446 protein-coding genes, 22 tRNA genes, 3 rRNA genes, 1 other RNA gene, 2 pseudogenes, 8 riboswitches and 2 other annotated features (2 of these 484 only partly in view) are annotated in these 461,373 nt (G+C 37.4%); of the genes and pseudogenes, 59 read left to right on the top strand and 415 right to left on the bottom strand.

Annotation, left to right across the window (positions count from 1 at the left end; translation table 11 throughout):
• From AC4PID_RS01390 to AC4PID_RS01400, 3 genes are all read right to left on the bottom strand, one after another.
• A protein-coding gene (locus tag AC4PID_RS01390; RefSeq protein ID WP_492133798.1) for an ABC transporter permease crosses the window boundary here: on the bottom strand, positions 1 to 561 show its 5' portion. It extends 1,920 nt beyond the left edge of the window; only the first 561 of its 2,481 coding nucleotides appear in the window; it begins with the start codon at positions 559 to 561; its stop codon lies off the left edge, out of view.
• Positions 562 to 746: 185 nt separating this feature from the next.
• A complete protein-coding gene (locus tag AC4PID_RS01395) occupies positions 747 to 1,073 on the bottom strand; it encodes a HepT-like ribonuclease domain-containing protein (RefSeq protein WP_492133799.1) in 327 nt (108 codons plus the stop codon).
• Positions 1,070 to 1,360, bottom strand: a complete 291-nt coding sequence (locus AC4PID_RS01400) for a nucleotidyltransferase family protein (protein ID WP_492133800.1) — start codon at positions 1,358 to 1,360, stop codon at positions 1,070 to 1,072. Before AC4PID_RS01400 ends, AC4PID_RS01395 begins: the two co-directional genes overlap by 4 nt.
• Positions 1,361 to 1,488: 128 nt before the next feature.
• Between AC4PID_RS01400 and grxC the strand changes: the two genes are divergently transcribed.
• Positions 1,489 to 1,746, top strand: a complete 258-nt coding sequence (gene grxC / locus AC4PID_RS01405) for a glutaredoxin 3 (RefSeq protein ID WP_492133801.1) — start codon at positions 1,489 to 1,491, stop codon at positions 1,744 to 1,746.
• A 139-nt stretch (positions 1,747 to 1,885) separates the two neighbouring features.
• Positions 1,886 to 3,118 (top strand): GDSL-type esterase/lipase family protein, encoded by a 1,233-nt coding sequence (locus tag AC4PID_RS01410; RefSeq protein ID WP_492133802.1) that lies wholly within the window; start codon positions 1,886 to 1,888, stop codon positions 3,116 to 3,118.
• 60 nt (positions 3,119 to 3,178) lie between these two features.
• Here AC4PID_RS01410 and AC4PID_RS01415 read toward each other — a convergent pair whose 3' ends face one another.
• The 19 genes from AC4PID_RS01415 to miaB form a co-directional block, all read right to left on the bottom strand.
• Positions 3,179 to 3,901, bottom strand: a complete 723-nt coding sequence (locus AC4PID_RS01415; protein WP_492133803.1) for a peptidylprolyl isomerase — start codon at positions 3,899 to 3,901, stop codon at positions 3,179 to 3,181.
• 30 nt (positions 3,902 to 3,931) lie between these two features.
• Positions 3,932 to 4,840: an ABC transporter ATP-binding protein gene (locus tag AC4PID_RS01420; RefSeq protein WP_492133804.1), complete on the bottom strand. Its 909-nt coding sequence runs from the start codon at positions 4,838 to 4,840 to the stop codon at positions 3,932 to 3,934.
• Between the two features lie 25 nt (positions 4,841 to 4,865).
• Entirely contained in the window at positions 4,866 to 6,077 is a 1,212-nt protein-coding gene (locus tag AC4PID_RS01425) for an ABC transporter permease (protein WP_492133805.1), read from the bottom strand.
• Positions 6,078 to 6,095: 18 nt separating this feature from the next.
• On the bottom strand, positions 6,096 to 7,418 hold the full coding sequence (locus AC4PID_RS01430) for an ABC transporter permease (RefSeq protein WP_492133806.1): 1,323 nt from the start codon (positions 7,416 to 7,418) through the stop codon (positions 6,096 to 6,098).
• Positions 7,419 to 7,505: 87 nt separating this feature from the next.
• On the bottom strand, positions 7,506 to 8,843 hold the full coding sequence (locus AC4PID_RS01435) for an ABC transporter permease subunit (RefSeq protein WP_492133807.1): 1,338 nt from the start codon (positions 8,841 to 8,843) through the stop codon (positions 7,506 to 7,508).
• A 1,804-nt stretch (positions 8,844 to 10,647) separates the two neighbouring features.
• Positions 10,648 to 11,325 (bottom strand): radical SAM protein, encoded by a 678-nt coding sequence (locus AC4PID_RS01440; protein WP_492133808.1) that lies wholly within the window; start codon positions 11,323 to 11,325, stop codon positions 10,648 to 10,650.
• Positions 11,312 to 13,540 (bottom strand): formate C-acetyltransferase, encoded by a 2,229-nt coding sequence (pflB, locus tag AC4PID_RS01445; protein WP_492133809.1) that lies wholly within the window; start codon positions 13,538 to 13,540, stop codon positions 11,312 to 11,314. Before pflB ends, AC4PID_RS01440 begins: the two co-directional genes overlap by 14 nt.
• Before the next feature lie 62 nt (positions 13,541 to 13,602).
• Positions 13,603 to 13,692, bottom strand: a riboswitch (ZMP/ZTP riboswitch).
• A 68-nt stretch (positions 13,693 to 13,760) separates the two neighbouring features.
• A complete protein-coding gene (locus tag AC4PID_RS01450) occupies positions 13,761 to 14,273 on the bottom strand; it encodes a hypothetical protein (RefSeq protein ID WP_492133810.1) in 513 nt (170 codons plus the stop codon).
• A 94-nt stretch (positions 14,274 to 14,367) separates the two neighbouring features.
• A complete protein-coding gene (locus AC4PID_RS01455) occupies positions 14,368 to 14,952 on the bottom strand; it encodes a hypothetical protein (RefSeq protein ID WP_492133811.1) in 585 nt (194 codons plus the stop codon).
• Between the two features lie 195 nt (positions 14,953 to 15,147).
• Positions 15,148 to 17,151, bottom strand: a complete 2,004-nt coding sequence (tkt, locus tag AC4PID_RS01460) for a transketolase (protein ID WP_492133812.1) — start codon at positions 17,149 to 17,151, stop codon at positions 15,148 to 15,150.
• A 234-nt stretch (positions 17,152 to 17,385) separates the two neighbouring features.
• Positions 17,386 to 17,607 carry an RNA chaperone Hfq gene (hfq, locus tag AC4PID_RS01465; RefSeq protein WP_492133813.1) on the bottom strand — a complete coding sequence of 74 codons (222 nt, stop codon included), beginning with the start codon at positions 17,605 to 17,607 and terminating at the stop codon, positions 17,386 to 17,388.
• A 44-nt stretch (positions 17,608 to 17,651) separates the two neighbouring features.
• Positions 17,652 to 18,566: a tRNA (adenosine(37)-N6)-dimethylallyltransferase MiaA gene (gene miaA / locus AC4PID_RS01470; protein ID WP_492133814.1), complete on the bottom strand. Its 915-nt coding sequence runs from the start codon at positions 18,564 to 18,566 to the stop codon at positions 17,652 to 17,654.
• Positions 18,567 to 18,803: 237 nt separating this feature from the next.
• Positions 18,804 to 20,507 (bottom strand): hypothetical protein, encoded by a 1,704-nt coding sequence (locus AC4PID_RS01475; RefSeq protein WP_492133815.1) that lies wholly within the window; start codon positions 20,505 to 20,507, stop codon positions 18,804 to 18,806.
• A gap of 23 nt (positions 20,508 to 20,530) precedes the next feature.
• Positions 20,531 to 21,817 (bottom strand): hypothetical protein, encoded by a 1,287-nt coding sequence (locus AC4PID_RS01480; protein WP_492133816.1) that lies wholly within the window; start codon positions 21,815 to 21,817, stop codon positions 20,531 to 20,533.
• Between the two features lie 19 nt (positions 21,818 to 21,836).
• Positions 21,837 to 23,213 (bottom strand): hypothetical protein, encoded by a 1,377-nt coding sequence (locus tag AC4PID_RS01485; protein WP_492133817.1) that lies wholly within the window; start codon positions 23,211 to 23,213, stop codon positions 21,837 to 21,839.
• 50 nt (positions 23,214 to 23,263) lie between these two features.
• A complete protein-coding gene (locus tag AC4PID_RS01490; RefSeq protein ID WP_492133818.1) occupies positions 23,264 to 23,806 on the bottom strand; it encodes a hypothetical protein in 543 nt (180 codons plus the stop codon).
• A gap of 121 nt (positions 23,807 to 23,927) precedes the next feature.
• On the bottom strand, positions 23,928 to 26,237 hold the full coding sequence (mutL, locus tag AC4PID_RS01495) for a DNA mismatch repair endonuclease MutL (RefSeq protein ID WP_492133819.1): 2,310 nt from the start codon (positions 26,235 to 26,237) through the stop codon (positions 23,928 to 23,930).
• A gap of 44 nt (positions 26,238 to 26,281) precedes the next feature.
• Positions 26,282 to 28,966: a DNA mismatch repair protein MutS gene (gene mutS / locus AC4PID_RS01500; protein ID WP_492135405.1), complete on the bottom strand. Its 2,685-nt coding sequence runs from the start codon at positions 28,964 to 28,966 to the stop codon at positions 26,282 to 26,284.
• Positions 28,967 to 28,969: 3 nt separating this feature from the next.
• Positions 28,970 to 30,382 (bottom strand): tRNA (N6-isopentenyl adenosine(37)-C2)-methylthiotransferase MiaB, encoded by a 1,413-nt coding sequence (gene miaB / locus AC4PID_RS01505; RefSeq protein ID WP_492135406.1) that lies wholly within the window; start codon positions 30,380 to 30,382, stop codon positions 28,970 to 28,972.
• Between the two features lie 130 nt (positions 30,383 to 30,512).
• Between miaB and AC4PID_RS01510 the strand changes: the two genes are divergently transcribed.
• On the top strand, positions 30,513 to 30,833 hold the full coding sequence (locus AC4PID_RS01510; RefSeq protein ID WP_492133820.1) for a hypothetical protein: 321 nt from the start codon (positions 30,513 to 30,515) through the stop codon (positions 30,831 to 30,833).
• 2 nt (positions 30,834 to 30,835) lie between these two features.
• Complete coding sequence (locus tag AC4PID_RS01515; RefSeq protein WP_492133821.1) at positions 30,836 to 31,075, top strand: AbrB/MazE/SpoVT family DNA-binding domain-containing protein; 240 nt, start codon at positions 30,836 to 30,838, stop codon at positions 31,073 to 31,075.
• A gap of 22 nt (positions 31,076 to 31,097) precedes the next feature.
• Here the strand turns inward: AC4PID_RS01515 and AC4PID_RS01520 are convergent, their stop codons facing one another.
• From AC4PID_RS01520 to AC4PID_RS01770, 51 genes are all read right to left on the bottom strand, one after another.
• Complete coding sequence (locus AC4PID_RS01520; protein WP_492133822.1) at positions 31,098 to 31,610, bottom strand: hypothetical protein; 513 nt, start codon at positions 31,608 to 31,610, stop codon at positions 31,098 to 31,100.
• Positions 31,607 to 32,578 carry a hypothetical protein gene (locus AC4PID_RS01525; RefSeq protein WP_492133823.1) on the bottom strand — a complete coding sequence of 324 codons (972 nt, stop codon included), beginning with the start codon at positions 32,576 to 32,578 and terminating at the stop codon, positions 31,607 to 31,609. The genes AC4PID_RS01520 and AC4PID_RS01525 overlap by 4 nt, the downstream gene beginning before the upstream one ends.
• Before the next feature lie 81 nt (positions 32,579 to 32,659).
• A complete protein-coding gene (locus AC4PID_RS01530) occupies positions 32,660 to 33,358 on the bottom strand; it encodes a hypothetical protein (protein WP_492133824.1) in 699 nt (232 codons plus the stop codon).
• On the bottom strand, positions 33,345 to 33,680 hold the full coding sequence (locus AC4PID_RS01535; protein ID WP_492133825.1) for a hypothetical protein: 336 nt from the start codon (positions 33,678 to 33,680) through the stop codon (positions 33,345 to 33,347). The genes AC4PID_RS01530 and AC4PID_RS01535 overlap by 14 nt, the downstream gene beginning before the upstream one ends.
• Positions 33,677 to 34,153, bottom strand: coding sequence for a phage holin family protein (locus AC4PID_RS01540; RefSeq protein WP_492133826.1), 477 nt, complete (start codon positions 34,151 to 34,153; stop codon positions 33,677 to 33,679). Before AC4PID_RS01540 ends, AC4PID_RS01535 begins: the two co-directional genes overlap by 4 nt.
• Positions 34,154 to 34,175: 22 nt before the next feature.
• Positions 34,176 to 34,466: a hypothetical protein gene (locus AC4PID_RS01545; protein WP_492133827.1), complete on the bottom strand. Its 291-nt coding sequence runs from the start codon at positions 34,464 to 34,466 to the stop codon at positions 34,176 to 34,178.
• An 11-nt stretch (positions 34,467 to 34,477) separates the two neighbouring features.
• Entirely contained in the window at positions 34,478 to 35,056 is a 579-nt protein-coding gene (locus tag AC4PID_RS01550) for a hypothetical protein (protein WP_492133828.1), read from the bottom strand.
• 1 nt (position 35,057) lies between these two features.
• The gene (locus AC4PID_RS01555; RefSeq protein ID WP_492133829.1) at positions 35,058 to 35,723 is read right to left on the bottom strand and encodes a pyocin knob domain-containing protein; all 666 of its coding nucleotides are present in this window, start codon (positions 35,721 to 35,723) and stop codon (positions 35,058 to 35,060) included.
• A 4-nt stretch (positions 35,724 to 35,727) separates the two neighbouring features.
• Complete coding sequence (locus tag AC4PID_RS01560) at positions 35,728 to 36,261, bottom strand: hypothetical protein (protein ID WP_492133830.1); 534 nt, start codon at positions 36,259 to 36,261, stop codon at positions 35,728 to 35,730.
• Positions 36,261 to 37,487: a hypothetical protein gene (locus tag AC4PID_RS01565; RefSeq protein WP_492133831.1), complete on the bottom strand. Its 1,227-nt coding sequence runs from the start codon at positions 37,485 to 37,487 to the stop codon at positions 36,261 to 36,263. Before AC4PID_RS01565 ends, AC4PID_RS01560 begins: the two co-directional genes overlap by 1 nt.
• Positions 37,487 to 39,397, bottom strand: a complete 1,911-nt coding sequence (locus AC4PID_RS01570) for a phage tail tape measure protein (protein WP_492133832.1) — start codon at positions 39,395 to 39,397, stop codon at positions 37,487 to 37,489. Before AC4PID_RS01570 ends, AC4PID_RS01565 begins: the two co-directional genes overlap by 1 nt.
• A gap of 4 nt (positions 39,398 to 39,401) precedes the next feature.
• Positions 39,402 to 39,701 (bottom strand): hypothetical protein, encoded by a 300-nt coding sequence (locus AC4PID_RS01575; RefSeq protein WP_492133833.1) that lies wholly within the window; start codon positions 39,699 to 39,701, stop codon positions 39,402 to 39,404.
• Positions 39,702 to 39,724: 23 nt separating this feature from the next.
• Positions 39,725 to 40,045, bottom strand: coding sequence for a tail assembly chaperone (locus tag AC4PID_RS01580; RefSeq protein ID WP_492133834.1), 321 nt, complete (start codon positions 40,043 to 40,045; stop codon positions 39,725 to 39,727).
• 49 nt (positions 40,046 to 40,094) lie between these two features.
• Positions 40,095 to 40,496 (bottom strand): phage tail tube protein, encoded by a 402-nt coding sequence (locus AC4PID_RS01585; RefSeq protein ID WP_492133835.1) that lies wholly within the window; start codon positions 40,494 to 40,496, stop codon positions 40,095 to 40,097.
• A gap of 11 nt (positions 40,497 to 40,507) precedes the next feature.
• Complete coding sequence (locus AC4PID_RS01590; protein ID WP_492133836.1) at positions 40,508 to 40,879, bottom strand: hypothetical protein; 372 nt, start codon at positions 40,877 to 40,879, stop codon at positions 40,508 to 40,510.
• Positions 40,876 to 41,283, bottom strand: coding sequence for an HK97-gp10 family putative phage morphogenesis protein (locus AC4PID_RS01595; protein WP_492133837.1), 408 nt, complete (start codon positions 41,281 to 41,283; stop codon positions 40,876 to 40,878). Before AC4PID_RS01595 ends, AC4PID_RS01590 begins: the two co-directional genes overlap by 4 nt.
• Positions 41,283 to 41,618 (bottom strand): phage head closure protein, encoded by a 336-nt coding sequence (locus AC4PID_RS01600; protein ID WP_492133838.1) that lies wholly within the window; start codon positions 41,616 to 41,618, stop codon positions 41,283 to 41,285. The genes AC4PID_RS01595 and AC4PID_RS01600 overlap by 1 nt, the downstream gene beginning before the upstream one ends.
• A complete protein-coding gene (locus tag AC4PID_RS01605; RefSeq protein WP_492133839.1) occupies positions 41,615 to 41,914 on the bottom strand; it encodes a head-tail connector protein in 300 nt (99 codons plus the stop codon). The genes AC4PID_RS01600 and AC4PID_RS01605 overlap by 4 nt, the downstream gene beginning before the upstream one ends.
• 15 nt (positions 41,915 to 41,929) lie before the next feature.
• Positions 41,930 to 42,289: a hypothetical protein gene (locus tag AC4PID_RS01610; RefSeq protein ID WP_492133840.1), complete on the bottom strand. Its 360-nt coding sequence runs from the start codon at positions 42,287 to 42,289 to the stop codon at positions 41,930 to 41,932.
• A 61-nt stretch (positions 42,290 to 42,350) separates the two neighbouring features.
• Complete coding sequence (locus AC4PID_RS01615) at positions 42,351 to 43,649, bottom strand: phage major capsid protein (RefSeq protein ID WP_492133841.1); 1,299 nt, start codon at positions 43,647 to 43,649, stop codon at positions 42,351 to 42,353.
• Entirely contained in the window at positions 43,646 to 44,314 is a 669-nt protein-coding gene (locus tag AC4PID_RS01620; protein ID WP_492133842.1) for an HK97 family phage prohead protease, read from the bottom strand. Before AC4PID_RS01620 ends, AC4PID_RS01615 begins: the two co-directional genes overlap by 4 nt.
• A complete protein-coding gene (locus AC4PID_RS01625; RefSeq protein WP_492133843.1) occupies positions 44,314 to 45,570 on the bottom strand; it encodes a phage portal protein in 1,257 nt (418 codons plus the stop codon). Before AC4PID_RS01625 ends, AC4PID_RS01620 begins: the two co-directional genes overlap by 1 nt.
• Before the next feature lie 4 nt (positions 45,571 to 45,574).
• A complete protein-coding gene (locus AC4PID_RS01630) occupies positions 45,575 to 47,275 on the bottom strand; it encodes a terminase large subunit (protein ID WP_492133844.1) in 1,701 nt (566 codons plus the stop codon).
• Positions 47,272 to 47,601 (bottom strand): hypothetical protein, encoded by a 330-nt coding sequence (locus tag AC4PID_RS01635; RefSeq protein ID WP_492133845.1) that lies wholly within the window; start codon positions 47,599 to 47,601, stop codon positions 47,272 to 47,274. The genes AC4PID_RS01630 and AC4PID_RS01635 overlap by 4 nt, the downstream gene beginning before the upstream one ends.
• Before the next feature lie 104 nt (positions 47,602 to 47,705).
• A complete protein-coding gene (locus AC4PID_RS01640; protein WP_492133846.1) occupies positions 47,706 to 48,332 on the bottom strand; it encodes an HNH endonuclease signature motif containing protein in 627 nt (208 codons plus the stop codon).
• Between the two features lie 74 nt (positions 48,333 to 48,406).
• Positions 48,407 to 48,883 (bottom strand): helix-turn-helix domain-containing protein, encoded by a 477-nt coding sequence (locus tag AC4PID_RS01645; protein WP_492133847.1) that lies wholly within the window; start codon positions 48,881 to 48,883, stop codon positions 48,407 to 48,409.
• A gap of 77 nt (positions 48,884 to 48,960) precedes the next feature.
• Positions 48,961 to 49,371, bottom strand: coding sequence for a hypothetical protein (locus tag AC4PID_RS01650; RefSeq protein WP_492133848.1), 411 nt, complete (start codon positions 49,369 to 49,371; stop codon positions 48,961 to 48,963).
• Positions 49,372 to 49,397: 26 nt separating this feature from the next.
• Positions 49,398 to 49,574 carry a hypothetical protein gene (locus AC4PID_RS01655; RefSeq protein ID WP_492133849.1) on the bottom strand — a complete coding sequence of 59 codons (177 nt, stop codon included), beginning with the start codon at positions 49,572 to 49,574 and terminating at the stop codon, positions 49,398 to 49,400.
• Positions 49,575 to 49,585: 11 nt separating this feature from the next.
• Positions 49,586 to 50,020 carry a single-stranded DNA-binding protein gene (locus AC4PID_RS01660; protein WP_492133850.1) on the bottom strand — a complete coding sequence of 145 codons (435 nt, stop codon included), beginning with the start codon at positions 50,018 to 50,020 and terminating at the stop codon, positions 49,586 to 49,588.
• 10 nt (positions 50,021 to 50,030) lie between these two features.
• Positions 50,031 to 50,408, bottom strand: a complete 378-nt coding sequence (locus tag AC4PID_RS01665) for a hypothetical protein (protein WP_492133851.1) — start codon at positions 50,406 to 50,408, stop codon at positions 50,031 to 50,033.
• An 8-nt stretch (positions 50,409 to 50,416) separates the two neighbouring features.
• Positions 50,417 to 50,962 (bottom strand): hypothetical protein, encoded by a 546-nt coding sequence (locus tag AC4PID_RS01670; RefSeq protein ID WP_492133852.1) that lies wholly within the window; start codon positions 50,960 to 50,962, stop codon positions 50,417 to 50,419.
• A 41-nt stretch (positions 50,963 to 51,003) separates the two neighbouring features.
• The gene (locus AC4PID_RS01675; RefSeq protein WP_492133853.1) at positions 51,004 to 51,126 is read right to left on the bottom strand and encodes a hypothetical protein; all 123 of its coding nucleotides are present in this window, start codon (positions 51,124 to 51,126) and stop codon (positions 51,004 to 51,006) included.
• On the bottom strand, positions 51,123 to 51,356 hold the full coding sequence (locus AC4PID_RS01680; protein WP_492133854.1) for a hypothetical protein: 234 nt from the start codon (positions 51,354 to 51,356) through the stop codon (positions 51,123 to 51,125). The genes AC4PID_RS01675 and AC4PID_RS01680 overlap by 4 nt, the downstream gene beginning before the upstream one ends.
• A gap of 161 nt (positions 51,357 to 51,517) precedes the next feature.
• Entirely contained in the window at positions 51,518 to 52,510 is a 993-nt protein-coding gene (locus AC4PID_RS01685) for a hypothetical protein (RefSeq protein WP_492133855.1), read from the bottom strand.
• Between the two features lie 13 nt (positions 52,511 to 52,523).
• The gene (locus AC4PID_RS01690) at positions 52,524 to 53,018 is read right to left on the bottom strand and encodes a hypothetical protein (protein ID WP_492133856.1); all 495 of its coding nucleotides are present in this window, start codon (positions 53,016 to 53,018) and stop codon (positions 52,524 to 52,526) included.
• Positions 53,002 to 53,472, bottom strand: a complete 471-nt coding sequence (locus AC4PID_RS01695; protein WP_492133857.1) for a hypothetical protein — start codon at positions 53,470 to 53,472, stop codon at positions 53,002 to 53,004. Before AC4PID_RS01695 ends, AC4PID_RS01690 begins: the two co-directional genes overlap by 17 nt.
• A 52-nt stretch (positions 53,473 to 53,524) precedes the next feature.
• Positions 53,525 to 53,770: a hypothetical protein gene (locus AC4PID_RS01700; protein WP_492133858.1), complete on the bottom strand. Its 246-nt coding sequence runs from the start codon at positions 53,768 to 53,770 to the stop codon at positions 53,525 to 53,527.
• Positions 53,770 to 54,045 carry a DUF3850 domain-containing protein gene (locus tag AC4PID_RS01705; protein ID WP_492133859.1) on the bottom strand — a complete coding sequence of 92 codons (276 nt, stop codon included), beginning with the start codon at positions 54,043 to 54,045 and terminating at the stop codon, positions 53,770 to 53,772. The genes AC4PID_RS01700 and AC4PID_RS01705 overlap by 1 nt, the downstream gene beginning before the upstream one ends.
• Before the next feature lie 10 nt (positions 54,046 to 54,055).
• Entirely contained in the window at positions 54,056 to 54,934 is an 879-nt protein-coding gene (locus AC4PID_RS01710) for a DUF3102 domain-containing protein (protein WP_492133860.1), read from the bottom strand.
• Positions 54,912 to 56,945, bottom strand: coding sequence for a PcfJ domain-containing protein (locus AC4PID_RS01715; RefSeq protein ID WP_492133861.1), 2,034 nt, complete (start codon positions 56,943 to 56,945; stop codon positions 54,912 to 54,914). The genes AC4PID_RS01710 and AC4PID_RS01715 overlap by 23 nt, the downstream gene beginning before the upstream one ends.
• Before the next feature lie 9 nt (positions 56,946 to 56,954).
• Positions 56,955 to 57,464, bottom strand: coding sequence for a hypothetical protein (locus AC4PID_RS01720; protein WP_492133862.1), 510 nt, complete (start codon positions 57,462 to 57,464; stop codon positions 56,955 to 56,957).
• Positions 57,465 to 57,473: 9 nt separating this feature from the next.
• On the bottom strand, positions 57,474 to 57,677 hold the full coding sequence (locus AC4PID_RS01725) for a hypothetical protein (protein WP_492133863.1): 204 nt from the start codon (positions 57,675 to 57,677) through the stop codon (positions 57,474 to 57,476).
• 7 nt (positions 57,678 to 57,684) lie between these two features.
• Positions 57,685 to 57,840: a hypothetical protein gene (locus tag AC4PID_RS01730; RefSeq protein WP_492133864.1), complete on the bottom strand. Its 156-nt coding sequence runs from the start codon at positions 57,838 to 57,840 to the stop codon at positions 57,685 to 57,687.
• Between the two features lie 9 nt (positions 57,841 to 57,849).
• A complete protein-coding gene (locus AC4PID_RS01735) occupies positions 57,850 to 58,020 on the bottom strand; it encodes a hypothetical protein (RefSeq protein ID WP_492133865.1) in 171 nt (56 codons plus the stop codon).
• Positions 58,017 to 58,355: a hypothetical protein gene (locus AC4PID_RS01740; RefSeq protein ID WP_492133866.1), complete on the bottom strand. Its 339-nt coding sequence runs from the start codon at positions 58,353 to 58,355 to the stop codon at positions 58,017 to 58,019. The genes AC4PID_RS01735 and AC4PID_RS01740 overlap by 4 nt, the downstream gene beginning before the upstream one ends.
• Complete coding sequence (locus AC4PID_RS01745) at positions 58,348 to 58,596, bottom strand: hypothetical protein (RefSeq protein ID WP_492133867.1); 249 nt, start codon at positions 58,594 to 58,596, stop codon at positions 58,348 to 58,350. The genes AC4PID_RS01740 and AC4PID_RS01745 overlap by 8 nt, the downstream gene beginning before the upstream one ends.
• On the bottom strand, positions 58,556 to 59,188 hold the full coding sequence (locus AC4PID_RS01750; protein ID WP_492133868.1) for a hypothetical protein: 633 nt from the start codon (positions 59,186 to 59,188) through the stop codon (positions 58,556 to 58,558). The genes AC4PID_RS01745 and AC4PID_RS01750 overlap by 41 nt, the downstream gene beginning before the upstream one ends.
• Positions 59,189 to 59,338: 150 nt before the next feature.
• Entirely contained in the window at positions 59,339 to 60,142 is an 804-nt protein-coding gene (locus AC4PID_RS01755; protein ID WP_492133869.1) for a hypothetical protein, read from the bottom strand.
• Between the two features lie 183 nt (positions 60,143 to 60,325).
• A complete protein-coding gene (locus AC4PID_RS01760; protein WP_492133870.1) occupies positions 60,326 to 60,580 on the bottom strand; it encodes a hypothetical protein in 255 nt (84 codons plus the stop codon).
• Between the two features lie 276 nt (positions 60,581 to 60,856).
• Positions 60,857 to 61,024, bottom strand: a complete 168-nt coding sequence (locus AC4PID_RS01765) for a hypothetical protein (protein ID WP_492133871.1) — start codon at positions 61,022 to 61,024, stop codon at positions 60,857 to 60,859.
• Positions 61,025 to 61,047: 23 nt separating this feature from the next.
• Positions 61,048 to 61,353, bottom strand: coding sequence for a hypothetical protein (locus tag AC4PID_RS01770; RefSeq protein WP_492133872.1), 306 nt, complete (start codon positions 61,351 to 61,353; stop codon positions 61,048 to 61,050).
• 75 nt (positions 61,354 to 61,428) lie between these two features.
• On the opposite strand from AC4PID_RS01770, the gene AC4PID_RS01775 reads away from it, so the two are divergent.
• Complete coding sequence (locus AC4PID_RS01775) at positions 61,429 to 62,100, top strand: hypothetical protein (protein WP_492133873.1); 672 nt, start codon at positions 61,429 to 61,431, stop codon at positions 62,098 to 62,100.
• Between the two features lie 56 nt (positions 62,101 to 62,156).
• Here AC4PID_RS01775 and AC4PID_RS01780 read toward each other — a convergent pair whose 3' ends face one another.
• Positions 62,157 to 62,315: a hypothetical protein gene (locus AC4PID_RS01780; protein WP_492133874.1), complete on the bottom strand. Its 159-nt coding sequence runs from the start codon at positions 62,313 to 62,315 to the stop codon at positions 62,157 to 62,159.
• Between the two features lie 123 nt (positions 62,316 to 62,438).
• Between AC4PID_RS01780 and AC4PID_RS01785 the strand changes: the two genes are divergently transcribed.
• Positions 62,439 to 62,972 carry a hypothetical protein gene (locus tag AC4PID_RS01785; protein WP_492133875.1) on the top strand — a complete coding sequence of 178 codons (534 nt, stop codon included), beginning with the start codon at positions 62,439 to 62,441 and terminating at the stop codon, positions 62,970 to 62,972.
• A 224-nt stretch (positions 62,973 to 63,196) separates the two neighbouring features.
• Here the strand turns inward: AC4PID_RS01785 and AC4PID_RS01790 are convergent, their stop codons facing one another.
• Positions 63,197 to 63,415 carry a helix-turn-helix domain-containing protein gene (locus AC4PID_RS01790; RefSeq protein ID WP_492133876.1) on the bottom strand — a complete coding sequence of 73 codons (219 nt, stop codon included), beginning with the start codon at positions 63,413 to 63,415 and terminating at the stop codon, positions 63,197 to 63,199.
• A gap of 156 nt (positions 63,416 to 63,571) precedes the next feature.
• Here AC4PID_RS01790 and AC4PID_RS01795 point away from each other — a divergent pair, with 156 nt between their 5' ends.
• From AC4PID_RS01795 to AC4PID_RS01815, 5 genes are all read left to right on the top strand, one after another.
• Entirely contained in the window at positions 63,572 to 63,919 is a 348-nt protein-coding gene (locus tag AC4PID_RS01795; RefSeq protein WP_492133877.1) for a helix-turn-helix domain-containing protein, read from the top strand.
• A 3-nt stretch (positions 63,920 to 63,922) separates the two neighbouring features.
• Complete coding sequence (locus tag AC4PID_RS01800; RefSeq protein WP_492133878.1) at positions 63,923 to 64,093, top strand: hypothetical protein; 171 nt, start codon at positions 63,923 to 63,925, stop codon at positions 64,091 to 64,093.
• Between the two features lie 8 nt (positions 64,094 to 64,101).
• On the top strand, positions 64,102 to 64,569 hold the full coding sequence (locus AC4PID_RS01805; protein WP_492133879.1) for an ImmA/IrrE family metallo-endopeptidase: 468 nt from the start codon (positions 64,102 to 64,104) through the stop codon (positions 64,567 to 64,569).
• 8 nt (positions 64,570 to 64,577) lie between these two features.
• Complete coding sequence (locus tag AC4PID_RS01810) at positions 64,578 to 65,276, top strand: Rv1352/Rv1906c domain-containing protein (RefSeq protein ID WP_492133880.1); 699 nt, start codon at positions 64,578 to 64,580, stop codon at positions 65,274 to 65,276.
• A 186-nt stretch (positions 65,277 to 65,462) separates the two neighbouring features.
• A complete protein-coding gene (locus AC4PID_RS01815; RefSeq protein WP_492133881.1) occupies positions 65,463 to 67,124 on the top strand; it encodes a recombinase family protein in 1,662 nt (553 codons plus the stop codon).
• 69 nt (positions 67,125 to 67,193) lie between these two features.
• Here AC4PID_RS01815 and AC4PID_RS01820 read toward each other — a convergent pair whose 3' ends face one another.
• The 18 genes from AC4PID_RS01820 to AC4PID_RS01905 form a co-directional block, all read right to left on the bottom strand.
• Positions 67,194 to 67,355 (bottom strand): hypothetical protein, encoded by a 162-nt coding sequence (locus AC4PID_RS01820; RefSeq protein ID WP_492133882.1) that lies wholly within the window; start codon positions 67,353 to 67,355, stop codon positions 67,194 to 67,196.
• 205 nt (positions 67,356 to 67,560) lie between these two features.
• Positions 67,561 to 68,259, bottom strand: a complete 699-nt coding sequence (locus tag AC4PID_RS01825) for a hypothetical protein (protein WP_492133883.1) — start codon at positions 68,257 to 68,259, stop codon at positions 67,561 to 67,563.
• Between the two features lie 55 nt (positions 68,260 to 68,314).
• The gene (locus tag AC4PID_RS01830; protein ID WP_492133884.1) at positions 68,315 to 70,030 is read right to left on the bottom strand and encodes a DUF6273 domain-containing protein; all 1,716 of its coding nucleotides are present in this window, start codon (positions 70,028 to 70,030) and stop codon (positions 68,315 to 68,317) included.
• A gap of 188 nt (positions 70,031 to 70,218) precedes the next feature.
• A complete protein-coding gene (locus tag AC4PID_RS01835; protein WP_492133885.1) occupies positions 70,219 to 71,115 on the bottom strand; it encodes a response regulator in 897 nt (298 codons plus the stop codon).
• A gap of 31 nt (positions 71,116 to 71,146) precedes the next feature.
• Positions 71,147 to 72,427 (bottom strand): sensor histidine kinase, encoded by a 1,281-nt coding sequence (locus AC4PID_RS01840; protein ID WP_492133886.1) that lies wholly within the window; start codon positions 72,425 to 72,427, stop codon positions 71,147 to 71,149.
• A gap of 235 nt (positions 72,428 to 72,662) precedes the next feature.
• A complete protein-coding gene (locus AC4PID_RS01845) occupies positions 72,663 to 73,484 on the bottom strand; it encodes a hypothetical protein (RefSeq protein WP_492133887.1) in 822 nt (273 codons plus the stop codon).
• A gap of 595 nt (positions 73,485 to 74,079) precedes the next feature.
• Positions 74,080 to 75,270 (bottom strand): pyridoxal phosphate-dependent aminotransferase, encoded by a 1,191-nt coding sequence (locus AC4PID_RS01850; RefSeq protein ID WP_492133888.1) that lies wholly within the window; start codon positions 75,268 to 75,270, stop codon positions 74,080 to 74,082.
• Positions 75,271 to 75,406: 136 nt separating this feature from the next.
• Positions 75,407 to 76,000 (bottom strand): histidine phosphatase family protein, encoded by a 594-nt coding sequence (locus AC4PID_RS01855; RefSeq protein ID WP_492133889.1) that lies wholly within the window; start codon positions 75,998 to 76,000, stop codon positions 75,407 to 75,409.
• Between the two features lie 95 nt (positions 76,001 to 76,095).
• Positions 76,096 to 76,650, bottom strand: coding sequence for a nitroreductase family protein (locus tag AC4PID_RS01860; RefSeq protein WP_492133890.1), 555 nt, complete (start codon positions 76,648 to 76,650; stop codon positions 76,096 to 76,098).
• Between the two features lie 16 nt (positions 76,651 to 76,666).
• Positions 76,667 to 77,089: a MarR family winged helix-turn-helix transcriptional regulator gene (locus AC4PID_RS01865; RefSeq protein WP_492133891.1), complete on the bottom strand. Its 423-nt coding sequence runs from the start codon at positions 77,087 to 77,089 to the stop codon at positions 76,667 to 76,669.
• 187 nt (positions 77,090 to 77,276) lie between these two features.
• Positions 77,277 to 78,482: an ABC transporter permease gene (locus AC4PID_RS01870; RefSeq protein ID WP_492133892.1), complete on the bottom strand. Its 1,206-nt coding sequence runs from the start codon at positions 78,480 to 78,482 to the stop codon at positions 77,277 to 77,279.
• Positions 78,475 to 79,254, bottom strand: a complete 780-nt coding sequence (locus tag AC4PID_RS01875) for an ABC transporter ATP-binding protein (RefSeq protein ID WP_492133893.1) — start codon at positions 79,252 to 79,254, stop codon at positions 78,475 to 78,477. The genes AC4PID_RS01870 and AC4PID_RS01875 overlap by 8 nt, the downstream gene beginning before the upstream one ends.
• Positions 79,255 to 79,533: 279 nt before the next feature.
• Positions 79,534 to 81,063: an alkyl hydroperoxide reductase subunit F gene (gene ahpF, locus AC4PID_RS01880; protein WP_492133894.1), complete on the bottom strand. Its 1,530-nt coding sequence runs from the start codon at positions 81,061 to 81,063 to the stop codon at positions 79,534 to 79,536.
• A gap of 8 nt (positions 81,064 to 81,071) precedes the next feature.
• The gene (gene ahpC / locus AC4PID_RS01885) at positions 81,072 to 81,635 is read right to left on the bottom strand and encodes an alkyl hydroperoxide reductase subunit C (RefSeq protein ID WP_492133895.1); all 564 of its coding nucleotides are present in this window, start codon (positions 81,633 to 81,635) and stop codon (positions 81,072 to 81,074) included.
• A gap of 226 nt (positions 81,636 to 81,861) precedes the next feature.
• A complete protein-coding gene (locus AC4PID_RS01890) occupies positions 81,862 to 82,947 on the bottom strand; it encodes an HD-GYP domain-containing protein (RefSeq protein WP_492133896.1) in 1,086 nt (361 codons plus the stop codon).
• Between the two features lie 163 nt (positions 82,948 to 83,110).
• Complete coding sequence (locus tag AC4PID_RS01895) at positions 83,111 to 84,586, bottom strand: helicase HerA-like domain-containing protein (protein ID WP_492133897.1); 1,476 nt, start codon at positions 84,584 to 84,586, stop codon at positions 83,111 to 83,113.
• A gap of 80 nt (positions 84,587 to 84,666) precedes the next feature.
• Positions 84,667 to 85,881: an MFS transporter gene (locus tag AC4PID_RS01900; RefSeq protein WP_492133898.1), complete on the bottom strand. Its 1,215-nt coding sequence runs from the start codon at positions 85,879 to 85,881 to the stop codon at positions 84,667 to 84,669.
• Positions 85,882 to 86,339: 458 nt separating this feature from the next.
• Positions 86,340 to 87,098, bottom strand: coding sequence for a MerR family transcriptional regulator (locus AC4PID_RS01905; RefSeq protein ID WP_492133899.1), 759 nt, complete (start codon positions 87,096 to 87,098; stop codon positions 86,340 to 86,342).
• 176 nt (positions 87,099 to 87,274) lie between these two features.
• On the opposite strand from AC4PID_RS01905, the gene pepF reads away from it, so the two are divergent.
• A complete protein-coding gene (pepF, locus tag AC4PID_RS01910; protein WP_492133900.1) occupies positions 87,275 to 89,077 on the top strand; it encodes an oligoendopeptidase F in 1,803 nt (600 codons plus the stop codon).
• Positions 89,078 to 89,224: 147 nt separating this feature from the next.
• Here pepF and AC4PID_RS01915 read toward each other — a convergent pair whose 3' ends face one another.
• From AC4PID_RS01915 to AC4PID_RS02165, 51 genes are all read right to left on the bottom strand, one after another.
• Positions 89,225 to 89,995 (bottom strand): CheR family methyltransferase, encoded by a 771-nt coding sequence (locus AC4PID_RS01915; RefSeq protein ID WP_492133901.1) that lies wholly within the window; start codon positions 89,993 to 89,995, stop codon positions 89,225 to 89,227.
• Between the two features lie 105 nt (positions 89,996 to 90,100).
• Entirely contained in the window at positions 90,101 to 91,210 is a 1,110-nt protein-coding gene (gene rpsA / locus AC4PID_RS01920) for a 30S ribosomal protein S1 (protein WP_492133902.1), read from the bottom strand.
• Positions 91,210 to 92,070 carry a 4-hydroxy-3-methylbut-2-enyl diphosphate reductase gene (ispH, locus tag AC4PID_RS01925; protein WP_492133903.1) on the bottom strand — a complete coding sequence of 287 codons (861 nt, stop codon included), beginning with the start codon at positions 92,068 to 92,070 and terminating at the stop codon, positions 91,210 to 91,212. Before ispH ends, rpsA begins: the two co-directional genes overlap by 1 nt.
• A 110-nt stretch (positions 92,071 to 92,180) precedes the next feature.
• Positions 92,181 to 92,795, bottom strand: a complete 615-nt coding sequence (locus tag AC4PID_RS01930; protein ID WP_492133904.1) for a lysophospholipid acyltransferase family protein — start codon at positions 92,793 to 92,795, stop codon at positions 92,181 to 92,183.
• Between the two features lie 18 nt (positions 92,796 to 92,813).
• Positions 92,814 to 93,464 carry a (d)CMP kinase gene (cmk, locus tag AC4PID_RS01935; RefSeq protein WP_492133905.1) on the bottom strand — a complete coding sequence of 217 codons (651 nt, stop codon included), beginning with the start codon at positions 93,462 to 93,464 and terminating at the stop codon, positions 92,814 to 92,816.
• Positions 93,465 to 93,591: 127 nt separating this feature from the next.
• A complete protein-coding gene (locus AC4PID_RS01940) occupies positions 93,592 to 94,443 on the bottom strand; it encodes a MurR/RpiR family transcriptional regulator (RefSeq protein ID WP_492133906.1) in 852 nt (283 codons plus the stop codon).
• A 35-nt stretch (positions 94,444 to 94,478) separates the two neighbouring features.
• Complete coding sequence (locus AC4PID_RS01945) at positions 94,479 to 95,018, bottom strand: 2-oxoacid:acceptor oxidoreductase family protein (protein WP_492133907.1); 540 nt, start codon at positions 95,016 to 95,018, stop codon at positions 94,479 to 94,481.
• Between the two features lie 16 nt (positions 95,019 to 95,034).
• Positions 95,035 to 95,850, bottom strand: a complete 816-nt coding sequence (locus AC4PID_RS01950; protein ID WP_492133908.1) for a 2-oxoacid:ferredoxin oxidoreductase subunit beta — start codon at positions 95,848 to 95,850, stop codon at positions 95,035 to 95,037.
• Positions 95,850 to 96,983, bottom strand: coding sequence for a 2-oxoacid:acceptor oxidoreductase subunit alpha (locus AC4PID_RS01955; protein ID WP_492133909.1), 1,134 nt, complete (start codon positions 96,981 to 96,983; stop codon positions 95,850 to 95,852). Before AC4PID_RS01955 ends, AC4PID_RS01950 begins: the two co-directional genes overlap by 1 nt.
• Positions 96,983 to 97,192 (bottom strand): 4Fe-4S dicluster domain-containing protein, encoded by a 210-nt coding sequence (locus tag AC4PID_RS01960; protein WP_492133910.1) that lies wholly within the window; start codon positions 97,190 to 97,192, stop codon positions 96,983 to 96,985. Before AC4PID_RS01960 ends, AC4PID_RS01955 begins: the two co-directional genes overlap by 1 nt.
• Positions 97,193 to 97,336: 144 nt before the next feature.
• Entirely contained in the window at positions 97,337 to 97,825 is a 489-nt protein-coding gene (locus AC4PID_RS01965) for a GNAT family N-acetyltransferase (protein WP_492133911.1), read from the bottom strand.
• 1 nt (position 97,826) lies between these two features.
• Positions 97,827 to 98,552 carry an SMC-Scp complex subunit ScpB gene (gene scpB, locus AC4PID_RS01970; RefSeq protein ID WP_492133912.1) on the bottom strand — a complete coding sequence of 242 codons (726 nt, stop codon included), beginning with the start codon at positions 98,550 to 98,552 and terminating at the stop codon, positions 97,827 to 97,829.
• A 115-nt stretch (positions 98,553 to 98,667) separates the two neighbouring features.
• Positions 98,668 to 99,486 carry a segregation and condensation protein A gene (locus AC4PID_RS01975; RefSeq protein ID WP_492133913.1) on the bottom strand — a complete coding sequence of 273 codons (819 nt, stop codon included), beginning with the start codon at positions 99,484 to 99,486 and terminating at the stop codon, positions 98,668 to 98,670.
• The gene (locus AC4PID_RS01980) at positions 99,470 to 100,717 is read right to left on the bottom strand and encodes a tRNA nucleotidyltransferase/poly(A) polymerase family protein (RefSeq protein WP_492133914.1); all 1,248 of its coding nucleotides are present in this window, start codon (positions 100,715 to 100,717) and stop codon (positions 99,470 to 99,472) included. Before AC4PID_RS01980 ends, AC4PID_RS01975 begins: the two co-directional genes overlap by 17 nt.
• Positions 100,718 to 100,907: 190 nt before the next feature.
• A complete protein-coding gene (locus AC4PID_RS01985; protein WP_492133915.1) occupies positions 100,908 to 102,209 on the bottom strand; it encodes a pyrimidine-nucleoside phosphorylase in 1,302 nt (433 codons plus the stop codon).
• A 13-nt stretch (positions 102,210 to 102,222) separates the two neighbouring features.
• Positions 102,223 to 103,044, bottom strand: a complete 822-nt coding sequence (locus AC4PID_RS01990) for a purine-nucleoside phosphorylase (protein WP_492133916.1) — start codon at positions 103,042 to 103,044, stop codon at positions 102,223 to 102,225.
• Between the two features lie 18 nt (positions 103,045 to 103,062).
• On the bottom strand, positions 103,063 to 104,235 hold the full coding sequence (locus tag AC4PID_RS01995; protein WP_492133917.1) for a phosphopentomutase: 1,173 nt from the start codon (positions 104,233 to 104,235) through the stop codon (positions 103,063 to 103,065).
• A 96-nt stretch (positions 104,236 to 104,331) separates the two neighbouring features.
• Positions 104,332 to 105,216, bottom strand: a complete 885-nt coding sequence (xerD, locus tag AC4PID_RS02000; protein WP_492135407.1) for a site-specific tyrosine recombinase XerD — start codon at positions 105,214 to 105,216, stop codon at positions 104,332 to 104,334.
• Between the two features lie 76 nt (positions 105,217 to 105,292).
• Positions 105,293 to 106,483, bottom strand: a complete 1,191-nt coding sequence (locus tag AC4PID_RS02005; protein WP_492133918.1) for a GGDEF domain-containing protein — start codon at positions 106,481 to 106,483, stop codon at positions 105,293 to 105,295.
• A gap of 1 nt (position 106,484) precedes the next feature.
• Positions 106,485 to 108,176 carry a DNA repair protein RecN gene (recN, locus tag AC4PID_RS02010; RefSeq protein ID WP_492133919.1) on the bottom strand — a complete coding sequence of 564 codons (1,692 nt, stop codon included), beginning with the start codon at positions 108,174 to 108,176 and terminating at the stop codon, positions 106,485 to 106,487.
• A 17-nt stretch (positions 108,177 to 108,193) separates the two neighbouring features.
• Positions 108,194 to 108,643, bottom strand: coding sequence for an arginine repressor (locus AC4PID_RS02015; protein ID WP_492133920.1), 450 nt, complete (start codon positions 108,641 to 108,643; stop codon positions 108,194 to 108,196).
• 65 nt (positions 108,644 to 108,708) lie between these two features.
• Entirely contained in the window at positions 108,709 to 109,260 is a 552-nt protein-coding gene (locus AC4PID_RS02020; protein WP_492133921.1) for a chromate transporter, read from the bottom strand.
• On the bottom strand, positions 109,257 to 109,805 hold the full coding sequence (locus AC4PID_RS02025; RefSeq protein WP_492133922.1) for a chromate transporter: 549 nt from the start codon (positions 109,803 to 109,805) through the stop codon (positions 109,257 to 109,259). Before AC4PID_RS02025 ends, AC4PID_RS02020 begins: the two co-directional genes overlap by 4 nt.
• A gap of 8 nt (positions 109,806 to 109,813) precedes the next feature.
• Positions 109,814 to 110,620: a TlyA family RNA methyltransferase gene (locus AC4PID_RS02030; RefSeq protein ID WP_492133923.1), complete on the bottom strand. Its 807-nt coding sequence runs from the start codon at positions 110,618 to 110,620 to the stop codon at positions 109,814 to 109,816.
• Entirely contained in the window at positions 110,613 to 112,481 is a 1,869-nt protein-coding gene (dxs, locus tag AC4PID_RS02035) for a 1-deoxy-D-xylulose-5-phosphate synthase (RefSeq protein WP_492133924.1), read from the bottom strand. The genes AC4PID_RS02030 and dxs overlap by 8 nt, the downstream gene beginning before the upstream one ends.
• 44 nt (positions 112,482 to 112,525) lie before the next feature.
• The gene (locus AC4PID_RS02040; RefSeq protein WP_492133925.1) at positions 112,526 to 112,972 is read right to left on the bottom strand and encodes a divergent PAP2 family protein; all 447 of its coding nucleotides are present in this window, start codon (positions 112,970 to 112,972) and stop codon (positions 112,526 to 112,528) included.
• A 9-nt stretch (positions 112,973 to 112,981) separates the two neighbouring features.
• Positions 112,982 to 113,899, bottom strand: a complete 918-nt coding sequence (locus tag AC4PID_RS02045; protein ID WP_492133926.1) for a polyprenyl synthetase family protein — start codon at positions 113,897 to 113,899, stop codon at positions 112,982 to 112,984.
• Complete coding sequence (xseB, locus tag AC4PID_RS02050; RefSeq protein WP_492133927.1) at positions 113,889 to 114,098, bottom strand: exodeoxyribonuclease VII small subunit; 210 nt, start codon at positions 114,096 to 114,098, stop codon at positions 113,889 to 113,891. The genes AC4PID_RS02045 and xseB overlap by 11 nt, the downstream gene beginning before the upstream one ends.
• 2 nt (positions 114,099 to 114,100) lie before the next feature.
• Positions 114,101 to 115,315, bottom strand: coding sequence for an exodeoxyribonuclease VII large subunit (xseA, locus tag AC4PID_RS02055; RefSeq protein ID WP_492133928.1), 1,215 nt, complete (start codon positions 115,313 to 115,315; stop codon positions 114,101 to 114,103).
• Positions 115,316 to 115,417: 102 nt separating this feature from the next.
• A complete protein-coding gene (locus AC4PID_RS02060; protein ID WP_492133929.1) occupies positions 115,418 to 116,344 on the bottom strand; it encodes a tRNA (adenosine(37)-N6)-threonylcarbamoyltransferase complex transferase subunit TsaD in 927 nt (308 codons plus the stop codon).
• A 3-nt stretch (positions 116,345 to 116,347) separates the two neighbouring features.
• Positions 116,348 to 116,734, bottom strand: a complete 387-nt coding sequence (gene nusB, locus AC4PID_RS02065) for a transcription antitermination factor NusB (RefSeq protein WP_492133930.1) — start codon at positions 116,732 to 116,734, stop codon at positions 116,348 to 116,350.
• Positions 116,735 to 116,797: 63 nt separating this feature from the next.
• Positions 116,798 to 117,160 carry an Asp23/Gls24 family envelope stress response protein gene (locus tag AC4PID_RS02070; RefSeq protein ID WP_492133931.1) on the bottom strand — a complete coding sequence of 121 codons (363 nt, stop codon included), beginning with the start codon at positions 117,158 to 117,160 and terminating at the stop codon, positions 116,798 to 116,800.
• 143 nt (positions 117,161 to 117,303) lie between these two features.
• The gene (locus tag AC4PID_RS02075) at positions 117,304 to 117,735 is read right to left on the bottom strand and encodes a CD1247 N-terminal domain-containing protein (protein WP_492133932.1); all 432 of its coding nucleotides are present in this window, start codon (positions 117,733 to 117,735) and stop codon (positions 117,304 to 117,306) included.
• A 161-nt stretch (positions 117,736 to 117,896) separates the two neighbouring features.
• Positions 117,897 to 118,454 carry an elongation factor P gene (gene efp, locus AC4PID_RS02080; RefSeq protein WP_492133933.1) on the bottom strand — a complete coding sequence of 186 codons (558 nt, stop codon included), beginning with the start codon at positions 118,452 to 118,454 and terminating at the stop codon, positions 117,897 to 117,899.
• 128 nt (positions 118,455 to 118,582) lie between these two features.
• The gene (locus AC4PID_RS02085; RefSeq protein ID WP_492133934.1) at positions 118,583 to 119,080 is read right to left on the bottom strand and encodes a shikimate kinase; all 498 of its coding nucleotides are present in this window, start codon (positions 119,078 to 119,080) and stop codon (positions 118,583 to 118,585) included.
• Positions 119,077 to 120,156, bottom strand: coding sequence for a type IV pilus twitching motility protein PilT (locus AC4PID_RS02090; RefSeq protein WP_492133935.1), 1,080 nt, complete (start codon positions 120,154 to 120,156; stop codon positions 119,077 to 119,079). The genes AC4PID_RS02085 and AC4PID_RS02090 overlap by 4 nt, the downstream gene beginning before the upstream one ends.
• Before the next feature lie 17 nt (positions 120,157 to 120,173).
• Positions 120,174 to 120,641, bottom strand: a complete 468-nt coding sequence (locus tag AC4PID_RS02095; RefSeq protein WP_492133936.1) for a methylglyoxal synthase — start codon at positions 120,639 to 120,641, stop codon at positions 120,174 to 120,176.
• A 10-nt stretch (positions 120,642 to 120,651) separates the two neighbouring features.
• Positions 120,652 to 121,278: a uridine kinase gene (udk, locus tag AC4PID_RS02100; protein ID WP_492133937.1), complete on the bottom strand. Its 627-nt coding sequence runs from the start codon at positions 121,276 to 121,278 to the stop codon at positions 120,652 to 120,654.
• A gap of 21 nt (positions 121,279 to 121,299) precedes the next feature.
• Entirely contained in the window at positions 121,300 to 122,529 is a 1,230-nt protein-coding gene (locus AC4PID_RS02105) for a peptidase U32 family protein (RefSeq protein ID WP_492133938.1), read from the bottom strand.
• On the bottom strand, positions 122,526 to 123,194 hold the full coding sequence (locus AC4PID_RS02110) for an O-methyltransferase (RefSeq protein ID WP_492133939.1): 669 nt from the start codon (positions 123,192 to 123,194) through the stop codon (positions 122,526 to 122,528). Before AC4PID_RS02110 ends, AC4PID_RS02105 begins: the two co-directional genes overlap by 4 nt.
• Positions 123,195 to 124,205: an endolytic transglycosylase MltG gene (mltG, locus tag AC4PID_RS02115; RefSeq protein ID WP_492133940.1), complete on the bottom strand. Its 1,011-nt coding sequence runs from the start codon at positions 124,203 to 124,205 to the stop codon at positions 123,195 to 123,197.
• A gap of 22 nt (positions 124,206 to 124,227) precedes the next feature.
• Entirely contained in the window at positions 124,228 to 125,901 is a 1,674-nt protein-coding gene (locus AC4PID_RS02120; protein WP_492135408.1) for a ribonuclease J, read from the bottom strand.
• Positions 125,902 to 126,211: 310 nt separating this feature from the next.
• On the bottom strand, positions 126,212 to 126,655 hold the full coding sequence (locus AC4PID_RS02125) for a Fur family transcriptional regulator (RefSeq protein WP_492133941.1): 444 nt from the start codon (positions 126,653 to 126,655) through the stop codon (positions 126,212 to 126,214).
• A 27-nt stretch (positions 126,656 to 126,682) separates the two neighbouring features.
• The gene (locus tag AC4PID_RS02130) at positions 126,683 to 126,973 is read right to left on the bottom strand and encodes a DUF1292 domain-containing protein (protein WP_492133942.1); all 291 of its coding nucleotides are present in this window, start codon (positions 126,971 to 126,973) and stop codon (positions 126,683 to 126,685) included.
• A gap of 18 nt (positions 126,974 to 126,991) precedes the next feature.
• Positions 126,992 to 127,432: a Holliday junction resolvase RuvX gene (ruvX, locus tag AC4PID_RS02135; RefSeq protein ID WP_492133943.1), complete on the bottom strand. Its 441-nt coding sequence runs from the start codon at positions 127,430 to 127,432 to the stop codon at positions 126,992 to 126,994.
• Between the two features lie 53 nt (positions 127,433 to 127,485).
• Entirely contained in the window at positions 127,486 to 128,436 is a 951-nt protein-coding gene (locus tag AC4PID_RS02140) for an aldo/keto reductase (protein WP_492133944.1), read from the bottom strand.
• Entirely contained in the window at positions 128,433 to 128,687 is a 255-nt protein-coding gene (locus AC4PID_RS02145; RefSeq protein ID WP_492133945.1) for an IreB family regulatory phosphoprotein, read from the bottom strand. Before AC4PID_RS02145 ends, AC4PID_RS02140 begins: the two co-directional genes overlap by 4 nt.
• Positions 128,688 to 128,741: 54 nt before the next feature.
• Positions 128,742 to 131,366: an alanine--tRNA ligase gene (gene alaS, locus AC4PID_RS02150; RefSeq protein ID WP_492133946.1), complete on the bottom strand. Its 2,625-nt coding sequence runs from the start codon at positions 131,364 to 131,366 to the stop codon at positions 128,742 to 128,744.
• A gap of 46 nt (positions 131,367 to 131,412) precedes the next feature.
• Positions 131,413 to 131,619 (bottom strand) — a binding site (T-box leader).
• A 50-nt stretch (positions 131,620 to 131,669) separates the two neighbouring features.
• On the bottom strand, positions 131,670 to 132,116 hold the full coding sequence (nifU, locus tag AC4PID_RS02155; protein ID WP_492133947.1) for a Fe-S cluster assembly scaffold protein NifU: 447 nt from the start codon (positions 132,114 to 132,116) through the stop codon (positions 131,670 to 131,672).
• A 2-nt stretch (positions 132,117 to 132,118) separates the two neighbouring features.
• Positions 132,119 to 133,294: a cysteine desulfurase NifS gene (nifS, locus tag AC4PID_RS02160; protein WP_492133948.1), complete on the bottom strand. Its 1,176-nt coding sequence runs from the start codon at positions 133,292 to 133,294 to the stop codon at positions 132,119 to 132,121.
• Between the two features lie 19 nt (positions 133,295 to 133,313).
• Positions 133,314 to 133,775, bottom strand: coding sequence for an RrF2 family transcriptional regulator (locus tag AC4PID_RS02165; protein WP_492133949.1), 462 nt, complete (start codon positions 133,773 to 133,775; stop codon positions 133,314 to 133,316).
• A 166-nt stretch (positions 133,776 to 133,941) separates the two neighbouring features.
• Between AC4PID_RS02165 and AC4PID_RS02170 the strand changes: the two genes are divergently transcribed.
• Positions 133,942 to 134,793 carry a hypothetical protein gene (locus tag AC4PID_RS02170; RefSeq protein ID WP_492133950.1) on the top strand — a complete coding sequence of 284 codons (852 nt, stop codon included), beginning with the start codon at positions 133,942 to 133,944 and terminating at the stop codon, positions 134,791 to 134,793.
• 135 nt (positions 134,794 to 134,928) lie between these two features.
• On the opposite strand, the gene AC4PID_RS02175 is transcribed toward AC4PID_RS02170, so the two are convergent.
• Genes AC4PID_RS02175 through AC4PID_RS02210 form a run of 8 tightly spaced genes read right to left on the bottom strand, consistent with a single transcriptional unit; the run spans position 134,929 to position 140,387 of the window.
• Entirely contained in the window at positions 134,929 to 135,471 is a 543-nt protein-coding gene (locus tag AC4PID_RS02175) for a DJ-1 family glyoxalase III (RefSeq protein ID WP_492133951.1), read from the bottom strand.
• Between the two features lie 22 nt (positions 135,472 to 135,493).
• Positions 135,494 to 136,288, bottom strand: a complete 795-nt coding sequence (locus AC4PID_RS02180) for a transglutaminase-like domain-containing protein (protein WP_492133952.1) — start codon at positions 136,286 to 136,288, stop codon at positions 135,494 to 135,496.
• Positions 136,289 to 136,304: 16 nt separating this feature from the next.
• Positions 136,305 to 137,369 (bottom strand): type IV pilus twitching motility protein PilT, encoded by a 1,065-nt coding sequence (locus AC4PID_RS02185; RefSeq protein WP_492135344.1) that lies wholly within the window; start codon positions 137,367 to 137,369, stop codon positions 136,305 to 136,307.
• Positions 137,369 to 138,022 (bottom strand): hypothetical protein, encoded by a 654-nt coding sequence (locus AC4PID_RS02190; RefSeq protein WP_492133953.1) that lies wholly within the window; start codon positions 138,020 to 138,022, stop codon positions 137,369 to 137,371. The genes AC4PID_RS02185 and AC4PID_RS02190 overlap by 1 nt, the downstream gene beginning before the upstream one ends.
• Positions 137,994 to 138,497 (bottom strand): pilus assembly FimT family protein, encoded by a 504-nt coding sequence (locus AC4PID_RS02195; protein WP_492133954.1) that lies wholly within the window; start codon positions 138,495 to 138,497, stop codon positions 137,994 to 137,996. The genes AC4PID_RS02190 and AC4PID_RS02195 overlap by 29 nt, the downstream gene beginning before the upstream one ends.
• 3 nt (positions 138,498 to 138,500) lie before the next feature.
• Positions 138,501 to 139,013 (bottom strand): DUF4860 domain-containing protein, encoded by a 513-nt coding sequence (locus tag AC4PID_RS02200; protein WP_492133955.1) that lies wholly within the window; start codon positions 139,011 to 139,013, stop codon positions 138,501 to 138,503.
• Between the two features lie 6 nt (positions 139,014 to 139,019).
• A complete protein-coding gene (locus AC4PID_RS02205) occupies positions 139,020 to 139,322 on the bottom strand; it encodes a hypothetical protein (protein ID WP_492133956.1) in 303 nt (100 codons plus the stop codon).
• A 9-nt stretch (positions 139,323 to 139,331) separates the two neighbouring features.
• Positions 139,332 to 140,387 (bottom strand): type II secretion system F family protein, encoded by a 1,056-nt coding sequence (locus AC4PID_RS02210; protein ID WP_492133957.1) that lies wholly within the window; start codon positions 140,385 to 140,387, stop codon positions 139,332 to 139,334.
• A 297-nt stretch (positions 140,388 to 140,684) separates the two neighbouring features.
• On the opposite strand from AC4PID_RS02210, the gene AC4PID_RS02215 reads away from it, so the two are divergent.
• Positions 140,685 to 140,987, top strand: a complete 303-nt coding sequence (locus AC4PID_RS02215) for a hypothetical protein (protein WP_492133958.1) — start codon at positions 140,685 to 140,687, stop codon at positions 140,985 to 140,987.
• 126 nt (positions 140,988 to 141,113) lie between these two features.
• On the opposite strand, the gene AC4PID_RS02220 is transcribed toward AC4PID_RS02215, so the two are convergent.
• Genes AC4PID_RS02220 through AC4PID_RS02265 form a run of 10 tightly spaced genes read right to left on the bottom strand, consistent with a single transcriptional unit; the run spans position 141,114 to position 149,502 of the window.
• Positions 141,114 to 142,052, bottom strand: coding sequence for a CobW family GTP-binding protein (locus tag AC4PID_RS02220; protein WP_492133959.1), 939 nt, complete (start codon positions 142,050 to 142,052; stop codon positions 141,114 to 141,116).
• A 17-nt stretch (positions 142,053 to 142,069) separates the two neighbouring features.
• Positions 142,070 to 142,492 (bottom strand): arsenate reductase ArsC, encoded by a 423-nt coding sequence (locus AC4PID_RS02225; RefSeq protein WP_492133960.1) that lies wholly within the window; start codon positions 142,490 to 142,492, stop codon positions 142,070 to 142,072.
• A 25-nt stretch (positions 142,493 to 142,517) separates the two neighbouring features.
• Positions 142,518 to 143,579 (bottom strand): ACR3 family arsenite efflux transporter, encoded by a 1,062-nt coding sequence (gene arsB / locus AC4PID_RS02230; protein WP_492133961.1) that lies wholly within the window; start codon positions 143,577 to 143,579, stop codon positions 142,518 to 142,520.
• A gap of 35 nt (positions 143,580 to 143,614) precedes the next feature.
• Positions 143,615 to 145,360, bottom strand: a complete 1,746-nt coding sequence (gene arsA, locus AC4PID_RS02235) for an arsenical pump-driving ATPase (protein WP_492133962.1) — start codon at positions 145,358 to 145,360, stop codon at positions 143,615 to 143,617.
• 1 nt (position 145,361) lies between these two features.
• Positions 145,362 to 145,724, bottom strand: coding sequence for an arsenite efflux transporter metallochaperone ArsD (gene arsD / locus AC4PID_RS02240; RefSeq protein ID WP_492135345.1), 363 nt, complete (start codon positions 145,722 to 145,724; stop codon positions 145,362 to 145,364).
• A 36-nt stretch (positions 145,725 to 145,760) separates the two neighbouring features.
• Positions 145,761 to 146,279 carry a DUF2703 domain-containing protein gene (locus AC4PID_RS02245; RefSeq protein ID WP_492133963.1) on the bottom strand — a complete coding sequence of 173 codons (519 nt, stop codon included), beginning with the start codon at positions 146,277 to 146,279 and terminating at the stop codon, positions 145,761 to 145,763.
• Between the two features lie 18 nt (positions 146,280 to 146,297).
• Complete coding sequence (locus AC4PID_RS02250) at positions 146,298 to 146,990, bottom strand: cytochrome c biogenesis protein CcdA (RefSeq protein WP_492133964.1); 693 nt, start codon at positions 146,988 to 146,990, stop codon at positions 146,298 to 146,300.
• Positions 146,987 to 147,547 carry a thioredoxin family protein gene (locus AC4PID_RS02255; protein WP_492133965.1) on the bottom strand — a complete coding sequence of 187 codons (561 nt, stop codon included), beginning with the start codon at positions 147,545 to 147,547 and terminating at the stop codon, positions 146,987 to 146,989. The genes AC4PID_RS02250 and AC4PID_RS02255 overlap by 4 nt, the downstream gene beginning before the upstream one ends.
• Entirely contained in the window at positions 147,544 to 149,181 is a 1,638-nt protein-coding gene (locus tag AC4PID_RS02260; RefSeq protein ID WP_492133966.1) for an FAD-dependent oxidoreductase, read from the bottom strand. The genes AC4PID_RS02255 and AC4PID_RS02260 overlap by 4 nt, the downstream gene beginning before the upstream one ends.
• A complete protein-coding gene (locus AC4PID_RS02265; RefSeq protein WP_492133967.1) occupies positions 149,182 to 149,502 on the bottom strand; it encodes an ArsR/SmtB family transcription factor in 321 nt (106 codons plus the stop codon).
• Positions 149,503 to 149,696: 194 nt separating this feature from the next.
• On the opposite strand from AC4PID_RS02265, the gene AC4PID_RS02270 reads away from it, so the two are divergent.
• The 6 genes from AC4PID_RS02270 to AC4PID_RS02295 are packed head-to-tail and all read left to right on the top strand — an operon-like array spanning position 149,697 to position 152,658.
• Positions 149,697 to 150,050 (top strand): ArsR/SmtB family transcription factor, encoded by a 354-nt coding sequence (locus AC4PID_RS02270; RefSeq protein ID WP_492133968.1) that lies wholly within the window; start codon positions 149,697 to 149,699, stop codon positions 150,048 to 150,050.
• Positions 150,051 to 150,067: 17 nt separating this feature from the next.
• On the top strand, positions 150,068 to 151,072 hold the full coding sequence (locus tag AC4PID_RS02275; protein ID WP_492133969.1) for a permease: 1,005 nt from the start codon (positions 150,068 to 150,070) through the stop codon (positions 151,070 to 151,072).
• A gap of 31 nt (positions 151,073 to 151,103) precedes the next feature.
• Entirely contained in the window at positions 151,104 to 151,586 is a 483-nt protein-coding gene (locus AC4PID_RS02280) for a permease (RefSeq protein WP_492133970.1), read from the top strand.
• Positions 151,583 to 152,119, top strand: coding sequence for a permease (locus AC4PID_RS02285; RefSeq protein WP_492133971.1), 537 nt, complete (start codon positions 151,583 to 151,585; stop codon positions 152,117 to 152,119). Before AC4PID_RS02280 ends, AC4PID_RS02285 begins: the two co-directional genes overlap by 4 nt.
• A 41-nt stretch (positions 152,120 to 152,160) precedes the next feature.
• Positions 152,161 to 152,400 carry an ATP-binding protein gene (locus AC4PID_RS02290; protein WP_492133972.1) on the top strand — a complete coding sequence of 80 codons (240 nt, stop codon included), beginning with the start codon at positions 152,161 to 152,163 and terminating at the stop codon, positions 152,398 to 152,400.
• 27 nt (positions 152,401 to 152,427) lie between these two features.
• Entirely contained in the window at positions 152,428 to 152,658 is a 231-nt protein-coding gene (locus AC4PID_RS02295; RefSeq protein ID WP_492133973.1) for a thioredoxin family protein, read from the top strand.
• Between the two features lie 58 nt (positions 152,659 to 152,716).
• Here AC4PID_RS02295 and AC4PID_RS02300 read toward each other — a convergent pair whose 3' ends face one another.
• The 3 genes from AC4PID_RS02300 to AC4PID_RS02310 all read right to left on the bottom strand — a co-directional run bounded on the left by AC4PID_RS02300 (position 152,717) and on the right by AC4PID_RS02310 (position 153,809).
• A complete protein-coding gene (locus AC4PID_RS02300; RefSeq protein WP_492133974.1) occupies positions 152,717 to 153,166 on the bottom strand; it encodes an arsenate reductase ArsC in 450 nt (149 codons plus the stop codon).
• Positions 153,167 to 153,224: 58 nt separating this feature from the next.
• On the bottom strand, positions 153,225 to 153,395 hold the full coding sequence (locus AC4PID_RS02305) for a hypothetical protein (RefSeq protein WP_492133975.1): 171 nt from the start codon (positions 153,393 to 153,395) through the stop codon (positions 153,225 to 153,227).
• 138 nt (positions 153,396 to 153,533) lie between these two features.
• Complete coding sequence (locus AC4PID_RS02310) at positions 153,534 to 153,809, bottom strand: hypothetical protein (protein ID WP_492133976.1); 276 nt, start codon at positions 153,807 to 153,809, stop codon at positions 153,534 to 153,536.
• 464 nt (positions 153,810 to 154,273) lie between these two features.
• On the opposite strand from AC4PID_RS02310, the gene AC4PID_RS02315 reads away from it, so the two are divergent.
• The 4 genes from AC4PID_RS02315 to AC4PID_RS02330 all read left to right on the top strand — a co-directional run bounded on the left by AC4PID_RS02315 (position 154,274) and on the right by AC4PID_RS02330 (position 158,260).
• Positions 154,274 to 155,329: an AAA family ATPase gene (locus AC4PID_RS02315; RefSeq protein WP_492133977.1), complete on the top strand. Its 1,056-nt coding sequence runs from the start codon at positions 154,274 to 154,276 to the stop codon at positions 155,327 to 155,329.
• A gap of 435 nt (positions 155,330 to 155,764) precedes the next feature.
• Positions 155,765 to 156,205 (top strand): hypothetical protein, encoded by a 441-nt coding sequence (locus AC4PID_RS02320; RefSeq protein ID WP_492133978.1) that lies wholly within the window; start codon positions 155,765 to 155,767, stop codon positions 156,203 to 156,205.
• Complete coding sequence (locus AC4PID_RS02325) at positions 156,198 to 156,488, top strand: hypothetical protein (protein WP_492133979.1); 291 nt, start codon at positions 156,198 to 156,200, stop codon at positions 156,486 to 156,488. The genes AC4PID_RS02320 and AC4PID_RS02325 overlap by 8 nt, the downstream gene beginning before the upstream one ends.
• A gap of 83 nt (positions 156,489 to 156,571) precedes the next feature.
• Positions 156,572 to 158,260, top strand: a complete 1,689-nt coding sequence (locus tag AC4PID_RS02330) for a recombinase family protein (protein WP_492133980.1) — start codon at positions 156,572 to 156,574, stop codon at positions 158,258 to 158,260.
• 165 nt (positions 158,261 to 158,425) lie between these two features.
• On the opposite strand, the gene AC4PID_RS02335 is transcribed toward AC4PID_RS02330, so the two are convergent.
• Positions 158,426 to 159,760: a replication-associated recombination protein A gene (locus tag AC4PID_RS02335; RefSeq protein WP_492133981.1), complete on the bottom strand. Its 1,335-nt coding sequence runs from the start codon at positions 159,758 to 159,760 to the stop codon at positions 158,426 to 158,428.
• Positions 159,761 to 159,774: 14 nt separating this feature from the next.
• The gene (locus AC4PID_RS02340) at positions 159,775 to 160,419 is read right to left on the bottom strand and encodes a FadR/GntR family transcriptional regulator (protein WP_492133982.1); all 645 of its coding nucleotides are present in this window, start codon (positions 160,417 to 160,419) and stop codon (positions 159,775 to 159,777) included.
• A gap of 117 nt (positions 160,420 to 160,536) precedes the next feature.
• Between AC4PID_RS02340 and AC4PID_RS02345 the strand changes: the two genes are divergently transcribed.
• Complete coding sequence (locus AC4PID_RS02345) at positions 160,537 to 161,136, top strand: hypothetical protein (RefSeq protein WP_492133983.1); 600 nt, start codon at positions 160,537 to 160,539, stop codon at positions 161,134 to 161,136.
• A 47-nt stretch (positions 161,137 to 161,183) separates the two neighbouring features.
• Here AC4PID_RS02345 and AC4PID_RS02350 read toward each other — a convergent pair whose 3' ends face one another.
• The 9 genes from AC4PID_RS02350 to ord form a co-directional block, all read right to left on the bottom strand.
• Complete coding sequence (locus AC4PID_RS02350; protein ID WP_492133984.1) at positions 161,184 to 162,254, bottom strand: response regulator; 1,071 nt, start codon at positions 162,252 to 162,254, stop codon at positions 161,184 to 161,186.
• Positions 162,255 to 162,268: 14 nt separating this feature from the next.
• On the bottom strand, positions 162,269 to 163,426 hold the full coding sequence (locus AC4PID_RS02355; RefSeq protein WP_492133985.1) for an HDOD domain-containing protein: 1,158 nt from the start codon (positions 163,424 to 163,426) through the stop codon (positions 162,269 to 162,271).
• 202 nt (positions 163,427 to 163,628) lie between these two features.
• Positions 163,629 to 164,690 carry an ornithine racemase Orr gene (orr, locus tag AC4PID_RS02360; protein WP_492133986.1) on the bottom strand — a complete coding sequence of 354 codons (1,062 nt, stop codon included), beginning with the start codon at positions 164,688 to 164,690 and terminating at the stop codon, positions 163,629 to 163,631.
• 9 nt (positions 164,691 to 164,699) lie between these two features.
• Complete coding sequence (locus tag AC4PID_RS02365) at positions 164,700 to 166,073, bottom strand: GlmL-related ornithine degradation protein (RefSeq protein ID WP_492133987.1); 1,374 nt, start codon at positions 166,071 to 166,073, stop codon at positions 164,700 to 164,702.
• Between the two features lie 208 nt (positions 166,074 to 166,281).
• Positions 166,282 to 168,495: a D-ornithine 4,5-aminomutase subunit OraE gene (oraE, locus tag AC4PID_RS02370; protein ID WP_492133988.1), complete on the bottom strand. Its 2,214-nt coding sequence runs from the start codon at positions 168,493 to 168,495 to the stop codon at positions 166,282 to 166,284.
• A complete protein-coding gene (locus AC4PID_RS02375; protein ID WP_492133989.1) occupies positions 168,495 to 168,872 on the bottom strand; it encodes an ornithine aminomutase subunit alpha in 378 nt (125 codons plus the stop codon). Before AC4PID_RS02375 ends, oraE begins: the two co-directional genes overlap by 1 nt.
• A 52-nt stretch (positions 168,873 to 168,924) precedes the next feature.
• Positions 168,925 to 170,331 (bottom strand): 2-amino-4-oxopentanoate thiolase subunit OrtB, encoded by a 1,407-nt coding sequence (gene ortB, locus AC4PID_RS02380; protein ID WP_492133990.1) that lies wholly within the window; start codon positions 170,329 to 170,331, stop codon positions 168,925 to 168,927.
• Positions 170,321 to 170,632 carry a 2-amino-4-oxopentanoate thiolase subunit OrtA gene (gene ortA, locus AC4PID_RS02385; RefSeq protein ID WP_492133991.1) on the bottom strand — a complete coding sequence of 104 codons (312 nt, stop codon included), beginning with the start codon at positions 170,630 to 170,632 and terminating at the stop codon, positions 170,321 to 170,323. Before ortA ends, ortB begins: the two co-directional genes overlap by 11 nt.
• 14 nt (positions 170,633 to 170,646) lie before the next feature.
• Positions 170,647 to 171,738, bottom strand: a complete 1,092-nt coding sequence (ord, locus tag AC4PID_RS02390; protein WP_492133992.1) for a 2,4-diaminopentanoate dehydrogenase — start codon at positions 171,736 to 171,738, stop codon at positions 170,647 to 170,649.
• A 298-nt stretch (positions 171,739 to 172,036) separates the two neighbouring features.
• Here ord and AC4PID_RS02395 point away from each other — a divergent pair, with 298 nt between their 5' ends.
• Positions 172,037 to 172,966: a DMT family transporter gene (locus tag AC4PID_RS02395; protein WP_492133993.1), complete on the top strand. Its 930-nt coding sequence runs from the start codon at positions 172,037 to 172,039 to the stop codon at positions 172,964 to 172,966.
• On the opposite strand, the gene AC4PID_RS02400 is transcribed toward AC4PID_RS02395, so the two are convergent.
• From AC4PID_RS02400 to hflX, 43 genes are all read right to left on the bottom strand, one after another.
• Complete coding sequence (locus AC4PID_RS02400; protein ID WP_492133994.1) at positions 172,941 to 174,806, bottom strand: GGDEF domain-containing protein; 1,866 nt, start codon at positions 174,804 to 174,806, stop codon at positions 172,941 to 172,943. The two genes, AC4PID_RS02395 and AC4PID_RS02400, sit on opposite strands and share 26 nt — an antisense overlap.
• Positions 174,807 to 174,938: 132 nt before the next feature.
• Entirely contained in the window at positions 174,939 to 176,339 is a 1,401-nt protein-coding gene (locus AC4PID_RS02405; protein ID WP_492133995.1) for a sigma-54 interaction domain-containing protein, read from the bottom strand.
• 16 nt (positions 176,340 to 176,355) lie between these two features.
• Positions 176,356 to 176,793, bottom strand: a complete 438-nt coding sequence (locus tag AC4PID_RS02410; RefSeq protein ID WP_492133996.1) for a SoxR reducing system RseC family protein — start codon at positions 176,791 to 176,793, stop codon at positions 176,356 to 176,358.
• Positions 176,794 to 176,823: 30 nt separating this feature from the next.
• On the bottom strand, positions 176,824 to 178,617 hold the full coding sequence (aspS, locus tag AC4PID_RS02415; protein ID WP_492133997.1) for an aspartate--tRNA ligase: 1,794 nt from the start codon (positions 178,615 to 178,617) through the stop codon (positions 176,824 to 176,826).
• Positions 178,618 to 178,631: 14 nt separating this feature from the next.
• Positions 178,632 to 180,095, bottom strand: a complete 1,464-nt coding sequence (gene hemZ / locus AC4PID_RS02420; protein ID WP_492133998.1) for a coproporphyrinogen dehydrogenase HemZ — start codon at positions 180,093 to 180,095, stop codon at positions 178,632 to 178,634.
• Positions 180,096 to 180,098: 3 nt separating this feature from the next.
• A complete protein-coding gene (locus tag AC4PID_RS02425) occupies positions 180,099 to 180,728 on the bottom strand; it encodes an MBL fold metallo-hydrolase (protein ID WP_492133999.1) in 630 nt (209 codons plus the stop codon).
• A 15-nt stretch (positions 180,729 to 180,743) separates the two neighbouring features.
• On the bottom strand, positions 180,744 to 181,193 hold the full coding sequence (gene dtd / locus AC4PID_RS02430; RefSeq protein ID WP_492134000.1) for a D-aminoacyl-tRNA deacylase: 450 nt from the start codon (positions 181,191 to 181,193) through the stop codon (positions 180,744 to 180,746).
• Between the two features lie 8 nt (positions 181,194 to 181,201).
• Positions 181,202 to 183,379 carry a RelA/SpoT family protein gene (locus AC4PID_RS02435; RefSeq protein WP_492134001.1) on the bottom strand — a complete coding sequence of 726 codons (2,178 nt, stop codon included), beginning with the start codon at positions 183,377 to 183,379 and terminating at the stop codon, positions 181,202 to 181,204.
• A gap of 132 nt (positions 183,380 to 183,511) precedes the next feature.
• Entirely contained in the window at positions 183,512 to 184,030 is a 519-nt protein-coding gene (locus tag AC4PID_RS02440; protein WP_492134002.1) for an adenine phosphoribosyltransferase, read from the bottom strand.
• 46 nt (positions 184,031 to 184,076) lie between these two features.
• A complete protein-coding gene (gene recJ, locus AC4PID_RS02445) occupies positions 184,077 to 186,392 on the bottom strand; it encodes a single-stranded-DNA-specific exonuclease RecJ (protein WP_492134003.1) in 2,316 nt (771 codons plus the stop codon).
• The gene (locus AC4PID_RS02450) at positions 186,389 to 186,811 is read right to left on the bottom strand and encodes a LapA family protein (protein ID WP_492134004.1); all 423 of its coding nucleotides are present in this window, start codon (positions 186,809 to 186,811) and stop codon (positions 186,389 to 186,391) included. The genes recJ and AC4PID_RS02450 overlap by 4 nt, the downstream gene beginning before the upstream one ends.
• A gap of 162 nt (positions 186,812 to 186,973) precedes the next feature.
• Positions 186,974 to 187,861 (bottom strand): protein translocase subunit SecF, encoded by an 888-nt coding sequence (gene secF / locus AC4PID_RS02455; RefSeq protein ID WP_492134005.1) that lies wholly within the window; start codon positions 187,859 to 187,861, stop codon positions 186,974 to 186,976.
• A gap of 5 nt (positions 187,862 to 187,866) precedes the next feature.
• Complete coding sequence (secD, locus tag AC4PID_RS02460; RefSeq protein WP_492134006.1) at positions 187,867 to 189,162, bottom strand: protein translocase subunit SecD; 1,296 nt, start codon at positions 189,160 to 189,162, stop codon at positions 187,867 to 187,869.
• A gap of 12 nt (positions 189,163 to 189,174) precedes the next feature.
• On the bottom strand, positions 189,175 to 189,681 hold the full coding sequence (locus AC4PID_RS02465) for a gamma carbonic anhydrase family protein (RefSeq protein WP_492134007.1): 507 nt from the start codon (positions 189,679 to 189,681) through the stop codon (positions 189,175 to 189,177).
• A 97-nt stretch (positions 189,682 to 189,778) separates the two neighbouring features.
• Positions 189,779 to 191,137 (bottom strand): thioether cross-link-forming SCIFF peptide maturase, encoded by a 1,359-nt coding sequence (scfB, locus tag AC4PID_RS02470; protein WP_492134008.1) that lies wholly within the window; start codon positions 191,135 to 191,137, stop codon positions 189,779 to 189,781.
• A gap of 71 nt (positions 191,138 to 191,208) precedes the next feature.
• Positions 191,209 to 191,349 carry a six-cysteine ranthipeptide SCIFF gene (gene scfA / locus AC4PID_RS02475; protein WP_492134009.1) on the bottom strand — a complete coding sequence of 47 codons (141 nt, stop codon included), beginning with the start codon at positions 191,347 to 191,349 and terminating at the stop codon, positions 191,209 to 191,211.
• A 240-nt stretch (positions 191,350 to 191,589) separates the two neighbouring features.
• A complete protein-coding gene (gene yajC / locus AC4PID_RS02480) occupies positions 191,590 to 191,901 on the bottom strand; it encodes a preprotein translocase subunit YajC (RefSeq protein ID WP_492134010.1) in 312 nt (103 codons plus the stop codon).
• A gap of 81 nt (positions 191,902 to 191,982) precedes the next feature.
• A complete protein-coding gene (tgt, locus tag AC4PID_RS02485; protein WP_492134011.1) occupies positions 191,983 to 193,107 on the bottom strand; it encodes a tRNA guanosine(34) transglycosylase Tgt in 1,125 nt (374 codons plus the stop codon).
• Between the two features lie 14 nt (positions 193,108 to 193,121).
• On the bottom strand, positions 193,122 to 194,144 hold the full coding sequence (queA, locus tag AC4PID_RS02490) for a tRNA preQ1(34) S-adenosylmethionine ribosyltransferase-isomerase QueA (protein ID WP_492134012.1): 1,023 nt from the start codon (positions 194,142 to 194,144) through the stop codon (positions 193,122 to 193,124).
• Positions 194,145 to 194,178: 34 nt separating this feature from the next.
• The gene (locus tag AC4PID_RS02495) at positions 194,179 to 195,948 is read right to left on the bottom strand and encodes a SpoIID/LytB domain-containing protein (protein ID WP_492134013.1); all 1,770 of its coding nucleotides are present in this window, start codon (positions 195,946 to 195,948) and stop codon (positions 194,179 to 194,181) included.
• Positions 195,945 to 196,988: a Holliday junction branch migration DNA helicase RuvB gene (gene ruvB, locus AC4PID_RS02500; protein ID WP_492134014.1), complete on the bottom strand. Its 1,044-nt coding sequence runs from the start codon at positions 196,986 to 196,988 to the stop codon at positions 195,945 to 195,947. The genes AC4PID_RS02495 and ruvB overlap by 4 nt, the downstream gene beginning before the upstream one ends.
• Before the next feature lie 25 nt (positions 196,989 to 197,013).
• A complete protein-coding gene (ruvA, locus tag AC4PID_RS02505; protein ID WP_492134015.1) occupies positions 197,014 to 197,610 on the bottom strand; it encodes a Holliday junction branch migration protein RuvA in 597 nt (198 codons plus the stop codon).
• An 81-nt stretch (positions 197,611 to 197,691) separates the two neighbouring features.
• Entirely contained in the window at positions 197,692 to 199,071 is a 1,380-nt protein-coding gene (locus AC4PID_RS02510) for an MATE family efflux transporter (protein ID WP_492134016.1), read from the bottom strand.
• Positions 199,072 to 199,243: 172 nt separating this feature from the next.
• The gene (locus tag AC4PID_RS02515; RefSeq protein WP_492134017.1) at positions 199,244 to 199,498 is read right to left on the bottom strand and encodes a PspC domain-containing protein; all 255 of its coding nucleotides are present in this window, start codon (positions 199,496 to 199,498) and stop codon (positions 199,244 to 199,246) included.
• Between the two features lie 106 nt (positions 199,499 to 199,604).
• Positions 199,605 to 202,079 carry a homocysteine S-methyltransferase family protein gene (locus tag AC4PID_RS02520; protein ID WP_492134018.1) on the bottom strand — a complete coding sequence of 825 codons (2,475 nt, stop codon included), beginning with the start codon at positions 202,077 to 202,079 and terminating at the stop codon, positions 199,605 to 199,607.
• A complete protein-coding gene (locus tag AC4PID_RS02525; protein WP_492134019.1) occupies positions 202,072 to 202,788 on the bottom strand; it encodes a vitamin B12 dependent-methionine synthase activation domain-containing protein in 717 nt (238 codons plus the stop codon). The genes AC4PID_RS02520 and AC4PID_RS02525 overlap by 8 nt, the downstream gene beginning before the upstream one ends.
• Before the next feature lie 29 nt (positions 202,789 to 202,817).
• Positions 202,818 to 203,687, bottom strand: coding sequence for a methylenetetrahydrofolate reductase [NAD(P)H] (gene metF / locus AC4PID_RS02530; protein WP_492134020.1), 870 nt, complete (start codon positions 203,685 to 203,687; stop codon positions 202,818 to 202,820).
• 28 nt (positions 203,688 to 203,715) lie between these two features.
• Positions 203,716 to 204,924: an aspartate kinase gene (locus tag AC4PID_RS02535; RefSeq protein WP_492134021.1), complete on the bottom strand. Its 1,209-nt coding sequence runs from the start codon at positions 204,922 to 204,924 to the stop codon at positions 203,716 to 203,718.
• An 84-nt stretch (positions 204,925 to 205,008) separates the two neighbouring features.
• Positions 205,009 to 205,118: riboswitch (SAM riboswitch) on the bottom strand.
• A 128-nt stretch (positions 205,119 to 205,246) separates the two neighbouring features.
• On the bottom strand, positions 205,247 to 207,124 hold the full coding sequence (locus tag AC4PID_RS02540; RefSeq protein WP_492134022.1) for an ABC transporter ATP-binding protein: 1,878 nt from the start codon (positions 207,122 to 207,124) through the stop codon (positions 205,247 to 205,249).
• Positions 207,125 to 207,157: 33 nt separating this feature from the next.
• Positions 207,158 to 208,900: an ABC transporter ATP-binding protein gene (locus tag AC4PID_RS02545; RefSeq protein WP_492134023.1), complete on the bottom strand. Its 1,743-nt coding sequence runs from the start codon at positions 208,898 to 208,900 to the stop codon at positions 207,158 to 207,160.
• A 169-nt stretch (positions 208,901 to 209,069) separates the two neighbouring features.
• On the bottom strand, positions 209,070 to 209,192 hold the full coding sequence (locus AC4PID_RS02550; protein WP_492134024.1) for a hypothetical protein: 123 nt from the start codon (positions 209,190 to 209,192) through the stop codon (positions 209,070 to 209,072).
• 124 nt (positions 209,193 to 209,316) lie between these two features.
• Positions 209,317 to 209,970, bottom strand: coding sequence for a class II aldolase/adducin family protein (locus AC4PID_RS02555; RefSeq protein WP_492134025.1), 654 nt, complete (start codon positions 209,968 to 209,970; stop codon positions 209,317 to 209,319).
• Between the two features lie 10 nt (positions 209,971 to 209,980).
• Entirely contained in the window at positions 209,981 to 210,751 is a 771-nt protein-coding gene (locus AC4PID_RS02560) for an S-methyl-5'-thioinosine phosphorylase (RefSeq protein WP_492134026.1), read from the bottom strand.
• 3 nt (positions 210,752 to 210,754) lie between these two features.
• Positions 210,755 to 211,792, bottom strand: coding sequence for an S-methyl-5-thioribose-1-phosphate isomerase (gene mtnA / locus AC4PID_RS02565; RefSeq protein ID WP_492134027.1), 1,038 nt, complete (start codon positions 211,790 to 211,792; stop codon positions 210,755 to 210,757).
• Between the two features lie 36 nt (positions 211,793 to 211,828).
• On the bottom strand, positions 211,829 to 213,121 hold the full coding sequence (locus AC4PID_RS02570; protein WP_492134028.1) for an amidohydrolase: 1,293 nt from the start codon (positions 213,119 to 213,121) through the stop codon (positions 211,829 to 211,831).
• A gap of 43 nt (positions 213,122 to 213,164) precedes the next feature.
• Complete coding sequence (locus AC4PID_RS02575; RefSeq protein ID WP_492134029.1) at positions 213,165 to 213,872, bottom strand: lysophospholipid acyltransferase family protein; 708 nt, start codon at positions 213,870 to 213,872, stop codon at positions 213,165 to 213,167.
• A gap of 114 nt (positions 213,873 to 213,986) precedes the next feature.
• Positions 213,987 to 215,273 carry a sensor histidine kinase gene (locus tag AC4PID_RS02580; protein ID WP_492134030.1) on the bottom strand — a complete coding sequence of 429 codons (1,287 nt, stop codon included), beginning with the start codon at positions 215,271 to 215,273 and terminating at the stop codon, positions 213,987 to 213,989.
• Between the two features lie 218 nt (positions 215,274 to 215,491).
• Entirely contained in the window at positions 215,492 to 216,667 is a 1,176-nt protein-coding gene (fliB, locus tag AC4PID_RS02585; protein WP_492134031.1) for a flagellin lysine-N-methylase, read from the bottom strand.
• A 55-nt stretch (positions 216,668 to 216,722) separates the two neighbouring features.
• Positions 216,723 to 217,439 carry a YebC/PmpR family DNA-binding transcriptional regulator gene (locus AC4PID_RS02590; protein WP_492134032.1) on the bottom strand — a complete coding sequence of 239 codons (717 nt, stop codon included), beginning with the start codon at positions 217,437 to 217,439 and terminating at the stop codon, positions 216,723 to 216,725.
• A 68-nt stretch (positions 217,440 to 217,507) separates the two neighbouring features.
• Positions 217,508 to 218,251 (bottom strand): NAD(+) synthase, encoded by a 744-nt coding sequence (nadE, locus tag AC4PID_RS02595; RefSeq protein WP_492134033.1) that lies wholly within the window; start codon positions 218,249 to 218,251, stop codon positions 217,508 to 217,510.
• A 51-nt stretch (positions 218,252 to 218,302) separates the two neighbouring features.
• Positions 218,303 to 218,692 carry a CoA-binding protein gene (locus AC4PID_RS02600; protein WP_492134034.1) on the bottom strand — a complete coding sequence of 130 codons (390 nt, stop codon included), beginning with the start codon at positions 218,690 to 218,692 and terminating at the stop codon, positions 218,303 to 218,305.
• A gap of 51 nt (positions 218,693 to 218,743) precedes the next feature.
• Complete coding sequence (locus AC4PID_RS02605; protein ID WP_492134035.1) at positions 218,744 to 219,439, bottom strand: YigZ family protein; 696 nt, start codon at positions 219,437 to 219,439, stop codon at positions 218,744 to 218,746.
• A gap of 8 nt (positions 219,440 to 219,447) precedes the next feature.
• On the bottom strand, positions 219,448 to 220,719 hold the full coding sequence (gene hflX / locus AC4PID_RS02610; RefSeq protein WP_492134036.1) for a GTPase HflX: 1,272 nt from the start codon (positions 220,717 to 220,719) through the stop codon (positions 219,448 to 219,450).
• 203 nt (positions 220,720 to 220,922) lie between these two features.
• Here hflX and AC4PID_RS02615 point away from each other — a divergent pair, with 203 nt between their 5' ends.
• The gene (locus AC4PID_RS02615) at positions 220,923 to 224,309 is read left to right on the top strand and encodes a transglycosylase domain-containing protein (RefSeq protein ID WP_492134037.1); all 3,387 of its coding nucleotides are present in this window, start codon (positions 220,923 to 220,925) and stop codon (positions 224,307 to 224,309) included.
• Between the two features lie 192 nt (positions 224,310 to 224,501).
• Here the strand turns inward: AC4PID_RS02615 and thiI are convergent, their stop codons facing one another.
• Both thiI and AC4PID_RS02625 read right to left on the bottom strand, forming a co-directional pair.
• A complete protein-coding gene (gene thiI / locus AC4PID_RS02620) occupies positions 224,502 to 225,713 on the bottom strand; it encodes a tRNA uracil 4-sulfurtransferase ThiI (protein ID WP_492134038.1) in 1,212 nt (403 codons plus the stop codon).
• A 25-nt stretch (positions 225,714 to 225,738) separates the two neighbouring features.
• Entirely contained in the window at positions 225,739 to 226,896 is a 1,158-nt protein-coding gene (locus AC4PID_RS02625; RefSeq protein ID WP_492134039.1) for a cysteine desulfurase family protein, read from the bottom strand.
• Between the two features lie 117 nt (positions 226,897 to 227,013).
• On the opposite strand from AC4PID_RS02625, the gene AC4PID_RS02630 reads away from it, so the two are divergent.
• The gene (locus AC4PID_RS02630; RefSeq protein WP_492134040.1) at positions 227,014 to 228,003 is read left to right on the top strand and encodes an asparaginase; all 990 of its coding nucleotides are present in this window, start codon (positions 227,014 to 227,016) and stop codon (positions 228,001 to 228,003) included.
• A gap of 68 nt (positions 228,004 to 228,071) precedes the next feature.
• Here AC4PID_RS02630 and AC4PID_RS02635 read toward each other — a convergent pair whose 3' ends face one another.
• From AC4PID_RS02635 to AC4PID_RS02645, 3 genes are read right to left on the bottom strand one after another with little or no spacing between them, the layout of a single operon-like run.
• Positions 228,072 to 229,142: an HD-GYP domain-containing protein gene (locus tag AC4PID_RS02635; RefSeq protein ID WP_492134041.1), complete on the bottom strand. Its 1,071-nt coding sequence runs from the start codon at positions 229,140 to 229,142 to the stop codon at positions 228,072 to 228,074.
• 14 nt (positions 229,143 to 229,156) lie between these two features.
• Complete coding sequence (locus tag AC4PID_RS02640) at positions 229,157 to 229,603, bottom strand: nucleoside recognition domain-containing protein (protein WP_492134042.1); 447 nt, start codon at positions 229,601 to 229,603, stop codon at positions 229,157 to 229,159.
• A gap of 17 nt (positions 229,604 to 229,620) precedes the next feature.
• Entirely contained in the window at positions 229,621 to 230,040 is a 420-nt protein-coding gene (locus AC4PID_RS02645) for a nucleoside recognition domain-containing protein (protein WP_492134043.1), read from the bottom strand.
• A gap of 171 nt (positions 230,041 to 230,211) precedes the next feature.
• Between AC4PID_RS02645 and AC4PID_RS02650 the strand changes: the two genes are divergently transcribed.
• Positions 230,212 to 231,198, top strand: coding sequence for a ribonuclease H-like domain-containing protein (locus AC4PID_RS02650; protein WP_492134044.1), 987 nt, complete (start codon positions 230,212 to 230,214; stop codon positions 231,196 to 231,198).
• 149 nt (positions 231,199 to 231,347) lie between these two features.
• On the opposite strand, the gene AC4PID_RS02655 is transcribed toward AC4PID_RS02650, so the two are convergent.
• From AC4PID_RS02655 to AC4PID_RS02800, 30 genes are all read right to left on the bottom strand, one after another.
• Positions 231,348 to 231,423: transfer RNA gene (locus AC4PID_RS02655), tRNA-Phe, on the bottom strand.
• A gap of 7 nt (positions 231,424 to 231,430) precedes the next feature.
• A tRNA-Ile gene (locus tag AC4PID_RS02660) sits at positions 231,431 to 231,507 on the bottom strand.
• A gap of 14 nt (positions 231,508 to 231,521) precedes the next feature.
• Positions 231,522 to 231,598 (bottom strand) — tRNA-Pro (locus AC4PID_RS02665).
• A 20-nt stretch (positions 231,599 to 231,618) separates the two neighbouring features.
• Positions 231,619 to 231,694, bottom strand: a tRNA-Trp gene (locus AC4PID_RS02670).
• Between the two features lie 10 nt (positions 231,695 to 231,704).
• Positions 231,705 to 231,781, bottom strand: a tRNA-Ile gene (locus tag AC4PID_RS02675).
• 49 nt (positions 231,782 to 231,830) lie between these two features.
• Positions 231,831 to 231,922: transfer RNA gene (locus AC4PID_RS02680), tRNA-Ser, on the bottom strand.
• Between the two features lie 9 nt (positions 231,923 to 231,931).
• Positions 231,932 to 232,020: transfer RNA gene (locus AC4PID_RS02685), tRNA-Ser, on the bottom strand.
• Between the two features lie 16 nt (positions 232,021 to 232,036).
• A tRNA-Lys gene (locus AC4PID_RS02690) sits at positions 232,037 to 232,112 on the bottom strand.
• A 10-nt stretch (positions 232,113 to 232,122) separates the two neighbouring features.
• Positions 232,123 to 232,198 (bottom strand) — tRNA-Lys (locus AC4PID_RS02695).
• A 10-nt stretch (positions 232,199 to 232,208) separates the two neighbouring features.
• Positions 232,209 to 232,283 (bottom strand) — tRNA-Gln (locus AC4PID_RS02700).
• Positions 232,284 to 232,292: 9 nt separating this feature from the next.
• Positions 232,293 to 232,366: transfer RNA gene (locus AC4PID_RS02705), tRNA-Gly, on the bottom strand.
• An 88-nt stretch (positions 232,367 to 232,454) separates the two neighbouring features.
• Positions 232,455 to 232,539 (bottom strand) — tRNA-Tyr (locus tag AC4PID_RS02710).
• An 11-nt stretch (positions 232,540 to 232,550) separates the two neighbouring features.
• Positions 232,551 to 232,626, bottom strand: a tRNA-Thr gene (locus AC4PID_RS02715).
• Positions 232,627 to 232,633: 7 nt separating this feature from the next.
• A tRNA-Asp gene (locus AC4PID_RS02720) sits at positions 232,634 to 232,710 on the bottom strand.
• Between the two features lie 28 nt (positions 232,711 to 232,738).
• Positions 232,739 to 232,814: transfer RNA gene (locus AC4PID_RS02725), tRNA-Val, on the bottom strand.
• 3 nt (positions 232,815 to 232,817) lie between these two features.
• A tRNA-Glu gene (locus AC4PID_RS02730) sits at positions 232,818 to 232,892 on the bottom strand.
• A 17-nt stretch (positions 232,893 to 232,909) separates the two neighbouring features.
• Positions 232,910 to 232,986, bottom strand: a tRNA-Met gene (locus tag AC4PID_RS02735).
• 20 nt (positions 232,987 to 233,006) lie between these two features.
• Positions 233,007 to 233,081: transfer RNA gene (locus AC4PID_RS02740), tRNA-Met, on the bottom strand.
• An 8-nt stretch (positions 233,082 to 233,089) separates the two neighbouring features.
• Positions 233,090 to 233,176: transfer RNA gene (locus AC4PID_RS02745), tRNA-Leu, on the bottom strand.
• A gap of 15 nt (positions 233,177 to 233,191) precedes the next feature.
• A tRNA-Asn gene (locus tag AC4PID_RS02750) sits at positions 233,192 to 233,266 on the bottom strand.
• Between the two features lie 24 nt (positions 233,267 to 233,290).
• A 5S ribosomal RNA gene (gene rrf / locus AC4PID_RS02755) occupies positions 233,291 to 233,407 on the bottom strand.
• Positions 233,408 to 233,562: 155 nt separating this feature from the next.
• A 23S ribosomal RNA gene (locus AC4PID_RS02760) occupies positions 233,563 to 236,480 on the bottom strand.
• 138 nt (positions 236,481 to 236,618) lie between these two features.
• A tRNA-Ala gene (locus AC4PID_RS02765) sits at positions 236,619 to 236,694 on the bottom strand.
• A 171-nt stretch (positions 236,695 to 236,865) separates the two neighbouring features.
• Positions 236,866 to 238,397, bottom strand: a 16S ribosomal RNA gene (locus AC4PID_RS02770).
• The 16S, 23S and 5S rRNA genes sit together here with 21 tRNA genes alongside, the layout of an rRNA operon.
• A gap of 4 nt (positions 238,398 to 238,401) precedes the next feature.
• Complete coding sequence (locus AC4PID_RS02775; RefSeq protein WP_492134045.1) at positions 238,402 to 238,566, bottom strand: hypothetical protein; 165 nt, start codon at positions 238,564 to 238,566, stop codon at positions 238,402 to 238,404.
• A 485-nt stretch (positions 238,567 to 239,051) separates the two neighbouring features.
• Positions 239,052 to 239,441: a hypothetical protein gene (locus AC4PID_RS02780; protein ID WP_492134046.1), complete on the bottom strand. Its 390-nt coding sequence runs from the start codon at positions 239,439 to 239,441 to the stop codon at positions 239,052 to 239,054.
• Between the two features lie 46 nt (positions 239,442 to 239,487).
• On the bottom strand, positions 239,488 to 241,680 hold the full coding sequence (locus AC4PID_RS02785) for a DNA gyrase subunit A (protein WP_492134047.1): 2,193 nt from the start codon (positions 241,678 to 241,680) through the stop codon (positions 239,488 to 239,490).
• Between the two features lie 16 nt (positions 241,681 to 241,696).
• Positions 241,697 to 243,670 (bottom strand): DNA gyrase/topoisomerase IV subunit B, encoded by a 1,974-nt coding sequence (locus AC4PID_RS02790; RefSeq protein WP_492134048.1) that lies wholly within the window; start codon positions 243,668 to 243,670, stop codon positions 241,697 to 241,699.
• A 283-nt stretch (positions 243,671 to 243,953) separates the two neighbouring features.
• Entirely contained in the window at positions 243,954 to 245,006 is a 1,053-nt protein-coding gene (locus tag AC4PID_RS02795; RefSeq protein ID WP_492134049.1) for an HD-GYP domain-containing protein, read from the bottom strand.
• Between the two features lie 132 nt (positions 245,007 to 245,138).
• Entirely contained in the window at positions 245,139 to 245,522 is a 384-nt protein-coding gene (locus AC4PID_RS02800; protein ID WP_492134050.1) for a single-stranded DNA-binding protein, read from the bottom strand.
• A 148-nt stretch (positions 245,523 to 245,670) separates the two neighbouring features.
• Between AC4PID_RS02800 and AC4PID_RS02805 the strand changes: the two genes are divergently transcribed.
• Complete coding sequence (locus AC4PID_RS02805; RefSeq protein ID WP_492134051.1) at positions 245,671 to 246,963, top strand: MFS transporter; 1,293 nt, start codon at positions 245,671 to 245,673, stop codon at positions 246,961 to 246,963.
• Between the two features lie 25 nt (positions 246,964 to 246,988).
• Here the strand turns inward: AC4PID_RS02805 and AC4PID_RS02810 are convergent, their stop codons facing one another.
• The 22 genes from AC4PID_RS02810 to AC4PID_RS02915 all read right to left on the bottom strand — a co-directional run bounded on the left by AC4PID_RS02810 (position 246,989) and on the right by AC4PID_RS02915 (position 272,452).
• Entirely contained in the window at positions 246,989 to 249,691 is a 2,703-nt protein-coding gene (locus AC4PID_RS02810; RefSeq protein ID WP_492134052.1) for a PAS domain-containing protein, read from the bottom strand.
• Positions 249,692 to 249,804: 113 nt separating this feature from the next.
• Positions 249,805 to 250,869 (bottom strand): HD-GYP domain-containing protein, encoded by a 1,065-nt coding sequence (locus AC4PID_RS02815; protein WP_492134053.1) that lies wholly within the window; start codon positions 250,867 to 250,869, stop codon positions 249,805 to 249,807.
• Positions 250,870 to 250,897: 28 nt separating this feature from the next.
• The gene (locus AC4PID_RS02820; RefSeq protein ID WP_492134054.1) at positions 250,898 to 251,542 is read right to left on the bottom strand and encodes a prepilin peptidase; all 645 of its coding nucleotides are present in this window, start codon (positions 251,540 to 251,542) and stop codon (positions 250,898 to 250,900) included.
• A gap of 70 nt (positions 251,543 to 251,612) precedes the next feature.
• Positions 251,613 to 253,142, bottom strand: coding sequence for an S-layer homology domain-containing protein (locus tag AC4PID_RS02825; RefSeq protein WP_492134055.1), 1,530 nt, complete (start codon positions 253,140 to 253,142; stop codon positions 251,613 to 251,615).
• A gap of 13 nt (positions 253,143 to 253,155) precedes the next feature.
• Positions 253,156 to 254,376, bottom strand: coding sequence for a hypothetical protein (locus AC4PID_RS02830; RefSeq protein ID WP_492134056.1), 1,221 nt, complete (start codon positions 254,374 to 254,376; stop codon positions 253,156 to 253,158).
• Positions 254,366 to 254,926: a PilN domain-containing protein gene (locus AC4PID_RS02835; RefSeq protein ID WP_492134057.1), complete on the bottom strand. Its 561-nt coding sequence runs from the start codon at positions 254,924 to 254,926 to the stop codon at positions 254,366 to 254,368. Before AC4PID_RS02835 ends, AC4PID_RS02830 begins: the two co-directional genes overlap by 11 nt.
• A 10-nt stretch (positions 254,927 to 254,936) precedes the next feature.
• Positions 254,937 to 256,040: a type IV pilus assembly protein PilM gene (pilM, locus tag AC4PID_RS02840; RefSeq protein WP_492134058.1), complete on the bottom strand. Its 1,104-nt coding sequence runs from the start codon at positions 256,038 to 256,040 to the stop codon at positions 254,937 to 254,939.
• A gap of 25 nt (positions 256,041 to 256,065) precedes the next feature.
• Positions 256,066 to 257,115, bottom strand: coding sequence for a type IV pilus twitching motility protein PilT (locus AC4PID_RS02845; RefSeq protein WP_492134059.1), 1,050 nt, complete (start codon positions 257,113 to 257,115; stop codon positions 256,066 to 256,068).
• A 223-nt stretch (positions 257,116 to 257,338) separates the two neighbouring features.
• A riboswitch (cyclic di-GMP riboswitch) is annotated at positions 257,339 to 257,423 on the bottom strand.
• A 66-nt stretch (positions 257,424 to 257,489) separates the two neighbouring features.
• Positions 257,490 to 258,329 carry a PulJ/GspJ family protein gene (locus tag AC4PID_RS02850; protein ID WP_492134060.1) on the bottom strand — a complete coding sequence of 280 codons (840 nt, stop codon included), beginning with the start codon at positions 258,327 to 258,329 and terminating at the stop codon, positions 257,490 to 257,492.
• Positions 258,330 to 258,344: 15 nt separating this feature from the next.
• Positions 258,345 to 258,782, bottom strand: a complete 438-nt coding sequence (locus AC4PID_RS02855; RefSeq protein ID WP_492134061.1) for a type IV pilus modification PilV family protein — start codon at positions 258,780 to 258,782, stop codon at positions 258,345 to 258,347.
• Positions 258,779 to 259,933 (bottom strand): hypothetical protein, encoded by a 1,155-nt coding sequence (locus AC4PID_RS02860; protein WP_492134062.1) that lies wholly within the window; start codon positions 259,931 to 259,933, stop codon positions 258,779 to 258,781. The genes AC4PID_RS02855 and AC4PID_RS02860 overlap by 4 nt, the downstream gene beginning before the upstream one ends.
• Before the next feature lie 153 nt (positions 259,934 to 260,086).
• Positions 260,087 to 260,169: riboswitch (cyclic di-GMP riboswitch) on the bottom strand.
• Positions 260,170 to 260,226: 57 nt separating this feature from the next.
• Positions 260,227 to 262,506, bottom strand: a complete 2,280-nt coding sequence (locus AC4PID_RS02865) for an Ig-like domain-containing protein (RefSeq protein ID WP_492134063.1) — start codon at positions 262,504 to 262,506, stop codon at positions 260,227 to 260,229.
• Between the two features lie 9 nt (positions 262,507 to 262,515).
• A complete protein-coding gene (locus AC4PID_RS02870) occupies positions 262,516 to 263,913 on the bottom strand; it encodes a prepilin-type N-terminal cleavage/methylation domain-containing protein (RefSeq protein WP_492134064.1) in 1,398 nt (465 codons plus the stop codon).
• Positions 263,914 to 263,921: 8 nt separating this feature from the next.
• Positions 263,922 to 264,386 (bottom strand): hypothetical protein, encoded by a 465-nt coding sequence (locus AC4PID_RS02875; protein ID WP_492134065.1) that lies wholly within the window; start codon positions 264,384 to 264,386, stop codon positions 263,922 to 263,924.
• 67 nt (positions 264,387 to 264,453) lie between these two features.
• Positions 264,454 to 264,536, bottom strand: a riboswitch (cyclic di-GMP riboswitch).
• A 126-nt stretch (positions 264,537 to 264,662) separates the two neighbouring features.
• Positions 264,663 to 265,169 (bottom strand): PilW family protein, encoded by a 507-nt coding sequence (locus AC4PID_RS02880; RefSeq protein ID WP_492134066.1) that lies wholly within the window; start codon positions 265,167 to 265,169, stop codon positions 264,663 to 264,665.
• A 7-nt stretch (positions 265,170 to 265,176) separates the two neighbouring features.
• Positions 265,177 to 265,536 carry a type II secretion system protein gene (locus tag AC4PID_RS02885; RefSeq protein WP_492134067.1) on the bottom strand — a complete coding sequence of 120 codons (360 nt, stop codon included), beginning with the start codon at positions 265,534 to 265,536 and terminating at the stop codon, positions 265,177 to 265,179.
• Positions 265,523 to 266,566 (bottom strand): hypothetical protein, encoded by a 1,044-nt coding sequence (locus AC4PID_RS02890; RefSeq protein WP_492134068.1) that lies wholly within the window; start codon positions 266,564 to 266,566, stop codon positions 265,523 to 265,525. The genes AC4PID_RS02885 and AC4PID_RS02890 overlap by 14 nt, the downstream gene beginning before the upstream one ends.
• A gap of 43 nt (positions 266,567 to 266,609) precedes the next feature.
• A riboswitch (cyclic di-GMP riboswitch) is annotated at positions 266,610 to 266,694 on the bottom strand.
• 175 nt (positions 266,695 to 266,869) lie between these two features.
• A complete protein-coding gene (locus AC4PID_RS02895) occupies positions 266,870 to 267,253 on the bottom strand; it encodes a type II secretion system protein (protein WP_492134069.1) in 384 nt (127 codons plus the stop codon).
• A gap of 56 nt (positions 267,254 to 267,309) precedes the next feature.
• A complete protein-coding gene (locus AC4PID_RS02900; RefSeq protein WP_492134070.1) occupies positions 267,310 to 268,527 on the bottom strand; it encodes a type II secretion system F family protein in 1,218 nt (405 codons plus the stop codon).
• A gap of 48 nt (positions 268,528 to 268,575) precedes the next feature.
• The gene (locus AC4PID_RS02905; protein WP_492134071.1) at positions 268,576 to 269,637 is read right to left on the bottom strand and encodes a type IV pilus twitching motility protein PilT; all 1,062 of its coding nucleotides are present in this window, start codon (positions 269,635 to 269,637) and stop codon (positions 268,576 to 268,578) included.
• An 11-nt stretch (positions 269,638 to 269,648) separates the two neighbouring features.
• Positions 269,649 to 271,337: a GspE/PulE family protein gene (locus AC4PID_RS02910; protein ID WP_492134072.1), complete on the bottom strand. Its 1,689-nt coding sequence runs from the start codon at positions 271,335 to 271,337 to the stop codon at positions 269,649 to 269,651.
• A gap of 126 nt (positions 271,338 to 271,463) precedes the next feature.
• A riboswitch (cyclic di-GMP riboswitch) is annotated at positions 271,464 to 271,546 on the bottom strand.
• A 117-nt stretch (positions 271,547 to 271,663) separates the two neighbouring features.
• The gene (locus AC4PID_RS02915; protein WP_492134073.1) at positions 271,664 to 272,452 is read right to left on the bottom strand and encodes a prepilin peptidase; all 789 of its coding nucleotides are present in this window, start codon (positions 272,450 to 272,452) and stop codon (positions 271,664 to 271,666) included.
• Between the two features lie 173 nt (positions 272,453 to 272,625).
• Between AC4PID_RS02915 and AC4PID_RS02920 the strand changes: the two genes are divergently transcribed.
• A complete protein-coding gene (locus AC4PID_RS02920; RefSeq protein WP_492134074.1) occupies positions 272,626 to 273,552 on the top strand; it encodes a hypothetical protein in 927 nt (308 codons plus the stop codon).
• Here the strand turns inward: AC4PID_RS02920 and AC4PID_RS02925 are convergent.
• The 3 genes from AC4PID_RS02925 to AC4PID_RS02935 all read right to left on the bottom strand — a co-directional run bounded on the left by AC4PID_RS02925 (position 273,547) and on the right by AC4PID_RS02935 (position 277,448).
• A complete protein-coding gene (locus tag AC4PID_RS02925; protein ID WP_492134075.1) occupies positions 273,547 to 274,539 on the bottom strand; it encodes an aromatic acid exporter family protein in 993 nt (330 codons plus the stop codon). The genes AC4PID_RS02920 and AC4PID_RS02925 overlap by 6 nt on opposite strands.
• Before the next feature lie 211 nt (positions 274,540 to 274,750).
• Entirely contained in the window at positions 274,751 to 275,533 is a 783-nt protein-coding gene (locus AC4PID_RS02930) for a methyl-accepting chemotaxis protein (protein ID WP_492134076.1), read from the bottom strand.
• Positions 275,534 to 275,729: 196 nt separating this feature from the next.
• On the bottom strand, positions 275,730 to 277,448 hold the full coding sequence (locus AC4PID_RS02935) for a hypothetical protein (protein ID WP_492134077.1): 1,719 nt from the start codon (positions 277,446 to 277,448) through the stop codon (positions 275,730 to 275,732).
• Between the two features lie 223 nt (positions 277,449 to 277,671).
• Here AC4PID_RS02935 and AC4PID_RS02940 point away from each other — a divergent pair, with 223 nt between their 5' ends.
• Genes AC4PID_RS02940 through AC4PID_RS02960 form a run of 5 tightly spaced genes read left to right on the top strand, consistent with a single transcriptional unit; the run spans position 277,672 to position 281,561 of the window.
• Positions 277,672 to 278,652, top strand: a complete 981-nt coding sequence (locus AC4PID_RS02940) for an RnfABCDGE type electron transport complex subunit D (RefSeq protein WP_492134078.1) — start codon at positions 277,672 to 277,674, stop codon at positions 278,650 to 278,652.
• Positions 278,645 to 279,247, top strand: coding sequence for an RnfABCDGE type electron transport complex subunit G (locus AC4PID_RS02945; protein ID WP_492134079.1), 603 nt, complete (start codon positions 278,645 to 278,647; stop codon positions 279,245 to 279,247). The genes AC4PID_RS02940 and AC4PID_RS02945 overlap by 8 nt, the downstream gene beginning before the upstream one ends.
• A complete protein-coding gene (locus AC4PID_RS02950; protein ID WP_492134080.1) occupies positions 279,244 to 279,864 on the top strand; it encodes an NADH:ubiquinone reductase (Na(+)-transporting) subunit D in 621 nt (206 codons plus the stop codon). Before AC4PID_RS02945 ends, AC4PID_RS02950 begins: the two co-directional genes overlap by 4 nt.
• The gene (locus AC4PID_RS02955) at positions 279,861 to 280,451 is read left to right on the top strand and encodes an NADH:ubiquinone reductase (Na(+)-transporting) subunit E (RefSeq protein ID WP_492134081.1); all 591 of its coding nucleotides are present in this window, start codon (positions 279,861 to 279,863) and stop codon (positions 280,449 to 280,451) included. The genes AC4PID_RS02950 and AC4PID_RS02955 overlap by 4 nt, the downstream gene beginning before the upstream one ends.
• Before the next feature lie 9 nt (positions 280,452 to 280,460).
• The gene (locus AC4PID_RS02960) at positions 280,461 to 281,561 is read left to right on the top strand and encodes an NADH:ubiquinone reductase (Na(+)-transporting) subunit F (protein WP_492134082.1); all 1,101 of its coding nucleotides are present in this window, start codon (positions 280,461 to 280,463) and stop codon (positions 281,559 to 281,561) included.
• Positions 281,562 to 281,682: 121 nt separating this feature from the next.
• Here the strand turns inward: AC4PID_RS02960 and AC4PID_RS02965 are convergent, their stop codons facing one another.
• The 3 genes from AC4PID_RS02965 to AC4PID_RS02975 all read right to left on the bottom strand — a co-directional run bounded on the left by AC4PID_RS02965 (position 281,683) and on the right by AC4PID_RS02975 (position 284,091).
• Positions 281,683 to 282,345, bottom strand: a complete 663-nt coding sequence (locus AC4PID_RS02965) for a histidine phosphatase family protein (RefSeq protein WP_492134083.1) — start codon at positions 282,343 to 282,345, stop codon at positions 281,683 to 281,685.
• A 129-nt stretch (positions 282,346 to 282,474) separates the two neighbouring features.
• Positions 282,475 to 283,380 carry a PH domain-containing protein gene (locus AC4PID_RS02970; protein WP_492134084.1) on the bottom strand — a complete coding sequence of 302 codons (906 nt, stop codon included), beginning with the start codon at positions 283,378 to 283,380 and terminating at the stop codon, positions 282,475 to 282,477.
• Positions 283,381 to 283,542: 162 nt separating this feature from the next.
• Positions 283,543 to 284,091, bottom strand: a complete 549-nt coding sequence (locus tag AC4PID_RS02975; RefSeq protein ID WP_492135346.1) for a helix-turn-helix domain-containing protein — start codon at positions 284,089 to 284,091, stop codon at positions 283,543 to 283,545.
• Between the two features lie 126 nt (positions 284,092 to 284,217).
• Between AC4PID_RS02975 and AC4PID_RS02980 the strand changes: the two genes are divergently transcribed.
• Entirely contained in the window at positions 284,218 to 284,802 is a 585-nt protein-coding gene (locus tag AC4PID_RS02980; protein ID WP_492134085.1) for a LysE family transporter, read from the top strand.
• On the opposite strand, the gene AC4PID_RS02985 is transcribed toward AC4PID_RS02980, so the two are convergent.
• The 8 genes from AC4PID_RS02985 to AC4PID_RS03020 form a co-directional block, all read right to left on the bottom strand.
• Positions 284,796 to 285,890 carry an SLC13 family permease gene (locus tag AC4PID_RS02985; RefSeq protein ID WP_492134086.1) on the bottom strand — a complete coding sequence of 365 codons (1,095 nt, stop codon included), beginning with the start codon at positions 285,888 to 285,890 and terminating at the stop codon, positions 284,796 to 284,798. The genes AC4PID_RS02980 and AC4PID_RS02985 overlap by 7 nt on opposite strands.
• 166 nt (positions 285,891 to 286,056) lie before the next feature.
• Positions 286,057 to 287,292: a serine hydroxymethyltransferase gene (glyA, locus tag AC4PID_RS02990; RefSeq protein ID WP_492135347.1), complete on the bottom strand. Its 1,236-nt coding sequence runs from the start codon at positions 287,290 to 287,292 to the stop codon at positions 286,057 to 286,059.
• Between the two features lie 23 nt (positions 287,293 to 287,315).
• Entirely contained in the window at positions 287,316 to 288,749 is a 1,434-nt protein-coding gene (gene lpdA / locus AC4PID_RS02995) for a dihydrolipoyl dehydrogenase (protein ID WP_492134087.1), read from the bottom strand.
• 16 nt (positions 288,750 to 288,765) lie between these two features.
• Entirely contained in the window at positions 288,766 to 290,220 is a 1,455-nt protein-coding gene (gcvPB, locus tag AC4PID_RS03000; RefSeq protein WP_492134088.1) for an aminomethyl-transferring glycine dehydrogenase subunit GcvPB, read from the bottom strand.
• On the bottom strand, positions 290,214 to 291,560 hold the full coding sequence (gene gcvPA, locus AC4PID_RS03005) for an aminomethyl-transferring glycine dehydrogenase subunit GcvPA (protein ID WP_492134089.1): 1,347 nt from the start codon (positions 291,558 to 291,560) through the stop codon (positions 290,214 to 290,216). Before gcvPA ends, gcvPB begins: the two co-directional genes overlap by 7 nt.
• A gap of 1 nt (position 291,561) precedes the next feature.
• The gene (gene gcvH, locus AC4PID_RS03010) at positions 291,562 to 291,945 is read right to left on the bottom strand and encodes a glycine cleavage system protein GcvH (RefSeq protein ID WP_492134090.1); all 384 of its coding nucleotides are present in this window, start codon (positions 291,943 to 291,945) and stop codon (positions 291,562 to 291,564) included.
• A 125-nt stretch (positions 291,946 to 292,070) separates the two neighbouring features.
• On the bottom strand, positions 292,071 to 293,174 hold the full coding sequence (gene gcvT, locus AC4PID_RS03015) for a glycine cleavage system aminomethyltransferase GcvT (protein ID WP_492134091.1): 1,104 nt from the start codon (positions 293,172 to 293,174) through the stop codon (positions 292,071 to 292,073).
• Positions 293,175 to 293,273: 99 nt separating this feature from the next.
• Positions 293,274 to 293,371: riboswitch (glycine riboswitch) on the bottom strand.
• 215 nt (positions 293,372 to 293,586) lie between these two features.
• Entirely contained in the window at positions 293,587 to 295,281 is a 1,695-nt protein-coding gene (locus AC4PID_RS03020) for a M3 family oligoendopeptidase (protein WP_492134092.1), read from the bottom strand.
• A gap of 259 nt (positions 295,282 to 295,540) precedes the next feature.
• Here AC4PID_RS03020 and AC4PID_RS03025 point away from each other — a divergent pair, with 259 nt between their 5' ends.
• Positions 295,541 to 296,755: a methyl-accepting chemotaxis protein gene (locus AC4PID_RS03025; RefSeq protein ID WP_492134093.1), complete on the top strand. Its 1,215-nt coding sequence runs from the start codon at positions 295,541 to 295,543 to the stop codon at positions 296,753 to 296,755.
• A gap of 60 nt (positions 296,756 to 296,815) precedes the next feature.
• On the opposite strand, the gene AC4PID_RS03030 is transcribed toward AC4PID_RS03025, so the two are convergent.
• From AC4PID_RS03030 to AC4PID_RS03055, 6 genes are all read right to left on the bottom strand, one after another.
• Positions 296,816 to 297,208 carry an OsmC family protein gene (locus tag AC4PID_RS03030; RefSeq protein WP_492134094.1) on the bottom strand — a complete coding sequence of 131 codons (393 nt, stop codon included), beginning with the start codon at positions 297,206 to 297,208 and terminating at the stop codon, positions 296,816 to 296,818.
• A 32-nt stretch (positions 297,209 to 297,240) separates the two neighbouring features.
• Positions 297,241 to 298,206, bottom strand: coding sequence for a diguanylate cyclase domain-containing protein (locus AC4PID_RS03035; RefSeq protein ID WP_492134095.1), 966 nt, complete (start codon positions 298,204 to 298,206; stop codon positions 297,241 to 297,243).
• A complete protein-coding gene (locus AC4PID_RS03040; RefSeq protein WP_492134096.1) occupies positions 298,203 to 298,829 on the bottom strand; it encodes a chemotaxis protein CheC in 627 nt (208 codons plus the stop codon). Before AC4PID_RS03040 ends, AC4PID_RS03035 begins: the two co-directional genes overlap by 4 nt.
• 9 nt (positions 298,830 to 298,838) lie before the next feature.
• The gene (locus AC4PID_RS03045; protein WP_492134097.1) at positions 298,839 to 299,201 is read right to left on the bottom strand and encodes a response regulator; all 363 of its coding nucleotides are present in this window, start codon (positions 299,199 to 299,201) and stop codon (positions 298,839 to 298,841) included.
• A 77-nt stretch (positions 299,202 to 299,278) separates the two neighbouring features.
• Positions 299,279 to 300,448 carry a winged helix-turn-helix domain-containing protein gene (locus AC4PID_RS03050; RefSeq protein ID WP_492134098.1) on the bottom strand — a complete coding sequence of 390 codons (1,170 nt, stop codon included), beginning with the start codon at positions 300,446 to 300,448 and terminating at the stop codon, positions 299,279 to 299,281.
• 107 nt (positions 300,449 to 300,555) lie between these two features.
• Positions 300,556 to 300,640 (bottom strand) — tRNA-Leu (locus tag AC4PID_RS03055).
• Positions 300,641 to 300,778: 138 nt separating this feature from the next.
• Between AC4PID_RS03055 and AC4PID_RS03060 the strand changes: the two genes are divergently transcribed.
• Together AC4PID_RS03060 and AC4PID_RS03065 are read left to right on the top strand one after the other, a co-directional pair.
• Positions 300,779 to 301,813, top strand: a complete 1,035-nt coding sequence (locus AC4PID_RS03060) for an acyltransferase (protein ID WP_492134099.1) — start codon at positions 300,779 to 300,781, stop codon at positions 301,811 to 301,813.
• A 1-nt stretch (position 301,814) separates the two neighbouring features.
• Positions 301,815 to 302,438 carry a TetR/AcrR family transcriptional regulator gene (locus AC4PID_RS03065; RefSeq protein ID WP_492134100.1) on the top strand — a complete coding sequence of 208 codons (624 nt, stop codon included), beginning with the start codon at positions 301,815 to 301,817 and terminating at the stop codon, positions 302,436 to 302,438.
• A gap of 121 nt (positions 302,439 to 302,559) precedes the next feature.
• On the opposite strand, the gene serS is transcribed toward AC4PID_RS03065, so the two are convergent.
• Positions 302,560 to 303,840 (bottom strand): serine--tRNA ligase, encoded by a 1,281-nt coding sequence (gene serS, locus AC4PID_RS03070; protein WP_492134101.1) that lies wholly within the window; start codon positions 303,838 to 303,840, stop codon positions 302,560 to 302,562.
• Between the two features lie 263 nt (positions 303,841 to 304,103).
• Entirely contained in the window at positions 304,104 to 305,354 is a 1,251-nt protein-coding gene (locus AC4PID_RS03075) for an MFS transporter (RefSeq protein ID WP_492134102.1), read from the bottom strand.
• A gap of 112 nt (positions 305,355 to 305,466) precedes the next feature.
• On the opposite strand from AC4PID_RS03075, the gene yeiL reads away from it, so the two are divergent.
• Positions 305,467 to 306,138 (top strand): transcriptional regulator YeiL, encoded by a 672-nt coding sequence (gene yeiL / locus AC4PID_RS03080; protein ID WP_492134103.1) that lies wholly within the window; start codon positions 305,467 to 305,469, stop codon positions 306,136 to 306,138.
• 120 nt (positions 306,139 to 306,258) lie between these two features.
• Here yeiL and rbsB read toward each other — a convergent pair whose 3' ends face one another.
• From rbsB to AC4PID_RS03140, 12 genes are all read right to left on the bottom strand, one after another.
• Complete coding sequence (rbsB, locus tag AC4PID_RS03085; RefSeq protein WP_492134104.1) at positions 306,259 to 307,995, bottom strand: ribose ABC transporter substrate-binding protein RbsB; 1,737 nt, start codon at positions 307,993 to 307,995, stop codon at positions 306,259 to 306,261.
• Positions 307,996 to 308,016: 21 nt separating this feature from the next.
• Positions 308,017 to 308,949: a ribose ABC transporter permease gene (gene rbsC / locus AC4PID_RS03090; RefSeq protein ID WP_492134105.1), complete on the bottom strand. Its 933-nt coding sequence runs from the start codon at positions 308,947 to 308,949 to the stop codon at positions 308,017 to 308,019.
• Positions 308,950 to 308,953: 4 nt separating this feature from the next.
• Complete coding sequence (locus AC4PID_RS03095) at positions 308,954 to 310,438, bottom strand: sugar ABC transporter ATP-binding protein (protein ID WP_492134106.1); 1,485 nt, start codon at positions 310,436 to 310,438, stop codon at positions 308,954 to 308,956.
• Complete coding sequence (gene rbsD / locus AC4PID_RS03100; protein WP_492134107.1) at positions 310,431 to 310,844, bottom strand: D-ribose pyranase; 414 nt, start codon at positions 310,842 to 310,844, stop codon at positions 310,431 to 310,433. The genes AC4PID_RS03095 and rbsD overlap by 8 nt, the downstream gene beginning before the upstream one ends.
• Before the next feature lie 13 nt (positions 310,845 to 310,857).
• Complete coding sequence (gene rbsK, locus AC4PID_RS03105) at positions 310,858 to 311,742, bottom strand: ribokinase (RefSeq protein ID WP_492134108.1); 885 nt, start codon at positions 311,740 to 311,742, stop codon at positions 310,858 to 310,860.
• 59 nt (positions 311,743 to 311,801) lie between these two features.
• A complete protein-coding gene (locus tag AC4PID_RS03110; RefSeq protein ID WP_492134109.1) occupies positions 311,802 to 312,803 on the bottom strand; it encodes a LacI family DNA-binding transcriptional regulator in 1,002 nt (333 codons plus the stop codon).
• A 302-nt stretch (positions 312,804 to 313,105) separates the two neighbouring features.
• A complete protein-coding gene (locus AC4PID_RS03115; protein WP_492134110.1) occupies positions 313,106 to 314,029 on the bottom strand; it encodes a pseudouridine-5'-phosphate glycosidase in 924 nt (307 codons plus the stop codon).
• A 135-nt stretch (positions 314,030 to 314,164) separates the two neighbouring features.
• The gene (locus AC4PID_RS03120; protein ID WP_492134111.1) at positions 314,165 to 315,256 is read right to left on the bottom strand and encodes a PfkB family carbohydrate kinase; all 1,092 of its coding nucleotides are present in this window, start codon (positions 315,254 to 315,256) and stop codon (positions 314,165 to 314,167) included.
• 64 nt (positions 315,257 to 315,320) lie between these two features.
• On the bottom strand, positions 315,321 to 316,070 hold the full coding sequence (locus AC4PID_RS03125) for a GNAT family N-acetyltransferase (protein ID WP_492134112.1): 750 nt from the start codon (positions 316,068 to 316,070) through the stop codon (positions 315,321 to 315,323).
• A 182-nt stretch (positions 316,071 to 316,252) separates the two neighbouring features.
• Positions 316,253 to 317,002, bottom strand: coding sequence for a hypothetical protein (locus AC4PID_RS03130; RefSeq protein WP_492134113.1), 750 nt, complete (start codon positions 317,000 to 317,002; stop codon positions 316,253 to 316,255).
• Between the two features lie 132 nt (positions 317,003 to 317,134).
• Complete coding sequence (locus tag AC4PID_RS03135; protein WP_492134114.1) at positions 317,135 to 317,836, bottom strand: TetR/AcrR family transcriptional regulator; 702 nt, start codon at positions 317,834 to 317,836, stop codon at positions 317,135 to 317,137.
• Between the two features lie 97 nt (positions 317,837 to 317,933).
• Positions 317,934 to 318,605, bottom strand: a complete 672-nt coding sequence (locus tag AC4PID_RS03140) for a DUF4386 domain-containing protein (protein WP_492134115.1) — start codon at positions 318,603 to 318,605, stop codon at positions 317,934 to 317,936.
• A 278-nt stretch (positions 318,606 to 318,883) separates the two neighbouring features.
• Here AC4PID_RS03140 and AC4PID_RS03145 point away from each other — a divergent pair, with 278 nt between their 5' ends.
• Together AC4PID_RS03145 and AC4PID_RS03150 are read left to right on the top strand one after the other, a co-directional pair.
• Complete coding sequence (locus tag AC4PID_RS03145) at positions 318,884 to 319,621, top strand: DUF2087 domain-containing protein (RefSeq protein ID WP_492134116.1); 738 nt, start codon at positions 318,884 to 318,886, stop codon at positions 319,619 to 319,621.
• 85 nt (positions 319,622 to 319,706) lie between these two features.
• Complete coding sequence (locus AC4PID_RS03150) at positions 319,707 to 319,991, top strand: DUF2087 domain-containing protein (protein ID WP_492134117.1); 285 nt, start codon at positions 319,707 to 319,709, stop codon at positions 319,989 to 319,991.
• On the opposite strand, the gene AC4PID_RS03155 is transcribed toward AC4PID_RS03150, so the two are convergent.
• From AC4PID_RS03155 to AC4PID_RS03170, 4 genes are all read right to left on the bottom strand, one after another.
• Positions 319,978 to 320,379 carry a hypothetical protein gene (locus AC4PID_RS03155; RefSeq protein WP_492134118.1) on the bottom strand — a complete coding sequence of 134 codons (402 nt, stop codon included), beginning with the start codon at positions 320,377 to 320,379 and terminating at the stop codon, positions 319,978 to 319,980. The genes AC4PID_RS03150 and AC4PID_RS03155 overlap by 14 nt on opposite strands.
• Positions 320,380 to 320,388: 9 nt before the next feature.
• Positions 320,389 to 320,859, bottom strand: a complete 471-nt coding sequence (locus tag AC4PID_RS03160; protein ID WP_492134119.1) for a cytochrome b5 domain-containing protein — start codon at positions 320,857 to 320,859, stop codon at positions 320,389 to 320,391.
• 199 nt (positions 320,860 to 321,058) lie between these two features.
• On the bottom strand, positions 321,059 to 322,003 hold the full coding sequence (locus AC4PID_RS03165) for a glycosyltransferase (RefSeq protein WP_492134120.1): 945 nt from the start codon (positions 322,001 to 322,003) through the stop codon (positions 321,059 to 321,061).
• Positions 322,004 to 322,218: 215 nt separating this feature from the next.
• Positions 322,219 to 323,178, bottom strand: coding sequence for a patatin-like phospholipase family protein (locus AC4PID_RS03170; RefSeq protein ID WP_492134121.1), 960 nt, complete (start codon positions 323,176 to 323,178; stop codon positions 322,219 to 322,221).
• 132 nt (positions 323,179 to 323,310) lie between these two features.
• Between AC4PID_RS03170 and AC4PID_RS03175 the strand changes: the two genes are divergently transcribed.
• Positions 323,311 to 324,291 carry a tRNA dihydrouridine synthase gene (locus tag AC4PID_RS03175; protein ID WP_492134122.1) on the top strand — a complete coding sequence of 327 codons (981 nt, stop codon included), beginning with the start codon at positions 323,311 to 323,313 and terminating at the stop codon, positions 324,289 to 324,291.
• Here AC4PID_RS03175 and leuB read toward each other — a convergent pair.
• From leuB to AC4PID_RS03195, 4 genes and pseudogenes are all read right to left on the bottom strand, one after another.
• Entirely contained in the window at positions 324,236 to 325,330 is a 1,095-nt protein-coding gene (gene leuB / locus AC4PID_RS03180; protein ID WP_492135348.1) for a 3-isopropylmalate dehydrogenase, read from the bottom strand. The genes AC4PID_RS03175 and leuB overlap by 56 nt on opposite strands.
• A gap of 135 nt (positions 325,331 to 325,465) precedes the next feature.
• Positions 325,466 to 325,879 (bottom strand): annotated as a pseudogene (locus AC4PID_RS03185) (3-isopropylmalate dehydratase small subunit); the annotation flags it as partial.
• A complete protein-coding gene (gene leuC, locus AC4PID_RS03190; protein WP_492134123.1) occupies positions 325,876 to 327,162 on the bottom strand; it encodes a 3-isopropylmalate dehydratase large subunit in 1,287 nt (428 codons plus the stop codon). The gene leuC and the pseudogene AC4PID_RS03185, both read right to left, overlap by 4 nt.
• Positions 327,153 to 328,682, bottom strand: coding sequence for a 2-isopropylmalate synthase (locus tag AC4PID_RS03195; protein ID WP_492134124.1), 1,530 nt, complete (start codon positions 328,680 to 328,682; stop codon positions 327,153 to 327,155). The genes leuC and AC4PID_RS03195 overlap by 10 nt, the downstream gene beginning before the upstream one ends.
• Before the next feature lie 105 nt (positions 328,683 to 328,787).
• Positions 328,788 to 329,033: a binding site (T-box leader), on the bottom strand.
• A 201-nt stretch (positions 329,034 to 329,234) separates the two neighbouring features.
• On the opposite strand from AC4PID_RS03195, the gene AC4PID_RS03200 reads away from it, so the two are divergent.
• Positions 329,235 to 329,594 (top strand): YccF domain-containing protein, encoded by a 360-nt coding sequence (locus AC4PID_RS03200; protein ID WP_492134125.1) that lies wholly within the window; start codon positions 329,235 to 329,237, stop codon positions 329,592 to 329,594.
• A 2-nt stretch (positions 329,595 to 329,596) separates the two neighbouring features.
• Here AC4PID_RS03200 and AC4PID_RS03205 read toward each other — a convergent pair whose 3' ends face one another.
• From AC4PID_RS03205 to AC4PID_RS03240, 8 genes are all read right to left on the bottom strand, one after another.
• Positions 329,597 to 330,742, bottom strand: a complete 1,146-nt coding sequence (locus AC4PID_RS03205) for a methyl-accepting chemotaxis protein (RefSeq protein WP_492134126.1) — start codon at positions 330,740 to 330,742, stop codon at positions 329,597 to 329,599.
• Positions 330,743 to 331,014: 272 nt separating this feature from the next.
• On the bottom strand, positions 331,015 to 332,475 hold the full coding sequence (gene xylB / locus AC4PID_RS03210; protein ID WP_492134127.1) for a xylulokinase: 1,461 nt from the start codon (positions 332,473 to 332,475) through the stop codon (positions 331,015 to 331,017).
• A 9-nt stretch (positions 332,476 to 332,484) separates the two neighbouring features.
• Positions 332,485 to 333,636, bottom strand: a complete 1,152-nt coding sequence (locus AC4PID_RS03215) for an ROK family transcriptional regulator (protein ID WP_492134128.1) — start codon at positions 333,634 to 333,636, stop codon at positions 332,485 to 332,487.
• Between the two features lie 63 nt (positions 333,637 to 333,699).
• A complete protein-coding gene (gene xylA / locus AC4PID_RS03220; protein WP_492135349.1) occupies positions 333,700 to 335,013 on the bottom strand; it encodes a xylose isomerase in 1,314 nt (437 codons plus the stop codon).
• Positions 335,014 to 335,204: 191 nt separating this feature from the next.
• Positions 335,205 to 336,053 carry a carbohydrate ABC transporter permease gene (locus AC4PID_RS03225; RefSeq protein WP_492134129.1) on the bottom strand — a complete coding sequence of 283 codons (849 nt, stop codon included), beginning with the start codon at positions 336,051 to 336,053 and terminating at the stop codon, positions 335,205 to 335,207.
• On the bottom strand, positions 336,050 to 337,030 hold the full coding sequence (locus tag AC4PID_RS03230; RefSeq protein ID WP_492134130.1) for a carbohydrate ABC transporter permease: 981 nt from the start codon (positions 337,028 to 337,030) through the stop codon (positions 336,050 to 336,052). The genes AC4PID_RS03225 and AC4PID_RS03230 overlap by 4 nt, the downstream gene beginning before the upstream one ends.
• A 99-nt stretch (positions 337,031 to 337,129) precedes the next feature.
• Complete coding sequence (locus AC4PID_RS03235; RefSeq protein ID WP_492134131.1) at positions 337,130 to 338,515, bottom strand: ABC transporter substrate-binding protein; 1,386 nt, start codon at positions 338,513 to 338,515, stop codon at positions 337,130 to 337,132.
• Between the two features lie 124 nt (positions 338,516 to 338,639).
• Positions 338,640 to 340,730: a glycoside hydrolase family 3 C-terminal domain-containing protein gene (locus tag AC4PID_RS03240; protein WP_492134132.1), complete on the bottom strand. Its 2,091-nt coding sequence runs from the start codon at positions 340,728 to 340,730 to the stop codon at positions 338,640 to 338,642.
• A 302-nt stretch (positions 340,731 to 341,032) separates the two neighbouring features.
• Between AC4PID_RS03240 and AC4PID_RS03245 the strand changes: the two genes are divergently transcribed.
• Entirely contained in the window at positions 341,033 to 342,019 is a 987-nt protein-coding gene (locus AC4PID_RS03245) for an aldose epimerase family protein (protein WP_492134133.1), read from the top strand.
• Between the two features lie 79 nt (positions 342,020 to 342,098).
• Here the strand turns inward: AC4PID_RS03245 and AC4PID_RS03250 are convergent, their stop codons facing one another.
• The 27 genes from AC4PID_RS03250 to aroE form a co-directional block, all read right to left on the bottom strand.
• The gene (locus AC4PID_RS03250) at positions 342,099 to 343,142 is read right to left on the bottom strand and encodes a LacI family DNA-binding transcriptional regulator (RefSeq protein ID WP_492134134.1); all 1,044 of its coding nucleotides are present in this window, start codon (positions 343,140 to 343,142) and stop codon (positions 342,099 to 342,101) included.
• Positions 343,143 to 343,232: 90 nt separating this feature from the next.
• On the bottom strand, positions 343,233 to 344,138 hold the full coding sequence (locus AC4PID_RS03255) for an ROK family protein (RefSeq protein ID WP_492134135.1): 906 nt from the start codon (positions 344,136 to 344,138) through the stop codon (positions 343,233 to 343,235).
• A gap of 6 nt (positions 344,139 to 344,144) precedes the next feature.
• Entirely contained in the window at positions 344,145 to 345,560 is a 1,416-nt protein-coding gene (locus AC4PID_RS03260; protein WP_492134136.1) for a glycoside hydrolase family 1 protein, read from the bottom strand.
• Between the two features lie 49 nt (positions 345,561 to 345,609).
• Complete coding sequence (locus AC4PID_RS03265; RefSeq protein ID WP_492134137.1) at positions 345,610 to 346,524, bottom strand: PucR family transcriptional regulator; 915 nt, start codon at positions 346,522 to 346,524, stop codon at positions 345,610 to 345,612.
• 158 nt (positions 346,525 to 346,682) lie between these two features.
• Positions 346,683 to 347,777, bottom strand: a complete 1,095-nt coding sequence (locus tag AC4PID_RS03270) for an ABC transporter ATP-binding protein (protein ID WP_492134138.1) — start codon at positions 347,775 to 347,777, stop codon at positions 346,683 to 346,685.
• A gap of 189 nt (positions 347,778 to 347,966) precedes the next feature.
• Positions 347,967 to 349,544 (bottom strand): HD domain-containing phosphohydrolase, encoded by a 1,578-nt coding sequence (locus AC4PID_RS03275; RefSeq protein ID WP_492134139.1) that lies wholly within the window; start codon positions 349,542 to 349,544, stop codon positions 347,967 to 347,969.
• A gap of 14 nt (positions 349,545 to 349,558) precedes the next feature.
• Positions 349,559 to 352,030: an ATP-binding protein gene (locus AC4PID_RS03280; RefSeq protein WP_492134140.1), complete on the bottom strand. Its 2,472-nt coding sequence runs from the start codon at positions 352,028 to 352,030 to the stop codon at positions 349,559 to 349,561.
• 200 nt (positions 352,031 to 352,230) lie between these two features.
• Positions 352,231 to 352,431 (bottom strand): cold-shock protein, encoded by a 201-nt coding sequence (locus tag AC4PID_RS03285; protein WP_492134141.1) that lies wholly within the window; start codon positions 352,429 to 352,431, stop codon positions 352,231 to 352,233.
• A gap of 177 nt (positions 352,432 to 352,608) precedes the next feature.
• Complete coding sequence (locus AC4PID_RS03290; protein ID WP_492134142.1) at positions 352,609 to 353,337, bottom strand: 4Fe-4S binding protein; 729 nt, start codon at positions 353,335 to 353,337, stop codon at positions 352,609 to 352,611.
• Positions 353,321 to 353,905 carry a PadR family transcriptional regulator gene (locus tag AC4PID_RS03295; protein WP_492134143.1) on the bottom strand — a complete coding sequence of 195 codons (585 nt, stop codon included), beginning with the start codon at positions 353,903 to 353,905 and terminating at the stop codon, positions 353,321 to 353,323. Before AC4PID_RS03295 ends, AC4PID_RS03290 begins: the two co-directional genes overlap by 17 nt.
• Before the next feature lie 174 nt (positions 353,906 to 354,079).
• A complete protein-coding gene (locus AC4PID_RS03300; protein WP_492134144.1) occupies positions 354,080 to 357,499 on the bottom strand; it encodes a 1,3-beta-D-glucan phosphorylase, GH149 family in 3,420 nt (1,139 codons plus the stop codon).
• Positions 357,500 to 357,538: 39 nt separating this feature from the next.
• Positions 357,539 to 358,444 carry a carbohydrate ABC transporter permease gene (locus AC4PID_RS03305; RefSeq protein WP_492134145.1) on the bottom strand — a complete coding sequence of 302 codons (906 nt, stop codon included), beginning with the start codon at positions 358,442 to 358,444 and terminating at the stop codon, positions 357,539 to 357,541.
• Positions 358,437 to 359,402: a carbohydrate ABC transporter permease gene (locus tag AC4PID_RS03310; RefSeq protein WP_492134146.1), complete on the bottom strand. Its 966-nt coding sequence runs from the start codon at positions 359,400 to 359,402 to the stop codon at positions 358,437 to 358,439. Before AC4PID_RS03310 ends, AC4PID_RS03305 begins: the two co-directional genes overlap by 8 nt.
• A gap of 161 nt (positions 359,403 to 359,563) precedes the next feature.
• Positions 359,564 to 361,132, bottom strand: a complete 1,569-nt coding sequence (locus tag AC4PID_RS03315) for a hypothetical protein (RefSeq protein WP_492134147.1) — start codon at positions 361,130 to 361,132, stop codon at positions 359,564 to 359,566.
• 438 nt (positions 361,133 to 361,570) lie between these two features.
• On the bottom strand, positions 361,571 to 362,929 hold the full coding sequence (locus tag AC4PID_RS03320; protein ID WP_492134148.1) for a glycoside hydrolase family 30 protein: 1,359 nt from the start codon (positions 362,927 to 362,929) through the stop codon (positions 361,571 to 361,573).
• Between the two features lie 8 nt (positions 362,930 to 362,937).
• Entirely contained in the window at positions 362,938 to 366,042 is a 3,105-nt protein-coding gene (locus tag AC4PID_RS03325; RefSeq protein ID WP_492134149.1) for a cellobiose phosphorylase, read from the bottom strand.
• A 99-nt stretch (positions 366,043 to 366,141) separates the two neighbouring features.
• A complete protein-coding gene (locus tag AC4PID_RS03330; RefSeq protein WP_492134150.1) occupies positions 366,142 to 367,146 on the bottom strand; it encodes a LacI family DNA-binding transcriptional regulator in 1,005 nt (334 codons plus the stop codon).
• Between the two features lie 99 nt (positions 367,147 to 367,245).
• On the bottom strand, positions 367,246 to 368,091 hold the full coding sequence (locus AC4PID_RS03335) for an alpha/beta hydrolase (protein WP_492134151.1): 846 nt from the start codon (positions 368,089 to 368,091) through the stop codon (positions 367,246 to 367,248).
• Entirely contained in the window at positions 368,084 to 368,659 is a 576-nt protein-coding gene (locus AC4PID_RS03340) for a DUF2284 domain-containing protein (RefSeq protein ID WP_492134152.1), read from the bottom strand. Before AC4PID_RS03340 ends, AC4PID_RS03335 begins: the two co-directional genes overlap by 8 nt.
• A gap of 68 nt (positions 368,660 to 368,727) precedes the next feature.
• Entirely contained in the window at positions 368,728 to 369,669 is a 942-nt protein-coding gene (aroQ, locus tag AC4PID_RS03345) for a type II 3-dehydroquinate dehydratase (protein ID WP_492134153.1), read from the bottom strand.
• Complete coding sequence (locus AC4PID_RS03350) at positions 369,669 to 370,823, bottom strand: bifunctional chorismate mutase/prephenate dehydratase (protein ID WP_492134154.1); 1,155 nt, start codon at positions 370,821 to 370,823, stop codon at positions 369,669 to 369,671. Before AC4PID_RS03350 ends, aroQ begins: the two co-directional genes overlap by 1 nt.
• Complete coding sequence (aroC, locus tag AC4PID_RS03355; RefSeq protein ID WP_492134155.1) at positions 370,820 to 371,932, bottom strand: chorismate synthase; 1,113 nt, start codon at positions 371,930 to 371,932, stop codon at positions 370,820 to 370,822. Before aroC ends, AC4PID_RS03350 begins: the two co-directional genes overlap by 4 nt.
• Positions 371,922 to 373,184 (bottom strand): 3-phosphoshikimate 1-carboxyvinyltransferase, encoded by a 1,263-nt coding sequence (gene aroA, locus AC4PID_RS03360; RefSeq protein WP_492134156.1) that lies wholly within the window; start codon positions 373,182 to 373,184, stop codon positions 371,922 to 371,924. The genes aroC and aroA overlap by 11 nt, the downstream gene beginning before the upstream one ends.
• 25 nt (positions 373,185 to 373,209) lie before the next feature.
• Positions 373,210 to 374,259 (bottom strand): 3-dehydroquinate synthase, encoded by a 1,050-nt coding sequence (gene aroB / locus AC4PID_RS03365; RefSeq protein WP_492134157.1) that lies wholly within the window; start codon positions 374,257 to 374,259, stop codon positions 373,210 to 373,212.
• 4 nt (positions 374,260 to 374,263) lie between these two features.
• Positions 374,264 to 375,409, bottom strand: a complete 1,146-nt coding sequence (locus AC4PID_RS03370; RefSeq protein ID WP_492134158.1) for a prephenate dehydrogenase/arogenate dehydrogenase family protein — start codon at positions 375,407 to 375,409, stop codon at positions 374,264 to 374,266.
• A complete protein-coding gene (gene aroF / locus AC4PID_RS03375) occupies positions 375,396 to 376,454 on the bottom strand; it encodes a 3-deoxy-7-phosphoheptulonate synthase (RefSeq protein ID WP_492134159.1) in 1,059 nt (352 codons plus the stop codon). Before aroF ends, AC4PID_RS03370 begins: the two co-directional genes overlap by 14 nt.
• A gap of 428 nt (positions 376,455 to 376,882) precedes the next feature.
• Positions 376,883 to 377,746, bottom strand: a complete 864-nt coding sequence (gene aroE, locus AC4PID_RS03380; RefSeq protein ID WP_492134160.1) for a shikimate dehydrogenase — start codon at positions 377,744 to 377,746, stop codon at positions 376,883 to 376,885.
• Between the two features lie 394 nt (positions 377,747 to 378,140).
• Between aroE and AC4PID_RS03385 the strand changes: the two genes are divergently transcribed.
• Positions 378,141 to 378,563 carry a DUF6326 family protein gene (locus AC4PID_RS03385; protein WP_492134161.1) on the top strand — a complete coding sequence of 141 codons (423 nt, stop codon included), beginning with the start codon at positions 378,141 to 378,143 and terminating at the stop codon, positions 378,561 to 378,563.
• An 89-nt stretch (positions 378,564 to 378,652) separates the two neighbouring features.
• Here AC4PID_RS03385 and AC4PID_RS03390 read toward each other — a convergent pair whose 3' ends face one another.
• Positions 378,653 to 379,792, bottom strand: coding sequence for an alpha/beta fold hydrolase (locus tag AC4PID_RS03390; protein WP_492134162.1), 1,140 nt, complete (start codon positions 379,790 to 379,792; stop codon positions 378,653 to 378,655).
• A gap of 154 nt (positions 379,793 to 379,946) precedes the next feature.
• Here AC4PID_RS03390 and AC4PID_RS03395 point away from each other — a divergent pair, with 154 nt between their 5' ends.
• On the top strand, positions 379,947 to 380,678 hold the full coding sequence (locus AC4PID_RS03395) for a hypothetical protein (RefSeq protein WP_492134163.1): 732 nt from the start codon (positions 379,947 to 379,949) through the stop codon (positions 380,676 to 380,678).
• Positions 380,679 to 380,831: 153 nt separating this feature from the next.
• Here the strand turns inward: AC4PID_RS03395 and AC4PID_RS03400 are convergent, their stop codons facing one another.
• The 5 genes from AC4PID_RS03400 to AC4PID_RS03420 all read right to left on the bottom strand — a co-directional run bounded on the left by AC4PID_RS03400 (position 380,832) and on the right by AC4PID_RS03420 (position 385,067).
• Positions 380,832 to 381,500, bottom strand: a complete 669-nt coding sequence (locus AC4PID_RS03400) for a DUF4395 domain-containing protein (RefSeq protein ID WP_492134164.1) — start codon at positions 381,498 to 381,500, stop codon at positions 380,832 to 380,834.
• 679 nt (positions 381,501 to 382,179) lie between these two features.
• Positions 382,180 to 382,677 carry a hypothetical protein gene (locus AC4PID_RS03405; protein ID WP_492134165.1) on the bottom strand — a complete coding sequence of 166 codons (498 nt, stop codon included), beginning with the start codon at positions 382,675 to 382,677 and terminating at the stop codon, positions 382,180 to 382,182.
• Positions 382,678 to 383,276: 599 nt separating this feature from the next.
• Positions 383,277 to 383,723: a hypothetical protein gene (locus tag AC4PID_RS03410; RefSeq protein WP_492134166.1), complete on the bottom strand. Its 447-nt coding sequence runs from the start codon at positions 383,721 to 383,723 to the stop codon at positions 383,277 to 383,279.
• Positions 383,724 to 383,776: 53 nt separating this feature from the next.
• Positions 383,777 to 384,496, bottom strand: coding sequence for a DUF4367 domain-containing protein (locus AC4PID_RS03415; protein WP_492134167.1), 720 nt, complete (start codon positions 384,494 to 384,496; stop codon positions 383,777 to 383,779).
• Positions 384,483 to 385,067, bottom strand: coding sequence for an RNA polymerase sigma factor (locus tag AC4PID_RS03420; RefSeq protein ID WP_492134168.1), 585 nt, complete (start codon positions 385,065 to 385,067; stop codon positions 384,483 to 384,485). Before AC4PID_RS03420 ends, AC4PID_RS03415 begins: the two co-directional genes overlap by 14 nt.
• A 398-nt stretch (positions 385,068 to 385,465) precedes the next feature.
• Between AC4PID_RS03420 and AC4PID_RS03425 the strand changes: the two genes are divergently transcribed.
• Entirely contained in the window at positions 385,466 to 386,173 is a 708-nt protein-coding gene (locus tag AC4PID_RS03425; RefSeq protein ID WP_492134169.1) for a relaxase/mobilization nuclease, read from the top strand.
• 216 nt (positions 386,174 to 386,389) lie between these two features.
• On the opposite strand, the gene AC4PID_RS03430 is transcribed toward AC4PID_RS03425, so the two are convergent.
• Both AC4PID_RS03430 and AC4PID_RS03435 read right to left on the bottom strand, forming a co-directional pair.
• Positions 386,390 to 386,650, bottom strand: coding sequence for a hypothetical protein (locus tag AC4PID_RS03430; protein WP_492134170.1), 261 nt, complete (start codon positions 386,648 to 386,650; stop codon positions 386,390 to 386,392).
• A 276-nt stretch (positions 386,651 to 386,926) separates the two neighbouring features.
• Positions 386,927 to 388,516: a PucR family transcriptional regulator gene (locus AC4PID_RS03435; protein WP_492135350.1), complete on the bottom strand. Its 1,590-nt coding sequence runs from the start codon at positions 388,514 to 388,516 to the stop codon at positions 386,927 to 386,929.
• Positions 388,517 to 388,818: 302 nt separating this feature from the next.
• Here AC4PID_RS03435 and AC4PID_RS03440 point away from each other — a divergent pair, with 302 nt between their 5' ends.
• Both AC4PID_RS03440 and AC4PID_RS03445 read left to right on the top strand, forming a co-directional pair.
• The gene (locus AC4PID_RS03440; protein WP_492134171.1) at positions 388,819 to 390,762 is read left to right on the top strand and encodes an oxidoreductase; all 1,944 of its coding nucleotides are present in this window, start codon (positions 388,819 to 388,821) and stop codon (positions 390,760 to 390,762) included.
• A 17-nt stretch (positions 390,763 to 390,779) separates the two neighbouring features.
• Positions 390,780 to 391,634, top strand: coding sequence for an SDR family NAD(P)-dependent oxidoreductase (locus tag AC4PID_RS03445; protein ID WP_204662205.1), 855 nt, complete (start codon positions 390,780 to 390,782; stop codon positions 391,632 to 391,634).
• 282 nt (positions 391,635 to 391,916) lie between these two features.
• Here AC4PID_RS03445 and AC4PID_RS03450 read toward each other — a convergent pair whose 3' ends face one another.
• The 13 genes from AC4PID_RS03450 to hcp all read right to left on the bottom strand — a co-directional run bounded on the left by AC4PID_RS03450 (position 391,917) and on the right by hcp (position 408,118).
• Positions 391,917 to 392,369, bottom strand: coding sequence for a group II intron maturase-specific domain-containing protein (locus AC4PID_RS03450; protein ID WP_492134172.1), 453 nt, complete (start codon positions 392,367 to 392,369; stop codon positions 391,917 to 391,919).
• Between the two features lie 507 nt (positions 392,370 to 392,876).
• Complete coding sequence (locus tag AC4PID_RS03455; protein WP_492134173.1) at positions 392,877 to 394,916, bottom strand: alpha/beta hydrolase family protein; 2,040 nt, start codon at positions 394,914 to 394,916, stop codon at positions 392,877 to 392,879.
• 66 nt (positions 394,917 to 394,982) lie between these two features.
• Complete coding sequence (gene dhaL, locus AC4PID_RS03460) at positions 394,983 to 395,585, bottom strand: dihydroxyacetone kinase subunit DhaL (RefSeq protein ID WP_492134174.1); 603 nt, start codon at positions 395,583 to 395,585, stop codon at positions 394,983 to 394,985.
• Between the two features lie 61 nt (positions 395,586 to 395,646).
• The gene (gene dhaK, locus AC4PID_RS03465; RefSeq protein ID WP_492134175.1) at positions 395,647 to 396,639 is read right to left on the bottom strand and encodes a dihydroxyacetone kinase subunit DhaK; all 993 of its coding nucleotides are present in this window, start codon (positions 396,637 to 396,639) and stop codon (positions 395,647 to 395,649) included.
• 1 nt (position 396,640) lies between these two features.
• Positions 396,641 to 397,723, bottom strand: a complete 1,083-nt coding sequence (locus tag AC4PID_RS03470; protein WP_492134176.1) for a glycerol dehydrogenase — start codon at positions 397,721 to 397,723, stop codon at positions 396,641 to 396,643.
• A gap of 167 nt (positions 397,724 to 397,890) precedes the next feature.
• Positions 397,891 to 398,877, bottom strand: coding sequence for a PocR ligand-binding domain-containing protein (locus tag AC4PID_RS03475; RefSeq protein ID WP_492134177.1), 987 nt, complete (start codon positions 398,875 to 398,877; stop codon positions 397,891 to 397,893).
• Between the two features lie 18 nt (positions 398,878 to 398,895).
• Positions 398,896 to 400,260: a sensor histidine kinase gene (locus tag AC4PID_RS03480; RefSeq protein WP_492134178.1), complete on the bottom strand. Its 1,365-nt coding sequence runs from the start codon at positions 400,258 to 400,260 to the stop codon at positions 398,896 to 398,898.
• 167 nt (positions 400,261 to 400,427) lie between these two features.
• Entirely contained in the window at positions 400,428 to 401,642 is a 1,215-nt protein-coding gene (locus AC4PID_RS03485; protein WP_492134179.1) for an EAL and HDOD domain-containing protein, read from the bottom strand.
• Between the two features lie 38 nt (positions 401,643 to 401,680).
• The gene (locus AC4PID_RS03490) at positions 401,681 to 403,327 is read right to left on the bottom strand and encodes a methyl-accepting chemotaxis protein (RefSeq protein ID WP_492134180.1); all 1,647 of its coding nucleotides are present in this window, start codon (positions 403,325 to 403,327) and stop codon (positions 401,681 to 401,683) included.
• Complete coding sequence (locus AC4PID_RS03495; RefSeq protein ID WP_492134181.1) at positions 403,311 to 403,934, bottom strand: TetR/AcrR family transcriptional regulator; 624 nt, start codon at positions 403,932 to 403,934, stop codon at positions 403,311 to 403,313. The genes AC4PID_RS03490 and AC4PID_RS03495 overlap by 17 nt, the downstream gene beginning before the upstream one ends.
• Entirely contained in the window at positions 403,924 to 405,129 is a 1,206-nt protein-coding gene (locus tag AC4PID_RS03500) for a GGDEF domain-containing protein (RefSeq protein WP_492134182.1), read from the bottom strand. Before AC4PID_RS03500 ends, AC4PID_RS03495 begins: the two co-directional genes overlap by 11 nt.
• A 108-nt stretch (positions 405,130 to 405,237) precedes the next feature.
• Positions 405,238 to 406,437 (bottom strand): diguanylate cyclase domain-containing protein, encoded by a 1,200-nt coding sequence (locus tag AC4PID_RS03505; RefSeq protein ID WP_492134183.1) that lies wholly within the window; start codon positions 406,435 to 406,437, stop codon positions 405,238 to 405,240.
• A 55-nt stretch (positions 406,438 to 406,492) separates the two neighbouring features.
• Positions 406,493 to 408,118, bottom strand: a complete 1,626-nt coding sequence (gene hcp / locus AC4PID_RS03510; RefSeq protein ID WP_492134184.1) for a hydroxylamine reductase — start codon at positions 408,116 to 408,118, stop codon at positions 406,493 to 406,495.
• A gap of 764 nt (positions 408,119 to 408,882) precedes the next feature.
• On the opposite strand from hcp, the gene AC4PID_RS03515 reads away from it, so the two are divergent.
• Positions 408,883 to 409,257, top strand: coding sequence for a hypothetical protein (locus tag AC4PID_RS03515; RefSeq protein ID WP_492134185.1), 375 nt, complete (start codon positions 408,883 to 408,885; stop codon positions 409,255 to 409,257).
• Positions 409,258 to 409,476: 219 nt separating this feature from the next.
• Positions 409,477 to 410,247: a type IV toxin-antitoxin system AbiEi family antitoxin domain-containing protein gene (locus AC4PID_RS03520; protein WP_492134186.1), complete on the top strand. Its 771-nt coding sequence runs from the start codon at positions 409,477 to 409,479 to the stop codon at positions 410,245 to 410,247.
• Positions 410,248 to 410,384: 137 nt separating this feature from the next.
• Here AC4PID_RS03520 and mcrC read toward each other — a convergent pair whose 3' ends face one another.
• The 13 genes and pseudogenes from mcrC to AC4PID_RS03585 form a co-directional block, all read right to left on the bottom strand.
• The gene (gene mcrC, locus AC4PID_RS03525) at positions 410,385 to 411,428 is read right to left on the bottom strand and encodes a 5-methylcytosine-specific restriction endonuclease system specificity protein McrC (protein ID WP_492134187.1); all 1,044 of its coding nucleotides are present in this window, start codon (positions 411,426 to 411,428) and stop codon (positions 410,385 to 410,387) included.
• Complete coding sequence (locus AC4PID_RS03530) at positions 411,421 to 413,889, bottom strand: DUF8426 domain-containing protein (RefSeq protein WP_492134188.1); 2,469 nt, start codon at positions 413,887 to 413,889, stop codon at positions 411,421 to 411,423. The genes mcrC and AC4PID_RS03530 overlap by 8 nt, the downstream gene beginning before the upstream one ends.
• 21 nt (positions 413,890 to 413,910) lie before the next feature.
• On the bottom strand, positions 413,911 to 414,735 hold the full coding sequence (locus AC4PID_RS03535) for an ADP-ribosylglycohydrolase family protein (RefSeq protein ID WP_492134189.1): 825 nt from the start codon (positions 414,733 to 414,735) through the stop codon (positions 413,911 to 413,913).
• Between the two features lie 4 nt (positions 414,736 to 414,739).
• A complete protein-coding gene (locus tag AC4PID_RS03540) occupies positions 414,740 to 415,390 on the bottom strand; it encodes a vWA domain-containing protein (protein ID WP_492134190.1) in 651 nt (216 codons plus the stop codon).
• Positions 415,391 to 415,469: 79 nt separating this feature from the next.
• Complete coding sequence (locus tag AC4PID_RS03545; protein WP_492134191.1) at positions 415,470 to 416,492, bottom strand: macro domain-containing protein; 1,023 nt, start codon at positions 416,490 to 416,492, stop codon at positions 415,470 to 415,472.
• Between the two features lie 31 nt (positions 416,493 to 416,523).
• Positions 416,524 to 417,477 carry a nucleotidyl transferase AbiEii/AbiGii toxin family protein gene (locus AC4PID_RS03550; RefSeq protein ID WP_492134192.1) on the bottom strand — a complete coding sequence of 318 codons (954 nt, stop codon included), beginning with the start codon at positions 417,475 to 417,477 and terminating at the stop codon, positions 416,524 to 416,526.
• Positions 417,464 to 418,231 (bottom strand): type IV toxin-antitoxin system AbiEi family antitoxin domain-containing protein, encoded by a 768-nt coding sequence (locus AC4PID_RS03555; protein WP_492134193.1) that lies wholly within the window; start codon positions 418,229 to 418,231, stop codon positions 417,464 to 417,466. Before AC4PID_RS03555 ends, AC4PID_RS03550 begins: the two co-directional genes overlap by 14 nt.
• A 199-nt stretch (positions 418,232 to 418,430) precedes the next feature.
• On the bottom strand, positions 418,431 to 419,786 hold the full coding sequence (locus AC4PID_RS03560) for a DUF6884 domain-containing protein (protein ID WP_492134194.1): 1,356 nt from the start codon (positions 419,784 to 419,786) through the stop codon (positions 418,431 to 418,433).
• A 16-nt stretch (positions 419,787 to 419,802) separates the two neighbouring features.
• A complete protein-coding gene (locus AC4PID_RS03565) occupies positions 419,803 to 421,098 on the bottom strand; it encodes an MBL fold metallo-hydrolase (protein WP_492134195.1) in 1,296 nt (431 codons plus the stop codon).
• A gap of 23 nt (positions 421,099 to 421,121) precedes the next feature.
• Positions 421,122 to 422,114 carry a hypothetical protein gene (locus tag AC4PID_RS03570; protein WP_492134196.1) on the bottom strand — a complete coding sequence of 331 codons (993 nt, stop codon included), beginning with the start codon at positions 422,112 to 422,114 and terminating at the stop codon, positions 421,122 to 421,124.
• Positions 422,115 to 422,408: 294 nt separating this feature from the next.
• Positions 422,409 to 422,684 (bottom strand): hypothetical protein, encoded by a 276-nt coding sequence (locus AC4PID_RS03575; protein ID WP_492134197.1) that lies wholly within the window; start codon positions 422,682 to 422,684, stop codon positions 422,409 to 422,411.
• A 206-nt stretch (positions 422,685 to 422,890) separates the two neighbouring features.
• Positions 422,891 to 423,814: a site-specific integrase gene (locus AC4PID_RS03580; RefSeq protein ID WP_492135351.1), complete on the bottom strand. Its 924-nt coding sequence runs from the start codon at positions 423,812 to 423,814 to the stop codon at positions 422,891 to 422,893.
• 84 nt (positions 423,815 to 423,898) lie between these two features.
• A pseudogene (locus AC4PID_RS03585) lies at positions 423,899 to 424,342 on the bottom strand (restriction endonuclease subunit S domain-containing protein); the annotation flags it as partial.
• Positions 424,343 to 424,466: 124 nt separating this feature from the next.
• Between AC4PID_RS03585 and AC4PID_RS03590 the strand changes: the two are divergent.
• Positions 424,467 to 424,946 (top strand): restriction endonuclease subunit S, encoded by a 480-nt coding sequence (locus tag AC4PID_RS03590; protein ID WP_492134198.1) that lies wholly within the window; start codon positions 424,467 to 424,469, stop codon positions 424,944 to 424,946.
• A 36-nt stretch (positions 424,947 to 424,982) separates the two neighbouring features.
• Here the strand turns inward: AC4PID_RS03590 and AC4PID_RS03595 are convergent, their stop codons facing one another.
• The 6 genes from AC4PID_RS03595 to AC4PID_RS03620 all read right to left on the bottom strand — a co-directional run bounded on the left by AC4PID_RS03595 (position 424,983) and on the right by AC4PID_RS03620 (position 433,396).
• The gene (locus tag AC4PID_RS03595) at positions 424,983 to 428,141 is read right to left on the bottom strand and encodes a type I restriction endonuclease subunit R (RefSeq protein WP_492134199.1); all 3,159 of its coding nucleotides are present in this window, start codon (positions 428,139 to 428,141) and stop codon (positions 424,983 to 424,985) included.
• A gap of 18 nt (positions 428,142 to 428,159) precedes the next feature.
• Entirely contained in the window at positions 428,160 to 429,299 is a 1,140-nt protein-coding gene (locus tag AC4PID_RS03600) for a restriction endonuclease subunit S (RefSeq protein WP_492134200.1), read from the bottom strand.
• A gap of 1 nt (position 429,300) precedes the next feature.
• Complete coding sequence (locus AC4PID_RS03605) at positions 429,301 to 431,886, bottom strand: type I restriction-modification system subunit M (RefSeq protein WP_492134201.1); 2,586 nt, start codon at positions 431,884 to 431,886, stop codon at positions 429,301 to 429,303.
• 255 nt (positions 431,887 to 432,141) lie between these two features.
• Positions 432,142 to 432,411, bottom strand: a complete 270-nt coding sequence (locus AC4PID_RS03610) for a hypothetical protein (protein WP_492134202.1) — start codon at positions 432,409 to 432,411, stop codon at positions 432,142 to 432,144.
• On the bottom strand, positions 432,411 to 432,950 hold the full coding sequence (locus AC4PID_RS03615; RefSeq protein ID WP_492134203.1) for an ImmA/IrrE family metallo-endopeptidase: 540 nt from the start codon (positions 432,948 to 432,950) through the stop codon (positions 432,411 to 432,413). The genes AC4PID_RS03610 and AC4PID_RS03615 overlap by 1 nt, the downstream gene beginning before the upstream one ends.
• An 11-nt stretch (positions 432,951 to 432,961) precedes the next feature.
• Entirely contained in the window at positions 432,962 to 433,396 is a 435-nt protein-coding gene (locus AC4PID_RS03620) for a helix-turn-helix domain-containing protein (RefSeq protein ID WP_492134204.1), read from the bottom strand.
• Positions 433,397 to 433,446: 50 nt separating this feature from the next.
• On the opposite strand from AC4PID_RS03620, the gene AC4PID_RS03625 reads away from it, so the two are divergent.
• From AC4PID_RS03625 to AC4PID_RS03635, 3 genes are all read left to right on the top strand, one after another.
• On the top strand, positions 433,447 to 434,691 hold the full coding sequence (locus AC4PID_RS03625) for a DNA polymerase Y family protein (RefSeq protein ID WP_492134205.1): 1,245 nt from the start codon (positions 433,447 to 433,449) through the stop codon (positions 434,689 to 434,691).
• A 14-nt stretch (positions 434,692 to 434,705) separates the two neighbouring features.
• Positions 434,706 to 435,011: a hypothetical protein gene (locus tag AC4PID_RS03630; RefSeq protein WP_492134206.1), complete on the top strand. Its 306-nt coding sequence runs from the start codon at positions 434,706 to 434,708 to the stop codon at positions 435,009 to 435,011.
• A gap of 305 nt (positions 435,012 to 435,316) precedes the next feature.
• Complete coding sequence (locus tag AC4PID_RS03635) at positions 435,317 to 435,739, top strand: RNA polymerase sigma factor (RefSeq protein ID WP_492134207.1); 423 nt, start codon at positions 435,317 to 435,319, stop codon at positions 435,737 to 435,739.
• A 49-nt stretch (positions 435,740 to 435,788) separates the two neighbouring features.
• On the opposite strand, the gene AC4PID_RS03640 is transcribed toward AC4PID_RS03635, so the two are convergent.
• Complete coding sequence (locus tag AC4PID_RS03640; protein ID WP_492134208.1) at positions 435,789 to 436,634, bottom strand: nucleotidyl transferase AbiEii/AbiGii toxin family protein; 846 nt, start codon at positions 436,632 to 436,634, stop codon at positions 435,789 to 435,791.
• Positions 436,631 to 437,227 (bottom strand): type IV toxin-antitoxin system AbiEi family antitoxin domain-containing protein, encoded by a 597-nt coding sequence (locus tag AC4PID_RS03645; RefSeq protein ID WP_492134209.1) that lies wholly within the window; start codon positions 437,225 to 437,227, stop codon positions 436,631 to 436,633. Before AC4PID_RS03645 ends, AC4PID_RS03640 begins: the two co-directional genes overlap by 4 nt.
• Positions 437,228 to 437,892: 665 nt before the next feature.
• On the opposite strand from AC4PID_RS03645, the gene AC4PID_RS03650 reads away from it, so the two are divergent.
• Both AC4PID_RS03650 and AC4PID_RS03655 read left to right on the top strand, forming a co-directional pair.
• The gene (locus AC4PID_RS03650) at positions 437,893 to 438,060 is read left to right on the top strand and encodes a hypothetical protein (protein WP_492134210.1); all 168 of its coding nucleotides are present in this window, start codon (positions 437,893 to 437,895) and stop codon (positions 438,058 to 438,060) included.
• 11 nt (positions 438,061 to 438,071) lie between these two features.
• Positions 438,072 to 439,712, top strand: a complete 1,641-nt coding sequence (locus tag AC4PID_RS03655; protein ID WP_492134211.1) for a recombinase family protein — start codon at positions 438,072 to 438,074, stop codon at positions 439,710 to 439,712.
• A gap of 115 nt (positions 439,713 to 439,827) precedes the next feature.
• Here the strand turns inward: AC4PID_RS03655 and AC4PID_RS03660 are convergent, their stop codons facing one another.
• The 20 genes from AC4PID_RS03660 to AC4PID_RS03755 all read right to left on the bottom strand — a co-directional run.
• Positions 439,828 to 440,913, bottom strand: a complete 1,086-nt coding sequence (locus tag AC4PID_RS03660) for a DUF5050 domain-containing protein (RefSeq protein WP_492134212.1) — start codon at positions 440,911 to 440,913, stop codon at positions 439,828 to 439,830.
• A 478-nt stretch (positions 440,914 to 441,391) separates the two neighbouring features.
• A complete protein-coding gene (locus AC4PID_RS03665) occupies positions 441,392 to 441,643 on the bottom strand; it encodes a hypothetical protein (protein ID WP_492135352.1) in 252 nt (83 codons plus the stop codon).
• A gap of 51 nt (positions 441,644 to 441,694) precedes the next feature.
• Positions 441,695 to 441,907, bottom strand: coding sequence for a hypothetical protein (locus tag AC4PID_RS03670; RefSeq protein WP_492134213.1), 213 nt, complete (start codon positions 441,905 to 441,907; stop codon positions 441,695 to 441,697).
• A gap of 114 nt (positions 441,908 to 442,021) precedes the next feature.
• Complete coding sequence (locus AC4PID_RS03675) at positions 442,022 to 442,468, bottom strand: hypothetical protein (RefSeq protein ID WP_492134214.1); 447 nt, start codon at positions 442,466 to 442,468, stop codon at positions 442,022 to 442,024.
• A gap of 53 nt (positions 442,469 to 442,521) precedes the next feature.
• Positions 442,522 to 443,232 (bottom strand): DUF4367 domain-containing protein, encoded by a 711-nt coding sequence (locus AC4PID_RS03680; protein WP_492134215.1) that lies wholly within the window; start codon positions 443,230 to 443,232, stop codon positions 442,522 to 442,524.
• On the bottom strand, positions 443,219 to 443,803 hold the full coding sequence (locus tag AC4PID_RS03685) for an RNA polymerase sigma factor (RefSeq protein WP_492134216.1): 585 nt from the start codon (positions 443,801 to 443,803) through the stop codon (positions 443,219 to 443,221). Before AC4PID_RS03685 ends, AC4PID_RS03680 begins: the two co-directional genes overlap by 14 nt.
• A 364-nt stretch (positions 443,804 to 444,167) precedes the next feature.
• Positions 444,168 to 444,530, bottom strand: a transfer-messenger RNA (tmRNA) gene (ssrA, locus tag AC4PID_RS03690).
• Between the two features lie 17 nt (positions 444,531 to 444,547).
• A complete protein-coding gene (smpB, locus tag AC4PID_RS03695) occupies positions 444,548 to 445,009 on the bottom strand; it encodes an SsrA-binding protein SmpB (protein ID WP_492134217.1) in 462 nt (153 codons plus the stop codon).
• Between the two features lie 180 nt (positions 445,010 to 445,189).
• Positions 445,190 to 446,008: a Cof-type HAD-IIB family hydrolase gene (locus AC4PID_RS03700; RefSeq protein WP_492134218.1), complete on the bottom strand. Its 819-nt coding sequence runs from the start codon at positions 446,006 to 446,008 to the stop codon at positions 445,190 to 445,192.
• 111 nt (positions 446,009 to 446,119) lie between these two features.
• Entirely contained in the window at positions 446,120 to 448,231 is a 2,112-nt protein-coding gene (gene rnr, locus AC4PID_RS03705; protein ID WP_492134219.1) for a ribonuclease R, read from the bottom strand.
• A 603-nt stretch (positions 448,232 to 448,834) separates the two neighbouring features.
• The gene (locus tag AC4PID_RS03710; RefSeq protein WP_492134220.1) at positions 448,835 to 450,817 is read right to left on the bottom strand and encodes a sodium-translocating pyrophosphatase; all 1,983 of its coding nucleotides are present in this window, start codon (positions 450,815 to 450,817) and stop codon (positions 448,835 to 448,837) included.
• An 86-nt stretch (positions 450,818 to 450,903) separates the two neighbouring features.
• A complete protein-coding gene (secG, locus tag AC4PID_RS03715; protein ID WP_492134221.1) occupies positions 450,904 to 451,137 on the bottom strand; it encodes a preprotein translocase subunit SecG in 234 nt (77 codons plus the stop codon).
• A gap of 374 nt (positions 451,138 to 451,511) precedes the next feature.
• Positions 451,512 to 452,801 (bottom strand): phosphopyruvate hydratase, encoded by a 1,290-nt coding sequence (gene eno / locus AC4PID_RS03720; RefSeq protein WP_492134222.1) that lies wholly within the window; start codon positions 452,799 to 452,801, stop codon positions 451,512 to 451,514.
• 132 nt (positions 452,802 to 452,933) lie between these two features.
• Complete coding sequence (gpmI, locus tag AC4PID_RS03725) at positions 452,934 to 454,460, bottom strand: 2,3-bisphosphoglycerate-independent phosphoglycerate mutase (protein ID WP_492134223.1); 1,527 nt, start codon at positions 454,458 to 454,460, stop codon at positions 452,934 to 452,936.
• A 10-nt stretch (positions 454,461 to 454,470) separates the two neighbouring features.
• The gene (gene tpiA, locus AC4PID_RS03730) at positions 454,471 to 455,217 is read right to left on the bottom strand and encodes a triose-phosphate isomerase (RefSeq protein ID WP_492134224.1); all 747 of its coding nucleotides are present in this window, start codon (positions 455,215 to 455,217) and stop codon (positions 454,471 to 454,473) included.
• Positions 455,218 to 455,226: 9 nt separating this feature from the next.
• On the bottom strand, positions 455,227 to 456,423 hold the full coding sequence (locus AC4PID_RS03735; protein ID WP_492135353.1) for a phosphoglycerate kinase: 1,197 nt from the start codon (positions 456,421 to 456,423) through the stop codon (positions 455,227 to 455,229).
• A gap of 71 nt (positions 456,424 to 456,494) precedes the next feature.
• Positions 456,495 to 457,553 carry a type I glyceraldehyde-3-phosphate dehydrogenase gene (gene gap / locus AC4PID_RS03740; RefSeq protein WP_492134225.1) on the bottom strand — a complete coding sequence of 353 codons (1,059 nt, stop codon included), beginning with the start codon at positions 457,551 to 457,553 and terminating at the stop codon, positions 456,495 to 456,497.
• Positions 457,554 to 457,572: 19 nt separating this feature from the next.
• Positions 457,573 to 458,628: a sugar-binding transcriptional regulator gene (locus tag AC4PID_RS03745; RefSeq protein ID WP_492134226.1), complete on the bottom strand. Its 1,056-nt coding sequence runs from the start codon at positions 458,626 to 458,628 to the stop codon at positions 457,573 to 457,575.
• A 264-nt stretch (positions 458,629 to 458,892) separates the two neighbouring features.
• Positions 458,893 to 460,302, bottom strand: coding sequence for an RNA polymerase factor sigma-54 (gene rpoN / locus AC4PID_RS03750; protein ID WP_492134227.1), 1,410 nt, complete (start codon positions 460,300 to 460,302; stop codon positions 458,893 to 458,895).
• Between the two features lie 242 nt (positions 460,303 to 460,544).
• Positions 460,545 to 461,373: the 3' portion of an ABC transporter permease gene (locus tag AC4PID_RS03755; protein WP_492134228.1), read on the bottom strand. It continues 137 nt past the right edge of the window; the window shows 829 of its 966 coding nt (coding positions 138–966); its start codon lies off the right edge, out of view; its stop codon occupies positions 460,545 to 460,547.

Raw genomic sequence — 461,373 nt, forward strand, 5'->3', positions numbered from 1 at the left:
CTCTATGAAATCCTCCGACATCACTCTTACGGTTGCATCTTCGATCATACCTGCGAGCTTCGCCCAGCCAAGCGCAGTCAATACCACTGCAAAGGCAAGAATGGCAAGGTCCATCTGAAGGTTTCTGAAGTAGGCGATGTTGAGGATGATATAACTAAAAATCAAGATCGGAACAGCGGTAAAGAAGGTGTTGAACACCTTGATGAGCCAAGAGATCACTTTTATGCCCATACCTGCTGCGATGCCTAGTGGAAAAGCGATGAGCATCCTAAAAAGCGCCACCATAAACACCAGTGTCATTGTATTTCTCGTCCCATAAACCAGTCGCGTGTAGACATCACGACCTGCGTCATCGGTTCCCATTATGTTATCTTTGTTAGGTGGCATTGGGTTATATCCGAATTTCTCAACCCATTGTCCATCTTCTTTCACCATTATGTACTTAGGTGTTTCTTCATAGAGTGGATCTTTGTCGGTAAATAAAGTTGGCCACAGATTCATTAACATCAAAAAAACGACGATGAGTAGCCCAAGGGTCAATGGAAAATTTATCCGCTTCATAGTTGCTCTGTCCTCCTGTTTGGTCACTTTCCTTTAACAAACATTATATTTTATTCCACATAAATTGTCATAAGATAATAAATATTCTAATGCAATTCTTAAATAACTGTCTTGTCAGATGTACTAAAATTAGTACATTATACACAAAATGGTAATTTCATTAGTAAAAAAAAAATAAACCGAGTTTATCGGTCTATTTTATTTAATAGCTCTTCAATTTTAGGTAGTTCAATTGTCACTACATTCCAAACAATTCCCATATCAATACTATCATAGTCATGTATCAAAACATCTCTAATACCTGCCATTTTTCTCCATGGTATTTCTGAATACTCATTTTTAAATGATTCAGAAATGCGTTTCGCAATTTCACCAATAATTTCAATATTTCTCATTACTGCATCTTGAATAATAGTTGTAGAGTAAAAAACGTCTCTACCTTCAGTTGTATATTCTTTTATTTTACTTATTGAATCTAATATTTGATTAACATATGTACGGTCTCTACTCATATTAACACCGCACTTCTTTTAATGCTTATTCCTATTTCATTATCTTTTAGTCCCTTTTCTGAGACAATATCTACCTTTTTATTAAATAAAGATTCTAATTCAAGTTTAATCTCCACAAGGTCGAACAAACTTGCATCTTCTGTAAAACTTATTAAAAAGTCTAAGTCACTATTTTCGGTCATATTTCCAGTAAGAATTGAACCAAACACTTTAACTTGATTGCCATTATTATTTTTCACAATTCTATAAATATCATCTTTCTTTTCTAACAAATCATTTAGAAGCATCTGCTTCACCCCTTTCTTACTATCTATTTTTTTTATTATCAATTTAATATATAATAATTATACTATACAAAAATAACTCTGTCACTTTAAGCATCAAATAACATATTAATATGAAAAGAGGTCATACTATGAGTAAAAAAGTCGTACTTTACACCACTTCTACTTGCCCTTACTGCATCAGAGCGTTAAGAAAGCTTGATGAAAAGGGCGTAAAATATGAAAATATCAATGTCAGAGAGAATCCAGAGCAATTTGATGCCATCATGGCTAAAACGGGCTGGGATACAGTGCCACAGATCTTCGTAGAGGATCAATTCATCGGTGGCTGCGACGATTTACACGCACTGGATCGCAAAGGCGAGCTTGATGCGATTTTGGGATTATAAGACATTTAAAAAGCAATCTCTCCAAATTAATTTGGGGACATTGCTTTTTTATTTTAAATACGCGCTATAGTGATTCGTTTCGATCTAAAGTGGTATGAACTACATGTTAACTATTTGTAATATTTTCAAAGGGGGTATTATGAAACTTAAAAGGTCAAAGAAGCGTATTTTAGGGTTAGTCTTAATAGTGCTACTGATTAGCCAAAGTAGTCTGGCTTTTGCAGCAAAACCAACTAAACCCACTGATCCACCAGTACCTACCAGCCAAATAGACATTACAACCTCTAATCTGAACTTGACAATCCCAGAAAATCAAAATTTATCGTTTGATGTGGCGTTAAAGAAAACAAGTGACTTAGCCATAACTTGGAGTGAAATCGGTACATCTACAGATTTGCTATCAACTCCTACGATTACAAGCTCAACCAAAACAGTCAAACGATCAACCACCTATTATGAAACTGCAACTTATAACTTTACACCGATAGATATTGAAGCAAATACCATTTACTCCTACACCATAAATGCATACAACAGTGATGTTAATCAAGATAGTATCACTGTTACAATAACGGTTACACCAGTTAATTCACCACCGCCTGTACCCGAGGAATTCGTCTATGTCGCTTTAGGTGACTCAATACCAAGTGGCGTGAGCTACGAATACAATATTTTTGGCGGCACGATAGATTCATATGCTGACAAAATGGATGATTATTTTAGTTTGAGTCACACAAACTATAGTTTCTATGATTTATCTGTATCTGGCGATAATGCAATTGACCTATATCAAGATCTCCAAACCTCATCGTTTCAAACACTTATTTCAAGAGCAGATGTGATTACACTCTGTATAGGTGCCAATGATATTATGGATGCAGCACCTGAAGTTACGCTAGGGAGAGATTTTTATAATATTCAATGGAGCGTTGCAAACTCTGGCAGAACACAATTTGAAAGCTTATGGCCTCAAATCATCGGCTTGATCGACCAATACTCAGATGCAAAATTAATGGTAATGACCATTTATAATCCTTATAATCAAAATGACTTGCACAGCTACTCTGTCGAATCGGGCATGGATCCAAATCTAACCATTCATGATCAAGTTGAATGGTATATGGAAAATACAAGTAACAACCCTGGCTTAAATACAATTATTCGGAATACAGCAAATCAGACACTTGGACTAGACTATCGTATCGTAGAAGTACACAATTATTTTGAAAATTATTATCCAAATTCTAAGCAAGATGTGACCGGATTTTATGGTCTTACCTTCTTGGGTATCCCAGTGAAAGATCCACATCCGGATAAAAATGGCCAAACCGTCATTTATGGCTTACACACTGCTGTTTATGAACTTCAATAATACCTACAAACAACTTAAATAAAGAGCGATACCCAACTTGATAGTGGGCATCGCTCTTTCTCATTCTTGAACCTCATATTCTATGGCTTCTATTGTCACCGTTTGCTTGAGTTCAAGTGTATAAAGATCATGTTCGATGGCATAAATACTTTCGACGATCTCCATACCCTCTACCATCTGACCGAAGATCGTATAAGAGCCATCAAGGCTGGGTAAGCCGCCATATGCCTTGTAATAGCTAACAACTTCATCTGGATAAAGTTCAGGTAAAGTCTTCATCGATTCCAAATATGTATCTTCTACCATCCCTTCAGTAATAATGTAAAAGCTACTTGAAGGCAACTCACCCTGATACATAGAAAGTCCAACTGCACCTGGATAGTGTCTTGTTTCAGAGTCAGTTTCTACTGTATAATCAGGTTTAAAAATCTGATGATAATAGGCTTCGTCTCTCTCTTTGACTACTTTAATTAAATTGGCTTGAAAACTCTTTTCAAGTGGTGAACCGATCAAATCCTGATCATCTATGATTTTTTTAAAGGCTTCTACCGTTTCAGGCGCAACCTCAGGAAGTAACTTAAACTTAAACTCTCCGATATTGGTTTTGACAGTAACGATTTGATCACCCGTCACTGGTGCAGCCATTTGAATGGGTTGTTCATTTGTTTGAGCTTTATCGTGATTACAACTGGTTAATATGGAACAAAGAGCAAGCAGAATAAAAACACTCCTCATTAACATTAACATTTTCTGAGTTGTATCCTCAATAATCAATCGTTTCATTTTCTCCCCCTATGTATTCGCTATAGTCAGTTACGACGCCCCATACACCTCTTTATAAATGGTTTCAATATCCATTACATCCTTTTGGATATCTACGATTTTGACATTTGAATCATGCAGCGCACGGATCATCTGATCCAGCTGTTCTTGATGATTGAACACTACTCTCAGTGAATCTGTTCCAATCTCTCTAATATTTTCAACTGGGATTTCCAGTTGTTTAATTAAAATGTCCTTTGTTCTCAGCTGATCAGAAACCTGTATAATATAGCTAAACTGTTCATTTAACGCACTCGGTGGTTCAATCATTCGCCCCTCATTGATACAGATTATACGATGTGCTAACTTTTCTACTTCACCGAGCTGATGCGACGAAAACAAGATGGCGATATCCTCATTTGCCATTAATGCTTCAAGTGTACTTCTTAGATGTATGATCCCAGTTGGATCTAAGCCATTGGTCGGTTCATCCAAAATCAAGAACTTAGGCTTACTCATAATAGCGATCCCAAGTGCAAGACGCTGCTTCATCCCCATAGAATATCCTGACACCTTTCTATCTAACGCATCTTTAAGCTCTGTAAACGCATAAATCTCCTCAACTCTTTCCTTTGAAATCTTTCTAAGGCCCGCGATTAACTTTATGTTCTCACGGCCTGTCATGTCCACATATAGCCCTGGACTCTCTATCAATGCCGCTTGTGAAGCAAGTGCCTTTTCCCTATCTTTAAATAAGTCATAGCCATTCACTTTTATAGTGCCGCTATCGGGGAATATGAGATTACAGATACACTTCATCGTCGTAGACTTACCTGCACCGTTTGGACCGATAAAGCCTACAATCTCATGCGGTTTTACATTAAATGATATGTCTTTTAATACGTGTTTCTTTCCAAAGCTTTTATTTACATTGATGACTTCTACTACATATTCGCTCATTTTTCACCCTCCAACCGTAAAAATTCTAATCGTTTGCACCTAAAAAATCCTTCTTCATATAACGTTTAAAGCTCATAACAAGTATAAGAATTAATCCACTTAAATTTAATAGCAGTCCTATTAAAAGATTGCTCCGATTTTGAACCTGAAGTACCTTTTCGATAAAAATATAAGCATAGGGATACCAGTAATTGAATACGATTTCTTTATCTAAAAAGCTATTTGCGATAAAAGCAAATAAAATAACACCAATCATTACGCCTAAAGTTTTATTTTGATTATCTAACATCAGTGAAACGAAGTAAATTAGAGCTACAGTGAAAAACCCTAAAATCATGAATAGTGCCATCCCCAACAGTACATACTGCCATACTGGTAAAATCAACAATCCAGCTTCCATTCCTGATGAAGTTAAAGTGAACAAACTACTTCTGCTCATTATTGGATAAGTAAAATCGCCAATACCTCCTTTTACAGTACATAGAGTAAAGTAAAAGCCTGTACTTAAAACAAAGATTGTAATTGCGATTAAAAAAGCAAAAAAACCTCTTGATAAAAATAATGCCTTTCGACTATAGGGTAAGGTTTGATAAAGTTTGTAGCTACCTTCCATCAACTCTTTAGCAAACAGTTCAACCATGACAAACACAACGATTATAAGTATAAAAACCATATATTTAAAGCTAAAGAACTGTTTTAACCCATTTGCACCGTCTACTTTATAGATGTTATGGATGGGTTCTATCTCATGATCGATGAGATATTGCGTATAATCAATCTCCAATTTTAACTGATTGGGTTCATATCCCCTAAGTTTTAAAGTGCTTTCATTACTGATGCCTGCTTCAAGTCCCTGAAGGATTCTTGTAAAGAGCTTATTCTTTACGATATTCAGATACGCATAATCCTTTGGTTGATCTTTTCGATAAAAGAGCGCTAGAGATTGTTCATCACGCGTCTGCTGATCATAGAAATCTCTTATTACCACCATTTCATCTAGTGTGTGGTCACCCATAAGGATTTCCTTGTCTATCATTTTACCGTAAGAAACCGTAATGCTTTGCGAGTAACTCTTATTCTTAGCATATTTGTCTGCTAATTCTCCCATATAGGTGGATTCATCTTTGACTTGTAAAACAAACAATATCGTCAAACCTAAAAACAATAGCCCAATAAAAAGCCAGTTCACTTTGTTTTTTATAAACCGTTTTATTTCAAATTCCAATAGTGTACGCATATTTCCTCCAAAGTATGATTAAATTGCCTTACGATCGAAATACTTAAGTCCTAAGACTAGTACAAGTGTCGTTGAGAGAACCAATAAAATAATGGCACTCAACACAGTAACATTTTGCGTCCCCTCTATAATCCGTCCAATTCTAAAAAAGTTTAATGGCATTATATTGTATCTTTCACCTATAGTCATAAAATGTGTCAGTCCAATACTGCCACCGATCACTACAGTTGAAACTGCTAAACTGACGATGCTGTTGTTAAATCTAGCGGAGATTAGTTGTGTAATTGCAGTTACTAAACCCACATATAACACTAGCAGCAAAAGTCCGATCAAAATGTACTGATAAATTGGGATTAAGTCGATTCCTATATGAGGTTGAATATAATCATCAACGATACCATTGCTTGGTGCCATATGAATGAAAGTATAGTTACCAAGATCTGGTTGTCTACCATCTTTAAATAACACTTCTATGTAATTCGGAATTGGCTTGATTCTAGTCCATATATTTGATAGATATGTCACTGGATAAATCATTGAGACAAACCCATTTTTCCAACCATAAAAAAAACTAGCAATAATTATTGGTGCCAAAAGTACGACGAAAGACTGTACAACACCACATAGCCACTTGGTAAGATAATACTTTTTTCTTGATATTGACTGGGTAATCAGTAGTTTTAAAGTTCCATTATTGATTTCTTTATTTATAGCTCCATATGCTATAAATATAGGGATGATTATGAAAAGTAATGGACCAACCTCGTAAAGATAATTATAAGAGAGCGTTACATTATTTGCTTCGTCTTTATACGTCGGTAGCAAGTTGTTTTTATATAGTTCATACCAAACTTTGCTTTCGAGTAAAAGTCTGTCTTCAACACCTTTCATCGCATAGATTGGTTTAAAGTCTATCGAGTCATATTCTACACCATCAGCTACACCTTCCCACATTTCATAGATATCTTTTCTAAGCTGTTCGGCTTCTAGTGGTGAATTGGAATCTCGAATATTCTTTATGAACTGTAAATCATAAAATATATTCAGTCTCATTGTCTCTCTTTCTTCCTCATTGATGACCGCTTGCTTTAAATTGTCTACAGTCAGATCATGAAACTCGAATGACTTTGCTGCCTTGGGATACTTGTTCCACAAATCCTCACCCATTAAAGCTACTTCTAGACTTGATAACTGCAGTTTAGATAATGATTTACTGTCATGTCCTACGAAGGATCGATTCTTTCTACTGGCTTCAATCTGTGTTGCGTTTAAGAATATTAAAAGCATCACAAAAATTAGCATGATCAGAACAATGGGTTTTTTGAGGTCTTTAACTAACATTTTGATAAAAAGCATATCCACCCCACTGATTTTTATTTGTTTTTTTAGTAAGTAGACTACAAAAATTCGTACTATAATAATCTGTTATCAAATCGCTTTGCGGTCAAAATACTTAAGTCCTAAGACTAGTACAAGTGCTGTTGAGAGAACCAATAAAATAATAGCACTCAATACCGTTACATTTTGCGTCCCCTCTATAATCCGTCCAATTCTAAAAAAATTTAATGGCATTATATTGTATCTTTCGCCTATAGTCATAAAATGTGTCAGTCCGATACTGCCACCAATCACTACAGCTGAAACTGATAAACTGACGATGCTATTGTTAAATCTAGCGGAGATAAATTGTGTAATTGCAGTTACTAACCCCACATATAACACTAGCAGCAAAAGTCCGATCAAAATGTACTGATAAATTGGGATTAAGTCGATTCCTGTATGAGGTTGAATATAATCATCAACGATTCCATTGCTTGGTGCCATATGAATGAAAGAATATCGTGCCATAAATGGCTGTGTGCCATCCCTAAACAGCACTTCTATGTAATTTGGTATCGGTTTGATTCTCGTCCATACGTTTGAAAGATAAGTTACTGGATAAATCATTGAGACAAACCCATTCCTTACACTGTAAAAGATACAGACAGCAGTTACTGGTGCTATAAGAACGATGAATGATTGTATCACACTACAGAGCCACTTGCTAAAGTAATACCTTTTTCTTGATAGCGACTGACTCAATAGCAGTTTTAAAGAGCCACTATTCAAATCACTAGGTATAGAATTATAAGCTATTAATAATGGTATAAGAACAAATAAAACCGGGCCAATATCATATAAAAATCGATATGCAAGTGTAACATTATTAGCCTCATCCTCATAAACTGGGGTAATGTTATGATCATAAAGTCTCATTAAATATCTGGTTTCAAGTAACAGTTGCTCAATACCACTCGATGGATATGTATCTGGTCTAATATCAACTGAGTCATAATCAATTTCTCTTGCTACTTTATTCCACATCTCATAGATATCTTTTTTTAAATTAATCTCATCAATTTCAAGTGGAGACATTCGCTTCAATTTAAGCCATATCAGATTAAAAAAAATCGTTCGGTTAAGAGTTTCATTGGTATTATCACTTAAAGCAGCTTCTACAATTTCATATCCGGTTTTATCAAATAACTCGTATGCCTGCATTACATTTTCTTTATATTCATTTTTGGATACATATTTCTTATAACTTTCAGCTGAACTCAATTGTATCGAAACATAATTGTTATTGTCATGACCGACAAAAGAACGATTTTCTTTACTGGATTCAATCTGAGTGGCGATGAAGAAAATCAATAAGCCCACCACTAAAATCATAACCAGAGTAATGGGTTTTTTAAGCTCTTTAGTTAATACTTTGATGACGAACATATACCCTCCACAGACTCTAGATTTGCTCTAACAAACTAGCATTTTCTAAATTATTACATATGTTTATTGATTTTCCAATTCTTCAACGTCAATTCTCAGAGTATTTTAATGGAATATTTTGAAATAGTCTGAATTTTTACAAAATTGTCGCATTCAAAAACGCAGGCTAAAGAAATTCTCTAACCTGCGCTTACATGTATTTATATATTAATAAATAGTTCTATACTTCATCTGCCATTCCTGCCATTTATCCATGCCAAGATTATGATACGGCAAAAACTCTAACCTTTCCCTGCTTGGATGCTCAGTCAAGGCGTTAAGAAAGATTCATGAAAGAGATTTTATGTATGATTAATCTTTAAACAAATACTTATCTACCAGCCATGCCAAGATGACAATAACCAGAATAGGCAAAAATAGGTTGATCTTACGCAAGTAAATCAAAGCTAAATTGAATAACAATAAAAATAGAACAATCCCAATTACCCTGATTTTCATCCTTCACCTCTAATTAACTATGCAATTAGCTGCATTATATTAATAACTTAATTATGTACATAATATTTTAAATTGTTTAATAACAATTGAATTACAGATAAAAAAATAAAATTAGTGTAGTAGAAATAAATAGTTTGAAAACAGATGTTAATTCACTATTGCTGTCCTTTCTATTTACAAATAATACACCATAATGTATTACTATAGAAATTGGTAAGGAATAAACTTCTAGAAAAATTACTATTAAAGCAATAAGTTCTAAATTTACGCTATCATTAAATGAAGATAAGATAAGTTTAAAAAAACAAACTAAATACATTTGTAAAATTATAATAAGTAAACTTTTTTTTTCGTTTGTCCAATATTTTACGTTCTTTAAATTCATAATTCACCACCTAATTAATTTATACTGATATTTCAATAACGAGAACACTTGTCAAATCAATTGAAAAAGTACAAAGATATGAATACTTATTGTGAATTTTATACTATTGGTTGCACATTTCAAAGTAATAATCAGTTAATCCCTTTTATATGAGACTGTGATGACATCGTTCATAGATTGACCGTTCTATTGCAAGTGTCTCTAGCAAGCCGTTTATAGAATTATTCTTATGCTCATTTCCTCAGTCAGCATGAAAGATTTTCACCCTCGATAATTCTGTCGAATTGATGTAAATAATTCATATATAAGGTTTACATTCTTGTGAAGCCCAGCACTCTTTATTATCAAAATCTCTATTCAGATTGTTTGAAATTTTGGCATCGTTACAGTTTTTCTTATAAACCTTATACTTTGCAACCATATAGGCTGAAAGCAAGCTATTTTACCGCATGATATGGCCATACGTCTTCTTGATAGAACCATTTTTTGCTATAAATTATCATTTTCCATCTCTAGATGGTTGTTGCACTTGTGAAGCTCAATCAGTTACTTTTGCTCATCTGTTAGATTATCTTTCGTTCTAAAGGAGCCTAATCTTGATGATGCATAATCCGTTTATTAAGTATTGAAAGGTGGAGATCGTACTCTTTTTGATTTGATTTATGAACACAAATGTGAAGACTCTCCGATAACACATTGAGTTAGACAATGAATTCTTCTTTTTTTTCTTATGGTATTATTTTACATAACTTTATGAAATCTGTCTAACTAATATAACCTTTTTATAAAGCACTATTTTTATTACATAGTCTTGAACAATATGATAAACTTGATTACTTAATCAAAACTACAAAAGAAAAACACCATATAGATTTAACTGAAATCTATACAGTGTTAAGAAATTATATTTAGTATTTAAGTTTAAAACTCTTTCCTATACTTCATCTGCCAATCCGACCATTTATCCATGCCAAGATTATGATACGGCAAAAACTCAAGTCTTTCCCTGCTTGGATGCTCGGTCAGAGCATCCAAAAGCCTTTGTTGTGCCTCGGTGTCATTATGTCCCTTTAAAACCACTTGCCTGATCCAGTAAGTTTTCTCTGTTTTCTTTAGATGGTTAAGAACGTGCATCGGTTTTTCCATGCTGTGTCCCGTTAGTGACTTATGAAAGTTCTCTTCTATCGCTTTAATATCCAAAATCACCAAATCAACCGCATCGATAAGCTTCATAGCAGCCTTATCGGTTATACTCCCTGACGTATCCAGCGTAATGTTAATACCCGCTTTTTTGAGTGCATGGACAAGCGGTATCAACGCCTGTGCCTGCATCAAAGCTTCGCCACCAGAAAAAGTAACGCCACCACCATTTTTATAATAGGGTTTGTACCGTAAAGCCAAGTCATATAGGCTTTGAAGCGACATGATGTCCCCATCACCCACACCCAGTCGCCATGAATCTGCATTATGGCAGTAGGCACAGCGCATAGGACACCCCTGTAAAAAGATGACGGTTCTTATGCCTGGTCCATCTAGTGCGCCTAAGGTTTCAATTTTATATACTTCTACAAACCGATCGATCAATTTAAACAAACTCATGATAGGTTCGACTGATTACTTCTAGCTGCTGTGTTCTACTGAGGCGATGGAAATTGACAGCATATCCTGATACGCGAATGGTTAGGTTGGGATAGTTTTCAGGATGCGCCATTGCGTCCATGAGCTTTTCACGACTTAGTACATTGACGTTGAGGTGGTGAGCGTTTTGAGTGAAGTATCCGTCCATGATGGTGACTAAGTTATCAATTCGTGTCGATTGATCTTTGCCAATGGTTTCTGGTCTGATAGAAAATGTACACGAAACGCCATCTCTACAGCAATCAAATGGAATCTTAGCCACAGAGTTAAGCGATGCCAATGCCCCCTTGGTTTCTCTACCATGCATTGGATTTGCTCCTGGTGCGAATGCCTCTCCCGCTTTTCTACCATCCGGTGTACTGCCTGTTTTCTTTCCGTAAACCACATTTGAAGTAATGGTGAGAATCGATAACGTGTGCTCTGCTTCTCGGTAGGTCTTATGCTTTCTGAGTTTCGTGATAAAGCGCTCTGTAAGTTCTGATGCAATCGTATCGACTCTATCGTCATCATTGCCGTACTTTGGAAAATCACCGTCTATTTGAAAATCTACCATCATTCCCACTTCATTATAAATCGGCGTCACTTTGGCGTATTTTATAGCCGATAAAGAGTCCGCGACCACGCTAAGTCCTGCCACGCCAAACGCCATGTAGCGATGGACCTCTGTATCGTGTAATGCCATTTGCGTTTTTTCATAGGCATACTTGTCATGCATATAGTGGATGATGTTCATGGTGTTCACGTACTTTTCGCAGATCCAGTCTAGCATCTTGTCAAAGGCTTGTTCTACGGTTTGATAATCCAAAGCGTCTGTGGTAAGCGAATGCACGTTTAACCCTGGAGCGATTTGCTCTCCTGTAAACTCATCCCTTCCATCGTTTAGAGCCAGTAGCAGTGTCTTCGCTAGGTTGCAGCGCGCGCCGAAGAACTGCATCTCCTTGCCAATGCGCATCGCAGAAACACAGCATGCGATCCCATAGTCATCGCCGTAGAGTGGTCGCATAAGGTCGTCGTTCTCATACTGGATGGCGTCTGATTCGATGGACATTTTCGCACAGTATTTTTTGAAGGATTCAGGTAACGCCTCTGACCAAAGTACCGTCATGTTTGGCTCAGGTGCTGGCCCCAAGTTCGTCAGTGTGTGCAGAAATCGAAAGGTCGTTTTTGTGACCAAAGTTCTGCCGTCGAGTGCCATACCTCCTAAACTCTCCGTAATCCACAGCGGATCGCCAGCGAAAAGCTCATTGTAATCCGGTGTTCTGAGTTGTCTCGCCATTCTGAGTTTAATGATAAAATCATCCACCAGCTCTTGCGCAGCAGCCTCGTTTAATTTTCCTGCTTGGATGTCTTTTTCGATGTAGATGTCGAGAAACGTACTGACTCTTCCCAATGACATGGCTGCACCATTTTGCTCTTTGATTGCACCGAGATAACCATAATAAGTCCACTGAATGGCCTCTTTGGCATCTGATGCTGGCTTGCCGATATCATGACCATAGGCAGCTGCCATTTCTTTTAATTTATATAAAAAGTCGATTTGTTTATAGAGTTCTTCGATTAGCGTGATGCTTTCAGTAAGCATGGGGCTATTTTCTCTTTGTTTCTTGTCCGCTTCCTTTTCAAGGATGAGGCGATCGATGCCGTATAATGCGATGCGTCTATAATCCCCGATGATGCGCCCTCTTCCATAGGCGTCTGGTAGTCCTGTAAGGATTCCCGCTGAACGTAGCTTTTTAATCTCGTCTGAGTACACTCTGAACACGCCGTCGTTGTGTGTGGTTTTATAAGCAAAATGCTCTTCCACTTGCTCAGATAATTTATAGCCGTAGGCTTCACAAGCTTGTCTCGCCATTCGGATACCACCGAAAGGGTTGACGCCACGCTTTAGTGGTGCATCGGTTTGAAGTCCGACGATAAATTCTTTTTCTCGATCGATATAGCCCGGCTCATATGAAAGTAAAGACGAGACACGGTCGGTATCAATATCAAGGACGCCACCTGCACGTACTTCTTCATGCATTAGATCCTGTACTTCACGCCAAATAGCGTGCGTCCTGTCTGTTGGCGTCGCTAAGAATGTGTCACCACCTTCATAGGGTGTGTAATTTTCGATGATAAATTGTCTAACATCAATGCTCTTTTCCCATAACTTTTCTTCTTGATTTGATCTTTGCACAGTTCCCTCCTAGGATAATAAGTTTATGCTAGAGGGTGCAAAAAAGCCGACACACCCCGAGCATATAATGCCCAGGCGGTCGGCTAACTGTCTTTATTATACTCAATCCCTCGTGGTAAACCCCACTGATTCCGCCAGTCTTGAGTAGACATAATTTTAACTTGTGTTTATTATAACTGAGTTGGGTTGGGATGTAAAGTGGTGATGTTTAATTTTTGCGTCAATTCGTCTCATTAATAACATCAAAAGTTACTGTTTGCATCGCACTAATCGTCGTCGAGTAAATTGGTATTGAACTTTCATCTAAGTGCTTAGAAAACTCAATATAAGTATTCTGTGCTGCTGTGATTTTCTCCCAAAGCATATTATGGGTTACACCATTCTCCTCATTAATAAATTGTTTTGACAATTCTATCGCTTCATAGCTATTAATAAATAATTGGTCTATGAGGTTAGCGCCAGTTTTCGTCTCTGGAGAGCCTTTCATCTCCAAGTAAGCTTTATGAAAACCGTCAATTTTAGTTTCTATGACTTCCACTTCTTCTATGGTATCTTTAAGCGGTAAAGTGTTCACTCTCAAAAATACATTTGCCGATAAGATCAATGATTCATTATAAAAATCATTGTCCGTCATAATCTCCTGATTCTCGTTGATTAATCTGAATGCGATAATAGCACCAACACTTAGAACTATTAATGCAACCGCTACTAGTAAATATTTATTTCTTTTCATGTATATGTACCCCTTACTATTATCATTTTATAAAATCATAATACATCAACAAACTGCAAAAACCATTTTCATCTTCGTTATCTTAAAATGCAATTTATTGCTCACAAATCTCAACAAGATAAGGTAAAATCTTTTCTTTAAATTCTGTCTTATCAACATATATCCTACCTGTATTAGGATTATATGAAATAGGTATTACTTTGATGGTACCCGCATCACGAATCACGAGTCCTTCATCATCGAACGAATAAATAAGCTCGGTGTCCGTACTGCTGTATTTGTGGTAGATGCCTGTAATTTCAACACCTTCAATTGGATTGCCACTTCCGTCAATAGCGTTTACAGATTTCGAATAAATGTAGGTTGGATTGGTTAAATTGATACCTTCTGGAAGGCCACCTCCTGGTGGAAATGACTGATGTACAGCTGGATCAATCCAGTCCACTTGTAGATTGATTTTTTCACAAAACTCTTTTAATTGTATGTACGTACGACCTTCAATTATGTAACCTTCTGTCAATTGTATCTCTTCTCCATTAAAATAGATTGGATAACTTAAGATACTTTTCTTTAATTCCATCGTGTCTGCTGACGCATTATGATATAAAGCTGAAATTATGATTATATTTAGCATGACGCTAATTACAGCAACTAACTTGTAAATGGATTTAATTTTCATTTTTATCTCCTTATTCCTAAATGGTTACTTTAGATATCAATGATGAACACTTTTGATCCAACGCAAAATTAAAAATACTTTCCAACTATTTCCTTAAGTATATCTCAATTCCCAATTGTAATATAATTACATTTATGTGAACTTTCGAAAAAAAGAACCCCGAGATCACCTCGAGGTTCTTCATCAAATAGCATCCTATTTTTTGATTAATTTTTTAGCTCTTGCAACGACATTCTCAACAGTGAAACCAAATGCACTGAAGATTTGCTCTGCTGGTGCAGACATACCGAAATCGTCGTGTCCGATTACGTCGCAAGCGTATTTGTGCCAGCCAAGTGTACTAGCAGCTTCAATAGCAAGCTTAGGTACGCCTTTAGTTAACACGTCTGCTTTGTAAGCATCGTCTTGAGCATCAAAGATTTCTACGCAAGGCATAGAAACAACTCTAGCATCAATTCCCTCTGCACGTAATGTCTTTTGCGCTTCAACTGCAAGTGAAACCTCTGAACCAGTTGCCATAAGGATCACTTCAGCTTGTTTCTCTTCTTTAGAAATCACATAACCACCTTTTAAAGCTTCTCTAGAAGAACCTTCAAGTGCAGGTAAGTTTTGTCTCGTTAAGACTAAAGCAGTTGGCGTTTCTGTAGAAGTCATCGCCAAGTACCAAGCAGCTGAAACTTCTCTTGCGTCTGCTGGACGAATAACGTTAAGGTTTGGTACTGCTCTTAACATCGGCAATTGATCGATTGGTTGGTGTGTTGGTCCATCTTCACCAACGCCGATACTGTCGTGTGTTAAGATGTAAGTTACAGGTAACTTCATAAGCGCTGCTAAACGGATCGCTGGCTTCATGTAGTCAGAGAATACGAAGAATGTTGCGCCGTAAGCTCTTAAACCGCCGTGTGCTTGGATACCGTTAACGATAGCCGTCATCGCATGCTCTCTTACACCAAAGTGAAGGTTTGCACCTTCAGCATTGACAGCAGAGAATGAAGTTCTCGTTTTCATATCTGAATTGTTTGATGGTGCAAGGTCAGCAGAACCACCAAAGAAGTTAGGGACAACTTCAGCCAATTTGTTAAGCACTTTACCTGATGAGCTTCTTGTAGCTACCGTTTCGTTGTAGTTCCAGAATTCTTCAGAGTCTAGCATTGCCATAGGTGCTTCGTTTTTAAACCAAACATCGTATTCAGCAGCAAGCTCAGGATAAGCTTTTGCATATTCAGCAAAGTTTGCTTGCCATTCAGCTTCAGCACCGCCAAGTTTTTTAACAAGTGCACTCATATGTGCAGTTACGTCAGCTGGTACTTCAAATGCAGCTCTGTCTTCCATGTTAAGGAAAGTAGCCATTTCTGCGATACCATCTTGTCCAAGTGGTGAACCGTGAACTTTATGTGAGCCTTGTTTTGAAGGGCAACCATAACCGATTACAGTTTTAACGATGATGATTGATGGTTTTTCAGTTTCTGCTTTAGCAGATTGAATTGCAGCTGCGATCGCTGCAGTGTCATTGCCATCTTCAACAGTTAATACTTGCCAGTGCATCGCTTCGAAACGACCAGCAACATTTTCAGTAAAGGCAATTCCTGTATCGCCTTCTATCGTGATTTTATTTGAATCATAAAGTAATATTAATTTGCCAAGCTTTAAAGTACCAGCAAGAGAAGCCGCTTCATAAGAAATACCTTCCATTAAGCAACCATCACCTGAAATTGCAAACGTATGGTGATCAACCACTGGGAAACCAGGTTGATTGAATTTCGCTGCAAGGTGTTTTTCTGCCATTGCGAAACCAACTGCATTTGCGATACCTTGACCTAAAGGACCTGTTGAAATTTCAACGCCTTTTGTATGACCATACTCTGGGTGACCCGGTGTTTTAGAACCGAATTGACGGAAATTTTTAATCTCATCCATAGAAAGACCATACTCAAACAAGTGAAGCAATGAGTAGATCAACATAGAGCCGTGTCCTGCTGAAAGCACAAAACGATCTCTATTGTGCCATAAAGGGTTGTGTGGATTGTGCTTCATTTCATTTGCCCATAAAGTGTAAGCCATTGGTGCAGCGCCGAGTGGTAAACCCGGATGACCAGAATTTGCAGCTTGGATCGCTTCCGCTGAAAGCATCCTGATGGTGTTAATTGTTCTAAGTTCCATTATAAACCAACCTTTCTTATATTGATCTCTGCTGCTCATCCCCTCTAACGTCAGATGATTTAACGTGATGAGTCGCGAGATAAAATGCTAAATTGTATACATAATGCTACCCACATCATTATAACGGTAATCGCTCCATTTAACAACCTAAAAAGCGCGAAAAACCCACCAAAAATATACCCAAAAAATGCAGAAAACCTCAGCTTTCACTGAGGTTTTTGTGTTTTTTAACAAAATAACATTTTTTAGTTGGATTGGTTCTCCACAATAGAACTAACCTTGGAAATTAACGGTTTTCGACGGGATAATAGTCGAAATGGCATGCTTGTAAATCATTTGTTGTTTGCCTTCACTATCGAGTACGATGGTGTAGCTGTCAAAGCCTTTTACGAGACCTCTAATTTGGTAACCACTGATTAAGAAAATAGTAATCGGTGTTTGGTCTTTACGGCATTGATTCAAAAACAGGTCTTGAAGATTGAGCGCACTTTTCACGGATTCCCCTCCTTATCTCTTTATTTTATGTTTGATGTGTTTGATTATAGATATTTTAAAATTTCGCTAATGGCGTCTCTCGTTGACAGTTCATCGAGATTGAGCCATTTTATGTTGTCATAACGCTTAAACCAAGTAAATTGTCGCTTCGCATAGTGTCTACTACCTTGCTGAATCGCATCTACCAGTTCATCGTAAGTCATTCCACCTTTATAGTAGGTAAGAACTTCCTTGTAACCTATACCCTGCATGGATTGAAAACTATCATCTAATCCTAAATTTTTTAATCCATCCACTTCTTTTAACAGACCTTGCTCAAACATGATATGAACGCGTCTATTGATGCGATCATAAAGCTGTTCACGATCTCGGGTCAGTCCAAAAAGTAGCACTTCATAGTCCTCTGTCGGCTTCGGATCCGAAGCAAAATCTGCCATCGGTCGACCTGTGATATGGTTGATCTCAAGAGCCCTAATCACCCTTTTCAGGTTATTGGGATGGACGCGCTTAGCTGCATCGGGATCGATGTCGCAGAGCCTTTGATATAAGACTTCTCCACCACTTTCTCGCGCCAGTTTTTCCATAGACTCTCGAAACTCAGGATCTGCAGCACTTTCACTGAAATCCATCTCGTAAAGCAAAGCGTTTATATAAAGACCTGTACCGCCGACGATCACTGGGATTTTCCCTTGATCATGAAGCCCTTTTATCGCCGCCTTTGCAGCCTTTGCATAATCGCTGACTGAAAAAGAATCAAATGGACTCACCACGTCTATCAGATGATGCTTAATACCAGCCATCTCCTCAAGTGTTGGTTTCGCAGAGCCAATATCCAATTTTTCATAGATCTGAACCGAATCGGCTGAAATAATTTCAGTAGACAAGGTTTTTGCCAGTTCAATTGAAAGATCCGTTTTGCCCACGGCAGTTGGACCAGCAATAATTATAATTTTATTCATACTATACCAATATATCTTTCATCATATAATTTTGACTGAAACTTTTCAACCAGAACCCAAAAAAGTAATAATATTGAAATAAAAACTCTCTCACTGGGACACAAGTTGTCAGTACCTCTATTATAGCACTTAGCGGTATATTTTGGTGTTTTTTTCTCTTAATATTCTATCCACTGTCTTCAATTATTTGCCTCTTCTGAAGGTAAAAAGATATATATTTTCAAATGAAAGTCATAGTTATTTGACTAGCTGAAACTTAAGAAAAGGAAAATCGGTCTCAAAGACAGATTTGTCTACCTGATACTGTACATTCTCATACTCCGTATGAATCGCTACTGTAACTTGATTGCCTTCGGCACGAATTCCCAAAGAAGCGATCCCACTCGTTTCAGAGTATGGATTTATCAGATATTGAATACCATCTGCCAGTTTGGATCGTCTCATTGTATTTTCTAGGAAATCACCCATGTACGCATCTGTGAACGTAAATACAACGACGTTTTTCTCCGTTTCGTCATCTTGTATGGTTGCTATATGAACGGTTGGCACATCTACATGAGCGGCATAAAACATACCCTCATCATCTTGCAGAGGTCCAAACTTGATCTCTAGTCCCTCTAAAGTAAACACAATTCCAGTGATCTCACCTTGTTTTAACCCTTGCACCGTAAGCTCATCTGCTTCCTTATAGACGATAGGTGCCCCTGGCAGTACGACGACTTCCCCCTGCTGATCGATGATCACATCGTAATCTAGCGGAAAGCTTTCATAGGCTGTATCATTGAAAATTCCTTTAGATCGAATGAGATAATGGTCTGGACTATACTGTTCTACGATGGATAGACCTTTAGATAAAATTGGAATTTCTATTTGTTCTTCTTCAATTAAATCATAGAAAAAATAAAGCGTCCCAATGCCTCTGTCCTCACCACAAAATGCAAGGGTTTCAGACAAATGTTGGTAATGAACCAGATTTTTGAGACTCGCCTTTGCTATTTCATGATTAATAACTTCAGTGTTTGAGTTCGTTTTCATGGTCGATGTAAATGAAATCGCAGGAATTTCTTGAGACCATTTTGTATATTGCTGATACGAGACGTCAAAAAGTTCAGAATGAAAATCGCCATCGATAAGGACAAATCCAGCCTCTTTATTAGGGTTTTCATATGGTATCAGTTCGCCTTTTGAGTCAAATGGATATCGTCCTACCCAGTCAAGAGATATCATAGGTAGCTCATATAATTTTGAACTTGACTTTAATAAACGTTCACTTAAATCAATCTCATCTTGATTTTCAAATTTGATGCGTTCCCATTGTGAATCTACCTCTGAGTCACCGTTCAAATTTGTATCAATCACAAAGGTCCTTATTGGATATAGATAATTGTCCGTTCTGTAGCCTATGTAAAAAAATCGATTTAAGTCAGATAGCGATTTATAAACCACTAAATCTTCAGGTAGATCTGACGTCTGCAAACTAATCTCTATGTCCTCAAACTCAAAAACGGTTCGATCGGCATGGCGCTCTGAAGGCACAAGTGCATCTGAAACCATTTCTTCAAAAAAGTGCTCAAGCTTATGTGTTTTAGTTAAGGTTTTTCCATCATTATATGTAACCGTAATGATCAGATCCATTCGATCTTGCTTGGCTAAAAAATCGTAAGTGTCGAGCGGGATATACTGTATATCACCATTTGGTACCAGTTCAATCTCATTTTCTTCTGGACTGACATTTTTATAGTTTTCAAGGTAATAGGTCACATACTTAAGTTTTGCCGATGCAACTTGCTCTGAATTGGGAATCGCATAACTCACTGCAATTTGAGTATGATCATACTTTGCGCTCATTTGTATCAGATGTTTTGGTGCCAATAACATAAAGCTTAAGATGCCGATGATAACGATAAGTCCTGTATAGGCTATGACGTTTTTCCCTTTCATAATCGCTCCTTGTCTTTGACCTATTATTTGTAATTGTCGTTGATATTTTGTATTTTCCAGTAAAGTAACTCTGAGAGCATTTGATAGTGATGGTTATCTCTCGTTAGAATCCAATTTCCCAGTGGAAAAGTATAATATGTGTCTTGATCAAGCGGTGGTCCCAATGGTGATATTATGCCTTCAAATTTGATATCAACGGAAGCAGTTGCTGGCCAATAGTCGTTTTTATCATCAGGATCGTATGCGAAGTACCCACTAGATAAGTCTAATTCGCCATAATAGATCTCAAGATTTTTGTAGTCTACGATTCTAAACGACCAATCTTCATTTTGTGTTTTGAAGCTTTCTAACATGTTTTCAAGCATCGTTTGATAGACTTCCTGAATGCTCAGTGCGCCAGTAAGATCCTCAAACAGATAGCACTCTTCAATTTCATAAAATGTCCTTTTCTTATTTATGTAGTTTTCATCCTCTTGAAAAGAATCGTCATTATAAGTATTGTGTCCGGGTTGGTCCTGTGATGAGGCTTCCCAATACAGCCCACTTTGAAGCCAATAATTACCGTTCTTCTCTGCGATGCCAATTTTAAATGTATTCTCACCGCTAACTGCTTCAGTTGCCCCATTGAATGTAAAATAAACATCATACAAGTAGGATTCGGGAAAGTTTCTGTATTCAATCGGAATAAGAGGTTCATATTTTTCTTGCAAAGCAACACTTCTAAGTTCTTCCACAGAAGGGTCATCACTATGTATGCCTCTTATTAAAACCTCAATGTCGATGTTTTCTTGATCTGCAACCGACTGCCAATATTCATCTAGACAAAGCATCGCCTCTTCTTCTGTTAACGCTGTATCGGTCATTTTATAAAACCATTGACTATACACTGTGCGCACTGATTTTTCATATCGGTAAGTGCAGTTGTACCATGCATCCATACCAAACAAAGTTTCCACATATTTTTTCTGCTTCACTATGATTTCATCAGGACTTCTCTCCATAACAATACCATTTGAAGCCTCGACTTCAGGAATTTGTCCGAGATTGTAATTATTAAATAGCCTTGGGTCCGCATAGCCACTTTGCATGGACTGGATATACCGTTGAATCGTTTCTTCCAAATTTAGTTTTTGCTTACTCAATTGAATGTCTTGATCGCTTTGGATTGGCAAAGCTTTTACAGTCTCTCTCTCATCAGCCGCATGAATTACATCACTGGTCCGATCTGGTAATAGTAAAAGTAAAAAGCTTAATAGGATCAAAAAGATTAGAATCAATGCGCCTATAATTATCTTATGCTTTGACTTCACAGATATCCCCCCAAAGTCTTTACTCGCTTAGATCAATTGCCAGTTCAAAGTTTTGTGGCCCATGTAATACGACTTTAGTAATTTCATCTTTTGAGATCAACCGACTAGAGGCGTTCATTTCAGCTACTGGCGGTGCAATCTGAAGATAGGTTCTAAAGATGCCCTTTCCAAGATAGTCATATGAGACCAATCGGCCCATATTTTTTTCGATACGTTCCCCATTACTCAGTATCACAGTTGCACTGAAAACTTGAGGATAGAGCGCTTCTAAAGCATAGACGCCACCCATATGCACATAATCTTGGTCAATAACTAGAGAAAGTATCTCATCACTTTCCTCTAAAAAAACATCGTAAATAGATAAACGAACACCATTATTATTTAATGAAATTGGCAAGCGATTCATCCCCACTTGATAGATGCCGCCGATTTGTTCAAATTCACTTATGTCCTCTTTTTCAGAGCTTTCTGCGTAAGGCGGGGTCTCTTTCATATAAACCATTAAACTCTTCGCCAAAATAACCATAGCCTCTTGAAGGGTGATCTCCTTTTTCGGTGCGATTTCACCTCTGAGGTTCGTGGACAATACATTAGCCTGATACAAGGTCGTCATCGCATCCTGCATCGATGTATCGATTGACGCGCCATCTGTGAAAATACGGGCATCCGCTTTAACGGTACTAAAACTAGGATCGATAACTTTTAGAACTTCCACCGTCAAAGCTGCCGCGAGCTCACGTGTCAAAATCTTGGTTTCATCTGTATCTTCTTTCAATACTTTTATGGATTGCGGCAGCATTCCTGTCGTATACTTTTCAGGAAGATAGTGACTCAAGGTTTGACGGATAGAGTCATAAAAATTCCCCACTGTCGCTTTTTCTGTAAAAATCAGATTTGAATCGGTTCTCACCTTGATTGCATTTAAAAGATAAAAGTAAGGTCTGGCCCATGAATCAGGTAAGTGCGCAAAATAAGTAAAGGGCAATTGTGCAATGTCCACCATTGCCATTCCATTTACATTATAGGTTTGAAGTTCGTATGTATCAATTCTAGTAGTAATATCGCTGATTTTGACCTCTAAACCTTGGTTGAGTTTAGGGACAGCTACGGGATTTAATGGCGATGCAGAATTTATAATAATCTCGCGACTTTCCGATAGCCACTTAAGCTCATAGCCTAACGTTGCCAAATCTCTAAGTAATACCAGTTGTTTAACCGCGTCATCACTGCTTTTCACATCGTAAACTCGCATAGGTGCATATTCTTGACCGTTAAAATAATAGTTTGAATCTTTGGATATACCTATCAAGGTATCTGCGAAGTTGACCTGAGAAAGTATCAAACTGAATAAGAATATCAGTGAAACATATTTAAAAATAATGTTCTTTGGGCTCATAAAACCTCCTTCAAATAATAATAATCTCTTCAGCTAATAAATGACTTTGATTAATAACCTTTAAACACGTAGTATCCTTCTTTTGATTCTGAAACCAAAGGTTGTCCCTTTCTAAAAGTATAAAAATAACCAACTGTAGAAAGGTAATTCATCAATAGCCACATACTGGATATGCCTCTCAGCTCTATGAACTGACAATAAACGTATTCTTCATGCGTCAACTCCTTTAGGACAACTCCTTTTTCAGCTAAAAAATACCTGCCATCGATGATGGTGGTTCCACCTGCAAAAAGCGTCCCATTGTATAAGAATATAATAAACGTTATGACAAAGAAAAGTGTGATCGACCAACTGAGCCATTTGGGAAGTAAGCCTAATAGTTTGAACAAGTCGTAATCGCGTCTGTTGCCTTTTAAATTCACTTTAACGATGTTGTATCCTAGCATCGTAAGGGTCAGCAGAAATACCAAAACAAACCAAAGCTTAACGATGATGTCAACCTTCGAAAGATCGAAAAAGAAATAGGTTGATAGATGAATCAATACCCCCGTAACGAGCAGTACAATATGTATGATAAAAAATATGATTTGCATCCTTTTCTCCTAAAAAAAATAAAGCATCTTCTTGCCACTATTTTATAACAAATACTGGAAAAGAAAATGCTTATTTGTAAAGTGATACCAAAATGAAATATTTCAATTTGGAAAAGAATGATTATAAAATTCTCTTGAATTTCTTCTCTATTTCAGTCAGTGAAAAACTGATGATAATTGGTCGTCCATGTGGACAAGTATATGGCGACTGGAGCCCTTTCAGGGACTCAATCAGCGCCGCCTCCTCATCACTGTGAATCGCATCGTGCGCCTTAATCGCCGCCTTACACGCCTTCTCCGCTATCTGATAGCGCATCCGGTCGTCGACGTGATCCCTGGCGTTTTCGAAGATCGCCTGTACCAGCTCTCGCCCCTGAGACAGACTGAATAGCGTCGGGATTTCGCGCATCACCACGCCATCGTCGCCAAACACTTCTACAGCAAATCCCATATCGTGTAACAGTGGCGATACCTCATCAAATCGCGTCATCTCAAGCTTGCTAAAGGACAAAACCTCAGGAATCAATAGGAGCTGTGACTGAATGTCACCCCTTTCGAAGGCTGCCATAAACTGCTCAAAAAGAATCTTCTCATGTGCCGCATGCTGATCGATGAGATAGAGGCTCTTGTCTTTTTCATACAGCAAATAAGTGTTGTTAAACACACCCACATATCTTAAATCATCGTAGATCGTATGGCGGTCTTCAAACTCGTTTTCAAGCGTGATCGGTGCATCCAGTACGACACCCGATTCCTCAAGTGCAGAAGTCGCAAAGCTCGTTAACGAAGAAAAATCAAACTGCTTCGGTATGCTATTGCTGCGACCTGTGGATTCAATCTTTTCATATGCCATTGAGTGTGACGGATAGGGACGATTCATTTGACGTTTACTTTCATCAACTAGCGAGTCATTATTATCTTTTATAATCGCATTATCCGCATATTGATTGCTTTCAACTACAGTATTGTCTTTGACTTGATCATTGACTTGATCATTGACTTGATCTTTTTCTTGATCTTTTTCTTGATCATGGTCTTTACTTCTATCTTGAATCTTTACTTGATCTCCATCTTGACCTTGATCTCGGTTTTGATCTCGGTTTCGATCTTGGTCTCGATCTAGATTCTGAGCTATATTTTGGTCTTGATTTTTATCTCTATCATTTACTTGATCTCCGTCTTGACCTATGCTCTCATTATTAAAACCATCTTTGAACCTACTATTGATACCTTTACCATCTTCGACATTGATATCGCCTTTTAACGCATCGTCTAAATCACTATTACTATTACCATCACCAATTATATGATTCTTTGCACCTGATTTAACACCCTTCCCAGCATTCATCGACAACTGTGTCATCTTCTCGGCTTCAGTCGGTGCGGTTTTCATAACAAAGACTTCCTTTTCTTTAAAGGTTACCTTTGGTACTTGATCGTACAGATTAAATGCCTTTTTAAGGGCGCTGTAGATAAACTGTTTCACTGCACCATCTTCATGGAACTTGATTTCAGTCTTCGCCGGATGGATGTTAACGTCGATCTCGCTTGGCGGAATCTCTAAAAACAGCACGCAGACAGGATAACGATTGTGCATCATATATGGCTTGTACGCCATTTGAATCACTTCTTTAACTAGGTCGCTCTTAACGTATCTGCCATTGACGAACACCAGCTGATAGGCACGAGAGCCCTTTGTATAATCAAACCTTGAGATATAGCCATTTAGTGTTAGACCATCGGCTTTATCTGAAATCTCATATAGGCCTTTTACCATACCTTGATCAAATACGGCAAAGATGGCATTCATCAGGCTGCCTTTCCCCTGTGTATGAAAGACGAGCTTGTCGTCGGATGTGTATTTAAACATCACTTCTGGATGTGAAAGCGCCAAATAGCCCATAAGCTCAGTGATAGAACGCCCCTCAGCAGAGTCGCTTTTTAAGAATTTCAAGCGCGCAGGCGTATTGAAGAAAAGGTCTTTGACTAAGATCGTCGTCCCTTGAGTCGTTCCAATTTCACTGATTTTAAGGATTTTACCACCTGCAGCCTCTACACGTCTACCCACGGTTTCGCCCACTCTAAGCGTGATCAGCTCCACAGAAGCCACAGCACAGATACTGGCAAGGGCTTCCCCTCTAAAACCAAGAGATGCGGTTAGATACAGGTCTTCGATACTTCTAATCTTACTGGTGGCATGGCGTTCAAACACCAACGGGAGATCGTCATAATGAATCCCATTACCGTTGTCAGATACCTTAATAAAGCTTTTGCCACCTTTTTTAATCTCAACGCTGATTTGCGTTGCACCTGCGTCGATTGCATTTTCTACAAGCTCTTTGATGACCATTGCTGGGCGCTCTACAACTTCGCCCGCCGCAATTTTACTTGCAGTACGCTCATCGAGCTTCATTATGCGATTGTCGTTCATACAGCTCCCCCTATTGACGATTTCATCATTTTTCTATTGGTGCATCACTTATCCGCCTTAAACTGATTCACGATGTTGTAAAGCGCATTCATCGCTTCAATCGGCGTCATTTGCTCCACTTCAAGCTTATCTAGGTAATGATAGAGTCCTTCGGAAATCTGGTTTGCACCTGATGACTGTGCTCTAAAACCATTACCTGATTGATGTTGTGAGCCATTTGTCCCACTGCTTTGACCACCCTCTAAAGCAGTATCCATACCAGATTCAGCCGTCAAGTTTTGAATGTTGTTGTTAATATCGTTAATTTCCAGCTTCGCTAGAATTTGCTTTGCACGTTCTATTACGGGGTCAGGTACACCGGCAAGCTTGGCAACCTGTATCCCGAAGCTTTGGTTTGCACCACCACGTTCAATCTTTCTTAAAAAGATGATGTCATCTCTAGACTCTTTGACCGAGATTCTAAAGTTGCACACCCCATCGATTTTACCCTCAAGCTCTGTGAGCTCGTGATAATGCGTCGCAAACATGGTCTTCGCATGAATGCCCGAATGCTGACTGAGGTATTCCACCACGCTCCAAGCGATGGACAAACCATCGTAGGTGCTGGTACCTCTACCGATTTCATCTAGGATGATCAGCGATTTTGATGTCGCATTGTTTAATATGTTCGCCAGCTCGTTCATCTCTACCATAAAGGTCGATTGACCTTGCGAAAGGTCATCTGAAGCGCCTACACGGGTAAAGATGCGATCGACCACACCGATCTCCGCCTTTTCCGCCGGTACGAAGCAACCGATCTGAGCGATCAAGGTAATCAGCGCCACCTGTCTTAGATACGTCGATTTACCTGCCATGTTCGGCCCTGTGATGATGTAAAACTTGTGCGCTTTTTGATCCAACAGCGTATCGTTTGGCACGAAAGGCACTTCGTTGAAGATTCTTTCGATAACCGGATGACGGCCATTTTTAATTTGAATGGTGTCTTTGTTCGTTACTTTAGGTTTTACAAACCCATAGCGGTAGCTACACTCTGCAAACGACAACAGCGCATCGAGTGACGCAATCGCTCTCGCCGTCTTCTGAATGCGGTCGACGTGTACCATGATGTTTTGCTTTAGCTCACTGAAAAGCTCTTGCTCAAGGCGAACGATTTTTTCTTCTGCACCGAGCACGGTTTCTTCCAGTTGTTTGAGCTCAGGTGTGATGAAACGCTCTGCATTGGCAAGCGTCTGCTTTCTGATATAGGTTTCAGGGGCATTTTTCGCACTGCCCTTGGAGATTTCAATATAGTAACCAAAGACTTTGTTAAAGCCTACTTTTAACGTTTTGATGCCCGTTCTCTCACGTTCAGATTGCTCGATTTCAAGAATCCAGTTCTTGCCGTTGGCAACCGCATCGCGCAGCGTTGCGATCTCAGGGTGATAGTCGGTCTTTATAACGCCACCATCTTTGATGGTATAGGGCGGTTCCTCTACGACACACGCATCGATCAAGTCATAGATATCTGAAAGTGCATCGATGTCTGCGTTGATGGTTTCAAACTCCCCCTCTTCCAGCGTATCGATACAGCCTTTGATCTCCGGTAGAACAAAGATTGACTGTTTTAGTGCAATGAGGTCTCTCGGATTAATGCTTCCGTAGACCAGTTTTGATGTAAGTCGCTCTAAGTCGTAGATTTGCTTTAAATGCGTTCTAAGATCACTTCTCAGTAACAGATCATCCACCAGTACCTCAACGGTGCTGAGTCTTTTTTGAATTTCATCTATGTCGATGAGTGGTTCTTCCACCCATGCCTTTAGTCTTCTCGCGCCCATAGCGGTGCACGTTTTATCCAAAACCCACAAAAGACTGCCCTTTTTATCCTTGGTGCGCATGGTTTCCACAAGCTCGAGGTTACGACGTGTGAATTTGTCTAGCACCATGAATTTGGAATGGCTGTAGATGTCGATTTTGTTAAAGTGATTCAGCGGTACCTTTGCCGTCTCTTCCACATACGCAAGGAGTGCGCCCGATGCAATCAGCATGGCGGAAGGCTCGACAAAGCCCACACTTTCCACTGAAAAGACGTTTAAAATACGCGTAATGATGCGCTCAGAAGCGTGGATCTGAAACGCGTGATCGAGGTATGGCGTCACGGTGACGCTAAGGGCATCCAGTTGTCCGAGCACCTCATGCGATAATGGTGTGCGCTCAGAATAAATCAGCTCACTTGGTTCAACCTTAATCAGTTCGTCGATCAGCTTGTCCACAGAACCAAACTGAGTGGTTTTCATCAGCCCAGTGGTGATATCGCAGTATGCCAGTGCCAAGTTGCCTTCATACTCGCCCACAGCAGCCACGTAGTTGTAATTGCCTTCATCCAGCATCTCAGGCTCGGTAATCGTTCCCGGCGTGATGATTCTCACAACCTCGCGTTTTACCAGTCCTTTCGCCAGCGCAGGATCTTCCGTTTGCTCGCAGATGGCGATCTTGATTCCCTTTTCCACCAGCTTTTTAATATAGCCATCCACCGCATGGTAAGGCACCCCACACAGCGGCGCTTTTTCTTCTAGACCACAGTTACGGGCGGTCAGCGTGATTTCAAGCTCTCTAGACGCACGAATCGCATCGTCAAAGAACATTTCGTAGAAATCGCCCAACCTATAAAATAGGATGTAGTCCATGTAGTTTTCTTTAATTTCGAAGTACTGACGCATCATTGGCGTCAGCTTGGATTTATCTATCGTCATCATTTACCGTACCACCGATTCAAACTCGCCAAACAATGAGAATTTCTTAGGTTTTGTAATCTTCACCATCACCAGCTTGCCGATCAACTCAGCATCGCCTTCAAAGGTCACTGTAAGGTTGTTTCTCGTACGTCCCATCAGGACTGCTTTTGAGCTCTTAGAGAAATCCTCAACCAAGATTTCAACGGATTTGCCCTCATATGAATGCATCCTTTCTTCAACCATTGGATTGAGTACTGAAAGCAGCTCTGTAATTCTAGCGTGCTTTACATCCTCTGGCACCTGATCTTCAAACTTCGCAGCAGGGGTTCCCGTTCTGATGGAATAAAGATACGTAAACGCCGAATCATAGCCCACACGCTTTACGATATCCACCGTCTCAGCAAAGTCCTCATCCGTCTCACCAGGGAAGCCCATAATAATGTCAGTGGTTACGCCAAGCTCAGGCATTAAGCCCCTTGCACGGTCCAATATGTCGAGGTATTGTTCTCTGGTATATCTGCGGTTCATGCGTTTTAAAACGGAATTGCTACCCGCTTGAACCGGTAGATGCAAGTATTCACACACTTTGTCAGCAGCTGCCATGGTCTCGATGAGCTTTTGTGAAATGTCCTTCGGATGCGACGTCATAAATCGAATGCGCTCAAGGCCTTCTATGGCGTTGACTGCAAGGAGAAGATCCGCAAAATCAGCAGGATTTTCAAGCGTCTTACCGTATGAGTTGACGTTTTGTCCCAGCAGCATGACTTCTTTTGTGCCATTGAGTGCAAGGCTTCTGATTTCTTCTACGATGTCCTCAAGCTTACGACTGCGCTCTCTGCCTCTTGTATAAGGAACGATACAGTACGTACAGAAATTGTCACAGCCAAACATGATGTTCACATAGGCTTTAACTTCTTTCTTGCGATTGGATCTCATGCCTTCTATGACATCGCCCTCTGTATCCCAAACCTCAACCACTTGACCTTTCCCTGTCAAAGTCGCCTCTAACAGCGAAGGGAAGTTAATCAAATTGTGCGTTCCAAACACGAGGTCAACGTATTTATATTTTTTCTTAATCTCCGCAACAATATGCGGTTGCTGCATCATACAGCCACACACCGCAAGTGTCAAATCCGGTTTTTTCTCTTTTAGCTTCTTCACATGCCCAAGATTACCATACACCTTAAACTCGGCATTCTCACGCACCGCACACGTATTAAATATGATCAAATCCGAATCGTCAAACTTCTTCGTGATCTCATAGCCCATATCCACCAGCATGGCATTCAACTTTTCTGAGTCGTGCTCATTCATCTGACAACCGTAAGTTTGAGTAAGCACGCGTTTTCTTTTTCCGGTTTCCATATAATATTGATCTGTAATATTTCTTATATTACGAATGCTTTCGTCATTCTTATTGACGATCTCATCCATTGATTTAATATTAAGTGTTTCTCTTTTAGACATTCTTATTTCCTCCCATATAGCCAAACAAAGTTCGTATCTTATCTATTATATCAAAAGATATCAAAAATAAAATGTCCTTATGTTATACTAGAAAAAAATGATTGGAGTTTATATGCCTCAAATAATTCAAAAGAATCCTTCTAGTTGTTCAAAGATAATACATGTAAATGCACGATCCATATCCGAGTTATGCGAAGAAAATAAATTAAATTTATTGCCCATTAATCTTGGTGGTGGACTAATGCTTCTTGTCCAATCGAATACAGAATATGATAATCCAAATTTTCTTTTCGAAAATATGGGTATTTCTGGAACTGTTTTTGTGGTAAGATTTACCAAGAACAAATTAGTCGACATACGCGAAGATGACTTAGAAAAATTCTTAGAACAAATCACACTAATTGAGGAGGAATACTAATTTTGAAATCTACAGGTATTGTTAGATCCACGGATCCACTAGGTCGTATAGTAATCCCAATTGAACTTAGAAGGACATTAACTATAGACAAAAAAGATTTGTTAGAGATTTTCACTGATGGTGACACAATTTTACTGAGAAAATATGAGCATTCTTGTGTTATATGTGGTGAAGTTGGAAACACTGTAATGTTTAAGAATAAGATAATCTGCAGAAATTGCATTGATGAAATAAAAAAATAGCTGCTAAGTGCAGCTATTTTTATTAAAAATCAATATACTCTCCTTTTTCTTTTTCATTCGAACCCTGAATACTATCGATTATTCTAATTGTGCTCATTATCACTTCAAAAAATATTACCAAAGCTGTTGAAAAAATCACAATGAGTATAGTATCAAACGCTCTCCCAATTCCTTTCACTGCCCATGAATTATTAAATATTGCTATAATGCTTGAAATCCCAAAACTTAGCATTCCCAACTTCATATACAGTACCAAAGCTTTTAACAGTTCTTTATTGTATGCTTTTCTCTCGCATGCCGATACTAATATACTCATTGAAGAAAATATTAATCCAATAAGGACCGTTGATATTGAAAATATTGTATTTTTATCGAGAGACATATTATCAAGAATCAAAAAGTACTTCCTTAAGTCAACTACAATAATTTTATGTCTAGATAATACTGAAATTAACAAAACTAATACAAAACTTATTATTGTAATTTTTGAGGTCGATAGAAGCTCAATAAACCCTATCTTTTTATTTTTTTTCATTTATAACTCCCATTTTCATCTAGGTGTGATGGAATGTTCCCCCTTACTTTTATATATTCATTTCTTATATTTGTAAAAATTATTTCTGATGCAATTTGTTTATACCCATCCTCAATTTCATAAGACATTTTTAAAGCAAAATATGATCTTAATAAATCATGTGTTGTAACATATTGATCAAGATCCTTATATGCTGCGTTAATAGTTAGCGAATTTAAATTAATCAAATTATTTGAGTCCTGTGTGTTGCTTATTAACTTAAGCTCTTTAATATAATCCAAAACATCATTAATACTATCTTCATCTTGATCAATATCAGTTAGTTTTATAGTTACTTTTCTAAATGGTAAATCCTTCTTAAATCGTTGTTGTAATGAAAGTGTTGAATTTTTAAATGCATCATTTGCAGAGTAAAATGAATATTCTAGACCTGTAAGTTTTTTAATGTTTTCTTTTTCTAGTGCAATTGAATTTGGAACAAAACTAATATCAAAAAATACTTCAACACTCTTATTATCTCTTGTTTTGCCTGACCCTTTTAGAAATGCAATACAAAAATCTTCTAGACTAGGTGCAGATGCCCCACGCATTACAGTTAATATTAAGTTCTTTTTATCAATCACAATGTAGAGACTTTTGAAAAAATACTCATCTGGATCAAGGTTTATATCCTTTTCAGATTGTTCTTCAATATTCATTTGTTTCATGTCGTATATTGGTACTGGTTTAGATACTTCAAAATAAATGAAATTGTCATCTGAATTATATGTAACTACGAAAGTATGTGATAATGATTCTAAATGAAACCTACAGGTCATTAAACCATCCTCATGCTGAACATACTTATCTGCACTCTTTATAATTCTCTCAAAATACTTCTCAAGATTAACTTTCTTAAGATGCCCATCAGAATTCTTAAACCACATATGGTAGAATTCTAATTTCTTATAGATTTTTCTGTTTGCCATCTTCAATCCTCCATTGTAAATACTTACCACTAGTATAACATCGATAGAGGTTGAGTCAATAAAAAAGCGACCATAAGGCCGCTATTTATCAATTTCTCTTAAAGCATTTTTTAACGCAGCCTTTAAGCTGTCTTTATCAACAATCCTATTGCCTTTAAGAGCATCTATCCAATACTTCTTACTTGTTATCACTTTGTGCTTAATAAGTTCTTCAATAAGCGTTTCAGTTTCATCAAGTTCATATTCAACCCAAGGAAGTTTTCCATGTTTTGTCCACGATCTACCATTCATTCCTTGGATTGGTGCGATATTAAGGCATGCTGTAATTTGTACTTTGTTCTTCCACTTGGTTGTTGCTTCAACAACTTTTCCTCTTCCAACATAAATGCCGATGTGACCAGTCATCCAAACAACTTCACCAATTTCAATTTTTGAAAAATCTAACGATATATCATTGCACATTCCAATGGCCACATTTGCATTAATATCTGGTACACCATTATTTGTGTACATAGCCCCGCCGTAACTTCTTGAAATATCTCCATGCCAGCCCCAAAGAATCCCTTTGATAAGACCAATACAGTCGAATGCAAATACATTTTTACCAATAAAAGATCTAAATAACTTTTGTCTTGCCGCACTATACCATGAGTAATACTGCTTTGATTTCTGAGTGATTAGTTTTTCTGATACAGGTGCACCAAAAGTTCCCCACATGTAAACTGTATTAAAGTTCTCAGCAATATTGATCGCTGCTTCAGCAAAATCAGTGTTTTTCATTTGCGCCTCCAATGCTTTCATTAAATACACCGTCATCAATATAGTCCATAGCTCTGTTATATAGATACTTGATTAGCTTTCTTAATATATCTTCAGGAATTGCTTTGTGCAGCCACGAAGGCAGATATGAAAGTATTTTCATTACCACATAGTCTTCTTGCTCTTTTCCAGTTAAAAGAACTGTATCTTTTGACAGTTGTTTTGCGCTGAGCATAATAGCCGTTACTTTGGTTTTGAATCTTTCCCATTCAAAAATCGCGAATAGCAAAGAGCAAAGCAATAGAACTACTACAAACCTAAAATCAAACAATAAATCTTTCACTCTTTTTCCTCCTCTTTCAATAATTGATCGCCTGCATTTTCAACTTTACCTTTTAATATTTTTATACCTTTGACTAAGAAATTCGGTAGATTTATACCTCTATTTGCCAAGTTCTCTAGAGTGCTTCCTGCTTCACTAAGAATAAACCAAACCAATGAGATTACAGTAAATAGGTATGGCCACTCAAATGGCAATGTAAAGATGCTTGTGTGCCCAATCAAAATCATTATTAAACTATCCAAAATTAGTGCAATAATTATTGCCACAAAAACCAACGCTTTTTTAATGCGGCCTTCAGTTGCTTTCTTTGATTCCCATTCACCTTTGCTGCGTGCAACTGCGGATCCAGTGATGTAATCAATCGCCATTGCTAATGCAAGCAAAACAAAAAGTGCTCCTTGCCAGCCTATAAAATAGAAAATGACTGCAAGTGCACTTGATATTGTGAGCTTAAGCTCTCTGATATTGTCCAATTTTCCCTCCTATATATCAAAATTAATTATTTGGATAGCCTAACAGCAATGCTAATTCAGATTGTTCAGTACTACAATCTAAATCTAAAAGTTTTTTATCTGCTATTATTGTTTTTAACTCTTCGATTCTTAATTGCTTTTCCTCTGCAAGTCTTTGCGACTCTTTTTCTTTGTCTGTCGGTATTCTTACAAGAGAGTGTGAATTAACCAATTGGCCATCTAAATCTAAAATCATTGTGTCATATACTTTTAAATGCCAACAAGTACCATCGGGCATGATATGGTTTTCATCCTCAAAAATAATATTTCCCATAACTCCTCCAACTATTCTAATAGATAAACAATCCAGTCTCTTGCTCCTGCTGAAGCATTCCCATAAAACTGTAAAGATGAATTAAATCTCAAAAACAAACCATTTAAACCAATTGTGAATGCATCTCTATTAAATACTTCAACACCATCAATTAGAATCTTTTGTCCAATACTTGGTGCGTTTAAAAGTAATAAAAATCCACGCCCAGTGATCGACTGTATTAAAGTTGTTTTTGTACCTCCATTAGTTAAATTATATTTCTCAACAACTGGTGTTGCTTTTCTTAGATCGTTGCTTCCTATTCCAAATAATGCATAGAATCCTGTTGTATCCGTCGTTCTAATTTCTAAGCTACTTTTATAAGGTATCATTAAAGTTAGAGATTGGTTTGCATTGGCAAAAAATCTAAATCGCAATACACCATCTACCCAAATATGACCTTCAACATTACTTCCTCCTGGATATATTGCAGTTAAAATACCTAGACCTGTTTTTGATATTTTAGTAGTAGTGGTCAAAGCAGTAACCACACCACCTGCGTTTCCTCTAAATTTAATTCCTTTTCCGCTAACGTTTGATTTACCTACCATGTTAAGCCCCCTTAATGACAAAGTAGTTAAACACCACAGAGCCAGAAGGTATACTTTCTGCAAATAAAGTTAATGTATTTGTAGATGTCTCGCTAAGCTCAATGCCTGCTTCATCAGCTATAGCTTTTGTTGCTCTATTAAACCTGAACTCAACAGTGTCATTTGATGTTAATCCTGTAAAAGAAATATCTTTTTTTACAGGATAATCAGCATCACCGCTTGCTACCCATCCAGAATTAGTAACAGTTATCCCTGAGTTTTGAATGAGTTGATTATTATCTGACCACACTTTTTTCCAGGCTGACCAAGTTCCACTGACTCTACGCCTAAAATATATACCATAATTATCCGAATTATATGGAATGGCAATTTGCATACAGTTATTTGCTGTGCCAGTATCAAACATGTCACCATAAGCTACTGTCATAATATAAAAATAGATTCCCGATACAGGGTTTGCGGAACTATTTGTCAAGAAAAATGGTGCTACTGGTGAATTGGGGTTACTGGTTGCTCCATAAATACTAACTTTATTCATCAAACCTTCAAATGAATTAAATATTTCCTCTAACCCTAATTCTATATGGTTCATGTTCTCAGCATCAATTGATGTGCCATCTTGAACGCCAGGTATATCATTTATCCATTCTTTTTTTATATACGGCATCGTTTTATACCTCCGTTATTGTTATTTCGGCTGATACGGTGAGCGTCTTTGCCGAAGTTTTTTCTATGCTGATTGATTCACTTGCCACGACTTTTCCAGTTCCAACAGACTCAGTAGCTTCATAAAGAACAGCTGCACTAGTGAGTGTTTCTCCATTACCTGACTGTTCATCAAAGTAAGAACTGAAAACTATAACGACTTGATTATCACTACTCTCAACAGCTGTAGCATTGTTGATTTGTTTTCTATCAACCTCATCAGGAACTCCTATGCTGCCAGGCAAAGGAACAACTCCAGATCCGACTGCACCATAATTTATCTTGGTTGCTAGATCATTAGCTGCACTTGCTGCGCCTGCAGACATCTTTTGTCCTGCTTTGACTTTGGTCGTGGTAGAACATCTAAGAGCTGGACTCGTCTCCAATGAAGCGTACAGCTTCACAATAAAAGGCACTGCATCTGTACTAGAAAGTTCTGAGTTTTCAAGTGCCACCACTCTTTTGTTTAGGTTATTGATTTGGTTTGTAAGTGTCGCCATTAAATCAGCTCCTCTAACTCTACAGAGACAATCTCTTTTCTTGCTCTAGTTGCTGATATGTCTCTTGTAATTCTCGTAAATACAAAGTTACCTGTGATGCTCCACTCGTTTTTTACGATGCTAACAGAACGTTTCTGACCAAGTGTAGCACTCAGAATTTCAGGATGGTCCGACGTGAATCTGATTTTTCTGCTGACTATACTAGATTCATTAACCTGAGCTCTGCCATAACGTCTAGTTTCGGCTTGGTTGGTGACATCTTTATTTTTTACTGCACGTTCCATTAAACCATAGTTATCACGATCTGCGACATTCTCAAAATAATCGATAAATTGTCTTATCGGTTTAAAGTTTGCGCGAATCTTGCCTATCATGAAAGAAGGATCGCTGAAATAGAACACCCTTTGCTTTGAGTTATAATAAACCTCAAAGTCACCATCAGAACCTTCTGATCCGACTGTTAATTGATACTCAGGTAGTCCTTCTGGTTTGATATAAATCGCTAGACTCGCTGGCTCATATGGTAATGGCCCGAAGTACTTTTGTGATCCATCTCCGGTGTAGTATACGTCAATCGCGGTGGGTGCTGCTTCTTTGTTTCCGACTATCCACACTCTGTTGTAGTGGTCTATTCCTTCATAATCGACGCCTAAGCTATCCATTTCAAGCATTGATTGATTGATTGCCACTCCAGTTCCATCTGTCTTGTAGAAGAAGTGAAATCGGTCTGATCTATCGATGTAATAACGCCACCCTGGCATGAGGTCCATGATGTACTCAATCGCATCGGCCAAGCTCACATAAGTGAATTTAATCTCCTTCAGTACTTCGGTTGACTCCTGGATCATGCTTGGACTAACTTCAGGGAAATACTTAGTTATCATGTGATTCAAAATGTAGCTTGCGGTTCTGTTGTAGTAAACCTCAGCAACAATACGCTTTTGCGCATAGTATCCTTTATTCTGGCATGTAAATGTCGTCGTTTTCTGGCTGTTTGAATTTCTATCTGCCTGGTCTACTACGACGCCACCTAGTGCTGTAGCGCCATCTTTCTTGATCGTAAGTCGGTCGAACAAGTGAGCTTCATAGATAGCTCTAGAATTAACCTTAAAATCAAGTATCGGCGTGTCCAGCACTTCGGTCGTCTGAAAGGATTGCGTCTTACTTGTGATATCAAACGTCTGTGCTGCGCTGACGTCGTAAATCTCAACTTGATAACTTGGCATTAATACACACCCCCGAATGCGAGCGACTTGGTACCGAGTCCATCGTCAACAAATTCTTGAACCACTCTACCATCTAGGATAACTTGGATGATATTACCCTTGCTACCTGTTCCAAGCATACTGTCGAGCTTGCTTAGTGGAATTACTGCCTCAGGTCCTGCTTCTCCAGCAATAGCCAGTGTAGGTGCTGTAAGAATACCACCATCAGCGAGTTTAGGTATGCCAGCTTTCAAACCATTTTGAAGTGCTCCTGTACCTTCAACATTTGACATGCTACCTTGAACACCAATTAATTCCTTTACTGCATTTATAGCTTTACTAACTCCGTTAATGATTTTTTCAACAATTCCAATTATTGTATTAAAAGCAGATGTAACAATGTCCGCAATTCCAAGAAAAATACCTGCAAAAACTTGCGTGAACCCTTCGCCAAATAATTCGACATCACCTGTCAAAACACCAAGTGCCATTTTTAATATTCCAGAAATAATATCAAGTGCTGATTTTATAACTGTAGTTACTGTTTCCCATAAAAACTTAAATATGTCTATGACTATTCCACCAAAATTTTCTATTATAAACTGCATTGTTTTAAATGCTGGTTCAAGATAGTAAATAAGTAAGAATAGACCCTTTTCAAAAATTTCTGCGAATATTTCAAATGTTGTTCCAAAAATTTCTACTAATTGAACTAAAATATCACTTATAAACGAGTACATCTCTCCAAAAACTAGCATAATAAAATCCCAGATACCCTGAATTATTGGAGTGACTGTTTCAACAATTGTCTGCCAAATAGTAATTATCGCGTTCTTGAACTCTTCGTTGGTATCCCATAGATGTTTGAATATCAAAATCAAACCAGCAATGATAGCAATCACTGCAACAACTACACCACCTATACTACCAAATACCGCAGTTAAAACGCTCCCAAGTGTGCCTGTTCCCGCTCCGAGCGCTGTGAAAGCTTTGCTTACAGCTATACCCCAACCCGCAACAGCGGATATTCCCGCTGCAACTTTTCCTAGTACCAAAATGATTGGTCCTAGTGCAGCGAGTAGTCCTATTGCAGTTAATATAAACGACTGAGTTGATGGATCTAGATTGAGAAACTCATTAACCAAATCATTAAGTTGTTGCGTGGCTTCTGGAAGTTTAGCAGTGATTGATTCTATAATGCTTTGTAAAGCTGGTGCAAGTGTAGCAGTTATAATATTTCCTACTTGTCCAAATAGAAATTTAAGAGTACTCCATGCATCATTTAAATCTGCTAATGCCATGACTTGCTCTTCACTCATTATTAAGTTAAGTTCTTCGGCTTTATCCATATATTTTTGAATCTCTTCAGATCCCGCTTTGATTAATGGATTCAAGTCTTGAGCGCTTCGTCCCATAAGTTCCATGGCCAATGCATCTCTTAGTACTGGATCTTCAATTTTGCCAAGTGCATCTAGAACATCCCAGAAGATATCATTCGCAGTTCTCAGATTACCTTCAGCATCATATATACTTACACCTAATTGCTGGAACGATTGAATTGCATCTTTATTTCCACCATGTGCTTCTGCTATTGAACGAGTGAGCTTGGTTTGCGCGTCGGTAATTGTCTCTAAATCTGTGCCAAGAATTTCTCCTGCATAAGCAAATGCTTGAAGGTCCTCAACACCAATATTGGTGATTGCTGACAAGTCAGCGAGGTCGTCAGCTGCCTTGGCTGACTTTAACCCCATTAAAGTGAACGCGGTACCGACAGCAATAATTGGCATGGTGATTTTCTTTGTCATGCTCTCACCGATTCTGTTGAGGTCTTTACCAAGATTTTTAAACATCTTCTGTGCTTGTTTTAAGTTTTTCTGTAGGTCTGAAAGGTCAGCACCTACCCTGACGAGCAGGTTTCTAACAATACCCATCCGTTCACCTCGCTTTGCTTAGATTTTTAGTCATTTCAACTGCTACCGCATACATTTCCTCTGCTGTCTGTACCTTGCGTTTGCCTTTAGATGTGTTTCCATCTATCTTTCTGAGTACACCTTTAAGGCCAGGCATTTTCTTTGATCGCTGCCATGCTGCATTCATATAAGCAACAGTAACTGCCTCTTTGAATCTCTCAGAATGTGTTTCAACGAAAGCTTCTACACTTACAGTGAGTTCAAGTGGTGTCATATCCCAGAAATCTGACGGTTTAATTTCTGCTCTAGCTGCAGACTTCATCATTCCAGACCAGTCCCACTCGTCATCTACTTTTTTCTCGTTTTATTTGGTGTAGTGATTCTTGGTTTTCCTAAGCTTTCTGTGATAGCTTTAGTAAGCATCTCGGACGCCTCTTTGATATCAGAGTAATCATCAATTAAATCCATGACCTTTTCTTCTGTAAGCTCTTTATCTTCATGAGCGAGCCCCGCCCATATAAGTGTTGCGAGCTGATCCATAGTTAAATTATTTAAATCTATCTTAGCGAGTGGCACTCCCACCTTATGTTCAACAAGAGAGAAAGCTTTCATGCCATATCTCAAATTTCTCATTTTATCTAGTTGATACGGTATATATGGTTTTGACATAGAAACCTCCAATTAATTAAAAAATTAAGGGGCACTTGGCCCCTTTGTATTAAACTGTTGCTGCAAGTGTTGGTTCTCCAGTAATTTTCAAAACAGCTTCAAATCCAATTGGATCATCGTTTGTAGCATCAAGAATTGAAAAGCTAGTGATGAAAGCATTAAACGACCATGTCATTCCAATTGCAGATGGATAAACAATACTATAAGCATCTGTTGTCTTTGCAGCTTGCGCTGCTTGAAGTGCGTCTTGGCCCGCCTCGTCACCTGTATAGTGGCCTGTTACTGTGACTTCACCACCATCACTTAATCCTGGGATGTATGTTCTGAAATCGTCATCAAGTGAAGTTGTCTCAATGGCATCTGTTGTAATCGCGACAGGGCTTATGCTAGTCACTTCACCAACTGCAGTTGTACCTTTCTTAAATGTGGTTTTATTACCAGTAGTTTTCATTTGACTACCTCCTAGTTATAAATTATTAAAATGTCGAGTATCCCTATAAATTCCTTCATATCAGAATCAAAGAACTCGTTTTCGTTCTCAATGAGAAGGTTTGAAACTTCCGGAGTATTTGGAGCAAATACACCAGTTTGAAACTCGATACCGTTTCTGATCTTCGCTCTTAGTTCAACCATTTTTGTGTAACTTTTCTCTGCCATCGTAAGTTGAAAACCGACCTTGTACATACCTTGCTCATCTAGCGTAGGTACTCGGTCGGTTCCTGATCTCTGATAAACGATATATGGTGTTTTGCAATCTTCAGGAGCTTGTAGTGGATAAGATTTTGCGCCATCTGATACGCTTTCAATCTTTGCTTTCAATGCTTTTTCTATCATTTGACCTTATCCACCCCTTTCGCGATTTCCTCAAGAATAATCTTAGTGACTTCATTACGATTTTCATCTAACGCAGGTCTTAGATATGGCTTTGCTCTAGTTTTCTTTGTTCCGTATTCAGGGAACACGCCATACCAAGCTTCTCCACCAATTCCAACTCTATATACCTTCTTAGACTTAATTTTGCTTTTCTCAGCCTTGATCTTGATGTTTTTCTTAAGAAACCCTCTAGGTTTTCCATGAGAACCGTCCTCAGAAACAGGAGCTTTCTCTTTGGCTTTCTTTTGGATAAATCTTGCGCCTAGTCTCGCTGCCACATTAACTTGTTTCTGAGTAAGGGTGTTAATCTTTTCTAAAGTCTTGATGATGTCATCAAGGCTTCTTTGATCGACTTTTAAACCCATCAGCTCACCTCTTTACACATGAGTTCGAGTTCTCTATGCAATTGATCCACGTCTATTGGCGGACCAACAATCTCGACAACCTGACCTCTCGAACGAATACGCATGTTGGCTTTGATTCCTGGAACGTACCACATCTTTACTTTGACAGTTATCTCAGAGTTGATCTGCTGCGCTGTGAATAACTCCCTACCTTTTAGTGGAGAGAACGACGCCCACACACCTTCTTTGAATATGGTCCAGTCCCCAGTTTCGTCAATTTCTCCATAATCGTTTCGCGCTTCAGGCGGTTTTAATATGTCGACCTTATGTCTTAGTTCACCGGGTTTTATGCTCATGATGTCACCTCTTCCGGCAGAACTTTAGCCTGTAGCTGCGCGATAAATCCAACCACCGCATAGTTGTCCTTGCCCATTTCCTGAGGGTTGTAAAACCACTGTGATAGCAAAATTGAAGCCGCCAATTTAGCGACTTTGTCAATTTCGGTATATGTTGTGGTTGTTGTTCCCCAGTCAAACCCTGTTGCGGTTTTGATGTAATCATCAATACCTGGCAGAATGATGGCAAGTTGAGGATATGTTGTCTCAGGATCCAGAAAGAGCATGTCTTTTGCTTCTGCCTCAGTGAGTATCATAATCTCACCCCCTGGTTATTCTTTCTCTGCGTTCACACTAAAAGGCACTAGAATGATAGTGACTTTGTCTGAGTATTTTTGATTGATTGCGTCGACGCGATCCTCTAACAATTTGTATGACGCTGCCCCGAGTGGTTTGTTAACTTTAAAAAACACCACACTCGGAACTTCTAAGTCGAGTTTAGTGGTGTCTTGAATCTTAATTTCAGGGATACCAGCATTCCCATTATCATGATCTAGGTCATTTTCATCTAGTTGCTTTTGGTCATCCTGTTGCTTTTGGTCATCCTGTTGCTTTTGGTCATCTAGTTGCTTTTGGTCGTCTAGTTGCTTTTGGTCATCTAGTTGCTTCTCTGCAATTGTTTTCTTACCCATGGTTTCTCCACCTTTCTAAATAAAAATAGGGACGGGCACTTGGCCTGCCCCTCTTAGTTCATTAAGCGACTGCGTTTTTCTTGAGTCTCGCAAATCCTTTGTAAGCTGCAGGCGAACCACCAACAAATACAGAACCTCTGTATGCGATCTGGCCACTCTTGAATTTATAATCTCTCGATTCTAAAATCTCAACGCCAGAGAATGTTGTGAGTTCGTACAACATTGGGTTACCGTAAACACCAAAGAATGCATCTTCTGCAGTTGCTGCAAATGAAGTGAGAATGCTTGAAAGTGTGTATGGTACAGTCAAGCTGCCATCAACATAGCCGATAGTTCCACTATTGCCATTCATAGTGATCTTATAAACTGGCTTGCTGTCACTTCCTCTAACCTCAGCAAATGCTTGAAGCGTTTTCTTGTTCACGTAAAGAGTAGCAGCGCCTTCAACATCCTCATCGCCACCGTAACCGAATACGATTTTTGTGAGCGTATCTGCATCGATCGCGTCAATGTCAATGTCATTAGTAAGTGGATCTATCGCTGTAAGAATACCAGCGAGTTTATTTGCACCACCTGCTCCGACAAAGATTTGTTTAGCAATTTTCTTTCTAAGCATATTCATTACTGCTGCTGATACATAAGATGCATAGTCAACTGCTGGAAGTTTTTTAACTTCTTCTGTGATCTCAGAGTAAACTGTGATTTTAGCTTTTACGATGTCAACATATCCGAATGCAGGATCTGATTCATTGTAATCAGCACCTTCAGCCGAGTAGTCGCCTTCACCAATAGGCTTTTCATAACCTTTAGTGTAGGTATCGCCACCTGGTAAGCTGATTGCATTAACCTGGTTGATGATACCTGAGATTTCGTTAAAAGTCGGATTGAGTGTATTTGAGAAGTTCTTAGGAACGATCAAAGTTCCACCAGCGATAGTTGTTGTTCTTTTCTCAAGTGCAACTAGCTCTTCGTTTGTGAATGTTACCGCTTTACCAGCGACAAGGTCAGTTGCTCTAGCTTCGATTTGTTTAAAGATGTCTTGATTACCTCTCATGTCAACGCCTGCGCCGAATGTTGCAGCAATCACTTGAGCTTGTCCTGGCACGCCAGCTGCTGCTCTAGATTCTGTTTGTGATTCTGCTGCTGATGCCTGTGGATCGCCATTTGACGCTGCAGCTCTTTCTTCCTCTTCGATCGTTTGAATAATCGATCTAAGTTCTTTGATTTCTTCGCCAAGAGTTGCAATTTCTGTGCCAATGCTTCTCACCTCAGCGAGGTCATTAGATGCATCTGATTTCTTTACAAGCTCTGCTTGTCTTGCCTCTTTTGCTTTGAGTTGTTTTAAAAACCAATTTTTCATATAGTTACGCTCCTTCTAATTCTATTTTTTTCTTTTAAAAGTTCTAATTCTGCATTGGAGCTATCCAGCTCTTTAGCTCTCTCCAGAGCTTGCCTTGCGCTATCCAGCGCCGCTTGGTCTCTAGCGGATATGTCAGTATCGGTGTAAGCTGGCATATTAACCGCACTCACTTCGAATACTTTAGCAATTTTTAAGATACGCCTTGTCGGCATATCAGTGTCGAGGTTCTCCCATTTGTCCTCTTTGATCCTGAACATGAAGCTCATGCCATCAATGTCGCCACGTGCTATGGCACTGTGTAGGCTCTTAGCTTCTGCATTGTTCTCAGTGTCAAAGTCGGCATCAACTGCGAGACCGATGTCGTCTACACCTAGCTTCATCGTACTATTGCCATTATTCCTTCTCGATCTGGCTAGAGGTATCTTTCTTGTATCGTGGTTAACAAAGAATAAAACGTCGGTAAGGTCGGCACTCTCAAATGCACCGCGCTCAATGATCTCATTGAACCAACCACCTATGTTTGTCATTCTCCCGAATACTGCAGCGTGACCAGTAACGCCTTTCTTGTCGCCTTCTGCTCTTGCTTCAGCTTTGAAATCTTCAACTGCATATGCTCTGGTGACGATCATCGTCTCCATTGCTTTATCAATATTTGACTTTGACATTAGTTTGCACCCCCTTGCGCGTCTATTCTTGGCGCTTTGGCTTTTTGCATCTGGTAGTCGTTAACTAGATGAACATCAACATAGTTAAGTGACTGAGTTCTTCTCGCACCATCTTCGCCACCAATCGGTGGATATCCGATAAGTGCGAGCTTTTGATCATCAGTCAGAAGGCCTTGTTCTCCAGCAGTTTTTAGCAAGTTTAGCTTCGCGTTTGTGGATAGATACATCATGTTCTTTTGGTAGAATACTATCTCATTACCAACGTCTATCTCCCTATCTGAGAACAAGACCTTACTGAATGCTTGACCTAAACTTATAATCAGTGGTTCTAGCGTTTTCTCGTAGAACGCTTGGTACTGATCGTCTGTAAAATCTCCAGATAAAATGGCAAGGCTCACGCCATACCATCTAAGCACTTTAGAATCCAAGAACTCCATTGTGTCCTTATCAATCATCTTTGGATCTACTGTGATCGGAGTAAACTCGCCTTTAAGGTCAACAGGTAAAATAGCTGAGTCTCCTGATGAAAGTAGTTTTTCAATTCTGGCACGTTCTGCTCTTTGCTTGTCGTCATCAAGTAAAGTGCTAATTTTCACAATGCCTCTTACAGATAGGCTCGTTTTGATTGCTTTACCTATGCCTTGCATGATGACATCATTTGTCTCAAGAATATTAAGCAATGGCGCATTATCTGGTTGACCATTATATCCACCACCCATGATGTCATTTGCTGAGAACTTCTTTCGAAGGTGTATGACTGAATCATAAGGCAATCTGAAATCAAGTCCTTGCTTAAAGTAAAAGTGAACGTACAACTTACCACTAGGATCCTGCTCGAAAACTACTTGACTAGGATTTAGCGGATAAAGACCTGTGTACCTCTTTCGGTAGACATCTCCGTCCTGGTAAACCTCGTACATCGGATATATAAACGCGTTGTAATTTAAAAAAAGCAACCATACAACTTTTTCTAAGAAATCCCTTGTAGTCATAAATGGGTTCGGTGATATTCTAAGAAGTCTGTTTATGCTGCTCTTTGGTCTATTCTGTTCACCTTTGTTATTTGTCTGAATATGTTGCGGTTGTAGTTTTGATATCTCAGTGGCGATGACATCGATACAATTCTGAACCACATCCGACGCATATATATTGTCACCAAACTGTGAAAATATCGGCGTACTATTCATCATCTTTGCTAGTGCCATTCGCTCTCTGCTACCCGCAGTAAAGCCTTTGAAAATGTCAAACAAGGCCATTTCATCACCTCACTGAATTAAGATATTCGTTTCTGTGTCGCATGTAAGTTGCGTAAGCAATGATCTTTGCTGCACTACCATCGATGCGTCTGTTCTTTAAGTCGTTGATTTTCATTGGCATTATGCGTCCTAATGAATCGATTTTCATTGCTGTGTTACTTAGACACCATCTGTCTATTGGATTATTGTTATAAACCACCAATCCTGCTTTTAAATCTGATTCGAGTAGCTTCATCGGATTGGATAATTCATCTGGTTTTTGTGGGATTCTCTCCATATCGAACCCTATCTCTTCCATTTCTTTGACCCAGTACTTAGCTAGTGCATTATCATAACCAATGCGATACATACTGATTCCCAGTGACTTATAAAGCCATATAAACCACTCTGTGATTTTAGCAAAGTCGTTTTCATTACCAGGTGTTACTTCAATGAGTCCCAGACGCGCCCACTCTAGGTAGTTCTTTTTATCTTCCTCAGTGCCAAGTTCAATCTTTGCTTCAGGAATGAAATACTTTGTTAAGAAGTACTTGTTATTATCGTTTGATCTCATAATTAGTGCCTTTGCACAGCAGAGGTCTGTTGTCTCAGCTAGGTCAACGCCACCTATTCCCATTGCTCCTTTGAAAAATTCTTCAGGCTTCACAACGGTGTTAGTGAACTCGCTTTCCATCAACCATGCTGAAGCATTGTTTTGTTTAATATTAAAGTCCTTTGCAAGTACAAAGGCTCTTGTTACCTTATTAGTTTTGGCCTCTTCCATCAAACCTCTAAGGTATGACCATTTTTTGATCACGCCTAATCCCGGGTTTGATTTTGGCCACGAACTTTCATCCTCGTATATCTCATTCTCGCTGTCTTGTGTGAACAGCCAGATTAACCAACGAGGTCGTTCAATTTCACGCTTCAGTACTTGCCTAGCTTCTATTAGCCTAGTGTCTAAGTAACCATCCGTTATGAAACCTTCTGTAGATATCTCGAAATATAGGGGCTCATCCTGTGTCGAGAGTGCTTGACGTAAAGGCATGATGAGTTCGTTGTCTTTAAGCTCATGAACTTCATCTACGATAACTACGCCAACGTTTCGACCTTCTTTAGCGCCTGTTTTTGCAGAGATCTTTCTGATGTTGCCTTTATTTCTATAACTAAACTTACCTTTCTTCTTTGGCTTTTTAGGATTTCCAAAGAATATGCCTTTGATATTCTTTCTAGACACTTTTTCAAGAGCTGGACTTTCTTCTCTCATTGAGTTGATGGCTTGGAAAACTATGTCAGCTTGTTCATAGTCATTAGATGCAGCAAGTATCTTTATCCCTTCTGGACCACAGAAAAACTCAGCCAATCCAAGTGCCGCTGCAAATGGCGACTTTCCATTCTTGCGACCGATCATTAGTAGCATTTCCTGATATTTTCGCACCAATCTATCAATCTCAAAATCATAAATAAAAAAAGCGTGTATAGATTCTACAATCGCTTTTTGAAATAACGTCAATATAAATGGTTTTCCTGCAAATGGTGCTTCGTATAATTTACACTTGCTCTCGATAAAATTGATTCGCTTATGAGCAGGTTCTAAGTTTACAGTTATGCTAGGATCTGAAAAATGTTCTTTTAGTATCGTTAAATTTTGTTTTATCTCAAGGCCAACAATCTCTTCGCCTCTTTCAACACGTTCAATATATTCCCAAAGGTAAGATCCTGTCATTCATAATCACTCAATTCATCATCATCCTCTTCTGGTGATTGCTTCATTAAAATTGAATTTAGAGTCTTAATCACAATTGTGTAAGAATTTAAATTCTTTAGATATTGAGCTGCAGCTGGTGTTTGTTTCTGTTGAGCTGGATTATCTGGATTAAATCTAACGCTTCCAACTTTTTCAATTAACTCTTTTAACACAAAATTTTCACCAACAAGAAAGGCAGCTTCGTCTATCAATGATTCGACTAGCTTTTTCTGTTTATCATCAATATCTTTGAATATTTCAATCAACTTCATTTTTTCTTTTTCAACAACAAGACTTTTTTTCATTTCTGAAAATTTCTCCAATCATTTTTCAAAAAATTGACTGTGTAAAAAAGAACTGAGGGGGGGCTCGGTTAGGAAAACTCACTCTTTTTTTACACACCGGGGGGCTATGGTTGATACTTTTCAAACCACCTGTTGATGTATATCTCCCATTCTCGCTTTTGTTTCATTCGTTCATCGCGTAACATCTCAAGTCTCATAAGGCATTCATCTTTTGATGTGTCCATGAGTACAGGTGTTGCGCCTGTGTCTTTAATGGTCATCTCTCTTCTATACTTGTCAGCATAACCACCAACGATCCAAGCGCTATGCCAGGTTCCGTGTCTTGTCTTAATATGATCAAGCAGTAGTTTGTTGACATCCATTACATTTGGTAAAAGCTTATCCGGTTTAATATATCTTGTTTGAAAACTAATCGCTTCAAACAGACTATCCATATCAACTACTAAATCACCTTGAGTCATATGCTTTTTTACATAGGTTTTCTTTCCAGATAATGGTGGTCCATATACTAAGTAGACTCCTCTTTCTTTTGCAACCTTAACACCACCATTAAATCTGTCGTGATCGTTATTATGACAATCAAAGCACACTAGTTCTACTAAATCAGGATTAAGGCTTATCATGTGATCTCTGACATTATTGTCATTAAGCTCTATGGTATGATGGCCAATGATCTCCTCGGTGTTTGTTATTACCTTCCCACATCTTTCGCAAACATTGCCTCTTTCCATGATTAATTTAAGCCTTAGCTGTCTCCATGGAGTAGATGCATAAAAACTTTGTAATAGCCTTGAACGTGCCATAATTACCAGTCTTTCTTCTTGTCTTTTTCTTTTTCATACTCAAACTTCAATTGATCAAGGGTTTCTTTATTTGAGTTCTTTTTCCATTTATCAGGCATTCTATTATTCACCCAAATAGCCATTGCTAATGTGTCAGGTTTTATATATGTTTTAACATCTACAACCCTTATTGACTCTCTCTCGCAACGCCTACCTTGTTCATCATAATATACTTCTTTGCACTTAATAGCCTTCGTTTCGTTAACATATCTGCCTAAACATTGTTCATATAAACTATTAACGACTTCATAATCAGCAACCTCTTTAGTTTCTTTTAATGCTGCCGATAATGCCGAGTATTTACTTTTGTACTCTCTGAACGTTGAATAGGCTACATTTACATTTGCTGCTATTTGCTTTTCAGATAGTCCGTCTCTAGCCCAACCCTTTATAAGTGCTAACTTGGGCTTGACGTGAGTTATATATTTTCCTTTGCTCACGGAAGCCTCCTTGCAAAATAAAAGCGACCGCACTCGCGATCGCTATCAAACTTTTACACTTACAGTCTAGCACAGATTCAACTCTCATTATCTCTCATCTTTTTAAGTATATCTCCATGCATTCTCCAAACGTGTTGGATGCTATAACCCATATCCACTGCTATTTGCTCCCACGACGTTCCAGAAATATATCTAGAGTGCATCAAAAAACGTTCTTTTTCTTCAAGCTTAGACAGATAAGTTTCAATTTTTATAAGTGTAGTACATCTATTTCTAATCAATTCACCTATTTTTTCTTTTGCTTCATCAATTTTAACTACGATTGAAAGTATTTTATCATCTTTCGGCTCAGTAGATTTTGGTTCATGACTAAGCTTTGGTGATTGATACAAGAACTCAGCTTGGTCATTTAATTCGTTTAATACTTTTCTCATTTTCTCAATATTTTTACCAAGCCAAATGTATTCCATCAACTCTTTTTTACTCACAAATCCTCCATCCTCAAAATTAACCTTTAGTTTAATTCCTCATTTGAATTTTGCATTGCATCAAATAACATTTCTTTATATCTGAGCTTCTGATATTCTTCTTGAGATATGCTAACAGTATCTTTAGAACATTTTTCCAAGCAATCTTCACAAAATCCTGTTGCATCCAAATCGTTTTTATTGCACCTTAAACATTTACTCATAATAAATCCCTCTAAAAAGGTACATCATCGTCATCTTCAATGTTTTGAAAGTCAGAGAACGATGGTTGTCCTTCAAAACTAAAATCGCCATTATCAGATTTAGCATTTGACCATTCAAGAAACTCAACTCTATTTGCCAGCACTTCAGTCACATATCTTGTTTCACCTGAACTTGTTTTATAGTTGCTCGTTTGAATTGAACCTTGAACGGCAAATAGTTTGCCTTTTTCTAAGTACTGTGATGCATTCTCTGCTTGTTTACCCCAAATGACAATTCTTATGAAGTCAGCTGTTGGTTTGCCTTGAGACTCATGCTCTTGTTTCTTTTCTCTTGATAAGCCTTTATCTATGGCCATTGTTATGTTTGCTACTGCCATTCCAGAGCCAGGTACAAACCTAAGCTTTGGATCACGTGCAGCCCGACCGATTAATACTACACTATTCATCTTTCCTCTTTCACTCGATATAATCAAGATTTCTTCTGATATCATCAGGTATATTTTCTTTCCAAATGAAGCTATTTTGTAAAATGTAGTTGTTATAACTTGATGCGGTTTTATTTGCGCGCATTTTAGCTTGTTCTGCCCACTCTTGCTTTTCTTTATTTTCCGAGTCTTTATACTGCTCATAAGTCAGAATGTCACTTTCATATGAAGCAATCATTGCCCTTGCAGTGTCCTCAACTTTTTTTATTGTTTCATACTTTGTACTATCATCCGTTTTTTTTAAATTAAAAATATAGGAGTTCATTGCTGCTCTTGTATCAGGAATTAGCATTACGAAAATCAATAGTAAAAATATTATTACTCCAACTGTTATTAAAAATTTATTCATGATTCCTCCTAATTCTGAAACTTAATAACTGGTTCATCTATCTCAAACGGGATATCTGTATAAAGATATTTTCCTGTCCACTCAATATATTTACCATCAGGAGTAAAAAAGAATATTCCTTCTGCATTTTTACCATATGATCCATCAACATCCGCAAGCCATCTTATGGTTAAGTCAGAACTGTAAGCTTCACTATCTGGTGTTAAAAAACTATTAAGTGATGACACTTTTCCATTTACAACGAACTTTCCAACAATAGCCCCACTATCTGAAAATAGAGCAATATATCCCAATGGCCTTTCAACAGCCGAAGGTAATGAAATAGCTTTTTCTCTCATTCCATTAACCCAGTATGCTCTTCTGATAAGATTGTCTCTTTCAAGTGAATAATTAATATCTGTTGGCGTTTGCTGATTACCTGTTAACACTTCCGTCACCTTTCGTTGATTTTGTTGATCTTGAGAAGATCCTGATAATGAGCAACCACTTAGTACCAATGCCATAATCATAATTAATAATGCTAGTTTCTGTCCTTTAAAAAATAATTTTCTCATGTTCTTTCTCCCTTTTCGTTTTTAATATTTTGGTTTAAGTTTTATACTAGATTCCAGAAAAATAATATTATTGCCCTAAATATTGCAACAGCAACGCCTACTGTTCCAATAATTATTATCCACGCTGCAACTAACCCTATTATTTTTGATATGTTTTTTCTCATATTGACTCACTTTCTTTCTTAACCTTTTTGCCATCATAAGATGTCAAATTGCACGTTGGGCATCTACTTGAAGTTGCTTCAATATTATTTCGCATTCCAAGCATTAAACCACTGAAAGGTGAAGGTCTTTCACTTACACTGAATTTGTCATCTTCCCATTCGCACTCACATAAATTACATTTAAACACCAGGACTGGTTTTACACCTTGATTAATAATATTTTTAGCCATCACTGCCCTCTCTTTCTAACCCTGTACTCTACTAGATAGCATCTGCATCCAACACATTGAAAAAATCCATCATGAGGCTTTCCTTTGCCACACCTGGTGCATTGACTTCTGTACTTTCTGTTTTCTCTGAGCGTTCTCATGTACCTTGCTTCTCTAGTCATCTACTTCACCCTGCAAACAAGCTCGTTATATTCAACAATCCATTCAATAGGTACTTCATAACTTGATTCAATATATCTGCAGATTGCAGATATAAGTCCACTGAGTCTGGCTCTGTCATGCAATTTTCTAGGTGCAATACCAAGAGGTGGTTTTCTTACAGGTATGTGATCACTTATTATTTCATCTAATAATTTTTCATCCTGTGATTTAGGTGTTATTCCTAGTGGCGGTCTTGCAATAGGAATAATGATATTTGCAGCATTATCACACAGCTTCATGCCTTGAACATCTACATAACCACCTTTAAAATCCACATCTTTATTTTCAGTTGCTAATTCTTTTTCTAACACGCTATTAACTGCATTCTTAGCTATAGGTTCCAAGTCATCAGGAGCAGGTTTTTGTTCTTTTATTATTTTTTTAACTTCTTGTCTTTTTTTCTTGATTTCATCTTTCGCTTGCTCAATAGATATTTCCTTAAACGCGTCACTTTCTTGAAGCTTTTGAAGCTGTTGTTGAACTGATTTGTTTATCTTAATAATTCTGAAATAGTTGAATCCTTTTGATACACGTTTAAGATATCCTGTTCGTTCTAATTCTAATATTTCATTGACGATTGCCGTATCCATTTTAAAAAGTGACCCGAATACGATTGTTTTACCGACATACTTTCCTAACTTAGAAAAATCCGATAGGTCATCTATAGAGTGAATATCTGATGAATTTCTAACTGCTCCCAAGTCATCAGCAAGTTGATTTATAGTCTTTTTCTCGCCTTTAATGGTTTGTTGGTCAGCTAGCTCGGTTTCATTTACACGTTTATCTCGTTTAAATCCTGGCTTTGGTCCTCTTTTGCCCATCGATACACCTCTTTCATTTAGTATTTTTTCAATCTCTTCAGGCGACGCTTTTCGTACTGTGCATACGGAAGCTTCAATTTGCTTTTGAGTATATTCAATTTCTCTCTTCCGGTTAAGTACTCCTTGACTCATTCGTGCCTCACTTTCATTTATCTGAATTAAGCACTTCATCGTAGATTATGGTATAAGGTCTAAATCCATTTAACTCAGATAGCAAACCGTTAGGTTTTACATTTGAGGATCCATTCATAATGATGTCCTCTAATACTTTTGCTTGTTTCATCACTCCATCCACTGCTTTTACCAACTCAATGTATCTGTGATTTTTACTAAACGTCTCTTCATAACCATGGTCTTTTGTTTTATTTTTAATCTTTCTGACGCAATCCATAATATTATTACCTGTAGCTGCCACTCCACCTGAATTTATGTCAGTTGCTATGCAGATAACTTCGCTTAACACACCATTACCAATCAATGTGTGTCTAATTCTATGGTCATATCTGAATCCTAGTTTAACTAGTTCTTTGTTAACTTGAACTTCTAGTAAAGTGCCTTTGACTAGATCAATCTTTACTCTTTGTTTAAATAGATTGCTAAATACTGCAATGCAATAAAACTGATCATCGTGTTTTCTCATTGTTTACCTTCACTTCTTTTAATGGGCATTTGTTCATGGCCATATAATCTACAATGATATTGTTGTGTTCTTCAATAAAATTGCTTTCGTTGTCATATAGAAAATCATGAGTACATCCACTTCCTAATCCAGCACTTGAATCACCATTGTCATACCATTTACAACCATCACATATAGTTCCTTCAATCATCTTTTCCTCGTTTTCCCAATCTAATTTTTGAGCACATATGTCACAATGAGGATCATTTCTAAATTGAGTTACAAATGCACCACATTTGCAATATCCAACTTTGCTTTCGTTTGATTCTCCATCTGAGTCATAATCAAAGGATAGTTCCATGTCTATAGGTTTAAATGGTGTCATTAATTCTTTGTATGCTGTACCATCTTTTTCTAGTTGTTCGAGTTCGACTTCTGCCTTTCTTACCAGTTCATCATCTTTGCAATGTAACATTAGTGCTAATATATTTATTATTTCCGATTTCATCACTCGCCCTCGCTTTCTGTTAATTGCAAAGTTCAAATTGACCATTTATGCATTTTGAGTTTTCAAATATTTCGTGTTCATCAAAATCACATATGCCGTCATTGCAATATTCACATGCGCCACATTCTGCCTTTGTTGGATCAAATTCGCCGCATTTGGGGTTTGAATACTCATTGAATTGCATATCGTCAATATCAATCTCGATTTTATTACAATAGCCGTTAATTTGACTTTTGCACCATAGATCACATTTTATATTTGCCATTACTTAACCTCGCTTTCATCCGCCTGTTTTATTTCAACTTTCACAAATGCCATGCAAACATATCCATCTTGAATTCCTAAACCTTTATGGATATATTTCACTTCTACTAACAGTTCAAATCCCGTGTACTTATCTGTATCATCATAGGTTTCTTTTAAGTGAAGTATATCTCCTACTTGAAAATTTCTGTCGTTATTCCTGACTTTAAAGTTCTTCCAACCATAGACGATTTCATTAAAGTACTTTCTCCATATCTTTAACTCATGTACTTTCATTGCTGTCCTTCTATTCTTGCTTTAACTTATCAAGCATTTTGTTAAAAGCTTCTTTGTAAGTACTGTATAGAGCTTCGTCTTTGGCCTTAATTGCCTCTAAAGTTTCAAGCATTGCATTGGTCGTCTGAACAATTACATCTAACTGAGCTTTAAACTTGGCAGCGTTATCACCCATTTCAACTTTTCTATGAAGCTTTGCTAACTCTTCTGCTGTTTCTTTAGGTATTACCTCTTTGGTGATTTCAACCGGCTCAATATCATTTGCCATTTTGAGATCATTTTGTAGTTTGATTATTTCTTTGTTTTTAGCCTCTAAAGTTTTCTCAAGCTGTTTCAGCTTCTCTGGGCTTGCATCAGCCTTCTTGAGATCATCAAACTTCTTCTGCAGCTCCTCTTGCTCTTGCAGCTTAGTGTTTAAGTTTAGATTTTCTTTTGAGATTTCTTCAAAGTGTTTTTGTAGTTCTGCTTTCTCTTCTTTTTCTTTTCTAAGTTCCTCAGCTATCTTTTCAATGTCCTTTGCAGTCATTAATGAAACATCGTTATTTTCTAAGAAGTTTTCTCTATCTTCTGAATCGATTTTAAGCATTGCTAAAGCTTGTGTGTAACCCAAATTGGCAATCAATTGCGAATTTGAATTTTCGAGGTAAATTGACCCATATTCTTCGTATAATTTCATCAAGTTTGAGGCTGTTCTTTGGCTATAATCTACAGACTCCTCTAACCATTTTCCCCAATTACCATGACCAACTATTTCTTTTGCTTCTTTGAGGCGCTTTCCTATCTCCAGTGCACCTTGTAATATGATCTTACCGGTTTGATCTTTAATAGTTAAAATCTCTTGTGCAATGATAAATGCGTTTCTGTCGCTAGTTTGCAATTCTGTACTCATCTATGTTCCTCCGTTCAATCTTTTTAGGTTTTTCATTTAAGCCTTTTAAATTCATTTTTTCGATGTGTTTTTTCCAATCTTTAAAAAACTTCTCAACTTCATCCGACTTTCTCAACCTATTTTTAGATTGATATTGCCTAACTTCAAATGATTCTGGGTTTATTTCAACAGTGAAGTATGGTGTATCAGGTGTTGACGTTTTTCTTAATGTTAAAATTAAAGTTTTGCCTTCAGACATACTTTCAATATAGTTTGATCGTGCAACACAATGACCTAATACCTGAGATTCTTTATTTATCACAGAAACACTTTTAGCAACTTTAATTTCTAAGCCATTTTTACTATAATTCAGCCACTCATATTTTTTGGAATATTTTGCAATTCCTCTTATAATTCGTTTATTTTTAACTAATTTAAGTTTTGCTATTACATTGTCATGAGCTTCATGAAGATTTCTTGGATAAAGAAGTATTTCATCACCCAGATTATACTTGAGTTTTTTTGCACCCTCTAAATAATCTTGCCAGGTATTAATTACATCACGCCGTCTATCCTCTTCTTCTTTACTTTTCTTCTCAATGTAGTTTATTGCTTTCTGAATACTCGAAAACTGAATGATGCTTAACATTCTACTAAGATTTCTATACTCACTGCTCATCCATACAATCTGATCATACGAAGGCTTGATTCTAAACCCACTTTCTAACTCTTTAATAATTTCAAGTTCTCTTATTCCTAGATCATGTTTCTTTGCCATGAAAAAAGCATACTCGCTTAGTCCCATCATTTTAGTCTGCTCAATCTTATAAGTTGCACTGTTAGTTTCATATCGATTATTAACCATGTCTTGAGCCAACTTCATAAACCCTCGCCTTACAATCATTTCAAGCAATTTAGCTTCTTTAAATTCTAGATAATCTATAGGATCTATCTTTCCTTTGAAAATTTCAATTGCACAATATTCCCACTTAGTATCAGCAATCACATCTTTTAAATTAAACGGGTACAATTTCATAAACAAATTTCTTGTCGCAAATGCTACGCTACCATTCCCATAAAAGTTATAGCTAGAGGTTTCTTTTTTCCATCGATACTCGCCCTTAAGAAACTCTCCGTACTCATAATGTGTACTTCTTTGTTTTGATTCTTCTAGTACCGATCTCGATAATTCGCTAAGTGATATTTCAGTCTCTTGTATGCTCGATTTTTTATCAGAATGCTTGTAATCTAACTTCACTTTAAATCGTCTGATCATAACTCCTGTATCAATGCGCTGTGCGAATGCAAAATGGTCATAATCGGTATAATACTTTGCTCGATTAAGCCCTTTAAACTGAACTTTCGTATTGCAGGATGGGCAAACACCATATTCATTGTGTTTAGCAGTCTTAACTTTTGATTCTGATTTACAATACGAGCATACTCCGCGTTTTAACTTTGTTTTCTTGTCTGTTTCATAAAAATACTTAGCATTGTCTTTTACAATTTCAGAACTAATCCAATCGTGTAGGTCTGACGGAAGATAAATAGCTTGAATATGAATCCGTTCAAGTTCTCTCCGCTCAATGTCATGTTTATAGTAAAGTGCTGACTTTCTCAACTCTAACTGATGATGATTGATCAAGTTAATTCCCACACTATGCTTTGTTTGATAATATTTGTTGATGATTTCATTATCTTCTTCTGTTTCACATTTAATATGGTTGTAATTTGAATAATCAAGGTCAAAATGCCATCGATTTGATTCAATGAACCTTAGCAAAGTTGAATTACTCCAATTGCGCTTTCCATCGTCTAAGTAATTTATTGCAGTAAAATCATTCTCAGTAATAAACTGCTGAAAGACGCAGATATGATCCACTTCTTTTTTCTTTTTTACTTTTGCATATACGCTAATAATTAATGTCTCTTCGTATATTGTCTCAACTGAAGCTTTAATATAGATAAATCGATCTTCTAACTTATTAACTAAAGGCTTAGGTGCGATACCTCTAAATTTGACTTTTTTCATATAGCACCTCTAAAGTGTGTCTAATATGTCATCGAGTGAGATTACAATTTTAGGCGCTTCTGATGGGCTGAGTAATTCTTCTACAGGTACAGATTTAATCGTGATTCCGCCCACACTCTTATTCGTTGCTTGAACTTCTTTTTTCATAACCGGCACAAGCAATCCGTCAGTATCAATTGTCATATTGAATGTGATCTTTGCATTTGGAAAATAGAATCCTGCAGCTCTCTGATAAACCTCTAAATCAGAAATTGAGTTACCAACACCCGCCATGATTTTATCGATGCATTGAGAAAACGTGTTCGGATTTGCTGATACCGCCTCTGCAAATTTTGAGTTTTTACAGAATAGTTTCAAAGTGTCATACACGGGTTTAGCAACTGCTCCTAGCTTTCCACTTCCCTTAAAATCTTTATATTCTTTCTCCAGCTTTAACTCGGCGTTAATGATCTCTTGCTGTTCTATTGGTTGTGGTAATCCATCTATTTCTATTTGACCTTCTAGTTGTATTTCAGTCATAATCTACTCCTATTTTCGCCACTCTCCAGTAGCTATAGTATATTTACCGGCTTTGAAAGGTAGTTCATTTGAAGTTAATAGCTGCGTCCTTTCCCATTTTGAATCTGATACTTTTTTATCTAGTTCAATTAAGTCGCTTAACCGCTGCTTCACTATGTCAAAATCTTCATCTTGGAAGATGACCTTCTTCGCCTCTAAAATTTGATAGCACATATGTCACCTACCCTTTTAATCTCATGTGACCTTTTCCACCACACGGACATACATCTAAAAGATAAGTTACTTCTGGTGTTGATTTTTTTTCATCTACTGGCATGGGTTTCTTACAAGTCTTGCAAACATATTCCATGCAGTATTTTGGATCTGGTTTCTTCATGATTCCTCCCTATAAAATCACAATTTTTTCTTCGCACAAATCGTTTGAGTCAACTTTTGAATTAAATGCTACGCTTTGAATTTCAACTTTTGTTTTGTCATTAAAAACCTCTAACTCATCTGGATCATCAGCTTTGTCAATTAAAGCATTTAAATATTCAACAAGTACTTTCGCTTTCATGATTCCTCCCACAAATAGTTTCTTCCGAATATGGCCATGAAGCTTAAGTTCGGAAAGTCTATAATGAATTTTCTTTGCATTAACTTTTGTAAAAATTGATTGTATTCTTGAGTTGGATCCGTTTGGACCTCTTCGTGACAAGTCAAACAAAGCGGTACCTGTAATCCATATTTGATAGATAGTGATCGATACTTTGCACCCATTAATGGTTCATGCATCGTTATTGGTACCACGATAGCCGATGCTTTGCACTTAAAACACTCTGATTTTGAGAAGCTGATTTGTTCAGGCTCATCATCGAAGTACTGAAATGCCTCTAAATTAAAATCAGTCATGCGGATTGATATTCTTAACAAGTGTCCAGTTCTCTTCGATCCACACTAGCCATCTTTTGTCTATATCATCCCATTCCTCTAACTTTTGATTGACTTGTCTCTGTTCCTCTTCAAGTGCCTTAATGGCCATGGTCTGTTTGATATAGAGTGTTTCTTCAAGAGCAGCCTTTTGTGCCTCTAAAATCTTAAGTTCTTCTCTGCTATCCTGTAGCTCGCTCCACTTGAGTGTAATCAGGACCATAAGGATTAATATGATAAATATCGCTAGAATATTTACTCGAGTACTTTTTCTTTTCATGTGGCCTCCTACATCTTTTATAGTCGTTATCATTTACTTCTGTTTCAAACTCAGTACCATCTTTAAACAGTACGCATTTTGCGCCATCCCATGTATAGGATTCGATATATCCACTAGCGCCCTCATGTGGTCCTGAGACTATCATCACATAATCGGTTGTTGCATCACCTTTCAATGGCTCTGGCTTTAGATTCAGGATAGAGATGTATTCTCTTGGCTTATATTCATCAATTAAGCCTAAATCGGAAAGATGCTTAAGTTTGAGTCTTAGAGTGCTTCCTGATAAACCAAGTCTCTTTTCTAAATCACGCATTTTTATACCTGGTCGATATAATATGAGCAATAGCTGCTCATCCTCTGTCAAAAGCATTTGTCGCGGGTAGATTTCAATCGATGTTAATACCTTTTTAATATGAATTTGCTTCTTACCAGTGAGCTCGCTCAGTTCCGATATGGTTGGCATGCGTTTATTCTTTAAGTCAAACTCTCTAATAATATTTGACAGTTGCTTTTGTTGTGGTGTTTCTTTTTTCATGATTTGCCTCTTTCTTTAGATAGACGCAACTTGGAATAATCACTTTGGGATCCACGAACGTGCATTTCGATTCACACACATGTGAATGATTACATGTTATGCAGCAGTTATCCCCACACTTTGCGCCTTTAGGTTCTGGGTAGGTGCATTTCATCCTGTATCCTTTCTTAATCTCAATAAGATGTGATAGCCACCTGTTATCATGTTGAATTTCATCTGGACTCCATAATCAGGATCCGTTAATGACCATCCTGGATATTTTTTCTTCCAGTAGTCTTTTTCAATATCGCCTCTTGCAATTCGATCTATCTGGCCACGAGTGTATTTTCTATCAGCTGGTGGCATCTCAACTGGTTTTTTTAGATTAAGGCTAGGACTCCATTTCCGTTTTGAGCTATCACGTTTTGAAAGATACATTGCTAATCCAATGAGACCATTCTGATCGGGTTCAAGATGCCTTACGTTTGTACGTCCGATTTTCTTTCCTTTTTTCTGACCTTTCTCACGCTTGTGTCTCCAAAGGTCCTCTAATTGATCTCTGCTCAACTCTCCATCGATTATGAGATGATGATGGATGTGTTTTGGTCTACCTTCACGATCAATATCATATTCAAGTACTGTGATATATCTCGCTGATTGAAGTCCGAGTTTCTTTCGCTGATAATTAACCTTTCTAATATAGTTCTTAATATTTTTCTCAGCTTCTTCAATAGTTGATGGATGGTTCTCTATTGAATAAGAGAAATATCCATGTAGATCTTTATCAGTGAAGTTTGCATTTAGTAGTTGGCCAAAGTATCGTTTTGATTTTTTATCGTTTAGATTTTTCTGCTTAGGAAGAGAGATATTTTTCCTCTTCCCCCTCTTTCTTTTTTTATGATCATCATTACAAGGATAGATATCTATTTCCTGGTAACTACTTCCGCATAGTGTTCGTTTTTCTCTTATGAACATTCAGCATCCCCTTGGTTGAGTTTTTAATACCTATAACGAGGGCGATTAAGCCTCTCGAACTGTGTCGTTTATTGACTTCTGACGATGAATGCCTTATAATGGAAATAACAGTAAAAGCATTTTTGTCCGTCAGATGAAAATGAATCTAAAAGCACAACGTTCCCGCGTTAGTGCTTTTTTCTTTTAATGTCCTCCTTCCTCAAATCGATGCATTTTGAGATCACTTATTACTTGCTCAGATGTTTGTTTTGTCTTACCAAATATTGGTTTACCTTCTGCTTTTCTTTTTTCTGCAACTTCAATGATTTTTTCGATTTCATCTAAAGTTAGAATGGTTGAGAATTTCTTTACATCATCTACAACTTTTGAAGGTTTCTTGCATAGTATTACAGTTGTCTGTTCTTGAATCACTGGTGGTTGGTTTTGATTCACTTCCATTTAATTTGCTCCTTTCTTCATTTCTTGATTGAATCATCAAATCCCATACGATGTGATATGCTTTTAAATAGCCTCTAATTAAATGTTCTTTTTCTTGTTGATTATATGATTCACTATTATTAGCCGCTTCAATGTTGTACATTACTAGAAAAGCTAATTCTCCATACTTGATACTTCGAGATCCTCTACGAACTAAGCACATCGTTTCACTCAGCATTAATTCGCAGGCATCGTTTTCAAGCTTCTTTAAACTTAAATCTTTTCCCATGATTCCTCCTAATACGAGTGTACTTTGGGTTCTAGAACATTAATTGGTACTAAATCGCCTGAGCATACAGGGCACGCTTTTACTTCAATGATTTTATATTCAAATTGTCTGTGGCATCCCAAACATACATGTGTTGGCTTTTTTCTTGGTTTTTTCGTCTTGTTATGGTTTCTCATACACTGCTCCTTCATTTTAAGGATTATGAGTTTTTTATTTTTCTTTGTAGTTTGTTAATAGGTTCTATGTTTATTCCATAGTTTTTAGCAATAACGCAGAGTTTTTGACGTTCTTCTTCACTAGTGTTTTCTCTAGGAATGAGCAGCTGCCACAATGGATGCTTTGGTAATTTATCAAGTGCATCATTTAATTGATCAACCGAATAAACGCCTAAATTATTAGCTTGCTTCCACAAGTTGCTTAGCAGCTTTTCTTTTTCCTCTTCTGAAAGCTTTGAAAAACTTTGCTGAATATTATATTCGTGAAGTTCATCAATTATAGTTACCATTTTGACCTCCTTTCTTGAAATTGTTCTTATTGGTTCAAATGATTTATGATATATTAATTTAAAAAGGAGAAAATCATGCCAAACAATCATAAGATTCATGAACTTTATCACAGAGGAAATCGAATTTACCCTCGAATTGAACTTCCCGAAGCTTGTCCCCATTGTGGCCAAGAACAAATCCCTTTGTTTGCTTCTCAAGTACAACTGACTACTACAGGGAATAATCAGTCTGTTACTATTAATTTCAAATGTGTAAATTCTGATTGTTTAAAGAACTTTCTAGTTTTTTATGAGAATGAGAATCCTTTAAACAACACAGTGCCTAAAATCATACATATTCATCCACCTGAGAAAAACGCGACTTTCTCAGAAGCTATTACTTCTATTTCAGAAAGATTTGTTGATTCCTATAACCAAGCCTTATCAGCAGAGAACCTTGGTCATATAGACTTAGCTGGTTCAGGATATAGAAACTCTATTGAAATACTAATAAAAGATTTTGCAATAAATTTTCTTGAGAACCCTAGTGATGAAGTTGAAAGAAAAAAATTATTTGATTCTATAAACGCTTATCTTCCAGATGAAAAACTGAGGACCTCTGCAAACGTAGTCAGATTACTAGGAAATGATTACACTCATTACCAAAGACGTTATTCTGATATTGATTTAAATACTTTGAAAAGATATCTTGATATTTTTGTTAAACAAATCGAACTTGAATACGACTTAAAAAATATTCCAGTCTAATCAAAATAGTTTTACTTAAAGCCAGTGATGTTTCGCTGGCTTTATCCATTTAACATTTACTCGGTTGATTTAAGTGGATCAATCTCTACTACAAAACAACCTTCCTTTGACCAGTATTGAGTAACAATTCTCAGCGGACTTTCAGAACTTCCTCCACCTCTTTGAACTGAGATTCTTATCAACTCTACTATTTGAACTTCTCTAACTTCTGGCATATAGCACCTCCTTTCTTAATGTATTAGGCTGAGGTTAATCAACCTAGAAACACTATTTATTACCATAACCTTTCACTTTGCTTTCCATTTTGTTACAATGAAAATAAAAAAAGGAGTCGGATTATGAAAATAATTCTCTTAATATTTGCTTTGATACTTTATAAATTTGCAACTAATCTAATCCTGTTGATTCAAATGAAACGTATTCAAAATGAGTTCTTTCTATTTGTTAATGGAAAGAACGATCCAATGACTCAAAAAAGAACTCTTTTTAAAAAGTTAATTAACCGTGCTGATATCAAAGATGCTTTTTTACCTACAGTCGCAAATATGGGTTATGGCCAGTTAGCCTCATATAAAGCATCTGTTATAGATAATTTTCCAAATCTTCAAGTCGATCACGTAAAGACATCGCTTGATATGATGGATGATGCTATAGGAGTTTTTAGATCTCGTTGCTTTGAAACTTTTAATCCATTCTTCTGGATTGAGACTTTAATTTTTCTTCCTAAATCAATTTTTTCTTATCTAGGCGTTAAAGCTGAATCCATTTTCATTAAGCTGTTTCAACTTATATATTGGCTCTTACTCCCCCTCATTTACTTTTTCAGGGAGTCTATAAATAATTTGATAATCAATTTGATCAATAAGCTTTAATAGTTTTTTTGTAACTCTTAAATACTTCATTGGATTTAATAATGCATCCTTAGAAATTTTTTCATGATACAGCATTGTATTTTTGATTACTTCACCTTTTAAATGAACACCTGAATCTAATCTAATCAGGTCTTTGTCTCTTAAGATCTCTTTGTCTTGATAGTTAATCTTTATCTCCTCCTTTCTTATGTATTAGGCTGAGGTTAGTCAGCCAATGTCGCACGTCACGCGACATATTGGGTAAAAAAAATTCCCAGTACTTCATCTTTATTCAATTTTAGTGACTTGCATATCTTGTCTGTTTCTTTAATTGTAAATCCATCACCTTCTCCAGCAAGCTTTCTATAGAACGTACTTTTATCAATGCTTACAAGTTTAGAAAAGCTTTCAACGTTATATCCTGATTCCTCAATTTTCTTTTTTAGTTTGTTAGTGTCAACCATACTACCTCCGAACGAATTCGCATGACGTGCGATTAACTTAATTATACTCCCCCTTTTTGTTGTGTCAACACTTTTTTCGCATATTTGCAAAATATTTTGTTGCACATTTGCGAAAACAGTAGTATATTTATTTTATAAGTTATAAGAGGTGATTTGATGACTATTGGAGAACGCATACGGAAAAGACGTAAGGAACTAGGTCTTACAGTTGAACAATTGGCTGAGAAGTTAAATAAAAATAGAGCTACTATATATCGCTATGAAAGTGATGAAATTGAGAATATGTCTATCTCAGTTCTAGAACCTTTAGCAAAAGCTCTATATTGTACCCCTACATATCTAATGGGATGGGATGATGACGAGCCAGTTTCTAAAGATGAATTTGAAGATAACGAAATAAGAGCAATTGCCGCTCATGCTGCTGGCAATCTAAGTGAAGAATCAATAAAAAAAATCATTGCCTTTGCTAAATTCATCAAAGCTCAAGAAGAAGATGGAGAGTAAATTATGATAATTACTACTCAAAGATTGTTAGAACTCGGGCTTTCTGAAGAAGATATGCAAATTTATAGTAGAATGTATTTAAATACTACTGACGAAGATATTTCTGACGAAGAACTCCGAATTATCATTAATTTAGTCAAGAGAATTAAAGAAGATAAGCAAGAAAGAGAATGAGGTAATTGATGATAGATAGTCTGTATCAAATCATCGATGATAACAAAATTAAACTAAAAGAATGTGATTTAAAAAAACTCGATCCAGTTCTTAAAGGATTGTACTTTGACAATGTAATTTTGTTAGATCATCGAATCGAAACATCAGCTGAACTAAATAGCATATTAGCTGAAGAAATTGGCCATTATTTTACTACTACAAGTAACATTCTAGACACTAAAGATTTACATAAAGAAAAAGAAGAAGAAAAAGCCCACCGTTGGGCTGTTCAACATTTGATTACTCCATTCAAGTTAATTGATGCCTATAAAGATGGAGTTTGTAATAGATTTGAATTAGCTGAGTACTTAAATGTGACTGAGGAGTTCATTGAAAACTCAATACCGCTTTTAAAGAAGTTATATGGTGATTCAATTGCCATTAACGAATATATTATCCACTTTGATCCATTGTGGGTATACAAATCATTTTATTAGGAGGAAATATGAAAGAAAAAGTTAAAAAACCTTTTTACAAGAAGTGGTGGTTCATTTTAATTGTCGTTATTTTAATTTTTGGCGCTATTGGATCTACTCTTGAAGATGAATCAACAGCAGAGGTTCAAGCAACTACCGCTACAGATAATACTGCTGAAACTACAGTCGCAATCGAAACCACAGTGGAAGAAACTACTGAAGTTACAACAGAAGCTTCAAATACATATTCAGATGGTATGTATAAAGTTGGAACAGATATTGATCCAGGTATATATAAAGTAAATGTATCCGGTATTCTCGGTATGGCTTATGTAGAAAGAGCAAAAGATTCATCAATGCAATTTGATTCAATAATTGCAAATCTAGTTTTGACTGGCGATGGCTATGTTGAAATTCTAGATTCTGATGCTTTCGTAAAAATTACAGGAGCTCAACTTGAACCTTTTGACATTAATTCTGCTGAGTCAAATTATTCTAGCGAATATGAAGATGGCATGTATTTGGTTGGAATTGATATCGAGCCAGGTGAGTATAAAGTTGAAGTAACTGATACTGTAACTAAAATGGGATATGTTGAAAGATTAAATAGCGCTACCTATAACTTTGAATCAATCATTGCAAACAATGTTATTCAAGGCCAATCTTATATGACTATAAAAGATACAGACTTTGCAGTCCGCATACAAGGAGTTAAAATAAGTAAATAAATAAAAAAACGCCCCCAGTGTTGGCGCACCGAGGACGTTTAAAGATATACAGACCAAGGTGGTCAATGCATACCGTCTATCAAACTCAGTATAGCATTAAACCACCTTTGTTTCAAGTCGCGGGTGTACTTCGCCCATTTGAACAAGGTGGTATTTTTATGCCTCCAATTCTTATTAGGAGATCATATGAAAAAATGTGCTATTTATATTAGGGTTAGTACCACTCATCAGATCGATAAGGATTCTTTGCCTTTTCAGAAAAATGAGCTTGTTAACTATTGTAAGTACGCTTTAAATATCAATAATTTTGAAGTGTTCGAAGATGCTGGTTATTCTGGAAAAGATACCGATCGTCCTGGTTATCAAAACATGATCACTCGAGTAAAGCAACGCGAGTTCACTCACCTTCTGATTTGGAAGCTTGATAGAATTTCTCGTAACCTTCTCGACTTTGCTGCTATGTATGAAATGCTTAAAAAATATGATGTAACTTTTATCTCTCGGTCAGAACAGTTTGATACATCATCCGCTATGGGTGAAGCAATGCTTAAAATCATCCTTGTATTCGCAGAACTTGAAAGAAAACTTACTGCTGAGCGTGTTTATTCCATTATGCTTTCAAGAGCAGAAAAAGGCAAATGGAATGGTGCTAATGTTCCCTTTGGTTATGTATGGGATGATGAGACTAAGTTCCCTAAACCTGATCCAATTGAATCCGAATATGTAATTGCAATTTTTAATAAATATCTTGAAACCAGATCAGCTCTGTCTGTCTCAAAATATTTGTCAAAGAATCATATTCAAACTAAACGCGGTGGCAAATGGGGAAGCAAGACAGTTTGTGATATCATTAGAAATCCGTTTTACAAAGGAACTTACCGCTATAATTACCGCAGTAGTGCTCGTGGTCAAAAGAAAAAAGAAGATGAATGGATTATAGTTGACGATAATCATGTAGCCATAATTCCAAAAGAAACTTGGGATATGTGCAATGCGATAATGGATAAAAATGCAGAAAGAAATTCAGCTTCGTTTAGAGAAAAAAGTCATATTCACATATTTTCTAAAAAGCTTGTTTGTTCTTCATGTGGATCTATATTAATTGCTAGTTTAGATCGGCCAAGAAAAGACGGATACACACCATCAAAGTATGTATGTAAAAGTAAATCAATAGGCTCAGGATGTGATCAAAAAATGATAAGTGAAATAACTCTTGGTCCATTTATCATTAACTATCTTTCTAACCTATATAAATCTTTTCAAGCTGATATTATGGTATCGCTTGATTCACTTGAAAAGCAATTGCTTAGCGGACCGATTTTCGATGATGTACATTCTATCTCTTATGGCTTAGAAGAAACACTTCGTATAATCAAAGAGTCTGAATCTTATAGTTTTACCAATAGTAATTCTCATGTCAGCAAAAAACCTAAGAAAGCTATTGATACTAATTCTAATCATAATGAGATCAATAAACTTAAAAGGGCACTTGAAAGATTAGAAAATTTATACCTTTTCGATGATGAGTCATTGAGCGAGAAAGACTATCTTGTAAAAAGAAAAATTATTTCTGATAAGTTAGATGGTTTGTTGAAATTATCAAGAAAAGAAATCAAACCACATCAAAATCTGACTGATATCTTATTAAGTCAACTTTCAGAATATCTTTTTTTAACGAAGTTCACTCAGTCTAGTCCGATCAACTTTAGAGAAATAGATCTACCTGAAAATAAGCAACTTATAAAGAATTTTATAGAATCCACTATTGATTCGGTTGTAATTAAAGATGGTCGAGTTAATAAAATAATATTTCACCAAGGAATCACTCATGAATTCCAATACAAATAAAAGACCTCTAAATGAGGCCTTTGCTATGTTCTGCTAATTATTTTATATGTATTTAAATATCGTGTTTAGTCAGTTCATCTGACACCCATAAGTAACAATAATCGCCTTCTTACGGTGCTGAAGCTCTGTATAATGCGCCTCGTTGAGGTTTCTAATGTTTCTGATATGCTCATCGTTGTTTTCTAATATCGTCTCCATTGATTCGATATTGAGTGTTTCTCTCTTAGACATGTGTTTCTCCTAACCTTCTATTCAATCTCATTTTACGGGCATATAGCCACTCGCCCTACTCTCTATATCAGCCTTCGGCCTCTTTACGGTAAATCGTGCACCGCCTTCCAACGTCAAAATCGCACGAAAAAAAGGGGAAAATTTCCCCTTCTAATTATAACAATTTTCACTTTGAAAACAAACCATTAATTTGTGAACAGTTAAATCATATGTCTTTCCCATTATTATTTTCAAAAGTTGTAAAATTCAACTGCATATGATAACTCCCAAATTGCAATGTATCTTCAGCAATCTCTTCTGTGTCAAAAACATTATAAACGACGAACTCAATTTCTTGATTATAAGTCACTGAATTTAAAACATTGTTTTCAAAGTTTTGCATATATACCCGTATCATTGGATTCCCACCAACGATTCCATCACTTGAATCCGCACTTTGAGAACTGTATTTGCCAACAAACTGAATGGCTTTATCTATTGGTTGTGTCGTTGCCCTTACACCTTCATACTCAGGAAAACAATAATAAATTGCGATGACATCAGTTGGTACATTGATAATGATTACATCGGTTGAATTCTGTGCAAAATATGCAAGCAATTGCTCATAACCCGTTTTTTTGACCATATATAGGGTGACAACTTTATCCGCAACATTCTTATATTTTTCTTGAAAGTTGTAATCGTCTTGAAGATTAATATCGAATGAAGTATCAAAACTGACGCGATTAATAATTTGACTTTTTTCATCAGGATTAATGTTCAGTAGGTTTAGAACTGAGACGTCTTCGCTGTTATATCCCAACTCATAATCCACCCTAAGCTTCTTCACAATCATAATCGTCAATATGCAAATCATAAATACCAATAAAACTCTCATTAAAATATCTCTTTGCTTGTTAGACAACTTTTCCTCCCCATCTCTATGCGGTTCCCTGTGCGAACACAACTTTTAAACACACTTACTCATATAAAAGCCCAATCCCGATCCCTGCAAAATCGGATGGATGTCGAATGACCCATTGCTTTTCGGTTAGATAGACCTTAATCTTATCAAACTGACGTTTCTCAAACCATGTTGCTATTTCAGTTTTAAAATTTAAAGTCGCTTCATTTGGAATCGGTAGACCGTTTTCATCCAGTAGCATCCCAACCATTGCTTCCTCACGCGTCTGAACCAGATGCGTTCCTTGCATGACACCAGCTACCTCCTTGGCAAATTCTACAACACGATAATCCCCAGGAAAAACAACACGGTTGCCACCTGACAACAAGGTGTTCAGTGTTTCCTCAAGCTCTTTTGCACTTGATTCTACGTTAATCTTCTTAGCCAACGTTTCTGTGATATTTTCTCCTTTATCGTTAATGACGATCAAGCCATTATTCCCACTTTTATTATTACTATTCTCACTTGAGCTGGTTTTACTCAATAGGATTAATCGATTCATTTGTACCTGTTTGTCCTGTGTATATGGCAGCACAACCACATCCAAATCTGCTGTAGCAGACTTAGACTTGCTAAGATTAATAACCGAGATGATGCCGACGACCGCTAACACCATTACGATTAGTTTTATCTTGCCTTTCTTACCGATGAAAAGTAATAAGAATAAGATTGCAAATACCACTATGCCTATCCCCATTAAAATCCTAGAAGATACAACTGTTTGTGTTAACGATGCGTCCATCTGCATACGAGAAGAATCGTTTAACACCATCGTCGAAGGCGCTTGGATCACAGCATTTGCTGTTTTTTCAAAATTGCCATTTTCATCAAGGTGCGTTATAACATATGGAAGGCTCGCTGAGCCATCTCCTGATTTTATTAGCTCAAGTAAAGTGTCCTTGTTTAGCTTCATAACTGGCACAACACCTGCATGTGAGGCATTTGCAATTTCATAGCCGATTTCGCCACCGTCGTCTACGGTTTTTACCGCATGGGTCGCATAAGGATTATCTACGCCTTCATTTGTCCAGATGGCAAATGTTTTACCCATCTTAAGATTTTTTTCAGCACTGAAGCTAAGGGTTACTGTATTCTTAACCACATCCTCAGTTGGTAACATTAACGGATAGAACTGCTCACTACTAAGTATCTCTAAATATTCATCTGCACTTAAAAGATAAACTCGATCTTTTACAACTGCAGTCTGATCCTTATTTCCTGTTTTGACAGCGTGTTCACTTACGATTATTGCTCTAAACAGTTTTTCATCCATATTTGTACTATGTAAAAAGCCATTTTCATATGCATAAGCGTTTTCGCCATTGAAAACATGCTCTGCATTAGGCGCTGCACCTGTCCAAGCGATTTGGACTGAAGTTGAGTTTAACCAATCTCTAAGACTTGAAGTTGACCATTGGTTAGAGCCATAATAATAAGCATAGCTATAAAAGTCGTCTTTAGCGCCATCATCTCCAGCCGCATCAAACGCCTTAACACTCAATATGTATTTTGATATCAATACGGGATTCCCATCGTCAAACTTATAAATTTGCCACTCTATTGGGTGCCCATTGTAGGTTCCTAGAAACAATCGATCACCGATCTCTAGGTTTACCTTATCCGCTGCAAAGCCGGGAGACGTGACCATCTGACTTATCATAAGTAGAATCGCTGTTACACATATAATTATGCTTTTATGAAAGTGTCTTTTTCGCTTATCGATCCGATTCATTTCTAACGTCCTCCTAAGTTTTCTTTGACACTTATTGTTTTACTGTCTAAAGTTTACTATTAAATTCTTATGAAACGATTAAGAAATTCCTAAACACAACTTAAAACCACTTAAAAAACCGCACCAAAGAGACAAACTCTTCGTGCGGTTAACTTTTAAATACTGGTATTTAACTAATATCGTTAGGATCAATTCACTTCCTCTATTAAGCCCATAATAAACTTCTTAATGCTGATTTTCCCGTGTGTTTTACTATTATGCTTTATAAAGTCCATTTCTTTTCGAACTTCTCTTAAGTCGAACAAAATGGAAGCGTACTTTTCAAAAACGTGGTGCTCATAATCTCTTAACCCTAGCTCTGCGATGTTGGAAAGCGCCTGACCTATCGTCCGTCTAATACGCTGCTCAATCGCCTTTTCGCTGACGACCTCGCCTTTTTCCTTCTCATACTTGATGGAAACGTAGTCGTAAAGGTCACTGAGCTTGTGATCCAGACCGAATTGCTTTGCTCTGTTGTCTTGATCGAAAACAAATTCGATCATGTAGAGAATGTCCTTAGTTCCTGCTTCACTAGAGATACCCAGGTGATTCAGTATTTGTCTCGCCGCTTCGAGTTTCGGGTGCTTGGACCCTTCTGATGCTAGTTCATTCGATGGATTAAGCGATTGCATGTTTTGAAATGCCGTTTGAAATGAATCGATGACGCGCTTCATCTTCATTTTTTCATCCACGCGATTGATGACGTTCAATACCTCAATGACGTTAATTGGCTTATTAATAAAAAGTTCTATCCCACTGTTATAAGCCTTTGAAACCATATCCTTGGAATAAACCTCGCTGATCATGATACAGGGGATGTCCGGATAATGATTTTTGATCTCTGTCACGACACTTATACCGTCCTTTTTAGGTAACAAGAGATCCACTAAAACGATATCTGGCTTTAATCGGATGATCTCACTTACCGCTTCTTCGCCCTCGGTCGATTTACCGATTACATCTCCCAGATTGTTGCTGACAATGATCTTGCTTAAAATACTCAGTACACTTCGGTCATCATCGACCAAATAAAAGTTGTAGTTCATATGCCCCCCATATTTCCCAACTGATGTCTGATTAATTATCTTTAGTTTGTGCTTTGCTAACCATCATGCGCGCCATTGGTATGGCAATTCTAAAACATGTTAGGTTATTCTTTTTCGTTCTGACCTCTATCGTCCCTTCGAAATAATCCTCTACTAGGTGTTTCACATGCGTAAGTCCAATCCCCGACGCCATTACACCATTATTCTCATTGAATTTAGTCGAAAAGCCCGGTTCAAATATCAACGGTATGTCCTGTGGATCAATCCCATCGCCATCGTTACAGATCTCAAAAATCATTTGATTTTCTTCTACGAACTGATCGATTGAACATTTGCCTTCGTATTTAAATGCCTCAACCGCATTGGTTACGATGTTGTTGAGAATCGATATAACAGCCAAATAGTCCTCAGTTTTATAATCAAATCCAATCGCTTGAGAAAACTTGACGCTCACCTTACGATTTTGAGCATACTTTCGGTTGGATGTGACGACGATATCGACGATTTCCTTGATATCCATACTATAAATCGGTGAATCCTTGATGCTCTTTTCAAGTCCAGAGATGACCCGAGTATAGTCTTTCTTAATTTCATGGATGTCTTTTGTTACGGATAAAATAGAAGATTTAAGCTCTGAATCGCCCATCTGCTCATAGATTTCAAAGCTGCGCTGCATGGCATCTTCAATGTCTTTTTTAGACTTTCTTAGGAAGAAGAGCTCATTTTTAAGGTTGGACATGAGCAGGATTCTCTCTACAAACACATGGTGGTTTTCTCTTTCTTTTGACTTCTCATAATAATACCGCGTCAAATACACTAACACCGTGGTAATAACCGTCCTTAAAATACCGATCAATATAATCGTAAAAATAATCTCTTCAAAATTGACGCTCTTCCATTCTTGTCGAACGATGACCTCGATGATATTTGGGATACTGTCACAGATCCAGATACTCAGAAAAAGTGCATACGGCGTCTTGACCAAACTCCGAACGTCTAGCATGATGAAGAACACACTGTAAAATATATAAAAGAATAAAATCGGATAATAGACGTTAAAGGCTTGGAACAACGTGCCTTCGCCACTTGCGACATACACGAAACTCCGCACAAAAAACATCAGTAATCCGACCAGATTAATCGCAGATAATGGTTCTATTTCATTAAAGGTAAGCATCAGAATATTAAGCACGACAACAGCAAAAGTTAATCGGAAGCCCGAACCGAAAGGCATCACATAAATTTGTCCCATGAATGTCGTAAATATCGCAATAAGTAACAAATGTTCAATTTTTTGTCTCTTAATGGTCATAATTGTTCTCCAAATCAGTTTATTTACACTTATTTAATATTATCACAAACTGGCTTGACTGAACATAGTGCGGCGTTATCAATTTTATGAATGAATTCGGTATTCGTCACCAAGCACAATAAAGTTTATAGCAATAGAAGACACGCCTATAAATCCGCTCTGGCCGACCGGTCCTCGACTTCGTCTGCGGAGCGTCCGACGCGTTTTTATAGGCGTGTCTTCATCTATTCATAAACTAATTTAATCCCCAAACTCCTGCCCACCAGTTCCATTCCTCAAAATTTGTTGCCTCTATCGCCTCATAAATATCCTCAAACTCAGCTTCATAAGAATAATAATACTTTTTTGAAACAGCATTATTTTCGTCAAAGTATATTACGCCTCTAGCCGTATTCGTAAATAGACTAGCAATACGATCTTCCCATTTCTCTATGCCATTCGTTAATGAAGTAGCTTCAACTGCGGTTCTATAGCCATCATTGGTATAAACTATGACCCAAGCATGATAAGAGCTACTATCAAATGGTGCTTGCCCTATCACAATTTTAGAATCAAATCCCATTTGCTCTAGTGACCATTCCAAATATGCGGCTGACTCACTACAATCAAATACATTTAATACATAAGAAGTTGGTAGCTCAAACCCATATGTTAAATATTCCGATAAGCCTTGAACATTATTGGCGTAGTTATTGTACTTAGTATTATAGTAACCACTCGGAATTTTGCGTGCTTTTTCTTTATTAACTTCTTCTACTAGAGCTTTAATATATGTAATTGCTTCATTTAAGTCATCTTCATAATTTGAAATTTTTAAATTTAATTGCACAATTTCATCTGATTTGCTGATCAAGTTCATCTTTAACTCTCTTATCTGAGTTTCACTTTTAGTCAAATCGTTCGATATTTCAGCAATTTTCTCTTCATTCTGTAAGTTCACATTCACTGAGCTTTTCAGTTCACTATAAGTTTGATAATAAAGTGTAGCTAATATTAGAATTACGAAAAAGAGTATTGCTATGATTACTTTCTCCAAATTTCTCTTAAAAATACCCAAAGTTTTTTCTCCTTTACTATATTTTGTTCTTAATAATATATTATCACAAAGATATACTTTTTTATTGCTCACAAATTTTTTACATATTGCCACAGTTATTTCGATCTACTACACCAAAGAAACCACCCACTACAACCTTCGTCGGACGCTCCGCAGGCATAGCCGAGGACCGGTCGTCCAGAGAAGGTTGTAGTGGGTGGTTTCTATTTCACAGCTCAAATGTTTGTTTGTAATAAAAAAGTCCTACTATTACCTTCGTCAGGCGCTCCGCAGGCAAAGCCGAGGACCGGTCGCCTAGAGAAGGTTGTAGTGGGTGGTTTCTAATTCACAGCTCAAATGCTTATATGTAATAAAAAAGCCCTACTATTAAGTTCGCTTGTGGAGCATCCGACGTGGGTTATAACTTTCTAATGAGGCAATATGATTACTTTGCACATAAGTAAATGATAATACACTCTCTCCGAGCACAATTTTGATCTACTATACCAAAGAAACCACCCACTACAACCTTCGTCGGGCGCTCCGCAGGCAAAGCCGAGAACCGGTCGCCTAGAGAAGGTTGTAGTGGGTGGTTTCTATAGTTGCAGATTAAACATTAAAACAATTTAGCAAAAGCCTCTAATCGCTTCAAGCCTTCAACGATGTTCTCCATACTAGTCGCATAAGACAAACGGATGTAATCATCCACACCAAATGCGATACCTGGGATAACAGCAATGTTTGCTTTGTCGATTAGCACAGCTGCAAGATCAAGCGAATCTTTGATCAACACGCCATCGATGCTCTTTCCTTTGAAATAAGAGATGTCCACCATAACGTAGAAGGCACCCTTAGGTTCAACGCAAGATACATTTGGCATTTCACCGATGGTTTTTACCATGTACTGACGTCTTTCATCAAACGCCACACGCATTTCCTCGATAGTGGTTTGATCGCCGTTTAGCGCTTCAATACCAGCGTATTGAGCAATGGTGTTCGCATTTGAAGTGGCATGTGATTGAACGTTACTCATCACTTTCGTAATCGCTAAAGAACACGCCGTATAGCCAATTCTCCAGCCTGTCATCGCATACGCTTTACTTAAACCGTTGATCACGATGGTTCTTTCATATAAATCTTCGGATAAGCTCGCGATGCTGACATGCGTCTCTCCGTAGATGAGTTTTTCGTAGATTTCATCTGAGATGATGTATAAATCGTGCTTCGCTGCAAACGCACCGATTGCCAAAAGCTCTTCACGAGAATACACAGCACCCGTTGGATTGTTTGGACTGTTGATTAACAATCCCTTAGTTTTATCAGTTACTGCCGCTTCTAGCTGATCAACGGTCACTTTAAACGAGTTTGCCGCACTGCCTTCAACTAAAACTGGAACGCCATCGGACATTTTTGTCAGCTCATAATAACTTACCCAATATGGAGATGGAATGATGATTTCGTCGCCAGGATTACAAATCGCTTGAAGTGCATTGAATAACGAATGCTTTGCTCCTGAAGAGATCACGATTTGATTTGGTTTATATTCAAGATGATTATCACGTTTGAGCTTATCACACACAGCTTGCTTGAGTTCAACTAAGCCAGAAGCTGCTGTATAGCCGTTACCGCCCATTTCGATACGCTTAATTGCAAAGTCTCTGATGTTTTTAGGTGTGTTAAAATCTGGCTCGCCTGCTCCGAAGCTCACAATATTGACACCGCTCTCTTTTAATTGTTTCGCTTTAGCGGTAATCGCTAAGGTCATCGATTCTTCTATCGCTAAATTTTTGCTTGATAATGGTTTCATAAACGCCTCCAAGTCATTTGTTCGCCTTTAGTATAGCAAGTTAACAGGTAAATTGTATAGTTTCTAAAACAACTATTTACATCATTTACTTAGTTATTTTAAGCATTTTTGTTATAAAATTAATTAATTTAATCGTCTACTTTTTCGAAAAACGATCCTCGTGATAAGCATAGTGATGGACTTGAGTATTAGGTGCAACCGTATACTCGCTTAGCTCTTTTAGTGGTTTGCCATCCATGATCAGCTGGAACATCATCAGTGTAACCCCATGTGTTACCACAAGCACATTATGTGGCTCTGATTTTTTCGTCGCGGTAGTCACCTGCTCATTTAAAAAACCATTTACACGTTCATAGACGTCATGATACGTCTCCGCATCTGATAGCCAAAAGTTTTCAGGATGATTGTAAAAGATCTCTAGCTGTTCAGGGAATTGAACTTCGATTTCCTCATGTTTCATGCCTTGCCAAGGACCAAGATTTATTTCGCGGAGTCGCTCATCTGTTTTATAGCCACCGTGATGATCTGAAAGAATTAACTCCATCGTGCGTGAAGCACGCGGACTCGGTGAACTGACACAATGATGAAACCGATGTGGCTTCAAATGCTGTTTAAGTTGCTTTGCACTCTCAACACCATGCTCTGTTAATGGCGAGTCCAACCAACCTTGAAATCTGCGTTCTAAATTCCATTCAGTTTGTCCGTGTCTAACGATATATAAATTCAACATAGCATTTCGCCTCCTTTTTACATTTTAAGTAAGTCTGCCACATCTGTAAATAGAAATTTGACAATTTCTTAACCAAATGCATATGTCTTTTTTAATTATCGAATCCACTCATAAACATCCGTTTTCTTAATCGGCTTCGAGCCTGCCACTTCGATGTTTTCATAACCGAAGCAAACCGCAAATAGCGGTGTGTACCCTTCCTTGATGTTAAGCATTTCTTTTGCTTCATCTAAATGTAAGAAGAATTTGATAAGACCGATCCAAACCGAACCGATCCCGAGGCTGGTTGCCGCTAAAAGCATGTTTTGAATCGCTGCACTGCTGTCCTCTACTGGAGAATAGGCATCGTCCTTAGCAGAGACGATAATCACAGTAGGTGCATTATGAAGTAAGTGATAGCGCTCGCTGGCACCAAATTTTTTAATCCAGTCTACTTCTGATTTTTGCATTTCCGCTTTTGCCATTTGATTCATTTTTTCTATTAAATCGCGATCCTGAACGATGGTATAATAGGCCGATTGTGCGTTATGGCCGCTTGGCGCTTGAATCCCCGCTTCAACAATCGCAATAATTTCTTCATCACTTAACTGCTTTTCTGTAAATCTTCTGACGCTTTTTCTTCTGTACATGTTTTCAATAATCAAGTTCATCCTTATTCCTCCACATTTACTTATTTTCCAATTGATCTGAGAAGTGATGCAATTGCTTCACCAACGCTTCACCTTCATCGTACCCAATTATTTCTGAATAAGCGTGATACAACTTTCGCCATTGCTTTTGTATCTGCTCTTGAATGTCCACACCCTTTTCCGTCAGCTCTAAAATACTGCTCCGTCCAGAGTGTTCTCTTTTTACATACCCTTGCAGCACAAGCTTGTCTACTAATCGAGTAAGTGTAGATTGCGTTACAAATAATTCTTCCGCCAAAGCCTTTGAAGACATGGATTGATTTTCATATAATGCCATCAATAAATATGCATAAGTCGGTGAAAAACCAAGTGGTAAAAAAGCCTCTTCTGCTAACTTTGCAATATTGCGATTGAGACGGCTAGAGGCAAAATACAAGCAACATCGATTTACTTCGTTCATAAACAACTCCTAAACATTTGTATGTACAAGCATATAATATAAAATTTAAGACCACCTGTCAATTCTTTAACCGAAACATAAAAGGCTCTATGATGTAAATAATGTACGTAGAAGGTCTTAGCGCAAGCGCTAACAATCTTCGAAGTATATTGTTTACTTCATAGAGCCAATGTCATACTATCCGATATTATGAAGGAAATACCACACGTTCCTTATGAATCAATTTTCTAGCCACCACTAAAAGTGCAAGTGTAATCACTGCTGAGGTTGCAAATGAAATCATTACCATTCCCCAGTTACCATCACCTAGAAGGATTTGTTTCATATTGACGATGTTGTTGTAGACTGGAATATAATAATTAATGCCACTGATATCACTGCTGCCAAACATATTTAAGAATCCTGTGATCATAACCACCATATAAGCAGGTGTAATGTAAGCACCAGCTTCCTTAACGGAGTTGGCAATCATTGATAAAACCGAAATTATGGTTACATACATCCCTACTAATCCAATCATACAGACAAAGAACATCATCAGTTCATTGCCCCCGAGTGAAAACTGAGACATATCGAATGAACCGCCTGAAGATAGGAAATTCGCACTAAATGGTATTGAGATTACGACGCCTATAAAGGATGAAAGTGTTGAAATTAATGCGACTACAGCTAAACTTAATACCTTTCCCCCTATTATCATTCCTCTATCAACTGGTGTAAGTAACATCGTAGCAATCGTGCCACGTTCTTTTTCGCCAGCAATTGAATCCATCCCGATTCCCATTGCACCTGCAAAGATAAAGATTGAAACCAGCATTGGAATCAGATAAGCAATCCCTCTATCAATTCCTTTATTTTCTTCTGGGATCATGATTTCCGAAGTCGATAAGGAAAATACACTTAAGAAGGACTCGCCACCTAGACGGTCTGCTAATACTTGATTTCGATAAATTTCGAATAAACTGCCCACTTTATAATTTGCTTCAATGCTTACATCACTTTTAGGAGAATATAACCCCTCTACTAGAGGCAGGTTAGTACCATCAAATGCTATTAGCTTTGCTTCAAAATCTGGTTCAAAATATAGATAAAAATCATATACATCATCTCTTAATAAGGTTTCAGCTTCTTCTTTAGAAAAATCAACAGAAGTATAGATCATGGTTGGGTCTGCATCAATTAAGGCGCCTATTTCTGTAGGAACGTTAACTGCTGCTATAGTTGTAACATGAGATTCTATATCATTATTCGTTTTGCTGATCATCATGCCCATGATTGAATAGATCACAGCGATGCTTACCATAGGTAGAATGAAATTCGTGACGATTAATCTTCGGTCGGTAAAGACGCGACGAAGCTCTTTTTTCATAATTATAATCAATGATTTAAACATGCATCTGCCCTCCTGATGTTTCATAAAGGTTAAAGAAGGCATCGTCTAAATTGCCTTTCCCTGTTAACTTATAGATTTCATCAAGTGTTCCCATCGCTTTTATTTCACCATCCATAATGACCGCAATCCTATCGCAGAGTTTTTCAGCAACATGCATCATATGCGTTGAGATGATAATGGTCTTCCCTTGTGACTTTAAGATCTTCAAATACTCGGTTACAGCTCTTGCTGTGATAATATCTAGACCGTTGGTTGGTTCGTCAAAGATAACAACCTGCGGATCATGAATTAAACTGACGACGATAGAAAGCTTTTGCTTCATCCCTGTAGATAGATCGTTAATCTTAGTAAATCTAAAAGGTGTAACGCCAAAATAGTCGAAAAGATGGTTCATTCTTTCTTCAATGACGGCTTCGTCAAGTCCATGTAATCGACCGAAAAATCTCACTGTATAATCTGGTGTAAAGTGTGTGTCTAATTTTAACTCATTGGTTAAGAAGGCGAGTTCTCTTCTAACCTGTTCTCCTTCAGTTGCGCCATCAAATCCATTGACAGAGATGGTTCCCTCTGTTGGATTGATCAAAGTTGCAAGACATCGCATTGTCGTTGTTTTACCCGCACCGTTTGGACCAAGTAAGCCAAAGATTTCATTGTCATTGACGATAAAATCGATCCCCTTAACGGCATACTTTTGCTTTTCTTTGCTTTTGTTTTCTGTCATTTGCTTTTTAGAAAGTTTAAATGACTTCTTAAGCCCCTTGACATGAATCATATAATGCTCCTTTACATTTCTATTCTATAATGGTTATAATAACAACTAAACTATAACTACATTATATGAAATCTGTCTTTCTAAAACATTATAATTTCATTAAAATATGCTGGAAATTAATTAAAACGAAAAAAACTCTATGAGGATAATATTTTTCTCTTAGAGTTTTTTAATAGGTTATAATCGTTATTTTATTATTTCTGTTATCTCTGTTATTTCTGCAATGTTAATTATTTCAGTTATTATGATATTTTAGATACTATAGTTTATTCAACTGATTTAATTTCTTATTAGATAATCAAATGCACTGAGTGCAGCTGTTGCACCATTTCCCATCGCTATGATGATTTGTTTAAAAGGTGCTGTCGTACAGTCGCCCGCGGCAAATACACCCTCTAAGCTGGTTGCGCCTTTGTCGTCAACTATAATCTCGCCTATTCTATTGCGCTCTACCGTATCACCTAGCCACTCTGTACTTGGAACTAGTCCAATTTGTACGAAAACGCCTTGCAAGTCAATTTGCTCCTCAGAACCAGATGCTCTGTGAATGATTTGAATGCCTTCAACCTTACCATTGCCTACAATTGCTTTCGTCTGAACGTTTTTAATCACCTTTACATTTGGTAAGCTGTATAAGCGTTCTTGTAAAACAGCGTCCGCCTTAAGTTCAGGTAAAAATTCTAAAACCGTCACCTGACTGACGACGCCAGCTAGATCTATTGCTGCCTCTATTCCAGAGTTGCCACCGCCGATGACTGCCACATGTTTCCCTTTAAACAAAGGACCATCACAGTGTGGGCAATAGGCAACGCCTTTATTTTTAAATTCTTTTTCACCAGGAACGCCCAGTTCACGCCATTTAGCACCGGTCGCAATGATCACAGCCTTACTCTTTAGAGTCGCACCATTTTCTAGTGTCACTTCTATAAGCTCCGATTTTTTTAGGCTGCTCACTCTTTGTTGATTCATGATGTCTACATTATAGTGTTTTACGTGTTCTTCTAAACTTGAAGCAATCTTTGGCCCTTCTGTATAAAGCGTCCCGATAAAGTTTTCAATACCCATCGTATCGAGTACCTGACCACCAAAACGCTCTGCCACAACGCCAGTACGAATGCCTTTTCTTGCCGCATATATGGCTGCACTTGCACCAGCAGACCCGCCGCCTACGACGAGAACATCAAACGGTTCTTTGTTTTCAAAGTGACTTGCTGAAACCGTTTCACCGAGCTTGTTTAAAATTTCCTCTAGAGTCAATCTACCGCCGCCAAAGAACTCACCCTGTAAGTATATTGCTGGTACGCCCATGATTTCTTTCGATTCAACTTCTTCCGAAAAGACTGCACCATCAATCATCGTATGTGATATGAGCGGGTTAATCACACTCATCAAGTTTAAAGCTTGTACCACTTCAGGGCAGTTGTGACAGCTTAGGCTGACATAGGTTTCGAATTTTAGCTCTCTGTCAATTGCTCTTACACGATCAATTAAGGATGCATCCACTTTAGGCGGTCTACCGCTGGATTGAAGTAAAGCAAGCACAAGAGAGGTAAATTCATGTCCTAATGGAACACCTGCGAAAGAAATGCCCGTCGGTCCATCTGCTCTATGGATAGAAAAACTAGGCGTTCTATCTAGAACCCCTGCTTCGATTTTGATCCGATCAGTCAATTCTGTGAGCTCATCAAGCATTTGTTTCATATCCAAAGAGGCTTGATCCTCACCTATACTAAAGCTTATGGAGAGATCGCTCTCCATAAGCTTTAAATAATTGGCTAACTCTTGTTTGAGTGCATCATCAAACATCATAATTCCACCTATATTTTTCCAACTAAATCAAGACCTGGCTTTAAAGTTTCTTTGCCTGCTTGCCATTTAGCTGGACAAACTTCATTTGGGTTATTTCTAACGTATTGAGCTGCTTTGATTTTATTAATCAAAATACTTGCATCTCTACCGATACCACCTGCATTGATTTCTACTGCTTGAACGATACCATCTGGATCAATAATGAAAGTCCCACGATCTGCTAAACCTGAATTTTCATCCAATACATCAAAGTTTCTAGAAAGTACGTGTGCTGGGTCACCGATCATTGTGTATTTGATTTTGCCGATAGCGTCTGAGCTATCATGCCATGCTTTATGTGTGAAATGCGTATCTGTGGAAACTGAATATACTTCTACGCCTAATGCTTTTAACTCATCGTATTGATTTTGTAAATCTTCTAGCTCAGTTGGACAAACAAATGTAAAGTCTGCTGGATAAAAGCAAACAATGCTCCATTGTCCTTTTAAATTTTCCTGTGTTACCGTTACAAAAGTTTCATTTACATATGCTTGTGCACTAAATTCTAATATTTCTTTACCTATCAAAGACATGTTATTCCTCCATATTTGTAATCATTACAACTTGATAGTTGCTATCATTAATTATCTACATTTAAGAGAATTTGTCAAGGACACATTTTTGTTTCTATGATTTTATCTTCAGTATAATTGTGACTTAGTTAAACTCCTTGCTACTAAATAATAAGAACCTTTTACATAAAATATAAGAACCGATTACATAAAAAACAAAAACCGATATCCAACACATGGATACCGGTTAAAAAGTTTCTGTTATATACCATTTTGTATTTAAAGATAAGTCCAAATCAAAGTAAAGTCGTTTATAATCATTGTCCTTAGGTAGAAAAACTCTAACGATAGGACTTTCAGGATAAAGCTTATTTTGATAGAGTACGATGCCTCTATGCCCTGAATTGAGAATGATCCCAGTACCTGTAGGATAGATGTTAATGTGCTTGGCAAATGTCTCCATGATATGCGTATCAAAGTGTTTGTCGCCAAGATGTGTAATCTCTCGAAAAACCTTATCTGGTGCAGATCGTCTTTGGTAGACGCGATCATTAGACATAGCATCGTAGACGTCTGCTACAGAAACTATGCGCGCAAATAAAGGTATCTTAGTATTTCTAAGACCCATTGTATATCCTGTCCCGTCAAATTTTTCATGGTGATACAGCGCAATTTGAGCGGATTCATCCGGGATATCTGTTTGAATTAATATATCATAGCCATACTCTGTATGGCGTTTAACTTCTCTGAACTCTTCACTCGTTAGTTTTGCAGGCTTCTTCAAGATTTCTTCTGGAATCATGATCTTGCCGATATCATGCAAAATAGCTCCCATTCCCAAATGCTTAAGCTGCTCTGGACTCAAATCTAGATCAATGCCTATGATTAACGCAAGAACACCAACATTCACAGAATGCTGGTAAGTATAATCATCTACGGATCTTAATTGAGACAGCGCGAAAACAAAATCCTTTTTATCCAACAATTGTTCAATCATGTCCTGCACAAGGTCGCTGATTTTTTGGATATCAGTATTGGTCACACTTTTGAACTTCATCATGGTTTTCTTGATTTGGTTCTGAGCGTGTGTGCGGGTTTTTTCATGGATCACATCTTGGATATTCAAGGACCTACGAATGGTATTTACCGTTTCTGGTGTCATTCTGCCGAATTCGTCGACATAAATCTCACTGACACCGGCATCGATAAATCGAGGAATATATTGTTCCCGAAAGATACTTCCTTTCTTGATGAGAAGTACCCCGTCTGAACCATATACATCTTGAGCGATGATAGAGCCGGGCATTACCCCACCTATGAACTGTTTTTGCATTTCCCCACCATATAGTATATTTTTGGCTTACGTAATATATTTCGACACTATATATGCTTTACTTTATGCTAATTTATGAAAAAATGCAACTTTTTTTATATAATTATTATGAAAACCTTAATTTTTTTTAATTTTTAAAATAAAAATGTCTCAAAATAAGGAATTATAGCTTTTTCAAAGTGCCCAGTAGTCCCCTTGCCAAACTTCTTCCAGCTGAACTTCCTAATGATGATATAAACGATTTTGCGACTTTTTCAAAGATAGAATCTGGCTTTCTACCTCTTTTTTTAGGAGCTGTATTCGCCGCTACTTTCTTTTGCTGTTTGTTCTGATTTTCATTATTTGAATTCTCTTCTTCTGGCTTTTCTAATAGCGGATTTTTATCTTGTAATCGCTCATATGCAGATTCTCGATCGAAGGCATTTAGATACTTTTCTTTCAGTGGCGCCACTGAGAAATAGTCGATCCCCTCTTGGTGCCCAAAGGCACTTTGAGGCGCTAGTATATAAGCTCTTTCTGTAACACTCGGCGTCCCCTTTTCATCTAAACAAGAAACTAAGGCTTCACCGACACCTAAAGATAAAAGCGCTTCCTCTATGTTGAGATTTGGGTTAACTCTAAAGGTCTGTGCAGCCAGTTTTAATTGTTTTATTTCTTTAGCTGTATAGGCTCTAAGAGCATGCTGAATTCTATTCCCAAGCTGTCCAAGCACTGAGTCAGGTAAATCCGTTGGCGATTGCGTAACAAAATAGATCCCTACCCCTTTTGAACGTATTAGACGAATCACTTGCTCTATTTGGTTGAGTAAAATACCAGGAATCTTATTAAAGATTAAATGTGCTTCATCAAAGAAAAACACAATTTTAGGGACATCCAAATCGCCTTCCTCTGGCAGTGTCTCATATATTTCAGATAAAAGCCAAAGTAAAAAGGTGGAATAGAGCAACGGATTGCTAATCAATTGTGTTGCATCCAGTCGGTTAATGATCCCTTTGCCTGATTTGATTTTCATAAAGTCTTCGATTTCAAGGGCTGGCTCTCCAAAGAAGGCATCGACCCCCATTTGTTCGAAGGTATTGAGTTGTCTTATTATGGCACCAAGAGAAGCTTTGTTTAATCCGCCATAGCTTTCTGAGAAGTTTGTGCTGTTATTATACGCAAACTCAACTAATGCTTTTAAATCCTTAAAGTCTAAAAGCAAAAGTCCTTCATCATCGGCAAATTTGAATAAGGTATGTAGAATACTGGTCTGGGTTTCATTTAACCCGAGTAAACGCGCCAATAGCATCGGTCCCATATCAGAAATAGTCGTCCTTACTGGCAAACCCGTCTTGCCAAACAAATCCCAATATTGCGTTGGAAATGCGTCAAAATCAGGTGTGGGCTCTTCTATGAGTTTTAATCGTTCAGCTAACTTATCTGAGTTTTGACCACTGCATTCAAACCCATTTAAATCGCCTTTTACATCTACTAAAAATGTCGGTACTCCTAATAAGCTCAACTGTTCAATAAATAATTTCATTGTTATGGTTTTTCCAGTTCCAGTTGCACCAGCAATGAGCCCATGACGGTTAATCATTGATGGAACCGGTCCAAAAGCTTCTTTGTTTAATACTTTCGCTATTCTCAGTTGATTCATACGCCCTCCTAATAAAAATAGTTATAGCGCAATTGCATGCGCTATAATATGGTTATTTTTCAGTTCAAGTAATACTAATGTTAAAGCGTTTGCTCGTACTTCCATCCATCCTTAAAATCTACTTTTATTGCCACATAAAGGTTAATCAGTGATAAGCCAGCAGCTAAGAAAAAGATGTACTGTGGTCCCCAAACCGTCCATACGATACCACCCAAATAAGCGCAAATTATCGAGACAAAGTGATCCATACTCTGCCCCAGTGTCAACGTTGGTGTGACATCCGTTGGCTTAACCGCAATTTTTCTAAGGTACACAGTTCGAATAATTCCCATTTGCGTGGACATTTTATCAAAAATAAAAATAATATATGCGAATAGTACACCATATCCAACTGTACTAACATTCCCGTTTACATAGCCCATACTTAAAAACCCATAGATTAAATATACCCCGATAAAGGATATCGCATCAAGATACAGCATGTTTTTAACACCAAATTTGTCCAGCCATCTACCGATTGCAGGTATAAAAAAGATACCTATGAAAGAACCGATAACCGTTAGAATTGAGATGGTGTCTGCTTTTTTTCCAAGAAGATCGATGATTACCCAAGGGCCATATACCATCATAATCTGCTTTTGAACACCAAATAAGATTACTAGAGTATAGTAATAGCGATATTCGGCTCTAAAAACGAAACCTTTAACTGCTGTATGTGGTTTTGATTCTCTAACTTTTCTGTCCAGCATCCCAAGTAAAAAGAAAACGCCAAGGAACAGAACTGCTGCAATTAGAAATGGCGATTTCATGTTGGTTTCAAAGCTCATAAAGCCCATCTTAAACCCTGCAAATACAAACAGGGATGCAATCATCTGTACGCCAGTAAAGAACCCTTTAAATTGGCCAAGACGTTTTCCCATATTGTCTTTTTCAGCAAGTTCAAGGCCTATGCTATCTTGTAATGGAAAGAACAAATGCATACCAAGCGAGTTAATAAAGATAAATATAATCATTACATTAAACGTTGGTGTATAAAGCCCAAGTGCCAATATCCCCACAACACTTAGTAGCTGCGCCAACATGGAAATCCGAATATCACTTAAAAAGGATAAACCCGCAATGACAAACACGCTAATCAGTCCAGGTAGTTCCCTAGGAAACTCAAGAAATCCCCTTTGATATGCGGTTACATTATAGGCATCTTTAAAAAAGTTAGAAATAACATTATTCGTCATTCCCAGACCAAATGCAGTCAATGCAATAATGGCAAAATAAATTTTAATCTCTTTTTTCATGTCCCCTCCATAACTGTCTTTCAATTACTTATTTTACCACATGTATTTCGATATACAAAATAAAATGATAGTTTATGGTGGCATCCTTTTGACATATGAGTGTCCTGCCAACTATAACCCTCTCCAGAAGGCCGGTCCTCGGATTCCCTGCGGAGCTTCCTACGAAGGTTATAGTTGGCAGGGCACCTAATATACTGTAACAGGTTGAGCACCTTTTGTGTCGATAAGAGTAGAGACGAAATAAGAAAAGAGTTGCCTAAGGCAACTCTTAACTTACTTTCAATCACTTATTCTTAAATCACTTAATCCTTTCACTCCAAACGACACCTAGATAAAGTGATAGACTTTTACGGATTGGAATAATAACTCTCGGAGGAGGCTCCGCAGGCCACCCAAAGGGTGACCGAGGACCTGCCCTCCGGAGAGAGTTATTATTCCAATCCGATTTTAGCTATTCTTTACACCCCAGTGTAGTTATGCAATGCCTCGCAGAAAAATTCCGCTGCACCAACTCTGTGTTGATCGTAGTAATGCTTGAATCTTTCATCTGCCACATACATATCGCCAAGTCCAGCGTGCGCCTCTTTTGAATACGTTTCCCAGTAGATGCAAAGCCATTCTTTGTGCTTCTCACAAGCTGCCATAGCAGTTTCACCCTTAGGATTGCCTTCATCCATCGCTTTGAGGATCAGTTCTATAATCTCTGATGCCAATTGATTCGCATGCTCATAGGTCGCTTCGCTCATGTTGGCAAATTTCGCATTCGATTTAGCAACGGTATCTTCACCGTATTTTTCTCTAATTTCTTTTCCATATTTTTTTTCATTATCTTCTAAAAGCTGTTTCTTTAAGCCTTCAAATTTTTCTTTATCAGACATCGTTCGTCTCCCTTCTACTTCTTCAATCGTCTTTTGGACATTATTAATGAGCAGATCCAAATGTGCACGTTTGGACAAAAGTTCATCATAATGTGATTTTAACGTTTTGACTTCATCGTACTGATCAGAGTTCAATATGAGTTTTATGTCATCAAGGCTTACATCCAAAGCTCTAAAAAACAAGATTTGCTGCAGCTTATTGACTTCATTTCGGCCATAAATTCGATAACCTGATGTATTGATTCTCGCCGGCTTGAGTAAATCAATCTCATCATAGTATCTCAAAGTTCGCGTCGTTACTCCTGAAATTGCGGCCAATTTATTCACTGTATATTCCATATCTGTCCTCCTTGATGCTATCATATACCCTTACGCTACGTTAAGGTCAAGAGTAATTTGAAAATTTTTTTACGGAAGTCATAAAAATTAATTTATACAACTTTATAAATCCTTATCCCTTATGAACATATCTATGATAAAATATTAGGGAGTCGAAATAAAAACTGGAGGTATCTATGGCATCAAAAAGATTATTAAGATCAGAAGTTCCTGCACATATGACATGGGATCTAACTCCCTTATTTGAATCAAGAGAAGCTTGGCTTAAAGCCTTAAATGAGACAGAAACTCTTTTTGAAGAAGTTTCAAAGTTCAAGGGTCGTTTAACAGAAAATGGCGAAACGACATATGCCTGTTTAAGTGCTTTTGAAAAAGCTTATCAAAATGCAGTAAAAATTGGCACCTATGCTAACTTAAAACAATCTGAAGATGCAACTGATCCTCAGAATCAAGAAGACAGCATGAAATATGGTGCATTTGCAACTAAAACGGCTTCATCCGTTTCTTTTATGTCTTCTGAAATAACAGCACTTGAGAAAAATGAGTATGACCAACTTTTCAACGACGCACCTAAGCTTGGTGAATTTAAAAACTATTTGGATGATGTTTATTCCGTTAAAGCACACATGCTTTCACCAGAAACAGAACTTGCTCTCTCGTCTTTAGGAGAAGTGTCTAATGCACCTTATCGAATCTATAATACCAGCAAAGCTGCAGACATGTCTTTTGAAGATTTCGAAGCAAACGGAGAAAAGCTTCCAAACTCATTTGGTTTATATGAAACAAAATATGAGTTTTCAACCGATACTGAAGTAAGACGTATGGCTTATGATTCGTTTACGAAATCATTAAAGGCTTATAACAACACCTTTGCATCGGTCTATGCAACTGAAGTTAAAAAACAAGTTGCCATGAGTCGTTTGAGAGGATACGGTTCAGTTACTGAAATGCTACTAGAACCACAAAAAGTAACGCCTGAAATGTACAACAAGCAAATCGATACCATCTATATCAAACTTGCACCACACATGCGTAAACTCGCTCAGATTAGAAAAGAACAACTTGGTCTCGATGAAATCAGATTTTGCGATCTAAAAGCACCACTTGACGCGAGCTTTAATCCACCAGCTAATATCGAGAGTATTAAAAATGTGATTATCGATGCACTTGCAATCCTTGGTGATGATTATAAACACAGTATGGAACGTGCATTTGATGAACGCTGGATTGACTATGCTGATAATGTCGGCAAATCGACAGGAGCCTTTTGTGCCTCGCCATATGGTGTTCACTCTTATATCCTAATCAGCTATCAAGAATCTATGCGCTCTGCATTTACACTTGCTCATGAGCTTGGACATGCTGGACATTTTACACTTGCAAATAAAACTCAAAGAATTTTCGATACGCGTCCATCTATCTATTTCATTGAAGCACCTTCTACTATGAACGAAATTCTACTTGCAAATCATTTAATGAAAACCGATGATTCGCCAGAAATGAAGCGTTGGGTCATCCTTCAAATGATGGGCACTTACTATCATAATTTCGTTACACATTTACTTGAAGCGGAATTCCAAAGACGTGTCTACGCACAGGCTGAAAGCGGCGGACCACTTACGGCTAAATGGTTTAACGAAACCAAACTCGATGTGATTAAAACCTTCTGGGGCGATACAGTCGTCATCGATGATGCGGCTGGTATGACTTGGATGAGACAGCCACATTACTATATGGGCTTATATCCTTACACCTATTCAGCAGGGTTAACGATTTCTACAGCGGTTTCAAAGCAAATCATGTCTGAAGGACAACCCGCAGTAGACAGATGGTTATCTGTTTTGGCTGCAGGCGGAACAAAACGTCCACTGGATCTCGCCCTCATGGCTGGCATTGACATGTCAACTACTGCACCTGTCGAATCAGCTGTCGCTTATGTTGGGGAGTTAATCGACGAACTAGAGAGACTTTATCAATAAATAAAAATTTTCAGGCATTAAGCCTTTAGATTTTCCACAAGCGAGATCACTGTTAAATAAAGAAGGACTCTACCTATCGACTAGGTTAGAGTCCTTTTCTGATTTTAGATATAACAAGGAAAACTTGATAACTTTAAGTGTTATTATTTACTTCTTATAATAGAAGAACGTCTTATTTGATTCAAAATTATATCTTTGTGGTTGAATAATTTGCTCTGTGCTACCGACAAAGAAATAACTGTCTGGAGATAATGAGCCGTAGAATTTCTTATACATCTCATCTTTTGCTTCCTCTGTGAAATAAATCATAACATTTCGGCAAACAATCAAATCAAATCCCTTTGGATATTCATCTAAAAGTAAATTCATTTTCTTAAATTCAACACATGCTTTGATTTCATCTTTGATTTTAAAACTTTTGCCTATTGGTTCAAAGTATTTCTTTACATAAGCTTCAGGTACATTTTTGATACTTTTATCACTGTAAACGCCAACTTTAGCTTTGTTGAGTGCTTCAGTATCGAAATCTACTGCTAAAATCTTGATGTCCTTTAATGGTAAAAACTCGCTTAAGCACATGACTAATGAATAAGGCTCTTCACCCGTTGAACAAGCAGCCGACCAAATTTTTGGATGCTTTGTCTTTTTTAGTAATGTTGGAAATATATCTTCTCTTAGAACATCCCATTGAGTAGGATTACGATAAAACTCGGATACGTTAATAGTCAAATAATTGATAAATTCATCAAATGCATCTTTGTTTGTATCGATTAATTTGAAATAAGCTTCAAAATCCTTTAAGCCATGACGCGTAATCAAAGATTCTATACGGCGCTTCATTTGTCTTTCTTTGTATAATGAAAGATCTAACTTAGTCTTACTGAATACTCTTTCTTTAAACTTTTCATAGCCTTCCATAAAAACCCCCATAGTGTGATTCAACTCTAAAAAGTATATACCCAATTTTAGGTTTTAAAAAAGCCGATTATTCATCGGCTTTTAAAATTCTTTTCTTTATTAATCTTATTCAGCGTCTACTGCTTCAGTTACTTCTTCTTCAGTTGGCTCATTAACAGCTTTCATAGAAAGTTTAACTTTCTTTTCTTCTGCAACGTACTCAAGAATTTTTACTTCAACTGTTTGGTTCACTTTTAACACATCAGCAGGTTTTTCAACATGCTCTTTAGCGATGTGTGATACGTGAACTAAACCTTCGATGCCTGGTTCAAGCTCAACAAACGCACCAAAATCAGTTAAGTTAACCACTTTACCTTCGTAAACGCCACCAACTTCATATCTGTCAGCGAAAGTTTCCCATGGTTCTGGTGTTAATTGTTTGATTGAAAGTGAAATTTTGTTTTCGTCTTTGTTTGCGTCAATCACTTTAACTTCAACTGTTTGACCAACTCTTACGAATTCGTTAACTGGTTTAATTCTTCCCCAGCTCATTTCAGTAACGTGAACTAAACCGTCCATACCACCGATATCAACGAATGCGCCGAAGTTTGTAATACGTTTAACTTCGCCTTTTACAACTTGACCAACTTCAATAGTCGACCAGAATGCTTCTCTAGCAGCTTGTTTTTCAAGAACTGCAAATTCTTTATGAGAGAAGACTGCTCTTTTCTTTTGTTTGTTAATTTCGATTACTTTAACTTTTAACTCTTGACCAATATATGGTTTTAAGTTTTTAACAAATCTGTCAGAAAGTTGTGAAGCTGGAACAAAACCTCTGATTTCTTTGTAGAAAGCAATTAATCCGCCGTTAACAGATTCAGTTACTCTTACAAGAATTGGTTGGTCTTTTTCGTGAATTGCTTCTAATTCTTCCCAATCTTTGTCTACGTTTACTTTTCTTAATGAAAGTAAAACGTTTCCTTCACCATTATCATGGTTGACGATATAAACATCTAGTTCATCGCCTTCTTTGAAATTAGCTTTCAAATCGAAGTTAGCATCTGCTGACACTTCATTTCTTGGGATTACGCCGTCAGATTTATAGCCAATGTTAACTATGATAACATCAGCATTAACTTGAATTATGCTTCCTTTAACAATTGACCCTTTTCTTGGAATTTTCAATGATTCTTCGATTTGCTCCATCATTTCAGCCATTGAATTGTGATTATCCATTAAAAAAATACCTCGCCTTCGTTTTCTATTTTAAGAATGACCGACTGGATTATCCAATCAGGCGTAGACGCTCCGGCTGTAATACCAATGCTTCGTGTACCTTTCAACGCTTCGCCGTTTAAATCATCCTTAGTTTCAATATGAATTGTTTTGGTTTGCAAAGCACATAGCTCAGCTAATTTAATCGTGTTTGAACTGTGCTTACCACCTACGACGATCATAAGATCAACTTCGGAGGCAAGTGCTATCACTGCCTGTTGTCTTTGCTCTGTAGCGAGACAAATGGTGTTAATAATGACACAGTCCTCAAGTTTTGCTTCAAGTTGTTCGCTGATTGCCTTCCATAAATTAATATTGAAGGTTGTTTGAGCGACAACACATGTAGGACGCTGATCGGACGGAATTAGTTCCACGTCTTCGATCGTTTTAATGATTTTAGCTTGATTATCACACCAACCATTAATGCCAATAACCTCGGGATGTTTCGAATCGCCTACAATGATTATATTATACCCTTTAGATGCATAAGTTGAAACTGTATTTTGAATTTTTTTTACATAAGGACAAGTGGCATCTTTAAGCTTAATGCCCTTTAATTCAGCTTCTTCATATACACTTTTAGGCGCTCCATGAGATCGAATCACCACTAAAGCACCATCTATTTCATTATCGCCTAAATCGGCTATTTTATCAATGATTAAAACACCTTTTTCATGATAATAATCCGTTACCTGCTGATTGTGAATAATAGGTCCAAGCGTATAAACCTTGCTTTTTTCTTCGATGAGATTTTCTAAGAGACTTACTGCTCTTTTGACGCCATAGCAGTAACCAGAATGCTCTGCAACTCGTATTTTCATATAAACCTCGTCATTATAACATAATAAATAGCCTGTGTCTACCAAGGAACGATGAACATTTCCTTAGAATTTCATTATACTGATATAGCCTTTGGAGCATTATACTAAATTTACTTCTTAGGTGCATTTTCTGGTCTGTAATACTTCAAATCAGAGTAAATTTTATCCAGTATCGATTTTGAAATGACCTCAAACTCGTCTGAAGTTAACTTCTGATCATAATACTGGGACAAATCTATCGGTTCATGAAAAACAACTCTTAAGGGTTTTCTAAACTTATAAAATGAATCAATAGTAATGGCCAAAACAGGTGTTTTTGTTTTAATCGCTAACATTGACATTCCAGCCTTAACTTCAAGTGGTTCATAACCTTTGTTACGAGTTCCCTCTGGAAATAAACCAAGACTCTCTCCATTTTTAAGAATCCCAAGTGCTGTTTTAATTGCCTTAAGATCGTTTGCATCCCTATCTACCGGGAATACGCCAATTTTAGTTAAAAACGCTGCGACAATTCGATGTTTAAATAGCTCTTTTTTAGCCATAAATCTAGTACTGATCGGCAAAAGTCCTCCAATTACAAATGGATCTTGTAGATTGAGGTGATTGCCACACACCACATAGTTTTGTGACCAATCAATCTGATCAAAGCCTTCAATCTCAAATTTAAAGAAGAGCTTATAATAAAGATAAGCACCTTTTCTACAAATCTTATATAATAAATTCATTTTACCTCCCTAAGACGCTTAGATCTTAACCGCCTTCAAGATTTCTTCTATTACTTCTTCAATTGTCATATGCGTTGTATCAATTTCTATAGCATCTTCTGCTTTTTTAAGCGGCGACACTTCTCTACTCGAATCAAAGGTATCTCGTCTTATAATATCTGCAACAATTTCATCTAGATCACCGGTAAAACCTTTTGCTGTAAGCTCAGCTAGTCTTCTTCTCGCACGTTCACGAGGATCGGCAACTAAAAAGAATTTATACTGCGCATTGGGTAAAACCGTCGTACCAATGTCTCTACCATCCATGATAACAGACTGTCCCTGCGCAATCGCCTGTTGTCTTTTCACCATTTCTGCCCTTACGTAAGCATCCGCAGAAACCAATGAAACGTTTAAAGTGACATTCTGCGTTCTGATCGCTTCAGAAACATCAACACTATCCACTGCTATGCGGTTATGATTAAACTGAATGGTCATGTGATCGACCACTTCCTTTAATGCGGATGCATCCTGCAAATCTATTTTAGATTCTAAGGCTTTATAGGTAACTGCGCGATACATCGCTCCAGTATCTAAATAAGTTATGTTTAACTTCTCTGCTATTTGCTTTGCTACAGTACTCTTTCCAGAACCTGCAGGTCCATCAACTGCTATTTGTAAATAAGTCATTTTATCACCTTGTAATGCGTCAAAATTAAAATACTATATCTTATGCAGATATAGCTCTCCTCCTAAATTATAGCCTAATTTGTGTCTATTTACAAATGAAAAAGGCATGATTGCTCATGCCTCGTAATTATTTCAAGCCATATACACCATAATCCCCCCAGATACGCTCCAGTTTTTCAAGGTTTTTCTCAACGCCCTCTTTTTTAAGACTCAGTCCAATAATCAAAGCATTGATCAAACTCATTGGTGCAACAAAGGAATCGATAAAGGTGTTCATGTTATACTTTGCAGTTAAACAATACTTCACCTTCTCAAAGAGTGGTGAATTTAGTCCATCCGTTATTCCTAAGATGGTCGTCTCGTTCTTGATTGCATAATCAACACAGTCGTACGTCCTCTTTGAATATCTTGGGAAGGATAATACAATCATTGCATCGTCTTTTGACATATTGAGTAATTGATCGTAAACATCTTGTGCCGTCTCATGAATAACGTGAATTTCCGGTAAGATGAAATTGAGATAAAAACCCAAATAGTTGGCTAAGACTGAAGAACTACGTAACCCTAAAATATAAACCTTCTTTGCCTTAATGATCTCATCGATGAAATTACTTAAAACTTCAGGATCGAACTGATCGATGGTCTGTCTGATATTGTCGATATCACTTAACATAATCTTTGTAAGATACTCAGACTCTGTATGATCTTTTGACATTTCAAAACGTTGAACCGTGGTCAACTTGGTTTTAATGGTTTCTTGTAATTCCTTTTGTAATTCAGGATAGCCGTCATATCCAATCGACCCTGCAAACCTTACAACTGTAGACTCGCTGATATCGACGTTTTTCCCTAGTGCTGAAGCGGTCATAAAGGCGACCTTATCGTAGTTAGACAAAATATAATCTGCTATTTTCTTATGACTTTTACTTAAGGTAAGATACTGTTGCCTAATGCGACTTAATAAATCCGATTGACTCATATGAACACCTCAACTTTTTGTTATTGATGTTTGTATCACACTTGTTTAGCCAACTCATAACCTTTTTCAAGTGCTAATCGGTTTAGATCTTCAGTGCCTTTAGGAATGCGCGCCATAATTGCTAATTCTAAGCTTTCTCTAGACACGATTCCAGTAAGTCCAACGATTAGTCCAAGTGCTACGATGTTTGCTACGATCTCTTTACCAACTTCGTTAATAGCCGTTTTAATTATCGGCACCTTGTAGACATTCTTTGCGGTAACGCCTGCAGGCAGTGTAATACTATCATCTATTATTATTGTACCATCTTCTGTGATATCTTTGATATATTTATCGCTCGCAATTTGTGTTAAAGCTAAAGTCATGTTCGGTAAAGTAACTTTTGGGAAGTCAATACTTGTTTCACTGATGATTACTTCTGCTTTACTTGCCCCACCTCTTGCTTCTGGTCCATAACTTTGCGTTTGAATTGCATTTTTATTATCTTTAAGAGCAGCTTCTGCTAAGATGATCCCAGCTGTTATAAGGCCTTGACCACCTGAACCTGATAATCTTAATTCCAATTGTTTGCTCATCGTCTTCTCCCCTCGACTATTTTTTCAACTGAGCGATGATTTTATCATATTGCTCAGTGTACTCTGGTTCGACTTTGTTGAGGAACTCACCGATTAAGAACTTACCTTCTTTTTTCTCTGGAGGTAATTTCTCTGCAACTTTGTGATCGATGAAGCTATCTTTAAGGAAGTTCATCATATCGACTGCAGAACCTTTTTTATTCTTACGTCCGTAGTAAGTTGGACAGATTGAGATTGCTTCAACAAGTGAGAAGCCCTTATGCGCAATTGCTGCTTCCATTAATTTATCCATTTGTGGTACATGATACGCTGTCGTTTTAGCTGCATATGTTGCACCTGCTCCGATAGCAAGCTGTGTAATATCGAAAGGTTTATCAATGTTACCGTATGGCGCTGTCGTTCCTTTTTCAGAGGTTGGTGTTGTTGGAGAGTATTGACCGCCAGTCATACCATAGATGTTATTGTTAAAACAAATCGTCGTTAATCCGATATTTCTTCTTGCTGCATGGATTAAGTGATTACCGCCAATTGCAGATAAGTCACCATCACCAGCGATAACGATTACTTCTAATTCAGGGTTTGCAAGTTTGACACCTGTTGCAAATGCAAGTGCTCTACCATGTGTTGTATGAAGTGTGTTGAAATCCATATAACCAGGCGCTCTCGAAGAACAACCGATACCAGAAACGATACAAACTTTATCTTTATCTAAGCCAAGCTTATCAATCGCACGCGCGATAGATGCCATGATAATACCGTGACCACAACCTGGACACCAGATGTGTGGTAATTTTTCCATACGGAAAAAGCCTTCAGCCAATGGATGATTCATTATAATACCTCCTTAAATGCACGGATCAATTCTTCAGGGGTTAATACTTCGCCATTTGCTTTACCACAGTGGCGAACATCACAATTACCTTTTACGACGCGCTCAACTTCACGCACCATTTGTCCGTAGTTTAATTCGGCAACGAGGATATTTTTAACTTTTTTGCTAAGTGCCTCGATTTGTTTTTCTGGGAAAGGCCATACCGTAATTGGTCTGAATAAACCAACTTTGATGCCTTCGTTTCTAAGTGTTTTGATCGCTGCTTTAGCCGTTCTTGCAGTACCACCGTAAGATACGATTAAGTACTCAGCATCAGCTACTTCAATTTCTTCATATGTGATTAGATCATCTAAATTGTCTTCAATTTTAGCCATTAAACGATCCATTAATACACCAGCATTTTTTGTACTGTTGCTAGGGAAGCCTGTTTCATCATGCATAAGTCCTGTTACATGATATCTAAAGCCTGAGCCAAAGTCAGCCATTTTAGGTACTAAATCCCCATCATAAACTTTGTATGCTTTGTACTCATCGCCTTGGTTTGGTTTAATTCTATTGTAAACTTCGATTTCAGACGCATCTGGAATCTCGATTTTTTCTCTCATGTGACCTGTGATTTCATCTGTTAATAAGATGACTGGCGTTCTGTATTTCTCAGCTAGATTAAACGCTCTGATGGTTAAGTCAAACGTCTCTTTAACTGAATCTGGTGTTAAACAAATAACAGGATGATCCCCATGTGTTCCCCACATTGCTTGCATCAAATCACCTTGACCTGGTGCAGTTGGTAAACCAGTACTTGGACCACCACGTTGTACGTTGACGATTACCACTGGCACCTCAGCAAGTGCAGCATAACCGATGTTTTCTTGTTTGAGTGAAAAGCCTGGACCAGATGTAGCAGTCATTGCTTTAGCACCTGTTAAAGATGCCCCTATAGCAGCAGCGATACCTGCGATTTCATCTTCCATTTGGATAAACTTACCACCAATTCTAGGTAGTTTCTCAGCTGATAATTCAGCGATTTCTGTTGAAGGTGTAATCGGATAGCCTGAATAAAATGTCATACCCGCCATTAATGCGCCTTCTACACAAGCTTCGTTTCCTTGTAGAAATTTGACTTTCTTAGCCATTATTCTTTACCTCCTAAAAAAATTGCAAAATCTGGGCATCTCATTTGGCACATACCACACTTGATACAGTTTTCTCTGTCAAGCATCGTCACCTTGCCATTTTCATTGAAACCTAGAACTTTTTTAGGACAAAACGCTATACAAATACCACAACCTTTACACCAAGCTTCGTTGATGTGAATGGTCAAATTTTCTTTTGAATTAGCCATTGGAATCCTCCTTTTACTCTCACTTACAATCATATCATATCAAGGTTGTTTTGCAAGGATTATTTCATTTTTGGAGGAATTCTTTATAAAATTGCAATTTTTCATTCAAATTGTATGATAGGCTTTTTGAATAGCTGTATACAATTATTTCTTTTTAGTCCCTTTGCAGGGTTGATCAAAAAATGCCAGAATGCTTGGAAGCACTATTGCATCCTTTAAGTTCATATGAGGTAGTTCAGTAGATAGATTTTCATTAATAATGACTTTATCTTTGTCAAAGTCTTCACACTCCCCTTTTAAAACATGACGGTAGAACGCACACTCAATTTCATTTCCTGTGAATATAGCTGATTTTGCACCACTGATCTCGGCACTATTTAGCATTGCTCTTAAAAGACCTTCACCGAGGGCAATACGTCTTTCGTTTTCAGCGACATGGACCGCATTGATCAAAACGCACCCTTCACTGACAAATGCGTATTGACCAGCACCGATAATCGCATCTCCATCCTTAACCACAAAGCGCTTAAAATTCAAATTTGCAAGCTGTCTTTCAAAAAATAAATTTTCGATTTCATATGAAACTTCCCGCCAACTTGTTATACGAGATTCTAATGGTTTAATTTCAATCATCTTATGCCTCTTCTTCAGATATAGTATCGATTGTGTCATCCTTTTGATCAATTCCATTTTCTATTGCTTCATCTTCAAGTACTTCTATTACATCCTCTAACGCATCTTCTGTTGCATCTTCTGTTGCATCTTCTGTTGCATCTTCTGTTGCATCTTCTGTTCCATCTTCTTCTACCTGAGCTGATTTGGTTGTTCTCGAAGTAATCGTCTCAACAAAATCGCCCACTTCAGGTAGATCCATTAAGGTCTTAAAGCCAAAACTCTTAAGAAAGGTATCTGTCGTGCCATAGATCTGTGGTCGTCCAATTTTTTCAAGTCTTCCCATCACTTGAACGAGTTCTCTTTCCACGAGATTTTGAAGTGGCCCATCAGAGTTAACGCCTCTAATTTGTTCTATATCCAGCTTCGTTATAGGTTGCTTGTATGCGATTATGGCAAGTACCTCTAACGCAGAATTAGAAAGGCCTTTATTACGACTTGTCGCACAGAGTTGTTCGATATAGGCATAATTGGCTCTCAGTGTACTCAGCTGATAATGCTTATTTACCTCAACGATTTGTATGCCTCTGCCTTCCTTCTTGAAGGTCTCTATCATTTCTTCGATCACTTCTTCAACTACAGATGCCTTCAAGTCTAGAATTTTTGCAATTTTACTTAGACTGAGTGGCTCTCCCCATGCAAACAAAAGCGATTCTATTACTGATTTATAGTTAACGTTGGTTTCCATATCGTTCCTCTCACTTTATCTGGAATTTAACCTAAAATAATACTTCAAGATTAATTAATTACATATATAGTCTTATTTCAGTTATTTACAGTTCAGTTATTTACAGTTCAATTATTTATAGATCAGTCATAACGACTTGTGTGTTCTCATCCGCTTCATCTTCATCGACAAGCTCTTCTTGACGATCCTCAAGTGCTCTTTTACGAATAGAGATTTCACCAAAAATAGTTTCTTGGACGATTCTGATTTCTTTTAGTTTAAGCAATTCAAGAATCGCTAAGAAGGTGACAACCACCTCTTCTCTTGTGATGAACTCATCAAACAAGGTTGAAAACTCAAAGCACTCTTCGGTTAATATCCTATTGCGTATTTTGCTAAGCTTATCATCGACTGTGTGCGCATCGCGTTTGATGCCTTTAAAGTACTTTTGTCTTCCGTCGTCAAATCGATTGATTTTAACCAGCACACGCTGTATGGCTTCTACTAAAAGCATTTGATCCATGGATTCGTTAAGTGTTTCTTTACTTACGTGATCCACATATTGGCTTAAATCGGACTGCTCTTTAAAGACGACCTCATCCAGTGTGCCCTCGGTTTCACGAAGTAAGCTTGCAATTTCTTTAAACTGCTTGTACTCAACCAATCGTTTAACCAACTCTCTTCTTGGATCTTCGTTACTGTAATCGAAAACCTCCATATCGTTTCGATCGGGTAACAGCATTCTCGACTTGATTTCAATAAGGGTTGCCGCCATAACGATAAACTCAGTAGCAGTATCTAAATCGAGATTTGATAGGTTATCAATTACTTCTAGATATTGTGAAGTAATACTGACGATAGGAATATCGTAAATATCAACTTCTTCTCTTGTTATTAAGTGTAATAGAAGATCCAAAGGTCCTTCAAAGGCTTCCAATTTAATATCTATGCTCATATAATTTGCTCTCAATCCATTTTATTTCGTCTTCAAAAGTCATTGATTTTAATTGCTCTATTTTATAACGTTGCAAAGCCCCCAAGGTTGAACGCTTGTTATAGGTGATGGGGAGGTTTCTTTCAATTAGTGCTTTTCTATTAATCATAATCTTAAGTGGCTTAAGCTCTTTGATGTATTTTTTAATATTTTCACTAGTTCGTGGTGTCTGTGAAGCAATCCATGCTATCCCTAATTCAAAATCGCTGAAAGGCGAAAGCAAATCAAACAAATCAATATCTAAAATCGACTCTAAACTAAGTCGTTCTAATACCACTTGGGTTCGATTGATCCCTCTACTTATGGTTTTAGTCGTATTTACCCAGAACATCAGATTAGATGTATAGTAGGCTAACAGCTCCATCTGCTGCATTTCATTTACTGATAGATTAGGGAGAAGCGTGATTACTTGACCCATCAACTCACTAATTCTACTCGCTTTAACACTTTTGTTTGGCTTTGCTTTTTCACTGGTTTCAGGCTCTAACTCAATCAGTAGACGATGTTCATTCAGGTGCATTAGAAGCTCTGAATATCGGTCATCCTCTATGTACTTAAGAAGGATTTTTTTATATCTCGCTTTTGAAAAATGATTTAACCAATTTTCTTGAATCGCTCTTTTAAACTGCACTTCAGTTAATAATTCTAGTGACAAATCAAGCGTTACCATATACTTAACCGCGCGCATTAATCGTGAGGGATCCTCGTAAAAGCTATCATCGTGAAGCGTTCTTATGCGTTTCTGTTCAATATCCTGCAAAAAAAGCGGGTGAGAATAAGATACTATGATAGGTCCAGAGTGGTCTAGCAGGTCTGAAATGGACTGTGGTGTCACTTCAACATAGCCTGTATTAATTGTAAAATCCCTGCGTTTCAGATCGCCCTCTAGATCACTGATAATAACATCTGGTAGCCCTTTATTTGCAAGATATGTTTCAGTTCTAAATACGGCTAGGTCGATTTGATAAGGTGCAATATTCAGAGTAGCGGTCATAAACTCGCTGGTCTGCGTGATGTCAAAAATTTTAATGGCTTCAAGGAACAGGGCATCGTTCATTGCAAGATCGATATCAAAACTCGGCTTGTGATAAAAGGCATCACGAACACAGCCGCCTACGAAATAAAAAGACGTATTTAATCGGTTTGCAATTTCTGTTAACTTAAGTAGTATGTCTTCAACCCTTTGTACCATCTTAAGCCTCCAATTTGAGTCAACTCTTATTATTATAACGTTATCTAAAATGAAAGACAACTTAAACCCAACTGATCCCTTCTTATTATATAATAAAAAGCTTCAATTAAAAAACACCCCACTTATTTTATCTAATAAATGGGGTGTGGTTATCTTGCAGATCTATGATTCATACTTCTAATCTATTTACCTACTCGATAATCTCATAGATGTATTTAACCTCACCAGGGTGATGATTGCTAACGACGAAAGCGGTTCTCGCCATACGTTCAGCCTCATTTGTATCTTCTGCATTTGTATGAAGTACACAGAGTACATCTCCTAAATTGACATGTTCACCAATTTTCTTTTTAAGTGTGATGCCTGCTGCAAAATCAATTGCATCTTCCTTTTTACGTCTACCAGCACCGAGCATCATTGCTGATATACCAATTTTTTCAGCATCAAATCCAGCGACATAGCCTTCAAGATCTGCCTTAACTTCAATGTGTTTTGAAGCTTTTGGTAATAATTCAGGGTTAGAGATTACTTCTGGATTGCCACCTTGGATTTGAACGAATTTTTTAAGAATCTCAATTGCTTCACCAGAAGCAATCAATGCTTCAAAGTGTTTGCGCGCTTGTTCGATGTTCTCAAAAGCACCACCCAACACAGCCATATACGATGCGATTGTAAGTGCAACTTCAGTTTCGTCTTCAGCGCCATGACCACTAAGTACTTCTATCGCCTCTTGGATTTCGTTTGCATTACCCACTTCATGTCCAAGTGGTTGATCCATGTTCGTAATTACAGCAACTGTTTTTCTATTGAGTGAGTTACCGATAGCAACCATGGTTTTTGCTAGTTCCCTAGCATCATCAAGCGATTTCATAAACGCACCCGAGCCAACTTTAACATCGAGAACGATTGCATCTGTGCCTGCGGCAATTTTTTTACTCATAATTGAGCTTGCAATTAATGGGATACTATCGATCGTACCCGTTACATCTCTTAAAGCATATAGTTTTTTATCTGCAGGTGTCAGATTGCCTGACTGTCCTACGATTGCCATTTTATATTGGTTAACGTTGTTGATAAAGTCTTCATTGCTAAGCTCAACTTTAAAACCTTCAATCGCTTCTAGTTTATCGATGGTACCACCTGTATGACCGAGGCCTCTGCCTGACATTTTGGCTACAGGAACTCCCACTGAAGCAACGAGTGGAATAACGATTAAGCTGATTTTATCACCTACACCACCAGTTGAGTGCTTGTCAACCTTGATGCCTTCAATTCTGCTAAGGTCCACTTGATCGCCAGAACGCACCATGGCATCCGTTAAATCTGCAATTTCTTGAGCTTCCATTCCCTTAAAATAGATTGCCATTAATAGAGCAGACGCTTGGTAATCAGGAATTTCACCTTTAGTATATCCTTCTATAAAAAAGTCAATTTCAGCTTTTGATAATGACTCTCCGTGTTTTTTCTTATTGATTACATCAACTATACGCATTGCCGCCTCCTAATTATGCAATTTCGATAATTCGATTCACAAGTTTGATAAATGTGCTTTGAACTCGATTTGCAACTTCTACAACTTCTTGATGATTTAAAGCTGTCTTTTGAATGCCGGCAGCCATATTTGTAATACATGAGATACCTGTTACTTTCATACCCATATGTGCTGCTACAAGTGCCTCAGGAGCAGTTGACATACCTACGGCATCTCCGCCTAACATTTTAGCAAGTCTAACTTCAGCAGGCGTCTCGTAAGCAGGACCAGTAAAATAGAAATAGACCCCTTGCTTGAGATCAATATTCAAAGCTTTTGCTTCATCAAGTATTTGTGCATTGAACTCAGGGCTATAAATACTTGAAGCATCTGGGAATCTAGGTCCAAGCTCAGCTTCGTTTTTACCGATTAATGGATTGACACCCATGATATTGATTTGATCTGTAATCAGCATCAGTGTACCACCGCTGAAAGATTCGTTTGTACCGCCAGCAGCGTTGGTTAAAATCAAATGTTTCACGCCTAAAGCTTTTAATACTCTCACAGGGAATGTCACTTCTTGCATCGTGTAACCTTCATAGTAGTGAAAGCGCCCTTGCATCGCAATGACGTTTTTACCGTTGAGTTTACCTACGACAAATTGACCCTCGTGACCTTCTACAGTAGATACTGGAAAATGAGGAATTTCAGAATACTTAATTTTTATAGGTGATTCAATCTCCTCTGCCATAATTCCCAAACCTGAGCCGAGTATCAAACCTAATTCAGGTTGAACAGTGAGCTTTGACTCAATATATGCTTTTGCTTCACTCATTTTCAAGAGCAGTTGATCCATTTTTGCCTCCTAAGACCTTTATTTTAAAATTTCATTTTTAAAGCTTGTTCCGTTTGCAGTAGCTGGGATACCTAAAATGTCTGATACAGTTGCAGCTACATCAGCAAAGGTTTGACGTGTACCAATATTTGTGCCTGCTTTTACAGCATCACCATAAATCAACAAAGGAATATATTCTCTTGTATGATCGGTACCACTATATGCGGGATCATTGCCATGATCTGCAAGAATGATAAGTAGGTCAGAAGGCTTCATTGCATTAAATAATTCTGGCAATCTTGCATCCACCTCTTCAATCGCTTGACGATAGCCAGCGACATCTCTTCTATGACCGAACTTTGCATCAAAATCTACTAGGTTAGTAAATAGAATGCCCTTGAAATCTTCTTTTAAATAATTCAGTGTCTGATCGACACCATCCATATTATCCTTCGTATGAACATCGTGTGTGATGCCTTCGCCATCGTAAATGTCAACGATTTTACCAACCGCTCTTACGTCGTACCCAGCTTCTTTTGCATAATCAAGAACCGTTTTCTCAAATGGTTTTATGCTATAATCTCTTCTGTTTGAAGTTCTTTGGAAATTTCCCGGTTCACCTACGAATGGTCTCGCAATAACTCTGGCAACCTGATCATCCCCAACTAGGATATCTCTTGCAATTTGACACATGCGATAGAGCTCATCTAAAGGAATGATGTCCTCATGTGCAGCAATTTGAAATACTGAATCTGCTGATGTATAAACAATCGGATTTCCTGTTTTCATATGCTCTTCACCCAGTTCATCTAAGACAACTGTGCCTGATGCAGGTTTATTACAAAGCACCTTTCGACCTGTTTGTGCTTCAAATGCATTTATAATATGTGGCGGAAAGCCATCCGGATAGGTTTTAAATGGTTGTTCAATTTTAAGTCCTGCAATTTCCCAATGACCTGTCGTAGTATCTTTACCATTAGAAGCTTCTAAGCTTCTGCCAAATGCGCCTATTGGATTTGGATCTGCATCGATATAATCGATACCGTCAATGTTGCCTACGCCTAATTTTCTTAAATTTGGAATTTTAAAATGATCTGTCGATTTTGCAATGTGACCCAGTGTACTGACACCGATATCACCAAATTGTTCTGAGTCTGGCAAAGCGCCAATTCCCACGCTATCAAGTACAAATAATACCACGCGATTAACCATAGTGTTCCTCCTATATTTTTTTACCGAATCTCAGTTATACATTTGCTTAGTTATGGTTTAAGTAAACTGACTGCGGCTAATTAAAAAAGAGCCTAATTAGGCTCTAGGGTGTGTTTTTTCATAGATATCTCTCAGCTTAGCATTCGACATTTCAAGGTATATCTGAGTTGTTGCAACATCAGAATGACCTAACATTTCTTGAACCGATTTTAAATCTGCGCCATTTTGAATTAAGTGAAATGCAAAAGAATGTCTCAGCGTATGCGGTGTAATTGATTTGTGAATATTCGCTTCTTCTGAATAGCGTTTTATCACTTTCCAAAACCCTTGACGCGTCAATTTTTTTCCATAATAATTCACAAATAAGGCATCTTCATCTTCAGAAACAAGCTGACCCCTACCATCTTTCAAATAGATGTCAATCGCTCTTGAAGCCATTGACCCTAGCGGAATCACTCTTGTCTTGTTTGCCCCTTTACACTTTATATACCCCATGGTTGTGTTGATATCGGAAAGTGTTAAGGAAATCAATTCAGAAACGCGAATACCAGTAGCATAGAGAAGCTCAATCATAGCTTTATCCCTTTTGCCTATAGATGTACGCACATCAGGTCTTGAAAGTAATCTTTCAACCTCAGCAAGCGTTAATACCTGTGGCATTTTACGATCTTGCTTCGGTGCTTCCAGTTCAGTTGTTGGATTGCTTACCATATACCCTTTGTGGTGTAAAAACGAATAAAAGGTTCTAAGCGACGCAATCGTTCTAGAAATTGTCGCATTTGCTTTTCCAGATTTCTTAAGAAAAATCGTGTAAGTCATCATATCTACCGGCGAAACTTGAGTTAAATCGTCTAGCTTTAAATTTGAACTCACATACTCACAAAAAAACTTTAAGTCTCTTTTGTAAGACAATAGCGTATTCGTCGATAATTTCTTGTGATCAACAAGAAAAGCTTCATATTCGTTTATGTAACTGTTCATCTTTTCCATATATATACCCCTATTTTATCTTAAACCCATGAAATTTAAATACATTTGACCATCTTTTGTAGTGATTTTACAATTTGGATGCCTTTATTGTTTTCTTTTGTGCATACATTTCTTCGTCCGCTTCGTGTACAAAGCTCAATAAAGTAGTGTGTTTTGTTGCGTCAAACTGTGTTATACCAACACTTGCACTAATTTTAAACTTATACTCACCCACAGAATTCACCTTTAAAAATTCATCTGTAATTCTTCTCCAAACTCTTTGGGCTTGTTGCTTGTTACATCTTGTGAAAATTATTAAAAATTCATCCCCTCCTAATCTCGATACGACATCAAACTCTCTTAGTGACGATTGTATATTCAATGAAATTGCTTTAATTAATCGGTCGCCTTCTTTATGTCCCCATCTATCGTTGACAACTTTTAAATCATTAATGTCCACATAAGCAATCGTCAAATCATATTTAAACCTAACCGCTCTCGCCATTTCAGATTTTAAATGTGTTAAGCCAGCCTCTCTACTGAGCGCACCCGTCATGACATCGGTTTCAGCTTTAAATTTATAGTTTTCAAGGTTACGATCGACCATAAAAGTTCGATTCACTAAGATGATTAACACGAGGATCATAACCGTAACAAATAGAAAGCTCACGAGAAAATAGCCTGTGAACGCAGACGAATTAGGGACTCTCAGCACACCATTTGCTGTGAATTTCGCCATATTTTCAAAGGTCAATCTCTGATAGAGAATCACCAATGAAAATAATCCCAAATTGCTTAATAGCATCACCAAATCCAGTCGAATGTTATTTTGAGCGTACTTTTTAAACTGAGAAACCACCATTCTATAGTAACTCAGTAAGGTAAGCAAACCACCAAAATAAAAAACGTTTGCTAAGAAATTTCCAGATGCATATAGCGTTCTATAGTCCAATAAATTCCCATCGACCAGTAGGATTAGATTGGAAGCCACCATTGAAGCAATAATTGACATCAAATAAAGTAGCATCACAGACATTGCTGACACAAATGATGAAATTTGATACATAAATCGCATCAACAACATAAGTCCAAGATGAAAAATCAAGACTGTATCAAGGTGAATCAATTCAACTCTTGTCATCATGATAGCCAAATAAAGCACCGTTATCCCGTGCTTTAATTTCGTATCTTTCTTCAATTTTGGTGCCAGACGTGTCAAAACGACAAACATCAGGCTCCCCGTTAACAGGCTGTACAAAAATCTTATCAACCAATCCATTTCAATGCCTCAAAATGATTTTTTTATCTCTCGCATTTTTCAACATCTCGCGTGCGTGCTGTGTTGTTGACTCTGTTACCTTAGCACCACCCACCAAGCGACCAATTTCGTCTTCCACCTTTGTTTCATCCAGTTTAGACAATACCGTTTCGGTTTGAGTGCCATCTGATGATTTTTCAATTAGATAGTGATGATCCGCATAAACGGCAATCTGTGGTAGATGGGTAATACAGATAATCTGACTGTTCATTGCAATTTTGGATAATTTTTCTCCGACTATGTTCGCAGTAATCCCACTAATACCCGTATCGATTTCATCAAAGACAAGTGTTGAAACTTCATCAATTCGACCAATCACGATTTTAATTGCAAGCATCAATCTTGAGAGTTCACCCCCAGAGACCACTTTCTTTAAAGGTCTAAAAGGTTGTCCTATATTTGTCGTTATTAAAAAATCTATTTCGTCGATTCCCATTCTTCTTACAGAACGGTTTTCAATTAATTCAATTTTAAAAGAAGCCTCTTTCATGTTGAGTTCATGTAATTCGTGCTCTAATGCCTTTTCAAACGCTTTAGCTGCTTTTAATCGTAACTCAGACAACTTAGATGCTTCATTAAAATATGCTTCCATTTTTTTAGATATCGTTTTATTGACTTCATTAATCCTAGTTTCTATTGATTCTAAGTTTTCTCGCTCAACACATAATCTGTCGTAATGTGAGAGAATGAGTTCAATACTTTGACCATATTTTGTTTTAAGTGTATTGATGGTATCGAGTCTGTCTTCTAAGGCTTTCAAACGTTCAGGATCAACGTCAAGCTTTTCTGAATAATGAACCAAATCCTTAGAAAGATCCTCCATTAAATAGAAGACGTCTTTTAATCGCTCACCAAAACTATCAAGCGTTTCATGAAATCCTTCTAATTTTCTGAATTGTCCATTGATAGAGGAAAGACTCCCTATAGTACCATCGCCATATTCTCCATGAAAAAACTCAATCGCATTTTCAACGGTTTCTTTAATCTGCCCCATGTGATTGAGATATTCAAATGCTTTTTCAAGATCAACATCTTCACCGGGTTTCAGTTTGGCAAGTTCAATTTCATCAATTTGATAATTTATATAATCAAGCTGCTTAACGCGATCACTGGACTTCGTCTCTAAATCTGTAAGCAATGCTTTAAGTTCATTTATTTCATCATAATAAAGACCAATGTTCTTTAAAAGAATATCATGCTTTTCACCACCATATGCATCCAGTAATGAAAGCTGCTCTTCTTTTTCAAGCAATGTCTGGTGCTCATTTTGACCATGAATATTAATTAAAGCTTCTGTCACCAATTTAAGCTGAGAAAGTGTCACCAATTGTCCGTTGATTCTAGACTGACTTTTCCCTTTGGCCTGGATTTCACGGGACAATATAATCACTTCATCATCGGCTGGAATCATTTGATCGCTTAATATCGAATTGACTGTAGGATTGGTTTGAAAGCCTGCATTGATTAATGCCTTTTCACTTCCAATTCTGACAGCATCTTTGTTTGCAGTGCCCCCCATTACGAGATTTAGAGCACCTAAAACCATCGACTTACCTGCTCCAGTTTCGCCTGTCAGGACATTTAAGCCCTCATCAAACTTGAGCTGCGCTTTTTTAATCAAGACAAAATCACTAATGTTAAGCTCAAAAAGCATGCGACCTCCACGTGTCTCTAGACTAATAATTCTTTAAACTGTTTAAGTAAATCCTGTACCATGTCTTGCTCTTTTACTAAAAGAAAGATGGTATCATCTCCGGCAATACTACCTACGATTTGTTTTAGGTTAAGTGCATCGATAGACACCGCTGCTGCACTTGCAGATCCAACAAGCGTCTTAACCACGATGATATTACCAGCATGATCGATCGAAGTGACAGAGTTTCTGAAAATTTTAAGGAATCGTTCATTGACTACGCCTTCTTTTTCTCTAATCGAAGCATACTTGTAACGACCATCCTTGGTAAGTACCTTGATTAGTCTCATCTCTTTAATATCTCGAGATACGGTTGCTTGCGTTACTTGAAAACCAGATTCGCGTAATTCTGACGCTAACTCATCTTGCGTTTCAATGTCTTTACTTTCAATAATTTCAAGAATTTTCGAATGTCTAGAGTATTTCATAATCATTCCCCCAATAGAAGTATTATATAACATTATTAAAATTGTGTAAAATACTTACTGTCAAGCTACCAGATGAAAATACTAATTATGCCAAATCCAAGTATATAATAAAGTGGATGCTTTTGTGTCTTCTTAATCACAAGATATGAAATGACAAGCATTGCCCATGCTTTATAATCGAAATTCGACAGAAGCTCTGATGGTGTATTGACGCCACCTTCAAATAAGGAGACTCTAGCAACTTGTATAATTGATGTTGCAATCAAACCAATTACAGTTGCTTTGAGGCCAACGAAAGCTGCAACTACAATTGGATGTGATCTGTATTTTGCCAAAACTTTTGACAGTGCAATGGCTAAAATAAAGGCTGGTGTAACAATAATGACGGATGCCAATATTGCGCCTAATAGGCTTGCCTCTCTATAACCAATGAAGGTTGCCATATTGATGGCAATCGGTCCAGGTGTGGATTGCGAGATAGCGATTAAGTCAGCAAATTGACTGTCCGTTAACCAGTTGTTATGAATCGATATGTCTCTCAGAAGCGGAATCATTGCTAGGCCGCCACCGTAAGTAAACAATCCAATCTTAAAAAACTCCAAAAGCAATTTGATCATTTGGTCACCCGCTCTCTAAAAACGAGTACACCACTTATTCCTCCAGCGACGATGACCAAAACTGGATTGATTACACTAAACAAAACTAAAACAAATGCAAACAATGCAATTACTGCTGTTTTTTTATCAAAAATTGCCGCCTTGAAAAGTCTTTGAAAAGAGTCGAAAAGTAACGCCAGTACGACCACTCTGATGCCTTTAAATGCATTCTTAACAATTTGTTGATCTTCAATTTTTGTAAAAATCATAGCAATCAACATAATGATTAATATAGATGGTGTAATAACGCCCAATGTACAGAACAATGCGCCTTTGGTCTTTCCTAATCGATATCCAATTAGAGCCGAGGTATTCGCAGCGATAACACCAGGTAGTGTCTGAGCTAGTGTATAGCACTCGACAACTTCATCCATACTCATGATTTTTTGATCTTTGACCAGCTCTTGTTCGATGATAGGTAGCATGGCATATCCGCCACCTATGGTAAATAGACCGACTCTAAAAAATGCAATATAGAGTTGAATCAATTGTTTGAAACGTAGCATTTTTACTCCTATTCCGCAATTAGTGATTCATGAGCAGACTGCGCAATACTGTCTGTATCAATCATTGAACCTGTGTTATCATTTTGCAAAGTTGCATACGCTAAAAATTCAATATTTCCCTTTGGACCTTTAATAGGTGAAAAGGTCAAATATTTGACGAAAATATCATTCTCCCTGCAAAAGTTCATAATGCCTTCTAGAACCTGCTTATGCACTTTTAACTCTCTAACAACACCGCTTTTTTTAACCTGCTCTCTGCCAGCTTCAAACTGAGGTTTAATTAAAAAAACCATACTTCCCGTATCTTTTAAAAGTTGCTTTGCAACTGGTAATACTAGCTTTAAAGAGATAAAAGAGACATCTATGCTTAGAAAATCAATTTTTTCACCGATTTGTTCTTCCGTCACATATCGGATATTGGTTCTTTCCATGTTAGTGACGCGTTCATCGTTCCTTAATTTCCAATCCAATTGCCCATAACCGACATCTACAGAAAAAACATGTTCAGCACCATTTTGGAGCATACAATCAGTAAAGCCACCAGTGGATGCGCCAATGTCCATGCATCTTTTTCCCGTTAGATCAATGCCCAGTGTTTTAATCGCCTTTTCAAGCTTCAAACCACCTCGGCTAACATACGGAATTGGATTTCCTTTAAGCGTTATTTCAGAAGCAGTATCTACCTTTGTCCCAGGCTTATCAATCCGTTCTGTACCGATAAAAACCAGTCCAGCCATAATTGCTTTTTGAGCACGTTCTCTTGATTCGATAAGACCTTGTTCTACCAAAAGGACATCAATCCTCTCCTTAGGCATGATTTACCTCCTGTATAAAAGCTTGAATCCCTGCAACATCTAATCCTATTGAAGCAAGTAATTCATCCATTTCACCTTGTTCAACAAAGCAATCCTCAATTCCTCTATGGTGGCAAGGTGTTTTTACACCTGCTTTAATTAACCCATTTGCGACATTTTCACCCATACCACCTGCGATGATATGGTCTTCAAGTGTAATTAACGTTTTATATGTCTCACAAACTTTAACCAGTTCACTTAGATCAAGCGGCTTAATTTTTCTAAGGTTGAGAACACCTACTTTTCCATTCGAAGCTTTTGCGACTTCAAGTGCTGTTTTTACAAGCTTGCCAGTTGCTATAAGAAGCGTTTCAGTCCCTTCAACCAGGAGTTCTGGTTTTAAGCTATCCGGTAGTGTGCTTGCTATTTCATAAGCGCCACCTCTCGGATAGCGAATTGCAACTGGTCCCTCATTATATTCAGATGCAAAGTTAAGCATATAAGATAGCTCAGTTGCGTCTTTCGGTGAAAGAATCATCATGTTTGGCAGATGAGATAAATACGATATATCGAAAATGCCATGATGTGTTTCACCGTCGTTTCCAACGAGGCCTGCACGATCAATACAGAGTACAACAGGTGCTTTTTGAATGCACACATCATGAACCACTTGATCATATGCTCTTTGTAAGAAAGTTGAATAAAGAGCAACATATGGTTTTACACCGGACAACGCCATCCCAGCAGCCATAGTAACGGCATGCTGCTCTGCGATCGCCACATCAAAAGTACGATCTGGATGTGCTTTAGAGAAATCTGAAAGTCCAGTGCCTTCTATCATTGCAGCACTTATTGCCACCACGTTTTTATTTTTATATGCAATATCGATCAGTGTGTCTCCGAAGACTTTTGAAAAGTCCTTTTTCCCACCACTTTGAATCGGTACAAATGGATCAAATTTGCCTACACCGTGATACAAATTAGGTGCAGTCTCAGCAAACTTATAGCCTTTCCCTTTTTGTGTAATAACATGTAGAATAACAGGTCCATCTACTTGCTTCATCATTTCCATGTGCTTAACCAATTGTCTCAAATCGTGTCCATTAATAGGACCAATATACGTAAGTCCAATTTCTTCAAAAAATACGCCGCCGTCTACGACGAAATACTTAAATGAATCTTTCAACTTACTAATCATATCAACAATAGGTTGACCAAGGGATGGCAAACGCATTAGATTCGTCTTAGTTGAACCTTTAATCTTGGTATAGTTTTCACTGGTTCTTAAACTATTAAGTGCAATCGACATGCCGCCAACATTTTGAGAAATCGACATCTCATTATCATTCAGTATAATTTTGACATTATTTTTGCTATGACCGATATAATTAATCGCTTCATATGCCATACCACCTGTTAAGGCACCATCGCCAATAATACCGATTACTTCATAGCTGAGTCCTCTAATATCTCGAGCAAGCGCCATGCCTACTGCAGCAGATATCGAAGTACTGCTGTGTCCTGTATCAAAGTGATCGTGTTCAGATTCATGCCTCTTTGGAAATCCACTCAACCCTTTGTATTGTCTCAGTGAATCAAACTGATCACATCTTCCAGTCAACAGCTTGTGAACATAGGCTTGATGCCCAACGTCCCATACAAATTTATCATTTGGACTATCAAATACCTTATGAAGTGCCATCGTTAACTCAACAACACCTAAATTGGATGCTAAGTGACCTCCAGTTTTCGAGATAGATTGAACCAGAAAATTTCGAATCTCATATGCAAGTACAGTTAACTCTTCATAGGACAATCTTTTCAAATCTTCTGGGGATTTGATGTCGTTTAAATACTTATACATAGCCGTTCCTTTCTCCATAGCAGAACGCCCTGCCCTTCTAACTTTTTTCCTATATTAAACTATTAAACCATTAAATTAGCAATTAAAATGCCTAAAATAGCACCTACAACCACCTCTGTTGGTTTATGGCCAATGAGTTCTTTCAGCTTTTCCTCTTCGAAATGCTTGTTTTTATAGATATCAACGATAATATTATTGAGTAATTTTGCTTGTTTACCAACTGATCTTCGAACCCCTGAGGCATCATACATGACAATAAAAGCCATAATGAGTGATAACGCATAAATCGCAGATCCCCAGCCTTCTTGTAAACCTATAGCAGTTGAGGCTGAAACTATGGTAGCTGTATGCGCACTGGGCATACCGCCAGAACCATGTAATCTCTCAAGTCTTAATTCTTTATCAATCAATAGGGTCAAAATCAATTTAATGGTCTGTGCTACCAGCCATGCCATTGCTGCTGCCCAAAATATTCTATTTGAAGTAAATTCACTTAAAAAGTCGCCCATTCATCACCTCTAAAAATCTCTTTTACTTAAATACATTACCAGCGACTTTAAAAAATCACTTTGACACCTTAACTTATTTATATCATTTAGAATAGACGCTTCTAACTCGGCCACATACGCTCTTGATTCATCTAAGCCCAATAACGCAGGATAAGTACACTTGTCATTTTGTGCATCGATTTGAGTTCGCTTGCCCAGCTTGCTCTCATCTCCAACGACATCAAGAATATCGTCTACCACTTGAAATAAAAGACCAATCGCTTCACCAACTCGTTCTAATTTAACTAGTTCATCAGCATCTGCACGACCTAACTTTGCACCTGCTAAAAACGCCGCGGTTAACAGCTTACCTGTTTTATTGGCATTAATGAAATCCAACGCATCTCGATCAATCTCACCTTCGTGATATTTGATATCCGCAACTTGACCTAAAATCATCCCCTTAGACCCTGAGGCAGATAGAATGCTTTTCATTGCGAGTAAGCCTTGCTCTGGATGCGTTAGTTTTAAAGAAGCACTAATCATCAACTCGCTAGCAAGATTTAAAAGTGCATCACCTGATAGAATCGCCATATCCTCGCCAAACACCACATGGTTGGTTGGTTTTCCTCTTCTGAGATCATCATTGTCCATGCTAGGAAGGTCATCATGTATGAGTGAATAAGTATGAATCATCTCAATCGCGATAGCAAACTCAAGTGCAATTTTAAGATCCGCATCATAGGTTTTCGCCATTTCAAGAAGAATAATAGGTCTAATCCGCTTGCCACCAGCAAGCAAAGAATATTTCATACCTTCTTTTACGAGATCGATTGCTTTTAAGGATTCTTTTGTTTTAGGTAAATCAGAAAAATGACCTTCGATCGATTTTAGTAAGATACCATCAAACTGCGAAATTAAGTCATTCACCTCGCTATTAAGCTTCATTAGAGCCCTCCTCATCCACAAGAATCGTCTGGATTTTTGCTTCGGTATTCTCTAATATTGTATTACACTCTCGATAGAGTTTGATGCCTTCTTCAAACACCTTTAACAATTCTTCTAAAGGTGCTTCACCTCTTTCTAATATTGTAGAAAGCTCAGCCAATCGTTCAATTTTTTTCTCATAAGTCGATTTTCCTGCCATCGTTACTCTCCCTTAATCTTCTTAATATGAGTCACCTCAGCGTCAACACTGCCGTCCGATATCCTGACTTTAATCTCAGAGCCAATCTTGAGTTGATGGGTTGATAGAACTGGTTCATTTTCAACCGTAACGATTCCGTAACCACGTCTCATTACTGCAAACGGACTCATAGCATCTAACTTAGCGCCAATGGTTTGGAGTTTTTCTTTTTCCGAACGAATTGCGCGTGTCACATTCTGAACAGAAAGTACTTTTTTGTGATTTAAATCCTGCATTTTAAATGCGATCGTTCGGCTGAGTCTGTTTGATAATTGATGTGGCTCAAATCGATTGAGTTTAGACCTCTCTAGTTCCATTCGGCGGCTTACCAATAAAGACATTCTCTGAATTTGACGATTTAAATCCAATACCATTTCATTTTTTGAAACAATTGCAATCTCAGCAGCTGCAGACGGCGTTGCCGCACGCAGATCCGACACAAAATCACTTATCGTAAAATCGGTCTCATGACCAACACCAGTAATCAATGGAATTTTTGAGTGATAAATTGCGTGCGCAACAACCTCTTCGTTGAAAGACCAAAGCTCTTCTATTGATCCACCACCTCTGGCGAGAATAATTAAGTCAATGTCATCCCGTTGGTTAAAATAGTCTATCCCTCTACAAATTTCAAATTTTGATTGTTCACCTTGTACACGAATTGGATAAATCAAAAGCTCAGAAAAGTTATTTCTTCTTTTTGCAACCGATAGTATATCTTGAATGGCTGCACCTGTCGGCGAAGTTAGGATACCGATTTTCTGAGGTAGCTTAGGAATAGGCTGTTTATGCGCGTTATCGAAAAAACCACCTTTTTCTAGCTTTGACTTTAGCGCTTCAAACTTAACGTGTAAATCCCCAAGTCCTACGTTGTTCATTGCAAATGCGTTCAATTGATATCTACCATCTCTTTCATAGATGGTAATTTGACCTTTGGCATGAACGCGATCTCCATTTTTCGGATTAAAGTCCAATGCGCTTACATATTGAGAAAACATGACGCAAGCAATTTTACTTTGATCATCCTTAAGTGTAAAATACGCATGACCACTTGAATGCCTAATATAATTAGAAATTTCACCCTCGATAATAATCTGGTTTATTATAGGATCTGTGCTCAAAAGACGCTTTAGATAGCGCGTTGCTTCTGTTACAGTAAATGACTTCATTTTTATCATTTTTTACTCCCTGTTTATGCGTTGGTACAATTTTTCTCAAAAGTTGAGTTGATTTAAATTTTCATAATTTGCTTTACACTACCGCCTATTCATCATCAGATATTAACGGAAATGTTGTAATCTCCCCATTTCAGCTACACCCAGTGCATTGTCTCTCGAATACTCTGGAGGTGCAAAATAAAGCCCGTCTTGAGGAAAATTGTGTTTAAGCCATTCTTTAACAATTGAGTTAGATGAAACGCCACCTGAAAAAATGATAGGTAATTCTGAAGGTAAATCAGCAATCAACTGATAAAGTAGGTTAGAAATTGTATTAAATATATGTCTACAGCAGTAAGCTGCCGTTTTTTCCGTAATTAGTTTGTTGTACTGATTCTCAAGTCCCGAAAGATTAAATCTACCAAAATCGACATTTTTAACTTTGAAATATTCTAAATGTGTTTCGGACTGAGCCATTTGATCCATTTCCTTACCACAAGGAAAATTAAGACCAAGCTTAACGCCAATTCGATCGATTAACTGACCAAAATTTAAGTCTAAGGTACCACCTATAAGATCAATATGAAACGCTTCATCCTCCCATTTAACACTGAGTAGCTCTGTGGTTCCACCTGAAAGATGTAGTCCAATAAACTGCTTAGGAATTGGGCTGATTTTTAGACTGTGTAATGCAGCCATTAGATGTCCCTCTTGATGAGAAAATTCATATAGAGGGATACTTAATGCATTGGATAAATTGGTTGCAAATAATACCCCTGCCTGAAATACTGGCATATAAGAGCCTTCAACCGGTCTTGGTCGACTTGATACAGCAATTCCCTTAAAATCCTTAGGACTTAATTTTAAAACCAAATCTGAAAACACTTCAGAAAGCTTGTTAACATGCTGAAAAAAGCCCTCAGATTGACGCAGTCCGCGTTCTCCGGGCTTTACCTTAAGCATGTGATTGTTTTCATAGAGAATATTTCCTCCATCATCTATAACAATCATTGAAGTTGTGTAACAACTGGTATCTATGCCTAATATCATATCTTATTCCTTGACTGTATAATGGCTTAGTACTCCGTTAATAAATTTGCCTGATTTCTCATCAACGTACTTTTTCGCGAGATTAACGGCTTCGTTAATGCTTACTTTAACTGGAATTGCTTCATCGTATAGTATTTCTGTCAATCCAAGTCTCAAAATGGATAAGTCCAATTTAGAAATCCGTTCAAGCTTCCATCCTTTAAGATGCTCCGAAATTTGCTTTTCAATTTCATCTTTGTTGGTATACCATAATCCTATGATATTTTTAATATAAGCTTCGTCTAATGCTTCTTCATAGTGCTTTAAAAATCGCACTAGCTCATAATCCTTTTGAATTTCCATTTGATACAGAATCTCCATAGCCACTTCACGGCTTCTTATGCGATTCATTTGTCCTCCCTACATGAAAATGACTAACTTCATTGAAGCCAGCCAGATTTCACACACAATAACTTAATTTTTGGTGTTGATTCCTTCAACAAAGACATTGACTGCTTTAACTTCAAATCCAGTCATTGACTCTATAGCCAACTTAACATTCTCTTGAACCATTTTCGCAATCTCGTGAATTTTAGTACCATAATCCACGATTACTGTTAAATCGATTTGTACCACGTTATCTTCCATTTCAACGTGAACGCCTTTATTGAAATTCTTTTTGCCCATCATTTCCATCATTTCTTCAGAAAACGTACCACTTAAAGCCTTAATACCTTCTATTTCTGCAGCTGCAATTGAACCAATTACACCTATTACGTCGTCTGCTATGTTAACTTTGCCATGTTTATACGCATCTATGATCATGTTTTCAGCCATTTTTTGCCTCCTTTGTTCACTATATTGATATTATAGCAAACTTGTGATTTCAATACAAATAATTAAATACCACTAGCGAAATTGCGGCTAAAAAAAGAGATGCTGTCTGAGCACTGTCAGACAGCATCTACTATTTGTTTGCTTTATTCTTCGCAACAGTCGCAGCCTTCTTCACCACAGCACTCACAGTCTTCTGTGAATTCTATGATAACGCCACAACTTGGGCATTCAACATCTTCACCCTTATCGATTAAATTACCATCAACAAAGAAAGATTCCCCACATTCAGGACATTCTACTTCTTCAAAATCGTCATCTTCGAAATCATCGTCCTCATAGATATCATCTTCAAGGTCAGCAAGATCTTCGTCGATTGCTTCTACATAATCGTCTAATTCCAATACAGCATCGTTGAGATCATCGAGCTCGTCATAAACGTCATCCACTTCATCAGCGAAATCTTCTAAAACTTCGATAATTTGAAGCAATAACTTGCCTTCGTTAGTCTCTTCACTAATTTTCATGCCCTCAGCCAATCCTTTAAGATAAGCCACTTTTTCATGCATATAGCTCATTTGAATCCCTCCTTTTAGTGGGTAATATATATTAAACGGCATAAAGCCATTTAAAACAGTACATAGCCCCTTGCGGAAACGCCATGGATTTACATCCATTCATTAAAGATTAAGACTCAATTGTTTAGCGAACTTAGAGTAATGTCATGTCCAATAACTGACTAAGCTCTTGATAAATATTCGCCAGTACGTGTATCGATCTTAATTTTATCGCCTTCGTTTACAAATGTAGGTACAACGATTTCAGCGCCAGTTTCAACTTTAGCTTTTTTTGTAACGTTTGTAGCAGTATCACCTTTAACGCCTGGCTCTGCTTCTACAACTTCAAGAATTACAAAGTTAGGTGGTTCAACAAGGAAACATTTGCCTTTGTAGAATTTAAGCGTAGCAGAATCATTTTCTTTAATGAAAAGAATCGCGTCTTCTACTTGCTCGTATTGTAATGGGATTTGATCGTATGTTTCATTGTCCATAAAGTAGTACAATTCGCCTTCATTGTACAAGTATTGCATTTCTTTAGTTTCAATATGTGCTCTTGGGAACTTTTCAGATGGGTTGAAAGCTTGCTCTCTAATTGTCCCATTGATTAAGCTTTTGTACTTAGTTCTAACAAAAGCAGCGCCTTTACCAGGTTTAACATGTTGAAAATCAACAATTACGAAAGGTTCGTTATTTATTTCAAACGTAACGCCTTTTCTAAAATCACTTGCAGCTATCATTATAAAAACCTCCAAATAATAATCAAACTCAGACCAACACTTATTATAGCTTTAAACTTTATTGATTGTCAAGAATTCTCCATACATAGATTTTATCAGAACTAAAAGCCCTATGCAATTAAAAACCATCACGTTGAAAGTGCGATTATAATCTCTTCAACAAGTGTCTCTGAAGTTTTACCATCGACGTCAATAATCAGATTTGCAGCAGTTTCATATAAGCTCTGTCTCACCTTCAAGATTGCGTGTAACGAATGCTTTTGTAGCATAGGTCTGTTATCAAAATTGCCGTTTAAATTGGCCTCCAATTGTTCAATACTTGCCTTAAGATAAACAACCTTACCCAACTTTCTTAATTCTAATGTATTTTGAGCATTGGTTACAATGCCGCCACCGGTGGAGATCACCGCAGAAGTTACACTGGATAACTTACTTGTTAAATCCAGTTCAAGCTTTCTAAAGTGCGCTTCGCCATACATGTCAAAAATTCTCTGAATGGTAATGCCTTGCATGGATTCAATAAGTGCATCCATATCGATAAACCTAAAACCTAGTCGTGAAGCCAGTTCTGGACCAATAGTTGTCTTTCCAGAACCCATCATTCCGATTAGGATCACGTTGTTCATACTCCCTCCAACTTGTGTGCACTTCTCTCTAAACGCTTAACGAATTCAACGTCCTGACAAAATTTATAGAGGGTTTCTTGGGTTATCACCTTTTCGGCAAAACGTTCAAAAAGGTTAAAATCCATACTTGTCATACCCTGTTTTTTGCCTACGATCAGCGTATTTCTTATTTCTAAAAAGGCTTCTGATAGGATACTTGAACGTATCGCAGTATTATTAAGCAAGAGCTCATAGCACAGAACGCGTTTATCGCTAGTTATCGTTGGTACAAGCTGTTGGGCAATAATACCTGACAAATTAGATGCCAGCTTTAATTTTCTATTTTCTCTTCTTTCAGGTTTTGCAGATGCAATAATTGACTCAATTGTGGTAACTGCATTAATTGATGGTATCCCTGCTATCACAAGCTTTCCTGACTCAGAAATTTGCAGTGCAAGCTCAAGTGCTGCTTCATCTGAAACATCCGATATCATTACTACATCAGGATCGTGCCGCATGATACTTTTAATACCTTCATATACCGTATCGCAATCAATGCCAACATCTCTTTGTAAAACGATAGATTGTCCATGCTTAAACAAATATTCAATTGGTGATTCCACAGTAATAATATTAAGACATTCGGATTCATTGAGATGCTGTACAAGTGATGCCATCGTTGTAGACCGCCCAGAACCAGATGCACCACTAACCAATATGAGTCCTCTACCTTGTGATGTCAATTCATACATAACACTTGGAATTTCAAGTGTTTCACGAGTTGGAATTGTGAGCTTGAGGATTCTTATTGATATACTATAGGTGCCTCTTTGCTTAATGATATTTACCCTAAATCGACCAAACTCAGTAATGGAAAAACTAAAATGAACTTCCCCTTTGTGTTCGAGCCTTTCTAGTTGTTCAGTACCACAAAGCTCTCTAACGCCCTCTGCAACCTGTTCGTGTGTCATGGTATCGTATATATCAACAGGCTTCAGAGTCCCATTAACACGAAGCATTGGTTTGGCATAGGGTGCTATATGAATGTCTGAGGCATTCACTTCTATTGCTGTTTTGATTAACTCAAGATGGTTCAAAACATCACCCCAATTTTCTATAGATCTCTTTTTAAATACGAGTCAAAATTGATAATTTTGCGTGGATAACTTTGGTCCATAAACTTACTTGTCAACAAAAAGTCCGCAGTAGATCGATTCATTGCGATAGGAATGTTGTAAAGCGTTGCAATTCTTAACAATGCTTTTACATCTGGATCATGTGGGTGCATGCTCATTGGATCCCAGAAAAACACCATAAAATCAATCTCGCCTTCAACGATTAAACTACCAATTTGTTGATCGCCTCCAAGCGGACCGCTTTTAAGTCCTCTTATGGGTAAAGATAACGCTTCTGTTATCATCTTAGACGTCGTGCCTGTACCATATAGAAAATGTTTTGTTAGTGCATCCTTGTGCTCGCTACACCATTCGATCATATCTTTTTTTCTAGAGTCATGTGCGATTAGTGCGATGTGTTTTGTCGGTAATATTTCAGCTATTTCAACTTTATGTGCTTCTAACATCCTATCTCCTTTATTGCTTTTCTTTTATGATTGACATCACCTTAGTCGTCATTAGGTCGATGGCAACTTTATTATAACCACCTTCTGGTATAATAATGTCTGCGTATTTTTTCATAGGCTCGATAAATTGCTCATGAGCTGGTTTTACAGTTGTTAGATATTGATCAATTACTGATTCTAACGTTCTACCTCGTTCGTTAATATCTCTTGTAATCCTTCTAATGATTCTCACGTCTGCATCCGTATCAACAAAAATCTTAATATCCATTAACTCTCTTAAACGTTCATCTTCGAGAATCATGATACCTTCAATGATGATAATCTCACGTGGCTTTACATGAATCGATTCAGTTTCTCTGTTGTGCTTAGAGAAATTATAGATCGGTTTATCTATAGCCTTATGTTCACATAGCTGTTTGATATGTTCAATTAACAGCTCAGTATCAAACGCAAGTGGATGATCATAATTTGTTTTAACGCGTTCTTCGTAAGTTAAATTACTTTGATCTTTATAATAAGCATCTTGCTCAATAATAAGAATATTGTCCTCAGGTAGTGACTTGAAAATGGCTTTCGCAACGGTACTTTTCCCCGATCCTGTACCACCACATACCCCAATAACAACTGGTTTACTCATAAACTCCTCCCAAATGATTTATTAATCTCTTGCGACCATTCGAACCAAATCGTGCTTTTTCACTTCATGATGCAGTGGTATTTTAACGATCATCTTAGCGTGTGGTGCAACGTCAATTAATTGATTGTCTTTATCAAACATCTCATCAACGATATGCTCATGATAAAAATAATTTGGTCCAATGATTTCTATCTTATCACCTTTTCTAAAATGATTTCTTTGTTCTATAGTTGCAATTCCCGTTTCTTTATCATAGTCCTCAACAACGCCGATAAAGTCATAGGTTCTTACATAAGAGCTCGTCGTGTAAAGCTGATCTTCATGCGTCGGCTTATTGTTGTAAAAGCCATGCGTAAACTCTCTGTGAGAAACTTTTTGTAATTCTTCAAACCATTCAGGATTATATACATAATTTTCTGGGTCTTTATAAAATTCATCAATCGCTTGTCTATATGCCCTTACAATAGATGCAACATAGTATATGGTCTTCATTCTGCCTTCAATTTTCAAGCTGTCAAGGCCAGACTTTATCAACTCTGGTATTTGATCGATGACACAAAGATCTTTTGAGTTAAAAAAGAACGTACCCGCCTCAGTTTCTTCTACTGGGAAATATTCACCTGGTCTCGTTTTTTCAACCAAGTTGTATTCCCATCTACAAGGCTGAGCACAAGCCCCTCTGTTGGCATCTCTTCCCGCCATATAGTTGCTCATTAGACATCTTCCAGAGTAAGAAATACACATTGCACCGTGAACAAACGCCTCAATTTCAAGGGACATTGGTGTTTTTGCTCGAATCTCAGAGATTTCCTCAAACGAAAGCTCTCTGGCTAAAATAACGCGTTTCACACCCTGCTCATGCCAAAAATTTGCACTCATATAATTGGTATTATTCGCTTGTGTACTTAAGTGTACCTCTAAATTTGGAGCATATTTCTTCACAAACATAAATGTGCCTGGATCAGATAGGATCACAGCATCTAGACCAATGTCTTTAATCTGATCGATATAGCTTTCAAGATAATTTATATCTTCGTTATGTGGAATAATATTTAAGGTCAAGAAGACGCGTCTGCCTCTTTCATGTGCAAAAGCAATTCCTTCCTTCATATCCTCTATTGAAAAGTTCTTTGACGCCGCACGTAAACCAAACACTTGACCACCAATATAGACAGCATCTGCCCCATATAAAATGGCATACTTTAACTTCTCCAAATCGCCAGCAGGCGCTAGCAATTCAACACGCTTCATGCATGTCCTCCTTTTTTTATACTAATCGCGAGCCCATCACCCATAGGCAAAACTGTCGTTTCAAGCTCTGGATGTGTCGTAAGGAACGCGAGATATTTCCTCATTCGTTTAACAATTGTTATCTTTCTTCGCACAAGGTACTCGTTGGTAGCGATCATCCCTTTGTAAAGTACATTATCAGAAACAATGATCCCTTCGTCTTTTAACATCGGGTAACAAAGGTCAAAAAAAGCTTTGTAGTGTCCTTTAGCCGCATCGATAAAAATCATATCGTATTGACCATTTAACGTCTGTAGCACTTCAGCTGCATCGCCAAGGTGCTGAATCACATCCACCTTTGGGACTATCGATTTAAGTTCTGTAAATGTTTCTGCAGCTTTTTGATACATTTCCTCTTTTAGCTCAATCGTTTCAATTACACCTGCTTGCATCTCAATTGCCATCAGTGAAGCAGAATAGCCTATGGCAGTTCCTATTTCAAGGATTGCCCTAGGCTGTTTAATTTTAAGCATGACTTTAAGATATTGTGCAATCTCTGATTGAACGATAGGAACATGGTGCTCATCCGCATAAGCTTCAAGAGCACCCAATAAACCAGTGTGTGTCGGTACAAGTGTTTTAATATAGCTTTCTACATATGGATCGACGATTTTACTTTCAATCATTTAGTTCCCCTTTTGGGCATCTCTATTATGTCCTTCTAAAGTTTCATTAAAATAATGTGAACCATCATTTGTTTCTTTGGTTACAAAGTACAAGTAGTTCGTGTCAGCAGGATAAAGTGCCGAATGAATTGCCAGTTCACCAGGTGATGCGATAGGCGAAGGCGTAAGCCCTGCATTTATATAAGTGTTATACGGATTCTCAATTGCTATATCAGCAAAGCTAAGAACGTCTTTTCTTTCTTGAAGAATAAACTGTACGGTCGCGCAAGATTGTAATAGCATGCCTATGTCTATACGATTGTGAAAAACACTCGAAACGATCGGAAATTCTTCTTCAACTCTCGCTTCGCGCTCAATAATAGATGCTAATGTTACAACTTGATCAACTGTCATGCCTAACTCTTCAGCTCTTGCATAATACTCATCTTTAAAAACTTCATCAAATCTGCTCAACATTCTATCGACGATTTGATATTCAGTAACCCCTACTTTAAAAGTGTAGGTATCTGGGAAGAGGTAGCCTTCAAGTCGATAGCTTCTGTCCACGCCTTCTAAAAAAGGATAATCAAACTCACCATTTTCAAGTACGTCAACAAAAGTATCTCGATCAATTAATCCTTCTGCTTCGAGCTTATCGACAATTTGTCTAACTTCATAGCCTTCTGGAATTGTAAAGGTAACCGTTTCAACGAAAATATCACCATCGACTAACTTATTGATAATCGTCTCAAGATCCATCGATTTAGAAATTTTATAATCGCCTGCTTTCATTTGACCATCAACTGACATTTCCTTTGCTTTCATCTTAAACGCATTTGCATTTTGAATAAGACCTTGTTCTTCAAGATCACTACCGATGCTTGCAGTTGTAGCACCACTTGGAACTGTAAACAAAACCTCCGAAGTATCATTCGGATCAGCTGGTGTATAGTATTTTTCTAAAATTGCTGAACAACCAGAAAAAAACACTAAAGTGACAAACAACAAAGTTAGAAGTGTTAACTTTTTCATATTTCCTCCCAAAGGTAAAGTACTATACCTCCATAAACACAGGTAAGATCATTGGTGATCTCTTCGTACTTTGATAGATATATTGACTGAGTGCATCTCTCACTGATGTCTTTAATGAAGCCCAGTCTTTAATGTTTTTGTCATAGCATTTTTTAAGTTCTTCCTCGATGACTGCTCTAGCACCATCCATTAAAACTTCTGATTCTCTCACATATACAAAACCACGTGAGATCAAATCTGGACCGCTGACATGTTCACCTGTAACGCTCGAAATCGCTACTACGATGATGATTAAGCCATCTTCAGCAAGGTGTTTTCTGTCTCTAAGAACGATGTTACCAACATCACCAACACCTAAACCATCGATAAATACTCTGCCCGCTTGAACCGGCTTGCCCAGTCTTGCACCTTCAGAAGTAAACTCTAAGACGCTACCATTATTGAGGATGAAAATGTTCTTATCATGCATCCCCATTGACATCGCAAGTTGTTTATGACGGTCTAAATGGACGTACTCACCATGCACAGGAACGAAGTATTTTGGCTTAGTTAATGCTTGCATGAGCTTAAGTTCCTCTTGCTTTGCGTGACCTGAAACATGGACATCTGCCAATGATTCGTAGATCATTTTTGCGCCTTTTTTAGTCAATTGATTGATGATTTTATAGACTGATTTTTCATTTCCTGGAATTGGAGATGAAGACAGAATTACCAAATCACCTGGGGTGATTTCCATATTTCTATGTTCAGAGTTTGCCATTCTAGCAAGCGCACTCATTGGTTCACCTTGTGAGCCAGTTGTAATAACAACCAGTTCATTTTCAGGATAACGAGAAATATCCTTGATATCAATAATCATATCATTAGCAGGTAATTTTAAATAACCTAGCTCTATGGCAACGCCAGTGACATTTACCATACTTCTACCTGAAAAGGCTACTTTACGATTATTGAGATAGGCTGCATTGATAATTTGTTGAACGCGATGTACGTTAGATGCAAAGGATGCGACGATGATACGAGAAGTCGCATGTCTGAAGATTTCTTCAAAAGTATCTCCAACCGAGCTTTCAGACATAGTATAGCCTTCTCTTAAAACATTTGTACTGTCTGAAAGAAGCGCCATAACGCCTTCATCACCTAGTTTTGCAAGTCTATGCAAATCCGTTCTTTGTCCATCTATAGGTGTAAAGTCAATTTTAAAGTCACCTGTTTGAACGATTGTACCATAAGGCGTTCTTATCGCATAGGCAACAGCGTCTGCAATACTGTGGCAAACGCGAATAGGTTCAATCTCAAAAGCGCCTACTTTAATCACTTGACCAGGTACGATTGTGATCAATTTTGGATTTAATTTGTGCTCTTTTAACTTGTTTTCCACTAAGCCAAGTGTTAATCTCGTACCGTAGATCGGTACGTTTAAATCTCTTAGGAAATATGGAATCGCACCAATGTGGTCTTCATGACCATGTGTTAAGAAAATACCTCTTAATTTTTGATGGTTTTTCTTAAGATAGGTGATATCTGGTATAACGACATCGATGCCCAATAATTCATCTTCTGGGAACGCCATACCACAATCCACTACGAAGATATCATTTTCAAACTCATAGGCAGTCATATTTTTACCAATTTCGTTAAGACCACCGAGTGGAATCACTCTAACTGGTGTTTCTTTTGAAATGTTTTCAATCATGTTTTTAGCATTTTGAGCAACTTTAGGCTCATCTTGTTTTGCTTTAGTCTTATTCTTGTTATTTGTGTTATTTGTGTTATTTGTATTATTTGTGTTCTTATTGTTAGTATTGTTCCTATTGTTTCTATTTGTGTTGTTTTTCTTTTGTGGGGTCGAAACCGTTTCACCCATATTATTTTTCATGTTATCTTTTATTTCTTCATTATTTATTTTCTTTGTCATATGTCACCTCTTATCTAATCTACAGTCAATTTTTCCGATCCGACTGCGCCGATGACACCGTTCCTATTTACGAAAAAGAAACCCTGTACTAAACAAGGTTTTTACATTTACTACAAATACCATAAAATTTTAACTTATGATCTAGGATCTCAAACGCATATTCCTTTTCAATCTTATTTTCAAGCTCATCTAATAAATCGCCTTCCACTTCAATTACTGCACCACATTGTGTGCAGATTAAGTGATGGTGATTGTGATGACCTTCATCATTGTATAGTTCATAACGTACACAGCCGTCCTCTAAATTTAAGGAAGATACGACTTCAAGCTCCTCGAGTAATTGTAAAGTTCTATAAACAGTTGCCAGACCCATTTCAGGATTGGTTTGCTTAACGATGTCATATATTTCTTCTGTATTGAGATGTAAGCCTTTGTTCGCTTCAATGGCACTCAATATCGCTATTCTCTGTGGTGTTAATTTATAACCCGCTTCCTTTAACTTCTTCTTGTATCCATCATATACTGAACTCATAATCTCACCTCAATACTATTATTATTCTTATTCTTCGTCCATTTCGTCTAACAATTCATTGTATGCATCTACAACTGAATTTAATTCATCTTCATCTTCGATTGTTTCAAAAACAAACTCAGCATCTTCTTCTGAAACTCTAAAAATGAGTATTTCATCTTCATCATTTACGTTTGATAAAATTGCATATTCTTGACCATCAAGCTCAAGATTCGCAATCACATTAAACAGTGTTGGCACACCATTCTCGTCTAGTAATTCAACCACATCAGATTCTTCAAAATCTGGTTCTACTACATCGAATAAATTATCGCTCATGTTTTTTCTCCTTCTCTATTAAACCGTTCTATTTCGATCTAAATAACCTTGCAAAATCAAAGAGGCTGCGAGCATATCCACGACTTTTTTACGGTTTTCGCGTCTTACATCGCCTTCAATCAACGCACGAGTTGCGCTCATCGTCGTTAATCTTTCATCCCAGAATTCGATTTTTACTTTTTCTTTAATTCGATCGGAATAAATCAATTTTTTTTCTAATTTATCCATGAATTGCTTGGTTTTCTCTCCTTGAGGTCCAACTGTACCATTCATGTTATATGGCATTCCCGCCACAATAGTCGTTACTTCATATTCATTAATCAAATCAATCAATCGATCGATATCTTGCTTAATCGACTGTCTTATTATGGTTTCTTTTCCCTGTGCAGTTATCAATAAAGCATCGCTTATAGATACGCCAATTGTACGGTCACCGACATCCAATCCCATTATTCTCATTTAATCATATCCTCCAGTATACCGTATTTAAACGCTTTATACAATGTTAATTATCAATAGACTTTAATGCAAAACTCAGGGCAAACCGTTGAGCAGTAACCACACAAAACACAACGCGATCGCTCCACTTTTGCGATACCATCTTCCAGTGAAAGTGCTTTGTGGTCACACTTTTCTACACATGCCCCACAGCCTATGCACCAGTCTGCTATTTGTAGCTTCTTTTCTTTATGGTCAATTCGACGAATCATTTCATCCGTGATAGATTCACCAAGGATTCTTGCGACATTATAATCAATTTCTGCAGTAGATTGCATTCCAAACGCAATCGCATCCAAATAGGTTTGAGATTTAAGATAGTCAAAACATTGATCAATACCACCAAGAAGATTCCCACCACCAAATGGTTTCATGCCAAAAACGCCACCGCCTAAAGCCTTGTAGCGTAAAAGAGCTTTTTCCATATCTTCGCGTGTACCATCTTGTATCCCAAGTCCATTTATATTCGTAATTGGATGTACAATTTCAATTTCAGGGTATTTAATAGCCCCTAGAACACCTGCTACATAATGTGTTGAAATGCCAAAAGCTCTAATTTTGCCTTGTTGCTTTTGTTTTAAAAAATATTCTATTGCTTCATAGTGTCCCTTAATCGTAAGTTCACTCATTTGTTCATGAAGCATAAACACATCTACGTAATCTGTTCCCATCTCACGGAGTGCTTTTTCAAAGCTTTCCTCAGCTGTTGCTTCAGAGTACGCATAACACTTGCTAGCGATCACAAGTTTTTCTCTTCCAACTCTCTTAATAGCTTCTTTTAAATGTGCGTATGTTTCATATAACTCAGCAGTGTCTATAAAGTTAATGCCTTTCGAATAGGCATATTCAATCAATGAGGCCCCTTCATTAGCGCTCAAATCGCGTTGAAGCGGCCCCATTGTTAAACTTCCGAAGCAAATCTTTGATACCTCAATATTTGACTTCCCTAATTTGCTATAAATCATTTCTTGTTGTTCTCAATATAATAGTTGATTAGAACTTCGAGGATATCATCTCGTTCGATTTTTTTAATCATAGTTCTTGCATCGTTGTGTGTTGTGATATAGGTAGGGTCACCAGAGATCAGATAACCAATCAATTGATTAACAGGGTTGTACCCTTTTTCATCAAGTGCGTTGTACACATAAAGCAAAATGTCTTTATGCTCACCATTTTCAAGATAATCCTCTACACTAAATTTCATCGTATTTTTCATCGGAGTCCCCCTTCTAATCGAAGTAATTTATCCTATGATGTCATTATACCCTTTTTAGCTTAATAAATCATAAACTTTTTGAAGAGCTTCTTCAACTTTTTCAGGGTCTTTGCCACCTGCTTGTGCCATGTTTGGTTTACCACCACCACCGCCACCAGCGATTTTTGCAACTTCTCTAATGATATTGCCAGCATGAGCGCCTTTTTTAACCGCTACATCAGAAACCATAGCAAGGAGTTCAACCTTTCCATCTGCTACGTTTGCAAGTACCACGACACTGTTCTCAAACTGATTTTTAACTTGATCACCCATGTTGCGAAGCGTGTTCATGTCAACGCCATCAAATTTTGCAGTTACAACTTGGTAGCCATTTATTTCTTTCATACTGCTTAGTACATCAGATAAAGCATTTTTAGCTAATTTATTCTTTAAAGCTTCATTTTCTCGTTGAAGCGACTTAATCTCAACTTGTAGTTGTTCTGCCTTATGGCCAACTTCACCTATACTTGTTTTAAGAATATCAGAAACTTGATGAAGCTTATTGTCTAAATCTGTAAGCAATTTGTAAACATTTTCACCTGTGAACGCTTCAATTCTTCTTACACCAGCTGCAACACCAGTTTCACTGACGATTTTAAAGAGACCAACTTCAGCAGTGTTAGTAAGATGTGTACCCCCACAAAGCTCAATACTATAATCACCCATAGTTACGACTCTAACTGATTCTCCGTATTTTTCACCAAATAACGCCATTGCGCCTTTTTCTCTAGCACGGTCAATCGACATTTCTTCAGTTACAACGGGTAGAGAATTAAAGATTTGTTCATTGACAAGCTTTTCAATCTTCATCAAATCATCATGTGAAATTGCTTCAAAATGAGAAAAGTCAAATCTCAATCTCTCTGGGCTAACCATAGAACCAGCTTGCTCAACGTGAGTTCCAAGAACTGTTCTAAGTGCTTTATGCAAAAGATGGGTTGCAGAGTGATTTCTTGCTGTTGCCATACGTTTTTGTACGTTTACACTTGCTGTAACCGTATCATTGGTTTTAACACTACCTTTTAAAATTCTAACTTGATGGCTGATGATTCTACCAACGCTTTTTTTAGTTTCTAGAACCTCTGCCATGAAGTGATCGTTGAAAATATGGCCAACATCCCCCACCTGACCGCCACCTTCTGGATAGAAAGGTGTTTGATCAAGTACTAACGTTACATCCATCCCTTCAATTGCTTCAGGTACGATTTCATCACCTACGACAGCGACAATTTTACAAGTCTCTTGTAAGCTTTGATAGCCAATAAAGCTCGACACGACATCTTTAGGTAGTTGTGCAACTGCATCGCTTGCCCAGCCGAGTTCATCGCCATTTCCCCTAGCATTTCTAGCTCTTTCTTTTTGGTTCTCCATTTGAACTTCAAACTCTTTCTCGTTGACACTGAGTCCTTGCTCTTCAAGAATTTCTAATGTCAACTCAATAGGGAAACCATACGTATCATAGAGCTTAAAAGCACGTTCGCCGTCTAGAACCGTTAAGTTATTTGACTTAAGGCCTTCGATGTACTCATTCAAAATATTTAAACCTTGATCAATCGTCGCTTGGAAACGTTCTTCCTCGATAGAAATGATACGTTTAATATAATCTTGTCTTTCAACTAAGTTATTGTAGTTATCGCCATATGCTTCAATGACTGTATCTACTAATATTGTTAAGATATTACCTGTCATACCTAACTTCTTAGCGTGACGAGCAGCACGTCTTAAAAGTCTTCTAAGAACGTAACCACGACCTTCATTGTTTGGCATAATGCCATCGCCAACCATGAACGTAACTGCTTTAACGTGATCTGTAACGATTCTAACTGAGATATCTCTGTCTCTATCTTTACCATATACAACGCCTGAATTTGAAATAACAGCATCTCTAATCAACTTAATCGTATCAACTTCGAAAATAGTATCCACATCTTGCATGATACAAGCGATTCTTTCTAGCCCCATTCCTGTATCAATGTTCTTTTTCTCAAGCTCACTATAATTGCCATTTTCATCTCTATCGAATTGAGTAAATACGTGATTCCAGAATTCAAGGAATCTTTCACACTCACAGCCAGGACGGCAATTAGGATCGCCACAACCATACGCTTCGCCTCTATCGAAATAGATTTCTGAGCAAGGACCACATGGACCTGTTCCGATCTCCCAGAAGTTATCCGCTTTACCAAGGCGCGTAATTTTTTCTTCTGGAATGCCGATGACATCTCTCCAAATTGCAAACGCTTCATCATCTTCTAAATAAACAGATGGCCAAAGCTTTTCTACAGGCATTTCTAAAACTTCAGTGATAAACTCCCAACCGTACTTAATTGAGCCTTCTTTAAAATAATCACCAAAAGAAAAGTTCCCTAACATTTCAAAAAAAGTTGCATGTCTAGCTGTTTTTCCTACGTTATCGATATCGCCAGTTCGAATACATTTTTGACAAGTTGCCATCGTTGAATTCGGTGGCACTTCAACACCTGTGAAATAATTTTTGAGTGGTTGCATACCTGCATTTACAAGTAACAAACTCTTATCGCCATGCGGTACAAGCGAATAACTTGAAGTAACATAGTGACCTTTTGATTCATAAAATTCTAAAAATGCTTTTCTAATTTCATTTAAACCCATTTTTTTCATAATGTGACCTCCCCAATTTATCGTACAAAAAAACCTCCAAAGAAAATGTAGGGACGACTTATCGCGGTACCACCCTACTTATTGGGCAACGCCCAATCACTTTGAAGGTTAAACTGCATCATAACGTTTGCAAAACGCACTTTCCTACTATCCGTTCAGAAAATGGGCTCGGAAGCTGCTTCGATTCTTGCGCATTTCCACCACACATACGCTCTCTATCGTTGAATCTACTCCTCTTCGTCTATGCCTGTCATTTATTCTTATCACATTTTAACACATTTATTTTTAAAGAACAAATATTTTTTAAAACTCGATATCGACAACTTCATGATCATGATCGTGCTCTTCGTGTGGATCAAAGCCCTCAAGTCCAGCATAAGTCTTGCCATTTTTATGTGCATAATCATAAATTGCAGCTTTAAGCGCTTGCTCAGCAAGTACAGAGCAATGTACTTTAACTGGAGGTAATCCACCTAAAGCATCTACAACTTGCTTATTTGTAACCTTTAAAGCATCTTCAATGCTCAGTCCCATAATAAGCTCTGTTGCGATAGATGAAGCTGCTATAGCAGAACCACAACCAAATGTTTTAAACTTTATATCTTTGATATGATCGTTTTCAACTTTTATATAGATGCGCATGATGTCGCCACATTTCACATTGCCTACTTCGCCAACACCATCAGCATTTTCAATTTCTCCAACGTTTCTTGGGTTCATGAAATGATCCATTACCTTCTCAGTATACATGCTTACTTTCCTCCCTGTACCCTGTCATATAAAGGGGACATCATTCTTAATTTTTGAACTACCTCTTTTAAAGCTTCTATTGTATAATCCACATCTTCCTCTGACGTAAAATCGCCAATTGTCAGACGAAGTGACCCGTGTGCAATTTCATGTGGTAACCCAATCGCAAGCAACACATGCGAAGGATCAAGTGAACCAGACGTACACGCTGAACCGCTTGAACCACCAATCCCTTTTGCATTCAAACTAAGTAGTAGCGCTTCTCCCTCAATAAACTCAAAGCAAACGTTTACATTGCCAGGGTGACGTTCAGTAGGATGACCGTTGTATTTTACATAATCAACCGATTCTAAAATACCTTTAACCAATCTTTCTCTAAGCGCAACCAGCTTAGCAACGTGCGTTTCAAGATTTTGATCAGCTAGCTCTGCGGCTTTCGCAAAGCCCATGATACCAGCTATATTTTCAGTACCTGCACGACGTTTTCTTTCCTGTGCGCCACCTTCTATAAGGTTGTGAATGCGAATCCCTTTTTTAATGTAAAGTGCACCCACGCCCTTTGGTCCATAAATTTTGTGACTAGAGACGCTCATCAAGTCAATCCCAAGTGCATTTACATCTATTTTGACATTGCCATAAGCTTGTACGGCATCAGTATGGAAAATTGCGCCACCTTCATGAACGATTTTTGAAATTTCTTCGATTTTTTGCATCGTTCCAATTTCATTATTAATGAACATGATTGAAACCAGAACTGTCGTCGGTTTCATCGCTGCTTTAAGTGCCTCTAAATCTATTTGTCCATAGGCATCAACATCCAAATAAGTGACTTCAAAGCCTTCTTTTTCAAGTGCCTCACATGTATGAAGAATTGCGTGATGCTCTATTTTAGTCGTAATAATATGGTTACCCTTTGCTTTGTTCGCATGCATAACCCCTTTTAATGCCCAGTTATCGGATTCAGAACCACCAGCTGTAAAATAAATCGTATCCGCTGCTGTACCCATGGTTGCAGCTACGCGAGAACGTGCATTTTCTAAAGCTCTTTTAGCGTCCTGTCCAAAACTGTGTATGCTTGAAGCATTGCCGAATGTCTCGGTAAAATAAGGAAGCATTTCTTGGACAACTTCCTCTTTAACTGGTGTTGTCGCTGAATAATCTAAGTAAATTTTTCTCACTTCTTACCCCTCCAAAACGTTATTTGCATTCACAAATGCTATTAATGATAAGACTCTCCTGATTGGTTTGATAGTCGTCTATCATATGTTGTAAAGTAATTGAATTTACGACACTTGTAATGCTTTCATAAATCTTTTCATAAATGACCTTTGTGACACAATACCTCGAGTGATCACAAACCTCTTCTTCTGTATCCATTACAACACAATCCGTAGGCGCTAAGGGACCTTCCAAAGTCGTTAAAATAACGCCAACAGTTATCTCGGTTGGACCTTTAGCAAGCATGTAGCCGCCTTGAGCTCCTCTAACGCTTTCAACCAGTCCAGCTTTTCTTAAAGGCGATATCAATTGTTCTAGATAGTTAACTGAAATCGCTTGTCTTTCAGCTATGCTAGTTAGTGAAATTGGACCATCGCCATAGTTTAGTGCAAGATCAAACATCGCCTTTAGACCATAACGGCCTCGTGTAGATAATTTCAAAATGGTTTCTCCTTTAAATCCTAGTTTTTTACTAAGAAATCATAATAATTATAATATATCCGATTAAATGCGTCAACTTTAAAACCCAAAGCTTATTTAAAGAAATTGTTAACTTTCTGACTCATTAAACCGATATACCTTATGAAACTATTTTAAGAGGTGAGCTATGTCTGAAAGAATGAACGAACTTTTTACTCTAACACAAAAAGCACAAAAGATGGAAATGATCAATGAAGAAAAAGCGCTTGAGCTCTATCTTGAGATATTTGAAAACTATACGCCAAAAATTTCTAAAACATACGAAAGTGCCATACGACTTCTTGAAAAAAGACAGCGCTATGTAGAAGCTGAGGCTATATGTACAAAAGCCATCGAGCTGATCAAAGCTGACGAAATATCTGGAACTTTAGATCGTTTTACATCAATTAAGGATCGACTGGACAGAAAAATAGAAGAGTTGGCACCACAGCCTATCGCTAAGAAAAAGGGCTTTAAAATAACAAAAACACATATAATCCTACTTGCAATCATCGTTATTTTTATCGTTTTATTGGTTCGCTATACTTCACCTTTTGAGGATTTAAACGTCAATCTAGAAGGTAAGGATTCACTTGATAATGGCGATTCGATTTTTAGAGAGTCGACGGATGCACCTGAAGTCGTATTTGAAATTACGGAGGCCATGAAAGAAACGGCAACCAACACTCTACTCAAAAATCACGATGTCATTGCAGCCGACATCATTCCTCAAGAAGACACGCTTGGAGTTGCAATCATCATAGCTGCGGGAACTACTGAAACACGCGCTCAAGAGCTCTCTGAAATATATCTGAGGGCACTTGCCGGTGCAGCTTCTGCAACTTATAAAGAGCTTGATGCACCGACAAATACAACCCTTGGTGAACTCTATGATTATTACGAACTGGTAATCTCTGTAGGCACAAGCACTAAGGAAGAGGATCTCGTCGCTAAGGGCACTAAAGTTCGCGGCGCAAAGAGTATTTATTGGCGTAAATAAAATGCATCCCCAAAAAAATCTTCGGGCATCGAACCCTCAGATTTTACCACAAGCTAGATTGTGGCTTAATAAAAGAGCTATTACCAAATAAAATGGTAATAGCTCTTATTTTTTTCTTTAAAATTCTAATATCCTTTATTTGTGAATCAATGCTTTCGATAGCTGTTCACTCACCTTGTGACCCTTTAGAGTTTCAACAATTTTGAGAGCAAAATCCATTGCCGCTCCCGGACCTTTTCCAGTGATCAACTCACCATCTTGTACAACCTTATCCTCAAGGTGAACAAAATCATGAAGTTGACTCTCAAATCCAGGATAACAAGTAACTTTTCTACCCTTAATTAAATTATGTTTAGCAAGAACGGTCGGTGCCGCGCATATAGCTGCGATGTGAATATCCGTCTCATATGCTTCTTGCAAAAGATTCCTAAGAGCATCACTTTCAGCCAAATGCTTCGCACCTGGCATGCCACCTGGTAAAACAAGCATCAACGCATCGTTTAAAGAGGAGATATCCTTTAATGTGCCATCCATTTGAACTGTAATGCCATGTGAACCAGTTACCTGATTTGCATTGATACCAATCATATGGGTTCTAATATCTGCCCGTCTCAATATATCTACGACGGTTAGGGCTTCAATCTCCTCAAAACCATCGGCGAAAAATACATAAACCATGTCAACCTCCTAATGAAAGCGATTAATATTCATATACTTTCGTATAGTACTTCTCATTTTTCTTCATAACGACAGTTGACGAGCTCCCTTTCCAAGTACTATCAACGGTATTGTCTATAATATACCATTTGCCATCAATCAGTATTTCATTCCAAGCGTGATAGCCTTCTACATACTTGGAATAGCCTTTAACCAGCTTAGTTGGAATCCCTTGTTCTCTTTCGATAGAGGCAAATAAAGCTGAATAATCATAACAGATGCCCTTTAAGTCTTCAAAAGTCTTTTCAACACTTGGAATATAATCCGGTGTCAGATAAGGGATTTTATCATAATCATAACTCATATTCTTAACAAGGTATTTATAAAGGATTTCAAGACGGTTGCTATCCGTCGTACTTTTCTTTAGCAAATCCTGACCAAATTCTATCGCTTTCAAATCATCATTCCAATTGACATTTTGAACAGAATTCAAATATACAATATTGGGGTCTTTAAGATTCAAAGTAACACTTTGCTGTGTAACATAAACGTATTTTGTTCCACTCACATTTCTTAATAATCCAACTTTATAAGTGCCATTACCAAGCTGAAGTGGAAACGTCTCAGTTTTGCCATCAGCAGCAAATGGATATGTGATCTTTGTGTCATCCTTAGCGATTAACACTTTGTACTTAAGTCCATCTGTGGCTTTATAAGTTATATTGACGATTCCTTTATCAAGTGACGATGTATCTATGGTCGGCTTTGTTTCACCAAAAGCTGCACCCATCACTGTAACCAGCAGTAAAAAGCTAATGATTAAGGTTTTCTTAAACATAATAAGCACCTCCTTATTAATCGGGCTCACCTAAATATCTTTTAATTGTATCATAATTAATGCAGTGAAGCAAAGCATCGTCTTTACTAATTTTTCCATCGTTATAAAGATCCGCTAGGCTTGCATCCATACTGATCATACCAACACTTTTACCTGAATGGATTGCCGCTTCTATCTGTGGAATTTTACCATCTCTAATCATATTACGAATGGCATGATTCATCCCCATTATTTCAAAAGCAGGTACTCTGCCCAACTCTTCTGAAGGGATTAACTGTTGAGACACTACCCCTTGCAAAACCGTGGACAATTGAATCCTAATTTGTTGTTGCTGATTGGGTGGAAAGACATCTATGATACGGTCAATTGTTTTAGCAGCCCCAACCGTATGTAACGTAGACAGAACCAAATGACCGGTTTCAGCGGCAGTAAGTGCAATTGAGATCGTTTCATAATCTCTCATTTCACCGATTAGGATAACGTCAGGTGCTTGTCTTAATGCCGATCTAAGCCCATCAGCATAGCTTCGCGTATCAATTCCAATTTCTCTTTGGTCTACTATACTTTTGTCATGTCTATGAATATATTCAATCGGATCTTCTAATGTTAAAATATGACAAGAACGCTCTTTGTTAATTAAGTCGATGATACATGAAAGTGTCGTCGATTTACCACTACCTGTAGGACCAGTAATTAGGACTAATCCCTTTGTCTTCTTCCGGATATCCAAAACCGATTTTGGAATTCTCAATCGATCAATATCTAGTTTATCAAATTTCAAAACTCTTATAGCGGCAGCATGCGATCCCCTTTGCGTATAGGCATCCACTCTAAACCGGCCAACATTGCTCAATGAATAAGAAAAATCCTTTTCACCTTTTTCTAGAAACTCTTGATAGTGTTCTTGCTTTCTGAAAAGCTGTTTAACCAAGTGCTCTGTATCATCGGGCATCAACTTCACATCACCAATTTTTTCAAATGAACCATGCACTTTAAGGGTTGGCGGTACACCAACGGTTATAAACACATCGGATGCATCCTTCTCAATCGCGAGCTCTAATAATTCTTCTAAACCTATCATCATTCATTCCCCTTTGGATCGCCAAATTCTAATTCATCACTGTATTCAAACGCTTTTGGTATCTCTCGCCATTCCTTTATTGAAGGGAACTTTAACTCTGCATTTAATGGCAAATCATACGAAACCTTAAGCTCTCTTTGTGTGTCCATATCGGTTATCACAAAACTCATATTGGGCACAGCACTTTCATCAATCCCACTCCGAATAATGCTAGCATCATAATTAAAAGTTACTTGCTGTGTATCATATAAAGCTTTGTATAGACTATATAACCAAATGGTTTGTTGAATCCGTTCTTCACTTATACCTTCGTCTATTAAGGTGGTAATATTCGTTTGCTCAACCTCACTAAAATCCAGTGCACCCATTAGCTTTTGAACAGTTACATCGTTATCTTTATTGAGCTGAGCGACTTCCAAAAAGGCATTCTTTACATCGATCTGCTTTTTCTGTGCAATATTTTCAAGCGCATAATATCCTTTTGTCCAATCAGCATGTTTTCTAGCAATTTTAAGGTTTGAATAAGACGACATCATTGCTAATACGCCAAAAGTGATCAAAAGGAGCATAATCATAATGACAAGAACAGAAGAGCTTCCTCTCTCTGATACTAGCATTTTATTTTTATCGATATTTTTCCATTTCGATCTCATAAATAGGCTCCGCTTCTTTAGACTCAGTATCAACAACTTGTAACTCATAAGTTGACTTTGAATAAGTTAAGGCTTGTGTATCGATTGATTTGAGCTGCAGAATATATCTATAGGCACTATCTGCATCAACTGTAACAAAGTCTTTATCAAAGTAAACTTTCACAACTTTATAATCATTTTCACTTGTAAATATAGCATGCTTCATGACCTTTAAGTTTTTCAAATGATCAAGATCGCTATCCAAATCAATCGCCTCAAAAATACTCTCGCCGATATACACGCTCTCATCTAATGCTTTTGCCTTCTCGTTTAATCTTTGAGAGGTCATAAACATTTGGACGACATAGGTACTCAGCAGAGCAAGAACAGCAATTGATAATATGATTTCAACCAATGATATTCCCTTAGAGGCTCTGAACCTTTTATGGCTATTTTTATTAAAGTCACGTTTATCAACTCTATTTATAACACTCATAAGTTACTCCTCAAAAGGTTTAACCTTTGTTTTAAGTGAAATTTCCAGTTCAGATAACTCTTGGTTACCTAAAGACATGGATATTTTGATACTATAATCATTAAAATCGTAATTCAAAGTGCTTAACTTTGCAATTTCGAAGCTTACATCATCCGTAGGGGTTTCACCTTCTGGTACAGTTGCTTCTCGTAAATAACCATCGGATAGATAAATCCATGTATTATAAACTTCTCCAGCTAACGCTTCTTTTATAATGAGCGCTTCAGAACCAACTTGATTCGATTCATCCACATAAATGGCATTTTCCATATCACTTTGACGCAGCTTTGTCATCAGATACGAGCTTGCGATACGCACCGTTGCCATCTCAGATTTTTCATCTACTAAACCTTTGTAGGCACCTGAAGTAGATGCTGCTAGTGTAAATACAGCAAGTCCAAAGATCAACAAAAGCATCATTGCAATTACCATTTCAACTAGGCTGTACCCTTTTTCATTCAGTAATTTCTGCTTCATATCGACCTACCATTTCTTATAAACGGCAATATTCGGTAGAATATTGGATGCAATCCACTCATAGTGGTAATAATAAGCAGATTCGTTCAGCACGAGTCCATAGTGGGCTACGAGGTAGTTGAGATCTGGATAACTTCCTTCAAGTGCATAGCATTGAATCGCAGCCTTTTGAATTGCATCTTCTACTGTTTTCGCACGTTCTAAATTTGCTTTGCCAGTGAAACCGTCAATTCCCATAAAGGATTGTGCAATAAACAAAACGAATATGAGAATTAAAACGATATAGGCCAACTTCATATAACGACGCATAATCCACTCCTAACCGATAGAGGACATGATATTGATAAGCGGTAACATGACAAGTAATAAAATCGCACCAACAACTAACGATAAAATGATTACTAAAGTTGGTTCAATTGAAACCGTCATTCGATGCAAGCCTCTGCTCAGCTCCGCATCGTAAATACTAGAAATTTTATCTAGCATACGATCAAGCTCTCCCGTTTTATCCCCTAGTGTAATCATCCTTATAAACAGTTTTGGGAAAAGTTCGGTTTCTTCTAAAGCAACGGCCAAAGGCTTTCCAGCTTCAATTGCGCTAATGGCACTTTTCAACTTCTCTTCTACATAAGCGTTTTCCATTAAAGGAAGAATCATATCTAAACTCGATTGAATAGGCATACCACTTTTCGTTAAAATTGAAAGCGCAGAAGCAAACTTCACAACAATTGCTTGCTTATATAGCTTTGCTGCTACAGGTGCTTTAATTAACAATCGATCTCTTTGACCGACTAACAAACGGGTTTTAAACAATATCACAAGATAAATGGCAGCTATTGCAACGATACCTATAATGATCAGCAAGCCATTTTGTAGTCCTTCACTAAAATCCAGTACAAACTGTGTCGCTGTTGGTATTTCTCCGCCAACAGATAGTAAAATCTCGTGGAAGATCGGTAGTACTTTTAAAACTAATAGAAGTATCACAGCAGCCATAAGCCCAATTAATACTACCGGATAAACTAATGCGTTCTTTACCTTCTGCTTTACGATTTCATTTTGCTCATAGTGTTTTGAAAGTTGTTCAAACACTTCAGGCAATCGCCCAGTGTTTTCAGCGATTCTTAACATCGCTACCATATACTCTGGAAAAACACTACGGACTGCTATGGCTTCACTCAGCGGCATGCCTTGTTCAGCATCCAAATAAATCTGATGCGCCAACTGCTTCATTCGTCCTTCGAAGACATCTCCAGAAAGAAGATGTAATGCCTCTATGTAAGGCAAACCTGCTTTTAATACCACAGAAAATTGATAACAAAATAAACTCAATTCTGATGTACTCAATTTTTTAATACCATTTGATTGATCCATAATTTACCACCTTATCAAAGATATATAGCTTAATGTATTATACCCGTTTGAACACAAATTAAACGATTGCACCCTCACAGTTTAATCGCTTCTCGTAAGCATCGTTAACCAAAATATAAACCACTTTTGATATAACTCAAAATATAGTCAGCTCTAATTTCAGTATTTGTTACTTTCTTCTAGAATACAGTATTCACAAATGAAAATCACCCATAAATATTATTTTACCATCATATTTTTTTTCATTTGATTCTTATATTCACTCAGGGGTATAATTGAAATAGTGGAGGTGTTAATATGTCTAAGAAGAAAAAAGCTCTTGAAGCAGAACGGTTAATGAAGGAACGAACACGACGCAAAAATTGTTTTTACGCAGGCATTATCATTGGCATTCTATTGGGTTTCTGTATTGGTTACATGGCAAAAAAGGCATCGTCGAAGGATACCAAACAACTCGAGAGTGAACGCGCTTTCTATAAATCTAGACTTGGAGAAATTAAGCACGCGCTTTATCAAATTAAAATGCATCTAAAAGGTGCCGATGCCATTGAATCATTAGAAGATGTCATTGAAGAAGCCGTTGAAGATACAATCAATTAACATAAAAGAGTCCTTGCACAAAATACAAGGGGTCATAAAGACAACTTGTGAACCGAGGGTCAACGGTAAACTGAATACGTGAAAACCCCGCCTTAATAATCTAAAATTAAGGCGGGGTTTTGTTAATTACCCATTAACCATTTTCATGGAAATATCAAAATGCCCTTTCCAAGTTGAATCAACGGTTCTTATAATTTCTGGTCCAACTTTTGAAATGATTACTAGTGTAGAAGCATCTAATTGGCGGTCTGTTTCATAAAAATCAACACAATCACCAACGCCGTGGACTTCCCACCAGGATTCGCCTGATTGAACGAATCCTTTCACCCTGAAGGCTGATTTCATAATGGCTTTAATAAAACTTTTCAGTTGTTCTTTTTCAACGTTTTCTGTAAAGTTGATAGACATTGTCTTTGGCTTATTCTCAGGTGTATTCAATGAAGCCCTTAACTCAGGATATTTTCCTTTGGCTAAATCTCTGCCTAAAATTGCTTCAATATTTTTAAAGAATGAAGTTTCTACCAGTTCAGTGTCTGGGTTGATCTGAAGAATTTTTTCTTTTATCAATTGTACGGATTGTCCATCCACCAAATCAACTTTATTGATTAAAGTCAAATCTGAACACTCAATTTGCTTCACAATGGTTTCAACTTCTTCATAGGAACTTAAAAACTGGCTGGCATCTACAACGGTAATGCTTCCAGAATAGACATAAGGACTGTCGATGTTCTGACTGACACCACCGAGTATTTCTCCAATATTGGATGGATCGGCAAGTCCTGAGCTTTCAACAATGAGGCAGTCTAAATCTTTATCTGCCATATCAATCAAAGCATCAGCAAAAGCCATTGTTAAACAAGAACAGAAGATGGATCCTCTTGTAAGTTCAATCATTTCCATGTTGTTCTTTTTAAGTATAGGGCCATCAATACTGACTTTCCCAAACTCATTCATAATGATGCCAATTTTTTTGTCCGATTGATTCTCCAAAAGTTGTTTGACTAATGTGGTTTTACCCGCACCTAGAAATCCTGAAATAAGATACAACTCTACCTTTTTACTCAAAACCTCATTTCCCTGTTTTATAAATTTAATGCTATTTCATTATTGCTAATTTTGTCAGCTAAATGCTTTATATTTTCTTCAATCTTATCAATGATCAGCTTAAATTCTTCATCGGACTTGCCGCTTGGATCATCCAGTCCCCAGTCTTCTTCATGTTGACTTGGTAAAAATGGGCATATGACGTTACAACCCATTTTTATAACAATGTCCACATCTGGAATCTCTGTAAGAAGTTTTGATTGCTGAGTGGCTTCCATATCAATATCGTAGATTTTTTTGATCAGCCTTACCGCATCTTGGTTGATCTTCGGTTTCATTTCTGTTCCTGCAGAATAGCTTTCAAATACATCACTTGCAAAGTGCTTTCCAAGAGCTTCTGCCATTTGACTTCTACATGAATTATGAACACATATAAATGCAACTTTTGGTTTTCTATTCATTGTTTTCGTCTCCCTATCTCGTATTCTACCGACTTAACTTGTTGGGTTCAAACCACCCTTTTGTGGAATTGGCGATATTTACTAGAATCAACATAACAGGCACTTCAACTAATACACCCACAATTGTAGCAAGTGCTACCGGACTGGTTGCACCAAAGAGTGAAATAGCAACCGCTACTGATAATTCAAAGAAGTTGGAAGCTCCAATCATTCCTGCTGGTGCTGCAATGTCATGTGGTAATTTGAGCAGTTTACTAGCAAAATAGGCTATGAAGAAAATTAAGAAAGTCTGAATCGTGAGTGGTACTGCTATCAACAAGATATGAAGGGGATTGTTGATAATGACACTCCCTTGGAACGAGAATATAATAATTAAGGTTAAAAGTAAACCACCGATTGTAATGTTGTTAAATTTAGGGATAAAGGTGTTTTGGAAATATTCAATACCTCTATTTTTTGTGATGACATTCCGAGTGATCACCCCAGCACTTAATGGAACAACTACAAATAAGATCACAGAAAGAATAAGTGTATCCCATGGAATTGCAACGCCACCTACCCCAAGAAGAAAGGCAACAATTGGCGTAAATGCCACAAGGATTATCAAATCATTTGTTGCAACTTGAACTACCGTATAAGCTGGATTCCCCTTTGTCAAATGACTCCATACAAAGACCATAGCTGTACATGGTGCCGCCCCAAGTAATATAGCACCTGCTAAATAATCCTTTGCTAAGTCAGCAGGAATCAGTGATTTAAAGACAACATAGAAGAAGAAATATGCAATTCCAAACATGGTAAAGGGTTTAATCAGCCAGTTTGTTACCCAGGTTACATACAGCCCTTTTGGATTCTTACCTACGTTTTTTACGCTATGAAAATCGACTTTCAACATCATCGGATAAATCATCAGCCAAATTAAAATAGCTATAGGTATGGAAACTTTCGCATATTCAAATTTGCCTAAAAATGCGGGTATTCCAGGTAAAAACTGACCTATGAGAATACCGACAACCATACATAATGCAACCCATATGGTTAAATATTTTTCAAAAAAACTAATGCCTTGCAATTTTCCTTTGCTCATTTTAAACCTCCATATTTTTGTAAGTTAATGTTTGATTAAAGTTTGCCGATCTTTTGTACTGATGCATCTTGAACCCATGGTATTGTGACCATGCTGTTAGAACTGATTTCTCGGACTTTTTCAATCCAATGTCTTTCCGCTTCTGCACGAGCAATAAGCATGGCATCGCTGGTATCAACCATAGAAAGACATTGGTTCACAACCCACCATTTGTTATTGATACCCGCTCTTTTAAGGTCATCACGCAGTCTATTGGCCTCAAAAACAGGTGTGGCTTCTGGTAATGTTACTATGATGACTTCGGTTTGTTTCTCATCTCTCAGCCTTGGTAGTAATCGCTGAACAGAAATTGGTGTTTCTCCTTTGGTTCTTTGAACTTCTTTATGGTAGCTTTGTGTCGAATCAAGGAGTAATAAAGTATGACCTGTTGGCGCCGTATCAATGACCACAACTTCATTTTCGGCCTTGTCGACAATTTCAGCAAAAGCCCTGAAAACTGCAATTTCTTGTGTGCAAGGGGAACGCAAATCTTCTTCCACATAGGCAATGTCTTCTTCTGACATGGTCTCCCTAGCTTTAGTCAATACTTCCTCTTGGTAATTTCGAAGTTCCTCTTTTTCGTCGATTTTACTAAGGGTAATGTTTTCTGAGTCCTTGATCACATATTGAATGTGGTCTGCAGGGTCGGTAGATGTCAGATGTACTTTCACACCTTTATCGGCCAAAGCAAGGGCTATCGTGGCCGCAATAGTGGTTTTTCCAACGCCACCTTTTCCCATGGTAAAGATTACTTTTTTACCCGTCTTGCAAACATCATCTACCAAAGCATCAATTGATTTAAGGTCTTTTGACTTAGTTACTGCTTTAGTACTATCAAATTGATCACTTTTGAAAAATGCTCTAATGTTATCAAGTCCCAATACATTATAAGAGCGTAGAGGCAACGTAAATTTTGTAAACTCAGTTAACCCTTTTGGAATATTTTTAACGGCCTCTTGTTGCTTATCCAATATTATTTTTGATAAAGGATCGGATGCACTGCCTAACACCCCATTAATAATCAGTAGTTGATTTCTAATGCCAAGGTCACTCAGTTCAAGACTAGAACGTTCAGCTTCTAATAGTGGTGTTTCTTCTGGTCTAGAAACCAATATTAAAGTCGTTTTATGATGGTCAGAAAGGTTTAAAACCGCTTCTTTATATATATTCTTTTTTCCTTCGAGACCAGATAATTGGCCTAAGCAAGATGCACCGTGGGTACTTTCACTAATAAAATTACTCCACGCTGAGGGTAACTGAAGCATACGAAGGGTATGGCCTGTAGGCGCTGTATCAAAGATGATATGATCGTATTCCTGTTCGGTGGTTTTATCGGTGATAAAATTTGAAAATTGGTCAAAAGCCGCAATTTCAACCGTACAGGATCCTGAAAGTTGTTCTTCCATATTGGCAATCACACTCTCAGGCAATTTCCCTCTATAAGGTCCCACCACAGATTCTCTATATTCTCTTGCAGCTTCTTCTGGATTTAAATTTGCAACCATTAAGTTGGGAGCACCAACAATAGGGACGCCTTTTCCATCTATCTCCGTATTAAAAACGTCTTGTAAATTCGAAGCTGGATCCGTACTGATGAGCAGTACTTTCTTGCCACCATCAGCGAGGTTTACTGCCACAGCACAAGCAGTAGACGTTTTACCAACGCCACCTTTACCAGTGAAAAACAAGTATTTGGTTAAGTTGAATTGATCGACATCAAAGGTGTTTAGTTGATGTGTCATATTAACAACACCCCTCTGGTCCACAACAACAGCTTTGCTTTTGCGCAGGCTTACTTTCAATTTCCACACCCAACCACTCTACAAATTCAGCGTTTGTTGGATAGGCTTTTGTCTTGACTACTTTACCATCAACTAAAGTCACTGGCAAAATTTCAGCACCTTCCGCTTGAAGGATGTCGCTGATGAGTTGGTTAGAAACAAAAACTTGTGGCTCAGTGGACAAACCATATCTTTTAATAGTGATGCCTTTTTCCTTAAGGTTATTAATAACTGTTGAAACTCTCATAAGCTCTGGGTCAATTGACGGACCGCAAACACCTGTTGTACAACACATTGCAGGATCAAATATCTCAATCGTTTTCATAATTATCATTTTCGTAATCTCCTTTATCAGATAGGGTTAACAGCATCCTGAGCCATTGCAAGAACAGCCTTCAGTCTTTTTCTCTGTTGTTAAATAGAATTTTTCTAAGTTTTGAGGTAAAACAAATTGCTCTGTACCTCCACCTAAATCCTTATTAAATAAAACGTTTAGAATACCTTCCAAAATCATAGCTGTTGGCGGTTCTGTAAAGTCTTTGCCATCGTAGTCAAAAACTCTGCATGCGGTTTCTTGACCACTAATGGCACTGCATGCGGGACATGAATTTTCTTTGATAGCCCCCAATATATCTTGTCCGTTCACTCGAATGGTTGGAGAACTTTCAAATCGATGAGCCTCTGCAAGTTCCTTCGTGTTGACATTAATTTTGTTCACAAGAACCTTAAAATTGAGGCATTTTGATACTTCTGCGAAAATGCTTAGCGCCTCATCTAAATTTGTCTCTGTTTCTTGACATCGATCGCAAGTGTTTAAGTCTAGATACAGAAAATCAATAGTGATCGTTTTTTCGTTATTTATAATCAATTGACTAATCATTGTGAGTCTCCCTTCGCATTAAAAACCTAAATAGAACATGTAAAATCCTAGCAGTAAAATCAGTACGCCTAAAACATATTTAAGTACTTTTGCACTGGTATCATAGGTCTTGTTGCTTGTGAGTTTTGTCACAAATCCAACGGAAGTTCCCGCCAAGATTACCAAAAAACTATGCCCTAAAGAATACAATAGTAGAAGCAAAATTCCCCAAAGAATGTTACCGCTTTTGGCTACCAATCCCAAAAGTACAACGAGCACTGGTGTTGCGCAAGGAGAAGAGAAAAACCCACCTAATACACCTGCTACGAAAGCACCAATAAATCCTTTACGAACATGTTTTGTGCTTAAAAATACCGAGGGTACAAAATTAAATACTTCAAAAATTTGTAGCGCCATCAATACCATTAAAGTTCCTAAAAATAGAAACCATAGAGATGATGAAGTGCCCATAAGTTTTCCAAGCGAAGATGCTAAAACGCCTAGCAGCGTAAATGTTAAAGCCATGCCCATTGCAAAAGTTAATGAAAGTTGAAATGACCTTTTAGTATCTTGCTGCTTTGTGCCACCAACAAATCCAATAACCAAAGGCACACTAGATAATGAACACGGCGTAAAAGAAGTCAGTATACCTGCTAATAAAGCCATAAGGGGTGCTAACCAAGGGTTACTCAGTATCCCTGTTGATAGTCCCTCTAAAAATCCATTGATCATGGTTTGACCCCCAGCTCATCAAAGATAGCCAAAAATTGTTCCTTTGTCATGCCACCCTGATGGGCAGTAAATCCATGATCTCCTGTATCCTTCATTTTATAAAGTTGCATTCCCATTTTCTCAGCATCCTTTGGCATGTAGGGGTTCCCATCTTTATCAAAGAAAAATTGAGTTGGAATGACCTCTAATGGAAACTGCTCTGCAAGTTCTGGATATTTCCATACGTCAACAAATTTTACAATAACCTTGCCTTGGTAATTCTCACTTAACTCTTTCAAAATAGGTGCCATTTCTTTACAAGGTATACACTCATCAGCACCAAAATCAATGACAATGGGGAGTCCTTGATCTTTAAGTTCGTCAAGATCTAAACTTGTGGCTTCAAGTGTATTAATCATTGCTTTGTCATTTGTAGAAATCTCACCACTGCTCACAGCTGTTTCTATCGGCTTTACAAGACTTGCTTTATCTCTATTTTTGAAAAACCAGAGACTGCCTATGACACATATAATAAGAACAGGAACGATGATTTTAATCACTTTATTTTTATCTATCATTTTTGTTCACCGCTTCCCTTATAAAATTTATGCCCACCTGAAAGGTTAAATACTTTTTTAAATCCGTTGTTGATCAAAACATTCTGTGCCGCATTTCCTGTCACACCTTTATTGCAATAGGTCACTGTAGGCTTTTCAGGATCGAGGTTTTTAAGTACATCCCTCAGTTTGGCATGAGGCATATTCACGGCACCTGCCACGTGTCCTTTTAAATCATAATCCTCACTGCTCCTTGCATCCACAATTTGAAATTCCGATTCACTGTTTCTTACTTCATTTGCCGTGATGATTGGTCTTCCATTGTTAATGGCATTGTCCAAAATCATGCCTGTGTAATGAACAGGGTCTTTTGTCGTTGAAAATGGTGGCGCATATGCTAGGTCTAAATGGAAGAGTTCATCCACCTTTGCCTTATAGGTAATTAAAGTTGCAAATACGTCAATCCGCTTATCTACACCTGTGGTTCCAATAATCTGAACGCCCAATAAACGCTGAGAGTCTCTATCCGCGATCGACTTAATGACCATCTCCTCACCATGGAAGTAACTCGGTTTATCTGGCTTTATATTGTGTGATATTTCAATGTCATACCCTTCATCTATTGCTTCTTTTTCTGAAAGACCCGTGGTTGCAATGGTTAAATCAAACAGCTTAAAAATCCCTGTACTTAAATTTCCCTGATACCTCAGTTTGCCACCAGTCAGTGCATCGCCAGCTATTCTACCCGTTTTATTGGCAGTTGAGCCAAGTGGTCTGTAGACAGGCTTCTCAGTAATGGCTGAGAAAGTCTCAATACAATCCCCACAGGCATAGATATCTGGCACATTGGTTTTCATTTGCTGATCCACCTTAACGGCACCTGTTTTTCCAAGTTCAATACCTACCGATGTTGCAAGAGCCGTATTGGGTCTGACACCTGTTGCCATGATGACCATATCCGCTTTCAGCTTATTGCCACTGCTCAATACAACTTGATTTCCACCAATTTGGTTGATACTTTGACCCTTTATAAGCTTTGCACCTTTTTTAGTTAATGTATTTTCAAGAAAAAGAGCCATATCCAGATCTAAATTTGGAGTGATTTTACTAGCGACTTCTATGATGGTTGTATCAATATTCAGATGCATCAAATTTTCTAAAACTTCAAAGCCAATAAATCCAGTCCCTGCTATAACTGCATGCTTAGGTTGTTTTTCATCAATGAATTGTTTAATCGCAATTGCATTTTGCACATTTCTGAGGAAAAACACATGTTCAAGATCAATGCCTTGTATGCTCGGAACAAAAGGTGTTGCCCCGGTCGCAATGACTAATTTGTCATAGGTATCTCCAAAAAGTTTGCCTGTTGCAATATCCTTTACTAAAATGGACTTCTGATCTGGGAATATTTCCATTACCTCATGTTCAGTTTTAACCTCAATGTTGTATTTCTTTTTAAAGAACTTTGTATCTCTCGGAGTCAATTCTTCAATGTCTTCAATTTCACCGCCGATGTAGTAAGGTAGTCCACAACCTGAGTAAGAAATATCCTTATCCTTTTCATAAATAATAATTTCAGCTTGGTCATCATTTCTTCTTGCCTTCGCCGCTGCAGAAGTTCCCGCAGCAACCGCGCCTATTATAACAATTCTCATTTACGCCTCACTTTCACAAGCACACTGAGCTTGATCACTGTAGTTTTTGGTTAGAAGCATACTTAACTTTTCTGTGGCAACTACTGAACCTTTATCTGACAATGAGTAATAAGACCACTTTTTATCTTTTCTGACTTCAACCACACCGCTTTCAAGCAATATTTTCATATGGTGAGAAAGGGTAGATTGACCAATAGGCAGTTCATCTTGCAATGTACAGGCGCATTTTTCTCCACCTTGAAGTAATTCAAGTATCCTCAACCTGTTTTCATCACAGAAAGCTTTGAAAATTTTAGCATTTATTTCGTAGACTGTAGACATGTTCATCCTCCTCATATCGATATTTATCGATTTAATTATATCAATCAAATTGATGTTTTTCAATATGTAATGATTTTAAATTTTGAAATCTAAAGATTTTCTTAGTTGACAAAACAAAAGCACAGGAGTACGATATACATATTCCCATATGTGCATATGTATATTCAACTACGAAAGTTGAAAGGAGACCCACTATGAACCAACTTACAAATATATTCAAACTGCTATCTGACGAGTCAAGACTTAGAATGATGATGCTCTTATATCAACAAGATTTATGTGTCTGCGAAATCAGTGGTATCTTATCCATCCCACAACCAAGGGTGTCTAAAAATCTTTCAAAACTGAGAGATCTAAATCTTGTTTCAGATGATCGTAGAGAAAAATTCGTTTTTTATAACCTCAAAAAAGATAACCTGCTTTTGACACAAACTCTTGATCACATTTTAGAGCACATAGATCAATATCCACAAATCAAAGCAGACTCTGAACGACTTGTGGACAAAGAAAAATTTCTCAACCAATGTTGTATCGTTTGTGAAGCATAATAAAAGGAGATGATTTAATGTTTATACTAGAATGGCTCAATAATCAACTGCTTAAAATGGAGTGGCTGTCCAATCTTGTTAAACTGCTTGTAGAAAACGTTTTTGGACTTAATACCGCCGATAGACTCGGTGGCAGTATTCACTTCTTTATTTATGATGTGATAAAGATTTTCATATTACTCTCTGTCCTTATTTTTACAATTTCTTATATTCAAAGTTTCTTCCCACCTGAGAGAACGCGAAAAATACTTGGACGATTCAACGGCATCACAGCAAACATTTTAGGAGCACTTCTAGGAACGATTACTCCGTTTTGCTCTTGTTCATCCATCCCGCTTTTCATCGGATTTACAAGCGCAGGACTTCCTATCGGTGTAACTTTTTCATTTTTAATTTCCTCACCACTAGTTGATTTAGCATCCGTACTTCTTCTGGCCAGTATTTTTAACTGGAAAATTGCTTTTGCTTATGTGGTTGTGGGGCTTGTCCTAGCCGTCATTGGTGGGTCTCTTATCAGTCACTTAAAACTTGAAAAATATGTTGAACCCTTTGTCTTTGGAAACAAACTTATGGAAGTTGAGCAAGAAGAACTCACTACTAAAGACAGAGTAAATTATTCAAAAGAACAAGTCTTAGACATTATTAAAAAAGTTTGGCTCTATATCCTCATTGGTGTCGGCATAGGAGCTGCGATCCACAACTGGATACCAGAATCGGTTATATCGGCTGTTTTGGGTCAAGACAAATGGTACTCCGTTTTATTAGCAACCGTTGTGGGTGTGCCAATGTATGCAGATATTTTCGGAACCCTTCCGATTGCGGAAGCCCTTGTTCTTAAAGGGGTTGGCATCGGTACTGCCTTGTCCTTTATGATGGCAGTAACGGCTCTCTCACTGCCATCAATGATCCTTCTTAAAAAAGTGGTAAAGACAAGATTACTTGTTACTTTTGCAGGGATTGTCACTATCGGTATTTTAATCATTGGCTATACCTTTAACGCTTTTGGATATCTGTTGTTATAGGTAACTTTATTAATGGAAAGCAGGTGATTTCTTGAACGCTGGTCTATATGCAATAACTCTCAGTCTTTTACTTTTATCCTATATTAAAGATAAAAAGAAAACAAAAATGGCCATCAAGAAAGCGTGGAAGGCATTCGAAAACATTCTTCCAGAGTTTTTAGTTGTTATCCTTTTTGTCGGCATATTGATTGCCGTAATCAATCCCGAAATCATATCTAAAATGATTGGTTCTGACTCACGTTGGTTAGGTGTCATTCTGGCTTCAATTGTTGGATCAATCACCCTCATACCTGGATTTGTGGCTTTTCCAACAGCGGCCATGCTTCTTGAAGGTGGCGCAGGGTATATGCAAATTGGTGCCTTTATCTCCACACTGATGATGGTGGGGGTTGTCACTCTTCCTGTTGAAATCAAGTATTTTGGAAAGAGAATCACCTTCATGCGTAATATTTTAGCTTTCATCTTTTCCTTTTTCGTAGCAGGCATTATTGGATGGGTGGTGACTGTATTATGAAAAGTATTATCAGAAAATACAGAGCTTTTTTAGTAGTTCTAACAGGACTATTGATTTTGACCTTAATCAATCAGAAAATCGGATTTAAAGCCATTAGCGTTACCGCCTATTCTTTTAAAGAAATGATAATGGTGATCCCTCCAATCTTCCTTTTACTTGGCCTTCTTGACGTTTGGGTACCAAAGGAAACGATGATAAAATATATGGGTGAAGGCTCTGGTCTAAAAGGTATCTTGCTATCCATATTTATTGGTTCTGCCGCTGCCGGTCCCTTATATGGTGCATTCCCAGTTGCAGCAGTCTTTATGAAGAAAGGTGTATCCTTTAAAAATATCCTTATATTCATAGGTGCATGGTCCACAACTAAAATACCGATGTTTTTATTTGAAATAACATCTCTTGGTGCAAAGTTTGCCGTTACAAGACTTTTAGTAGATCTTCCAGGTATCATTATCATTGCTTTTGTTCTGTCTAAGATTGTCCCAGCAAGCGAAGTAAAGGCAATCTATGAAAAAGCAGAAGCAATTGAATAAAAATATAAAGCTATTATCTTTAAAATTTAGGAGGAACAGACATGTCTAAAAAATGGTATCCAGTAATCAACTATGAAACCTGTACAGAATGCGGTGCATGCGTTGAAAAATGCTCTCATGGTGTGTATGAGAAAGGTTCTTTTAAGCCAAATGTGATTCACCCAGATGGCTGTATTGATGGTTGTCGTGGTTGTCAAAAACTCTGTCCAACCGCATCCATAGACTATGTTGGGGATGTTGGTCAGGATTCGAGTTGTGGTTGTAGCTGTACTTGTTTATAAACCATTCTATTTTAAGGAGGATTTTCAATGATTATTAAAGTATTAGGTACAGGTTGCGCAAGCTGTAAAAAACTCGAGGCTCATGCCCTTGAAGCGGTTAAGGAACTTGGTATTGAAGCCAGTGTTGAAAAGGTTGAAGATATTCAAGGTATTATGGCATACGGTGTTATGAAGACACCTGCTCTCGTCATTGATGAGCAAGTTAAAGTGATGGGTCGTGTCCCTTCTGTGGATGATATCAAGCAACTTCTCAAGTAGGTAATTTAAAGGAGCTTTCAGTCGAAAGCTCCTCATTTTTTTCGCTATCAATTTAGCCTCAATTTGATATCTCGTGTCTATTCCTAAGAATTTCCAACAATTCTAGAACATGAGTTTTTATCTTATCTCGTACAAGTCTTGTTTTTTCTAGACGCTCCTCATAACTACCTTCAAAGGCAGATGGATCTTCAAAACTCCAGTGAATCATTTTATTAATACCCGGAAAGATTGGACACTTCTGACCACTTGTTTCATCACAAACAGTTATGACATATGAATAAAACTTCTGACTTTTAAAAAACTCAAATACGCTGTCAACTGAATTTTTTGATATGTCCAAACCGATTTCATTCATGGCTTCTATCGCCAATGGATTAAGGACCCCAGCCTCCATCCCAGCACTTTCAGCAATAAATTTACCTTCACCATAATGATTTAAAAATGCTTCTGCCATCTGACTTCTGGCAGCGTTATGCACACAGACAAACAATAATTTAATTGGTTTCATTAGAACACACCTTTCATTGTAAGTAGAATTTTAAGTATACTAGACAAAGTAAAATATCTTAAAATTTTGATGCTGAATTACTCATAAAGTCACAAGAGCTTTCATCCTTACAATGTACATTACAATATATTTTTTTCCCACATTCAACTGCTGATCTGTAATTTGCAAATCCAATAAATCCTATAAAAACTAAACCCAAAACTCCAATTAGTATCATTTGACCACTCATTATTTCACCTCATAAATAAAGACTTGGTTGATGTTATATCGATAAATATCGATTTATATTCTCATTATACCAAGCACTAATAAAAGTGAAACATTGTTAATGTTAATTCTCTGTTAAAACTTTAAATTTGTAATGATATCATTGGAATTCGCTAAAAATAATATTTGCAAAATCATCGGCAGTACTCAATGCCGATAATTGCTTTTTCTGCCCCTCGCCAACCTTTATTTCAAACGCATCATAATCATCTTCAACAGAATACTCATTTTGGCCTACAAGTTTAATGTTTTTTATACCAAATGAAGAATTTAATGATTCAATTGTCTTATTGAAAAGCATTGTTATTGAATCTGTATATTTAGAATGTTCAGGGACAAATAACGTTACTACTACCGTCTTAGTTTCTTCTATCATCTTTGTACACCTCTCTAAAATGTATAATTTAGTAAAAATATATTCATATCGACGTATATCGATATTTACATAATAATTCACAAATCGATATATATCAATACGAAAAATTTCTTTAGATTATTATTTGTGGTTATTTCTAACACTTACGATTATAAGTTATGGTACAGATGCCCTCCTAAACGTGGAAGTATATGAGGGCATCTTTTTTGTTGCATTTTTTCCGCTCAACAGGACTTCTCATCGTGGAAGTATATGAGAAGAAAAATTTTGTAGGGTAGCCGTTTTTTTGCCTTTAGTAGTGAGGGGCAAAATTATTTTTGGTCCAACCACACGTTTCGTCGTGGAAATAAGTAGAGATACTTTTTCTAGTCTGGTTGTCAAAAATTCATTTTCACTGCCTATACAGTAAGAGCTTCTCTCAACTTCAGAAAAAGAAATCGAAAATCAAAGGAGGATTTACCAAAATGAAAAAACGATTCAATACCATCGATGGTCAAACACTTATGACCATGCCACTTCAGCCACTCGAATTTGTCATTGAAAATCTTTTATCCAGAGGGCTACATGTTCTTGCAGGCTCACCAAAGGTAGGAAAGAGTTGGCTTGCCCTATGGCTTGCTGTAACCGTTTCAAAGGGCGAAGAAATCTGGGGCAACAATGTAAAACAAGGTGATACTTTGTACCTCTGCTTTGAGGACAGTCAAATCCGAATTCAAAATCGTCTGTTCGAAATAACAGATGAAGCATCTGCAGCCGTTAATTTTTGTACAGAGCAAGCAACACTTGGAGGTGAACTAGAAGAAAGGATTAGAACTTTTGTTGAAGAACATCCCAGATGTGTTCTGATTATCATCGACACACTTCAAATGATTCGTGGATCTTCTACTGACAACAGCTATGCCAGTGACTATAGTGATTTATCTGTTCTAAAAAATATTGCAGATGAACTTGGAATTGCCATACTGCTCATTCATCACCTGAGAAAAGAAAATGATAATGATCCGTTCAATCGAATATCTGGTACAACGGGTATTCAAGGTGCCGTAGATTCTAGTTTTATTCTTTCTGAAGATGTTCGTGGTAGTGGTCAAGCAAAGCTATATTGTGTTGGTAGAGACATTGAGTACAGAGAAATTTGTCTAAAGCGAAATGAAGAAAACATTTGGGACGTGGTGTCTGACAGTTTTCAAAATAAAGATGTGCTACTCCATGACATTGTCCTTCTTATTTCTGATTTTATGAAAGACAAAGATAGTTATAATGGATCGCCAACAGAATTGTCGACCCTGCTATCTGTTCAAAGTGGTGATCAAATTTCTTCAAGGCTTTTGTCAAAACATATCAGACTGAACCTTGAAGAACTTCGCAAACTCTTTATCTATGCGGATTTCAAAAAGAGTAATGGTAAACGTATTATTTCACTCTCTGTCATTAGGGACGATAGTGTCGATAATCTGGGGACTTCGGTAGGTGCTCCAGATAATGACCCTTATGACCCTGCGGAAGTGAATCGTGCCTAATTAAATTCTAAGAAAATAGTCAAAACAACGATTGTTTGCCCCTACGTAGAGATTTATATACCCATTGGCATTACAATGCCTGCTGCTGATTATAATCGAAATTTGGGGCATTTGTGAGCCACAAACACGCCAGAAAAGAAAATTGGCACAATGGAATTATTTGAAACTACTAATTGGACACCACTAAAACCAAGTATTAAAAATTAGCAGGATAAAGCAAGGTGCTGTAAACGCCCCTTGCGATCACATCGGACGGCAACGCCGACCGAAGAAACCCCCACCAGATGCAGATTCTAAGATATAAGCCAGTTAAATCATAACAGTGCTGAAAATACACATTTTGTACGTTGACGGTGCTGTAACTACGGAGAAACCCTGTAAATACGCCGTTTACAGGGTGCTATGCAAGGTGACTTTAATAAAAGGAGCGATTTTATGAATACAAAGAAACTTGAAAACAAAGAACGTGTAAATGCATGGTTACCGCCTTCTATGATTAAAAATATGGAAACACTTTGTGAACCAAACAACATTAAAAACAAATCTGAATTCATTTATCATGCAGTAGATTTTTATATTGGATATTTAGCAAGTCAAGACAGTACCACCTATCTATCAAAAATATTGCTAAATGCTATTGACGGAACACTCAAAATGACAGAAAATCGGCAATCTGCTAATCTTTTTCGCCTGTCTGTAGAAATGAGTATGATGATGAATATTCTATCTGCAGGTCTTGAAATTAGTGATGACGATTTACGAAAGCTTCGTGGCAGATGTGTTTCAGAAGTCAAAAGAAACCGTGGAAAAATCAATATGGAAGATGCAGTCAAATACCAAATGTGGCTCGACTTGGAGGAGGAATCTAATGCGTAAAAGAACTGAAGTACAGCATTATTTAGAAACAAAAATACTTGGAGCATATGAAACTGCTGAAGTTGTTTGGAAGAATGACACCGAAGGAACATACCATAGAACCTTTGATGATACCGCTATTTTGAATGATGGAAGTCGTCATATTGTAGAGCGACAAATGGATATTGAAGGGCGAACCTTTCGAGTTTGTTCAGTTTTTCCGATGGTGAAGCACTCCACGCCTACAGAAAAATTATTAAACCTAATTGATAATACCCTAGTAGAAAATTTGAAAAAGGCTTGATTTCAATAGCTTTGTGGCAACGTTTACGGTATTGTGTGTAGTACCGAATTCGGTTTGCCATAAGAGAAAAGGAGGATTTATAAATGGCAGACAAAGAAAAATACACTATACTTTATGGAAGGCTAAGTCAAGAAGATGAACGTGAAGGTGAATCTAATAGTATCCAAAATCAACGATTAATTTTAACCGCTTATGCAGAAGATAAAGCCTTCGAGAATTTAAAATTCCTATACGATGACGGTTATTCAGGAACAAATTTCAACCGACCTGCTTGGAATGAAATTATGTCACTCATTGAAAGTGGACAAGTTGAAACCCTTATTGTAAAGGATATGAGCAGACTAGGACGTGATTATCTTCAAACAGGGCAGCTCATGGAAATTGTGTTTCCAAACTACAAAGTGAGATTTATCGCTATTAATGATGCTGTTGATACCTTGTATGGCGATAATGATTTTGCACCCTTTCGCAACCTGTTCAATGATTTCTATGCGAAAGATTGCAGTAAGAAAATCAAAGCTGTTAAAAAAGCACAGGCAGAACGTGGTGAAAGAGTTGCTACAAAGCCACCTTACGGTTATGTAAAAAGTACGGATAATCCAAAACTGATTGTTCCAGATTTTGAAAGCGCTGAAGTGATTCGCTACATTTTTAAGCTGTGTTCTGAGGGCAGAGGTCCAAAACAAATTGCAAGGAAACTGAAAGAAGATCAGATTATCACCCCTAGCAATTACTATTATAAGAGGAATGGCGTTGCCCTTAAAAGCCTTGATACAACAAGACCTTATAATTGGAGTGACACCACCATTGCTAATATTTTAGAAGATATCACCTACATTGGTCATACCGTTAATATGAAGCACACTACTGTTTCTTACAAAAACAAAAGGCAGATTGTAAGACCAGAATCAGAATGGCTAATCTTTAAGAATACCCATGAAGCTTTAATTACTCAGGAACTGTGGGATATCGTTCAAAGTATTCGAAAACATAAAAAGCGTCCTCCGAAGAAAATGGATACGCCAAATATGTTCTCTGGACTGGTGTTTTGTGAAGATTGCGATGGTACTCTGCTGCTACATCGAGCTCATACGATGGAATTCACTAAAAACAATTTCATGTGCTCCACCTATAAAAAGCATGGCAAAGAAGAATGTACTTCACATTACATCAGGGAAAGTCAGCTAACAGCGATCATTCTTGATGATTTAAAACGTGTGACCCATTTTGCAAGACAGCAAGAAAAACTATTTGCAGAACATATCAATCAGCGAAATTCTTTCGAAACTAGAAAGGAGCTTACAAAGCTTCAGCGTGAACTGTATAATATGAAACGCAGGGACTCGGAGCTTACAATCTTGTTCAAACGACTTTATGAGGATAATGTCCTTGGAAGAATCCCAGATGAACACTTTCGGATGTTGTCTTCAGAGTACACAGATGAACAAAAGATCCTGAGAATAAACATACCAAAAGCAGAAGAAAAAATGGATAAGCTGAAAAACTCCCTCACCAATGTCGAATTGTTTATTGAAAAAGCAAAACGGTATACAGATATCACAGAAGTGACATCAGAACTATTACACCTCTTTATTGACAGGATTGTGGTGGGTGAAAAAGCTGAAAGATATTCAAGAACAGCTGAGCAATGCGTCTGGATTTACTATCGTGATATTGGAATACTCGATGATGTCACTAAGGAGAATGATATTTCAGAACCTGATTATGAATTTGTTGCCGATGGTAATGGTGAGCTAAGGCTTGTAATTTAGGCAAAACAAAAGCGGACAGTTACGGCTGTCCGCTTAATGCCATCATTCATTAGGTAGGTTCAAAAAGTATCCTTATGAACACTGCCCTAATGCAAAGACTCTTTTTTTTTATTCAGCCACAATCTTGTTTGTGGTAAAATCTGAAGGCTCGATGCCTGAAGATTTTTATTCAGGTGAATACTTTGTCTTATTTAAATATTTTTTGATTTCTACTTCATAGCCTAAATCAGTTGGCTCGTAATATCTTTTATCCTTTATTTCATCCGGTAGATACTGTTGTTTTATATAATGTCCTTCATAAGCATGTGGATATTGATAATTCTTCTGAGATTCGCTATTTTTATATTTTCTTTCTAATGATAGTGAAGTGCCATCTTTGAGATAATACGGAATCGTTCCAGTATGCTTGTTGTTCAGATCGTCTAAAACAGAATTAATTCCCATGTAGGCAGCATTTGATTTTGGCGCTGTTGCTATATAGGTGACCGCTTGAGCAAGAATAATTCGACCTTCTGGCATACCGATGAAATCAACCGCCTGTGCCGCACTATTTGCAAGTACCAGTGCCATAGGATCTGCATTGCCAACATCCTCAGAAGCACAAATAACAACCCTTCTCGCAATAAATCTTGGATCTTCGCCCCCTGCGATCATCTTACCGAGATAAAATAATGCAGCATCAGGATCTGACCCTCTCATACTCTTAATAAATGCAGATACAATGTCATAATGGTTGTCACCATTTTTATCATAATCCATATTTTTCATCTGGATACAATCTTCAATATCTTGACTTGTGATCACGATTTTTTCGGATAAGTCCAATTTGGGCAAAACAGCAAGTTCAAGAATATTGAGTGCCCTTCTAGCATCGCCATCTGCCACATCTGATATATATGCGAGAAGTTCATCATCTATTTCAATTGGAAACTCTCCAAGGCCATTGACATGATCCTCAAGTGCGTTTTTTAATATCTGAACGATTTGTTCAGTGGTCAACTTCGTCAATCGAAATACCGATGATCTCGATATTAGTGCACTATTCACCTCAAAGTACGGGTTTTCTGTCGTTGCACCAATCAATATAAAAGTACCGTCTTCTACAAATGGTAGTAACGCATCCTGTTGACTCTTATTAAAGCGGTGTATTTCATCGATAAACAGTACACTTTTTCGATTATACATCGCATACTCATCTTTTGCGCGATCAACCGCTTCTCTGATATCTTTGATACCAGATGTAACGGCATTCATGCTTATGAAAGTCCCTTTTGTTTGCTTTGCAATTATTTTTGCAAGCGAAGTCTTGCCACTGCCTGGGGGACCGTACAGGATTAAAGAAGTGAGTCGATCGGATAAGATTAGTTTAGGAAGCAGTTTGCCTTCCCCCATAATGTTTTCTTGACCGACAAATGCTTCTAACGTTTCCGGTTTCATGCGCTCTGCTAAAGGGGCATGATTCCCTTTATTTTGTGCTGACATATAGTCAAATAAATCCATGGTTCCTCCCTATGCTATAAACACAAACTCAACTTATTATAGAAAGCTTGCAAGGCTGTTTTATCCAGTTCATTTCCTAAGCTTGATAGAACCTTTTTCAGCAACTCTTTCTCTATAAATTGAGGATCAATCTTTCCGTCTAAACTGTTTAAAAACGCTTCATGTGAGATGATCAGTAAGCGAAATTTAAAGGACGCCCCTCTCGATAATGCAATTTTTTCAAGAATATGAAACCACTCGATCAAATCATTTATTGTAGACTCATCTGAATCGTCTATTACTTTAGACTGTATCATAATTTCTTCTTGTGCTTGAAAAGGTAGATGCTCAAAGTACAAGCATTCTTCTAAATCGAATTGCTTAACGGTCTGGAATATTTCAAATTTCTGAGCTTTTAAATTGACAAACTCATAACCGAGATTATCAGATGAAAAGCCAGGTGTGTTCGAAATAAAAGTACCTATTCCACGTTTAACTGTGAGTACATTTTTACTGATCAATATTTTAATCGCTTCACGTAAGGTTGCACGAGAAACCCCTAATTCTTCAGCCAATTCAAGTTCATTCGGCATTTGATCACCAGGTTTATAAAAACCTTGCTTAATTGATGTTTTAATCGTTTCTGCAATTTTCTCTGATAACAATAATTTTTGATACATATAGCCCTCTTTTCAAACACAAAATCTAAAGAAAATGACCTAACCTGCCGATAATTATATCGCAAGGATGCATGTCTCTTATTATAGTATCATGATTTGTTTCAAGGAGGAATACTTATGATTACTAATCCAGTGGCAATTAATGCCATCAATAAAATCACGCCCGGAAAAGAAGCTAGTCCAGTAAAAAGTAGTCAATTAGAAATCAATCAAAATACAATCACACCACAAACTACTGAAAATCCAATGGACACTATTGAACTTGGTAAAGGTTCTGAGGATTTTGGTACCTATAAAATAGACCGTCAGAAATTAAATGCACTCAAACTTGATTTTCAAAAAAATACGGATTCATTTAAACAAATGGTCAAAGAAATGCTTGAAAAGCAAGGATTAAAATTTGAACAAGTAATGAAAGCGTTTGAAAAAGGTGAAGACGTCATTGTAAAAGTTGATGAAGAAACACGTGCGAAGGCAACTGAAGCGATTTCAGAGAATGGGTACTGGGGCGTTGAAAAGACTTCCGCTCGAATCTTGGAATTCGCAAAAACCATTTCAGGTGGAGATGCCTCAAAGCTTGAACAGCTTAAGAGTGCTTTCCAGGAGGGCTTTGAAAGTGCCAAAGAGGCTTTTGGTGGGGAACTACCTGAAATATCGCAACAAACTTACGACAAAGTCATGGAAGGCTTTGACACCCTATTTGATTCAGAAGAATAAATGAAAATCCTTCGATTATTATCGAAGGATTTTTTCTGTTAGATCTGTTATTCAAGTGTCTCAAACTCTTTCTTAGTTATTGGAATTATCATATCGATTCTAAAAACGTTATCAATAACTACCGCTGTAAACTTACCACCAACAATCCTTAAAATTGCCTCTACAAACTTGCCATGATTTAAGAAAACGCTCTGAATTTTATCATTCAACTCACTCTCTAGGACAAATTTAATGATGTGATTCAGTTCTAAAGCTTCTGCAGATACTCTAATGGAAAGAATTTGTGGTCCATTTGCGTGAATGAGTTCTATCACATCTGACATCATGCTCACCAACATCTTAAAATTGTCATAATAATAAAGCTTACTTTCCTCCTGAACGACCTCTATCTCTAGGTCGTAAAGCCCAACTCTAACCAATGTTTGCTCCAAAGTATGCACAATATCATCAAAAACAAAGGTTTTTAAGGTCATACGACTGAGTTCAAAAACCTTGTTGAGATAGTGCATACGATCATTCATTTGTTGGATCACATCCGATACCTGTGCTCTATTATCGATAACTCTTAAATCCTGAATCGACATCAAATGGTGATGATTAATCGCTTTAATCAGCTCATCATATAGCTTGAGTACATGATCAACTTTTTCATAACTATCTGTTAGCATTTTATTGTATAAAATACCTTTTTTTTCACTGGCAGTTAATCGATTCCCTTCAATTTTAGCATTCTCATATAGATCAATCGCCTCTTTAATATAGACTTTTAACTCAGCCTCCAAATCCCAAGGCTTTGTCATGAACTTATAAATATTGACACTGTTAATGGTCGCGAGAATTTGAGGCAACTGTGTGTAACCTGATAATACGATTTTTATCGTTTCTGGACTGATCTCCTCTACCTGTTTCAAAAGCTCTAGTCCATTCATACCAGGCATCCGCATATCTGTAATTATGACACTGATTCTGTCATCTCTTACAAAAGCTTCAAGCGCTTGCATGCCACTTGTTGCAAAAACTAAGGAATAGGGCTCAGCATGTAATCCCCTACTCAGAGATTTTAAAATTTCAACTTCATCATCGACGATAAGTACCGTATGCTCCGAATAATCTACCATGGTATCCCCCAGAATCATTGTTTATATTTATCTAATATATCCTTTAAAAAATCACTGTTCACATTTAAAACATCCATTGCAAACTTAAAATTCATGTCGTTATTTTCCATCATATTGTTATCAATCTGCGATGCCAAACACATAAGTGCAACTTGCTTTTTATTTGATATATCTGGATCGTTTGGCGTATGATGATACAAGGTCATTTCGATAATATCATAAGGAAAAGCCCACCAATTTAAAAAATAACCGCCTATAATTGCATGATCTATGCCATATATTTCTTGCTCTTTCTGTAAAAGACCATCATCTTGGTAACTATGGCTTAAAATTTGATTGTAATAATCATCTCCAAAAATTTGAAGCATGATAATTTTACCTATATCGTGTACAATGCCCGCTGCACTAATGATTGGAGGAACTTTTGTACCAAAATACTTAACGTATAAATCTTGAAAAATCAAGTTCGTTCGATTTGAATGTGTCCATATATACTCTGATTTTGAGTAAGTCTTCTCATTCATCTGTGAAATTTCATAGGATAATACGATTTGTTTTAGGTTATTTAAACCTATAAACATTATTGCTTGCTGAATATTGCCAGTTCGTGCCGCATAAAAAGCTGAATTTGCAATTCGAAGAATATTAGATGTTATCGCTGGATCACGTTCTATAATACTCGTGATTTCTTCTATGCTTTTATCGCGTTGTATGTAGAGATTCAATTCATTAAAGAGTCTTGGAATTGTTTTTATGCTATCGAACTGTTGAATGGTTTTGAATAGATGAGAATCCTTTAATCTCTCTTCTAAAACAAACATTTTTCTAATCCCTTCAATTAACTCATCGTTATTCCAAGGCTTATAATAATATTGTTTTGCAAGATTTTTGCTCACTGCTTCAGTGATACTTGATGCAGACGCATAACCTGTAATTGCTACCCTAATTGTTTCAGGCGAAGCCTCTTTAAAAAGTTTGAGCACTCGAATGCCATCAAAGTAAGGCATCTTTATATCGGTGATAAGCATATCCAGTTGGTCCAACTCTAAAAAGATTTCAATCGCTTCTTTGATACCATTCGCATAGTAACATTCAAACTCCAAATTTCTAAAAGCGCGATTTAGTGCTCTTAAAATATTGCTTTCATCATCAATAAATAGAATTTTTTTCATAATTGACCTCACCATCTACCCTTGCAACCATTTATATTTCAATAGGTATTATACCCTTTTGTCAAACTTCCTAACATTCAATAAAATCTTGAGAGATTGAGGCTTCATATTTTACCACAAGAAATATGATGACAAAAAAAGAGCTTGAATGGATTCGCTCAAAGCTCTTTTTTTGATGTAAGCTTAATATAATTTATTAAACCTATTCTTCTATTACTTTTTCAACATATTCAGAGGTGAACAATTTTAGCATTGCACCATATTCCATTTTAAATGAAACTATATCCCCAACTTTATAATCTGCTTTCGCTTGAGTAAAATCAAGAATCATGTGATCACTTGAAGCACCTAAAATTGTAAGTCGGTCATCAACTGGAATGAGGTTGGTATGATCAACGTCTTGTCTTCCAATTGCAACTATGCCGCGTTGGATCATCCCTTGATCTTCAAATACTGGTTTGTTACCAAATGCATCCATTCCAATCAAACCTTTCGGAACAGAATTCTTAAATTTATATTCGACGAGTTGCGCTTCTAAAACAAAAGCATCATCATGCGTACCAGGAATTTGCTCACCATATGCTGCTTCTCTTCCAAGTACAATCCCTTCTCCAACTCTCAGATTGTTAATACGTTTTGGTATTGTCTCTCCGTCTAGTAAGTATAAGCTACTTGAGTTGCCACCAGAAACGATGTTGAGCGAGATCTTATAAGTCGATTCAATATGATCTGCAAGCTTAGTTAATTCACCCAGGTTATCTGGTGTAGGAATTACACCACCATAACAGGTTAGATTAACACCAATCCCTTCAACCGTTATCCATTCATTTTTGAGAATTTCGGGCATTACTAAGTCCACGTCCTCTGGTAAGAAGCCTTCTCGAAGGTCACCAAGATCAAACATCACAACAATACGATGTTTTTTGCCTTGTTGCTTTGCAGCTTCATTTAACGCTTCAATCGTTTTAAGCTCTGAGTTAAAGCTGATATCCGCATACTTAATCACTTCATCGACTTCAGATAACATCGGTAATCTTAAAAGAATCTTTTCACATGGTAGTTCTGACAGCTTCACCAAATTCTGTACTCTTGAATCAGCAACTGCACTGACACCTGCTTCCAAACAAATTTTAGCTAGATTTACGTTTGCAGAATGTACTTTAGTAACCACAAAAATATTGATGCCCTTTGCTTTAGCTTTGTTTACAATAATTTCAGTATTTTCTTTTAGTTTGGTTTTATTGATCACTACGCGTGGATACATTTGGACCTCCTAATCGATTTGAAGTGATTTTTTCATTAATAATAATGCAGAGGCTTCGTGTTCTTTTGATAAAACACCCAAAGAAGCCATAATATAATCATTATCTATAAGGATTTGCGTCTCTTTATTAGGGAGTAGCTTATTTCCAAGATAATGTTCTGTTATCGTTTTCAATAATGTTACACGATTTGGTAGTCGAGTACAAGCCCCACCAGTTCCCACTATAAACTTAATACTGGTTAAATCTTTACCCTCAGCATACGTTTTTTTACCACCGCCACCATAGAGCGTTCTAAAACCACCAGCATGACGATCCGCTGATGTGACAATAGCTTCTTTAGTTAATCGCTCTACAAATGCAATTTGTAGTTCTGATTTAGGTATTGGTACATGCTCCTCAACCAAGTGATTTAACGTTTGTTCGTCTATTGCTAAATCCTTACACAAAACTTCGCTACCTATCATATCTACAATGTTTCGCATATTGACATAGACACCAAGGTCGCCTTCAACCGTACGTTTGGCAGTTGGTTCAGGACTAATTAGTATTCTTGACACTTCTTCGCTACCGTCTGTTACAGAATGAATATCTGTCGTAGCACCACCAACATCGACTGTCATTAAATCACCAATGTCGTTTTTAAGTAATTTAGAAGCTTCCATAACGGCACCAGGTGTTGGAATGATTGTTCCTGAAACCAGTTCTCTAATATGCTCCATACCTGGTGCATGTATGATATGCATCTCAAATATATCTTGTATGACTTTTCTTGCTGGTTCTACATTTAATAAATCAATTTTGGGATAAACATTTTCAACGATATATAGCTGATCACTTTTGCCTGCTTCTTCAAAAATCAACTTAATTTCATCATGATTTTGCACATTTCCAGCATATAATACCGGCACTTCAAATTCTAAAGCTGCGATTAACTCTGCATTATAAATAGCAGTATCGGTTTCACCGTAATCTACACCACCAGCAATCATGATAATGTTGGGTCTTATTTGCTTTAGTTTTGCAATGTCTGTTCTTTTCAGTTTCCCTGCTGTAACCATATGAAGGTTTGCTCCAGCACCTAGCGCTGCTTCCTTAGCAGCCTTCGCTGTCATGTCATACACCAAACCATGCACAGTCATCTTAAGACCACCTGCGGCACTACTTGTCGCTAGCAATCTATCATAGCTAAGATCCGTTACTTCAAACGAACGTTTAAGATCGTCAATTGCCTCTTGAAGACCAATTCTAACATCGCCTTGTTGCACACTTGTAGGTGCTTGACCTTGACCGATGAAAGCGGGATGATCTGTGTCTATGCCGTTAAAAGCATTAACGACAGTCGTTGTACTACCTATTTCAGCGACTAATATGTCTATTTTCATATTGCCTCCATACTACAGACGAACATTAATCTGTTTCTACTTTATTGTTTATGTTTACAACTTAATCTTCTATGTTTACAACTTAGTCAAAAGTCTAATTCTTTATCAATTTCTTCGTTGTTTTAACAAATAATCTTTATAGTTGTTTTAATAAAAAGCTTAGCAAAGTTACTCTTTGCTAAGCTTAAAATCTTTTGCCGTCTCTTTATTATTCGCCTCTTTGAGCTCTACGTTGTTTAACTAAGAAGGTTGCGACGTTTACACCTCGGTCATATCTACCAAAGCCTTCATCCATACCATTGTCTCTAGCGATATCAGGTGTAACCTGAGTACCACCAGCACAAATGATAAAACGATCTCTAACACCTTTTTCAACTGCATACTCATGAATGCGTTTCATGTTTTTGTAATGAACATCATCATGCGAAATGATAGTTGATGCAAGAATGACATCCGCATTGATTTCAATAGCAGCATCTACTAATTTTTCAACTGGTACTGATGTGCCAAGGTATTCAACTTCACAGCCGTATTTCTCAATACCACCATGTTTAATATCGATTACTTCTCTAAGACCAACTGAATGCTCATCTTGACCAACCGTTGCAGCTACGATCTTAACTGGATGATCATTAAACTCAGCTCTGATTTCATCGTCACTCATCACTTCTGGTTCTGGTGGAATAACAAGTGAGTTCATGTCGAGATCCATATCAAGAACACCTTTTAATTGAACTCTTGTACCTTCTGATGGGTGCATTTGTTCAATGTGAATTACTTCAACATCTTTAAGATTCATCTTTTTAGCAAATTCAATTGCAGCAAATTGTGCTGGTCTTAAGCTAATTGGTAATAAGATTTCAATTTGAACCACACCATCGCCTAACCATTGTACTTCAGGTTTAACGTAGTTAGATTCACCTTTTTCACCTCTGTATTTTTCAGTTTCTGCCATACGTTGGTTGACGTTATCGTTTTCATCAAGTTCATCGATGAACACAATTTTTTCAGGTTTTTCAAATGTACAACCACCGATTAAATCAGATGGATTTTCTACATTGTATTGCGCAACGTTGTTGTAACCAAAGTGAGCGGTTACAGGTGCCATATAGTCTGTCGCTCTTTCATAAACCGTACCAACACCTACACCACCATCTATCTTACGGCCGATACCATCGCCATTTCTTTCAGGATAAATACCTGAGTCTACGAAAAAGCCCTGTTCAACCGCATTAAAGTAGCCACCAGCTTTTACGATTTCTTCTAAATAAAGAACCGCTCTTTCCTTAAGCTCTCTTGCTTTATCTCTTAAATAACCTTCGTCTTTAAGTTCAACCATATCCATTAATCCATCAAGACCAGCAAACGTTTGTTTCGCTGTATTACATGCCTCGATGTTGTACATATGCCAAGGTACATTTCTACCTTCATCTGGCGTAATGGTCGATTGAATATCTGCAGATGTTAATCTAGAGATCAACATGTTCATAACGTGTGTTACAGTTGCTTCTCTTGAAGATGAAGTGATATACTTCGTGTTCATTTGTGCACGCATTTTGTACTCTGTGAAAAGGTCACGAAGCGCAACTGCGTATGGTAAATCTAGCTTCATGCAAGGTGCTGGTGAAGAAGTTGGCGGTACTGTAGAAAGTGAGATATTTGCTTTTGGCATGCCTACTTTGTGCGAGTAGAGCGCATTGATACCGTGTTGTACCATTAACTCAGGCATAACCTTCCAAGCTTCTCTTGCAGTTGCATTTGCATTATGTGCGCCGTCGATTTGAACCATATCAGCCCAAGTCATAACTTTTTTAGATTCTGCAGCATCAACAAATGAACGAACCATATTGATATTTCTGTAAAGAACGTTGTATTGTGGATCTTGATGCGCGCCATTTACGCCTTCTTCTGCAAGCATAACCGCTACATCTGGACCAGCAACACCTGAAACATATGAGTGATAATTGATTGGTCTTCCCACTTCTTCTTCGATCAAGTCAAGTGCTTTTCTGTGCGCTCTAACTTGCTTTCTAGAAATTGGAACCCCGCCAATACCTTGTGGTGTCCCTTCGATAAGACCATCAAAGTGAGATTGACCAGCAGTTCTGATAACCATAATATGGTCTGCACCATGCCAAGCTGCCATTCTCATTCGTCTAATATCATCTTCAAATCTTCCTGAAGCGATCTCAGTTGTAATGGTATTGTTTGGTTGTGGATCGATATTGCCAAAGTATTGAGCCGCTGGCATTGGTATATAGTTTTTAAGCGGTGTAGACATATCGCTAAATTCAAAAGGACCGTAAACTTGCTTTTCGCTTTTTTCTCTCCAAGTCCAACCACGTCTCTTTGGTCTATAACTTTCAAGATCTTTCAATATCTCTTTTACATCTATCTTTTGATTGATATCTAATTGAGTCATTACTTGTTACCTCCCTTGAAGATTTGGATAGCATCATCCCAATGTTTGCCTTCGATCAATTCAAGACCCGCTGTGCGCACATCTAAATTCTTTTCTTTAGCGATTCTATAGATAACATGACCTACGCCATGGCCTATTAAACCTCTATCGATAGCGCCGTCAACTAATGGTTGCGCTTCTAAGCTTGAAAAACCCATACGAAGTAAAACTGAACGTTCAATTGCTGGTGAGGTATGTGACTTAGCTAAGTCAAGTAATGGATCTACAATTTGTTCTACTAACTCCCAAAATCTTTCTTTTAAAGCTTCATCAGAAAGCTGAGCGAGATGTTGATTTCTTTGTAAATAATCATCTTCTCTTTTTACAAAACCTTTCATTCTGATCCTCCTATTTTTTTATTCCGCATCTTTATTTAACTCGTTTAAACGATTACTGTAATTCTTTAATCACTCTCTCAACATAAGCTTTGTCTTTTTTTGTTTCTAGACAAAGATAGTTGATTTCATCTTCGCTTAACTCAGCAAATGATTTTCCTGCGATTGCATTTTTGATAAGTGATACTCTGAGCTTGTCCATATCTAAGTCGATTGCTTTAATTAGGTTTGGATGACTTGGCAAGATAATGTTTACTCCTGGTTTTTGATCCACTGGATTACCAAAGTGAATATCAATACCATTATCTCTTGCAAAAGATAATTGTGGTTGTATATGTTTACCTGCACCAGTGTACTCAGTCTCTTGAACCACGATGATTTGATCCGCATCCATTTCTTGAGCAATACTAAAAGCTGCTACTAAAGCTGTATTTCCAGCTGGTCCTTTTTCTAAGCCTTCGAGTTGTGCTAAAGCTTCTGTCATATAGAATACTTCGCCCTGTGTTACAGTGACGTATCTGTCCATATAACGCATCGGTCTAGCTGCAGATCTCGGTACATCTGATCGATCGGGTACAGTAGAAAATGGTACGCCGAATCCAGTATGACCTGTCGTGAACGATTTTTTGTTAAACTGCTCATCACTTGCCATATGAAGTCCTGATAAATCAACGGAAGCACCTACAACCGTCGTATCCAAAGCACCTGCTTTAATCAAGCCCCTTGCCGTACCCGTAAGGTTACCGCCACCTGCATTTGTACAAACAACGACATCTGGATCTTTGCCATATTTTTCTCTACATTGCATTGAAAGCTCATAGCCTAATGTTTCAACACCAGCGATACCAAACGGGGTATAAAGCGATGCATTGAAATAGCCTGTTTCTTCAAGTAGGAGTAAAAATTGATAAAAGAGCTCTGGTCCAACTGTTAACTGTACGACCTCAGCGCCATAAGCTTCACATTTACGTGCTTTTTCTACGATTTCTGGTTGTCCAACCCCTTTTGAATCAAACGTTTCTTGAACGATGATACATTTGAGACCGTGCATAGCTGCTTGAGAAGCAACTGCTGAACCATAATTACCACTTGTCGCTGCGATAACACCTTTATAACCAAGTCGCTTAGCATGATAAACCGCATTTGCTGCTCTTCTTGCTTTGAAGCTACCTGAAGGATTACTCGCTTCATCTTTTATAAATATTCTCGCACCCTTGCCTTCTGGTGCTAGCTTTCTAGCTAGAGACGTTAAATTTCTAAGCTCTAAAAGTGGCGTATTGCCAACCCCTGTTCTACCTTGAATTTCTTGCATTTCTTCAAGTGTATAACCGGTTTCACGCATCATTCTTTCATAATCAAAATGAATGCCATCTAGTTCAAAATCAGAATAGTCGATACCGATTGCTTGCTTCATAATTTCATTTCTTCGGCTCATTACCGCTGAATATGAATTATCTTTCATCTTGATCACCTCCAAAGAGAATATTTCTTAAATCTATTCCAATTTGAGTGATCTCTGGAACATAATTGCCAAAAGAATGCTTATAGGTTGGTTCAAGTTCGATAACAGTTCCTTTTTCTATACGGCCTGTAATTGTCTTAACTTCTATCACATCACCTATATTTGCATCTGATTGACTAAACCCTTTAACCCACATTTCTAGAGGTACTTTTTTAGTATCCTCTGGCACTTGTGGTGCGCGCTCAGCTGGTGTTAATATCGTTCTATGGATTCTAACCCAATCGCCTTTCTTAATTGTCAATTCAAACACCTCTCTTATTTAACGAAGTTTCTCATATCGCCCATGATTGCTCTAGGAACTGGTAAGTCTAACATTGTTTTTAAGCCTGGTTCAGCATTGATTACTTGAGGAATCATGTTTACGCACATTGCGATTGTACCCAAACCACCTTCAACTTCAGGTTTAATGTTCATGTTAACTTCTGGAGAACCTTTTAATGTAATATAATCACCAGTAAAAGTGCCTTCCATTTCTGGTTCAATTTGTTGTGGATGAATCATATTGATTTTCACTTCGCCATCAACAAAACCTTGACCTGTCATATTTACACCTGCAACGTTACCAGCAGCAGCGAAACCGTGAGGCGATTTTCTATCTACAGTTGTAACGATTGGTTTCATTTGAGTTTCGATTTTTTGAACATCCCAACCGATTGCATCTGCGATCATATTGATTGACTCTGCAAAGCCGACATGACCAGCAAGTGAGCCATCTTCAACGCCTTTGTTGAACTCATCTACTGTTATACCAACGCCTTGCTCTTCCATAACTGCATGGCCAAATGGTGATAAGCTGTTCACTCTTTTTGCTTCAATTTCTGTTACGTCAGTCATACAGCCTGTTAATACAACCACTAATAAGTCCATAATTAAACCTGGGTTGATACCAGTACCTAAAATTGTAACGCCATTTTCTTTTGCTATTTGATCGAGTTCAGCTGCAAGTTCAGGACTTTGTGCTTTTGGATAAGACATTTCCTCTGCAGTAGAAATTACGTTGATTTTTTTCTCAAGAACATGTTTTAATCTAGGAAAAGCTTTAGCAGTGAATGAATCTGTAGCTGTTAAGCAAATATCACAAGATTTTTCAGAAATGACTTCATCGATGTTTTCATTAATAATTACTTCAGGTCTAGAACCTCTTTCTACACCCAATAACTCGTAAATACTTTTGCCAACTCTTTCAGGATTACGGTCGCACACACCAACGATGTCTACGCCTTTCTTAGTTAGAAGCATTTTAGCCATACCGCTTCCCATTGCACCAAAACCCCAAATTGCGACTTTAACATTTTCATTTCTCATGATTGCCACCTCCGTATTTTTCCCATCTTGATAGGGATCCATTCTAATATAAAGCAATTTTGATGCCAACTTTTTTAGCAACCGTTCAAAAAAGTTTATAACCCTTCAAATGACTAAGCTTTACCATTCTTAAATTCAAATTTAGACTATTACTATTTTGTAAATTTTCTGAATAATCCAATCATTGGCCAAAAATAGCAAATATTTTTGCTATTTTATATGCAAAATATTTTGCACATTAGATTTATTGCAAAATATTTTGCAATATTTTCATGATAATTTTAAACACGCCCTTTAAGCAAAGTGTTATAATTGAAACATTAAGTTTAAGGAGGCATTAATGAAGCAATCATCACCCTATAAAATCTATTTTCTGATGTTTCTAGCCACCTTCTTTTGGGCAGGTGCTTTTATCGCTGCCAAACTAGGTGTTTATGATTTGAGTCCAGTATTACTTACATTTCTTAGAATGGGATTAGCTGCGGTTATTCTCTTTCCAATACTTGTGTTTAAACAAAGCCAATCCTGGCAGTTAGAACTTTCTGAGCTTAAATATGTATTAGCCACAGCAATCGTCGGTATGATTGGATACCATTTGTTCTTCTTCTCGGCACTCAAATACACGACTGCTTCTAATGCTTCCATGATTAATGCAACCAATCCATTAATCACGGCACTCTTGGCCACTTATTTTGCAGGCGAAAAATTAACCCTAAAAAAAGTGCTACTTCTTCTAATGGCACTTACAGGTGTCCTTTATATCATAACAAAAGGAAACTTGTTTTCAATTTTAAGTCTAGACTTCAACAAAGGTGATTTCATCATGTTGTGTGGCACATTTTTATGGGCAGTTTATGGTATTTTGGTAAAAAAAATAGTCCCAATCATGGGACCTTTAAAGCTGACTACTTATTCATTTTTATTTTGTGCAGTAATATTATTCCCTTTTGCAACTTATGACTTTATTAAAACTCAGGCCTATCTAGTTGGTGGATCGCCCTATTTAGCCGTTATTTATATGGCAATCTTTCCAACTGTCATTGGTTATTCAATCCAACAACTTGCCATTCAGGAAATCGGTCCATCAAAGGCTTCATTATTTATCAATTGTGTACCAATACTCTCCACTATTTTAGCAGTTCTATTTTTAGGAGAATCCATTTACACCTACCACTTTATTGGTGCTGCATTGATTATAGCTGCGGTTGTACTTTACAATCTCAACTCAGACTCAAGAAAGCAGACTAAGGATGCAACAAACCCTCAGTAATAAGCGTATAATCATTGGCATAGGTATTTATCTCATCATTATATGTTTCTTTTATCTTTTTATTTCTCGTAAAATATTCTGAAGTAGGTTCAAGCAAGGCGTAACTTCCGCCTTGTTTTTTTGCGGTTTTCTTAAGACCTGCTAAAACTTCACTAAGCGCTTCTGAATGCTCAAATGAATTTAAATTGCCATATAAACCCGCTAGAGCGATAGATGTCAACGAAAGGTCTCTTACGATACCAAAACGATCTTCCGCTTTGATACTCCCTTTTTTATAATGCTCTTGGGTAAAAAATCTAGATTTGTCCTTCTCGAATTGTTCAATGATTGCCATTGCAATTGAATAATACTCATTGACTTCACCTTCAACCACAATTACAAAATCATCTCCACCTACATGCCCGATAAAGCTCGTATGTGGAAAATTTCTTTTTACCGTTTCGTTCATCATATCTGCCAAATATTTAATCATTAAGTCGCCTTTTTCAAAGCCATAAACATCATTATAAACCTTAAAGTCATTGATATCGACGTAAATGATACATGAACCACTATTATAGGTTACTGCATCTGACATAACTCTTGTTATAACTGGATTGCCAGGTAATCCAGTCAAAGGATTGCGCTCTTTTGCATTGTTCTTTTCATACATCAGTGTATACTCAAAGATTTTCTTCATAGATACGGTGCCAAAATACTTGCCACTTTTAGTGACAATTAAGTCATCAAAGAGTTGTTCGTCAGGGCGTTCCATGGCACTTTTAGCAACGACATTAATGGGCAAATAATAATCCACTATAAGAGGTGATGCATTCATAATCCTTGAGATTGGTTTATTAGAGAAAAGGGAAAAGCCATATTTCCCCGACATACTTGCATCGATATTGTGCTTCATCACAATGCCTACAGGCCTTTGATTTTCACAGATGCAAGCACTGCGTGCCTCAGTCTTATCCAAATGATTTTTGACTGAGATACAAGGTGTCATAGATTCATAAATTGGGCTTTCATGTGTATTTATTAAATTTGAAATGTAATGATATTCATGAGAATATTCATTTAGGTTTTTTGATATTTTATTGTAATCTCTAATACGTGTAAGGACGTCTTCATCAATTTGTTCAAATCGCAGTGCTGGTTTTTTTAAATAATAGCCTTGTCCTGCATGAACACCCAGTAAAATAAGTGTTTTCAGCTCCTCTTTGGTCTCAATGCCTTCAGCAATTATTTTAATATTTGTCGTTAATGAGGTGTCTACGAAAGCTTTAATTAGGGATTGTTTAAATGCATCCTTATCAATGCCTCTTATTAGATCCATATCAATCTTAATAAAGTGAGGTCTAATTTCATTGATGGTTTTAAGACCCGAATACCCTGCACCAACATCGTCAATAGCAACCTGATAGCCCTGTTTTCGGTAATTATTTAAGACGGTAAGAAAGGCATTGTAATCAAAAATAGCAGTTCTTTCTGTAATTTCAAACACAATCCGACTTTCTTCACCACCGATTTCTTCAAGATACTCTTTGGTTAAGCCCGTCCGATAATCTGGGGATTTAATTACTTCTGGGTCCACATTAACGAATAAGAGTTTTTCAGATTCAAGCTCTCTAATTCTCTCCAATGCTTTTTTTCGAAATAGCATTTCTAAATCCCATATTTTCCCCTTTTCATGAGCATGTTCAATGAGTCTTAATGGCGAGTAAAACTCAGTTTTTTCAGGGCCTCTTGACAGTGCTTCATACCCGATAATTTCACCCGTTCTTAAGTTGACAATGGGCTGGTAAACGCTTAGTACTCTTTCATTAGCGATAATATCATTAAATAATAAGTCATCCATCTTTCTACACTCTCCTTAACATTTTAAAAATAGCACAGCAACGTTAACAGGATGTAAAGTGACCATTATTACTCTGTAAAACCTTATCTATTTAAAACAAAAAAGAAGGCTTTCGCCTTCTTTTGTATCCATTTAAACAATATCAAACTGCTTGATTTTATATTGTAAATTCTGTCTAGACAAATTCAACTCTTTTGCAGCCTTCGAAACGTTATGCTTACATTTGACAAGTGTCGAAACGATAATCTCTCTTTCAATGATTTTCAAATGTTCATTCAAGTCTGTTATTTGTTGTCCAGTTTCAGGAATGTAATGACTTTTTTTCAAAAGCACCTCAGCCACATGTGATGGCATGTGTTCTTTCCCAATAACATGTTCATCTGATATCAAATTCATCGCTGATTCAATAAAGTTCTTTAACTCCCTTATATTTCCAGCCCAATTGTATCGCTTAAAAGCTTCAAGTAATTCGGATGAAACCATCCAAACATCTTTTCCCAACTGTTCATTATACTCGCGAATGAAATAGTCAACTAAAAGGGGTATATCCTCCGCTCTTTCATTTAAGCTAGGAATTCTGATATTGATGACATTTAGACGATAGTAAAGGTCCTTACGAAATTGTCCTTCGGAAATCAAGAGATCAGGCTCTTCATTTGTCGCTGCTATGATGCGAACATCTATTGGTACATCTTTTGTGCCACCAACACGTCTCACATAATTTTCCTGTAAAACTCTTAGGATTTTAGCTTGTAAAGCCAAGCTCATGCTATTGACTTCATCTAAAAACAAAGTCCCACCATCTGCTTGTTCAAACAGCCCTGGTCGATCGGTTGCCCCTGTGAAGGAGCCTTTAGCGGTTCCAAATAATAACCCTTCTAGTAAGGTCTCAGGAATAGCTGCACAGTTTTGAGCGATAAAGGGATTTGACTTTCGTTCGCTGGCATAGTGGATACTTTGCGCAAATAGCTCTTTTCCCGTACCTGTGTCACCATAGATTAACACGCTAGAATTCGATTTCGAAGCTCTCTTTGCGATCTTAATCGCCTCAAGGTATCGATCCGTTTTACCGATTAATTGTTCAAAGTGATACTGTTTGATACCAGCTTCTTTTTTAACTGGCTTCAAAAGTTTCTGTTGAAGCTCAATGATCTGCTCTGACATGTGATTGACGGTCGTGATGTTCTTTGCGATCTCAATAGCACCGATAAGCTCATCACCATCAAAGATCGGATAAGTTGAGTTAACCGTTTTAATGTTTTTACCTCTAAAATTCAAATAGCTTTGTTCTCTGTCAATGATGGGCACACCAGAAGAGAGAACAGTCAACAATGTGCTGTTCTCTTTTGTCCAGTCTGGAAAAATATCTAGAAGATGTTTACCAACAACTTGTTGATGGCTTAATCCCTCTATTTCCTCTATCGCCTTATTGTAAAGTATCGTTCGACCTTTTTTGTCGACGATATGAACACCTTCTTCTATTGAATCTAAAATTTTACGACTCGCTAGATGAAGCACTCGATCAACTGACATAACGCCTCCACATTAATTAGCTTAATGGTACCAAGCCTTCATGTTCAGATTGTAAAACTTTTAAAATTTTAGCGGTATATTTATCATTCTTCAAAAATCGCTTATCGTTGAGTTTAATCACCAAATAAGTCAAAGCCATGACAAACACGCCAAAGACAGCGGTCATGATTTCGTTTGATTTAAAGAGACCTTGTCCAACAAACAAGCCTACAAATAGACCAAATAGCGGAATCACATACATAATAAATGCCGCACTAAGGACACCACCTGTCTCCATAGATACTTCTACTAAGTCACCTTCTTTTGCGCTTACAGCATTTTTGGCAATTAGCATTATATCTTTTTGATCATCGCCTAACTGACAAGCGCCGCAATTGCCGCAAGCCGTATGTCTGACGAGTTTCACCCTTGAGTATTCACCCATTTGATTGATTACGATACCAGCTCTATCCATTTCATCACCTCTTGTTTTCAATAACGCCGATTAAGCATTGCCTTTTTCATATGGCGTTAATTCTAGATACAACTCACCGAGTTGTTTTTCTTCGGCAACGCTTGGTGCATTTGTAAGCAGACATTTAGCATCCTGAGTTTTAGGGAATGCAATAACGTCTCTAATATTATCAGTTCCAGTGACCAGCATAACGACTCTATCAAGTCCATATGCAATGCCACCATGTGGTGGCGCACCGTATTTAAAAGCATCTATGAAGAAGCCAAATTTCTCAATTGCCTCTTCCTCTGTGAATCCAAGCGCTTTAAACATTCTTTCTTGAACCGATGAATTGTGAATTCTAATAGAACCACCACCAATTTCATAACCATTCAATACGATGTCATAAGCCTTTGCTCTACAGTTTGCAGGATCTGATTCAAGTTTGTCAACATCTTCATCCTTAGGAGAAGTAAATGGATGGTGTTTCGCAACATATCGATTTTCTTCCTCATCATATTCGAAGAGTGGGAAATCAGTCACCCATAAAAACTTATAATCTTTTGGATCTAGAATGCCAAGTTGTTTTGCAACCTCACATCTAAGCGCACCTAATGAATCAAACACAACACTTGGCTTATCTGCTACAATTAAAACTAAGTCATTATCGCCAACGTTGAATCTTTCCTTAATTTCAGCTACTTGAGCTTCATTTAAAAACTTGTTAATAGAAGATTGCATCTCATTACCTGAAAATTTAATCCAAGCAAGTCCTTTAGCACCATATGTTTTAATAAAGTCTTCAAGCTTACCGATATCTTTTCGTGAATAACGATCTGCATACCCATTAATGTTTATACCCCTAATATCGCCATTTGATGCAAGCGTATCTGCAAACACTTTAAATTCTGAATCCGTAAACAAGTCATTTAATTGAGTAAGCTCAAAACCAAATCGAACATCCGGCTTATCTGAGCCGTATCTTGTCATCGCTTCATGATAAGTGAGCTTTTGAAGTGGTAAAGTTACATCAACGTCCGCTACCTCTTTAAAAATATATTTTAATAAATCTTCATTAATCGCTCTTACATCTTCTTCATCAACAAATGACATTTCAACGTCGATTTGAGTAAATTCTGGTTGACGATCCGCTCTTAAATCTTCATCTCTAAAGCATTTTGTAATTTGATAATATCTATCAAATCCAGATACCATTAACAGTTGCTTAAATAACTGCGGCGATTGTGGTAAAGCATAGAATTTATTAGGATTCACACGGCTAGGTACCAAGTAATCCCTTGCACCTTCAGGTGTTGGTTTGGTAAGCATAGGTGTTTCAACGTCGACAAATCCATGTGAGTCAAAGAATCTTCTAGCTGCTGAAGCAATTCTATGTCTTGTAAACAGATAATTTTGCATTTTAGGTTTTCTTAAATCTAAATAACGATACTTAAGTCTTAATCTTTCATTGGCTTCATCATTATCATCCACATGAATTGGTGGTACTTCTGATTCACAAAGAATTTTAAGTTCCTCAGCAAAAATCTCAATTTGGCCCGTTGGTAGATTAGGATTCACAGATTGTCGCTTCATTACTTTACCAGTAATTGCTATAACATACTCATTACGAATCGCATTTGCTTTTTCGAAAGCAGCTTCGGAAACAGCTGTATCAAATACAACTTGGCAAATCCCAGTTCTATCTCTTAAATCGACGAAGATTAAACTCCCTAAATTTCTTCTCTTTTGAACCCAACCCATTAACGTCACTTCTTGATCAATGTGCGTTTCTCTTAAATCGCCAGCATAATGCGAACGTTTTAATCCGTTTAATGCTTCACCCATATTTACCTCCGCTATTATTTATGATTTATAATTGCCTCTTTTTTCTTTAAAATATCATCGAATCTATCCATATAATCTTCAAGCCCTTTGAAATTTGCAACTCTTTCAAAACGATTTTCATCAGGGAAACAAATTTTTGATACTGCTCCTGCCCCGCAAGCGACAATCGTATGTTTCTCTTCCATTATTCTCATATTATATAAAGACTCATAACCTTCAAGTGCATAGCCGACATTTTCCAGATGACCAATCATCTTCTTTTGGCGATACATATAATAAGGTGTCAACTCTACTTTTCTAAGTTCTTGATCTGAAATAGCAAGCATTTCGCTTACAACTTTGTCGTGAGCCAACTCATATGCTTCTAGTGATTCAATCAGTTTTGATGCTTTCTTAACCGCTAAAGTATGAATGGTTACGTTTTCAGGTTTAAAACTGATAACCTTCGAGATTGTTCGCTTTGCATCATCTACGGTCTCACCTGGTAAGCCCATAATCAAATCCATATTAATGCTTCTAAACCCAACACTTCTAGCAACTTTGAAGGCTTCAACGATCATCTGATCATCATGCTTTCTGCCTATTTGAATCAACGTCTCATTGTTAAAGCTCTGAGGATTAATACAAATACGATCGACACCGTATTGCTTCATAATTTCCAACTTTTCTTTAGTAATGGTATCTGGTCGACCCGCTTCTACAGTATATTCCTTAACCTGACTTAAGTCTAGTCGGCTTTCTATGTTTTGTAACAAAGTCTCTAATTGAGGTGCATCGAGACTTGTAGGTGTGCCACCACCTATATAAATACAGTCTATTTCCTTGTTTGCCAGTTTGACCTGATCTATCGCATAACTAATTTCTTCGATCAAAAGTTCGAGGTATTTAGGAAGTAATTTACCCTTTAATTTCATGTCATTCGATGGAAATGAACAGTAAACACATCGCGTTGGACAAAACGGAATACAAATATAGAGTGAAACCGATTCTTTTCGATTTGGATACAGATGCGGTCTTTCTCTTTTTGCAACTTCAATCATTAAATCAACTTTATTGGGTTGAACCAAATACTCCTCTGATAAAACCATTCTAATGCGTTGCTCATCATAGTCTTGATCCCACAATTCATGTACGATTTTAACGGGTCGAATGCCAACTAAAATGCCCCAGTCAGAAGTTGGCTTAAACTGTCTCTCTAAAAGATGATATAGATTCCGTTTAATTTCATGACGATCTGTTTCAGAGCGCACAAATAAGGTCCTCTCTACAAGAACCTTATCCACAAACATACTTATCTCCACTGTTGATTCATCCGTATTGAGAAACACACCAGTTACACCACTTGAAACCAACTTGTCAAAAGCCTCTTTTGAGTTCGTAAAGTTGATTTGAGTAACAGGGAGAAAAATCTCAATTAAAGCATCTACCTCAAAGTGAATTTCATTTTTATTTTTAAAAACTACCAACTGAACTTGCATATCTTAACCTTGTAGAAATGGATTGCGTTTTCTTTCAAATCCAATAGAAGAACTAGCACCATGCCCAGGATAAACCGCTACTTGATCTTCTAAAATCATCAGTTTATTTAAAATGCCTTGAATCAATTGCTTATGACTACCGCCAGGCAAATCCGTTCTCCCAATTGAACCATAGAATAATGTGTCGCCACTAAATAATACTTTTTCTTTATCAAAATAAAGGCAGATGCCACCAGTCGTATGTCCAGGTGTATGAATCACTTTACATCTTAATCCACCCAATGAAAGGACTTCTCCTTCACCAATGGTGCGATCAGCATTAAGTGCAACCGTAGGACCATTCATTGATTGTGTTAAGTTGAGACTAGGCGTCTTTAGCATTTCCTCTTCATCATGGTGAAGTAAAACTGGTGCGCCGGTTAACTTTTTAAGTTTTTCAACACCACCGATATGATCACCGTGTGCATGTGTTAAAACAATATAAGCAATGTTCAAACCTAAATCTTCAATCTTTTTATAAATTCTTTCAGCTTCACCACCCGGATCGATAACCATACCGATGCGTGTTTCTTCATCACCGACAATAAAGCAATTTGCGGCATAAGCGCCCACAGCTATTTTTTCTAAAATCATTTGACCCTCCAAAAGTTAAAAGCACTTTTTACTATCGACTAAGACCGTTACAGGCCCATCATTTTGAATGTCTACAACCATATGTGCTTGAAACTTTCCTTTTTGAACATTAATACCCAAACCCACGACGGTATCACAAAACTGTTCGTAAAGTGTGTTTGCAATATCGGGCTTTGCAGCACTCATAAAGTTTGGTCTTCTACCTTTTCTACAGTCACCTAGTAGTGTAAATTGTGAAATACAAAGCATTTCACCCCCCACATCTAACAAGGATAAATTCATTTTCTCTTCTTCATCTTCAAAGATTCTTAGATTGACAATTTTATCTGCCATATACTGAACGTCTTTTTCGGTATCACCTTCTTCAACACCTAAAAGCACATTCAATCCTTTCGTTATCTCTCCCACTGTTTCGCCTTCTACAACAACTGAGGAAAAATTAACGCGTTGTACGACTGCTCTCATTTCGCCTCCTAAGAACTAATCCTCTTGACTTCTATCATATCTTCTAAATTCTTGAGCTTTTTCATCAACTTATTCAGTTCTTCAATATCTGAAATTTCAATCGTAATATTAACGATAGCAATACCATTTTTATCGATTTTTGCATTGATCCCCGACATGGTCATATCGAGCTCGTGCATCATCATCGTAATTTCAGAAAGTAAGCCTTTCCTATCTAAAGAAACCACTTGTACGCTAGCAGAATAGGACGTATTTGCACTGTCTGCCCACGATACTTCGATAAAGCGATTTTTACTTTCATCGGTCTTTTCAAAATTCTCACAGTCACTTCTATGAATTGTGACCCCTCGACCTCTTGTGATATAGCCAATGATGCTATCACCCGGTACAGGTGTACAGCATTTAGCAAATCGAACTAGGATATCATCAATTCCTTTTACAACAACACCTGTATCGCTTTTCTTTATTGGTTTTTTCTTGTTTGGAAGATCTTCAAACTTTTCAACCTCAGTCTTCTGTTTTGCAAGCTCTTCTTTTTGCTCTTTGAAAAACTTTTCTTTTATTTTAGGTACAACTTGACTGGTTAAGATACCGCCATAGCCAATCGCATTGTACATATCTTCTATAGACTTTAGACTGAGACGTTTTAAAATTGCCTCTAAATAGTCTTCATTTAAAACGACTTTTACAGGTAAATTCTGACGTTTTAGTTCAGCGATTATAATCTCCTGACCCTTTTCTACGTTTTCGTCTCTGCGTTCTTTCTTGAACCATTGCTTAATTTTTTGTTTTGCTTGCGTACTCTTAACAAATTTTAACCAATCTCTCGAAGGACCTTGAGCGGTCTTTGTGGTCATAATCTCAATTCTTTGTCCGTTTTGCAGTTGATAGTTAAGTGGCACTATTCTTCCATTAACCTTAGCGCCTATACACTTATTACCAACCTCTGAGTGGATTTTGTAAGCAAAGTCAACTGGTGTACTTCCAACAGGTAAATCGACAACCTGACCGTTAGGCGTAAACACAAAAACCTCAGTATTAAACAAATCCAGTTTTAGTGAATTCATAAACTCACTTGGATCTTTCAAATCACTTTGCCATTCCATCATCTGTCTAAAAGATGAAATTTTCTTTTCCATTTCATTGTTGGACGTCTGGTTTCCCTCTTTGTATTTCCAGTGAGCGGCGATACCGTATTCAGCAATTTCATGCATTTCACGCGTTCTAATCTGAATTTCAAAAGGTTCGCCATTCCCCATTAACGTCGTATGAAGCGACTGATAGAGATTGGCTTTAGGCATTGCAATATAATCTTTAAATCTACCTGGTATCGGTTTCCATAGGGTATGCACAGCACCAAGTGCACTATAGCAATCCTTAATATCGCTACAAACCACACGAATTGCAGTTAAATCGTATATTTCATCAAACTCTTTATGTTGGAATTTCATTTTCTTATAAATACTATAGAAATTCTTTGGTCTACCATATATCTCAAAATCTAAGCCTAGCTCAGTTAGTGCTTGCTCAATTTGATGAATATAGTCATTAATAATTGACTCTCTCTCTGTTCGCTTTTTATCAACCTTACGAACAAGATCCTTGTACCCTTCAGGATCAAGATACTTGAGACTTAGATCTTCTAACTCCCATTTGATTCTGAATATACCAAGGCGGTGTGCGATAGGGGCAAATATTTCTATGGTTTCCTCAGCTTTTTCTCGCTGCTTTTCAGGTGTCATAGCACCCAAGGTTCTAATGTTATGAAGACGATCGGCGAGCTTAATCAGGATAACCCTAATATCACTGGACATCGCTAAAAACATCTTTCTTAGATTTTCAACCTGCTGCTCTTGTTTTGTTTCATAGTTAATAATCGCGAGTTTTGTAACGCCATCTACAAGCAAAGCAACTTCTTTCCCGAATTGTTTTTGAACATCTTCAAGGGTCACAGAAGTATCCTCTACTGTATCGTGAAGTAACGCCGCGATGATTGTCTCTTCATCCATTTCAAGTTCAGCTAAGATTAAAGAAACACTGGTTGGATGGTTAAAAAAAGGCGTTCCGTCTTTCCTCAACTGTCCTGTGTGCGCTTTGTCGCCAAACTCATATGCCTTTGCAATTCTCTCTAGGTCAAGATAAGGCGCAAACCCTTTAACCTTAATTAAATATCCTTCTAGATTCATCCTCACACCATCTTAAGTATCAATTTAAGTACAAAAAAGCCGGTCAATTATTAAGAATAGTCCGTTCAAGCCAGTTGAACGAACTATTTTATATATATTTTACAGATTTATTTAGTTATTTACAACCATTTTTTATGACTCGTAGTTGATCGCGCTAAACACTTTATAACCATCGAGCACTTTTCTACCATCTAAGAAGTCGAGCTCCATTAAGAAGGTTAAACCTACTACTGTACCACCTAATTTTTCAATTAACTCACAAACTGCTTTAGCAGTACCGCCAGTAGCAAGTAAATCGTCAGCAATTAAAACGCGGTCGCCAGGTTTTATGGCATCTTTGTGCATTTCAAGTACATCTGTACCATACTCTAAAGAATACTCATGTTTAATCGTCTCAGATGGCAATTTCCCTGGTTTACGCACTGGTACAAACCCTTTTTTAGCCAACACTGCAAGTGGTGCACCAATTAAGAAACCTCTCGCCTCTGGACCAACTACAACATCAAACTCAGTACCTTCTAATAAATTTAAGCATGCTTCAATTGCTTGATGATAAGCATCCCCATCACTGAGTAATGTCGTCACATCCTTAAAACTAATTCCCTCTTTTGGAAAGCCTTCGATTACGCGAATTTTAGCTTTTAAATCCATTCTTACCTCCATATTAAAAGACATTGTCTTTATTAAGTCGTTTTTATTATTTGCGCCATCTCTCTTGAATCTGTCTATACCATGCAAGTTGTTCAATATCAATCTTACGTTCTGGACGTGGTAGCCATTCTAATTTTACCTGATCCCCGTTTAAATGATAATTTAGCAACTGCATTTGGGAAAGAAGTTCAAGACAAAGTCGACATTTAACCATACTAAAAGCACCTCGATGGTTAAGCTGCTGCAATTTGGCTTCACGTTTTTGTGCAGCTAATTTATAGAAAATTGCCAGATCTTCTCTCGTCGGAATATGTGACAAAGTATCCATATGATATGCATCAGCAGAATAAACAAAGGCAGATACATAATTAGCGTTCACAGGGAAGATGACCACATCCCAAAATCCTTCTCTTGATTCATTCACATTCAGTTCATTGAAATGAAGCGTATAACCTACAAAATTTCGACTCAATACCGTTTCCTTAAACTTGTTAATACCTTCTTCTGAATAAATAAGTATTGGCAATTTTGAGGGAACAGAAAATATTATATCAAAACTATCTATCGATGTAAAATGTTGTATATCAGGATTGTTATTACTCTCTAAAACATATCTGTATTGCGATGCTTCAAGACGTCTTTTAAGCTGATCATCAATAGGCATTCTTTCTTTAATCATATCTTTGATTAAGAACTGGATGGTTTCAACACCCATGAAATTATTTTTTTCAAGTGTCATTAACAGATGAATTTCTTCATTTTTTCTTAGATGTTTCATAAATTCAGAGCGATTAAAAGCCAACGCGTCGTACACGCGATTGCCATCGTTAACCACCATTTTCAAATGATTTTGTAGCTTACCAATCGTTTTATAATCTTCTATAATCAAATGATTAAATACAAATTGAGGTTTAGGATTCCCCATTCCAAAAGGTTTTAAATGCTCAATGGTTTCAACCAAATCATGGGTCACCATCTTGGGCTCTAAAACTCCATCAACTCTCTCTTGAGAGATAAGCATATACTCTTGTATATGTTCAAATGCATACTGAATCAACCCTTCCTTTAACAAAGGAATATTGGATGCTTTTAGTGAAAGACCTGCAGCTTGCTCGTGACCACCAAACTTTTCAAATAGATGAGAAAAATTCGATAACACTTCATAAATACTGATTCCTTCGATACTTCTTGCAGATCCTTTGGCGTTTTCACCATCACTATTGAGTATAATGGTTGGTCTTGAGTATTTATCGGAGAGCTTTGAAGCGACGATACCAATGATGCCAGTATGCCAGTCTTCCCCTACGACTAACAGGATGCGCTCAAGGTCCAAATCAATATTTTTCTGAATATACGCTTCTGCACTTTCTAAAATTTCGCGTTCTTGACTTTGTCTCTCCGAATTGAGCTGACTCAATGCCTTTGCAATTTCAAGTGCACTGAAATAATCCTCTTCCAAAAGCATGTCCACAGCTATACTTGGATTCCCAATCCTACCAGACGCATTAATTCTTGGCGCTATGACAAACCCTATATGACCAGAATTTATCTCTTTTCCTACCAAGCCTGCTTCAGCGATTAATGCTTGTATTCCAGGATTATTGGTGTTCGGCATTTTGGCAAGTCCTATACTGGTAATCACTCTATTTTCATCAACGAGTGGTACAATATCTGCAACCGTTCCAAGTGCTGCTATATCGATGACTTGGTCATAAAAACCGCAAAATTCATCCCCTGTTAATGCTTGAACGAGCTTTAAAGCGACGCCACAGCCTGCTAAAGACTTAAAAGGGTAATCCCCTCTTTTGGGATTAATAACTGCGTGAGCATCAGGCAATTCACCCTGAAACTCATGATGATCTGTAATAATCAAGTCAAGTCCGATTGTCTTAGCGTAATTTGCTTGCTCTAATGCTGTAATCCCGCAATCTACAGTGATAACTAAATTACCACCTTTTTCTTTAATGGTATCAAGTCCTTGATTACTGATTCCATATCCTTCATCAATTCGATCTGGTATATAGTAATTCGATGCAACTCCAATTGACTTAAAGTACTTCATCAAAATAGAAATACTCGTTATACCATCTACATCATAATCGCCATAAAGCCAAATGTTTTCTCCATTATCAATCGCAATCTTAATACGTTCAACTGCTTTTGACATATCCAATAATAAAAGAGGATCCCTTAGATCCTCAATTCTAGGATTTAAAAACCTTTCAACTTCAGCCTGCGACTCTAAACCTCTATCCAATAAAAGCTTTGTTATTAACTGATCCTTATGCCATTCATGACTGTGCTTATTGATAACTTGCTGATCAATGGTCCGTTGTGACCATATGGAACTTTGAAATATCATTGATTACCCACTTCATCTGATTTATTTTCATCTTCTGTCATTTCTGTTTTAGTTATCGTTCGACTTTGTTCAAGTCTCAATTCTTTTATAATACCTTCTCGCTTAGAAAGCTCTAACTCTTTCTCACTGACAACTTGATCTCTTTGACGAATCGCTTCATCTTTTACGGCAATCTGCTTTTCAAGATCTTCAATTTTCTTATTGAGATCTTTTAACTGCTTGCCTTGTTTGATTTTCTTAAACATATCAAATAAAACCACTGTTAAAGCACCTATCAGTGCTGAGATTATAATGACTAATGCAAGTGAAATCTGAGCTTCTACAAAAAATAAGCTCACAGTTACGACTGATGCATTAAAAATAGCAAATAGCGTTACTAAGATTGAAAATAGTAAAATTAGTACAATGTATATTTGCATGATAACCTCCATTTGTTCTTTTATTTTAATTATAAGTCAATTTTATGTATCTGTCGAATTTTTTGTAAGTTTATAAAAAGCAAATAATGCCGTACAGGAGTTCATACTCTTGCACGGCATTTGAATTAAATGCTTGGTAATAAAACCAATTTTTCCGATAGCTTATTTTGCTGCGTAAGCACCTTTTTTACCAAACTTAGAACGCGTTATTGCCCAAACTGGACTTGCGATAAAGATTGATGAATAAGTACCAACAGCAACACCAACTAATAACGGGAACGCAAAATCTTTAATAGATTCAGAACCGAATACGAAAAGAGCTGCAATTACTAATAACGTTGTTAAAGAAGTATTTAATGTTCTTGTTAACGTTTGGTTAGCAGATATGTCTACTAAAGCCATATAATCTTTTGTTTTTTCACGCTTGATGTTCTCTCTTACTCTGTCAAATACAACGATCGTATCGTTGATTGAGTAACCAACAATGGTTAAGATTGCTGCAATAAAGCTTGAGTTAACACTTTTACCTGTAATCGCATAAATTGAAATTACAAATAAAACGTCATGAACAAGACAGATGATAGCAGCTATACCAAACATACTTTCAAATCGAATAGAAATATAGATTAACATGAATACAGAAGCGATTAAAACTGCTGTGATTGCTCTATTTCTAATTTCTTCACCCATATTAGGACCAAATTGATCGGCACTAAAATCTGAGCTAGTAAGTGGATATTTGCTATTGATTGTGTTAAAAATTTGAGTTCTTTCAGCATTGTCTAAAGAAACCTTTGTCTTTATGATAACGCCTGTTTTTGCTTCACCTGAGTGAACGATGTCTGGGTTTAAATTATAATCTGCTAATAAATCTGTTATATCCGCAACAGAAACTTCTTGATGTAATTCTACTTGAATCATTGTACCGCCAGTAAAGTCGATACCAAGATTTAACCCGTTAAATAACATCATTACAATACCGATTAAGATCACCGCACCAGAAATCGCGAACCAAAGTTTATAATGTTTCATAAATTGAATATTTCTCATCACCATTACCCCCTTGACCCGTAAAGTTTTTTACGATCTGTAAAGCCAAGAGACAGTTTAAGAAGTGATTTCGTCACAACAACTGCTGTTAACATACTTGATATAATACCGATCATAAGTGTCACTGCAAAACCCTTGATTGGGCCTTCGCCAAATGCAAAGAGGATTAATGCTGCGATAAATGTCGTTACGTTAGAGTCAACGATGGTACTCATCGCTCTGTGGAAACCACCGTCGATAGAAGCTCTAAGTGATTTACCCACTTTCATTTCTTCTTTCAAACGTTCAAATATAATTACGTTGGCATCAACTGCCATACCCAGTGAAATAACGATACCTGCAATACCAGGTAATGTAAGAGTCGCATTTAAACCAATCATAACGTAAACTACGATTAATGCATAAAGTGTTAATGCGATTGAAGCGATAACACCAGGAATTCTATAGAAAAACATCATGAAAATCATGACTAAAATAATACCGTAAAATGCAGCTTTAATAGCAGAGTTAAATGAATTTAATCCCAGTGTTGGTCCGATAACAGATGTTTGAATTTCATCCAATTGAACTGGAAGCGCACCACCTCTGATTAACATTGCCAAATTGTTTGCAGTATCATAAGTGAAGTTACCTTCGATAATCGCTTCACCATTTGCAATAATAATTGATGTATAAGGTGCCGAGATTACTTGATTATCTAATACGATAGCAATCTGACCTTTGCCAGTGCCACCGCTTGTTGCTTTGCTAGTTGCATCTCTAAACAAATCAGTTCCTGTTGCATCAAATTTTAAAGCAACAACTGGTTGGTTGTAAGAGTTTTTAGATACGTAAGCATCTTTGATGTTTTGACCTTCAAGAATTTTCTCATATTCAAAATCTGAAGTTGTCATACCTTCTGATGCAGGAGTTGTACCTGTAACCAAGTCAAACTCAAGTAATGCGGTTTTACCAATGACATCAATTGCATCTTGTGCATTGCTAACGCCAGGTAACTCAATTCTAAGTCTCTTTTCGCCTTGTAAAGTAATTACTGGTTCTGTTAAACCGAGTTCATTGATACGGCGACCAATAATTTCTTTTGTTTGTTGCATCGTTCTAGCCAAATCATCGCCTGTTTCATCAGTTATCGCTTCATAAACGACGCTGACACCACCCTCGATATCCAAACCGAGTTTTAATTCGTCTCTTACAGGAGCGATAGAAAGTTTGCCAATGGTTACACCTTCAACTGCCACATAAGCCAGGCCTGCAATAAGTACGACGATTAGGAAAAACAAGATCGTGTTTTTTCCTTTCATGTTGAATGCCTCCTATTTTGTTTTGTAATGCTGTGACAATTCCACGTAGTTTTTTGCAGATTGCTTTATGTGTTCAATCTCTTCTTCGGATAAGGTTCTAACCACTTTCGCAGGTGAACCCATCACCAAAGAACCTGATGGAATTCTCTTTTTAGGTGGCACCAGTGAACCGGCACCTATGATAACGTTTGATTCAATATAAGCACCATCAAGTACAATCGCACCCATACCAATTAAAACATTATTTTCGATCGTGCATCCGTGACAGATGGCGCGATGTCCTATGGTAACGTCTTTACCGATCGTCGTTGGAAATCCTTTGCTCGTATGCAAAACACATAAATCTTGAACATTGGTACCCTCTCCTACAATAATTGGTTCTACGTCACCCCTAACTACTGTATTATACCAAATGTTAGCGCCTTCTTCTACAACAACTTGACCTATAACTTCTGCGGAGTTTGCAATAAAGCTGTTTTCACTGACTTTTGGGACAAATCCCTTAATTTCAATTAGCATGATGGCTCCTTTCCTTGGATAATCCAAAATGTTTTTCAGTTTAACTCTCAAAAGAAAATCAAAATGAAGTAGGATGACTTCATTTTGACTGACTGAATTACTCTTCTGTTTGATTCATTTTACCATAGAGGTAAAGCGAGCTTTCAATTCTCTTTTTCTCAAGTTCACAACCAATATCATAAGGTACAAAGATATCGTTGTTAAAATTGTAAGCATTTGCATGACAGCCACCTGAGCAATAGAATTTCGCCCAACAGCTTCTACATTTTTCTTTATTATAGACATGTGCATTTTTAAATTGGTTGGTTAAACCAAAATCTAAAACACCCGCCATTACATTACCCATTTTAAAATGATCGTCTCCAACAAACTGATGACATGGATAAATATCACCTTCTGGTGTAACCGCTAAATACTCAGATCCAGCACCGCAGCCAGACAATCTTTTAACGACACAAGGTCCTTGACTCATATCAATTGCAAAATGGAAAAACGAGAAATCATTGCCTGCGTTATGTCGAACAACCATTTCTTCTGCAAGTCTTTCATATTCTGTTTTTAATACATCGAGGTGTTCTTCTGTAATTGCATATGCATCAGTGGGCTTTGCGACCACCGGTTCAACCGATGTACTTTTAAACCCTAAATCTGCTAAATGAATCACGTCTTTTGAGAAGTCTAAATTATTGCTTGTAAAAGTACCTCTTACATAATAAGATTTGCCTTCTCTTTTTTCTACCAATTTCTTAAATTTGTCAACGATGATGTCATAAGTGCCACCGCCGCTGATTGTATATCTCATTTTATCATTTACTTCTCTTCTACCATCGATACTAAGTACGACGTTCGACATATTTTCATTGATGTATGCCATGTTTTCATCATTTAACAAAACACCGTTTGTAGTGAGTGTAAATCTAAAGTTTTTATTGTGAATCGGTTCTAGGCTTCTACCATAAGCAACCAATTGCTTCACCACTTCAAAGTTCATTAATGGCTCGCCACCGAAGAAATCCACTTCTAAATTGCGTCTGTTCCCAGAATTGGCAACTAATAAATCCAGTGCTTTTTTACCAACTTCATAAGGCATCAATGAACGATCACCTTTAAAATCGCCTTGTGACGCAAAACAATAAGCACATCTGATGTTACAGTCATGAGCCACATGTAGACATAGCGCTTTGATAACAGGACTTCTATTATTAAACTCTATAGAATTTACATAGGCATCGTCCGTATAGAGCATATCATTATCGATTAAATAGTCGATTTCTTCTAGTGTTTCTTTTATTGAAGCTTCCGGATACTTATCCTTAAGCATGCGAATAACAGAAACAGCATTGTTTTGCGGGTAGTATTCTAGTGCGTCGAATACGATTTCATCTATGATATGCACAGCACCGCTATTAACGTCTAAAACAAAGAACATATCGCCTTGTTTAAATTTGTGGATCATTGTTACCTCCTAATTTCATTGCAAGAAGAAAAGCAGCTGTAGGCTGCTCTTTTAAGAATAGAATCATTCGATTATTTTCTTTCACACTCTTGGTTTCCTACAGTACAAGAAGTCTTACATGCTGATTGACAAGATGTTTGACATTCGCCACAACCGCCGTGAGCTGCTGAGCTTTTTAAAGAACCAGTATTAATTGTTTTTATATGTTTCATTACGCTAACCCTCCCAAAACTTTAGATACTTAACTTCATACCATTTTGATAAAATACAAGCTATTATACCATGCTTTTAGCGATTAGAAAAGAGTATTTGTTCGTTCAAGCTTTGACGAAATTGTGGTTTTAAAAATTTTTAGAACATCGAGTCTTTAGATTTTGTCAAATGCAAGATTATAACTAAAAAAAACCGAATCCATATTGAGGATTCGGCATTGTACTATTGGTTAATAATGACTATTCTTCGATTTCGTCATCCTCTACTACTTGTACAGCAGCATCACTTGCTTTTTCGATAGAAGAAATCGCCCATTTTTTAAAGGTTAATTTCGTTCTTGCTGCACCAACTTCGATAACGAATTCATCTTCTTTTACTTTTACCACTGTGCCTACGATACCGCCGATCGTTACTAAAGTATCTCCAGCTTTGACACTGCCTCTAAGATCATTTAATTGTTTGGTTTTTTTCTTTTGTGGTCTGATAATTAAAAAATACATTAGGACAAAGAAAAATCCCATATAAGCAATCAATCCAACCGTACTATTCATTCTATATTCTCCTTTAACAATTCTTAGTCTGCCATTAAAAACAGCATCATTTACATAACATTATATCAGAATTTCAATTGATTACAATTCTGAATCGCCATAATATTTTGCGAAGAATTCATTTCTAAAGTCCATTAAACGATCTTCCATGATGGCTTGACGCACTTGTTTCATAAGGTTTAAGAGAAAATGAAGGTTATGTGTAGACAACAATCTTGACGAAAGAATTTCATCTGCTTTATAAAGGTGTCTGATATATGCTTTCGTATAGTTTTTGCAACAATAGCAGTTGCATTCTGGATCAAGTGGTGAAAAGTCCCTAGTATATTTCGCATTTTTTATAACGACTTTACCTTGTGAGGTCATAGCAGTACCATTTCTTGCGATACGTGTTGGAAGGACACAGTCGAACATATCGACGCCTCTTATAGCACCTTCGATAAGCGCATCTGGACTACCAACGCCCATAAGATACCTCGGTTTATCTTTTGGTAATAACGGCGTTGTATAATCAAGCACTTCATACATCAGTTCCTTTGGTTCTCCAACACTAAGACCACCTATAGAATAGCCTGGAAAATCAAGAGCAACTAAATCAGCAGCACTTTTTTCTCTTAAGTCTCTATACATACCCCCTTGAACGATTCCAAAAAGCGCTTGGTTTTCAGTATTGGTAAAAGCTTCTTTACATCTTACTGCCCATCTTGTGGTTCTTTCCATGGATTTTTTAACATAATCATAATCGGCGGGATAAGGTGCACACTCATCAAATGCCATGATAATATCTGCACCTAATGCAGTTTCTACTTCCATAACGCGTTCTGGCGATAAAAAGTGTCTACTACCATCTAGATGTGATTGGAAGGTTACGCCTTCTTCTGTGATTTTTCTTAATTCACCTAAGCTAAATACCTGAAATCCACCACTATCGGTTAGAATAGGACGATCCCAGTTCATGAATTTGTGTAGACCACCTGCCTCTTTTACAAGTTCGTGACCTGGTCTTAAATAAAGATGATAGGTATTTGAAAGAATAATTTGTGCTTCAATTTCTTTTAGCTCTTCAGGTGTCATCGCCTTTACGGTTGCTTGTGTGCCGACAGGCATAAATATCGGGGTTTCAATGATGCCGTGAGGTGTGTGTAAACGCCCTAATCTCGCACCCGTTTGTTTGCACTCTTTTATCAGTTCATATCTAATCGCCATTACAATACTCCTTTTTACAAAATCAGCATGGCATCGCCAAAGCTAAAGAATCTATATTTTTCATTTACCGCAGTTTCGTAAGCGTTAAGAACAGTTTCTCTATCTAAAAACGCACTAACTAACATAATTAAAGTCGACTCTGGTAGATGAAAATTTGTGATGAGTCCATCTACAACTTTAAATCGATAACCTGGATAGATAAAAATTTCAGTCCAACCACTTTGAGCTTTGACAATTCCGTTATCATCGGCAATGGTTTCAAGCGTTCTAGTTGAAGTGGTTCCAACGGAGATAATTCTACCACCATTCGCTTTAGCTTCATTAATAATCTGTGCATTCTCATCATCTAGTTCATAATACTCTGAGTGCATTTTATGTGAATTAACATCATCCACTTTAACGGGTCTAAATGTCCCTAGGCCTACATGAAGTGTAACAAAGGCAAGTTTTACACCTTTAGCTTTTATTTCACTTAGTAGTGCTTCAGTAAAATGTAATCCTGCCGTTGGTGCTGCCGCAGAGCCATCATTTTTAGCATAAACTGTGTTATATCTCGTTGGATCATCTAATTTTTCGGTGATATATGGTGGTAGAGGCATCGTTCCAAGTTCATCTAATATGTGTTCGAAAACGCCTTCATAGATAAACTCAATAATTCTTGAACCTTCATCACCTATATCGATTACCTTACATTTTAATCGACCATCTCCAAAAGTGAATTCAGTTCCTATCTTTGCCTTTTTTCCTGGTTTTACAAGTGTTTCCCACGTCGTGAGTGACAATCTCTTTAATAATAAAAATTCAACAACTGCGCCTGTTTCTTTACTGCCAAACAGTCTCGCTGGAATAACCTTTGTGTTGTTTAAAACTAAGCAATCGCCTTGCTTAAGCTGATCGATTACATCATGAAAGGTCTTATGTTCAATCTTTTTCGTCACTTTATCGATGTGCATCAGCCTCGAATTCGATCGTTCAAGTAAAGGGGTTTGTGCAATTAATTCTTCAGGTAAATCAAAATAAAAATCACTCGTCTTCATCGTTAATCCTTCTTTTCGCGAATAAATCCAACACCTAGTGGAGTTGGATTAATTCTGTATCTTTATAATAGTATTTAAGAATTGCTTCGTAATTAAAGCCTAAGTCAGCCATGGCTTTTGCGCCCCATTGACTCATACCGAGACCATGTCCATAACCGTGACCATAAAATACCACATAACCATCGGTTATGTCAAATGATTCAGTAGAATTATACAAATAAGGCTTACTCAATTGTACTTTCGTTTGATAAATATCATCAGATGCCATCAATGCATTTTTATCAACTTTTTTATTGGTAACTGCACCTGATTGATAGAAACTTAGCTCTGAATTTGAAAGAACACCATAAGTTGGATCAATATTCAACGTCACCTTCGGCATCGCGCCATCCTCACCTAAGTTGACTTGTACTGTTAAATTCGTATCTTGAGCGACAGCACCTGCTTTTATGGCTGCCACATCTGTAATCGCGGTATTTGGATCAAAGCTGAAAAGTGTGCTTTTTATTACCGACGCACCTAAAACTGACCTTATTTTATCCTTCGTGACGGTAGCTTTTCCAAGATTGCCTACAAACTCGAACTCAAGTACACGACCACTCTCGGCTCTGCTTAAAATTTTAACCTGTGTCAAACTGCCCACGTTATAGCCAGATTGAATCAGCTTTGCTTCAATATCAGATTTGTTTAGCTTCGCACTCCAATCGGTATTAGGTGCACCGAGCGAATAGAAATCTGTTGTACTTCTTAAATAAGGCAACGTACCCGACCAGACATTTTCTGAGTTATCAGTGATGCCGCCACTACTTGAGTGAAAATACATTGGAATCAACTCACCTTGATAAGCAAGTGCATAGCCATTCGTTTCATCTACAGCTTGATTGCATCTGGGTTTTTCTACAGAAAATCCACCATAAACTTGACTGTTCACTGTCGCATCCACATCAAACCCATAAGCTATATATTTACTGCCAATTGTCAGTGCGAAATTCTTAGAAGCCACTGCCTGTGCCTTCAAAGCTTCTATCGGCCAACTCTCACTGGCTTCTTTTGGTAAGACCCCATAAAGGTATTCTGGCATCGTCACTCGGTTGATAAATGTAAAATCGCTATTTGAAAGACGTTTAATGATAAAACTATTACGATACATGACATCATTAAGTGTAAAAACTGGCGTTTTAAATAGGAACTCACTTTCACGGCTATCAAATGCAAACAAGATTGCCTCTTTGGTGCCAACGATGATTCGTGCGTCATTGGGCTGTGCTACAGTAATGGTTACATCCGTTAATACTGCTTGTATCTGAGGTAATGCGTTATTTGCTTCTATTTCAGTTAGATAAGCGCTTTGAAAAACACGCCATTGATCGTCATACACCAAATAGACTTGCTCAACTTTGGCTTGTAAGTTTGCTACAACTGTGGCTGCTGCCTCATAGGAATCGTAACCTTGTCCAATTTCAATGTGGTAACCACCCTTCACTTGATTATTGCTATAGTAGCTTTCATTTGTTTCAATTAATTTTCGGTTGGAATCAAAAAAACCATCTTTGTAAAAAATCAAATTGGTATACGCAGAAAAATCCAGCACTTGATCACCATTTAAATCCTTAAAATATAGACCAAAGCCGTCTGTACTACTCACACCTATTGGAAACTGATTATTTTGACCATAAAGTAGCCCAACATCGACTTGTTCAAGAGTTGCTGCAAAACTGTCAATGCGTACCATGTTAACCATCAATACAAACCCAATTAAAATTAAAATCTTAATTGCATAATTATACTTTCTCAACAACATCATTCTATGTCGCCTCCGTCTAAACTGTCAAAATATAGCTGATCTCCTGAGATGACAAGTTCATAGCCTAAATGTGCTCTACCTTTATTTGTAATCATTCTACCTCTCGGGGTACGATTGATAAACCCAATTTGCATGAGATATGGCTCATAGACATCTTCAATTGTCGAAGCCTCTTCACCAGTTGAAGCAGCTAGGGTATCCAAACCTACTGGACCACCGTCAAAATTCTCCACGATACAGCTCAGCACCTTTCGATCAACTGCATCAAGTCCAAGTGGATCGATTTCAAGTAAATCTAATGCTTGCTTAGCAATATCTCTAGTAACGTAGCCATCTGCCTTAACCATTGCGTAATCTCTTACACGTCTAAGTAGGCGATTGACTATCCGAGGCGTTCCTCTGCTTCGCATAGCAAGCTCTACTACAGCGTCTTCACCCATTGGTACATGGAAGACTTCAGCAGAGCGTCTTATGATTCCGGAGAGTTCCTCAACATTATATAAATCCAGCTTACAGATAACGCCAAAGCGGTCTCTCAGCGGTGCTGTTAATTGACCCGCACGCGTGGTTGCACCTACTAAAGTAAAGTGCGGTAGCTCTAATCTCACCGATCTAGCTCCTGGTCCTTTTCCAAGAACGATGTCAATTGCAAAGTCCTCCATCGCAGGATAAAGAACCTCTTCTACCTGACGGCTCAATCGATGAATCTCATCTATAAAAAGAACGTCGTGTTCTTTTAAACTGGTTAAAATAGCAGCCAAATCACCTGGTCGCTCTATAGCTGGTCCTGAAGTGATTTTGATGTCGACGTTCATCTCTTCAGCGATTATATGAGATAGCGTCGTCTTGCCAAGTCCTGGAGGGCCATATAGTAATACGTGATCTAAAGATTCACCACGCATTTTTGCTGCCTTCATAAATATATTTAATTTTTCCTTCGTTTTTTCTTGTCCAACGTACTCGCTGATCAGTCTAGGTCTTATCCCTGTATCACCAATTTTATCTTCTTCTGTCAGCTTAGGTGTGATAAAACGATCCATATTGCCTCCACACTCAATTGATTATTTAAAACATAAGTTGCTTTAATGCTAGCTTGATAATTGCTTCCAATTCTAACCCATTGGTATCGATTTGCTTTAAGACACCAGTTGCTTCACTCCGCGTATAACCAAGTGACATCAGCGCTTCTAGTGCATCACTTTGCGTAGTGCCCACTAATGCTGTCGCTTCTTTGACATCTGCTGAAGATAAAGACAACGTCTGCGGCATCTTATCCTTAAGTTCAAGTATAATGCGTTCCGCTGTTTTCTTACCGACACCTTGTGCCGTTTGTAAGGACTTAATGTCCTGCGACGCGATGATGGCAGCAAGTTGACCGTAAGGTAGTGATGACAATATACCGACGCCTACTTTTACACCAACGCCACTTACCGATGTTAATAGATGAAAAATGTTCAGTTCTTCTCTTGTAGAAAACCCCACAAGAGAGATGGCATCTTCTCTTACGATCATTTCTGTGTAGACGATGACCTCTTCACCTGGCGTGGAAAAATCACCAGCAGATACGGAAGAGGTTGCTACTTTATAACCAATGCCATTGGTCTCTACGACGATAAAATCGCTTTGAACATGGCTTAATTTGCCTTTTATATAGTCAATCATGTTTCCCCCTAAAACGGATGTTCGATAGCATTATTATACTTCATTTTTATCGTTTTCGCCATTACAGTCCCGTGACTTTTCTCAGACGCGCTTGGTCAACCACTTTCCTTTTTTATAATGGTATAAAATGACGCTCATATCTACTATTTCGCTGATGATGTACGCAATCAATAGCCCTCTAAAGCTGGTTTTAAGGACATAAGTTGCAACTACACCGATTGGAATTAAAAAGAGCCATCTCGATACTACTGAAGCAATTAAATAAGGCGTGTTATAACCCGAACCGGAAAAGGCTGTGCCAAATCCAAACATTATCGAAAGGAAAATCATCGAGGGTATTAACCATCTGATCAGTAAAGCACCAATAGCGATAACTTCATCATCTTGAATAAATATACCGACGATTGGCTTCGCAAAAGCAAATGCCAGTGTCGCAATAACCAATGTCGCTGCTACGCCTAAGATGGCAGCAGCATGAACCGTTTTTTTAACGCGTTTGTAATCGTTTGCACCTATGTTTTGACCGACGATTGCACTTCCGCCCATGTTAAGGCCCATCAGAGGCATAAAGCACATGTCTACCAATCGAATTACAATACCATATGCAGCGACAAAAGGCGTTCCATAAAAGGCAATCATCTTGAACAATATAAAGTTTGCTAGATTTCTATTTAAGCCTTCAAATCCTGATGGTAAGCCAATTGTAATGAGTTTATAGTCAATTTCCTTATCGAGTTTTAAAAGGTTCCAAAGATTGATTTTGATATAAGTCTTCCCTCTGATCAGTAACCAAAAGGCGATTAAAAACGCAACCGTTGAGCTGATAACTGTAGCCAGTGCCGCACCAAATACGCCCATTCCAAATCCAGGAATAGGTGTGCCAAACCACGTGATAAATGGCAGGGTATCAAACATCAAAAGTGGATCTAGTATGACATTTAATATTGAAACAAAGATCATAATATACAGGGGTTTTTTTGAATCTCCAATACACCTCATAGCTGTATTCACTGTATATGAAGAGAACATAATTGGTAAGAAGAACGTTCTTATATAACCGTAGTCCATTGCTGCTTTAAAAGTAACCGCATCCGCTGTAAAAAAGTGTGTTAATGGCTTTAGAAAAATAAGCATAAAGCCACCGGCGAGCAAGGCCACAAGACCTTTAAATGTAATGGTCTGTTCCACAACTCGAGATGTTTTTTCTAAATCACCTTGTCCATAGCTTTGAGAAATCAGCGATATGGAGCTGGTGCCGATGATGTCATTAAATACGTAAATAATGACTGAGATGGTCCCATAAATGGTGACACCAGCTACCGCTTCGGCGCTGATCATCCCAACAAAAATCATATCCACTACATTAAATAACATTTGCGAAAAAAATCCAAACATCGTTGGTAAAGCCATATAAATTAAATTGCCGTAAATTGAGCCCTGCGTTAAGTCTCTCTGCCTCATGTCCCCTCCAAATATATGTCTGTGAGTCTCTTTAATCATTATAGCTGAATACACAAAAGAACACACTCAAAGAGTTAGGTTAACTCATTGTGTGTGTTCTGTTTGATTGCTTTTATTTGATTACTTCTGTAGATTGATTCCATTTAGTTATCTATCAGGGATTCTGCTTTAACTAGTAACGCTCGCTATCGTCGTAACGATCATCCTCTTCTTCATCTACCTCTTGGAAATCAACTGCGTCTGGATCATACTTTGGTAAAATAATAGCCATGATGATATAGACAAGAATTGGTGAACCAACTCCGAAGAATATAGCAAGTAACCAGATCAAGCGAATTAGGGTTACATCTATATTGAAATAATGTGCTAAACCAGCACAAACACCTGATACCTTAGCTTCTTTTTCATATTTACATAATTTTTTCATGTGACGCCTCCTCGTAAACGAATATTGTCTCTATAGTCACATAATATAGAAATTCACTTTAAGTTTCAAGTGTTCTAGCGGATTCTAAACACATTCTAATCATTTCCTAACCTAGGATTCGCTCTGCAATTCTCACCACTTCGGTGGCATCCTTGGCAAAGAAATCCGCTCCAATCTGCTCAGCAATCTCTTCTGATAGAACAGCGCCTCCGACGACCACCGTTACCTCTAGCTCTGAAGCTCTTATAAGTGCTATGGTCTCTCGCATAGAAGCAACCGTTGTCGTCATCAATGCACTGAGGCCAACGACCTTGATTGCGTTCTGCTTACAGGCTTCAACAATTTTCTCAGGAGCGACGTCTCTGCCTAAATCGAAAACTTCATAGCCGTAATTTTCGAGAACAACTTTTACAATGTTCTTACCGATATCGTGGATGTCATGCTTAACGGTGGCTAGGACGATTTTACCTTTATTAATGCCCTTTTCTCCACTTTCAGCAAGTGCGAGCTTTAATACTTCAAAAGCTGCTTGAACGACTTCTGCCGACTGAATGAGCTGTGGTAGATAAATCTGTCCTTTTTCATATCGTTTCCCCACATCATCAAGTGCTGTTATAATAATTTCATCCACTATTTTAACTGCTGGCATCAGTGTGAGTAATTTTCGAGTTAAGTCTGCAGCAACTGTTGTCTGACCTTTTTTGATCGCATCTATGAGTTGATCTTTAGGTGTTTCTAAAGGTGTCGCTGAACCTTTCGAATCCAACGTTTGCGTTGCACCTTGTATGATCTGTGCATCTTTAGAGGCCAAGATCAATTGTGGTGAGGTTTCACCATAAGCTTCAATATAACGCTTAGAGCCGACATCTTTATTAGCGAGAACTTCAAAGGTTTTAATCGCTGCAATCATAGGTGCATGCGCAGGATTCATAATCGGTGCATCAAGTCCATAAGCCAGTGCCATCGTGAGGAAGGACTGATTTAGAAGCTCTCTTGCAGGTAAGCCAAATGAAACATTGCTCACACCTAATACCGTACAAACACCAAGCTCCTGCTTCACTCTTCTTACGGTTTCAAGTGTCGCAACCACCTCTGCTTGTTGTGCGCTTGCGGTTAAGGTTAAGCAATCAATCAACACATTATGTCTAGGGATACCGTAAGCTTCAGCTCTCTCAACTATTTTTTTTGCAATTTCAAATCGCTCAAAAGAGCTTGCTGGAATGCCATTTTCATCTAGCGTTAATCCAAGCACACAAGCACCATATTTTTTTACAATAGGTAAGACCGAGTTTAAGACTTCTTCTTTACCATTAACTGAGTTGATAAGTGGCTTTCCGTTGTAATATCTCACACCTGCTTCCAGCGTTGTGGCACTAGCAGAGTCAATCTGCAAAGGTACATCTACAAATCCTTGTAGCTTTAAGACCGCTTTTTTCATCAAGTCAGCTTCGTCGATCTCTGGAATCCCGATATTGACATCTAAAATATTTGCGCCTTGTTCAACCTGTAAGATGCCCTCTTTAACGATGTAATCAAACTCCAAATTTCGAATGGCTTCTTTTAATCTTTTCTTTCCAGTAGGGTTGATGCGCTCACCGATGATGACGATATTTTCACCAATGGTGATACTTTTACTCGCCGATGAGACTCTTGTTTTGTAAACCAAATTATTCGGTAAAGGTAGATTACCAGCCTCATGCCACTGATCAACAACTTTGCGAATTTTCTCTATGTGCATAGCGCCTGAACCACAACAGCCACCTACACCTGAAACACCAATTTCTAAAAGCTTGTATAACTGCTCAGCATATTGATCGAAATCCGTTTTATAGACTGCGATTTGCGCAATTATCTCTGGTATACCTGCATTAGGCTGAACGATAAGGGGCAAGTTAGTCTCGTTCTTTAACTTTTCAACCAACGGCAGCATTTCAGATATGCCAAAAGAGCAGTTAAAACCAATTGCGCTGAGCCCAAGATCCCCTAAAGTTACAGCCATACTTTCAACATCGGTTCCAAAGAACGTTCTTCCCGTCGTTTCAAAACTCATAGTGGCTACAATAGGTAGTTCAGGCACTTCACCAAGTGCAAGCACTGCACATCTCAGTTCATAAAGATCAGTAAAGGTTTCTAAAATGGCGAGATCACACCCTAAAGACCAACCTTCAACCGCAATATTTTTAAACGCTTTAAAAGCCGTTTCGTAATCTAGTTTTCCTAGTGGATAAAGCAGTTCCCCTAAAGGACCGATATCCAGTGCTACCTTGATGACTCTGTCGCTACCACTCTCTTCTCTAAACGCTTTAATCGCTTGATCTGCACACGATTTTGCAGCAGCTAAATAGGTTTTATAGTTGTCGTACCTAATTGGATTAACGCCAAAAGTATTGATGGTAATCACTTCAGCCCCTGCCATAAGGTGATTTTTATGAACATCAATCACCCAACTTGGGTTTTGAACCGATTGAAGCTCAGAGCCTTCGCCGAGTTTCATCCCTTTTTCAATTAAAGCCGAACCCATTGCACCGTCAAAAACACGTGCTTTTTCTCTCAACCAATTATTAAAGCTAATCTTAGACATTCGTCCTCCTATAAGCGCATTTTATTAATTTACAATCCTGACAGTTCGTACCACAAGTACGAATTTCAGACTGAAAAGGTCTATGAGAAAGACCAATGATGAAAGTGATTGATTTTTCAGGTAGCATCTGATATTGCTCAGTTAAATACACACCAATTCGTTTTCTCATCTCAAGTAAATTCGATATACTTTCTTGTGCCGTTAAAGCCAAATCGCCATACCCAGGGCTAAATCGCTGTGAGATATAAAGTGATTCAGTATCAAGTTCACTTAAAAGTTCGTTTTGAAGATAATCTGCATAGGCGTCTGCTATTACAGAAGCACAGGCATTAAGAACGATCCCTTCAGAAGGCTTGATCAACATCTTTTTCTCTATCCGCTTTGAAATTTCAGAACCTAATGTGAGTGCACCTAATACAACCTCATGTGCACCCTCCAAAAAATGAAACAAATCATTTGAGTGGATCAAACTGACACATTGATCCGTTTGATCTAAAAGCTCGATAACGCCTTCATGTACTTTTAACTTAAACCGTCTCGTAATATTTTTTGGTGAAATCACATTAAAACTCTCGCTCAACTGACTGTCAATTAAAGCATGAATCTGATCATTCACTTCCTCTGAAATGAATTGATTCACTTGACCATTGCCACCCTTTAAATATCTCAATATTTCATTTTTTGAGACATAAGACTCTAAAAACTGCATACTAACTCCTTACCTTAAATGCTAACGCTTTATCTTAAAGTCGTTAATATTCCTGATAGATTATCTAAAATGCGCTTCGCTACATACGGTTTATTCATAACATATAGGTGAATACCATCCACCCCAGAACTAAGCAAATCAACGATTTGTTCGCAAGCATACATGATGCCAGCGTCTTGAAGGGCAGCAGGTTTATCCTCGTAGCAATTCAGAATTTTTTTAAACTTTTCAGGTAAATGAGCGCCGCTGATAGCAACCATTCTCTCAATTTGCTTTTTATTCAGTACTGGCATGATCCCCACGGTTATAGGAATATTGATATCAAGACTTCTCACCTCATCCTTAAACTCATAAAATTTCTCGTTGTCGAAAAACATCTGCGTCACCAGGAAGTCCACGCCTTGATCCACCTTTTGCTTCAAATGAATTAGATCTGTTGTTTTACTTCTTGATTCCACATGACTTTCAGGATAACAGGCTGCCCCAACGCCAAACGCACCATTTTGTTTGATAAAATGGACTAAGTCTCCAGCGTACTTGAAGTCTCTTACGATTGGATTTTCAGGTAAATCGCCTCTTAAAGCCAGTACATTTTCAATTTGATTTTCCTCAAAGACAGACAAGATTCGCTTAATGTCTTCTTTGGTTGCCCCAACACTCGTTAGATGCGCGAGTGCTTCTATGCCATATTCTTTTTTAATTCTCGATGCGAGTTCAAGTGTATCGTTGTTTCTCTCGCTGCCCGCTGCGCCATAAGTGACACTTATGTAGTCAGGCTTTAGTAATGCGAGAGCATCTATCGTCTGCAGCACCGTTTGAAAATCGCCATCTCTTTTAGGAGGAAAAATCTCAAATGAAATCGCTGGTTTGCCGCTTGTAAATAGGTTATCAATTTTCATAAAGCCTGCCTTTCTATCTTAACGTATTTTAAAGTTCAAATTCATTGTGAATCGCAAGTACTGCCTTTGAATAATCCTCTTGTGGGATGACACATGTGATATTGATATCTGATGTAGATACCATATCAATGGCTACACCATTTTCTGCCAGACATCCAAACACTCTTGAAGCGACACCTGGTGTAGACTTCATCCCAACGCCTATGATACATACTTTAGCAACCTGTTCGTTACCATACACGTCATCTGCTTTAAGCTCTTTACCAAGTCGTTTTGAAAGCGTCAAAGCGCGATCATATTCTTCTTGTGAAACTGTAAACGATATCGTAATGCCCTCTTTGTTGATGTAGTTTTGAGTGATAACGTCTACATTGATGTTGGCATCAGAAATCGTCTTAAAGATGTAAGCGATATTATTCGCTGTATTTTCAATATTTGCAATGGTAATTTTAGCATTATTTGTGGTATGTGCAACGCCACGCACTAGAACCTCTTCCATTTTTTCCTCCTCGTCGGTGACATATGTGCCTATGGTATCTGTAAATGATGAACGCAAGTGAATCGGGATATTGTTTTTAGCTGCTAGCTCAACACTTCTAAGGTGGAGCACCTTCGCGCCTGATCCCGCCATTTCAAGCATTTCATCAAAAGTAATATAGTCAATTTTATGTGCATTGGGGACGATTCTAGGATCAGCAGTATAAATCCCGTCAACGTCTGTATAAATTTCCACTTCGTCTGCATTAAGCGCTACGCCTATTGCTACAGCAGATGTATCGGAACCCCCTCTTCCAAGCGTGGTAATCTCAAGGTCTTTTGTAACGCCTTGAAAGCCTGCTATGATAACTACTTTACCTTCTGAAAGGGCACGATTGATCTTAGAAGTGTCTATTTCTTCTATTTTAGCTTTATTGTGATTTTTATCTGTATAAATGCCCACTTGAGCACTTGTAAACGATATTGCGTCTTCACCCAACGCCTTAATTGCCATTGCTAAAAGAGAGATGGAAATTTGTTCACCTGTCGCCAAGATCATATCGAGTTCTCTTCCTGAAGGCTTGTCCGTGATTTCTTTTGCTCGGTTCACAAGTTGATCGGTCATGCCTGCTGGAGCAGAGACGACTACGACGACATCATGACCCTTTCGTTTGGTTCCAACCACCTTTTCTGCTACGTTTTTAACACACTCTGAATTTGCCATGGATGTACCACCATATTTTTGTACAATGATGCTCACGAAAATCCTCCTTTCGTCGATTTAATCTGAAAATTAAAAAAGTCGCTTTCACATTGAAAGCGACAGAATTAAAGTGTTTCCACTCTCTTATCTCTCATTTCTTTGCGAAATGCAGGAATTGGCACCACGCATCGAATGGGATGCAGGTTGCTGGGCGTCGTCGAGCCTGGTCTCTCGGCCTCTCTGGATAAGGGGATATACAGTTGTCTTGCGAACGAATCCGCATGATGATGTGAAAAATATTAATTAATAGTGATATTAACACAATTCATCAGCGCATTCAAGAGTAATTATTCATTTAATTTGTATTTTTTCTCGCACATTACGCCGTCATTAGCCCCTCTTTTTTACCATTGGGGTTCTTTTCAGGTGTAACGTGTTGTTTGTTTAAGATCGCTTGCTCGCCCTCTTCGATAAACTGATTCGAATAAAGCTCATAGTAGTGACCTTTTCTAGCCATCAACTCATGATGATTTCCTTTTTCAATAATCTGTCCTTTTTCGATTACCAAAATAAGATCTGCATTTCGAATGGTTGAAAGTCTATGTGCTACGATAAAGCTGGTTCTGTTCTCAAGTACTTTATCAATGGCATGTTGAATTTTAGATTCTGTTTCAGTATCGATGGAAGAAGTTGCTTCATCTAAGAAGAACAATCTCGGCTTTGAGATAATCGCTCTAGCAAATGAAATGAGTTGTTTTTCACCTGTAGATAACATACCACCACCTTCACCAACCTCAGTATCATAACCTTTTTCAAGCTTTGAGATAAAATCATGTGCGTTAACTGTTTTTGCAGCTTCTATAATTTCTGCCTCAGTTGCATCCAATTTACCATATCGAATATTTTCTTTTATGGTACCGCTGAATAAGTGTGGTGATTGGAGTACGTACCCGATGTTGGCATGCAACCAGTTTTGTGATCGTTCTTTATAATCGACACCATCGATCAAAATTTTACCACCTGTTGGCTCGTAGAAACGACATGCAAGATTGACAATTGTACTCTTTCCAGAGCCTGTTTCTCCTACCAAAGCAACCGTTTGACCTTTTTTTACCTCGAGGTTGAAATCCTTTAGGATATACTCTCCTTCTTTGTAATAGAAGTCGATGTGTTCAAAAGTAACGTCGCCATGAATGGCTTCCCAATTTTCTTTTTTCTGGTGATAATGATCCCCATACTTGTTGAGAACCGATTCACTTTCTACGATTTCTTCTTTTTCGTTAATCAGTGACATAACGCGCTCTGCAGCTGCTTGTGCACTAATCATTTCAGTGTAAATTCTCGCAAGCTCAAGCACTGGATCAAAGAACATTCTCGCATAGGTGATGAACAATACCAGCTTACCATAGGTTATCAAACTACCAGCAAGGTAGATGCTACCGAAGTAAAGGGTTAACGCCATACCTATAGCAGATATAAAGAGTGCCAATGGCAGGTAACCTGCTGAAAGTACGCCTGCTCTTACAGAAGTATTCTTCATATCAAATGTAACTTCTCCAAATTCTTCGCGGTTAAGCTCTTCGCGAACTAATGTTTTTGTCGTTCTTGCACCGACGATACCGTCATTAAACAACCCAGTGATCTTCGAGTTGATCTTTCTTACATTTCTAAAGGAAACTAACATTTTCTTTTCGAAGAAAACGCTGATGACCGCTAATAATGGTACTGTAACCAATGTAACAAGTGCCAATTTCCAGTTAGAAACCAACATGACGATGGCAATACCAAACATCATGGTGAGTCCCCACACGAGGTCAACCACACCCCATGCAATGGTTTCAGAAATTTTCGAAGCATCTGATGTCGTTCTAGCGATCATCCAACCGATCGCATTTTTGTCATAATAGCTAAAGGATAGTTTTTGTAATTTTTCGAAGCTATCCTTACGCATCTTGTAAAGCAATCCCATTTCTATCTTCCCTGCTCTTCTAATGAACAGAAAGACGATCAATGCAAGTCCAATAGCAAGTAGGCCATAGAAAACGCCTACCATACCAAGCCCATCAAGGTTTCTTGGTTCAACAAAATGATCGATTGCATATTGTGTTAACAGCGGAAATGTGATGTCTATTGATGCGAGTCCGATCATGAAAAAACAGAGAATTAGAAAATCCCTTTTAAAGTTTTTAAAGTAGAGGATTAACTCTTTCCATATTGTTTTATCATATTTGAGTTTCATTTCTTTTTGATTTTCCACTTGAATCCTCCTACGATTTAGGCCAAACAGTTATTAGACAACCATTTGTTGTAAATCCCAAATCCTTTTGTATAACCCATCTGTATGAATGAGTGTTTGATGTGTGCCTTCTTGTATGATTTCACCCTCATCAAGTACGATGATATAATCCGCTTCTGCCAAAGTCGCAATTCTATGACTGATAATCAGCGTTGTAATGTCTTTACTTCTTTGCTTAAGTGCACGTCTGATTTTCATATCGGTCTCTGTATCAACTGCACTTAGAGAATCGTCAAAGATTAAAATGCGTTTTGTTTCATCTATGATGGTTCTCGAAATTGCGACACGCTGTTTCTGACCACCTGAAAGTGAAACCCCTTTTTCGCCGATTACAGTCTCATAACCTTCTTTGAAGGTGATAATATTATCATGGATTGAAGCAATTTTTGCTGCTTCCTCAATTTCTGGTGTTTCATAAGCCTTACTGATAATACCGATATTTTCTTTAACGGTTTTTGCATATAAATAAGGTTCTTGTAAGACCAAGCCGATTTTTCTTCGAATCCACTGTTTTTTTATTGAAGCGAGTTCGTAATCGTCAATCTTTATACTGCCTTCATAATCATAAAGTCTTTGTAGTAAGTGCACCAAGGTTGATTTACCTGATCCTGTCGATCCCAAAATTCCCAGTGTCTTACCTGACTCAAGTTTAAAGCTGATATTTTTAAGTGCCTCTTTCCCATCTGGATAAGAGAAATTAACGTTTTCAAACGTAACTGAACCTTTAATTTCTGGTGCGATTTCTTCTGGTAATTCTACTTCTATTTCTTCGTTTAATATTTCTTCAACCCTTGTTATCGCAACGGTTGTTTTACCAAGCTCACTCAGCAATCGACCTGATTGCTTAACTGGCCAAAGGAGCATCGACTCATAGGTAATAAATGCGATTAATGTCCCAATTGTAATGTCACCAGTAATCACCATTTGTGCACCAACTACTAGAACAACACCACTTTGAAATAGCGTAATCAGGTCGGATGATGACCAGAACATCGCTAAAATTTCTATTAGTCGATAGGTTGTCTTTCTATAGTCTTCATTAACCGTTTCGAACTTATCAATTTCGTAGTTCTCACGCCCAAAAGCTCTTACAACGCGAACGCCTGAAAGATTTTCCTGTAGTACAGTCGTCAATTTACCTTCAGCTTCATCTGATTTTTTAAACGTCTTTTGAACTTTTGTGAAAAAGACATACGAAAAAATAAAAAGTACTGGAATAAGTGCTACTGCATAAAGGGTTAATCTTAAGTTCAATGAAAGCATGACGCCTATAGATAAAAAGATCATGAATACAATACGAGCAAGATCTACGATTTGAACCCCTAAAAATCTTCTAATGGTTTCAACATCTGATGTACAGCGCTGTATCATATCTCCCGTTTCCTTCTTAGTATGATGCTCATAAGTCATATATTGAATTTGCTTGTATAGAGAATTTCTCATATTTTGAGCAATGTTTTCAGCAGCAAAGCTTGAAAGCCAGCCCTTGAAAAATAGAAAAATACCTCTTATCAAATTGATTGCAACAATGATCCATACAACTGCAAGTAAATTCTTACCAAACCGATCCATCAGGAATTGTAAATTCCCTGCCGGAACATCCCCTACTATAGAATCCACAGCATATTTGATGAGGATTGGCGTTGCCAATTGCATGACTGTTGCTACGATGATTGAAAAGATGGCTGCTGCAAACGCTAGCCTATACCCTTTCAAATACTTAAATATGTTTTTCATTTCTGCCTCCTTGTGTCTCTGTGGTTCAATATCTGTAAATTAAAAAAAACCACGATAATCGTGGTTTTATAAAGGTGGACGTTAGACCTCAATAAAGAGATCCCCCTAAATTTACAAATAAAAAACCACAGACATTTGCCTGTGGTTGAATGTACAATCTTCCTTATGTTCAGAAAGGTAATTCTCCGCAGGCTGTAACTTTTTTGCAATTAAAATTAGACGCACTCATAGCGTTTAAGCCACGTAACACGACATTCAGTTGATTCATTCTTGCAGTATTAGTCATCATCATTACAACCTCCTTTTTTTTATTAATCAAACTCCTGACTAGTTAAGTTCAATCTAGACTTAGGATATCTTAATTTTTTTATATGTGCAACAATAATTTACAATTTGTCACATCCTTGTAATATTTCTTATCTTTGGCCGTACTTATTGAGATAGAAATCTCTCATAAATCCACAGTCCTCATCGTTGAGTTCCACTGCCCCGCCTATCATTGCAGATAATAGCGTCGCCTGTGCAGACTTTTCACATATTAATGCAATTTTAATGGTTTCTTTCAGTGTTGGCCCCGCAGCGAGTAAACCATGATTTGCCATGATTACGGCTTGTCTTCCTTCAAGCGCTTCGACGACAACCTTACCTAAATCTGTCGAACCAGGAAGTCGGTATTCTGAGACCCTTACATTTCCCCCTACAATTTGAACCAAATCTTCACAGGATGCAGGTATCGGTTTTCTTGCAATTGCCATCGCCGTACAATGTACAGAATGCGTATGCACAATTGCATTGATATCAGGTCTGTTTTTGTAAATTTCCAAATGAAGAGGTAACTCTATGGATGGCTTCATATTGCCATCGATTAGGTTGCCTTCCATGTCTACAATAGGAATATTTTCAGGAAGAAGCTTCTCATAATCAACACCAGTAGGTGTAATTGCTACTAATTCTTCTCCTGGAATTCTAACACTTAAATTGCCCCATGTCCCAATGACGAGAGCAGACTTTAAAATGATCAAACTTGTATCAATAATTTCTTTCCTAGCAATTTGATGCTTTAAAGACATAATAGCCTCCTTAAAGGATTATCAATGACTGATCACAGCGACACTTAACCTCGCTTGATCCTTGCGTTAAAAGTTTTATAAAAAGCTGTGTTAAAGATTCTTTGTTCTTTCCCATCGCTTCATCAATCACATGCCCTTCTATTTGTACGCCTTCAATCCCAGTACACCAGTTTGTGATGATTCCTAAAGCAGAATAACACATACCCAGTTCTTTTGCAAGGACGCACTCAGGCACATTGGTCATGCCAACAACATCGCCACCAAGCTTTTGATACATTCTAATCTCTGCAGCGGTTTCAAACCTTGGCCCCTCAGTACATACATAAACGGCTTCACCTTTAAAAGTCATATCCGTTAAAGAAACGGCATTTATAAATTGATCGATTAAATTTGGACAATACGGCTGTGTCATCTCAACATGTGCCACTTTAGTATCACCACCCTCATAAAAGGTTTGGACTCTGGATTTTGTGAAATCTAAAAAATCATTAATGACGACCACATCACCGGGTTCGAAAGCAGGGTTCATCGAACCTACCGCACACGTCGCATAGATTTCATCAACTTCGAGCTGCTTTAAAGCCATCATATTCGCTCTGTAGTTGATTTTATGAGGCGGTGCACTATGTCCCTTTCCATGTCGCGCTAGGAACACGATTTCTTGGTTGCCAACTCGAATCAAATCGCATTCTACTGTACCATAGAGGGTCTCAACCGTTTTCTGCTCAACCTCTGAACTTAATCCATATATACCTGTTCCACCAATAATCGCTTTTCTCATCACTTATTCCTCAATTAACTTATCTAAAATCGACTGTGTAAAAGGTGGGTATAATATCCCCTTTTCAGTAACAATTGCAGTAATAAACTCATACGGCGTCACATCAAAGGCAGGATTATAGACGTGAATGCCATTAGGTGCAACTTGTTCCTCCCCAACATGCGTCACTTCCCTAGCGTCTCTTAGCTCAATCTCAATTGCTTCACCACTTTGAATGTCTAAATCAAAAGTTGTAGAAGGCGCTACGACATAAAATGGTACATTGTATCTTTTTGCGATCACAGATAGCATAAAGGTACCTATTTTATTGGCTGTGTCACCATTTCTAGCGATTCGATCTGCCCCGACAAAGATCTTATTGATCTTTCCATCACGGATTAAACTCGCTGCTGCATTATCTGGAATCAGTGTAGCAGGTATCCCTTCTGTCACTAGCTCCCAAGCGGTTAGCCTTGCACCTTGTAATCTCGGTCTAGTTTCATCTGCAAAAACATGTATGCTTTTACCAGTTTCATGTGCCTCTCTGATTACCCCTAGTGCAGTGCCATAGGCCACAGTAGCAAGCGCACCCGTATTACAGTGCGTTAAAATTTGATCGTTTTGATCAACCAAAGTATTCCCAAAAACAGCCATCGCTTTGCAAGACGCCGCATCCTCATTAAAAATCGCATCTGCTTCACTTTTTATCACTTTTAAAATTTCATTTACTGAGCTTGAATGAATAGACGCTATCTTTTCCATAATTCTCGAAGTCGCCCACATTAAATTAACCGCAGTTGGTCGACTCGCGTCCAATATAGCTTTCACGTCGTAAAGCTTTTGAAGGTCTAGTTCATCCCCTAATTCAAGAGCACCGATATACATCCCATATGCAGCTGTTGCTCCAATTGCAGGCGCACCTCTCACCACCATGTCCTTGATGGCATAGATCACTTCAGCAAGTGTTTTGCATTCAAAGTACGCTGTCGTTACAGGTAATTTTCTTTGATCGAGTAAAACCAATCTATTTTCATTAAACTGAATCGCATAAAATGCAGCCATTTTCTCCTCCAAATCCATCCTTTTAAACTCTACTAATTATATTCTACTGATTAAATCCCTTGCTATTATTGAAGCCTTATCCTTAACTTCTAGCTCATCAAACGTTAGAATTTGGCGATTTTCATATAGAATTTTCCCATTGCACATAACGAAATCCACATCTGATGCTTGCGCCGAATATACCATCAAAGATATTAAATCATGTGTTGGCAAAAGATGTGATTGATTAAAATCTAAAAGTATAAGATCCGCTTTTTTGCCAACCTCTAAACTGCCGACGGTTTCATCAATTCCAAGTGCCTTTGCGCCATTAATCGTAGCCATTTTAAGCACTTCATAAGCTGGAAGAGCTGTCGGATCTTCTAATATTCCTTTATTCACTAATCCAGCAAGGTGCATCTCTTCAAATAAATTGAGATTATTATTTGATGAAGCGCCATCCGTTCCCAGAGCCACATTGACACCTGCATTCAGCATTTTCTGAATGGGCGCAAACCCGTTGCCGAGTTTTAAATTGCTACTTGGATTGTACAGAACACTGGTCCCAGTTTTTCTAAGCAATTCAATGTCCTCTTCTGATACATGTACACAGTGCGCACCACTGGTTTTACCGTTAAGTAGTCCTAGCTCATCCACCTTTTGAATCGGTGACATCCCAAAATTTTTATAGGATTCAGATACCTCAAATCGACTTTCAGAAAGATGAATATGAAGTGGTACATCTAATTCATTAGCAAGCTCACCACATTTTATTAAATACGCCTCCGGACAGGTATAAGGTGCATGTGGCGCAACCTCTATTACGATTCGTCCATCTGCAGCGAGATTCAATTCTCGATAAAGATTTCTAACCTTATCGATGCCACTTGCATCCGGGTCAGCCACGCCGATTAAGCCTTCGCCCAAGTTGGCTCTAACGCCAGATAATTCAACTGCCTTAGCGACTTCATCCATATGAAAATACATATCTCTAAACGTCGTACAGCCTGATTTAATCAGCTCAGCTATACTAAGCATCGTCCCATAGTAGATATCCTCTGAAGTGAGCTTAGCCTCCACTGGCCAAATCTTTTCACTCAACCAAGTCATTAATGGTAGGTCATCGGCATAATTTCTTAGCAGCGACATCGCCATGTGCGTGTGTGCATTAATTAATCCAGGAAGTGCTATATGCCCCTTTCCTTCAATGATTCTATCCGCATTAAACGTACTTGGCACTTCACCTATGAACACAATGTTCTGATCCTCAATCCCAATATTACCTTTAAAAACACCAGGATAACTAGGCGACATGGATATAATCTCAATATCTTTAATTAAAACTTTCATAAGCCACTCCTAAAAATTATCATTTGGGAACACGTCATAGCATTTAATTTAAATTTGAATGAATAACACTTTTGATTGTCTCCGTTAGTCCTTTGGTATCTTTGTTCATTTCATCAGTGATCTCTATTGGATCAGAGATGATAATAACGACTTTTGAAGGCTTTATTTTAAAAGATCCTTTTCTCATTAGATCAATTGAACCCTTAATGGTCACTGGAATAATAGGAACACCTGATTTGGTAGCCAGTTTAAGTCCACCTGGTTTAAAGTCGCCAAGTTCACCTGACTCACTTCTAGTCCCCTCAGGAAAGAGAACGATAGACTGCCCTGCTTTCAAATAGCCAATCCCTTCAGAAATACCTTTTACTTGCTGACGGATGTCGTTTCGATCCATAAAAACACATCTCATAAATTTCATCCAATCGCTTACAAATGGCATTTTAAGTGTTTCAATTTTAGCGATAAATCCCTTTGATTTGGGTAATTGTGTCAGCATTAATGGTATATCAAAATTACTTTGATGATTGCCCACAAATAACACCGCTGTATCTTTAGGTATTTTTTCTAAACCGATTACCTCTACTTTACATCCAGCAAGCTTAAGCAGTGAACTCATCCATTGTCTCGCCTTATTATCCGCATATTGCATTTGCTCTGAGGGATCTTTTATCGATTTTGCTTTAAAATAACTTGGAATATAGAATAATAAGCTTACCCAAAAATAGATAAACCAGACGACGGTTCTTAACATAATGCCTCCTCATGCACAAGATACCCTCACTTTAAAGTGAGGGTATCTTTTTAGTTATATTCAATATACTATAGATTCGTTTTTACTGCCACCAATTCAGTGAATTATTATCATCTATGCGGTGATCGGTTGTGTATAAGGGATCCATACTTTAAAGCAGGTACCACCGCCTAATTCTGTATCGACGTTAATCTTTCCTTTATGCTTATCAACGATGATATTATAGGAAATACTTAGCCCCAATCCCGTCCCTTGACCAACTGGTTTCGTCGTGAAAAAAGGATCAAATATTTTGCTCAAATTTTCATCTTTAATCCCACTACCATTATCACCAATATTTAAGCTTACACCATCACGATCGGGTACGGTGCTAATTTTGATTAATCCTGTCCCATCTGTACGGTAGCCTTTAATGGCATGTGCAGCATTGATAATTAAGTTAACCAAAACTTGCTCAATTTGACCTTTATTACAGAAGACAGGAGGACATGGTGCTAATGACTTTTCAACTGTAGCAACGTATTTCACTTCATTATTGACAACAATGAGTACCTCTTCTATCAATTCGTTTGGGTCGACGTACTCAAAATAATTCTCATCGGATATTCTAGCAAAGTTTCGCATGCTATTTACTATTTTAGCGACGCGATCAAGACCTTTTTGAGAATCATTGATTAACTCTGGAAAATCGTCAAAGACAAAGTCCATGTCGTATTTGTTCCAATAAAAATGATTGTCTACTCGAATACTTTCTAACGTTGCATCCTCTCGATCCAGCTTAAAAATCATATCCTTAATGTAATTCTCAAAACTATCCACATACTGCCTAATATTTGTATAATTACTGATTACAAATGCCAATGGATTATTGATTTCATGTGCAATACCAGCAGCAAGCTCTCCAATAGCGACTAATTTCTCCTTTTGCACCAAATGATATTGTGCCTCTTTAAGCGTATCATTCACCTTTTTAAGCTCTGCATTTTGCTCTTCCAATAGCTCTGCCGTTTGCTTAAGTTTCTTCTCATTGGCAATCTCTCTTAAAGTCGAATTAATACGAGAAATAAAATCCATTTCTTCAAAAGGTTTTTTTATATAATCAGATGCACCCAAATCAAAACAGGCTTTGAGCGTCTTTGAATCATTGATGGTCGTCAGCATTATAATTTTAGGCATGTATTTGATTTCACTTACATGTAAGTATTCCAGTACTTGAAGTCCAGTCAGTTTTGGCATTATGATATCTAGAAGCACCAGATCGATCTGATCCTGAAAGATAAAATTAAGTGCTTCTTCTCCATCTTGGGCATATTCAATATCACAGTCTATATCAAACTTTACAAGTGTATCTCTTGCAATGAACTGATTGATCTTACTGTCCTCAACAATTAAAATCCTCATAATTGCCTCCAATATTATTGGGTTCTGCTTTAAACTGATTATCCTTCAAACAACTGGTTAACTTTAAATGACTTAATCATCAAACAAAGAATTGACGTTCTGCTCATACAACTGGTAATCCTATACCCCAAAATTAGTAGATTCACTTAATATTCAATTATTCTTACTATTTTTAAAATATTTTTGAACTATTTTGTTCTAAATTTATGACTTATTAACTATCCTATACTACCAATGATAATAGCAACTAGATCATTTGATTTGATTTTTTTCTGCTTTAAAAAATCCAAAACATCAATTTCAAAATGCTTATGATGCTCAAATACCTTTGAAAAGCTTTGCAAGTACTTACTCAAATTCTCTTTATTGAACTCATTACTGTTACTCAGTCCGAGCATGTGACGTTTGAAAATGCCATATCTTACTAAGAAAAGCTTGAGTGCATCATCCGCATTATTGCCCTCTGTAAAAGGGAACAACGTTCGGAAGATTTGATTGCCATAATAATTTGAAATCAGAGTATCCTGCATTGCTAATTCTTTCAAATAGTCAGAATGGTTAATTTCGCGATTTTCAAGTGATGCTTCTGCCAAAGATACCATTTGGTTAAATCTGTCCGATGTACTTGGTAATAGCATTTCTATAAAATTCCCAGTCAGTTCTGTAAAACTTCCTAAATCAAATGATTTTAAAATACCATTTCTGGTATCTTTTGAAACACTTAAGAGGCTATTTACCTCTGCGTCTAGTAATGCTTCTAACTGATCAATTTTATTTTTTCGTTCTGCATCAAATGCTTTGATCACTAATCTAGAGATCCTATACATACGTTCGTCAAGCGGATAAGATTGATCTAATACGGTCTTTACTAAAAGATTTCTCAGATAAAGTAGCTTCGAAGGTAACATTCCTTTGTAGCGTTTGTCCTTTTGTGAAATCTCATAGGTCATAAGGCGTGGCGGCTCATCTGATACCTGAATAAATGTCATTGCCTCTTCGGCTTCAAGTAGCTTTACCACCTCTGGACATGATGAGGTCGCTGACAACTCAAGTGTTTGATCGATTCTGTTGTATATTCTTGGAAAGGTGGCGCAAACATTTGACAAATAAGATTCGCCTACGATTTTATGAAACAGACATAGATTATCTGAGTTCAAAAATTGGCAACGTCTTTGTTCGTTTAAGGATATAAATGCATAATCAACATTGGGATCATAACAGTATGGGTTAATCGATACGTACTTGTTAATATCGCGTTTTAATTGCTTGTCGCCGATTTGAACATACTTTTTAAAGGTTTTGTCATCAATGTCTACATCCCACCCCACACAACAGTTGTCTTCACAAGGGGTTCCAATACATTTAAACTGCGTCATATATTTAGGTATTTTCATTATCATCATCCTTACTTATTAAAAAAGCACCTACACGAATGTAGATGCTTTTAAATTATTCTTCCCAGTTATGATAAACGTTTTGTACATCGTCATTGTCTTCTAACAAATCAATGAGCTTTTGCATGTACTTAATGTCATCTTCATTTGAAAGCTTTGTCATTGTCTGTGGTAAATAACGTAGTTCTGCCATGCTAAATGTATAGCCTTGTGCAGATAAAGCGTCTCTTACCTCTGCAAAATCAGAAATATCCGTATAGACTTCATAGTGGTCCTCTTCTATACCAAAATCCTCTGCACCAGCTTCGATCACAGCTTCTTCAATAGCTTCATCGCTTATTGAATCCTTTTTATCAACTACTAGTACACCTTTTCTGTCAAACATAAAGCTAACAGAACCGTTTACGCCTAAGTTGCCTTTACCTTTAACAAAATAGCTTCTTACATCAGCTGCAGTACGATTTGTGTTGTCTGTCAGACACTCAACTAAAACTGCAACACCACCTGGACCATATCCTTCATAAGTGAGCTCTGTGTAGATTGCGCCGTCTGATTCGCCAGCACCTTTTTTGATTGCTCTGTCTATATTGTCATTTGGCATATTTGCTGCCTTAGCTTTTTCAATCGCACTCATAAGTGCTGCGTTATAAGTAGGATCTCCGCCGCCTTCTCTAGCAGCTACCATGATATAGCGTCCTAACTTTGTAAATTCTTTTGCTTTCTTAGCATCTTGCTTGCCTTTACGATTGATAATCGTACCTATTCTACCCACGATATCTCTCCATTCTTTTCGATTCGGATTTGATGCAAAAATATTATAGCATAATTCAATCCGCTTCGCTAGAATTTTGGTGGTGCAGGAGGCATCATGCGTTTGTGTGCTGTTCTTGCATGCATATTTTCAATAATATCTTTATCTGACTCAGGAATTTCAAGACCAAGGATATAGTCATCGATCATATCATATGTTGTACCCATTTCATTTTCATCGGTTTGACCTTCCCAAAGTCCTGCTGAAGGTGGTCGATCTATGATTTGCTGTGGCACACCTAAATGTGATGCCCAATTAAAAACTTCTCTTTTAAGTAGGTTGCCAATAGGAATAATGTCAACGCCACCATCACCATATTTCGTAAAGTAACCTGTAAGGATTTCAGCAGCATTATCTGTACCCGCTACCAAATATCCAAGAGAATTGGCAATACCATATAACGTTGTCATACGAAGTCTTGCACGCAGATTGGCATCTGCTAGTCTTTCATGCTTAACTTCTTTACCCTCTAATCGTCTTTGAATCTTGCCAATCAATAAATCATGTTCTTCTGTTAAATCCACAGTCACATAATCAATCCCCAAAGCTTCTGCTAATGCAATTGCATCCTGCGCATCCTTAGGATTACTTTTACAAGGCAAGATCACACCTAAAGAATTTTCAGGAAATGCTTTTTTAATTAATCCAGCTACTACTGATGAGTCAATTCCGCCAGACAATCCAACTAAGACTCCTGAAGTCCCTGAATTACGAACTTGTTCTCGAATCCAGTCAACCGTTAGTTCAATTTTTTCTTCAATCGTTTTCGCCATTTTTTTCCTTCCTCATTTTGGATATATTTAGATATAAAACTACTACTTTCATTAAAGATTGTCAAGTTCTACAAGCACACAATTCAAATATACGGTGTTGATACCAGCAACTTCTGAAGCTTCAACAATCTCAGGTGTAAAAGTACCCGGTTGAAACCAAATATTCTTGATACCAAGTTCCATAACGTCTTTTAATGCTTCTGATGCCTTCTCAGGGTTGACTACCACGTCGACACAATCTACTTTAACTGGAAGATCCGCTAAACTTGGATAGCATTTATCCCCTTCAATTTCACTGTACATTGGATTGACAGCGTAAACTTCATAACCGAATCTTTTTAATTTTTGATATATTTTATATCCAAATTTACCTTGATTTGCTGTCGCACCAACAACTGCCCATTTTTTTTGATCTAACATAGATTTAATTAATGCATCCATAATTATTCTCCTTTACAATTGGTAAGCGATTGAATTCTTATATATATACCACTATAAGACTGTCTTAAAACTAGGGTCACTAACGACTTCCCCATTTAAGACGGTTAAAGTTTCATCATCCTCTTCAGATATCAATGCTTGACCGTTTGTATTTTCTATTAAAATTTCAATCAATTTTACCTTTTCACTTGGGAGACAATAAAGTTTAATACAGACTTTATCCGTAAAAAGTGTCTCTTTTATAATAACGCTTTCAAGTCCTAAAAGCACATTTTGCATTTTGCCATGTGCCGTATAATCAAAGGTCACTGATAATAGATGCATCACTTGACGTTTGACGATGGTACAAGCCTCAAGTGCCATCTTTGCAGCATCTGTGTAAGCTCTTACTAATCCACCAGTTCCAAGCTTGATGCCACCAAAATATCTGGTTATTACGACACAGAGGTCCGTTAGCTCTTCTTTTTTAAGCATTTCAAGAATTGGAACACCAGCCGTTCCAGAGGGTTCACCATCATCACTGTATCTTTGAACTTGATAATTTTTACCAAGTACATAAACGGGAACGTTGTGAGTGGCATCCCAATGTTTTTTTCTCACACTTTCTATAAAAAGCTGCGCTTCTTCCTCTGTATTAATTGGCGTCGCGTACCCGATGAAACGGGATTTATTAATGTTTGTTTCATCATGTCCACTGTTTAATATTGTCAGATAGTAAGTGTTCATTACACTCTCTTTTCCAGTCATCTCTCAACTTACTCCTTAACAAGGTATGCTTCATATCTATTATAATCAGCGATGGAAACGCTTGCTTTGATTAAAGTGCCATTTTCTTCATACTGCATATCATCAACTTTATAAGTTTCGCAAAGATAAGACGATATTGCACCTTCATTATAAGGAATTAGAAAAATCGCTTCCTTATGATCACTAAACAACCTTTTTTTAATCTCAGTGATCAAGGATTCAATATTTTCACCTGTTTTAGCAGATACCATAATTTCATCTGGACCAGCTGCCATTACTTGATTTGCTCTGTCGATTTTATTGTACAGTGTTAGCATTGGAATATGAGCAGCTTTGAGTTCTTTTAATACCTGCTCCGTTACCTTCATCTGCATAGGATAGTATTCATTTGAATAATCAACAACCTGTAAGAGCAAATCCGCATTGAGTGCTTCTTCCAGCGTTGCTTTAAATGCACTCACCAAACTGTGTGGTAGCTTTGAAACGAAACCAACTGTATCCGTTAACACAAATGTTTTTTTATCATCCAACGTAATTCTTCTTGAATAGGTATCTAAAGTAGCAAAAAGCATGTCTTTTTCAAAGACGTGTCTTTCAGTATCATCCTCATCGGATAATGCAATCAGTTTATTCATCATCGAAGATTTTCCTGCATTGGTATAACCAACAAGAGCCACAATAGGAACTTCATTTTTCTCCCTTTGTTGTCTTTGTACCACACGATTCTTTTCTGCTTCGCCAATTTGTCGTCTAATTTCATCAATACGATCTTGAATTTTACGTCGGTCTAGCTCGAGCTTTTGCTCACCAGGACCTCTTGTTCCAATACCACCGCCCGTTCTAGACAGATTGCCATTCATACCAATTAATCTTGGTAACCTGTACTTTAATTGTGCCAGCTCAACCTGAAGTTTTGCGATTTTCGATTGAGCTCTAATTGCGAAAATATCTAGAATTAAAGCCGTACGATCGATAATCGTAACACCAATAAGTGCCTCTAAATTTCTAATTTGTGATCCCGAAAGTTCATCGTTAAAAATAACGATATTAGATTGCGTGTCCTCCACGGCAATTCGGACTTCTTCAACCTTTCCAGTACCGATATAGGTTGCAACCTCTATCTTAGCTTTATTTTGAATAATGATATCAGCTACCTCAGCATTAGCAGCCAATGTTAATTCAGCTAACTCATTCATAGATTCTTCTATACTAAACTCATCTTTAAGTCCTTGAAACATGCCGACTAATACAGCGCGTTGCTTAAGAATTTCGTTTTCCATATGACCTCACACTCATTTCTATAAGATATCCCAATTATACTACAAAGTATAAGTATTTGGTAATACTCGCCTTAAAAAATCTCACTTAGGCAATATTAAAATTAAATTATATGTTTTTAAATATTAGGTCGTCCAACATCAAATATGTTATAATACTTTGTAGACTTTTGCGCACTGCGCAATCGTAGCATCAGGAGGTTTTAATGGAAAGCACAAAGAAAGTAGTCCCTGGTCAATCCCCTCAACGTCCAGGAAAATCCAGCAATCAAAAAGGTAAAAAGAAGAAGAGCTCATTGATAAATGTTTTGAAAATTGCACTGATTGTCATGATCGTCGGTGGTGTCATAGGCGCAGCAGGTGTTTACCTATACGTCACATCTGTATTAAAGGACATTGAGCCAATTAATCCAGATCAAGTCGCTAGCTCATTGACTGAAAACTCAGTTATCGTAGATGGAGATGGTCGAATTCTGGAGCATATACAGAATCAAGGTTTAAGAACCGTCATTAAATACAATGATATGAGCAAAGATTTGATAAATGCCTTCGTCGCAGTAGAAGACAAAACCTTCTTCGAACACAATGGCTTTAACTTCGTTCGACTTTTCGGTGCAGTTAAAGATACAGTGCTCACAGGCAAGCGACTAGGTGGCACGAGTACGATTACACAACAGCTTGCAAGAAATATATATCTCTACAATATAAGAAGTGAGAGAGATATTGATCGTAAAGTTAAGGAAGCATATTACGCAATAGAGCTTGAAAAATACCTTACAAAAGAGCAAATTATTGAAGGATACCTCAACCTTGTTTATTTGGGATCAAACTCAAACGGGGTCGAAGCCGCTTCACAAGCCTATTTCTCTAAAAGTGCATCAGAGGTAAATTATATTGAGGCTGCATTATTAGCAGGGATCGTAAAATCGCCATCTGTTTATCCACCAATGCTAACAGTAGCTAAGGTTGATGTTACAGAAGACGATTATGTCATCGATGACACGGATCCTCTTTATACACTTATTTACAATCCAAAATGTGAAGATAGATATTTAACATCAATTTATCTCATGCATGAAAACAACAAAATTACAGATGCAGAGTATGAATACGCAAAAACGGTTGATTTAAAAACGATGATTCATCCTGGTAAAACATCACAAGATGAAATCACTTCTTTCTTTGCAGATATGGTTAAAGATGAAGTAACCGAAGATTTAATCGAAAAATATGGCTACACAAAAGAAGAAGCGACTAATTTGCTTTATACTGGTGGCTTAACGATAGAATCAACGATTGATTTCGATATGCAAAAAACATTAGAAAGCCATTATGCGATTGACAACTTCACGCCTTATTATGGAGAATCAACAGCAGTTGCTGTTAGAGCTTTCCAAAAGGACAATGGTTTGTCTGTAGATGGCGCTGCAGGTCCAAACACTTTATCTAAAATTAAAGAATTATCGGGAATGGATACGAGTGTATTCACACTTGACGCTTATAAAAAAGGTGTAAATAGCGATGAAGTTATCCTACTTAAACAAGCACTTTACGATTTAGGCTATTTAATAAACAGCGAAGACTTCCCAAAAGTTACCGTATTACTCGATAATCAAGGTAACATTATTTCTGAAGAAAGCAAACGTTTAATCATTTATAAACAATCCAATTTGATAGACAATGATGATAACTTTATTATCCCTTCATCAGACTATAAATTTGATGACAACGGCAATCTCGTGCTTTTGAAAAATAAAAGAATGTACTTCTACCCTCATTACCAAGATGATCAACTTGTTAGCATCCAAATGGTTGTGAGAGAGACTTTCACATATGGTGACAACGGTTCAGAAAATGAGAAATTAGCAAGTGGAAAATATAATGTTAACGAGCTTTATACGTATGAAGGCAAAGATGTTTTAGTGCCAAATGAGTACAAAAGCTTTGATGACGATAGCAATGTCATTATTGATAAGGCATTTTTAGTTGAAGATCCAGATTTCTTTACTATTGATGCCAACCAAAACCTACTCGTTTCAAAAGGCGATTATGTAATCGCTGACAAAGGTGTTATCCAGCCACAATCCGCTATGGTTATCATCGATTATCACACAGGCGAGTTAAAGGCACTTGTGGGTGGTAGAAACATCACAGGCCAACGTGTATTCAACCGCGCAATTAACCCAAGACAACCAGGATCATCTATTAAACCGCTATCTGTATTCACTCCAGCTATCGACTCTGGTCGTTATACAGCTGCAACCGTAACGGATGACCGTCCAGTGTACTTACTTGGTGATCCAAGTGTCAGATGGCCACTAAACTGGTATGAAGCATACAGCCAATATTACAAGCATTGGGGTCTTGTTACTCTAAGAGAATCTGTTCAGTGGTCAATAAACGTTACTGCCGCACTGATTGCTCAAGATTTAGGGGTTGATACCTCCCTTGAATATTTACAAAAATTCGGTATTTCTACTTTAGTTACCTCTGGTGGTACGAGTGATGCAAATATTGCTGCGGTTGCTCTTGGTGGTATGACCAAAGGCGTTACACCATTGGACTTAACTAATGCGTATGGCGCAATTGCAAACAAAGGCGTTCTAAACGACGTTATCACATATAAAACAGTTAAGAACAGTAAAGGTGAAATACTATTACAAAATGAAAGCAAGCAAACTTATGTTGTTGACGAAAATGTTGCATATATCGTTCAAGATATGATGAAAACTTCAGTTGAGTCTGGGGTTGCAACACCTGCAAAACTGTCTGCTAATAATGATATTATCTCAGTTGCAGGTAAAACGGGGACAACTTCTAGTAACATCGATGCATGGTTTATTGGTTATACACCATACTATGTTGGTGGTGTTTGGTTTGGTAATGACGTCAACATTCCTCTAGATCAAGGTTCCAGAATTGCTGCTCAGTTTTGGAAAACGGTTATGTCTGAAGTACATGCTGATTTCGAACCAAAGCAATTTGACGTACCATCTGGTATTGTCACTGCAACTGTAGATATTATCTCTGGTAAATTACCGAGCGAACTTTCTGCTTTGGATCCAAGAGGAACCGTTCGTACAGAAATTTTCTTAAGAGGAACAGAACCAACGGAGGTTGATGACGTTCATGTCATGGCTGATATTTGTACTGAGAGTGGTAAGCTTGCGACTGCGAATTGTCCAACGACCCTTGTAGAAAGTAGATTATTTGTTAAGCGTCCAATACCTTATAATCCTGAAGAAAACCTAGATTCAAGAGGCAATCCAATAATTCTTAAGGACAGCCAATACGACTTACCAACTGAGGAATGTGACATACACACTGAGGCACAGACAACTGAAGAACCTACTTCAGATTCCTACCTTGGAGTTAAACCTACTGTAAGATTGGTAGATGGCACTTTATTCGTACAAAGACCATATCCAATCATACTTTCAGATGGTTCTACTTTAGTCTTAACCGTTGGTGCAAAGATTAATCTTGACGGTTCGGTAACATTGGCAAGTGGTGATATTATAACAGCAGATAGAATAGGTAACATACCAAATTATACGACAGAAGAACTGGATGCTATGACCACAACACCTTAACATCTAGATAAAACGATTAGAGCTTTAAAAAATCTACTAATACTCATTTATCAATGATTGGTGTTTAAGAACAGATCGATTGAAGCAAAAAAACTCGTAAGTCAAATGACTTACGAGTTTTTAGTTTAGCGATCCCTATAGATCAACATTTCCTTTTACGAAATATTTCTTATACTCAAAATAATACGCTCACTATTTTGAATCTAGATTTGGATGGAATCTAGAAGTAACTTCACCTTTAACCACAATGATTGCTTCTTTTTGCCTAATCGCTTCATCAATTAGCTCATCTACGTTTAATTTAGATAAGGAAGCTTCAATTTTCTCAAGTCTAGGCTTTGTTACTACACGATCTGGTAAGAAAATAGTACAGCAGTCTTCAAACGGCAAAATACTAGTTTCAAATGTATCTATTTTTCTTGCGACGTCGATAATATCATTTTTATCATAAGCGACAAGTGGTCTAAATACGGGTATGTCCACCATACTATTTGTAACCGTCATTCCCTCAATGGTTTGGCTAGCCACTTGACCAAGGTTTTCGCCGGTAATCAAACCTTTACATCTGGATTTCTCTGAAATTTTTTCAGCAATTTTCATCATAAAGCTTCTAGCTAATATTGTACTCTCTTCTGATGGACAATGCTCATTAATTGCCTTTTGAATTTCTAATATGTTGATACTATGGATTCTTAAATTCTCAGTATAGTAAGTCAAACGCTTTGCCAAATCGATAACTTTTTCCATTGCTCTTTCACTTGTAAATGGGAATGAATGAAAATGAACTGCCTCAAGCTCTAACCCTCTTCTCGCCATCAAGTAACCTGCAACTGGACTATCTATTCCACCTGATAAGAGTAACATGCCCTTTCCCGCACTACCATAAGGCATACCGCCTAATCCCGGGATTTTTTTTATAAAGACATAAGCATAGTCTCTTATTTCTATGTGAATAACGACTTCAGGGTTGTTTACATCCACTCGAATAGGCTGTAGGTTTTTAAATAAATAACCGCCAACAGTATGATTTATTTCTGGAGAATTTAAAGGATAATGCTTATCGGCTCTCCTAGCTTCAACTTTGAAAGATTTAACACCATTTTCATCAATCATTTTTTTTAGTAAATTCAAACAACCCTCTTTAATCGCTTCAATATCACGATCTAATCTTGTTGCAGGACTTACCGAAACAATTCCAAACACTTTTGTAACAGCCTTAATTAATGCCTCTTGATCCTGTAATTCATGTTCTATAACGACACGACCTCTTTGATCATGAATAATTGTATCAGGAATATCAGAAATTGCCTTTCTAATATTGCTGATTAGTTTTCTTTCAAAGGTTCTTATATTTTTTCCTTTTAATGCAATCTCACCATATCTAACTAATAACATCTCTTTCATACGTAATTACCTTTCTATCTAAAGCTTAACGCTTTTTCATTTTCATTATGGTTCTAAGTGATCCTGAAATCTCTAGTAACCAGTTGGCCGCCATTTCAATGTCTTCCATACTGTTCTCTTTTCCAAAACTAATCCTTATTGCGCTGTCTAAACTAGCATCATTTAGTTTCAACGCTTGAAGGACATGTGATTGATTTTTCTTTTTAGAAGAACATGCTGCTCCAGTAGATACATAGACAGATTTCATTTCTAAGGAATGAAGTAGGACTTCACCTTTTACGCCTAAGACACTTATATTTAAAATGTATGGAAAATCATTTGGTGAATTAATCACTATATTATTATCATTACCGATAATTTCAATAAATCGCTTCTTTAAAGCGGAGACATGTGAATAATTAGCATCTAAACTTGAGTAAGCATTTCGCATAGCCTCACCAAAAGCAATGATTCCTAATAAATTCTCAGTTCCAGGACGAAGTGCAAATTCCTGCTGACCACCATAAACCAATGGATTAATCTGGCTCTGAGAAGTTAAATAAAGGGCGCCACTTCCCTTTAATCCATTTATTTTATGTGCACTTACACTGAGGGCATCGATCCCCATTTGTTTGACATCAATTTGAACTTTTCCAAAAGCTTGAACTGCATCTACATGGAATTTTATCTTTACACCATTTTGTTCGTTGAACTTTTTAATGATGTCCGATATTACTTTTATTGGCTGAACTGTACCTATCTCATTATTGATCATCATAATGCTTACTACAAGTGTATCTGTCGTTAACTCAGATGCCAATTGTTCTAAATTTAAAATACCATCATTTTTAATACCTATATAAGCGGTTTCATAGCCTTCCTTTTCTAATTGTTCCACACTAGATAATACTGATGGGTGCTCTATTACAGATGTAATGATTTTACCTGTTTTACGTTTTCTGGCCATTCCTAGTACTGCAAGATTATTTGCCTCTGTACCACCAGAAGTAAAGATGATGTTATTTTCACTTGCATTAATTAAATCTGCAAGATTTTTCTTAACTTGTTTGATGACACGTTCAGATGCAACTCCCAACCCATGAAGCGAGGAAGGATTGCCATAAAGGTCTAGAGATTCGTTAATTATATTTTTAACCTCATTAGATAATGGGGTGGTTGATGCATGATCTAAGTAAATAGCCACGTTAAACTCCTTTACATTTCTGTTATAGTCCTTTAATTCTCCATCACAATATTATATAATAATTTTGGATTAAATAAAAATTTTTTATAAAAATTAAATATTTATTCGGAGGTTTTGATGAAAAAACGCGTTGCTGTTATTTTCACTGGTGGAACAATATCTATGAAAGTTGACGAAAGACTTGCTGCTGCAATCCCAGCGCTGTCTAGTGAAGAAATCATGTCTATGGTCACCAATATCGATAGAATTGCAGATATTGAAATAATTACTTTTGGTAGTTATCCAGGACCACATATGACACCGACACATATCTGGGAACTCGCGACATTGGTTAAAGAAACCATTCAACGTCCTGACATCGATGGCGTTGTCATTACTCATGGTACGGATTCTTTAGAAGAGACCGCATATTTCCTTGACTTAAATATCAATAGTAGCAAACCTATTATCTTTGTAGCTGCAATGCGTAATAGCTCAGAACTTGGCTATGATGGTCCTAGCAATTTATCCTCTGCAATATGTACAGCTGTGTCAGAAGAGTCAATCAACAAAGGTGTATTGATTGTTTTAAATAATGAGGTAAACTCTGCAAGAGAAACGACTAAGACACATACGTTATCGCTTGATACCTTCAAATCACTTGAATTTGGTCCTCTTGGGATTGTTGATAATGACGAGGTCATCTTCTATCGTAACATTATCAAACACGACCATATTGAAACAGATCAATATGAATCTAATATAATGCTTTTAAAAGCCTGTGTTGGATGTGATTCAACGCTGATGAACTACGCCATTGCCAACGGAACAAAAGGATTTGTAATTGAGGCTATGGGACGTGGAAACGTACCTCCTGAGATGGTTGAAGGAATCGACAATGCAATAAAAAAAGATTTACCTGTCGTTATCGTATCACGTTGTCCAATGGGGCGTGTCCTCGATAGTTACGGATATCCAGGTGGAGGCAAAAATTTAAGAGACTTAGGTGCGATTTTTGGCGGTAATTTAAACGGACAAAAATCAAGAATAAAACTCATGCTTGCGCTAGGTAAAACGACTAATTACAATGAAGTCAAAGAGATTTTTGAAGCTGGTGTCTATAAATAAACACTTAAACTCATCTTATAAACAAAGCCCCTTCATTTGAAAATGAGGGGCTTTTTTATGAGCTAAAATTAGTGATGTTGCATCAATACTTCTTCAATGTCTATTGAGTAATCAGACGCCAAATCAACAAATGTATCTTTGGTTTTAACTAATGGTCGATTCAATGCAAATTTATTTACATAAACGATTTCTCCAATTCTACCATCCGTTAATCTTACCTTATTATTAATGAAGTAGGAAGCAATATTAGACATAAATACATCTGAAATCGTTGGATCTAGTCCTCTGAAGCTTTCATCTTTAATTATATTGAAGGCTTTAAAAGACGATACGCCTTTTTTGTATATTCTATCTGATGTAATCGCATCAAATACATCAACAACACCGATAATGCGAGCAATATAAGGTGTTTGATCTTCTTTTAATCCACTCGGATAGCCACTGCCGTCGCTTCTTTCATGATGAAACAGGATTGCAGCTAGCACGTCTCTCGGAATAGTTGTAGAATCTTTTAACATATCATAACCCAATCTCGCATGAGATCTAACCATATTTAATTCAGAAAGTGATAATCTTTCCTTTTTACTTAGTATTTCTTCTGGTACCTGTGATTTTCCAATATCATGTAATAAACCTGCCAAAGCTATCGTATAGATCATTTTTTTATCTAATCCAAGCCATTTCCCAAGCATTGCTCCCATCATAGATACATTGACTGCATGTGTATAATGATAGCTCTCTTTAAAAGAAAGCAATCGCATACTACCCAAAATATCATTATCAGCGATTAAAGCGTCTACTAATGGCTTTATTTCTTCTTCAAGTGTTTTAACGTCAAAGTTAAAATCTTTATTTTGAACTTGATTATACATCATTTTAAACCGATGTAATACCACACCATAATTCGTATTTAGATCTCTGTACTTATCATCAGCATAGATTCGAGCACTTAAGATTGTTTTTTCTTCATTTAAATTATCATCAATATAGACATAATCAATCCCATGATTTCTAAAGTACTCTAGATGCCTAGAATTGATTTCTGTTCCCTGAGCTAGAATAATATTGCCTAAATCATTATAAATGTCTTTTGAAAGACACTCCCCCACTTTTAGTTCATTGATTGCAATCTCTCTCATATTTCCCCCCAGATTTAACTTTCTCTAATAATAAACCTAGATATTATCATCGCTGATAGAAAAGCAACTAGTACACGAACGAGAACAACAATAATGCCATTTGCTCCCACTGCTACGAACAATAATGTGTCTTCAACAATAGCATGACAAGCTGCAAGGAATACTGAAATGATAAACAAACTTGTCTTGCTTATTTCTCCATCTTCAGATGTTTTAATTAATACGCCAGCACCATAAGAAATACCAAAAATAAATCCTACTGTTAAAGGAAATGCAGAATGCTCATCTGCCTTTATAAGTTTGGTGATCGGTTTAAATAATTTTCCAATCCAATCAAGGAGCTTAATATCTTTTGCAATCTCCATAAATAACATTAAAGGTATAACAATTTTTGCAATACCCCAGATGGATTCGAGACTGCCCAATATACCTAATGTATAAAAATCATTTAAGAATGTCATCTACTCACCACCTTAATCTAAAGAACTAAATTCATGATGATGCCACTTACGATTCCCAAGCTTACTCTGAAAGAAATCGCTTGCCATGGCTTGACATTGAGTTTTCTTAATACCGCAGTTTCAACGATTAATGAATGTGAAAAACCTAGCATAATGGCAAGAATCGTGATTTGTTTAGCGGTTAAAGTTAAAGACGCAATTGCACCTAACGCAGCATATAAATTTAAAGTATTACCTAGTACTAGGACAATTGCAGCTTCTCCTGGTAAACCAAATGCAAACATTATCGGTTTAAATATAAAAGCAATCCAATCAATTATTGGTGTTAATCGAATAATTGTAACGATCAAATAGACAGGTACTAATATTTTAGATAGAAGCCACAAAGTTTTAAATCCGTTTGTTAATCCTCTTTTAAAGGTGTTAAAAGTAACCATTTAGATCCTCGCTTACAATAAGATAGTACACCGAATATATATTAACATAATTTCATATGTAAAGCTAGTATAATTGCAATAATATAACAAAATGCAAGAAACTAATCCAATGTTGACCCACTTTGTAAAAACATGTAGACTTAAATAGAAATATATTATGGAGAATAAATTATGGAAATCTTAAAATATCCAATCACATGGACTGGCCATCCAACACTCAATCACTCTAATATCCTATTTATTGATATTGAGACAGATGGTTTATCACATAAAAACAGAATTATTTTAATTGGACTAATACTTTTCAAGAAAAATGTATTAACTGGTGAAGCATTGCAGCTCTTTAATCAGGATTACTTATCCGAGAAAGAAATCTTGATGTACTTAAAACAGTATATAAAAGAGAATGATATTGATTATTATATTAGTTTTAATGGCAACTCTTTTGACTTTCCGTTTATAAATGCTAGGATTAATCATTACAACCTTTCATTTATACTTAATAAGTCTGCCAATATTGATCTATACCGAATTGCAAAGCAGTATCAGGAGGTTCTAAAGTTACCTAATTCAAAGCTTAAATCTGTTGAAAAGGCCGTAGGCATCCATCGTGAAGATACCATATCAGGTAAAGATAGTATTTTGCTTTACCAAGCCTATTTGGAAACAAAATCCGATAAAATGAAGCATAGTATACTGCTTCATAATTATGAAGATATAATTAATATGGTTCCTCTTTTAAAGATCACACACAGCATTCAAGAATTTGCCCCAGCTCAATTTAAAATACTCTCTATTAAGTCATATATCAATTCTATTAAACTTAAAAAATCTTATATTGAAGTTGGGATTACACTTAATGATAAAATATCATTACTAGATTTTCAGCTTGATGATCCCTCATATTATTTATATTACTCAAATAATAGTCTGCAGTGTAAGCTATATTTTAATCAGTTTTCAGATCCTAGAGGAAATAATTACGGATTCTTTAACTCTAATCTCCTCTATAGCAAATCTTTTGAGTCCTGTTCTGATGAAGAAAAGCATTCATCATTAATGGTTTTTAACGACGAACTAATAAGGGATAATATTTATTATGTATTAGATCATTTATTACAACAGTTTTTTATACCCTCTTTAAGTCTTACAATTTAATATCCATCTCACTTCAGAAAAAAAATCTATGAATTTGATGTCTTAGACTTTTAACCACAAATGAAACTGAGAATAAATAATTAAAACTAGTTAAGCTTAACTTAACTAGTTTTTTTAGTAAAAAAAAAAAACAAACCTAAGTTTGTTAATGGTGCCCAGAGGCGGAATCGAACCACCGACACGGGGATTTTCAGTCCCCTGCTCTACCGACTGAGCTATCTGGGCATAATTGTGGTGGGCATAAGTGGACTCGAACCACCGACCTCACGCTTATCAGGCGTGCGCTCTAACCAGCTGAGCTATACGCCCACAATTATTGAAAATGGTCGGGGTGGCAGGATTTGAACCCGCGGCCCTCTGGTCCCAAACCAGATGCGCTACCAAACTGCGCTACACCCCGAAGATAAATATAAAATTGAATGGCAGGGGTGACAGGCTTCGAACCCACGACACGCGGTTTTGGAGACCGCTGCTCTACCAGCTGAGCTACACCCCTATTGTATTAATGGTGGGCCATCAGGGACTCGAACCCCGGACCATCCGGTTATGAGCCGGATGCTCTAACCAACTGAGCTAATGGCCCTCTGAGCATCCTAGCAAGATTACTCTTGCATAATGTTCCATAAAGAAATTGGCGGAGAAGGAGGGATTTGAACCCTCGCGCCCCTTGTCGAGACCTACTCCCTTAGCAGGGGAGCCTCTTCAGCCACTTGAGTACTTCTCCAAAATTTTATGGCGGAGAGGGTGGGATTCGAACCCACGTGGGCTTGCACCCTAACGGTTTTCAAGACCGCCCCGTTATGACCGCTTCGGTACCTCTCCTTAAAAAATAACTTGTTGGTGGTCCATCAGAGACTCGAACTCTGGACCCCCTGATTAAGAGTCAGGTGCTCTACCAACTAAGCTAATGGACCTTGATGAAAATGGTGATCCATCCGCGACTCGAACGCGGGACACCCTGATTAAAAGTCAGGTGCTCTACCGACTGAGCTAATGGATCACGTTAAAAATGGCTGGGGATACAGGATTTGAACCTGTGAATGACGGAGTCAAAGTCCGTTGCCTTACCGCTTGGCGAATCCCCAATGTCTTGATGGAGCGGGTGAAGAGAATCGAACTCTCACAACCAGCTTGGAAGGCTGGGGCTCTACCATTGAGCTACACCCGCAAGTGGATGTACATGCTTCCAAATTTGCTTGTTTTTTACCAAACAAGTCCGTTCCACATACAAATCAATATACCCATAAATGAAATTTTGGTGGAGGGAGAAGGATTCGAACCTTCGAAATCTCAGATAACGGATTTACAGTCCGCCCCCTTTGGCCACTCGGGAACCCCTCCACTTTGAAAAATGGAGCCGGTGATGGGACTCGAACCCGCGACCTACTGATTACAAGTCAGTTGCTCTACCAATTGAGCTACACCGGCATATAAATGGCGATCCAGAAGGGACTCGAACCCTCGACCTCTAGCGTGACAGGCTAGCGTTCTAACCAACTGAACTACTGGACCGCGATGAACTTATTTCTAAGTTCAAAAATGGTGGAAGTTATAGGGATCGAACCTATGACCCTCTGCTTGTAAGGCAGATGCTCTCCCAGCTGAGCTAAACTTCCAAATGGTGACCCCTAGGGGAATCGAACCCCTGTTACCGCCGTGAAAGGGCGGTGTCTTGACCGCTTGACCAAGGGGCCATGAATAAGAGTAAAAATGGTAGCGGCGGGCGGATTCGAACCACCGACCTTCCGGGTATGAACCGGACGCTCTAGCCAACTAAGCTACGCCGCCAAGTTAAAACAAAATATTCATGGTTGCGGAGGCAGGATTCGAACCTGCGGCCTTTGGGTTATGAGCCCAACGAGCTGCCACTGCTCCACTCCGCGATAAAAGTTGGTGCCGAGGACCGGAATCGAACCGGTACGGTGTCGCCACCGCAGGATTTTAAGTCCTGTGCGTCTGCCAGTTCCGCCACCACGGCAACTTTTAAATAAAATGGCTCCAAGGGAGGGATTCGAACCCTCAGCCTATCGGTTAACAGCCGAGTGCTCCACCATTGAGCTACCTTGGAATATAAGTTGTAAAAACAACTTTTAACTAGCAACGTTCTACTCTCCCAAGCAGCTGCCCGCTAAGTACCATCGACGCTGGAGGACTTTACTTCTGTGTTCGGTATGGGTACAGGTGTTGCCCCTCCGCCATCGTCACTAGATATGAATTTGCTTTGCAAATTCAGCCGTGGGTCTGTTTACAAAGTAAATAGACTAGGCTTTCTATTAAAACAACATAAAATGATGGTTTCAACAGTTTAAGGCATATACCCTAAAAACTACATACAGATCATTCATTAAAAGTTTTAGTAAAAATTTGGTCAAGACCTCGACCTATTAGTACCTGTCAGCTGAATGCATTACTGCACTTACACCTCAGGCCTATTACCACATTATCTTCATGGGGTCTTACTCCATTTCTGGATGGGAAATCTCATCTTAAGGGGGGCTTCGCGCTTAGATGCCTTCAGCGCTTATCCCGTCCAAACTTAGCTACTCAGCTGTGCCTTTGGCAAGACAACTGATCCACCAGAGGTTTGTCCATCCCGGTCCTCTCGTACTAAGGACAGCTCCTCTCAAATTTCCTACGCCCACAGCAGATAGGGACCGAACTGTCTCACGACGTTCTGAACCCAGCTCGCGTGCCTCTTTAATGGGCGAACAGCCCAACCCTTGGGACCTACTTCAGCCCCAGGATGAGACGAGCCGACATCGAGGTGCCAAACCTCCCCGTCGATGTGGACTCTTGGGGGAGATAAGCCTGTTATCCCCGGGGTAGCTTTTATCCGTTGAGCGATGGCCCTTCCATGCGGTGCCACCGGATCACTAAGCTCTACTTTCGTACCTGCTCGAAATGTCTCTCTCGCAGTCAAGCTCCCTTTTGCCTTTACACTCTTCGCGCGATTTCCAACCGCGCTGAGGGAACCTTTAGGCGCCTCCGTTACTCTTTAGGAGGCGACCGCCCCAGTCAAACTGCCCACCTGACATTGTCCTGAATCAGGGTAACTGATTACAGTTAGAATAACGTTATATCAAGAGTGGTATCCCAACGGTGACTCCATTAAGACTGGCGTCCTAACTTCTAAGTCTCCCACCTATCCTGTACATGATATACCATTATCCAGTGCCAAGCTACAGTAAAGCTCCACGGGGTCTTTCCGTCTAGCTGCGGGTAACCGGCATCTTTACCGGTACTACAATTTCACCGAGTCTATTGTTGAGACAGCGTCCAAATCGTTACGCCTTTCGTGCGGGTCGGAACTTACCCGACAAGGAATTTCGCTACCTTAGGACCGTTATAGTTACGGCCGCCGTTTACTGGGGCTTCGGTTCTATGCTTCGATTGCTCTAACACTTCCCCTTAACCTTCCAGCACCGGGCAGGCGTCAGCCCCTATACATCATCTTTCGATTTAGCAGAGACCTGTGTTTTTGGTAAACAGTCGCTTGGACCTATCCTCTGCGGCCACCACTAGCTCTGAACCTGTGATGGCACCCCTTCTCCCGAAGTTACGGGGTCATTTTGCCGAGTTCCTTAACAATAGTTTTCTCGCTCGCCTTAGTATTCTCTACTCTCCTACCTGTGTCGGTTTACGGTACAGGCACCTGCTCCCTCGATAGAAACTTTTCTCGACAGTGTGATATCTGCTACTTCGCTACTATTTTCACTCCCCATCACAGCTCACCCTTACAAGAGGCGGATTTGCCTACCTCTCAGACTCGCTGCTTGGACGCACTCAACCAATCGTGCGCTTAGCATAACCTCCTGTGTCATTCCCTCTCTCAAACGGTTCTCGGTGGTACAGGAATCTTTACCTGTTGTCCATCGCCTACGACTTTCGTCCTCGGCTTAGGTCCTGACTTACCCTGAGCGGACGAACCTTCCTCAGGAAACCTTAGGTTTTCGGCGGACGGGATTCTCACCCGTCTCTCGTTACTCATGCCAACATTCTCTCTTCTATACAGTCCACACGTCCTTACGATCGTGCTTCACCCCGTATACAATGCTCCTCTACCAATTAGATTACTCTAATTCCATAGCTTCGGTAGTAAGTTTGAGCCCCGGTAATCTTCGGCGCAGGATCACTCGACTAGTGAGCTATTACGCACTCTTTAAATGTATGGCTGCTTCTAAGCCAACATCCTAGTTGTCTGGGCAATCCCACATCCTTTTCCACTTAACTTACATTTTGGGACCTTAGCTGATGGTCTGGGCTGTTTCCCTTTTGACTATGAATCTTATCACACATAGTCTGACTCCTGAGTATAAGATATCGGTATTCGGAGTTTGATAGTCTTCGGTAGCCGGTGAAAGCCCCTAGGACATTCAGTGCTCTACCCCCGTATCTCTTTACCTCAAGGCTAGCCCTAAAGCTATTTCGAGGAGAACCAGCTATCTCCGGGTTCGATTGGAATTTCTCCGCTATCCACATGTCATCCCAACCTTTTTCAACAGATATGGGTTCGGGCCTCCAAGAGGTTTTACCCTCGCTTCACCCTGCACATGGATAGGTCACCCGGTTTCGGGTCTACGCCATACAACTCATTCGCCCTTTTCAGACTCGCTTTCGCTGCGGCTCCGTGCCTGAAGCACTTAACCTTGCTGCATAACGTAACTCGTTGGCCCGTTCTACAAAAAGTACATGGTCGTTCTTTAACGAACTTCCATTGCTTGTAAACATAGGGTTTCAGGTTCTTTTCACTCCCCTCTCGGGGTTCTTTTCACCTTTCCCTCACGGTACTATTCACTATCGGTCACTAGGTAGTATTTAGCCTTGGCAGATGGTCCTGCCTGCTTCCCACAAAGTTTCACGTGCTCCGTGGTACTCCGGATCAGTCTCGCTATACTTCTCTTTTCGCTTACGTGGCTCTCACACTCTTCGGCCTGCTTTCCCAAGCAGTTCTGCTAAGATACATTTTCACTTTATCGACTGTCCACACCCCTTCGTCCGAAGACTTAGGTTTGGGCTATTTCCCGTTCGCTCGCCACTACTTAGGAAATCACTTTTGTTTTCTCTTCCTTCAGGTACTTAGATGTTTCAGTTCCCTGAGTTCCCTTCCTATAACCTATGAATTCAGTTATGGATGACTGGACATTACTCCAGCCGGGTTGCCCCATTCGGATATCTACGGATCTACACTTGCTTGCAGCTCCCCGTAGCTTTTCGCAGCTTACCACGTCCTTCTTCGGCTCCTAGTGCCAAGGCATCCGCCCTATGCTCTTATTATCTTGACCATTTGATATTATTTTACTAATATCGGGTTTTTTACTTCTTTCGATTTAGACTCTCATCTAAATCTACACTTTTTAATGTCTTCTCTATATGCAGTTTTCAAGGTACATGGTTTTTTCACAAGTATCAACTACTTGTCATGGTGGAGATTAAGAGATTCGAACTCTTGACCCCCTGCGTGCAAGGCAGGTGCTCTCCCAGCTGAGCTAAACCCCCATGAGAAATCGAAGATTTCTCAGTCGAACGTACGAATCGCTTGCGATTCGAGGAGACTATTGTCTCGATGTTCGTTCCGAAAAAATCATCTTTTAATGTTTTTTATTCAATTAAGCATCTTATCTCTAAGACCCTCAAAATTGAACAGCGCAAATGTCTATTTCTCCTTAGAAAGGAGGTGATCCAGCCGCACCTTCCGATACGGCTACCTTGTTACGACTTCACCCCAGTCATTGGTTTCACCTTCGACAGCTCCCTCCTTGCGGTTAGGCCACTGGCTTCGGGCGCCCCCAACTTCCATGGTGTGACGGGCGGTGTGTACAAGACCCGGGAACGCATTCACCGCGACATTCTGATTCGCGATTACTAGCAACTCCAACTTCATGTGGGCGAGTTTCAGCCCACAATCCGAACTGGGATCGGCTTTTTAGGATTCGCTCCATCTTACGACTTCGCTGCCCGTTGTACCGACCATTGTAGCACGTGTGTAGCCCAGATCATAAGGGGCATGATGATTTGACGTCATCCCCACCTTCCTCCGTGTTATCCACGGCAGTCTGTCTAGAGGGTCCAGCATTACCTGATGACAACTAAACATAAGGGTTGCGCTCGTTGCGGGACTTAACCCAACATCTCACGACACGAGCTGACGACAACCATGCACCACCTGTCTCCTCTGTCCCGAAAGACATAGCCGGCTAAGGCTACTTCAGAGGGATGTCAAGACCTGGTAAGGTTCTTCGCGTTGCTTCGAATTAAACCACATGCTCCGCTGCTTGTGCGGGTCCCCGTCAATTCCTTTGAGTTTCACACTTGCGTGCGTACTCCCCAGGCGGAATACTTAATGCGTTTGCTGCGGCACCGAGTTTTGACGCCCGACACCTAGTATTCATCGTTTACGGCGTGGACTACCAGGGTATCTAATCCTGTTCGCTACCCACGCTTTCGTGCCTCAGCGTCAGTTACAGTCCAGTAAGTCGCCTTCGCCACTGGTGTTCCTCCTAATATCTACGAATTTCACCTCTACACTAGGAATTCCACTTACCTCTCCTGCACTCAAGCCTATCAGTTCCAAAGGCTTACATTGGTTGAGCCAATGCCTTTCACCCCTGGCTTGATAAGCCGCCTACGCACCCTTTACGCCCAGTGATTCCGGATAACGCTTGCCCCCTACGTATTACCGCGGCTGCTGGCACGTAGTTAGCCGGGGCTTCCTCCTATGGTACCGTCATTTGTTTCTTCCCATAGGACAGAGTTTTACAACCCGAAGGCCTTCATCACTCACGCGGCGTTGCTGCATCAGGCTTGCGCCCATTGTGCAATATTCCCCACTGCTGCCTCCCGTAGGAGTCTGGACCGTGTCTCAGTTCCAGTGTGGCCGATCACCCTCTCAGGTCGGCTACTGATCGTCGCCTTGGTAAGCCGTTACCTTACCAACTAGCTAATCAGACGCGGGCCCATCTCATACCGATAAATCTTTGTCGGCTACATCATGCGATGCTACCGACTTATAAGGTATTAATCACCGTTTCCAGTGGCTATCCCTTTGTATGAGGCAGGTTGCCCACGCGTTACTCACCCGTCCGCCGCTTTCATAAGCTTCGCTTTGACCGAAGTCTCCACTCCACTTAATCACGCTCGACTTGCATGTGTTAGGCACGCCGCCAGCGTTCATCCTGAGCCAGGATCAAACTCTTAAAATTAATTTTAAGTTTTGCCTGTTATCTCAAAACGAGCTAACTTGCTTTTTTGCTTCTCAATTTCCCAAGAAGCGTTTCCGTTTTTTATCACTTCTTTTGCTGCTACTAGAGCCTCAAAAGGTTGACGAGAATTTTTCAATTCTTTTTGGTTTTTTTCATTTGCGCTATTCAATTTTCAAGGTCCTATTTATCTGCTTAGTTGTAAAGTTATAACTTTTAAAAGTTAGTGTTTACAACGGTGACAGCTATTTGATTATAGCAAACTTAGTTTTTAATGTCAAGAGAAACTTTAAATTTTTATTTGCTATTTTCTTTTGTTTTGCCAGCTTCAAAAGTTACTTGGTGAAGCGACTTGTTTATATTAACATCTAGTTATGATAGAGTCAATACCTTTTTCACATAATTTTTACTGGATTTTAAAGAAAGTCAATTCGTAATTTTCAGACATTTCCACAGTGTTATTTAAAATCTGCTTTCTAATTATTTCCTTCCTATATATGATGATGAACTTCATCAATACGACAGATGAAAACAGCAGCATCTATATTAACGAGATTGACTATAACCACAAAGTTTTTCAAGATCAATGAGGTGTGTGAACTTATAAAATAGAAAAAAGACCTCTGTTAGATATAACAGAGGTCTTTAAATTTATGATTAAATCAAATCAAAAATTTCGCGTGTAGTCACCTCATAGGTTACATATCTATTAAAGTAAGTTCTTTTACTAATGAGAATTTCATAGCCATCTTTTTCGAAAATCATACCTCTACCATAAACAGAAACAAAGTGCCATCCCATTTTGTTCATGGTTTCAGTATATACAGCATCACTTCCAACTAAGCCAATAAAGAAAAGCCCTTTCATTGATACTTTATGAATTGTAGTTTTTTTATTGGTTTCAACTTTTAATATACCTGATATCAAATCCAAGTATTTCAACTCATAGGTTACCTTTAAAATTAAAACAACAAGTGCAGCAATAACAAATACACTGAATGCTTTTTTTCTAGACTCACTATTATTACATAATTTGCAATTTGTCATTTTGACCTCCATATACAAACCTACGATTAATGGTATACCCCTTTAGTTATCCTTTAATCCATTTATTAATAGTTATTTTCTCTAGTGGATCAATTTCTTCACCCGATTTAGGAATATCTGATATTCTAAATCGATCAATATTCTCAAATGGATGATGTTCTGTCTTAAATAGGGCAGACATTGTACTGCCTTTTTTCAATCTCATGACTTGAATGCCTTTTGTATTTTTGGTTACCTTCTCTGTAACAAGTGAGGTGTTAAATACAATTGCTCTTATTTCTTTGCTTGATTCTCTAATAGCTGTTAAATCCGATTCCTCAGATAAATATAACATTTTTGCCAGTTTTGCTTCATCAGAATACGCTTTAACCAGTTTTTTTCGATTTGTCTTTGTTTTATAAGCTTCAAGAGGTACTCTTGCAACCTTTCCATTCTCAAATCCAAAGATCATAAATCCACTAAAATCATTTGTCACAACGCAATAAACGACTTCCTCTTCAGGATCCATTTCCAAAATATTAGGAAGATATACACCCAAACTACTTACTCGATGATCATCTATCTCATGAAGTTTCATTTTATATGCATTAAATTGATTTGTAAAAAAGATGATTTCGTCTTTATTCGATCCATCAAGTTCTTGTAGTATTTCATCTTCTTCCTTCATTTTATGCTCTCCACTTGAACGTAAAGATACCAAAGAGACTTTCTTTAAATAGTTATGCGCAGTAAAAAACACTTTAAGGTTATAATCTTCTATGTGCTCTTCAGGAATATGTCTTACAATTTCCTCTTCAGTTACCAACTCAGTTTTTCGAGGAGACCCATATTTTTTAGATACAGTTTGAAGATCCTTAATGATGAGTTTATCGATTTTCTTTTCGTTACTAATTAAGTCTCTTAATCTTTCTATTTCAGCTTCTAAATTAGATATTTCAGAGATTCGATCAAGGATATACTCTTTATTAATATTTCTCAATCTTATATCGGCAACAAAATTCGACTGTATTTCATCAATTTTAAATGCGTCCATCAAATTGGGTACGACCAGTTTTTCTTGCTCTGTTTCTCTAATGATTTTGATTGCCATATCAATATCTAATAGGACACTCTTTAAACCGTATAACAAATGTAGCTTCTCAGATATCTTATCAATATCGTACAATGCACTTCTAGAAATACAGTTTCTTCTGTAAAGTAACCATTCCGTTAGAATGCTTTTAACGCCTAAGACCATAGGCTTTCCACCGATAAGTAAATTGAAGTTACAAGGAAAACTATCTTCTAAGGTTGTAAACTTAAATAATTTAGGAATTAATTTGTCAGCATCTGTGCCGCGTTTTAAGTCAATCGCAATTTTCAAACCTTTAAGATCTGTTTCGTCTCTGATATCGTTAATTTCCTTGATTCTACCTTGTTTAATCATATCAACAATTTTTTCGATGATTTGTTCAACAGTAGTCGTATATGGAATTTCTGTAATTTCAAGCATATTTTCTTGCTTGTTATAATGTATTCTACCTCTAACTTTAAACGAACCAACACCTGCATCGTAAATCTTTTGCATATCTTCTCGGTTGTAAATAATTCTACCACCAGTTGAAAAATCAGGCGCCGGCATGATGTCTAAAAGATCTACTCCAGGATTTTTAATAAATGCAATGGTCGCATCGCAAAGTTCAGTCAAGTTAAAGCTCGGGAAATTACTCGCCATACCTACTGCAATTCCTTTGTTTGGATTCGCAAGGATATTAGGAAATGTTGTCGGTAATAAAGTTGGCTCCTTCATTGTACCATCATAGTTATCTACGAAATCTACGGTATTTTTATCAATGTCCTTGAAGATTTCCTCGCAGACTTCTTCGAGTTTAACCTCTGTATAACGAGGTGCTGCAAACTTCATATCTCTTGATGTGATCTTACCAAAGTTACCTTTTGAATCAATGTAAGGTAGTAATAGTGCTTCATTGCCTTTGGCAAGTCTAACCAAAGTAGCATAAATGGCTTGATCCCCGTGAGGATTAAGTTTCATGGTTTGACCTACGACATTAGCAGACTTAGTTTTAGGTCCTTTTAATAGCCTCATTTTATACATGGTATATAGAATTTTTCTATGTGAAGGTTTGAATCCGTCAATTTCTGGTATGGCTCTCGAGACAATAACACTCATCGCATAGGGCATAAAATTCTTTTCTATTGTTTCTGTTATAATTTGATCTGTATATTTTTTCTGTTCCATTTAACACCTCATGAGATTAGCTTAAGTCTAGCATTTCTAAATACTGTTCACCATTTTGTTCAATAAATTCTTTTCTACCATCCAAATCATCTCCAAGAAGAATTTCGAACATTCTTTGTGTATGTTCCATTTCACTTGGTGTCACTCTTATGAGTCTTCTAGAATCAGGACACATGGTGGTTTGCCACATCATGTCGGGATCATTCTCTCCAAGACCTTTTGACCTTTGAATCGTATATTTTTTATTGCCTAATTTCTTAAGATAATCGTTTTTTTCCTTTTCATTATAGGCAAAGAAGGTTTTTCCTTCATGCGAAATTTCAAACAAAGGAGATTCAGCTATATAGACATTACCACGATCGATAAGCGTTGGGATGAGTCTATAAATCATTGTAAGGACATGCGTTCTGATATGATAACCGTCTACGTCTGCATCGGTACAAATAATGACTTTATCCCATTTCAGATTGTCATAGTTAAATGTATCTAAATCTTTGTTATGACGTGTTTTGATTTCAACGCCACATCCTAACACTTTGATAAGATCTATGATAATTTCCGATTGAAAAATCTTTTCGTAGTCCGCTTTAAGACAATTTAAAATTTTCCCTCTAATTGGCATAAGTGCTTGAAATTCACTATCTCTCGCTAATTTACACGAACCAAGAGCAGAATCACCTTCTAAAATATAGACTTCTCTCCTATTTGTGTCTTTGGTTCTACAATCAACGAATTTTTTAACTCTGTTAGTTACATCAATCTTTGAACTTAATGTCTTCTTGAGATTTAAACGAGTTGTCTCAGCTTTTTCTCTAGATCTTTTATTGATTAAGACTTGATCAACAATTTTTTCAGCATGTTCTTTATTTTCTATAAAGTAGATTTCAAGATTCTTCTTAATCATATCTGTCATAAAATCTTGTACAAACTTATTGGTTATCGATTTCTTCGTTTGATTCTCATAGCTTGTTATGGTCGAAAAACTTGTGGATACAAGTACAAGACTGTCTTGAATATCCACAAAAGAAATTTTCTTTTCGTTTTTAGTGTACTTGTTTAACTGCTTAATAAACTTATCTAGCTCATAGACAAACGCATTCTTAACTGCTTTATCCGGTGAGCCACCATGTTCTAGAAAGCTCGAGTTATGAAAGTATTCAAGAACATTAACTTCATTATTAAACGCAAATGCAACTTGTGCCTTCACTTTGTAATCCGGCATATCTTCTCGATCTCGGCCTTTACCTTCGTCTTCAAAATACACGACATCGGTAAAGTGTTTATCCTCACTAAGCTCTTCTACATAATCCTGAATACCTCTTTCATAGCGATACTCAAATGCTAATTCAGAGAACTCGTCTTTGAGTACAAAATTAATTCCAGGGTTAACGATAGATTGCTTTTTCATGACGTCTTGAAAATACTCTAGTGGAATTTCAATATCCTTAAAAACTTCCAAATCTGGGCGCCATCTTATATTTGAACCAGTAACTCTATACTTTTTTTCAATTCTACTATATCCATTTTCAGCAATCTCACCTTTTTTAAAGTGAAGTTCATATTCATAACCATCTCTATGAATGATAACATCCATGTACTCAGAACTATATTGAGTTGCGCATAGTCCAAGGCCATTCAGTCCAAGGCTAAATTCATAAACTGAAGATTCGTTGTTATTATATTTACCGCCTGCATATAATTCAGTAAAAACCAACTCCCAGTTATACTTATCCTCTTTAGGATTGTAATCAACTGGTATACCACGTGCCTGGTCAATTACAGATATGGATAAATCCTTATGTCTTATAACAGTAATTTCTTTACCGTAGCCACCGCGTGCCTCATCTATTGAATTTGACAGAATCTCGAAAAAAGAGTGTTGACATCCTTCTAATCCATCAGACCCAAAAATAACAGACGGTCTTTTTCGTACTCGATCTGCACCTTTAAGGGCTGTGATACTTTCATTGTTGTAACTGGTTTTGCTCATTTGCCACCTCTTTAAAAAGTCTTTGATTATCTATCAACCTATATCATATCAAAATATGTAAGTAGTTTGCAAGGATTTTTGATAGAACACACGTTCTTAATATGAACTATAAAAATCTTTTGCTTCTAAGCCTAAAATTTTCTACAAGTGAGATTGTGATTAAATAAAATCTTTGCTACTAATTAAAAAAACGCTTATGAGTTATTAATCAACATAAGCGTAATTCATTATTTAACCACAATCTCTCTTGTGATAAATCTGAGGACTAGATGTCCAAGATTTTTTATTCTACCATTGACACAATTTCCATATCTATGTGTCTTCTTAAGTCATAATAATCTTCTCCAACTCGTACCAAAGGGCGTGCTGGATCATCTTTATAAGTCATAATGATTTCACCCGATAAGCCATTGTTTAGAATAACAGCATGACCAATATAAAAATGTGAGATATTGGATAAGAACGTTTTTGACATCGAAAAATCTAAAGAGCTATGACATTTCTCTAAAATAAAACTCATAGCTTCGAATGGGTGCATTGCTTTTTTATACACACGGTCTTGAGTCATCGCACAATAAACGTCAGCAACAGCAACTATTTTTGCTAAATAATTGATTTCGTTACCTTTAAGTCCGTTCGGATAACCTGAGCCATCCACGCGTTCATGATGCTGCATGACGCCTTGTAAAACATCATAAGAAATATTAGGGATGTCTTTTATTAAAATATAGCCTAAAATCGCGTGTGTTTTCATTACTTTAAACTCTTCAACCGTTAATGAAGAGGGTTTATTTAAAATTTGATCCGGAATATTACATTTGCCTATATCATGTAGCAAACCAGCTAATGCAGCTTCTTTTATCTTTATATGATCTAAGCCACACCATTTAGCCAGTAATCCAGAAATCATAGATACTCTTACAGAATGGTCAAAGGTATAATCATCATAAGCATGTATTTGCCACATTTTGCGTGTAAAATGGTCGTCGCTTAATATCGCTTCATACAAAGGCTCAAGTGCATCATCAATTTCTTGATACACTGGTACACGCCCCAATCTGAATTCGTTATATATGGTCTTAAATTTTACGACAGTTGTTTTGTATTTTTCTTCTACATCAGTAGCTTCAACCACAGGGCGAGGCGCTATTTTAACTGAGGGTTCATCATCAATGCTTTTGATATTTACCTCCATCACCATTTTACGCTTTAAAAAGTCAATGTGGTTTTGAGTTAAATTAGTACCATTTCCAATTAGTAATATGCCGCTTTCATCAAATACGTCATCAAGCAATATCATGCCTGGGATTATCTCTGAAACACTTAACTTCGCCATTTAGCCACCTTAGTCAATTTTTCTTTACAAAATAATTATAATATTTAACGGCGAAAATTTCCAGTTTAATATTTATACTATTTTAACAATTGTGGCAATATTTCATAATAATTTCAACAATACTAGCTAAACTCACATTTCGACGCTATTTTGTTCTGCACTTCTTCTGAACTCTGAATTTGAGTTTTCTAAAAAATGAACTCTTTCTCCGATAATTTCTGTGAGATAAACATTTTCTCCTTCGGTATTTTCATAGGTTGAGGTCGCCACTCTTCCAGCAACACTCACCATTGCGCCTTTCATAAGATATTTACAGCAGTTTTCAGCTTGCTTACCCCAAACGATTACACGTGGAAAATCCGCAGTTGCTTTTCCTTCCGACTTTTTCTCTTCTTTCTGTGACACAGCATAATACCGATCAATGGCGATGTTAAATTTGGTTACGCAATTGCCATCTTGAAGTGTTTTCAATTCTGGTGTTTGTACTAATCTACCTACTAAACTTACTTGATTCATGGAACCTCCTTAAATGGTATATTTTAACAATTAAATATTATCCATTATTTTCCATTTTGTCAATATCTTAATATTTATTATCTATTTGTTTTTTATTTTCTGCCTTATAATTGATTTGGAGACTTATCTATTAACTTGAGGTGCATTTATGATAGCGAAGTTAAAAAACTCACTAAAGACTAATTTTGAGCCAAATATCCGTTTCAATATATACAATGGCATCGCTCTAGCAATATCAACAAATCTAGTTAATCCTTATTTTGCTAAGTTCGCTGAAAGGCTTGGCGCAAATGCTTACGCAATTGCATCTCTCAACTCTCTCCCTGCATTTATAAGTTTATTCGCCTTAATTCCAGGTGCATTATTTATAGATGCCATTGGAAACAAAATAAAATCTACGGCTACTTTGATGCTCATTCACAAGTTATTCTTCTTAATGATGGCAGCACTGCCTCTTTTAAATATTCCAAACAAAGCTTGGATTTTTGTTTTTTTAGTCGCAATAATGAATTTACCTGGTTCAATCTATACGATGGGTTATCAGTCTAGTATTGGGGATCTATTTTCACCGAGAGATCGCGGAATTGCAATGAGCTTGAGAAATAAATACTCAGATCTCTTTAGATTATTTGTCACATTTTTATCTGGTTTCCTATTAACATTTCCAAAATCTAATGAAACGGTCATCTCTCTTTATCAAGCGTTCTTTGTTCTTTCATTTATTTTTGGGCTTTGGGAAGTTTATAGCTATAGGCAGTTCGACACATCAACTATAGAGAGCTACCGCTCATCAGCTACTAAAAAAAATCGAACACTTATTATTCAAAATGCTTTGTCTTCATTGAGATTTACAGTGACACACACACTTACTTATATCCCATATCGAAATTTTTTAATTTCTTCAGTTCTCTTTTATTTTGGCTGGCAAATGGGGTGGCCACTATTTAATCTATACACAATTCAATATCTTGGGGCTAACGAGGCATGGTTAAGTGCTATCTCCATCGCTAGTGGCATCGCATCTATTACCACCGCCACGTTATGGGCAAAATTTGCAGATCGTTTTGGTAATCCATTAACCGCATTTATTGCGACATTTGGTATGAGTATCACGCCTTTTCTTTATGTGTTGAGTAAGTCACTCACTATGCTTGTACTCTTCAATCTATTAATTGGGTTTTCAATAACAGGCACTACATTGGTCTTATTTAATTTATTACTTGAAACGACACCTAAGGATAATAGAACGACTGTAATAGCATTTTATAATACAATCATAGCCATCTCAGCAACAGTGACACCTCTCATCGGCGTTTGGATTATGAATCAAACTAATATTCAAATTGCGCTATGTATAACAGGTGGTTTTCGATTCATTGGTTGCTTCTCATTTTTAGTTACAAGTATTCAAATTGTACGTAATAAAAATAAAACCCAATAGGTGCAAGCACCTATTGGGTTTTTCATTAGCCTTGATTTTGAGGTGAAAGTGATACTATTTTGCCTAGTAAATGTTGATCTGCATCATGAATCTGTACAACCTCTAATGTATATTTAGCATCTCCGTTTTTATCATAAAGCGCTTCAATTACAGGTTGTTCAAATAATGGTCCATTGATATTGATGATTTGTTCTAGCGTCAACAAATTCCCGATACTGTATTTGGACTTTAAATTTGAAACTAAATCCATACTGCTTTGTAAAGCTTCGCTAGTCGTTTCAAGATAATCCAAAGCCTTTTGGTTACTGTAATAAATCTGACCGTTACCTCTGATGATAACAAAGGCATACTCAGCTTTCTCAAGCATTTTCTGTAATAAACTGTTTAGTTCATCGTTGCCTTGCTTCAAAGATACGTTCTCAGTAACATCGTTCAAATAGCCTTTCGCACCTGATACTTGGTCTAAATGCATCGATGATTCTCCTTGAACTCTAACATAAATAATTCTACCGTGATTGTGAAACCTAATAATTATATCGATTGACTCTTTTTTTAATATAAGCTTAGAAAACTTGTCTTCAAAATATTCTGCATCCAATGGATATAGCTGCTTAATGAACTCATCATAACGCCAAATGATATAGCCTTGATCCGAAAGATTCCGATTTTCTATATCAAATTTTAACCAACTAGCGATACTGGATGGCATTTGAAAACTATTTGTCGTCACATCATATGACCAATATGCTGCTTTGGTAACGCCTTCTATTTCATGCAAAATTGTGTTATTCTCTTCCAGCTTACTTTCAGTATCTTTTAAGTCAGTTATGTTTCTAAGTGTTAAGCTGATAGAGGCTCCTTCTGGTGTCACAAGATATTTGCCTTGAGCCGCAAACCAAACTAATATGCCATTTTTATACTGCCTAAATTCAAATCTATGATCCTTCTTTTTATCCGAAGTGATGACGTCTATTGCTTCGTAGACGATAGCTTGGTCTGAGAGATAGATTGAATTTAACCATTGTAAAAAAGAGATTTCAATTCCCACTAAACCTTTCTCTAGATCAAACTCTCTATAGAGGTTAACCATTTTGCTTGGCAATATGATTTCGATAACGCTATCCTGCATGGCTTCAAACATTTGAGCGTATTTCGATTGAGAATCAACCAGTTTTCTTTTGTAATTAAACTTTTCAGATACGTCTCTTAACAATAGCAAAAGTTTGTCTTCAGAGTGGTGTACAAAGTTCATGGCTACAACTTCAATTGGAACTGGATCGCCATACATCGTGTTATATACGCGTTCAAAATGAAGTGACTGGTGTTGTTTCGTCATTTCAACGTTTCTTTTAAAGGCTTCATGAGTCAGTTCATCACTTAAATCAACATAACTCATACCAATCAAATTATTATTGTCATACTCTAACACTCTTTGAATCATTTCATTCGCGTATTCGATATAGCCAAAGCTATTGACAATCAATATCCCTTCTTTAACATGATTGAGAATCATTGGACCAATAATCGATTGGCTATCTGAGATAACCTCTGAGTTCATGTACTTCATTGCGATTCCTGATAAATGACCACTTTCCGTAAATAGACATTCTTCTACCCAAAAATTAAACACCTCGTTATAGCATATTATTTTTTGTTGAAAAAACTGAGGACTTTCTATAATGTTTTCTAGATAGATGCGATCCTGATGAGATAACCCACCGATAAACATATTTAGCGAATGAATTGGAGCATTCATAACATGAACAAACCGCTCTTTAAACAATAGATCATAATGAATCAAATCGGCAACAACATATGTTGAATGAGGCGAAGTCATTCCTTTTTGATGTATGATTTGGTAGGCACTCAATAAAAGGTCTAAAAAGTACTTTTCAGTAATAATAGTTCCACTTGAAAGAACTACCCCATCTTCATCTAAATGGATCAATTGTTCCTCTAGCTGAATATATCCTGTTGTTTTCATAGCATAGGTATACTTCAACGTCCCTTTATAATGTTCAATTTCTTTATTCATCAGTTTGTCGTGAATGTTCTGGTGTGCTGCTGCTTCTTCTGAATCTATATATATATTAGATAGTGGCAAACCAATAATTTGAGAGATAGACTTATGCAGAAAATCTGCTGCTGACTGATTGGCATAAGTAATGATTCCCAGTTTATTACGCATAAGAATGATTTTTTCAGAGTGTTTCCAATTATAATTGAGATCGGCTTTTAATCGATTAAGATCATTCTTAAAGCTATCAATCTCAGAGATATCTTGAAAATAAATTAGTGCGAACTTAGTACCATAGTTGACAATTCTCCCCCTTAAACTCACTTTATGATTCTCTGCATCTACGAGTTCTACCACCGATTGTCCTCGTAAAATAAGTCGAATGACCTCTTCCATTGGAACGATTTCTTTTCCTTTACCAAACCAACCAATGAATCGGTCATTTGCATATACTACTTCCATCATATCATTTTTAATCAAGGCAATTCCTTCATCCAAGTTTGAAATGATTTCAGAATCAAAAAGGGTTTTGACATCTATAAAACTACGAATATAGCCTGATGGATTTGTTTTATCTGCTAATACCTTCGTTAAAAAGTAAATCAAAAAAAACAAAATAGCCACTTCGCTCAACCAATCGTTCGATAACCTATTTTTGCCAAGACTATAAATGCCACCTAAGACAATAAAGACAAGAATGATTATAAGCATTATATTGCTTTCATACTTTTCTTTAAACGCCTTATATAATAGCCTAAATAGAATGAAAATTGATATCGTTAAATTGATGAAAAAGACGAATATGGCCATATGCACCTCAGGAGTTACAATTCTATCGTTTTACTGATAAAGACTGTCAGATAATCCATTAAGTCCACTGTTTCTGCACGCTTTTTATCTCTAATAATTTGAATCACCGGTCTGGTTTGTGCTTCATGGTTTTCTTTAATTACAATGCCAAACTCACCATTTGACAACTGTACAATCGTACCCACAGGATAGATGTTCACGACTTTTAATAGATGATAGTAGATATCTCTATCTAACTCGTATACCGCTTCAGTTCTTATTATTTCAAGTGCTTCATCTGCATTCAATCTCGATTTATAAGCACGATTCGATGAAATTGCGTTGAAAATATCACACATCGTAACGATTCGAACATGAATCGGAATCTGTTCCCCTGAAAGTCGATAAGGATATCCAGAACCATTGAGTTTTTCATGGTGTAACAAAACGATTTGTCTAGAAATCGGCGATATAAAATCGTTATCCTTTAACATGTCGTAACCAAACTGAACATGTTCCTTAACCAAACGTTCTTCTTCTGGTTCCAGTGTTGCAACTTTGTTCAGTATCTCTCCAGGAATCTGCATTTTACCTAAATCATGCAGCATCGCCCCAACACCAATTTTTTGAATAAATGTGTCACTCAGTTTCATACTTTTAGCAACTAGCATAGAGAGTACTGCAACTTCAGCTGAATGATTATAGGTGTACATGTCTGTACCCATAAGCTCAGTCATTTGATATAAAGTTGAAGGATTATCATAAATAATCTTCATCATTTCATCAACGACGTTTTTAATGGTATCGATGCTTTTAATATTATAGTTGCCACCTTTTCTTTCAGACAAGTCTTTAAATACATTTTTTACCGCTGAAACTGACCTGATTTTGAGCTCATCTGGAACGAGTGTTTCTGATTCTAAGCCTTCAGATAACTCGTCGTCAATATATATGCATTGTATATTAGCTTTCTTTAATCGATCTATATAGGTATGTGATAGTTTCACATCTTTTGCAAGTAACAGTTGGCATTTGTCATCGTATACTGGTTTACCTAATATGTCACCTATTTCTGCTTTTTCTAAACTCTTTAATCTCAAGAGAACCTCCAATGACTTAATATAGTCATTATATCATAAAAATGCTTCGATACAATTCAATGATTTGATGTTCAAATAATGCTACTACTATAGCGGAAAGAATCATGTAAGGGGCAAATGCAATTTCTATTGACCTTTTCAGTTTTTTTCCTATAAGTGCTAAAATGACGATACCAATTAACGCAATATAGAATGAAAGCATGGCAATCATGACTGTTTTTTGTAAACCAAAAAACAAACCCAAACTCCCCATTAGCAAGACGTCGCCAAATCCAAAGGCTTCCCGTTTATAATACAAATATGCTCCGCCATAAATGATGCCATAAATACTTAAGCCAATTAAGCCACCAAGCAAGCCATTTACGATTTGATTCTGATATAGAAAATTACCACCGAGATGGAGGATACAAGCTATGATCAATGTCCAATGGTATATTGAATGAATTTTTATATCAATATATCCAATGACAAGCAACCAAGCAAAGATTATGCAGAGTACGACAGAAGAATTCGAGAAATAGCTTAAAATTCCCCCTAAAATACCAAATACGGTAACAACACAAACAAATTCTTTATTAGATACATTAATCTCTTCACGAAGTGTTAATTTTGTAAACTTGAGCATTACAATTGCCAATCCACTGTATAAAAGTGTCCATAATATGAGATTCATTTATTCCTCCAGTAACTTTATCGGCAATTAAACTAAAAGAGGTAAGACTGGCCTACCTCTTTTACATGAATTATTTAAAGTAATTGATCAACATATACGCAACTTCAGCTTTTGTGATTGAAGCGCTTCGATTTGTTGTTCCAGTAGAACGAGTGTATTTTTCCATCAGCATCTTATTTGATACTTCTGTCCACTTCACATCTCGTAAAAACATCTTGCTGAGCATGTTCTCGATCTCTGTATATGAGACCGTTTGACTTGGATTAAAGTTACCATTTGCATCCAGTGTTAAATATCTTTTACCCACCATATACTCAACCGCACTTTTACTGTTTGTAAAACTACTAGCATCTTGAATGGTTGGTACAGTTGTTTTTAATGGATCGCTATAAGATATTACACTGTAAACAAGCTGCGCTAACTCTGCTCTCGTAATTGCAGTGTTTGGTAGATACATTCTGTTATAGCTTACAACACCTCTACGCATTAAAGTATAAATTTCTTTGTAAGCCCAATTGAAGGTAATATCTTCAATATTTTTGTAGTTGTTATCAATGAAAATTGCATACTCGCCACCAGCATATGAACCAGATGGAACTTGGATTGAAAGCTTACCATCTTCTAACTGAGTAAATACATAATTCCATTTACCATTGTAATATTGATAGATGCCTGCTCTCTCAGACCCATAATACTCAAAGGATAGTGTAATTGGTTTTTTAAGTGTCACCATACCGCGATCGTTTAAAACTTTTACTGTATATTTTCCACTTGCCGGTTCGTATTTCGTGTTCTTGTAGTTAAATGTGTCTTGAGTTTTAAATGCTGCTAAATATGTTGGTTCATGAACAGTTCCGTCACTAATGTCAATACTCATAGTCGTTTTTACATCAGAAACCATATTACCATTGTCAAAGTTAACAAACTCTTCTTGATAAGTCAATGTGTTTGCCCACATATTCATCTCTAATGCATTTTTACCTCTAATTTCAAACTCAACATTTTTAGTTTGATAAATATCCGTATAGGCATTCATAAAGCCTTCTCTAAACCCATTTGTGAATGAATCCTTATAGTTGTTAGATTCACGATTTAAAAGGTAGCGACTCGTGATTGAGCCTTCAGAAGTATAGTCAAGATAAGCATTTGTCCAATTATCATTATTACCTTGTACAAAATCTACCATTCCTGATAACTGCCCTTGAACCGTCCCTGCTTGGAAACCGTGATCATATGCAAACTCAACAGGTGTGAGATACTTATCTAAAGAGACCTCTCTGTAACCAGCTGCATATCCTTCTTGAAAAGCAATGCGATAGGCTGAAATAAAGGCGCTTTTAAACTGGCTTGTTTCTCTACTTAAATAATATTTGTTAGAAATAGCATCGTTTGATGGTAGTGCCGTTAAATAGTTGTTTATTCTATTTTCGTTGCTATCTTTGCGCCCTTCTATTTGACCATCTAAAGTTCCTAGCGTCGTTCCCATTGCTGTTCCATCAGCCAACGAGGTGTCGGTTGCAAATACAGCACTTGACTGAAGTACCATGACTAGTACCAGAACGATCATTGTTAATTTCTTTATTCTTATATTTGACAACATAATCCCCCCCTTTTTAATTTACAGGATATGATACTTCTAATTGATCCATCAGATATTTACCTTGTAGTTTTTGGTCATAGCCGACACCGTCCACATAGATTCTTTGAATCATACATGGATATGAAATTTCAACTGGCATTTCAGCTTCAATTTCTTTCCATTGTGTCCAATTGACATTGTCTACAAACTCAACTTTATATTCTTTTCCCTTTGAATCAATAATTACAGCACCAATTGAATGATTGGATGCTTCATATGCATATACCCATAATCCTAAATAGTCCGCTTGGCGAGTAATAATTATTGGATTTGTGTCAAACACTACATTTGCTTCACTAAAATCTCTTGCATTTCCAAAATCAAAATTAAGCTCAGCAGAATAACCACCAGCAATCTTAGTTTTGCTTCTTGTTACGAAACCAGTTACATCCTCACTGTTTCCAACAAAGAAGTTTGCACCATCTTCAAATCCATAAATTTGTGTTTTTGGACGGTAGTCAGTATAGTCTACATCCGTTTCATCAGTTGGATACTCAGGATAATTTGGGTATACCGAACCATCATCTATCACAACTTCTGATGTCGCTTCTGTCGGTTCAACTACAACAAAATTATCGTAAGGTGCGAATGGTCCAAGTAGAATATCTCTCGTATTAAACTGTGTGGTTACAAGCTTTTTATACGGAATTGCATAGGCTTCTATACTTGGGATAGAATCAAATTCTAATTGAATGCTTCCAGATAATCCATCAGCCAGGTTATTTTGAATATTGACTTCTTTTACAATAACCTCTTTTTCAAAGGTTCTTGAATTTCTAAGATAAGCCATCAACGACTCATAATTTGAATTAAATTGTAAGATTGCCGATGTTTGAATAATTTTTGAATCCTCAGGCTCAGTGTTAGCGAACTGCAAATCTGAAAAGCTTACAGTCAATCCTTCAGAAAACTTGTCTACTATCATTAAAGTTTCTTCTTGTGTTAGAGAAGAAAAATAATTTTGAGAATTCTTCTCGATTTCATTCTCTAAGGTTTCAATTCTAGTATCTAAATTTTTCTCAGAAGCAAATTTCAACTCGATTTCATTTTTAGTTGCTTCTTTAAATGCCAAATCTGTCTTTAAATTTTCAATATTATTTTCTTGTGGGACAAGCAAAAAGAAGTAATATCCTGCAAGAATTAATATGACAGCTAAAAATATCAGAAGAAGTCGGTCTCTTTGACTAATTTTCATTTGTGACCTCCTTTGATAATGTGGCATTAATTAAATAAACATAATTTGCGTTATCTTCTACTACTGAAGGAATTTGAACATCTGAAAAACGTCCACTTTCACGTAAATTATAAGCAAACTGTGCAATTGCGTCATAATCTTCAGAGTATCCTTTTGCAGTTAATGACTCCTGGCTTAAGTTCATTTCAGAGACAAACAATCCCTGTGGAATTTGGGCATTAATCAAGTCAATGAACATTTCATCGATGATATCTTCATTTTTTAACTGCGCAATTAGCAAATTCAAGTCGTCATTTGCCAATGAAAGTTGCGTTTCTTTGGTTTGTTTAATGTTGATTAAATCAAGATGTCTTAATGTTTCAGGTGCATTTAAATACTCATCTACTTCAGCAATATCGCTATTTAGCTTTGATGTTTGTAAAATCAAAAATACTTGATAGTAGATAATCAGAGCTAAAACAAGTGCACCTAATATTATAAGTAATACTTTTGAACGTTTTGGCTTGGCTTGAACCTTCAAATAGGGTTCAAAAAAGTTAAAATCTCTCATTTTCTCCCCCCTATTCTCTTATCAATGCGCCAACAGAATTAATGTAAAGGTTGACATGTTTTTGTTCTTTTGTGTCCTTTAGATTAAACTCAACGTTATTTAGCTTGTCCATTTTTTTAACTGGAAGCTCAAGTCTCGTACTAAAAAGCTCTTCAACATCAACAAATTGAGCCCCACCACCGATCAGATAAACCTGATCGATTTTGTTATTACTGTGACGGCTTATATGATATTTGAAAACCTTATCGATTTCATCGATTAACTCATCAAAAAAGCTCACACTTTCTCTAATAACGATGTTTTTAATATCGTCCTCTGAATCTGAAGCGGCTTTGTCTATTTGACTGTGTGACTTATAAATTGCAGTTACACTTGTCGCTTTCTTTCTTTTTTCAGCTTCATCTCCATCTATTGATAGATAATCCACAAGTATTCTATTGAACTCAGAACTGCCCATTTTGATAATTCGATTAAATTTATACACTTGATTTTCAAATAATGTAATATTAATCATTTTATTGCCAAAATCGATATAAGCACTTGTATTGTTAGGAGTATTCATACTGCTTTTTTCATATTGAATTAATTTTTCCAATGAATTACTATGCATATCGAGATAGCATGGATTTAAACCACATTCGTTGATCAAGTCAAAATGAGCTTTTACAATTTCCTTCGGCATTGCGCCAAGAAGTATTTTGACTTTTTTCACATCTTCTTCCATGATTTCTTCGATATCTTTATATTGCAAAATATAATTAGAAATTTCAATCGGTAAATACTGACTGACTTCATATGCGATTAAGTCTGCCTTATCCTCATCAGGAACTTTTTGTATCACCATCTCTCTTTTAATGGTATCTGAGCTTTCAATAGTGATTACGGTGTCTTTGTTTTTAATTTTAAACTCATGAATTGAACCTGAAATAATTGCCTTTAATGTTTGATAATCGTGAATCATACCATTACTGTACACGCCTTCTGGAACTGCTTTTATACCAAGTAATGAAACTTTCAATCGACCATTCGACATCTGTCCTTGAGAAAATTTCACACTTGAACTACCAATATCAATCGCAAGCAAAGGACCGTGTTTTCTCTTTTTTTTGCTCATAAACCCTCCCCAAAAGTATTTACTGCTATAACTCTTTCATCACAATATCTCTGTCATATGCATTTTCTAGTAATGTCTCTCTATCAATAATTCTTTTTCTGTATAATGAAATAAGATGATCGTCCATCGTCTGCATACCTGTCTTTTGACCAGTTTGTATAAATGTATATAATTGATGCACCTTATTTTCTCTTATAAGATTTCTTACTGCAGGTGTTACGAACATGCTTTCAACAGCTGGTACACGCCCGGAGCCGTCCTTCTTAGGTAACAATCTTTGCGAAAACACAGCCATCAGTGAATTGGATAGCTGTACTCTGATCTGTTGTTGATGTGTTGATGGGAAAACGTCAATAATCCTTTCAATGGTTTGATATGAATTCCTTGTATGTAGCGTTGCAAGAACTAAATGCCCTGTTTCAGCTGCGGTGACTGCTATGGATATTGTTTCAAGGTCTCTCATCTCTCCAACCATGATGACGTCTGGATCTTGTCTTAATCCAGCTCTTAATGCTTCTGAAAAATTGTTACAATCCCTTCCAACCTCACGTTGTGTGATCATACAGTTTTTATTGCGATGGATGTACTCGATTGGATCTTCAATCGTTAAAATATGGCGTTTTTTTGACTTGTTAATCGAATCAATAATTGCAGCAATCGTCGTGGATTTCCCGCATCCGGTTGGACCAGTTACGATAATCAGTCCCGAAGAGTATCCGGCAATTTTTTCAACGGTATCGGGCAATCCAAGCTCAGCAATAGATGGTATTACATCAGAGATACACCGGGCTGCAATCCCAATTTTCCCTGAATACTTAAACACATTTACCCGAAATACACTATGATCGGTTATACGGTAAGCTGTATCCAATTGACCATCTTTTTCGAAGGTTGAATACAGATCTGTCGGTATGATGTGTTTTGCAATCGCTGCCGTTTCATCTTGGGTCAACACATGCTCATTATATGGAATCAATACGCCATTAACTCGAATGTTAACAGGACCACCCACTGCAAAATGAACATCTGATGCACCAATATCTACGGCATGTCTTAAAACATCGTTTAACTCCATAACCCCTCCAAGAATCATTTATTTCCCCAAATAAATTTCTACTCTACAAAAGTTCTTAAGGTTATTTATCACGATTAAGACTACGTCAAACAAATTTCTACACAATTTTGTATATAAAATATGTTTTTTTATAGTTATATCCAATAAAAATCTTAAGGCATCGAGCCTTCAGATTTTACCACAAGCGAGATTGTGGCTTAATAAAAAAGGCCGCAGAAATAATATCTGCAGCCGAACCATCCTAGTACATTTACCTTAGACTTCACGCTTTGCGCCCCAGACTTTCGTAAGGTTTGCCAAATTATATTGATATATTAGTATTAAAATAATTATAAAACATTCTAGAGCAATTGTAAATGCTAGTGTTTAGAAATTTACTCTATTGTCCAATCACCGTTATTTGCATAAGACATACGGTATGCATAAGTATATACGTCTGATCCAATTGTAAACTCAACTGTAAATACAAAATAATCATTTTGTTTTACCTTGTTTTCTGGTGAAAAGGTATATGTGAGTTCATTTCCAGAGATTGAACTTGATATAGTTGCTTGTGTGTCAGTTGTCGTAATAATCAAATTGGCAAAGCTTTTATTAAACGAAATCGTAACTGATGTTTTAGAGTTGGACTGAATCTCTGCAATAGGCAGTGCGGTTTTTGATATATAGTCATCCTCTGTTGTCAGTTTAAGTGCATTCCCTGAACTACCAAGCACTTTTTTACTCACGCCATTATGAATATTGAGACAGATGATTTCACTATTAATCGTATAATCTTGTCCTTTTGAGACACCTAAAAGATCAAAACTAATCATGTTATCATTTGACACATCTGTGCCAAATGTTAATGTAGAACCAACTCCTAGTGATGTACTTTTGATTTCACTGTTATTGATCATCATAATATCTCCAGACACATCGTCATAAATGAGATAGCTCGTATACACAGGAATTGAAGCTTGATTGGCAATTAAATCCGATACAGTTTCAGTGACTATTTCGACGTCAGAGGCATATCTACTTTGATTGGCTATGAAATCCGATGCAATTCTCAATCGGCTTTGAATATCTTGTTGTGCAACGCCGTTTGTTACACTGGTTTGGCTAAAAAAGAAAAATGAAAAAGCCATAGTAATTACGATTAAAAAAACAGCTAATGCAACTATTAACTCAACCAAAGTCATGCCTTTACTTTGTACTAAATTCTTCTTCATACACTCACCTCTCCGTTATGGAATTAGTGCAGTCAAAGTCACAAATTGCTTCCCTGACTGGTAAAAAACAAGGATTTTTAGTTGTGAATAAACGACTGCATCAATCGTTGTAGCGGTCACTGAGTAAAATACAGTTTTATCTGGAAAACTGCTATTATACAAACTACTATTTAAATCACTTTCAGATGCCACTTTGCCATCTATTGTGCCATTTGCTACTAATGTATAAATATTTGAAGTCGTAACAGTTTCATCCACTATACCATCTGAGTAGATCGTATCTACAATTGTCTGCGCTTCTGCTAAAGCTTGAGTCCTGTGACCAGAATTAAAAACCCATACGAACCCACTGGTAATTGTATTTAACATCGCGGTGATAATGATCCCTAGAATAACCAGTGCTACTACAACTTCAATAAGAGTCATTCCCTTTTCTCTTCCTTTTTTCATCATTCTCGCCCCCAAAGATAGGATTGTGAATTAACCGATAAAGAGAAACGGTTAATAAGTACGTCAATAATTGGATCATCTGCAGCGATTGGTATCAATTGACTTCTGCCACTTGCCTCAGTAATATCAACGCCATCTGGATAAAAGAAATATTTGTTTTGACCTGCATTGTTCGGAAGTGTTAGTGCATTAGCGCTGCTGTCTAAAATACCACCACCAAAGTAGACAACTCCATATCTTTTTCCCGCTTGAAAACTATAGCTACTATGCATACTTGTACCAAAACCTTGGATAAGGGCATTATAGTAATCCGCGGATTCATAGCCATGTGTGGACTCATACGAGTCATCGTTATTTAACTTCGTATCGTCAAGATACATGATGCTTCCCGATGTTTTTTTATCAGCAGCTACCTCAAGAGAGTAGCCAAGTTTTATATCATCTCCTGTAGCATTTAGTTTGACAGTATTCACAAAGTAAACGATGGATGCATCAAAGGTTATATTAATTGTATTGTTAATTTGTCTTAAGCTAATGCCCTTTGCATCTGTGAAATACAAAATCGAAGCTCTAAACACAGAGTCAGAGGTGCCTCCTTTTGGTGATTGTACTGGGTTTCCTTCAAACTCAACTGCTTGACCTAAATAGTTGGTCGTATTGGCATTTATCCCTTTTTGAAGGTTAATCCCAGTTACCCAGTCCGCTGGATTTACAAGAGGAGAATCTGGTAGTTTCATCTTAACTCTGAGAGATAAGCTCTCTGTAACCGTATTATTTTCAAGAGAAGTGGCTGTGGAAAAAATCTTAATCTCAGACGGTCCATAAAGTTCATAGTTTAACTCAAATTTACCCTTGCCATCCACCGTAAACGCATTAGGATTGGCACTTAAATAAGATGCCACATGCGTGTTTAATGCCGCAACAAAATCGGTTAAAGTACTTTGACCATAATTGACAATTTCTTTTCCAATTATTTCGACACCTACCAGCACGCCTGATCTAGCAACGTAGTGCGTCTGCGTTTGAAATTGTTGACGCATAGCAAATTTTGTATCTGCAAGGGCAACATTTAAAAGTACCATGCCCAAAATTATAACTATAACCATAATTATTATAACGGTTGGTAATGCAGCACCTTTATGCTTTTTATCCATGTTATCACCTTCCTATTATGATATAATCCCCATTTCTATCATAATACCACTAATAAAAGTCGCTAAACCATTCTCCTTTCATATTTGTCAATGACAAAGCTTTTTTTTACCACAAGCGAGATTGTGGCTAAATAAAAAAGACTGCACTCAAAAGAGTACAGTCTGTCAATCATAGTAAACACCTTAGACACATGACTTTGCGCATTACGTTTTCACGTAGTTTGCCCTACTTAATATAATTATAATTCAATGACTATTAGAAGTAAAGCACGAAGGCTAATTTGCAAGGTTTATTAAGGTTCAAATACAATCCATGGTTCAAAATCAAATAACTGGTTGTCATCTTGGTTGTTTTTATCTGTCCATCTAATTAGCTTACCATCACCTGCATTGCTCAAGTCCCAATCAGTTAGACTACTAGAAGCTAAATCGAACACATATGCGTTATACTGATTCGTCCATGCAAGATCGGTATAAACTTTATAATAATATTCACTTTCTATTCTCACTGCATCTAATCTAAACTTTTGCGAGTTTGTATTTGTATTGGAAGTGAGCCTGATAATTTGTCCATCATTTTCATATGTGTTATTTGAATTACTGGTTTCAAGATATCTATTATTGGTCTTGTTACGTAAATTATAAAGCGAATCCTCATATGGTGGACCAAGAATTGGTTTGTTTGAATTACCACTGTAAACCACAGCCCATAAGAATGGATCCATCTCTGACTGTGACGACGATTCAGGCCAAGCATTTTGTCCTACATATCCAGAACCGTTTACACGTAAAAATTTAGGGTAATCCGTCTCATTTATTTCAGTATGTCGACCGTGAATTCTATACCAAACGTTACCTATAACCTCTTGCGATATAGCATATCCTTCTACTTCAACACTTTCGCCATCTATCATGATTTTATTCCCTTTGATATTAAGCGTAGCATTACTAATGTTTGATATATTATCAAAATAAAGGACAATCGCATTTGACTTTCCATTCACATAATCATATTCTGTGGCATGATATTCCGTACCACCTATTCTCACCTTAACATACTGTTGGCTATTCTGTGGTGTCAAATTGATATGAGAAATGTCACCGTCGAACTCAACATAGAGCTTATTTTTAGCATTGCCACTATGCAAGGCATCTTTAACAAAACCGACATTTAAGATCATATCCTTTGTAACTGTTACTGTACAAAAATCTGAAACTGTTCCTTCTGTGTTTCGTGCATACACCTTTGCGATACCTTCTTTTAAAGCAGTAACTGTACCATTATCCACAGTTACAATGTCTTCTTTTCCAGATTCAACTTCCCATACGATGCTATCAGTTGTATCAGATGGGCTAAAACTTACACTTAACGTACTAACATCATCAATTCCCATCTGTAATGTTTTAGGTGTAACGCTTATCGTCGTTAACGGTTTCCTCACAAATGGTTGAATCGTAAATCTACCATCAGGATAGCCTTGCCCCCATACGGTTATCGCACCATTATCTTTTGACAGCACAGCGCCTTTGCTCAAATAATTCTCTGTGACATCAGCATTTATTAAAATATCTTGATCAAAAGTGAGATAGATTATTTTATCATCTAAACCATCTAAAGTAACATTTTCCAAGGTGCCAATTGTACTGTTGATGCTAAATCTCGTTAAATCGAAAACAGAATCTAAACTCTCTTGGAATTCAACTTTTACAACTTTAGGATCAGCCGTTACATTAGCAGATAAAATGGTAATCCTAGGTGCGTTAATATAAACTTTATTACTCAACACTTCTTTTCCTATACGACCTGAAGTTGAGTAGGGTGTTACACCATACATGATATACCGATTACCGAAGGCATTGATCCAATCAGTATTCGTAAGAGAAAAAGCAGTTTTTACTTCTTCAGTTTCAAAATAATTATAATGATTTTCTATGTTTGGTATGAAAGCCAATTGATTAGATTCACTATATGACAGCTCTTTCTTTGCAGCATTCCATTCTTTTAGCGCAATGTAGTCCTTTGTCTTTAGTGGTGCGTCTATAGCACTATCCATTTCTTCAGATAGATACCATCGATAAACATACATTAAAAAATATGGCTTTGTGGCATTCGTAATTTCTGGATCTGTTACTTCAAGATGCAGTCCTGAATCTAGTAGCTCAATTGGCGAAGCAGGACTTACAACAGATGCACCTCTGTAAGTAACCAAATTAACCGGAGGCACAATTTCCGGAACAATATTTGGGATGCTATTTTGTGTAATGAACACTGAGACCTCACTGCTTGAGCTGTCATTAACCGTAATGACGTGACCAGTTACATTTTTCCCAAACACTTGAATTGTTTTAGTGCTACTTGGATCTGTTGGTGGTATTTGCTTTTTATCTTCAATCTCTGACTCGATTTTTTGTTGATAATCAAAAGTGTCATGAGTGAATTCTTCTGATTTCCTCAGTTGTTGATAGCTGAAAGAAAATGTAGGTATCAATGCTGTTGCTATCAAACCTAGCAAGACAACAGAAACAATGATCTCTACGAGCGTAAACCCGTTGCTTGATTTTTTCGTTTTCATATTCTCCTCCTAGTTTGGACCTCCGATATGCCATAAAGCGTCACTAATATCCTTCCCAATGGCTTTAAAAATACCATTTAAGGTTTCTACATCGCCCGCTTCATAATACGTTGATTCACCTGATGTAGCCAAAGCAATATCCTCCAAGCTATCATAATCTCTACTTACACTTGAAAAACCGATCACATACACTTGAATGGCTTCAGCTGTGTCCTTTTTATACGCTCTGACCAATTCGCCAATTGTTTCTACATACAAAGTTCCAATAGGATCTAGATCGCTACCATTGCCTGCATACCTACCATCGTTATATCGATTGTAGCTATAGGTAGGCATCTGTCTATTATTAATGTTCGCATCACCCAGTACGAAATCTAAGGTACCGCTTCTATACCAATCATCGTAGTAATAAGCTTCGTAAACCGAACCGAATGTCGTAACGCCATCCACCAGTATGATTAAAAAATTTTTATTTGTAATCGCTTTATTCTCTTCTTTTTCATTAAACTCTTTAATTCTATAAAAGCCTCGTCTAATACCATCGCCTGTATTGGTGCCGCCATCAGCCTCAAACGAATTACTGTCAAAATAATTCTTAAACGCTGTATTTGTGCCATTATTGACTTGAGCTTTTAACATTTCCATTGAGTCGTTTGCTGTCGAACTGAAAGGGTTCAGACTGATATACACATTTGGATTTTGTGCGAGTTCATCTATAAGCCTAAGCGCCTCTTGTTTCATCAGATTAAGTCTTTTTTTAGAACTGTTACTTGTGGAATTGCCATTCAATTGTCTGTCCATACTACCAGAAGTATCGAGTACCATTGCGACAGCAGCTTGTGAAGTAACGATATCAGTAACCCGTTTGTCATTCCTATAGGATATTGTATTTGCCACTTTACCATATGCTCTATCTACAACTTGTAATGCATTTACTGATTCAACGGTAGAATCTATCACTCTTTCATTGCCATTTTTCTTCAGTTTGAGCTCATATGTGACCAATTTGTCTTCGTCTGGGTCTGCATCTTTTGTAAAAACCAAATCCAAAGTGACTCCTTCAATTCCCGAAAAAATATCTTGAACGATATGCTTACCACTCGCTTCATCCCATACGTACTCGACCAATTTAGTTTGATCATCATTGAGCATAATATAGTTCCAGCCACTGGTCATATTCAAAGTATTCTCTCTATGTAGCAAAAACGCACCTGCTGCATCTCTCGAAACCACATTTATCTTCTCTGTCATAATCCTTAAAGCAGATTGCACCTCAAACTCGTCCAAGGTTATGCTCTGAGCTTTCATTCCAAATATCATCATATTTGAAGCAGCTAGAAGAACGATTGAAGAAAGTGCAATAACAATAATTAACTCAATTAGAGTAAATCCTTTTACTTTTTTCATAACGCCTCCTACTCATTGATCCAGAATGTTTCATTTGGGTTATCCGGATTAAAATACATACTGCGGATATAGACCATATGATTTTTTGAGAGTTCTGCTGTCGATGTGATTTTGATCCATCCATCAACCCCTGGATCTTTTGATTTTTCTGCCTTTATATCGATCAAACCATTTCCAAAGGCAATATCATTGGTCACAAGTGCAAAATCCGCTGACGCAGCGTTTAGAATTTCCTTTGTTTTCTCCATATCATCTGAAATTAATGATTCAAAAGCCATTTCTATTCCTGAATAAGATAAATAATAAGCTTCAAGTCGATCTTGTTGCTGTTTCGCTTGTTTTAAATTCGCACTAAAGATTGCCATAGCTGACGTGCTAAAAATCAACACAACCAACATAACCATTAAAACAAAAACCAGCGATGCACCTTGTTCATCCTTTATAGTATTCAGTTCATTTAAATATTTCTTCATTTCCACCCTCCTCAAAGTCTAGGCTTATAGGCTGTGATTTTAACACAAAAAAACCACAGCCTAATTAGACTGCAGCCGAACCGCCATAGTATAAACCTTAGACTTCATGCTTTGCGTCGTACTTTTTCAAGTACTTTGCCCTCATCTTTAGAGAAGCACGAAAATCAGCGTATCTACTTAAAGATACGCAATAAATTTTATGAGCTTCCCATTTCTATTCTATAATAACAATGCTCTTAAAAGTCCCCACTTCTAAAGAGTTCATCATTGTTAGCCTTATTTATACTTCACTCCAATCCCTGTTGATACACCTTTCACACCGGTATCTGAGAGATTATTAATAATAAGTGAAGTGGTTAAATCATATTGCGTCGAATCTACTTTACCAAATGTAAAGTTAATCTGTTTTAGATTTGCGTTATTTTTTGATACTGAAAAAGTTAAATCTGATATAGTTGTTAGTCCTGTAATTGACTTTTCTACTGTGTCCTCAACATATTTTATCGTATTTGTCGCGTCATCAAAAATGATGTAATGATAGCCACTTTCATAGCTTAAAGGATCTGAGTCTAATATTTCTAAATCACTTGCATATCTAATTTGGTTGGAAAATCCTTTTATAGGTTGTCTTACATCGAACTGATTCATTGCTGTTTCTTCCGATAAATTTGCTGTCTTCTGTCCAAAAAGCATAATTGATGATGCAACTGTGATCACAACACCAATTAGTGCAATGACAACTATAAGTTCAACTAACGTTAATCCTCTATACGTTTTTTTCATTAAAACCTCATTTATAGGGTTGGAATATTTCAATTTGTACGGATCTACCATTCGGCAAAGCTGTATTAACGGATTTTACTTTACCTGGAACGATTATCTCAGTGTCGTCTATCTTTAATGTCAAGGTTTCAGATGCATCACTTGCACTTTGTCCAATATCATTAATATCCGATTCTATTTGTGCTTGAGCTTGAAATAATGCTTTCGCTCTTTCGCCAGAGGAAGTAATTTGTGTAAAGCCAGAAGTTAGCAACGTCATAATAGAAATGGTGATTATACCAATTAATGCAATCGCCATTATAATTTCTACTAAAGTCATCGCATTCGACTTTGCGTATTTTCTTCTTCTAAATTTATTGTCCATCATACTCACCTCTTGTGTAAGACAAAGCTGATTGATCAATGGATAAATCGATTCCTACCGTATCAATTCCGACGTAGTTAAAAGCGGCAGAATTAGGTGCTTCATACTGCTTGCAGATGATTTGTCCACTGTTTACAGTTCCATTACCGCCACCGTTAAAGGATACAATTGCATTTGGCGCATATAAAATACAAGGTAATGTTGGATTACCATTGAAGGTGATACTGCTTTGTGTTGAATATAAGATTAATCTAACATTTGCACCAACTGAAATATCAATGTTTCCACCTAAATTACCCACCAGTAGATGTAATATACCATTGCCCGTCACTGAGAAATTTCTACTTAATGACGTGGCGTTTAAATAGACGGTATCTCCATTCGTTAGATTGTATCTCGAATTATCTGCTAGTACGGTGGTAAACTTTGATGTATCGATTTGAGGTAAAGCCACTACTTCAGTATCATTTGTAATGGTTCCTGTAAACTCACTTTGAACAGAACTCACATTTCCATTTACGATTCTAGCATTGCCATTAATCTGATCCTTACTACCTCCGACCCTATTAATGGTATTACTATTGGTTCCGACGTTGCCATTATGTTGTTTTCCAATTGTTGGTGTATTTGTTGAAAACACTGAATAATCAAGGAAGTTAAACTGACTTGAGTTGAGCACAATCGATATTTCCGATTTGACGTTACCATCTTTGATAACTTTAGACTCTACTATTGGGTTAGCTACATTATTTTTAACAACGACTTCAAACTCAATATTATTAAGTTTGCCTTTCGCTGGATTGATCGCCGTTTCATCGATTATATTCTGAATCTGATTTGGATTTTCTATCAGGTAGGAAACCATTGCCTCAGCGCCTGATCTTGCAGTATATAATTCTTTAAGTTTTACCTCATCTGCTGACACGAAATTCGCCTCTGACATTGAGATGGAGAGTACCATTGTTCCTAAAATCATTAGCACTGCAAAGGCAATTATCACCATTGCTAATGCAGCTCCTTTTTGTCTTTTCATTAAAGCTCCTTATCAAAAAAATAAAAAACTGCAGCACAAATTAAACTGCAGCTGAACGATCATAGCAAAATTGCCTTAGACTCCAAGCTTTGCGTCATATCTTTTCAAATACTTTGCCCACTTCTATTCTATATCTTCTACGAAGTCCCCACTTCATATATGGACCAAAAGTCCTATGTATACTATATAGAAATTAAAACTATTTTTCAACTCTTTTAACTAAAGTTGTTCACTTAATACAACCGCTGTAATGAAATTTTAAAGAAAAGACACCTAAGTGTCTTTTCTTTTAAAATTAAAGTGCTATTTTGTTGCAGTTAGTGTTGATCCCGTAAAAGTTACAGTTACTTTATTACTAGCCACAGAAAAAGCTATAGCTGTAGTGCCTGCATACGTTGTTGATTTTAAATCAGCGATAACATCTGCGTCATTTGTATATGCAGTCAAATCAGCAGCATATAAAGCAGCAACATCAGCTGGTGCAGTATTATTTTGAGCATAATACAAAGCACCTGCAGTAGCTAAATTTGCAGCCACAGCTTCATCATTTGCCATTTTTGCTGACTCTGTAAAACCACCAAGTCTAGGAATTGCTATCGCTGCTAAAATCCCCAAAATAGCGATAACTACAATCAGTTCAATAAGGGTGAACCCTCCCGCTCTTTTTTTTCTGAGAGCTTTCATCATAATCTTTTCCTCCTTAACGTTCTATAAGTATACATATTTATTTTAAAGTTCTTCCTTTATTGTACCGTTTTGAGCATGTCAAACATCGGCAACAACATTGAAATAACTATAAAACCTACCACAACTGCCATTACTACTATCATAATTGGTTCAAGAAGTTGAACTAACCTTTGAATAGCTGTTTCTAACTCTTCATCATAATAATCAGCTGCTCGATCTAGCATGTCTTCGAGTGCACCTGATTCTTCACCAATTCCCACCATGGAAACCATCATAGGCGGAAAAATATTCATCCTTTTTAGTAAATTGCTTAAAGCAACACCTTTTTTAATATCTTCAGTCACCTTTTTCATTTCATCAACTATAACAAGATTGCTTGTAACATTAGCTGCGGTTTCAAGCGCTTGAATAATGGGAATACCACTTGCTAAAAGTGTCGCCAAGGTTCTTGTAAATCTAGATGTCGCTATCATAACAACTTGTTTTTTTATAAGTGGTAATTTTAATGCAATGCTGTCAAATAATCTTTTACCATCACCACTTTTAAAATACCATCTAAAAAATGTGACTAATCCACCAATCACTACTATATATATATACCAAAAGCTTCTAATCGAATCACTAACACCTAATAAAAATCTCGTCGGTGCCGGTAGTGGAACACCTGATGATTCAAACATGCCTGTAAAAGTTGGCAAGATAAATGTAATCATAAATATAACAACGCACACAACTAAGATACTTAATACAGCTGGATAAACCATTGCACCCTTTACTTTAGAGTTAATTCGATGTTCTTTAGTGTAATGGATTGACATCCTCTCTAAGACACCATCCAGATTACCAGTCAACTCACCTGACTCAACCATGTTGATCAAAAGCGATGGAAAAACTCTCGTATGCGCTTTCATGGAAGTAGAGAGCACATCACCTTTTTGCACTTGTATGGTCATGGCTTTCACGGTCTTTTGAAGCGTTTTGTGTTCTGTTTGATTGTATAATACATCGAGTGCATTGATTAAAGGCATCCCAGCGTGAAGCATGGTATATAATTGCTTACAAAAAATTGCTAAATCCTTTGATTTAACCTTCTTTTCGAATAATGCTAGGTCTGAAATATCTTGTCCTTTTGCTGCTTCTAACTCAACCTTAATCGGTGTATGACCTTTCGAGCGAATCATTTGAACAATTTCTTCAGAGCTTTCGCCTTTATATGACGTCTGAAGAATTTTGCCTTGCGCATCAATCTCCTTACATACGTAAACCGATGTCATCCTATCCCCCCTGTCTATGTTTTATGGTTCTACCCCAAAATACTAAAATTAATAAGAAAGATTCAGTTGCTTTTGAACCATATCAAAATCAACTGCGTATTTTCTAAGTGTTGGCATGTCGATAATTCTCTTTTTATAAAGATCAATCAACGATGCATCCATGGTAACCATGCTTTGCGATGCACCAGTTTGGATGACATTCTGAATTTGGTGCGTTTTGCCTTCGCGAATAAGGTTACGAATCGCCGAATTTGCTACCATGACTTCAAATGCAGCAATTCTTCCCGAACCATCTGCCTTAGGCAATATTTGCTGTGAAATAACCGCTTCTAAAACTGAGGCAAGCTGTATACGGATTTGCTGCTGTTGATGAGGTGGAAAAACATCGATTATTCTATCAACTGTTTTTGCAGCACCAATGGTATGCAAGGTTGATAAAACTAAGTGTCCAGTTTCAGCAGCTGTTATCGCTGTACTGATTGTTTCAAGATCCCTCATCTCACCTACTAGGATAATATCAGGGTCTTGTCGTAAAGCAGCTCTAAGCGCATTGGCAAAACTTTTAGAGTCATGCCCAATTTCACGCTGATTGACGATGCTTCTATTGTGCTTGTGCAAATATTCTATAGGATCTTCAATCGTAATGATATGCTCGTTACGTTGATGATTCATCAAATCGATCATGGAGGCAAGTGTGGTTGATTTACCTGAACCGGTTGGACCCGTTACGAGTATCAATCCCCTTTGCTTCATAGACAGTTCTTTTATAATCGGTGGCAATCTAAGTTCTTCCATGCTCGGAACATTTAAACTTACCACACGCAGTGCCATTGAATAGCTACCACGTTGTTTATATATATTCACCCTAAAACGTCCAAGACCAGGATTTGAATAAGAAAAGTCTAGTTCTCCCGTTTCTTCAAAGTGCTTAACTTGTTGATCGGTCATCATATCTTGAATGATGTCCATTGTATCCTCAGGCATCAGTCTTATATCTGACATTTGTACCAGCTTCCCATTCACACGCATAATTGGCGGTGATGCTACGGTTAAATGGACGTCTGATGCACCTGCGTCAATTGCAATTTTTAAGATATCGAGTATTTTCATATTTAACATCCTTATTCTTCATCATAGCTGTAGGTCATTCTTAGCATTTCTTCTACTGAGGTAATTCCATCTTTAACAAGCTCTCTTGCAGTTTCGTTCAAAGTGGTCATTCCCTTAGAGCGTGACTTTTGCTTGATTTCATCTATGCTACGATCTAAGCTTATAAGGTTTCTAACATCACGATCCACTACTAAAATCTCGTGGATAGCTGTTCTACCACTATAACCAGTATGATTACAAGAGTTACAGCCTTTACTTTTATAGATCTCTAAAGAAGTGTCAGTAGGTAAACCTAACGCTTTTAACTCCTCAAAAGAAGCTTCATAAGGCGTTTTGCATTTGACACATAATTTTCTTACCAATCGCTGTGCTATAATGCCCACAACTGAAGAGGAAACTAAGTAGCTTTCAATCCCCATATCGATCAATCTTGAAATCGTACTCGCCGTGTCATTGGTATGAATCGTCGAAAGCACCGTGTGACCTGTAATTGCAGCTCTTACTGCTATTTCAGCTGTTTCTGAATCTCTAATTTCACCGACCATGATAATATCAGGGTCTTGTCTTAAAATGGATCTCAATCCATTTGCGAATGTAAGCCCTGCCTTATTATTAACTTGAACCTGATTGATCCCTTCTAGTCGATACTCCACAGGATCTTCAACGGTGATGATGTTTTTAGTTTCTTTATTAAGCTCTTTTAATATGGTATATAACGTTGTAGTTTTACCACTACCTGTTGGACCTGTTACTAAGATGATTCCCTCAGGTACCTTTAAAATTCGTTCTAATTGAAGTAGGTTATAATCTGTGAATCCTAAATCCTCTTTTCGAATCATTAAACTGTTACGGTCTAGGAGACGAATAACTACCTTTTCACCATATACTGTTGGTAATATCGAAATACGCATATCAATAGGAAAACCTTCTATGATCGTTTCTACACGGCCGTCCTGAGGAATACGCTTTTCAGATATATTCAATTTACCCATAATCTTAATTCTTGTAACAAGCGCAGAATGTGTTGTCTTTGAAGGCGTCATCGTTTCTCTTAAATCGCCATCAATTCTATATCTAATTCGTACAATTTTCTCAAGCGGTTCAATGTGGATGTCACTTGCTTTGCTTCTAACGGCTTGTGCAATTATGGTATTTACAAGTCGCACCATTGGGGCATTTGTAACGTCAGAATCTTCTTCAAAATCTTCTTCTGAATCATCTCCAAATTGATTTCTAAACTCTTCAACCGCCTTAGCTGCTCTTTCACTTGAGTCATAATATCGATTTATAGCTTTTGCAATATCTTGCTGAGCCGAGATAACCACATCGATTTCAAGACCTGTCGTTATCCGAATGTCGTCCTTTGCAATCATGTCTAATGGATCAACCATCGCTATGGTCAGCCTATTCTTGTCCATTCGAATCGGTATTGCCATATGTCTACGTGCCAATATCTCACTGATCATTTTAGGTACTTTAGGATCGATATATACGGTGTTGATGTCTACATATGGAATTTGATATTGCTCTTCTAATACATGAAACAATTGATCCTCTGAAAGCCAACCTTGCGCAATAAGGATCGCTCCAAGTTTGTTACCGGTTTCCTTTTGTAAGCTAAGAGCTGTGAAAAGTTGTTCCTCAGATATAATTCCGTCGTTAATAAGTATATCTCCCAGCCTTTTTCTATTTTTCGGCATTTTTGTCTCCTATGTGTAATACTTGTATTATAACTCTTATACCACTATTTTTGTTTTTTAATAGTGTTTTGTCAATGACAGAATCTTCACTCAAAACAATATAATAAAAAAACTGCAGTAATTATATACTGCAGTTGAACGGTCATAGCTTTTGCCTTAGACTTCAAACTTTGCGTCCTACCTTTTCAGGTAGTTTGCCTAATTGATTAATTAATTAAAATTATACACTAAGAAATAAATGATGTAAATCCTAAAATTACCGCTGAAACCTTGTTTTATCGTAAACATAGGCTATTTTTCAGTCTGTAATTGTACTGATTTTTGTTCTAAAATAAATAACTCAAAATACTATTCCCCCAAAATAAAACAATTAAAGATGAAATCACAATAAATGGCGCAAAAGGAATATAGTCATTTTTGCTTTTTTTAAACACTAAAATCCACAAAACACCAAACAACCCACCTAAAAAAAAGGTAATCCAGATGCTTAGAAGCGAAAGTCGCCACCCTAGAAACAGCCCAATTGGGATATATACTTTGACGTCCCCCATTCCGATACCAGCTTTTTTAAACACTGCAACTGATAGTAGGGCTATCACTAGCATTAGCCCACTGGGCAAAACCGCACTAATGAACGGTTCTAAAATGCCATTGGAATAAAACATGTAACCGGCTGTGTAATGAAGCCCCACAGGCAATATACCAGCAACAGCTGCAAAAATCACCACTTTATTTGGAATGATTCTATGATCTATATCTATAAAAAAAACAACTGTCATAATCGCAACAAAAAGCCAAAATAGTAATGTTAAAACAGTGACGCCAAATTTATGAAATACAAGAACAAAAAGTAGCCCTTCAAGTAATTCTACCAATGGATAGCGTACTGAAATTCGTGTTTTACAGTTGTGGCATTTTCCCCTAAGCATAAGCCAGCTGACTAAGGGAATTAGCTCCCAAGCATTTAAAGTATGACCGCAATTACCACATCTTGATCTCGGCTTGATAATGCTTAAATTTTCCGGAATTCTATAGACGCACACATTTAAAAACGATCCGATCGTTATGCCTAAAACAAAAACTATACCGTAGATTACTAAATAATCAATCAACACAGGCATTTTCCTTTCACGTTAGGTTTTTAACTTGACTTACTTAATCAGATTACCTTAAAAACTCGCATGGCACAACTGCTTTAAAGGATTTTTCAAATTAATTCTTTTTTAATAAATTTCTGTACTGCTTTTGGGTATAATAACTTATAGCAATACAAGTGCTAGGAGGCTGTATGGAATCATTTAGTCGTTTGGATGAGTTATCTAAAGAAGTTGCTTTTAGAGATTATTTAAAAGCAAAACGCAAACACATAGCAGAAGAGTTAGCTCAAATGGCTCAAGAAGAGATTCGTCTTCAGTCACAGCTAAAAAAAGAAACTTACGATTATAATAGAATTGAAAAACTTTCAGAGAAACAGCTTGTTACACTATTCTCTGAGCAATACGAAAGTATGCGAGACCAAGAATATCGCGAAATGAAAATTGCAGAGTATAAATACAATTCTTTAATCGAAAAAATGGCACTTGCTGGTGCTGAAATCAAGTCCATTACAGAGCATCTAGCAAATAACGATAGTATCGAACAAGAATATGAAACTTTGCTCAATATTAAGCGTGCATGGGCTTTATCGCTTGGCGTTTCACAAATAGATTCGCTTGAAAGTGAGCTCCGTTTTTTACAAGGCAAGCAAAAGGAGCTCGACGAGGCAATCGTCGCATGTAAAAAACTTATCTCAAGTTTAACCAATGCAAGAGAAGACCTAATTCCTGCAATGAATTGGGGCGTTTTCGATAAACTAGGTGGTGGCTTAATCCCAGTATCGGTTAAAGAGGATTGCATCAATCGTGCCAGTCAATACATTAAAGATTCAAGTCACAAAGCGATGCTATTAGGACGTGAACTTTTAGATTTAAGGCATTACTTTAACTTAAGTGATATACAAGTTAACTCACTTTCAAAAGCATTTGAAACCTTCTTTGTCAACGTTTTAAATGATTTGACGATACAAGAGGAAATTGATCGTGCCTATGAGACAATCTCTGAAAATCACGAACGTGCTGAGGCTATATTACATGAGCTTTCAAAGCTCAGAGATGAAACTCAGACTCGAATCGATGAGATCATTCAAAAAAGAAACGAAGTGCTTTTATCTTTATAAAAAGCACTTCGCAGCATTTACACAAGTTAATCTTAATTCACTTAAATAGCCTTCATCTGTTAGATCAAGTGATTCGACACTCTGAATTTTCACTTTCAGTTTAGTCGTATCACTTTTTTTAGTTTCAACAACAGTTTGAATTTCAGAAAGTAGAGCGACTAACATTTCTAGTATCGTTAAATCTGCCACACCTTTATCATGGCGCATTCGATACATGATAACGTCAAGTGTGTAGTGCGTAAAATCCCTTAGCTCTTGTAATGCACATCTATAATGATCGTATGGGATTTTCTCAGTATCAATTTTGTTAAAATCCCCTATCTGACTGATGACTAGATCAATATCTCCAAATAAGCCTGTGATGTCCTTTTTTAATGAAGTCATTTCGCCATCATCTTCATGTGAAATATATGAATTTAGATATGTCCTTAAGCTTTCAACAATATAAACCAATCTTTTTCTAAGCATATTTGAGTAGAAAAATTTTGAAAAAAGATAATTATAAAATATCGCAATCGCAATACCGCTACCTAAAGCAAGAAGTCTCAGCCTTAAAGTAATCAGCATACTAGGCATCCCCATTGCATCTAATTGTATATACTGTGTCATATAGATTGCAGTAAAAATTGCCACTGGTGAAACAAATCGCCAATTAAACTTAAGTGAAATATACATTGTCGCTGCAACACCAAGCGGTATGGTCAATGCATTCACACCAAACAGACTGACGAGAATCGCAGTAACAACCCCACCTAGTATACTTGCTTTTATCTGATCCAGACCACTTTTAATGCCAATAATATTAATTGGTTCAAGTGTCAGCATCATACCAAATAAAAGCGAAATCATATCTTTACCAATAATGCTATGATTATGGAATAGGATATAGCCTGTTAATATGCTTAAAAATCCTTTTAAGACGTATAAATAAGAATCAAACAACGTCGCTTGTCTCCCTAATTTGATCTTATCTAAGAAATTTTTCATCTTCTTTTTACACCTCTAATTTTTCATTTAATTTTGTATAATAATCTAGTCTTATATAAATTGACTTAAAGCAACAAAATCTCAATATAATTTTATTATAGGTCTTCAAAAGTTTCAATTTATTTAGTAAATAGTAACAACAAATTTAAACACGGTAATTTTGCAAAAGAAAAAGGAAAGTGTCATAATCTATTCACTTTCCCTTTGAATACTAAATGTTTTTCAATTCATCAACGATATTTTTTGCTTGATGTGTTATGGATTTTTGGTCCCCTGAGATTCCGTCTAGTTTGTTAATTTCTAACGAAATTCTTTCATTTTCATGTTTCAATGACTTTAGCAGATCTGAGATTTGAGTTGCAAACTCACTGGTAGAATCAGACATCTTTTGAACCTCAGTAGCGACCACTGAAAAACCACGACCATGCTCACCTGCTCTTGCTGCTTCGATATTTGCATTTAATCCTAATATTTTAATTTGCTGTGTGATCTTATTTACAGCTCTCGTCATCTCATCTGTTTTTTCTATAAACAGGTTTGACTGTTCCGCTGATGCTGCCAAGTCTTTGTTTATCTGGTTTAAATCTTCAGTGATATTAACAATTTTATTCATCTCAGAGTGTAATTTTAAACTTGTTTTATTGATCTCATCCAACTGGAAATTGAGTCTTTTTCTCATATCGATTTGTTTATCAACAATAAACATCATCATTTGTGCAGCGTCTGATTCAATAATCTTTTTAGTTCCACCAAAATGAGAATTAACTAATTCATAAACCTTATGATTACCAGTAGCTTCTACGATCATATCTGCTTTTGAATCAATGTCTCTGATTTCAGTTGAATAATGAATGTTATTTTTCCTTGCGAGCTCTATTCCTGGTGACTGCAAATTTTTATCAATTACCGAAACGACTTCTATCTCATCTATGTCGTTAAACAGTTCAATCAACTTACTACCACCTGCACCAGCTCCTACTATAGCGACCTTCATAAATACCCCCTACACCCTCGTAAACTTCTGTTATTAACTTCTTTTACTTCCCGGAACATTATACCATAAAGCCACTTAAAAGAAATTAGAAACTCGTTAAATATTGTCAATAATTCGCACAATTTCAAAAAGCAAAATGGCCCCCTTTCTTTCGATTGGGGACCACTCTGTATAGAATAGAAATGGGGCTGTTTTACTATGGTAGAACAACTTCTGAGTCAACAAATGCTTTAATAGCCGTGTTGAGCTCAACTACGTACGTTTTAAGTTGAGCAACTTGAATATCGCTACCACCTAAATAGGCTTGAACTGCGGTTACTTTTGCAATTAAAGCTGTACGTTCTGGGTCTCCATAGGTTTTACCATCTGCTAGTAAAGTGTTTGCTTGATTCACTAATGCTTGAACACCAGCTGTAACAAATGCGGTGTTAAGTGCGTCAAGTTCACTAATGTAGGTTTTTAACTCATTGTATTTGTGAGTTGAACCATTTAAATAATTCGTAGCAGCGGTAACTTTTGCTTGTAAATTGGTTCTTGTAACATCGGTATTAATATAATTAACATCTGTCAACAGTGCATTTGACATATTGATTTGTGCTTGTAGTTCAAGTTTTACTGCATCATATAAATCTTTGATATAGACTTTTGATGCATCAAGGAAATAGTTTAATTTCGCTTGCGTTAATGGATTTGTCTTATCTAAATAAGTTTGAATATCATTAATTAAAGCAACTAACGATGTTAAAGGATTAGTACCTTCAACATAATAGGTTTCATAATAAGCCTGAAGTTCAACTTTAACAGCTGCTAGAGTCAATAAATCATCTTCACCTAATACGATATTGTTTTTAAAAGCTTCCATTGCTGTCCAAAGTTTAAAATACTCATTTTCAATGGTTGTCACGGTTTGATTTGAATAATTAGCAACAAATGTGCTCGCAGTTGCGATAGCAGCTTGTAACGTTAAATTCGATCCAACCAGATAATTACCAGGTAAAATACCTTCAACTTGTTTAAATACAAGTGGTGTCACTTCTGGGTTTACATATAATAATGCTTCTGCTGAATCAATCAAATCTTTTAGTTGATCCAATTGATCTTTAAACGATTCAGCTTTTTTAAATAAATCATTGTAAATACCTAAAGTTAATACTGAAGGTGAAGTTACTTTGATGTAGTTGTTAATTTCTGCAATTAAATTATCCAAAGCACCTTGTTTTGCAGGTGTTAATTTAGAATAATAGTTTGCTTTATAGATTAATAGGTCATTGTATAGGACTTTCAAATTATCAATGTAAGTTCCCGATACGATTTCGCTATTATCAAATAGCTTAATTGCATTTAAGAGTTTATTGTATTCTGTTTTAATCAAATAAGCTTTTGAACTATTGTAGTTTGTAACGAATGTTTCTGCATTGGTTACTGCGATTTGTAATTGTTCTTTTGCACCTGCTAAGTAAACTTTTGTATTTTCAGTGGACAATCTTGTTTTTGCACTTACTATTAAAGCTTTAAACGAATCTAGACTTTGTTCTGAATCATAATCGCCATATCTAAAATCTTTAATTTTCTTAGCCAAACCAAATGGGAAATCTCCATTTGCATATCTTTTAGAAAGTCCATAATTAAGGTAGCCTTTCTTAGCTAAACCTTCAGGTAAGCCTAACCAGTTACCATCGCCTAAGCTTACCATTAACTTCAATCTTTCTCTTAGCTCAGCTTTGGTTTCTTCAGTAACTTGATTTCTATATTCGAATTCATCTTTTTCTTGTTCTTTGACTTGTGACTTATCGGTGTCAGTTTTTGGGCTGTTACCTCTACCATTGTTGTCGGCAAAAGTTACCACAGAAACTTGTGAAATAACCAGCACCAAAGCCATCAAAATCATAACCATCGGTTTTAGATTCTTTTTCATTTTGCACTCTCCTTTGTTTCTTTTGATCGACCTTCGCTATAATATACGGAAAGGTTTAATTTTTTCGGTGACAAATTTGAGCATTTTTTTCATCTGTAATCTTTTTGAAATATTTTAATGAATTTTTTTCACATTTTTTGATATATCACCATAACTTTTGGATATAAAAGAATTACAGAACTATCTTATTCTAATGTCATAATCTTTTTAGGAGGGAACCATCTTGAATCTTTCGCTTAAAAACATAAAATTTATGAAGCAAATGATGATGAGAAAAGTTGTTTACGCATTAATACCTCTTGTTTTAGCTGGTATTTATTTCTTTGGACTTAGAGTACTTACACTACTTTTAGTCGTTTCTTTTTTCGGTTGTTTAACAGAATGGATTTTTGTTCGTAAAACAACAAAGAAAATTACTGAAGCTGTTTTGGTCACAAATATCCTTTTTACTTTAACCTTACCGCCAAGTACACCCTATTGGATTGCTATCATAGGGATTATTTTTGGTGTATTGTTTGGTAAAATGGTATTTGGTGGATTTGGTAAGAATCCATTTAATCCAGCATTAGTAGGAAGAGCATTTATCTATGTCAATTTCCCTGAATTTTTAACACTACATTGGACAAAACCAGTTAGTGGTATCTTAGGTGGCTTTACTACCTACTTGGGCGAAACCATAGATGCCGTTACACAATCCACACCTATGTTAATCTATAGAGCATCTGGTGATGAGTTACCAATATTGAAGCTAATGTTTGGTAATATCGCAGGATCAATCGGAGAAACAAGTGCCGTTCTCATCATTCTTGCAGCAATCTATTTGATTTACACAAAAACTGCTGCTAAAGAAACTATTTTTTCTGTCATTATCGGATTTTTAGCGATGAGTAGTGTCTTTTTCTTCGCAGGATTTGAGCAAGTGTTAAATCCTGTATATGGATTATTCTCAGGTGGTTTATTATTTGGTGCCGTATTTATGGCAACAGATCCAATTTCATCACCAAAAACATTCGAAGGTAGAATCGTTTACGGTTTACTAATTGGGATAATAACTGTAATCATTAGAAGCTTTGCATTATTCGCCGGTGGTATCATGTTTGCTATATTAATAGGAAACACCTTTGCACCGATCATTGATGAAGCGGTTAATAGCATAAAAAAAGCTAGAAAGGCAAAACTCAATAAGGAGGTAAGCAATGGCTAAGAAAAAACAAATTGTTTATCCAGTATTGTTTATGATCGCTATAACCGTTATCTACACAGCAGTTCTCGCTTTTATCAACGAGAGCAGTTCAGGGATAATTGCAGAACAAGAAGCATTGCGCGTGAAACGTTCAATACTATATGTCGTCGATCTTCCAGTATCTGATTCTGATACAGAGGTTGATGCCGCATTTAATGAAAGCATTACTGAACAGACTTATAATAAGCAAACTTATTATGAGTATCGTGATGCAGATGGTTTAAAAGGATATGCTTTCAAATTCTCTGGTACAGGACTTTGGGGAACAATAACAGGTTATATTGCTTTTGACAGTGAGTTCACAAAAATCTTAGGCATCGACTTTGTTTCACACTCTGAAACACCTGGACTTGGGGGAAGAATCGAGGAAAGCTGGTTTAAAGAGCAATTTAGGGGCATCTCACTTTCTGAAGCTCAAACCATCATATTAAAACCGGCTGACGGTGGCAATATAGATGGCATCACAGGTGCAACCTTAACGACAGACTCTGTTAGAAAAATGGTAAATGCTTTTGTAACAGAAACTCTCAGCTTTGCAAAGGAGGCTAATCTATGAAGGAAGTCATCCGCGTTTTTAAAGCCGGTATCTATAAAGACAATCCTGTATTTAGACAGATTTTAGGCATTTGTTCATCCCTTGCCGTTACAAATTTACTATCAAACTCTTTTATTATGGGCGTTGGTTTGATGTTTGTAACCGCCTTTTCAAGCTTTACAGTATCACTGATTAGAGTTTTTACACCTAAGCATATTCGTATGATGGTGCAAACTTTGATCATATCAGCATATGTTATTATTCTAGATATCTTCTTAAAGGCTTATATGCCTGAAATGTCAAAAGCGCTTGGTCCTTATGTTGGTTTGATTATTACAAACTGTATTATCATGGGCCGTGCAGAAGCTTTCGCACAAAACAACAAGCCATTTATCTCATTTTTCGATGGTTTGATTATGGGTTTAGGTTACACATTAGTACTCATGTCTGTTGCGTTTGTTAGAGAGCTTCTTGGATTCGGTACGCTTTTCGGTATCCAAATCATGCCTGACAGTTGGGTCAATTGGACGCTTATGATCATGCCTCCAGGCGCATTCTTTATGATCGGTATCGTCATTTGGGTTACAGCAAAACTCTTCCCTAAAGAAGAAGATCAAAAAGGAGGTGCTAAAGCATGATTGAAATCCATCCACTCGTTATTTTTTTCGCATCCATATTTACAAACAACATGATTTTATCCAACTTCCTTGGAATGTGTTCTTTTATTGCAGTTTCAAGCGAAATCAAGACTTCACTGAGTTTGGGTCAAGCAGTCACCTTTGTACTCGCTACAACCTCTGTCCTAAACTACATCGTCTATTATACGATTTTAGTACCACTTGGACTCGAATATCTAAGATTCATCGTTTTTATCATTGTTATCGCTGCCTTCGTTCAACTGGTTGAAATGATTATTGAACGCTATTTTGAATCCTTATATTACTCTCTAGGAATTTTCCTTCCTTTGATTACAGTAAATTGCGCGATTCTAGGGGTTTCGTTATTTATGATTATTAGAGAGTATAACTTGATTCAATCCTTTGCATTTGGTGTGGGATCTGGTCTAGGATGGACACTTGCCATCGTAGCTATGGCTGGTATCAGAAAGAAAATAATGGGCGCTAAGATCCCTAAAGGTCTTGAAGGTGCAGGTATTACACTCATCATAACTGGAATTATGGCACTTGCATTTTTAGGATTTTCTGGCATCGTACAAATTCAATAGGAGGCAATTATGGAAACGATTGGTGTAACTGTTTTAACCATAAGTGGCATAACAGGTCTCCTCGCATTGCTTCTCTCAATTGCGAATAAAACCATTGCCAATTATGGTGAAAAAAAGATTGTTATTAATGAATCGAAGGAACTAACGGTAGAAGGTGGCGATACATTACTTTCTGCTCTAATTGAACAAAAAATCTTCATTCCATCTGCTTGTGGTGGTAAAGGTAGCTGTGGCTATTGTAAAGTTACCGTTACTGATGGTGGCGGTGAAATTCTTGCTACTGAGTTAGGCTATGTTACTCCGAAGGAAAGAGAAGAAGGCGTGCGTCTCTCCTGTCAATGTAAGGTTAGAAATGACATGCAAATTCAAATTCCGGAAGAACTCTTTAGTGTTAAGCAATACGACTATCACGTTGAGTTTATTAAAGATGTTACGCCTACGATCAAACATTTAAGGCTTGGACTTCCAGAAGCTGAAGAAATAACATTTAAAGCAGGACAATACGTTCAAATTTTAGCGCCAAAATATAAAGGCAGTGATGAAGAAGTATATCGAGCTTATTCCATCGCCTCTTCTCCTGTCGATACCAAGGCCGTCGAGCTCTATATCGGTTATGTAAAGGAAGGTAAAGCAACGACTTACGTCCATAATTTCCTAAAGCCAAGCATGAAGCTTACTGTCGTTGGCCCTTATGGGGACTTTTTCTATCAGGACAACGATAGAGAAATGGTTATGGTTGCAATCGGTACTGGTATGGCGCCTATTATGTCCATCTTAAAGTATATGCGTTCAAATAAGATCGATCGTAAGGTTACATTCTTCTTTGGCGCTAGAACCTCAGAAGACCTTTTTGAAATGGATACCTTGGCTGAGCTTGAAAAGGATATGCCTAACTTTAAACTTGTTGCATGCTTGTCCAGACCATCAGAAAAGGATAACTGGACCGGTGAAGTTGGTCGTGTAACCGACATGCTTGAAAAGTACCTATCAGACGCTTCAAATTCTGAAGCCTACCTGTGTGGTAGCCCTGTTATGATTGATTCAGTTATTCCAATTCTTGAATCAAAAGGGATGCCTGAAGAGCACATTTACTACGATAAATTTGAATAAAGACTAAGAGGGTGCATTTGCACCCTCTTTATATTTTGAGTAATTATGATGAAGTACCTTTCTGTCACTGTTTCTTTTTCTTTTTCTTTTTCTTTTTCTGTTGCTGTTTCACTATCTTTCTTCACTTTGTTTGCTCATCTAAAATGTCCGCTTTATTTTTAAGCAAAGATTCATGATAAGAAATCTTTAAATCATGTGTTTCGATCTTTGGAGCAGTAAACTGCCATTCTGGAAACTTCATATCTGGATGAAACTCCATTTGGAATACCTCGCCATAACCGATGTGTCTGCCACAAAGAGACTGAATAACCATTCCATGTGCGACTACAATAACACTTGAGTATAAACCATAATAAGGCATTAGAGCTGAATTAACACGCTCTCTAAAGGTCTCTAAGTCTTCCCAGACAGCATACTCTTCTTGTGCCACTGCCTCTGTCTTGATACCTTTGTGATCATAAAAGTGTTGATAAATGGCTTTTAACTCTTTATATGAGGTATAATTAAAAGTCAAATCAGGAATCCATTCGTGCATATCATGCACTGACTTTGTTAACAAACCCGTTTTAGCTGCAATAATTGCAGCCGACTGTAATGCTCTCGTATAAGGCGATGTCAGAATAATTTGTGCATCATTACCAATTAATAGAGGCATTGTAGTCGTTAAAATTTGGTTAATACCATCATCATTTAAAGCAGCTAAATCTCTACCCTGTCCTTTAAGATGACGTTGTGTGCATGGCGTATAACTCGGTTCTCCATGTCTTACTAAATAAACTTTCATGTTTGCCTCCGGAAAATATTTCTTATATTTTACCCATTAAAGGCAAATAAAATCAAGTTTTTTTTGTATAATGTTCATATTTATTTTATTCTACAGTCAAAAAAACGTGTCAAAATTGAATAATGCCAATTATTCGTTCAATTTTTGTACAATTTGTTCAAATAAAAGTATTGTTTCATCATTCGTCTTTTTATTAATAAGAGTTGGTAACGCATCTGTCGCCTCAATTAATATTGCTATATCAGAAGATTTAAAAAGATAAACCTTACAATTGCCATAGGGGCTGTAATAAAACTTACCTCTTGCATATCTTTCAGTAGCTGAACCGTTTAATTTGCTACCTTGGGTTGGTCGATCAACAATTTCAACCGATGTTACAGATGATAAATCTATTGAAGTTCTTGAAAATACGGATTTCATATTCAACGTCTGTTCTTCAAATTTAAATGTGGGCTCAGACACATCCTCTAAAATCACACTTCCCCATAAAGGAAATAAGATAACAACGGTTAGAACCAATGTTATGATCATCGTCCATCTCGCCTTTTTATTGGCAAGGTTTAAGGTTATATTTCCTCCTTGTAATCCCGAACGACTCTTTACCCAAAATTGTTTTGATTCAGGATTATAATAAAATTGGCCACCATACCAACAATCTTCTTCATAGTCTAATGATTTATCATACCATCCCATTTCTTTTTTGATTGCTTTCATCTGTTCATATGCGCTACCAAATAGCCATAGCTTTCCTATAATCACAAATAGAGTCCAGGCCATAAATATTGAAAATGTAATCGAAAAGAAAGGGGTTTTATAGATCATACCAAACATCGATATAAAAGCAATCCAAAACCACACTCGATTTCTTCTTTTGTACTTTGAAATGACTTCTTTTATTGCATCCTCTTCGAAGAACATTTCTGATAATCTAATGCCAAAAATTTTACCACGACTGGGTTTTCCATAACCATAAAAGACGCCTATAAAAGTCACCAGTAACAATAAGCTTGATCCCCATAATATCCATCCTGCCATAGAGCACCTCATTTTAGACTTATTTTCACACTCATAATCAATATAGTCTTAATATCTTAATTATCAATTAAACCCTTCTTAAAAATCATGGATAGATTTAATTTTAATCGTTTCACGCCTCTGTTTCATGGCTATATTTAGTCATTCATAATATCAAAAGTCTTAATGCTCAGGATAATAAATAATCATTGTAAACGAACAGACTTCAGATGATAAATTTTGATAACGATGTGTCACATCAGCTTTATATCTGATTGAATCATTTTCTTTTACAGTAAACTTTTGATGATTAATGGTAACTGTTAACTCACCTGCATTTACTATAACAAACTCTTCTGTTCCCTTTTGATGTGGCTCAGATTCCAAATTTGCTGTAGGGTCTAGGTCAGTGGAATAGATTTCAAAACGTCTCTCAGCATCAAATGGCATTAATGCGTAATTGCGAAACCTACCTTCATCCTCAACCAACGGTTCGATTTCACTTCTACTTACATATTCAACACTGGCTTTCGGACGTGTTATCAGTTCTGTAAATGAAATCTTAAAGCCGTTTGCAATCTTCCAGATGGTCGATATGGTAGGGTTTACTTCGCATCTTTCTATCTGACCAACCATACTTTTACTTACACCTGTTAGTTTTGCTGTATTTTCAAGACTTAGTCCTCTTTCTTCTCTTAATCTTTTAAGATTTTCTGAGATAATTGCATTCATCTTATCCAAAATAGCCTCCAAAATATCAATTGACATTATACTGCACGATATGTATTATTATATTATCCAAACATTATATTATCCTATATGTGCATTATACCATATATTAAAACAGGAGGTAATCCCTTGCCAAACTTTATCGCATTTGTTTCCTATGTTTTTATCACCTCTTTTACACCTGGTCCCAATAATATTATGGCGATGACCAATGCAACACATAATGGGTTTAAAAAAAGTCTAGCCTTTAATACTGGCGTAGCAGTTGGTTTTTTTACAATTTTGATCCTTTCTAATCTGTTTGCGGTAACCTTATATAATTACCTCCCAACTTTTAAAGGGATTGTAACTTGCATTGGTGCTGCCTATATTTTATGGCTAGCCTATAAAACCCTTAAATCCAAACCCATATCTTCAAAAAATGAAATTAGTCGACCTACAGGATTTAGATCAGGTGTTTTATTACAATTTGTCAATCCCAAAGCCATACTCTATAGCATTACAACGGTGTCAACTTTTATCATTCCTTACTATGAAAACAAAATCGTCCTTATCATATTTTCGATATGCTTGGCATTTGTAAGCTTTTTATCTACGAGCAGTTGGGCATTATTTGGTTCTCTCTTTCAACGGTTTATGGCCAACTACTACAAACCTATCAACGTAGTAATGGCCCTTCTGCTCGCTTATTGTGCTATTTCACTGTTTCAATAAAAAACCATTACAAATGTCATCAAGAGTATCAAAACGATTATGTTCAATGAATAAAAATATTTTTTATACCTTGAACCCTTGAATTTTTTCGTGTAAAGCTTAAATGAAATCAGGTTTGCCAATGACGCTACCATCGTACCAACACCCCCAACATTAACACCAATAATCAATGCTTTATTAAACTCTGTAAAACTGCTCAATAGAATTGCGGTTGGTACATTGCTTATGATCTGAGATAATCCAATCGATACAAAAAATGTATTTCTATCTGTTGATAGTAGAGAATTCAAAAATACATTGATGCTCTCAATTCTAGTGAAATTATCAACCGCAATAAAGAAACAAACAAATGTTAACAATAAAAAATAATCCACTTTTTTATAAAGCTTACGATCCAATAATAAGAAACTAATCATACAAATAGTTGTAATCACTTTCAAGTCAAAATAGTTTAAGATAGCTAAAATAACAATTACAAATAAGAATAGATAATATGTGATTTTCTTTTTATCCTTCAATATAATGTCTTTAATTTGTATGTCTATAAGATTTTTACTTTGACTCAAGTTCACAAAATAAAGCAATACCATACCCACAAATACAAAAGGAGCCGTCATCTGTACAAAATCTATAAATTTGAGATTAAAGAAATTAAACAAATAAAGATTTTGAGGATTTCCAAAAGGCGTTAAACTACTCCCTATATTCGCTGCCGCTGTTTCTAATACGACAATTTTAAAGGGATCAAATTTTGCCCTATTACTTAAAATTAAAGTTAAAGGAACGACAGTAAGAAGCGCAACGTCATTCGTAATCAGCATTCCCAGTACGGCTGATACCGAAATTAAAATCGCACCAATTCTCCGCAAATTCCTACCTTTTTTTATAAGTTTTAAAGACATGAAATCTAGAACTTGATACTTTTCAAAAGCCAAACTTAACAACATTAAGTTAAACAATGCTAAAAGAACATTCACGTCAATGGATTTTAAATTAGGTGTCACATAAAATGAAGTCACCACTGAAATTAAAAGTGCTATCACTAAAACGACTTCTTCAGCTACTTTATCTCTTATAACTTTTACCATACTTCTCCTACTCAAATGATTTCAATATTATTTTTTATACAAACTCATGTACCGAATAATATATTACGCTTCAATCGTCTTTTTGACAAGAAAAACGGCCCTTCAAATGAAGAGCCGCTTTTCAGTGGGGTCGGAAGTGCCGAGGTTGTGCTCGACACGTTATTGATTAATCCCTATATAAAGGGAATTTATCACAAAGTGCTTTTACTCTAGCTCTTGCAGGGTCTAAGTCTGCTTCACGATTTTCTATCGTCCAGCTGATAATATCTGCAATTTCTAGCATTTCTTCTTTGCCAAAGCCTCTAGTAGTAGATGCTGGCGTTCCAATACGGATACCACTTGTAACAAAAGGACTTGCCGTTTCGTTAGGAACGGTATTTTTATTGGTTGTAATACCGATGCTATCAAGTAGTTTTTCAGCTTCTTTACCAGTGATGTTTTTATTTCTTAAATCTAAGAGCATCAAGTGATTATCTGTACCACCAGATACGATTTTGAAGCCTTTGTTATGAAGTGCTTCAGCAAGCGTATGTGCGTTTTCAACCACTTGTTTTTGATATGATTTAAACTCTTCTGACATCGCTTCTTTAAAACAAACTGCTTTAGCAGCAATGATATGCATTAGCGGACCACCTTGAATACCAGGGAAAATCGCTTTGTCGATCTCTTTTGCATATTTTTCTTTACAAAGGATAGCGCCACCTCTTGGACCACGAAGTGTCTTATGAGTTGTCGTCGTTACGAAATCTGCGTAAGGTACTGGGCTTGGATGAAGACCAGCGGCTACAAGACCTGCGATATGCGCCATATCGACCATCATAAGTGCACCAATTTCATCACAAATATCTCTGATTGTAGCGAAGTCAATCGTTCTAGAGTATGCAGAAGCACCTGCTACGATCATTTGAGGTTTTTCAGCTACAGCTTGTGCACGAAGTGCTTCGTAGTCGATAAAACCATCTTCATTTACACCATATGATATAAAGTTATAAAGTTTTCCTGAGAAGTTAACTGGACTACCATGTGTTAAGTGACCACCATCTGATAAGTTCATACCAAGAATTTTAGCACCTGGCTCTAGAACTGCCATATAAACACCCATGTTAGCTTGTGAGCCAGAGTGCGGTTGAACGTTAGCGTGTTCAGCACCGAATAAAGCTTTCATTCTGTCTCTAGCTAAATCTTCACTGATGTCTACATACTCGCAGCCACCGTAGTATCTCTTATGAGGATAACCTTCAGCGTATTTGTTAGTAAGGTGAGAACCCATCGCTTGCATTACGGTTAAGCTAGTAAAGTTCTCTGATGCGATTAATTCGATATTGTTAGACTGTCTATTTAACTCAAGTTCCATTGATTCATAAAGCTCTGGATCATTTTTCTTAATTAAATCAAAATTCATCATTTTCTCCTCAATCATCATATTCATAGGGTCCTCTTTCGAGGGATAACACTATTTTTAGATTTTGGTGGTGCCATATGAATCGCTTCACCTTTAAGACCTAGAGTTGCTTCAGCAAAAGATTCAGCGAGTGTCGGATGCGCATGTACTGTGTTTGCGATTTGATCAACTGTCATTCTATTTGCAACCGCAAGTGTCCCTTCAGCGATTAAGTCTGAAGCGTGTGGACCCATAATATGAACACCTAAAACGACATCGTTCATGTCTGAAATTACTTTAATAAAACCATCTGGTTCACCAATCGAAAGTGCTTTACCATTTGCACCGAACATAAATTTACTTTTCTTAATTTCAATCCCTTTTTCAATCGCTTCATCTTCTGTAATACCAACGCCTGCGATTTCTGGGAATACGAAAATACAGTTTGGAATCGCATCGTGATTGCCATGATGTTCAATTCCCATAATGTGTTCTACTGCAGCAATACCTTGATGAGAAGCTGCATGCGCTAACATGATAATGCCATTTACATCACCAATTGCATAAACATGATCCACATTTGTTTTAAATGAATGTTTATCGACTACGATACCTGCTCTAGAGGTTTCAACACCAATCGCTTCAAGATTTAAATCTTTATAAACAGGTACTCTACCTGTCGAAAGAAGTACCTTGTCAGCAGGGAAAGAAACTTCACCTTTCTTAGTTGTACCCGTTACAGCAAGACCATTTTCAGTTTGGACGATCGCCATGTTTTCAACTGATTTGTGGAGCTCAATGCCCTTCTTTTTAAGCATTGCGCCAAATCGTTTTGTAATTTCAGAATCTACTTCTTTAAGGAATTTGTCACTTCTGATGACGACTGATACTTCAGAGCCAAGAGCCGCGAATATGCCTGCAAACTCCATACTGATAACGCCGCCTCCGATGATGACTAATTTTTCTGGTACTTCTGTAAATTCTAAAAGCTCTTTGCTCGTAATTACACCAGGCAGTTTAACGCCTTCAAATGGTGGAATTGCAGAAGTTGAACCAGTGGCGATGATGATATCATCACCACTGATTTCTACAGTTTCTCCGTCAGCTTTTACAACTTTTACTGTTTTGTTGTCGATAAAACTTGCAGAACCGTCTATGATTTCTACGCCATTTGCTCTCACAACTTGCTCGATACCACCGACAAGCGTGTTTACCACTTCGTCTTTTCTGCTTTGAATTTTATCAACATCGATGCTATATTGATCCACTTTAATACCGAAATCTTCGATGTGCTTTAAAGTGTGAAGTAATTCAGCATTTTTGTACAGTGTCTTAGTTGGAATACAACCGTAATTTAGACACGTCCCGCCGATTTTATGTCTTTCTATCAATGTGACTTTTGCTCCTAATTGAGCACCTCTGATTGCGGCAACATAACCGCCCGGTCCGCCACCTATTACGATGATACTCTTTTGCATTACTGCCTCCTAAAGATTACTTTTGCCACTTAAGAACCGGTGTTCTTGCTGCAAGTACCTCGTCAACACGTCTAATTGGTGTTGTTGTAGGTGCATTGTGAAGCAGATCCGGATTCTCATCAGCTTCCTTACTGATTTGAATCATTACATCGATGAAAGAATCGAGCGTTTCAAGACTTTCAGTTTCAGTTGGTTCAATCATAATTGCATTTGGAACGATGAGTGGGAAATAGATTGTAGGTGGATGATACCCATGATCTAGTAATCTCTTAGCCACATCTAAAGTACTGCATGTACTTAACTCATTACCTAAACCAGCAAGAACAAATTCGTGTTTACAAATAGTATCTACTGGTAAAGTATAATGACCTTTTAGTTTTTCTTGAATATAGTTCGCATTTAAAACGGCCATCTCAGATGCACGTTTTAATCCCTCAGCGCCCATTGTAAGAATATAAGTGTAAGCTCTTACCATGATACCGAAGTTGCCGAAGAACGCCTTTACTTTACCGATAGAATCAGGACGATTGTAATCTAAGAAGTAAGCTTCTTCATTTTTACTCACCACTGGATAAGGTAAGAATGCTTCTAAATGCTTTTTAACGCCTACTGGACCAGAACCTGGGCCACCGCCACCATGTGGTGTCGTAAAGGTTTTGTGTAAATTGTAGTGAACAACGTCAAAGCCCATATCGCCAGGTCTTGTTTGACCCATAATCGCATTTAGGTTAGCGCCATCATAGTATAAAAGTCCGCCAGCTTCATGAACCAGCTTCGCAATTTCAACGATGTTTTTCTCAAATAAACCAAGAGTGCTTGGATTCGTTAACATTAAGCCTGCAATCTCATCACTCAATACAGCTTTGAGATTTTCAAGATCAATTGCACCGTCTCTAGTTGATTTGATTTCTACGATATCAAAGCCAGCAACGTTTGCACTTGCTGGGTTGGTACCATGTGCTGAGTCAGGAACGATAATTTTCGTTCTTTTCAAATCGCCTCTTTTTTCGTGGTAAGCTTTAATGATCATAAGACCAGCTAACTCACCTTGAGCACCTGCTGCTGGTTGGAGTGAAAATGCATCCATACCACCGATTTCAGCAAGTTTGCCAGAAAGATCATACATGAGTTCTAAAGCACCTTGAACTTGCTTTTCATCTTGTTGTGGATGAAGTGAAGCAAATTTAGGTAATGCTGCCATATCCTCATTGATTTTTGGGTTATACTTCATCGTACATGAGCCAAGTGGATAAAAACCTGTATCTACACCAAAGTTTTTATTAGAAAGTCTAGTATAGTGTCTCACCAGTTGCGGCTCGCTTACTTCTGGAAGTACGATTTCTTCTTGTCTGCGTAAAGCTGCAGGAATTAAATCATCAAGATTCACACTGTCAACTTTACAGGTAGGCAATTTATAAGCGCGTCTACCTTCTTTTGAAATTTCAAATATAAGTTGATCGTAGTTTACCATGTGATTTCCTCCATTGCTTTTACGAGACAATCGATTTCTTCGATTGTGCGTTTTTCAGTGACGCAGAACATGATGAGGTTTTTATCGGTTGCATAGTCTTTGCCGATATTGTATCCGCCTAAGAAGCCTCTTGCAGCAAGCTCATCGTTTAATACATCTACGTTTTTATCTGTCTCAAGAACAAACTCTCTGAAGAATGGTTGATTATAGACTGGTCTAAATTTGCCAGTTGCAATCAGTTTATTATAAGCATAATAAGCTTTTTTAGCTGACTCTTTTGCAACTTCTGCAAGGCCTTCTTTACCAAGAGCACCCAAATAGATGGTTGCACAAAGTGCATTGAGCGCTTGATTTGAACAAATATTTGAAGTCGCTTTATCACGTCTGATATGTTGTTCACGTGCTTGAAGCGTCAATGTGAAAGCTCTTTTGCCATCTAAGTCAAGTGTTTGACCTACAATACGACCAGGTAATTTTCTCATTTGCTTCGTTGAAGCTGCCATAAAGCCTAGGTATGGACCACCAAAGTTAAGGCCGTTACCTAAAACTTGGCCTTCACCAACTGCAATATCAGCACCGTATTCACCTGGCGTTTTTAAGAAGCCAAGAGAAATAGGATCTACATTCATGATAAATAATGCTTTGTTTGCATGTGTTACTTCTACAGCTTCAGTACAATCTTCGATGTTACCAAAGAAGTTAGGTGTTTGAATAATAACGCCAACCGTATCTGCATTTACAGCAGCATTAAGCGCTTCAACATCAGTCACACCATCTTTTGCTGGAACTTCCACTACCTTAGTACCATAAAAACGCATATATGTTTTTACAACTTCTCTAGTGTGTGGATGAACCGTTTCAGAAATAACAACTGTATCCCCTTTTTGATTTGCAGCTGCAAGCATAGCCGCTTCTGCAGTAGCAGATGCACCATCGTACATAGATGCATTTGAAACATCAAGTCCCGTAATATTAGCAATCATCGTTTGATATTCAAAGATCGCTTGAAGCGTTCCTTGGCTAATTTCTGGTTGATAAGGTGTATAAGCTGTATAGAATTCTGATCTTGAAACGAGATGATGGATGATTGAAGGGACTGAATGGTCATAAGCACCAGCGCCTCTAAAACATACAAGCTCATCTGTTCCTATATTTTTATTAGCAATACTTTTAATTCTTTTAGTTACCTCTATTTCAGATAGAGGGCCATTGATGTCAAGTCTTCTGCCAAGTTTGATTGCTTCTGGAATATCGTCGAAAAGTCTATCGATCGAGTCTATGCCAAGTACTTCAAGCATCTTTTTGACATCTTGATCAGTATTTGGGATATATGGAAACATCCTATGCCTCCTCGTTACAAAATGCTTCGTACTCTTCCGCGTTCATTAATTCATCTAAGTCAGCAGGATTAGAAATGCTGATTTTCATAATCCAAGTTTCATAAGGATCAGAGTTAACTAAAGAAGGATCGCTTTCTAATTCTTCATTCACTTCAACTATTGTTCCTGTTACAGGCATTAACATATCTGAAGCTGCTTTTACAGATTCAATAGTACCAAAGCTATCTTCGCCATCGATTTCAGCGTCAACTTCAGGTAATTCTACATATACGATTGCACCTAATTGATGTTGTGCAAAATCTGTGATACCAACTAATGCTTCGTTGCCATCCACTTTAACCCACTCATGGTCTTTTGTATAATATAATCCGCTTACAACTTTCATTTTAATACCCTCCTGATGATTATATATTTTAGGGCCAATTGCCCTTAAAATCAGTATACCTCAAATTTAATTTGCACCAACTATTTTTTGGCATAAAACATAATTTTTATAGCAACCAATATTGATTATTTTTTGTAATTCTTTTGGTAGAAACGTTTGCTTACTACGGTTGCAGGGAAAAGGTTTTTACGAACTCTAACTTGAAGCTCAGAGCCCATTTCACCATATTTCGCATCAACAAGCGCTAAAGCAATGTTCTTCTTAAGTGTTGGCGACATATAACCTGTCGTAATAACACCGATCACTTCGTCTCCAGCAAGTACTTCATAGCCTTGACGAGGAATACCTTTCACCATTTCAAGACCAATCGTTTTTCTTGGTAGTCCGTTTTCTTTTTGTGCCACTAAAGCATCTTTACCAATGAAGTTATCAGTGCCTAGTTTAACAAAGAAACCTAAGCCAGCTTCAAGTGGTGTAATGTTTTGATCAATTTCATGACCATAAAGTGGTAAAGTCGCTTCAAATCTAAGTGTATCTCTACAGCCTAAACCTGCCGGTTTAAGACCAAGCTCTTTGCCTACTTCAAGTAATTTTTGCCATACTTTAACGATACCTTCATGATCTGCATAGATTTCAAAACCATCTTCGCCAGTATAACCAGTTCTTGAAACCAAGCATTTAACGCCTTCAATCGTCACATTTCTATTGCAATAGAAGAATTTAATGCTAGTTAAGTCTACATCAGCAATTTTTTGAAGAATTTCTTGTGCATTTGGACCTTGAAGTGCGATTTCAGATACTTCTGATGATAGGTTGACCAAACTGATGTCAAAACCTTTTGATTGTTCTTGCATCCAAGCAAAGTCTTTCTCAACATTGCTTGCATTGATTACTAAATAGAAATGTTCATCATTAAACTTGTACACTAAGAGGTCATCTACAACACCACCGTGCTCATAGCACATCATAGCGTAAAGAATTTGGTTATCCTCTAAAGTTGCAACATCATTTGTCACTAAGTTCTGAACAAAAGCAAAAGCACCTTTACCTGTAACTTCAACTTCTCCCATGTGTGACACATCAAACATGCCAGCAGCATTTCTTACTGCCTCATGTTCTTCAATGATCCCTTCATACTGAACTGGTAATGCCCAACCAGCAAAATCTATAATTTTGCCACCTGCTGCTACGTGTTCATCGTAGAGGGCTGTTTTTTTAACTGAATCCATAATGCAACCTCCTCATTTAATAATCATTTTCGCCAATTCGCCTGTTTAAAGTAGAAATGAAAAAAGAGGTATACAATGGTATAGCAATGCTAGCCGCCATTATATACCTCTGTATTTTTACCTGAGAGTTTTCGCAAAGTATAACTTTGCCTTTACGCCTTCGGTGCCTACTTAAAGGGCTCTCCAGAGTTCCATCAGATAACACTACTTTTGCCTGAGAGATTCTGTCATGTCGGCAAACATAAACATTGCTCCTTCGGCTACCTTTCGATATCTCGCATTATCATCACTTGGTACAATATAGGATTGTCTTTCTTGTCTACTTCATTTTATGCGAAACGACAAGCTTTTTCAACTGATTTTTTCAAGGGTATTGCAATATTTTTTTAACTTTTATCAATAATTTTTATTCCTAAAAATTTGAGTCGTCGATTTTACCTAATTCTGCTCTTAAAGCTGGAATCACTTTTTTTATAGAACCCGCTTCAAATGGGCTGTCAAGGCCAGCTTCAACAAGTAACTTTGTAAATGGTAGACTACCACCTAAATTGCACAGATGTAAATAATCAGCCCAAGCTTTTTCTCTATTATCTAAAGATTTAAGATAAAATTGGAAAGCACACACTTGTGCTAATGTATAATCGATGTAATAAAAAGGATCACTAAAGATGTGACCTTGTCTAAACCAGAATCCACCTCTTTCAAGGAAGTCATTTTCTTCATAGACTTTGTCAGGTAAATATTTCTTTTCGAGTGATCTCCATTTCGCTTTGCGCTCTGCTGGTGTCACTTCTGGATTACTATAAACAAAATGCTGGAATTCATCTACGAGTACACCATAAGGGATAAATAGTAGAGAACCACTCACATGATTGAACTTATACTTATCAACATCTTCTTTAAAGAAACTTTCCATCCAAGGATAGGTTAAAAACTCCATACTCATCGAATGTATCTCACATGCTTCAAGTGTTGGGAACTGATACTCAGGAAGCTCATGATCTCTTGATCGGAAAACTTGGAAAGCATGCCCCGCCTCATGTGTTAATACATCGATGTCACCAGAAGTTCCATTAAAGTTTGAAAAGATGAAAGGCGCTCTATAATCACTGATATAAGTACAGTAACCACCGCCTGCTTTACCCTTTTTCGCTTCAAGATCCATCAACTCAGTGTCTAGCATGAAATTGATGAACTCACCAGTTTCTGCCGATAAGGCTTCATACATTTTCTTACCATTTTCAATAATCCATTCTGCATCGCCTTTTGGGTTTGCATTTCCTGTCATAAAGGATAAGTGTTCATCATAGTATTTAAGTTCATCCACACCCAAGCGATCCGCCTGTTTTGCTCTGAGTTCAGATGCAAGAGGTACAAGCTCTTCTAAAACTTGGTTACGATAAGATGCAACCATAGTTTCATCGTAATCTGTTCTTGAAAGTCTCATATAACCTAATGGAATAAAGTTCTCAAAGCCGAGTTTTCTTGCGATACGATGGCGGACAGTAACTAGATCTTGATAAAGATCATCAAATGCAGCTTCATTCGCTTCAAAGAACTTTGTAGCCGCTTCTTCAGCTGCTTTTCTAATATGACGGTCTTTGGATTCGTAATAAGGTACCATTTGAGCCAAATTAAGTTCTTTACCATCAAATGGAATTTTCGCAGAGGTACGTAGCTTCGTGTACTTCGACATCAACATATTTTCTTCTTTAAGATCTTCAATAATATCAGGATGAAAGGTTTTAAGCTGTACCTCAATGATATTAAAAATGTGCTCACCAAAAGCTTCAATCAATTCTGGCTTAAATTTAGAAGCATTCATAGCTTGGTAATATTGATTAACCATTTCTTGATAGAGCGGTGTTGCTTCATCGATAAAATCATTCTCAGCATCGTAAAATGCATCCTCTGTATCAATCGTATGACGTACAGAAACCAATTGTGCCATTGATTCCATGTGATTTCTAAGTTTGTTGATCTCATGAATCACTTCGATTTGAATCGCTGCAGTGTCCGCTTTATTGAACTCAATTAAAAGATTTTCAAATGACGCCTTCATAGCTGTCATGTCTGGACGTTCGTATTTAAACTCTTTAAATGTCATATAGCCTCCTAAATTTGAAACTTATCTAACTATCTATGATAAGTTTATCACATAATTGCGCTAGCGTATAATTTTATTTTTATGACATTTTCGTTTGTATAACTTACGTTTGGAAGGAAACTGAGCAATCAATAAGAACTATATAATTTTATTTTTACAACTTCATTCAAAATAATTGTTTACTACTTGTCATTTTATTGTTACTATGTTTTAGGCATCCAGATGCCAAAATAATCTTACAAATGAAGGAGAAACGAATTTGAAAGCCATTTTCAACAATCAAAAGAAGTATCTTGAACATTTTTTAAAGGTATTACCGCACTTAAAAGATATCCTTCAAGATGATGTTATGACCTCTATTGTTGATACAGAAAAATTTATTGCTTATTTCCCTGGCGACAAACTAAAAATCAAAGTAAATCCTGGAGATAAAATACCTAAAGACGACCCATTAAATGCAACTATTGCATCCAACCAAATTATCCAAGCGATCGTACCAAAAGAAGTTTATGGTTTACCTTTTAAGGCTGTTACATACCCAATTAGAGATCAAAACGGTAAATGCGTTGGCGCAATTGGATTTGCTAAAAGTTTAGAGAAGGAGTTTATGATCAGTGAATCTTTATCTGAAGTTAAAAACATTACTGATCACTCATTTAATGCAATCAGTGCAATGATTGAAAGCATCAATGACATCTCAGCAAAAACACAATCTAACGCATCTTCTGTAGAAGAAATTAATGCGAGCATGGAAGAAATGTTATCGGTCTCACACAGCGTAAAGACTTTAACAGAAGATACAAAAAATGCTAGCAAAACAGTTACGACAGCAGCTGTCAATAGCAATCACGCTATCAGAGAGCTAACAGACTCTGTAAATAAAATTTCAAATTCTACAGGAGATTTATCAAATCTTGTAACTGAGTTTAACAAAACGACTGATCAAATCGGTGGCATCGTGGATTTAATCAATCAGATCAGTGAGCAGACGAATTTATTGGCTTTAAATGCTGCTATAGAGGCTGCACGTGCTGGCGAGAATGGTAGAGGCTTCGCAGTAGTCGCTGATGAAGTAAGAAAACTTGCAGAACAATCAAAAAATGCTACTCAAAATATTACCGAGCTTATAAGTCATGTCCAATCTAATATTAGTGACATCCTAAAAGCGGTTAAGCACACCGACGAAGTTGTCGTTACAGGTGTAAAATATACAAACGATTTAACACAAAATATCAATGCCATTCTTTTAGATATTAATAAGGTGGATCAGAAGGTTGTCGAGATTGCATCACTATCTGATTCAACCTATGAAATGGTTAATCAGGTTACTCAATCTGTTACAGAAATCACTGAATCAATAAACAGTACAGCTGAGGAAGCATATGAAGTCACTAACAAAATTGATACATTAAAGTCCTCACTTTCTACAAATCAAAAGACCATTTCTAGTGCAATTGATAAATTGACTAAATAAAATAAAGCCTCAAAACATCAGTCACGGTGTTTTGAGGCTTATATTAAATTTTTTACGCTTTTATTCAGCAACGATCTCAAATTCAGGTGGGTTAAACATGTGCTTTTTAACCGCACACAAATCCATTGAACGAATGATTGCTGCTTTATATTTTTCTGGGAAACCTTCAGGTAAGGTCAAATTTAAATTCACTTTACCGATCATCTTAGTTTCAGGATCTTTTTCCACATCCATGGTCAGCGCTAAGCCTTCAGTACTTATGCCTTTATTTTGACAAAAGCCCAAGGCATAGATGCCAGCACAAGTCGCAATAGATGCTAAAAACAAGTCAAACGGCGCAGGTGCACTTCCTTCTCCACCAGCATATGAAGGTTGATCCGTTCCTATTACTTGCCCCTTCATATGGGCATCTACTCTAACACCACCTGGAAACTTCACTTCTATTAAAGCCATAATATCACTCCTTTAATCAATAGATCTATCTTTTACTCTTCAAGTGAACGATTATAAAACGCAAAACCCGCTTTTCCAGAATGCTTAATTTTATAAAGGGCTTGATCTGCTTTATCAAGCAACTCCTCAACTTCTTTACCATCTTCTGGAAAAACACTGATTCCCATGGAACACGTCACTTCGTGCTTAACACCATCCACGTTAAAAGGTTCGTTAAACTGATCTAGAATATGTCCTGCAAGCCTTTTAATATCTTTATTATCCAGTAGACCTTCCATCACGATAATAAATTCGTCACCCGATAACCTTGCAACTGTGTCCTTACCTCTTATGGCATGCTTAAGCCGTTTCGCCATCTCCATTAAAATGGCATCACCGCTTCTGTGACCATGACTATCATTAACAACTTTAAGATTATCCAAATCAATAAAGAAAATCGCAACTCTTTCTTTTACATCTTCTATCATTGCGTTTTCAAGCTTATTTCTAAGTTGATTCATAAGGAAAAGTCGATTTGGAAGCCCAGTAAGTACATCCTGCATGGCCATTTTTCGACTGTTTTCTTCATTTATTTTGATTTGGTCATTTTCTTTCTCAAGTTGCATGATAAAGGTTTTCATCTTTTGTACCTTTTGATAGTAACCTGTATAATCTTCAACCTGAATCAACAAATAACCATTTAGCGAACGCTCAATTTGTAGATTTTGCTGTATAATCGTGCTTTGATCGTTCTCAATATCAACAAAAAAACTGCCATGAACAGCTCCAGCCAGAAATCTTCCTTGTCCTGTTTCTCTAACGGATTGTAAAATCTTTTGATATTTGGGGCGCACGAATTTTGGCGCAACTTCTTCTATCGGACAATTAAAAACCGTTTCCATTTTTAAGTCCGTCTTCTGAATCATCCACCGATTCCAGTATACAATTTTTGAGTTTGAGTCGAGTAAAATGATGCCGACATTTAACTTGTCCATCACATCATAAAAGAAGTTATTCATAGTGCATCACCGATTTCTTCACTGATTTTATCAAGCAGTTTATTTAACGAAGTGAGTCCAAGTGCAACGATGATCACGCCTTCCACCTGAGCCTCTGCCAGTTCAAAGCTAGTGTAAAGCATCATCATATAAACATCATTATTCAAATACATTTTTTGCTCTTCCTGTGAAACAAATAGAACTTCAATATCTGGAATAGAAAACTCTACCGTCGTACCAATCAAGTTCGAAAACTCGCCGATAACTGAGTTTAATATAACATTACTTATTTCCTTTAGAACGTCAAAATCGGTGTCAATTAGTTCATAGCTCTCTTCATCATAATTCGACATCTCCATTCCCATGCATGCATCCACCAAAAGCTTGGCTTTTTGAGCAGGAAAAATTAACAACGCCCTCCCTGAAAAGTCATTCCCAAACTTCATTGATGAACTGATGATGTGTCCATGATTAAATAAAGGTTTCGCTAAGTCTTTTGTATCATCTGACATATTGATAATATCAACCTCAGGAACGGTAAGAAGCACACGTTGATTTGCCATTTCTGAAAGCATACTTGCCGCCTGCCCAATAAAGACATTTACATATTCTTTTAATAAATCTCTTTGCATCTCATCGAGCATAATTTCACCTCAATTTCCTAGAATTACTGACTTCAATGCTTCTAGCTTTTCAGCATTTAGTGGCTTATTAATGAAGTTCTGAACCCCTAACGCATCGAGTTCATCCTTTGTTCCCTTTTGAACGTCCGCAGAAATAACGATTACTTTTGGCTGTTCATTATCCTCGAATAATTTTGAGATTAGCTCTTGTCCTGTCATCTCTGGCATTAGTAGGTCCGTAATCACCCAGTCAGAAGGAGCTGAAACATATGCTTCAAGCGCCTCTTTACCATTAGAACAGAGCGTAATCTCAGCTTCAGGGAAAGAAGCTGAAAGTGATTTATGAATGATATTTCTTACAAATGCAGAATCATCTGCAACTATTAATCGCATCGCTTTCTCCAATCCATTAAATATTATTACTCATTTTATCACATCAAAATTAAAATGCGACAATGGATTCGTAAAATTTAATTAATTTCTAAGCTTTCACACGCATTAAAATCCATAAATGCCCTTAGACTTTTATCAAACTGAGTTTGAAAACCCTTTGTTGGCTTAAAGCTGGCTTCATACCAAATGTTCTTAACTATAAGCTTTTTTTCTTTCCTCATACATACCATTTCAACTCTTCCAACCAAATCATTTCGATACAAAATCGGAAGCACATAGTAGCCAAACTCTCTTTGTACCTCTGGCGTGTAAATCTCCCACTTATATTTATAACCGAACACCGCCTCAATTAGCTTTCGATCCCATAAAAAATTGTCAAGTGGCGCTAGAAACTCAACGCGTTCGCTCTTCTCCTCGTTGTCTATCACTGAATTTAAAAGCGTTAAATCTGAGCTCAAAATATAAAATGGATCTTTAATATCTGCCACTTGTATCTTCAAGATTTTTTCATCGTTCTCTAGTCGCTCAAACACTTCTTTTCTTTGAGCCGCTTTCAGCTCTCTTATGTTTAGCCAAGCGTCTGAAGGTTTGTTCCAAAGCATGCCCACAGCACCTATACGCCTTAAAACACGCCAACACAGATGATCGATCAGATCGGGATATGGATCTGTTTGATTGACAATCTCAACCGGGTAGAGCTTTCTCATTAGATCATATCTTTTTATAGTGCCTTTCTTACTATGAATCCCAAGCTCACCTTTAAAATATAATAACTCTAGTGCAGCTCTTGAAAGCTTTGTATGCCCCCAGTACCAATCGACCTTATGCTCATACTCAAGCTCAGATGAAGTTTTAGGTCCTTCTTGATCTATCGTTTCAATGATCTCACTACAAACCTTATCAATTTCATCTCGACTTCTACCTCTTTCGCTGTAAAGCACACGTTCACGTGCAAAATAAGGCCAGTCTTCAATGGGAAATATCGCTAAGTTCTTATCAAAATAATCCACTAATATGCGATCTTGATAGATCATTTCATACAAATCACTTTTATTAAAGTTCAAGATTCTTGACTGCAAAACCAACTCAGCATTTTTACCACAAACATCAATTGGATCGTACTGTAAGCAGCCAACCTGCTTAACAAAGCTTAAAATATCCACTTTACCTTTAAGTGTTTTTTTCCCGAATAGAAAGTGCTTTTTGAGTAAAAACTTCTTAGCTTCTAATTTACTTATCGTTATCATGTTCACCTCAATTCGAACATTCGTTCTTTTCTTTCTATTTTATAGAATAAAAATAAAAAAAGCAATGCGACACAAAGTTGCATTACTTCTGGTAAAAATGTGAAAAATGGTGCGAGCAATGGGACTTGAACCCACACGGCTGTTAACCATACGATTCTGAGTCGTACCTGTCTGCCATTCCAGCATGCTCGCACGAATACGCTTTCATTATACTGCTTAATAAAAAGGTGAACAAGTATTATTTCTATTCATATAATTTGTTAGCTGGATTAGGCTTGATAGCCTTATTCACTGTTGATATAATAAGTTGAATACAAATTAGGAGGCAAAATGACCCGAAAGAATTTTAATACCATTCACTACATGAGATTAATGGCTTGCTTATTTGTCGTTCTGATACATGTTACAGCGACACCTGTTGTGGCACTTACTTCAAACAGTCTGCCGCAGTATTTATTTATATTCATCAACCAACTAGCGAAACCGGCTGTCCCAATATTTCTATTTATCAGTGGTTTTCTTTTACATCACCTTTATAGTGATAAAAAAATCAATCTGTTACAGTTTTATAAAAAAAGACTACCTAAACTCGTTGGCCCATACGTCTTATGGTCTTTAGGATACTATTTAATCTATGTTAAAATCGGTTATTATCCGATTAATTTTAAATTTGTACTTGAAGGTCTACTTTGGGGATCCTTTATCTATCACCTTTACTTTATGGTGATTTTAATTCAGCTTTATATCTTATATCCCTTACTACATTTTGTGACCACAAAGCTTGGAACCACAAAGCTCTTCATATTATTGCTTACCGTACAGTTAGTTCTAATCAAAGTACCTTTTGAACACAGGGATCGAATTTTCATCACTTACCAAAGCTATTTTGCTTTCGGTATGCTCATGCGAGAATGGTACAGTAAAGTTGCATTTGAACAAATACCACCAATTCTCTCAGGAAGCTTGTTTGGTCTAGTCGGCATATTGAATTCTTTAGTATATTTGAACTATCAAAATGGTTGGTTTAATTTACCAAGCATTATCAATTCACTCATTTATATTGATTTTAGCCTTTCAGCTATTTTAATCCTTTTCGTTCTTTTTGAATCTTTTGATCGCAGAGTAGATAAAGGTGCTGTCTCAATTAAGAAATACAAATTAGAAAGACAGCTATCCAAATACAGTGAAAGCACTGAGTTTATCTATTATGCACATCCATTAGTGATTATTGGTTCCGAGTTTGTATTGAATCGTGTTGGAGTTATATCCATCAGTTTTAGAGCGGCAATTAATTTCTCCTTGATTGTCATTATATTAGTTCCATTGTCTCTATGGATCAACTCACGTAAAAGAATAGGAGCATAAAATGCCTAAAGATACCTTTTTTAATCTTGCAGAAGAAAAACGCAACCTGATACTTGAAGCGGCCTTTTCTGAATTTGAGAACAACAATTACGAACAAGCCAGCATCAATCAAATAGTTAAAAACACAGGCATCTCAAAGGGCAGCTTTTACCAGTACTTTGAAGATAAAAAAGACCTCTATAAATATATATTAAATCTTATGATACAAAAAAAATTGGAGTACCTTACTCCTGTTATGCAAAATCCTTTTGAACATGAGTTTTTTGAAGTGATAAAAGAAATGAATCGTTCTGCATTGCTATTTGCTGGTGAAAATCCACAAATGATGCAGATTAGTAAACGCCTATTGAAAGATCCAAGCAACGGAATATTTCAAGAGCTTGTAACTGAAAATCAAGGGCAAGCTTATGATATCTACAAGTTATTATTAACAAATGCCATTAAAAGAGGCGAGGTTCGTTCTGACATTGATGTAGACTTTGTCGCAAAGTTCATTTTCAATACCAGTGCGCAATTGGTTGAAACAGAAATTGATTTTAATGATGACAATTGGGAAGATCAAGTATTAGAGTTATTAAATAAATTTATGTCCCTGTTTGAGCATGGCTTAAGAAGCAAAGTTTAAAAAAAAGGTGTGACATTTCTCATTATAAGAAATCGCCACACCTTTTTGACTTTAATCCTGTACATTAATCGCCCCTTATATTATGTGCGTTAATGCTTTTACATTCCGATATACTCAGGATTTATTTTAAATATTCTTTTCCACCCACATACATACGAAGCGGTTCTGGAATAAAGATACTGCCATCTTCTCTTAAGTTATTTTCTAAGAATGCAATCAACATTCTTGGTGGCGCTACAACCGTATTGTTGAGCGTATGCGCAAAGTAGTTGCCTTGCTCTTTGTTTCTCACTCTTATACCAAGCCTTCTCGCTTGAGCATCACCTAAATTAGAGCAGCTTCCTACCTCAAAGTACTTTTGTTGTCTAGGTGACCAAGCCTCAACATCAATGCTTTTAACTTTTAGATCAGCTAAATCTCCAGAACAGCATTCAAGTGCTCTTACAGGGATATCTAGTGATCTGAAGAAATCAATTGTATTGTTATAAAGCTTATCAAACCACATTGGGCTTTCTTCAGGCTGACACACGACGACCATCTCTTGTTTTTCAAACTGGTGAATTCTATAAACACCACGTTCCTCAATACCGTGCGCGCCAACTTCTTTTCTAAAACAAGGAGAATAGCTAGTTAAGGCTTGTGGTAACTCTTCTTCTTCCATTAGAGTATCGATGAACTTACCAATCATAGAGTGTTCACTGGTTCCGATAAGGTAAAGATCTTCACCCTCGATTTTATACATCATATTTTCCATTTCAGTAAAGCTCATAACCCCAGTTACAACTTCAGAACGAATCATAAACGGCGGAATATAATACTCAAATCCACGATCGATCATAAAATCTCTCGCATAAGAGAGTATCCCAGAGTGTAATCTAGCGATATCACCTCTCAAATAATAGAAGCCATTACCGCTGGTTTTTCTTGCACTCTCCAAATCAATCCCTTTAAGATTTTCCATGATTTCAACGTGATAAGGCACTTCAAAATCAGGAACGATCGGTTCGCCATATTTTTGAACCTCAACATTTTCTGAATCGTCCTTACCAATAGGGACTGAGTCATCTATGATGTTTGGAATAACGAGCATTCTCTCTTTAATTTGCACCTCAAGTTCTGCTTCCCTAACCTCTAAATCAGCTAATTCTTTGCCAATTGCAGCCACTTTTTCTTTTGTCTTTTCAGCTTCTTCCTTCATGCCCTTAGCCATGTAACCGCCAATTTCTTTACTGATTGCATTTCTTTGGCCACGAAGTTCATCTGCTCTCGTTTTTGCAGCTCTAAACTCAGTATCAAGCGCAATTACCTCGTCCACTAGAACGAGCTTTTGATCTTGAAATTTCTTTTTAATGTTTTCCTTCACCAACTCAGGATTGGTTCTAATCAGTTTAATATCTAGCATCTCTTTCCTCCTATCGAATGATTGATCGATGGTTTAAGATAAAAAAATCCTCCTATCCCATCGTATATGGGACGGAAGATTCCGCGTTGCCACCCAAATTGCACCGAAGTGCCATCTCATTGTCAGCTATAAAGGGCATACCCTTCGACTCATCGCCGATTGCTCCCAAAGTGGAACGGATCACCAGATACTGATTTACACCAACCATCAGTTCTCTATAATCTAGCTTAATCCTTAGCTTTGATCAACGCATAATGTTAGTACTATTTTACCTCAGATGGTGAGAATTTCAAGGTTTTTTTTGAAGAATCTTTCATAATACCTAAGATTAATAAGGTAGCTCCAATAGAAGCCAAAACCAAACCGCCAACGAGCATTGCTTTCACACTGTATAATTCAATGATTACACCACCACCGATACTCGCTATGACGCCGCCAAAAGTCGTAGATGCAATCAGATAGCTTTGTCCCTTCACCTTATCTTTATTTTTCATTCGATCATGGATATAAGAGACAGAAGCAGGAACGTATAATGCGAATGAGACGATCTGCATCAACTGAGCCATATAAATCATTTGAACACTTGTAGCCGTTAAAAATAAAATACTTTTAAATACGAAAAAGACACCTGAAAGCATGAATAAGGTGCCACTCTTAAACCGCTTTAATAAAAGTCCGAAGCCAAGCATCGTCGGTAACTCTGAAAGTGCAGCAAACGTCATCGCTCTACCGAACTGCATCTCATTTCCATTTACATTTTGAATAATTTGGATGAGATAGACATTGCAAATGGTATGAAATGCATAAATGAGCGAAACCCCTAATAAAATCAGAGAAAACCCATTGTAACGTTTTAAAAATGCGATGGCACCTTGATCAAAATTTATGTCTTCCTCAGTTTCATGTATAGACTGTGCTCTAACAGGTAAAAACATAATTGCTAGTCCTGTAATCATAAAGTAAATCATTGCATTTAGTGGCACCATTTGCTTTGAAAAAAGACCCACTAAAGTACCTAATATACTGGATTGAATTGCAAAGGACATGGATCCAAACGCACGCGTGATACCAAAGTTGAGGTTGCCGTCAATTGCAAGCGCTGCTATTACATATGAGTTAATCAGTGGCTGCAAAGATAATAATAATGATATGGTGAAAATATAAAGTACCGTAATGACTAAAAGTGATGATTGTAACATCGTCACGCCAAACATTAATATTGCACCCAGTCCAAGGACGATCAGAATAATTTCTTTTAATCGCTTTGCTCCGCCTTTATCAGACAAAGTCCCAAGCCAAGGTTGAATAATGACGGAAATGATACTACCAGCGGCGACAATTAGTCCTATACTGCCACTGGAATGACCAGATTGTTTCATATAATATGTCGCATAGCCATACACGGAGCAAAATAGCATCCAATAAAACATTTGTATGGCAATTGTTAGTAAATCTACTTTGTTGAATTTTATATTTTTCTTGTTTTTAATTAACCCTTTATTTGTTGATGTCATTAAAATGCCTGCTTTCTCAAAATTGTTTTGTTTAACTATTTTATACAAGTATAGCGCCTTTTTTTGTGTTAGAATATGAGATATAGCACACTTTATGAGATTAGGAGGCTTTATGCATATCAGCACTCAAAAAAATCACATCGATAGACTTTGTGAGTTGCATCACTTTAACTCGATTTTTTCAAAAGAGCTTTTACCCTTTGTTGAAATACATACCTTTCAAAAGAAAGAGCCTTTAAGTCAAGAAGGTGAACCCTTCCCTTACTTATATTTTATGGTTAAGGGCAAAGCAAAAGTCTATATGACGCATAAGAATGGGCAACGCACCTTAGTCTTATTTGCAGAAGCGCCTTGTTTTTTGGGTGAAATGAGCCTTTTAGAGGTCGAACCTTTTGCAAAGGGTGTAACTGCAATGGAAGACATCACATGTTTGGCCTTACCGCTAGCTACCTGTAAATCACTCTTACTTGATGATACTATTTTTCTACGAAACCTATCAAGAATTCTTGCGGAGAAGGCTCGTAATCGCTCTGAAACCTTAGCTAAAAGCTATGCCTACCCATTTGAAAATCGATTTGCAGCCTTTATATTAATCAGTGCCTCAGATGGCGTTTATAATGAAATGCACACAGAAGTTGCTGAGTTTTTAAACGTGAGCTACAGACATCTTCTATTCACACTACAGGATTTTGTCGTAAAAGGTGTTCTAGAGAAAGAAGGGCGTAACTACATCATCCGGAATTATGAGTTTTTAGAAAAGTTGAGAGATGAAATCGTAGATTAATAAAAATCTTCAGGCATCGAGCCTTCAGATTTTACCACAAGCGAGATTGTGGCTTAATAAAAGAGGGAATGCTTTTATAGCATTCCCTCTTAATAATTGTAATAAATCTTTTGATATAAATTATTCAGTAACGAGCATTAGCTCAACTGGAATGTACGCTTCTAATGCTTCTCCACCTAAATATTTAATTGCAGATTCTACACCTAAACTTCCAATTAGAGCAGGTTGTTGCGCTACTGTTGCAGCCATTTCTCCATCCTGAACCGCTTTAACCGCATCATCAGTTGCATCAAAGCCTACTACCATTATATCTCTTCCAGCAGCCTGAATCGCTTTTAAAGCTCCTAATGCCATTTCATCGTTATGTGCAAATACAGCATCAATTTCAGGTTGTGCTTGAAGAATATTTTCCATAACTGAGAGTCCTTTTGTTCTATCAAAGTCAGCCACTTGCTTTGCAACGACTTCAATATCAGAAGTCGCTATAGCATCATTAAAGCCTTGACCTCTATCTCTAGCTGCCGATGTCCCAGCGATCCCTTCAAGTTCAACGACTTTACCTTTGCCACCTAATTGCTCAATGATATATTCACCAGCCATTTTACCACCAGCTACGTTATCTGATGCAATATGTGTTACAACTTCACCAGCATTTGCACCACGGTCAAGTGTAATAACCGGAATAGAAGCAGCATTTGCCGCCTTTATTGAACTGCCAACTGCATCAGAATCCGTAGGATTGATGAGAATCAAATCTACACCTTGAGTGATTAAGTCTTCCATGTTTGACAACTCTTTTGCAGGATCGTTTTGTGAATCTAATACGATTAGTTCTGCACCAAGTTCATTTGCTTTCTCTTCAGCACCTTCTTTTAAAGTTACAAAGAAAGGATTGTTTAAAGTTGAGATGACAAGACCAATTTTCTTGCCTTCTGCGCTATTCGTATTTGATGCAGCGCTTTCATTTGTAACTAGCTTTAGCTCAACTGGAATAAACGCGTCAAGTGCCTCGCCATCAATTACCTTTTTCGCTGATTCAACGCCAAGTGAACCAATAAGGCTTGGTTGTTGAGCGACCGTTGCAGCCATCGTACCGTCATTGACTGCAGCAACAGCATCATCTGTTGCATCAAAACCAACCACCATAATCTTTCTACCTGATGCTTCAATCGCTTTTAATGCACCCAGTGCCATTTCATCATTATGAGCAAATACAGCATCTATCTCAGGTTGTGCTTGCAATATATTTTCCATTACAGATAAACCTTTTGTACGATCGAAGTCAGCAACTTGTTTTGCTACAACTTCAATACTAGAAGTTGCAATCGCTTCATTAAAGCCTTGACCCCTGTCTCTTGCTGCAGAAGTACCTGCAATACCTTCAAGTTCAACGACGTTACCTGTACCACCTAGTTTTTCAATGATATATTCACCAGCCATTTTACCGCCAGCGATGTTGTCCGATGCGATATGTGCTACTACTTCACCAGAATTTGCACCTCTATCAAGGGTTATAACTGGAATTTTTTTATCATTTGCTGCCTTAATTGCATTTCCAACAGCATCTGAATCAGTTGGATTAATTAAAATGACATCCACACCTTGTGTTAATAGATCTTCCATATTAGAAAGCTCTTTTGCAGGGTCATTTTGAGAATCCAGTACAATTAACTCAAGTCCAAGGTCTTTCGCTTTTGCTTCAGCACCTTCTTTTAAAGATACAAAGAAAGGATTGTTTAATGTAGAAATTACTAAACCGACTTTACTAGAACCGCTCTCTTCTGTTTTTGGAGAGCAACCCGCAAATGCCATCGCCGTCATCATAAGTACTAACAGCAATATTAAAACTCTTTTCATAATTCTCCTCCCATTCAAAACCTATTTGTTTTTCCTATCAATCAACACTGCAATTAAGATAACGACACCTTTAGCAAGCATTTGATAATACGAGCTAACGTCCATTAAATTAAGCGCATTGTTTAGGACACCAATGATTAATGCACCGATAATAGTACCTATAATTGAGCCAACACCACCTGCTAAAGAGGTCCCTCCAAGAACGACTGCAGCGATGGCATCAAGCTCATATCCATTACCAGCAGTTGGCTGAGCAGATGAAAGTCTAGCAGTAATAATAACACCTGCAAGTGCTGCTAAAAGACCACTTATGGCATATACGAAAATTTTGACTTTATCTGTATTGACACCAGAAAGCTTAGTCGCTTCTTCATTTCCACCTAATGAATACACATATCTACCAATTGTCGTTTGCGTTAATATATAAAATCCAGTGATAAAAACAATGATCATGATAATGATTGGTATTGGAATACCAAGAAAGTAGCCGTTACCTAAGTTAGATAAGAATTCTGCATTTTTTTCATAACCTGCATTGATTGGTTTTCCCTCAGTAAATACAAGTGTAAGCCCTCTAACAATAGTCATCATTGCCAATGTTACGATGAAGGGTTGTAGCTTTCCTTTCGAAATAATAACGCCATTAAATGCGCCAATAAAAGCACCTACTAGTAAAGCAAGTAAAATCGCTATAATTGGGTTCATGCCGCCTGCGATCAAAAAAGCCACCACTGCACCTGACAGTGCAAGTGTAGAACCTACTGATAAATCAATCCCACCTGTAATAATTACAAAGGTCATACCAGCTGCAATTATTGAGTTAATTGAGGTTTGCCTTAATATATTAAGGATATTCGACGTCGTCATAAACCTTTGATTAATAAAAGCCACAATGACTGAGAATACAATTAAACCAATAACCGATTGAAATTTTGAAAGTTTTAAATTCTTCATTTCTCTACTCCCCAGCGCCAATTGCTAGACGCATTATTTTTTCTTGAGTAACCTCACTTCTGACAAGCGTTCCTGCGATCTTGCCATCTCTCATAACCATGATGCGATCACATATTCCTAAGAGTTCAGGAATTTCTGAGGAAATCATTAATATTCCCATCCCCTCGCTTTTAAACTGATTCATTAATTCATAGATTTCTTTTTTAGCGCCTACGTCAACCCCTCTTGTAGGCTCATCCAATATCAATAATTTAGGTGATGCAGATAATGATTTTGCTATAGAGACCTTTTGTTGATTCCCACCACTTAAAAGCTTTACCTTTTGTTGCAATGAGGGAGTTTTAATAGATAAATTTTCTTTATAGCCTTCAACGACTTCTCGTTCTTTTCGTTTATTAATGGTTCCCAATTTCGCAAATGACTCTAATGAAGATAATGTGATATTTGTACTCACAGACAAGCCTAGTACCAATCCATCTTTCTTTCTATCCTCAGATACATAGGCAATTCCTTGCTTTAACGCTTGTCTTTCGTTTTTTACGATAATATCTTTGCCTTCAATTCTCATCACTTTTTGCTTGCATTTAATTGCACCATATATGGATTTTGCAAGTTCTGTTCTACCAGCACCCATCAGACCTGCGACGCCAACAATTTCACCTTTATTAATCGCAAAATTCACGCCACTAACATACTCATTTTCCAATGAGATTATTTCAAAGACCTTTTCTTTTGTATGCGCTGGTAAATAAGGATATTGCTCATCCAATTTTCTACCGACCATCATTTCTATAAGACTGTCTTCGTCTATTTCTGACACTGGTTTTTCTGAGATGAACTCGCCATCCCTTAATACGGTAACGTCATCACAAATCTCAAAAATTTCCTTTAAGCGGTGTGAGATATAGACGATACTTTTTCCATCTTTTTTTAGCTCATTGATCACTTTAAATAAACTCAAGGTTTCTTGATCTGTCAATGCATCTGTTGGCTCATCCATAATGATCACTTTTGTCTCAAAAGATAAAGCCTTTGCAATTTCAACCATCTGCTTTTGTCCAATACTCAAATTTTTAATTTTGATTTTCGGATTGAGGTCTAAGTTGAGTTGATTTAATAGCTGTGTTGCATCAAAGTACATTTTCTTCCAATCAATTTTGCCTGCAACCTGCGGAAAACGCCCCATATATATGTTTTCTGCTATTGAGAGCTCATCAATTAAATTCAATTCTTGATGGATAATCGCAATTCCCTTTTGCATCGCATCCTTAGGTCCAGTGATTACAAGTGGCTTTCCCTCGAAATACATCTCACCTTCTGTTTTTTGGTAGACACCTGAAAGGATTTTCATAAGTGTTGATTTTCCAGCACCATTTTCTCCAAGAAGTGCCATCACCTTACCTTGATAGACATTTAAGTTCACTTGATTCAGAGCCTTGACACCAGGAAATTCTTTTGAAATTTTTACCATTGTAAGGAGCTTATTCATGTGAGCCTCCATCAAAATCGACACCAGATTGCAATATAATATTGGCAAAAGGCGTACATTCTCCCGTTCTTATTACCGCTTTACTTTTATGAGTTAAGCTTTTAAATGTTTCATGTGGCACTTGAACAATCTCAACATCCTTAAAACGATCTTTTATAGCAGAGTAAATCGCTTGATTTTGACTGATAATCTCTTCAGCAATAATCACTTTTTCAATAATCATTTCATGCATGATTGCATCTAAAAGCAATAAAAAACCAGGTTGATTTTTAACGACTGCAAGATCGATTCGTTTGACAGCATCTGGTATTGGCAATCCCGCATCTGAAATAGTAATCTGATCTGTATGTCCTAATTTCGCCAAAGTCGAAACAACCTCAGAATTCAATAGCTTACCTCTTTTCATTTAATAAGCCTCCTTATTCTTCAATCTCGTGTATGAAGGGCAATGAAGCTTGAGCCCCCATCTTTGTAACTGTATGTGCAGCGACTCTAGTAGCAAATTTCATCGCAGTTTCAATATCTTTGTCTTGAGCTAAATGATGTACAACCCCAGCAATATAACTATCACCAGCAGCAGTGGTATCTATCGCCTTCACTTTCTTCGCAGGAACAAATACCGTTAGCTCGCTATCATGATAGATGGCACCCTGGCTACCTAATGTTAATAATATCTTACCTACGCCTAAGGTTTTAATTCCCTTTATCAAATCGCTTTCTGATTGATAAGAGAAGCCCGCTAGTTTTTCAAACTCTGTTTCATTTAAAACCAATAAATCAACATATTTTAGAAGCTGTTCAGTTCCCTCTACAAGTGGTGCTGGATTATGAATGATCATCAGATCATTTTCTTTTGCCATTTGCATCACCACGTTTAAAGTTTCTAATGGTACCTCTTGCTGAGTGACTAAAAATGATGCGTCATGAAACCATTCTCTCTTAACCATATCTGGTTGTAGTGCGCCATTGGCTCCTTCTATGACAACGATCGAATTATCTGCAGTAGCATTAACCATGATAAATGCAATCCCTGTTGGTTGATCCTCTATGACAAAAGTACTATCTTTTACATTCATTGCACGTAAATTTTCTTTTAGCTTATTCCCATAGGCATCATTGCCAACACAACCAATCATATTGACTTCAACACCTAGTTTACCAAGTGCAACCGCTTGATTTGCACCTTTACCTCCAGGATTTACGATTAAACCTTTACCAGCAACCGTTTCACCTACTTTAGGCGTTGATTGGACCTGAGTAACCAAATCCATATTCAAGCTTCCAACTACAAGTGCTTTTTTCATATATGCTCCTTCTTGTATTATTAATTAGTTAAACGTTTACCTATTGAATTTAAAGAGAATCATTTAGTAGATTCTCTTATAACCAACTCCGTTTTGAGTATTAAGTTATCCAATTGGATAGTGGGATGTTTGATCAATTCAATTAGCAACTCTGCTGCCTTATATCCCATTTGGTAATTAGGCTGTCTTATGGTCGTTAAATTTGGTGTAACTACAGATGCCATATAGATGTCATCAAAACCGACAACACCGACATTATCAGGCACCTTAAGTCCAATCTCATTAAGTGCTTTAATCGCCCCTATGGCAATCATATCATTTCCACAGAAAATACTGTCGAACTCACACTTGTGCTCTATCGCTTTTTTCACACCATTATAGCCCCAATCAGCGGTATAATTGCCTTCGTAAATACACTTTTCATCAGGCTCAATCTGCATTTCGTCTAGCGCTTTTAGAAAGCCTAGTTTACGGTCGAGTGATGTCTTCGAAGTTAATGGACCCGCTAGATGAAGAATTTTCTTATATCCCCGATCTAGCATATACCTAACTGCAACATAAGCGCCCGTGAAATTATCTACTGTAATCTTCCCTTGTGTTTTTAAGTCTTCAATTTCACGATCAACCGTAATAACGGGAATCTGAAAGTTAAAAAAAGTCTTTGAATCATGGCTACGCAAGCTGGATGATGTAAATATAATGCCATCAACCATTTTTTCTTGAAGCATCGCTATATATGATATTTCCTTTTTCGGATTATTATCTGAGTTACATAATACGACGTGATAACCTGCCTTATTGGCATAATCTTCAACACCTCTTGCTACCTCTGGAAAGAATGGATTCGTAATATCTGGAATAATCAATCCTATGGAATGCGTCTTCTTGGTAATCATAGAAGATGCAATTCTATTGGGTACATAATTATGCTTCTCTATGAGATCGAGTATTCTTTGTCTAGTTTCATCACTAATGTTCTGATCTTTCCGATTGACCACTTTTGATACGGTAGCAATAGAAACATCAGCCATTTTTGCTATTTCTTTTATCGTTATTTTCATAGTCTCATCTCTTTGGTTAAACGTTTACCCTAATTATATCATCTTTTTTTATTTCGTCAATTAAATTTATCTACTTGTTTAATTTGTGATGCAAACGTTCAAAATCGTTTGCAAATTAAACCCCGTAATCTTCTAAGTTGCATATGTTTTTATGTTTTATATTTTTTGCTTTTATGTTTATATGATTTTAATTACTTGAAAATAAAAATCCCACCTCAGGTGGGGTACAAGCCACTTAAGATAGGATTTTCTCACAATAAATCGTTAATTAAAATTCTATTCTGCACAACAATGATGATTTATTATTTATTTTGAAGCGTTTGGTACTCGACAGCTAACTGAGCCGCTACTTTAGCATTGTTATATACAAGCTGAATATTTGCGTCTAAGCTCGTTCCAGCAGTTAATTCTTTTACTTTTGCAAGAAGGAATGGCGTTGATTCTTTGCCTTTGATGCCTTTTTCTTCAGCTTCTTTAACCGCTGAATTAATCGCCTCAGTGATCACATCATAGTCCATCGCATATGCTTCAGGAATTGGGTTTGCAACAACCATACCGCCTTGTAAACCTAAATCCCATTTTGCTTTTAATGCTGTAGCGAGTTCAACTGGTGAATCGATTCTGTAATCTACACCAAAACCGCTTTTTCTTGTATAAAATGCTGGCAACTCTTCAGTTTGATAACCTACAACAGGTACGCCATGTGTTTCTAAATATTCTAAGGTTAAACCGATATCTAAGATGGATTTAGCACCTGCACATACTACTGCAACATTCGTTTGCGCTAATTCTTGAAGGTCAGCAGAAACATCATAAGTTTCCTGTGCGCCTCTATGAACGCCACCGATACCACCAGTAGCAAACACCTTAACGCCTGCAAGTGCTGCCAAAATCATAGTTGAAGCAACGGTTGTCGCACCATCCACTCCTTTAGCTACGATGAAAGGTATGTCTCTTCTAGATGTTTTAATAACATTCTTTGCCTTACCTAAATACTCAATTTCATCTTCAGTTAAACCCACTTTAAGTCTACCACCTAAAATAGCTATAGTAGCAGGAATTGCACCATTTTCACGTACAATCGCTTCAACTTCAAGTGCCGTCTTTACGTTTTGTGGATATGGCATTCCGTGTGAGATAATAGTTGATTCTAAAGCAACAACCGCTTTTCCTTCAGCCAATGCTTTTGCAACTTCTGGTTTGATATCAAGATATTTTCTAAACATTTTTAATCCTCCTAAATACATCTATATAGATTTAATCACTCTCATACTACTTTCAGTTTCTCTGAAAATACAATTGCTTTAAGTGATTTTAATTTTTATACCGATTTTTGTCATATAACTTTACTTAAATGATTCTTATGCGAACTTAGTTTCAATAATTTCCATAACCCTTTGCTCTGAGATGGTTGGGTTTATCGTCGCTTCATGCTCAAGAGCGATAAAAGATGCCGCCATTCCCCACTTTGCAGTAGTAATTAAGTCTAAGTCCTTTGAATAGCCAAGTGCAATACCTGCTAGAAAAGCATCTCCAGCACCGGTTGCATTAACCACTTCAACGCTCGGTGGTACTAACATGCTTTGGACATTACCATCACTGACAAATACACCCTTTTTCCCCATGCTAATATAGACGTGTTTTACACCTAACTCATGAAAATAATTGGTCATTTTCACCAGATCTGCTTCTCCATCACCGGAGATCCCGCTCAAGGATTGTGCTTCGATCAAATTGGGTTTTATCGTATGACAGTACCCTATAACATCCTTGATCTTCAAAGCTTTTGCAGTCGATACGGTATCAAGTAAAAACCTTTGCTCTGTGAATGTTGTTAAAATATATTTGAGCACTTCTGGTGATAGATTGGTATCGATTACGCAAAATTTTGCATTTTCTATAATGTGGCGCTTGTTCTTAATATAATCAACCGTCATGCGGTCACAAATGTCCATAAAAGAAATTGCAACCGCCATGTCCTTTGTCTCATCTAAAATAGATAAGTACGTGGAGGTCTGCTCTCCTTTTAGTACCAACGTATCTTGCATATCCATTCCAATTTGACGTGCTTCTTCAAGTATCTTTTGTCCATAAAGATCATCGCCAATGATACTGATTAGCTTTGTCTTTAATCCTAATCGCGTCATATTTTCAGCGATGTTTCTTCCTACACCACCAAGCGCATGCTTAACGACGCCGATATTAGAATCATGGAAGATCAACTGGTTGACTGGAACACCTTGAATGTCAATATTAGAACCACCAATGACACAGACATAAGCATCATCTCTTACGATGTATCCTTTTCCTAAAATATACCCCTTTTTCATCAAGTTCGTGATATGAACCGCAGCAGATGATCGCGTTATCCCCAGTTGGTCTGCAAGTTCATTTTGAGAAATTAAAGGATTGTCTCTTAGAATAAGTAAAATTTCCTGTTCTCTATTGGTCATTTACACCTCCAAGTAAACATTTGTTTATTTGATAATCATTTGTTTATTTCATCATATAACTTTTCTATTTTGTTGTCAATAATTTTTCTAAATAAGTCCTATTTAATAAATGTAGCGTTTCAAATTTTCCATTTATGACAACTGCCCAATTGTTAAATAATACAGGCAACGCTTTCGCCATTTCCAATGACGATACGTGTACTATTTCATATTTTAAGTCTTTCTCTTCCAACCATTGTTTAGATTCACTCATACAATTCAATGTATAAGGACACTGATTAGAATAGTAAATCGTTATTCCTTCTGATATCAAATCTTCTGAACTTAATAAACTTTTTGAAAATGTAGGAATCGACCCATCAAAACTCAAAGCAAGAAGCAAATATTCGTCTTGATAGGTAGCTACAACTTCAAATCCATATTTCTGATAAAAGGAAAAATCCGTTAAAAAAGGCTTTTTCTTTTTTGAACTAATGACACATATTCCTGACTTTCCCATTGCTTTTGTGTCAGATATACACTTATTTATCAAATGAGAAGCATGGCCTTTCCCTTTAAAAGAGCCAGATACCCATAGACAGTGTATATACAAATAATTTTCACCAACAACAGGCACCCATGCATGTTCCAATGGTACATATTCAATAAAAACTTTAGCGTTTTGGTTTAGCTTATAAAATCGATGCCCCTTTTTAAACTGATCTGAAAGCCAAATTTTCTTGTTAATCACGCCATTCTGATGCTTCTTATCTGAAATAGCACAACATAAGTGTTCATTTTCAATATTATTGTTATCTACCACTAAATACGTCATATGACCCTCCATTAAAAATTTGATTCGAATCGTTTCTAAATAAGTAAACCTATATCAGTTTACTCTGTTTTTATGACAGCTGTATGTCAACAAATAATATGAGGCTATGAAAAAAGCTGTAAAGTCTTAATTGACTTTACAGCTTTATAATTCTTTTCAGCTTAGTCTGAAAGCGTTTAGAACTACGAAATTGCTTCTGATCCTATTTTATATTGCCAAACACCATCTTGGTCCTGCTCTGCTTCACAGTCGATAAAAAAGTAGGCACCTAAACCGCCTCGCCATTTTTCGATATCAAATTTGACGGTTTTCGCAGTCGTTGCTTTAATGTCAAATCTAAATAGAATGCCTTCTTCAAAATAAAGGGCATCACCATCAATGTAGCCTTGATCTACCAGTTCGTCAAAAGTTCCTTGAAGACCTGTAAGCGCATATTTTGTACCAAGCGCATAAACCAGGCCCTCTTTCTCCCATTCGCTTAGCATCGTTAGATTTGAAGTATCCACTGCAACATAGCTAATATCGCTATTTAAACCTTCATCAGTGTGATAGAGGTCGTCCATTACTTGGAAGAACAAAGGTAAATAATTTGTGTCTGATAAAATTTGTTTCACATAATCAACCTCTGGTAGCTGCTGAGGGTAGCTTTCTAATACAACCCCTGAATAACCAACTTCGATTTCATTTCCGACTTTTAATATTGAAACATCCTCTAGCTTCATATCTGAACTGTATATTTTAGTAGTTGAATTAACAAACACTAGACCGATTGCTTCAGTAGCTAATAATATAGACGCGTCACTGATCTCGACAATAGTGCCCACTAAAACCTCACTTGTCTCAGGTAACTTGTCCGTCGAATCAATATTATTACTTGCACATCCTGTTAATAGCAATATCATCACTAGATTTAATATAAAGAATTTTTTCATAAAGATACCTCCCTTATTTTTTAGACGGTAGCTCAGTATATATGGTTCCAAATTTTAAAAAACCGATTCTATTTTTACGGATATAATTAGAAAAAGCTTATTTTAAAACAAACTTTTTGTCATAAAACAAGCTTAATATACATAGGCTTTCACATATTCTAATTCTGATAAGATTGAACCTAATTGTAAACCATTATTCAAGTCGATTTTTCCTTGTGTATAAACCCAAATCATTTCAATGACATTCTTGATGATTCTCCCTTTTGCATTTGACTCAGGAAAAGCACGCTTATTGATGATGTTAAAGAGTTCACCATCCAAATACGCCATTACAATACTTGCAATATGAGTCGTCCGCTCGTTATCGATGACATCAGCAAAGGTGTAATTTAATACTTCTATGAAATAATCCTTTAAAGAAATAACTTTTACAATCGTCTTTTCAGGTAATCGGCTGGTCTCTAGATCATCAGAGCCAATAAAGCGATAGTAGCCCGGATATTTAAAAGCGAAATCGATAATCCGCTCGACAAACTTGATGAAAATGAATTGTGACTGCTCATTATTTAAGTCATAACTCACGTATAAACCATACAATACAATGGCATGGTCATAAGCTTCAAAAATCAGCTCTTCAAAATTAGAAAAATAGTTATACGCATTGGTATGGGCACATCCAATGTGCTTCGATACCATTCGTAGATTAACCTTTGTTATGCCACCATACTCCAAAATCAGTTTGAGAGTTCCATCTATAAATTTTTCCTTCATGTCAAGTGGTGATGAAGCTCTATCAATTACTCTTGGAATGCAATTCATCTCTATCGGTATCATAGTCAACCTCATAACGGTTTTATCCCATTATCTCAAATTAATCTTCTTTTGACTAGACATATCCTATGATCTCATTTCAACGCTCTTAGAATTAAATCTAAATGCTCTTAGCGTTGACCCCTTTGATGAGCAAGTAGATACACAATGAAAATTCACCAAGGTCCGCTGGCAATGTTATATCAGAAGGGAATGTATTGCAATAAAATGATACGAAAAAATATATCATATACGTCATTGCACCCAACATCAATAAATAATTAATCGGTTTGGGAAATAATCTTGATTTCAAGCCAAAGAATCCAATAGGAAACAGCCATAAACCGTAAGAAATCGTCGCCGCTTGATACCCAAATTGATGTAGCTTCATAAACAATAGCGCTAGACCACGACTCTGTTCTATATTAAGTCCTAAACTTTGATAATCAACTAATACAACCAATGCTGCAAACTGATTGACCATATTGATCGCCATCATTGCTGCGCCAATACCACAAAGTAATAATATGACATACGCTCCAGTCATCCCTTTTTCTTTAAACAGTTGATATAGCATGACGCCAAGTCCTATGAAACCTATAATCATAATAAAATCCGAAGTAATACTAAGCTTAAACAATAACTGATCGTTCAGAATTGCGTCTGCCGTTTTAATTGCATCCCCTTTAAAATAGAGACTCGCTCTAACAATTTTATGACTGAAAATTCCTGTTAAAATCAAGATCAGGTAAAATAAACCTGCTAAACGGCCTTGCATTTTTAGTTGTTTCATTTGTCCTCCTAATAAATAAACTTATATACTAAAGCATTATTGCCAACACATTACCATTGGTAATTACCACTGGTAATATAGTGATTATATACGATTCTATTTCTAATTAAAAGTTACATCTGTCATTTTTTCAGCATTTAGTATATTTAACGAAAAACACAATATTGTTTGCCTATTTAGCAGACGTTTATTATTTTTGTTTGCTTTTTGTTCTTTTACATGATATTCTTTACTCAAATGACAATTATCATTTATCACGAGTGATTGAGGAGAACCATATGGATTTAATGCAATATTCTGTTGAAACACTAAAGAAAGGTTATTTATACGATGAAAAGCGAACGCATTATGTTTGCATCTACTGTGGTGCTCGATTTGATGAAAATGAGATTTTTTCTATTGAGGATAGATTTTATAATGCTAAATATAAAATTGCGCATCATATAAAAGAACAACACGTCTCGCCAACAAATTACTTGATTTCACTTGATAAAAAATCGATTGGATTAACCGACTATCAAAAGCTTTTGGTGACAGATATGGCAAACGGCTTGTCAGATAAAGAAATCGCATTAAAGCATGAAATCACTCAAACCACTGTGCGAAATTTAAGATTCACACTAAAAGAAAAAGCCAAGCAAGCCAAAGCTTATTTAGCACTCTACGAATCCATATTTCAGGAAGCATCTGAATTTGCTCCCATCCATAATCATGCAACAATGGTTGATGATCGTTACATCGTTACTATAGAAGAAAAGGAAAAGATTCTAAAATCGTCTTTTGAATCACTCTCCCCTTTAAAATTGAAGGTCTTTTCATCAAAAGAAAAAAAGAAACTCATCGTGCTGGCAAAAATTGCTGAAAGCTTTGAACTGGATCAAAATTATGACGAACTCGAAATCAATCAACACCTAAAGTCCATTTACAGTGACTTCGCAACCATCAGACGATACTTAATTGAATATGGGTTTATGGAGAGATCAAAAGATGGTCGCTCCTATAAGAGAAAAAATTAAACTACTATAGGCAAACAAATAAATAAATAAATAAATAAATAAATAATTAATTAAATAAATAAATAATGACAAAGAAAGGATACGTATGAATCATTTTACAGATGAAGAAAAGACAATTCTATCCAGATTTATAGATAAAGATGGCATCATCAAAATCTGGCCTTCAAAACGGGTTAAGCAAGAGATTATTCTAAAATATCTTGCTGGATTTTTTGAAAAAGAAAAGACCTACTCAGAGCAAGAAGTAAATCTACTCATAAGTGGTCTTCATGACTTTAATGACTTATTTATACTAAGACGAGGTTTAGTGGACGAAAAATGGCTCACTAGAGAAAAAGACGGTTCTTCCTATTGGCTTAGTAGATTTTAAACAAAGTGTATAGTGCACTTGGAAACAATAAGTGAACCGCTAGTAAGATAACAGTAAGTAGTGCAGCCACTTTATGCCATTTAAAAATGGCTTTTTTCTTTGTAAAGAAATAGGAGCCTCCCAGTAAAATCGTTATCGTTGCCATAAGACCCACTAATGATCCAGTATGTGGTCTTAATCCACCTAAAGCTAAGTATCCATGGAAAGGGGCAAGTACTAGAATTGCCAAACCCATCGGTTTGTGTAATTTTCTAAGTGGCTTAATCAGTTTTACAATGTCTTTATTTTTATTTTTAAAGAGAACTTTGTTGATGAGCCGTAACCAATAAGGCGATGTTAAGGCAACAATAAGTGCAACATTTATAAATCCTATGAATTCGTATAACATACAGCCTCCTTATTCTGCTAACTTTCCAACCGCAGTAAGTTTTTGTAAGACGGATAAACCATGTGGTGATTTTGTTTTGATAATTTCTGTTAAGTCTTGACCTGCTTCGTAGCCATTGTGTTGACCGTTTTTCCATGGCTCAACGTTAGAAACATCATAAATAATGCCATCTACAGCTACATATGCAGGATTGCCATTTTTACCGTTAAACTGTGCCAATTCCTCTAAAGTGAGAACAAGTTCTGAGGATTCGGTTGTTACAACAGTATCAGACGACGCTTCTGATGGATCTGTGTTTTCTGACCCTTGTGTGTTCTCAGAGCTTTGCATGTTTTCAGTAGTTTGCGTTTGTGTAGGGGCTTCAGCAGTGGTTGATTCATTGTTGTTCGTTGAATTGCTGCAGCCAACGACTGCAAAAACCAATAGCATAAGACCCACTAAAGAAGTGATTTTTTTATATTTTAAAGCATTCATTTTCATCGTATTACCTCCTTTTGTTATATATTCCCTTTTTATAAATTATGTATCAAGCAAAACAAAATATCATTAATTAGTAACAAAAACTTTACAAAAAAGCGGCCTTGATCTCTCATCAAACGGCCGCTATTGATTCATTGGTTTATTTTTACTTATAGAGCGAATGAGATGTCCACCTCCTCAAAAATATTTGAACCTTATCTCATATTTTTTTTCTCAATTGCTGAATTAGCTTTAGGATCTTATCTACTTTACTATATTCAAGCAATCTTGGTTCGTGCCAACGACAAAGGGTCTCAAACATTACATACCACAGCTGATAATCTTCATATCGACTATAATGCTGAAGTGACGCGAGCTGCTTCTCCTGCCAAGGCTTTAATCCAGCAAAATGAGTCCCCTTCACATCGCTAAGTTTCGGCTGTGCATTAAAGGATGCAAACCGTATATCAATGTTATGCCATTTTCCCGACCAATAGTATGTCATAAACTGCATTTCTGGCCAATCGAATAGATGAATCATGGCTATGTTTTCGGGGTGTCTTATCTGCTTTAAAATATCAACATACGCCTCATAATCTGGTTTTAGAACCCAGAGACATGCATTGACACCCAGATTTTTGGGATTTTCAGCTACTCTGTCGGTAATATAGCTGGGAATTTTTTCGCCATGTGAACAAATAGGTTCGTAAACATCATGCCATAATAATTTCCCATCTTGCAGGCTCGACTTCTCAACAAAATGCGCTTTATCTTCATTGATTATGCCTGCTGGTGTATTGATATCAAATAGTTGATCGTAGTCACATATCGGTAATATGTCAGCATCAAGCAATACAATTTTCTTATACTTAAATCCCAAATCACCATTGACACCTAATCGCAGTGCTTGAAGTCGTGTAAAGAGATAAGGTCGATCCTTACGACCACACTGATTGGTGTGCTGTACGACGATTTCCTCTATGCAGACCACATAGTCAAATACGAGATTCAAAATGGATCTGCCTTGATCAGAAACATCTTTTGTAACCAAACAAACCAAATCTGCCCTTTGTGATTGATACTTTAATGCATGTGCTAATACAATTGCCCCTGATATAAAACTGTCGTTTCTCATTACAAACGTTACATATGCGTATGCCTTCATCTCTAGTCTCCCTTCTTATTGGGAGCCAGAGTAAGCTGATTTTATACGCTTTCAAATCTTTAGTTTTCATTGGACTCCCCTTTACCAGTTAATGTTTTCTAGTAAAGGGCAGTATTCCATACAGCATATATCATAATAGCCTCCTTTCTGACAATCATGGCTTTATATCGCCATTAATAGTCTATCACAGGAGGCTACTAATTATTGTGACGTTATCATAACAAAAATTTCTGCCATCTTTCTATCTCTCGCTGACCTTGATCATAGCCCAGCTGATAACTCTCTTGAAGTTTGGCGTGACTGATTTCACGACTGCTAACTGGCATCTGATCTGGATATACCAGCATGGCTTTGCCAGATGCCTCTAAATCTTCCAGTTCCTCTAAAGTCTGATTATAAACCGTGTGTCGTGCCATCATCGCTTCCACAACTTTAGGGTAATTTCTGTAGTATGCCTTCATAAAACGCGTAAACTTCATAGGGGATTTTCGATAGCCTTTTGGTCGTGACAACACGACGAAAAACTTTTCATAACCATCCTTTTTTGCTATGTCCAGTGCGATACCGCCCGCTAAACCACCGTCTACAAAGACACGATCATTATATTCTGTTGGCGGCATGAAAATCGGCATGGATGAGGAGGATCTTACTATTTTCATCAAATCCTCTAATGTTTTTGCATCCTGCTTTGTGAAATAATGGAGTTCACCGGTTTCTCGATCGAAAGCGCCAATGCGGAGCTTTGCAGGATTTTCCACAAACGTTTTAAAATCGAATGGATGGGGTTTAAATGGGAGCGGTGTTTCTTCGTATAAGTATTTTGCACGGAAATAGCCTTCGCCTTTAAAAAAATACTTCCATCCGCCAAACTCTGGATCGGTGACCATATCCACAAATGCGGTCTTGGTTCTGACTTTATCTCTTGAAATATAGTTGACGGTATGAGATGACCCAGCCGAGATCCCTGCGACGTAGTCAAAATACAGCTCATTTTCTAGGAGTGTGTTGACGAAGCCAGCTGTATAGCTGCCACGCATACCACCACCTTCATAGATGAGGGCTATGTCCGTTATGTTATTTTGTATGGAATTTTGTATGGAATTTTGAATGTTATTTTGAATGTTATTTAGTATGTGATTCTTAAGTATGCCGTTGTTTGTGTTTTCTATCTTCACTCTTTGCCTCCTAATGCGTCCTTTATTATTATAGCACTGTAGATGCGGAGAGATATTTAATTTTTATAAAGATTGAAGTTGAGGCACTATCTCTATATAATGGAAAAGCAAATAATGAAATTTGGAGTTATCATGAAAATATATCTTGCGCCACTTGAAGGCGTTACCAACTACATTTATCGTAATGCTTATCATACTTTTTTCACCCCAGCTGATAAGTATTTTACGCCGTTTATCTCTACCAATCAGCATCTGTCATATAGTACAAAAGAGCGCAAGGAGATTCAGCCTGAGCACAATAAAGGTCTTTATGTCGTACCGCAAATACTATCTAATAAGGCAAACGAATTTGTCAATACGGTGAATGACATAAAGCAGTATGGCTATACTGAATTTAATCTCAATCTAGGCTGTCCATCAAACACAGTTGTCGCAAAGAACAAAGGTTCAGGATTTCTCTTTCACAAAGAGCAGCTTGAAACGTTTTTAGATACCGTCTTTTCACAAATAGATGTCAAGCTGTCCATTAAAACACGTCTAGGCAAATTTAATCCAGAAGAGTTTTATGAGCTAATGGCCATCTTCAAGAAGTTTCCGCTTGAGGAATTAATCATCCATCCAAGAATCACCAAGGATTTTTATAAAAACACACCTCGCCTTGAGCTATTTGATGCGACCACTCAGGAATTGCCTTTTCCGGTTAGCTATAATGGAGATGTGTTTAATATAAATGATTATCATTCGATTATTAAGAGGTTTCCTCAAATCGATAGCGTGATGCTCGGTCGCGGTGTCATTGCAAATCCTGGCTTGATCGGAGAAATTAAAACTGGAACGCCTATGACGATTGACCTCTTTAGAGCCTTTCACGATAGGCTTTTAAAAGACTATATAGAAGTCATGTCAGGCGATAAAAACGTTCTTCATAAAATGAAGGAGTTTTGGTTTTACTGTATGCCAATTTTAAACGTTTCAGAGAAATACGCTAAAAAGATTAAAAAATGTGAAAAAATAGCGGATTATATCGTCCTTGTAGATGCTGTGTTTTCAGAGGGATCTATCTGTGAAGACCGTCTGGGTTATAGAAAGCTGGTGCCTGAATTGCCTCTATGATCTTATCGGTCATCTCTGAGGTGCTTAACCACTCATCAGATGAAGTCAAATCTTTAGTTCTATAGCCTGCTGCAAGCACATTTTTAACTGCATTTTCGATGGTATCAGCAGCTGAAGCTTGACCAAGACTTTTTCTAAGGAGCATACTCGCTGATAATACGGTCGCTATGGGATTGGCAATGCCTTTGCCCGCTATATCAGGTGCAGACCCATGGATGGGTTCATAAAGACCAAAGCCTCCTGCGCCGATACTTGCAGATGGCTGGATACCGATAGATCCTGTGATCATACTCGCTTCATCCGAAAGGATATCTCCGAAGAGGTTGGATGTTAATATGACATCAAACTGCTTCGGATTTTTTATGAGCTGCATTGCTGCATTATCCACATACATGTGCTCAAGTGTGACCTCTGGATAATCGCGTGACACCTCTTCGGTCACCTTTCGCCAGAGTCTTGAGCTTTCAAGTACGTTGGCTTTGTCTACGCTGATCACCTTTTTACTGCGACCTAAGGCCGTCTCAAAGGCAACTTTGGCGATACGTTCAATTTCGTGTCTAGAGTAAGCCTCTATGTCATATGCTTTTTCCATTCCCTCATCCTGAGACGTGCCCTTCTCTCCAAAATAGATGCCGCCGGTTAGCTCTCTGACGACCATGATGTCAAAGCCACCACGGCTGATTTCTTCATTGAGCGGGCAGCTGTGTTTCAGTGACTCATATAGAATTGCAGGTCTGAGGTTGGCATAGACGCCAAGCGATTTCCTGATTTTTAGCAGTCCCGCTTCTGGTCGATGCTCACCTTTAACATGATCCCATTTAGGACCACCTACAGCACCTAATAATACTGCGTCGCAGGCCTTTGCTGTTTTGATCGACGCCTCAGGTAAGCTCGTACCGGTTGCATCGATCGCATGTCCACCTATCTTTATTTCTTCGAACTGAAACTCTATTCCCTCTTTGGCTGAGACTGCTTCTAACACTCTTTTGGCAGACGCAATTACCTCAGGTCCGATGCCATCACCAGGTGCTAGAGCTATTTTATGAACTTTGTTGGGATTTGATTGATTTGAATGATTTAACTCGTTTACGCCTGTAACTGTCAATTGGCTAGAGGTATACTCAATCAAGCCGCCCTTTTGTATGATATTTTGTATAAACTCAGGAAATGGCTCGGCTGAGTAGGTTTCTCCCTTAGTATGATTGGTAATCATACCCGTTTGTAAATCGACTGAGATCTGATTGCCACGATCAATAGAAGCGTAAGCGATATCGCATTCTAAGATCGGTAAACCTATATTAATGGCATTGCGATAGAAAATTCTTGCGAAGCTTGGCGCAATGACGCATGAAATTCCAGATGCTTTAATCGCAATAGGTGCGTGCTCTCTCGATGACCCACAACCAAAGTTTTTTCCCGCTACGATGATGTCGCCTTTTTCGACGATTTTTGCAAAGTTTGCGTCTATGTCCTGCATACAGTATTGGGCTAAAATGGCTGGATCGGACTGACTTAAATATCGTGCTGGTATAATGACGTCTGTGTCGACATTGTCACCAAATTTGTGAACGGCTCCTGATAGTATCATATTCTTGATTCCTTTCTAACGATGTTTTGTGGGTTTTCGATATAGCCTGTGATTGCAGATGCCGCAGCCACTGCTGGACTTGCTAGATAAACTTCAGAGTCGATGTGTCCCATACGACCGACAAAGTTACGGTTGGTTGTCGCAATCGCCCTTTCACCTTTGCCAAGCACGCCCATATGCCCACCCAGGCAAGGTCCACAAGTTGGTGTGCTCACGATTGCGCCTGCTTCGATGAAAATTTCAATTAAGCCTTCTCTAAGCGCCTCTAAATAGACGCGTTGTGTCACTGGTATGACAATCGCTCTGATGCCTTTGGCAACTTTATTGCCCTTAAAGATCGCAGCGGCTTCTCTTAAATCTTGAAGCCTGCCATTGGTACAGGAACCAATCACAACTTGATCCACTTTGACGGCTTCAATCTCGCCAATTTTCTTCGTGTTCTCTGGTAAGTGAGGAAATGCAATGGTTGAGGTAAGCTCCGATAAGTTGATGTTTAGAACCGATTCATATTCTGCATCCTCATCTGCTGTATAAATCGTATGTGGTTTTGTCGCTTTTGAGTAGTTTTTTATATAGTCCATTGTTTTTTCATCTACTGGAAAAATCCCGTTCTTAGCACCCGCTTCAATCGCCATGTTGGCTATCGTAAAACGATCATCCATGCTGAGCGATTGCACCCCTTCTCCAACAAACTCCATGGACTTATACCTTGCGCCATCTACGCCAATTCTACCGATGATCTCTAAAATCACATCTTTTCCACTGACCCAGCCTTGAAGTGCGCCAGTCAGTTCTATTTTGATCGCTGTTGGGACCTTAAACCACCCCTTACCAGTAGCCATCCCAGCAGCCATATCGGTGCTGCCAATACCAGTAGAAAAAGCACCCAATGCGCCATAAGTACAGGTATGTGAGTCTGCTCCGATGACCACGTCTCCAGGAACCACCAATCCCTTCTCAGGGATTAAGCCATGCTCGATCCCCATCTCTCCTAGCTCGAAGTAATTGGTAATGGCTTTGTCCTTAGAAAATTCCCTGATTTCTCTACATTGCTCTGCCGATTGTATGTCCTTGTTGGGCGCAAAGTGATCGGGAACGATGGCAATTTTTTCTGTATCGAATACTATTCTCGCTTTCATTAAGTCAAAGGATTTGATTGCCACTGGCGTCGTGATGTCATTTCCAAGCACCAAATCAAGATTTGCTTCTATCAATTGTCCCGCTTTCACGGTCTCTAGTCCTGCATGCTTTGCTAATATTTTTTGTGTCATTGTCATGCCCATTTACGTTCACTCTCCTCAACTTCACTATTTTGTATGATTTTATTAATTGCACTTAAATACGCCTTTATGCTGGCTTCAATAATATCTGTGCTGAGGCCATATCCCGTGTAGGTTTCGTTGTTCACTTTTATCTTTACCATCGCCTCACCTTGTGCGTCTTCGCCTTCTGTGACGGATTGTATGGTGTAATCGTCAAGCTCGTAACTCGTTCCGATGATCTTTTCAATCGCTTTAAAGGCAGCATCTACAGGACCATGACCATGCGCAACCGAATCGTAGATTTGGCCTTCACGTTTAAGACCAATCTGACACGTCGATGTAATGATGTTACCAGAGTTGATGACAAAGGATGCCAGTGTATAAGCGGTTTCATCGAAGGCTGTCTTTGCCTGAATTAGCGCTTCAATATCTCTCTCGTAGATGGTTTTCTTTTTATCAGCAAGTGCTTTGAAACCGTTAAAAACTTCATTTAGTTTTGCATCGGTTAGCTGATACCCCAGTGATTTAATACGATCTTCCAGTGCATGTTTGCCCGAATGCTTGCCAAGCACCAAACTGTTTGTCGTCAGTCCAATCGATTCAGGTGTCATAATCTCATATGTCATAGGATTGGCCAACATACCATGCTGATGAATGCCTGATTCATGCGCAAATGCATTTTCACCAACAATTGCTTTATTGTGCTGGACACGCGTTCCCGTCACCTTGCTTACCAAATGACTGGTTTTAATAATCTCTTTTGTATCGATATTGGTCATTTGATTGTAGTGACCGCTTCTGGTGTTAATGGCCATGACAATTTCTTCAAGCGCTGCATTCCCAGCACGTTCACCAATACCATTGATGGTACATTCGACTTGTGTTGCACCCGCTCTAACAGCGGCAAGTGAGTTTGCGACTGCAAGACCAAGGTCATTATGACAATGCACAGAAAGCGTAACGGCATCTGCATTTTTAACATAGTATCTGATATTGCTAATCAGCTCATAGAATTCATCAGGCGTCGTATAGCCCACTGTATCTGGTATGTTAATGGTTGTCGCACCCATTTTAATCGCTTCTTCTATCACACGATATAAGAACATCGGATCACTTCTAGAAGCATCCTCAGCCGAAAATTCTATGTCATTACAAAACTGCTTGGCGTATTTCACCATACTTTGTGTGTGCTGAATAACCGCTTCACGACTCATCTTTAGCTTGTATTTCATGTGTAAATCTGAGGTTGCAATAAAGGTATGGATTCTTGGGTTTGCTGCACCTTTTACAGCTTCATATGCCCTTTCAATATCCGCCGGAAGTGCTCTCGCCAAGCTTGCTACTGTGCAGTTTCTAACTTGATTCGCAATTTCCCGAATCGAATTAAAATCACCGATGGATGCTGCTGCAAACCCAGCTTCGATGACATCTACCTTCAATTTTTCGAGTTGCTTTGCAACTTCGATTTTTTCATCAAACGACATGCTACATCCTGGTGATTGTTCGCCATCTCTTAGTGTGGTATCAAAAATCTTAATCATCTTCTACTTCTCCTTAAACATCCTTATTTCACTGAAGCTTTGTCGTCTATAACAAGGTTATGGCTTTTAGGTAAACAAAAAACCCCGTCACTGCATGCATTTGCATACAGGGACGAGGTTACTCCTCGCGGTACCACCCTGATTGTCTATACTCAAATAGACCACCTTAATCAAGCTCCAACAAGCCTTTAACTGATAACGGAGTTTTCCGTCTGCACTTACACAACCTATCGGTTTTTCTGAGCAGCTGCAAAGAAATGAGTCGCTTAAAAGTCACAATACCGATTCACACCAACCATCGGCTCTCTGAAATTGATTTCGAAATTAAGCTAGTTTCCTTATGGCTTTAAATATATTGTATACACTATACTAACAAATCAAAAGCTTGTCAAATAGTTTTTTGATAATTCTAAATATTTATTTTTTTCGTTTTTCCCAAATTCTAATTGAAAGTTAATCTTGTTTTTCATAAGACCAGATATAATAATAAAAAAGATTAAATAATATCAATTCAAAATAAAACTAATAATAATTTATGAAAGAGGTAACTTTATGTCTGCAATCGGCAATTTAATTTGGATACTATTTGGTGGTTTACTCTCTGCCATTGGCTGGACCATCGCTGGTTTGGTTTTATGCATCACTGTAATTGGGATTCCTTTTGGAATTCAATGCTTTAAAATCGCTGGACTTACTCTAGCGCCATTCGGTCGCGAAGTCAGCATTGGTAATTTTGGTGCAGGTGGTCTGCTGATGAACGTTATTTGGATCCTCCTTCTTGGCTGGGAGCTCTGTATCATGCATCTTATCATTGCTTTCTTTTTAGGTATTACAATTGTAGGACTGCCATTTGCTAAGCAGCACCTTAAACTTGCCGGGTTGGCACTTTTACCTTTTGGAGCACGTGTATAATACTACTGCTTAGTCATCTCTTCAAGTAATTTGGCAGCAAGAGAATTTTGTAAATTGATCGACTCAAAAAGACGTTCTAAACCACCTTCAAGCAGTTCAATCGAGGATAGGACGTCTTTTGAATTTGTATTAACCGCGTGAAACTGATCCTTTTGACGGGCATTGCTTTCCATAAGCACATTCAAGCTCAATTTCACTGCCTGCATGGACTCTGAAAAATTTCTAAGTAAAACAACCCCTTGATTGTTTACAACCACTGTATCTTCTATAATTTCGTTTAAGGTTAAAGTCTGTTCCTTAAGTTTTTGTGTTGATACGATCAACTCATCTTGTGCTTCAATTACTTCTTCTAAAACCAAATCGGTTTGTGCGGATAACTTTCCAACTTCTTCAGCAACGACTGAAAAACCTCGGCCATGTTCTCCTGCTCTCGCAGCTTCTATGGATGCATTTAACGCCAGCATTTTTATTTGAGAAGATAATTTCATAATCCCATCGATATCATTTAAAGTTCTCTCAGCATTTTTCATTACATGATCGCCAATTTCTAGTGTTTGACTAATCCCATGATGTAATACTTGCTGTGAGTCACCCGTCTTTTTAAGCTGTGTTTCCAAATCACTACTCAACTCAGCAAGTTCGCTTACGCGATGATCGATGTCGTACGTCCCCTTATCAACTGCAGACATCGCCTGATTAAAAGTGACAAAGACATTTCCAATCGCATTGTTTTTTTCTTTAATTTTGTAATCTAAAAGTTGTAACTCTTCAACCTTATGCTGTGCTGATGCAAAGCTGTCAAAGAGTTCTTGCGAGCCAAGTGTTATGCTTTCAATCATCTGATCTTGAAACGCTTTCTTATCTTTAATTAGCTCTGTTTGTTTTATACTATCAGATAATAAGGATTGATTTGCTTCAGCAAGTCTTTGTGATTTGAGCTGGCTAATGCCACCGATATAAGCAAATATGCCGAGAAACAATGGTGCAGAATCAATCATGTATAGCAATTTATTCTGACTGTGCGCTTGTAGAATTGAACTGAGTCTAAACGGAAGACCACCGATGATAAATTCAAAAGGTATTGCCATAAGTGGAAACAGGCACCCAAATAACATGCCTATTATAAAGTATTTTTTATCTATTCTCATCATTCACCTCATGCACTCTAATGAGGATTTCATACCCAAAATGAACGCTTTTAAAAAACATCTTTGTGTTGATATCAATTTAATTCTATTGTTATAAAAATCTTCAAACATCGAGTTTTTAGATTTTTACATAATGTTCCTTGATGCTATATAAAAAACTGTGCCTACAAGTAAGCACAGTTTTACAATTTCCTCAATTTTAATAAATTTTGCGGCTATATCACTCACAAAATGCTTTTAAATTACAACCCGCTTTATAGCTCACAAAAGACTTACATCTCAAAATAGGGCTTTAATGACTGATATAGCGCCTTGTATTTAAGATGCTTTCCTTTATATATCTCGTGATTTGCCAGGTTTGGCTCTACTGCATCAACCGTTTTTATAATCGCTTTTGTTGCAGCGTCAACCGATTCAAAAGCGCCATCGCCCACTGCTGCCAAAATCGCAGCACCCAGCGCACCGCCTTGATTCGTATTGATACCAACGATTCTTTGTCCAAATATATCTGCAATAATTTGACGCCACTTGATGCTTCTAGCACCACCGCCGATAACGCGGAGTTCTTCCACTGGAACGCCCATATCCACAAGAATATCCAATGAATCCTTCAAACCAAATGCAACGCCCTCAAGAAGAGATTTCGTTAAATCCTTACGGTTGGTGTTCATATCCATCCCAACAAAGGTGCCTCTTGCGTTTGGATCAGGATAAGGCGTTCTCTCACCCATAAGATACGGTAAAAAGACCACTTCACTGATTGTGTCGTCCACTTCGTTTAATAAATCGTCTATTTCAGCGACAGCAGCTTGCTCTGACCACCATTTTAAACAATTGGCAGCTGAAAGCATAACGCCCATAGAATGATAACGTCCACTGGCATGACAAAAAGCATGCATTCTGTTCTCTAAGTCGACTCTATAGTCATCATGAGCTGCAAATACAACACCTGAAGTTCCTAAGGTTACTGATACCACACCCTCAGAAACCGTACCCGTTCCTATCGCACCAGCGGCTTGGTCACCTGCTCCACCGACGATTAAAACTTCATGTGAAAGGCCCAACTCAGCTTTGATCGCCTCGCTCAGCTGACCGGTAACTGCATAAGACTCATGTAATTTCGGCAATTGCGCCTCACTAATACCGATAAAATCAAGCACAGGCTGGGAGTAACATTTATTAGCCACATCTAGAAGCAACATCCCAGACGCATCAGAGTAATCCGTTACATAATTACCAGAAAGCTTAAAGCTTATAAAATCCTTAGGCAATAAAAACATATCTACTTTTTCAAAGATCTCTGGTGCATTTTTTTTAAGCCATAGGATCTTTGGCGCTGTAAATCCAGTCAATGCCATGTTACCCACCAAGTCGCTTAAGCCCTTAGCACCAAAGTGTTCCGTTATCTCATGACATTCCTCAGTCGTTCTTTGATCACACCAGATGATGGAAGGCGTTAGCACGTTTCCCATCTCATCAAGCGCAACCATACCATGCATCTGTCCACTGAAACCAATAGCTTTTATGTGATCCTTTACAGCTGTATTTCTCGAAACCAGATTTTTTAAAGCACTTAAAGTCCCTTGCCACCAGTCCTCAGGGTTCTGCTCTGCCCATCCCGCTTTGGGGTAGTAGACAGGGTACTCCTCTGTGACCTCATCGACGATACCACCGTCTTTTGACATCAGTAAAATTTTAACCGATGACGTTCCTAAATCTATCCCTATATACATATTAAACTCCTAGTAACCAAACATCTCCACGAGTGGCAAAAGCGCCGCTCCAAGAAGCGCACTCTGCGGTGCAAGACTAGATAGCACCAACTTGTTGTCTCGAGAGAGCAGGTTGGTATGTTTTTGTTCTAAATATGCCTCTATCATTGGCTCAAACTCACGCAAATAGCGCACGATATCGCCACCGATGATGACTACCTCTGGATCAAGTCCCAGCATGATGTTTTCAACACCTACCAGCAGATAATCCAAATACGTTTTAAGGGTATCTATAGCAACAGAGCTACCCTCATGGTACTTTTCAAAAAAAGCTTCTATGGTGTCAACCTTAACCCCACTTTTCTCTTCGTAAATACGAAGCAAAGCCCTTTCAGATGAAAAAAGCTCCCAGCAACCAGATCTGCCACAGCTACAGGATAGTGGGCGGTCAGAGATCCTCATATGACCGAACTCGCCTGCTTTGTTATAAGTACCCTTTGCTACTTTATGATCTGATATAATACCACAACCAACACCCTCTGTAATTGAGACATAGACTGCGTTATTATTATTTTCAGCTGCGCCTAAAATGAGCTCGGCAAACGCTGCCACATTGGCTTCATTTTCTATAAAAATTTTTACATTTAGTTGACTCTGTAGCTTAGAAAAATCGTAATCCTTCACAGCAAGATTGGGGGCATGTATCAGTCGATTGCTATCAGCATCTACTAACCCAGGTAAGGATAACCCCATCCCAATACAATCTTCGAGTGAATAATGATTGCTCTCTAATAACCTTTTTGTTTCAGCTTCTATCCTTTTCGTCGTCTCATCCATGTCAAAGTCTTCGTTTCGCCAACTGACCACGTCAATGACCTCCGAAGATAAATTAGATAATATCATCTTTACTTGATGTGGAGATATATCTACGCCAATAGTCACCTTTGCATTTTTTATAAATTGAAAGACGACTGGCTTGCGTCCGCCTGTGCTCTCAGCAATGCCAGTCTCTTCAATTAGGCCTTCATCAAGAAGTTGATTTGTATTTGTCGTTACGGTGGTTATACTTAAGCGTAACGCATCAGCAAGTTCCTTCTTTTGTATGATTTCATTCTCTCGAAACGCTCTTAGAATTCTAGAGCGATTGAGCGACTTAATAATGCTTTGATCTAAACTTTCCATACTGGCTCACCTCAATCTTATTATAAGAGAAATTAAGCCTATCCGCTAGAGTACGATCTCAGCTTATTTATAAAGGTATTGGTTGAATCTCGCTTCGAGCATTTCTTGACGACCTGATGTGTTTTTTATGTCCTCAAGCGTTAGCGCATAAGCTTCTAGCTCTTCAAAACCAACCTCACCATTAACGATTTTTTTACCGATACCCACTTCATAGCTTGCATATCTTTCTTTAACAAAATTATCAAAGAAGCCTTCTTGGATCATTTCGTCTGCGATAATTAATCCTCTTGCAAAAGTATCCATACCTGCGATATAGGCATAGAATAAATCCTCAAGCTCAAATGAACCTCTTCTAACTTTTGAGTCAAAGTTCAAGCCACCTGGTGCGATACCACCGTTTCTTAACACTTCAAGCATTGCAGCAGTTGCGTCATAGATGTTTGTTGGGAACTGATCTGTATCCCATCCAAGTAATAAGTCGCCTTGGTTTGCATCGATTGAACCTAGCATGCCATTGATTCTCGACATGTTAAGTTCATGCTCAAATGTATGCATAGCCAATGTCGCATGATTAGCTTCGATATTAAGTTTGAAGTGATCTTGTAAATTGTATTTTCTTAAGAAGCCCATAACGGTTGCAGCGTCAAAATCATATTGATGCTTTGTCGGCTCTTTTGGTTTTGGCTCAATTAAGAGTTGACCTGTAAATCCGATTTTTGCTTTATAATCGACTGCCATTTGTAGGAAACGGCCTAAGTTATCGAGTTCAAGTTCTGTATTGGTGTTAAGAAGTGTTTCATAGCCTTCTCTACCACCCCAGAACACATAGTTTTCACCACCGAGCTTCATTGTAATTTCCATTGCTTTTTTTACTTGAGCTGCTGCATAAGCAAATACATCCGCATTTGGAGATGTAGAAGCACCGTGCATAAATCGGCTATTCGTGAATGCATTGGTTGTTCCCCAAAGACATTTAATGCCTGTTTTCTTCATTAGCTCTTCGATATATGCAACCATTTCATCTAGGTTTTCTTGTTTTTCTTTTAAGCTATTGCCTTCTGGTGCGATGTCTAAATCATGGAAACAGAAATAGTCGATTCCCAATTTTGACATGAGCTCAAAGCCAACTTCAGCACGAAGCTTAGATTTTTCCATACCAGAAAGTTCATTCCATGGACGCTCCATTGTACCTGTACCAAATGGATCATTTCCTTCACCTGTAAGTGTGTGCCAGTAGCTCATTGCAAATCTGAGGTGTTCTCTCATTGGCTTGCCTGCTATTACTTTATCTGCGTCATAAAACTTAAAAGCCAAAGGATTGGTTGAGTCCTTACCTTCATATTTAATTTTCTCAATGTTCTTAAAAAATTCCATAATGCCTCCTAGTTTTTAAAATCACTTTAAAATGTTTCATCTTCATATTAACCGATTTTTAATACTTTTTCAATCGGTTTTAAAAAGTCTTTAAAAAAAATCTAACTTTCGTCATTTATAGTAAGGAGACTGCGAACAGTCTCCTTAAGCTATCTCATTTAAACCGCTTAATAAAGGTGTTGTTTGTAACTCAACTACCCTTTTACACCGCCCAGAGCAACACCCTCGATAATGTACCTTGAGAGTAAGAAATATGCGATGAACAGTGGGAGTACAGTTAATGCTAATCCTAGATAAACCGCACCGTACTCTGTTTTGTAGATATCGCCTCTGAGCAAACTGACCATAATTGGCATGGTGTACTTGTCGTTATCAGTGAGTAATACCAGTGGTAAAAACAAGCTGTTCCAGCTTGATACGAAGGTAAAGATCGCTTGAGTTGCCATAGCTGGTTTCATGATTGGTAATACAATTTTGTTAAACGTATAGAACTCACTTGCACCATCGATTCTTGAAGCTTCAATCAGTTCAAGTGGTAACGAGGCCAGCATAAACTGTCTCATAAAGAATACCGCAGCAGGCGCTGCCACAGATGGTAATATCAGTGCTAAGAAGTTATTTGTCATACCGATTTTATACATGAACTGATAAAAACCGATCACCGATACTTGAGCTGGAATCATCATCACTGCTAGTATAAACGTGAAAAACGGACTTCTAAGCTTCCAGTTATATGCAACCAGTGAATAAGCCGTCAATGCTGAAAAGTAAATCGTAAGCAATGTAGAAGATACCGATACGATCATAGAGTTAGTAAGACCTTTTAATGGATCAAAGGTTTTACCAAGCAAAATCTTAATATTATCCATCAGATGCGTTGATGGCACTAGTGAAAGTGCTGTTTGCTGAATTTGGAAAGTATCTCTCGTTGCATTTACAAACATGACCCAAAATGGTAATACACTTAGAATTGCTAGAAGCAAACAAACGGAGTAGACAACTACTTTAAAGAGTATGCTTCTGCTTTTACTTTTTTGTTTCATTGTGCAGCCTCCTCTTCTTTAAGTAGTCTTAAACGTTCTTTTTTTGCACGCTTTGCTTCTTTTTTTATTTCGATTTCACCTTTATCTCTCATCACATAGAATAAAATTCCAGAGAAAATGGCGATAATCACAAACATAATCATACTTGCTGCAGCTGCTCTGTTATAAAGATAACTACCGCTAAAGGCTTGATTGTATATGAAAACGCTAGTTGTTAATGTCGAATTATCTGGACCACCCTGCATAAATAATTTTGGTATATCAAACATATTTAAACCACCAATCATACTAGTGATCAAAACATACAGTAAGATGGTTTTAAGATTCGGCAACGTAATGTAAAAGAAAGTTTGAATCCCTGAAGTACCATCAATTTCAGCAGCTTCATAAATTTCAGGATTAATTCCCATTACACCTGAAGTCAAAATCAACATCGTATAACCGTACCACATCCAAAACTGGATAAAGGCAACAATTGCTCTAGCATTTGCTTTGCTAACTAAAAAATAGACAGGTTTGTCAATTATTCCAAACTGCATAAGCAAGCTATTGACCGGACCAACCGGATAGCTAAACAATGAGTAGAATAGGATTGCTATACTTGCCGCAGTTATGATATTAGGCATGTAGAACAATACTTTGAAGAAACCTTTACCTCGAACTTTGTTTCTTCTAGAAGTAAACCAAGCAGTTAATAATAATGCCATAAAAATTTGTGGTATGAAATTTAAAGTCCAAATAATAAATGTGTTTTTAAGTGCTTGTCTAAACGACCCATTGTTTAAAATGGTAACGAAGTTCTTAAATGGTTCATCTAGGAAATGCCAAGTAGTTGTTCCGAGGCCCTTATAATCTGTAAATCCGATAACTCCAGTATAAATAATTGGATACAACGAAAAAATTGCAAATACAATTATAAAAGGCAAGCTAAAAATGTAGCCATATTTCGCATAACTGACGTTTTTCTTCTGTTTCAAATTTCACTCACCCCCATAAATCCTTCTATCAGTTTCATACATACATATGGGATAGAATAAGATTACTCTTCTTCCTATTCTATCCCATTGATCTTACAATTATTCTACTTCTACATCTAAGTTATCTGCAACCATTTGTTTGAAATCTTTAATCGCATCTTCACGGCTCTTAGAACCAGAAGTGTATGCTCTTACTTGATCTCTCCAATATGTGTTGATCGTTTCATCGTATTGCGTTAAGTTTTTACCATTAGCGAATTGGTTTGCTGGAATAAATACATCAAACATATTTTGTCCACCTAAGAACTCAAGTTCACCATTTGACATGCTCATTACAGTACCAGAAGCAACAGCGTCTTTAGTACCGCCTTCGCCATTTAAAGTACCATTAGCCCACATATATTGTAAACCTTGTTCTGTTGTATCAAGTGTAATCCAATTGATAATTTCACCAACTGCTTCTTTGTTATCTGATGATGCTGCACCAAGTACCCAAGTACCGCCCCAGAAGAAGCCGATAGGTGGTTCACAAACTGCCCAATCACCAAATGTATCGCCACTGTTACCAGCGATAACGTAATTGATCATCCAAGCTGGACCAAAGTAACCGAAGATTTTCTTAGCGCCAGCATCTTTCATGTCAGCAAACCAAGCATCTTGCCAGTCTTGTGTGTCATTGTGGTAATCATTTTCTTTAAGTTGCATCGAAAGGTCTAAGAAAGCTTCACGTTTAGGGTCGATGTTTAATTTACCATCAACAACCCAAGGCGTATCAGAGCTGTTTTCTACTGCATGCCAGATGTCGCCATCGCCTGAAACGATTCCGTATCCTTTAGCTTTAAGATCAGCTGCTGCTGAGTAGAATTTGTCCCAACCGGGTCCGATGATTTTTGCGATCTCAGCTGGATCATCAGTGCCCCAAGTATCTTTTGCTATTGAACGACGATAAATAAAAGCACCACCAGTAGCTTGATAGCCTAAACCGACTACATCCCCATTTGGATTTGTACCGATATCTACTGTATATTGAGCGATATCAGCTGCTTTAATAGCGTTATCAACATCGATGCCTAAATCTTTGTAAGGTGCTGCATATTGAGATGCATCGCCTTGAGTATATTTAAGAACGAATGCTGCTTCAGCTGTGAAAAGATCAGGTGCATCTGCACCGCCAGAAGCTAATGCTTGGTCTAGTGCTGGTTGGTAAGCGCCATCAGTTGTTGCGATGACAGTTGTTTTAATTTCGTATTTAGCTGCGAAATCTGGATGCGATTCTAAATACTTTGTAATCATACCTGGAACTTCTTCAGTAAATGACCATACGTTAAGTACAGTTTTCTCAGTTGAACCTGAGCTAGTTGTTGCTTCAGTTACATTTGTTTCTGCCGCTGCTGCGGTTGTAGTCGTATCATTACTTGAACTGCTACAAGCTGCTAGGCTAAATACCATCAATACGACTAATAATAAACTTATAAGTTTTCTCATCGTCTTCCCCCTAACTATTTTTTAAAACTTAGTTTATGTAAACTAGTGATTTCTAGGCTAAAATCTCTAGTTTGCATCATTGACGTCTGAAACAATTGAATCCTAACACAATTACTTTGATACATTACTTTAAAACAATTTCAATACTACTTACCGGTATACCAGTTAACTCTTGGCTGAGTTCATCTGGTTGGCTGATGCCTGCAAACAATCTAAATTTGTTACTTTGCACTTTTCTGTCACCATTATCATCGACAACTTCAAATGCACTTCTTGGAATCTTTAGTTCAATCTTAATTTTTTCACTTCGTTTTACATGAACTCTCTTAAAACCACATAAAGTATAATTTCTTACAGCATCATTTGATTCAAGATCTTTCATGTAAAGTTGAATCACTTCATCCGTATCATATTCCCCTAAATTCTCAATCCACAAGCTTGCTAGATCAGTATTAGAGTCATAACTGAGTTCATTGATGTTGACTTTAGAATATGTCAATCCGTAACCAAACGGATAAAGTACATTGTTTTCTGCATATCTGTAAGTTCTGTTGATCATCTTATAATCTTCAAAATCTGGTAATAGTTTTACATCCTCGTAGAACGTAACGGGTAGCTTACCTGATGGCGAAACCTCACCAAATAGGATATTGGCTAAAGCTTTTCCACCCATTTGTCCTGGATACCAAGCATGTAATATGGCATCAGCTCTTTCACCTTTTGGATTAATCGCTGATCCTGCTGAGACAACAATCACAGTTGGTTTATTGATTGCTAACACAATATCTACTAGTTCCTGCTGTACTTTAGGTAAAAACAGATCATTTTTGTCCCCAGCAGCAAATGCATTTCCTGTATCACCTTCTTCGCCTTCGATGGTTGCATCCAGTCCAACACATAGTACAACTAAATCTGAATGTGCTGCAACTGCTTTTGCTTCTGCATATCCATCACCATATTCGCCAAGAGGTTGCAGTGAGTCTTTAAACAAGTGACTGCCTTCAGCATAATAAACTCGACCATCGAAACGCTCTTGTATGCCTTTTAAGAATGTTGTGTATTCATCTCCGGTGCCATAATAATTTCCTCTAAGTGCATCTATACTTGCTGCACTTGGCCCAATGACACCTATTGATTTTATTTTATCCCTATTAATCGGTAAAATACCATTATTTTTCAGTAGAACGATGGATTTCTCAGCACATTCCTGCGAGTAATGCTTATGCTCTTTTGAACTTACAAGATCATAGCTGATGGTATCAAACTCTGAATCATCAAATAAACCCAACTTAAATCGAGTTGTCATTAATTTAATCGCCGATTCAGTAGCAAAATCTTCAGAAACCAGTCCTGCTTTAATAGCTGAAAGAAGGTAGTAGTAACTATCACCACAATTACAATCAACACCAAGTCTTAAAGCCAATGCCGCTGACTCTTCTACTGTATTTGTTATCAAATGTTTTGTATGGAAATCTCTAATTGCCCAACAGTCTGAGACAAAATGACCTTCAAAACCCCATTCCTCTAGTTTACCAGTTAAGAATTCACTGGCACATGCCGCTTCACCATTAACCCGATTATATGCACCCATAACGCTTTCGACATTAGCTTCTTTTACAAGTGCTTCAAAGGCGGGTAAATAAGTTTCTGATAAATCTTTTGGAGAAGCGATTGCATCAAACTCATGTCTGATTCCTTCTGGACCACTGTGTACTGCGAAGTGTTTTGCACATGCAGCCGTCTTTAAATGTTTGCCTTCTCCTTGGAGCCCTTTAACAAAAGCAATACCAAGTCTAGCCGTTAGAAATGGACATTCACCATAGGTTTCTTGTCCTCTTCCCCATCTAGGATCTCTAAATATATTAATATTTGGCGACCACATGGTTAATCCTTTATAAATGCCCGTATCCCCAAATCTTTGACTCTGATTAAACTTTGCTCTTGCTTCTGTCGCACAAATTTCAGCGACATGAAACAATCTCTCGTCATCAAACATTGCTGCTAATCCAATCGCTTGTGGAAACATCGTCGCAGTACCTGCTCTTGCAACACCATGTAGAGATTCATTCCACCAGTTATAGGAAGGAACGCCAAGTCTCTCGATTGCAGCAGCATTATAACTTAATTGGCTTACTTTTTCTTCTAATGTCATCTTCGATACTAAATCAACTGCTCTTTCTCTTGGGTTTAGCGACTTGTCTAGATATTTCTCCATGTTGTTTCCTCTCGTCTTATGATTGCACCCTCAAGTGGGGATTATTTCAAATATTTTTCGAAATCGTTTTCGACATTGCTTTAAAAAAATAGTTTTACAAAACCCTAAAACAGTGTATACACTCGTTCTTGTTTTCGAAAACGTTTTCGATATTTAAATTATACTTAAAACTTTTTGACAGGTCAATATAAAAATTTGTCGTGTTACTATTTTTTTTATTTTATGTGCAAATATCAAAACCACCCCTTGACAGCTCTGAAAAAGGCAAGTATGATGTGCTTATTCTGAAAGGAGGTAAGTATATGCAGACCATTAAGGAATATAAATTAGAAAGCAACACTGGCTTTACAGTTAAGATACTAAACCTAGGCGGTATCATAACAGAAATAATGGCGAAAGATCAGAATGGAAAAAGAACAAATGTCGTCCTTAAATACGATAACATAGATGATTATTGGACCAATCCACTATTTATTGGCTGTTTTGTTGGTCCAGTTGCAGGTCGAACATCAGAAGGCAAGCTGCCTTTAGGTGAACGCAACTATCAGTTGGATTGCTCTATCAACGAAAATGCGCTGCACTCAGGTAGAGATGGGCTTCATAATGTAATCTGGTCGCTAGAATCTATCTCTCCAAACCACGCTAAATTTACTTTGATTCACCCTTATTTAATGGCACACCCCTTTGAAGTTAAATATGAATTGGTTTACACGGTTAAAGAGGAAGCGTTAATCATAGAATACACTGCAACGCCTTCACAGCCGGCTTATTTTTCTTTAACAAATCACAGCTATTTTAACTTAAGTGGCAATTTAAGCACTTCAATCAAAACGCATCATCTTAAACTAAACGCGTCACATTTTGCAAAGATGAACGCATTCAGTCTTCCCGTTCAACTCGTTCCTCTTAAAGGCTCTGACATGGATTTTACAGAAACTCGTTTAATCTCTGAAATCACATCTTCTGAATGTGAGGACATAAAAGGAGCACGAGGCATTGATCATCCTTTTAAATCAAATGGCATTAATCCACTCGCAGAACTTATCGATTTGAACTCTGGTAGAAAATTAAAAGTGATGACGACACAGCCTTATGCCGTCATTTACAGTGGCAATTATCTAGACTCGGCACTTAGCCCATCTGGTTATCAGTTTAATAATCGAGCTGGTATCTGCTTTGAGACTCAAGATTTAACAAACGTTGCAAACTCTAAACTAGATGTAGTTAAGTTGTCTTATCCCGATCAACCGTACAAGCATCAAACATCATTTGACTTTGAACCTAAATAGGATATTAAAGTATGAATAAAAAGACTCGAACAAATCAATTATGAATTGTTCGAGTCTTTTTAGGTTGTTATACATAAAACTATTTTTGATTTTTAGGTTTTAAAACGATATCCTTTGATCTTGGCGGCATAGCAGTTCCGCCCTCTATCAGCTCTACACCAATAGTTGTCATCGTTGGATTGTGTACTTTAGTTTCTATCATTTGAATACATCGAAGAGAAGCTTCCTTACCTAATCTCGAGGTATCTTGGCGGATCGTCGTCAATCTAGGGTAAATCATTTCTCCTATTTCTACGCCGTCAAAGCCTGCAACGGAGATATCTTCGGGCACCTTAATACCGTGCGAGCGAAGCGTTTTTATTCCCCAAATCGCAGCACAATCATCAGGAAAAATGATAGCTGTTGGTAAATTACCTCTTTTTACAATGTACTCAACAGCTTCTTCACTGTCTTCTCGTTCACTGTACTTAGATTTCACTAACATTCTTTCACTGAAAGGAATACCCGCTTCATCAAGTGCTTTTCGAAAACCTCTTATTCGTTCTTCAGTTACGTGTGTCTCGTGTCCATAGACATAAACGATGTCTTTGTGTCCAAGTGATATCATATATTTAGTAATCTCATATAGGCCTTTTACATTATCAGAAACGATAGACCCAATATGGCTTGTTATAAAATCAATTGCTACTACTGGCAAGTCACTTTCCATAAGTTCAGTTACTTGTGGATCTTCAAAATCGATACAGGCAATGACAACACCATCGATTTTTCGGCGATTACAGTGTTCCAGATAAGTCATCTCAACGCCACCCAAATTTTTGGATATAAATGTTATATCATAGCCCTTCTCTTCAGCCTGCTCTTTTACACCTTGCAGAACTTGAGAGAAAAAGTAATGCGTTAAACCGCTGTGGCTTTTATCTTCAAAAAGAACACCAATGTTCCATGTCTTGTTTGTAATTAGTGCTCTGGCTTGTAAATTAGGAACAAAGCCTAATTCTTTTGCCTTTTTGAGAATCTTTTCCCTCGTTTTGGCACTAACGTCAGGGTAATTATTGAGGGCTTTTGACACTGTCGCACTGGAGCAGCCACATGCTTTTGCGATGTCATAAATTGTAACCATTAGAATCATTCCTTCCTTGAAGAAAACACCGAAATCGTTTTCGACTTTCTAATCATAACACTTTATGAATTCAATCGTCAACCATCAAACCTAAATTTGATGCATTCGATTATTTAATAAATGGTAGACCGCACCAAGTAAATTTGCATCAGCACCACATTCACAAATTGCCACTTTTGGTCTTGCCAATAACCATTCGATTTGATCATTCAACCAGTCTAACTGCAAATTCAGCCTCTCAATAAAATCATGTCTCCCGCTGATAGCACCACCAATTAATACAATCTCAGGGTCATATACATGTTGAATATTGTGAACACCAAACGCAAAGTATCTAAAGAATGAATCAACACTTGCAATCGCGTCTGCATCTCCAGCATCCGCATATTCAAAGACCTTTTTGCCATCTAAATAACGATAATCTTTTCCTACTCTCTGAGCATAATCCTTAACCAAAGACAGTGTCGCACCTTTAAAACTCCAAGTGAGAGGTGTTCCAAAATCATCCATTCCCATTACAAACATACCAAACTCGCCTGCAAATCGATTGACGCCAGTTTTGATTTTTCGGTCGATGACAACTGCGCCACCAATACCAGAGCCACAAACCACAAGTGCAATATCACTTGAATTTTTAGCGCCACCGATCCAGATTTCAGCTAATGCGGCACAATTGCCATCGTTTTCAGCTGAATAGGGTAAGTCGAATTTCTCTCCGAGCAATTTCGCTGGATTCGTATTTTTAATATAGATTAATGCACCTTCACTTAGTGCTTCTGCAGTCTCAGCGTTTGTAACACAGGGTTGGCTTAAAGCAATCCCTGATAAAGGTGTTATACTTTTGCCCCACTGAACAATTTGAGTTAATCGTTCCATAAAGTCATTAAAATTCGTTTTGGGGGTTGGTAAACTCGTCTTTTCATAAATATTACCTTCAGCGTCAATAATTGCTGACTTGATAGCAGACCCCCCAATATCTATCGCTAAATATTTCATAGTCACCTACAGTTCCTCACCATTCGTAGCAATAACATTTTGATACCAATAGTAAGACTTTTTCTTCGTTCTTTTAAGCGCTTCTGACTCAAAATCAATGTGTACAAAACCATATCGCTTCTTATAGCCATTTAACCAGCTCAATAAATCTGTAAATGACCATGTGCAATAAGCAAGCAAATTAACGCCATGTGACATTGCAGTTTCACAGGCTAAAATATGTTTGCGTAAAAAATCAATTCTATAATCGTCGTTAATTTCTCCAGTTTCAGTAAGGACATCATAAGCCCCTAAACCGTTTTCACTGATAATAATTGGCAAACCGTATCTTTTGTTTAATATTTCTAACCCATAACGAAGACCGTCCGGATCGATCGCCCAATCCCAGTCCGTATATTCCAATTTATCGTTATGAACCTGTTTATAAAGACCTGGTATACCATTCTCTGATTGAGTTCCTTTTTTACCAGATGTATTCATTTCACTAAAGCCAACACCATCTTCTGGATTGTGAGCTATAGTCGCAGTCTGATAGTAGTTGATACCGATAAAGTCTGCAAGCTCAGCAGCGGCAGCCATCATCGTTTCGTCAGCTCTAGTGACGACTGGCATAACGCCCTTTTTAGTATAATACGCCACACCAGCAACTGGATAAGCTCCTTTATAATAACCATCTAAGTACCATAGTGGTCCAGTTACATCAAAGTTGCGTTTTGCTCTTTGATCTTCTTGACTCTCAGAAGCTGCATAGGTTGGCGTGTATGCGATACTTGAACCAATCATCCCATCATAACCTGCTTCTTTGTATGCAATTACAGTCTTTGCATGTGCCAATACAGTATGATGGAAAGCTTTTAAATATATCGCTTCATCTTGAAGCCCTGGTGGATGAAGTTTTAAAAGGTAACCCAACGAAGTAAATATATTGGGCTCATTCATGACGATCCAATACTTTACTCTGTCCGCAAAATTTTCAAAGCATACGTTTGCGTAATTAACAAAATCATCGATGATTCTTCTAGATTCCCATCCTTTGTACTCATCTTGTAATGCTTGTGGAAGATCCCAGTGATAAAGGGTTACCATCGGTACGATATCAGATTTAATCAGTTCATCAATGAGTTTATTGTAAAAGTCGATGCCTTCAGGATTGAGTGCACCTGTTCCAGCAGGAATGATTCGTGGCCATGAAATCGAGAAACGGTAAGCTTTTAGCCCCATTTCTTTCATTAAAGCAACGTCTTCCTCTATTCTATGATAATGGTCACAAGCGATGTCACCATTTGTTCCTTCAAAGGTTTTGCCAGGTAAATGAGCCCAGGTGTCCCAAATCGACGGTCCTTTACCAGCTTCATCATAAGCACCTTCTATTTGATAAGCTGCAGATGCAGATCCCCATAAAAAATCCTTTGTAAATGCCATTTCAACCTCCTTATTTGCCTCTCAATCTTAAAAAAAGTCCCTTAGGGACTTATTTAATCTTGTCGCCAAGATAACTCATAAAATAATGCATTGCATCATTAAATTTACGAATATCAAAGCCTGTAATACTTTCAAGCTTGTTAAGCCTATAAATTAATGTGTTGCGGTGAATATAAAGTTCGTTTGCAGTTTCAGAAATATTTAGATTGTTCTCAAAAAATACAAGTGCGGTTTGTTCTAACTCCTGATCATTGACTGGTCTAATATTTTGTTTAAGTAATGTTTCCATAAGTAGCTTTTCTCTTGAATCAGCTTCACTAGATTTAAGTAACATTCTAATGCGTTTTATCATTAAAGGAAAAAACATTGAATCAAAGTAAACCACTTGTGTCTTCTGTTTAAACTCATGGACAAGCTCAGTCAACTCATTCATCTGAACATATGATAAATGGAACTCCGAAAGATGGGTAATCAAGTTGCCTACTGTAATCCGAATACTTGTAAGTGCTTCAGCTTCAAGCAAACTTTGTAGTTCATACGGGGTTACAGAACTCTCTTCCTCCTCTTTCTCTTTTATGATCAATACGATTTCGTCGTCACCGGTATAGACGATTTTCTCATCGATAAAAGTGGACTTAATAATCTCTTTTACTTCAATTTCATTTTCTTTGTATTGAATTTTCCACAGACGAACGGGAAGTGCTATTTCATTATGATAATTAAGATAACCATCCGAAGTAGTTAGCAACATATACTCAGAGCTTATTTTCCCTTGATTGGCAGACTCAAGCCATTTTTTCACGAGCTCGTACTCAACTTCTGTCAGAGTTCTCTGTATGAGGAAGAAATTACCATTATCTAATTCTACCAAAGTTTCATTCGTTTTTATATTAGGCCTTTTCTTATGAATAGGCTTAATGGCACATTTTAAAATAGCTTCCAGCTCAAAAAATTTGTCTTTCATAACCCCTCCTCTAGTAGAACTTTGCCCTATTATAATTCTATCACATTCTAAAAAAAGCTAAAGGAAAAAGGACAGACATTCACTGACTGTCCTCCAAAAAGGGTATTAATCATGATTTATGAGAAGGAGATTTTGATTGCTTAATTAGATGCATCTGACTAGAAAAGAATTGATTTCTCAGTTTCTTTGTCGAACAGATGAATTTTATCCATATCAAATGCAACAGAGATATTTTGATTAAACTTTAAATCTACATGCGCATCAGCTTTTGCGATATATTGTCTACCTTTAAATGAGAAGTAAACGTTTAAATCACTTCCTAATAACTCAGTTACCTCAACTTTTACATTTAAGCCTTCATTTTCACCGACAATTTTAATGTCCTCTGGACGAACACCAACAACTACTTCTTTACCTATATAATTGCCAGCTTTAACTTTAGCAGAAGCAGCGTCGTTAAGTACAACTTCAAAGCCATCGATTTGAGCGACGATTTTACCTGCTTTTTCAGTTAATGTACCTTGTAAGAAGTTCATTTGTGGTGCACCGATGAAGCTTGCAACGAACATATTTGCTGGATGATTATAAATTACTTTAGGCTCAGCAACTTGTTGAATGATACCATCATTCATAACACAAATTCTGCTACCCATTGTCATCGCTTCAGTTTGGTCGTGTGTTACATATACGAAAGTCGTTTGAAGATCATTGTGAAGTTTGATTAACTCAGCTCTCATTTGTACTCTCAGCTTAGCATCTAAGTTAGAAAGCGGTTCATCCATTAAAAATACTTCTGGTTTACGAACGATTGCTCGACCTAAAGCAACCCTTTGTCTTTGACCACCTGATAATTGTTTCGGTTTTCTAGTCAAAAGTTGTTCGATATCAAGAATCTTAGCTGTTTTCTCAATTCTCTCTTTGATTTCTTCTTTTGGCGTTTTTTGAAGCTTTAACCCAAAAGCCATATTGTCATATACACTCATGTGTGGATATAAAGCGTAGTTTTGGAAAACCATTGCGATATTTCTATCTTTAGGTGCGACATTATTGACAACCACATCGCCAATGCTCATTTCACCTTTGCTTATTTCTTCAAGTCCTGCGATCATTCTAAGAGTCGTCGTTTTACCACAACCAGAAGGACCAACAAGGATCATAAACTCTTTATCCTTAATTTCTAAGTCAATGCCTTTAACAGCTTGAAAACCGTTATCATAAATTTTTGTGATGTTTTTCAAAGATACCTTTGCCATAATTCCTCCGTAATCTCAATTCTCTATTTAATAGATTCTTTATTTACTAATGCCATTATACGTGAAGCTTATGATAATGTTAATTGGATGAACCTCCAAATATTTTTGTAGATTCCTCTAATCAAAATGAAACAAGACACAGTACTGTGTCTTGTTGGTTATTCGCTATCCAATTAATTAAGTTTCTTATCATGTGTTTTCAAGCCCTTCAAGTATCTCATCTACATTCGTTACAAACATCTCAACTAAGTTGGGATCAAAGTGATGATTCTTATTGGCCCTTAAGAATGCAATCGTCTCTTCTATGCTGATGGCATCCTTATAGACTCTTTTATGAGTCATCGCATCAAAGACATCGACGATTGCCATCATCCTTGCACTGAGTGGTATTTCACGACCTTTGAGTCCTGCTGGATACCCTTTTCCATCGTATTTTTCATGATGGTGTAGCGCTATTTCAGCTGCTAGCTTTAAAATGTCCAGATCGGATTTGCTCAGTATCTGATAGCCAATCGTTACGTGCTTTTTAACGATTTCAAACTCTTCTGTAGTCAGCTTACCCGGTTTCTTTAAAATAGCATCTGGAATGGCTATTTTACCCACATCATGCATGGTGCTAGCTACCTTTATCATTTCACATTCTGAATATGAGAAATGATTGAGCAAAGCAAATCGATACATCATTTCTGATACTCTTCTGATGTGGCCACCCGTTTCATCAAAGTGCTTTTCAACCACTTCTCCTAATGTAATGATAATTTCCTTCTGAGTATTGGAAATCAGGGAGTTTAAAATATAGTTATCCAGTGCAACAGAGTAATTGGTCAAGAATAAATTCACCAACTCAAAATCGTATAACGACTTGTCCCCTTCAATAAAAATATAATTGTTCAGTTGATTTTTTCCACTTTTTTTAATGATAAAACCATTCGGTAAATAGTTAATCTCCTGAAGCGAATTCGTATGTGTGTTCATCCACTGAAAGACGTTTTTAAGCTCTTCCACTTCTCCTACTGATTTACCAATAAATTTAGCATATTTTCCTGAAGCGGCTACAATCGTCGGGCGATTCATTTGCTCTAGAGTAACGATACCACCAATATGTGCATCTTCTTCAATTGGAGATTTTTCTCTAATAAATAAAAGATCCGTTTCCTCTGTATAAAATGAAGAGAGTTGATTTAGTATACCGTTAAAAAAATCGTCCATTGAATTGTGTTTAAAAAGATTCGAGCTCGCCTTAATGATTTTTTCTAAGCCCTTTCGATTTTTATCAATTTTTCTCAGATCTCTAAAGTTTCTAAGAGCTGTATATAAAGTCGTCGTCAATCGCTGTACGGTCATTTCAGTTTTTAATCGATAATCGTTGATATCATACTCCCGAATAACGCTATCCTCTGGCGCTTCACCCGGCTGACCTGTCCTTAAAACAATTCGGGTAAGGTTGTTACAAAGGGTTTTTCTCAAGTACTCTACAACTTCAAGTCCTGAATGGTTTCTCTCCATGACCACATCTAAAAAGATAATCGCTGTATCTGGATGTAGCATGAGTGCTTCCTTTGTTTCTGCGCCAGAATACGTGTCGATAAACTCAAGACTATGCCCTTCAAAGGTAAAATCTCTAAGAATCATTTTTGTTATGCTATGCACTTCCTGATCGTCATCAGCGATGATGATTTTTAGTGGTTTTTTTACGTTTTTCTTCTCTTCAGTATCCTCTTTTAAAAAATCTAGATTAATAGATGAATTCTCTTCCCATTTCTTCATTCTATACTCCTTTTCTAATCCTCAAGGCTCATTTCCATAATAAAGGTTGTTCCTTCATCTAGCTTTGATTGACAAGTGATTCTACCGTTGAGCTGACGCGTCACAAGATTATAAACGATATTAAGCCCAAGACCACTGCCGCCTTTACTGCGATTTGTTGTAAAGAATGGGTCAAATATCTTAGATAAGCTTTCCTCAGATATACCGACACCATCATCTTTGTATATCATTTTGAGCATCTTTTGATCGACTTCAAACTTAATCAAAATACTACCATTATTACGTTCACTATACCCATGTACAAACGAGTTCATCAATAAATTCGTCAGGATTTGAGAAAATGCGCCTGGATAGCTTTGAATTTCGAGCGTCTTATCACAGTCGATTTCAATTTGGTGCGCCGAACTTTTATACTCATGCTTTAAGCTCAATACAGTTGCTGTCACATAGTTAAACAGATTAAATTTCACTTTACCTTCTATGCTTTGATAAACTGCAATTTCTTTGAAACTTTTAACCAGTTCAGCTGCTCGTATAAGATTGGTATTTATAATGGTACTACTTTCCTCCATGTTATTGACAAATTTGATGAAATCATTTTTCGAGACGTCATTGTTAACCAGTTTTAATTGAAAATCTGAAAGTAATTTTTCTATAAACGAACCAGCAGAGACAGCAACGCCAAGTGGTGTATTAATTTCGTGAGAAATGCCAGATACCAAGGATCCGAGTGATGCCATTTTCTCCTTCTCAACCAGTTCATCCATTGCAAGACGTAGCGCTTCAGTTCTTTCTAAAACGAGTTTCTCAAGTTTCTCCTTCTCACCTTCAACCAATCGATTAATCTCATCTTGCGCCTCAATAAGACTTGTAATATCTGTGTTGGAGCCTAATATCAGTTCAACCTCTCCTTGCTCATCTAAAATTGGAATCAAATTGACTTTTAAAGTCATTTGCTGATTGTTTTCTGAAATAAAATTGAACTGAAGGTTCACCTTTTCCTTTTCCTTGATAATTTCATTAATTGTATTTCGCCAATACCTTTTATTTTCTTCTGATGAAAAGATTGATTCTATTGGTGCACCGACAATTTCTGTTCTTTCACGACGAACCAGTTTCTCAAAAGATGAATTCACTGATATAAAGTTACCTTCTTTTGAAATACTGTAAATCATGTTGTCTACATTTTCTACAAGTGATTGATATTTTTCCTGACTAATCTTGATTTCGTAAAAAGAGGATTTTAAATTTTCAATCATGACAGAAAGGGCATGAATCAACTGATTCGTCTCATAAAAGTCAAATCGATCATGTGTAAATTGAGCATTCCAGTTTCCCTCACTTACCTCTGAGGCAATAAATGATGCCTTCCTTATTGGCCGTACGACTCTGGTTAGAATCATCAAACCTAATATGGTGGCGATTAAAATAAGTCCTACAATCCCTATCGTTGAAAGGGTCTGGCGTGATTTTACGACACCCAGTAAATCATTTTCAGGAATGACAGTGACGATTCGCCATTTTAACCCCTGTGGGTCTTCTAATGCAGAGATCATTGTGAAGTACTTTTCGCCATCAATTTCGATTCGATGAACGATGTCATTTGCTGATTTATTTTTAATTAGATAGTTTGCGCTTGCACTTTCAACTCGGTTTTCACTTGAAGCAGCTAAAAAGAGTTCACCTTCAGGTGGATTTTGCGATGTGACTTTAACCGTTTCCGTTTCTAAAGAATGTGCAATTACGGCCCATTCCTCATCTACTATATAGATAATGCCATTACCCTTGTTTATTTCGGTCGTTAAAAATTCATTGATACCTGACAGCTTAACATCTATATCTGCTACACCTTTAAAATTGCCAGATTTATCTAAGATAGGTACCAGTGAAGAAATAGTTGCTTCATTTTTTTCATCCATATTAATATAGATTTTCGACCACTGAACGATGGGGTTTTCTTTAACTGGTGCATACCAAGGGCGTGTTCTAGGGTCATAACCCTCATATGAACCGACAATAGGACTGGTGACAAATTCTCCTTGATAGATGTTGAGCTGTCCTTCAGTTCGAGGATCTTGTAACATTAAGTCAAACTGATCCACTGCTTCAGTAATTCTATAGCCGAGGAAATTGGTCATCTCGTCGCCATAACTGATAACACTTATTTGTGGGACTTCACTTCGAACCGATTTAGAAAGCTCGAGTGTGTATTGCTGCAAGCCGTTTAGATCATCTTCTTCAAAGTATTGGTTCAGCGTAATGACTTGAGCGTACATCTTATTAATGCGCTGCGGCTCTGCCAACATATAAGAAACACGCTGTTTTGCATTATCGCTAAGTGCATTGACGATTTTGCCGCCTTGCTCTTGCGCAATCCAATCATAGTTTGCTTGCCACAGTAGTAGAAATACAATAACCATGATGATCATAATGATGATAAAAGGCGTTAATATAGCCGTTCTTAAAGACATCTTCCTCACTTGCATAGAATCCCCCTTTAGTGAAACATACTATATCTATACCTTTTTTATTATAAAGCTATCACTTTTTCCGGACAAAATAAAAACTTCAGGCATCGAGCCTTAAGATTTTACCACAAGCGAGATTGTTGCAAAATAAAAAACCTCTTTGATTTCTCAAAGAGGTTTTAAATGCGTTTTGATATTTAACTATCTAAGGCTTCTAATTAACCGATAACTGTGATGTTTTCAGCTTGAGGACCTTTAGGACCTTGAGCTACTTCGAAAGAAACACGTTGTCCTTCTTCTAAAGTTTTGAAACCGTTAGAGTTGATTTGTGAGAAGTGAGCAAATACATCTTTGCCGTCATCTCCTGTAATAAAACCAAAACCTTTATCTGCGTTAAACCATTTAACTGTACCGTTCATGTGGTACCTCCTAATTTTTAATCTTAAACCTACTACTACAAATACGAAATCAGGCGTAATGCTTTAACACTAATTCAGGTACTTGAAACAAATATAATTTAAGTCTCCTAATGATACCATTGTTCAAATATGAATGCAATCATTTTTGACAAATATTACGTTAATGTTATATTTGATCTATTTTATCACAGTAAATTGATAGCTAAGCACGTTTTTCGGACAATGATCAACGCACTCACCACAAAGAATACAGTCAGATGTACTAATTTTTCCCGTTTTCAATAGCGTTTTCACTGGCAAACTCATAGGACACTTTTTATCACAAATACCGCAATTGATGCATTGGTCCTTTTGGGCATAAATTCTGAGTTGTGGGATCTTCAAAGCCTTTCCAACATGATAGCCTGCTGCTAAAAATGGTGACATCCAGCAGATGGATTGACAGCCTCCGCGTTTACCAATCGTAAGCGAAAGGACTGTAAAAATAAAAAGTACAGAATAATAGACGATATATTTCATTGGTGCGTCAACCGATAGGATGTTTTCGGTAAGGTGAAAAGGATCTATCCCTTTAATACCACCAGCAAGTATAAATCCTAAAATCAAAATACTTACCCAGACAGTAAAAATACTGAGTCTAACTCTTCTGAGATTTTTAATATTCACATTTTTAGAGTTAATCTGAAGCGTTATCTCACTCAATCCAGCCATTGGGCATAGCCAACCACACCATGCCCTACCGAGAATGATTCCACTTAAAAACTGTACGATAAATACGATGACGCTTCCAGATATGATGCCAACCATTGCACCATCTATTGATACATACGGCGAAAAATAGTTTAATGTAATAGGAAAGATTAGTAGTGCAATTAAAGCAAGTGTTTTCCTAATTTTTTGTCTCATACGATCCACCTCGTTTTTTCTTTTCTAATTGCTCCAATGTTTCATCGCTCCACTGTACATATGCACGATATACCTTTTGACCAAAATTGATAACACTTAATACCTCTTCATGGTTATTGTGTAAATTTACTAGGGGTTTTAACTCAGTAGAAAATAAGTCCAGCATCGCAAGTTTCTCTAAGTATCTCAATTTAAAAGCGTTTATATGCTTTTTCATCACTTCAGAATCCACTTCATTTGAAAAATACATTTTAAGAAGAATTTCGAATCTTACCGTTTCTGTCTCAACTGGTTCTTCCAACCAATTCAATAAAGTCATTCTACCTTGTTCTGTAATTTGATAATAGTTTTTTTCTCTTTTTGAAGAACTTGAGCTCATGTCAACATCAGGAATCAACTCTATCAAATGGTCTTGAGACAGCTGCTTTAGCATTGGGAAGATTTGACCATAGCTTTCGTTCCAAAAAAAACCAAACCTTAGATCGATTATTTTTTTGATATCATATCCCGTCAATGGGCCTTCACTCAAAAGTCCTAATATCACAAATTGCGTTTTTTTCTTAGACATGTTTAACCTCATATTTTTCACATATATATCTTTTAGATATATACTATTCTTATAATATATCATTGTCAATTTATTTTTCTTAACTCTGAACGATAAATTTTTGGCGTTATTGTCACCTTCGAAATTTCGGCATAATAAAAGACCACCCAATATGAGTGGTCTAAAATTTAAGCACTAATAGCTAACTCTTACTATTACTTTATCTATTGAACGGTCTCTACTGAAGATACGGTTGCTAATTTCACGATTGAGTTTAATGGCGTTTTCAAAAGTATATCGATCCCCATTATCATAAATAACCGTGATCGCTTGGAAATTCGAAAGTTCATAAACGACTGGTATTGTACAAACCGTGAAACCGATTTGATTTTTACCAAGCGTAATGTTTTTTTCAGGCAGTTGCCATTCGTATTCCGCTTTTAAAAACTCATCTTTGGAAAGCAATTTGGGATTAAAATTGATTTCTCCGTCAACTACAGCTACACCAAGTTCGCTTAATCTAGACAAGATGTCTTCTTTTACCTGACCGGTCATCCCAGGCTGTTGAACCCCTGCAAACCCAGGTGTATGCGAATAGGCATCTGTTGGAAATGCACCGTACTCAAGTGGCGTCTTTTCAACGCCGATACCATTTTTCGTATCATGGAAATATTCGGATAGTAGGCTAACCTCATCGCTAAATGGTGCCTCAACATATGCTGCATCGTGGCTTTCTTGAACTGCTAGAACAAGCTTCGATACCATGTGCCAATAGATGCAGCCAAGACCTTCGTATTTATAGAAAGTTCCTGAGCGTCCAGTATACGAATGATGGTCAAATAATTCTGAGAAAAGTGCTCCAACTTCTAAAGCCTCTTCTAGAGTATATTCGCCTGATTCAACTATTGCATTTGTAATTTCGTTACCATTTCTAAATTCACCGTTAAAATGATATTTATCTAATATACTTTTCTCAACAAAACGCGTCAACCCTTTTTCAAGTTCAGTAGTTAACACTTTTGACTTAAGAACTGCTGATTCCGGAATAATATTCTTCTCTAAGAACTTTGGCAATTCTCTGTTTGGATAGAGCATATAGCTGTTTTGATCTTCACGGTAGATTTGGCTTGATTTTAAAGCTTTTAACAATTCAATTGATTCTTTTGCATTTAAAGCACCTGAGCTTAATACAGCGACCTGTCCTTCTAACATTTCATACAGATGTGAGATTTGACATGCGTTTGTGCTGAACTTTACAAGATTATATGCATGATAAAGATGATCTTCGCGTTTGTTTGCTTCAATTGAATCCTTTAAAACAATTTTAGTATTTTTCACAAAGCTTTTAAGTTGCTTGATGCTTATAGATGATTTATCGCCTGTAAAACCATGTGAATAAATTTTGTTTCGGTAAGTTTCACCTACAAATCCAAGCTGCTTGACGATGACAAATGTACTCTCACTTGAAATTGCACTTAGCGCATGCTTTAAGCCATCAAATATGCCATCAACACCTAAAAACATTTCTGCGACTTCTTTAGATAAAATGATTTCATGATTGATATCTTCAAGTACTTTTTCAAGAAAATCAAGATATCTATATAGGTAATAAAGGGTCACCATAGAGACACCATTACCAACTAAAGCATTGTTCGCATCATTCCACTCAGGACGCTGGGTATTCATCCAAATCCCACCTCTAGGAATGAAATTCGTCAGCTTAACCAATGCAACAACTAACAGTTTTTCCATTAAGTTTACATGATATAGTGACTCATCACAAAACATGAGTTTACCATCTGCACCTAACAGCTCTACCTTTTTATCTATTGCTAGTGCGAGTTCTTTATCAAAGAGAATCGTGTTTTTTGGATCTTTTATTAGGTCATCTAAACCTTTTATACGATAAGGAACATTGGCATATACGAATATCTCTTTGTCTAAAAGAGTATTTAATTTTTCAGGATGATAGCGTTTAGAAAGCTCAAGTAATTTTAGAAGATAGATGACTTGATGATCACCCCAATAGCCTATGTTTGACCACGGATCTGCAGAGTCTAAAACCTCCCAATCCACACCTTGTTTTGTGATGCGATATGGATTGTAACCATCCGCAGTTGACGCGTTGACAAATTTAGCTATGATACTTTCAATATAGCCAGGATACGATAGTGATAGCGCTTCCCAGTTTTGGAAGATATCTCTCCAATTTCCTTCAAAATTTAAGTTTTTTTCACCATTTTGCTTTGCTATGTCGATGTTAAACTTATTCCAAGGCCGACTTGGATCGCCATGTCTCCTTGAATAGGTTAATGGTAAATACTCTCTCACCAGTCTTGCCAAATCTCGATTGGAGATATTATCTACCTTTTCAATTAAATCAAAGTAGTCTTCTTCATGTTTTAATTGTGCCAAGAAATCTATGTTCTCATTATAAACTTCCTTGTTCCAATTCTGTATAAACTCAGCCAAATCTGAGGTTTTGATTTTATATCCGTCGGCGTATATACCGCCTCTCATAATGTTATAGAGTGTATTAGAAAAATGCCTATTCGCTACTTTCGTACTAGCTGTTGCTTGGAAACCATCAGCGTCATACACCAATTTTCTAAGATTTTCACATCCTATATCAATGTCTGCTTTTAGTTCCAATAGCATTTGACTAGGTACACTCAATTTTTCGAGAAGTGCTTCTATTTTCGAGGCGGTTTGATTCAAATCAGCTACAATTACCCACTCTTTAGTCTCTTCAGATAATAGGTTTACTTCACTGGAAATATAATAAGCCCCTCTTCTCCCCTTTACATCAAACTCGGTTTGAAGATGCTTTTGATTGATAAAGTTTTTAGTTTGCTGTTCAGAAAGCAAATATAAGGGTTGCTCAAATCCAACAGACCAAACAACAGTTGCTTTCAAAGATTCACTCGGTTCAGCCTTATCAGAGATGATTGAACTGAGTGCATAAATGCCTAGACCATATGGCTGAATGAGCTCGCATCTTTTGTAGCCATCGATTAGCGTGCTACGAGAAATCTGACTCAAAGTGTCAACCCCATATGGTAAGATGTTTCTTATGCCGTCAAGTACATTCACCGTCACTTTCTCTGTCGATAGATTAATTAATTCGCTTTCTTTCACGATTCCGTATCTATTGCTTGTCGCCCAAGTATATCGATATATCAACTCTAAATCGTGGTTGATTTCTTCAAAGACCACCTTGTTTCCAATGGTGTTTTTATATAAGTTTCTTGTGATTTTGTATACATTTGAATGCTGTGTTATGAACGGTTCCCAAAGCGACGTTTTCTTCTGTTTGGTAACGATAAAATGCGCATCTGGACCAGTAGTATCTTTGCTATCGTGAATTTTGTCGTCTGTATAGTATGGAAACAGAGCTGTTTCAGGGCTTTTACGCCCAGCAGTTACACCACCAGTACTCGAAACAAATAACCAAAAATCCACATCGCTGACAATCGTCATAAAAAAAGGAGCCATGTGGTCTATATTCTCAATTTTAAAATACGTATCGTTTTTAAAAGTTAAGGTTTCAAACAGTACCTCTTTTGAATCTGTGAATAACCTAGAATCACCTAAATAGAGGTTAGTATCTTTCATATTATTTCCCTTCCTTAAAGCTGAATCGAATTTATTTCACTAACCTTTGACAGCACCAGCAGAAATATTTTCTATTAAATACTTAGATGCAAATATGAATACAACAACAATTGGTATAATAGAGATTGCAAATCCAAGATAGATTGCACCTTGATTTTGATGCCAGATTTTTAATGCTTTCAAGGATGAAATAACCATCGGTAATGTTTCTTTTCCTTTAGAACTTAATATAACTCTAGCACTTAAATAATTGTTCCAAGATCCGATGAACGTAAAGATCGACATAGTGGCCACCCCTGGTGCCATTAAAGGTAGTGCGATTCTATGAAAGATATAAAGTTCTCCCGCACCGTCAATCCTTGCTGATTCAATTAATTCTTTACTAAGCGAAGAACTGATATATGCTCTTAAGAAAAATACTGTTCCAATCGAAGCAATTGAAGGAATAATTAAAGCGGCATGTGTATCCATAAGGCCAAGTTGTGTCATCCATTTGACATATCCTAGAAATGCCAACTGACTAGGTACCATCATAAAGACAAGGATAATTCCGAATAAAAAGTTCTTTCCTCTGAAATTATACATATGAAAACCATACGCAGTTAAAGCGGAGAAATATCCTGATAATATGGTTACCAAAATCGAAATCTTTAATGAATTTAAGAAACCTTGAACGACGTCAGCATTACTTGTGAGTATTTTGTAGTTTTCAACCAAGCTTTTACCTGGAAACAAGCTCATACCTTGTGTCGAAATCGACATACCATCTCTCGTTGAATTAATTAAAACAATCCAAAACGGAACGACAGATACAAGCACTAGTAATGCTAAAAAGGTATAGACAACTATATAGATGATTAATTTATCTCGTTTAATTTTATTTTCAAGCTTTCTACTTCTTTTGTTCACATCAGCATTAGAAGCTGAACTCATTGATTTACTCATATTTTGCACTTCCTTCCATTTCAGCTAATGCTTTTTTTCTAGCTTTTCTTTGTTTACGTCCATTAAAGAACTCTTTTAGTTCATTACGGTTGGTAATTACTGTGAACACAATAGTAAAAGCTAGTATGACAAGGAATAATGCGAAAGATAGTGCTGAAGCGTAACCGTAATTCTTATAAACGAATGCCATGTTGTAAATATAGACGATCATGGTATTTAAGCTTCCAGCTGGAAAGCCCTTGCCATCTGTAATTAAAAATGGAATATCGAATAATTGTAGGCCACCTATTAAACCAGTAATCATAACATACATTAGAATTGGTTTGATGGATGGAATTGTAATGTTCTTCAGTATTTGCAATCTGCCTGCGCCATCGATACGCGCCGCTTCAAAAATCTCTTTGCTGACCGCTTGTACAGATGCCATAAATAATATAAAAGAGTTCCCAAACCACATCCAGGTCTGAATACTGGAGACACTCATTTGAGCGAGTATTGGTTTGGTCAACCATCCTATAGGTTTATCGATCCAACCTATACTGAATAACACTTGATTCACTACGCCATAATCTTTATCTAGTAATTTCATGAATATAAGTGCAATTGTAGCAGCCGCGATTAAGTTAGGTAAATAAAATATTACTCTGAAAAATTTTAATCCTTTAAACTTATATTGGATGTCCGAGAAGACCATAACCAACAATAATGCTAAGAAAATTTGAAAAAATATATTAACGCCCCAAATCTTGATTGTATTAAAAAAGGCATCAACAACATTAGGATCTTTAAATATCAATTTAAAGTTATCTGCTCCAATAAAGATTTTCTTACCATAACCTTTATAATTTGTCATTGAAAGATACAATGTAAAGAAGATGGGATATGCATTGAAAAGCAAGAAGACCAAAAAGAATGGCGATATAAAGAGATACCCAATTTTGTCTTTAAATTTTTTCATTATAATACATTTCCTTTCGATTGCTACATGCTCAAAACGTTTTGATGAGTTAATTAAGCATTAGTATAGCTGAATAAGTTTGTGCTAAATGACATACAAAAGTAGACATAACGTCTACTTTTGTATATTAAAATTTAGGTTGTTTGGAGGTTATGAATTAATTAGTTAGTTGGTAAGCCATCTACATAAATTTCTGGATAAGTTACTTGAACGTCTTTGTAGAATGCAGTTAATACGTCAGCTACTGTGTTGTAACCATCAGCACCTTGTTTGTAGTTAGTGATGTGTAAGCCTAACATATCATTTAATCCTCTATCGTAGATTGTTACGTTAGAAAGATCGATCTTAGCAGCTTCTTCGTTAAATACTTTTAAGTGGTTCATGCCACCAAGAGATTGACGGCCATCGTAGTTTGCGATTACTGGTGCCATTACTGATTCAACTGAGTACATATCGCCATCAGCTGCTTGACGCTCAGCTAAACGTTCTTTATCAAATAACATTGATTTTAAGAAACCAAATGCTACTTCAGGAATTTTCGAATCTGCATTGATACCTAGATAAGTACCACCCCAGAAGTATGAGTTAGGACCTGAAGCCATACCCCAGTTACCTTTAAATGCCGCTGCTTCATAAGCATCTTTAGTTGCTTGATCTGCATCTTCAGCTGGTTTAGGGAATGTATTACCTTCTGCATCAACTTTTTCCATGTTTGGTTCTATAATATATTTTAAGCCCCAAGTTGGCATAGAGTACGCCATAACTTCCCAAGTTTTGCCTTCTGCATCTGTTAAGTCTTTATCCATAGCATCGAACCAAGGACCACTCCACTCAGCTGCATTAGCTGTTAAAGAATCTTGAATGGTTTCGCCATACATTTCTTTAACCATGTTAATGTAAGGAATTTGCTCTTTAATTTTTTCAGGGTTTAATTTACCATTTTCATCAATCCATTTGGCAGGATCATTTGTACCAGCTGCGAAGTGTCTAACAGACTGATCATCTGGGAATAATCTCCAGCTTGGATTAGAAGCTTTTACTTCTTTTTGAGCCAATAATAAGTTTTCAACTGTATTGAATTTATTTTCATTCATCCAGTTAGTTACTGCAGTATTGTAATCTGCTGAGCCTTCTGCTGGGAATCCTGGTTCATTGCCCCAAACTTGAGCAGCCATATCAACTTTGAAGAAGATCGCACCTGGCGTTACTTGCCAAGAAAGTGCTGCTAACTTACCTGTTGCAGGGTCGATACCTGATTGCCAAATATAATCTTTGTAGTCTGCTTTTTCTGCTGCCAAATCAACCTCTGGATCACTTTCCATCATAGATTCGATATTTGCATAATAACCAGCTTCAATAAATTGTTTGATGTGGTCAAGTTCACCTGTAAATACATCAGGTCCATTACCAGATTCTAAAGCAGGAAGAATTTTATCCATGTACCCATCTTGGATAGAAACTGCTACAAACTCTACCTCTAAACCTTCAAAAGGTTTACCAGGAGCTGTGTACATATCTTTAAAATTTTGAACATCACCTGCAGTATCAAGTTCATCAGTAAATGACCAAATGACTAATTTTTCTTTTGAGTAATCTTTTGAGCTATCAACTGCGACACTTTGTGTAGTGCCTTCCTCTTTTGTTTCGGATCCATTCGATCCACTGCTACAGCCAGTAATTACGAACATCATTGCTAATATAATAGCAAGAAGTCTTTTAATATTCTTCATCGTATCCTCCCCATAGAAATAAGTTTCATCAACATTAGGCTCTGTTGTAAAATCAATATACCATATTTACGAAACCGGTTGCAAGTCTTTTTTAATACATGTTTTAAAAAATACAACAAGACTTGCTCTAAATTGTTGAATATGAACAAATCTTCGTACATGAAGACTTTTTAAATTAATACTTTCCCGCGAACTATACGAAAGCTAGAAAAATCAACATTTTTAGATATGTTACCATCCTTTAACATTTGATGAAATAACGATTTTTTTGGAAATCACACACCTATTTGTTTGTTAATTATTATCGCATTCACAATAATTCGATCTGTTTTTTATTATCTAAACTCCTGAAAAACAACCAAAAGCAATCATGAGTTTTGTAAAACATCATTAGCCTCTCACGAAAATCGAAACCGCTTCCTTGCGTTTGTCACCGTATCAATCTCGATGCAAAACAAACGTCGTAATCGAATGATCTGGCAGATTAATATTAATGCCTTCTCCATCCACTACAAGTGCCATTTCTGCAATCCAGCCTTCGTTCTGTGCGACAACAACGATGTCCCCAGATGGATTTTGAAAGGCGACTGCATGAACATCGTTTATAGAAACACTAAGCTCCAATCTTTTTGCACCGATTTCTATATACTTTGAAAAATGGCCTATATAATAATATGAGTTATTATATATTAAGGATTTCGTATTTCGGTCATACATGATTGGCGCTTCGCAATAATTATAAACGTGGTTTGGACCACCTAATTCATTTAAAACTAGATTCCAATCAATCCAGCCTCGACTCCAATTGTTAAAGTCACCGATGATATTTCTACCATAACGCTCGCAGTTAGACCATGAACCTAAATAACCATTATGAACTGCATTCTCAGATGTGGTCGTCAGCTCAACACACCCTTCAGTAAATAGGATGTGCTTATCCGGAAACAGGTTATGAAGCGTTGTCAAATTTTCGAAGGCCTCGCTTACATACCAGTGATTGCCTGTTCCCCATACGTATTTTGCTGCTTCTTTATCCGCTAAAACCACAGAGCTACGCTCCACTAAAACATCTCTGTTATGATCCCATATGATAATCTCTGTATCCGGATAGGCTGCCTTTAATGTTGGCCCCAAATGATTCTTTACGAAATCTCGCTCTTCTTCAGCCGTGTAGATACAAGAATCCCATGTTTGTGTCGCTAATGGTTCATTTTGAACACTGACTGCCCATATATCAATATTGCGTGATTTCATAGCTTCAATAAACTTTACATAGTAATTTGCCCATGGTTGATAGTAAGCTTCAAGCAGTCTCCCACCATAGTTCATTTCTTTAGTGTCTTTCATAAATGCAGGTGGACTCCAAGGCGACGCCAATAACTTAATCGGTTCACCTGCTATGCGTTCCGCATCTTTGATCATAGGAATAACCCATTTATCTTCACGTGAAATATCAAAAGTTTTAAGCTCAGTATCGCCTTCTTCTACATAGGTATAATTGGATAAAGCAAAGTCACACGAATGGATATGAACTCTCCCCAAAACATAACCAAGGCCATTTTCTTTAGAAAAATAAGCATTAATCGCTTCTTCTCTAACCTTTTCCGGTGCTTCTGAAAGTGTAAACGCTGCTGCTTCAGTAAATGCACCTCCGAATCCCATAAACTCTTGATAGGTCATCTGAGAATTCACAGCAATAACTGGTCGTTTCGCATCGTATTGTCCCGTTTCTCTTTCAGGAAGCTCTACCCAATACTTCAAGTCCTTTTTTTCAGATCTAATAGATGAAATTTTCATATTTCCTCCTAAGCAATTATTTTATATACCATTCTCACTTGATTGATCTTTCTCTCTCGAATCGCTTCGGCAAGTGTGCCATCAACCCTTTCAACCTTCTGTCCATCGATCAAGTAATAGTCGACATCTATCTTTTCAGAATAGGTTGGATAACCCGTTTCATTTTCAATGATAAACTCAATCTTAGACAATAATTGTGTGACCACTTTTCCATCCTTAAAGAACTCAGCACTTAATATCGGCTTCGGTGTAAACTTTAGGACATCATCGTAGCTAAAAAGTGATTTTCCAAACATCATCATATGCCAAATGCTAAGCATCTCAGCCGTTGAGCCACTTAATCTTGATACAAAGCCACGTCCATGTACTTTGGGATTTGGGTTTAGACTGCTCGCGATAAAACTTGAATTTTCTAAAGTTGATCTGCCATACACTTCAGGATCCATAAAACAAACCAAATTGGTCTTTATCTCTTCAAAAAACACATCATATAAACCACCCTTTAATAGTCCTAAAAGGTATTTGTAAGTCATGTGTAAAAAGTTGCTTTCTCGTTCTAACCACCCCGGTGTGAAAGCCCTAATTCTCCCCAGTTCATAGCTCATTTTATCCAAAGGCACACTTGTTATATACGTGTTTAATTTCTCATCATAAAGTTTAGAACCCTTTACCAATTGATGCTGCTCTTGATTCTCTCTCAACTCACCAATTTTAAAACTTCTAGCTGGTGCCTCTAAAAAGCTTGGTACAATTTCCATTTCAAATGCATTAATTTGAACGCCTTGAAGGCCATATGGGGTCTTGTATTCTAGTAGTGTATAATCAGTCGCCTTGTGAATAAAGTATGTGGGGAGAATTCCCTCATTTTGTTTTTTTGATTTTTGTACACCTTCTAAAAGAAGTGTTTCAGCTTTTTGTAGAAAAGTTTTTAAAGCATCTACAGATACTTCTATTTCTACTCCAGAAATTTCTTTATCAACCTCACTTCTGAAAATTTCCTTTGCAGTTGAAAAAGCATCCCATCTGTCAAAAGATGACATATTCTTACTCAAAACTTCATTTAGATTCTCGTAATAACGGTAGTTTTCTTCACATAATAAGACATCTTTCGAGAGATGCTTACTTAAAAATCTTATGACTCTGATCAGTTCAATCGTCTCACTCATTCCAGAACCAAAGACACCAGGCAATCCATTCATCGCATCATTCCAGCCAGGTTTATTGGCTTCCATCTCTATCCCAAATCCAGATGGATCTAATGAAGACAACTTCGTTAAAACTAGTGTCATCAGTTTCTGAGCTAATGTGGTTTCATAGATGTGGTTTGAATGATCTTTTACCCAGTTGGTTTTCTCAAAACGTTCTGAATGCGGTTCTTCTTTCAACGCACCAAATTGGCGAACTTCACCGTCTTTTGTCATTCCGTATTTTTGACTTCTAGGTAAAACACGAACTGGACTATCAAAATAGCGATAAGTAGCATCTTCGTATAGTAACTCAACACATTTGTCAGGGAATACTTTTAAATAGTTTTCAATCAAATCTAAGTTATAGGTCCAGTGATCGCTCCAAAAACCTTCGCCAAAGTTCGCCTCTATCTTCTGTTCACTTGCTTCAACCAACTTCTCAATGAAAGCATCTTCAGGAATAGTTAATCCAATGTTAGATAGCAAAATACCCATACTAATACTGCCTGGTGTAAAACATTTCATGAGCATAGATTTCACGTGTTCTTTATCAGTTGTTACGAATTGATCGACTAACTCATGGGCTTTGATTTCGGATAACTTAAACGTTGTACCCTTGACACTAAGAGGGTTATAGCCATCTAGTTGTATCAAGCTCATAAACATTTTCACATTAAAAAGGCCAGCTTCTGGGACAAAATAGACATCGTTCCTTCTATTTTGGTTCACATCTCTGAAATTGCCATTTCCCTGTGAATAAAACTCTGGTGATAATGTGAAAAAGTTATAGTCTCTTTCAGGATCACCGTGCTTTCTTGAATAGATATGGTAAATTTTTTGAGAGCTCCCATTACCAAAGACAAGTGGGTATCCACCTCTCAAGGTATTGTCTAAAAAATTTTGTTTGATGTAAGCATCAAACAATTCAAAATTACTTTTTCCATCTACCACATCCACAAGTTCGTCAAGCACAGTGTCAACAGCGTTTAATTGTTTTTCGATAAATTCACTTTTAAAGAATCGCTCCTCTATTAATTTCAGGTTTGATGTATGTCCAATTACCGTTTTAATCTGAATTGAAGCATCCTGCTCAACTGTTTTAACATAAGGCGTAAAGCCACATGGCACTCTATTAACTGCAACTTGGTTGGATAAGTCGAGTGATGCTATATTCTTATCTATTAATCCAAAGGGAACCGTCAATGATGTATCGTAACCAAAGATTATCTCTGAGTCGATAATCGGCTGTATTAAAGTGTGATCCTCGACAAAAGAAAAATAAAAATGACCCTTTTCAATGAGAGATACCTCCGCCTCATCACCACTAGAAGCTCGAAATCTGTAAAAAGGAATGTTATTTTCAACATTCTCTACATTCATCCAAGATACCATAAGATTCGACATGCTTTTATAGCTCTCGGTAGTTGCTCCTGAAGGCAATATGTTCGCAATGCCGTCAACTACCTCTATTTCTCGCTCTTTTCCTAGATTTGTAACATTCACTTTTCTCACTAGTCCAGCAATAGGCTCATTTGTAATCCCAAAATAAGTTACTTCATAGCTGATCTCTCTCGTCCGATTAACCTCAACAATGGTAAAATGGCCTCTGGAAATTCGCATCGTTCTTGTCACATCATCAGTCAGCGCAACTGAAAAAGGTTCATACAAAGCACCGTCAACTCTTACGAAACTTCTAAATCCGTATTTATCTACATATTGATAACTCGTATTTGCAGGGAAAAACTCCAAAATAGGCTCATCCTTATCTCTGATGCCAAAGCTCGTCACGCCCTGTCCTCTATTGGCATAAAACACCCATATCGGAATCCCCTTAACGCCTGCTATTCCAGGTAAGAAACTAGAAAAAGTCTTCTTCTTATCATAGTTTTCAATTACAAATTGATTGTTCTCAAATAAATAACTCAAAGTACCTCCCATTACCTTCAAAATTACGAAGGCGGTTTCGTTAATTCTAATATTAACACACCTAAGTCATTTAGAAAACAAAAAATAAAAAAAAGTACATTACTTTGTACTTTCTCTTATTATAAGTTCAACGGGAACCCTTTTAATGGTCGCTTGATCCGTATCCACTTCTTTATTAATTTGTGCAATCAAATGTTTTGCTGCCTCTCGTCCAATTCTAACCTTATCCTGCGCAACAGTTGTGAGAGAGGGCGATGTATATCTTGTAAGCTCGATGTTATCAAATCCGACTACAGAAACATCATCAGGCACTTTATATCCCAAATCTCGCAAGGCTAAGATAACCCCTAGAGCGATATCGTCACTTGCCGCATAAATCGCTTCGGGAAGCGTTTTGTTCAGCTTCAAAAGTTCGTGAAGCGCTTTTTTGCCACTGTTAAAATCATAGTTATAAGCTTCTACAACTTGGCTCGAATCCATATTGTATTTTCCTAAAACCTCTTTAAAGGCTTCAAGACGTTCAAGCGCAGAGAACGATCTTAAAGGTCCAGCAATATGTGCAATACGCTTAGCACCCTTTGACATCAAATACTCCAACACCATTCTGGTGCCTTGAAAGTTGTCTGATATAACCGTTGGTACATTGATTAAACCACTATCGACACTGACAATTGGGATACCACTTTGTCTCAGCTCATTTAAATTTTCATCGTTTACGTCAACCGTTACAATTAAAATACCATCGATGTCTTTATATTTACACCATTCCAAATAAGTCAGTTCTTGAGTCCCCACTTTTTTCGAAACGAAAGTAACTTCATAGCCTAAGTCTTCAACGTAGGTTTTAAAAGCTTGTAAGATACCACTGAAGAAGTGATGCTCAAGTCCGATATTTAAATCTTCACTGAATAAGATACCGATCGACCAGCTGTTTTTTGTTGCAAGTCGTCTGGCACTTGAGTTAGGGACATAACCAAGCTCTTTAGCAACTGCTAAAATCTCAGCTTTTCGCTTATCACTCACTTCTTTAGAATTATTCAGCGCCTTTGAAACTGTACTCGATGCACAGCCAACCTTCCTTGCAATATCATAAATCGTCGTCATCTTCCACGCCCCTTCCCTTATTCCATCTTATAGTATATCAAAAGTTGACTGGGTTTGGCAAAATCAAATAAAATTTTATAAATATTATATTTAAAGACCTTACGCCTTATCCTTAAGTTCAAGCAACCACTTAAGTGCATCTGGCAATCTTCTCGCCCACGCCAGCTCATTATGAATGGCATCCTCTTCAATAATCAGTTTTATATCAGATGATAAAATTCCCATTTCAGTTAATTGGCTAGCAACTCTCTTTGTACCATTAATGTATCTTTCATTGAAATCAGGAATGGCATCATTGCTCGTCTCTTTCGTTCCCACATCCAAATACCACTTTGTCTTCAGTTCTAACCTGACTTTTTCAAGCTGTAACAGTAATGCATCCTCTTCAAACCAAACCGCTGTCGAAAATGCACCCACTTTACTAAATACATTTTGGTACTCACTTCCCATATACAGAGAAATAAAGCCGCCCATCGAACTGCCAATGACGCTGGTATGCTCCCGTTCCGTTAGCGTTCGATAGTTTGCATCTATATAGGGTTTCAAAGAAATCACGATAAAACTACTATACGCTGCGCCGTCGCCGCCAATCTCCCTCTGTATAGACTCAAAGTCTTTCAGTGATTTTACAGCTTCAGAAGCCCACGGCGAATATTCATCTAGCCTTTCTAGACCAGGTGCATTATCAATCCCCACTATGATACAGCCATAAAAAGGTGTGCCATCAGCATTTATCATCGTTTCTGATAACGTCTCCATCGCCTTATGTGCATCCCAACTCATGCCATACGCAGCATCTTCCTTATTAAAAAGATTTTGCCCATCGTGCATGTAGATCACTGGATATCGCTGTTCAGTCATATCTTCATAGGACTCTGGTAGCCACACACGAATCGTCCTAACCTTATCTAATGTTTCTATTCTCATCTCAAATTTTTCAATCATGTGATCCCTTCCTTACTAAATCCCCAAAAGAGGAATGCATTTTTTCAACCATTGCATCCAATGCTTTTTCTTCTAGTAAAATACCTGCAACGGCCATATATTTCGGATGCTCCGTTTGCCACATAAGAGATTCGCCCAATACTGCATCGCAAATCTCACTGACATGAAATCCAACGGATTCCAAAGAGTAACGCATCAGATCAGGAAAGAGACAAGGCTGCCCTTCACTTTTACCACACGACTCACAGATTTCACAGTTACCTGCTACTAAAGTGGTAAAGTTTGATTCTGACACATTCCCATTCGTTCCCTCAAGTTCATGTAAATAAACAGTCGATTCTTTTTTCAGTTCAAAAAAGTCTTTTCCCTTAAAACCAATAATAATGGCATAATCAAATGGGTTAAAGGTATGAATCACTTCACGTTCATAAGGTGGACACGTCCATATCTTACCGTAATTGGGACATGACTCGCAAAATCCCATTACTTCGTTAGGTTTATAATAAAGAAAAAGGTCATTCTTAAGAATCACCTTATATATTATCTCTTCCGTATGGTTGAATTGCATTGTGGCTTCCTCCAGTTTCTTTCGTTCACGGATAGCACTTTGATTGTATCATATGATTAATAAAAAGCCTATTGTTCCGTTAGGATATTTGACATAGCCTCTAATGCCAAATGATAGCTCTTCGTTCCAAATCCAGCTATGACACCGACTGCTCCTGCTGCGGTAACACTATGTGCTCTAAATGTTTCTCTGGCATGTATATTAGAAAGATGAATTTCTACTACTGGAAGTTTAACACTTTTGATGGCATCTAAAATAGCAATACTCGTATGTGTATAAGCGCCTGGATTAATTAAAATGCCATCCTGCTCACCTATAGCCGCTTGTATCCAGTCAATCAGCTCTCCTTCATGATTGGACTGCTTTATTTCAAGATTAATCGCTTTTTTAGCAGCACTTTCAAGAAGTGATTTACAAATTTGTTCATAGGTCATATTACCGTAAATTGACAGTTCCCGCGTCCCCAACAGATTCAAATTCGGTCCGTTTAGCAAAAGGATCTTTTTCGCCTTACCCTTTGTTAACACTAAATGAGTCAACGCTTCTAAAGTTTCATCTGAAGCGGTTTCATTTTGAACCGTATAATCAGCTGCAAGATGGTAAAAGTCTTCTCGCTCTCTTGCTAAGGTATAAATGCGATTGGGATTGGCTTTAAGTAAAGGTCTTCCCTCTAGCTCAAGGGTAGAAAGAATGGCTTCTGGACTTCTTTTTATGCGTATGACTGTACCTGAATGCTTCATTAGTGATCTGTTTTTCGGATCAATCACCGCGCCGCCACCGGTTACAATGACCGATGGCTCTCTCTTGCTACAGATCGTATCCAACACTTTAGACTCTATGCTTCTAAACGCTCTTTCTCCTTGATCGGCAAATATCTCATCTATTGATTTCCCCACATTTTTTACTATTTCTTTATCTAAATCATAAAAAGGGCGATTGATTCTCTTTGACAAAGCTTCACCTAATGTGGATTTTCCGCTACCTGATAGTCCCACTAATATAACGTGCATTAAGCTACCACTCCCTTCTTATAACTTCCAAGAAACTTTGAAAACTGGCACTGATTTTGTACCGCCTCAATTGCTCTTTTAACCCCTTCGTCTGTGATACTCCCCTCTGCATCCAAATAGATAAAATACTCCCACGATCGATTGGGGATAGGTCTTGACTCTATGCGAAACAGATTGATTTGTTCCCTAGCAAAACTGCCTAAAATCTCATGAAGAGCGCCTACCTTGTGTCGTGCCGCTAAAACGATACTCGTACTATCAGCACCTTCACTCACCTCTGGTTCTTTTGAGAGAACTACAAACCGCGTGGTATTAAATGTACTATCCTGTATGGCTGGTGTTAATACCTTAAGTCCGTATAAACCAGCGGCACGCTCATCACCAATAGCAGCTAACGTAGGATCATTTTGTTCAGAGACATATCGAATGCTAAAGGCTGTATTTTTCATTGGTATCTGCCGAGCTGAATCAAGCTTATTAAGAAATGTACCACATTGCTCCAACCCCTGTGGATGAGAGTAAATTTCTTTAAGAGCCTCTATTTTTGCATTCGGTAACCCGATGAGATTATGAACCACGGGCAAGCAAACTTCTCCAGTAATATAGAGCTCATTTTCACGAATCAAGTCATAGACTTCTTTAATTGCACCAGTTGTAGTATTTTCAACCGGTAAAATGCCATAAGTAATTTCACCATTCAATATCGCTTCACATACCTTAGAAAAAGAACTGTAATTCTGATATGGCTTTAACGGTTCGCCAAAGTAACGCACAAGTGCACTTTCAGCAAATGCGCCTGGGATACCTGAATAGCCCGCCTTTATCTGACTCGTATTCTTTTGATAATCGCTGGAAATAGCTTCACGATTATTACTATTGTCTTCATTATTTTGATTGTTTTTTTGGAGCGCTCTACTCGTTTCAAAAATTGTACGCATCACTTTCACTATTGCTTCTTTATTTGAAGTTTGTTCAATCTTCGAACTCAGTCTATGGATTATTTCTGTCTCTCGTACAGTATCTATTATGCTTTGATCCGTTTGCTTTTTAATCTGGCCAATTTGTTCTGAATGTGCCATTCTTTCACAGATTAACTTGGCAATTTGATCATCTATAAGATCAATCGCACTTCGATGCTCGTTTATTGTTTTCACCGCCACACTTCCTTTTCTTGAATTTGCTGATCCAGCATCGCTTCTAAAAGTGCTATCGCTGTGACCGCTTCCACAACCGGACAAGCCCTTGGTACAATACATGGATCGTGTCTACCTTTGACCTCAAGAATTTCCGCTCTACCCGTTTCAAGATTGACCGTCTTTTGAGGAATTGAAATACTTGAAATAGGTCGAAAGGTTACCTTAAACTGAAGTGGCATACCATTGCTAATGCCGCCGTTTATACCACCGCTATGATTGGTAGTGGTCTCAATATGACCTTCCTTTTGTATCCACGGATCATTTGCTTCAGAGCCTTTCATCTTTGCAAACTCTGTTCCCGCCCCAAACTCTATGGCTTTTACACCGGGAACTGAAAACATCAGATGAGAAATATTACTCTCTAATGAATCGAAAATAGGTTCCCCCCAACCAACTGGAACGCCAGTGATACACAACTCTATCTGTCCACCTATCGAATCCCCTTTTCTTCGAAGATGAGTTAATAAAGTATTGGCATCCTCTCTTGCATCTTCAGAAAGAAACGGTAATGTTAAAGTTTTCAACTCACCACTTGCGATGCGATTCATTGATCGTTCGTCTAATGTTTGAGGGTAATCTTCAACTAAACCCATACGACTGATTCGACTCCCAATTGAGACCCCTAGTTTTTCAAGAAGCTGTGTTACAAGTGCGCCTGCAAACACCATAGGTGCAGTCAATCGACCTGAAAAATGGCCACCACCTCTACCATCATTAAAACCACCATACTTTATATGTGCTGTATAATCTGCATGTGATGGTCTCGGGGTTACCGTAAGATTTTGATAGTCTTTCGATCGCGTATCTGAGTTAGGAAAAAATAAAGTCAACGGTGCACCAGTGAGCGTCCCATTTAATATGCCACTGATTATTTCATATTCATCGGTTTCTTTTCTCGACGTTGCATGGATTCCTGTGCCGGGTTTCCGTCTATCTAGCTCACTACGGATTCTATCAAAATCAGGCTTGAAACCAGAAGGCAAATGATGAATTGTAATGCCGATTCCTGTTCCATGTGATTCACCAAAAATAGAATAGACCACCTGTCTTCCCCAGCTACTTCTCATTTAATCTACCTCCAAGGGATTGAAATACCTCAAAAAAATGTGGATATGACTTTGCTACCGCCTCACTGCCTTCAATGATCACTTCAGAATCACATCGCGTTGAGGCGATTGCAAGGCTCATGACAATTCTATGATCGTTCCAGCCAGCTACATTCCCTCCAGTTAACCTCTCAACACCCTCTATAATAAGCCCTTCTGGCTCTTCCACGATATTCGCACCCAGTACTTTTAGTTCTGTGCAAATCGCTTTAAGTCGATCCGATTCTTTAATACGCACCCTGCCAGCGTTAATAATATGCGTTTTACCTTTACTGACTGCAGCAAGGGTCGCTACAATAGGAACCAAATCTGGACATTGAGACGCATCAATAACGGAGCCCTCTGTTTGTGTGCGAGTGACTTCAAGCTGCTCCTTTTTCCAAGTGAAATTTGCGCCCATATCCTTAGCAATTTCTATAATTCTTTGATCCCCTTGCTTTGTATTTTGGGCCAAATCTGTGAGCAAAAGTCCATCACCCATTAAACCTGCAGCGACCCAAAATGCAGCCTGTGAGTAATCACCTTCGACTCGATATCTTGCAGGTCGATACTTCTGATTACCATGAATCTTATAATGTTCATTGTCAATGGTTTCAACTTTAACTCCAAATACTTCAAGTATTTGAAGTGTTAGTTCAACATAATCTCTAGACTCAAGCTTTGACTCTAGAATGATCTCTGAGTTGCCTTCTAAAAGTGGCAGAACATACATTAAACCTGTAACAAACTGAGAACTGACATTCCCAGGCAAGCGATAGACGCCTGACTTTAATTTGCCATCAACTGTAAGAGGTAAAGCCCCCTCATATTTATATTGGATCTGCTGTTCATTGAAAATTCTAAAATACGGATCCAATGGTCGCGTCACCAACTTACCTTTTCCAGTGAACGTAACTGGACCATCGACCAATCCTGCAAATGGAATTAGAAATCTTAGCGTTGAACCTGACTCGTTGCAATCCAAAGGCACGTTTGGTGTTTTTAAGGCACTTGTCCCCTGAATTCTAAGCGTCGTTTCTTCTCTAAACATTTTTACGCCTAGCGCTTCAATCACTCTGCAGGTCGCTTCGATATCCTCCGAGAAAACAAGATTTTCAATAACGCTTTCACCCTCAGCTAAAGCCGCCGCTAAAATGGCACGGTGGCTCAAGCTTTTTGATGGTGGCACGATTACTTCTCCTTTAAGTGTTGAAGGTTTAATAAATTTAGTCATTATATGCTCCTTATTTGTTCTTCTCTTATACAGATAAAAATCGATACAAATCTTCCTTTGGTACTTCATGAAGGAAGCTTTCCCCTGGTTGATGCATGATGCTGAGTTCAATGCCTCGACTGGTTTTTTTCTTATCCCTGACAAGCCATTGCATGAGTTCCTCTAAAGCGACGCCAGATTCCGTTGGCAATCCAATTTTATGAAGTAATCCCTCTAGGTCTGCAGTCGTTCCCTTATGAACCAAGCCATTTCCTTCAGCACTTTTTGTGACCCATACCATTCCCATCGCAACGGCTTCACCATGCGTCCACCTAGAGTAAGCGCCATAGGACTCAAGTGCATGTCCAATCGTGTGCCCAAAATTCAATATTTTCCTAACGCCCATCTCTTTTTCGTCATTTTCAACTAAGTGCTTTTTTACGATTAAGGCTCTTTCTATTATTTCATAAAGCATAGATGCGCCCAATGGATATTCTGAATCTTTCAAAAGCTGATATAAATTTCTGTCCATAATGCAACCAGCTTTGACGACTTCAGCCATGCCATCTTTGAAAACACGTTCTGGTAGGCTTTGTAAAAAGTCTGGATCAATCCAAACTTCATTTGGATGATAGAATGTACCGATTAGATTTTTCCCTTCAGGTAAATTAACAGCCACCTTCCCGCCAATGCTACTGTCCACTTGTGATAAAAGCGTCGTTGGTATTTGAATAAATGGAACGCCTCGCATAAAGTTAGCTGCCGCATAACCGGTTAAATCACCTATGACGCCACCACCAAATGCGATTACCATATCTTTTCTAGATAGATCAAAATCGAGCCAATTGCGATAGAGCATCATTAAGTTCTCATGTGACTTTGAATTTTCACCGGGTGAAAAAACCGTTAGTTCATACTCAAAATCTTCGAGTTCAGCGCGCATTAATTCTCCATATAACGCCCATACGGTTGCATCTGTAACAATTGCAATTTTATTGCATCCCATTTGGATTAGCCTCGTCTTTATCTGATATCTGAGAGCAGATTCAATTATTATTGGATAGCTGGCCGTAGCCAAATTAATCGTAAGCTTCATATAATCAATCCTGTTCTATAAATATTTTACATAGGTTGTCTTCTGTAATCAGCTGCATCGCACGTATGCGTTCATTTTCTGATGCAAAACTAAGAATCAAAGCACCTGGCATCCGTTCTCTTGCATGATCCAGTGCAATGTCTTTAATGTTGACCTGTTTTTTAGCCAAAAGGCCAGTAACTGCTGCCAAAATACCGGGTTTATCTTCTACGTCTAACTTAAGTGGATAAAGTGAAAATTCTTCACTGGGGCGTCTCGCTACCAAACCAGCTCGTATTTTTTGAGTTTTTCCAAGATGTGCCTTTATTTCATCTTGTTGATCTGCGAGTAATAGACTTTTCACTTTTTGCAGCTCATCTATAAGGCCATCAATGCTTTCAGCTAAAAGGGATTTGTTGTGCGTAAAAATATCTCTCCAAAGTCTTGGATCTCCCATTGCGATTCGAGTTGTGTCTCGAAAACCACCACCCGCATATTTAAGCGCATCTTCTGGAAGCCTCTGAACAAAAGTATTGACTAGCGCACAAGCGGTAAGATGTGGTAAATGGCTTAATCTCGCCACCAGCTCATCGTGTTCCTTCGGCATGGTAACAACAGGAATTGCACCTATCAGCTTCACAAAGGCGATTAGCTTTTCTAAATGAGATGCATTATGATAAGACCCTTTTGTAAGAAAATAGTAAGCGTTTTCAAATAATATAGGCGAGGCACTTGAAAAGCCCGTTCGATCCGATCCCGCCATGGGATGGCCCCCAATAAAAGATAATTTTGTCTCAGATAAATCATTAAACATTTGATGTACAGTCGTTTTGACACTTCCCACATCCGTTATTAGGGTATCTGTTCCGATCAGCCCATTGATTTGATATAGCGTTTCCTTTACTCGACCTAAAGGTACTGCTAGCAAGATTAAATCTGCTTTATCCACTTTTCCAGAAGTAACCGCTTCAATTGCTACAACTTCATCAAACAAACCAGAAGTCATGGCTTGCTCTCTTGTCGATTGATCCGAATCGATACCAATGATTTTTCCAGTATAGCCCTTTAATCTCAAAGCCTTTACGACTGACCCACCTATTAGTCCAAGTCCTATTACCACAATGCTTTTAAAAAAAGCATCTTCATCTAACGCTTGACTAAATAACGGCATGCAGCATCGCCACACTTTCTGTATCAGACGTCTTTTTTTCCTCATGACATACATCGTGGATGTGGCGCACATGATTCATCAGTTTTGCAAACTTTTCTGGTTTTAATGACTGTGGGCCATCTGAAAGCGCTTTATCAGGCTCATGATGCACCTCTATCATCAATCCATCACAACCAACTGCAACAGCCGCTTTTGATATCGGTTCGATCAGCTCCCAACGTCCGGTTGCATGACTTGGATCAATAATGATCGGTAAATGACTCAACTCTTTTATGGCACATACAACGGCCAGATCAAGTGTGTTTCTTGTATAATTTTCAAAGGTACGTATACCGCGTTCACAGAGAATGACATTGGGATTCCCACTCGACATGATGTACTCCGCTGACATTAAGAACTCTTCAATTGTCGCTGACATCCCTCTTTTTAAAAGTATGGGTTTTTGGGTGCTACCGAGCTTTTTGAGAAGCGAGAAATTTTGCATGTTTCTTGCACCAATTTGAATAATATCTGTATAGGATTCAACCAGTTCAAACTCGTCAGTAGACATGAGTTCCGTACACACAGGCATATCAAACTGATCACCTGCTTCTCTTAAAAGCTTAAGCCCTTCTTCACCCATACCTTGAAAGCTATAAGGTGACGTTCTTGGTTTGTAAGCACCGCCTCTTAGAATATGCGCACCCGATTGTTTTACCTCTGCAGCAATGGTAAAGAGCTGTTCTCTACTTTCGATACAGCAAGGACCAGCAATTGTGGTGAGACTTCCATCGCCGATATTATGCTTACCTACTCTAATCACACTATCCGAATGATGAAAGGCTCTGCTTGCCATCTTATAAGGCACCTTTATTCTGACTACTTTTTCTACATGTGGACTGCCAAAGAAAGCTGACTCTTCAACCTTGGCAGTCTCTCCAATAAGGCCCAAAATACTCTGGCTTGCACCCTTCATGATCTTCACTTTTAAGCCCATATCTTCAACATTTTCAATAATTTTGCGTTTTTCCTCTAAGGTGGTTCCTTGTTTTAATACGATAATCATACGCGATTCCTCCATATACTCTACTTAACATTATTTTGTATTTAGACCATTTTTTTACATAATAAGCGTAAAACTCGCCATCGCTCAATGAACCACCTCCTCGGAATTCGCCATAAGCAAGATTGAAACTAAAAAAGGACATTTCTTTAATTACTTAAAGAAATGCCCCCATTGTTCATGTGGATATTGATCTCATTTATCTTTAAGTGGAATAAAGCCTATATTTTGGGTATGCGAAAAAGCCAGCGCTAAAAAAGTAAAAGCCCCAGCTAAAATAACCAAAATATTCACTTGTCATTTTTTGTATGTTTAATGACAATTTCATAGGTTCATCCAATCTCGAGCCCTTTTTGGCTCTAGTTTTAACTTAGTATAGTCGCATGGTTTATCCCTGTCAACACTTATTGATGTTATCATAAAAATTTCTACTATTTATTGAGAGCTTCAAATTCTGTCATTAGTTCATTTCTATTCTTCGATATGACTTCATTCGTTAATCCGTTCCATAATTTTTGTGCCAAAAGTGCCTGTTCAAGTAGCATCTCAATCCCGTAGATCACTTTGTGTCCATTAGACAAAGCTTCACTTATAAGCTTTGTTTTATGGGGCTTGTATACGATGTCACAGACGATAGCGTCCGGTTTTAATGATGTAATTTCAACAGGTGTTTGTTCGATATTGGGCGCCATACCAACCGAGGTGGTGTTAATGACTACGTCGTAATTGATAAACGCTTCCACGGATGACACTGGTGTAATTTCAATATGACCATTTTCATTCTTGCTCAAATTGAGTGCTTCTGATAACTGAATGGCTCTCTCTGGTGTACGGTTCCAAATTCCCATTTCAGCAATTCCCGATTCAGCCAATATGCCACATATGCCTCTCGCAGCGCCGCCAGCACCTAAGACGAGTACTTTTTTTTCTTCAAAATCAGCTATATGTCGTTTTAAAACAGCAATTAGCCCCAACCCATCTGTATTAAAACCCTTCCATTTACCATCTTCGCAAACGATGGTATTTACAGCACCTAGTTTTTCAGCCAATGGATCCACTTCATCTAAGAATGTCATAATTTCAGTCTTATATGGAATTGTAACGTTGATTCCCTTTACATTAAGTGCTTTCATACCCACTACGGCTTGACTGAGCTGGTCCTTCTCTATATCAAACGCCAAGTAAGCGCCTGGAAGATGACAAGTTTCAAATATATGATTGTGAATCCAAGGCGACTTTGAGCCAGATACAGGATTGCCTATTAATGCATAGAGATTAGTTGAGCTGTCGATCATTTCTACCTCCCTGAAGGTGATTCCTCATTTTATAGGATTTTTTAATAACTTTCTTTTGTATAACATACAACATATAATTTAAAATCACAAGTTTAACTACTGAAACAGAAGACTTCGGTTTTTTTAACAAGACATATCAAAACAAGCCAAAACAAAACTAAAAAAATCAAAAGAAATCAAAAGAAACTAAAACAAATCATAATATCTAACCCTTTACACAATTCAAATACCTACTAAAGTCGGTATCTAGGTTATGTAAATTTTATTATGATTACATCACAATTAGCAATACAATTCAAGCCAGTAAGAAATAAATTTTTACGTTATTTTTTGAATATATTAAGCGTTATTTTGAATTCCGTATTGCAACTATTAAATAAATGGAGGTATCCTTATGAGCAAATCACAACCTGTATATGAAAATATGAGAATTAGTGTCAATCTAAAAATTGCAGCACTTTGGACAAGTTTTATGTTTCTGTATATTTACGTAGATTATTTTCACCTTTATATGCCTGGAACTCTTGAATCACTCATTTCTGGGAGAGTTTTTACATTTGACATTTCCTATTTCTTTTTATTATTCGCAATGACCTTTGTAATCATCCCCTCATTGATGATTTTTCTATCTGTGGCATTGCCAGCAAAAATCAATCGTAAAACTAACATAATTGTCGGAATCGTTTTTATTCCTTATATGCTGTTCAACTTAGTTGGTGAAGCATGGCCCCATATGTATTTGGCAGCGGCGGTTGAAGTCTTACAGCTTTGTCTTATAATCAGATATGCTTGGAAATGGCCTGTTCAATCAAAATAAATACCAAGTGCATTCAACGTAAAAAAACCGCATGATAGCGGTTTTTTACTGATTTATAATGACAAATTCTCAGGTAGTGGTGGTTAGAATCAATTTTCAGTTGCAAGTATTCGTACGATTTCATTGAACTGCTCTACCTCTTCAAAATTTGGGCTATGTGCTGAATTCTCAAAAGTATAAAATTGCTTTTCAGATGCATTCAATTGGTCATAGAACTTCTTAGCAACTGAGTAAGGCGTTTGATAATCATATAGTCCCTGCAATATATATACTGGAATTTTAATCTCATCTATCTCATTGAAAAGATTGGTTTCAATGACTTCTTTCCATAAGTATTTATTTGAAAAATCGCTCCCTCTTAAATAGTTGATCTTATCTTTGATGGTATACTCTTTCGCAAGAAATATCATTTTAATTAATGGCAAGATTGATTTCATGTCTTTCATCGCACCACCACCATATTTCATAACATATTGCCTTTCAATTCCTATATAAGCATCCCACTCTGAATTGAAGGTATTTAGATCAATTTGCACTTCATGTTTGTCCGGAAACTTTAAATGATTCAATTCTTCTATCGCGATTTTATCACTACTTAATCTTGCGCGTTCTTTTACCCATTCAAAAGATACCCGCTCACCTTCATACTGATCCCCAATCTGACCAACACCAAAATAAGCGTGAAACAGCTCAGGATATCTTTCAGCCGTTAAAATTCCCAGCATGGTTCCCCACGAGTGTCCCATGAGATATATTTTTTCTTTGTTGAATTTCTTGATTAGGTATTTACTAAGTTCACCTGTATCGGAAATAAACTGTTCCAAATTCATAGTTGCTACTGGGATCGCAGGATCGTAAGATTTACCAGCGCCTCTTTGTTCCCAGTACACCATTACAAAATCATTTTCAATCAATTGATTGGTTGCTTTCATCATCGCAAACTCGGGACCACCGGGTCCACCATGGACAAATAGGATAACCGGCTTGCTAATGTCTCTTCCTCTTATGATGAGATGTTGATCTATACCTCCGATATTGACCGTTTCTATAACCGATATACTGTTGGGGAGTACATTTCCGCTTGAATCAGTAATTGGATCTGCTTTGCCAGGGCTATTAATGACCCAAAGGACCAGTAAAATTAGTATCACTAATAATAACGATATAAAAATTAATCCTATCCATTTTAAAACTCTTCTTAAAGGAATAAAAAACTTACTTCTAATCATATTAACCTCCTATTGTCGTATTGTAACTTGATTCACACCCGATAAATACATACTAAAGTCGGTATAATGATTCTTTTAAATTAAGTAAACTCTAAATAAATTATTCGCATATGATTTAATAGCATCTGAATAATTAAGAATGGAGGTAATTTTTATGAAAGATCAAAATTTATATCAAGTAAATAAAGCTGAATCGGGTATTTCAACTAAATCGTCCGATACAGCAGTTCGCACATTTTTTACAAAGAGGAACATTGGTCTCCTTGCTCTGGCCTATGCGGCTTCGATATTAGCCCAAAACGTACTATTTGGGGTTTCTGGTGCTCCTGGGTACAACGATCCTATAGAGGTTGTATTGTCCTATCATGCTAATAACCAAAGTACACTTGCGATTACGTCTGGACTTGAAGCCGTTAATATGGTGTTTTTACTATTCTTTGTAACCGCATTAGGTGGCTATATAAAAAACAATGGCAATCAAGGATCAAATTGGGTACACCTGTCAACCATTGCTAGTGCAACTCTTTCAGCATTATTTGCACTTACGATAGCGACACATATTTCAGTTACACTCGCTGCAAAAAGCTTAATTGAACCCAATTATGCATTTCAAATGATGTGGCAGTTTCACGCTGCTTCGTTTGCACTTTCCCTTCCTGCCCTTGGTCTTACCATTATAGGAACGGTTCTTGCCATACACTCAAGCGGCTTAATCCGTTCAACGATGAAAGTATTCGGTCTATTAATAAGCATTTTACCAATAATAGCTGGATTGGGGAACCTTGCAGTCGCTGGCGGCTCATCATTTATCTATATTGGTGTAATGGCTTTGTTTCTTTGGATTTTATGGCTAATCTTAACTGGTTTAAAATTGATTCGTGGATAGCTAACAATCATTTTCTTTTACATGAACAAAACAACATTAATTCTTATGATCTTCAATACCTTTATAAAAAAAAGAAGTATTATGCAGAATCATAATGCTTCTTTTACTGTGTAAAAATAAATTTTCATTTGCCTTGTTGCTTCTAGATTTTGATTATAGGAGTGATAAAAGTGCCGATTTTATGAGTAGCCACAAAGAAGTCGGCTTCTCGCCTAATCCATCGTTGAATAGGATGACTGTCATAATAACAAATGCAAGGCAACCAACGATCACTGTGATTTGCTGTAAAGACACCCTCTGAATCTGTACTTTTTCTCTTATTTCACAAATTTCACCCGGACAATATTGCACCTTTTCTTTAGAGAACATCGAATAAAACTTACACCCAAAGCAAATGCCAAACGAAGATTCAAAGAATAAGAAGATCATGCAAGTATGACATACGATAAAATTGATGAAGCTATCTGAGTTCAATACAACTAATAAAAAGAAGATGATCGTGGATAAAACAAGTCCAATCGTCCATGCAAACTTTTTTTGAGCAGCCCCCACATATTCAGGCGTCTGATTTCTGACAATAAACCGTCCAAACATTAATGATGGAGAGTATTTAGGGCTAATAAATAAGCGTACGACGAAATCAGCAAGGAACATTGTGTTAGCAATCTTTAACAGAATATAATTATCGAGAAATATTACCAGTATCCAAGACCAGAACATGATCAAATATAAGATTCCTGCCGCTGCCCTTATCTCCCTCTCGTTTAAAACTGGAATGCTGTAACCTACAACTGTTTCTCCAAATTGTTTTGTTCTTCTCATATTTCATTCCTTTCTTTATCATTAATAAAATAGTGCATATTAGATATAGTTCGTTTTAAGTATACTCAAACGCAACTAAGCTCAGTACCTACTTAAGTCTGTTTTTTATGACTTAAGTCCGTGACAGTAGCACTATTATAAGCTTTATTATCTTTATTATCTGTATAATAATTTAGTGTTTAAAAAAGGCTTTATGGATACATCTAAGAGAAATGAAATATAATTCACAACATTCACTCTGATTCCAGCAGTTCAGCTGATACGAAGTCAAATCATCTACACCTAGGGAGTCGAGCAGCCACTTCGTGTCTGCGTCTCTCGCTTCGCTCGAGCGTCACAGTCGGAATTGCTCGCGCATTTCCTTGGTGTTCCGCCTACATTCCTTGGAGATTCTTCGAATCTCTCGGCGATGGGGGTTCGACTCCCCCCATCTCCACCAACGAAAAAAAAAAGACCGCCAATTTAACCTTATACAACTACGAAAATATATACATATATGGTGGCCGCCTGAAATCCCTTCGGTCTTTCTGGCGCTTGCATGCTCCGCATGCCTCGGACGAGTCTCCACCAATAAAAGAAAGGCCCCATGCATTTAGCATGAGGCCTTTCTTTTATTGTTTATGCCGAACAAGAAAGCTAACATATTGAATTACTAATTTTGGTTCTAAGGTTCAATATATCATTCAACTTTTGTCCGCACATATAGATAATCCATTGATGCATATACAATTGGAAATATACTCACTACGAGATATATGGAGAAATTTGTTAATAATGATGAATAAAACTCTCCAACTTCTCCGAATTGATTCAACCAATTCATAGCAATTGTTGGTGCAGCCTGATTTTTACCTAACCATATTCCAATTATCACAAAGCATAGAACAGCTAAAATCCTAACGATTAGTTTGACTTTTGACCATTTTATTTTTTGGAGTTTAAATCCTAAGTGATTTTTTAACCCATTTGCAAACACCCAAAATAAAAAACCCATCAAGCTTGGTACTGCCAAATAATTAAACAATCGCCCCAAGAAAAATTGAGTCAATGGAGAATAATAAATGTAAACAATGTAAAAAGTTGCAAAAATAAAACATTGAAGTATAGATAATAAAAAAGCATAAACTAGATTACAGAACAAATAATTCAATCTGTTTTTTTTCACGTTATCAATCATTTCGTAACCGCCCTACTTCCAACATTACATGTAACTGTTCCTACATTTATTACATCTATTTTCGTTTGACATCTTAGTGTCAGACCTGAATAACTAGAATCTTGGTAATAAGCGCTATTTGATGTAGGATACTTTGTTGTTGGCCCGTTTTTCCATGTAGCCCAAGCTTTAAAACCATAATTGCTACTATATTGATCATCTACTTTCACATCCGTAGCGACCACTACAGCCACATATAAATTTGATACATCTCCGCTTTTAGCAACGATTTCTCCAACCTTTTGAACTGTTGAACTGGTTCTAAGTTGAACAGCGTCATATTTTACACCATCGAACGGACTAAACTCTGAACTAAAAAGTATATTTTCTCTTATTGAGCGAGGTACAGAATAATCAATTTTATTTTCTGATGCATCTTTTAATAATGATTCCTCATCAACTGAATTTATTAAAATTTGTGCTTGGCCTGAATCATTTTTGTCTCGTTTGTTAAATTTGTTGTAGCATAAGTTGATGCTGTGGCAATAACCAGTAATACTATCAAAAGTATAGTTGTTAAAATCCTTTTAAATCTTTTTTGCTAAAGCCCTCCTATTAAATTAGTATTCTTTCCATTCACTCAAGTATGAAGTGTTTTCAAGAATAATTCCATTTAGGTAGACATAACCAGTTGACAAGATTCTGTACTGATATCCTTTAGCGACATAGTACGTCCCGCTTACTCCAGCATATGTGCCAGCTGAAGTATTTGTCCAACTTTTGATTGTCAACCAGTTTCTATTTTTAAACTGCTGCAAGCTTGCATCAACTTTTACACTGTCAATATTTCGAGCGGTCAAATACACTGATATTGTTGCTTTACCATCAGTTGAGATATCAAATACGTTTTGAAATAGAGTAATGTTCGTAAAAAATGGTGTTACAATCTCATAGTTGGAATTCAATTTACACAGACTTGGTTCATGACCATCTGCAAATGTCGGTACACTAATTGCGAACAAGACTACTATCAGACTTAAAACCCATCTTGATTTTGGCCTTTTCATCTTCCTCACTTCCCTTCATACTTAGTAACGAATGGGATGGAGGTTTTGTTACACTATTTTGTAAAAAGTTTTAAACTTTCTGCCATCTTTATTATTTCATCTCTTTCCATTTCACCAATAATGTGGAATGTTTTCTCACCAGTCGTCCATATCAACGTTAGTAGTCCTTCTTTTTCAACGAGAATACCATTCTCAGCATTAATTATTACATTTGTAGCGACTGCGTCTTCTGTGTCTATCTGATATTCTGGATTCACAGGCGTTTGAGAAAATTGAATTTCTTTACCTGTTGTATCGGAATAAAAGATTATTTTTATATCTCCAAAGTTTTCGCTCTTTGAATAGGTATAACCCTCAGAAATATACTCTGGTGCATAGTATGTGTCCCAATCTATTTGTGATTCAAGGCCGTTTTCAGTTTCAACGATGCTTACTTTTGTATATTTTTCTGTTACTTCAGTAACGATATTAAAAAGCTTGATTCTGAAAGCTTCCACACTCATTGTCGTTACGAATATCCCCACCATTGTTATAGCAATGAAGATTGTGACACGTTTTGACAGCAGTTGAACCCTAGTTCTAAATTTTCTTTTCTGATCTAGTTTTTTAAGTTGTTTATTGTAATCATCAAACCACGTATCTAGTGTGCTTGGATATTCAATTTCTGACGCATCTTTTGATATACGATCAAATTCTTCGGCTATATGTTTTACGTGATTTTCACCTATATAGTAACAAAAACTTTCCATAACTTTGTTTTCATTTTCCTTCATTTGAACACATCCTTAATTCTTGACTATAAGATTCACCATCACGCATCAGATTCCTGAGACTCGTTTTCGCTCTACTCAATCTCACACGGACATTCACATGTGAAGTTTTTAGAATCTCAGCGATTTCTTTATCCTCAAATTCGAAGTAATATTTAAGTGTAAGTACATCAGCGTATTCAGGGGATAACTGTGCCAGTTTTTCTGCGATCATTTTGGCATCGCTTAGCCTTATGACGAATTCCTCCATGGATTCTGAAATTGAATCCGGAATATCTTCAGCTACTTCAAGTTCTAACAATGAACTGTTACACTTTTTCCTGTAAAGATCAATTGCAGTGTTCTTAACTATTGTAACGATTAAGTACTTGGTTTTGTTACACTTCACATCATCTATTTTTTCTATGTAAGGGATTAACTTGATTATGGACGTTTGAACCACGTCAGATGCATCGTGTGAATTTTTTAGTATATCATTAGCGATGTAAAACATTTCCTTATGATATGCACGATAGATTTTTTCTAATAAGTCTCTTGATTCGACATCTTCTATGGCCATTAAGAATGGTAGCATGGTTCACCTCATTTTTGTAAATTGTTGGTATCTTTATTTATTGTATCATAGTATTTCTTAAGTTTTGATGAGAAATCTGGACTAGGTGTTTCACATGTTGTATCACACAATCTCTCCAGTGATACAAGTTCTAAATATTTACGTATATGGTGGCCGCCTGAAATCCCTTCGGTCTTTCTGGTGCTTGCATGCCTCGGATGGGGGGAGTCGAGCAGCCACTGCGTGTCTGCGTCTCTCGCTTCGCTCGAGCATCGCAGTCGGAATTGCTTGCGCATTTCCTTGGTGCTCCGCCCACTTTCCTTGGAGATTCTTCGAATCTCTCGGCAATGGTGGTTCGACTCCCAGCTTCATCAATTGAAAAAGGACTACGGGAATAATTTTCCGTAGTCCTTTTTCAATTGGTGGAGATGGAGCTGGGTGTCGGTTATTCTGAAGCGGAACTTAGAGCAGTCATTTCTGGTAAGGCTATTCATCTTCCAAAAGCAGTACAAAAATATAACCGAAACACGACAAAGTTAAACCTGATTTTAGATCTTCAGTCTAGACTTCAACAAACAAAAGGACCTGCTTATGAACGCTGGGCAAAAGTTTTTAATCTTAAGCAAATGGCTCAAACCATCAATTTCCTTACAGAGCATAGTATCACTGATTTCGAAGCTCTCACTCACCTTTCTAATGTTGCCACTAAAAATCATAATGAAATCAGCGCCTCTATTAAGACGATTGAAGCGAAGCTTAAAAATCTTAACGAACTGAAAAAGCATCTGTTCAACTATTCAAAAACAGTAAAAGTCTACACCGATTACCGAAATTCCGGTTTCAGCATAGACTTTTATAATCAAAATTCCGCTGATCTCCTTCTGCACAAAGCAGCAAAAGATGCATTCAGTGCTTTTGATGGCGGCAAATTGCCTTCCATCAAAATGATCAATGAGGACATAAAACAACTATCCTATGAGAAAACAAAGCTATACGAAGCACTTAAGAAAGCGAAAGTCACCTTAAGAGAATGTCAGATTGCTAAAGGGAATGTGGAGTTGCTGCTTGGAAAAGCTAATAGCGTGAAGGATTCACAAAAGAGTAATGATGCCCACCATATAAGGTAAGAGATTATTGTAATACGTGAAAACCGAAATACCCATTCCTTATTTTGCGCGTAACATTGGATAAAAGGAATGTTACGTGCGAATATAAAAACGATCGTTTCTGAAACTGCATAAAACATTAGAAAAAAGGAATGTTTTGTGCGATATATGATCCAAAGGAGATAAATTTTTGATGCTGCAAAAGCTGCAATACCCTCAACTCTCATAAGTGGCTGATTAAATATGTAGAAAAGTAAAAAAGCTGCTATGGTTAAGCAGATAGAGAACTCCTCCTGTTACTGACACTGCAGCCAGTCTTATTGTAAGAAGCCTGAGCTTTGAAAAATCACCAAAAAGTGATTTTTTGTCATTGTTACCCAGACCTGCCACGATAATAACCCATCCTGCAAGGGTCATCAGAAGCGCCACTAACCCGCTTACGCCGGCAAAACTAACGAACATGGCGCCCCAAAACATTTTCTTATATCCTTCTGTCATTTCGTTTCCCCCTAATCAGCTATCTAAATGATGCTTTTCTAATTGATCCAATGAAAAGCAGAAATCACACCCTACATAATATAAACAATTAGAGGGTGTGATCTGTTACACAAGATATTAAATAAATTTGCTGAATCTGTGAAGAATATTATGTGATGATCAGAAGAACATCAATTTGCCTGTCATAAGCTTCGAGGAAAAAGCTCTTTTTGTCATGATTCACATTCATTTAAACGGTTTTGTTTTCATCCCCTGCTTCTTTCTATATAGCAATGCCTAAACTGCTACCCTGCAGTACTTCTCCACTCTAAATCCGTAGCTGAGCCTGAAAATATCTTCATTACTCGACAGATCCAGTCCAGTCAACTCAATGATCTTATTGATTCTGTAGGAAAGACTGTTTCTGTGTATGGACAGCGCTTCTGCCGTTTTGACCATTTGAGACTGGTGGTCCACTAAAACCTGAAGGGTTTTATAGAGTTCTCCATTATGGATCTGATCGTATTTTCTAAGAATATTCAAGGCAGGATGAGCATACTGCAGAAGATCTTTCTCGTTAAGATTGCTGAGCATAATGTAGAAACTGTAATCAGAGAAATACATTATCTCTTTTTCAATCTGAAGTCTTTTTGAGATCTTATAAAGCTGAGCGCTTTGCCCATAAGCATCCTTTAACGCCATAATATCCGTGCACGGACTGCTCATGCCCATGTGGATGACACCTTGCTGGAAAAGACCAAGAAGTCTTCTCTCTTCCTCCGAAGTAAGCCTTCCATCTTGAGAAAGCCTGCAGATGACAAGTAGATTCCCTTGTTCTTCCAGACAGAAGGCACCAGGGAGAATATTCTTAATCTGCTCCTTCAAGAATGTTGTGGCTTGAATACTGTTTAAGTATTCATTTGTCTTCATCATCAAGCAGCTCATCTTTTCAGGAAGTTCAATCTGATTGATTTTGAACCTGATCTTAATGAGTTCTTCATCTCCCCCATGGATCAGTTCATGAATCAGATTTTCTTCCTGAGATCCAAATACCCCCTTATGCTCTTTTGTCCGAAGAAGAACCTCACACACTGAGCTGCCCACCATTGGAAGATACTCTTCAATTAAGGCATTCTCGATTTCTCTTTTCTTCAGCATAATGACGTAGCCGACAAGTCGGTCCTTGTGAAAAATTTTACTGCATGACTTTACATAGGCAGAAAAACTGCAGTTCACCTCATAGACATCGGAGTTATGAGGGAAAGGTCTGATCTGGTCTATCTTGTGTACTTCTTTGATAAACTCATAGGAGCAGTAACCCCTCCTGATATTCGCTTTCCATATGTCATCATCAATATCTTCCATGGAGGATACGTCAAGAATTTTAAACCCGGCATCAATAATAATGACTGGATTTTCAAGTGTCTTTTCCGAAACCTTTAGTATGCTCTTAAGATCAGCCCCTCTCATGGCAAGAGCCATAAGCTCAGTCACCTGATAACTGGTCTTAAGTTTTTTCTGCATAATATTATTCACTGCCTGAAGCGCTTTCAAAGTGTGCTCTTCTCGTATCAGGGCATAGTTTGATATCATGCCGTTCTCCAGTGAATACGCCAAATATCTGCTAACGGATTCATCCTCAAAATCTCTCTCTTTTATTCCGATAATGGCAGACAGGCCAGCCCCTTTCTCAGGGCTGTCCGCTTCGGCTTTAATCCATGATATGATCTCCTCTATATTTCCAATATAGAGCTTTTTCCTGATATTTTGAGCTCCATTCTCAAAAAGACAAATCTCACTGATTTCATCCTCTACTGTAATTTCTGATCTTAAAATCTCCAGTCTGTTTTCCTGCTTAAGTACCCTTAAGACGCTTCTGAAATCCATCACTTTCCCCTCTTTCCATTATACAGATTCTTATATTGACACCACTTGGGCAAGACGCACAAATACTCCTCTGATATTCATGCACTCCTCATCTATCGCCTTCTGAATTCATATGTTATTATTATAACAGACTCTTCATGAATTGTCATAAATCTACACATCGCTTCAATGCCGGAACTTTTGAATCCTGAGTAAAAACTGAAAAATATATGCTGAGTACAATGATTTTTCAAGTCTTTAAAATCAGGGTTTTGTTCAAAATGCCAAAATATATTTTATGAATATCTTAAGAGGAGATTGTTATGAAATACGAAAAGTTATTTGAAAGAGGTAGAATCGGAAAACTTAACCTGAAAAATCGTGTGGTTATGCCTGCCATCGGCGTTAACCTTGCCAATTCCCAAGGAGAAGCTACAGATGTGATCACCAGGTACTACGAAGAAAGAGCCAAAGGTGGAGTTGGTCTGATCATCACGGAGATTGCTCGTATTGATGATGAATATGGTGTCGGTACACCGAATCAGCTTTCAGTCACTGAAGGGCGTCATATTCCCCATTTGGAGAGAATGATTGAAACCATTCAGAAGCATGGCACAAAAGTGTTTATTCAGCTTCATCACCCCGGCAGAGAAACCAAAAGCAGTCTCATAGGCGGAAAACAGATTGTTGCGCCTTCTGCCATCATGTGCAAGGCGACTCAGGAAATGCCGCGTGCCCTGACCACCGAAGAGTGTGAGGGCCTTGTGAAGAGCTTCATCAAAGGTGCAGTCATCTCCAAAACTGCCGGTGCAGACGGAGTAGAGATTCATGCCGCTCATGGTTACCTTCTTAATCAGTTTATCTCCCCTTACACCAACGTCAGGACAGATAAATATGGTGGAAGTTTCCAGAACAGATTAAGAATTCTTTCAGAGATCATAACTGGAATCAAATACATGTGTGGAGCGGACTTTCCTGTTTCAGTAAGGATCAGCGCTGATGAATTCGTTGAGGGCGGCTTAAAGCTTCCTGAGTCGGTCAAGATCGCCAGAACCTTAGAGAGCCTGGGCATAGATGCAATCAATGTCAGCAGTGGAACCTACGAAAGTGCCACCACCATCATTGAGCCTGGATCCTATCCACAGGGATGGAAAAAGCATTTGGCTACAGAGATCCGCAAAAATGTTAAGATCCCTGTCATCGCAGTAAACAATATTAAAGACCCTCAAACTGCTGAGCAGCTTTTAAATGATGGTGTCTGCGACTTTGTTGGAGTGGCTCGTGGTCATCTGGCTGACCCCAACTGGGTAAATAAAGCAAGAGACGGAAAAAGCGATCAGATCAGAAAATGTATCGGCTGCCTAAACTGTTTTGCCGAGCTCAATCAGGGAAGACACACGAAGTGTGCGGTTAATGCCAGAGTAGGGCGGGAAATCGAATTTTCAGACCCTAATATAGATGGAGAAGGAAAGACTGTTGTGGTAATCGGTGGTGGACCTGCCGGGATGCAGGCTGCCTTACTTCTTGATCAGAGAAAGTACAGAACCATCCTCATTGATGAGAGAGAGAAACTTGGCGGAACGCTCAATGTAGCTGACAAGGCCCCCATCAAGGAGAAAGTGGCTGACATGAATAACGGAATGATCCGTGAGATTGAAGAGAGCGGCGTTGATGTGAGAATGAATACGAAGGCTACTGTAGAAATGGTGAAGGAACTGAATCCTGATGGCATTTTCGTTGCAGTAGGTGCCACGCCTGCCATTCCACCTATCCCAGGAATTCAAGGGAAAAATGTCATGCTTGCAGAAGATGTACTCACCGGGAAGTCCGTGGCCACAGGCAGAGTTGCCGTAATCGGTTCAGGACTTACAGGTCTTGAGACCGCAGAGCTTCTTGCTGACAAGGGTCATCCCATTACCCTTGTGGAGATGCAGAAAAACATCGGCCCTGGCATTAACCGCACCATTTTAGTGGACTTGATGATGAGATTCCAGAAACATGAACCTGTAATTATTCCCAATCATCGCCTGATGGGGATATCAGAAAACGGCATCACCATTATGAATCAGATGAACAATCAGGTTATGCAGATAGAGGCGGATACCGTCGTTCTTGCCCTAGGAGTAGCACCAAGGCGCTCTATGGTGAATGAGTTCTTGGACGCATTCGAGAATATCCGGGTCATCGGCGATGCAGAGAAAGCTGGGCGTATTCAGGAAGCCATTAAAGAAGGATACAGCCAGGCCTTTGCTTTCACCACTAAGTAAGAAGGGGGATTTTTACCATGAAAGATTTTAAAAATAAGGTTGCCGTTATTACCGGAGCAGGTAATGGATTCGGATTTGAAATTGCCAAAGAATGTGCAAGCCGGGAAATGAAACTGGTTCTTGCTGACATTGATGAAGAAAGTTTAACCGCTGCTGTGTCCTATTTTAAACATAAGGGTGCTGAGGTTACCGGTGTCCACTGTGACGTCACCCTCGACAGTGAAATCGGGAAAATGGTGGATACCGCTATGAACACCTATGGAAGCATTGATTTTCTTGTCAATAATGCTGGTATCGCCATCTCAGGTCCCGTATGGGAGCTCCCTCTTCAAGACTGGGACTGGATTGTGGGTGCAAATCTCATGAGTCAGATTTACGCCATGAAACGGGTTATCCCCATCATGCTTAAGCAGGGTTCTGAGTGTCATATCCTGAATGTGGCATCCATTGCAGGACTGATCACAACAAACGGCATGCCCGCTTATCACACTACAAAGCATGCAAGTGTGGCGCTAAGTGAGAGTACAAGCTTTGATCTTCAAGCCATAAATGCCAATATCCAGATGTCCGTATTTTGTCCCGGATTTGTTCAGACAGACCTTCATCATCATGAGAACCATCGTCCTGAAAGATTCTCGGACAAGAGCGATCCATACTACAGTTCTCCTCAATATGCGGCAGGACTTAAGAGAGCCGAGTTTGTCATCACAACAGGAATGCCCATTGACAGCATAGGCATGAGTGTGATGAACGGCATCGAAGAAAATCAGTTCTACATCCTGACTCACCCGATCTATAACACCCTGGTAGGTAGACGAGTGAAGGACATCCTTGAGGGAAGAGGTCCTGATCTTAAGGTGCTAAGGGGCTAGTCTCTTCAGTTTATGCTTCAAACTGACCAGGCTTCTGGCCAATGAGACTAAATATTCTTCTAAACTCCATGTTTTTCAGTATATCCAAAAAAACCCATTTATTCTAAAAGGCGGCGTCTCCAGATGGAGTCGGCGCCTTTTCATTTGGCTCTGTATGAAAGTAGTGTTGAATAAAGGTAGAGTAGGTCGGAGGAATTTCTTCCTCCTTCCCCTCATCAAACCGTGCATGCGGTTTTCCCGCACACGGCTTTCCGATGTTCTTCTTCCATGCGCATCATAACGTCAGGCCGCGAGTTTCTTCAGTCCGGCTGAGTCCAGCAAGTGCACGATTTTACGGTACCCGCCAAGCCTCCTCTTTTTCTGATGTTTCATGTTATACCAGAGGATGAGACGTTTCGTGACGTACCAGTCGAGGGTATTTAGTGCCTTCTTCGCATGTTTCAGGCCGTAGTAGTTCCTGAGTCCCACAATCTTGGGGTTCAGGATTCTGACGACCTCCTGTACTTCGAGGAGCAGGCTGCTCCTTGACTGGAACACCTCTTTGATCTTTTCCCTCATCGCTTTCTTCGCTTTCTTCGACGGCACCAGTGCCGTCGTCGTGTAGCGTCTGCCTTTTCTGGTCTCCATCTGGCTTCGCCTATGATGGAAGCCCAGGAAGTCGAACCCGTCCTTGCCGTCATACATGTTCACGAACCTCGTCTTCTCCAGGTTGAGCTGGAGGCCAAGCTTCGCCATCACTATCACCACAGGCATAAGCCCTGCGCATGGTGACTCGTGCTCCTCAGGGGTAAAAATAACGAAACGTGCCTTAGCCACTCGTTTTCAACTCAAACAGTGGATTTCGAAATGCTAATGCACTTTTTCTATTTTTACACCCCTCGTCGCAATGTCACCATGCGCAGGGCTTATGCCTGATGCTTGGAGCACATCGACTTTGTGGATACTATGAAAAGCAAAAGGTCCCTGATATACGATATGAGATTATGAAACAAACTCACATCATATATCAGGGACCCTTTCATACTTATATTTCATCATACTACTTTGATCCCGTCCATAAATCACTTCCAAAAACGCCCGAAGACATAATACATGAGTCCCACCATCATGAGCCATATGTGTGCAACGAACGATTCCGCAGACACTTCTAGGTGCGACTATGTCGCACTTAGATGGAGAAGTGGCGAGGACTAAGTGAGGCACATATAAGGCTCATGGTGGTGGGACGGCATGAATCATGTCCTAAACAAGTTTACTATAAACCACTGTATTGGCAACTGAGATCAGGGTCATCAGCATGGTGTTGAAGAATACGCTGGTGTAGATGTTGCCTGTTTTCTCGGTTAACTTTTTCGTGAACAGGGCTGCGATGAGGAGCACTGGCACCATGCCGATGAGGATGATGCTGGTGAGTGATTGTGTTGGGTCTATGCCTGTTCCTGTGGCGAAGAGCATGCCGTATTGAAGCGCTAGGAACAGGATTAAGCCTCCGACATTCATGAGGACTGCGATGGATTTACCGAACTTGAGGCCAAGTGTCGTTTTGTGTATGGCGATGCCATTGACCAGATAGAATAAGAAGAAGATCGGCATATAACCCAGTGCAGAGATCATGTGTTTCGCGTTAAAGGTCTTCACGGCAAAAGTCCAGAAGCGGAAGTCCGTCTTAAAGAGCGCATCTACGACAAACAGGATGACGATGCCTGAAACGAGGAGAATCACGGCTAAACAGAAGCCTTTAAGGATGTCCATCGGTTTTTTCGTCAGGCCGTACATGTCAAGTGTTACCGTTTGATCCTTAGACGACGTGATAAAATGAATCACTGCCATGAAGAGGACTGCGAATACGGCTGATGAAACCGCCCAGAAACCGAATTGATTTATGGTTGGTGCGTTAAAATAACTGCTAGATTTGAAAAACTCAGCGGATTGGTTCATTAAAACGCGACCGAAAATCGCGAAGATGAGTGCCAAAGCCGAGATGATTGTGTTGGATTTTGTTTTAAACTGACCGATTACAAAGCTCGAGATCAGTGCCACTGCGCTGAGGACGATGAACACTTCTGCGCCTCTTTGTAACCAGAGGAGTTTTTCAGGAATTTTACCCATGAGCGTCGGATAGAAATACGCTGGGAAGCCTGCGCTGATGATGACAATCAAGGTTAAAAAGGCTGGGTGCATTTTGCGTACTGTCGATGTGGCATTTTGTTGTTCTGTCTGAAGCCATTTTACCTTTTGAACGAGGATGGCTGCCAATGGAACAAATAGCATGAAGAATCCGATCATGGCCACGAGTTCAAACAACTCTTTAAAGAACCACGTTTGACTGTCAGCGTCGACGTTGGTTTGATTTTCTGAAATTTTTCCTTCAAATGCTTTTTGGTAGAAATCGATTTGATTTCCTGTGGTTTCTTTAGAAAAATGGTTCCATGGATGTGTTTCATTTGGGGTATAGATGACTCTTAAACCGCCATTTTCTAAGCTATAGAACTCACCAGGGACAGGATTTTCAGGATTGCCAAGAAATGCTAAGCCTTCGGCTTGCTTTAAATAATCCTTTTGAACGACTGTTTTTGATTCAGCTGTCGCTGCCATGTCGAAGAAGAATTCGTCGTAGTGCGCTGCGATTTTACCTGAAATTCTTGGTCCAATCGCTGCGCCGGCCACATCGCCCGTTACCCCGAGGTAACTTGTCCAAAGGAAGTCTGCGCCTACGGTTAAGCCAGCGTGAATTTTTCGGATTCCCGTTTGAGCGAAGCCTTGCTCATCCATGACCATGGCCATGGTGGTTGAAAATCCGCCCATGGAGTGACCACTGACTGCGATGAGACCATTGCCTGCTTCATCTTTTTTCACGTAATCTTGGTCATAGATGTACTGAACCGCATCGTTTAGAGCTGTGGGCCAGAATGAGAAGAATGCAGCTGCATTTTCTGTGTCGAGTTTCATCATGGAATGTCCATGGTCATACATGTCCAGTGCCAGGACGACAAAGCCTCTTTTAGACATCTCTATCGCAGGTGCGTCTTGCATTTCTGCCGAGTTGAGATACCCGTGTGTGGTGACGATGGTTGGTCTAGGGTCGTCTGCGCTTGCGCCATCAGGCATATATAGCAGCCCTGATAACGTTCCTTTTTCGGTTTCGAATGAAATGCGCTTTACATCAACTTGGTAAAATGAGGTATTAAAAACATTTGCAAAAAAACTGCCCACTAATATTAAGATCAATGCCAGTGCCAATCCTTTTGACGGATTTTGGAAAAACGCCATGGTCTTCTTCATTTCACTATTTCCCTCCTCTTTCTATTTCAAAAAATACACTGCTGTATTTTTTCGAATCTTACTGAATTAATCTAAGACTTGACCGGATACCGCTGTAAATATAATGGATAGAGCCATTGCGCCAGCGTCTGGGAATTCCAAACTACGCTCACCGACATAGCTGGCACGTCCTCTAGAAGCGATCATGTGTTTCGTGGCTTCTGCGCCTTCTGTGGCCGCCATCGCACCCGCTTGCAAGAACGCTTTAAACGCGATATCCTCCGACTTGTGTGCGTTTAATGCATCGACACAAGGCAAGAGGGCATCGAGAAGCGTCTTATCACCCCTGTTTGCTTTGCCACGTTTTTGGATAAGTTCTGCTGCACTTTCTAGCATAGAAGCAAACTCAGCCTTTGTGAGACTTTGTAAACCCGTGGTGGCCTTACTTGCCCCTTTGAAACCCGCGCCCCAAATCGGGCCTGAAGCCCCACCACAGTTTTCTGAAATGACCATGCTACAGTCCGCTAAAAATTCGCCGATACTTTCGCGATTTAAGGTCTCCCACTGCGCCATAAGCACTTTAAAGCCTTTTGCGATGGACATCCCGAAATCGCCATCCCCTGCCACAGCATCTAGCTCACAAAACGGCACTTCGTTTTCGATGATCACCTCTGCCATATGATTGACCATCTGGAAGAGCTCAGCTTTTGATAAAGTTGACATATTGCCTCCTCAAGATTTTTATAATGTTCTATTTATGATATGCGATGGTATCTGCAGGCGCATCGTAGAGCGCTTTGAGTTCATCTGTGAGTTTGAGTACCGTGAGCGATAGTCCTGCCATATCGATGGCCGTCATATAGTTGCCCACCAGCGTGTCGTACACGTGGATGTTTTTAGAACTGAGTATGGCACGAACATCGTGATTAAACACATACAGTTCTTGAAGTGGCGTGCCTCCTAGTCCATTGACCATGACCACGATTTCATCTTCACCCGTCAGGCCAAGTTCCCCGATCAGCAAGTCTAACATTTCAACTGCCAGTGCATGTGACGTCATGCTTTTTCTTCTTTCGATGCCAGGTTCACCGTGGATGCCGACACCAAACTCGATTTCATCTGAACCAAGGTCAAATGTAGGTGTGCCTTTCGCTGGTACGGTACACGACGTCAATGCAACCCCGATACTCTTCACCTGTTCGATGGTCTTTTGAGCGAGAAGCTGAACGTTTTCCAGCGAGTCTCCTCTTTCCGCTGCTGCGCCTGCGATTTTCTCCACGAGCACGGTGCCTGCCACGCCCCGTCTGCCGATGGTGTAGAGGCTGTCTTTTACGGCGACGTCGTCATTGACGTACACAGAAAGGACTTTTAAATCATCTTCTTCTGCCATTTCAGCGGCTGTGTCGAAGTTCATGCAATCGCCTGAATAGTTTTTTACGATGAGCAGACATCCCGCTTCACCTGTCACCTGTTTGATCGCGTGATACACTTGTACCGATGAGGGTGACGCAAACACATCTCCTGCCACGGCTGCATCGAGCATCCCCGTGCCCACATAACCGGCATGTGCAGGCTCGTGACCGCTGCCTCCCCCTGAGATCAATGCGACTTTTTTGGGGTTGATCATTTTGCGTTTAAAAATTTTATATTTTTCTTCGAACTCGATTTTATCGGGATGGGCTAGAGCCATGCCTTTGCCCATCTGGATGACGATATCATCCGTGTGATTGATGATTTTTTTCATGTTAAGCCCCCAAACGATTGGCTGCGTAGATGGCTGCATAAACATCTTCAGCTGTGACTTTAAATGGCATGTTGTGAATCGTTTCACCTTCCGCACACGCCAGTTCAGCCACTGCCATGACTTTTTCATCCGTCACTTCCTTAACGCCAAGCGCTTCAAGTGTGGTCGGTAAACCCACCGATTTACAGTAGGCTAAAACTTCCTCGAGTTCTGCTTTTGGGGCATTTTCTAATACCAGATGCACCAATACGCCGAAGGCTACCTTTTCTCCGTGGAAACAATGGTGTGTTTCTTCCAGGGCAGTCAATCCGTTATGCACTGCATGTGCCGCTGCAAGACCACTGCTTTCAAATCCCATACCGCTGAGAAGGATATTGGCTTCGATGATGTTTTCAAGTGCTTGTGTCACGACATTGGCTTCACAGGCCGCTTTGGCTTTTAAAGAGTCTTCCAGTAGTGTTTCATAGCATAGTTTGGCGGCGGCGATGGCCAGTTTCGTGCTCTTGCCTCCAGGAATGTTATCTGCAAAAGATCTCGCGCAAGCTCTGGCTTCAAAATAGGTGGATAGAGCATCGCCCATGCCTGCCACTAAAAAACGAACAGGTGCTTTTGCGATGACGTCTGTATCCACCAACACGAGGTTTGGATTCGTTTTAAAGTACTTATAAGATTCGAACGCGCCTTCTTCTGTATAAATGACTGCTAAACTGCTGCATGGTGCATCTGTGGAGGCGATGGTGGGCACGACGATGACGGGTAAATGATCGTAATGGGCGATGGCTTTCGCTGTATCTAAAGACTTTCCGCCACCCAGACCGATGATGACATCACAGCCGTTTGCTTTAGAAAGGGTTCTCAATCTTTCGATTTCTACATTTGAGCATTCGCCTCTAAAGGACGTTAGCACGAATTCAAGGGGAAAATTTTGTTGCGCTTCATCCAGAGCCTTTTGAACATAAGATAAATCTGCACTGGAAGAAACCAAAAGTGCTTTTTTACCGTATTCGCTGACGATTTTAGTCAGTTCCTTAATTGCACCTTTACTTTGAACATATTTTGACGGTGAAATGAGTATTTTTTTCATAATGCCATCTCCTTTTAATCATAATGTGTTGCGACTTAACCTGATTATATAGAAGTGGGACATAAAATACATCAGAGGAAATGGCACGATTTTGATACATAACTGTTCTAAAATACTAATTTTATGTTTTGGAAATAAAAAAAATCAGCATAAAATGCTGATTTTTATCATGAACGATTTGAACTTTTTTGTTCGAGTTGAGTCTTTTCAATGTACAGACGTTTGTACATAGCGGGTGTGATGCCTAGCATTTTTTTGAATAGTCTGATAAAGTAGCTGGCATGATCAAAACCGAGTTCATCTGAAATCTGATTGATGTTTTTACTGGTGTTTTTAAGCATGATTTCGGATTTGTCGATTCTGAGTTTGTTCTGATACATGGTAAAACTTAAGCCAAAGGCTTTATGGAACGACTTCGAAAAATAGCTCTCGCTGATGTTACATAAAGTGGCCATATCTTTGAGGTAAATCTTCTTATGGCAATTTTGATGGAGATATTCGATCGCGGGTTTGAGGAAGATGTACTGTGTGGGAATCTCCGTTCGGATCACCATTTTAGGGTTAACCATCGGCTGATATACAGGAGACTCAAGCGGCTCAGAACCGGGATGGTCTACTGGTTTTTTAAGAAGTGTCGCTCTGTCTACGATGACTTTGCTAATCCCAAACAACAGGTTTCCGATGGCTTCTATTTTTTCAAAGCTCAACACGGGCATCGCTTGATAATCTGCCATGAGTTCTGCGTTGGCTTTACAATTTTCGGCATCGTGGTTCGCATTTAAAATCCACTCGAGTTTGCTGCTGTCTGATATCCGAACCTGTCCGGCCATCATTGCCCCCAGATATTGATCCTCTGCGATGATGGGCACCGCCAAATCCACAATCCCCATATGACACATATAAATATACGGCTTTTGAAGTCTAGCGGCTTCAAGTCCACCTCTCGAGTCGCACTTTTGACATAAATCTTTATAATAGGGGGCTTTCCTTACCTTTTCACAAAAAGCTCGACATGAACTGTGTGTGGTCACAGGGATGCCTTTATAATCCACGGTTAAAAGCGCTAAATCTGTGGATACAGACAAGTTATCTTGTAGTGTTTGAAACTGGTTCATCTCTAGAATTTCTACCAGACTTAAATGTGCTCTGATCATGTACTCCTCCCATAGACATTACGTTATAACTTGAAATTTGATTTCGAAAACTGCTCCATTTTCGTTATAAGCTCTAATCGACCCTTTTAGACTCAGAATCGCGGATTTTACGATCGCAAGGCCTAATCCGAAATTACCATTTTTGCCTTTATAAAATCGATCGAAGATGTGTGGTAAATCCTGAACGGGAATACCATCGCCATCGTCTTTGATTTTGATCATTACCATGTGATTTTCTTTACTGATAGCTATGTCCACATTTGAATGGGCATATTTGATGCCATTGGATATGATGTTAATCATGGCTTGAGATAATAAAGCATCATTCGCCTTTATCATTATAACATCTGGCGGAAGCATCACGTTGATTTTTTTCTGTTCTCTCAAAGCGTATCCTTCGATTTTCTGTACCACTTCTTTCATGACATCAGAGAGGTTGAGGACATAAAATTCAGATTCATCGGTGTTATTTTCGATTCTCGAAAGTGTCAGAAGTTCATCCACCAATTGGTTCAGTCGTTTGCTTTCTTCACAGATGATGTCTGCGGTCTTCGTCGTATCCGAAAATATGCCTTTCGAAATGCCTTCCGCATATCCCTGTATGCTCATAAGCGGTGTTCTAATCTCGTGCGAAGCATTTTGTAAAAATAGTTTCTGGGCTTTATCAAGATCTGTCAAGCGTTTAGACATGTCGTTCATACTCTGTGTCAGCTCATGAAGCTCAATACTGCTGTCGTCCGATGGCAACTTTAAAAACACGCCCTTTCCGATTTCTTTCGCTTGTAAAGACAACTCAACGAGGGGTTTCGATATACTTTTCGATAGCTTAAGAGAAACCATACCACTGATGATAAAGACGATGGCGACGATCACGGTTAAAACGACATTCATGGTTCTCATAACAGGGGATAAAGCATGACTGTCTATGAGAAAAATCAGTTTGTTTGACACGCCTTTGGCCTTAGACACCTTAAGCGCTGATAGCTCACGATATGACATGTAGTACTTTCGTCCCTCACTTCTAAAGGACGTGATGGTATCCGATGCGCTGTCCTCAGCATTTTGAATCGCGTCTTCTAAGAGCTGTAGTTTCATCCCATTTTCTTCATCATTTTGAGGAAACCGAACCTTGTCTTTAGCGTCGACGATGATGAATTCAGCCGAGGTTGAAAGACTGGAAATTTTAAGTGTTTTGCGGATCAACTGTAATTTTTCTAGGATAGACTCTTGGGTTAGATCCGTGGCTGTGAGTTGCTGTTTGATTAAAAGTTCCACAGACGTCATCGTATCTTGTAGTTCTTTTTTTGCGATGCTCTGAGAATACATTCTAAAAATGAGATTAAAAGCAATAAAGATCATCAATATATCTCTAGTGCCGGGCATACGAATGGCGGAAACTACGAAATTTGATATTGAGTTTATGCAAACTAAATGCCTAGAGTCGCTCCGTTGTTTTGGAGTCAAATCACATACATATGGGGAGTCGAACCCTGAGAGAATGAAGCATAAAGGAACAGCGCAAGCATGCAACACCTCACTCGAATGAAAGATTAGCTTGTTATTTGTAATACTGTTTCTTCTGCCCACTTTAAAGCGCTAAGATAAAAACGACCAATTTCCTTAATCGGAAGTTTCAACCAATTGCCCAGCAAATCCACCTCATTCCAGTTTGCCATTTCTATAGCCTGAACGATTCTTAGAATCAATGAAAGTTCTCCCTCATTCCGAATCAGAGCTGCAATGATTTCTGAAGCCAATGGTATTCCATTCAGAGCTTCTTCCATACTTACATCCTGAAGAACATCAATCATACTGAGTAAACCCATAAGTGTGGCTTCTTGGCAGTGTTTTTGCCCCTGACTATGGACTGCTAAAATTTCAGAAAACTTTGAACGCGTCAACGACATGATCATCAACTCTTTAGGTTTATTGCCACCCAGGTCTTGAATCAGTAAGACATGTATCCACCGTTCAAGTTCTTTCAAGCCCATAAAAGTCATGGCCCGCTTTATTGATGCAATTTCATCTTCTTTAGCACGCTTTCCTATAATGCGCAAAAAACGATATGTCAAACTTGCATCTTGCTGAATAATTTCAGCAATCTTGGTATATGAGGGTTCCTCTTGTTTCAACTCGTTTAAAATTCTAATATACTGCGTTTTTAATGCCGACTTGTTATCATTTTTATGCCCAATTATTTTAGGCTTGCTAAAAAAATAACCTTGAAAAAGATGAAACCCCATGGCCTTAGCCATAATGAATTCTGATTCTGTCTCAACTTTCTCAGCCAATAGAATTTTGCCAGATGATAATAATCGTGATATTAATGGCCTAATTTCGTCTAGCTTAACCAGGGATAAATCTACCTTCACAATATGGACATAATTAACAAGTTCAGCCGTTCGTTTATCATCTACTACATCGTCTAATGCAATCTTGAATCCGGCATTTGAAAGTCCAGTCAATCTTGAAAGAAACTGTTCGTCAATCACTGTGCTCTCTAATATTTCAATGACAACTTTAGATTTGTCTATCAAATCGATTAATCCACATGCTAAAATCTTCTCATCAAAGTTGATAAAGGCAACTTTTTTCCCGACTATGTTTTCAATTCCAGACTCATATAGACTTTCTATGACGCTTGCAGTAGCCTGTAAACTTTCAATATCATTAAAGTAAGTTGAATCCTTTGAATCACGATATAAAAGCTCATACCCATATACTTCTAAATCAGACTTTAATATCGGTTGCCGCGCAATATACATGTCAGCTCCTATCTAATCATAAATTTTAATGCCTGTTACTATATACGAAATTTACCTACAATTTGGGTAAGTTTTACTGCCATTTCATTTATTAAACCAATATTTGCAGAAACTTCCTCAAAAGATGCCGTCTGCTCTTCAACTGCTGAAGCAACATCTTGTGTATTACCTGAATTTTGTTCTGCAATACCCTGAATTTCCTTGGTAGATGTGGTGATTTCCGTAAAATCCTCATTCACTTTAGATGATATATTTAAAATATCTTGAGACTTCCCTAAAGTTAAGGCTGTTCTGTCCAAAATTTTCTTGAGTTCCTTCTTTAAGGTCCCCATGGACGCTTCTTGTACTTTTGTTTTCTCAACAAGTCCGTCCATAGATTCTTTTACAGCTATGGTTTTATGACTAATACTTGAAACGATGCCGCTAATTTTCTTGGCAGATTCTGCGGTCTCTTCAGCAAGTTTTCTAATCTCTTCAGCAATCACAGCAAATCCTCTACCCGCTTCTCCTGCTCTAGCCGCCTCAATAGAAGCATTTAATGCCAATAAATTGGTTTGAGAAGATATACTTTGTATCAGTTCCACAATTGCTTTGATTTCCACTGAGGATTGATTTAAATTTTCAACTGAATTCGATGCTTCGTTAATAGATGACACAAACTCAATCAATTCATTGGATTGAATGTCCACTTGCTCATTACCTACAACTACTGATTCTTGAGACATTTCAGAAGAACGAAGTGTTTGTTTTGCCCGTTGTGCCACACCTTCTATGTCATTCTTAAGTTTTTTAACCAGTTCATTTAGGCCATCTAACTTATGATTTTGAGTAACAGAACCTTCCGCTACATCCATTGAAGAAACTGCAATCATTTCTGTGGACTTGGTGAGTTCCTCTGTGGTATTTGATATTGCACTCATGTTTGAAGATAATACAGTGGAGATTTTTGAAATATCAATGACAATATTATGAATATCATCAAGAAATTTATTAAAATATCCTGTCATTTCAGCAATTTCATCTTTACCTTTAACCTCAATACGCTTGGTCAAATCTCCATTTCCTTCAGAGAGAGCTTTAAGTTCTACAATCAAGTTGTTGATAGGTTTTCGAATGCCCTTGTTTAAAAACAAGAATGAAATGACACCAAAAACAAATGCCACGAAACTTAAGATACCATTGGTCACTTTTGCAGAAGTCACTTTTGAGCTTGAATAAGCGGAGTATCCTGTTACCATTTCATTAATAGCCGTAACATAAGGGGCAATAGTCTCATTAATCACTTTAAGCGAATCTATATCGCCCGAATCTTTAACATTCACAAAAGCTGGTTTATACACCGTTTGCCATTCATTTATTATGGATTTTAACTGAACACTTGTCTTGTCATGTGACAAAGCCGATAATCCTTTGCTTGGATTTCCTAGAGTTATATCCTGTAGAATTTCATCAAACATAAAGATTGTATTTTCAAGTTCAGTAGTCTTTTGAATATCAGCATTGGCTGAAATAATATTTGAAAGCTGCGCCATTCTATAACCTGTGGCGCGTAATTTGCCCGCTTCATTAACAAAATTCGCGTCACTTTCCATGGTCTGATAAGTAAAGTAATTAATAACGACAATTACAAAAGATAAAATAATCAGTGTTCCAAAAGTTAATAACAATTTATGCTTGATTTTCATAATTCATAATCCCCTTTTTCCAATTTATTCTGCTTTGATAAAACAATTGCCATGTTTCTATTAACTCTTGTTCATCGGGACGCCAGTTTGAGAAAATGATGTTGAAGGTACACGAATCTACAAAATTAATCAAACTTCGATATGCAGTTTGCTCATCGACCTTACAACTGCCGGTTTCGATACATAGTCGAATAGCATCTCTTAACAAGTCTTCCTTTTGATCATTTGTTTTATGAAAATGTATTTCCATATCTTCTGATAATTCAGCGGGCCAAAACAAGCGATATCTAAGATAAAACTTAGTTTCATCAATATGATTCATAGTGTACCAAACAGCGAATTTAACAAACCCAAATATTTTGTCCATTGGATCGGCGCCCCAGTGCTTCATCGATTCTTTTAACAATTCTTGATAGTCCTCTAGATAGGATTCAGATATTGCATAAAACAATCCTTTTTTTGAGCCAAAATAGTGATAAATACTTGGTGCTTCAACACCTGCAGCTCTAGACAACATTCGTATGGTCGTTGCGTCATAACCTCTGTCTAAAAACAGCCTAAAAGCCACCGATTTGATCATTTCCGATTTATTATCCTTATGTTCCATCGTTCTCCTCTTCTTCAAAAAACTCGTTAAACATAGCGACTCTGTTTCTTCCTGATTCTTTTATTCTATACAGCGTCTGATCACTTTTATCAATGAATATTTCCAGCGTGTCATTTTCTGTTGGAATGCCCGAATAGATTCCGATGCTTATGGTAAAGCTTTGTTTTGGATCTCGTTCTATGTTGATTTCTTTTGCGTTTTCATAAATACGTTTCCCAACAATCATCGCGTGTTCTTCGCTGGTTTCATTCAGTAATACAAGAAACTCTTCACCCCCGTATCTACAGCACAAGTCAGTAGGACGAATGCTCTCCTGAAGAATTTTAGCAAGCTGTTTAAGCGCTTCATCGCCTGCCAAATGACCAAATTGATCGTTTATACGCTTAAAAAAATCAATATCAATAAACAAAACACTCATAGGCCTTTCAGCAATCCTATGTCGCTCAAAATATCCATAAGCCTTGTCCATAAAAAATCGTCGATTCGGTATATGCGTCAAATAATCAAGACTTGCTAGCGCTTTTGTTTTCTGATCAGCTTTTTCATACATAATCAATAAAAAACCTGCACCACTGATAAACAATAATAAAATCAGCGTAATAAACGTAGCGCTTTGAGCGAGGGATTGAGAAAACAATGATATATCAGCTGAAAAAAGTGCTTGTGAACCTCTGTAAAATAAGAAGATCAAGAATACCAGCATGTATAAGCCAACATATTTTTTAAATGGCAAGTCATCTTTGCAAAAAATATAAAAGAAAGTTGGAATAGCAAGTAAAGAAAAAATTGCATAGGAAGATACAACTACTCTTAAGTTTGCCTCGCCCCATCCTAAATCAACCAAGATGATCAGCATACTGAAGATTATAAACAATATTGCTTGAATCCTCCGCCATTTCTTAGTCATTTTATTAACCACAGTCAGCATAACCAAAGACTCAATGAAAAAGCTTAGATATAGAATAATGTTTCCAAAATAAATTGAGATCAAATCCGAAACATTTCCTCTGTAAAACAACAATAACCAGCCAAAAAACTGAAGGAATTTTGCAATGCCAAAAAATCGAATTGGATTTTTCTCATCAATACCACTATGGAATTTTAAATAGCCAAAAATCAAAATCGCCAGCGCGAGATCTCCCCACACCAAAACACCCATAAGGGTTTTTATATCCAGTACAAAAATTGACAACATACTTTTCTCCATGGTTAGTCATTTGGTTATTAACATTATATAATATTTACCCTGACTTTTCTGTAACTAACGTTACAAAAATAAAAAGCCCATTAAGGACTTTTAAATTTACTTTATGACATTAATTTTTACAGCCTCTTTTAGGTATTTCTTTTCAACATACATCTTGTCGTCGGCTCTTTTGATCAAATCATCAATTCTCGACCTGTTTACATGCTCATATTCGACAATGCCATGACTGACGCTTATTAGAAATGGTTTATCCTCCGTCACATTTATTTCTTCATAGCGTGTATTGATTCTCTCCCAAATGGTCTCAGCAATTTGAGAATTGATATTGCTAAAAACAATCAAGAATTCATCGCCACCCATTCGAATAACGTAGTCGTCTTCTCGGATTTCATTTTTAATGACATCAATCGCACTAACAATCAATTCATCTCCATAATTGTGACCCAAAATATCGTTTACCATTTTAAGGCCGTTAATGTCAATAAAGCATAAGCTAAAATGAAGCAAGCGTCGATTGTCCTGGCCCACTAATTTACTAAGTTTTGCCAAACCTGATTTACGTGTATACACTTTTGTAAGTTGATCGAACATGAGTTCATTAAAGTATAGAGACATTTCTTTAAATTCACTGATGTCAATGTTCTTAAGCTTATCAGATACTTCATCGTCAATAAGCGATAAGGCTTTCAACTCATTTATCAGTGTCATCATTGGCTTTCTAACATGTTTGTTTGTCGAATGAAATGAATATAAGGTTACACTAACAATGAGGAGAACCAAAGCTGCATTCATATAGATTGCGACAACGACCTTTTGCTGTGCATCATCCGATATCAAATTTACAAAGTGATTCACATCTTCTACAAACAAATCAACTTCTGAATTAATTTGATCACAGATTTCTGTATTTGAATCTTCTGATATCATGGACATATATTTTGACCTAAATGACGTTTCCCACATTTTACTGATATAAATAAGCTTTGCTTTTACGTCTTCATCTTTAAGCAAATTGGAATCAGAGAGCATCAGTTCATTTAAGCTGCTTTCGAAATTGGTCAACTTACTTTTCAGATCAGACTTCAATGCCACCTTTTGTACTTCGTCCGTTTCTTGGCTGATTCTATTCGCTAAGAGCCCCATATTGTAACTGTACGCTCTCATTCTCCCCGATTGATTAATTAATGCTGCATCATTCTCCATCCGAGTATAAGAAAAAATATTAATCAATACAATCGTTAATGCCAACATCACAAGAATACCATGCGTAATCAGCAATTGATGCTTTACCTTCACAAATCCTCCTACCGTAGAAGAAGCAGCCTATTTTTAGGCTGCTTCAATCATTCATTTACATAAAAAGTTTTATATCATCCTCTACTGTTCCAATCCCTGCGATTCCAAAATTTTCAACCAATACGTTTGCAACGTTTGGCGATAAGAAGCCCGGTAATGTTGGACCAAGGTGAATATTCTTAACACCTAGATAAAGTAGTGCGAGTAATACAATAACAGCTTTTTGTTCATACCACGCGATGTTGAATTCAATTGGCAACTCATTGATGTCATCTAGAGCAAATACCTCTTTAAGTTTAAGCGCAATGAGAGCCAATGAATACGAGTCATTACATTGACCTGCATCTAGTACTCTAGGAATGCCACCAATGTCACCAAGTGGTAGTTTGTTGTATCTGTATTTCGCACATCCAGCTGTCAAAATAACCGTATCTTTTGGTAATTTTTCAGCAAATTCAGTATAATATTCTCTTGATTTCATGCGTCCATCACAGCCTGCCATGACAAAGAATTTCTTGATAGCGCCAGATTTAACCGCATCAACCACTTTATCAGCCAGTGCGAATACTTGTTCATGTGCAAATCCACCTACAATCGAACCTGTTTCAATTTCAGTAGGCGAAGGCAAACCCTTTGCAAGTTCAATAACTGAAGAAAAATCTTTATTTCCATTTTCATCTGCACAGATATGGTTGCAACCTGGGAATCCTGCAGCACCTGTTGTGAAGATGCGATTTCTGATTTCTTCTGTTCTTGGTGGTACGATACAGTTCGTCGTGAACAAAATAGGTCCATTAAATGGCCCGAATTCATCCACTTGACGCCACCATGAGCCACCATAATTGCCCACTAAGTTATCATATTTTTTAAACAGTGGGTAATAGTGTGCTGGCAACATCTCACTGTGCGTGTAGATATCAACGCCAGTTCCTTTAGTTTGCTCAAGCAATTGCTCAAGGTCTGTTAAATCATGACCTGAAATTAAGATTGCAGGATTTTTCTGAACGCCAATATTTACATTTGTAATTTCTGGATTGCCATATTTGGATGTGTTTGCACCATCTAATAATGCCATTGCTGCAACGCCAAACTCACCAGTTTTTAATGTCAATGCAACCAAGTCGTTCACAGATAGCGAATCGTCAAGCGTTGCGCATAAAGCTTCATAGATAAATTTGTTAATCTCGTGATTTTCTTTACCGATGTTTAAAGCGTGATGCGTATAAGCAGCCATACCTTTTAACCCGTAAATAACAAGTTCTCTTAAAGATCTCACATCTTCATTTTCAGTGGCTAACACGCCAACTGAAGATGCTTTTTCTAACATGGAGGTACGATCTGACACCGTAAAAGTTGCTGCATCGCTTAAATGTAAGCCATTTGTTTTTGCCTTCAAACCATCACGGATTTGGATATTCTTTTGGATTTGTTTTTCTATTGCATTTTCATCAAAGTTTGCATTTGTAATGGTAATAAATAAGCTTTTTAATACTTGATGATTTGCTTCATTCAAATTTTCTACTTGTAATGCGCCTTTGATGATAATTTCTGAGATTCCCTTGCAACTGTAAATCAATAAATCTTGTAATTTAGCGACTTCTTCGTTTTTACCGCAAACACCTTTAATCGTACAGCCAGTGTTCTTTGCAGTTTCTTGACATTGATAACAGAACATACTCATAAACATACCCCCATATAGAATAATTTGAAAATCAAATTAATTATACTATTATGAGAATGTTTTAACAACTTATTTTTGAGTAAAGCTGAAAATAAAAAGAACAAAAGTATCGTATTACATTTTGTATATACAAATTCATAGATTATTTGAAATGAAATCAGGTACAAGAATAATGACAGCAATTCCAATTGTTAAAGGAGGCCGCATACGGTGATTACAAGAAAATTGTTCGTAAATTTTGGTCAACTGATGTTGGTCGTATTGTTGTTAATTTTCCCTTAGTCTACTCAGGACGTGACCGTGAAGCTCACCACTTCCAGTGTGACAATCAACAACCAAGATGTTTCATTTATGGCATACAACATTGAAGGATCTAATTATTTTTAATTGCGAGATATACTGTGAATTGGGATGGGGCTAACAACGTCATTTCGCTAGACACTGTCGGACACTATCCTGAATTGAATGCCATGAAAATAGGCATTTATTCTGGCAAGTAAATGATAAAAATCTAGAGTTTGATTTTGGACAATGGATTTGGGAAGGTCATTCATTGATAGTGGAAACACTTTACAAACTTGACTATTACAATCAATGGCTTGAGCAACCAGATTATGATTTAAAGGCCTATTGGGGCAAAGACCATGTAAACGGAGTAATGTCTGATGGAAATAAATAAAGCGGCGCAGGCCGTAATATGGTGGATGATTGCGCGACAAAAGCGCTAATTATGATGACTTCAGTTTAAAGTCATAACTCTGGCTATGACTACATGGCAGGAAAAGCTTAGATTTAGCATTGATACGGTTATAGCTAAGCAACCATATGCCTTTGACGCTCTATTAAGTCAGCTCGAATCCATGTCATACGAAATCAGAAAAAGAAATACGCACTTTTTTAAAGCACCCGGTCAAAAGCGATTTACAAGTTTGGATGCTCTTGGTGTCGGTTATTCTGAAGCGGAACTTAAAGCAGTCGTTTCTGGTAAGGCTATCCATCCTCCAAAAGCAGTGCAAAAAAACAACCGAAACACGACAAAGTTAAACCTGATTTTAGATCTTCAGTCTAGACTTCAACAAACAAAAGGACCTGCTTATGAACGCTGGGCAAAAGTTTTTAATCTTAAGCAAATGGCTTAAACCATCAATTTCCTTACATTAAAAATCTTAACGAACTGAAAAAGCATCTGTTCAACTATTCAAAAACAGCAAAAGATGCATTCAGTGCTTTTGAAGGCGGCAAATTGCCTTCCATCAAAATGATCAATGAGGAAATAAACCGAATATCCATTCCTTATTTTGCGCGTAACATTGGATAAAAGGAATATTTTGTGCGATAATAGATATGGAGGTGTTGTGATGAAATATATAGACAAGCTACTTGAGTTGGGTTGTTTTTCGCGAAATGATGTTGTTGAACTCATTGGAAATGAAAAAGCAGCGCACTCAATACTAAATGATTATGTCAAAAACGGCTATATTGATCGAATTCGAAGAAATTTATATGCAGCAATCAGCCTGGAAACGAAGCAACCTGTCGCTAACCGGTTTTTAATAGCAACTCATATTGCTGAGGATGCATATATTTCTCATCACAGTGCATTTGAATACTATGGTTATGCTAATCAAGTTTTTCACGAGGTATTTGTATCGACAACTAGCAGATTCACTGATTTTTCTTTTGATGGCATTACCTTTACCAGGTTTTCTCCGAAAATTGACTCTGGAGTAATTACAAGTAATACAGGAATCAGAGTCACAGATCTTGAAAGAACTGTCATTGATAGTATCTATTCTTTTGAGAAAATTGGTGGTTTGGAGGAGCTACTCCGTTGTCTGTTATTGGTCCCTGCACTACGAACTGATAAGCTGATAACCTATCTTGATGAATACGGGCAGGCGAATTTATATCAAAAATCTGGCTTCTTGCTCACAGAATTCTCAGAACAATTAGGCATCACAAAACCATTTTTTGATTACTGCAGAAGCAAAATTCCAAAATCAAAAAGTTACCTGTATTCCGAAAAAGATACCCTTTCAAAGCAATTTGTTCTACATAAGGATTGGATGATTTTCGCCCCTGAAAATATTAGATCAATCCTCAGTAAGGGGGTTAATCTAAATGCCTGAGTGGAACAAGTTATTGTTGGGGAAACAAGCTAAAGAACTTGGTTTTGTCCGAGATATCATGCATTAAATGCCCAATATAACTTATAATTTTCGATTGATCAAACTCTTTGATTCCGTAAATAAATCAAATCATTAATTTACTTTGCACTTTCAATTATAATCTGCGCGATTTCATCCAATTGAGCCTCAATACTAGAAAAATCACAATCCAGATTCAATGTTCTAACATAGATGGTGTTACCACTCATTTCATACTTTTCATTCGGTGTGATTGCTTCATCCGTTTTTGCGTATAAAAGCATACCTTTAACTTTGTTCAGATTGCCTTGGTCTTTATTTTTAACATATGTGAAAATCTGATATAAGTTGTTAGAAAGAATTGTCTTTTGATCACTAAACTGATTGGATTGCATCGATTTGCCATAATACTTGGCATCAATAATCATGGTCATCCCATTGTACTCAATGGTGACATCGGACTTCATTTGGGGTAGTAAAGCAATCATGCCATCATCTGTTTGCCAATCAATAAACGATGCAGATACCTTAAACTGAGAATAATGCTTTCTAAAATATTCAAGTAAAAACTTCTCGTATAACCTACTCATTTGTTGATCATCGACGAAGCGTTTTAGCTTTAAAGCACTACCCTTTTCAGACATTATCAAGCCATCAGCAATAAAATAGCAGATGTTCATCAAGAATCTATAACTTGTATTGTTACCATGAAATCTCAGATTTTTCCATGGCACTTTTTTTAAATCAATGTAGCTTACATCGCCTAGATATTGCATGCAACGCTTAAGATTCTTCTTGTGAACCATACCTACCTCTTCTGATCGACAGAGGAGGTAAGCCGTACTTTTCAAAATTTGATTCATCATGATGTCTAAAGTGTACTCATCGTACTCACATAGTACCTGTTTCTTCAACATCAATTGTTTTGAAATTGTAGAAGAGACATTTATTTTTCCTCTTGGCGACTTCAAGTTATCAGTCATAATTTTGTAGTCTTTATGCATGCCACGTTTGATCTGATCATTCAATCCTCTTGCGAGTATAGCTGCTAATAAATCTATAGCATTATCAAAAGTTTCAGTGCCTAAATGCTTACGTTCTTCTGCTTTTAATTCTCTGAATGCATAAGAGAGCATATAATAAATATTTTCAATTTTAATCATTCACGATACCTACCAATAGCTTTTCCCAGTAAAGTATCTTATCAGGTTCATCAAACCAATACTCTCTTAATAATGGCATGAGCTCATACTTCACTATACTTTGTAACCATTCATCGTTGACTTCCTTTTCTGGGCAAAGATAACTATGTCCAATTTTGAACCCTGATCCTAGAGACTCATCATTTTCAATTGCCAGATTTAGCTGCTGTAGGGCATTTACTAATTGTTCGTACTTTTCATTACCTGCAGTAATAACCATTGCTTTAAAGCCATTTGATTCAAAAGCCGGTTCCATGTCGAAAAATGCAAATCGTCTTCTAAGTGCATAATCAATTAAAGCAAGACCTCTATCAGCTGTATTCATCATTCCGATTATATGAACGTTTTTAGGCACAGTAAATCTTTCATTTGAGTAGAGTAATCTCAAATGTTCGTTTCTCTTATCACTTTCAATAAGCATCAAAAGCTCACCAAAGATTTTACTTAAATTTCCGCGATTGATTTCATCGATGATGAAGAAATAGTCGCGTTCATCGTCTTCTGCACTCTTACAGAATTTATAAAAGGGGCCTTCTACTAGTTTAAATCCCTTTTCCGATGGTCTAAATCCTATTATAAAGTCCTCATAACTGTAACTCTGATGAAACTGAATCATCATTACACGAGTTGGATCTATTTCTCCCATTATAGCGTATGCAAGTCTTTTAGCTGCAAACGTTTTTCCTACCCCAGGAGGCCCTTGTAAAATAACATTTTTTTTAGTTTTTATCAGGTGTTTCAGAGTATGAAACTGGTCGGCATCCATAAAGACATCTGTTAAAAAGTCAACCTCTGAATAAAGTGTATTTGGTATTTTTTTATCTTCCTCGGTCGCAAATTCATCGATTTCCAAAAGCGCAATCAATTTTTCGACATATTCTGTATAGTCAGTGATATCCGTAAGTGTCTTAACGGGAGCATCTCCAGGATGATCCCACTGGTCTTTATGCGTCCAGTTGACTTTTCTCGTATGTTTATACTCATCACGGCTATCATCGAAAATATAATCTGAAGTCACAACACCACAGCCAATAATTTGTGTCCTTCCTTTTTTAACAAAAACTATATCACCAATATTAATAACCTTAGAAAACTGCCAAGTTGCATGAACAGCATTCTTAAATGATCCATTTGTGCCTTCATGTAATTTGATCTTTGTTCTAACAGCTTCCTTATCAGGATAGCCACGCAAATCTCCAAGATAATCCCAACCAAGTCCCATAATTCCATTTTGATAAAACTCTTCCCACTTATAGGACTGCTCACCTGGAGCGTATATCCAGTATCGCTTCACGCTTTCTGATGAAGATCCGATGGATATACTGCTTTCCTCAGAAATCTTCTTCTCTTTTTGTTGAGCTGCTTCACGTTTAAATATTTCACCGGCCAAATTGACATCCATTTTTGCTTCCCAACCTGCTTCAGTCAGTGTCCACACACCACGCTCCGATTTATCTATTAATCCTTCATAGACTAAATAATTACGTGCAAAAGCAAGCTCGTTATCAAATTTCTTAGTTTGTGTTTTCCCTCTGCGCTCATTAATGACGTCGTCCGATAAGTTTAAATCCTTCGCAATTTGGTCCCTTACTTCAACTGGCGTAGCCTTACCGCCTAACTTTTTCAACGCTTCTAATAGCGGTTCAAACCACTTTAGAAAACTAGCTTTAGATACGATATCATGCATGGATAAGTCTTTTGTTAACTGCCAAGATCCGTATGAAAATTCTGGAAAAGACTTACTGCCGAATTTATCATCTTGGAATTTAATCTTAAACATTTCAACAATTTCAAGGTATTCCTCTCCTGTAGGCATTTTCTTCAAACTTGGAATTTTTCCCTCAAAATAAGACTGATTAACTGAATCGATTGAACTTCTGTTTCTTTGATCTAAGTTAATATAATCAAATGGAGCGATCCAAAATAAACCCATCGTTAAGTTCCAGAAAACACCCTTCTGTTTTACGACTTCATCGAATGCAATACAAAAAGCTTCTTTAGTATTTTGGTTCTTAAATTTTGCGTGATTAAGAGCAGCGTCAAACATTTCCCAAAGGTTATCAATGTCATTTACACCACGGTCTTTTTGAAATTGAAAAAACATTGAATTGATATTATTAAGAACCGGGATACCATTAAAATCTTCTGGTACAGGCGAAACTAAATTAAACTGCTTCTTAAATGCTAAGAGTAAGTTAATTCTAGTCGAATCAGTTATGCCACGGTTAAATGTTCCAAATACAGTAAAGGGACATATATCATTAAGTGGAATACCGTTTCCCTCGCTCAAATAAGATCTGACTCCAGCTTCCTCAAAAACTTCATTCAAAATTTTCAGTAATTCAGTCCTATCATTTTTGAAATTAATCAGTTTAAGAGCAAGTTCTGTGTAAATCGCTGTCCATGTAAACTGTTTTCTCATTCTTAGATATCCTCCGATTTTTTATTTGATTGAATTGAATTCATGATAAATTTCTAATAACTCACCCTCCAAATACCCCAAAGCCTTCTCCAACATTACATCCGGTACACCATAATACGCTTCAGCGATGCTCCCGGCTATAGCCGCAAGTGTATCGCTGTCACCACCGAGTGAAATGGCATTGCGAATCGTCTCTTCAAATGACTCCGCTTCAAGAAAAGCCTGAATTGCCTGTGGCACTGTTTCTTGGCATGTTTCATTAAACCTATAAGCTGTTCTAATATCATCAAGACAGAAATCCAAGTTATAATACTGATCACTAACAACTTTTCGCATCTCATCTTTACCATGACCCGTCCTAGCCAAGTAGATGGCCATGGCGGTTGCTTCTGCACCTTTCATGCCTTCCACATGATTGTGGCTGACACCCGTTATCACTTTTGACAATGCTATTAATTCCTCTTCACTCGCAGCAATTGTAGCCACGGGGCTGATTCGCATCGCAGCTCCATTGCCATAGCTATCATAAGGTTTAGGATTCTCACTGAAAATCCACTGCCCAAAACGTCCTCCATACCCACAGTTAGGATACTTTCTACCAATCGTCTGTATATATAAAACCGTATTTTCAGCCAATCTATCAAAATAGTCTTTACTTAATCTAAAACCATCTTCACCGTTCTTAAACGTTCTTTCAGTTTCCATTAAAGCCTTTGCAACAGCAAGCGTCATAATGGAATCATCTGTCACAAAGCATTCATCCGTAAACAATTCAAAGTCTTTTGATTTATGATTATCAAACTCAAACCTCGAGCCAACTATATCCCCAATAATTGCACCAATCATAGTATTACCGCCTTTTCCTAGAGTCAAAGTCTCTATCAATTCGGTCTTTCCATCCTTTTTCAATCGCACGTTTCGAGCGAACCATACTAACGGTTTCACTAATTACTTCATAATTGAGCTGTGTGCCGTTGCTATCCGCATGGTAATTTGCAGCTCTATCTTCTCCGATGCCAAATCGCTTTGCCGTTTCTATGGCGTCAATATTGGCGCCTAGAAAGATAAATTCCCAGCCGTATCTTTCTTTCTGACGGTCAATCATCCTTTTGATTTGGTCATAGGTGTACTCGATACTGGCATTTTCCATGCCGTCTGTAATGATGACGAACATGACTTTTTCAGCACGCTCAGATTCTGAAGCATACTTCTGGACATTGCCCATTTTGTGAATCGTTTTTCCGATGGCATCTAGTAATGCCGTGGAACCTCTTACATAATATTCTTTCTCTGTTATCATCGATACCTTTTCTAGATCATAACGATCATGAAGCAGCTCGACCTTATCGTCAAACAAAACTGTGGTGATGTGTGCTTCGCCTTCCTCCGTTTTCTGTTTCGCTAATACACTGTTGAACCCGCTGATGGTGTCGCTTTCCAGGCCATTCATCGATCCGCTTCTGTCCATGATAAAAACCAGTTCTGTTAATCCTTTTTTCATGATGCATCCTCCATTCATCTATTTGATGTTTTAAGGATACATCTTTTTACGCTTACTAAGGTAACCTGTCAATTGACTTTTAATAGCCCAATAATTTTTCGTTGTAGTGGAAAAGAACCGCATTGATTTCATTGACATCATAGCGCTTTGATTCGAGAAAATAACTGATGATCACATCAAAGTAATTGCTATTAGACAAAGCAAATCCAGACTTGAGCAATAGATCTTTCGTTTCATCCAGATTAAGCTGTAAAGCAATCGCAAACGCCACCGCAGTCTGTTTGGTTGGGGTATACTGATTATTGTTTCTGATTTTAGAAAATGTCTGCTTGGTTACATTGGCTTTTTTATAGACGTCAGGATCCTTTAGGCCACGTTCATCAATCAGTCGCAATAACATCTCAGCAAACGTTTCATCCATGCGCTTGATGACATCATCCAGCGACTGTTGCTTTGGTGAATAGGGTACTGAATAAGCGATCTCTCGTCTCTCGGTTTCCCTATATCGATTTGAAAATTTGTGTTCCTCTATGTAATGATCATCGATGTAGGATTCCACGGAAGCATATAAAGCTTCAGAAAGTTGATAGGCCTTCTTATCGAAGACGACCAAATAGACCGTCATCTCATTAAAAAGCAGAAATTCCCCGATGGAACTAATGGCGACACTCAGCGCAATGTCCTTCGGATAGCCATAAGCACCTGACGCAATGAGTGGAAAAGCAACGCTCTCAAAGCCTCGTTCTTTTGCGAGCGCCAGCGCATTTTTATAGCAGCTTTTTAAAACCTCTTCCTCACCACTATTGCCATCTTTCCATATCGGGCCAACTGTATGGATGATGAAGCCTGCAGGGAGGTTAAACGCCTCTGTTAAAGCACACTTTCCCGGTGCCAATGGGCCCATTTTGGCTGTTTCATCTCGCAAACGTGGTCCTTCAATTTTATGAATCATGCCATCCACACCCGCAACGCCGTACATTTCAGAATTAGTTGGATTGACGATAGCATCAACGTGCATTTTAGTTATGTCGTTTCTTACGATTTCAAATAGCATAGTTTCACCTTTCTTACTTGAATAATCTTCACCAACTCGATATTTCACCTTCATTATTCTTAAAAACTCTTATTAAATATCAATCCTTTTTTAACTGCCCCACCTTCCATCTAGCCATAGGATGATTCGCAATATTATCCAAAATTCTCTTGTCCTCAAATAATAAATCTGGGCAGTACTCACCATTACTGAACCTGCTAATGAATGCCCTCTCTTTGTCAGTTATCTTCATTAAATCGCTGACAAATTCTCTTACCTCCTCCAACGAATCTTTTAAGATAAACACTTCACCCTTTTTTAGAACTGGGACTAATTCCCTTAAAATGCTGTTTTGGTTCAGTTTATTTGCAGCTTTCAAATCAAACTCACCGTTTATTATGTCGCTAGTCAAAACATGATAAAATATGACGGATTTCCTTAACGCATTCATAGACTCCTTGAACATGTCACTTTTAACAAGTTTGTATACATCATAGAGATCTCTAGCTGCTGCACGATTGTTCAATGCATTAATTTTACTACCGTAAATCTCAATACTATTAAGTGCATTAACTGGATTTTCCATACCAAATGCCTTTGGCAGAACCAATCGTCTCTCCACATCATATAGATGTGCCCTCATAGCGTAATTGATATCAAACTTAATATTATCTTTACTTCCACCAGAATTATTGTATGTGAAATAATAAGAATCCAAGATAAAGGATTGCCTGTCGCTCTTCTTCCTCAAATACCCTTGCTCTTCCATAAACTTAAAAATCTTATCGCTTATTGCTTCACGATCCATTTTCATGACATCAACACTAGCATTTATCGTATAGTCCAAATCTATATCCACCGATAATCTTGGAAGATTAAATTCAAGCAAATTAATGGCTGTTCCGCCTTTTAAAGCTAGACGGTCTTTAAGTAAATCATCTGTATTAAGAAATTCTAAGACATCCATTAATCGTAGGACTTTTTCATAGGTATCTCTATTAAATCCACTTTCAGCAGCCATTTTACTCAAATACTTTTTATCATATAAAATCATCCGGTTCTCCTTGTCCGCCGCTTTTCAATGTATACTCTACTGGTATTACCAAATTCCAACGATCATTAAATCTACCTTCACGTCCCTCCAGTAAATATCGCACACTGCTTCCTGATTTGGCTCTACACATTTCATAAAAATCATCATCAAGCTTTTCGCCCACATAATAATTTTCAAGAAAATATCCTATTTTTTGATAGAGCACTTTTTTATCATACAGATCTAAATACTTTATGAGTTTTTCTACATCAAGTCTGTCTAGGCTTTCTGTGATATTAATGAGTTCTTCGACACCACCAATTTTTGAAACAAGATTCACACTATCAATATAGGTTCTCTCTACATCAGTAACCTTAATCCCTTCAGTGTTCCTAACTTCAATAACACCATCATCAAAATCAGATTTTATAAACTTGTAAGTTATCCCCATAAATTCGAATGTATTAAACCTTTTGCTTGATGAAACATATACTATATTATAAACCTGATTCGCCATTCCATGTAGCTCAAACGCTGTATGATAAGCCACATATGAGCCTTCATTAATTGCTGTAGCTATTTGATATTTATTAGCTATTACGTCACCGGTGGTTAAGTCTATGCATGTATATAAATCCTTTCGGATCCTCACAAGATAGTTCTTCTTAAGCCATCGACTAATTAACGAAGTAGAAGTACTTTCATTTCCAGTAATGGCTGTCACATCACTTAATGAAAAAGTTATTTTTTTGGATAAACGTTCGTATTCTTTCATATCACTTCACTTCTTTCTTGATATTGCTTACTTTAAAGCATTATCTAACTATTTTTAAAGTTACTTTAATTGTACACTAATATTGCTTCATTTCAAGCATGTTTAAGTTGTTTTTAAAGTAATACTAAAGAACTAGCGCTAAAAGCCTCCATTGAATCAATAACGCGATTTCAATTGGCATTAGGTCACTTTCTCCATTTTATAAAAAATATCTAATCATAATTGTTGAACTCTTTCCACTTGGTGTTGTCTTTAGCACTATATCTTTGTCACCCATTACACCATACATGGCTGCACATACAGATGGCAGCTTATTTGATAACTTAAGTTGTCGATGGATATCACCAGATACTAAGTCAATATAATCAAGACCCTTAGATTTTGCGTCTTCCTTTACGTTAGTTATAAAAAGTCGGATTTCATTGGTTTTATTAGATATCTTGGCGCTAAAATACACATTCTCACTGATCTTTTTGATAACTGCTTTTGGCTTTATCTTAGTATCACTCTGTACACTAAAAACATCTCCACAACCAATCCTATTTATTTCATCAAAGGTCAACGACCTCCCCTGTAACCCCTGAGTATTCCATAGTCCACTATCTGTGATTTCAGGTTTTGGACTAGAAAGTCCCAACCAATTTAAGGATGGATAAAAATCTTCTGAATGATTCAAGGTCGCGATTAATCCTTCTTCAATTTCCAGGCGCACTTGTTTCGTATCCACCTTAATACAAGCGAACGTAATATGATTCTTAAGATAATCAGACACGTTATTTTCAATAGTTTTCATTTCATCCAGTAGATCATTATCAATAATATATTGTCTTATTTCAGGTTTAGAGCCATCTAATGCCCAAATGGTTTCAAATGGATCATTCTCTTTATGAAGTAAAGCCAGACCTATATTTTTTCTAAGAATACTCCCATCTTTGTTCCTGCGCAGGAAATGGTCTTTGAGCCTACTTTTTAAACGTCCATCAGCCTTATGAGTACCTATTCGCACAATTCTATTTGTTTCTTCAAAATATTCATCTGTTTCAAACATAATGTAGATTCCATTCTCAAATGGAATGTCATCAATTTTCGACCAATCATAGCGGGGTATGTCATTAAATAGTCTATGTAATCTGACACATTTTGATTCATTATTAAGTTCTCTAAGTTTTGGAATCCATCTGCCCATAGACAATCCTTCAAGTGGTAATTCAACATGGTTTAACTCGGGCAATAAAAACTCATTATAAACTCGCCCTGCAAGAATTAAGAACGCGTCCTGCTTCAAATCATGTATTTCAGACAACTTGAATAGTACTTTTTCAGACCAGGCTTTGCGCTCATCAACGGACTTTCCATTCAAAGTTTCATTATACGGTTCAATGATTTCGTTTTCGTGTAGAAGACCATGTTTGGCAGATAAAACATAGACCAAATCTGAATTTTTCTTTGCATAATCATAAGCTAATTTAAATCTTGGACTAGGAGAATACATGTCAGATGCTCGACAAGAACTGTCCATTTTTCTACTTGTACAGGAAATTAATGCTATCTTCATAACGCCTCCCATCATCTCACACATCAAACGCCACACCATCTTCACTCAAGAACACATTATTCGCAAACGTTAAAATTTCTTCCGGTTTCATCGTATGAATCGGCACTACTCTTTTAGGATTCAATTCATCAATGAGCTGCTTAATATCAGTCACTGAAGCATGCCCGCTTGTATGCATTGTATCGATACTAAAGTTCAAATTCAGAAGCTCACTTTCAAACCCCTGCTGATATTCTGAAATTCGGTACCCACTCCACAGTGAGTAGAAAAAAACACCATTCTTCAGCTTACTGCTTTTTAAATCCGCAAGCATCGATGGACGACAAATCATAACAACCTTGTTTTGGATCTGCTCTAGTTGCTGTCTTGAAATTCTATATGCAGAGAATCGTCTCGCATAATTTTCGCCAATTTCATTAAATATCTTTTTCGTTAATCGATATGGAAAAAACACTTTGATATTAGGATAATCCGTTGAAGGATAAGGCAAATTATTGCCTAACTGACGTAGCTCATGTAAAACGTTTGCCGTATAAACATCCACGACGAAAATCCGATTGAGTTTTATTGAAGCCCTGTAAAACGTCACCAAACGGTCTATATTCTGTCCAGAGGATTGAAACAATAATGGCCCATCAACGTCTCTCATCCCTTGAACAATCATGTTTTCAAGTTCATCTTCACTCAAGTATTTTTGTTCTGTTCTACCTAAAACCGTACCTTCAACCAATAAAATATCCGCTCTTTTCTTAGCATTCTTAATGAACTTTTCAAAGCAAATAGATTTACGACCATGAGCACGAAAATCTCCGGAGTAAATAACCGTCTTCCCACCCGTTTGGATTTCAAATGCTGCCGCATCGAACGCAGAGTGATCCATTAGGTAGGGCTTAATTCTAATGTCACCAACACAAAAATTCTTATAAAACTCAAACGCATTGATATTCAAATCAAAGGCTTCAGCGATCTTAAAGTGTTGAGATAATCTAATTAGCGCATCTGTTCCCTTTGACATATATACTGGAATTTCAGGATTGATATACTTGAGCAATCCAAAATGATCGGTATGAGCATGCGATATGATTACCGCATCAAAAGACTTATGGTCCCAATAATAAAGTCCTGATATTGAAGGCAACACCCCTAAAGATAGGAGTTCTTCATTACTCAATGTTTGAAAATCCTGATTGATGGCATCACCATTAAGAAACAAAGGGTACCCCGCATCGAGTAGAATTCGAGTAGAAGAAGTTTTTATTTCAATGAAAGTGCCCCCGATTTCTTTCGCACCTCTGTAAATAGTAATCTTCAAATCGCCCTCCACATTTATGGCGTTTATAAGCTTGTAATCACTTTATCGATTCTATTGTCTGATTCTTCAAAATAGACATACTGAAGTCTAATCAGATCTCCCATAATGTCAAATTCAATGTCTTTAAATGAATAGTCATTGCAAGCACTAGAAGGCATAACACAAGCTGCAAACAAAACCAATCGCTCCGGGATCTCACTATTGAATCCAAATAATCGCCACCATTTATATCCACTTGTACTTCTGAGTAGCCGTCTAATAAATGTCGCATAGGCTACCGCTTGCTTGACTGCATCTTTTGGAGGTTCTTTCCTAGTATTTTCATCTTTTAATTCCATAATACAAAGTTTGGTATTTCGTCCTCCAGTGCCTGTTCTTGCAAATAAATCGATACCGCCACCGCTTATACCCGAATATTTTATTCTCTTATGATTGCTGGCACTAATAGGTGTTGGCATCGAAAATCTTACTTTTTCAATCAAAACTGGTTTAACGTAAGGCAGTACTTTATTTTCTTTTTTCGAAAGTTCAGTCAACCACAAGCTTTCTAATCGATGCTCTTCATTTCTCTTATTACTATCCGCTTTAATCCGTAAAGCCTGTCGATCTTTATAAAATTTCCTGAATGTAGTCGCTTCCGGACTGGTCCAATCCACATTTTTCAATTTGATCGGACACTCAAAATCTCTTAAGTTTGTCTCATCAAAATTTGACGTACTCAGTTTATGTATACCATTCAGATGTCCTGTCAGCCGCGCAACATTTTGACCTAGATATCGAACATCAAAGGTCACAGAGCTAACCGCTTGTTTAATCGAAGTCGTATGAATATAAATTTTGAGCGGTGACCATTCCCTGAATTGACCACGAATTTTGTTGATTAACTCTAATTTTGAAATCATTACATCCGCATAGGAATCATACCTTGCTATCCATTCAGTATTAGAATCCAGTAACTGCTGTGTTTCATTAATGACAGCATTAAATTCATTGAGTAGGTTCTCATTTGGGGACATAAATACCTTCTTTCATATCCGAACTATGGACATTTTGAATATTTAAACGCCACTGACCCTCAGCATTCCTCACTCGAATAATTTCTTTAGGAATCTAAAAATATCAAACGATGTCCTATTATAGACTTTATTATAAGCATACTTTTTAGGATTCCTAATCCAGCCATAACCTAGTGGCATTTTAATACCCGCACGATGAACAACTTGTCTATTGATACTTGTCCGCGCTGAGATTCTCTTTCTCAAGCTGGGCTTTCTAAATCCAAATTTCATGATTGCCTCCAAATTACCTTTCTACTTTGCATTCTGAAGTAGATAAGTTGCTCTTGCTTTAATATGATCATCGACTCTAGCTTGAATTACAATTCTTAGTGCATCTTTTTCAAGACCACGTTCAAAAATCCTATTTGCACAATTGATTCTTGTTCTGGATCCATTGATTGAATATTTCCGAGGCAGTTTCTCAATTTTTTCATCCGTTGATAATTTGCTTGAAGAAAAAATATCATAGTACTCCACAAAAACTGATTTACCTATAGAATTTAATAATCTCATCAAGTCAGCACTCATTTATTTCCTCCGTATTTATGTATTGCTCCGCAATAACCCGTCAGGATTATTACGGAAATTCGCAAGTGTATATACACTTGCATTGCTTGCCAATAATTATTCTTATTCAACACAACTGTTAATTCCATTATACATATAATCAACTCATTAAAACAAGCTCATCTCATTATTCGAAAATTATTATAGCGTAAGCCACTTTGAAAATATTAAAGCGCTGCTAAAGATCGCATTACCAAATCTACATCCTTATTCTCTAATTCTTGAATAATGTGCAAATATGTTCTTTGTGTGGTATTGATGCTTGAATGTCCCAATCTTCTTGCGACACTTGCTGTGGATACTCCAGTAAATAATAATAAGGATGCATGAGTATGCCTCAGTCCATGGACTGAAATAATCGGCAAGTTATTCTTTTTGCACATTCGTCCTAAAATATCATTTATTGTTGAGTTATACACTTTTCCGTCTACAAAGATAGGTTGATCTTGTGGTAAATTCTTTATCAACTCAGAAAATCGGATGACCGTCTGCCAATCTATTTGTATTTTTCTGTTTGACGATCTATTTTTAGTTGGCATAAATCCTCCGTTTCCCTTGTAATCCCATGTTTTGCAAACTATAATCGTTTGATTTCTCAGATCAAAATCATCAGGTGTTAAAGCTAACGCTTCAGAGAATCTCATTCCTGTCTTTGCTACAAGTAGTATTAAATAATCCCAACTAATCTTTTCTTTTAAGTGAAGTGATGATATCAATGTTTGAAGTTGAAATTGATTTAAATACTTCACTTTCTTAACACGTGGCACTTTCCCTTTAATGATTGCCTTTCGTGTTGGATCGCGATCAATTAAGCCTTCATCAACTGCATCTAAGATAGCGCCTTTTAGATGATGATGAAAGTCCATAACGGTTTGTTTTTCATGACACTCAGCATACTCATTTAATAATTGCTGGTACATGATTCGATCCAACTCTTCAATTCTCAAATTAGGAATAAGTTTAGTAATCCATTTATGTGTCATTAAATACTTACTCATTGTAACTTTTCTAACTGCTCCTTTTTTATAAACATCAATCCATTTTGCGTAGTAATCACAGAATTTGCTTTGATTATTCATTTGATTCTGCATAATTTCCTCCTCTTTTGGGCAAAATGGCTTACGCTGATGAAGGGTGATAAGGTTGTCGAGGTTTGATAAAAATTCACCAATTTTTCTTTGTTCACCTACATCTTGTGGTAACATAACTGGTGTTTTTTTACCTGAATCAATTGTATATGTTCCTACGGTTCCGATTCCCGCAGAATCATTTATAAATTGCTGAACTGCTTGTGATGTAAATATGTGATAAAAAAAGTGATCGTCAATTTTACTTCCATTTTGAAACCAAATAATATTTCCATCCTTGAAATATACGGGTTTTTCATCTTTTATTAGCATTGGAACTCCTATAGTTCCAACTCCTGTTACAAGCAAATCACCTACTTTGACTTTTCCAGATGTTGCCGAATATTCATCATATTTTTCTTGTGAAATAAATAATAAATCTGACGCTTCTTCACCCTTTGACTCTGAAACAATATCTCTTGCCCTTAAAAATCTAACACCAGTTGTAGTCCAATCAGACTGATGAATTCTCTTTACAGAAGTAACATTCATCAATTCCCCCAACTTACGCTGTTCCCAATCGTAAGTGATTTAAATTCAGTATAAGTAGAATTCTAAAATCTATGCCTAGAGTCATTCTTGGGAACAGCGTAAGCTTGGAAGAAACGCATCATTTTTGAAGGGACAAGGATATTCCAAGAAAGATTTAATTGAAAACGGTGTTCCAATTATTCTTTATGGAAGACTTTATACTAATTTCGAAACGACTATAAGAGAAGTTAGTACATTTGTTGAAGGTTCATCAAATTCAATTATAAGCAAGGGAAACGAAGTTATTGTTCCAGCATCTGGCGAAACTGCTGAAGATATTGCTAGAGCCTCAGCAGTTGAAAAATCTGGCATAATCCTCGGTGGAGATTTAAATATCATCTATCCAGAAGAGAATATTGACTCTACTTTTTTAGCTTTATCAATATCTAATGGTCAAGCTCAGAGAGAACTTTCATCAAAAGCACAAGGAAAATCTGTAGTTCATTTAAGGAATCCAGATCTTAAGGATTTGGAATTATATTTCCCAACAATTGATGAGCAAAAAAAGATTAGCACTTATTTCGATAAAGTTGATAAGCTTATCACCCTTCATCAGCGTAAGTAAAAAGGAGAACTAATTTGATTAGCTCTCCCCCCTTTTTTACTCTTCATACTTCTTGTTTTGTTCCAACTCATCAATGTCAAAACCACCATTAATGATAAAATCTTTTAACAACTTGTCTATCTTAATATTAAGCCTAAACATTGGTATTTCTTTTCCTTCAACTTGTTCGAAATATTTTTTGGCTTTTTCTCGATCCACAGTACTTTTTAAATCATCAAATCGTCCATACTCATTAATGTTTGATTCACCTACACTTGTATTCAAAAGATTCTCCAATTTAGAAATTTCTAAACCAAAAGCATATTGAAGTTTTATTATTTGTTCGTTTTTTGCCCGATATTGATATTCAGTGATGTACTCTCTAAAAGATTTATCTGGTGCAATAACAACTTCGCCTCTTCGGATGTCATTTATAAAAATATTAGCGTACTTTTGCTCTTCTTGTGTTAATGATGCAAAAGATTTATGTAGCTCATCCAGTGTTAATTGTAGTTGTTCTGGGTCAACATAATCGTGTTGTAAGATTTTTAGAAACTTCTCAAATCTTGAGTTCATATAGTCTGTGTCGATTTTACCTGTGTCGATTTCAATCAAATAGCCTTCAATTTCAAATGGAATATCTTGATCTCCATCTCCAGGCTTTTGATCAAATAGCTCTTTATATCTCAATGCCAATACTAGATACACTTCTTCATCAAAGTCCATCTTTATAGTTTTATTTTGTTCTTCAAATATATACGTTTCTTGAGTCCACTTAAAGCCCTGAATCTTAGCCGCATCAAGATGGTTGTTAAGTAGTCTGAACATTTTAGCAAATTTTCCGCGTTCACTTAAATCATCAGGAAGCTTAACAAAATCTTTAACATTTGCTAATTTGAACAATTCTGATATTTCTACAAATACTTGATTCATTTTTTCTAAATTATAATCCAAATGTTCCACAAACAGACCATAAGGTTTATCTCCAGAATAAAGTGCAAAGGCTTGTTCAATATTTCTTTCCATACTATGTGGATAGCGATAATAGCGTATCGTGCCAAATGGTTTGTCTTGATCGAATAGCCGATTAGTACGTGAAAAGGCTTGAATTATATTTTCATACTTTAACACCTTATCCAAATAAAGTGTATTTACCCATTTAGAATCGAAACCGGTTAGCATCTGATCCACTACAATCAAAAGATCCAGTTGTTTTTCTGGTGTAATTGATATTCGTTCATATGGCCTTTTATGCGCCAAGCGTGAAGAAATGTCTTTCTTGAATTTTCCATGAGTTGCGAATGTAAAGTCTTGTTCAAAGCATTCATTGTAATCTTGAATAATCTCAAGTAGACCATCAGATTTAAATTTTACTGACCCATTATTGTCAATGTTAGGATCAAAAAGAGCAGTTACTTTCAAATCAGGTTTAAGTTCTTTAAAAATACGATAATACTCTATTGCTTCTGCTATGCTGCTAGTTGCAAAAATGCCATGAAACTTTGAAGCGTGACTTAACATATTCCAATTTGTAATGATATCCTTAACGACCATTTCTTGATGTGTTTTAGTTTCATATTGCGAAATAGGTATAAAATCTTCTATGCCTTTTACATATTGACCACTTTTATCTACATAGCCCGCCATTGGAACTTTTGAAGAGTTCATATAATAATAGTATTTCTCAGACTTGATAGGGTCACTAATCGCTTCTATTTCGGTTCCTGCATTGACGATTTTTAAAGCCACTTTTTTTCTTAAATCAGTATCCTTATATGTCATAACTCTATATGAATCAAATCCAAGAACATTTTTATCTCTTATACCATCAGCGATGCTGTATCGATGCAACTCACTACCAAAAACTGTTGACGTCGTATTATTCTTTTTTTGGTTTTCTTTATGGATAGGTGTGCCAGTAAACCCGAAAAAAATCGCCTCTGAAAATGTTAGTTTAATTGTAATCAACATGTCGCCAAAAGTTGAACGATGCGCCTCATCAACAATAAATACAACACGTTTGGATTTCATAATTTCAATATCAGCTGCGTTTAAGCCACCCTCTTCGTCTTTAATATTACTCATTTTTTGAATAGATGTCACAATGAGAGTATCAGCAGGATTCTTGCTCTTAAGTTTTGATATCAGCGCACGTGTATCTTCAGTAGCTTGTACCTCCTCACTATCTTCTGCAAAAGCACGATATTCATGCAATGACTGTGTTCCAAGTTCAATTCTATCCATCAAGAAAATAACTTTATCCGCGTCTTTAGAATTTGCAATAAGTTGTGCCGACTTAAAACTCGTCATGGTTTTTCCAGACCCTGTCGTATGCCAAACATAACCACCTAATAATGTTTTATTACTCCATTCAACTTTTGAAACTCTATCAGAAATTGCATTTGCAGCATAGTATTGATAGCTTCTCATGACTTTTAGAATGCCATCTGAATTATCCGCAACAGTGTAAAATCCAATCAATTGATGTGCCATTGGAATTGATAAGAGTCTCTCTGTAATGTCTTTCCAATCGTTTTGTGGTTCATTATTAAAATCAGCCCAATGAAAGTAATAATTTTTATTGAATTTTCCATCTGGTCCTGGATTAGCAAAATAAACCGTTTCATCGGGTTGCATTGCCACAAAAACTTGAACCAAAGAAAATATTCCGGAAAATATGCCTTCTTGCGCATATTTTTCAATTTGATGATAAGCTTGGCTGACGGGTATACCACTTTTTTTAACTTCAACATGGATTACAGGCATGCCATTGATCAATAACATCAAATCACCACGACGATCGTTAAGAATTTTTGACTTGGATTTAAATTTTGGCTGCTGTGCAATTTGGTATCTACTTTGTCCCGCCGCTATCTCAAGTCGATCATATATTTTCAAACTTATTTCTTTTCCAAGATGCAATGGATCAATCGGATTATCTCGTTTGATTGAAACAGTCTTTCCGTTTATGAATCCATTCAGTTTCAAAGGACTTCTAAGTTCTAAAACTTGTTCCATAATTTGTTGCATCTCTGTATCAGTTAAAGGTGCATCGTTTAGGCGATCTATACCGCGATTGTTCTCAAAGAGTATTTGAGCCCAATTTTGCAAAAGCTCTTCCTCGGTTGGATACATAAGTACATGGTTTTCCCAACCTTTATTTTTCAAAGAGGCAATAACTGCTGCTTCAAATTCAGATTCACTATTAAATATCATTTTGTATTGCCTCCTTTGCTATATAAACATTTTTTCTAAGCATGCCTTCTTGATATTATTTAGTTTATCTAACTTACGCTGATGAAGGGTGATAAGGTTGTCAATTCGGGTAAAATATGCGCCAACAACTTTCTGCTCATTCTCTTTTGGCACAATAACATCGATTTCATTTATTGCAGTTTTGGATAAGCTCGGCACTCCTGTGGATTCGTCTTTTTTCTTCCAGTCAATATTTTGGAAAAGATCAAAGACAAAATCCAAGTCATAATTTTCTCTTGGAACAGCATAAAATAGCGTATCTACAGTCCAAAATGGTGCTTTTAAAATGTAGGGCTTATCTATTGTGCCTTTTCTCCCAATACCGATTGCATCTTCTTTATAGGAGAGTGCTTCATTAACACTCAGCATGTATCCACCGGTTCCGTAAACGGGAATATCCCCCTCGGATAGATGTTTGTAATCTTTTCCACCACGAACATCGACTATTTCCCATAACTTACGCAGTTCCCAAGCGTCAGTAAATCCATTAAAACGAATTTCAGGAGTGTTTTGACCATTTTGAGGAAACATTTTTTCTAACATCGCTTTTTTTATGTTCTTAATTTTTAAAAGCTTACGCTGATGAAGGGTGATAAGGTTGTCTATTTCTTGAAAATACTTTCCAATTTGTTTCTGTTCTTCACAACTCGGAAAGTAAAAATCAAGTGTAGTAAAGTCTTCAAAACTTATACTACGACCATCACGAATTCCATAAGTTATTAGCTCAAGTCTTCTAATGAATTCTTCTGAATTAAAAATGTATTTCCAAAAATAATCATAGTGATTTTCTTGCTCTTGGAAGTCTAAAACTGTGTATGCTGGCGATGTTATGCCTTCTACTGCTGAATGAGCAAATCCACCTTGAAACGATCTCAAATGAATAACAAATTGACCTGGTAGTACCCTTTTATATCCAATTTCATTTCTAATATCATGATGTATATTGATGCCTGTATCAGTTCTATTTATCATTCCAAATTCTTGTGAGGCAGACAATACTGTAAGCTCAGGATGTCCTTTATCAGCTATAGTTTTGAATATAATTTTTGCCTTACGCTGTTCCCAAGCTTCATTAAAACCTTTAAATCTAATGGCAGGTATTTTTCTGTTTTCAGCCATTTTATTTGCCTCCCAATAGCAGTTTTAATTCTGCCAATCCCTTCAAATCAGACTCACTTCCTGTCAAATCATCCAACATTTTTGAAAGTAAACCTTCTGTTTTCTTTATTTCATCTTCCACATCAGAAAATGTTGTAACATACTTGTCAGCCAATGCCTGGACTTTTGATTCTAAATATTCTAAAATCTCATCTGGCAATCGATTTAGTCCGTTCAAAATTGGTTCAATCCATTTTTTATTCAGAATTGAGTCAACCTGATCATTTGTCAAACTCTCAATAGTTTTTTTCGTCAGCAGGTGAAGTTTTTCTGAATCCAATTTGATCAAACCTTTTAGTTCCTTTTCTTCATCTAAAAGTGTTACCATCTTCAATAGTTTAAACTCAGAACTTTCTTCCGAAAAATCAGAAACAATATTATTCTTAAGAATATCTTTTACAATTTTAGTCAAAGGTCCTGTTAAAAATGCAGTGCTATCTTCATTGAGGACATCCGATAATTCGTCTTTTTCGTCCTCAGTTAACGAATCAATTATTTCTTGCTGTTCAGATGAAATTGTTTGTAGACGCGTTTCCATCTCATTAAGAGCATTTTTTTCGGTAACTAACAAAGTTTCTTGAACCAAATCAAACGGTAAAATTCTTCCAACCCAACCCTCTTGAACTTCAATATCTTTTCCATTCTTCTTCTTTGAAACCATGTATGGATCAACTTGCTTTATTGATTTATGACCTTCAGTTTGAATCATTTCAAGATCAACACTAATTTTAGTCCACTCGTCATGAAGAAGTTGATATGCCTTGTACTCATCGATGAGTGGAACGGAATTAAGTCGATTAAAGACTTCAAGTCCTATCATCGTTTCACCACTTGATATCTTTAAGGCATCCATTTTTTCAATTAGTTGAGCATATAACAATTTGTCGAAATTCTCAAATGCTTTATCGAATTGATCTTTGAACTTTAATATTGTGTGATGATTCTTTATAACTTCTCTCAAATTTTCGTTAACAACATCCATATGTTCATCTGAAATTTCAACAAACAATGATTGCTTTAATCCTGGAAACGCCTCCCAAAACTTATCAAGTTCATTTATTTCTTTCTTTGGGATACCACCAAACATAGAAGCATAAATATCCCAGCTTTCCGGAATTTCAGACGAATCTACATACCTTGGTATGTTTAGATTGTAATCATTGATTCTGATTTCATCTCTTGTCACAACTTTTGAAAATTTTTGAATATTCTTACGCTGCGTGACAGCATCTGTTATTCGCTTAATATCAGATGCCTGAAGCATATTGTTCTTTCCCACTTTAATGAAGTTTTTTGATGCATCAACAATTAAAACATCAGTGTTTTCTCTTTTTTGCTTAAGTACCATGATTATTGTCGGGATTCCAGTACCAAAAAATATATTTGATGGAAGCCCAATAACTGCATCTATATGATTATTCTCAATTAAGTTTTTACGAATAGTGCCTTCTTCACCTCCACGGAACAATACACCATGTGGTAAAACGATAGTCATAATTCCGTCTGGTTTAATATGATATAAATCATGAAGTAAAAAAGCATAATCTGCCTTTCCCTTTGGAGCTAATCCGAATCTTGCATAACGTGGATCAGACCCTTTGTCCTCAGGTTCCCAATTTTGTGAATAGGGCGGATTCGATACCACCGCATCTACATAAAGGGGATTGTAAGATCCAATGGGATCATTTTCGTCAAAATACGGCCAGTCATCTTCTAATGTATCCCCATTACGTGTAAGTATATTTGAAGGTAAAATTCCGCGCATAATTAAATTCATTCGAGTCAGATTATAAGTATTCTGTTTGAGCTCTTGCGCAAAGTATTTGATATTATTTTCATCGTCAATATGTTTGGCAACACAATTACCAATGTTTATTAGCAAACTACCCGATCCACTTGTTGGATCATAAATTTGAATTTCTTTGCGATCTTTAAGATGATCCGCAACAATTTCACTCATAAGCAATGATACTTCATGTGGTGTGTAGAATTCTCCTGCTTTTTTTCCAGCATTTGCTGCAAAATTTGAAATCAAATACTCATAGATAAAACCTAAGACATCGTAGTCCTGTTTTCCATCCATTGGAATATCTTTAATCAACTGAAGTAAATCACTGATTGCTTTCGTTTGAGACGCCGAATTTTCACCTAACTTTGATAATCCAGTTTGAAGAGTTTCAAAGATACCATCAAATACTTTTTTATAATTACCGTCAATTAATCTACTAAATGCTGATAATGCGTCACGCACATTGGAAACATCAAAGTCTTTTCCCATAGCAAGCCAAGTAGAAAACAAATCTTTGTAGGCAATAAAATAACCAATATTACCTTGTATGTACTTAACACTCTCTTGATCCTCTTCACTTAAGGATTTAATATCGTGATGCGTTGCACCTTCATTATGCATGAATCTGACTTCTTTGTCAGATAGATATTTATAAAATATGAATCCTAAAATGTAGTCCTTGTATTCATTTGCCTCAATTTTTGAACGCATTTTATTTGCGGATTCCCATATTTTGTTTGCTAGTTTTTGCTTGTTCACAATTTCCTCCAAAATCACTATTTATTTTTCAGTCTTAGTATGACTAATGATACTTTAACCTTATTCATCGAATTACCAATATTACCAATTCCCATATTCATTGTACCAAATTTAATCATAATCCTGTACAACTTTAACAAATATATCTTCATATTTGATTTCCTTATTGTTCACATGAAAAAAGCGCTCAAAATAATTTGAATTTCGAGCACCGGGTACACAACTATTATGTTATAAACAAATCTAATCAAGTGTTCACTTCCGCTCCACAAACCATCTTCCAACATCCAAACCACTCTGTTTTGCTGTCCGCTCAAAAAAGAGATAGCTTTCTTTGCCATTGATCTCAATTGTATAGCGATCACCCTGACCGCCAGCTTTATGGGCTGCTGCAGGTCTCACATCAAGTATTCGGTCTATGGTGTATGTGCTGCCATCTTCCCATTTGACGCGTCTCGGCTTTAGTTTGCCAGCTTCATCAAAGGCTGCTATAACAGCGACGTAGACTTTATCTGATTGTTGCATTATTCATCACCTTCATCGTATAAGTTCTTTAGGAAATTACTGTCCGCTAATATTGGAGACTCCAAATTCCAACCTTTTCTTTTAAGAATTCTGAATTTGAAATCAAGCAGTTCAGGCGGTACTTCGAGCTCTTTAGCAACCGAGAAAAAGAAGGTATCTTCACTGAGTTTCTCACGGACTAGTTCATCATCTAATAGATATTCTGCGGCAAAGAGGTTTGCCTCATATTCATATTGGGAGGTACTGTCATAGAGGACAAAGTCATGGAAGTTATTGATCTTTGTCTTTTGATGAAGCACTGCATGACCCAACTCATGCGCTAAAATAATGCGTTTTACGGTCTCCGGCAAGTCGCTATTAATCGTTATGTGTCTCTTTCTAGACTGGTAGAGATAGAATCCCTTACAGGCATTAGGCGAGTTTCCCATCGATTGTTGATCTACGATGATATTCATTGCTTTAGCCAACTTCCAAGGATCTCGTTCACCATAGTGCTGCATCAATCCATACACTTCTTTACAAATCATTTCTATAGACATTTAATCACCAATCACCCTTTAGATTTTTTCCCAAAAGTCTTACGAGCGTCTTCTTTACAAGTAATATAAGCCTTCATCACCGCTTCAAAAAAAGCGTCTTTTGCCTCTTGATCCAGTTCACCACCTGCAAATAATGCCATGTTTTGTTCAAGAAGAACATCCATTTCTTTTGCTGCTTTTGCGCCTAACCGTTCACGCGTCTCTTCAACATAGGGTGACTTTTCGATGCCGTGTTTTGGATCAATGATATCGTCATTGAGCAGGTAATCTACAGATACTTGGAGTGCAGATGCCAATTTTCGTGCTATATTGCCACGCGGTTTCGTATCAGTGGTTTCATATGCCGCTATGGACCGTTTGGATACACCAACCAAATCGCTAAGCTGTTGTTGATTTAATTTTAGTGCTTCTCTCGCTTCTCTGATCTTCTCGGAAAAGGATTTCATCTTCTCGCCTCCTAATCGTTCCCCTTTATTATTTTTAAGGAGTGCTGTCTATGAATTCAGATCGTGCAATATTACACAGTGATTTAAACAGTTTCTATGCATCTGTAGAAGTGATGCTCAATCCTGCGCTGAAAGATAAAGCTATCGCTGTTTGTGGTTCTACCGAGGATCGGCATGGCATCGTCTTGGCCAAATCAGAAAAAGCTAAAAAAGCAGGCATCAAAACAGGCATGGTCAACTGGGAAGCAAAGCAGCTTTGTCCAGATTTAATTATGGTAAAACCTCAATACGAGCAATACTTAAAGTACTCAAAACTCACAAGAGAAATCTACCATCGTTTCACAGATTTGGTAGAGCCATATGGTATGGACGAATGTTGGATGGATGTTACCGCCAGTAGGTCCATTTATGGAGATGCTTTAGCCATTGCAGAGAAAATCAGGCTTACAACCAAAGAAGAATTAGGACTCTCAGTAAGCATCGACGTTTCCTACAACAAAATCTTTGCCAAACTTGGCAGTGATATGAAAAAGCCTGATGCCATAACGGTCATTCCAAGAGAAAATTTTCAAGAAAAAGTGTGGCCACTGCCTGTGTCAGATCTGTTCTATGTTGGACGGTCTACCAACCGAAAGTTAATGAACTTTGGTATAGAAACCATTGGCGATTTAGCTAATACACCTTTTGATTTTATTCGAAGCAGTCTTGGAAAAAATGGCGAAATGATTTGGTATTATGCCAATGGCCTCGATCAATCCAGAGTGATGGCAAAAGATTATGAATCCCCCATCAAGTCCATAGGACATGGCACTACTTGCCGCGCTGACCTAGACACCCCTGAAGAAGTTTGGCAAGTCATTTTGCATTTAACGCAAGATGTCTCACATCGATTAAAGGTTCATGATTTAAAAGCCAAGGGCGTGCAGCTCACTGTTAAAGATCACGATTTGGCTTATCAACAGTTTCAGATGCCACTTCAAGTCGCTACTCAAAACCCACTTGAGATTGCACAAACGGCTAAGCGACTTTTTGCAAAGAACTATGACTGGAGGTCTCCAGTAAGAGCTCTTACAGTGCGCGCCATTAATCTTGAGCCTAAGTACACACCTGACCAGCTCATGCTCTTTGATGATGCCAATAGACGCCTGAAAATGGAAAAACTCGACGATACCATCGAGCACATTCGTAGTCGGTTTGGCAAATGGTCCATTTACTCAGCAACTTTACTAGGAACGGTTGAAAATGCAAGTAGTGACCACCATGATGTCATCATGCCTGGCATGATGTACACCTAATGAGGTGTTGCATCATGAAGACCATTCAGATCAAATGTGATAAAGGCAAACGCCTCTTTGACATCATTGAAGGATCAAAGCTTAGTATTCTAATTAAGTGTGGCAATACTAAAGTCTGTCCATATAAGTCAACTTGTTCCAGAACCACAGTATTTATAGTCGGCGCATCGAAGCTTTCATTTTCATTAGATTATAAACCAATTAACTGCCCACATTGTAACAGGCGATTGTTTGATGCAACTAAAGACAGTGTGGGCATCGTCACCATCAAATGCGAACTTTGCGGGAAAATTTCATCAATCCCCATATTAGCCAATTAACATATGTGTTTACTATGGAGCACCGGGGCACGTTAGGTAGCAACCACAGCACAAGTAACGACTTACATATGACCTACAATCTATACCGAGCACCGGAGCCATTACGAGCGACCACTGCCGGATGATTACTCAATTTGAGAATCATCCGGTTTTTTGTTGAGTAATATCTCCGACCGTGAAAAACTATGGCTCTTTTTACGCAAAGGAGCCTTTTTTCATGCATCAAAATACAAATTGTACTGCTAGAAGTCCACCTTCCTTCAATTGTTGATGAACCCATTTGACTATTGAAGAGGAGAAGGAATATGAAAAAAATAAACTTAAAGGACTTTTATACATTTTATGATAAAGACACTTATGTTAATGTCGATGAAACTATTGCTGATGAAATGGAAGCATTTAAACGCAAAGAATCATCCTATCTAAGAAAGCTTTACCGATATAAGGCGCATTACTCTCTGGATCGAAACGATGGCATCGATCAAGACATCACCTATTCATCACAATCGCCCTATGAGCTTTACGAAAGAAAGATCACAACAAAAGCACTCTACAGCGCGCTAAATCAGCTACCCGACATCCAGGCAAAGCGCATTTATGCCTATTACTTCTTAGACATGAGCAAGACCGATATCGCAAATGCCGAAGGAGTTAGTGTAAAAGCCGTCTGCAATTCTATTGATCGAGGACTTGAAACACTGGGCAAAGTGCTGAAGCATAATTTATAGAAAAAAGAAGAACCTATAAGTCTCTTTAGGACGAATAGGTTCTTTTAATTCAATTACTGGCCGTTTGGAATATCTCTCGAATAATCATAGTTGTTTCATGAAAATTAATGCCCTCAGCATATTTGAATTTTTTCGTGTATGCGATCCAGATTTCTTCTAAATATGCGCTCTCCTCAATTTGACTCAAGTATTGTTCCCATTTTTCTACGTACATCTCTGTGTTGCGCTCTTCAGCCTTTTTATATATTGCATTTCTCAAATCTTCATATTTTATTTCTTCACTTCTAAGTCTATGGAGAACAAATATATCATAAAAATCTCTTGCTCTCGTGTTTGCTACATTTCTCGCAAGAATAGATTCTATTTTTTCTGCAAGAATAGTATTCAAATTATATGCTTTTACAGGTATGCTACGGTCTTCAAACATTAATTTAAAAGAATATACAATTTCCCTTGGAATAATCTGATCACCCGTGGTTATATCAATTTTCATTTTCACTTTTATGGTATAAAATTGCGCTTCCAATGAAATCCTAAAATCATCATAATCATTGACATCATGAATATTCTTGATATCAATAAGTTTGAACTGCAGATTATCATCTAAATCAATCGTTAAAATTTCAGTGATTATTCTTTCAATCTCAATACGATTTACTTCTATGCCTTTTATGGTCGTATCCATATCCAGCGTGCTTCTCATGTCAGTACCAATCATCGACGATATTAAGAAACCACCCTTGAGAATAAAATTGTCTCTATACTCAGAAACAGAAATTCTTTCAAGAAGTCTTTCCATCATGAAGTTTTGAAGCAAATGATTTGCTGTAACTTTCTTTTCTTTTGCTAGGTTATTAATCCAATCTTTTAGTTGTCTGGGACTCGTTATTTTCATGTCAACACCTCCAAGTAGTTTCTTACCAATTCTTTAATTTTAAAGATTTCGGCATATTCAATCAACTTTGCGAATTCAGCTCCTGGGGTTTGCATGTATCTTTTAATGGCTTCTTTGACCATATCAGTATCCAGTTGATCTTTCTTTCTAATGCAATCACAAATGGTTCTCTCTTTATCATAAGTAGCCACGACGTGTCCAAAAGGTGTTTCTACTTCAATTTTACCGAGTTTATGCAATGAAGCATCGATGTAAAAAAACTTGTATTTATCCCTTTCTACTAAGAGCCTTGTATTGTAACCTGATGGAATAGTCATCATCAAAGTGATTGGTGTGCGATCAGATAAATTATGAAAGTAAAGCGCTGTCTCGTGAGAAAAAACACCTTCTTTGCACCTGTGCTGAGCAATATAGTATTCATCTTCCATTTGATTTGGATCCATATACAATCCATACTCCAGTTTTTCGAGGTCGCCCGTTAAATGTAATCTCTGAATTGTTTTATAAGAAACACCAGCTTCTCTCGCTTCACCTGAAGTGATCAATCCGTTTTTTTCTTTTAGCAATTGCATTACGATTTCTTTTTGCTTCATAGAATCACCTCTCACAAAAGACATTCTCGTTCGTATTTATTATATTATATACGTTCAAAAATGTCCAGTTCTGTATCAATTATTGAATAATTAGCTGGCTAACATAATATTCATTTTTAGCACAACCGTCAACTAATAAATATTTTGCTTTTCAGGGTTCAAATCCAATTCATTTCTGTCACGGTTATTAAGAAGACCTTTTTTCTTAAAACGACCTTTGAAAAATGAATAGTAGATTTCTGGATACGTTTGATGCATAAACCGCAAGGATAAGCCGGACAGTCAGTACGCCACGACCATAAATAATGCGAGCGATTTAACCTGATTGTCAGTTGAATTTGGTAGTTCAATGGGCCACGACCTTATGCGTCAGATTATGATACTTCCGTTTGGTCATTAAAGTGAGAACGGCTTGCCATTAGTATGGGGAGAGGAAAAATCCTATGAGAGTGTTCACCAACACTTGTCTAGAAATCTTTCACAACATTGCATTCACTTTAAGTGATATGGTACCCTTTTGTCAAATCCCTCTCTGTCAATATCAGACCTTCTGATTCTCTTTCAGAGGGCCTGATATGTACAGTGAAAGTTTCTTCTGTACACCGTTGGATTAGCTAACCAACCGGAAATGAGCTCGTTTCCTTCAAGTGAAAATTGGAGGATCTATGAAAATTAATGTGAGTCGTAAAAATCTGTATGAAACCACAGAGGATAACCAATCAAAAATGAGCATCCCATTTGAACAACTGTCTAAGAATCAGCAAAATGCAACGTTGGAATTGATATTTAAAAATCTCAATCCCAAGAAAAAATCTCAAGAACAACAGCATTAACACACGGCCTGATGGGTGGCTCATGTAAGGAGAACGATTATGAATATAAAAAAAGTCGCCATATATATGCAAGATATAGTTCTGATAATCAAAGAGAAGAAAGTATCGAATCTCAAATTAGAATTTGCGAGGAGTACTGTAAAAAGCATGGTTATCTGATTTATAACATCTATTCAGATTCTGCCTATACAGCTACAAACGACAACCGCCCTGCTTTTCAACAAATGATTGGCGATGCTCAAAAACATCTCTTTGATACGGTGTTGGTATACAAATTTGACCGTTTTAGCCGAGACAAATACGACAAGATATTTTACAAGAGAAAGCTCAATCAAAACGGCGTTAGATTGGTATCCGCACTTGAACATATCACCGACGATCCTGAAGGGCAGCTCCTCGAGAGTATGATTGACTCCATGGATGTCTATTATGTCGAAAACCTTGCCCGAAACATTCGCAACGGTTTAATTCAAAATGCACTTAAGGGACTCCACACAGGTGGCAAGCCACCCATCGGCTATGACTACGATTCAAAACTGCAGGAGTATTTGGTCAATGAACATGAAGCTTCTGCAGTAAAGTTAATTTTTGAGATGTATGCCAGTGGCGCTGGCTATAACACCATCTTAAATGAATTGTCGCGCCTTGAGTTTAGAACCAAGAACGGCAATACTTTCAACAAAAATAGCATTGCCACTATCATCAGAAATGAGAAATACAGAGGCATTTATATCTTTAACCGCTGTGAGAAAAAAATCGCAGGCGTCAGGAACAACTGGAAAAGTAAAAGTGATGATCAAGTGATTCGAAAAGAAGATGGTATGCCTAGGATTATCAGTGAAGAACTTTGGGAAGCAGTCCAAATAAGAATCAAGGAAAATCATCGCATAGGTGCTAAGCACCGCACCAAACACACTTATCTATTAAGTGGCAAAATCATCTGTGGTTACTGTGGTCACACTATGGTAGGTACTAGTCGTAAAGCCGGTCGTAACAAATCGGTTTATTCGGTTTATAAATGCAACCGCAGGACCAATGGCGGCAATTGCGAATGTAAAGAAATCAATAAAACATATCTGGACCACTATGTACTTTCCATGATCATCAAATCAGTACTAAATACCACGAACGCCACCAGTATTACAGAAGCTTATAATGACTTCATCACAGATTCAAAGTCTGACACCAGCAAAGACATCCTGAACTATGAGCAACAACTCAATGCCGCAAAAAAAGAAGCAAATAACCTGCTGTCATTTATCATGGCAGGCAATCACTCCCAACTGGTAGTTGATAAACTTAAGGAAACAGAAAGGACCATCGCCAACATCGAAAACATCATAAGCGACTTGAAAAACATCAAAACCGATACCAAGTTGACGAATGAAGATCTAACAAAGGCCTTTAATAAGTTCAAGCAGAAAATCATCACCTCTCAAAAGAAAGAGGAAGAACTAGAACTCAAAGCCATCATTGAAGCATTCGTTGAAAAGGTCACTGTCACCAACGATGACGTCAGCATAGAATACAAACTCGACGAAATTGTGGGCAAAAACGTAGCCGATAGCTACGCCTACTACATTTCAAAAAAGACAAATGCACGTCCTTTTTTGGACGTGCATAAGAATGTATATGCCGAACAAGAAAGCTAACATTTATAACCCTCTGATTTCATCACTTTAATGAATTTTGATGACACATCAATCAAATATTATTTCATTCTATATGACCTTAAGAAATCTGTCTAACTTAGTATAACCCATCCAATTACTCATTATAAATCAATGAGTAAAGTTTTTTGTCGGCAAAATTAAATCTATAATAACCTTTGATCATTGATGTATTTGTATCAATCTGAGTAATATACAAGTCACCTCCCAAGATATACATACTAGACCTTTGATCTAAATCTTTAAATAACAATTCCTTATTCTGCCCTTCCATATTAACCCGATAAAGATCAAATTTAATATCATTGCCATTTCCGAAACTATTAACTTGATGTAAATCAAAATAATAAAAATATCTCCCATTAACTAATAGACTTTTTCCTCCATTTATATTACTCACAATCTTTTCTTCATTTCCGATAGTGTTGCTAACAACTTTGCTTATATCCAATCGGTATATAGAGTCAAAAGTTGAATAATATATAGATTCTCCGTCATAACTAAATCGCTGAGGAGTATCCTCAGATTCCTTTAACTTTTGTATTTCTTTAGTGCCTAAATCAAGTCTGTAATAGGATGAAATATCATTGTCGTAGGAGAAGTACATAAAATCATCACTAATCCATTTGATGGCACCAAATTCATCTATGATGATGCTTGTTTCACCTGTTTTCAAATCATACTTCCTAAATGGTTGATCCATATCAGAAATATAATATATCGCCTCTTCATATACGAAAAATTCAAGCCATGCACCATCAATAATGAGTTCTAATTTGGAACCATCCAAATTCATTCTATAAATTCCTTTTTCAGGTGTCCATGTATTGAAATAAATTTTATCCTCTACTACTTGCAGAAATCGACCATACATATTATTAATCTTTTGAATCTTGTTTCCAATTAAATCCATACAATAAATCCCTGTGTCAAGCTCATTATAGTTAACTTTATTCTTTTCTAGAGCAGAATCATCAACAATAATACTTGAAAAATATATCTTGTTTTTATCCTCAGTCATGTAACTAAAATTATTATAATTAGAGACTACCGTTGAGAAATCTTCTTTGACTATCTCTATCGGCAAATCAGATTGACAAGATGTTAAGGATGATGCAAGAATAATTATACAAAAAAGAATGATTTTACTCGTTTTTTTTATTACTAACTGTTTACTGTTCATAATTTACCCCCAATTAATAAATATAGGGTTTCGTCATAAACCACCCCCTATGTTCTTTGATCTGAAATTTGGATCAATTTAATTGAAAATACTCGACTTTGATTTATTACAATGATTTCAGAGTTCTACAAGTAAATTTGTGACTACTTTATGTCTATAAACTAATAATTAATAATCTGGTTGTTTAAATAAACTTCTATTTCAATCTTTAACTGCATTTTATTCAAATGAAAAGCTTAACATAAAGTGAAATACATTTGTATTCAAATTATATAACTGCCCCATCAATAATTATTATGGGACAGTTATGTATATCACTAATTTAAATATTTAAGCAATTTCAGATATAGTGTTTCGTTATTATCTTTCAACGTTATCAAAAGCTCTTCCAAATCATTTTGTGTGATTCCATAACTTGATAGGCTATCAAAGTCTTGTTCTAAAATGAATTCTAAATTGTAGAACATATCATTTTTCATTATGCCATACTCTCCAAAAGTATCATATTTATTGTCCACTGAATTTTTTTGTCAGTCAGAGCTACACGAGTTGGTTGAGCAGAAGTGTATGAAACTAATGGATTTCTTGGAACCGTAGCACTGTCTGATGTCGGCATATCAAGCACTGTTCCTATTCTCGTCTCAAAATGGAGATGAACAACATATCCGAAAGTTCCACCCATAATTGCAACTGTTTGTCCCTTCGTCACGTTTTGACCTGGTGTAGCGATATAACTATCAACATGAGCATAACGTGTTTGAACATATTCATTTTTCTTTAACTAAGGATTATATCCCCGCGAATTGATATAAAGTACTTTACCATAACTCTGGTCGACTGTATCTTTTACAGTTCCAGCCATTGCAGCATGTACTGGATCACCTTTTTGACCAGCTATTATTGCTCCAATATCAATTCCTGTATGTATCCTACCTGCTTCTCTTGGTGAGCCAAAAATGTCTGTTACCTTAGTAGAAACAGTTGGCCAATTCATATAACTTGTGTTTGGAGTAAAATCGAAACTAGCCTATGAGGTAATACTACTTATTGAAATGAGTAATACAATTAGTAAAAAACTCGCAATTCTTTTTTTCATCTGTTAAGCCTCCTAGTAAGTTTTTATGATGCTATAAAAATCTGTTTGTTCAATTATATTTCCACTTTTATAAACATAACCACTTGAAACAAGCCTGTACTGATATCCTTTAGCGACATAGTACGTTCCACTCACTCCTGCATATGTACCTGCTGAAGTATTTGTCCAACTTTTGATTGTCAGCCAGTTTCCATTTTTAAACTGCTGCAAGCTTGCATCAATTTTTACACTTTCAACATTTCGAGCTGTCAAATACACTGATATGGTCACTTTGCCATCAGTTGAAATATCAAACACATTTTGAAATAGAGTAATATTCGTAAAAAATGGTGTTACTATCTCATAATTTCCAGTCGATTTTGATACACTTGGTTCGTGACCATCTGCAAATGTCGGTACATTAATTGCAAAAATCACTACTATCAGGCTTATAATCCATCTTAATTTTGAAATTTTCATCTCTCTCACCTCCCTTCATACTTAGTAACGAATGGGATGGCGATTTTGTTACACTATTTTGAAAAATATTTTAAACTTTCTGCCATTTTCATTATTTCAGCTCTTCCTATTTCACCAATTACGTGGAATGTTTTTTCACTAGCGGTCCATATTAACGTTAGAAGTCCTCCTTTTTCAACAAGAACACCTTTTTCACCATTTACTGTTACCTCTATAACGACAGCGTCTTCTGTATCTATCTGATATTCTGGATTTACTGGCGTTTGAGAAAACTGAATTTCTTTACCAGTTTTATTGGAATAAAAGATTATTTTTATTTCTCCAAAATTCTCGCTCTTTGAATAGTTATAGCCTTCGGGGATATATTCAGGTGCAAAGTATAATTCCCATTCTATTTGTGGTTCAACGCTAGTCTCTGTTTCAACGATGCTCACTTTGGTATATTTGTCGGTTACTTCTGTAACGATATTAAACAACTTGATTCTGAAAGCTTCCACACTCATTGTCGTTACGAATATGCCTACCATTGCTATAGCAACGAATAATGCGACACGTTTTGACAGCAGTTGAATCCTAGATATGAATTTTATTTTCTGATCTAGTTTTTTTAGTTGTATTTTGTAATCATTAAACCATGCATCTAGTGTACTCGTCTCTGATGCATCTGCTGATATACGGTCAAATTCTTCGGCTATATGATTTACGTGATTTTCACCTATATAGTAATAAAAACTTTCCATAACTTTGTTTTCATTTTCTTTCATTTGAACACATCCTTAATTCTTGATTATAAGATTCATCATCACGCATCAGATTCCTGAGACTCGTTTTCGCTCTGCTCAATCTCACACGGACATTCAGATGTGAAGTTTTTAGAATCTCAGGGATTTCTTTATCCTTAAATTCAAAAAAATATTTAAGTGTCAGTATATCAGCGTATTCAGGGGATAACTGTGCCAGTTTTTCTGCAAGCATTTGAGCATCGCTTAGCCTTATTACGATATCTTCTATAGACTCTGATATTGAATCCTGAATATCTTCAGCTACTTCAAGTTCTAACAATGGACTGTTACTCTTTTTCCTGTAAAGATCAATTGCAGTGTTCTTAACTATTGTAACGATTAAGTACTTTGTTTTGTTACACTTTACATCATTAATTTTTTCTATGTAAGGGATTAACTTGATTATGGACGTTTGAACCACGTCAGATGCATCGTGTGAATTTTTTAGTATATCATTAGCGATGTAAAACATTTCCTTATGATATGCACGATAGATTTTTTCTAATAAGTCTCTTGATTCGACATCTTCTATGGCCATTAAGAATGGTAGCATGGTTCACCTCATTTTTGTAAATTGTTGGTATCTTTATTTATTGTATCATAGTATTTCTTAAGTTTTGATGAGAAATCTGGACTAGGTGTTTCACATGTTGTATCACACAATCTCTCCAGTGATACAAGTTCTAAATATTTACGTATATGGTGGCCGCCTGAAATCCCTTCGGTCTTTCTGGTGCTTGCATGCCTCGGATGGGGGGGAGTCGAGCAGCCACTGCGTGTCTGCGTCTCTCGCTTCGCTCGAGCGTCACAGTCAGAATTGCTCGCGCATTTCCTTGGTGTTCCGCCCACATTAGGGTTCGACTCCCTCCATCTCCACCAACGAAAAAAAAAGACCGCCAATAGGCGGTCAATTTCGTTGGTGGAGATGGGGGGAGTCGAACCCCCGTCCAAAAACAACTTACTTTCACTTTCTCCGAGCGCAGTCGTTAATTAGGGTTTCGCCACACCTCACGAGTAACGACGCTCAAGTGATGTGGCTATTTCTATCGTACCGCTATTCCAAGACTAGAAAAGTGTCAGAGAAAGGGACCTCAGCAGGGGTTGGTCAGGCTCTAGGCGGCTGAGATAAGGCCTAAAGGTGACGCTGCAATTAAGCAGCTAATGCAAAATTTTCGTTTGCGTTTGTGTTTAATGACCCAGTTCTTTAACGAGTACCCCAGGTCAGGAAACTCGGCTCGCTTATAAAAGCTCATCATCCCTGTCGAAACCAGTACATCCCCATGATAAAAAGGGGTAACTAGCGATTGTAATCCTTGATGGCTTTCTGAATCTTGCGATCTGCATCTTTCTTAGCTAAAGTATCGCGCTTGTCATAAAGCTTTTTACCTTTGGCAACTGCGATTTCAACCTTGATCAGACCGCGTTGATTAATGTATACCTTCAGAGGTACAAGTGTGTAGCCTTCACGTGTGGTATAGCCTAGGAGCTTTGCGATCTCTCGCCTGTGAAGCAAAAGCTTACGTACTCTAATGGGATCTTGATTGTAGCGGTTACCAAAATCATAAGGGGTTACGTTCATACCCAGTATGAACACCTCTCCGTTTTTAATCTCCGCATAAGATTCCTTAATACTCGCCTTTCCATTACGGATCGACTTAACTTCTGTTCCAAAAAGCTCTATACCGGCTTCATACGTCTCCTCGATGAAGTAGTCATGCCAGGCTTTTTTATTTTGTGCAATTAGCTTTAGTTCGGCCATAACATGCCTCCTTTCGAATGCGTTCCAGCTTTTTTATTGTAGCACAAGGCACTTCATTTCGCAATCATCCACGGATTTCGTCATGAAAAATTAACATGACGTTCATTTAAAAAAGTACCTCGTTCAACAAATTCAAATCTCTATATTACTTTACGCATCATAATCATTCTAATGATAAAATCACTTTATAAACTTCTCTAAAGCATACACCAGTCCATCTTCATCGTTGGATAACGTGATAAAGTTCGCTACGTCTTTAAGTTCCTTCATAGCATTGGACATTGCAACACCAACCCCTGCATAAGCAATCATGTCGATATCGTTCTCATTGTCACCAAAGGCTATGACGTCCTCCAGCGGAATCTCGTAATGTTTTCTAATCGCTTCAATCCCCGTCGCCTTAGAAACGCCTGCCTTCATCACATCGAACGAAGTCTCAAGCGACTTACAGGTTTCAAGCCCCGGTACCTTTTTAAGCTCTGCCATAATCGCCTCAAACTGCTCAGGTACATCGTGGAACAGCCCAATTTTGTAGATCGGCACCGAATCAATCAGCCCACGCAAATCCTCACTAAACTCAACCTTGAATTGATACTCTGGTGGCAATGCTGCCATCGCCTCAGCGTATTTTTTCCCCAAGTTCTCGAATCGGTTGGCATAGATAGTCTCAACGTCATATAGGTGGTAGTAAGCGCCGTATTTTTCACAAACGTCAGCGACCATACGTGCCAAAGGCTTTTCAAGTTCGATTGCTTGTAGGATCTCACCCGTCTTCAGGTGCTTAACCACAGCGCCGTTACAAGAGATTAGAAACCCATCATAATCGAGCTCCTGTGTGATGATCTTACCAGCGCCATGCATCCTACCCGTTGCTATTGCAAAGATATGTCCTTCATCAATTAAATCAAATATCTTCTTCTTAGTCGTTTCAGAGATATGCTTGTTACTTTGTAGCAAAGTACCATCGATATCGCTGACGATTAGCTTTTTCTTACTCATTTTCACCTCTTAATTTATAAACTCTAAATGTGTTTACCGTAAATATGGCAACCCATTCTTAGTAATAACAATCACAGTATAACTATTTTTGTAAGCGCAAGTAAATTGATACTATGCCAGTTCAAAATCAATCTCTCTTAGGACTGGATCTGCATTTACACAGATGACTTCTATCTCATCACCAAGTGCATAGATCTTTTTCGTACGCTCTCCAACCAGTTGAAGACGTGCTTCATCATATACATAGTAATCATCATCAAGGTCATCTAAGCGCAATAAGCCTTCAATGGTGTTTTCAAGTTCGATAAACAGACCAAAGGAAGTAACCGACGAGATCAATCCTGTAAACTTCTCTCCAATATGAGCAACCATGTACTCTGCCATTTTCATATCGTCTACTTCTCTCTCAGCAAGCTCTGCATTACGCTCTCTTTCAGAGCTTTGAACCGATACCTCATCCACTATGGCCTTTAACTTTTTAATTCTGTCCTCATTGATTTTTCCGTTTATGATTTCCTTGATAATTCTATGAATCTGAAGATCTGGATATCGACGAATTGGCGATGTAAAGTGGCAATAATATTTTGCAGCAAGTCCAAAGTGTCCCTCGTTAATCGGTGAATACTTCGCTTGTTTAAGCGATCTTAACGTCATTTTGCTGACCACGTGTTCTTCTTTCTTGCCATCGGCTTCTTCTAAAATCGCCTTAATCGCCATTGGGTGCACTTCTTCTAAATTCCCCTTCACCTTATAGCCAAAGTTGTGTAAGAACTTGTTCAGTGCTTCTATTTTCTCAGGATTTGGCGTTTCGTGTATACGATACACAAAAGGCAGCTCCATCCAAAAGACATGCTCTGCAACGGTTTCATTTGCTGCAAGCATGAAGTCTTCGATAATCTTATGTCCAATTCTTCGATCTGCTTTTCCGATAAAGATTGGCTTGCCTTCTCCATCTAGCGTAATCTTCGTTTCTGCGAAATCAAAGTCGATGGCACCACGTCGTTCACGTTTACCTCTAAGCTTTTCAGCCAGAATTTTCATCATGTTGATTTCATCAAGAATATGCGCATAACGCTCTCTTAGTTGTGTCGTTAATGCACCTTCTAGCATATCCGAGACATCGTCGTAGTTCATACGCTCAACGGTTTTTATCACACTTTCACAGACTCTGTGTTTAACGATATCGCCATTGCCATCGATTTCCATGATACAAGAAAGTGTAAGTCGATTCACTTGTGGGTTTAAACTACAAATCCCATTTGACAATCTTTCAGGCAGCATTGGAATTACGCGATTCAGCAAATAAACGCTCGTACCGCGCTTTAGAGCTTCTTTATCAATTTTAGAATTTTCTTTTACATAATGCGTCACATCTGCGATATGAACACCGAGTTCATAGTTGCCATTATCGAGCTTGATAACATGCACAGCATCGTCCAGATCCTTTGCATCCTTGCCGTCTATGGTAATTACCTTATAACTTCTAAAGTCCTCTCTACCTTTTAAAGCTTCCTCTTGAACGTCTGTTGGAATCGCTTCTGCTTCATCTAACACCTTGTGATTGAATGCTTCAGGCAGTTTGAAAGTACGGATAATCGATAGGATATCCACGCCAGGCTCGCCTGATTGACCCAATACTTCAGTAATTCTGCCTTCTGGATTTCGACGATCCTCTGGCCATTTTACGATCTCGACAACGACCTTATCCCCTTGCTTCGCACCAAGATTTTGACTTGGTGAGATATAGATGTCTTTTCTTAGCATCTTATCATCAGGGACAACAAATCCAAAGTTCTTACTTTGCTCATAAGTGCCTACGATTTCTGTATTCGCTCTTTCGACGATCTTGATGACTTCACCCTCGCTCTTTTGGTCCGGTCCACCCACCTTTGTAAGCTTCGCTTGAACGAGGTCGCCATTCATAGCACCACCAAGCGCACTTGCTGGAACAAATATATCACGCATCTCAACGTTTTCTACGATGACAAAACCAAACCCTTTAACTGCGATTTGTACCTTACCGACATAGATTTGAAAAAATTCTGGTAAAGCGTATTTCCCTTTTTTTGTTTTTATTAATTTAGATTCATCTGCAAGCGATTCTAATGCTGCCACAAAAGTGGAGCGATCAATAGGGTCAATCCCCATCTCTATAAATAAATCCATTTCTAAATATGGTTTTTCGATATGCTCTTTAAAAAACTGCATTATGGCTTCTCTCATGATATTGCCTCCTTGTATTCTAGTTTATTGTCAAATTGTTCGTATTCTCTTTTAACACTACATTTAGATGATTCACTTAAAAAATTCTTTTTATACGATTCTACTGAACTTATTCTTATTAATATGATTCTACTGATATGATTCCTAATAAAATGATTTTACTGAAATGATTCTACTTAATAAATCTATTGATCAGATTCAGAGTAATATTTCACTTTTAAATTATACCCCTTCATTGTGTAATCACTCTACAATACTTATTATATCATAAATCTAATTAATAATTCCGTGTATAATCCCTTGGAGTAGAGCCAAGTCAAAACTTATAGCTATTATTGATTAGAGATTGATATTATCATTTAGAGTTGCGTTTATGCGAAGCTACTAACTCTATATAGTGACTTTTTATGGACTCAATTAATTGTATAAACTCAATATAAAAATCAGCGAACACCAAGTATTCAAATTTTAACACATATGCGATTCTCGCTATGTAAAAAAGACTTGCTCAAATTGAGCAAGTCTTAGAATCAGACAAAGTCTGAAAACAATCATTTAATTAATTGCTAAAGCCAAATCAATTCATCTAAAACGTTCACTGGCTTATAATAATGAACCCAATGATAAGAATAATGGTGCAAATACTAGAGAAACAATTGTCATTAATTTAATAAGGATATTGATAGATGGACCTGAAGTATCTTTGAAAGGGTCACCTACTGTATCACCAACAACACTTGCTTTATGTGCTTCTGAGCCTTTGCCACCAAAATTGCCTTCTTCGACAAATTTCTTAGCATTATCCCAAGCACCACCAGCATTTGCCATGAAGATCGCTAAAAGAACACCTGTTACAAGTGCACCTGCAAGCATACCACCTAGCGCCTCGCCACCTAATACCAAACCAACAACGATTGGTACAAGTACTGCCATTAAACCTGGAATCATCATTTCTTTAAGAGCGGCACCAGTACTGATATCAACACATCTTGCATAATCAGGTTTTTCTGTACCTTCCATAATACCAGGAATTGTTTTAAATTGTCTTCTAACTTCTTCAATCATTTGATATGCCGCACGACCTACTGACTCCATAGTAAGTGCAGAGAAAATAAATGGTAACATACCACCGATGAATAAACCAACTACAACCTTAGGATCTAAGATGTTAATCGTCTTGATACCGATTGCTTCTGAGTAAGACGCAAATAATGAAAGTGCTGTTAAAGCAGCCGATCCAATTGCAAAGCCTTTACCAATAGCTGCAGTTGTATTACCTACTGCATCCAATTTATCCGTAATTTTTCTAACTTCTTTAGGTAATTCACTCATCTCTGCGATACCACCAGCATTATCTGCGATAGGACCGTAAGCATCAACCGCAACAGTTATACCAGCAGTTGATAACATACCTACTGCTGCAAGCGCAATACCATAAAGACCTGCAAACTTAAATGCAACAAGTGTAGCAATTGAGATGAAAAGGATTGGGAACATCGTCGATAACATACCAACTGCAATACCTGAAATAATAGTTGTTGCAGGACCAGTTAATGATTGCTCAGCAATTTTCTTAACCGATTTGTAATCACCTGAAGTATAAATTTCAGTTACAGAACCGATTAAAATACCACAAATCAAACCAGCTGTAATTGCATAGAATGCATTTAAGTTATCAAAGAAATAACGGCTTAAGAAGAATGAAGCGATTACGACTAAGATACCACTTACATAAGTTGATTTTTTAAGTTCTTTGTGTGGATCTGATTTCTCACTACCACGGACAAAGAATGTACCAATAATTGAAGCGACAATACCAATTGCAGAAAGTAATAATGGGAAAATTGCGCCTTCGATATTGTAAGTTACAACGCCTAGTGTAATTGCAGCGATGATTGAACCAACATATGATTCAAATAAGTCTGCACCCATACCTGCAACGTCACCAACGTTATCACCAACGTTATCTGCGATAACAGCTGGGTTACGTGGATCATCTTCTGGAATTCCCGCTTCGACTTTACCAACAAGGTCAGCACCAACGTCAGCAGCTTTCGTATAAATACCACCACCTACACGCGCAAAAAGTGCGATAGATGAAGCCCCTAAACCAAAACCAGTGATGATTTGTGCGTCTTTAAAGACATAATACATCAAGCTGATACCTAAAAGGCCAAGTCCCACAACAGACATACCCATTACTGCACCACCTGAAAACGCAACTGAAAGCGCACGGTTCATACCGCTCTCTTTAGCAGCGTATGCAGTTCTAACGTTTGCTTTGGTAGCAACTTGCATACCAAAAAAGCCCGCTAATACTGAGAATAACGCACCGATGATAAATGCAATTGCAGTTTGGAAACTACCTAGACCAACTGTAATTGCTGCGGCTAAAATAATTGCAAAAATAACTAAAACTCTGTATTCACGCTTTAAAAATGCCATTGCACCTTCGTGAATATAAGAAGCAATCTCGTTCATTCGATCGTGCTTGACTTGAACGGGATTGATTTTTTTCACGACTAAAAAAGCCGCGAAAATAAGCGCCAGTAAACCAGCACCCGCAGATAGTAACACATAATTCATTTAAAATTCCTCCCCACAACTTTATGCTAATCATGTTTTAAATATCGAACATGACAGAAAAAAATACAACAATTAGCCTAGACTAATTATTGTATATAAGCCATCATTAATGATGATATTATAAATAATACTGCTGCTACTTTCGTAACTTTGTCAAACTTAGCATCATAGTCTCTTGCTTTGTTTTTGCCCCAGATTTGCTCAGCGCCCCCGCCGATTGAACCTGATAATCCCGCTGATTTACCTGATTGAAGCAGGATACTCGCAATAAGAATTAAAGATGATAAGATCAATAATACTGTTGCAATCGTATATAACATTTTTCCACCTCCTGTTTGGCAATTGTCCACCACGTTTGGGTTGAACATCGCGAAATTTCGAACAGATGCATGTGTCACATGCTTAACATAGGTATTTTACCACACTAGGCTAAAAAAAACAATTAAATCATTTTTGTCTCTGAGAAATCGCGAAATAATTGATGATTGTTTCAAAAAAAGCCAAAGGCTTGGTGGTTGCTTTCCACCAAGCCAAGGACTTTGCATAGGTGTTATCAAAATTTGCTAATTATCTAATTGAGCATGCTCAATATTGATGACAAAAGTTGTAGGGCTGTTGAGGCGTAACAATTTGGGGGAGGTACGCCTTCAACATAGGCACATTTCTGCGCCTTCAATGATAAATGGTTCAGTGATTATCTCAAGTTATAGAAAGCAGACATTCCTGCATAAACTGCGTTATCACCTAATTGCTCTTCAATTCTTAACAATTGGTTGTATTTTTCCACACGGTCAGTTCTTGCTGGTGCACCAGTTTTAATTTGACCAGTGTTCATCGCTACTGCCATATCAGAAATTGTTGAGTCTGAAGTTTCGCCTGATCTATGTGAAGAAATAGTTGTGAAACCAGCTCTTTTAGCCATTTCGATCGCATCTAAAGTTTCAGTGATTGAACCGATTTGGTTTAATTTGATTAAGATTGAGTTAGACGCTTTTGTTTGGATACCTTTAGCAAGTCTCTCTGTGTTAGTTACATAGAGGTCATCACCAACGATTTGAATTTTGCTGCCTAATTTCTCAACCATTAATTGCCATGCAGCCCAATCTTCTTCAGCGAAACCATCTTCGATTGAGATGATTGGATATTTTTCTACAAGACCAGCATAATAATCCACTAACTCAGCAGCAGTAAATTCTCTGCCTTCGCTAGCTAAAGAGTATTTGCCAGTTTTTTCATCGAAAAGCTCATTTGCAGCAACGTCAAGCGCTAACTTGATTTGCTCGCCTGGTTTGTAACCCGCTTTTTCAATTGCTTCCATGATTACTTTTAATGCATCTTCGTTAGTTGGTAAGTTTGGTGCGAAACCACCTTCATCGCCTACACCAGTAGCTAAGCCTTTAGACTTAAGAACTGCTTTTAATGAATGGTAGATTTCTGCGCCCCATCTTAATGCTTCTTTGAATGAAGTAGCGCCAACTGGCATTACCATGAACTCTTGGATGTCCACGTTGTTATCTGCGTGAGCACCACCGTTCATTATGTTCATCATTGGAACAGGAAGTGTTTTAGCGTTTGTTCCACCGATATATTCATAAAGTGATAAGCCTGTAGATTCAGCAGCAGCTTTTGCAACAGCGATCGATACACCAAGAATTGCATTAGCGCCTAATTTACCTTTGTTATGAGTACCATCAAGTTCTTTCATGAACTTATCGATACCTACTTGATCAAATGCATCCCAACCTTCGAGCTCAGGAGCGATGATGTTGTTTACGTTATCAACTGCTTTTTGAGTACCTTTACCAAGGTATCTACCTTTGTCGCCATCTCTTAATTCAACTGCTTCAAAAGCACCAGTAGAAGCACCTGATGGTACTGCAGCTCTACCCATTGAGCCATCTTCTAAATAAACTTCTACTTCAACTGTTGGATTACCTCTTGAGTCAAGTATTTCTCTTGCATAAACATCTGTAATTACTGACATTTTGCTTACCTCCATCTTATTTTTTGGATTGCCATTAAGGCTATATTGATCAGATAACCATTTCGTTATCTATAAAACAATTTTTCAAACGGAAAGCAACTGATTTAACAGATAATTGCTTTAACGATTGACTTACTTAATGATAATTGAAGAACCCGTCATCTCTTTAGGTTGATCTAATCCCATCATGTCTAGCATCGTTGGTGTCAAATCACTTAATTTGCCACCTTCTCTTAACTTGGCCATGCCAACACCACCAACAATACATGGTACTTTGTTCGTAGAGTGAGCTGTCATTGGTTCACCTGTTTCAGTCAACATTTGCTCTGCGTTACCATGATCTGCAGTAATAATGAAGTTGCCACCTTTTTCATTTAACTTGGCAACGACTTTACCCACACATTCATCAACGACTTCAACCGCTTTTACTGCTGCAGAAATAATGCCTGTGTGACCAACCATATCTGGATTTGCATAGTTAATGATGATTAAATCATAGAAATCACGGTCAAGCGCTTCTAATAATTTATCTGTCATTTCATAAGCTGACATTTCAGGTTTTAGGTCGTAGGTTGCGACTTTTGGAGAGTTGATAAGAACTCTGTCTTCACCTTCGTTTGGCGCTTCAACACCACCGTTGAAGAAGAAAGTTACATGTGCATATTTCTCAGTTTCAGCAATTCTAAGTTGCTTTTTACCAAGCTCAGCCATGTACTCACCAAGAGTGTTGTTAATCGATTGTGGCTTATATGCGATTTCAATGTTCTCAATGGTTTTATCGTATTGAGTAAATCCAACATACTTAGTTTTAAAGTAAGTTCTAGCAAAACCTTCAAATTCTACATCGACAATTGCTCTAGTGATTTCTCTAGCTCTATCAGGTCTAAAGTTGAAGAAGATAATTGCATCATTCTCAGCTACTTTAGCAATTGGCGTACCGTCTTTAACGATCACTGTTGGCAGTATAAACTCATCCGTTACACCCGCTTCATAAGATTTTTCGAAAACTTCTACTGCATTAGTAGCCGTTTCGCCTTCTCCTTTAACGAGCATATTGTATGATTTTTCGATTCTTTCCCAACGTTTGTCTCGGTCCATCGAATAATATCTACCCGAAACCGTCGCTATGACACCATAATTGATCTCAGCCATGAAAGCTTCAAGTTCCTTAACATAACCAATTCCACTTGTTGGAGAAGTATCTCTACCATCCATAAATGCATGTACATAAATTTGTGGTACACCAACTTCCTTCGCCATTTTGATAAGCGCTTTAAGATGGTCGATATGGCTATGAACGCCACCATCAGATAAAAGTCCCCAAGTGTGAAGCTTAGTACCATGCCCAATTGCATAATTCATAGCAGCTAATAGCTCAGGATTTTCAAAGAAATCACCATCTTGAATGGATTTCGTGATTCTTGTAAGTTCTTGGTAAATAATTCTACCAGCACCGATATTTAAGTGTCCTACCTCAGAGTTACCCATTTGTCCATCTGGAAGACCGACATCAAGGCCACTTGCAGCGATAAGTGTATGTGGATATTCAGTTAACATTCTGTCGTAGTTAGGTGTGTTAGCAAGTTCGACTGCATTACCAGTCCCTTTACCAGCTTGTCCCCAACCGTCCATTATGATCAACGCTGTTGGTTTTTTCATAAGTGACTCCTTAAAAATTGACGAGTTTCACAAAGTCAGTTGGTTCTAAGCTTGCGCCACCAACGAGTGCACCATCGATATCTGATTCGTTCATGATTTCTTCTACGTTAGAAGGTTTAACACTTCCACCGTATTGAATTCTAACTTCTTCAGAAACTTCGTCACTATAAATTCCTTCGAGTACTTCTCTAATATAAGAGATAACATCATTTGCATCTTGGCTACTTGCTGTTTTACCAGTTCCGATTGCCCAGATTGGTTCATATGCGACAACAACTTTTGTTGCATCTTCAGCAGAGATGCCTTCAAAAGCTTTTTCAATTTGAACTTTACAAAGCGCTTTAGTTTCACCAGCTTCTCTTTGCTCAAGGGTTTCACCACAGCATAAAATTGGTACTAAACCTTTAGCAAGCGCTTTGATTACTTTTTTGTTGACGGTTTCATCTGTTTCAGCAAAGTATTGACGTCTTTCTGAGTGACCGATAATGACATGTGTCACACCGATATCTAAAAGCATATCTGCACTTACTTCTCCTGTGAAAGCACCTTTATCTTCGAAATGCATATTTTGTGCACCGATTTTAACGCCAGTTCCTTTAGCAGCTTCAACTAAGCTTGGTAATAATGTGAAAGGTGCACAAACAAGTGCTTCAACATCTGTACCTACGATTTCGTTTTTTACTGCATTAATAAATGCAACGCCTTCAGCAACTGTTTTGTGCATTTTCCAGTTACCAGCGATGATTGGTTTTCTCATGGGAACCTCCTATTTGTTGTTTAATGCTTCTATACCTGGTAATGCTAATCCTTCTAAGAATTCTAAAGAAGCACCGCCACCAGTCGAGATATGTGTCATTTTATCGCCAAATCCTAAAGTATTAACTGCAGCAGCACTATCACCACCACCGATTACTGTAGTTGCATCTGAATCAGCTAATGCTTTAGCCACTGCAATTGTACCAGCAGCAAAGTTAGAGAATTCAAATACGCCCATTGGTCCATTCCAAATGATTGTTTTTGATTTTGATGCCACTTCTGCATATTTAGTAGCCGTTTTAGGACCGATATCAAGACCCATGAAGCCTTCTGGAATATCTAAGCCTTCAGTTACAACAGGTTCTGATTCATTGCTAAACTCTGCAGCTACGATGTGATCCACAGGAAGTAGTAACTCAACACCTTTAGCCTTAGCATCTTCGATCATTTTTAGTGCATAGTCTAATTTATCTTCTTCAACTAATGATTTACCGATTGTATAGCCTTGTGCTTTTAAGAAAGTATAAGCCATACCACCACCGATGATTAATGAATCAACTTTGGTTAATAAATTTTCGATGACTTTAATTTTATCAGAAACTTTTGCGCCACCTAAGATTGCACAGAAAGGTCTCTCTGGGCTGTCAACTGCTTCTCCTAAGAACTTAAGTTCTTTTTGAATTAAGTAGCCACAAACAGAAGTTTCAACGAAATCAGTAACGCCAACAGTAGAAGAATGTGCTCTGTGAGCCGTTCCAAATGCGTCATTTACAAACACATCTGCAAGTGATGCCAAGTCTTTAGAGAAAGCTTCACCATTTTTAGTTTCTTCTGCTCTGTATCTTGTATTTTCAAGTAATACCACATCGCCATCTTTCATTGCAGCGACAGCAGCTTTTGCCTTTTCACCAACAACTTCAACTTCAGCTGGAAAAACAACTTCTTTTCCAAGAATTTCTGAGAGTCTTTTTGCAACAGGTGCCAATGTGTATTTTTCTAAATTGTCTGCTTTAGGTTTTCCTAAATGTGAACAAAGAATGACTTTTGCACCTTGATCCATTAAGTATTTGATAGTAGGAAGTGCACCCATGATTCTGTTTTCATCTGTAATAACATTTTCTTTTAATGGAACATTAAAATCGACGCGTACTAAGACTCTTTTACCTTTTACATCGATATCTTCAATCGTTTTCTTATTAAACATGATAGGCCTCCGATTCATACATGAATGAACCCTGACTAAGTCAGGGTCCAAAATCAGACATAGTCCGAAAAATATTATTTGCTAGACATGAATTTTAATAAATCAACAACTCTGTTTGAGTAACCCCACTCATTATCATACCAAGATACGAGTTTGAAGAATCTCTTTTCGCCTTTAAGGTTGTTTTGTACAGTTGCTAATGAATCATAGATAGAAGATCTTTTATCGTGGATAAAGTCTGTTGATACTAATTCTTCGTTAGCATAGCCTAAAATACCATCAAGGTAAGTTTCAGAAGCTTTTTTGAGTAATGCATCGATTTCTTCGATAGAAGTATCTCTAGCAGCTGTAAAAGTAAGGTCAACTACAGATACTGTAGGTGTAGGAACACGGAATGACATACCAGTTAATTTACCTTTAGTTGAAGGTAATACTTCACCTACTGCTTTTGCAGCACCAGTTGATGATGGGATGATATTGATTGCAGCAGCTCTACCACCTCTCCAGTCTTTCTTAGAAGGACCGTCAACAGTTTTTTGAGTCGCTGTATATGAATGGATTGTAGTCATAAGACCAGTTTCAACACCGATACCTTCTTTTAAAAGAACGTGTACAAGTGGTGCTAAACAGTTAGTTGTACAAGAAGCATTAGAAACGATATCATGCTCTTCAGCTACATATTCGTTTTCGTTAACACCCATAACGATTGTTTTAACATCGCCTTTACCTGGAGCTGAAATGATAACTTTTTTAGCGCCTGCTGCTAAGTGACCTTTTGCAGCTTCTGAATCAGTAAACAAACCAGTTGATTCGATTACGTATTCTACGCCAAGCTCTTTCCAAGGAAGATCAGCTAAGTTTCTTACTGCTTGGATACATTTTGTTTCTCTACCGTTAACTACGATAATATCTTCTTCAGCAAGCTCTGGGCTAGATTTTTTAGTTGAGATTTCACCTTTAAATTTACCTTGAACTGAATCATACTTTAATTGATATGCAAAGTAATCTGCATCTGTTGCCATATCTACTACTGCAACTACGTCAAACTCTGTTCCTAATAAACCTTGTTCTGCCATAGCATTGAATACAAGTCTACCAATTCTACCAAAACCATTGATTGCGATTCTTTTCATCTCTAATTCCTCCTTAAATTTATAAAATCTCTTGGATTTTTTTAGCTGTTCGCTCATCTGTTACGAGAACGAGATTTGGGTTTACCTTGCTAATGGCGATAATAGCATCCGCTTTATCGACACCGCCTGCGACAGCAATCACATTCTTAAGATTTTTAAATATATCCAAATCAATACCTATGGTACTGATTTCATGAACAATTTCACCATCCTTGTTGAAATAATAGCCAAATGATTCTGCAACGGCACCTTTGCTTAAGATATCATCAATCTCCTCTTGAGCAAGTACACGTCTATTGGCCATTACGCTTGCTCTACCAATCCCAAATAAAAGAACGTCGAGCTTTGCAATATTTCCAAGTATGCGTTTAATATTAGGTTCATTCTTAAGTTCTTCTATGGTCGCTCTCGATAGATTATCCTGCGTGTAGAGAATCTGGTACTGTGCGCCAAGCTTTCCAGCTAGCTTTTCAGCAAGCGTATTAGCCTGATACTCACTTTTATTACCAAGACCACCTCTGGCTGGTACTACCATAATTTCACTACTGTCCGCATGCACCCAATCACTCTTATACCCATTAATTACTTTTTCTATCGAAGAACCTCCGGTTAATCCGATAATCATTTTTGGATCGATCAGTGTGCTGAGATACTTAGCAGCTTCATAGCCGATTTCATTAAGTGATACCTGTTCATCTTGGATACCAACTGATCCTACAATAACACGCTTAATGTGTAGTTTTTTTGCAAGTTCTTGTTCCAAGATATTAATGCCGTTAATTTTATAGAAGACACTTGTTAAGGCTTCTAAGACCTCATGGCCTTTCTGAGTTAAGCGCATGCCATCTGGATAATAATCAATCAGATTATTGTCTTTCAGAATATCGCACTCTCTTCTAACCACGCGTTCTGTATATCCCATCGTTCCTGAGAGCATTCTTCTTCCCACAGGTTGATTAAACTTGATGTTGTTTAATAAGTTAAATCTCAGCGGTAACAATTCTTCCATTTCAGGAAACGCATATTTGAGAACAAATATTAAGTTTTCTTGATCGTCGTTTCGCTTCGCTTCCATTTTATCACCATCGTTTCGGGATGTTTTTTAACCAAAGTAATTTTTTTTGTCCCAAGTAGGGCTAAAAAAAAGACTTACTTACAAAATTATTATACCACTCGAAAAATAGATTACAAGGTGTTTTTGATAAAAAAATTATTTTTTTGTCCCGCTTGGATAAAAAAAGTCCCTATCGTTTAACAAACTCTATCTGATTACGTATTTCCAAGGGATTGTTACTTTTTTGACAGAGAAAAACCAGCACATAAATTGTGTGCTGGTTGACTAAAATCGTTTCCTCTTAGATGATGGTGGTATGTTTAACTCATCTCGATATTTCGCAACGGTTCTTCTTGAAATATTAATACCTGTCTTATTGAGTTCATCAGATATATACTGATCACTCAAAGGCTTCTTAGTGTCTTCTTTATCGATCATTTCTTTCATGACCAATTTTACGCTTTCTGAAGAAACCCCTTCACCACTGGCACCTTTTACACCACTTTGGAAAAAGTACTTTATCTCAAACAACCCGTTTGGACACTGCATGTATTTTCCATTAACCGCTCTTGATACAGTTGATTCATGTACTTCTATCTCATCAGCTATATCCTTTAGATTTAATGGCTTTAGGTATAGTAATCCTTTTTCAAAGAAATCATACTGGTACTCTACAATCGCTTTACATACGCGATAGATGGTATTTCTCCTCTGTTCAATGCTCTTAATGATCCTAAGTGCGGATTGCAAATTTTTAGTCAAATACTCATTCGTCAAAGAATCCCTTGTAAATTGATTTAACATATTCTTATAAAATCCATTTATTTGAAGTCTTGGCGACGCACTTTCATTAACATTAACGACATACTCATCCTTTAGTTTTTCGACAAAAACATCTGGAATAACGTATCTGACATCTCTTAATGAACTAAACGATCTACCCGGTTTTGGTTCTAATGTTTTTATATAATCATAAGATGACTGCACGCGTTCAGCTGTTTCATTTAATTTTTTAGCGATTTGAGCAAACTTCTTCTCACCCAATTCTTCTAAGTGATCAGTGACTAAAGTCTCTTCCAGACTTTCCTCATAGCCTTGTTGGTAAAGTTGAATTAACAAGCATTCTTTAAGACTTCTAGCACCTACGCCAGGAGGATCAAATGTCTGTACAAGCCTTACAACCTGCTCAATTTCTTCGTTTGAACGATTGAACAATATCATAGCTTCGTCATTGTTCATTTTCAAGTAACCATTATCATCGATATTTTCTATTATATATTCCCCAATCCGCATTACGTCATGGTCAAGCTTGGAGAATTTAAGTTGCATCAGCAAATAGTCTTTAAGATTTTCTTCATCTGCAACAAAATTATCGTAATTGATGTCGTTATCTGAATTATAAGTGGTATTCGCAATTGGTCTGACATCGTCAAAATAATTGACCATGTCTTCCCAGTCCATTTCTTGTTTATCCCCTTTATCAAGATCGTATTCGAACTCTTGTTCAGCCTTATCGCCATAGAGTTCTTCATCAGATTCTGAGGCAGTTCTTTCAAGAATTGGGTTATTTAATAACTCCTCGTTGATAAACTCATTTAACTCAACTGCATTGAATTGTAGGATTTCTATCGCCTGTTTCAATTCAGGGGTCATGATGAGTTTTTGAGTTTGAATCAGATTTAGATTAAAGTTCATCTTCATATCGAGTACCGTCACATCCTATTTTGATTCATATATTCGAACGACATAATAACGCTATAATTATACCAAATTACCTTGTAAAATGATAGCTTTTCAAATAAAACAGAGCAGTCGTGCCAATATTAAGCTTCCGACTGCTCTATAAAACAAATATTAATTTCAGTTATGGTCTACATAATAGACCACAGAAGGTAGGTTCACTAAATTTACTAGCATTAAACTCAACATAAAACATATTATCTCTTAGCTTTATCGTAAGGAATTCCTTCTGCTTTTGGTGCTCTTGATTTTTTAGATGTAAATGCAAGAACAACCATAGTCGCAACATAAGGTAGCATTTTGTAATAAGTTTGATTGATACCCAAATCATTTAAGAATGGAATCAATGCAATCGAATAAGCTAACGTTCTCAAGAATGCAAAGAACAATGCAGCAAATAAGATTCTGATTGGTTTCCACTGACCAAAGATCATAACGGCTAACGCCAAGAAACCGAAACCAGCTACCCCTGTATGCCCACTGATATTTCCGTCTAGGATCCCTACAGAATAGAAGAAACCACCGATACCGCCAAGGATACCAGAGAGACTTACACCTGCATAACGCATCACGTAGACGTTAATCCCAACTGAGTCAGCCGCTTGTGGGTGTTCACCGCAGGCTCTGAGTCTTAAACCAAACTTCGTTTTATAAAATACGATAACAGCGATTGCAAGTAATACAAAGCCTATAACAACCGTTAAATATGTTTTTTGGAAAAACATTTGACCGATCACTGGAATATCACCTAAAATAGGCATTTTTCTAATATAGAACGCCATATTTGTCGTAATACCATCACTGTTAAAGAACATTTTTGAAAACAGCAATATAGCAGCAGGAATCATCATGTTTAATGATGTACCCGTGATTGTTTGGTCTGCCTTCATTGTAACTGCAGCAAAAGACAATAGCAATGAATATACCAAGCCAGCTACTGCGGCAACAACCATACCCATTAGTAAAATTACTTGTGGATTAATATCCGTCTTTTGAACATTATACACAAACAATGCGCCAAAGAAG

Source organism: Fusibacter sp. QWL-12 (genome assembly GCF_058683495.1).

Bases quoted from the DNA above. Each gene is read 5' to 3' on its own strand.
- AC4PID_RS01395 (WP_492133799.1), bottom strand. From the start codon at position 1,073: ATGAGTAGAGACCGTACATATGTTAATCAAATATTAGATTCAATAAGT.
- AC4PID_RS01400 (WP_492133800.1), bottom strand. From the start codon at position 1,360: ATGCTTCTAAATGATTTGTTAGAAAAGAAAGATGATATTTATAGAATT.
- grxC (WP_492133801.1), top strand. From the start codon at position 1,489: ATGAGTAAAAAAGTCGTACTTTACACCACTTCTACTTGCCCTTACTGC.
- AC4PID_RS01410 (WP_492133802.1), top strand. From the start codon at position 1,886: ATGAAACTTAAAAGGTCAAAGAAGCGTATTTTAGGGTTAGTCTTAATA.
- AC4PID_RS01415 (WP_492133803.1), bottom strand. From the start codon at position 3,901: ATGAAACGATTGATTATTGAGGATACAACTCAGAAAATGTTAATGTTA.
- AC4PID_RS01420 (WP_492133804.1), bottom strand. From the start codon at position 4,840: ATGAGCGAATATGTAGTAGAAGTCATCAATGTAAATAAAAGCTTTGGA.
- AC4PID_RS01425 (WP_492133805.1), bottom strand. From the start codon at position 6,077: ATGCGTACACTATTGGAATTTGAAATAAAACGGTTTATAAAAAACAAA.
- AC4PID_RS01430 (WP_492133806.1), bottom strand. From the start codon at position 7,418: ATGTTAGTTAAAGACCTCAAAAAACCCATTGTTCTGATCATGCTAATT.
- AC4PID_RS01435 (WP_492133807.1), bottom strand. From the start codon at position 8,843: ATGTTCGTCATCAAAGTATTAACTAAAGAGCTTAAAAAACCCATTACT.
- AC4PID_RS01440 (WP_492133808.1), bottom strand. From the start codon at position 11,325: ATGAGTTTGTTTAAATTGATCGATCGGTTTGTAGAAGTATATAAAATT.
- AC4PID_RS01450 (WP_492133810.1), bottom strand. From the start codon at position 14,273: ATGAAAAGAAATAAATATTTACTAGTAGCGGTTGCATTAATAGTTCTA.
- AC4PID_RS01455 (WP_492133811.1), bottom strand. From the start codon at position 14,952: ATGAAAATTAAATCCATTTACAAGTTAGTTGCTGTAATTAGCGTCATG.
- tkt (WP_492133812.1), bottom strand. From the start codon at position 17,151: ATGAGCAGCAGAGATCAATATAAGAAAGGTTGGTTTATAATGGAACTT.
- miaA (WP_492133814.1), bottom strand. From the start codon at position 18,566: ATGAATAAAATTATAATTATTGCTGGTCCAACTGCCGTGGGCAAAACG.
- AC4PID_RS01475 (WP_492133815.1), bottom strand. From the start codon at position 20,507: ATGAAAGGGAAAAACGTCATAGCCTATACAGGACTTATCGTTATCATC.
- AC4PID_RS01485 (WP_492133817.1), bottom strand. From the start codon at position 23,213: ATGAGCCCAAAGAACATTATTTTTAAATATGTTTCACTGATATTCTTA.
- AC4PID_RS01490 (WP_492133818.1), bottom strand. From the start codon at position 23,806: ATGCAAATCATATTTTTTATCATACATATTGTACTGCTCGTTACGGGG.
- mutL (WP_492133819.1), bottom strand. From the start codon at position 26,237: ATGAACGACAATCGCATAATGAAGCTCGATGAGCGTACTGCAAGTAAA.
- mutS (WP_492135405.1), bottom strand. From the start codon at position 28,966: ATGACGATAGATAAATCCAAGCTGACGCCAATGATGCGTCAGTACTTC.
- miaB (WP_492135406.1), bottom strand. From the start codon at position 30,382: ATGGATGAGATCGTCAATAAGAATGACGAAAGCATTCGTAATATAAGA.
- AC4PID_RS01510 (WP_492133820.1), top strand. From the start codon at position 30,513: ATGATTGGAGTTTATATGCCTCAAATAATTCAAAAGAATCCTTCTAGT.
- AC4PID_RS01520 (WP_492133822.1), bottom strand. From the start codon at position 31,610: ATGAAAAAAAATAAAAAGATAGGGTTTATTGAGCTTCTATCGACCTCA.
- AC4PID_RS01525 (WP_492133823.1), bottom strand. From the start codon at position 32,578: ATGGCAAACAGAAAAATCTATAAGAAATTAGAATTCTACCATATGTGG.
- AC4PID_RS01530 (WP_492133824.1), bottom strand. From the start codon at position 33,358: ATGAAAAACACTGATTTTGCTGAAGCAGCGATCAATATTGCTGAGAAC.
- AC4PID_RS01545 (WP_492133827.1), bottom strand. From the start codon at position 34,466: ATGGGAAATATTATTTTTGAGGATGAAAACCATATCATGCCCGATGGT.
- AC4PID_RS01550 (WP_492133828.1), bottom strand. From the start codon at position 35,056: ATGGTAGGTAAATCAAACGTTAGCGGAAAAGGAATTAAATTTAGAGGA.
- AC4PID_RS01555 (WP_492133829.1), bottom strand. From the start codon at position 35,723: ATGCCGTATATAAAAAAAGAATGGATAAATGATATACCTGGCGTTCAA.
- AC4PID_RS01560 (WP_492133830.1), bottom strand. From the start codon at position 36,261: ATGGCGACACTTACAAACCAAATCAATAACCTAAACAAAAGAGTGGTG.
- AC4PID_RS01565 (WP_492133831.1), bottom strand. From the start codon at position 37,487: ATGCCAAGTTATCAAGTTGAGATTTACGACGTCAGCGCAGCACAGACG.
- AC4PID_RS01570 (WP_492133832.1), bottom strand. From the start codon at position 39,397: ATGGGTATTGTTAGAAACCTGCTCGTCAGGGTAGGTGCTGACCTTTCA.
- AC4PID_RS01575 (WP_492133833.1), bottom strand. From the start codon at position 39,701: ATGATGAAGTCTGCAGCTAGAGCAGAAATTAAACCGTCAGATTTCTGG.
- AC4PID_RS01580 (WP_492133834.1), bottom strand. From the start codon at position 40,045: ATGTCAAAACCATATATACCGTATCAACTAGATAAAATGAGAAATTTG.
- AC4PID_RS01585 (WP_492133835.1), bottom strand. From the start codon at position 40,496: ATGAAAACTACTGGTAATAAAACCACATTTAAGAAAGGTACAACTGCA.
- AC4PID_RS01590 (WP_492133836.1), bottom strand. From the start codon at position 40,879: ATGATAGAAAAAGCATTGAAAGCAAAGATTGAAAGCGTATCAGATGGC.
- AC4PID_RS01595 (WP_492133837.1), bottom strand. From the start codon at position 41,283: ATGGGTTTAAAAGTCGATCAAAGAAGCCTTGATGACATCATCAAGACT.
- AC4PID_RS01600 (WP_492133838.1), bottom strand. From the start codon at position 41,618: ATGAGCATAAAACCCGGTGAACTAAGACATAAGGTCGACATATTAAAA.
- AC4PID_RS01605 (WP_492133839.1), bottom strand. From the start codon at position 41,914: ATGATACTCACTGAGGCAGAAGCAAAAGACATGCTCTTTCTGGATCCT.
- AC4PID_RS01610 (WP_492133840.1), bottom strand. From the start codon at position 42,289: ATGGGTAAGAAAACAATTGCAGAGAAGCAACTAGATGACCAAAAGCAA.
- AC4PID_RS01615 (WP_492133841.1), bottom strand. From the start codon at position 43,649: ATGAAAAATTGGTTTTTAAAACAACTCAAAGCAAAAGAGGCAAGACAA.
- AC4PID_RS01620 (WP_492133842.1), bottom strand. From the start codon at position 44,314: ATGTCAAAGTCAAATATTGATAAAGCAATGGAGACGATGATCGTCACC.
- AC4PID_RS01625 (WP_492133843.1), bottom strand. From the start codon at position 45,570: ATGGCCTTGTTTGACATTTTCAAAGGCTTTACTGCGGGTAGCAGAGAG.
- AC4PID_RS01630 (WP_492133844.1), bottom strand. From the start codon at position 47,275: ATGACAGGATCTTACCTTTGGGAATATATTGAACGTGTTGAAAGAGGC.
- AC4PID_RS01635 (WP_492133845.1), bottom strand. From the start codon at position 47,601: ATGAAAAAAAGTCTTGTTGTTGAAAAAGAAAAAATGAAGTTGATTGAA.
- AC4PID_RS01640 (WP_492133846.1), bottom strand. From the start codon at position 48,332: ATGGAAAGAGGCAATGTTTGCGAAAGATGTGGGAAGGTAATAACAAAC.
- AC4PID_RS01655 (WP_492133849.1), bottom strand. From the start codon at position 49,574: ATGAGTAAATGTTTAAGGTGCAATAAAAACGATTTGGATGCAACAGGA.
- AC4PID_RS01660 (WP_492133850.1), bottom strand. From the start codon at position 50,020: ATGAATAGTGTAGTATTAATCGGTCGGGCTGCACGTGATCCAAAGCTT.
- AC4PID_RS01665 (WP_492133851.1), bottom strand. From the start codon at position 50,408: ATGAATAAATTTTTAATAACAGTTGGAGTAATAATATTTTTACTATTG.
- AC4PID_RS01670 (WP_492133852.1), bottom strand. From the start codon at position 50,962: ATGAGAAAATTATTTTTTAAAGGACAGAAACTAGCATTATTAATTATG.
- AC4PID_RS01675 (WP_492133853.1), bottom strand. From the start codon at position 51,126: ATGAGAAAAAACATATCAAAAATAATAGGGTTAGTTGCAGCGTGGATA.
- AC4PID_RS01680 (WP_492133854.1), bottom strand. From the start codon at position 51,356: ATGGCTAAAAATATTATTAATCAAGGTGTAAAACCAGTCCTGGTGTTT.
- AC4PID_RS01685 (WP_492133855.1), bottom strand. From the start codon at position 52,510: ATGAGTCAAGGAGTACTTAACCGGAAGAGAGAAATTGAATATACTCAA.
- AC4PID_RS01690 (WP_492133856.1), bottom strand. From the start codon at position 53,018: ATGAGAAAACACGATGATCAGTTTTATTGCATTGCAGTATTTAGCAAT.
- AC4PID_RS01695 (WP_492133857.1), bottom strand. From the start codon at position 53,472: ATGTTACATTGCAAAGATGATGAACTGGTAAGAAAGGCAGAAGTCGAA.
- AC4PID_RS01700 (WP_492133858.1), bottom strand. From the start codon at position 53,770: ATGGCAAATATAAAATGTGATCTATGGTGCAAAAGTCAAATTAACGGC.
- AC4PID_RS01705 (WP_492133859.1), bottom strand. From the start codon at position 54,045: ATGAAAGTACATGAGTTAAAGATATGGAGAAAGTACTTTAATGAAATC.
- AC4PID_RS01710 (WP_492133860.1), bottom strand. From the start codon at position 54,934: ATGAGTACAGAATTGCAAACTAGCGACAGAAACGCATTTATCATTGCA.
- AC4PID_RS01715 (WP_492133861.1), bottom strand. From the start codon at position 56,945: ATGAAAAAAGTCAAATTTAGAGGTATCGCACCTAAGCCTTTAGTTAAT.
- AC4PID_RS01720 (WP_492133862.1), bottom strand. From the start codon at position 57,464: ATGACTGAAATACAACTAGAAGGTCAAATAGAAATAGATGGATTACCA.
- AC4PID_RS01725 (WP_492133863.1), bottom strand. From the start codon at position 57,677: ATGTGCTATCAAATTTTAGAGGCGAAGAAGGTCATCTTCCAAGATGAA.
- AC4PID_RS01730 (WP_492133864.1), bottom strand. From the start codon at position 57,840: ATGAAGAAACCAGATCCAAAATACTGCATGGAATATGTTTGCAAGACT.
- AC4PID_RS01735 (WP_492133865.1), bottom strand. From the start codon at position 58,020: ATGAAAGCGAAAGTACTTGTTGAATATTTAAATGCTTTAATTGACAAA.
- AC4PID_RS01740 (WP_492133866.1), bottom strand. From the start codon at position 58,355: ATGACTGATTTTAATTTAGAGGCATTTCAGTACTTCGATGATGAGCCT.
- AC4PID_RS01745 (WP_492133867.1), bottom strand. From the start codon at position 58,596: ATGGTCCTGATTACACTCAAGTGGAGCGAGCTACAGGATAGCAGAGAA.
- AC4PID_RS01750 (WP_492133868.1), bottom strand. From the start codon at position 59,188: ATGAAAAAAGAAACACCACAACAAAAGCAACTGTCAAATATTATTAGA.
- AC4PID_RS01755 (WP_492133869.1), bottom strand. From the start codon at position 60,142: ATGTTCATAAGAGAAAAACGAACACTATGCGGAAGTAGTTACCAGGAA.
- AC4PID_RS01760 (WP_492133870.1), bottom strand. From the start codon at position 60,580: ATGGAAGTGAATCAAAACCAACCACCAGTGATTCAAGAACAGACAACT.
- AC4PID_RS01765 (WP_492133871.1), bottom strand. From the start codon at position 61,024: ATGAGAAACCATAACAAGACGAAAAAACCAAGAAAAAAGCCAACACAT.
- AC4PID_RS01770 (WP_492133872.1), bottom strand. From the start codon at position 61,353: ATGGTAACTATAATTGATGAACTTCACGAATATAATATTCAGCAAAGT.
- AC4PID_RS01775 (WP_492133873.1), top strand. From the start codon at position 61,429: ATGCCAAACAATCATAAGATTCATGAACTTTATCACAGAGGAAATCGA.
- AC4PID_RS01780 (WP_492133874.1), bottom strand. From the start codon at position 62,315: ATGCCAGAAGTTAGAGAAGTTCAAATAGTAGAGTTGATAAGAATCTCA.
- AC4PID_RS01785 (WP_492133875.1), top strand. From the start codon at position 62,439: ATGAAAATAATTCTCTTAATATTTGCTTTGATACTTTATAAATTTGCA.
- AC4PID_RS01790 (WP_492133876.1), bottom strand. From the start codon at position 63,415: ATGGTTGACACTAACAAACTAAAAAAGAAAATTGAGGAATCAGGATAT.
- AC4PID_RS01795 (WP_492133877.1), top strand. From the start codon at position 63,572: ATGACTATTGGAGAACGCATACGGAAAAGACGTAAGGAACTAGGTCTT.
- AC4PID_RS01800 (WP_492133878.1), top strand. From the start codon at position 63,923: ATGATAATTACTACTCAAAGATTGTTAGAACTCGGGCTTTCTGAAGAA.
- AC4PID_RS01805 (WP_492133879.1), top strand. From the start codon at position 64,102: ATGATAGATAGTCTGTATCAAATCATCGATGATAACAAAATTAAACTA.
- AC4PID_RS01810 (WP_492133880.1), top strand. From the start codon at position 64,578: ATGAAAGAAAAAGTTAAAAAACCTTTTTACAAGAAGTGGTGGTTCATT.
- AC4PID_RS01815 (WP_492133881.1), top strand. From the start codon at position 65,463: ATGAAAAAATGTGCTATTTATATTAGGGTTAGTACCACTCATCAGATC.
- AC4PID_RS01820 (WP_492133882.1), bottom strand. From the start codon at position 67,355: ATGTCTAAGAGAGAAACACTCAATATCGAATCAATGGAGACGATATTA.
- AC4PID_RS01830 (WP_492133884.1), bottom strand. From the start codon at position 70,030: ATGAATCGGATCGATAAGCGAAAAAGACACTTTCATAAAAGCATAATT.
- AC4PID_RS01835 (WP_492133885.1), bottom strand. From the start codon at position 71,115: ATGAACTACAACTTTTATTTGGTCGATGATGACCGAAGTGTACTGAGT.
- AC4PID_RS01840 (WP_492133886.1), bottom strand. From the start codon at position 72,427: ATGACCATTAAGAGACAAAAAATTGAACATTTGTTACTTATTGCGATA.
- AC4PID_RS01850 (WP_492133888.1), bottom strand. From the start codon at position 75,270: ATGAAACCATTATCAAGCAAAAATTTAGCGATAGAAGAATCGATGACC.
- AC4PID_RS01855 (WP_492133889.1), bottom strand. From the start codon at position 76,000: ATGTTGAATTTATATATCGTTAGACACGGACAAACTGAATGGAATTTA.
- AC4PID_RS01860 (WP_492133890.1), bottom strand. From the start codon at position 76,650: ATGAACTTGATTATTGAAAACATGTACAGAAGAAAAAGCGTCAGAAGA.
- AC4PID_RS01865 (WP_492133891.1), bottom strand. From the start codon at position 77,089: ATGAACGAAGTAAATCGATGTTGCTTGTATTTTGCCTCTAGCCGTCTC.
- AC4PID_RS01870 (WP_492133892.1), bottom strand. From the start codon at position 78,482: ATGTTTAAATCATTGATTATAATTATGAAAAAAGAGCTTCGTCGCGTC.
- AC4PID_RS01875 (WP_492133893.1), bottom strand. From the start codon at position 79,254: ATGATTCATGTCAAGGGGCTTAAGAAGTCATTTAAACTTTCTAAAAAG.
- ahpF (WP_492133894.1), bottom strand. From the start codon at position 81,063: ATGATGTTTGATGATGCACTCAAACAAGAGTTAGCCAATTATTTAAAG.
- ahpC (WP_492133895.1), bottom strand. From the start codon at position 81,635: ATGTCTTTGATAGGTAAAGAAATATTAGAATTTAGTGCACAAGCATAT.
- AC4PID_RS01890 (WP_492133896.1), bottom strand. From the start codon at position 82,947: ATGCAAAAACAGTTCATAGGTGGGGTAATGCCCGGCTCTATCATCGCT.
- AC4PID_RS01895 (WP_492133897.1), bottom strand. From the start codon at position 84,586: ATGAATCAACTGAGAATAGCGAAAGTATTAAACAAAGAAGCTTTTGGA.
- AC4PID_RS01900 (WP_492133898.1), bottom strand. From the start codon at position 85,881: ATGAAAAAAGAGATTAAAATTTATTTTGCCATTATTGCATTGACTGCA.
- AC4PID_RS01905 (WP_492133899.1), bottom strand. From the start codon at position 87,098: ATGGAATATACAGTGAATAAATTGGCCGCAATTTCAGGAGTAACGACG.
- pepF (WP_492133900.1), top strand. From the start codon at position 87,275: ATGGCATCAAAAAGATTATTAAGATCAGAAGTTCCTGCACATATGACA.
- AC4PID_RS01915 (WP_492133901.1), bottom strand. From the start codon at position 89,995: ATGGAAGGCTATGAAAAGTTTAAAGAAAGAGTATTCAGTAAGACTAAG.
- rpsA (WP_492133902.1), bottom strand. From the start codon at position 91,210: ATGGATAATCACAATTCAATGGCTGAAATGATGGAGCAAATCGAAGAA.
- ispH (WP_492133903.1), bottom strand. From the start codon at position 92,070: ATGAAAATACGAGTTGCAGAGCATTCTGGTTACTGCTATGGCGTCAAA.
- AC4PID_RS01930 (WP_492133904.1), bottom strand. From the start codon at position 92,795: ATGAATTTATTATATAAGATTTGTAGAAAAGGTGCTTATCTTTATTAT.
- cmk (WP_492133905.1), bottom strand. From the start codon at position 93,464: ATGACTTATTTACAAATAGCAGTTGATGGACCTGCAGGTTCTGGAAAG.
- AC4PID_RS01940 (WP_492133906.1), bottom strand. From the start codon at position 94,443: ATGAGTCAATCGGATTTATTAAGTCGCATTAGGCAACAGTATCTTACC.
- AC4PID_RS01945 (WP_492133907.1), bottom strand. From the start codon at position 95,018: ATGAGCAAACAATTGGAATTAAGATTATCAGGTTCAGGTGGTCAAGGC.
- AC4PID_RS01950 (WP_492133908.1), bottom strand. From the start codon at position 95,850: ATGAATCATCCATTGGCTGAAGGCTTTTTCCGTATGGAAAAATTACCA.
- AC4PID_RS01955 (WP_492133909.1), bottom strand. From the start codon at position 96,983: ATGGCTAAGAAAGTCAAATTTCTACAAGGAAACGAAGCTTGTGTAGAA.
- AC4PID_RS01960 (WP_492133910.1), bottom strand. From the start codon at position 97,192: ATGGCTAATTCAAAAGAAAATTTGACCATTCACATCAACGAAGCTTGG.
- AC4PID_RS01965 (WP_492133911.1), bottom strand. From the start codon at position 97,825: ATGATTGAAATTAAACCATTAGAATCTCGTATAACAAGTTGGCGGGAA.
- scpB (WP_492133912.1), bottom strand. From the start codon at position 98,552: ATGGAAACCAACGTTAACTATAAATCAGTAATAGAATCGCTTTTGTTT.
- AC4PID_RS01975 (WP_492133913.1), bottom strand. From the start codon at position 99,486: ATGAGCATAGATATTAAATTGGAAGCCTTTGAAGGACCTTTGGATCTT.
- AC4PID_RS01980 (WP_492133914.1), bottom strand. From the start codon at position 100,717: ATGGTACAAAGGGTTGAAGACATACTACTTAAGTTAACAGAAATTGCA.
- AC4PID_RS01985 (WP_492133915.1), bottom strand. From the start codon at position 102,209: ATGCGTATAGTTGATGTAATCAATAAGAAAAAACACGGAGAGTCATTA.
- AC4PID_RS01990 (WP_492133916.1), bottom strand. From the start codon at position 103,044: ATGGATCAACTGCTCTTGAAAATGAGTGAAGCAAAAGCATATATTGAG.
- AC4PID_RS01995 (WP_492133917.1), bottom strand. From the start codon at position 104,235: ATGGTTAATCGCGTGGTATTATTTGTACTTGATAGCGTGGGAATTGGC.
- xerD (WP_492135407.1), bottom strand. From the start codon at position 105,216: ATGAACAGTTACATAAACGAATATGAAGCTTTTCTTGTTGATCACAAG.
- AC4PID_RS02005 (WP_492133918.1), bottom strand. From the start codon at position 106,483: ATGGATTGGTTGATAAGATTTTTGTACAGCCTGTTAACGGGGAGCCTG.
- recN (WP_492133919.1), bottom strand. From the start codon at position 108,176: ATGCTTTTTGAGCTTAACATTAGTGATTTTGTCTTGATTAAAAAAGCG.
- AC4PID_RS02015 (WP_492133920.1), bottom strand. From the start codon at position 108,643: ATGAAATACTCTAGACATTCGAAAATTCTTGAAATTATTGAAAGTAAA.
- AC4PID_RS02020 (WP_492133921.1), bottom strand. From the start codon at position 109,260: ATGATCAAATTGCTTTTGGAGTTTTTTAAGATTGGATTGTTTACTTAC.
- AC4PID_RS02025 (WP_492133922.1), bottom strand. From the start codon at position 109,805: ATGCTACGTTTCAAACAATTGATTCAACTCTATATTGCATTTTTTAGA.
- AC4PID_RS02030 (WP_492133923.1), bottom strand. From the start codon at position 110,620: ATGCCTAAGGAGAGGATTGATGTCCTTTTGGTAGAACAAGGTCTTATC.
- dxs (WP_492133924.1), bottom strand. From the start codon at position 112,481: ATGGAGAAAGGAACGGCTATGTATAAGTATTTAAACGACATCAAATCC.
- AC4PID_RS02040 (WP_492133925.1), bottom strand. From the start codon at position 112,972: ATGGGCGACTTTTTAAGTGAATTTACTTCAAATAGAATATTTTGGGCA.
- AC4PID_RS02045 (WP_492133926.1), bottom strand. From the start codon at position 113,899: ATGAAGCTTAATAGCGAGGTGAATGACTTAATTTCGCAGTTTGATGGT.
- xseB (WP_492133927.1), bottom strand. From the start codon at position 114,098: ATGGCAGGAAAATCGACTTATGAGAAAAAAATTGAACGATTGGCTGAG.
- xseA (WP_492133928.1), bottom strand. From the start codon at position 115,315: ATGATAAAAATGAAGTCATTTACTGTAACAGAAGCAACGCGCTATCTA.
- AC4PID_RS02060 (WP_492133929.1), bottom strand. From the start codon at position 116,344: ATGATATTAGGCATAGATACCAGTTGTTACACAACTTCAATGATTGTT.
- nusB (WP_492133930.1), bottom strand. From the start codon at position 116,734: ATGAATCGCATAAGAAGCCGTGAAGTGGCTATGGAGATTCTGTATCAA.
- AC4PID_RS02070 (WP_492133931.1), bottom strand. From the start codon at position 117,160: ATGGCTGAAAACATGATCATAGATGCGTATAAACATGGCAAAGTTAAC.
- AC4PID_RS02075 (WP_492133932.1), bottom strand. From the start codon at position 117,735: ATGAGCTATATGCATGAAAAAGTGGCTTATCTTAAAGGATTGGCTGAG.
- efp (WP_492133933.1), bottom strand. From the start codon at position 118,454: ATGATAGCTGCAAGTGATTTTAGAAAAGGCGTTACGTTTGAAATAAAT.
- AC4PID_RS02085 (WP_492133934.1), bottom strand. From the start codon at position 119,080: ATGAACAACGTGATCCTAATCGGAATGATGGGTTCTGGAAAGACAACT.
- AC4PID_RS02095 (WP_492133936.1), bottom strand. From the start codon at position 120,641: ATGTTAGAAGCACATAAAGTTGAAATAGCTGAAATATTACCGACAAAA.
- udk (WP_492133937.1), bottom strand. From the start codon at position 121,278: ATGAGTAAACCAGTTGTTATTGGGGTATGTGGTGGTACAGGATCGGGG.
- AC4PID_RS02105 (WP_492133938.1), bottom strand. From the start codon at position 122,529: ATGAAGCGTGTTGAATTGCTAGCGCCTGCTGGCGATTTGGAGAAGTTA.
- AC4PID_RS02110 (WP_492133939.1), bottom strand. From the start codon at position 123,194: ATGATTGAAAGTAAAATCGTCGATCCATATGTAGAAAGCTATATTAAA.
- mltG (WP_492133940.1), bottom strand. From the start codon at position 124,205: ATGAAAAAGTTAACACTTCTAACTTTGTTGTTTGTCACTTTAGTGTTT.
- AC4PID_RS02120 (WP_492135408.1), bottom strand. From the start codon at position 125,901: ATGATTGAAAACATTTCAAAAGAAACACCAGTTAGAGTGATTCCACTC.
- AC4PID_RS02125 (WP_492133941.1), bottom strand. From the start codon at position 126,655: ATGAGTTCAGTATATGATGGATACAAGAAGAAGTTAAAGGAAGCGGGT.
- AC4PID_RS02130 (WP_492133942.1), bottom strand. From the start codon at position 126,973: ATGAGCGATAATTTATTCGATGTAGTAGAACCAGATTTTGAAGAATCT.
- ruvX (WP_492133943.1), bottom strand. From the start codon at position 127,432: ATGAGAATAATGGGATTGGATGTCGGTGACCGTACAATTGGCGTATCT.
- AC4PID_RS02140 (WP_492133944.1), bottom strand. From the start codon at position 128,436: ATGATTTATAGCAAATTAGGGAAGTCAAATATTGAGGTATCAAAGATT.
- AC4PID_RS02145 (WP_492133945.1), bottom strand. From the start codon at position 128,687: ATGAAAAATACGATGAAATTTAGTGTAGAGGATTATCTTGAAAATGGT.
- alaS (WP_492133946.1), bottom strand. From the start codon at position 131,366: ATGAAAAAAATGGGTTTAAATGAAATTAGAAAAGCATTTTTAGAATTT.
- nifU (WP_492133947.1), bottom strand. From the start codon at position 132,116: ATGTATACTGAGAAGGTAATGGATCATTTCATGAACCCAAGAAACGTT.
- AC4PID_RS02170 (WP_492133950.1), top strand. From the start codon at position 133,942: ATGTCTGAAAGAATGAACGAACTTTTTACTCTAACACAAAAAGCACAA.
- AC4PID_RS02175 (WP_492133951.1), bottom strand. From the start codon at position 135,471: ATGGTTTATGTATTTTTCGCCGATGGTTTTGAGGAGATTGAAGCCCTA.
- AC4PID_RS02180 (WP_492133952.1), bottom strand. From the start codon at position 136,288: ATGTTTAAGAAAACCTTAATCATTAGCTTTTTACTGCTGGTTACAGTG.
- AC4PID_RS02185 (WP_492135344.1), bottom strand. From the start codon at position 137,369: ATGATAGGTTTAGAAGAATTATTAGAGCTCGCGATTGAGAAGGATGCA.
- AC4PID_RS02190 (WP_492133953.1), bottom strand. From the start codon at position 138,022: ATGAGATCGAAATGGAAAAATATCGATAAAAATAAAATGCTAGTATCA.
- AC4PID_RS02195 (WP_492133954.1), bottom strand. From the start codon at position 138,497: ATGAGTGTTATAAATAGAGTTGATAAACGTGACTTTAATAAAAATAGC.
- AC4PID_RS02200 (WP_492133955.1), bottom strand. From the start codon at position 139,013: ATGAAGCAGAAATTACTGAATGAAAAAGGGTACAGCCTAGTTGAAATG.
- AC4PID_RS02205 (WP_492133956.1), bottom strand. From the start codon at position 139,322: ATGCGTCGTTATATGAAGTTGGCCTATATCGTTTTAATTCTCATATTC.
- AC4PID_RS02210 (WP_492133957.1), bottom strand. From the start codon at position 140,387: ATGGATCAATCAAATGGTATTAAAAAATTGAGTACATCAGAATTGAGT.
- AC4PID_RS02215 (WP_492133958.1), top strand. From the start codon at position 140,685: ATGTCTAAGAAGAAAAAAGCTCTTGAAGCAGAACGGTTAATGAAGGAA.
- AC4PID_RS02225 (WP_492133960.1), bottom strand. From the start codon at position 142,492: ATGAATAGAAAACCAAAAGTTGCATTTATATGTGTTCATAATTCATGT.
- arsB (WP_492133961.1), bottom strand. From the start codon at position 143,579: ATGAGCAAAGGAAAATTGCAAGGCATTAGTTTTTTTGAAAAATATTTA.
- arsA (WP_492133962.1), bottom strand. From the start codon at position 145,360: ATGACACATCAACTAAACACCTTTGATGTCGATCAATTCAACTTAACC.
- arsD (WP_492135345.1), bottom strand. From the start codon at position 145,724: ATGAAAACGATTGAGATATTTGATCCTGCAATGTGTTGTACAACAGGT.
- AC4PID_RS02245 (WP_492133963.1), bottom strand. From the start codon at position 146,279: ATGATTAGTCAATTGATTATAAATAACGAAAAAACGATCACTATTGAT.
- AC4PID_RS02250 (WP_492133964.1), bottom strand. From the start codon at position 146,990: ATGATCAATGGATTTTTAGAGGGACTATCAACAGGGATACTGAGTAAC.
- AC4PID_RS02255 (WP_492133965.1), bottom strand. From the start codon at position 147,547: ATGATAGATAAAAATAAAGTGATTAAAATCATCGTTCCTGTTCTTATT.
- AC4PID_RS02260 (WP_492133966.1), bottom strand. From the start codon at position 149,181: ATGAGAATTGTTATAATAGGCGCGGTTGCTGCGGGAACTTCTGCAGCG.
- AC4PID_RS02265 (WP_492133967.1), bottom strand. From the start codon at position 149,502: ATGTCTACAGTCTACGAAATAAATGCTAAAATTTTCAAAGCTTTCTGT.
- AC4PID_RS02270 (WP_492133968.1), top strand. From the start codon at position 149,697: ATGAACCAACTTACAAATATATTCAAACTGCTATCTGACGAGTCAAGA.
- AC4PID_RS02275 (WP_492133969.1), top strand. From the start codon at position 150,068: ATGTTTATACTAGAATGGCTCAATAATCAACTGCTTAAAATGGAGTGG.
- AC4PID_RS02285 (WP_492133971.1), top strand. From the start codon at position 151,583: ATGAAAAGTATTATCAGAAAATACAGAGCTTTTTTAGTAGTTCTAACA.
- AC4PID_RS02290 (WP_492133972.1), top strand. From the start codon at position 152,161: ATGTCTAAAAAATGGTATCCAGTAATCAACTATGAAACCTGTACAGAA.
- AC4PID_RS02295 (WP_492133973.1), top strand. From the start codon at position 152,428: ATGATTATTAAAGTATTAGGTACAGGTTGCGCAAGCTGTAAAAAACTC.
- AC4PID_RS02300 (WP_492133974.1), bottom strand. From the start codon at position 153,166: ATGAAACCAATTAAATTATTGTTTGTCTGTGTGCATAACGCTGCCAGA.
- AC4PID_RS02305 (WP_492133975.1), bottom strand. From the start codon at position 153,395: ATGAGTGGTCAAATGATACTAATTGGAGTTTTGGGTTTAGTTTTTATA.
- AC4PID_RS02310 (WP_492133976.1), bottom strand. From the start codon at position 153,809: ATGATAGAAGAAACTAAGACGGTAGTAGTAACGTTATTTGTCCCTGAA.
- AC4PID_RS02315 (WP_492133977.1), top strand. From the start codon at position 154,274: ATGAAAAAACGATTCAATACCATCGATGGTCAAACACTTATGACCATG.
- AC4PID_RS02320 (WP_492133978.1), top strand. From the start codon at position 155,765: ATGAATACAAAGAAACTTGAAAACAAAGAACGTGTAAATGCATGGTTA.
- AC4PID_RS02325 (WP_492133979.1), top strand. From the start codon at position 156,198: ATGCGTAAAAGAACTGAAGTACAGCATTATTTAGAAACAAAAATACTT.
- AC4PID_RS02330 (WP_492133980.1), top strand. From the start codon at position 156,572: ATGGCAGACAAAGAAAAATACACTATACTTTATGGAAGGCTAAGTCAA.
- AC4PID_RS02335 (WP_492133981.1), bottom strand. From the start codon at position 159,760: ATGGATTTATTTGACTATATGTCAGCACAAAATAAAGGGAATCATGCC.
- AC4PID_RS02340 (WP_492133982.1), bottom strand. From the start codon at position 160,419: ATGTATCAAAAATTATTGTTATCAGAGAAAATTGCAGAAACGATTAAA.
- AC4PID_RS02345 (WP_492133983.1), top strand. From the start codon at position 160,537: ATGATTACTAATCCAGTGGCAATTAATGCCATCAATAAAATCACGCCC.
- AC4PID_RS02350 (WP_492133984.1), bottom strand. From the start codon at position 162,254: ATGGTAGATTATTCGGAGCATACGGTACTTATCGTCGATGATGAAGTT.
- AC4PID_RS02355 (WP_492133985.1), bottom strand. From the start codon at position 163,426: ATGAAAAAAATTCTATTTATTGATGATGAAAGCAATATTTTAAGAGCA.
- orr (WP_492133986.1), bottom strand. From the start codon at position 164,690: ATGTATCCACGCGTAGTGATCAATAAAACCAAACTAAAAGAAAATACT.
- AC4PID_RS02365 (WP_492133987.1), bottom strand. From the start codon at position 166,073: ATGAAAATAGACATATTAGTCGCTGAAATAGGTAGTACAACGACTGTC.
- oraE (WP_492133988.1), bottom strand. From the start codon at position 168,495: ATGACTCAATTAGATATCAATCAAAAGATAGATGTAAAAGAGATATTG.
- AC4PID_RS02375 (WP_492133989.1), bottom strand. From the start codon at position 168,872: ATGAAAGGTTTTGTAAAAAGAGAAGATGATTATTTACAAAGAAATCAA.
- ortB (WP_492133990.1), bottom strand. From the start codon at position 170,331: ATGAAAGATAATTCATATTCAGCGGTAATGAGCCGAAGAAATGAAATT.
- ord (WP_492133992.1), bottom strand. From the start codon at position 171,738: ATGGATCCCTATCAAGATGGGAAAAATACGGAGGTGGCAATCATGAGA.
- AC4PID_RS02395 (WP_492133993.1), top strand. From the start codon at position 172,037: ATGAAGCAATCATCACCCTATAAAATCTATTTTCTGATGTTTCTAGCC.
- AC4PID_RS02400 (WP_492133994.1), bottom strand. From the start codon at position 174,806: ATGGATGACTTATTATTTAATGATATTATCGCTAATGAAAGAGTACTA.
- AC4PID_RS02405 (WP_492133995.1), bottom strand. From the start codon at position 176,339: ATGTCAGTTGATCGAGTGCTTCATCTAGCGAGTCGTAAAATTTTAGAT.
- AC4PID_RS02410 (WP_492133996.1), bottom strand. From the start codon at position 176,793: ATGGATAGAGCTGGTATCGTAATCAATCAAATGGGTGAATACTCAAGG.
- aspS (WP_492133997.1), bottom strand. From the start codon at position 178,617: ATGGGTGAAGCATTAAACGGATTAAAACGTTCGCATTATGCTGGCGAT.
- hemZ (WP_492133998.1), bottom strand. From the start codon at position 180,095: ATGCAAGTTCAGTTGGTAGTTTTTAAAAATAAAAATGAAATTCACTTT.
- AC4PID_RS02425 (WP_492133999.1), bottom strand. From the start codon at position 180,728: ATGATTTTAGAAAAAATAGCTGTGGGCGCTTATGCCGCAAATTGCTTT.
- dtd (WP_492134000.1), bottom strand. From the start codon at position 181,193: ATGAGAGCAGTCGTACAACGCGTTAATTTTTCCTCAGTTGTTGTAGAA.
- AC4PID_RS02435 (WP_492134001.1), bottom strand. From the start codon at position 183,379: ATGAATCTAGAAGGATATTTAATTAAGGTTAAAGGGTTTGCGCCTTAT.
- AC4PID_RS02440 (WP_492134002.1), bottom strand. From the start codon at position 184,030: ATGGATTTAAAAGCTAAAATTCGCGTAATCGAAGGCTTTCCAAAAGAG.
- recJ (WP_492134003.1), bottom strand. From the start codon at position 186,392: ATGATATTTCAAAGTTCCATATGGTCACAACGGACCATTGATCAGCAA.
- AC4PID_RS02450 (WP_492134004.1), bottom strand. From the start codon at position 186,811: ATGCAAATATACATTGTACTAATTTTACTATTTTCAATCTTAGTAACG.
- secF (WP_492134005.1), bottom strand. From the start codon at position 187,861: ATGAGAAATATTCAATTTATGAAACATTATAAACTTTGGTTCGCGATT.
- secD (WP_492134006.1), bottom strand. From the start codon at position 189,162: ATGAAAGGAAAAAACACGATCTTGTTTTTCCTAATCGTCGTACTTATT.
- AC4PID_RS02465 (WP_492134007.1), bottom strand. From the start codon at position 189,681: ATGCTAATTGAAATTAAGGGATTTGTCCCAAAAGTCAGTGAAAACAGC.
- scfB (WP_492134008.1), bottom strand. From the start codon at position 191,137: ATGATCCACAAATTTAAACAAGGCGATATGTTCTTTGTTTTAGACGTT.
- scfA (WP_492134009.1), bottom strand. From the start codon at position 191,349: ATGAAACATATAAAAACAATTAATACTGGTTCTTTAAAAAGCTCAGCA.
- yajC (WP_492134010.1), bottom strand. From the start codon at position 191,901: ATGAATAGTACGGTTGGATTGATTGCTTATATGGGATTTTTCTTTGTC.
- tgt (WP_492134011.1), bottom strand. From the start codon at position 193,107: ATGGCGATTAGATATGAACTGATAAAAGAGTGCAAACAAACGGGTGCG.
- queA (WP_492134012.1), bottom strand. From the start codon at position 194,144: ATGAAGACGAGTGATTTTTATTTTGATTTACCTGAAGAATTAATTGCA.
- AC4PID_RS02495 (WP_492134013.1), bottom strand. From the start codon at position 195,948: ATGATGTTGTTGAGAAAGTATAATTATGCAATTAAGATTTTAATTTTA.
- ruvB (WP_492134014.1), bottom strand. From the start codon at position 196,988: ATGGATCGTTTTATCACACCTAAGCTGACAGAAGAAGATAAAATTGGT.
- ruvA (WP_492134015.1), bottom strand. From the start codon at position 197,610: ATGATTGACTATATAAAAGGCAAATTAAGCCATGTTCAAAGCGATTTT.
- AC4PID_RS02510 (WP_492134016.1), bottom strand. From the start codon at position 199,071: ATGAGGCAGAGAGACTTAACGCAGGGCTCAATTTACGGCAATTTAATT.
- AC4PID_RS02515 (WP_492134017.1), bottom strand. From the start codon at position 199,498: ATGAAAAAATTATGTAAATATGAAAAAGAAGCTAAGGTATCAGGTGTT.
- AC4PID_RS02520 (WP_492134018.1), bottom strand. From the start codon at position 202,079: ATGTCTAAGATTAGCTTTAATAATTGGTTGAGAGAAAAAGCACGTGTT.
- AC4PID_RS02525 (WP_492134019.1), bottom strand. From the start codon at position 202,788: ATGCAGTTTTTAGAGTCTTATGTCTCAAAAAATGAAATATTGAGATAT.
- metF (WP_492134020.1), bottom strand. From the start codon at position 203,687: ATGAAAATTGATAACCTATTTACAAGCGGCAAACCAGCGATTTCATTT.
- AC4PID_RS02545 (WP_492134023.1), bottom strand. From the start codon at position 208,900: ATGAAAAACATATTTAAGTATTTGAAAGGGTATAGGCTAGCGTTTGCA.
- AC4PID_RS02550 (WP_492134024.1), bottom strand. From the start codon at position 209,192: ATGATGATGACTAATACTGCAAGAATGAATCAACTGAATGTCGTGTTA.
- AC4PID_RS02555 (WP_492134025.1), bottom strand. From the start codon at position 209,970: ATGTCTTTAAAGCATCAAATTGCTAGGAAAGAAATTATTGATACAAGT.
- AC4PID_RS02560 (WP_492134026.1), bottom strand. From the start codon at position 210,751: ATGAGAAAAGCGATTATTGGTGGAACAGGTATATATGGATTAAGTTCA.
- mtnA (WP_492134027.1), bottom strand. From the start codon at position 211,792: ATGGCTGCATTTTATGCGATTCAGTTTAATGAAAATAGATTGGTTTTA.
- AC4PID_RS02570 (WP_492134028.1), bottom strand. From the start codon at position 213,121: ATGAAAGTTTTAATTAAAGATATTGAGATTATATCCATGTCGCCTAGT.
- AC4PID_RS02575 (WP_492134029.1), bottom strand. From the start codon at position 213,872: ATGTTAAGAACCGTCGTCTGGTTTATCTATTTTTGGGTAAGCTTATTA.
- AC4PID_RS02580 (WP_492134030.1), bottom strand. From the start codon at position 215,273: ATGAGGATTTTAATTGTTGAGGACAGTAAGATCAATCAGTTCATTGCA.
- fliB (WP_492134031.1), bottom strand. From the start codon at position 216,667: ATGAAAATACCTAAATATATGACGCAGTTTAAATGTATTGGAACCCCT.
- nadE (WP_492134033.1), bottom strand. From the start codon at position 218,251: ATGGCGAAAACGATTGAAGAAAAAATTGAACTAACGGTTGACTGGATT.
- AC4PID_RS02600 (WP_492134034.1), bottom strand. From the start codon at position 218,692: ATGGATGCATTAATTAAATCTATGTTAGATCAAAAAAAATGGGCAGTT.
- AC4PID_RS02605 (WP_492134035.1), bottom strand. From the start codon at position 219,439: ATGACTGGAAAAGAGAGTGTAATGAACACTTACTATCTGACAATATTA.
- hflX (WP_492134036.1), bottom strand. From the start codon at position 220,719: ATGGAAAACGAAATTCTTAAGCAACGCGCTGTATTAGTCGGCATGTTT.
- AC4PID_RS02615 (WP_492134037.1), top strand. From the start codon at position 220,923: ATGGAAAGCACAAAGAAAGTAGTCCCTGGTCAATCCCCTCAACGTCCA.
- thiI (WP_492134038.1), bottom strand. From the start codon at position 225,713: ATGAAAGAGATGTTATTAGTTAGATATGGTGAGATTGCATTAAAAGGA.
- AC4PID_RS02630 (WP_492134040.1), top strand. From the start codon at position 227,014: ATGAAAAAACGCGTTGCTGTTATTTTCACTGGTGGAACAATATCTATG.
- AC4PID_RS02635 (WP_492134041.1), bottom strand. From the start codon at position 229,142: ATGAGAGAGATTGCAATCAATGAACTAAAAGTGGGGGAGTGTCTTTCA.
- AC4PID_RS02640 (WP_492134042.1), bottom strand. From the start codon at position 229,603: ATGACATTCTTAAATGATTTTTATACATTAGGTATATTGGGCAGTCTC.
- AC4PID_RS02645 (WP_492134043.1), bottom strand. From the start codon at position 230,040: ATGGTTACTTTTAACACCTTTAAAAGAGGATTAACAAACGGATTTAAA.
- AC4PID_RS02650 (WP_492134044.1), top strand. From the start codon at position 230,212: ATGGAAATCTTAAAATATCCAATCACATGGACTGGCCATCCAACACTC.
- AC4PID_RS02780 (WP_492134046.1), bottom strand. From the start codon at position 239,441: ATGACAAATTGCAAATTATGTAATAATAGTGAGTCTAGAAAAAAAGCA.
- AC4PID_RS02785 (WP_492134047.1), bottom strand. From the start codon at position 241,680: ATGGAACAGAAAAAATATACAGATCAAATTATAACAGAAACAATAGAA.
- AC4PID_RS02790 (WP_492134048.1), bottom strand. From the start codon at position 243,670: ATGAGCAAAACCAGTTACAACAATGAAAGTATCACAGCCCTTAAAGGT.
- AC4PID_RS02795 (WP_492134049.1), bottom strand. From the start codon at position 245,006: ATGGCGAAGTTAAGTGTTTCAGAGATAATCCCAGGCATGATATTGCTT.
- AC4PID_RS02800 (WP_492134050.1), bottom strand. From the start codon at position 245,522: ATGAATCAAGTAAGTTTAGTAGGTAGATTAGTACAAACACCAGAATTG.
- AC4PID_RS02805 (WP_492134051.1), top strand. From the start codon at position 245,671: ATGATAGCGAAGTTAAAAAACTCACTAAAGACTAATTTTGAGCCAAAT.
- AC4PID_RS02810 (WP_492134052.1), bottom strand. From the start codon at position 249,691: ATGCTTATAATCATTCTTGTCTTTATTGTCTTAGGTGGCATTTATAGT.
- AC4PID_RS02820 (WP_492134054.1), bottom strand. From the start codon at position 251,542: ATGAATCTCATATTATGGACACTTTTATACAGTGGATTGGCAATTGTA.
- AC4PID_RS02825 (WP_492134055.1), bottom strand. From the start codon at position 253,142: ATGTTGTCAAATATAAGAATAAAGAAATTAACAATGATCGTTCTGGTA.
- AC4PID_RS02830 (WP_492134056.1), bottom strand. From the start codon at position 254,376: ATGAAAATTAGTCAAAGAGACCGACTTCTTCTGATATTTTTAGCTGTC.
- AC4PID_RS02835 (WP_492134057.1), bottom strand. From the start codon at position 254,926: ATGAGAGATTTTAACTTTTTTGAACCCTATTTGAAGGTTCAAGCCAAG.
- pilM (WP_492134058.1), bottom strand. From the start codon at position 256,040: ATGAGCAAAAAAAAGAGAAAACACGGTCCTTTGCTTGCGATTGATATT.
- AC4PID_RS02845 (WP_492134059.1), bottom strand. From the start codon at position 257,115: ATGGAGTTAAACGATGTTTTAAGACATGCCGTAGATATTGGTGCATCA.
- AC4PID_RS02850 (WP_492134060.1), bottom strand. From the start codon at position 258,329: ATGAAGAAGAATTTAGTACAAAGTAAAGGCATGACTTTGGTTGAGTTA.
- AC4PID_RS02855 (WP_492134061.1), bottom strand. From the start codon at position 258,782: ATGATGAAAAAAGGAAGAGAAAAGGGAATGACTCTTATTGAAGTTGTA.
- AC4PID_RS02860 (WP_492134062.1), bottom strand. From the start codon at position 259,933: ATGGATAAAAAGCATAAAGGTGCTGCATTACCAACCGTTATAATAATT.
- AC4PID_RS02865 (WP_492134063.1), bottom strand. From the start codon at position 262,506: ATGAAAACGAAAAAATCAAGCAACGGGTTTACGCTCGTAGAGATCATT.
- AC4PID_RS02870 (WP_492134064.1), bottom strand. From the start codon at position 263,913: ATGAAAAAAGTAAAAGGATTTACTCTAATTGAGTTAATTATTGTTATT.
- AC4PID_RS02875 (WP_492134065.1), bottom strand. From the start codon at position 264,386: ATGAAGAAATATTTAAATGAACTGAATACTATAAAGGATGAACAAGGT.
- AC4PID_RS02880 (WP_492134066.1), bottom strand. From the start codon at position 265,169: ATGAAAAAAACGTATAGAGGATTAACGTTAGTTGAACTTATAGTTGTC.
- AC4PID_RS02885 (WP_492134067.1), bottom strand. From the start codon at position 265,536: ATGATGGACAATAAATTTAGAAGAAGAAAATACGCAAAGTCGAATGCG.
- AC4PID_RS02890 (WP_492134068.1), bottom strand. From the start codon at position 266,566: ATGAAAAGACAAAAAGGAGCTGCATTAGCAATGGTGATAATTGCCTTT.
- AC4PID_RS02895 (WP_492134069.1), bottom strand. From the start codon at position 267,253: ATGATGAAAGCTCTCAGAAAAAAAAGAGCGGGAGGGTTCACCCTTATT.
- AC4PID_RS02900 (WP_492134070.1), bottom strand. From the start codon at position 268,527: ATGACATCGGTTTACGTATGTAAGGAGATTGATGCGCAAGGCAAAATT.
- AC4PID_RS02905 (WP_492134071.1), bottom strand. From the start codon at position 269,637: ATGAAAATACTCGATATCTTAAAAATTGCAATTGACGCAGGTGCATCA.
- AC4PID_RS02910 (WP_492134072.1), bottom strand. From the start codon at position 271,337: ATGCCGAAAAATAGAAAAAGGCTGGGAGATATACTTATTAACGACGGA.
- AC4PID_RS02920 (WP_492134074.1), top strand. From the start codon at position 272,626: ATGGAATCATTTAGTCGTTTGGATGAGTTATCTAAAGAAGTTGCTTTT.
- AC4PID_RS02925 (WP_492134075.1), bottom strand. From the start codon at position 274,539: ATGAAAAATTTCTTAGATAAGATCAAATTAGGGAGACAAGCGACGTTG.
- AC4PID_RS02930 (WP_492134076.1), bottom strand. From the start codon at position 275,533: ATGAAGGTCGCTATAGTAGGAGCTGGTGCAGGTGGTAGTAAGTTGATT.
- AC4PID_RS02935 (WP_492134077.1), bottom strand. From the start codon at position 277,448: ATGAAAAAGAATCTAAAACCGATGGTTATGATTTTGATGGCTTTGGTG.
- AC4PID_RS02945 (WP_492134079.1), top strand. From the start codon at position 278,645: ATGGCTAAGAAAAAACAAATTGTTTATCCAGTATTGTTTATGATCGCT.
- AC4PID_RS02950 (WP_492134080.1), top strand. From the start codon at position 279,244: ATGAAGGAAGTCATCCGCGTTTTTAAAGCCGGTATCTATAAAGACAAT.
- AC4PID_RS02955 (WP_492134081.1), top strand. From the start codon at position 279,861: ATGATTGAAATCCATCCACTCGTTATTTTTTTCGCATCCATATTTACA.
- AC4PID_RS02960 (WP_492134082.1), top strand. From the start codon at position 280,461: ATGGAAACGATTGGTGTAACTGTTTTAACCATAAGTGGCATAACAGGT.
- AC4PID_RS02965 (WP_492134083.1), bottom strand. From the start codon at position 282,345: ATGAAAGTTTATTTAGTAAGACATGGAGAACCGAGTTATACGCCATGC.
- AC4PID_RS02970 (WP_492134084.1), bottom strand. From the start codon at position 283,380: ATGGCAGGATGGATATTATGGGGATCAAGCTTATTGTTACTGGTGACT.
- AC4PID_RS02975 (WP_492135346.1), bottom strand. From the start codon at position 284,091: ATGAATGCAATTATCTCAGAAAATCTTAAAAGATTAAGAGAAGAAAGA.
- AC4PID_RS02985 (WP_492134086.1), bottom strand. From the start codon at position 285,890: ATGGTAAAAGTTATAAGAGATAAAGTAGCTGAAGAAGTCGTTTTAGTG.
- glyA (WP_492135347.1), bottom strand. From the start codon at position 287,292: ATGAATTTTGATTTAATTAAGAAAAATGATCCAGAGCTTTATGAATCA.
- lpdA (WP_492134087.1), bottom strand. From the start codon at position 288,749: ATGCAAAAGAGTATCATCGTAATAGGTGGCGGACCGGGCGGTTATGTT.
- gcvPB (WP_492134088.1), bottom strand. From the start codon at position 290,220: ATGGTAAACTACGATCAACTTATATTTGAAATTTCAAAAGAAGGTAGA.
- gcvPA (WP_492134089.1), bottom strand. From the start codon at position 291,560: ATGTTTCCATATATCCCAAATACTGATCAAGATGTCAAAAAGATGCTT.
- gcvH (WP_492134090.1), bottom strand. From the start codon at position 291,945: ATGAAAGTTGTAAGCGGATTATATTATACAAAAGACCATGAGTGGGTT.
- gcvT (WP_492134091.1), bottom strand. From the start codon at position 293,174: ATGGATTCAGTTAAAAAAACAGCCCTCTACGATGAACACGTAGCAGCA.
- AC4PID_RS03020 (WP_492134092.1), bottom strand. From the start codon at position 295,281: ATGACATTTAAAGAGTTTAAATACGAACGTCCAGACATGACAGCTATG.
- AC4PID_RS03030 (WP_492134094.1), bottom strand. From the start codon at position 297,208: ATGGCTTTAATAGAAGTGAAGTTTCCAGGTGGTGTTAGAGTAGATGCC.
- AC4PID_RS03035 (WP_492134095.1), bottom strand. From the start codon at position 298,206: ATGAATAACTTCTTTTATGATGTGATGGACAAGTTAAATGTCGGCATC.
- AC4PID_RS03040 (WP_492134096.1), bottom strand. From the start codon at position 298,829: ATGCTCGATGAGATGCAAAGAGATTTATTAAAAGAATATGTAAATGTC.
- AC4PID_RS03045 (WP_492134097.1), bottom strand. From the start codon at position 299,201: ATGCGATTAATAGTTGCAGATGATTCTGCATTTGTAAGAAATATCATT.
- AC4PID_RS03050 (WP_492134098.1), bottom strand. From the start codon at position 300,448: ATGATAACGATAAGTAAATTAGAAGCTAAGAAGTTTTTACTCAAAAAG.
- AC4PID_RS03060 (WP_492134099.1), top strand. From the start codon at position 300,779: ATGACCCGAAAGAATTTTAATACCATTCACTACATGAGATTAATGGCT.
- AC4PID_RS03065 (WP_492134100.1), top strand. From the start codon at position 301,815: ATGCCTAAAGATACCTTTTTTAATCTTGCAGAAGAAAAACGCAACCTG.
- serS (WP_492134101.1), bottom strand. From the start codon at position 303,840: ATGCTAGATATTAAACTGATTAGAACCAATCCTGAGTTGGTGAAGGAA.
- AC4PID_RS03075 (WP_492134102.1), bottom strand. From the start codon at position 305,354: ATGACATCAACAAATAAAGGGTTAATTAAAAACAAGAAAAATATAAAA.
- yeiL (WP_492134103.1), top strand. From the start codon at position 305,467: ATGCATATCAGCACTCAAAAAAATCACATCGATAGACTTTGTGAGTTG.
- rbsB (WP_492134104.1), bottom strand. From the start codon at position 307,995: ATGAAAAGAGTTTTAATATTGCTGTTAGTACTTATGATGACGGCGATG.
- rbsC (WP_492134105.1), bottom strand. From the start codon at position 308,949: ATGAAGAATTTAAAACTTTCAAAATTTCAATCGGTTATTGGTTTAATT.
- AC4PID_RS03095 (WP_492134106.1), bottom strand. From the start codon at position 310,438: ATGAATAAGCTCCTTACAATGGTAAAAATTTCAAAAGAATTTCCTGGT.
- rbsD (WP_492134107.1), bottom strand. From the start codon at position 310,844: ATGAAAAGAGGTAAGCTATTGAATTCTGAGGTTGTTTCGACTTTGGCG.
- rbsK (WP_492134108.1), bottom strand. From the start codon at position 311,742: ATGAAAAAAGCACTTGTAGTTGGAAGCTTGAATATGGATTTGGTTACT.
- AC4PID_RS03110 (WP_492134109.1), bottom strand. From the start codon at position 312,803: ATGAAAATAACGATAAAAGAAATAGCAAAAATGGCTGATGTTTCTATT.
- AC4PID_RS03115 (WP_492134110.1), bottom strand. From the start codon at position 314,029: ATGTTTAGAAAATATCTTGATATCAAACCAGAAGTTGCAAAAGCATTG.
- AC4PID_RS03120 (WP_492134111.1), bottom strand. From the start codon at position 315,256: ATGACCAATAGAGAACAGGAAATTTTACTTATTCTAAGAGACAATCCT.
- AC4PID_RS03125 (WP_492134112.1), bottom strand. From the start codon at position 316,070: ATGACGTATTTAGTGGTAGATAACAATAATATTGAAAATGAACACTTA.
- AC4PID_RS03130 (WP_492134113.1), bottom strand. From the start codon at position 317,002: ATGAAAAAATTCTTTATATTAAATCTAGTGATGATATTGCTATTAACA.
- AC4PID_RS03135 (WP_492134114.1), bottom strand. From the start codon at position 317,836: ATGATACCGATAGAGATGAATTGCATTCCAAGAGTAATTGATAGAGCT.
- AC4PID_RS03140 (WP_492134115.1), bottom strand. From the start codon at position 318,605: ATGAAACAACTAAAAATGCAAGGCCGTTTAGCAGGTTTATTTTACCTG.
- AC4PID_RS03145 (WP_492134116.1), top strand. From the start codon at position 318,884: ATGGATTTAATGCAATATTCTGTTGAAACACTAAAGAAAGGTTATTTA.
- AC4PID_RS03150 (WP_492134117.1), top strand. From the start codon at position 319,707: ATGAATCATTTTACAGATGAAGAAAAGACAATTCTATCCAGATTTATA.
- AC4PID_RS03155 (WP_492134118.1), bottom strand. From the start codon at position 320,379: ATGTTATACGAATTCATAGGATTTATAAATGTTGCACTTATTGTTGCC.
- AC4PID_RS03160 (WP_492134119.1), bottom strand. From the start codon at position 320,859: ATGAAAATGAATGCTTTAAAATATAAAAAAATCACTTCTTTAGTGGGT.
- AC4PID_RS03165 (WP_492134120.1), bottom strand. From the start codon at position 322,003: ATGAAGGCATACGCATATGTAACGTTTGTAATGAGAAACGACAGTTTT.
- AC4PID_RS03175 (WP_492134122.1), top strand. From the start codon at position 323,311: ATGAAAATATATCTTGCGCCACTTGAAGGCGTTACCAACTACATTTAT.
- leuC (WP_492134123.1), bottom strand. From the start codon at position 327,162: ATGGGCATGACAATGACACAAAAAATATTAGCAAAGCATGCAGGACTA.
- AC4PID_RS03195 (WP_492134124.1), bottom strand. From the start codon at position 328,682: ATGATTAAGATTTTTGATACCACACTAAGAGATGGCGAACAATCACCA.
- AC4PID_RS03200 (WP_492134125.1), top strand. From the start codon at position 329,235: ATGTCTGCAATCGGCAATTTAATTTGGATACTATTTGGTGGTTTACTC.
- AC4PID_RS03205 (WP_492134126.1), bottom strand. From the start codon at position 330,742: ATGAGAATAGATAAAAAATACTTTATAATAGGCATGTTATTTGGGTGC.
- xylB (WP_492134127.1), bottom strand. From the start codon at position 332,475: ATGTATATAGGGATAGATTTAGGAACGTCATCGGTTAAAATTTTACTG.
- AC4PID_RS03215 (WP_492134128.1), bottom strand. From the start codon at position 333,636: ATGGAAAGTTTAGATCAAAGCATTATTAAGTCGCTCAATCGCTCTAGA.
- AC4PID_RS03225 (WP_492134129.1), bottom strand. From the start codon at position 336,053: ATGAAACAAAAAAGTAAAAGCAGAAGCATACTCTTTAAAGTAGTTGTC.
- AC4PID_RS03235 (WP_492134131.1), bottom strand. From the start codon at position 338,515: ATGAGAAAACTTATAAGTTTATTATTAGTCGTATTGATGGTATTTAGC.
- AC4PID_RS03240 (WP_492134132.1), bottom strand. From the start codon at position 340,730: ATGGAGAAATATCTAGACAAGTCGCTAAACCCAAGAGAAAGAGCAGTT.
- AC4PID_RS03245 (WP_492134133.1), top strand. From the start codon at position 341,033: ATGCAGACCATTAAGGAATATAAATTAGAAAGCAACACTGGCTTTACA.
- AC4PID_RS03250 (WP_492134134.1), bottom strand. From the start codon at position 343,142: ATGGTTACAATTTATGACATCGCAAAAGCATGTGGCTGCTCCAGTGCG.
- AC4PID_RS03255 (WP_492134135.1), bottom strand. From the start codon at position 344,138: ATGAAATATTTAGCGATAGATATTGGGGGGTCTGCTATCAAGTCAGCA.
- AC4PID_RS03260 (WP_492134136.1), bottom strand. From the start codon at position 345,560: ATGGCATTTACAAAGGATTTTTTATGGGGATCTGCATCTGCAGCTTAT.
- AC4PID_RS03265 (WP_492134137.1), bottom strand. From the start codon at position 346,524: ATGAAAGACAAATTTTTTGAGCTGGAAGCTATTTTAAAATGTGCCATT.
- AC4PID_RS03270 (WP_492134138.1), bottom strand. From the start codon at position 347,777: ATGGCAAAGGTATCTTTGAAAAACATCACAAAAATTTATGATAACGGT.
- AC4PID_RS03275 (WP_492134139.1), bottom strand. From the start codon at position 349,544: ATGAAGAAATGGGAAGAGAATTCATCTATTAATCTAGATTTTTTAAAA.
- AC4PID_RS03280 (WP_492134140.1), bottom strand. From the start codon at position 352,030: ATGCAAGTGAGGAAGATGTCTTTAAGAACGGCTATATTAACGCCTTTT.
- AC4PID_RS03285 (WP_492134141.1), bottom strand. From the start codon at position 352,431: ATGAACGGTACAGTTAAATGGTTTAACGCAGATAAAGGTTTTGGTTTT.
- AC4PID_RS03290 (WP_492134142.1), bottom strand. From the start codon at position 353,337: ATGAGACAAAAAATTAGGAAAACACTTGCTTTAATTGCACTACTAATC.
- AC4PID_RS03295 (WP_492134143.1), bottom strand. From the start codon at position 353,905: ATGTCTAAGAAAAAAACGCAATTTGTGATATTAGGACTTTTGAGTGAA.
- AC4PID_RS03300 (WP_492134144.1), bottom strand. From the start codon at position 357,499: ATGAAAGATACTAACCTCTATTTAGGTGATTCTAGGTTATTCACAGAT.
- AC4PID_RS03305 (WP_492134145.1), bottom strand. From the start codon at position 358,444: ATGAGTAAATCAATGAGTTCAGCTTCTAATGCTGATGTGAACAAAAGA.
- AC4PID_RS03310 (WP_492134146.1), bottom strand. From the start codon at position 359,402: ATGAAAAAATTTAAAGACAAAATTGGGTATCTCTTTATATCGCCATTC.
- AC4PID_RS03315 (WP_492134147.1), bottom strand. From the start codon at position 361,132: ATGAAGAATATTAAAAGACTTCTTGCTATTATATTAGCAATGATGTTC.
- AC4PID_RS03320 (WP_492134148.1), bottom strand. From the start codon at position 362,929: ATGAAAATTTCATCTATTAGATCTGAAAAAAAGGACTTGAAGTATTGG.
- AC4PID_RS03330 (WP_492134150.1), bottom strand. From the start codon at position 367,146: ATGACGACGATTTATGATATTGCAAGGAAGGTTGGCTGTGCATCGAGT.
- AC4PID_RS03335 (WP_492134151.1), bottom strand. From the start codon at position 368,091: ATGATTGAAAAATTTGAGATGAGAATAGAAACATTAGATAAGGTTAGG.
- AC4PID_RS03340 (WP_492134152.1), bottom strand. From the start codon at position 368,659: ATGCAATTCAACCATACGGAAGAGATAATATATAAGGTGATTCTTAAG.
- aroQ (WP_492134153.1), bottom strand. From the start codon at position 369,669: ATGCACGTTATATTAGTGGGACTATCAGGTAGCGGAAAATCCACATTA.
- aroC (WP_492134155.1), bottom strand. From the start codon at position 371,932: ATGAGAAGTAGCTGGGGAAGACAGGTGGTCTATTCTATTTTTGGTGAA.
- aroA (WP_492134156.1), bottom strand. From the start codon at position 373,184: ATGACTAAATTTATTAAACCTTCAACACTTAAAGGAGAAGTAATCGTG.
- aroB (WP_492134157.1), bottom strand. From the start codon at position 374,259: ATGAAGCTTACGATTAATTTGGCTACGGCCAGCTATCCAATAATAATT.
- AC4PID_RS03370 (WP_492134158.1), bottom strand. From the start codon at position 375,409: ATGCCGTTATTTAGTCAAGCGTTAGATGAAGATGCTTTTTTTAAAAGC.
- aroF (WP_492134159.1), bottom strand. From the start codon at position 376,454: ATGATTATCGTATTAAAACAAGGAACCACCTTAGAGGAAAAACGCAAA.
- aroE (WP_492134160.1), bottom strand. From the start codon at position 377,746: ATGATCGACAGCTCAACTAATCTCTATGCATTAATAGGCAATCCTGTA.
- AC4PID_RS03385 (WP_492134161.1), top strand. From the start codon at position 378,141: ATGAGCAAATCACAACCTGTATATGAAAATATGAGAATTAGTGTCAAT.
- AC4PID_RS03390 (WP_492134162.1), bottom strand. From the start codon at position 379,792: ATGATTAGAAGTAAGTTTTTTATTCCTTTAAGAAGAGTTTTAAAATGG.
- AC4PID_RS03395 (WP_492134163.1), top strand. From the start codon at position 379,947: ATGAAAGATCAAAATTTATATCAAGTAAATAAAGCTGAATCGGGTATT.
- AC4PID_RS03400 (WP_492134164.1), bottom strand. From the start codon at position 381,500: ATGAGAAGAACAAAACAATTTGGAGAAACAGTTGTAGGTTACAGCATT.
- AC4PID_RS03405 (WP_492134165.1), bottom strand. From the start codon at position 382,677: ATGATTGATAACGTGAAAAAAAACAGATTGAATTATTTGTTCTGTAAT.
- AC4PID_RS03410 (WP_492134166.1), bottom strand. From the start codon at position 383,723: ATGAAAAGGCCAAAATCAAGATGGGTTTTAAGTCTGATAGTAGTCTTG.
- AC4PID_RS03415 (WP_492134167.1), bottom strand. From the start codon at position 384,496: ATGAAGGAAAATGAAAACAAAGTTATGGAAAGTTTTTGTTACTATATA.
- AC4PID_RS03420 (WP_492134168.1), bottom strand. From the start codon at position 385,067: ATGCTACCATTCTTAATGGCCATAGAAGATGTCGAATCAAGAGACTTA.
- AC4PID_RS03430 (WP_492134170.1), bottom strand. From the start codon at position 386,650: ATGACAGAAGGATATAAGAAAATGTTTTGGGGCGCCATGTTCGTTAGT.
- AC4PID_RS03435 (WP_492135350.1), bottom strand. From the start codon at position 388,516: ATGGATTTCAGAAGCGTCTTAAGGGTACTTAAGCAGGAAAACAGACTG.
- AC4PID_RS03440 (WP_492134171.1), top strand. From the start codon at position 388,819: ATGAAATACGAAAAGTTATTTGAAAGAGGTAGAATCGGAAAACTTAAC.
- AC4PID_RS03445 (WP_204662205.1), top strand. From the start codon at position 390,780: ATGAAAGATTTTAAAAATAAGGTTGCCGTTATTACCGGAGCAGGTAAT.
- AC4PID_RS03450 (WP_492134172.1), bottom strand. From the start codon at position 392,369: ATGGCGAAGCTTGGCCTCCAGCTCAACCTGGAGAAGACGAGGTTCGTG.
- AC4PID_RS03455 (WP_492134173.1), bottom strand. From the start codon at position 394,916: ATGAAGAAGACCATGGCGTTTTTCCAAAATCCGTCAAAAGGATTGGCA.
- dhaL (WP_492134174.1), bottom strand. From the start codon at position 395,585: ATGGTCAATCATATGGCAGAGGTGATCATCGAAAACGAAGTGCCGTTT.
- dhaK (WP_492134175.1), bottom strand. From the start codon at position 396,639: ATGAAAAAAATCATCAATCACACGGATGATATCGTCATCCAGATGGGC.
- AC4PID_RS03470 (WP_492134176.1), bottom strand. From the start codon at position 397,723: ATGAAAAAAATACTCATTTCACCGTCAAAATATGTTCAAAGTAAAGGT.
- AC4PID_RS03475 (WP_492134177.1), bottom strand. From the start codon at position 398,877: ATGATCAGAGCACATTTAAGTCTGGTAGAAATTCTAGAGATGAACCAG.
- AC4PID_RS03480 (WP_492134178.1), bottom strand. From the start codon at position 400,260: ATGCCCGGCACTAGAGATATATTGATGATCTTTATTGCTTTTAATCTC.
- AC4PID_RS03485 (WP_492134179.1), bottom strand. From the start codon at position 401,642: ATGTATATTGCGCGGCAACCGATATTAAAGTCTGATTTAGAAGTATAT.
- AC4PID_RS03490 (WP_492134180.1), bottom strand. From the start codon at position 403,327: ATGAAAATCAAGCATAAATTGTTATTAACTTTTGGAACACTGATTATT.
- AC4PID_RS03495 (WP_492134181.1), bottom strand. From the start codon at position 403,934: ATGGAACATAAGGATAATAAATCGGAAATGATCAAATCGGTGGCTTTT.
- AC4PID_RS03500 (WP_492134182.1), bottom strand. From the start codon at position 405,129: ATGTTGTCAATTTTTGTACTGGATATAAAAACCCTTATGGGTGTTTTG.
- hcp (WP_492134184.1), bottom strand. From the start codon at position 408,118: ATGAGTATGTTCTGTTATCAATGTCAAGAAACTGCAAAGAACACTGGC.
- AC4PID_RS03515 (WP_492134185.1), top strand. From the start codon at position 408,883: ATGACTACATGGCAGGAAAAGCTTAGATTTAGCATTGATACGGTTATA.
- AC4PID_RS03520 (WP_492134186.1), top strand. From the start codon at position 409,477: ATGAAATATATAGACAAGCTACTTGAGTTGGGTTGTTTTTCGCGAAAT.
- mcrC (WP_492134187.1), bottom strand. From the start codon at position 411,428: ATGATTAAAATTGAAAATATTTATTATATGCTCTCTTATGCATTCAGA.
- AC4PID_RS03530 (WP_492134188.1), bottom strand. From the start codon at position 413,889: ATGAGAAAACAGTTTACATGGACAGCGATTTACACAGAACTTGCTCTT.
- AC4PID_RS03535 (WP_492134189.1), bottom strand. From the start codon at position 414,735: ATGATTGGTGCAATTATTGGGGATATAGTTGGCTCGAGGTTTGAGTTT.
- AC4PID_RS03540 (WP_492134190.1), bottom strand. From the start codon at position 415,390: ATGAAAAAAGGATTAACAGAACTGGTTTTTATCATGGACAGAAGCGGA.
- AC4PID_RS03550 (WP_492134192.1), bottom strand. From the start codon at position 417,477: ATGATTTTATATGATAAAAAGTATTTGAGTAAAATGGCTGCTGAAAGT.
- AC4PID_RS03555 (WP_492134193.1), bottom strand. From the start codon at position 418,231: ATGAAAGAATACGAACGTTTATCCAAAAAAATAACTTTTTCATTAAGT.
- AC4PID_RS03560 (WP_492134194.1), bottom strand. From the start codon at position 419,786: ATGAAGATAGCATTAATTTCCTGTACAAGTAGAAAAATGGACAGTTCT.
- AC4PID_RS03570 (WP_492134196.1), bottom strand. From the start codon at position 422,114: ATGTCCCCAAATGAGAACCTACTCAATGAATTTAATGCTGTCATTAAT.
- AC4PID_RS03575 (WP_492134197.1), bottom strand. From the start codon at position 422,684: ATGAGTGCTGACTTGATGAGATTATTAAATTCTATAGGTAAATCAGTT.
- AC4PID_RS03580 (WP_492135351.1), bottom strand. From the start codon at position 423,814: ATGCAGAATCAAATGAATAATCAAAGCAAATTCTGTGATTACTACGCA.
- AC4PID_RS03595 (WP_492134199.1), bottom strand. From the start codon at position 428,141: ATGATATTTAATAGTGAATCTGAATTTGAAGCAGCAGTTATTGCCTCT.
- AC4PID_RS03600 (WP_492134200.1), bottom strand. From the start codon at position 429,299: ATGGCTGAAAACAGAAAAATACCTGCCATTAGATTTAAAGGTTTTAAT.
- AC4PID_RS03610 (WP_492134202.1), bottom strand. From the start codon at position 432,411: ATGCAACAATCAGATAAAGTCTACGTCGCTGTTATAGCAGCCTTTGAT.
- AC4PID_RS03615 (WP_492134203.1), bottom strand. From the start codon at position 432,950: ATGTCTATAGAAATGATTTGTAAAGAAGTGTATGGATTGATGCAGCAC.
- AC4PID_RS03620 (WP_492134204.1), bottom strand. From the start codon at position 433,396: ATGAAATCCTTTTCCGAGAAGATCAGAGAAGCGAGAGAAGCACTAAAA.
- AC4PID_RS03625 (WP_492134205.1), top strand. From the start codon at position 433,447: ATGAATTCAGATCGTGCAATATTACACAGTGATTTAAACAGTTTCTAT.
- AC4PID_RS03630 (WP_492134206.1), top strand. From the start codon at position 434,706: ATGAAGACCATTCAGATCAAATGTGATAAAGGCAAACGCCTCTTTGAC.
- AC4PID_RS03635 (WP_492134207.1), top strand. From the start codon at position 435,317: ATGAAAAAAATAAACTTAAAGGACTTTTATACATTTTATGATAAAGAC.
- AC4PID_RS03640 (WP_492134208.1), bottom strand. From the start codon at position 436,634: ATGAAAATAACGAGTCCCAGACAACTAAAAGATTGGATTAATAACCTA.
- AC4PID_RS03645 (WP_492134209.1), bottom strand. From the start codon at position 437,227: ATGAAGCAAAAAGAAATCGTAATGCAATTGCTAAAAGAAAAAAACGGA.
- AC4PID_RS03650 (WP_492134210.1), top strand. From the start codon at position 437,893: ATGAAAATTAATGTGAGTCGTAAAAATCTGTATGAAACCACAGAGGAT.
- AC4PID_RS03655 (WP_492134211.1), top strand. From the start codon at position 438,072: ATGGGTGGCTCATGTAAGGAGAACGATTATGAATATAAAAAAAGTCGC.
- AC4PID_RS03660 (WP_492134212.1), bottom strand. From the start codon at position 440,913: ATGAACAGTAAACAGTTAGTAATAAAAAAAACGAGTAAAATCATTCTT.
- AC4PID_RS03670 (WP_492134213.1), bottom strand. From the start codon at position 441,907: ATGAATTGGCCAACTGTTTCTACTAAGGTAACAGACATTTTTGGCTCA.
- AC4PID_RS03675 (WP_492134214.1), bottom strand. From the start codon at position 442,468: ATGAAAATTTCAAAATTAAGATGGATTATAAGCCTGATAGTAGTGATT.
- AC4PID_RS03680 (WP_492134215.1), bottom strand. From the start codon at position 443,232: ATGAAAGAAAATGAAAACAAAGTTATGGAAAGTTTTTATTACTATATA.
- AC4PID_RS03685 (WP_492134216.1), bottom strand. From the start codon at position 443,803: ATGCTACCATTCTTAATGGCCATAGAAGATGTCGAATCAAGAGACTTA.
- smpB (WP_492134217.1), bottom strand. From the start codon at position 445,009: ATGGCCGAACTAAAGCTAATTGCACAAAATAAAAAAGCCTGGCATGAC.
- AC4PID_RS03700 (WP_492134218.1), bottom strand. From the start codon at position 446,008: ATGAGTAAGAAAAAGCTAATCGTCAGCGATATCGATGGTACTTTGCTA.
- rnr (WP_492134219.1), bottom strand. From the start codon at position 448,231: ATGAGAGAAGCCATAATGCAGTTTTTTAAAGAGCATATCGAAAAACCA.
- AC4PID_RS03710 (WP_492134220.1), bottom strand. From the start codon at position 450,817: ATGAATTATGTGTTACTATCTGCGGGTGCTGGTTTACTGGCGCTTATT.
- secG (WP_492134221.1), bottom strand. From the start codon at position 451,137: ATGTTATATACGATTGCAACAGTATTATTGATCTTATCATCTTTAATT.
- eno (WP_492134222.1), bottom strand. From the start codon at position 452,801: ATGTCAGTAATTACAGATGTTTATGCAAGAGAAATACTTGACTCAAGA.
- gpmI (WP_492134223.1), bottom strand. From the start codon at position 454,460: ATGAAAAAACCAACAGCGTTGATCATAATGGACGGTTGGGGACAAGCT.
- tpiA (WP_492134224.1), bottom strand. From the start codon at position 455,217: ATGAGAAAACCAATCATCGCTGGTAACTGGAAAATGCACAAAACAGTT.
- gap (WP_492134225.1), bottom strand. From the start codon at position 457,553: ATGAAAAGAATCGCAATCAATGGTTTTGGTAGAATTGGTAGACTTGTA.
- AC4PID_RS03745 (WP_492134226.1), bottom strand. From the start codon at position 458,628: ATGGAAGCGAAGCGAAACGACGATCAAGAAAACTTAATATTTGTTCTC.
- rpoN (WP_492134227.1), bottom strand. From the start codon at position 460,302: ATGAACTTTAATCTAAATCTGATTCAAACTCAAAAACTCATCATGACC.